The 368,970-nt window shown below is 43.5% G+C and carries 365 protein-coding genes, 1 pseudogene and 4 riboswitches (1 of these 370 only partly in view); of the genes and pseudogenes, 282 read left to right on the top strand and 84 right to left on the bottom strand.

All coding sequences use genetic code 11. From position 1 onward, the window contains the following. The first annotated feature begins 511 nt into the window (after window positions 1-511). The 24 genes from fur (at window position 512) to JSY36_RS03055 (ending at window position 21,594) form a co-directional block, all read left to right on the top strand. Window positions 512-970, top strand: coding sequence for a ferric iron uptake transcriptional regulator (fur, locus tag JSY36_RS03170; protein ID WP_205165169.1), 459 nt, complete (start codon window positions 512-514; stop codon window positions 968-970). 242 nt (window positions 971-1,212) lie between these two features. Beyond that, complete coding sequence (locus JSY36_RS03165) at window positions 1,213-1,443, top strand: YqzK family protein (protein WP_122896578.1); 231 nt, start codon at window positions 1,213-1,215, stop codon at window positions 1,441-1,443. Between the two features lie 22 nt (window positions 1,444-1,465). Then, window positions 1,466-2,356, top strand: coding sequence for a site-specific tyrosine recombinase XerD (gene xerD, locus JSY36_RS03160; RefSeq protein ID WP_205165168.1), 891 nt, complete (start codon window positions 1,466-1,468; stop codon window positions 2,354-2,356). A 139-nt stretch (window positions 2,357-2,495) separates the two neighbouring features. After that, on the top strand, window positions 2,496-3,680 hold the full coding sequence (gene deoB / locus JSY36_RS03155; protein WP_205165167.1) for a phosphopentomutase: 1,185 nt from the start codon (window positions 2,496-2,498) through the stop codon (window positions 3,678-3,680). Window positions 3,681-3,697: 17 nt separating this feature from the next. Continuing rightward, window positions 3,698-4,510, top strand: a complete 813-nt coding sequence (locus tag JSY36_RS03150) for a purine-nucleoside phosphorylase (protein WP_205165166.1) — start codon at window positions 3,698-3,700, stop codon at window positions 4,508-4,510. A gap of 32 nt (window positions 4,511-4,542) precedes the next feature. Beyond that, window positions 4,543-5,847: a pyrimidine-nucleoside phosphorylase gene (locus JSY36_RS03145; RefSeq protein ID WP_205165165.1), complete on the top strand. Its 1,305-nt coding sequence runs from the start codon at window positions 4,543-4,545 to the stop codon at window positions 5,845-5,847. A 528-nt stretch (window positions 5,848-6,375) separates the two neighbouring features. Then, window positions 6,376-7,554 carry a D-alanyl-D-alanine carboxypeptidase family protein gene (locus JSY36_RS03140; protein ID WP_205165212.1) on the top strand — a complete coding sequence of 393 codons (1,179 nt, stop codon included), beginning with the start codon at window positions 6,376-6,378 and terminating at the stop codon, window positions 7,552-7,554. 156 nt (window positions 7,555-7,710) lie between these two features. Then, window positions 7,711-8,064 carry an anti-sigma F factor antagonist gene (gene spoIIAA / locus JSY36_RS03135; RefSeq protein ID WP_122896583.1) on the top strand — a complete coding sequence of 118 codons (354 nt, stop codon included), beginning with the start codon at window positions 7,711-7,713 and terminating at the stop codon, window positions 8,062-8,064. Further along, window positions 8,061-8,501, top strand: coding sequence for an anti-sigma F factor (spoIIAB, locus tag JSY36_RS03130; protein ID WP_122896584.1), 441 nt, complete (start codon window positions 8,061-8,063; stop codon window positions 8,499-8,501). Before spoIIAA ends, spoIIAB begins: the two co-directional genes overlap by 4 nt. A 9-nt stretch (window positions 8,502-8,510) precedes the next feature. Next, entirely contained in the window at window positions 8,511-9,266 is a 756-nt protein-coding gene (gene sigF, locus JSY36_RS03125) for an RNA polymerase sporulation sigma factor SigF (RefSeq protein WP_122896585.1), read from the top strand. A 363-nt stretch (window positions 9,267-9,629) separates the two neighbouring features. Beyond that, window positions 9,630-10,256 (top strand): stage V sporulation protein AA, encoded by a 627-nt coding sequence (locus JSY36_RS03120; RefSeq protein WP_122896586.1) that lies wholly within the window; start codon window positions 9,630-9,632, stop codon window positions 10,254-10,256. Next, on the top strand, window positions 10,253-10,675 hold the full coding sequence (locus JSY36_RS03115; RefSeq protein ID WP_122896587.1) for a stage V sporulation protein AB: 423 nt from the start codon (window positions 10,253-10,255) through the stop codon (window positions 10,673-10,675). The genes JSY36_RS03120 and JSY36_RS03115 overlap by 4 nt, the downstream gene beginning before the upstream one ends. A 6-nt stretch (window positions 10,676-10,681) precedes the next feature. Then, window positions 10,682-11,146 carry a stage V sporulation protein AC gene (gene spoVAC / locus JSY36_RS03110; RefSeq protein WP_122896588.1) on the top strand — a complete coding sequence of 155 codons (465 nt, stop codon included), beginning with the start codon at window positions 10,682-10,684 and terminating at the stop codon, window positions 11,144-11,146. 13 nt (window positions 11,147-11,159) lie between these two features. Continuing rightward, window positions 11,160-12,176, top strand: coding sequence for a stage V sporulation protein AD (spoVAD, locus tag JSY36_RS03105; protein WP_122896589.1), 1,017 nt, complete (start codon window positions 11,160-11,162; stop codon window positions 12,174-12,176). A 5-nt stretch (window positions 12,177-12,181) separates the two neighbouring features. Further along, window positions 12,182-12,532: a stage V sporulation protein AE gene (gene spoVAE, locus JSY36_RS03100; RefSeq protein WP_122896590.1), complete on the top strand. Its 351-nt coding sequence runs from the start codon at window positions 12,182-12,184 to the stop codon at window positions 12,530-12,532. Between the two features lie 8 nt (window positions 12,533-12,540). Then, window positions 12,541-13,107 (top strand): stage V sporulation protein SpoVABEA, encoded by a 567-nt coding sequence (gene spoVAEA, locus JSY36_RS03095; RefSeq protein WP_122896591.1) that lies wholly within the window; start codon window positions 12,541-12,543, stop codon window positions 13,105-13,107. Further along, the gene (locus tag JSY36_RS03090; protein WP_122896592.1) at window positions 13,104-14,600 is read left to right on the top strand and encodes a spore germination protein; all 1,497 of its coding nucleotides are present in this window, start codon (window positions 13,104-13,106) and stop codon (window positions 14,598-14,600) included. Before spoVAEA ends, JSY36_RS03090 begins: the two co-directional genes overlap by 4 nt. 139 nt (window positions 14,601-14,739) lie before the next feature. Then, window positions 14,740-14,916: riboswitch (Lysine riboswitch) on the top strand. Window positions 14,917-15,181: 265 nt separating this feature from the next. Continuing rightward, window positions 15,182-16,513, top strand: a complete 1,332-nt coding sequence (lysA, locus tag JSY36_RS03085) for a diaminopimelate decarboxylase (protein ID WP_122896593.1) — start codon at window positions 15,182-15,184, stop codon at window positions 16,511-16,513. A gap of 164 nt (window positions 16,514-16,677) precedes the next feature. Then, window positions 16,678-17,115: a peptidylprolyl isomerase gene (locus JSY36_RS03080; protein WP_122896594.1), complete on the top strand. Its 438-nt coding sequence runs from the start codon at window positions 16,678-16,680 to the stop codon at window positions 17,113-17,115. Window positions 17,116-17,251: 136 nt separating this feature from the next. After that, window positions 17,252-17,406: riboswitch (FMN riboswitch) on the top strand. 178 nt (window positions 17,407-17,584) lie between these two features. Continuing rightward, a complete protein-coding gene (ribD, locus tag JSY36_RS03075; protein ID WP_205165164.1) occupies window positions 17,585-18,673 on the top strand; it encodes a bifunctional diaminohydroxyphosphoribosylaminopyrimidine deaminase/5-amino-6-(5-phosphoribosylamino)uracil reductase RibD in 1,089 nt (362 codons plus the stop codon). Beyond that, window positions 18,673-19,320 carry a riboflavin synthase gene (gene ribE, locus JSY36_RS03070; protein WP_122896596.1) on the top strand — a complete coding sequence of 216 codons (648 nt, stop codon included), beginning with the start codon at window positions 18,673-18,675 and terminating at the stop codon, window positions 19,318-19,320. Before ribD ends, ribE begins: the two co-directional genes overlap by 1 nt. Window positions 19,321-19,360: 40 nt before the next feature. Next, a complete protein-coding gene (locus JSY36_RS03065; protein WP_122896597.1) occupies window positions 19,361-20,560 on the top strand; it encodes a bifunctional 3,4-dihydroxy-2-butanone-4-phosphate synthase/GTP cyclohydrolase II in 1,200 nt (399 codons plus the stop codon). A gap of 198 nt (window positions 20,561-20,758) precedes the next feature. Further along, entirely contained in the window at window positions 20,759-21,229 is a 471-nt protein-coding gene (gene ribH / locus JSY36_RS03060; protein ID WP_122896598.1) for a 6,7-dimethyl-8-ribityllumazine synthase, read from the top strand. 14 nt (window positions 21,230-21,243) lie between these two features. Then, a complete protein-coding gene (locus JSY36_RS03055) occupies window positions 21,244-21,594 on the top strand; it encodes a GNAT family N-acetyltransferase (protein ID WP_205165163.1) in 351 nt (116 codons plus the stop codon). Window positions 21,595-21,832: 238 nt separating this feature from the next. On the opposite strand, the gene JSY36_RS03050 is transcribed toward JSY36_RS03055, so the two are convergent. Next, window positions 21,833-22,351 (bottom strand): DUF309 domain-containing protein, encoded by a 519-nt coding sequence (locus JSY36_RS03050; protein ID WP_122896600.1) that lies wholly within the window; start codon window positions 22,349-22,351, stop codon window positions 21,833-21,835. Between the two features lie 155 nt (window positions 22,352-22,506). Here JSY36_RS03050 and JSY36_RS03045 point away from each other — a divergent pair, with 155 nt between their 5' ends. The 3 genes from JSY36_RS03045 to JSY36_RS03035 are packed head-to-tail and all read left to right on the top strand — an operon-like array spanning window position 22,507 to window position 24,376. Further along, a complete protein-coding gene (locus tag JSY36_RS03045) occupies window positions 22,507-23,271 on the top strand; it encodes a segregation/condensation protein A (RefSeq protein ID WP_205165162.1) in 765 nt (254 codons plus the stop codon). Further along, the gene (scpB, locus tag JSY36_RS03040; RefSeq protein ID WP_122896602.1) at window positions 23,261-23,845 is read left to right on the top strand and encodes an SMC-Scp complex subunit ScpB; all 585 of its coding nucleotides are present in this window, start codon (window positions 23,261-23,263) and stop codon (window positions 23,843-23,845) included. The genes JSY36_RS03045 and scpB overlap by 11 nt, the downstream gene beginning before the upstream one ends. Before the next feature lie 60 nt (window positions 23,846-23,905). Then, window positions 23,906-24,376, top strand: coding sequence for a DUF3907 family protein (locus JSY36_RS03035; RefSeq protein ID WP_122896603.1), 471 nt, complete (start codon window positions 23,906-23,908; stop codon window positions 24,374-24,376). A 70-nt stretch (window positions 24,377-24,446) separates the two neighbouring features. Here the strand turns inward: JSY36_RS03035 and JSY36_RS03030 are convergent, their stop codons facing one another. Continuing rightward, on the bottom strand, window positions 24,447-25,157 hold the full coding sequence (locus JSY36_RS03030) for a DUF421 domain-containing protein (RefSeq protein ID WP_122898502.1): 711 nt from the start codon (window positions 25,155-25,157) through the stop codon (window positions 24,447-24,449). 241 nt (window positions 25,158-25,398) lie between these two features. Between JSY36_RS03030 and JSY36_RS03025 the strand changes: the two genes are divergently transcribed. The 6 genes from JSY36_RS03025 to JSY36_RS03000 are packed head-to-tail and all read left to right on the top strand — an operon-like array spanning window position 25,399 to window position 28,840. Further along, a complete protein-coding gene (locus JSY36_RS03025) occupies window positions 25,399-25,857 on the top strand; it encodes a YhcN/YlaJ family sporulation lipoprotein (protein WP_205165161.1) in 459 nt (152 codons plus the stop codon). Window positions 25,858-25,872: 15 nt separating this feature from the next. Next, window positions 25,873-26,352: a stage V sporulation protein AC gene (gene spoVAC, locus JSY36_RS03020; RefSeq protein WP_122896605.1), complete on the top strand. Its 480-nt coding sequence runs from the start codon at window positions 25,873-25,875 to the stop codon at window positions 26,350-26,352. Between the two features lie 3 nt (window positions 26,353-26,355). Further along, a complete protein-coding gene (gene spoVAD, locus JSY36_RS03015; RefSeq protein ID WP_205165160.1) occupies window positions 26,356-27,375 on the top strand; it encodes a stage V sporulation protein AD in 1,020 nt (339 codons plus the stop codon). Next, window positions 27,375-27,725 (top strand): stage V sporulation protein AE, encoded by a 351-nt coding sequence (gene spoVAE / locus JSY36_RS03010; RefSeq protein ID WP_122898504.1) that lies wholly within the window; start codon window positions 27,375-27,377, stop codon window positions 27,723-27,725. Before spoVAD (JSY36_RS03015) ends, spoVAE (JSY36_RS03010) begins: the two co-directional genes overlap by 1 nt. 32 nt (window positions 27,726-27,757) lie before the next feature. Continuing rightward, entirely contained in the window at window positions 27,758-27,964 is a 207-nt protein-coding gene (locus tag JSY36_RS03005) for a DUF1657 domain-containing protein (RefSeq protein WP_183163692.1), read from the top strand. A gap of 15 nt (window positions 27,965-27,979) precedes the next feature. Further along, complete coding sequence (locus JSY36_RS03000; RefSeq protein ID WP_205165159.1) at window positions 27,980-28,840, top strand: DUF421 domain-containing protein; 861 nt, start codon at window positions 27,980-27,982, stop codon at window positions 28,838-28,840. Between the two features lie 4 nt (window positions 28,841-28,844). Here the strand turns inward: JSY36_RS03000 and JSY36_RS02995 are convergent, their stop codons facing one another. Beyond that, window positions 28,845-29,564, bottom strand: a complete 720-nt coding sequence (locus JSY36_RS02995; protein ID WP_205165158.1) for a DUF421 domain-containing protein — start codon at window positions 29,562-29,564, stop codon at window positions 28,845-28,847. A gap of 128 nt (window positions 29,565-29,692) precedes the next feature. Here JSY36_RS02995 and JSY36_RS02990 point away from each other — a divergent pair, with 128 nt between their 5' ends. From JSY36_RS02990 to JSY36_RS02950, 9 genes are all read left to right on the top strand, one after another. Continuing rightward, complete coding sequence (locus JSY36_RS02990; protein WP_205165157.1) at window positions 29,693-30,841, top strand: D-alanyl-D-alanine carboxypeptidase family protein; 1,149 nt, start codon at window positions 29,693-29,695, stop codon at window positions 30,839-30,841. After that, the gene (locus tag JSY36_RS02985) at window positions 30,834-31,427 is read left to right on the top strand and encodes a nucleoside recognition domain-containing protein (RefSeq protein ID WP_205165156.1); all 594 of its coding nucleotides are present in this window, start codon (window positions 30,834-30,836) and stop codon (window positions 31,425-31,427) included. Before JSY36_RS02990 ends, JSY36_RS02985 begins: the two co-directional genes overlap by 8 nt. A 6-nt stretch (window positions 31,428-31,433) precedes the next feature. Further along, the gene (locus JSY36_RS02980) at window positions 31,434-31,964 is read left to right on the top strand and encodes a spore maturation protein (RefSeq protein WP_205165155.1); all 531 of its coding nucleotides are present in this window, start codon (window positions 31,434-31,436) and stop codon (window positions 31,962-31,964) included. Between the two features lie 660 nt (window positions 31,965-32,624). Next, complete coding sequence (locus tag JSY36_RS02975; protein ID WP_205165154.1) at window positions 32,625-33,344, top strand: pseudouridine synthase; 720 nt, start codon at window positions 32,625-32,627, stop codon at window positions 33,342-33,344. 98 nt (window positions 33,345-33,442) lie between these two features. After that, on the top strand, window positions 33,443-33,973 hold the full coding sequence (gene resA / locus JSY36_RS02970) for a thiol-disulfide oxidoreductase ResA (protein ID WP_122896615.1): 531 nt from the start codon (window positions 33,443-33,445) through the stop codon (window positions 33,971-33,973). Between the two features lie 9 nt (window positions 33,974-33,982). After that, window positions 33,983-35,653 carry a cytochrome c biogenesis protein ResB gene (resB, locus tag JSY36_RS02965; protein ID WP_205165153.1) on the top strand — a complete coding sequence of 557 codons (1,671 nt, stop codon included), beginning with the start codon at window positions 33,983-33,985 and terminating at the stop codon, window positions 35,651-35,653. After that, window positions 35,634-36,824, top strand: a complete 1,191-nt coding sequence (ccsA, locus tag JSY36_RS02960) for a cytochrome c biogenesis protein CcsA (protein WP_122896617.1) — start codon at window positions 35,634-35,636, stop codon at window positions 36,822-36,824. Before resB ends, ccsA begins: the two co-directional genes overlap by 20 nt. 365 nt (window positions 36,825-37,189) lie before the next feature. Continuing rightward, entirely contained in the window at window positions 37,190-37,903 is a 714-nt protein-coding gene (locus JSY36_RS02955) for a response regulator transcription factor (RefSeq protein WP_122896618.1), read from the top strand. Beyond that, entirely contained in the window at window positions 37,903-39,678 is a 1,776-nt protein-coding gene (locus tag JSY36_RS02950; RefSeq protein ID WP_205165152.1) for an ATP-binding protein, read from the top strand. Before JSY36_RS02955 ends, JSY36_RS02950 begins: the two co-directional genes overlap by 1 nt. A 379-nt stretch (window positions 39,679-40,057) precedes the next feature. Here JSY36_RS02950 and JSY36_RS02945 read toward each other — a convergent pair whose 3' ends face one another. Then, window positions 40,058-40,570, bottom strand: a complete 513-nt coding sequence (locus JSY36_RS02945; protein ID WP_205165151.1) for a MogA/MoaB family molybdenum cofactor biosynthesis protein — start codon at window positions 40,568-40,570, stop codon at window positions 40,058-40,060. Window positions 40,571-40,728: 158 nt separating this feature from the next. Then, a riboswitch (cobalamin riboswitch) is annotated at window positions 40,729-40,943 on the top strand. A gap of 158 nt (window positions 40,944-41,101) precedes the next feature. Here JSY36_RS02945 and JSY36_RS02940 point away from each other — a divergent pair. The 4 genes from JSY36_RS02940 to JSY36_RS02925 are packed head-to-tail and all read left to right on the top strand — an operon-like array spanning window position 41,102 to window position 44,948. Continuing rightward, entirely contained in the window at window positions 41,102-42,076 is a 975-nt protein-coding gene (locus JSY36_RS02940) for an ABC transporter substrate-binding protein (RefSeq protein WP_205165150.1), read from the top strand. Beyond that, complete coding sequence (locus JSY36_RS02935; protein ID WP_236784414.1) at window positions 42,045-43,106, top strand: FecCD family ABC transporter permease; 1,062 nt, start codon at window positions 42,045-42,047, stop codon at window positions 43,104-43,106. Before JSY36_RS02940 ends, JSY36_RS02935 begins: the two co-directional genes overlap by 32 nt. A 17-nt stretch (window positions 43,107-43,123) precedes the next feature. Then, window positions 43,124-44,416 (top strand): heme ABC transporter ATP-binding protein, encoded by a 1,293-nt coding sequence (locus tag JSY36_RS02930; protein WP_205165149.1) that lies wholly within the window; start codon window positions 43,124-43,126, stop codon window positions 44,414-44,416. Continuing rightward, window positions 44,391-44,948, top strand: coding sequence for a cob(I)yrinic acid a,c-diamide adenosyltransferase (locus JSY36_RS02925; protein WP_205165148.1), 558 nt, complete (start codon window positions 44,391-44,393; stop codon window positions 44,946-44,948). Before JSY36_RS02930 ends, JSY36_RS02925 begins: the two co-directional genes overlap by 26 nt. Window positions 44,949-45,125: 177 nt before the next feature. Here the strand turns inward: JSY36_RS02925 and JSY36_RS02920 are convergent, their stop codons facing one another. Continuing rightward, a complete protein-coding gene (locus JSY36_RS02920) occupies window positions 45,126-45,881 on the bottom strand; it encodes a SurA N-terminal domain-containing protein (RefSeq protein ID WP_205165147.1) in 756 nt (251 codons plus the stop codon). 158 nt (window positions 45,882-46,039) lie between these two features. Here JSY36_RS02920 and JSY36_RS02915 point away from each other — a divergent pair, with 158 nt between their 5' ends. Next, a complete protein-coding gene (locus tag JSY36_RS02915) occupies window positions 46,040-46,852 on the top strand; it encodes a histidinol-phosphatase (RefSeq protein WP_205165146.1) in 813 nt (270 codons plus the stop codon). A 100-nt stretch (window positions 46,853-46,952) separates the two neighbouring features. Here the strand turns inward: JSY36_RS02915 and serA are convergent, their stop codons facing one another. Next, window positions 46,953-48,554: a phosphoglycerate dehydrogenase gene (gene serA, locus JSY36_RS02910; RefSeq protein WP_236784410.1), complete on the bottom strand. Its 1,602-nt coding sequence runs from the start codon at window positions 48,552-48,554 to the stop codon at window positions 46,953-46,955. A gap of 850 nt (window positions 48,555-49,404) precedes the next feature. After that, window positions 49,405-49,653 (bottom strand): ferredoxin, encoded by a 249-nt coding sequence (locus JSY36_RS02905; protein WP_122896626.1) that lies wholly within the window; start codon window positions 49,651-49,653, stop codon window positions 49,405-49,407. Window positions 49,654-49,888: 235 nt separating this feature from the next. Here JSY36_RS02905 and JSY36_RS02900 point away from each other — a divergent pair, with 235 nt between their 5' ends. From JSY36_RS02900 to JSY36_RS02880, 5 genes are all read left to right on the top strand, one after another. After that, entirely contained in the window at window positions 49,889-50,953 is a 1,065-nt protein-coding gene (locus JSY36_RS02900) for a YpbB family protein (RefSeq protein WP_205165145.1), read from the top strand. Then, window positions 50,950-52,458: a RecQ family ATP-dependent DNA helicase gene (locus tag JSY36_RS02895; protein ID WP_205165144.1), complete on the top strand. Its 1,509-nt coding sequence runs from the start codon at window positions 50,950-50,952 to the stop codon at window positions 52,456-52,458. Before JSY36_RS02900 ends, JSY36_RS02895 begins: the two co-directional genes overlap by 4 nt. 15 nt (window positions 52,459-52,473) lie before the next feature. After that, the gene (locus tag JSY36_RS02890) at window positions 52,474-53,064 is read left to right on the top strand and encodes a CPBP family intramembrane glutamic endopeptidase (protein ID WP_236784408.1); all 591 of its coding nucleotides are present in this window, start codon (window positions 52,474-52,476) and stop codon (window positions 53,062-53,064) included. Between the two features lie 75 nt (window positions 53,065-53,139). Next, window positions 53,140-53,418: a hypothetical protein gene (locus JSY36_RS02885; RefSeq protein ID WP_205165143.1), complete on the top strand. Its 279-nt coding sequence runs from the start codon at window positions 53,140-53,142 to the stop codon at window positions 53,416-53,418. A 53-nt stretch (window positions 53,419-53,471) separates the two neighbouring features. Next, window positions 53,472-53,906: a DUF2663 family protein gene (locus JSY36_RS02880; RefSeq protein WP_205165142.1), complete on the top strand. Its 435-nt coding sequence runs from the start codon at window positions 53,472-53,474 to the stop codon at window positions 53,904-53,906. A gap of 66 nt (window positions 53,907-53,972) precedes the next feature. On the opposite strand, the gene JSY36_RS02875 is transcribed toward JSY36_RS02880, so the two are convergent. After that, window positions 53,973-54,212 carry a hypothetical protein gene (locus JSY36_RS02875; RefSeq protein ID WP_122896631.1) on the bottom strand — a complete coding sequence of 80 codons (240 nt, stop codon included), beginning with the start codon at window positions 54,210-54,212 and terminating at the stop codon, window positions 53,973-53,975. Window positions 54,213-54,403: 191 nt separating this feature from the next. On the opposite strand from JSY36_RS02875, the gene JSY36_RS20595 reads away from it, so the two are divergent. From JSY36_RS20595 to JSY36_RS02835, 9 genes are all read left to right on the top strand, one after another. After that, window positions 54,404-54,535: a hypothetical protein gene (locus tag JSY36_RS20595; protein ID WP_272873237.1), complete on the top strand. Its 132-nt coding sequence runs from the start codon at window positions 54,404-54,406 to the stop codon at window positions 54,533-54,535. 26 nt (window positions 54,536-54,561) lie between these two features. Next, entirely contained in the window at window positions 54,562-54,840 is a 279-nt protein-coding gene (locus JSY36_RS02870; protein WP_122896632.1) for a hypothetical protein, read from the top strand. Between the two features lie 145 nt (window positions 54,841-54,985). Next, the gene (locus JSY36_RS02865; protein WP_336511428.1) at window positions 54,986-56,674 is read left to right on the top strand and encodes a formate--tetrahydrofolate ligase; all 1,689 of its coding nucleotides are present in this window, start codon (window positions 54,986-54,988) and stop codon (window positions 56,672-56,674) included. A 611-nt stretch (window positions 56,675-57,285) separates the two neighbouring features. After that, window positions 57,286-57,654 (top strand): hypothetical protein, encoded by a 369-nt coding sequence (locus JSY36_RS02860; protein WP_205165141.1) that lies wholly within the window; start codon window positions 57,286-57,288, stop codon window positions 57,652-57,654. Further along, the gene (locus tag JSY36_RS02855; RefSeq protein WP_205165140.1) at window positions 57,651-58,406 is read left to right on the top strand and encodes a metallophosphoesterase; all 756 of its coding nucleotides are present in this window, start codon (window positions 57,651-57,653) and stop codon (window positions 58,404-58,406) included. The genes JSY36_RS02860 and JSY36_RS02855 overlap by 4 nt, the downstream gene beginning before the upstream one ends. A gap of 139 nt (window positions 58,407-58,545) precedes the next feature. Continuing rightward, complete coding sequence (locus JSY36_RS02850) at window positions 58,546-59,442, top strand: MerR family transcriptional regulator (protein ID WP_205165139.1); 897 nt, start codon at window positions 58,546-58,548, stop codon at window positions 59,440-59,442. Window positions 59,443-59,578: 136 nt separating this feature from the next. Beyond that, a complete protein-coding gene (locus tag JSY36_RS02845; RefSeq protein WP_205165138.1) occupies window positions 59,579-60,169 on the top strand; it encodes a genetic competence negative regulator in 591 nt (196 codons plus the stop codon). Between the two features lie 375 nt (window positions 60,170-60,544). Further along, window positions 60,545-61,837 (top strand): Glu/Leu/Phe/Val family dehydrogenase, encoded by a 1,293-nt coding sequence (locus JSY36_RS02840; protein WP_122896638.1) that lies wholly within the window; start codon window positions 60,545-60,547, stop codon window positions 61,835-61,837. 291 nt (window positions 61,838-62,128) lie between these two features. Beyond that, window positions 62,129-63,115, top strand: a complete 987-nt coding sequence (locus tag JSY36_RS02835) for a YpdA family putative bacillithiol disulfide reductase (RefSeq protein ID WP_122896639.1) — start codon at window positions 62,129-62,131, stop codon at window positions 63,113-63,115. 21 nt (window positions 63,116-63,136) lie between these two features. Here the strand turns inward: JSY36_RS02835 and JSY36_RS02830 are convergent, their stop codons facing one another. Further along, the gene (locus JSY36_RS02830) at window positions 63,137-64,105 is read right to left on the bottom strand and encodes an asparaginase (protein ID WP_205165137.1); all 969 of its coding nucleotides are present in this window, start codon (window positions 64,103-64,105) and stop codon (window positions 63,137-63,139) included. 177 nt (window positions 64,106-64,282) lie between these two features. Between JSY36_RS02830 and prsW the strand changes: the two genes are divergently transcribed. From prsW to fni, 9 genes are all read left to right on the top strand, one after another. Further along, on the top strand, window positions 64,283-64,954 hold the full coding sequence (prsW, locus tag JSY36_RS02825) for a glutamic-type intramembrane protease PrsW (protein ID WP_205165136.1): 672 nt from the start codon (window positions 64,283-64,285) through the stop codon (window positions 64,952-64,954). A 60-nt stretch (window positions 64,955-65,014) separates the two neighbouring features. Next, on the top strand, window positions 65,015-65,182 hold the full coding sequence (locus JSY36_RS02820; RefSeq protein WP_205165135.1) for a hypothetical protein: 168 nt from the start codon (window positions 65,015-65,017) through the stop codon (window positions 65,180-65,182). A 383-nt stretch (window positions 65,183-65,565) separates the two neighbouring features. After that, window positions 65,566-66,594 (top strand): spore cortex-lytic enzyme, encoded by a 1,029-nt coding sequence (gene sleB, locus JSY36_RS02815; protein WP_236784406.1) that lies wholly within the window; start codon window positions 65,566-65,568, stop codon window positions 66,592-66,594. Between the two features lie 18 nt (window positions 66,595-66,612). Further along, window positions 66,613-67,962: a germination protein YpeB gene (ypeB, locus tag JSY36_RS02810; RefSeq protein ID WP_205165134.1), complete on the top strand. Its 1,350-nt coding sequence runs from the start codon at window positions 66,613-66,615 to the stop codon at window positions 67,960-67,962. Window positions 67,963-68,189: 227 nt separating this feature from the next. Then, window positions 68,190-68,831, top strand: coding sequence for a flagellar brake protein (locus JSY36_RS02805; RefSeq protein ID WP_205165133.1), 642 nt, complete (start codon window positions 68,190-68,192; stop codon window positions 68,829-68,831). A 111-nt stretch (window positions 68,832-68,942) separates the two neighbouring features. Beyond that, entirely contained in the window at window positions 68,943-69,626 is a 684-nt protein-coding gene (gene cmk, locus JSY36_RS02800) for a (d)CMP kinase (protein ID WP_205165132.1), read from the top strand. Next, window positions 69,619-70,218, top strand: a complete 600-nt coding sequence (locus JSY36_RS02795; protein WP_249413993.1) for a lysophospholipid acyltransferase family protein — start codon at window positions 69,619-69,621, stop codon at window positions 70,216-70,218. The genes cmk and JSY36_RS02795 overlap by 8 nt, the downstream gene beginning before the upstream one ends. A gap of 79 nt (window positions 70,219-70,297) precedes the next feature. Beyond that, window positions 70,298-71,452, top strand: a complete 1,155-nt coding sequence (rpsA, locus tag JSY36_RS02790; protein ID WP_122896646.1) for a 30S ribosomal protein S1 — start codon at window positions 70,298-70,300, stop codon at window positions 71,450-71,452. A 23-nt stretch (window positions 71,453-71,475) separates the two neighbouring features. Further along, window positions 71,476-72,525 carry a type 2 isopentenyl-diphosphate Delta-isomerase gene (gene fni / locus JSY36_RS02785; RefSeq protein WP_205165131.1) on the top strand — a complete coding sequence of 350 codons (1,050 nt, stop codon included), beginning with the start codon at window positions 71,476-71,478 and terminating at the stop codon, window positions 72,523-72,525. Between the two features lie 255 nt (window positions 72,526-72,780). On the opposite strand, the gene JSY36_RS02780 is transcribed toward fni, so the two are convergent. Then, a complete protein-coding gene (locus JSY36_RS02780; protein ID WP_205165130.1) occupies window positions 72,781-72,918 on the bottom strand; it encodes a YpzI family protein in 138 nt (45 codons plus the stop codon). A gap of 80 nt (window positions 72,919-72,998) precedes the next feature. Here JSY36_RS02780 and JSY36_RS02775 point away from each other — a divergent pair, with 80 nt between their 5' ends. The 5 genes from JSY36_RS02775 (at window position 72,999) to JSY36_RS02755 (ending at window position 77,713) form a co-directional block, all read left to right on the top strand. After that, a complete protein-coding gene (locus tag JSY36_RS02775) occupies window positions 72,999-73,631 on the top strand; it encodes a YphA family membrane protein (RefSeq protein ID WP_205165129.1) in 633 nt (210 codons plus the stop codon). A gap of 349 nt (window positions 73,632-73,980) precedes the next feature. Then, window positions 73,981-75,297, top strand: a complete 1,317-nt coding sequence (gene der, locus JSY36_RS02770) for a ribosome biogenesis GTPase Der (RefSeq protein WP_122896650.1) — start codon at window positions 73,981-73,983, stop codon at window positions 75,295-75,297. A 210-nt stretch (window positions 75,298-75,507) separates the two neighbouring features. Continuing rightward, window positions 75,508-76,122, top strand: coding sequence for a glycerol-3-phosphate 1-O-acyltransferase PlsY (gene plsY, locus JSY36_RS02765; RefSeq protein WP_122896651.1), 615 nt, complete (start codon window positions 75,508-75,510; stop codon window positions 76,120-76,122). Between the two features lie 13 nt (window positions 76,123-76,135). Beyond that, window positions 76,136-77,185 carry an NAD(P)H-dependent glycerol-3-phosphate dehydrogenase gene (locus JSY36_RS02760; RefSeq protein WP_205165128.1) on the top strand — a complete coding sequence of 350 codons (1,050 nt, stop codon included), beginning with the start codon at window positions 76,136-76,138 and terminating at the stop codon, window positions 77,183-77,185. A gap of 258 nt (window positions 77,186-77,443) precedes the next feature. Further along, entirely contained in the window at window positions 77,444-77,713 is a 270-nt protein-coding gene (locus JSY36_RS02755; protein WP_236784404.1) for a stage VI sporulation protein F, read from the top strand. Between the two features lie 235 nt (window positions 77,714-77,948). On the opposite strand, the gene JSY36_RS02750 is transcribed toward JSY36_RS02755, so the two are convergent. Then, a complete protein-coding gene (locus tag JSY36_RS02750) occupies window positions 77,949-78,194 on the bottom strand; it encodes a hypothetical protein (RefSeq protein WP_205165126.1) in 246 nt (81 codons plus the stop codon). Window positions 78,195-78,302: 108 nt separating this feature from the next. Between JSY36_RS02750 and JSY36_RS02745 the strand changes: the two genes are divergently transcribed. From JSY36_RS02745 to JSY36_RS02575, 35 genes are all read left to right on the top strand, one after another. Continuing rightward, on the top strand, window positions 78,303-78,503 hold the full coding sequence (locus JSY36_RS02745) for a DUF2768 domain-containing protein (protein ID WP_122896655.1): 201 nt from the start codon (window positions 78,303-78,305) through the stop codon (window positions 78,501-78,503). Window positions 78,504-78,529: 26 nt separating this feature from the next. Further along, complete coding sequence (locus tag JSY36_RS02740; RefSeq protein ID WP_122896656.1) at window positions 78,530-79,264, top strand: hypothetical protein; 735 nt, start codon at window positions 78,530-78,532, stop codon at window positions 79,262-79,264. Between the two features lie 354 nt (window positions 79,265-79,618). Next, a complete protein-coding gene (gene spoIVA, locus JSY36_RS02735) occupies window positions 79,619-81,097 on the top strand; it encodes a stage IV sporulation protein A (RefSeq protein WP_122896657.1) in 1,479 nt (492 codons plus the stop codon). 448 nt (window positions 81,098-81,545) lie between these two features. Continuing rightward, complete coding sequence (locus tag JSY36_RS02730; protein ID WP_122896658.1) at window positions 81,546-81,818, top strand: HU family DNA-binding protein; 273 nt, start codon at window positions 81,546-81,548, stop codon at window positions 81,816-81,818. A 156-nt stretch (window positions 81,819-81,974) separates the two neighbouring features. Continuing rightward, window positions 81,975-82,541, top strand: a complete 567-nt coding sequence (gene folE / locus JSY36_RS02725; RefSeq protein WP_205165125.1) for a GTP cyclohydrolase I FolE — start codon at window positions 81,975-81,977, stop codon at window positions 82,539-82,541. Between the two features lie 133 nt (window positions 82,542-82,674). Continuing rightward, complete coding sequence (gene mtrB, locus JSY36_RS02720; RefSeq protein WP_122896660.1) at window positions 82,675-82,896, top strand: trp RNA-binding attenuation protein MtrB; 222 nt, start codon at window positions 82,675-82,677, stop codon at window positions 82,894-82,896. A gap of 131 nt (window positions 82,897-83,027) precedes the next feature. Then, a complete protein-coding gene (locus JSY36_RS02715; protein ID WP_205165124.1) occupies window positions 83,028-83,831 on the top strand; it encodes a heptaprenyl diphosphate synthase component 1 in 804 nt (267 codons plus the stop codon). 1 nt (window position 83,832) lies between these two features. Next, window positions 83,833-84,540 carry a demethylmenaquinone methyltransferase gene (locus JSY36_RS02710; RefSeq protein WP_205165123.1) on the top strand — a complete coding sequence of 236 codons (708 nt, stop codon included), beginning with the start codon at window positions 83,833-83,835 and terminating at the stop codon, window positions 84,538-84,540. A gap of 33 nt (window positions 84,541-84,573) precedes the next feature. Further along, window positions 84,574-85,434, top strand: coding sequence for a UbiA-like polyprenyltransferase (locus tag JSY36_RS02705; protein ID WP_122896663.1), 861 nt, complete (start codon window positions 84,574-84,576; stop codon window positions 85,432-85,434). A 2-nt stretch (window positions 85,435-85,436) separates the two neighbouring features. Then, complete coding sequence (locus tag JSY36_RS02700) at window positions 85,437-86,027, top strand: UbiX family flavin prenyltransferase (protein ID WP_122898514.1); 591 nt, start codon at window positions 85,437-85,439, stop codon at window positions 86,025-86,027. Between the two features lie 3 nt (window positions 86,028-86,030). After that, a complete protein-coding gene (locus JSY36_RS02695) occupies window positions 86,031-86,888 on the top strand; it encodes a menaquinone biosynthesis protein (protein WP_122896664.1) in 858 nt (285 codons plus the stop codon). A 14-nt stretch (window positions 86,889-86,902) separates the two neighbouring features. Then, on the top strand, window positions 86,903-87,874 hold the full coding sequence (gene hepT / locus JSY36_RS02690) for a heptaprenyl diphosphate synthase component II (RefSeq protein WP_122896665.1): 972 nt from the start codon (window positions 86,903-86,905) through the stop codon (window positions 87,872-87,874). 293 nt (window positions 87,875-88,167) lie between these two features. Next, window positions 88,168-88,611 carry a nucleoside-diphosphate kinase gene (gene ndk, locus JSY36_RS02685; protein WP_205165122.1) on the top strand — a complete coding sequence of 148 codons (444 nt, stop codon included), beginning with the start codon at window positions 88,168-88,170 and terminating at the stop codon, window positions 88,609-88,611. A 131-nt stretch (window positions 88,612-88,742) separates the two neighbouring features. Further along, a complete protein-coding gene (locus tag JSY36_RS02680; protein ID WP_205165121.1) occupies window positions 88,743-89,513 on the top strand; it encodes a CheR family methyltransferase in 771 nt (256 codons plus the stop codon). A gap of 205 nt (window positions 89,514-89,718) precedes the next feature. After that, entirely contained in the window at window positions 89,719-90,894 is a 1,176-nt protein-coding gene (gene aroC / locus JSY36_RS02675) for a chorismate synthase (RefSeq protein WP_205165120.1), read from the top strand. After that, on the top strand, window positions 90,895-91,965 hold the full coding sequence (gene aroB / locus JSY36_RS02670; RefSeq protein ID WP_205165119.1) for a 3-dehydroquinate synthase: 1,071 nt from the start codon (window positions 90,895-90,897) through the stop codon (window positions 91,963-91,965). Then, window positions 91,962-92,330: a chorismate mutase gene (aroH, locus tag JSY36_RS02665; protein ID WP_122896669.1), complete on the top strand. Its 369-nt coding sequence runs from the start codon at window positions 91,962-91,964 to the stop codon at window positions 92,328-92,330. The genes aroB and aroH overlap by 4 nt, the downstream gene beginning before the upstream one ends. 333 nt (window positions 92,331-92,663) lie before the next feature. Beyond that, window positions 92,664-94,160, top strand: coding sequence for an anthranilate synthase component I family protein (locus JSY36_RS02660; protein WP_205165118.1), 1,497 nt, complete (start codon window positions 92,664-92,666; stop codon window positions 94,158-94,160). After that, complete coding sequence (trpD, locus tag JSY36_RS02655; RefSeq protein WP_205165117.1) at window positions 94,157-95,176, top strand: anthranilate phosphoribosyltransferase; 1,020 nt, start codon at window positions 94,157-94,159, stop codon at window positions 95,174-95,176. The genes JSY36_RS02660 and trpD overlap by 4 nt, the downstream gene beginning before the upstream one ends. Beyond that, a complete protein-coding gene (gene trpC / locus JSY36_RS02650) occupies window positions 95,173-95,946 on the top strand; it encodes an indole-3-glycerol phosphate synthase TrpC (RefSeq protein WP_236784402.1) in 774 nt (257 codons plus the stop codon). Before trpD ends, trpC begins: the two co-directional genes overlap by 4 nt. After that, window positions 95,936-97,777: a tryptophan synthase subunit beta gene (gene trpB, locus JSY36_RS02645; RefSeq protein ID WP_336511427.1), complete on the top strand. Its 1,842-nt coding sequence runs from the start codon at window positions 95,936-95,938 to the stop codon at window positions 97,775-97,777. Before trpC ends, trpB begins: the two co-directional genes overlap by 11 nt. Beyond that, window positions 97,761-98,555, top strand: coding sequence for a tryptophan synthase subunit alpha (gene trpA, locus JSY36_RS02640; protein ID WP_205165115.1), 795 nt, complete (start codon window positions 97,761-97,763; stop codon window positions 98,553-98,555). The genes trpB and trpA overlap by 17 nt, the downstream gene beginning before the upstream one ends. Window positions 98,556-98,594: 39 nt before the next feature. Continuing rightward, entirely contained in the window at window positions 98,595-99,683 is a 1,089-nt protein-coding gene (gene hisC, locus JSY36_RS02635; RefSeq protein ID WP_205165114.1) for a histidinol-phosphate transaminase, read from the top strand. 19 nt (window positions 99,684-99,702) lie between these two features. Then, window positions 99,703-100,806: a prephenate dehydrogenase gene (locus JSY36_RS02630; protein ID WP_205165113.1), complete on the top strand. Its 1,104-nt coding sequence runs from the start codon at window positions 99,703-99,705 to the stop codon at window positions 100,804-100,806. A gap of 14 nt (window positions 100,807-100,820) precedes the next feature. Beyond that, complete coding sequence (gene aroA / locus JSY36_RS02625; RefSeq protein WP_205165112.1) at window positions 100,821-102,113, top strand: 3-phosphoshikimate 1-carboxyvinyltransferase; 1,293 nt, start codon at window positions 100,821-100,823, stop codon at window positions 102,111-102,113. Between the two features lie 448 nt (window positions 102,114-102,561). Further along, complete coding sequence (locus JSY36_RS02620) at window positions 102,562-103,836, top strand: tetratricopeptide repeat protein (protein WP_205165111.1); 1,275 nt, start codon at window positions 102,562-102,564, stop codon at window positions 103,834-103,836. Window positions 103,837-103,890: 54 nt separating this feature from the next. Beyond that, entirely contained in the window at window positions 103,891-104,940 is a 1,050-nt protein-coding gene (locus tag JSY36_RS02615; protein WP_205165110.1) for a hypothetical protein, read from the top strand. 250 nt (window positions 104,941-105,190) lie between these two features. Beyond that, a complete protein-coding gene (locus tag JSY36_RS02610) occupies window positions 105,191-105,742 on the top strand; it encodes a ReoY family proteolytic degradation factor (protein WP_122896678.1) in 552 nt (183 codons plus the stop codon). A 197-nt stretch (window positions 105,743-105,939) separates the two neighbouring features. Next, complete coding sequence (locus JSY36_RS02605; protein WP_205165109.1) at window positions 105,940-106,419, top strand: DUF2487 family protein; 480 nt, start codon at window positions 105,940-105,942, stop codon at window positions 106,417-106,419. Window positions 106,420-106,540: 121 nt separating this feature from the next. Then, window positions 106,541-107,038 (top strand): QcrA and Rieske domain-containing protein, encoded by a 498-nt coding sequence (locus JSY36_RS02600; RefSeq protein WP_122896680.1) that lies wholly within the window; start codon window positions 106,541-106,543, stop codon window positions 107,036-107,038. A gap of 19 nt (window positions 107,039-107,057) precedes the next feature. Next, window positions 107,058-107,729 carry a menaquinol-cytochrome c reductase cytochrome b subunit gene (gene qcrB, locus JSY36_RS02595; RefSeq protein WP_122896681.1) on the top strand — a complete coding sequence of 224 codons (672 nt, stop codon included), beginning with the start codon at window positions 107,058-107,060 and terminating at the stop codon, window positions 107,727-107,729. Between the two features lie 33 nt (window positions 107,730-107,762). Beyond that, window positions 107,763-108,539 (top strand): menaquinol-cytochrome c reductase cytochrome b/c subunit, encoded by a 777-nt coding sequence (locus JSY36_RS02590; protein ID WP_122896682.1) that lies wholly within the window; start codon window positions 107,763-107,765, stop codon window positions 108,537-108,539. A gap of 120 nt (window positions 108,540-108,659) precedes the next feature. Continuing rightward, complete coding sequence (gene lhaT, locus JSY36_RS02585; protein ID WP_205165108.1) at window positions 108,660-109,256, top strand: lipoprotein heptaprenylglyceryl N-acetyltransferase LhaT; 597 nt, start codon at window positions 108,660-108,662, stop codon at window positions 109,254-109,256. Window positions 109,257-109,312: 56 nt separating this feature from the next. After that, on the top strand, window positions 109,313-110,122 hold the full coding sequence (locus JSY36_RS02580) for a sporulation protein YpjB (RefSeq protein WP_205165107.1): 810 nt from the start codon (window positions 109,313-109,315) through the stop codon (window positions 110,120-110,122). A gap of 112 nt (window positions 110,123-110,234) precedes the next feature. Continuing rightward, entirely contained in the window at window positions 110,235-110,924 is a 690-nt protein-coding gene (locus tag JSY36_RS02575; RefSeq protein ID WP_419466022.1) for a zinc metallopeptidase, read from the top strand. Between the two features lie 57 nt (window positions 110,925-110,981). Here JSY36_RS02575 and JSY36_RS02570 read toward each other — a convergent pair whose 3' ends face one another. Further along, window positions 110,982-111,854 carry a YitT family protein gene (locus tag JSY36_RS02570; protein ID WP_205165106.1) on the bottom strand — a complete coding sequence of 291 codons (873 nt, stop codon included), beginning with the start codon at window positions 111,852-111,854 and terminating at the stop codon, window positions 110,982-110,984. Between the two features lie 612 nt (window positions 111,855-112,466). On the opposite strand from JSY36_RS02570, the gene JSY36_RS02565 reads away from it, so the two are divergent. From JSY36_RS02565 to JSY36_RS02500, 14 genes are all read left to right on the top strand, one after another. Continuing rightward, complete coding sequence (locus JSY36_RS02565) at window positions 112,467-112,817, top strand: nucleotide pyrophosphohydrolase (RefSeq protein ID WP_205165105.1); 351 nt, start codon at window positions 112,467-112,469, stop codon at window positions 112,815-112,817. Beyond that, window positions 112,814-113,611, top strand: coding sequence for a 4-hydroxy-tetrahydrodipicolinate reductase (gene dapB / locus JSY36_RS02560; RefSeq protein ID WP_205165204.1), 798 nt, complete (start codon window positions 112,814-112,816; stop codon window positions 113,609-113,611). Before JSY36_RS02565 ends, dapB begins: the two co-directional genes overlap by 4 nt. A gap of 17 nt (window positions 113,612-113,628) precedes the next feature. Further along, on the top strand, window positions 113,629-114,048 hold the full coding sequence (gene mgsA / locus JSY36_RS02555) for a methylglyoxal synthase (RefSeq protein ID WP_122896688.1): 420 nt from the start codon (window positions 113,629-113,631) through the stop codon (window positions 114,046-114,048). Beyond that, a complete protein-coding gene (gene bshB1 / locus JSY36_RS02550) occupies window positions 114,041-114,754 on the top strand; it encodes a bacillithiol biosynthesis deacetylase BshB1 (protein ID WP_205165104.1) in 714 nt (237 codons plus the stop codon). The genes mgsA and bshB1 overlap by 8 nt, the downstream gene beginning before the upstream one ends. After that, on the top strand, window positions 114,751-115,884 hold the full coding sequence (gene bshA / locus JSY36_RS02545) for an N-acetyl-alpha-D-glucosaminyl L-malate synthase BshA (protein ID WP_205165103.1): 1,134 nt from the start codon (window positions 114,751-114,753) through the stop codon (window positions 115,882-115,884). The genes bshB1 and bshA overlap by 4 nt, the downstream gene beginning before the upstream one ends. A gap of 4 nt (window positions 115,885-115,888) precedes the next feature. Then, window positions 115,889-117,025, top strand: coding sequence for a CCA tRNA nucleotidyltransferase (locus JSY36_RS02540; RefSeq protein ID WP_205165102.1), 1,137 nt, complete (start codon window positions 115,889-115,891; stop codon window positions 117,023-117,025). After that, on the top strand, window positions 117,022-117,981 hold the full coding sequence (locus JSY36_RS02535) for a biotin--[acetyl-CoA-carboxylase] ligase (RefSeq protein ID WP_205165101.1): 960 nt from the start codon (window positions 117,022-117,024) through the stop codon (window positions 117,979-117,981). Before JSY36_RS02540 ends, JSY36_RS02535 begins: the two co-directional genes overlap by 4 nt. A 486-nt stretch (window positions 117,982-118,467) precedes the next feature. Beyond that, window positions 118,468-119,313 (top strand): 3-methyl-2-oxobutanoate hydroxymethyltransferase, encoded by an 846-nt coding sequence (panB, locus tag JSY36_RS02530; protein WP_205165100.1) that lies wholly within the window; start codon window positions 118,468-118,470, stop codon window positions 119,311-119,313. Further along, window positions 119,310-120,185: a pantoate--beta-alanine ligase gene (gene panC, locus JSY36_RS02525; protein WP_205165099.1), complete on the top strand. Its 876-nt coding sequence runs from the start codon at window positions 119,310-119,312 to the stop codon at window positions 120,183-120,185. The genes panB and panC overlap by 4 nt, the downstream gene beginning before the upstream one ends. Then, on the top strand, window positions 120,182-120,565 hold the full coding sequence (gene panD / locus JSY36_RS02520; RefSeq protein ID WP_122896695.1) for an aspartate 1-decarboxylase: 384 nt from the start codon (window positions 120,182-120,184) through the stop codon (window positions 120,563-120,565). The genes panC and panD overlap by 4 nt, the downstream gene beginning before the upstream one ends. An 81-nt stretch (window positions 120,566-120,646) precedes the next feature. Continuing rightward, complete coding sequence (locus tag JSY36_RS02515) at window positions 120,647-121,696, top strand: tetratricopeptide repeat protein (protein WP_205165098.1); 1,050 nt, start codon at window positions 120,647-120,649, stop codon at window positions 121,694-121,696. 93 nt (window positions 121,697-121,789) lie between these two features. After that, window positions 121,790-124,597: an ATP-dependent DNA helicase DinG gene (gene dinG / locus JSY36_RS02510; RefSeq protein WP_205165097.1), complete on the top strand. Its 2,808-nt coding sequence runs from the start codon at window positions 121,790-121,792 to the stop codon at window positions 124,595-124,597. Between the two features lie 155 nt (window positions 124,598-124,752). Then, the gene (locus JSY36_RS02505) at window positions 124,753-125,655 is read left to right on the top strand and encodes a ComEC/Rec2 family competence protein (protein WP_205165096.1); all 903 of its coding nucleotides are present in this window, start codon (window positions 124,753-124,755) and stop codon (window positions 125,653-125,655) included. A gap of 14 nt (window positions 125,656-125,669) precedes the next feature. Next, a complete protein-coding gene (locus JSY36_RS02500) occupies window positions 125,670-126,968 on the top strand; it encodes an amidohydrolase (protein WP_336511426.1) in 1,299 nt (432 codons plus the stop codon). A gap of 70 nt (window positions 126,969-127,038) precedes the next feature. Here the strand turns inward: JSY36_RS02500 and JSY36_RS02495 are convergent, their stop codons facing one another. Beyond that, window positions 127,039-127,203 (bottom strand): hypothetical protein, encoded by a 165-nt coding sequence (locus JSY36_RS02495; protein ID WP_183163701.1) that lies wholly within the window; start codon window positions 127,201-127,203, stop codon window positions 127,039-127,041. A 146-nt stretch (window positions 127,204-127,349) separates the two neighbouring features. Here JSY36_RS02495 and JSY36_RS02490 point away from each other — a divergent pair, with 146 nt between their 5' ends. From JSY36_RS02490 to JSY36_RS02460, 7 genes are all read left to right on the top strand, one after another. Further along, window positions 127,350-127,523 carry a YpmA family protein gene (locus tag JSY36_RS02490; protein WP_122896699.1) on the top strand — a complete coding sequence of 58 codons (174 nt, stop codon included), beginning with the start codon at window positions 127,350-127,352 and terminating at the stop codon, window positions 127,521-127,523. Window positions 127,524-127,538: 15 nt separating this feature from the next. Continuing rightward, window positions 127,539-128,096, top strand: coding sequence for a cell wall elongation regulator TseB-like domain-containing protein (locus JSY36_RS02485; protein WP_205165095.1), 558 nt, complete (start codon window positions 127,539-127,541; stop codon window positions 128,094-128,096). Between the two features lie 36 nt (window positions 128,097-128,132). Further along, entirely contained in the window at window positions 128,133-129,311 is a 1,179-nt protein-coding gene (locus tag JSY36_RS02480) for a pyridoxal phosphate-dependent aminotransferase (protein ID WP_205165094.1), read from the top strand. Window positions 129,312-129,742: 431 nt separating this feature from the next. Beyond that, window positions 129,743-131,032, top strand: a complete 1,290-nt coding sequence (asnS, locus tag JSY36_RS02475) for an asparagine--tRNA ligase (RefSeq protein ID WP_122896703.1) — start codon at window positions 129,743-129,745, stop codon at window positions 131,030-131,032. Window positions 131,033-131,105: 73 nt separating this feature from the next. Then, a complete protein-coding gene (locus JSY36_RS02470) occupies window positions 131,106-131,819 on the top strand; it encodes a DnaD domain-containing protein (RefSeq protein WP_205165093.1) in 714 nt (237 codons plus the stop codon). Window positions 131,820-131,839: 20 nt separating this feature from the next. After that, window positions 131,840-132,490 (top strand): endonuclease III, encoded by a 651-nt coding sequence (gene nth, locus JSY36_RS02465; protein WP_122896704.1) that lies wholly within the window; start codon window positions 131,840-131,842, stop codon window positions 132,488-132,490. A 4-nt stretch (window positions 132,491-132,494) separates the two neighbouring features. Then, on the top strand, window positions 132,495-132,962 hold the full coding sequence (locus tag JSY36_RS02460; protein WP_205165092.1) for a YpoC family protein: 468 nt from the start codon (window positions 132,495-132,497) through the stop codon (window positions 132,960-132,962). Window positions 132,963-133,006: 44 nt separating this feature from the next. On the opposite strand, the gene JSY36_RS02455 is transcribed toward JSY36_RS02460, so the two are convergent. Then, on the bottom strand, window positions 133,007-135,754 hold the full coding sequence (locus JSY36_RS02455; RefSeq protein WP_205165091.1) for a transglycosylase domain-containing protein: 2,748 nt from the start codon (window positions 135,752-135,754) through the stop codon (window positions 133,007-133,009). Between the two features lie 14 nt (window positions 135,755-135,768). Further along, window positions 135,769-136,377, bottom strand: a complete 609-nt coding sequence (recU, locus tag JSY36_RS02450) for a Holliday junction resolvase RecU (RefSeq protein ID WP_122896707.1) — start codon at window positions 136,375-136,377, stop codon at window positions 135,769-135,771. Between the two features lie 130 nt (window positions 136,378-136,507). Between recU and JSY36_RS02445 the strand changes: the two genes are divergently transcribed. After that, on the top strand, window positions 136,508-137,494 hold the full coding sequence (locus JSY36_RS02445) for a DUF2515 family protein (RefSeq protein WP_122896708.1): 987 nt from the start codon (window positions 136,508-136,510) through the stop codon (window positions 137,492-137,494). Window positions 137,495-137,761: 267 nt separating this feature from the next. Here JSY36_RS02445 and JSY36_RS20590 read toward each other — a convergent pair whose 3' ends face one another. Then, a complete protein-coding gene (locus JSY36_RS20590; RefSeq protein ID WP_272873234.1) occupies window positions 137,762-137,890 on the bottom strand; it encodes a hypothetical protein in 129 nt (42 codons plus the stop codon). Between the two features lie 179 nt (window positions 137,891-138,069). On the opposite strand from JSY36_RS20590, the gene racA reads away from it, so the two are divergent. The 3 genes from racA to JSY36_RS02430 all read left to right on the top strand — a co-directional run bounded on the left by racA (window position 138,070) and on the right by JSY36_RS02430 (window position 139,973). Continuing rightward, window positions 138,070-138,615, top strand: coding sequence for a chromosome-anchoring protein RacA (gene racA / locus JSY36_RS02440; protein ID WP_122896709.1), 546 nt, complete (start codon window positions 138,070-138,072; stop codon window positions 138,613-138,615). A 50-nt stretch (window positions 138,616-138,665) separates the two neighbouring features. Further along, window positions 138,666-139,043 (top strand): YppE family protein, encoded by a 378-nt coding sequence (locus tag JSY36_RS02435; RefSeq protein WP_205165090.1) that lies wholly within the window; start codon window positions 138,666-138,668, stop codon window positions 139,041-139,043. 477 nt (window positions 139,044-139,520) lie between these two features. Next, complete coding sequence (locus JSY36_RS02430) at window positions 139,521-139,973, top strand: TcaA NTF2-like domain-containing protein (RefSeq protein ID WP_205165089.1); 453 nt, start codon at window positions 139,521-139,523, stop codon at window positions 139,971-139,973. 115 nt (window positions 139,974-140,088) lie between these two features. Here the strand turns inward: JSY36_RS02430 and JSY36_RS02425 are convergent, their stop codons facing one another. Further along, window positions 140,089-140,709, bottom strand: coding sequence for a trimeric intracellular cation channel family protein (locus JSY36_RS02425; protein WP_122896712.1), 621 nt, complete (start codon window positions 140,707-140,709; stop codon window positions 140,089-140,091). 135 nt (window positions 140,710-140,844) lie between these two features. Here JSY36_RS02425 and JSY36_RS02420 point away from each other — a divergent pair, with 135 nt between their 5' ends. Beyond that, window positions 140,845-141,105: a DUF2524 family protein gene (locus JSY36_RS02420; protein WP_183163702.1), complete on the top strand. Its 261-nt coding sequence runs from the start codon at window positions 140,845-140,847 to the stop codon at window positions 141,103-141,105. A 171-nt stretch (window positions 141,106-141,276) separates the two neighbouring features. Here the strand turns inward: JSY36_RS02420 and JSY36_RS02415 are convergent, their stop codons facing one another. Further along, a complete protein-coding gene (locus JSY36_RS02415; protein ID WP_035186236.1) occupies window positions 141,277-141,360 on the bottom strand; it encodes a YjcZ family sporulation protein in 84 nt (27 codons plus the stop codon). Between the two features lie 893 nt (window positions 141,361-142,253). Here JSY36_RS02415 and JSY36_RS02410 point away from each other — a divergent pair. After that, window positions 142,254-142,829 carry a cysteine hydrolase family protein gene (locus JSY36_RS02410; RefSeq protein ID WP_122896715.1) on the top strand — a complete coding sequence of 192 codons (576 nt, stop codon included), beginning with the start codon at window positions 142,254-142,256 and terminating at the stop codon, window positions 142,827-142,829. 262 nt (window positions 142,830-143,091) lie between these two features. Here the strand turns inward: JSY36_RS02410 and JSY36_RS02405 are convergent, their stop codons facing one another. Next, entirely contained in the window at window positions 143,092-144,276 is a 1,185-nt protein-coding gene (locus tag JSY36_RS02405; RefSeq protein ID WP_205165202.1) for a YeeE/YedE family protein, read from the bottom strand. A 335-nt stretch (window positions 144,277-144,611) separates the two neighbouring features. Between JSY36_RS02405 and JSY36_RS02400 the strand changes: the two genes are divergently transcribed. The 8 genes from JSY36_RS02400 to JSY36_RS02365 all read left to right on the top strand — a co-directional run bounded on the left by JSY36_RS02400 (window position 144,612) and on the right by JSY36_RS02365 (window position 149,895). Then, window positions 144,612-144,803 carry a hypothetical protein gene (locus tag JSY36_RS02400; RefSeq protein ID WP_205165088.1) on the top strand — a complete coding sequence of 64 codons (192 nt, stop codon included), beginning with the start codon at window positions 144,612-144,614 and terminating at the stop codon, window positions 144,801-144,803. Between the two features lie 93 nt (window positions 144,804-144,896). After that, window positions 144,897-145,517, top strand: a complete 621-nt coding sequence (locus JSY36_RS02395; RefSeq protein ID WP_205165087.1) for a cyclase family protein — start codon at window positions 144,897-144,899, stop codon at window positions 145,515-145,517. Between the two features lie 52 nt (window positions 145,518-145,569). Continuing rightward, a complete protein-coding gene (locus tag JSY36_RS02390; protein ID WP_236784399.1) occupies window positions 145,570-145,899 on the top strand; it encodes a thioredoxin family protein in 330 nt (109 codons plus the stop codon). Next, window positions 145,896-146,312 carry a TlpA disulfide reductase family protein gene (locus tag JSY36_RS02385; protein ID WP_205165086.1) on the top strand — a complete coding sequence of 139 codons (417 nt, stop codon included), beginning with the start codon at window positions 145,896-145,898 and terminating at the stop codon, window positions 146,310-146,312. Before JSY36_RS02390 ends, JSY36_RS02385 begins: the two co-directional genes overlap by 4 nt. Window positions 146,313-146,392: 80 nt before the next feature. Then, entirely contained in the window at window positions 146,393-147,520 is a 1,128-nt protein-coding gene (locus JSY36_RS02380; protein WP_205165085.1) for a conserved virulence factor C family protein, read from the top strand. A gap of 158 nt (window positions 147,521-147,678) precedes the next feature. After that, a complete protein-coding gene (locus JSY36_RS02375) occupies window positions 147,679-147,903 on the top strand; it encodes a hypothetical protein (RefSeq protein ID WP_122896721.1) in 225 nt (74 codons plus the stop codon). A gap of 5 nt (window positions 147,904-147,908) precedes the next feature. Further along, complete coding sequence (locus JSY36_RS02370) at window positions 147,909-148,406, top strand: PH domain-containing protein (RefSeq protein WP_205165084.1); 498 nt, start codon at window positions 147,909-147,911, stop codon at window positions 148,404-148,406. Continuing rightward, window positions 148,399-149,895: a PH domain-containing protein gene (locus tag JSY36_RS02365; RefSeq protein WP_205165083.1), complete on the top strand. Its 1,497-nt coding sequence runs from the start codon at window positions 148,399-148,401 to the stop codon at window positions 149,893-149,895. Before JSY36_RS02370 ends, JSY36_RS02365 begins: the two co-directional genes overlap by 8 nt. Window positions 149,896-150,362: 467 nt before the next feature. On the opposite strand, the gene JSY36_RS02360 is transcribed toward JSY36_RS02365, so the two are convergent. After that, entirely contained in the window at window positions 150,363-151,328 is a 966-nt protein-coding gene (locus JSY36_RS02360) for a DUF2777 family protein (protein WP_205165082.1), read from the bottom strand. Window positions 151,329-151,431: 103 nt separating this feature from the next. Next, entirely contained in the window at window positions 151,432-152,379 is a 948-nt protein-coding gene (locus JSY36_RS02355; protein WP_236784397.1) for an MBL fold metallo-hydrolase, read from the bottom strand. Window positions 152,380-152,645: 266 nt separating this feature from the next. On the opposite strand from JSY36_RS02355, the gene sigI reads away from it, so the two are divergent. Together sigI and JSY36_RS02345 are read left to right on the top strand one after the other, a co-directional pair. Beyond that, complete coding sequence (sigI, locus tag JSY36_RS02350; protein ID WP_205165199.1) at window positions 152,646-153,332, top strand: RNA polymerase sigma-I factor; 687 nt, start codon at window positions 152,646-152,648, stop codon at window positions 153,330-153,332. After that, complete coding sequence (locus JSY36_RS02345) at window positions 153,329-154,528, top strand: anti-sigma-I factor RsgI family protein (protein ID WP_205165081.1); 1,200 nt, start codon at window positions 153,329-153,331, stop codon at window positions 154,526-154,528. The genes sigI and JSY36_RS02345 overlap by 4 nt, the downstream gene beginning before the upstream one ends. An 84-nt stretch (window positions 154,529-154,612) precedes the next feature. On the opposite strand, the gene JSY36_RS02340 is transcribed toward JSY36_RS02345, so the two are convergent. Then, entirely contained in the window at window positions 154,613-155,521 is a 909-nt protein-coding gene (locus JSY36_RS02340) for a hypothetical protein (protein ID WP_205165080.1), read from the bottom strand. 39 nt (window positions 155,522-155,560) lie between these two features. Beyond that, a complete protein-coding gene (locus JSY36_RS02335; protein WP_122896727.1) occupies window positions 155,561-156,583 on the bottom strand; it encodes a toxic anion resistance protein in 1,023 nt (340 codons plus the stop codon). A 253-nt stretch (window positions 156,584-156,836) separates the two neighbouring features. On the opposite strand from JSY36_RS02335, the gene JSY36_RS02330 reads away from it, so the two are divergent. The 5 genes from JSY36_RS02330 (at window position 156,837) to tatC (ending at window position 160,518) form a co-directional block, all read left to right on the top strand. After that, window positions 156,837-158,183: a cytosine permease gene (locus JSY36_RS02330; protein WP_205165079.1), complete on the top strand. Its 1,347-nt coding sequence runs from the start codon at window positions 156,837-156,839 to the stop codon at window positions 158,181-158,183. Beyond that, the gene (locus JSY36_RS02325) at window positions 158,174-158,938 is read left to right on the top strand and encodes an NRDE family protein (RefSeq protein ID WP_205165078.1); all 765 of its coding nucleotides are present in this window, start codon (window positions 158,174-158,176) and stop codon (window positions 158,936-158,938) included. Before JSY36_RS02330 ends, JSY36_RS02325 begins: the two co-directional genes overlap by 10 nt. Window positions 158,939-159,022: 84 nt before the next feature. Then, complete coding sequence (locus JSY36_RS02320) at window positions 159,023-159,361, top strand: hypothetical protein (RefSeq protein ID WP_205165077.1); 339 nt, start codon at window positions 159,023-159,025, stop codon at window positions 159,359-159,361. A gap of 117 nt (window positions 159,362-159,478) precedes the next feature. Continuing rightward, complete coding sequence (locus tag JSY36_RS02315; protein WP_122896731.1) at window positions 159,479-159,688, top strand: twin-arginine translocase TatA/TatE family subunit; 210 nt, start codon at window positions 159,479-159,481, stop codon at window positions 159,686-159,688. Between the two features lie 101 nt (window positions 159,689-159,789). Then, a complete protein-coding gene (tatC, locus tag JSY36_RS02310) occupies window positions 159,790-160,518 on the top strand; it encodes a twin-arginine translocase subunit TatC (protein ID WP_122896732.1) in 729 nt (242 codons plus the stop codon). A 59-nt stretch (window positions 160,519-160,577) separates the two neighbouring features. Here the strand turns inward: tatC and JSY36_RS02305 are convergent, their stop codons facing one another. Next, complete coding sequence (locus tag JSY36_RS02305) at window positions 160,578-161,270, bottom strand: deoxynucleoside kinase (protein WP_122896733.1); 693 nt, start codon at window positions 161,268-161,270, stop codon at window positions 160,578-160,580. A 17-nt stretch (window positions 161,271-161,287) separates the two neighbouring features. Then, complete coding sequence (locus JSY36_RS02300; protein ID WP_122896734.1) at window positions 161,288-161,929, bottom strand: deoxynucleoside kinase; 642 nt, start codon at window positions 161,927-161,929, stop codon at window positions 161,288-161,290. Window positions 161,930-162,563: 634 nt separating this feature from the next. Here JSY36_RS02300 and yfcC point away from each other — a divergent pair. The 9 genes from yfcC (at window position 162,564) to JSY36_RS02255 (ending at window position 172,543) form a co-directional block, all read left to right on the top strand. Next, window positions 162,564-164,075 (top strand): putative basic amino acid antiporter YfcC, encoded by a 1,512-nt coding sequence (gene yfcC, locus JSY36_RS02295; RefSeq protein WP_205165076.1) that lies wholly within the window; start codon window positions 162,564-162,566, stop codon window positions 164,073-164,075. A 179-nt stretch (window positions 164,076-164,254) separates the two neighbouring features. After that, on the top strand, window positions 164,255-165,106 hold the full coding sequence (locus tag JSY36_RS02290; RefSeq protein ID WP_205165075.1) for a DegV family protein: 852 nt from the start codon (window positions 164,255-164,257) through the stop codon (window positions 165,104-165,106). Window positions 165,107-165,374: 268 nt separating this feature from the next. Further along, window positions 165,375-166,193 (top strand): patatin-like phospholipase family protein, encoded by an 819-nt coding sequence (locus JSY36_RS02285; protein ID WP_205165198.1) that lies wholly within the window; start codon window positions 165,375-165,377, stop codon window positions 166,191-166,193. Window positions 166,194-166,288: 95 nt separating this feature from the next. Next, a complete protein-coding gene (locus JSY36_RS02280) occupies window positions 166,289-166,669 on the top strand; it encodes a hypothetical protein (protein WP_122896737.1) in 381 nt (126 codons plus the stop codon). A gap of 113 nt (window positions 166,670-166,782) precedes the next feature. Then, a complete protein-coding gene (locus JSY36_RS02275) occupies window positions 166,783-167,970 on the top strand; it encodes an MFS transporter (protein ID WP_205165074.1) in 1,188 nt (395 codons plus the stop codon). Window positions 167,971-168,047: 77 nt separating this feature from the next. Continuing rightward, a complete protein-coding gene (locus JSY36_RS02270) occupies window positions 168,048-168,218 on the top strand; it encodes a hypothetical protein (protein WP_183163706.1) in 171 nt (56 codons plus the stop codon). A gap of 126 nt (window positions 168,219-168,344) precedes the next feature. Then, the gene (locus tag JSY36_RS02265) at window positions 168,345-169,514 is read left to right on the top strand and encodes an MBL fold metallo-hydrolase (RefSeq protein WP_205165073.1); all 1,170 of its coding nucleotides are present in this window, start codon (window positions 168,345-168,347) and stop codon (window positions 169,512-169,514) included. 16 nt (window positions 169,515-169,530) lie between these two features. After that, a complete protein-coding gene (locus JSY36_RS02260; RefSeq protein WP_419466021.1) occupies window positions 169,531-170,067 on the top strand; it encodes a DUF420 domain-containing protein in 537 nt (178 codons plus the stop codon). Between the two features lie 655 nt (window positions 170,068-170,722). After that, window positions 170,723-172,543, top strand: a complete 1,821-nt coding sequence (locus JSY36_RS02255) for a S8 family peptidase (protein ID WP_205165072.1) — start codon at window positions 170,723-170,725, stop codon at window positions 172,541-172,543. 62 nt (window positions 172,544-172,605) lie between these two features. On the opposite strand, the gene JSY36_RS02250 is transcribed toward JSY36_RS02255, so the two are convergent. Together JSY36_RS02250 and JSY36_RS20585 are read right to left on the bottom strand one after the other, a co-directional pair. Continuing rightward, window positions 172,606-172,761, bottom strand: a complete 156-nt coding sequence (locus tag JSY36_RS02250) for an aspartyl-phosphate phosphatase Spo0E family protein (protein ID WP_205165071.1) — start codon at window positions 172,759-172,761, stop codon at window positions 172,606-172,608. Between the two features lie 112 nt (window positions 172,762-172,873). Further along, entirely contained in the window at window positions 172,874-173,008 is a 135-nt protein-coding gene (locus tag JSY36_RS20585) for a hypothetical protein (protein WP_272873232.1), read from the bottom strand. A gap of 311 nt (window positions 173,009-173,319) precedes the next feature. Here JSY36_RS20585 and JSY36_RS02245 point away from each other — a divergent pair, with 311 nt between their 5' ends. Continuing rightward, window positions 173,320-175,629 carry a glycoside hydrolase family 65 protein gene (locus tag JSY36_RS02245; protein ID WP_205165070.1) on the top strand — a complete coding sequence of 770 codons (2,310 nt, stop codon included), beginning with the start codon at window positions 173,320-173,322 and terminating at the stop codon, window positions 175,627-175,629. 113 nt (window positions 175,630-175,742) lie between these two features. Here the strand turns inward: JSY36_RS02245 and yppF are convergent, their stop codons facing one another. Then, window positions 175,743-175,958, bottom strand: a complete 216-nt coding sequence (yppF, locus tag JSY36_RS02240) for a YppF family protein (protein WP_205165069.1) — start codon at window positions 175,956-175,958, stop codon at window positions 175,743-175,745. Window positions 175,959-176,076: 118 nt separating this feature from the next. Next, window positions 176,077-177,729, bottom strand: coding sequence for a PucR family transcriptional regulator (locus JSY36_RS02235; protein ID WP_205165068.1), 1,653 nt, complete (start codon window positions 177,727-177,729; stop codon window positions 176,077-176,079). A 188-nt stretch (window positions 177,730-177,917) separates the two neighbouring features. On the opposite strand from JSY36_RS02235, the gene JSY36_RS02230 reads away from it, so the two are divergent. The 7 genes from JSY36_RS02230 (at window position 177,918) to ablB (ending at window position 185,930) form a co-directional block, all read left to right on the top strand. Beyond that, window positions 177,918-179,279, top strand: a complete 1,362-nt coding sequence (locus JSY36_RS02230) for an aspartate aminotransferase family protein (protein ID WP_122896746.1) — start codon at window positions 177,918-177,920, stop codon at window positions 179,277-179,279. A 12-nt stretch (window positions 179,280-179,291) separates the two neighbouring features. Next, window positions 179,292-179,999 carry a CoA transferase subunit A gene (locus JSY36_RS02225; protein ID WP_205165067.1) on the top strand — a complete coding sequence of 236 codons (708 nt, stop codon included), beginning with the start codon at window positions 179,292-179,294 and terminating at the stop codon, window positions 179,997-179,999. Further along, window positions 179,978-180,655 (top strand): 3-oxoacid CoA-transferase subunit B, encoded by a 678-nt coding sequence (locus JSY36_RS02220; protein ID WP_205165066.1) that lies wholly within the window; start codon window positions 179,978-179,980, stop codon window positions 180,653-180,655. Before JSY36_RS02225 ends, JSY36_RS02220 begins: the two co-directional genes overlap by 22 nt. Beyond that, entirely contained in the window at window positions 180,645-181,946 is a 1,302-nt protein-coding gene (locus tag JSY36_RS02215; protein WP_205165065.1) for a peptidase, read from the top strand. The genes JSY36_RS02220 and JSY36_RS02215 overlap by 11 nt, the downstream gene beginning before the upstream one ends. Further along, on the top strand, window positions 181,924-183,276 hold the full coding sequence (gabT, locus tag JSY36_RS02210; RefSeq protein WP_205165064.1) for a 4-aminobutyrate--2-oxoglutarate transaminase: 1,353 nt from the start codon (window positions 181,924-181,926) through the stop codon (window positions 183,274-183,276). The genes JSY36_RS02215 and gabT overlap by 23 nt, the downstream gene beginning before the upstream one ends. Continuing rightward, window positions 183,277-184,701, top strand: a complete 1,425-nt coding sequence (locus JSY36_RS02205; RefSeq protein WP_205165063.1) for an aldehyde dehydrogenase family protein — start codon at window positions 183,277-183,279, stop codon at window positions 184,699-184,701. Window positions 184,702-185,135: 434 nt separating this feature from the next. Next, complete coding sequence (ablB, locus tag JSY36_RS02200; RefSeq protein ID WP_205165062.1) at window positions 185,136-185,930, top strand: putative beta-lysine N-acetyltransferase; 795 nt, start codon at window positions 185,136-185,138, stop codon at window positions 185,928-185,930. Window positions 185,931-186,369: 439 nt separating this feature from the next. On the opposite strand, the gene JSY36_RS02195 is transcribed toward ablB, so the two are convergent. The 3 genes from JSY36_RS02195 to JSY36_RS02185 all read right to left on the bottom strand — a co-directional run bounded on the left by JSY36_RS02195 (window position 186,370) and on the right by JSY36_RS02185 (window position 189,835). Continuing rightward, window positions 186,370-186,648 (bottom strand): YokU family protein, encoded by a 279-nt coding sequence (locus tag JSY36_RS02195; RefSeq protein ID WP_122896753.1) that lies wholly within the window; start codon window positions 186,646-186,648, stop codon window positions 186,370-186,372. 15 nt (window positions 186,649-186,663) lie between these two features. Continuing rightward, window positions 186,664-188,073, bottom strand: coding sequence for a lysine 2,3-aminomutase (kamA, locus tag JSY36_RS02190; RefSeq protein ID WP_205165061.1), 1,410 nt, complete (start codon window positions 188,071-188,073; stop codon window positions 186,664-186,666). Between the two features lie 373 nt (window positions 188,074-188,446). Beyond that, a complete protein-coding gene (locus tag JSY36_RS02185) occupies window positions 188,447-189,835 on the bottom strand; it encodes a sigma-54 interaction domain-containing protein (protein WP_205165060.1) in 1,389 nt (462 codons plus the stop codon). A 214-nt stretch (window positions 189,836-190,049) separates the two neighbouring features. Here JSY36_RS02185 and JSY36_RS02180 point away from each other — a divergent pair, with 214 nt between their 5' ends. Then, on the top strand, window positions 190,050-190,646 hold the full coding sequence (locus JSY36_RS02180; protein WP_122896756.1) for a cell wall hydrolase: 597 nt from the start codon (window positions 190,050-190,052) through the stop codon (window positions 190,644-190,646). Between the two features lie 46 nt (window positions 190,647-190,692). On the opposite strand, the gene acsA is transcribed toward JSY36_RS02180, so the two are convergent. After that, window positions 190,693-192,408, bottom strand: coding sequence for an acetate--CoA ligase (gene acsA, locus JSY36_RS02175; protein ID WP_419466019.1), 1,716 nt, complete (start codon window positions 192,406-192,408; stop codon window positions 190,693-190,695). 248 nt (window positions 192,409-192,656) lie between these two features. On the opposite strand from acsA, the gene JSY36_RS02170 reads away from it, so the two are divergent. From JSY36_RS02170 to JSY36_RS02160, 3 genes are all read left to right on the top strand, one after another. Further along, window positions 192,657-192,824 carry a hypothetical protein gene (locus tag JSY36_RS02170; RefSeq protein ID WP_183163709.1) on the top strand — a complete coding sequence of 56 codons (168 nt, stop codon included), beginning with the start codon at window positions 192,657-192,659 and terminating at the stop codon, window positions 192,822-192,824. Between the two features lie 58 nt (window positions 192,825-192,882). Beyond that, complete coding sequence (gene fumC, locus JSY36_RS02165; protein ID WP_205165059.1) at window positions 192,883-194,268, top strand: class II fumarate hydratase; 1,386 nt, start codon at window positions 192,883-192,885, stop codon at window positions 194,266-194,268. A gap of 242 nt (window positions 194,269-194,510) precedes the next feature. After that, a complete protein-coding gene (locus JSY36_RS02160; protein WP_205165058.1) occupies window positions 194,511-195,434 on the top strand; it encodes a dipeptidase in 924 nt (307 codons plus the stop codon). Window positions 195,435-195,499: 65 nt separating this feature from the next. On the opposite strand, the gene JSY36_RS20900 is transcribed toward JSY36_RS02160, so the two are convergent. Then, complete coding sequence (locus tag JSY36_RS20900) at window positions 195,500-195,919, bottom strand: DUF1722 domain-containing protein (RefSeq protein ID WP_419466023.1); 420 nt, start codon at window positions 195,917-195,919, stop codon at window positions 195,500-195,502. Between the two features lie 222 nt (window positions 195,920-196,141). On the opposite strand from JSY36_RS20900, the gene JSY36_RS02150 reads away from it, so the two are divergent. From JSY36_RS02150 to msrB, 3 genes are all read left to right on the top strand, one after another. Next, the gene (locus JSY36_RS02150) at window positions 196,142-197,110 is read left to right on the top strand and encodes a YbgA family protein (RefSeq protein WP_205165056.1); all 969 of its coding nucleotides are present in this window, start codon (window positions 196,142-196,144) and stop codon (window positions 197,108-197,110) included. Window positions 197,111-197,175: 65 nt separating this feature from the next. Further along, entirely contained in the window at window positions 197,176-197,697 is a 522-nt protein-coding gene (gene msrA, locus JSY36_RS02145) for a peptide-methionine (S)-S-oxide reductase MsrA (protein WP_205165055.1), read from the top strand. An 8-nt stretch (window positions 197,698-197,705) separates the two neighbouring features. After that, window positions 197,706-198,143, top strand: coding sequence for a peptide-methionine (R)-S-oxide reductase MsrB (gene msrB, locus JSY36_RS02140; protein ID WP_122896763.1), 438 nt, complete (start codon window positions 197,706-197,708; stop codon window positions 198,141-198,143). A 70-nt stretch (window positions 198,144-198,213) separates the two neighbouring features. On the opposite strand, the gene JSY36_RS02135 is transcribed toward msrB, so the two are convergent. Then, entirely contained in the window at window positions 198,214-199,887 is a 1,674-nt protein-coding gene (locus JSY36_RS02135) for an ABC-ATPase domain-containing protein (RefSeq protein WP_205165054.1), read from the bottom strand. 366 nt (window positions 199,888-200,253) lie between these two features. Between JSY36_RS02135 and JSY36_RS02130 the strand changes: the two genes are divergently transcribed. After that, on the top strand, window positions 200,254-200,934 hold the full coding sequence (locus JSY36_RS02130) for a DUF4397 domain-containing protein (protein ID WP_205165053.1): 681 nt from the start codon (window positions 200,254-200,256) through the stop codon (window positions 200,932-200,934). Window positions 200,935-201,162: 228 nt separating this feature from the next. Then, complete coding sequence (locus JSY36_RS02125; protein WP_205165052.1) at window positions 201,163-202,299, top strand: D-alanyl-D-alanine carboxypeptidase family protein; 1,137 nt, start codon at window positions 201,163-201,165, stop codon at window positions 202,297-202,299. 383 nt (window positions 202,300-202,682) lie between these two features. Here JSY36_RS02125 and JSY36_RS02120 read toward each other — a convergent pair whose 3' ends face one another. Next, window positions 202,683-202,910 carry a hypothetical protein gene (locus tag JSY36_RS02120; RefSeq protein WP_205165051.1) on the bottom strand — a complete coding sequence of 76 codons (228 nt, stop codon included), beginning with the start codon at window positions 202,908-202,910 and terminating at the stop codon, window positions 202,683-202,685. Window positions 202,911-203,438: 528 nt separating this feature from the next. Here JSY36_RS02120 and JSY36_RS02115 point away from each other — a divergent pair. The 5 genes from JSY36_RS02115 to JSY36_RS02095 all read left to right on the top strand — a co-directional run bounded on the left by JSY36_RS02115 (window position 203,439) and on the right by JSY36_RS02095 (window position 208,035). Then, entirely contained in the window at window positions 203,439-204,614 is a 1,176-nt protein-coding gene (locus JSY36_RS02115; RefSeq protein WP_236784394.1) for an alpha/beta hydrolase, read from the top strand. 26 nt (window positions 204,615-204,640) lie between these two features. Then, window positions 204,641-205,144, top strand: a complete 504-nt coding sequence (locus JSY36_RS02110) for a hypothetical protein (protein WP_205165050.1) — start codon at window positions 204,641-204,643, stop codon at window positions 205,142-205,144. 164 nt (window positions 205,145-205,308) lie between these two features. After that, window positions 205,309-206,466 carry an aminotransferase A gene (locus JSY36_RS02105; protein WP_205165049.1) on the top strand — a complete coding sequence of 386 codons (1,158 nt, stop codon included), beginning with the start codon at window positions 205,309-205,311 and terminating at the stop codon, window positions 206,464-206,466. 30 nt (window positions 206,467-206,496) lie between these two features. Continuing rightward, a complete protein-coding gene (locus tag JSY36_RS02100; RefSeq protein ID WP_205165048.1) occupies window positions 206,497-207,372 on the top strand; it encodes a gamma-glutamylcyclotransferase in 876 nt (291 codons plus the stop codon). Between the two features lie 3 nt (window positions 207,373-207,375). After that, window positions 207,376-208,035: an SOS response-associated peptidase gene (locus JSY36_RS02095; protein WP_205165047.1), complete on the top strand. Its 660-nt coding sequence runs from the start codon at window positions 207,376-207,378 to the stop codon at window positions 208,033-208,035. On the opposite strand, the gene ligD is transcribed toward JSY36_RS02095, so the two are convergent. Continuing rightward, entirely contained in the window at window positions 208,032-209,858 is a 1,827-nt protein-coding gene (gene ligD / locus JSY36_RS02090) for a DNA ligase D (protein WP_205165046.1), read from the bottom strand. The two genes, JSY36_RS02095 and ligD, sit on opposite strands and share 4 nt — an antisense overlap. 95 nt (window positions 209,859-209,953) lie before the next feature. On the opposite strand from ligD, the gene ku reads away from it, so the two are divergent. The 4 genes from ku to JSY36_RS02070 all read left to right on the top strand — a co-directional run bounded on the left by ku (window position 209,954) and on the right by JSY36_RS02070 (window position 216,505). Then, window positions 209,954-210,796 carry a non-homologous end joining protein Ku gene (gene ku, locus JSY36_RS02085; RefSeq protein WP_205165045.1) on the top strand — a complete coding sequence of 281 codons (843 nt, stop codon included), beginning with the start codon at window positions 209,954-209,956 and terminating at the stop codon, window positions 210,794-210,796. 344 nt (window positions 210,797-211,140) lie between these two features. Further along, entirely contained in the window at window positions 211,141-213,969 is a 2,829-nt protein-coding gene (locus JSY36_RS02080) for a 2-oxoglutarate dehydrogenase E1 component (protein ID WP_205165044.1), read from the top strand. Next, on the top strand, window positions 213,966-215,222 hold the full coding sequence (gene odhB, locus JSY36_RS02075; protein WP_205165043.1) for a 2-oxoglutarate dehydrogenase complex dihydrolipoyllysine-residue succinyltransferase: 1,257 nt from the start codon (window positions 213,966-213,968) through the stop codon (window positions 215,220-215,222). The genes JSY36_RS02080 and odhB overlap by 4 nt, the downstream gene beginning before the upstream one ends. A 599-nt stretch (window positions 215,223-215,821) precedes the next feature. Continuing rightward, window positions 215,822-216,505 (top strand): type 1 glutamine amidotransferase domain-containing protein, encoded by a 684-nt coding sequence (locus JSY36_RS02070; RefSeq protein ID WP_205165042.1) that lies wholly within the window; start codon window positions 215,822-215,824, stop codon window positions 216,503-216,505. 20 nt (window positions 216,506-216,525) lie between these two features. On the opposite strand, the gene JSY36_RS02065 is transcribed toward JSY36_RS02070, so the two are convergent. Next, a complete protein-coding gene (locus JSY36_RS02065; protein ID WP_236784392.1) occupies window positions 216,526-216,792 on the bottom strand; it encodes a DNA alkylation repair protein in 267 nt (88 codons plus the stop codon). Window positions 216,793-217,308: 516 nt separating this feature from the next. Here JSY36_RS02065 and JSY36_RS02060 point away from each other — a divergent pair. From JSY36_RS02060 to JSY36_RS02050, 3 genes are all read left to right on the top strand, one after another. Continuing rightward, window positions 217,309-217,830: a metal-dependent hydrolase gene (locus tag JSY36_RS02060; RefSeq protein ID WP_183163712.1), complete on the top strand. Its 522-nt coding sequence runs from the start codon at window positions 217,309-217,311 to the stop codon at window positions 217,828-217,830. 95 nt (window positions 217,831-217,925) lie between these two features. Further along, window positions 217,926-220,874, top strand: a complete 2,949-nt coding sequence (locus JSY36_RS02055) for a PD-(D/E)XK nuclease family protein (RefSeq protein ID WP_205165041.1) — start codon at window positions 217,926-217,928, stop codon at window positions 220,872-220,874. After that, window positions 220,867-224,037 carry a UvrD-helicase domain-containing protein gene (locus JSY36_RS02050; protein WP_205165040.1) on the top strand — a complete coding sequence of 1,057 codons (3,171 nt, stop codon included), beginning with the start codon at window positions 220,867-220,869 and terminating at the stop codon, window positions 224,035-224,037. The genes JSY36_RS02055 and JSY36_RS02050 overlap by 8 nt, the downstream gene beginning before the upstream one ends. 62 nt (window positions 224,038-224,099) lie before the next feature. Here the strand turns inward: JSY36_RS02050 and JSY36_RS02045 are convergent, their stop codons facing one another. Then, window positions 224,100-225,194, bottom strand: a complete 1,095-nt coding sequence (locus JSY36_RS02045) for an SDR family oxidoreductase (protein ID WP_205165039.1) — start codon at window positions 225,192-225,194, stop codon at window positions 224,100-224,102. A 234-nt stretch (window positions 225,195-225,428) separates the two neighbouring features. Here JSY36_RS02045 and JSY36_RS02040 point away from each other — a divergent pair, with 234 nt between their 5' ends. From JSY36_RS02040 to JSY36_RS02030, 4 genes are all read left to right on the top strand, one after another. Further along, window positions 225,429-226,712, top strand: a complete 1,284-nt coding sequence (locus tag JSY36_RS02040) for a helix-turn-helix transcriptional regulator (RefSeq protein ID WP_205165038.1) — start codon at window positions 225,429-225,431, stop codon at window positions 226,710-226,712. A 12-nt stretch (window positions 226,713-226,724) separates the two neighbouring features. Further along, entirely contained in the window at window positions 226,725-226,847 is a 123-nt protein-coding gene (locus tag JSY36_RS20580) for a hypothetical protein (protein ID WP_272873231.1), read from the top strand. Window positions 226,848-226,953: 106 nt separating this feature from the next. Then, entirely contained in the window at window positions 226,954-227,679 is a 726-nt protein-coding gene (locus JSY36_RS02035) for a ZIP family metal transporter (protein ID WP_205165037.1), read from the top strand. Between the two features lie 106 nt (window positions 227,680-227,785). After that, window positions 227,786-228,466 carry a TVP38/TMEM64 family protein gene (locus tag JSY36_RS02030; protein ID WP_183163713.1) on the top strand — a complete coding sequence of 227 codons (681 nt, stop codon included), beginning with the start codon at window positions 227,786-227,788 and terminating at the stop codon, window positions 228,464-228,466. 66 nt (window positions 228,467-228,532) lie between these two features. On the opposite strand, the gene JSY36_RS02025 is transcribed toward JSY36_RS02030, so the two are convergent. Next, entirely contained in the window at window positions 228,533-228,715 is a 183-nt protein-coding gene (locus JSY36_RS02025) for an H-type small acid-soluble spore protein (protein WP_205165036.1), read from the bottom strand. Window positions 228,716-228,839: 124 nt separating this feature from the next. On the opposite strand from JSY36_RS02025, the gene JSY36_RS02020 reads away from it, so the two are divergent. After that, window positions 228,840-230,174 (top strand): FAD-dependent oxidoreductase, encoded by a 1,335-nt coding sequence (locus JSY36_RS02020; protein WP_205165035.1) that lies wholly within the window; start codon window positions 228,840-228,842, stop codon window positions 230,172-230,174. Between the two features lie 92 nt (window positions 230,175-230,266). On the opposite strand, the gene JSY36_RS02015 is transcribed toward JSY36_RS02020, so the two are convergent. From JSY36_RS02015 to rarD, 4 genes are all read right to left on the bottom strand, one after another. Continuing rightward, window positions 230,267-231,526, bottom strand: a complete 1,260-nt coding sequence (locus JSY36_RS02015) for an MFS transporter (RefSeq protein ID WP_205165034.1) — start codon at window positions 231,524-231,526, stop codon at window positions 230,267-230,269. Then, a complete protein-coding gene (locus JSY36_RS02010) occupies window positions 231,519-232,100 on the bottom strand; it encodes a winged helix-turn-helix domain-containing protein (protein ID WP_205165033.1) in 582 nt (193 codons plus the stop codon). The genes JSY36_RS02015 and JSY36_RS02010 overlap by 8 nt, the downstream gene beginning before the upstream one ends. 181 nt (window positions 232,101-232,281) lie before the next feature. Next, a complete protein-coding gene (locus JSY36_RS02005) occupies window positions 232,282-232,602 on the bottom strand; it encodes a hypothetical protein (RefSeq protein WP_205165032.1) in 321 nt (106 codons plus the stop codon). 11 nt (window positions 232,603-232,613) lie between these two features. Beyond that, the gene (gene rarD, locus JSY36_RS02000) at window positions 232,614-233,546 is read right to left on the bottom strand and encodes an EamA family transporter RarD (RefSeq protein WP_336511424.1); all 933 of its coding nucleotides are present in this window, start codon (window positions 233,544-233,546) and stop codon (window positions 232,614-232,616) included. A gap of 193 nt (window positions 233,547-233,739) precedes the next feature. Here rarD and JSY36_RS01995 point away from each other — a divergent pair, with 193 nt between their 5' ends. Then, window positions 233,740-234,432, top strand: a complete 693-nt coding sequence (locus tag JSY36_RS01995; protein WP_122896788.1) for a SatD family protein — start codon at window positions 233,740-233,742, stop codon at window positions 234,430-234,432. 1 nt (window position 234,433) lies between these two features. Continuing rightward, window positions 234,434-235,309 (top strand): DUF3307 domain-containing protein, encoded by an 876-nt coding sequence (locus tag JSY36_RS01990; RefSeq protein WP_205165031.1) that lies wholly within the window; start codon window positions 234,434-234,436, stop codon window positions 235,307-235,309. Window positions 235,310-235,436: 127 nt separating this feature from the next. On the opposite strand, the gene JSY36_RS01985 is transcribed toward JSY36_RS01990, so the two are convergent. Both JSY36_RS01985 and JSY36_RS01980 read right to left on the bottom strand, forming a co-directional pair. Then, window positions 235,437-236,411, bottom strand: coding sequence for a phosphotransferase enzyme family protein (locus JSY36_RS01985; protein ID WP_205165030.1), 975 nt, complete (start codon window positions 236,409-236,411; stop codon window positions 235,437-235,439). A 146-nt stretch (window positions 236,412-236,557) separates the two neighbouring features. Then, a complete protein-coding gene (locus JSY36_RS01980; protein ID WP_205165029.1) occupies window positions 236,558-238,156 on the bottom strand; it encodes an ABC-F family ATP-binding cassette domain-containing protein in 1,599 nt (532 codons plus the stop codon). A gap of 229 nt (window positions 238,157-238,385) precedes the next feature. On the opposite strand from JSY36_RS01980, the gene coaA reads away from it, so the two are divergent. From coaA to JSY36_RS01965, 3 genes are all read left to right on the top strand, one after another. Further along, window positions 238,386-239,342: a type I pantothenate kinase gene (gene coaA / locus JSY36_RS01975; RefSeq protein WP_122896792.1), complete on the top strand. Its 957-nt coding sequence runs from the start codon at window positions 238,386-238,388 to the stop codon at window positions 239,340-239,342. A 177-nt stretch (window positions 239,343-239,519) separates the two neighbouring features. Further along, window positions 239,520-239,852: a winged helix-turn-helix transcriptional regulator gene (locus JSY36_RS01970; RefSeq protein ID WP_236784390.1), complete on the top strand. Its 333-nt coding sequence runs from the start codon at window positions 239,520-239,522 to the stop codon at window positions 239,850-239,852. A gap of 850 nt (window positions 239,853-240,702) precedes the next feature. Beyond that, a complete protein-coding gene (locus JSY36_RS01965; RefSeq protein WP_236784388.1) occupies window positions 240,703-241,827 on the top strand; it encodes a M20 family metallopeptidase in 1,125 nt (374 codons plus the stop codon). A 156-nt stretch (window positions 241,828-241,983) separates the two neighbouring features. Here JSY36_RS01965 and pepF read toward each other — a convergent pair whose 3' ends face one another. Further along, complete coding sequence (pepF, locus tag JSY36_RS01960; RefSeq protein ID WP_205165028.1) at window positions 241,984-243,798, bottom strand: oligoendopeptidase F; 1,815 nt, start codon at window positions 243,796-243,798, stop codon at window positions 241,984-241,986. Between the two features lie 176 nt (window positions 243,799-243,974). On the opposite strand from pepF, the gene ytvA reads away from it, so the two are divergent. The 8 genes from ytvA (at window position 243,975) to JSY36_RS01920 (ending at window position 251,803) form a co-directional block, all read left to right on the top strand. After that, a complete protein-coding gene (gene ytvA, locus JSY36_RS01955) occupies window positions 243,975-244,751 on the top strand; it encodes a YtvA family blue-light photoreceptor (RefSeq protein ID WP_236784380.1) in 777 nt (258 codons plus the stop codon). A 181-nt stretch (window positions 244,752-244,932) separates the two neighbouring features. Next, window positions 244,933-245,781 carry an ABC transporter ATP-binding protein gene (locus JSY36_RS01950; protein WP_122896796.1) on the top strand — a complete coding sequence of 283 codons (849 nt, stop codon included), beginning with the start codon at window positions 244,933-244,935 and terminating at the stop codon, window positions 245,779-245,781. Continuing rightward, the gene (locus JSY36_RS01945) at window positions 245,714-246,490 is read left to right on the top strand and encodes an ABC transporter permease (protein ID WP_122896797.1); all 777 of its coding nucleotides are present in this window, start codon (window positions 245,714-245,716) and stop codon (window positions 246,488-246,490) included. Before JSY36_RS01950 ends, JSY36_RS01945 begins: the two co-directional genes overlap by 68 nt. Before the next feature lie 18 nt (window positions 246,491-246,508). Then, entirely contained in the window at window positions 246,509-247,504 is a 996-nt protein-coding gene (locus JSY36_RS01940; RefSeq protein ID WP_205165026.1) for an aliphatic sulfonate ABC transporter substrate-binding protein, read from the top strand. A gap of 976 nt (window positions 247,505-248,480) precedes the next feature. Continuing rightward, window positions 248,481-249,023 (top strand): peptide-methionine (S)-S-oxide reductase MsrA, encoded by a 543-nt coding sequence (gene msrA, locus JSY36_RS01935; RefSeq protein ID WP_205165025.1) that lies wholly within the window; start codon window positions 248,481-248,483, stop codon window positions 249,021-249,023. 50 nt (window positions 249,024-249,073) lie between these two features. After that, window positions 249,074-249,496 (top strand): pyridoxamine 5'-phosphate oxidase family protein, encoded by a 423-nt coding sequence (locus JSY36_RS01930; protein WP_122896800.1) that lies wholly within the window; start codon window positions 249,074-249,076, stop codon window positions 249,494-249,496. Between the two features lie 208 nt (window positions 249,497-249,704). Further along, window positions 249,705-250,058 carry a DnaJ family domain-containing protein gene (locus tag JSY36_RS01925; RefSeq protein ID WP_205165024.1) on the top strand — a complete coding sequence of 118 codons (354 nt, stop codon included), beginning with the start codon at window positions 249,705-249,707 and terminating at the stop codon, window positions 250,056-250,058. Window positions 250,059-250,111: 53 nt separating this feature from the next. Continuing rightward, entirely contained in the window at window positions 250,112-251,803 is a 1,692-nt protein-coding gene (locus tag JSY36_RS01920; protein WP_205165023.1) for a M3 family oligoendopeptidase, read from the top strand. A gap of 126 nt (window positions 251,804-251,929) precedes the next feature. Here the strand turns inward: JSY36_RS01920 and JSY36_RS01915 are convergent, their stop codons facing one another. Beyond that, window positions 251,930-252,733 (bottom strand): LysM peptidoglycan-binding domain-containing protein, encoded by an 804-nt coding sequence (locus JSY36_RS01915; protein ID WP_205165022.1) that lies wholly within the window; start codon window positions 252,731-252,733, stop codon window positions 251,930-251,932. A 136-nt stretch (window positions 252,734-252,869) separates the two neighbouring features. Between JSY36_RS01915 and JSY36_RS01910 the strand changes: the two genes are divergently transcribed. From JSY36_RS01910 to cbpA, 4 genes are all read left to right on the top strand, one after another. Beyond that, window positions 252,870-253,292 carry an organic hydroperoxide resistance protein gene (locus JSY36_RS01910; RefSeq protein WP_205165021.1) on the top strand — a complete coding sequence of 141 codons (423 nt, stop codon included), beginning with the start codon at window positions 252,870-252,872 and terminating at the stop codon, window positions 253,290-253,292. A gap of 76 nt (window positions 253,293-253,368) precedes the next feature. Beyond that, the gene (locus JSY36_RS01905) at window positions 253,369-253,866 is read left to right on the top strand and encodes a L,D-transpeptidase family protein (RefSeq protein WP_205165020.1); all 498 of its coding nucleotides are present in this window, start codon (window positions 253,369-253,371) and stop codon (window positions 253,864-253,866) included. Window positions 253,867-253,949: 83 nt separating this feature from the next. Continuing rightward, entirely contained in the window at window positions 253,950-254,510 is a 561-nt protein-coding gene (locus JSY36_RS01900; protein ID WP_205165019.1) for a hypothetical protein, read from the top strand. A 211-nt stretch (window positions 254,511-254,721) separates the two neighbouring features. Continuing rightward, complete coding sequence (cbpA, locus tag JSY36_RS01895) at window positions 254,722-255,375, top strand: cyclic di-AMP binding protein CbpA (RefSeq protein ID WP_205165018.1); 654 nt, start codon at window positions 254,722-254,724, stop codon at window positions 255,373-255,375. Window positions 255,376-255,466: 91 nt separating this feature from the next. On the opposite strand, the gene JSY36_RS01890 is transcribed toward cbpA, so the two are convergent. The 3 genes from JSY36_RS01890 to JSY36_RS01880 form a co-directional block, all read right to left on the bottom strand. Next, window positions 255,467-256,609 carry a M20 family metallopeptidase gene (locus JSY36_RS01890; RefSeq protein ID WP_205165192.1) on the bottom strand — a complete coding sequence of 381 codons (1,143 nt, stop codon included), beginning with the start codon at window positions 256,607-256,609 and terminating at the stop codon, window positions 255,467-255,469. A 243-nt stretch (window positions 256,610-256,852) separates the two neighbouring features. Beyond that, entirely contained in the window at window positions 256,853-257,365 is a 513-nt protein-coding gene (locus JSY36_RS01885) for a hypothetical protein (RefSeq protein ID WP_205165017.1), read from the bottom strand. Between the two features lie 201 nt (window positions 257,366-257,566). After that, window positions 257,567-258,244 (bottom strand): superoxide dismutase family protein, encoded by a 678-nt coding sequence (locus tag JSY36_RS01880; RefSeq protein ID WP_205165016.1) that lies wholly within the window; start codon window positions 258,242-258,244, stop codon window positions 257,567-257,569. 175 nt (window positions 258,245-258,419) lie between these two features. Between JSY36_RS01880 and JSY36_RS01875 the strand changes: the two genes are divergently transcribed. The 9 genes from JSY36_RS01875 (at window position 258,420) to JSY36_RS01835 (ending at window position 265,556) form a co-directional block, all read left to right on the top strand. Continuing rightward, window positions 258,420-259,472: a C45 family autoproteolytic acyltransferase/hydrolase gene (locus tag JSY36_RS01875; RefSeq protein WP_205165015.1), complete on the top strand. Its 1,053-nt coding sequence runs from the start codon at window positions 258,420-258,422 to the stop codon at window positions 259,470-259,472. A gap of 37 nt (window positions 259,473-259,509) precedes the next feature. Further along, the gene (locus JSY36_RS01870; RefSeq protein ID WP_205165014.1) at window positions 259,510-260,412 is read left to right on the top strand and encodes a cation diffusion facilitator family transporter; all 903 of its coding nucleotides are present in this window, start codon (window positions 259,510-259,512) and stop codon (window positions 260,410-260,412) included. 179 nt (window positions 260,413-260,591) lie between these two features. After that, window positions 260,592-261,527, top strand: coding sequence for a serine hydrolase domain-containing protein (locus JSY36_RS01865; RefSeq protein WP_205165013.1), 936 nt, complete (start codon window positions 260,592-260,594; stop codon window positions 261,525-261,527). A gap of 14 nt (window positions 261,528-261,541) precedes the next feature. Beyond that, window positions 261,542-262,240 (top strand): TMEM164-related integral membrane acyltransferase, encoded by a 699-nt coding sequence (locus tag JSY36_RS01860; protein WP_205165012.1) that lies wholly within the window; start codon window positions 261,542-261,544, stop codon window positions 262,238-262,240. 14 nt (window positions 262,241-262,254) lie between these two features. After that, window positions 262,255-262,806, top strand: coding sequence for a GNAT family N-acetyltransferase (locus JSY36_RS01855; protein WP_205165011.1), 552 nt, complete (start codon window positions 262,255-262,257; stop codon window positions 262,804-262,806). Continuing rightward, window positions 262,803-263,348, top strand: a complete 546-nt coding sequence (locus JSY36_RS01850; protein ID WP_205165010.1) for a histidine phosphatase family protein — start codon at window positions 262,803-262,805, stop codon at window positions 263,346-263,348. The genes JSY36_RS01855 and JSY36_RS01850 overlap by 4 nt, the downstream gene beginning before the upstream one ends. Then, the gene (locus JSY36_RS01845; protein WP_205165009.1) at window positions 263,349-264,113 is read left to right on the top strand and encodes a class I SAM-dependent methyltransferase; all 765 of its coding nucleotides are present in this window, start codon (window positions 263,349-263,351) and stop codon (window positions 264,111-264,113) included. Window positions 264,114-264,174: 61 nt separating this feature from the next. Beyond that, on the top strand, window positions 264,175-265,059 hold the full coding sequence (locus tag JSY36_RS01840; protein WP_205165008.1) for a 5'-3' exonuclease: 885 nt from the start codon (window positions 264,175-264,177) through the stop codon (window positions 265,057-265,059). A gap of 17 nt (window positions 265,060-265,076) precedes the next feature. Beyond that, on the top strand, window positions 265,077-265,556 hold the full coding sequence (locus JSY36_RS01835; RefSeq protein WP_205165007.1) for a DinB family protein: 480 nt from the start codon (window positions 265,077-265,079) through the stop codon (window positions 265,554-265,556). 130 nt (window positions 265,557-265,686) lie between these two features. On the opposite strand, the gene JSY36_RS01830 is transcribed toward JSY36_RS01835, so the two are convergent. Continuing rightward, a complete protein-coding gene (locus JSY36_RS01830) occupies window positions 265,687-265,884 on the bottom strand; it encodes a DUF4017 family protein (protein ID WP_205165006.1) in 198 nt (65 codons plus the stop codon). A 181-nt stretch (window positions 265,885-266,065) separates the two neighbouring features. On the opposite strand from JSY36_RS01830, the gene JSY36_RS01825 reads away from it, so the two are divergent. The 10 genes from JSY36_RS01825 (at window position 266,066) to JSY36_RS01780 (ending at window position 275,391) form a co-directional block, all read left to right on the top strand. Then, complete coding sequence (locus JSY36_RS01825) at window positions 266,066-267,043, top strand: ring-cleaving dioxygenase (RefSeq protein WP_205165005.1); 978 nt, start codon at window positions 266,066-266,068, stop codon at window positions 267,041-267,043. A 232-nt stretch (window positions 267,044-267,275) separates the two neighbouring features. Continuing rightward, window positions 267,276-268,196, top strand: coding sequence for a heme-dependent oxidative N-demethylase family protein (locus JSY36_RS01820; RefSeq protein ID WP_236784378.1), 921 nt, complete (start codon window positions 267,276-267,278; stop codon window positions 268,194-268,196). After that, window positions 268,189-268,650 carry a dimethylamine monooxygenase subunit DmmA family protein gene (locus tag JSY36_RS01815; RefSeq protein WP_205165004.1) on the top strand — a complete coding sequence of 154 codons (462 nt, stop codon included), beginning with the start codon at window positions 268,189-268,191 and terminating at the stop codon, window positions 268,648-268,650. Before JSY36_RS01820 ends, JSY36_RS01815 begins: the two co-directional genes overlap by 8 nt. Continuing rightward, a complete protein-coding gene (locus JSY36_RS01810) occupies window positions 268,647-269,582 on the top strand; it encodes a PDR/VanB family oxidoreductase (RefSeq protein WP_205165003.1) in 936 nt (311 codons plus the stop codon). The genes JSY36_RS01815 and JSY36_RS01810 overlap by 4 nt, the downstream gene beginning before the upstream one ends. Before the next feature lie 65 nt (window positions 269,583-269,647). Beyond that, entirely contained in the window at window positions 269,648-270,193 is a 546-nt protein-coding gene (locus JSY36_RS01805) for a flavodoxin domain-containing protein (RefSeq protein WP_205165002.1), read from the top strand. 300 nt (window positions 270,194-270,493) lie between these two features. Next, on the top strand, window positions 270,494-271,453 hold the full coding sequence (locus JSY36_RS20780; RefSeq protein WP_205165001.1) for a DUF6612 family protein: 960 nt from the start codon (window positions 270,494-270,496) through the stop codon (window positions 271,451-271,453). 130 nt (window positions 271,454-271,583) lie between these two features. Next, window positions 271,584-272,219, top strand: coding sequence for a class D sortase (locus JSY36_RS01795; protein ID WP_336511423.1), 636 nt, complete (start codon window positions 271,584-271,586; stop codon window positions 272,217-272,219). A gap of 121 nt (window positions 272,220-272,340) precedes the next feature. Continuing rightward, window positions 272,341-273,438 carry a D-alanine--D-alanine ligase gene (ddlA, locus tag JSY36_RS01790; RefSeq protein WP_205165000.1) on the top strand — a complete coding sequence of 366 codons (1,098 nt, stop codon included), beginning with the start codon at window positions 272,341-272,343 and terminating at the stop codon, window positions 273,436-273,438. 361 nt (window positions 273,439-273,799) lie between these two features. Then, window positions 273,800-274,915, top strand: coding sequence for a S8 family peptidase (locus JSY36_RS01785; protein WP_205164999.1), 1,116 nt, complete (start codon window positions 273,800-273,802; stop codon window positions 274,913-274,915). Window positions 274,916-275,031: 116 nt separating this feature from the next. Further along, window positions 275,032-275,391: a DUF1499 domain-containing protein gene (locus JSY36_RS01780; protein WP_205164998.1), complete on the top strand. Its 360-nt coding sequence runs from the start codon at window positions 275,032-275,034 to the stop codon at window positions 275,389-275,391. A gap of 16 nt (window positions 275,392-275,407) precedes the next feature. Here JSY36_RS01780 and JSY36_RS01775 read toward each other — a convergent pair whose 3' ends face one another. After that, a complete protein-coding gene (locus JSY36_RS01775; RefSeq protein ID WP_122896830.1) occupies window positions 275,408-275,614 on the bottom strand; it encodes a hypothetical protein in 207 nt (68 codons plus the stop codon). Between the two features lie 58 nt (window positions 275,615-275,672). Further along, entirely contained in the window at window positions 275,673-276,257 is a 585-nt protein-coding gene (yfbR, locus tag JSY36_RS01770) for a 5'-deoxynucleotidase (protein WP_205164997.1), read from the bottom strand. A gap of 283 nt (window positions 276,258-276,540) precedes the next feature. On the opposite strand from yfbR, the gene murB reads away from it, so the two are divergent. From murB to JSY36_RS01745, 5 genes are all read left to right on the top strand, one after another. Continuing rightward, entirely contained in the window at window positions 276,541-277,461 is a 921-nt protein-coding gene (gene murB / locus JSY36_RS01765) for a UDP-N-acetylmuramate dehydrogenase (RefSeq protein ID WP_205164996.1), read from the top strand. Window positions 277,462-277,757: 296 nt separating this feature from the next. Then, window positions 277,758-278,570, top strand: coding sequence for a cobalamin-binding protein (locus JSY36_RS01760; protein WP_205164995.1), 813 nt, complete (start codon window positions 277,758-277,760; stop codon window positions 278,568-278,570). Between the two features lie 80 nt (window positions 278,571-278,650). Beyond that, window positions 278,651-279,961: a cobyrinic acid a,c-diamide synthase CobB gene (locus JSY36_RS01755; protein WP_205164994.1), complete on the top strand. Its 1,311-nt coding sequence runs from the start codon at window positions 278,651-278,653 to the stop codon at window positions 279,959-279,961. 543 nt (window positions 279,962-280,504) lie between these two features. Then, the gene (locus tag JSY36_RS01750) at window positions 280,505-280,702 is read left to right on the top strand and encodes a cold-shock protein (RefSeq protein ID WP_122896836.1); all 198 of its coding nucleotides are present in this window, start codon (window positions 280,505-280,507) and stop codon (window positions 280,700-280,702) included. A gap of 81 nt (window positions 280,703-280,783) precedes the next feature. Further along, window positions 280,784-281,101, top strand: coding sequence for a hypothetical protein (locus JSY36_RS01745; RefSeq protein WP_122896837.1), 318 nt, complete (start codon window positions 280,784-280,786; stop codon window positions 281,099-281,101). 36 nt (window positions 281,102-281,137) lie between these two features. On the opposite strand, the gene typA is transcribed toward JSY36_RS01745, so the two are convergent. After that, window positions 281,138-282,976, bottom strand: coding sequence for a translational GTPase TypA (gene typA, locus JSY36_RS01740; RefSeq protein WP_122896838.1), 1,839 nt, complete (start codon window positions 282,974-282,976; stop codon window positions 281,138-281,140). A 420-nt stretch (window positions 282,977-283,396) separates the two neighbouring features. Here typA and putP point away from each other — a divergent pair, with 420 nt between their 5' ends. Together putP and JSY36_RS01730 are read left to right on the top strand one after the other, a co-directional pair. Further along, window positions 283,397-284,881 (top strand): sodium/proline symporter PutP, encoded by a 1,485-nt coding sequence (gene putP, locus JSY36_RS01735; protein ID WP_122896839.1) that lies wholly within the window; start codon window positions 283,397-283,399, stop codon window positions 284,879-284,881. Window positions 284,882-285,112: 231 nt separating this feature from the next. Beyond that, window positions 285,113-286,207 (top strand): serine hydrolase domain-containing protein, encoded by a 1,095-nt coding sequence (locus JSY36_RS01730; RefSeq protein WP_336511422.1) that lies wholly within the window; start codon window positions 285,113-285,115, stop codon window positions 286,205-286,207. A 225-nt stretch (window positions 286,208-286,432) separates the two neighbouring features. Here the strand turns inward: JSY36_RS01730 and JSY36_RS01725 are convergent, their stop codons facing one another. Beyond that, window positions 286,433-287,551, bottom strand: a complete 1,119-nt coding sequence (locus tag JSY36_RS01725) for an acyltransferase family protein (RefSeq protein ID WP_205164993.1) — start codon at window positions 287,549-287,551, stop codon at window positions 286,433-286,435. 203 nt (window positions 287,552-287,754) lie between these two features. Here JSY36_RS01725 and JSY36_RS01720 point away from each other — a divergent pair, with 203 nt between their 5' ends. Both JSY36_RS01720 and JSY36_RS01715 read left to right on the top strand, forming a co-directional pair. Beyond that, window positions 287,755-289,062, top strand: a complete 1,308-nt coding sequence (locus JSY36_RS01720) for a Zn-dependent hydrolase (protein ID WP_205164992.1) — start codon at window positions 287,755-287,757, stop codon at window positions 289,060-289,062. Continuing rightward, window positions 289,062-289,973 (top strand): DMT family transporter, encoded by a 912-nt coding sequence (locus tag JSY36_RS01715; protein WP_205164991.1) that lies wholly within the window; start codon window positions 289,062-289,064, stop codon window positions 289,971-289,973. Before JSY36_RS01720 ends, JSY36_RS01715 begins: the two co-directional genes overlap by 1 nt. Window positions 289,974-290,279: 306 nt before the next feature. Here JSY36_RS01715 and JSY36_RS01710 read toward each other — a convergent pair whose 3' ends face one another. The 3 genes from JSY36_RS01710 to JSY36_RS01700 form a co-directional block, all read right to left on the bottom strand. Continuing rightward, complete coding sequence (locus JSY36_RS01710; RefSeq protein WP_205164990.1) at window positions 290,280-291,326, bottom strand: iron-containing alcohol dehydrogenase family protein; 1,047 nt, start codon at window positions 291,324-291,326, stop codon at window positions 290,280-290,282. 3 nt (window positions 291,327-291,329) lie between these two features. Then, the gene (locus JSY36_RS01705; RefSeq protein ID WP_205164989.1) at window positions 291,330-291,989 is read right to left on the bottom strand and encodes an MtnX-like HAD-IB family phosphatase; all 660 of its coding nucleotides are present in this window, start codon (window positions 291,987-291,989) and stop codon (window positions 291,330-291,332) included. A gap of 139 nt (window positions 291,990-292,128) precedes the next feature. Then, window positions 292,129-292,686, bottom strand: coding sequence for a GNAT family N-acetyltransferase (locus JSY36_RS01700; RefSeq protein WP_122896845.1), 558 nt, complete (start codon window positions 292,684-292,686; stop codon window positions 292,129-292,131). A 336-nt stretch (window positions 292,687-293,022) separates the two neighbouring features. On the opposite strand from JSY36_RS01700, the gene JSY36_RS01695 reads away from it, so the two are divergent. The 3 genes from JSY36_RS01695 to JSY36_RS01685 all read left to right on the top strand — a co-directional run bounded on the left by JSY36_RS01695 (window position 293,023) and on the right by JSY36_RS01685 (window position 297,892). Next, window positions 293,023-295,713, top strand: a complete 2,691-nt coding sequence (locus tag JSY36_RS01695) for a dynamin family protein (protein ID WP_205164988.1) — start codon at window positions 293,023-293,025, stop codon at window positions 295,711-295,713. Between the two features lie 74 nt (window positions 295,714-295,787). Then, window positions 295,788-296,615 (top strand): hypothetical protein, encoded by an 828-nt coding sequence (locus JSY36_RS01690; protein ID WP_205164987.1) that lies wholly within the window; start codon window positions 295,788-295,790, stop codon window positions 296,613-296,615. Window positions 296,616-296,713: 98 nt separating this feature from the next. Continuing rightward, entirely contained in the window at window positions 296,714-297,892 is a 1,179-nt protein-coding gene (locus JSY36_RS01685; RefSeq protein WP_205164986.1) for a DUF2515 family protein, read from the top strand. Here JSY36_RS01685 and JSY36_RS01680 read toward each other — a convergent pair. Beyond that, complete coding sequence (locus JSY36_RS01680) at window positions 297,889-298,737, bottom strand: dimethylarginine dimethylaminohydrolase family protein (RefSeq protein WP_205164985.1); 849 nt, start codon at window positions 298,735-298,737, stop codon at window positions 297,889-297,891. The genes JSY36_RS01685 and JSY36_RS01680 overlap by 4 nt on opposite strands. Before the next feature lie 134 nt (window positions 298,738-298,871). On the opposite strand from JSY36_RS01680, the gene JSY36_RS01675 reads away from it, so the two are divergent. Continuing rightward, window positions 298,872-299,735, top strand: a complete 864-nt coding sequence (locus JSY36_RS01675) for a CvfB family protein (RefSeq protein WP_205164984.1) — start codon at window positions 298,872-298,874, stop codon at window positions 299,733-299,735. Window positions 299,736-299,927: 192 nt separating this feature from the next. After that, window positions 299,928-300,614 carry a M50 family metallopeptidase gene (locus JSY36_RS01670; protein WP_205164983.1) on the top strand — a complete coding sequence of 229 codons (687 nt, stop codon included), beginning with the start codon at window positions 299,928-299,930 and terminating at the stop codon, window positions 300,612-300,614. A 602-nt stretch (window positions 300,615-301,216) separates the two neighbouring features. Here JSY36_RS01670 and JSY36_RS01665 read toward each other — a convergent pair. Beyond that, complete coding sequence (locus JSY36_RS01665) at window positions 301,217-301,828, bottom strand: YitT family protein (protein WP_336511421.1); 612 nt, start codon at window positions 301,826-301,828, stop codon at window positions 301,217-301,219. Window positions 301,829-302,383: 555 nt separating this feature from the next. Continuing rightward, window positions 302,384-303,466, bottom strand: a complete 1,083-nt coding sequence (locus JSY36_RS01660) for an AbrB family transcriptional regulator (protein WP_205164982.1) — start codon at window positions 303,464-303,466, stop codon at window positions 302,384-302,386. Between the two features lie 119 nt (window positions 303,467-303,585). Here JSY36_RS01660 and JSY36_RS01655 point away from each other — a divergent pair, with 119 nt between their 5' ends. Then, window positions 303,586-304,815 carry a M20/M25/M40 family metallo-hydrolase gene (locus tag JSY36_RS01655; RefSeq protein WP_205164981.1) on the top strand — a complete coding sequence of 410 codons (1,230 nt, stop codon included), beginning with the start codon at window positions 303,586-303,588 and terminating at the stop codon, window positions 304,813-304,815. 103 nt (window positions 304,816-304,918) lie between these two features. Continuing rightward, entirely contained in the window at window positions 304,919-306,676 is a 1,758-nt protein-coding gene (locus tag JSY36_RS01650) for a Rieske (2Fe-2S) protein (protein WP_205164980.1), read from the top strand. A gap of 90 nt (window positions 306,677-306,766) precedes the next feature. Here the strand turns inward: JSY36_RS01650 and JSY36_RS01645 are convergent, their stop codons facing one another. The 3 genes from JSY36_RS01645 to JSY36_RS01635 all read right to left on the bottom strand — a co-directional run bounded on the left by JSY36_RS01645 (window position 306,767) and on the right by JSY36_RS01635 (window position 309,573). Then, window positions 306,767-307,543 (bottom strand): 3-hydroxybutyrate dehydrogenase, encoded by a 777-nt coding sequence (locus JSY36_RS01645; RefSeq protein WP_122896855.1) that lies wholly within the window; start codon window positions 307,541-307,543, stop codon window positions 306,767-306,769. 178 nt (window positions 307,544-307,721) lie between these two features. Then, window positions 307,722-309,008: a GntP family permease gene (locus tag JSY36_RS01640; protein ID WP_122896856.1), complete on the bottom strand. Its 1,287-nt coding sequence runs from the start codon at window positions 309,006-309,008 to the stop codon at window positions 307,722-307,724. A 262-nt stretch (window positions 309,009-309,270) separates the two neighbouring features. Further along, window positions 309,271-309,573 (bottom strand): hypothetical protein, encoded by a 303-nt coding sequence (locus JSY36_RS01635; RefSeq protein ID WP_205164979.1) that lies wholly within the window; start codon window positions 309,571-309,573, stop codon window positions 309,271-309,273. A 106-nt stretch (window positions 309,574-309,679) separates the two neighbouring features. Here JSY36_RS01635 and JSY36_RS01630 point away from each other — a divergent pair, with 106 nt between their 5' ends. From JSY36_RS01630 to JSY36_RS01610, 5 genes are all read left to right on the top strand, one after another. Continuing rightward, the gene (locus JSY36_RS01630; RefSeq protein WP_122896858.1) at window positions 309,680-310,738 is read left to right on the top strand and encodes a DUF3900 domain-containing protein; all 1,059 of its coding nucleotides are present in this window, start codon (window positions 309,680-309,682) and stop codon (window positions 310,736-310,738) included. 357 nt (window positions 310,739-311,095) lie between these two features. Continuing rightward, entirely contained in the window at window positions 311,096-312,529 is a 1,434-nt protein-coding gene (locus JSY36_RS01625) for an LVIVD repeat-containing protein (protein ID WP_205164978.1), read from the top strand. A 261-nt stretch (window positions 312,530-312,790) separates the two neighbouring features. Further along, the gene (locus JSY36_RS20775) at window positions 312,791-313,678 is read left to right on the top strand and encodes a CAP domain-containing protein (RefSeq protein WP_336511420.1); all 888 of its coding nucleotides are present in this window, start codon (window positions 312,791-312,793) and stop codon (window positions 313,676-313,678) included. A gap of 213 nt (window positions 313,679-313,891) precedes the next feature. Then, the gene (locus tag JSY36_RS01615; RefSeq protein ID WP_236784375.1) at window positions 313,892-314,125 is read left to right on the top strand and encodes a DUF2187 domain-containing protein; all 234 of its coding nucleotides are present in this window, start codon (window positions 313,892-313,894) and stop codon (window positions 314,123-314,125) included. A gap of 199 nt (window positions 314,126-314,324) precedes the next feature. Then, window positions 314,325-314,480, top strand: a complete 156-nt coding sequence (locus JSY36_RS01610; RefSeq protein ID WP_183163720.1) for a hypothetical protein — start codon at window positions 314,325-314,327, stop codon at window positions 314,478-314,480. Window positions 314,481-314,586: 106 nt separating this feature from the next. Here the strand turns inward: JSY36_RS01610 and JSY36_RS01605 are convergent, their stop codons facing one another. Next, a complete protein-coding gene (locus JSY36_RS01605; RefSeq protein ID WP_205164977.1) occupies window positions 314,587-315,252 on the bottom strand; it encodes a DUF975 family protein in 666 nt (221 codons plus the stop codon). A 223-nt stretch (window positions 315,253-315,475) separates the two neighbouring features. On the opposite strand from JSY36_RS01605, the gene JSY36_RS01600 reads away from it, so the two are divergent. Next, window positions 315,476-317,887, top strand: coding sequence for a septation ring formation regulator EzrA (locus JSY36_RS01600; protein WP_205164976.1), 2,412 nt, complete (start codon window positions 315,476-315,478; stop codon window positions 317,885-317,887). A gap of 54 nt (window positions 317,888-317,941) precedes the next feature. Here the strand turns inward: JSY36_RS01600 and JSY36_RS01595 are convergent, their stop codons facing one another. Beyond that, window positions 317,942-318,616: a PspA/IM30 family protein gene (locus JSY36_RS01595; RefSeq protein ID WP_205164975.1), complete on the bottom strand. Its 675-nt coding sequence runs from the start codon at window positions 318,614-318,616 to the stop codon at window positions 317,942-317,944. Window positions 318,617-318,872: 256 nt separating this feature from the next. Between JSY36_RS01595 and JSY36_RS01590 the strand changes: the two genes are divergently transcribed. Continuing rightward, the gene (locus JSY36_RS01590; protein ID WP_205164974.1) at window positions 318,873-320,405 is read left to right on the top strand and encodes an esterase/lipase family protein; all 1,533 of its coding nucleotides are present in this window, start codon (window positions 318,873-318,875) and stop codon (window positions 320,403-320,405) included. A 28-nt stretch (window positions 320,406-320,433) separates the two neighbouring features. Here the strand turns inward: JSY36_RS01590 and JSY36_RS01585 are convergent, their stop codons facing one another. Continuing rightward, window positions 320,434-320,721 carry a hypothetical protein gene (locus JSY36_RS01585; protein ID WP_205164973.1) on the bottom strand — a complete coding sequence of 96 codons (288 nt, stop codon included), beginning with the start codon at window positions 320,719-320,721 and terminating at the stop codon, window positions 320,434-320,436. A 231-nt stretch (window positions 320,722-320,952) separates the two neighbouring features. On the opposite strand from JSY36_RS01585, the gene JSY36_RS01580 reads away from it, so the two are divergent. The 9 genes from JSY36_RS01580 to JSY36_RS01540 all read left to right on the top strand — a co-directional run bounded on the left by JSY36_RS01580 (window position 320,953) and on the right by JSY36_RS01540 (window position 330,777). Further along, complete coding sequence (locus tag JSY36_RS01580) at window positions 320,953-321,165, top strand: hypothetical protein (RefSeq protein WP_205164972.1); 213 nt, start codon at window positions 320,953-320,955, stop codon at window positions 321,163-321,165. Between the two features lie 129 nt (window positions 321,166-321,294). After that, on the top strand, window positions 321,295-322,284 hold the full coding sequence (locus JSY36_RS01575) for a hypothetical protein (RefSeq protein WP_205164971.1): 990 nt from the start codon (window positions 321,295-321,297) through the stop codon (window positions 322,282-322,284). A 180-nt stretch (window positions 322,285-322,464) separates the two neighbouring features. Then, the gene (locus JSY36_RS01570) at window positions 322,465-323,688 is read left to right on the top strand and encodes a two-component system sensor histidine kinase NtrB (protein WP_205164970.1); all 1,224 of its coding nucleotides are present in this window, start codon (window positions 322,465-322,467) and stop codon (window positions 323,686-323,688) included. 140 nt (window positions 323,689-323,828) lie between these two features. Next, window positions 323,829-324,653 (top strand): adenosylmethionine decarboxylase, encoded by an 825-nt coding sequence (speD, locus tag JSY36_RS01565; RefSeq protein WP_205164969.1) that lies wholly within the window; start codon window positions 323,829-323,831, stop codon window positions 324,651-324,653. A 605-nt stretch (window positions 324,654-325,258) separates the two neighbouring features. Beyond that, window positions 325,259-326,620 (top strand): sodium-dependent transporter, encoded by a 1,362-nt coding sequence (locus tag JSY36_RS01560; protein ID WP_122896867.1) that lies wholly within the window; start codon window positions 325,259-325,261, stop codon window positions 326,618-326,620. A gap of 212 nt (window positions 326,621-326,832) precedes the next feature. Further along, window positions 326,833-327,768: a TRM11 family SAM-dependent methyltransferase gene (locus JSY36_RS01555; protein WP_205164968.1), complete on the top strand. Its 936-nt coding sequence runs from the start codon at window positions 326,833-326,835 to the stop codon at window positions 327,766-327,768. Between the two features lie 70 nt (window positions 327,769-327,838). After that, entirely contained in the window at window positions 327,839-328,432 is a 594-nt protein-coding gene (locus tag JSY36_RS01550; protein WP_205164967.1) for a suppressor of fused domain protein, read from the top strand. A 73-nt stretch (window positions 328,433-328,505) separates the two neighbouring features. Continuing rightward, window positions 328,506-328,991 carry a metallophosphoesterase family protein gene (locus JSY36_RS01545; RefSeq protein WP_205164966.1) on the top strand — a complete coding sequence of 162 codons (486 nt, stop codon included), beginning with the start codon at window positions 328,506-328,508 and terminating at the stop codon, window positions 328,989-328,991. Window positions 328,992-329,826: 835 nt separating this feature from the next. Beyond that, window positions 329,827-330,777, top strand: a complete 951-nt coding sequence (locus JSY36_RS01540) for a ribose-phosphate diphosphokinase (protein WP_205164965.1) — start codon at window positions 329,827-329,829, stop codon at window positions 330,775-330,777. A gap of 302 nt (window positions 330,778-331,079) precedes the next feature. Here the strand turns inward: JSY36_RS01540 and JSY36_RS20335 are convergent, their stop codons facing one another. From JSY36_RS20335 to rnz, 4 genes and pseudogenes are all read right to left on the bottom strand, one after another. Beyond that, the gene (locus JSY36_RS20335; RefSeq protein WP_236784489.1) at window positions 331,080-331,301 is read right to left on the bottom strand and encodes a transposase; all 222 of its coding nucleotides are present in this window, start codon (window positions 331,299-331,301) and stop codon (window positions 331,080-331,082) included. Then, a pseudogene (locus JSY36_RS20330) lies at window positions 331,299-331,696 on the bottom strand (transposase); the annotation flags it as partial. The gene JSY36_RS20335 and the pseudogene JSY36_RS20330, both read right to left, overlap by 3 nt. Window positions 331,697-332,271: 575 nt before the next feature. Next, window positions 332,272-334,200: an ATP-dependent DNA helicase gene (locus JSY36_RS01530; RefSeq protein ID WP_205165185.1), complete on the bottom strand. Its 1,929-nt coding sequence runs from the start codon at window positions 334,198-334,200 to the stop codon at window positions 332,272-332,274. A gap of 75 nt (window positions 334,201-334,275) precedes the next feature. After that, window positions 334,276-335,187 (bottom strand): ribonuclease Z, encoded by a 912-nt coding sequence (rnz, locus tag JSY36_RS01525; protein ID WP_122896874.1) that lies wholly within the window; start codon window positions 335,185-335,187, stop codon window positions 334,276-334,278. A 150-nt stretch (window positions 335,188-335,337) separates the two neighbouring features. Here rnz and JSY36_RS20325 point away from each other — a divergent pair, with 150 nt between their 5' ends. Then, the gene (locus JSY36_RS20325) at window positions 335,338-336,162 is read left to right on the top strand and encodes a trypsin-like peptidase domain-containing protein (RefSeq protein ID WP_205164964.1); all 825 of its coding nucleotides are present in this window, start codon (window positions 335,338-335,340) and stop codon (window positions 336,160-336,162) included. 163 nt (window positions 336,163-336,325) lie between these two features. Here the strand turns inward: JSY36_RS20325 and JSY36_RS01515 are convergent, their stop codons facing one another. Beyond that, the gene (locus JSY36_RS01515) at window positions 336,326-337,186 is read right to left on the bottom strand and encodes a YihY/virulence factor BrkB family protein (protein ID WP_205164963.1); all 861 of its coding nucleotides are present in this window, start codon (window positions 337,184-337,186) and stop codon (window positions 336,326-336,328) included. A gap of 181 nt (window positions 337,187-337,367) precedes the next feature. On the opposite strand from JSY36_RS01515, the gene rlmN reads away from it, so the two are divergent. Beyond that, window positions 337,368-338,444 (top strand): dual-specificity RNA methyltransferase RlmN, encoded by a 1,077-nt coding sequence (gene rlmN / locus JSY36_RS01510; RefSeq protein ID WP_205164962.1) that lies wholly within the window; start codon window positions 337,368-337,370, stop codon window positions 338,442-338,444. Between the two features lie 54 nt (window positions 338,445-338,498). Here rlmN and JSY36_RS01505 read toward each other — a convergent pair whose 3' ends face one another. Further along, window positions 338,499-338,600 (bottom strand): YfhD family protein, encoded by a 102-nt coding sequence (locus JSY36_RS01505; RefSeq protein ID WP_122896878.1) that lies wholly within the window; start codon window positions 338,598-338,600, stop codon window positions 338,499-338,501. A gap of 14 nt (window positions 338,601-338,614) precedes the next feature. Further along, window positions 338,615-338,755: a DUF4023 family protein gene (locus tag JSY36_RS01500; protein ID WP_205164961.1), complete on the bottom strand. Its 141-nt coding sequence runs from the start codon at window positions 338,753-338,755 to the stop codon at window positions 338,615-338,617. Window positions 338,756-339,017: 262 nt separating this feature from the next. Between JSY36_RS01500 and JSY36_RS01495 the strand changes: the two genes are divergently transcribed. From JSY36_RS01495 to JSY36_RS01455, 9 genes are all read left to right on the top strand, one after another. Beyond that, complete coding sequence (locus JSY36_RS01495; RefSeq protein WP_122896880.1) at window positions 339,018-340,223, top strand: M24 family metallopeptidase; 1,206 nt, start codon at window positions 339,018-339,020, stop codon at window positions 340,221-340,223. A 30-nt stretch (window positions 340,224-340,253) separates the two neighbouring features. Next, on the top strand, window positions 340,254-341,444 hold the full coding sequence (locus tag JSY36_RS01490) for a cystathionine gamma-synthase family protein (protein WP_122896881.1): 1,191 nt from the start codon (window positions 340,254-340,256) through the stop codon (window positions 341,442-341,444). Between the two features lie 141 nt (window positions 341,445-341,585). After that, a complete protein-coding gene (gene trhO, locus JSY36_RS01485; protein ID WP_205164960.1) occupies window positions 341,586-342,548 on the top strand; it encodes an oxygen-dependent tRNA uridine(34) hydroxylase TrhO in 963 nt (320 codons plus the stop codon). Between the two features lie 489 nt (window positions 342,549-343,037). After that, window positions 343,038-344,315: a metallophosphoesterase family protein gene (locus tag JSY36_RS01480; protein ID WP_205164959.1), complete on the top strand. Its 1,278-nt coding sequence runs from the start codon at window positions 343,038-343,040 to the stop codon at window positions 344,313-344,315. Next, window positions 344,312-347,839 carry a YhaN family protein gene (locus tag JSY36_RS01475; protein ID WP_205164958.1) on the top strand — a complete coding sequence of 1,176 codons (3,528 nt, stop codon included), beginning with the start codon at window positions 344,312-344,314 and terminating at the stop codon, window positions 347,837-347,839. The genes JSY36_RS01480 and JSY36_RS01475 overlap by 4 nt, the downstream gene beginning before the upstream one ends. 370 nt (window positions 347,840-348,209) lie before the next feature. Beyond that, window positions 348,210-348,578: a DUF4269 domain-containing protein gene (locus JSY36_RS01470; RefSeq protein WP_205164957.1), complete on the top strand. Its 369-nt coding sequence runs from the start codon at window positions 348,210-348,212 to the stop codon at window positions 348,576-348,578. A 19-nt stretch (window positions 348,579-348,597) separates the two neighbouring features. Beyond that, on the top strand, window positions 348,598-349,611 hold the full coding sequence (locus JSY36_RS01465) for a quinone oxidoreductase family protein (RefSeq protein WP_205164956.1): 1,014 nt from the start codon (window positions 348,598-348,600) through the stop codon (window positions 349,609-349,611). A gap of 85 nt (window positions 349,612-349,696) precedes the next feature. After that, on the top strand, window positions 349,697-351,181 hold the full coding sequence (locus tag JSY36_RS01460; protein ID WP_205164955.1) for an amidase family protein: 1,485 nt from the start codon (window positions 349,697-349,699) through the stop codon (window positions 351,179-351,181). A gap of 195 nt (window positions 351,182-351,376) precedes the next feature. Continuing rightward, window positions 351,377-352,381 carry an LLM class flavin-dependent oxidoreductase gene (locus JSY36_RS01455; RefSeq protein WP_205164954.1) on the top strand — a complete coding sequence of 335 codons (1,005 nt, stop codon included), beginning with the start codon at window positions 351,377-351,379 and terminating at the stop codon, window positions 352,379-352,381. Window positions 352,382-352,438: 57 nt separating this feature from the next. On the opposite strand, the gene JSY36_RS01450 is transcribed toward JSY36_RS01455, so the two are convergent. From JSY36_RS01450 to JSY36_RS01440, 3 genes are read right to left on the bottom strand one after another with little or no spacing between them, the layout of a single operon-like run. After that, window positions 352,439-353,527 carry a Ger(x)C family spore germination protein gene (locus tag JSY36_RS01450; protein ID WP_205164953.1) on the bottom strand — a complete coding sequence of 363 codons (1,089 nt, stop codon included), beginning with the start codon at window positions 353,525-353,527 and terminating at the stop codon, window positions 352,439-352,441. Then, window positions 353,505-354,611, bottom strand: a complete 1,107-nt coding sequence (locus JSY36_RS01445) for a GerAB/ArcD/ProY family transporter (RefSeq protein WP_205164952.1) — start codon at window positions 354,609-354,611, stop codon at window positions 353,505-353,507. The genes JSY36_RS01450 and JSY36_RS01445 overlap by 23 nt, the downstream gene beginning before the upstream one ends. Window positions 354,612-354,635: 24 nt before the next feature. Next, window positions 354,636-356,120 (bottom strand): spore germination protein, encoded by a 1,485-nt coding sequence (locus JSY36_RS01440; protein ID WP_236784373.1) that lies wholly within the window; start codon window positions 356,118-356,120, stop codon window positions 354,636-354,638. Window positions 356,121-356,242: 122 nt separating this feature from the next. Between JSY36_RS01440 and JSY36_RS01435 the strand changes: the two genes are divergently transcribed. Both JSY36_RS01435 and JSY36_RS01430 read left to right on the top strand, forming a co-directional pair. After that, on the top strand, window positions 356,243-356,563 hold the full coding sequence (locus tag JSY36_RS01435; protein WP_336511419.1) for a hypothetical protein: 321 nt from the start codon (window positions 356,243-356,245) through the stop codon (window positions 356,561-356,563). Between the two features lie 281 nt (window positions 356,564-356,844). Next, the gene (locus tag JSY36_RS01430; RefSeq protein WP_205164950.1) at window positions 356,845-357,891 is read left to right on the top strand and encodes a peptidoglycan-binding protein; all 1,047 of its coding nucleotides are present in this window, start codon (window positions 356,845-356,847) and stop codon (window positions 357,889-357,891) included. 84 nt (window positions 357,892-357,975) lie between these two features. Here JSY36_RS01430 and JSY36_RS01425 read toward each other — a convergent pair whose 3' ends face one another. Both JSY36_RS01425 and kapB read right to left on the bottom strand, forming a co-directional pair. Next, a complete protein-coding gene (locus JSY36_RS01425; protein ID WP_236784371.1) occupies window positions 357,976-359,361 on the bottom strand; it encodes a hypothetical protein in 1,386 nt (461 codons plus the stop codon). Window positions 359,362-359,564: 203 nt separating this feature from the next. Further along, window positions 359,565-359,951, bottom strand: a complete 387-nt coding sequence (gene kapB, locus JSY36_RS01420) for a kinase-associated lipoprotein KapB (RefSeq protein WP_205164949.1) — start codon at window positions 359,949-359,951, stop codon at window positions 359,565-359,567. Window positions 359,952-360,089: 138 nt separating this feature from the next. Between kapB and JSY36_RS01415 the strand changes: the two genes are divergently transcribed. The 3 genes from JSY36_RS01415 to JSY36_RS01405 all read left to right on the top strand — a co-directional run bounded on the left by JSY36_RS01415 (window position 360,090) and on the right by JSY36_RS01405 (window position 363,216). Further along, entirely contained in the window at window positions 360,090-360,353 is a 264-nt protein-coding gene (locus JSY36_RS01415) for an HPr family phosphocarrier protein (RefSeq protein WP_205164948.1), read from the top strand. Between the two features lie 122 nt (window positions 360,354-360,475). Continuing rightward, window positions 360,476-361,864: a TldD/PmbA family protein gene (locus tag JSY36_RS01410; protein WP_205164947.1), complete on the top strand. Its 1,389-nt coding sequence runs from the start codon at window positions 360,476-360,478 to the stop codon at window positions 361,862-361,864. Continuing rightward, window positions 361,864-363,216 carry a TldD/PmbA family protein gene (locus tag JSY36_RS01405; RefSeq protein WP_205164946.1) on the top strand — a complete coding sequence of 451 codons (1,353 nt, stop codon included), beginning with the start codon at window positions 361,864-361,866 and terminating at the stop codon, window positions 363,214-363,216. The genes JSY36_RS01410 and JSY36_RS01405 overlap by 1 nt, the downstream gene beginning before the upstream one ends. 51 nt (window positions 363,217-363,267) lie before the next feature. On the opposite strand, the gene JSY36_RS01400 is transcribed toward JSY36_RS01405, so the two are convergent. From JSY36_RS01400 to JSY36_RS01385, 4 genes are all read right to left on the bottom strand, one after another. Further along, a complete protein-coding gene (locus JSY36_RS01400; protein WP_205164945.1) occupies window positions 363,268-363,522 on the bottom strand; it encodes a hypothetical protein in 255 nt (84 codons plus the stop codon). Between the two features lie 69 nt (window positions 363,523-363,591). Next, window positions 363,592-364,338 (bottom strand): protein-glutamine gamma-glutamyltransferase, encoded by a 747-nt coding sequence (locus tag JSY36_RS01395; protein ID WP_205164944.1) that lies wholly within the window; start codon window positions 364,336-364,338, stop codon window positions 363,592-363,594. Window positions 364,339-364,434: 96 nt separating this feature from the next. Next, a complete protein-coding gene (locus tag JSY36_RS01390; RefSeq protein ID WP_205164943.1) occupies window positions 364,435-365,313 on the bottom strand; it encodes a DMT family transporter in 879 nt (292 codons plus the stop codon). A gap of 62 nt (window positions 365,314-365,375) precedes the next feature. Then, window positions 365,376-366,176 carry an SDR family NAD(P)-dependent oxidoreductase gene (locus tag JSY36_RS01385; protein ID WP_205164942.1) on the bottom strand — a complete coding sequence of 267 codons (801 nt, stop codon included), beginning with the start codon at window positions 366,174-366,176 and terminating at the stop codon, window positions 365,376-365,378. Between the two features lie 150 nt (window positions 366,177-366,326). On the opposite strand from JSY36_RS01385, the gene JSY36_RS01380 reads away from it, so the two are divergent. From JSY36_RS01380 to JSY36_RS01370, 3 genes are all read left to right on the top strand, one after another. Continuing rightward, complete coding sequence (locus tag JSY36_RS01380) at window positions 366,327-367,052, top strand: HAD family hydrolase (RefSeq protein WP_205164941.1); 726 nt, start codon at window positions 366,327-366,329, stop codon at window positions 367,050-367,052. 16 nt (window positions 367,053-367,068) lie between these two features. Then, entirely contained in the window at window positions 367,069-367,710 is a 642-nt protein-coding gene (locus JSY36_RS01375; RefSeq protein WP_205164940.1) for a fumarylacetoacetate hydrolase family protein, read from the top strand. A gap of 93 nt (window positions 367,711-367,803) precedes the next feature. Further along, a riboswitch (SAM riboswitch) is annotated at window positions 367,804-367,906 on the top strand. A 92-nt stretch (window positions 367,907-367,998) separates the two neighbouring features. Next, window positions 367,999-368,970 carry the 5' portion of a methionine biosynthesis PLP-dependent protein gene (locus JSY36_RS01370; RefSeq protein WP_205164939.1) on the top strand. 147 nt of this gene lie beyond the right edge of the window, so the window shows 972 of its 1,119 coding nt (coding positions 1-972); the start codon lies at window positions 367,999-368,001; the stop codon falls past the right edge of the window.

The following is a 368,970-nucleotide window of genomic DNA, read 5'->3' as shown; positions in this document are numbered from 1 at the left end:
TTTGTAATTTCGATTATGATGCATCAAAAGGTCCTCCTCTTGGTGTATTGGGTTCGCAACCTGCATCATAACGGAGGACCTTTTTTTGTGCAAGAGGCCACTTCACCTACTAACAGGAATGCTCCTGCGGGAGCAACGAGCGTTTACATCACGAATAAGCTACGAGTTGCTTCGACGCAGAAAGCTGCGAAGCATAACTGACAGAGGAAGAAGCAGTGGTGCTTCCTCTGCCGGCGCCCCCGCGGAAAGCGAAGGGGATTCCGGCTGCATCCTGACTTCTTCTGCTTCAAATTCTTAAATCCCTTAACTTGACGGCTATGGGGGGAGATCCCGGAAGCGCAATGAGACAAATTAACTCATACTTACTAACAGAACAATATAAGTAAAAGGCGATAATTATTATTATTTAACAGTAACTCTAATTGTGAGTTTGTAACAATTCTTATTTGACACCTTTTTTTAGCCGGGAGTATAATAGAGTAGGAAACGGCAGATTAAAGGGGCGTTAAATATGGAGCAACGTATTGAACGAATAAAAAAACAACTGCACTCTCAAAGCTACAAGCTTACACCGCAGCGTGAAGCAACCGTAAGGGTTCTGCTTGAACATGAAGAGGATCACCTCAGTGCGGAGAATGTATATCTGCTTGTTAAAGAGAAGTCCCCTGAAATTGGTCTTGCTACGGTTTATCGAACCCTGGAATTACTGACTGAACTTAAAGTGGTGGACAAAATAAACTTTGGAGACGGAGTATCAAGATACGACCTTCGTAAAGAAGGGGCAACACATTTTCACCATCATCTCGTCTGTATTGACTGTGGGTCAGTGGATGAAATACAGGAAGACCTTCTGGGAGATGTGGAGAAAATAGTAGAACGCAGGTGGAACTTTGTGATCAAAGATCACCGGCTTACGTTTCACGGTATCTGCCACCGCTGTAACAGCAAAGAAAAACCCGAAAGTGAGTAAAAAAGCGTTAAAGCAACGAGCGTTGTGACTGCTTCTTCTGACAGGTTGTTACTGGAGCAGCTCAGACAGCCGTTGCTTTATTCTTTTTTACTGTTTCTCCTCTTAAATTGAATATACATAACAACATACCCAGTATAAAAAGTTCTCCTGCCGGCATATTCTTTTAACAGGCTCATTAACGAAGCCTGTTCTGTTGCAATTATTTGGAAACAGTTTAAGGGGAGAATGTGAGGTGTGTTGAAATGTCATTTATACGGTCACTGTGGGAAACGCTTTGTGTGTTTGTATTGTTTATGGGGTGCACGCTTATTTTTTACTATGGTATTATATGGGTGAGTGATGAGTACGAAAGGTACCATCGGTTTGATGAGCCAAAAGGAAGGGCAGTTAAAGTCATTGGTCAGGTTCAGGAAGATTCAATTTATAAAGAAGCACTGGACAGGCTGCGTATTTTTTATCTTCATGGAGAATAAATGAGAGGAGGCAGAGTGCAAAATGGAGCAGGCTTTGAAAGAATACCTCCACTACCTCGTAGTTGAAAAAGGGTTGTCGCAAAACACACTGGAGGCTTATAGAAGAGATATCTCCAACTACCTTCATTATCTAAAACATGTAGAACAGCTGGACAATGTTGAGAAGGTTCACCGGACAAATATTGTATCCTTTTTATTTCATTTGAAAGAAAAAGGCAAGGCTTCTACCACTGTTTCAAGGCAGCTGTCGTCGCTGAGGTCCTTTCACCAGTTTATGATAAGGGAAGGGCTTGCAACTCATGATCCCAGTACATTAATAGATATGCCAAAAGCAGAGAAGCGTCTTCCAAAAGTATTGAATATGGAAGAGGTAGAAGCGCTTCTTGAGGCACCGGACGGGTCATCACCCCTTGGCTTGCGAAATAAAGCTATGCTGGAAATGCTCTATGCCACGGGACTCCGGGTTACTGAACTCTGTTCAATGAATCTGAGCGATCTTCATTTACAAATGGGCTTTGTAAGGTGTATCGGTAAAGGAAATAAAGAAAGAATCATTCCTCTGGGCAGGACTGCCTCCGATGTACTTAAGGCATACTTACAATCCAGCAGGCCGGTACTTGTAAAAAAACAGCGTCATGATGTATTGTTTGTGAATCATCATGGGAGACAGATGTCCAGACAGGGGTTTTGGAAAGTGCTCAAGTCCCTCGCAGCAGAAGCAAAAATAGAAAAAGAGCTGACGCCTCACACACTTCGGCATTCCTTCGCTACCCATCTTCTTGAGAACGGTGCCGATCTTCGTGCTGTTCAGGAGATGCTGGGGCATGCGGATATATCTACGACACAGATCTATACACACGTAACGAAAACGAGATTAAAAGATGTTTATGCAGACTTCCATCCAAGAGCGTAAAAGAGAGGAGTTGGAAGATTTGCACAATTGTGAGGTCTGACTTCAGACATGGTGATTTGACAATTTGAAACAATACCTTTCCTGAAAAAGGGTATAATTAAAAGATGAAAAACGTGACTACATAAGGAGGATTTGCAGCATGAAAAGTAAGCGCTTTAAGAGGATTTTTGTAGTGGTAATGGATTCAGTAGGGATAGGAGAAGCCCCGGATGCCGCAAAGTTTAATGATACGGGAGCCAATACCCTCGGTCATATCGCTGAAAGAATGAACGGGTTAAATATGCCGAATATGGGAGCACTCGGCCTTTCAAATATTAGAGAAATACCAGGAATAGAAAAAGCGGATACGCCTTCTGCGTATTACGGTCTTATGGAAGAGGCATCAAACGGAAAAGATACTATGACCGGACATTGGGAGATAATGGGCCTTCGCATTGAACAACCATTCCGCACCTTTCCCGATGGTTTTCCAAAAGAATTAATAGATGAATTGGAAGCAAAAACAGGAAGGAAAATCGTAGGGAACAAACCAGCTTCCGGTACTGAGATTCTCGATGAATTAGGGGAGCGCCACATGAACACGGGGGATTTGATTGTTTATACCTCTGCCGATTCTGTCCTGCAAATTGCTGCCCATGAGGATATCGTTCCTTTAGAGGAGCTTTACCGCATCTGTAAGATTGCCCGTGAATTGACTCTCGATGAAAAATACATGGTAGGCCGTATCATTGCAAGACCTTTCCTTGGTAAAGCAGGGAACTGGGAACGTACTTCGAACCGTCATGATTATGCTTTAAAGCCATTCGGCAGAACGGTCATGAACGAACTGGAGGACGGCGGGTTTGACTCCATTGCAATTGGGAAAATTTCTGATATTTATGATGGAGAGGGAATTACAAAATCCCTGCGCACAACATCGAATATGGACGGTATGGACAAGCTTGTTCAAACAACAAAAATGGATTTCACAGGTATCAGCTTTTTAAATCTTGTTGACTTTGATGCAAAGTTCGGTCATAGAAGAGATCCGATCGGTTACGGCGAAGCTCTCGAAGAGTATGATCAAAGGCTTCCTGAACTTCTGCAGGAGCTTAAGGAAGAGGACCTGTTAATCATTACAGCTGACCATGGAAATGATCCGGTTCACCCGGGTACAGACCATACCAGAGAATATGTACCGCTTCTTTGCTATAACAAACGCTTCAGTAAAGGAGAGCGGATGGACGACAGAAAGACCTTTGCGGATGTAGGAGCTACCATTGCAGATAACTTCGGTGTGAAAATGCCTGAACATGGCAAAAGCTTTTTAAATGACTTGAAATAAGAGAGGACTGTATTTTTATGACTAATGCACTCATTGAAGCGAAACAATTTATTGAAGGTAAACTAACGAAAAAGCCACAAGTCGGCCTTATTTTAGGTTCGGGTCTTGGCGTTCTTGCAGATGAAATTCAAGAAGCTGTGAGTGTCCCCTACAGTGATATACCAGGGTTCCCGACCTCAACTGTTGCAGGACATAAAGGTCAGCTTGTCATCGGTACTCTGAATGGAAAAAGTGTTGTTGCCATGCAGGGCCGTTTTCATTTTTACGAAGGCTACGATATGAGCCTTGTTACTCTTCCGGTGAGAGTGATGAAAGCCATCGGTGTTACAGACCTGATTGTGACAAATGCAGCAGGGGGGGTAAATGAATCGTATGAGCCTGGTGATCTGATGCTCATCGAGGACCACATCAACAATTTCGGAACAAATCCATTAATTGGTCCGAATGATGAAGAAATGGGACCGAGATTTCCTGATATGAGTGAAGCTTATACGAAAGATCACTTATCTCTTGCCACAGAGACTGCAAAAGAACTTGGGATCAATGTGCAAAAGGGTGTGTATGTAGGGAATACCGGCCCTTGTTACGAAACTCCTGCTGAAGTCCGTATGCTCCGTGCAATTGGAGGCGACGCAGTAGGAATGAGTACAGTACCCGAAGTAATCGTTGCCCGCCACAGCGGACTTAAGGTTCTTGGGATTTCATGTATTTCCAATATGGCAGCAGGGATACTCGATCAGCCGTTGCATCACGATGAAGTGATTGAAACAACGGAAAAAGTAAAAGCAAACTTCCTGGCCTTAGTAAAAGAAATTGTCGGTAAAATGTAGAACTTCTAATGATATGAGGATGGTGGCTTACTATGAGAATGGTTGATTTAATAGAGAAAAAGCGTGATGGTCATGAACTGACACAAGAGGAAATCACCTTCATTATTGACGGTTATGTAAAAGATGACATTCCAGATTACCAAATGAGCGCCTTTTCCATGGCTGTGTTTTTCAGAGGTATGACTGATGAGGAGAGTGCCTTCCTCACAGACGCTATTGTTCATTCCGGTGAGACCATTGACCTCTCAGCTATTGATGGAATTAAAGTGGATAAACACAGCACCGGTGGTGTAGGGGATACGACTACACTTGTCCTGGCACCTCTTGTCGCCAGTGTTGGTGTACCGGTGGCGAAAATGAGTGGACGGGGTCTGGGTCATACCGGTGGAACCATTGATAAACTGGAAGCCATCCCAGGGTTCAGTGTTGAGATTACAAACGATACGTTTATTGACCTGGTAAACAGGAATAAAGTAGCCGTAATCGGACAGACAGCAGATTTAACGCCTGCTGACAAAAAACTTTATTCCCTGCGTGATGTAACAGCAACGGTAAATTCGATTCCTCTTATTGCAAGTTCTATTATGAGTAAAAAGCTTGCTTCAGGTGCGGATGCAATCGTGCTGGATGTTAAGACGGGTTCAGGTGCCTTTATGAAAAAGCTGGACGATGCAAAAGAGCTTGCGAGAACGATGGTGAAAATCGGAAACGACCTGGGGCGCAGCACGTCCGCTGTCATTTCTGATATGAGCCAGCCTCTTGGACAAGCAATCGGAAATGCACTTGAGGTTAAAGAAGCAATTCTGACACTGAAAGGCGAGGGTCCGAAAGACCTGACCGACCTTTGTCTAGCACTTGGAAGTCATATGGTTGTCCTGGCAGGGAAAGCAAAAGACGATGAGGAAGCAACGGAGATGCTTAAAGGTGCTATTAAAGACGGCTCTGCCCTGGAACACTTTAAGCTCTTTGCCAAGTCCCAGAATGGGGACCCTGAAGTGATTGCCGACCCGGATAAGCTTCCAAAAGCGAATTTCATTTTTGATGTAAAAGCAAAGGCAGACGGTATTGTTTCTGCCATTACCGCGGATAAAATCGGAACCGCTGCTATGATTCTCGGAGCGGGACGGGCAACGAAAACATCTGAGATTGACCTGGCTGTGGGTCTCGTTCTCAACAAAAAGATCGGAGACCATGTTACAAAAGGAGAGTCTCTTGTAACCATTCACAGCAATCAGGAAAATGTGGACGCTTGTATGAACCGGATTTATGAATCATATACCATTTCAACTGATGAAGTAAGTGCACCTCCACTTATTTATGACGTGATAAAAAATTAGGCTGCTCTGAAAAAGAATTCAAACTCAACTTCATTGAACGGAATACGCTCCCTTTCCGCTGGGGCGCCGGTGCAAAGAAAGCACCCCTGAAATCTGGATGCTTGCCGGCACCGCCACGGAAAGCAAAGGGAACGCAGGCTGCATCCGCACTTTTTGTACTCTAAAGGCAGTAAAAATAGCAACAATCTGCGCGAAAAAAAGCTAAAAAATAAGAACATCAAAGTCTGCCGGCGTTTATGGCAGACTTTTTCTTTTCTTTGGCTGGTGAAGGGCATTCTCAACCTTTTATCGATTATCTTAGCTTCGTTGAGAAATGAGAGGATAAAGATAACCTGGCAAAAAAAGACCACATGTTCTTTTAATACGCCATTACCTGCACCTTTTTAGAATCGTAAAGTACGAAGGCTTCTTCTGCGTTTAAAGTATAAAGCAGGGTAACTGGGGCAGAATGGTAAAGAAAATGTGGTGTCTCTCTTTTCTGTATGGGAGCGCCTTCATTCGTACAGAACACTTTGGAGGGATATCATGATGAAACAAAGTTTAAGGATTTTACTTGCATTAATTATTCTGATGGCATTAATGACAAGCATAATGACTCCTGCCTCTGCCCGTGAAGGTGGCGTAAAACTTGCTGATGATGCCAGCTCGGCAATCTTAATTGAGCGAGATACAGGAAAAATAATGTTTGAAAAAAACAGTAATGAAAAACTCCCCCCTGCTTCCATGACGAAGATTATGACGATGCTTCTTATTATGGAAGCAATCGATAATGGGAAGATAACGTTAGATGAAAAAGTCCGCACAAGTGAACGTGCTGCATCAATGGGCGGATCCCAGATTTTTCTGGAGCCGGGTGAAGAAATGACCGTTGATGAAATGCTGAAAGGCATTGCCATCGCTTCAGGGAATGATGCTTCTGTAGCCATGGCTGAACACCTTGCAGGTTCTGAGGACGAGTTTGTAAACATGATGAATGACAAAGCAAAAGAACTGGGATTAAAGGATACAAACTTTGTGAATTCAAACGGGTTACCGGTAGCAGACCACTACACTACGGCACATGACATGGCTATGATGTCCCGGGAACTTCTGAAATACGAATCAATTACCGATTATACAAGCCTTTATGAAGATTACCTCCGAGCAGACAGCGATAAAAAATTCTGGCTCGTAAATACAAATAAGCTTGTAAAATTTTATCCTGGTGTTGACGGCCTTAAAACAGGATTTACAAGAGAGGCAAAATACTGTCTTACCGCCACCGCGAATAAAAAGGATATGCGGGTAATTGCTGTTGTGATGGGGGCTTCGACACCTAAAGACAGGAACCGTCAGATTACAGAGATGCTTGATTATGCATACAGTCAGTACCAGGTGCATAAGCAGTATGACCGGGGAACGGTCATTGCCCAGGTAAAAGTATATAAAGGCGCAAAAAATAAAGTAGATGCTGTAACCGCTGAGAATGTATCCATGCTTACAAAAAAAGGAGAGTCCCTTGAAGGTGCAACTGAAGAGGTCGTCTGGAATGAAGATGTGAAAGCGCCATTAAAAGAAGGACAAACCGTAGGAACGCTGAAGGTAAAACTGGACGAAAAAGTACTTTCGGAAGTCTCTCTTGTACTTTCAGAAGATGTAGATGAAGCTTCTTTATGGCAGTTTATAAAACGGACAGCATCTATTATGGGTGGAAAAAGAGAGTCATGATTGGTCGTTAATTTAAATACTTTGACGAAGTTGCACTAGTTTTGTTTCTGTGAAGGATTACAGGAATATAAAATCGAAATTCCCTTTACGTGTATTCCGAGAGATGCAAGCCTTAATGCGGAATTCATAAACCTTAAGGCAAGGAGTGGAGGGGCAGTGAGCTTACTGATTGATTTAGAAAAAAAGGAAAATGTCCTTTGTGTAAGACTGGAAGGTGAGCTTGATCATCATACAGCAAAAAAGCTAAAGGAACGGGTTGACCAGGCTATGAAAGAACATCACCTGACACACATGCTGTTAAATTTAGAACAGTTAACTTTCATGGACAGTTCCGGGCTGGGCGTCATTCTGGGCAGGTATAAGTTCATTCAGACATTGGGAGGAGAAATGGTTGTATGTTCTATCTCTCCGCAGATTAAACGATTGTTTGACATGTCCGGACTGTTTAAAATCATACGGTTGGAAACTGACGAGGATCGTGCATTATCCATGCTGGGGGTGGCGTCATGAAAAACATCATGAAGTTGGCATTTAGTGCAATCAGTGAAAATGAATCCTTTGCGAGGGTGGCAGTCGGAGCCTTTATTGCGAAGCTCGATCCGACTATGGATGAGCTTACTGAAATTAAAACCGTCGTCAGTGAGGCGGTAACGAATGCGATTATTCACGGTTATCCCAATGAAGATAATGGAATGGTAAAAATTGAAGCAGAGCTCACTGATGACACTGTCCGCATTATGATTCAGGACGAAGGTGTGGGAATGAGTAATGTTGAGGAAGCAAGACAGCCTCTTTACACATCAAAGCCTGAACTTGAACGAAGCGGCATGGGCTTTACGATTATGGAGAATTTTATGGACGATGTAGAAATCCGTTCAGAGCCGATGGTCGGTACTACGGTACGTCTCACAAAGCGCCTTTCTAAACAAAAGGCCATGTGTAATTAGGGGTATGCTATGGAAGTAAATGTTAAACAAAAGAAAGAGGTGTATCTGAAGGACGAGGAGCTGAAGCGCCTTATCGCTGAAGCACAAGAGGGAAACCAACAATCAAGAGATCGCATCGTGAGTTCCAATACCCGCCTCGTCTGGTCGGTAGTGCAGCGGTTTTTAAACCGCGGATATGAACCGGATGACTTGTTTCAGATAGGCTGTATCGGTCTGATCAAATCCGTAGACAAATTTGATCTGAGTTACGATGTGAAGTTTTCGACTTATGCAGTACCAATGATTATTGGTGAAATTCAGCGTTTCCTAAGGGATGACGGAACTGTTAAAGTAAGTCGTTCAATTAAGGAAAGCGCTAATAAAATCCGGAAAATGAAAGAAGAGCTTACAAAAACACTAGGACGGGTTCCTACCGTCAACGAAATTGCAAAGAGTCTTGATATGTCTCCTGAGGATGTTGTGTTTGCACAGGAAGCAAGCAGGAATCTGACATCGATTCACGAGACTGTCTATGAAAATGACGGCGATCCTATTACGCTCCTTGATCAAATATCAGACCAGAACGAAGGAAAGTGGTTTGATAAAATTGCATTAAAGGACGTAATCGAAAAGCTGGAAGAACGGGAAAGGCTCATTGTTTATCTGAGATATTATAAGGACCAGACGCAGTCTGAAGTTGCTGAGCGCCTGGGTATCTCACAGGTTCAGGTATCAAGGCTTGAAAAGAAAATATTAAAGCAATTAAAAGACCAACTGGGTGATTAAACTCAGTTGGTTTTTTGTGGTGCGTTCTCGCATATCCTGGCTTTTTATTCTTGAAAAGGATGATGGATTATGGACGAGGCGTGTGGCGTAATCTAAACGTAGAATATTAGTGGTTAATTGTAGAAAAGGTCGCTGTAAGTGCAAAATTTAGTGAATTAATTGTAGAAGTGAATGGTGTAAATGTAAATATGCGGGGCAGCACCTGGGGAAAGTCATACAAGCGGGTTTTGGATCTCATCGTTTCCCACCCCCGGTTGAATCCCGCCTTTCTATAAAGTGTGAGACGTGTCAGGCATGAAATGCATGATCCGGATTCTTTTATCTCATACTAAGATAAACAAAGTGAAAGAGAGGGTGGGGTAAATGGACGAGAGAGTCTATATACGGTTAAAAGCACGTGTAAGAGCCCCAAAGCCCGAGACTCTTATGTTAAAAGATATAGCCCAGCTCATTGCAGATGAACAGATGCTCAGGAATCTTGAGATTATCCCTGTAAATAAGGCTGTGGAAAAAGATCAGGAGAGTCCTATCGTCATTGATTCCATGAAAATTGTAGAACTGATACTGAGTGCGTGCCCAAACGCTGATGTTCAAGTAGTGGGGCCAGTCCAGACCATCGTCTGGCATGATGTAAAAAAACAACCGATGAAGCCTCTTATGTTCAGTCTGGTCTGGTTTCTGCTGTTTGTAGGATCAGCACTGGCAATTATGAATTTTCATGAAGATGTAAGTATGTCAGGTGTTCATAAAAAACTTTACAGAGTGATTACAGGTACAGAAGTGGATCATCCATTGTGGCTTCAGATTCCGTATTCCTTTGGACTGGGGCTGGGAATGATCCTGTTTTTTAACCATTTGTTCCGTAAGCGCATCAACGATGAGCCAAGCCCGCTGGAGATGGAAATGTTTAATTATGAGGACAACATTGACCGCTATGTAGCTCTGAATCACCGCCGTGAAGACAAGAGGAAACAGGAGAATAAAAAGTGATTGACCCGATTGTTACAATTCTTGTCGGTCTTGCAGGGGGGATTGCTGTCGGGAGTGGTCTTGTGGCTTTCCTGACAGTTCTCGGTATCATTCCGCGACTTGCCCAGCTGACAAATACAAGCAGGCTTGTTACCAAGTACGAAAGTGCTGTCATCATAGGAGCGCTCAGCGGTGCATGGATGAGTCTCGGTGACCCCGGACTGAGTCTGCTTCCGGCTGTGGCATCTCCGGTAGGCCTCGCAGCGGGGATGTTTGTAGGACTTCTTGCAGCAGCGCTTACAGAGGTTCTGAATGTATTCCCGATTCTGGCAAAAAGAGTGGGGGTGGCAGAGAGGATATCATGGTTGCTTTTTGCTATTGTCCTTGGCAAAATAACGGGCTCTCTGTTTCACTGGTTATACTTTTATCCTATGAGGTGATGGTTCATGAAATCGGCTGAACAAATAAGAAAAGACCGTTTCGAAGAACGGAGAAAGAAGCTCATCTCAAAGACAACATGGATAAAAAACTGCCTGATTGCATTTGCTGTCGGAGGAATCCTTGCTGCTTTTGGTCAATGGCTGTTTAACCGGTATATCGTGTGGTTCGGTCTGACAGAAAGAGAAGCGGTTAACCCAGTCCTGGCTACATTTATTTTTCTTTCCTGTTTACTTACGGGGATTGGTATTTTTGACAAGCTGAGTGAAAAATGGGGAGCAGGCCTTATTGTTCCGGTAACAGGTTTTGCAAATTCAGTTACAAGCAGTGGAATGGAATCGAGAGCAGAAGGAATCGTATTCGGTGTTACAGGCAATATGTTCCGCATTGCAGGAGTCGTGCTTGTATTTGGTGTTGTTTCTGCGTATCTTGTTTCCTTCATAAGAGTTCTGATTGAAACGCTAATTCGTTAACGGGGGAATCAAAGTGAAAGACATTAAACAGACCTGGGTATTTGACAGCCCCGTATATATTGAATCCTGCGCAAGTGTATCGGGGCCTATGGAAAAATCAGGTCCTGTCGGCCGTTTTCTTGATAAGTCCTTTGAAGATTTGTACTGCGGCGAAAGTACCTGGGAAAAAGCTGAAAGAGCGTTGATGAAAGAAGCAGTATCACTCTGTCTGAGTAAAGAAAGTATACAGAAAGAAGAAGTGGGGCTGTTTATTGCCGGGGACCTGCTCAACCAAAACGTAACAAGCCATTACACAGCACGTGAATATCCGTGGCCGTATTTAGGCATGTTCAGTGCCTGTGCAACGTCAATGGAAGGGATCGCGATTGCATCTATGTGTGTACATTCTGGAATGGTCCAAAGAAGTCTTACTGCAGTTTCCAGCCATTATGGTGCAGTGGAGAGGCAGTTCAGACTGCCTTTGGAACATGTGAAGCAACGGCCGAAAACCGCTATGAGAACGGTGACCGGAGCAGGTGCTGCTGTTATATCGGGGAAGAAGAGTCCGATTGCTGTCCGTTCTGTAACCATTGGCAAAGTAGTGGACTGGGGATTGAGAGATCCTCTTGACATGGGTCAGGCAATGGCACCTGCTGCTTTCGACACATTAAAAAAACATTTAAACGATACAGGAAAGACTGAAGAAGACTACGATCTTATCATTACGGGAGATCTTAGTATGTTCGGCTCCCGGCAGTTCCTTGAGTTGTGCGAAGAGGATGGACTGTACATAACAGACCGGTATCTGGATGGCGGGAATACGGTATACGGGTATCATCCTGAAGGATATGCGGGAGGAAGCGGCGCCGGTTGCAGCGCTCTTGTTCTTTACGGATACGTGTTCAGGAGGATGCGTAAGGAACATTGGAAAAAAGTGCTCTGTATAGCAACAGGAGCGTTGTTTAACCCTTTAACGATAAGACAGAAAGAAACGATCCCCTGTATTGCTCATGCAGTGGAGTTTGAACTGACAGCCGGTTTGGAGGAATAATACTTATGGAGTACGTCTTCGCATTTTTAGTCGGAGGATTCTTTTGTCTTACTGGTCAGCTATTTATGGATATTGGCAAATGGTCCCCGGCTCACATTATGGGCGGATTCGTTGTGGGCGGGGCGCTAATGGACGGGTTTCATTTATATGATAAGCTGATTGACTTAGCTGGCATGGGTGCTATTCTCCCAATTTCAAGCTTTGGACATTTCCTTGTTCACGGGGCAATGACAGAAGCAGAAAGATACGGATTTTTAGGAATAGGGATGGGTATTTTTGAAGTAACGTCTGCAGGTGTATCTACAGCCATATTGTTTGGTTTTCTTGCGAGTATCATCTTCAAGCCGAAGGGGTGACTGTCAGGATGGAAAAGAAAAAGCGGGTTATATTAATCACTGACGGTGATACGTCAGCAAGGATGGCCGTTGAAGCGGCTTCAAGGAAATTAAATTGTTGCTGTATATCCAAATCCGGCGGAAACCCAAGTCCACTGAGCGGGGAGGAGCTGGTGGAACTCGTTATGGAATGCCCGGACGATCCTGTGGTGGTGTTATTTGATGATTGCGGCTATCCGGAAGAAGGTCCGGGTGAGAAGGCCATGATAACGATTTGCAACCATCCTGACATTACTATTCTTGGTGCCCTTGCAGTTGCCTCGCAATCCTATTCCCATGAGTGGGCAAAGGTGCATTTTTCACTTGACAGAAATGGAGATCTTACGGAATACGGTGTTGATAAAGACGGCATAATTGATACAGAAATAAGGCGTATACGGGGAGATACTGTTTATATATTGGACCAGATTGACATTCCTATTGTTATTGGTATTGGAGATCTTGGAAAAATGGGGGGCCGTGATTCTGCAGAAAAAGGGGCACCGATTACGACACAGGCTATACAAACCATCCTGGAAAGGAGCCAGAGCGAATGACAGATTCTCATCAAGATGAAACAAAACAAAATCATCCTTTGTCACGAAACATCCTGGATAATGAAAGAAGAATGAAAGAACGTGTCGGGATCGGTAAAAGCTTTGATGTAGGAGTACGTAAACTACATATTTTAGACAAAGAAGTCCAGTTTTATTTTGTCAACGGTCTCTGTGACACCCAATATATCATTGAACTCCTAAGAGAATTAATGTTTATTGATGTTGCCGACCGTAAAAAAAGAAACGTCCGGGATCAAATTGAAAATCATCTTGCCCATATGCAGGTTGAATATGCAGATACTCTTGATGATGCCATTCGCCAAATGCTATCGGGACTTATATCCATTTTTATTGATGGTGAAGCACAAGCTATTATTGTGGACGTTCGAAGTTATCCTGGCAGAGGGCCGGAAGAACCGGACCTTGAAAAAGTCGTAAGGGGAAGCCGTGACGGATACACAGAAAATATCATTCAAAACACCGCACTTACAAGAAGAAGAATCAGAGACGAACGCTTAAGAAACGAAATTCTTCAAGTGGGAAGACGTTCAAAGACCGACATCAGCCTCTGTTATCTGGAAGGGGTTGTTGATAAAGATCTGGTGGGTGTCGTAAAAAAAGAGCTTGAAGGAATCGATATTGATGGACTGACAATGTCAGATAAGCTCGTAGAGGAATTTATCGTCAAACAGGGCAATAACCCCTTTCCTCTCGTTCGTTACACCGAAAGACCTGACGTTGCAGCTACTCACATTCTGGAGGGACATCTTGTCATTATCGTAGATGCCTCTCCGAGTGCCATGATTCTTCCTACGACGTTTTTTCATCACGTCCAGCATGCAGAGGAATACCGGCAGGCAGCATTTGTCGGAACATTCTTGAGGTGGGTCCGGTTTGCTGGAATAGCGTTCTCGTTATTTATTCTGCCGTTATGGCTTCTGATGGTAGTAGAACCGAGTCTTCTGCCCCCGGGGTATGAGTACATCGGTCCCGATGAAACAACCAATGTTCCAATCTTCCTCCAAATCATCCTTGCAGAACTTGGGATAGAACTCCTCAGGATGGCGGCCATACATACGCCGTCCCCTCTGGCTACTGCTTTGGGGCTTGTGGCTGCTCTGCTCATCGGGGAAATTGCTATAGAAGTAGGGCTCTTTGTGCCTGAAGTTATCCTTTATGTTGCAGTCGGAGCCATCGGGATGTTTGCAACACCAAGCTATGAACTGAGTATTGCTCTTCGTATTATGAGGCTTGGTCTCCTTGTTGCTGTTGTACTGTTTAAAGTGCAGGGCTTTGTGATCGGGACGACGGCGTTGTTCCTTGCTCTTGCATCAATAAAGTCTTTGAATGTTCCATATATGTGGCCATTCCTTCCGTTTTACCCAAAAGCCCTTGCAGATGTCATGATGCGTCAGGCCGTACCGATGAAAATGAAACGTCCAAGTATTGTTCATCCGAAAGATCCGGTCAAACAGGCCAAAAGCAAGACATAGCAGAGAACTCCGGGGCGGATCCGCGCTCCGGAATTTTTTGTGGAAATAAGTTGCCGTACTGAGCAAAGTGTGTTAAAGTCTTGACTAATGAATGCCCAAATGGTATAAATGTTTCTATAATTTCATATTCTCATGTAAGTCATGAGGTAGAGGAGCAAAGCGAAAGAGTACACTGTCAGAGTGCTGGGGCACTAAGACGGCGGTGGAAAGGTCAATTTGCCGAAGAAGGATAATAACTCCAGTGTTTATCTTTCTGGGGTATTGCCGAACAGGCAATACACTGTCACTGCAACTGTAGTGGAGCACTATCCGGATGATAAGAGGGTTTATTTTAACCATCCCAAGGTAATTAGTGCAGCCATGCATTAATTGCCTTTTTTATTATTCAGGACAATTCTTTTGAAAACAGCCCCAAATGGAGTATGAAATCTTGCTTGAGGTCTTTTTCGACTGAATATCTCTACTGTGTTCACAACGAAGCTGAATTTCGATGGATGAAGGGTTATAACACCCTTCCTGGTTTTTTTTTAGTAATAGCTTTAATTTAAAAGTCCAGTACGGTTATTGAGGGGAGACTGAGGATGACTACAAGAAACCATGATGTAAACAGTAAAGGGAATCTGACAATCAATGGTGTTGACACCACATATCTGGCGGAAAAGTACGGTACGCCATTATATGTCTATGATGTGGAAGATATCTGCATCCGTGCAAATGCCTTTAAAGAGGCTTTTGAAAAGGAAGGGATTCAGTACCAGGTTGCTTATGCAAGTAAAGCATTCAGTTGTGTGGCTATTGTGCAGCTGATGGATGAGCTCGGGTTAAGTCTTGATGTTGTGTCCGGGGGGGAGCTTTACACTGCTCTGGAAGCTGGCTTTCCTCCTGAACGCATTCATTTTCATGGAAACAACAAATCACCAGATGAAATAGAAATGGCTGTCAAAGCGGGAATAGGCTGCTTTGTTGTCGATAACTTTCATGAACTGACGTGGCTTACGGGTATAACACAGACCCTTGAAACTTCCATGAAAGTACTGCTTCGTATAACGCCAGGAGTCGAAGCTCATACCCACGAGTATATCAGTACAGGTCAGGAAGATTCAAAATTCGGCTTTGATATTACAAGCGGGCAGGCAGAAAAAGCCATCGCCCAGGTCCTGGATGAGGACCGTCTTGAACTCCTTGGGGTTCACTGTCACATCGGGTCTCAGATCTTTGAGACTAGTGGCTTTGTTTCAGCAGTCGATGAAATATTCAACCACTTGCAGGAGTGGAGAGAAAATACAGGCTTTACACCTGAAGTTGTGAATTTAGGTGGAGGTTTTGGAATTCGTTATAACGAGGATGATACACCTCTGCCCCTCGGTCATTATGTTGAGGCTATGGTCAGGTCTGTAAAAGAGCATGCAGAAGCGAAAGATTTTCCTATACCTGAAATATGGATTGAACCTGGCCGTGCACTCGTAGGGGAGGCCGGCACAACCCTTTATACTGTTGGGTCCCGCAAATCAATTCCAGGTGTGAGAGATTACGTATCCGTGGACGGAGGGATGACCGACAACCTGCGCCCGGCTCTTTATCAGGCAAAGTACGACGCGATTGTAGCGAATAAGGCACAGAAGGAAAAGACGGAGACAGTTTCGATTGCCGGTAAGTGCTGCGAGTCCGGGGATATGCTTATCTGGGATGTAGACACACCTGTCCTTGAACAAGGAGATATTCTTGCTGTCCCATCTACAGGGGCGTATGGTTATTCCATGGCAAATAACTATAACCGTATTCAGAGGCCGGCTGTGGTATTTCTTAATAACAAAAGCGATCAGTGTGTGATCGAACGGGAAACCTATGCTAACATGACGCGTCTGGACAGACCGTGGAAAAAAACAGAAGCAAAAACAAAGGTGTACAGCTGATTAGGAGTCCTGGGCAGCATCGTGAAAGTGGAACCAAGAAACCAGGCTGGCTGTCCGTATGTGGAGATCCTCCCGTTACGGACAGCTTCTTTTCTTTTTACAGAGATTTATAGTAAAATGAAAATGATCGGTACATACATTACCTTCAGAGAGGACGTTTTATAATGAAAAAAGGAACGATCGTATTAGACAATGGAAACAAACTTGCTCTTGAATTTTATCCTGAGGCAGCGCCAGGCACAGTAGCTAACTTTGAAAAACTTGCAAATGAAGGGTTTTACGATGGCCTTACTTTTCACCGTGTAATCCCTGGATTTGTTGCTCAAGGCGGCTGTCCGATTGGAAACGGGACTGGCGGAAGTAAAGAGACAATTAAATGTGAAACCGAAGGAAATCCTCATAAACACGTACAGGGCACCCTTTCAATGGCTCATGCCGGGAAAGATACAGGGAGCAGCCAGTTCTTTATCGTTCACGAACCTCAGCCGCACCTTGATGGTGTGCACACTGTTTTTGGTCAGGTAACTGAAGGCATCGAGGCAGTTCTTGACATTAAAGCCGGCGATGTTATGCAGGAAGTCCGGGTTTTCGACGAAGAATAGAACACTGATAAAAAAAGCGGTCCTCAAGTTTGCAGGATCGCTTTTTTTGTCCGGTTTTGTAAACGCTTACGATCAACGAAGCAAAATTCGACCACGGAAGAAAGTTTTGTGATATACTATACAAAACTGAACAGCTTATTTCCTTCGGGGTCGGGTGAAAATCCCAACCGGCGGTGATGTGGCCATAGCAGCCCTAAGCCCGTGACCCGTTTCCACAGTGTAAACAGAGGAAACGGTGGATTCGGTGAGAAACCGAAGCCGACAGTATAGTCTGGATGGGAGAAGGAAACGATAGAAAAAACCGGTATAACTATCCCGGGCACCAGTGTGTCTTTTTGACACAGCTGCAGACTTTTCTGCAAAAATGCCTCCAGGAGTGGACACCTGGTTTATTTCCTATTGTTTACTTTTTACTGACACCTGAAGGAAGAACCTTCAGGTTTTTTTATATTTCCGGGAGTGAAGCACTATGCTCGATGAACGATTTATGAATCTTGCCCTTAATATGGCTCGTACCACAGAAGGACAAACTGCACCAAACCCCGTTGTCGGGGCAGTCCTTGTTAAAAATAATCAGGTAGTTGGAATGGGGGCTCATCTAAAAGCAGGTGAACCTCATGCTGAACGGCACGCTCTGGCCATGGCGGGCCGCAAAGCAGAAGGATCAACATGTTATGTCACACTTGAACCGTGCTCCCACTATGGCCGTACACCACCGTGTGCGGATGCTTTGATTGATGCTAAAGTGGAGCGGGTTGTAATAGCAACAAGAGACCCCAACCCAAAAGTTGCCGGCAGGGGGATTGAGAAGCTTAAGGAAGCGGGTATTTTAATTACTGAAGGCGTTATGGAAAAGGAAGCACAGGCTTTAAACCGGACTTTTTTTCATTTTATTAAACACCGGCGTCCTTTTGTAACGCTTAAATCAGCAACGAGCATTGACGGTAAGATTGCCACTTCCACGGGTGAGAGCAAATGGATTACAGGACCTGAAGCCAGGCTTAATGTCCATCAGCTCAGACATGAAAACGATGGAATCCTCGTTGGGGTGAAGACGGTTATTGCAGACGATCCCCTTCTGACAACAAGGCTTCCCGGCGGCGGGAAGCATCCTGTCAGGATTGTTCTCGATCACTCTCTTAACATTCCTGTTACTGCATCGTTGGTTACAGACAGGAGTTCACCAACATGGGTAGTGACAAGCGGAAACCATAACGCACAAAAAAAAGAGGAGCTTGAATCTGCCGGGGTTCGCGTATTACCCATTAATGCTGCTTCGATTGAGATTGAAGATGTCCTTAATCTTCTTGGGGAGCTTGGTATTATGTCTCTTCTCGTTGAAGGAGGAGGACATGTGAATGACAGTTTCCTGAGATCAGGTCTGTTTGACCAGGTTGTCGTTTATCTTGCTCCTTTGATAATCGGAGGCCAAAACGCACTTTCCTCTTTTTCAGGAACAGGAATTGAACGGCTCAGTGACGGGAGCCGTTTGAAGATTAAATCAGCTGAAATGGTCGGTAAAGACCTCAAAGTAACAGCAGTGAAGGAGGAGAGATAATGTTTACGGGTATTATTGAAGAAAAAGGAACAGTACAATCCATTCGCCAAGCCGGAGAAGCGATTGTAATGAGGATCAAAGCTCCTTATATTCTGACTGATGTAAAGCTTGGAGACAGTATCGCCGTTAACGGTGTGTGTCTGACCGTTACTTCATTCGATGAGAACTCATTTTCGGTTGATCTTATGCCGGAAACAGTGAGAGCAACGAGTTTAAGAATACTGAAAAATGGCTCCACTGTAAATCTGGAGCGTGCCATGGCTGCAAACGGCCGGTTCGGCGGTCATTTTGTAACCGGGCATGTGGACGGTACCGGTACCATTTGTTCGAAACGAAAAGAATCGAACGCCGTTTATTATGAAATAGAAGTAAGTGATGAGCTTTTAAAATATATGATGCATAAAGGCTCTGTGGCCGTAGATGGTACAAGTCTTACCATTTTCGGGGTAGCCGATTCCACTTTCCTGATCTCAATTATTCCTCATACAATTGAAGAAACCATAATCGGTTCAAAGGGGCCTGGGGACATTGTTAATATTGAAACGGATATGCTCGCAAAATATATGGAACAGCTCATTTCCAGACAAATGAAGAATGATAAGCCTGATAAGATGTCCGAATCCTTTTTGAAAGAACATGGATTCTAACTAACATTAAGGACCAATGATGAAAGAGAGGTCGTAAACCATGATCGAATTTGATCGGATTGAAGAAGCAATTTATGATTTAATGCAAGGTAAAATGGTGATTGTGTGTGACGATGAAGACCGTGAAAACGAAGGAGATTTCGTTGCCCTGGCTGATAAAACAACACCGGAAGTCATTAACTTTATGATCACCCACGGCCGCGGCCTTGTATGTACACCGATAACCCAAAAAAGAGCTGAAGAGCTTGAACTCGTGCCTATGGTTGACCACAATACGGATCCTCACGGAACAGCATTCACGGTAAGTATTGATCACCAGTCTACGACAACAGGAATCTCTGCACATGAGAGGGCTGCTACGGTTCAGGCGCTAATCAAGCCGGATACGAAGGGTACAGATTTTAAAAAGCCCGGACATATCTTCCCCCTTATCGCAAAAGACGGAGGCGTTTTAAGACGTGCAGGTCATACAGAAGCTGCTGTAGATTTGGCAAGACTGTGCGGCTCTGAACCTGCGGGGGTTATCTGTGAAATTATAAAAGAAGATGGAAGTATGGCAAGGGTCCCTGATCTTCGGAAAATTGCAGATGAACACGACCTGAAAATGATAACAATTAAAGACCTGATTCAGTATCGTAACCGGAAAGACAAACTTGTGAAAAAAGAAGTTGAAATCACCATGCCTACAGAATTCGGTGAATTTAAAGCTGTAGGTTATTCAAATGTTGTTGATGGAAAAGAACACATCGCTTTAATTAAAGGGGATATTAACCCGGAAATACCAACCCTTGTGAGGGTTCATTCAGAGTGCCTTACTGGAGATGTGTTTGCATCAGAGCGTTGTGATTGCGGTCCGCAGCTTCATGCAGCCCTTGAGCAGATTGAAAAAGCCGGGGAAGGTGTACTCCTTTATATGAGGCAGGAAGGCCGTGGAATCGGACTGTTGAATAAAATGAGAGCCTATAAGCTGCAGGAAGAAGGGTTTGATACTGTAGAAGCGAATGCCAAGCTGGGTTTTGCACCTGACCTGCGCGACTATGGAATCGGAGCTCAGATTCTGCGTGATCTCGGGGTAAGTAAGATGAAGCTTTTGACGAATAACCCAAGAAAAATTACCGGTCTGAAAGGATATGACCTGGAAGTGGTTGATCGTGTTGCCCTTCAGCTGCCGCATACGAAAGCGAATGAACGCTATTTGAAAGCAAAAAAAGATAAACTTGGACATATGCTTCATTTCTAAACGATCAACGCGCTGGAAATACGGCACTGTACTTAACAAAAGACTGAATTAAAGGTTTCGGCGGATGCGGTACACCCGGGGACAACGTGTTCCGGGAAGCTCCGCATCCGCTATAAGAAAAGAAATAAAAAACAGCATCTGACAGAAGTTAATGAATCTTTTTATTGTAGATCAGACAATTAATCAGGAGGCGTTAAAATGGGAAACGTATATGAAGGACAACTCACAGCAACAGGACTTAAAGTAGGGATTATAGTAGGGAGATTCAACGAATTTATTACCGGAAAGCTCCTAAGCGGAGCCGAGGACGCATTACGAAGACACGGAATTGACGAAGCTGATGTAGATATTGCATGGGTTCCCGGTGCTTTTGAAATTCCGCTTATTGCAAAAAAAATGGCAGACTCGAAAAAATATGATGCTGTTATTACGCTGGGAACGGTTATAAGAGGGTCAACCCCGCACTTTGATTATGTGTGCTCAGAAGCGGCCAAAGGGGTATCAAGTGCTGCAATGTCAAGCGGCATCCCTGTGATTTTTGGAGTACTTACGACAGAAACGATTGAACAGGCGATTGAAAGAGCAGGAACAAAAGCAGGTAATAAAGGTTGGGAAGTAGCAGTGGCAGCGATCGAGATGGCAAATCTCACAAAAACGATCGAGGGCTAGAAAGAAGGATAAGTATGATTATTCCTTATCATCGTGATTATGAAAAAATCGCTATGGGGTTATTGTCTTATACCCCGAATGAAAAAAAAGTCAAAAAACTTCAGCATACAATGAAACAGTACGAGACTGAACAGAATTGGCAGCTGTATTTTTGGAAGGAAGAAGAAGCCATCATAGGTGTTATCGGTATCGAAATCGAGGAAAACACAGCGTACCTTCATCATCTGTGCGTAAATCCGTCCTACCGGGAAGAAGGAATAGGGACAAAAATGGTTCGGGAGCTGGAAAAATATACGGGGCATAAGCTTTGTTCAACAAAATCAACCAGTTCCTTCCTGGAATCCTGCCAGAGCCAGAAAGAATAAACAACATACCCATAAAAGGAACCATACACCGGTAAGAGTGTGGTTCCTTTTCACTTTAGAGTATGGGGGAAATCAACACCTGACTTTTCTGAGTCTATTTAAAAAATTGTACTTTTTCAGTGGCCACGCGAAGCATGAGGAGGCTCACCAGCCTTCCTCCGAAAACGAAGTATTTTTCAGGAGCGATGTATTTGCACCGCATATTACTAATACCCTCTTGTCCCAGCCTCTATGTCGTTTAACCACGTTCTTTTTTCTTTTCCAGCAGGCTTGTTTTACGGGCTTTAATAACATCTGTTCTGTCTCTTCTTTTATGTCTGTAGATCAGGTTTTTGTCAGTCAAATCTTCCGTGCTTCCCCACTTAACACCGCGTGCTGCACACAGGCTGATACAGTCTTTCTCAAGTTTTTGATCATTTAGTGTAAGGTTAAAGGTTTCGTAGGGCTCTTTATTGTCGATCTTTACTTCTCTTCGTTTTAACTGACCAAGAAGGGAAGGAGTATCAATGCCAAGTTTGGTATAGCGGAAAGGATCTGTTTCGATCATAGCAATCACTTTCTTTAACAGCTTTTTAGCACCTGGGTAGTTCTCCTGACGGTGATGATACATGGCTACTGCAAGCTGTATAAGAGCGAGCCATTGAGGCTGCCGGTCCTTTTTCCAGTACTCCTCCATTACTTCATGACATTCAAATAAATCACGTTCGCCTTGAAAGTAGACGAGGTATTCAATGTAGGCTTCAGGATAATTTTTCATCAGGGGACCTCCAGTGTGGTAATTACTTATACTTTATCATAATCGATGGGCATTCTTCACAGTAAAAGAACGGCCTCAGCCCTGATTTTTCAGGGCGGAACAAAGCATGGTATGGTATAATGCTACAAGAATATAAATGAAATGGTGAATAAAAAATGCAATATAGTGTGAAGTTGAATACCTTTGAAGGACCGTTGGATCTGCTTCTTCATTTGATCCAGAAAAACGACCTTGACCTGTACGATATTCCTGTTGCGAAAATTACAGACCAGTATATGAACTTTATACATACAATGCAAGTTCTCCAACTTGATATTGCAAGTGAATATCTGGTAATGGCTTCTTCCCTTCTGGAAATGAAAAGTAAACTGCTTCTGCCTCCTAAAGAGGAAGACGAGATATATGAAGAGGAGTACTATATGGAAGGTGATGACGATCCCAGGGATGATTTAATGAAGAGGCTGATTGAATACAAGCGGTATAAGGAAGCCGCAGGGGAGCTTAAGGAAAAAGAGATTGAGCGGAGTCAGCTTTTTTCGAAGCCTGCTGCAGATTTGAGCCCGCTTCTTGAAGAAGAAGAAAAAGAACCGGCAAATGTAGATGTGTCACTGTATGATATGCTAAGTGCTTTCCAAAAACTTGTAAAAAGGAAGAAAGACTCAAAACCGGTCTACTCTAAAGTTCACCGTGATGAAATTCCAATTGAAAAGAGAATGACTGAAATCATTACCCGACTGGAATCAATGCGTGGAAAAACGAGCTTTTCATCTTTGTTCGATACTGATTCCCGCAGCCAGAAGGTTGTTACATTTCTTGCGGTTCTCGAACTGATGAAGTCAAAGATGATTGGCTGTACACAGGAAGGCAATTTTAATGACATTGTTGTATATCAACGAGAGGTGTTAACGATTGACGAATAGTGAAATTAAAGCAATTATTGAAGGTCTTTTGTTTGTTTCGGGGGAAGAGGGAATTGACCTTAAACAGCTCAATGAAGTTCTTCAGACAGACTCAGACGTTTTAAAAACATGTTTAGATGAAATGATAGAGGAGTTTCAGGCTAAGGAGCGGGGGATACAGGTTGTGGAACTTGGAGGAAGTTACCTCCTTACTACAAAAGCTGAACATGCATCATATTTTAAAAAACTGGTCCATTCACCAGCCACGGCTACCCTTTCCCAGGCTGCCCTTGAAACCCTTGCAATCATCGCATACAAACAACCGATATCACGTGTTGAAATTGAAGATATTAGAGGAGTGAAATCCGAACGTCCAATCCGTACCATTCAGGGCAAAGCGTTAATAAAAGAAGTGGGTAGGGCTGAAGGGACAGGCAGGGCTATTCTTTACGGCACAACAAAAGAGTTCCTTGATCAGTTTGGACTCCGCTCCCTCGATGAACTTCCACCAATGCCTACGGAAGTAGAAGAAGAGGATCCTGAGGGCGAGGCGGACCTTTTCTTTGAAAAATTTCAGGAGCAAATTGAACGGTAACTCTGGCATCATTTTGTACAGGCTACATAAGATGTAGTATTGAATGTCGAGGAGGAAGTTATGGCTGATAACCAGGTGAGAAACCAGCTATCGTTCACTGAAGAAAGACTGTCCTGGGCTTTGTTTGAAATCCGGCAGTTTCTAAACAGTGTGACACTTGAATCTCTGTGTTCAGACGGAGTGGAAAAAGCCTCTGTTGAACCACTGTTGGATGATATCAGACACCTTTTTGTATATTTTGATGAAGGATCGGATGCGAGCAGAACCATTCTTAAGTCCGGTATTTTCAGAGAAGCTGCTGCAAAAAAGACAATGTACTGGATTTTCCATAAATGTGTAGAAGCATTTTTTCAGCCCCGTCTTGACGGGTGGTACGAAGACAGCCGCGCTGCCTACAGCGGTAAAAGTTCGATCAGGTTCAGAAGTGTCCCCCCGGAGCAGGTGCGAATACTCCTGATCAAAATTGAAGGCCCGATTCAGGAAATAAGAGAAGAACTTGAATATTACGAATCAGGCTATTCAGCAAGGTAGTCCAATGGTTATAAAGAGAATGTTTCAGGAAGGTCAACCTTCTTGAGACATTCTCTTTTTTTATCTATTTCTACACGTCAATATTTTTAACAAAGGGATAGTGGGAAATCTGGACATACAAAGGTTCGCCTTCGCTAAACTCGGCGTACATAATATCCCCTAAATTAAGACCCTCCCTGGAGAAAATATCAGACAGTAAGTTTACATTCAGCCGGGTCTGATGAATATTTTTCTCTACCCATTCGCCGTCACTTATGATTGAAATCGGGAGTGAGACCTTTCCTTTGGTACCTGGGTTTAAATCTTTCATTAATACAGACTGAAAAGGTGTTTTCTTTAATACATTTACTGTTCCGTTCGGTTCTAAAATGGCGTATTCTACTTCTTTAAATGAAAATACATCTTTATCCCTGAGAAGGTGCTGCAGCTGATCGAGGTCAAGCTTGTTCTTTTTAAGCTGGTTTCTGTCTATGACTCCTTCACGTATAACAATCGAGGGCTTGCCTTCAAGTATGGAACGGGTCCCCTTCCATTTTTGAGTAATGTATTCAATGAAATAAATAAATGTTCCCCACAATCCGATGGCATATAGGACGTATTTCAGGCCGATTTCTTTATCGTAGATGGCGTTTCCTACAAGTTCACCAAGAACCAGAGCTGAAATGAAATCAAAGGGGGTAAGCTGGGTAATTTGCGTTTTCCCCAGTACTTTCGTCAATATAAGAAGGGCAAAAAAACCAATCAGCAGCTCAATGGTCAGTGAAGGAAAAGTGGTATTCAAGATCATCACCTGCCTCAAGGATTCTTATCATGATTACAATGTATATCCTTCTTATAGTAAGCAATTGATTGATTAAATACTCTAACCTTTTCCAATTATGATTTTCCCTTTGTTGAGAAAGCTATAGTTACCAGGGCAAAAATGATTAATCCTTTCAAAGTGATGTCGCTGCCCATTTTCCATATACATATTATCTCTTTGTTTCTTCATACTAAAAGTACGATGAAAGGGGTCGACGATCGTGAGTAAAAAGAAAGTTATTCTGCTGAGTCTGGTTCTTATCTTGCTGACATTCACCTCGGGCTGTGGGGGGCAGGATCAGTCAAAAGGACAGGAAAAAGAAGCTGAGGTTATGTACATTGAAGCTAAAAGTAAAGTGAATCAGGAAAAAGCGGATTCGGCTAAGCGGGAGCTTGTGAAAATGAAAGAAGTAAAGGAAGTACGTGGCGCAGCGGTAGACGATGACATTTATCTTGCCCTCACAGTTGAGGGATTCGACCGGTTGTTTTTAGACAGGATACGAAAGGATGCCCATCAAAAAATCAAAAACAAGTATCCGGATGACAACATCCATATAACCACAGACAGAAAACTTTCTTCAGATTTAGAGAAGCTTGAGAAAAAGCTATCCAAAGATGGAGTGAAAAAGGGTGATTTAAAACAAAACCTGAAAAAAATTGAGGACGACATGAAAGGATAGAAGGGAGGCATCCGTGTGGGTAAGAAAACAAAAATTCAAAAATTGACACCCGAGCAAAAAAAGTATCAGCAGACGGCACAGAAGCATGAAATAAAACGCCCGGTAATTAAAAACATTATTAAAGCTTTTTTTGTAGGGGGATTTATTTGCTGCATCGGGCAGGCGATTCAGCTTTTTTATATGTATCAATTCGATTTTAATGAGAAAACCGCAGGCAACCCCACAGTAGCTACACTCATATTTATAGCTGTCCTGTTAACCGGCTTTGGTGTTTATGACCGTTTTGCACAATTTTCAGGTGCCGGTACAGCTGTTCCTGTTACCGGCTTTGCCAACAGTATTGCCTCCGCTGCCATTGAGCATAAAACAGAAGGCTACGTTCTGGGTGTAGGCGGTAATATGTTTAAACTTGCAGGTTCGGTGATCGTTTTTGGAACCTTTGCTGCTTTTGTTATAGCTTTAATTCTTACTTTAACAGGAATAGAGGGAGGTTAAACTATGCTGGCGGGTCAACGAACATGGACGTTTGCAAATCGTCCGGTCATCGCATCAACAGGAGTCGTAGTAGGTCCATTTGAAGGAAACGGCAGGCTTTCTGATGACTATGATACCATTCATGAAGATCTATGGTGCGGTCAGGACTCCTATGAAAAAGCACAAAAGAAACTCTTTGAAGATGCTGCATTAAAAGCTCTGAGTAAAATTAATAAAAAGCCTGCTGATGTTCAGTTTATTTTTGCCGGAGATTTATCAAACCAGATCACGACAACTTCATTTGCATGCAGGACATTATGTATCCCATACATAGGCTTATTCGGAGCATGCTCTACTTCGATGGAAGGGCTGGCTCTGGCAGCCTTTGTAATGAATAATGAGGGGGCAGACCTGGTCGTTACAGGTTCATCGAGTCACAATGCAGTCGTTGAGAAGACGTTCCGCTACCCAACTGAGTACGGAGCGCAAAAACCGCCTACTTCACAATGGACAGTCACAGGAGCAGGTATGGCATGCCTGACGAAATCAGGTGATGGTCCTGTTGTTACTGCTGCAACAATCGGCAAAGTTATCGATATGGGTATGAGTGATCCTTATAATATGGGAGCGGCAATGGCACCAGCTGCAGTGGATACAATTAATGCACACCTCAGTGACCTTGGTATTACAGCAGACTATTATGATCTGATCGTAACTGGCGATCTCGGGAAAATCGGCCGTTCGATTGCTCTTGATTTATTCGAGCAGCAGGGCACACCTGTTTCTAATGAACTTTTTCAAGACTGCGGATTGCTTATTTATAAAGAGGATCAGCCTGTTTTCGCCGGTGCAAGCGGTGCGGGTTGTTCAGCAGCGGTAACTTACGGTCACCTCCTCAACCGGATGAAACGCGGAGAATTAAAGCGCATGCTCGTCGTAGCCACCGGGGCTTTGTTATCTCCACTAACGTTTCAGCAGCATGAATCCATTCCATGTGTCGCTCACGCCGTGGCTATTGAAGCAGGGGAGGTGAAAAGCCAGTGATGACATTTGTCTGGGCGTTTATTGTAGGCGGACTTATTTGCGTCATCGGCCAGATTCTGATGGATGTCGCCAAACTGACCCCGGCTCATACTATGAGTTCACTTGTAGTGGGAGGGGCAATCATGGACGGTCTTGGTTTGTATGAGCCTCTCATTGACTTTGCAGGTGCAGGAGCAACGGTACCGATTACAAGCTTTGGTAATGCTCTTGTGCACGGGGCGGTTGCAGAAGCGAATCAGCACGGCATTATCGGAATTGTGACTGGTATTTTCGAAGTTACGAGTGCGGGGATATCATCAGCAATAATATTCGGTTTTCTGGCTGCACTTATTTTTCGTCCGAAAGGTTAAACGAATGACTATAAAAACAGGGGGATATGTTAATGCCGCAAGTAAATCAGGTTAAAGCATGCCTGGCTTCATTAAAGTCGCTGGAGGCCGGGTTAAATGAATTGCAGATTCAAACCACAGATGAAGATGCTCACGATGTTTTCAGGGAAGGCGCTCTGAAGGTAAGAACGATTGCCAGAGAAGTGGAAGATCAAATACACGTACTTGAGTTAAATAAATCGAAAAACCTATCCAATTAAAAAGGGGGAATTTCTATGCCGGGATGGTTGGAAGTGACTGTAAGAACAATCAGTGCTTTAGTACTCATATTAGCTTCTGCGAAGTTGCTGGTCAGAAAAAACCTTGCCCACATGACTCAGATGGAGTTCATTATTATGGCTTTTTTCGGCGCCATGCTTGGTGTTGGAGCTGTAAATCTGTCCATTCCAATTGCCTTTCCTTTGCTTGGTTTCTTCATTGCAACATTATTCTTATTCAGTGTGCAGCTTTTAAAATTAAAAAGCAGAACGTTCAGGGTGTGGGTGCAGGCGCAGCCGGCACCGGTTATTAAGAACGGTAAAATTCTGGAAGAAGAAATGAAAAAGCAGCGGTTTACAAGTGATGACCTTGAAACCGAACTCAGAAGAAAAGGGATTTTTAATGTTCAGGATGTGGAATTCGCAATGCTCGAAGGATCAGGAGAAGTGGATGCCCTCCTTAAAAAGGACAGACAGCCTCTGACAGCTAAAGAAATGAACATTGCATTGGGGACGGTGAAAGAAGCAGAGACTGTAATCCGAGACGGTAAAATTCAGGATGAGGCGTTGAACCGTCTTGGTTTCAGCCGACGGTGGCTGGAAGAACGAATTTCAAAAAAAGGCTATTCAGTTGATAATATTTTTCTGGCACAGGCAGACAGGGACGGGGAAATTTACACTGATCTGTATGATGATCAGATCAAACAAAGACCGCAGACTGAAAAAGAAGCCTTGTTTATAACACTGAAAAAAGTGCAGGCGGAGTTGGAGACTTTTTCTCATGACACAAAAGATGTAACAGCAAAACAAATGTACACAAGGAATGCGATAGAACTGGCTGATTTGAAAAAGAAACTTGAAGTTTACCTTCTGATCTGAAACTCTAATGATAAAAGGCAGGTCCTTCACTTCTGTACTCATTTTCCGAGATGTGGAGTTCCAGGTTGTCGTTTATGCTTGCATAAAAAACCTGGGATGTATTTTGATACCCCCTTTCTACCAGCTGCTCATGAAGCCATGAGAGAGTAAGTCCGAGATCTTCAAGAACACTCACGTACACTTTTCCTTCCAAAATCACCGGATAAGCAATGCCCGGTGATTTTTTTGTGAGGTTTAAATCCTCAATCGTCACGTTTTCCTTCTGTCCTTCCAGTTGAACAGTGAGGGCTCCATTCCCTTCTACAATAGCCAGCTTGACACTGGAGATATCAAATACGTTTTTTTCCCGTAACATCTGAAGAATGTTGTCAACGGAATATCTGAGTTTTTCAAGGTTGCCGGGTAACAGCTTGCCGTTATGGATGACAATTGTTGGTTCAAAAGTCATCCACCTTCCCACTTTACGGTTTTTTATTATCATATGAGACGCAAAGCGCTGCAGAAGTGCAATACCGATAATGGCGACGACAGTGTGAATATGCTGGACATCCGGCTGGGCAATATCAGCCCCTGTAACTGATGCCAGTGTCATAATGACCAGGAAGTCGAACACTGGAAGAGCGCCAATCGAACGTTTACCCATAAAGAGAGTAATGGCAAGCAGCAGCGGCAGTATTGTCGCAATTCGAAAGACAACAATAAACAGTTCTTCGATTAACCCCATCAATGATCCCTCCCTGTAATAACCTCTATTTTCTTCCATTCTCAGCCATTTATACTCTCCGGTCTTTCTGCATAACCAACCCGCTCATGCATAGACTTGTACAAATGCTTTATAAGGGACGGTGTGTGATGAAAAAGCCAATAATACTTCTTATCCTTGTTATGATTATGGCATTAACGGCCATTTTGCCTGTCCGTGCAGGTGCCAATGTCTACCCGGGACAGACTTCGGCGCAGGGAGCGGTGCTGATGGAGCTTGAGAGTGGGCGGGTTTTATATGAAAAAGAAGCGCATACGCAAATGAGAATTGCGAGTATAACGAAAATCATGACTGCCCTCCTTGCCATTGAATCAGGGAAGATGGACGAGATGGTCACGATTTCTTCAAGAGCAGAGGGTACTGAAGGGTCATCTCTTTACTTATATGCAGGGGAGAAGCTGCCTTTAAAGGATCTGGTTTACGGCCTTATGCTCCGGTCTGGTAATGATGCAGCGGTGGCCATTGCTGAGCATGTCGGGGGGAGCCTCGAAGGGTTTGTGTATATGATGAATGAAAAAGCACGGGAAATCGGGATGACAAATACGGTTTTTAATAATCCCCACGGTCTTGATGACCATGAAGAGCACTATTCAACAGCATATGATATGGCTGTTCTTGCCCGTTATGCAATGGAAAATAACCAGTATCGGGAAGTGTCAGGCACTAAATCCTATAAAGCATCAGAGCGGGAAAACGGCTACAGAGTTTTTAATAATAAGAACCGTCTCCTTACCCAGTTGTATCCATACTCTACAGGAGGGAAAACAGGATATACGAAAAGAGCAAAGCGGACACTTGTTTCTACTGCAGAAAAAGATGGTGTTGAACTGGTTGCTGTGACATTGAATGCCGGCAGCGACTGGCACGATCATATGAATTTATTCAACTGGGCTTTTAGTGGATTCCAAATGATGGAAATTGTAAAAGAAGGACGTATTAATAGTATTAAAGATCCTTTTTATAAGAATAAACTTTACGCTGCTTATAATTTTGAATATCCTCTTACAGATGAGGAGGCAGATCTTGTGGAACAAAAAACAGTTCTCCTCTCTCCTGATGAGAGATGGGAGAAGACTGGTTATCCTGACCCGATAGGTTCCATCCAGATTTCACTGAATGGGGAGAGAATCGGGGTTGTACCTCTGTCTTTTGAAACTGAAGTGGAAAATAAGCCTTCATTCTTCAAAAGGATGTGGGATGCTTTGTTTATGATCAGTGGTGTGAAGGACAGTGGTTAATCTAATCTGGGTCATCCTTTTTGTTGCCGGTATTATATTCGCGGCAATTAACGGGACGATGGATCAGGTGAACAAAGCAGTTTTTGACGGTGCAAAAGAAGCGGTAGCGATCTGTATCGGATTAATGAGTGTCCTGGTTTTCTGGCTGGGGCTTATGAAGGTTGCGGAAGAAGGGGGCATTTTAAAAGGGCTCAGCGGCCTGATGGGCCCTCTTGTCAGACGGCTTTTCCCGGAAGTCCCGAAAGATCACCCGGCTATGGGCTATATTTTATCCAACATGAGTGCAAATTTGTTCGGCCTTGGAAATGCGGCAACACCAATGGGGATAAAAGCCATGGAAGAGCTGAAGAGACTGAATGGAGGGAAAGATGAAGCGACCCGGTCCATGATTACCCTCCTTGCAATCAATACGGCAAGTATTACCCTTATTCCGACTACTGTCATTTCCATAAGATTAAATTACGGTTCGGTGTCTCCGACAGAAATTGTCGGAACAACCATCCTGGCGACAGCCTGTTCCACTGCAGGCGCCTTATTAATTGACCGGTATTTTCATTACCGGAGAACGAGAAAAAAAGGGGTGTGACCATACATGGAGTGGATAACCTATCTGTCACTATGGATCATCCCCGGGTTGATTGCTTTCATTCTGGTTGTTGCAACGATAAGAAAGGTTCCTACCTACGAAATGTTTGTTGAAGGAGCCAAGGAAGGCGTATCAATGGCGTTCTCTGTCATACCATATCTCGTTGGAATGCTTGTTGCGATCAGTGTGTTCAGGGAGTCAGGGGCGATGGATTTTTTTATCAACCTTCTAAGGCCTGCCCTCCAGGCTGTAGGAGTCCCGGCTGACATCGTTCCTTTAGCCATGATAAGGCCTTTGTCCGGTACAGGAGCACTGGGAATGACATCAGATCTGATTGCCACCCACGGACCTGATTCCTTTATCGGGAGACTTGCCTCGACAATGCAGGGAAGTACAGATACGACGTTTTATGTGCTTACGGTCTACTTCGGTGCCGTAGGGATAAGGAAAATGGGGGATGCCCTAAAGGTAGGGCTCTTGGCCGATGTAATCGGTATCCTTGCAGCGATCATTGTTGTTACCCTGGTTTTTGGATAAGAAGAGGCGTCCCGCAGTCAGCCCAACGCGGAACGGCTCTTTTTTTTAGTGTTTCCCCTGAAAACACAAATAAAAGAAAGTAATAACGCTTCTTAATTAGCAAGATTTGTTGAACGGAATACGCCCCCTTTACCCGGACTCACACTGAACCTCATCATCTCTGTGCCTCTGCGGGGGCTTGCCTGTCTCGAACTTATGGCCGCTGAAAAATTCCATTTTCTCAGAGAAGTAAGGTGTTGATTTCCGCTAATTTCACTTAATGAATATACCCTTACGTCAGGTTCGTAAAGCTCCGCTGAAGGTCATCCGCTCACTTTCCTTGGCTGTGCCGGCACAGCCAAGGAAAGTGAAGGGCACGCAGGCTTCATCTTCTGTATTTTGAAGAGTTCGGGAAACAGCCGTATATTTTCCTTTGCTAAAGGGAAGTAAACAGTACTGTATTTAATGAAGGTTATGTTTGAGAAATGGGATGAGGCATGCAGGCAGTATCAAAACCCTGCTTCCTTTACTCCCATTCATTTAAAATGGTGTAAATAAGAAAAAAACGTTGAGACTCTCATGAAAAAAAGCTAAAATTAAGGTTTGAAACAGAAAGGGATACGCCGACAATGCTAATGAGAAACATGAACGGATTTGAAGGCTATAGAAGAGGTGGAAAAAATGGAGAGACTCCAAAAAGTAATTGCCCAGGCGGGTGTTACGTCAAGAAGAAAAGCAGAGACATTGATTGAAGAAGGAAGAGTAACAGTAAATGGTAAAACGGTAACGGAGCTGGGAACCAAAGTAGATCCCCATAATGATAAAGTGGAAGTGAACGGCGTACCGATCGACAAAGAAGAACCAGTCTATTATCTTCTGTATAAACCACAGGGAGTCTTATCGAGTGTAGAGGATCACCTTGACAGGAGAGTCGTAACAGACCTGATTGAATCAGAGAAAAGAATTTATCCGGTCGGACGGCTGGACTATGATACATCCGGTCTCATTTTACTTACGAATGACGGAGAATTTGCCAACGTACTTATGCATCCGAAATACAGAATTCAAAAGACGTATATCGCTAAAATCCGGGGCATCCCTTCAAGACAGAATCTGAAATTACTTGAACGGGGCATAAAGCTGGAAGACGGTAAAACAGCGCCGGCAAGAGTCAAACTGGTCAAAGCTAATAACCAAAAGGGAACGGCGATTGTGGAAATAACAATTCATGAAGGGAAAAACCGTCAGGTCCGCAGGATGATGGAGGCGATTGGCCACCCTGTTGAGAAGCTCAAGCGGGAGCAGTATGGTTTCTTAACATTAAGAGGACTGAATGCCGGGGAATTCCGGGAATTGAAGCCTCACGAAGTGAAAAAGTTAAGAGAACTTGCCGTCACATAATCGTCATTTTTTGATAGGTCTCTTCACTGTAAAGACTTGTGGAGTAGTGCTAATATGAAAATAGTACTCGAAATCTGTGTGAAAAATGAGGGATGAAGATGAAAAAGAGGAGACTGATCATACGTTCAGCCATCTTAGTTGTCCTCGCAACAGCCATTGGATACACCCTTTTCACCCATTTTTCTGAAGAGAGGGGACTCGTTGATGCAGGAGACACTGCACCGGACTTTGCCCTTGAAGATATGGATGGGAATCTTGTTCATTTGGACGAGCTGAAAGGAAAAGGCGTTTATCTTACATTCTGGGCAACATACTGCACATATTGCCGGGATAAAATGGAGTACCTGAAAGAATATCATGAAGAATACAAAGAAAAAGGTGTAGAAGTGGTTGCATTGAATGTTGATGAATCAACCGTTCAGGTGCAGCGCTTTCTGGACCGTCATAATGTTCCATATACCAACGTTATCGACCGGGGGATGAAAGTAAGCAACGCCTACGGTGTAAACAGTCTGCCGGCCGTTCTTTTAATTGATGAAAATGGATCTGTCATCGAACGCCAGGTTGGCGGTAAAACAGAACAGCAAGTACTCGAATCTTTGGATAAACTTGTACCTGGCAGCGAGTAGGGGGTCATCATGAATAAAGTCAAATGTGAATGCGGACATCTCAACCCTTTTGGCACATACTTGTGTGAGTCATGCGGAAAACCCCTGAAAGAGGATGGAAACCAGCTGGCTAACATGCGTTATGAAGGAGTAGCAAGACGTTCGCAGACTTACAGGAAATCGATAGTAGATAAAATCTGGAACTTTTTTTCCTCTGTTAAAGTGGGAGTATGGATCATTGTTCTGACTTTAATCGGATCCTCGATAGGAACGATATTCCCGCAGGAAATGTTTATTCCACCCGGGCGACCGGCTTCCGTTTATTACTACGAGGAATACGGTACACTGGGGCAGCTTTTCTATCAGCTTGGCTTTCATAATCTTTACAGTTCATGGTGGTATATGCTCCTTGTGGCAGCCCTCGGTGTTTCGCTGGTTATTGCGAGTATTGACAGGTTTGTACCGCTGTACAGAGCGTTGAAAACTCAGAGGGTAACAAGACACCCGGGCTTTATGAAGCGTCAGCGTCTGTTTAAAAACACTGATCAGGTTTCAGAACCTGGTGTAAAGATAAAAAAAGCCTCTGACATACTTAAGAAACGTAAATATAACGTTCGGGAAGAAAACGGAAATCTCCTTGCAGAGAAAGGCCGTTTCTCAAGGTGGGGTCCGTACGTAAACCATATCGGTCTTATCATCTTTTTAATTGGTGCTATGCTTCGCCTGTTTCCCCAAATGTACCTTGAAGATCACATCTGGGTAAGAGAAGGCCAGGAAGTTGAAGTCCGGGGAACAGGAGGAGAATATTCGGTCCGAAACGATAATTTTCTGATCGAGTTTTATGATCAGGAGGACGAGCGTTTCCGGGAAGGTCTTGAACGTTCAGGAAGTGACGTCGTCAAAACCTACCAGACGACAGCAACCCTTTTCAGACAATCGTCGGAAACAATCGGTGCAGGAGAAAAAGAAGAGGTCAAACAGCATCAGATCCGGGTAAACGATCCGATGACGTTTGAAGGATTCTCATTATACCAGGTTGATTATAAGCTTAACGAACTGGCGGAATTCACGTTTGCCCTTGAAGAAATCGATGGTGATTCAGAAGGGCTTGAAGATGTCACATTTGATGTGAACCTTTACGATCCGGAATCATCCTATGAGTTTGATAACGGATACCGTGTTGAAATTTATGATTACTTTCCTAATTTTACATTTAACGATGACGGTGAACCTTCCACTTTAAACCGTATACCGGACAACCCGAGGTTTATCTTTGAAGTATTTGAACCGGGTGAAGAAGAGGGAGAGCTCAGTTTTGTTGGGATACAATTAAACGAAGCACTTGACCCGGATAATGAATACCGTCTTCGAATGGTGGACTTCGATACGAACAATGTAAGTGCACTTGCAGTCAGACGGGATCGTACCCTTCCTATTTTAATCCTTGGTGGAGTTATCTTTATGATTGGACTCGTTCAAGGTTCCTACTGGCACCACCGGCGCATGTGGATCCAAGAGCGGGATGGAGAGCTTTGGATCGCAGGTCATGCAAATAAGAACTGGAATGCATTGAAAAAAGACTTTGAGTACCTGTCTGAAAACACAGGTATTCCGGTACCGGATGACCAGACCGATGAAAAGGAAGAGGAAGCAGGTACCGATGAAGGAGTGAGAGAAGACGATGGCCCAGCTAAGCAGTAATTTACTTTTAATTTCATTTTTCCTGTACTTTCTTGCGACTGTACTTTTTGCCGTATCTGTTACAGGACGCCGCTTTAAAGATAAAGCAGGGAACGAAAAAAACCGCCTCGGCACATATGGATACATTTCATCTGTATTAGCCTTTGCCCTTGCAATCGGCTACTTCATAACAAGGTGGATCGCCGGGGGACATGCTCCTGTAAGTAACATGTTTGAATACACGACATTTCTTGGAATCATGATGAGTCTCGGGTTTGTTATTATTTATCCAATGTACAAAAGCCGGGTTCTCGGATTGTTTACGATGCCAGTTGTAATGCTCATCATTGCCTATGCATCTGTTTTCCCGACTGAAATTCAGCCGCTCATTCCGGCTCTTCAGTCAAACTGGTTGAAAATCCATGTTATTACAACTGCTCTCGGACAGGGGATTCTCGCTGTTGGTTTTGCAGCTGGTCTTGTGTATCTTGTGAGAGTCACCGACTTTAAACAAAAGTCCAGGAAAGTAACGGCATTGGAACTTGTGTTTTTCGGACTTTTATGCTTTGCGGGCCATGTTCTTCTGAGTATGGGCTTTGGCGCTGCAAACTACGAAGCAGACTTTGTATATGTAAACGAGTTTGCCCAGGAAGACGAGATCACTTACCAGCTTCCGGCTCTTATTGGTCCTAATGAAGGAACACTGATGACAGAAAACCGGTTCAGTCCTCTCATTAATGCACCGGATTTTATCGTACCCGATGATTTGAATGCCGTTATCTGGGCATTTATCTCAGGTACTGTTCTGTATTGGCTCCTGCGCCTTGTTATGAGAAAGCCAATAGGCGGCGCTCTGCAGCCCCTCGTCAGAGGAGTTAATCCACAAAGTGCTGATGAGCTCAGTTACCGGGCGATTGCGATTGGTTTTCCGATCTTTACTCTCGGAGGACTCATTTTCGCTATGATCTGGGCACAAATCGCCTGGACCCGATTCTGGGGCTGGGATCCGAAAGAAGTATGGGCATTAATTACATTTTTGTTTTACGCCGCATACTTACACTTACGGCTTTCAAGAGGCTGGCACGGTGAAAAGAGTGCATGGCTCTGTGTTATCGGGTTTGCGATCATTATGTTTAACCTGATTTTCGTTAACTTGGTTATTGCAGGATTGCACTCATATGCAGGGTTATAGGAATTGTTAGCAGCGTGTCTTGATTGAATGGACCGGTACGATGCTTGTCACACGAAGCCATTAATACAGGCCTTTGACGGGGTCTTCAAATGGCGTTTTATAGTTCATAAGCAGACTGGCAATGGCTTCGCCCGCTACTCGCCCGACACGGGAACCCAACTCGTGCAGGGATTTCAAAAGAGGGTAGCGGCTCCGCTCATTGCTTCCAGAGGGCGATTCATAAGGTAGTGCTATACCTTATGAATCGCCCTCTTTTTTCACTAATTGGACACATATGTTTTTGAACGGAATGTGACGAGTTGGATTAAGAAATGATAAACTAAAGGTATTGTTAAGATTTTGGGTGCGCATAGGGGGTAACATAGATGAATGCTGAAGCGAAACTGTTAGTGGTAGACGATGAAGAACGGATCCGCAGGCTTTTAAAAATGTATCTTGAACGTGAGAACTACGAAGTAAGAGATGCTGAAAATGGTGAAAAAGCTTTAGATATGGCTCTGAAAGAAGATTTTGACCTTATTCTGCTGGATTTGATGATGCCCGGGATTGACGGGATTGAAGTTTGTGAAGAGTTGCGAAAGCATAAAGCGACTCCTGTTATCATGCTCACGGCTAAAGGAGAAGAAGCAAACCGTGTTCAAGGCTTTGAAGCAGGAACTGATGATTATATTGTTAAGCCGTTCAGTCCGAGGGAAGTCGTTCTCCGGGTAAAGGCATTGCTTAGAAGGGCCTCAACAACCAAGTTTCTTCATACGGAAACACAGGCAAAGGATATTCTTGTTTTTCCTCACCTGACTATTGATAATGATGCTCATAAAGTTCTTGCCGGCGGGGAAGAGATTAACCTTACCCCGAAAGAATATGAACTTCTTCATTACCTGGCACAGGCACCTGATAAAGTATTTGCACGGGAGGATTTACTGAAGGATGTCTGGAACTATGAATTTTTCGGAGACCTGCGAACTGTGGATACCCATATTAAAAGGCTCAGGGAAAAATTAAACAAGGTTTCACCTGAAGCAGCGCATATGATCGCGACTGTGTGGGGGATCGGTTATAAATTTGAGGCGGGCAAGTAATGATGTTATGGAGAAGTGTAGTAGGAAAGTTATGGGCGACGATCTTACTTCTTGTAAGCGTCGTCCTTTTAGTCCTTACCGTCCTTTTGCTTCAATACTTTGAACGGTTTCACTCTGAACAGGCAGAAGAGCAGTTATTAAACCATGCATCCCTTATTGCAAGTCTGTTAGAAGATGAGCATACAGATGAAGCCGCTATCGCCATGTCAAGAAAAATTGCAGAAACATACTCTACCCGTGCTGTTATTGTAATGGATGAAGAGGAGTACTGGTATTCTTCAGACAATACACGTGGTGAGCTTCCTGTTGATTTATTTTATGAAGACCCAAGGCTTTCACGGGTCATGGAAAATCAGGAAGTTGTTGTCCAGCGGGGGGATTACGAACTTAATCTCAGGAATGGTGATCATCAGGAACTTCTGATTGTCGGTCTCCCCGTTAATCATAGTGCACAGACTGGTGCTGTCTATATGTATATGCCGCTTGATATTGTGAATGAAGCTTCAGTACAGACGAAGCAGATTATTCTTCTCAGTGCAGCAGTTGCCATTATACTGACAACAGTTTTTGCATTTTTCCTTACGACAAGAATTACAGCTCCTCTAAGAAAAATGCGGAGGGCGTCTCTTGAAGTGGCGAAGGGAAATTTCAACACTAAAATTCCGATCCGTTCCAATGATGAGATCGGACTGTTAAGCATGGCATTTAACCGAATGGCCCGTGCCCTTAACACTAACCTGGATATGCTTAACCGGGAGAAAGAACAACTCTCAAGAATATTAAGCTCCATGGCAGATGGTGTGATTACCCTCGACAGACGGGGTGAAATGAGCATAATGAACCCACCGGCTGAAGCATTCGTAAAAGCATGGACATACGAGAATAATCACGAATCTGAAATCTTTGTCCTTCCCGAAGAAATTAAACATCTGTTTAAACAGGTAACGGAAAAAGGACAGGAACAGATGGTGGAAGTGGATGTTCAGGGAAGAAGCTGGGTGATTTTGATGACCCCTTTGTATGATCAGGAAAATATCCGCGGTGCCGTTGCCGTCCTCCGTGATATGACTGACGAAAGAACCCACGACAAGCTGAGAAAAGATTTTATCGCCAATGTCTCACATGAACTCAGAACTCCAATTTCCATGCTTCAAGGATACAGTGAAGCGATCATTGACGATGTTGCAGGTTCTGAAGAAGAGAAAAAGGAACTGGCGCAGATTATCTATGATGAATCATTACGTATGGGCAGACTGGTAAATGAGCTTCTTGATCTTGCGAGGATGGAAGCGGGACACATCAGCCTGAATCTTGAACGGGTGAATACAAGAGAATTTTCAGAGAGGGTTGTAAGGAAGTTCAGCGGAATTGCGAAAGAACATGATGTTCTTATAGTAGAAGACATCGAAGCAACAGTTAATTCACTCTTAATGGATCCAGACCGAATCGAGCAGGTTCTTACAAATCTTATCGATAATGCGATTCGCCATACCCCTGAAAACGGACAAGTCACGTTGTGCGTGACCAATGTGGAAGGCGGGGTCAAAATGGATGTGATTGATACCGGAAGCGGAATACCGGAAGAAGACCTTCCCTTTGTTTTTGAACGGTTTTACAAAGCAGACAAAGCGCGTACCCGCGGCCGGTCGGGGACAGGTCTGGGCCTTGCCATCGTAAAAAACATTGTCCATGCTCATAAAGGCCGTGTTTCTGTTCACAGTAAGTTGAACGAAGGAACAACATTTACGGTGTTTTTACCGGATGGAAAAGAATAAAAACAAGAGCGCAAGTGCCTTGATATCACGAGGGATAAAAGAAAACGCCAGTCTTAGCGAAAGCCTTAATTGCCCTTGTGCTTTAGTGGAAACATTTGAGGGAGCCCGTCAGGCCGCTATCCAGGCTTCAGCTTCGAGCTTAACCTCCCTGTTAAATGTCAAGTTGCTTCGACGCATATAACTTCGCGGCTATAGAAACGAGGAAGAAGCAGGGGATGAAATGACCTCGAGCTCGCAGGCGTTGGAGCTGGACGTGGAAAAGTTTCATCCTAAAGTTGGACGCATTTCAGGAGATTTATAAATTCCAGAACAATGGGAAAAGCCCAAAGGCAGGATTTAACCTTTGGGCTTTTGTGTTTTTATAAGAGAGGAAGATAATTCAAAGATCTTTACGGACTTCTCTTACAACATGGCCAATCTCGGGAATAATCAGGCTTTCCATTGCGAGCTTTACGGCACCTGAACTTCCGGGTGTTGAGAAGATAACTGTTTTCCCTCTCACTCCGGCAATCGCCCGGCTGAGCATGGCTGCTGAGCCGATATCTTTCTCATAGCTCAAATACCTGAACAGTTCACCAAATCCGGGGATCGTCTTGTCAAGCATTTTTTCAACTGCTTCATATGTAATATCTCTCAATGCCAGACCCGTACCGCCGTTAATGAGTAGCGCGTCAACACGTTCATCGAGCTGGGCTGCCAGTACACCTTTTTGAATAGCAGTAAAATCATCTTCTACAATTCTGTGATCAAGCACTGCGTGACCGTTTTCCTCAAGGTATGACTTCATAAGCCTGCCGCTTTTGTCTGTTTCCATTGTTCTCGTATCTGAAACAGTCAGAACAATACAGTTAATGTGACGAGGTGCCTGTTTCTTGTGTTCATGAACACTCATGAGTGTGAACCTCCTTCTATAACTATTCCAGTAAGGTGTATATAATATAGGTTTCTCCAAAGGACAGACAGTACCTCCTTATATCAAAAGATATCAGATTTTTAATGACGAAACGAAACGAACGTGTGTATAATAGAGGAGTAAATACATCAAAAACATACGTTCTGCTGCTTTAAGGTCGTGCCGCTTACGGCACGTTAAAAGGGAAGACCGGTGAAAATCCGGCACGGTCCCGCCACTGTAAGCACATTGATTGTTTTCATAGCTGTAAGGCTATTGGGAGACTAACTCCATTCCACTGCCATCCGGCGGGAAGGAAGAAAACAGCCATATATGTGCGAGTCAGGAGACCTGCCTTAAAGTTTACGTACCTTCGGGAAAAAGGTAAAGCGGTGATTACTTGTTCAACATTGTTGAATTTAGTTTTCATATGCAAAACAACTGCCTTTTGTTCACAGGCAGTTTTTTTATTTTCTCTAAAATCCCGGTGAGATTTGTTTACGTAAAATGTACATAAGGGAGAGTTTGAAAATGAACAAAAAGAAATGGTTAACGGTTGTAATGGGAACTGTGCTTGTTATTGGAGCATGTTCACCGGAAGAAGCCGATGAGGTTTCGGAGGGCGGAAGTTCTGAAGTGGAAAATGGGGAACAGGAACTCTCAGATGAAGAGGCGTTTCCAGTTACAGTTGAAGATGCAAGAGGACAAGAGATCACGATTGAAGAGCAGCCTGATAACGTCATTTCCCTGCTTCCCAGCAATACAGAACTGATCTACGGCCTTGATGCATGGGATCAGCTGCAGGCGGTTACTTCTAACGATGATTATCCGGAGAAGGCAAGTGAGCTTCCAAGTGTAGGAGATATGGTTATCGATGTTGAAGCGGTTATAGCCAATGAGCCGGATCTTGTTCTCGCCGGGGCAATAAATGATCCCGAAGCACTTAATCAGATAGAAAGTGCCGGTATCCAGGTAGTCGTTATCGAAGATACAAATACGTTTGAAGATTTTTACCGAGTTGTTTCTACAGTTGGGGAAGTCCTCGGTAAGAATGATGAAGCAGGTGATCTGATTGCCTCATTTGAAGAAGAAATTGAACGGATAGAAAAGATCTCTGCTGATATTCCGGAAGAAGATCGTGTAAGTGTATGGGTCGAGGTCGGGGCAGATCCTGATTTGTTTACAACAGGATCAGGAACTTTTGTAAATGAAATGCTCGATGTAATTGGTGCAGATAACGTTGCTGGTGACCAGGAGGGGTGGGTCCAGTTTACGGAAGAGGATGCGGTAACCCTTAATCCGGATGTGATCATCCTGACATACGGGGCCTACGTTGAAGATGCGCGGGGGGATGTTTTAAACCGTTCGGCATGGCAGAGTATCCCTGCTGTTGAACACGAGAGGGTTTATGAACTTGAAGATTCAAATATCGTTACGCGCCAGGGCCCTCGGTTGATTGAAGGAGTCGAAACCCTTGCAAAATTTATCTACCCAGATCATTACTAACCGGCGACAGGTACTCACATATGTCATTTTCTTTACGCTCCTCACAGCAGCACTGTTTACAGGTGTGGGAGCAGGGAGCGTTTTCATTCACCCTTTTGAGGTGGCAAAGATACTCGCTCAGCAGCTGCCTGGGGTACAGATCCTTGTTGAAGATAAGAGTCCCCTCACCCATATTATTATGGATATCCGTCTGCCAAGGGTGATGCTTGCTTTGTTTGTTGGAGCTTCACTTTCGGTTGCCGGGGCTGCTTTTCAAGGGCTTTTACGTAATCCCCTGGCCGATCCGTATACACTTGGAGCCTCGTCCGGTGCAGCAGTAGGGGCAGTCATGGTCTTTTATTTCGGCATTACAATTCCATTTCTCGGTTCATTTACCCTTCCGGTCACAGCGGTGGCTGGGGGATTTGTTTCCCTTTACCTTGTTCTTATCATGGCAAGGCTGGTAAGCAGAACAATGGCTGTTGAAACGATTATTCTTATAGGGATTATTTTCAGTTCGTTTTTAGGCTCCGTTATTTCATTAATGATTGCCCTTAGTACTGATGAATTAAGGCAGATCATTAACTGGCTTATGGGATCTGTAGGGATGAGGGGCTGGCCGTATGTTTATTTAATCATTCCTTTCTTTATTACCGGTACGATTCTGTTGCTCGTACACTGGCGCGAGCTGAATGCTTTTGGTTTTGGTGAACAGTCTGCCCATCATTTGGGGATTGATGTGAAACAAAAAAAAACGGTAATCCTTTTTGCTGCCGCTATACTTACAGGCGCTGCAGTTGCGGTATCAGGAACAATAGGGTTTGTCGGCCTTGTCATTCCTCATTTTGTACGTCTTTTGAGCGGGCCTGATCATAAGCACTTGCTGATTCTTTCAGCTGCAGGGGGCGGGGCATTTCTCATATTCGCTGATGTCATTGCAAGAACAATACTTGCTCCTCAGGAATTACCGATAGGTGTTATTACGGCACTTATCGGGGCACCGGTTTTTGGGTTAATTTTGATTTATAAGATCAGGAACAGAAACGTATAGATTCGAGGTGATAATAAGTGATAAAAGTTCAGTCTCTGGAAGCCGGTTATGGAAACAGGCGAATAGTGAACGACTTGTCATTCCTGGTGGAAAAAGGGGAAGTCTATGGGGTTCTCGGACCTAATGGAAGTGGTAAAACAACACTGTTAAAAACCCTTACCCAGGCTCTCCCGTTCACAAAAGGAAAAATAGCTGTAGCTGGAAAACCTATAGAGAACTATCAGGTAAAGGAACTGGCACGTGTTATGGCCCTTCTTTCCCAGCACCATGAACAATCCTTTGCGTATACGGTAAAAGAAGTTGTGGCTATGGGGAGATATCCTCATAAAAAAGGACTCTTTCATTTTTCTGACGAAAAAGATGAACAGCTCGTTGAGGAAATGATGGAGTTGATGGATGTTACGGACTTTAAGGAAAAACCATTGTCAATGCTCAGCGGCGGGGAACAGCAACGGGTTTTTCTGGCAAGATCTCTCGTTCAGGAGCCAGAGGTTCTTCTTCTCGATGAGCCCACAAACCATCTTGATATTTCTTATCAGATTGAATTAATGAGCCGAATCGTCCGGCTTGCCGGAGAGAAGCGTCTCACAGTGCTGGCAGTTCTCCATGATGTCAACTTGGCAAGCATGTTTTGTGACCGCCTGCTTTTACTGAATGATGGGAAGAAGGTTGCAGAGGGAACCCCAGGATATGTTTTAAAGGATGAAAATCTTTCACAGATGTATAATACGCGATTAATAGAAAGCACTCATCCGACTGTTCCTAAACCGTTAATCACTTATGAACCTGATCATTATAGATCGGCTAATGGCACATTTATCAGATTTAAAGAGACAGCTGCAAAGCTGATCATTGAAAGCGGTGCTCCTTGGAGGGTCATTACAACCCGGAAAAACGGGCCGGCTATTCGGTGGATAAAACGTTTTACGTTTCTAAAAGAAGGGATACCAGGACAAAAGGAAAATCAGGAGCTCATATTTGACATCAGGAAAGGTCGTTGTACGATTGTAAAAGAAAAGCACAGCGGGGGTTTTTCGCTGATTCTTGTTTTAAATGAAGGCGAGGTTACTGTCTCAGCGTTCCTGAACGGCCGTTTAAGTGACAGCGGTATGTTTCACCTGGCAACACTCATCGCTGGCGCAGTCAAAGCCGCTGCGCCTGGCTACAGCCTTTGTGAAATGTGTATAGCTGTAACCGGGATGGGCGGGAGCTGGGGAGGGGAAAATGCGATAATGGAAAGTGCACGTGATCTTGTTAATGAAATTAAAAAAGGAGAGGTCAAACGTGAAGATTTATACGAAAAAAGGTGACAAAGGGAGTACCCACCTTATCGGCAGGCGGGTAGAGAAAAACCATCTAAGGGTGGAAGCCTACGGTACTGTAGATGAATTAAACAGCTTTATTGGAAGAGCGATCGCAAACCTCAGTCAAAAGACCTGTTCAGACGTAATTAAAGAGCTTACTGAAATTCAGCATCAACTGTTCGATTTAGGCGCAGATCTAGCCAATGTGATGGAATCTCCGTCCTATAAAACCAAGGAAATCTACATCGACACGATGGAAAAAGCCATCGATACCTATTGGGCGGAAGCACCTGAAATTAAGACCTTTGTCCTGCCGGGTGGCAGCGTGGGGGCTTCAGATCTCCATATCTGCCGTACAGTCGCAAGAAGAGCAGAGAGACGGGTCTTTGCATGTGCAAAAGAAGAATCGATTCCTGATGAAATAATAAAATATATTAACCGGTTGTCAGATTACCTGTTTGCTGCTGCGAGAGTTGTTAATTTCCGTGACGGGAATACAGATATTTTCTACAGAAGCAATCATGATGTATTTAAGTAAATGGTTGTGTTAAAGAGCATTGTTGATTTAATAAAAATGTGATTGCAGCGAATGCGTGACACTCCTGTGGAAGCAATGAGCGTAAATCAACACTATTTTAAGAGAGTCAAGTAAATAAATGCAAAAGAAAACCCCACGCTTTTAAAGCGTGGGGTTTCTGTATCCTGAGAAATTGGATTATACGTTGATTTCAATATCAGCATCTTCACGAAGCTGATCAATATATTTCTCCAGCTTAAGATTTTGTCTTAAGTCATCTTCCATTTCATCGAAATCTGCTTCAGGGTTTTGCTGGGCAATCTCTTCATATGCCTGCTCTACCTCTTCATCATTAACTTCAATAGCATCTTCTTCAAGGTGATCCAGCGTAATTAATTCTTCAACAGCAAGCTGCTGACGAATGTCTTCTTTTAATTCATCTTCGGTAAGACCGCTTTGTTCAAGGGCTTCTTCATACTGATCACGGTCTTCAAACTGAGCTTCAATAAGTTCGTCCAGTGTTTCTTCTACCTGCTCGTCAGATACGTCAATGTTCTGGTTTTGAGCTTCCTGCACTAAAAGCTCCTGATCTACCAGTTGTTCAACGATGTTTTGCTGCATCATTTGAACTTCTTCGGCAACCTCTTCATCGTCAAGTTCTACGCCTTGCTGTGCATACATTTGTTCAACCTGCATCATCTGCATATCATACTGGTCACGGGGAACTTCCTCGCCGTTCACAGTTGCAATTGGTTCACCGTCTTCTTCAGGAGCAGCCTCTCCGGCTTCACCTTCTTCACCTTCTTCACCGTCTTCATCAGTTTCTACTTCTTCAGTCTCTGGAGCATCTTCACCATCATTTACTTCAGGAGTTTCATCGTCCCCACAAGCAGCTAAAACTGAAATCGTAGTCACAGCGACTCCGATTGCAAGTGTCTTTTTAAAGCGTTTCATTTGGCATCACCTTTCTGAGCTGAAAATTTAATCCTTAGCATTAGTTCTCACTGTACCATATTGAGGAATGGGGTTTCAAATATTCAAATCTCTAAAAGTATGGACACGACGGGTTCTATGCTAGAATAGAAACCATCTTAATGGGGAGGGGATCATTGTTGCGTACTGATTTTCATAATCATCTGGAAAAAGGAACACTGACACTGGATTATCTGAAAAAGTTTACAGAAGAAGCTGAAAGAAAAGGTATTGATCATTTTGGTATTTCAGAACACGCCTATCATTTTGAAGAGACAAAAGAAATCCTCAGTAACACCTGGGTAAACGAACGTCGGTGGTACACGATGGAAGAATACGTGAATCTGTTCGACCAGGCGAAAGAAGAGGGAATCAATGTACTCATGTCCATCGAAATGGATTACACCCCGGGAAAGCATAAAGAGATGGCAGCTTTCATTCAAAAATATCCTTTCGACTACGTGATCGGCAGTGTCCACTGGGTAGGAGACTTTGGTATTGATCTTGCTGAATACAGAAAAGAGTGGGACAAGCGGGATGTCAAAGACGTGTATAAGAAATATTTTGACCAGATCGTTACACTTGCTGAGTCCAACTTGTTTGATATTGTCGGACACATTGACCTTGTGAAAATCTTTGGCCATGTGCCGGATGACCGGGAATTTATAATCGGTGAATATGAACGGATAACGAATGCGATTAAAGAGTCAAAAACGTGCGTTGAAGTAAGTACGGCCGGACTCAGAAAGCATGTAGGAAGAATTTATCCGGAACCCGACCTTCTGAAAATGTGTTTTGAGAAAGATATTCCGATCGTTTTGTGCTCGGATGCTCACGAACCTGAACATGTTGGATATGAATATGATCAGGCAGTAAGGCTGGTAAAAGAAGTGGGCTATACGAAAGTGATGACGTTTAAGAATGGCAGAAGAGAAGAAGTGGAACTTACATAAAAGAAGCCCCGGAGGGTTAAACTTCCGGGGCTCCTTTTATTTATTCAGAGATGGTTTCGGCTGAGTGGTTGCTGTTTACCAGTGCTGTTATTTTTATTATTTATAGTTCCAGAACAGTCACGTGTCGGATGTCATCTACATTTTCAAGAGCTTCAACCGTTACAGCGTCCATTTCTTTATCAACAGACAGGATCATCATGGCGTCTCCGCCCTCGGATTTACGTCCGACCTGCATGGTGGCAATATTTACATCATGATTTCCTAAAAGCTGGCCAACCCGGCCGATCACACCCGGTCTGTCATTATGCTTAATAAAGAGCTGGTGTTCTGAAGGCTGGAAGTCGACCGTAAAGTCGTCCACCTTGACGAAGCGCAGGCCGAAGTCCTGATTGGACGTTCCGAGGAGAGTAAACGTCTTCTGCTCTCCTGTAATAACCGCCTTGATCAGACTTTGGTAGCCGGTTTCCTCCTGGTTTCTTTTCTCGCTTAAGGATACGCCCCGCTCTCTGGCTATAAACGATACGTTTACATCATTAACATAGGAATCCACACGGCTTTTGAAGAAACCATTCAGAAAGCTTCTCGTAAGTATCGCAGTATCATTTTCTGCTAATTTACCGGAATAGACGAGCTCGATCTCTTTTACGGGGATACGCATACTCGTTGAAGACATTTTGCCCATTTTATATGCAAGTTCATAGAAAGGATGAATTTTTTCAAATGCATCCGATGAAATATGCGGGAAGTTCAGCCCGTGAATGATCGGTTTTCCTTCAGAATAGGCAAGAATTTCAGAAGAGACCTGCTCTGCCACACTGCGTTGGGCTTCCTTAGTGGAAGCAGCAATATGCGGTGTGAGAATGACCTGGTCAAAACTTTTAAGAGGGTGGTTCTGAAGAGGCTCATCTTCAAAAACGTCCAAAGCAGCCCCGCGGACCTGCCCGGTTTCAAGTGCTTCCACAAGTGCTTGCTCATCGATAATCCCGCCACGTGCACAATTAAGAATAAATACGCCTCGCTTTGCCTGCTCAAACTCCTTTTGACCAATCAAGCCTTTTGTATTTTTAGTAAGTGGTGTATGCACGGTAATGACATCACTCTCCCTGAGGATATCATCAAGTGAGCCTGAAGTGACGCCGAACTTTTCAGCCCGGTCTGCAGTTAAAAACGGATCGAAGACGATAACATTCATTTGAAACGCTTTTGCCCGGGAAGCAAGTTCAGTTCCAATTCGTCCGAACCCGACAATTCCCAGTGTCTTCCCGTAAAGCTCAAACCCTTCAAACTTCTTACGGTTCCATTCGCCTCTTTTTACACTTTCGTTTGCCTGAGGAATGTTTCTGAGCAATGTGATCATCATGGCAAAAGTATGCTCACACGTTGAAATCGTATTCCCATCCGGTGCGTTAATGACTATGACACCGTGTTTTGTAGCAGCTTCCAGGTCAATATTGTCTACGCCGACACCTGCCCGGCCGATAATCTTCAGATTGGGGAGGGTCTTAAAAGTGTCTTCAGTAACTTGTGTGGCACTCCTGACAATAAGGGCCTCTATTGTAGGATCAGGTTGAGTAAATTCGGTGATCGGCTGTTCTATGAGCCGAATTTGTGGATTAGTGAGCAAAGGTGTGAGCCCTTCATTGCTCAAACGGTCCGATACGAGAACCGTGAATGTCTTCGCAGCTGTTTTTGTGTCAGTCAAAGATAAGTCCCTCCTTGGTCTTGGTATGCTACACAATATATCAGAAAACCGAACATGAAGAAAGAAAATTCGTACTATTAATTTTAATTTTTTAATGTAGTGCAGAATCAACGGGAGAAAGTGGTGTGTTTGGAAATTGAGTGGGGGGAAGTCTGGAATTCTTAACATAAAGCCGTCAATTATTAACATTGGAGCGTGAATCCCTAATCTTGTGACAGGAGTTACACAAGTCAGATGAAAATCTGTTCATAGGTAAAGCAAGCAGTCTTGTTTAAATATAGATTCCCTGCTTAAACTTCACTCGAGCCTGATGGGAACATGAGAAAACCTTAAATGACTTAGGCAGTTTCACATAGTAAAATGGGTTAAACTTATGTGAGAGGTGACGTAATCATGATTTTGAAAACACGCCAGCTTCCGGTTTGGATGCTTAAGCTGGCTGCTTTAAAAAGAAGGATGCCGGAGCTCACCCCAGGTACGAGGATATTATCATCGAACTATCATTAAACACGCTATCGTGGGGGGAAGAGCATTTGATTATCAACTGGTTACCTATTGGATGAGATGAATTGTTACGTTTTACAGGACATAAGAATGACCGGTCACCTGGGATGACACTTCCAAATGGATACGCTTTTTATCACTGAAAAATATCTTACAATCATTGAAGCTGAAAATTACCGGGGTACTATCACATTTGAACCGGAACTTAACCAGGTTAGGCAAATTGCGGGAGTACTTCTTAATATAAAAGGCAAAAAACAAAACCACGTATACGATAATTATATTATGTAAACAAAAAACCTCAATTAACAAAAAAACCCGCCATTTAGGCGGGCCCTGCTAAGTACTATTCAAATTTCAACGCGTCACCATCAAAGGACTCGTCTGCAATTTTAATGGAATCGGTCGGGCAGCCATCAAATGCATCTTCCATATCTTCGTGAAGTTCTTCAGGTACAGCAGCCGTACCTTCATTGTCATCCAGGATAACAAATGCGATCCCATCGTCATCGTAATCATAAATATCAGGTGCAGCTGCACCGCAAGCTCCGCAGGCAATGCAAGTATCTTTGTCAACAATCGTGAATTTTGCCATTATTAATTACCTCCCAATATGATGTAAGTATGATCCCTTTAATTCTCTATTATGTAGAAAGGGGATTTTTAGAACCATTACTGTTATGTCTTCACCTAATGTTATTGTAATGGTTCTACCTCTTTCTTTCAATAGAAAATATAAGGGGTAATTCCGGACAGGCAATGTTTTACCTGGTCTGATTTACTCGGATCTTTTATAATGTTAAAAAGGTGTTCGGAAAGGGTGAAGCACAATGGATGCACAGAAATGGTTAATGCTGACCGTCATCAGACAATTTTGCGGACAACGGAGCATGAACGGCGTGATTTATCTCCTTCATGGAAGGCGGTCCTCACAGGTCATCCAAGATGCTTCATTGTTTTATGTTTTACCGTTAACCGCCTGTTTAAAACATCGTTATAAAGAAGAGCTGTACAGTGTAAAAAATGAGCTGAAAAAAGAAGAGGCATACATAGAAGATGAAAAAGGAAGGGTGTCCTTGACAGATTATGGTTCTGACTTACTGGAAAAGGCCAATTCACAATTCGTCCTTCCGGTACATTTCAACGGGGGAAAGTATGAACTGAATGGGGAAGCGGACTGGTTCTGGAAGCGGCTCTCTCTTTTTATCCAGTCCTTGTCGGTCCGCCTGAAAAGTTCGACACCTTTTATTCCTGTTCAATATGACAGCAAAGTCCAGCATTGGGTGAAAGGCTGCTTTCCGGAAAAAGATCAGAGAAAAAACGTTGCAGACGGACTATATAAAGAACTGTATACACTCCTTGAGAACATGGAGGACGAAGTGGCTCTGTTATTTGTAAGACGGCTGACTTCGTGGAAACGAACCGGCGAGACGATCAGTCAGCTTACTGCTGAGAACAAAGACCCCGTCATGACTTATTTGTCCTTCAGGTCGGTAATTCATTATTTGATGGATCAAGTCACACAAAAGAAAGAGGCATATCCGCATCTTTCCTTGTTTTTAAAAGAGACCCGGAAAACTTCACTGGTAACAAATACCGCTGAAGAGACTTACAGACTGCTTAAGCAAGGGTATTCGATGGGCCGGATTGCATCAAAGAGGAATCTTAAAAAGAGTACAATTGAAGATCATATTATTGAAATTATCCTTTTTACACCAGGTGTTCATGCGGGGCAGTTCGTGGACCCGGCAATTGTAGAGCACGTCCTGAATGTAGCAGAGGAATTGAATACACAACGGTTGAAAAAGATAAAAGATGCTCTTGGAGAAGGCTATGATTACTTTACAATACGGGCATCTCTTGCAAGCCGCCATGAAAGGATGAGCCAAAGATGAATATAGAAACGGCTTTGCGGCAATCTTTCGGCTACGCCGGTTTCAGGTCAGGACAGAAGGAGATTATTAAAGACGTACTAAAGGGAACCGACGTTCTTGCAGTGCTCCCTACAGGAACAGGAAAAACCCTGTGCTACCAATTTCCTTCAAGATATCTAAAAGGGATGACCATTGTTGTGTCTCCTTTGCTGTCCCTGATGGAGGATCAGGTTCACCAGCTCAAAGCCCGCGGGGAGAAAGGAGCTGTAGCCTTAAACAGTCACGTCAATAAGGATGAAAGAGAGCGGATTGTAAAAACCTTTAATGACCGGACACTTTTGTATGTATCACCGGAAATGCTCCAGAGTAACTGGCTCATGTATCATTTGAAAAAGCACAGGGTCGGTCTTTTTGTAGTTGATGAAGCCCATTGTATATCCCAGTGGGGACATGAATTCAGAACGGATTACCTGAAGCTGGCTGCAATCCGCGAATCACTGGGTCAGCCCGGATGCCTTGCTCTCACAGCGACAGCAACCCCTGCTGTGCAAAAAGACATTGTCAGCCACTTGAATATGACGGGAACGAGGGAGCATATCTACTCAGTGGACAGGCCCAATATATCCCTCCATGTTAAAAAAGCAGCCGGTTATGAAGAAAAAATCACACTTATTAAAGATGCAGTTCTTGATTTTAAAAAGCCGGGTATTGTTTATACGGCAACCAGAGCAGAGGCGGAAATGCTCTCTCAGATAATAAAAAATCAGACATCAATCAGGACAGCATCCTATCATGGAGGAATGGAAGGAGAGGATAGGATTCTCGTCCAACAGCAGTTCATTCGTGATGAGCTTGATGTTGTTTTTTGCACGAATGCCTTTGGAATGGGGATTAATAAATCCAATATTCAATTCGTCCTTCATGCACACATCCCTCAGTCTGTAGAGCACTACGTACAGGAAACAGGCCGGGCAGGAAGGGGAGGGGGACAGAGTGCGGCTCTCCTTATTTATACTGAAGAAGACCGGTATCTTCCATTGTCTTTTATAGATTATGAAGTACCATCTAAAGAGGAAGTAAAACACTTTTTTGCAGGTATTAAAAGTAGAAGGAAAAACGGGGACACCTCAATCTTGTTATCAGAGTTCATGGGCCCTTTAGGTTTTGATGAAACAAAAGAACGCCTATTTCAATACCATCTAGAGTACTTTGGGGCGGTGCGTGATCATCATCTCATGATTGAAAATTGCAGGGATGATTGGGAAGAGCGGCTGATCCGTTTTTTTGATGAGCGAAAAGTAAAAAAACGAAAGCAGCTCACGGCAATGGAAAAGATCATTGAAACAGAGGATAATTGTTTGAGGGAACAGGTCCTTGGCTACTTTGGAGAGGCGAAAAAAGAGAAGATCACTCCCTGCTGTTCTGGATGTAATGATAAGCCGGTATTTGCAACAGGGGCAGAAAGGGAAGAAGACCATTCAAATGACACAGGGACTTGGAAGGCGCTTCTTAGTGAAGTTTTTTGATAAGGAGGACACAGATTGAAATCCCACAAAGAGATTATTAACACCTTGTCCGATAGAGATTTACTTCTCAATTTATATTTATCTCAGGCTGTGATGCTCTTTCTTGCACTGGTTTTTTCGAGATTTCTTCTCGGGAGCTGGCTGGCCCCCTTTGAAATGATTACATTTTCCGCAGATGCAGTGCTCCTGGGGTTTGCCATAGCCGCTGTAGTCGTAGCAGTAGAGCTTGTTTTTGTAAGGTATCTTCCAGGCTCTTTTTTTGATGACGGAGGCATTAATGAACGGGTTTTTAAAGACCGTCCGTTTTTTCATATTCTGATCATTTCCCTGACGGTTGCTGTATGTGAGGAAATATTGTTCAGAGGGGTTATTCAGACCTCTTTTGGAATTATTATTGCATCAGTTATTTTCGCGCTTATTCATTTCAGGTATCTCCATCAGCCTTTTTTGTTCGGGTTTACAGTTATATTAAGCTTTCTACTTGGATTTGTTTACTTATGGACCGGCAACCTGCTCACTGTAATCAGTGCGCATTTCTTTATTGACGCCATTCTTGGTCTGCTGATTCGTTATAATGTATTGAATAGGATAGGAAAAAATCCTTAGTTCTTACTATTTACATAAGTGGACAATTAAGGGAAGATAGTGTAAGACATATGTTAAAGTCCGAGGTGAAAAGAGATGCGCGCACAAAGCCGGCAGGATCTGCATAATAACGGGCAGGAACAGACTGGTTCCATTGATTTTTCAGAAATGGATGCCATGGATCTTCCCCCCAGAAGTGTCGTGAGAAAGCAGCGGGAAGCAGAAAAAAAACAAAAGAAAATAGAAGCAGAAGAAGAGGAACCGAAACAGGAAACCGTCCAGTTTCCTCTTGTAAGATTATTTTTACTGCTGTTTTTTATGCTTGTGATTACAGTCATAACCTACCCCATGTGGAGTGAGTTTTTTGCAGGGTAAAGCATGAAAACAACTTGTCCTCATATACATGATAAAAACGATGGAGGTTTATCATGGACAGTGAGAGAAGAATGCAAAAAAATGAGAACCACATAGTCGTTAAAGCGCTGGTTAAAGCAAAAAGAAAAGAAGAGAAAGCGGAAAAAACAGTTATAAGAGCAGGTATCCTCTGTCTTTGTGTGCTGGCTCTGGCTGTATTTTATATGATTACGGCTGTTTTTCTTTCCCATCACTCTTCCCAGTACTGGACGGTCATGATTCATGATCCGGTCATGATTATCCTGATTGCCGTACTGGTATATACATTCGCCAATCTGAAAAACAAGAAAAAATCCCAGGATAAAGCTGAAAGGGATTTTGACAGGCTGAGAGAAGATGTTATTGACCGTTCATCAGACATATGGCAGCTGCAGCATTCAACAGCCGACCGGGAGACATATTATCAGCACCTGATGAAGGAACATAATATTAATCTGTACCATAAATAGAAAATGAAACTTAGTTGCGGTTATCAATAAAGGCTGCCTCGGAATGTATTCCGGGACAGCCTTTTATTATGAACTTTTTGCCTCTACATTGGGGGAAGATATAAGACCGAAAAATGCGCATCCGTTTCGCCGGAACCGCTGCCCGTGGATGATAACGCTTTCATTATCAATGTGTTCAATTTTTCCGTATGCTACAGTCTTGCAGGTAGTAATACAAAAGGCTTCAACAGGGTAGCCAAGCTTCATGTTACGGGCGAACTCCGCGTCAGTAACTAACGAGCGGTTTTTCCATTTATGCAGGTTCATCGGAATCCTCCTTACAGAATATTGAAATGTCAGAAAATTAAGAATCTTTATGTTTATTATACTGACTCCGGATCAGATGTGCAAGAGTCTGGAGAAAAAATAGGCGTTATCATCAAGAGGGGCAGAGACGTTACAACAAATACCTGCGGTGTACATATAATGAGATGAGTGAACAAAAGAGGTGAAGTACATTGAGTGATAAAAACAATCTGGGGAATGCTATTCTTCTTGTTGTCACCATATTTGTTTTTTTGAGTTTTACATTCGGATTTGGAGCCAGTTCCAATGGAGATGATGATGACTTCATTGTCATTCAGTCATAAACAGCAGGTAAGGCAGGTGTAGGAATTTGAGTAACAAGGGGAAAAACCCGAAGCAAAACGGTAAAAAGTCGTATACAGAAGACCTGGGCCCCTTAAGTCCTCAGCAGCTTGCTGTTATACTCGCTATGCTTACGAATGTTTTACGTGTAAAAGCGGTGTTGATAACTGTGGATCAGACTGTGGAAGTTGTTCTTCAAGGCAATCTGAAGCAGCAGAAAAAAGAAATCCAGAATATGCTTAACGAGTTGAGTGAAGATAAGGTCGATGAATGGATGAGGATGCTCCAGAAGTTCAACAGTGATTAAAGAAAGAGAGACCTGTATAAAAGGTTCTCTCTTTTTGGTTGTTTACAGGAGAATTTGTATTAAAATAAATGGGTGTGATGTATTTTAAGGTGATTTCCGATACAATGTAAGGGGTTACATAATGAGTTCAAAAGACGAATGAGGAGTGGATCAAGTGAATGAAATAAAATCAGATATTCAGATTGCTCAGGAAAGTAAAATGACGCCAATCAGAGACATTGTTGAAAATCTCGGAATAAGTGAAACTGAGTGGGAGCCTTACGGCCATTATAAAGCGAAGCTGTCACTCTCTCTTATGGACAGATTGGAAAAAAATAAAGACGGGAAAGTCATTCTTGTTACAGCAATCAACCCGACTCCTGCAGGAGAAGGGAAATCGACTTGTACTGTCGGTCTCGGCCAAGCATTAAATAAAATCGGCAGGCGTGCCATGATTGCTTTAAGGGAACCGTCACTCGGTCCTACTATGGGCATTAAAGGCGGAGCAGCGGGAGGGGGCTATTCACAGGTTGTTCCAATGGAAGACATTAACCTGCATTTTACAGGAGACATTCATGCAATTACGACTGCACATAATGCGCTGGCAGCCATGATGGATAATCATATTCACAGAGGAAATGAACTCGGAATTGACGTGCGTAAAGTAGTCTGGAAGAGAGTCATGGATATGAACGACCGCTCACTCAGGGAGGTTGTTGTGGGACTTGGAGGGCCATTGAAAGGGGTGCCGAGAGAATCAGGGTTTGACATAACAGTAGCATCTGAAATTATGGCTATCCTGTGTCTCGCAGCTGATTTAAAAGACCTGAAACACCGCCTTTCAAAAATGGTCGTTGCCTACACATCAGACGATAAGCCGATTACTGCGAGTGATCTTGGGGCGGAAGGGGCACTGACGCTGTTATTAAAAGATGCGATAAAACCGAACCTTGTACAGACCCTTGAGAACACGCCTGCACTGATCCACGGTGGTCCATTTGCTAATATCGCTCATGGCTGTAACAGCGTAATGGCTACGAAGATGGCCGCAAAGCTGTCTGACTATGTTGTTACCGAGGCAGGTTTTGGGGCAGACCTGGGGGCAGAGAAGTTCCTTGATATTAAAACACGGGCAGGCGATATTGACCCTGACCTGGTAGTTATTGTAGCTACAATCAGAGCCTTGAAAATGCACGGCGGGGTGTCTAAAGACAACTTGAAAGAAGAAAACGTAGAAGCTTTGAAAAATGGACTGGCAAACCTCGAGAAGCATGTTGAAACCATTCGTCAGTTCGGGCTTCCCCATATCGTAGCCATAAACCGTTTCCTTCATGATACCGATGCTGAAATTGAAGCACTTACATCGTGGTGCAATGAACAGGGCATTAATGTTGTTCTGGCTGATGTCTGGGCTAAAGGTGGAGAAGGTGGCCGTGAGCTTGCCGAAAAAGCTGTAGCATTAATCGAAGAAAATGATAAAAACTTTACTCATATGTATGATGTGAACGAGTCAATCGAAGAGAAAATCAAGGCAATTGCAACGAAGGTATACGGTGCAAAAACCGTCGAGTTCAGCAGCTATGTTAAAAAGCAGATGGCTGATTATGCCCGTTACGGTTGGGGTAATCTTCCTGTCTGCATGGCAAAAACCCAGTATTCCCTGAGTGACGATCCGTCTAAACTTGGCCGGCCGGAAGGTTTTACGATTACAGTCAGAGAACTGAAACCTTCTATAGGTGCAGGGTTTATTGTAGCCTTAACAGGGGATGTCATGACGATGCCGGGTCTTCCAAAAGAGCCTGCTGCACTTAAAATGGATGTGGATGAAGAGGGCAGAGCCGTAGGTTTGTTTTAAATTAAATAAGACAGGATCGGTGAAGCTGCTTTAGGTTATCGGCTTCACCTGCTCTGGGCCCGGCACAGGGAAATATTATGTGCCGGGTTTTTACGTTTTAGGCTATTTTGAATGCAGAATTAGGGGATGGTGCATTAACCCCTCATTGAAGATCAACTTCCCATGATGTGCTGAAAAAATCAGAGAAACAGGATAATTCAGCCGAAAAAAGACCGCATGCCTATTATCATGCGCCATGGTGCGATTAATTAGCGTGGGTGTCTGTGTTAGAGCTCATTGTTTTAAAATGTTGATTGGAGCGAATGCACAGCACTCCTGCGATAAAGCGAGTTCCGGGGGTCCCGGTCAAGCACGAGCCCTGCTTCATGAATAAGCATTTATTTAATTTGTCACATAAGGTTCACAGCCTTGCCGAGGAAGAAGCAGCATGATGAGGAGGCTCCCGCTGCTGAAAGGGGGTGAAAGGAGCGGAGATAGGTTAGCAGAACTAACTCACTATTTAAATGGCATACCTGTTAATGATGAAAAAAGAAGCTTTTCAATTGGACAAATGGACGTCCCTCTTCAGGAGAATTGAATAACATAAAGAAGTACAGAAGAGGAGGTCAGGTGTGGGCAGAAAACAGCTTTTTCTTTATCTTGCAGGGTTTTTATCAGGCCATTATGCTATTTTATTTTTTAAAAACCAGCCTTTTTACTCCATAGAGCTTTTGACAGCTTCACTGGTTTTTTCTCCCTTTTCGTGGTTTTTTGGAGCTTTTTCATTTGTCTTAGGTTTTCTTTGTTTTTCATCCTTAATTAAAGCAGAACATCAGGGGCTGTTTAATTTGATTGGCAAAAGACATGCTGTATTATTCCTGACAGCTTTGTACTTTATCCTTATGTTTAAATGGCCCGGTGTTGTGTTTGCTGGATTTGCATTGCTTTATGGTATAATGGATGCGCTCGATTTAAGGAGGAAGGAGAGGGATCAATCATGATTTTCGCTGTTGCTGCAGGCGCTGTGCTGGTTTTGGTGCTGTGCTTCTTTCTTCTTACATACATGCGTTCTCTTGCATTTTCACACCATATTACGAATGAAACGATTACGCTTCCGGTTCAAATGGAAGACAATCATATTCTTTTTATCTCGGATATTCACCGGCGTAAGCTGAAGCCGGGATTTTTTCGGACGTTTTCAAAAACCCCGGATATGGTTTGGATCGGGGGAGACCTTGCAGAGCGTGGAGTAAATGAAAAGACGCTCAAACATAATCTGAAGGTTTTATCCTCAATTGCACCGGTTTATTTTGTCTTTGGAAATAACGATTACGAATGGCCTGAAGCTTCTTTTACACGTATTCTTCATCAATTTAATGTAACGATACTTAAGAATAGCGCTGTTACCTTTAAAGACACATGGACACTGAGTGGAATTGATGACATGAACAGAGGGATACCTGAATTTGAAACGGCATTAAAAGGCTCAAGGGGCCCGGTTATTTTGCTCAGCCATAACCCGGAGGCTGCATGGGCGGTTTCGGGGTTCGATAAGGTAGTGTGTGTGGTAAGCGGTCATACTCACGGCGGGCAGATCAGGCTCGGTCCTTTTGGAATTGCAGAAAAGGCAGGCTGGACTCTGAAGGGGGGCAAACCCGTATTTATCAGCTCCGGGTACGGTACGACCCAGCTTCCTTTACGCCTCGGGACAAAGGCTGAATGTCATGTTCTCCGGATAAAAGGCTGTAGTTAAACGAAAGATGAAAAAAAGTTAAACAAATTTTACACAAGTAAAAGAAGTAAGGTATACTGAATCAAATGAAGGACGTAGATTACAGGCTTTCAGAGGTTGATATACATGTCCGGATAAATTTGTATTAGGTGGGATGAAAATGGGTCGTATTGAAGGCAAGTATAATATAAAAGCCGTCTCCAATATGCTGGGTATTCAGGCAGGGACTCTCCGGGCATGGGAAAGACGTTACGACATTATTGAGCCTGTCAGAAATCAGGCCGGCCACCGCTTGTATACAGACGAACACGTAGCTGTCCTGAGGTGGCTCATAAATAAAGTAAACAAAGGTTTTACGATCGGACAGGCGGTGGGCCTGCTGGAAGATCATGACCTGCATGACATGCCGGTGGATACCACAAATGAAAATGACAGGGCTTCGTCAATTAAAGAAGAGCTTTTTCATGCCCTTCTCCGCTTTCAGGAACATAAAAGCAATCAGATTCTTGATCAGGCTTTTGGTATGTTTTCCATTGAAAAGGTCATGACAGACATCCTCGGGAAAATTCTTGTTGAAATCGGGGACAAATGGGAAGAGGGAGAGATTTCATCTGCCCATGAACATTACATTACTGCTTTTTTGCGTACAAAAATAGGGAGCGTATTTCACAACCTTCCTGTTGATGGTCTGCTTCCCAAAGTGGTCTGTGTCTGTGGTCCCGATGAAACACATGAAATCGGGCTGCTTATTTTCACTTTATATTTACGGCGCAGAGGATATGAAGTGATCTATTTAGGCAGCGGAGTTCCAAAAGAAGATTTGAATATCGTAGTAGATGAAGTAAAGCCGAAGATGGTGTTTATTTCCTGTACCATGACAAGGCATCTGAAAGGGACGTTTGAAGCTGCTGAAAACCTTAAAGAAAAGTTTGAAGGAGTACGTGTGGGTGTCGGCGGAAATGCTCTTATGAACTTAAGTGCGAAGGATGAAGAGAAATACGAAGATATGCTCCTCGGTTTTTCACCATCTGAATGGGAACAATGGATAAGAGTCTGACATATTGGGCGTTGTGTCGAACCAAATATTCCTCCTTTACATACTGTAGTAGTAAACACAGTCACCGTCGAAGTGAATTCCGGAAGTACAACGTCCGATCCCTTCTTCAAGTGACAGCCTTCAAGGAGGGTCGTCAATGCGCCTCGAACGTTTGACATACGACAAAATTAAGATATTTCTTACATTCGATGATCTGAAGGACCGCGGTATTACTAAAGAAGAACTATGGATGGATGTACCAAAAGTACATGACCTTTTCAGAGAAATGATTGTGGAAGCGAGTAATGAGCTAGGCTTTGATCCTGATGGACCTGTTGTCGTTGAAGTGTTTTCCCTGCCAGCTCAGGGAATGGTCATCATTGTCTCAAAATCCAATGAAGAAATAGACAGTGATGACGAAACGTTCGACGACTCATATATAGAACTGCAAATTACACTGGGAGAAACCGAAGACATTGTTTATCAATGTCTCGATTTTGAAGATGTAATCCAGCTTTCCCACAGGCTGTATCAGCTTGGCATTATGAATGGGACACTTTATTCCTATTCAGGCCATTACTACCTTCACTTTACTGATTATGATCTTCTTGGTGATCCTGACTCCTTTATTGCTGTACTCGCTGAGTATGGCCAGAGTTCCCATGTAACCATTTACAGACTGCAGGAATATGGTAAGCTTCTGATGAAAGATGATGCTGTGAAAAGAATTAAAGAGTGTTTTAAATAAGACACATGACTCCGGTACCGGAGTTTTTCTTTTTTACCAGGCTGTGTAAAAGGATAGAACTGGTGGAGTATGTTTTGGTACCGGCAGGCAAAACTGAAATGTATCCAGTGAAAGCCCTGGAGGATCTAGGAGCCGGGTTCATACTCCGTCCGGGAGCGAAGGACTTTATTTCGGAAGGTAAAAGAGAAAGAGCATTTGAGGCAGGCTGTTCCTTAGCCGTTTTTTTGTATGAGAGACCATTGGATAAAAAAATGTTTGTTAAAAAGGAAACAGTAGTGGAAAAATCACTTTAGGTTCTTTATAGTAGTAAATGTAAGACAGGATATTTATTATTTTATTTTACTATTTTACATATAACACGTTGAGGTGAAATCAATGGAAGGAAACGAAAAGCTCGATAAGGAGACAACCGGAAAGAAAGTGAAATCGGGAAAGCAGGATGTACTCCTCTCTACAAGGACTGTGGTTAAAACTGCACTTGATAAGCTTGGTTATCCACAGGAAGTATACGAGTTGATGAAAGAACCCCTGAGGATGATGACCGTACGTATTCCTGTTCGTATGGATGATGGATCCATAAAGGTGTTTACTGGTTACAGGGCTCAGCATAACGATGCTGTCGGTCCGACAAAAGGCGGTGTTCGTTTCCACCCGGATGTTTCAGAGACGGAAGTGAAAGCGTTATCAATATGGATGAGCCTGAAAGCGGGTATTGTTGATCTGCCCTATGGCGGAGGTAAAGGAGGGATTGTCTGCGATCCCCGTGAAATGTCCTTTCCTGAACTCGAACGCCTGAGCAGGGGATATGTACGGGCAATCAGTCAGATTGTCGGTCCTACAAAGGATATACCTGCCCCGGATGTCTTTACAAACTCCCAGATAATGGCATGGATGATGGATGAGTACAGCCGTATGAAGGAATTTGATTCACCAGGCTTTATTACAGGCAAACCGATTGTTCTAGGAGGATCTCACGGCAGAGAGTCTGCAACGGCAAAAGGTGTTACGATCTGCATAAATGAAGCGGCCAAGAAAAAAGGAATTAACATTGAAGGAGCCAGGGTAGTTATTCAGGGCTTCGGTAATGCCGGAAGCTTCCTTGCGAAGTTTATGCACGATGCGGGAGCGAAAGTGGTAGGTATTTCTGACGTTTATGGCGCCCTTCACGATCCGGACGGGCTTGATATAGATTACCTCCTTGACCGCCGTGACAGTTTCGGAACAGTTTCCAAGCTGTTCAAAGAGACGTTAACAAATGAAGAGCTTCTTGAACTTGACTGTGATATTCTCGTTCCGGCAGCCATTGAAAATCAGATTACAGAGATGAATGCCGACAAGGTCAAGGCGCAAATTGTAGTGGAAGCTGCAAACGGACCCACTACGATTGAGGCAACGAAAATCCTCAGCGACCGCGGGGTTCTTTTAGTACCTGATGTTCTGGCAAGTGCAGGTGGAGTAACTGTATCCTACTTTGAATGGGTACAGAATAACCAAGGCTATTATTGGAGCGAGCAGGAAGTTGAAGAACGACTGGAAAAAGTCATGGTCAATTCATTTGAGAATGTATACCGGCTGTCAACTTCAAGAAATGTGGATATGCGGCTAGCAGCATATATGGTTGGAGTTAGAAAAATGGCAGAGGCAAGCCGTTTCAGAGGATGGATTTAAGCATCGAATTTTTTTAATTGCACGGGCAGCATACTCTTTAGTAAAAGATGATCCAGGGACCAGGTGTGGTCCCGGATCATCTTTTTAGTCTGTTCTCGGAATACGATTTTTCGGAAGTCTCAGCCACTTCATCTCTTTCTTTACTCTAAAGGAAGTACGAATAGCAACAATGTATACAAAAACAGCCGCTTTTTTATTACCCCCTGTATCCTTGCTTCCCAAATACTTGCACGAGGGCTCAAAAATATGTTTAAGTAATAACAGCACAAGTGAAAAAGGGTGATATACCAAGTGAACAGAGAAGATGTGATCATAATCGGAGCTGGGCCTTGCGGGCTCTCAGCTGCAATAGCACTGAAGAAAAAAGGATTTAATCCTCTCATTATTGAACGGGGAAACGTAGTAAATGCAATTTACCGTTATCCTACTCATCAGCAGTTTTTCAGCACCAGTGAAAAGCTTGCCATTGGCGGGATTCCCTTTTATTCAACTGAAAGAAAGCCCAAGAGAAATGAAGCGCTTGTTTATTATCGTGAGGTTGTTAAAGAGAAGGATCTCAGAATTAATGCTTTTGAGGAAGTTACATCTGTTTCTAAAGACCCAAACGGACAATTTCTCCTTACATCATCAAAATATGGTGAATCAAAAACCTATAGTGCCAAATATGTCATTGTAGCTACAGGATATTACGATTCGCCGAATTATATGGAGGTGCAAGGTGAAAACCTGCCTCATGTACGCCATTATTTTAAAGAAGCACATCCTTATTTTGATCAGGACGTCTGTGTGATCGGAGGTAAAAATTCCGCAGTAGATGCTGCACTGGAACTGGATAAAGCAGGTGCCAGGGTTACCGTTTTATACCGGGGTGAAGAGTACTCTAAAAGTGTAAAGCCGTGGATACTGCCTGAGTTTGACGGTCTCGTCCGAAATGGAGCGATTAACATGGTGTTTAACGCATGTATCGATGAGATTACAGAAGAGTATGTGAGCTATTCCGTCGGTAAAGAACAACATCAGGTGAAAGCAGACTTTGTTTTTGCTATGACCGGTTACCACCCGGATCATTCGTTTATTAAAAAGATGGGCGTTACAATAGATGATGACACAGGGCGTCCTGAATTTAATGCCGAGACAATGGAAACAAACTGTGAAGGGATATATATCGCCGGTGTAATTGCAGCCGGAAACAATGCAAATGAGATTTTTATTGAAAACGGACGTCATCACGGAGGCGCTATAGCCGCATCAATCATACTAAAAGAAGCAGGCCTTTAGGGCACTGCTTCTTTTTAATATTCAGCGTTGGAAAATCTCCTGAAGTCTTTCCTTATCAGATGTTTTTTCCAGTGCCACCATCAGTTTAAGTCGGGCTTTTTGTCCGTTTAGGCCGTTTGTGAAAATCATGCCCATTTCCTTCAGCTCTTTTCCGCCGCCTTCATAACCGTAAGTGTCCTGAACTACCCCGTTAAAGCACCTTGAAACTAGCACGATAGGGATTCCTTTATCAATAAGTGTCTGAAACGAAGGAATTGTTCCGGGGGGCAGATTCCCCTGGCCGAAAGCTTCGATCACAAGACCGTCGATGGGCATGTCACTCATTGAATTAAGAAGTTCTGCTTCCATACCTGCTACTGCTTTAAGGAGGAGAACCTTTTTGCGGACACTCGGAATGACAAAGCGCTGTCCAGAAACAGGGTGGTGGTGAAAATGAACGCCACGTTTGGAGACGATTCCGATGGGTCCGTACTGAGGACTCTGGAAAGTAGCTATATTGCTCGTATGTGTCTTTGTTACATTTTTTGCTGTATGAATCTCATCATTTAATACGACTAGCACACCTTTATCCCTTGCTTCCGAACTGGAGGCTGTTTTAATCGAACTGAGAAGGTTGTACGGGCCGTCAGAGCCAAGCTCGTTGCTGGAACGCATGGCACCTGTAATAACAACAGGTATGTCTGTCTCCAAAATCAAGTCAAGCATATAGGCTGTTTCTTCAAGTGTGTCCGTTCCGTGTGTGATTACAACCCCGTCAATACGCTCATCCATAACGCGTTTGTCAATTCTTTTTGCCAGATGAACCATATGTGCAGGTGTCATATGCGGGGAAGGTACGTTCAGGAAATCTTCAACCACAAGTTCCGTATCTTCTACAGCATGAACCGTGTCATGAAGCGGGTTAAGGGGGTTTGGTTTCACTGCTCCCGTTTCTGCATCTTCACTCATGGCAATCGTTCCGCCGGTATGAATAATTAATATTTTTTTCATTTTCATTCAGCTCCTGTTAAAAAGCCCGTCTGGATTAATCATATCCATTGGCATTCTGTGAGTTTTCAGCTATTATTTCTACTATAGGATTGTAAAGTTACTGGTAATCATAATCGATGTAACCGACTCTATTAAGGTATCATGTTTGGATAGGAAAAAACAGAGAGGGAATCGTGCATGTTAATCATCATAACAGCTGCACTGGCACCGTCCATTGCACTACTTTGCTTTTTTTACCTGAAAGATGAATTCGAAAATGAACCTCTCACCACTGTTGCCCGCTGTTTTATTTTTGGGTGTCTGCTTGTGTTCCCGGTCATGTTCATTCAATTTGCTTTTGATGAAGAAGGCCTTTTTCATTCTGCAGCAGCTACGGCCTTCATACAAATCGCTGTCATTGAGGAATTCTTTAAGTGGTTCGTTGTTTTTTTCACCGTTTATCATCATGTCCACTTTAACGAACGTTACGATGGAATTGTTTATGCTTCTGCGGTGGCTCTTGGGTTTGCTACAGTAGAAAATATCTTTTATCTGATCTCAAGTGGTGTTGAATATGCTTTTTTAAGAGCGCTGCTTCCCGTTTCCAGTCATGCGTTATTTGGTGTAGTAATGGGGTATTATTTAGGAAAAGCTAAATTTAATAAAAAAAGGAAAAAGAGGTTTATTTTCTTCTCCTTTCTTTTTCCGGCCTCGTTTCACGGGATTTACAATTATATCCTGCTCACACAGAATTACTGGACATACAGTGTTATACCCTTTATGATCTTCCTTTGGGTATATGCATTAAGAAAAGTAAAACATGCCAACCGGATGCAGGCGAAAGATTACACACACAACAAGGCAGGTTAAACAAGGGGGATCCCTTACTGCAGGGGATACTTGAAACAGTACATTAAAGGAGTGGTAAGAATGCCGGAAACAAAACCAAGATATAAAGTTGTTATTCGATGTGAACAATGTGGTGAAAAGTATATTCTGAGAGGCAGACCTAATAATGAAGGTGGCTATGATACAGGGTTTAAACGTTGCGTATGCGGAAACGAAACGAACCTGGTTATAGATGTAACACCTGAATAATCTTTGGTTACTGCTGTCTTACCTGAGGTTCTGCTTTTTTGAATGCTGAGTTACTGAATAAGTACAAAAGAGAAAATGAAAATTTCATGAGGAACAGCGTTAGAAAGTGACCCCTAAGGTGAACAGCCTGAGGGGTCACTTTTTTTGTGTTCAACAGTAAGCTTCCGCGCTTTGCCGGCACAGAAAGAAGCAAGGGAAGAACCTGATATGCTTAACGTCTTCAACCCTTCGAAACCGTGAGTTTCATCAGGGGAAAGCAGTTATGAAACGACCACTTTATTCCTTACACAGGTTCTGAATAAAAAAAGGGCAATAGATAAAACTATCGGTACGAAAGGAAAGATTCGTCTTTGATTTCTTTGCTGAGAAAAGGAGGATACAACATGAAGAGTCATGAAATCAGGCGTATGAAGCGTTTGTTAATTGCCGCCATTGTTTGTCTGCAATTTGTCGTTTTACTGCCTTCCATGGAAGCTCACGCATTTACAGATCAGGTGATCCAAAAAGGGGCGACAGGGGACGATGTAGTAGAGTTGCAGTCGAGACTTCAGTACATCGGTTTTTATCACGACACTATTGATGGTGTCTATGGGTGGGGTACATACTGGTCTGTTAAAAAGTATCAGGATGAATTCGGTTTGGAAGCAGACGGACTGGTAGGCCCGAAAATGAAGCAGATGTTAGAGAAGTCTACAGAGTTTGATAAGGCCTTTGTCCACAGAATGCTTAACGAAGGCCGTCAGTTCACCCATTATGGAGGTATGCCTTTAGAGGACCAGAAAGGACCAAAGCCCGGAACCGGTCAGGGTCCGGCCCCTGGGAAACCGGCATCACCTGGCAAACAGCAGCCTGGTGATGAGGGCAGACAGCAACAGGGAGCTCCTGAACAGGAAACACCTGAAGCAGCGCCTGCACCTAGAGATCAGCCGGGTGCTCCTGCGGAAGAAACACCTGCAGAGCCGGCACCGGGAGATGCGGATATACCGGCTGAGGAAGAAGTACCTGAACAGGATAACGAAGCAGACATTCAAAAAGCCATTAATACGCCTGAAGGTTTCACAGATAATGACATTCAGATTATGGCACAGGCAGTCTACGGGGAAGCCCGCGGAGAGCCATATACAGGGCAGGTAGCGGTAGCAGCGGTTATTTTGAACCGTATTGAAAGTCCGACGTTTCCTAATAACCCCTCCGGTGTTATTTTTGAACCGAGAGCTTTCACAGCTGTAGCTGACGGTCAGATTAATCTTGAACCGGACGAAACCGCAAGAAGAGCTGTTCTGGATGCAATTAACGGACAGGATCCTTCCGGTAATGCTATGTATTACTTTAACCCGGATACAGCAACGTCAGGATGGATCTGGTCACGACCTCAGATTAAACGAATTGGTAAACATATATTCTGTGATTAGTGAATGGAGGTGTAAGTAATGATTCGTTCAATTATTATTGGAGTACTGGCAGTCGGAGTAATCGGAACCGGCTATTGGGGATACCTTGAACATCAGGAAAAAAATGCGATTTTAATTCAGTCTGAAAATAATTACCAAAGGGCTTTTCACGAGCTCACATACAACCTTGACCACCTGCACGATGAACTGGGGTCTACTCTGGCAATGAATTCAAAAGAAAGACTTTCTCCTTCCCTGACGGATGTCTGGAGAATCACATCAGAGGCGCAAAATGACCTTGGTCAGCTTCCGCTGGCATTAATGCCATTTAGTAAAACGGAAGAGTTCCTGTATAAAATCGGTGATTTCTCCTACAGGAATGCAGTAAGAGATCTTGAACAGGATCCACTATCAGAAGATGAGTATAAGTCTTTAAAGAAACTGTATCACCAGTCCGGCGAAATACAAAACGAAATGAGAAAAGTCCAGAGCATGGTTCTTGATGACCACCTTAAATGGATGGATGTAGAGATGGCCCTGGCATCACAGGATGAGCCTGGAGACAATGCGATTATAGACGGCTTCCAGGTCATCGACGAAAAAGCAGGTCAGTTTTCAGAAGCCAGTACGGGTGATGAAGGCAACCGCAGTCAACAGGACGAAGAGATTGCAAAAGCGGTTGAAGACTTGGATGAAATAGACAAGCAAGAGGCAGTCAATATTGCAGGGGAGTTTCTCGAGCGGGAAGGAAAGCTGGAAGCTGATGTTGAGGAAACGGGTGATGGCCTTGCATACAAAGCATACAGCCTGACCATCGAGGACCCGGAAGATGGACACTACATTTACATGGATATTACAAAAAAAGGCGGGAAGCCCGTTTACCTTCTGGAAGACAGGCAAGTTGAATCATCTGGAGTAAGTTTGTATGATGCTTCCGAGAAAGCTGAAAAATTCCTGGACAAGAACGGATTTGAAAACATGCAGCTCGTAGACAGTAAACAGTACGATAACGTTGGTGTATTTAAATTCGCTTATCTGGTTGATGACATCCGGGTGTATACAGATGCAGCTGTAGTGGAAGTAGCCCTGGATAACAAAGACGTCATCGGATATGAAGGTTTCTCCTACATTGCCAATCACCATGACCGCAAGCCGATGGAAGCAGGACTGAGTGAAGAAGAGGCAAGAGAAAGTCTTAACCCTGCACTTGAAGTGATGGAATATCACAAAGCCATCATCGAAAATGAACTTGAAGAAGAAGTCCTTTGCTATGAATTTTTCGGTGTCATTGATGATGATACCTACCGTATTTTCATTAATGCAGACAATGGACGTGAAGAGAAGGTAGAGAAAATGGACCGGGCGGAACCCGTTTATAACTTCAACTAAACACGGTTCTGCTGTAAGGTCGAATTTACAGGATTTAAATTAGCTGTCAGATCCTGTTCCAGCTTATGGGCTGACTCCGGAGGTGTATACGCCTTTCTGCCGGAGCCAGCCCTTTTTATTGCCGGATGTATAATGAAATTTGTTAAAAAAGAAGGAAAAAAGTCACCGGCCTCGAACGTGTAACAAGAGATCAGTAAAAGAAATACATGTTGAGGAAGTGGGCAGGCTTGATTTCAGTTGGTGATACTATTTATCTTGAAATAAATAATGGAGCGGACAGAAAGAGAAGGTACCGCAGTAAAGTAACCGATTTTAACGATACAACAATCTATATTCAGGATATTCCTGAAGGATCTGTCCTCCTGGATGGAATCCTGATGAAAGCGTGGTTCCTTGGAAAGGATGAAGCGATTTACCTGTTTGAAACAGCAGTGACCGGTAAAATGAAAAGCAATGCGCCAGTAATTGCGCTTAGTAAACCTGATTCAAAAAAAATGATCAGAGTACAACGGAGGCAGTATGTCAGGGTGGAAGCTTTCCTTGATGTTGCTGTCTACCCGTATAAGACTGACTTTACACCGTTTACCACGATCTCTTCGGATATCAGTGGAGGGGGGCTGAAGATCGAGCTTGCTGAAGACCATGAACTGGTATCTGGAAATGAAGTACTTCTATATCTGCCTCTTTGTTTTCAGCAGGGTGAAACTGAATACTGTGAAGTTACTGCTGAAGTGCTCAGAATCAGCAGAGGAGCTGTAATCAAAGCGTCTCTTTCATTTAAAAAAATAAAGGAAAAAGACCGTCAGAAGCTGATTCGGTTCTGCTATGAAAAGCAAGTGGCAATGAGGCATAAAGAGAAGTCTTTTTAAAGTAAAAGGTCTTAAAAAATAGACCTTCTGTAATAAAATATGATAATATAGATGAAAGAATTAGAATTCAATGAACGAACCAATCGTTTTGAAAGAGGTAGGAATATCAACATGAAACAACCGATTAATATTGCAATTGACGGACCAGCTGGTGCAGGTAAAAGTACTGTGGCCAGACAAGTGGCAGATGCGTTATCTTTTACCTATATAGATACCGGTGCTATGTACCGGGCCCTGACATATGAAGCGCTGAAGCATCACGTTGATGTACATAATGAAGCCCGTGTCATGTCCCTCCTCAAAGATATGGAGATTACCCTGGAAAATGAGGGTATGACAAGCCGTGTATATGTTAACGAAGAAGATGTTACTGACGCTGTCCGGTTAAATGAAGTAACGAGTAACGTATCATTTATCGCCAAACACGAAAAAATCCGTATTGAGATGGTGAAAAAACAACAGGAAATGGCAGAATCCAAACGTACTGTCATGGATGGCCGTGATATTGGAACTGCTGTACTCCCTGATGCTGAAGTAAAGGTATTTCTCACAGCATCAGTTGAAGAAAGAGCAAGACGCAGGCATCAGGAGCATCTGGATAAAGGTATTCCATCTGATCTTTCTGTACTAATTGAAGAGATTGCAAGAAGGGATAAAATTGACTCTGAACGGGAGTTTGCCCCTTTGAAGAAAGCACATGACGCTGTAGAAGTTGATTCCACCTCCATGAGTATCGAAGAAGTGATACAGACGATTTTGCAGCTTGTCAGGGAAAGGACGAATGGCAGTGAATAAGTCAGTATACCGCCTGGGCAAGTTTATATGCAGAACGTTTTTCAGACTTTTCTTCAGGGTCAGAGTAGTAGGGCGGGAAAACCTCCCTTCAAATGGCGGAATCCTGTTGTGCAGCAATCATATTCATTATCTTGATCCTCCTTTTTTAGGCGCTTTTCTGAAACGGGACACCCGGTATATGGCTAAATCAGAATTATTTTCCAAACCCATTCTGAAAGGTCTGCTGCCGAAGCTCGGGGCTTTTCCTATCCGCAGGGGGATGAGTGACAGGCAGGCTCTGCGAAAAGGGCTTTCACTCCTTAAAGAAGGAGAAATGATCGGTGTTTTCCCCGAAGGAACCAGAAGTAAGACGGGGAAATTAGGAAAAGGACTTGCGGGAGTCGGTTTTTTTGCTCTCAGATCAGATGCCTATGTCGTTCCAAGTGCCATTACCGGATCGTACAAACCTTTTTCCAGGCTGACAATCATATATGGTGAACCTGTGGATATGCAGACACTGAGAGAAAACAAAGCTTCAGCGGAAGAAGCTACAGAAGCTATTATGAAATCCATCGGAGATCTGCTGATAAAACACGAATCAAAAAAAGGTTAGAACTTCCGCCCAACGCGGAAGATTAAGATAAAACAGTTTCAACGTTCCCGTTTTTCGGGGGATTAGGGAGGTAGTGTCAATGTCAGAAGAAATGAACAATGAAATGGCGGAAGTGAAGTCATTTTCCGTCGGGGAAATCGTTACCGGAACGGTAACCAAAGTTGAAGAAAAACAAGCGTATGTTAACGTCGGATATAAAACGGACGGCGTGGTACCTATCAGTGAACTTTCGAGCCTGCATGTTGAAAAAGTAAGCGACGTGCTGTCAGAGGGAGACGAAATCCAGCTTAAGGTAACAAAAGCTTCAGACGATGAGCTCGTTTTATCAAAGCGTGCTGTAGCTGCTGAAAAAGCATGGGAAGACATGGAAGAGAAACTTCAGAACGGTGATACGTTCAATGCTGAAGTGGCAGATGTTGTTAAAGGAGGCCTCGTTGTTGACGTCGGTGTCCGCGGATTTATTCCGGCATCCCTCGTAGAGCGTCATTACGTTGAGGACTTCTCGGATTATAAGGGCAAATCTCTTCGCCTGAAGGTCGTTGAGATGGACCGTGAAAAGAATAAACTTATTTTGTCTCAAAGAGCTGTTCTAGACGCAGAAGCGCAAAATCGTAAGCGTTCCACACTGGAAAATATTCATGAAGGAGACGTCATTGAAGGAACTGTCCAGCGATTAACTGACTTCGGTGCTTTCGTGGATATCGGCGGCGTTGACGGCCTTGTTCATATTTCCCAGATGGCTCACCATCACGTGGACACACCTTCTGAAGTTGTCAGTGAAGGGGACCAGATTAAAGTTAAAGTTCTTGGAGTGGATCCGGATAACGAGCGTATTTCCTTATCCATTAAAGAAACGCTTCCGGGGCCATGGGAACAGATTGAAGGTAAAGTAAAGTCAGGGGACGTAGTAACCGGGACTGTTAAACGACTGGTTTCCTTTGGTGCATTTATTGAAATAGCACCGGGGGTTGAAGGCCTTGTTCACATTTCCCAGATTGCGAACCGTCACATAGGGACTCCTGGTGAAGTACTTGAAGAAGGACAGGAAGTCCAGGCGAAAGTACTTGACGTAAACATTAACGATAAGCGCATTTCACTCAGCATCCGCTCACTGGAAGAGGAAGCTGAAGTTAAGCAGAACAAAAAGGTGGAAAAGGAATATCAGAAAGAAGATGATTCCTCAGGCTTTTCTCTTGGTGATATGATTGGAGACCAATTAAAGAAATACAAATAATGACTGATTGAAGGTGACGTTGGATGAGCAGAGCGAAAAGAAAAGCAGATCATCTCAGAGGTGCACTGCAATCCGGACAGGCGGGAGAATCAGGCTTTGACGATATAACTTTTGTACACCAAAGCCTCCCGGATGTAAACACGTCCTCCATCCAACTTGAAACAGAAATCGGCGAACTGACTATCAGTTCGCCGATTTTTATCAATGCGATGACTGGTGGAGGCGGAAAAGCCACAGAAGTAATTAATGCTTCCCTTGCTGAAGCAGCAAGGGAACTTAACATTCCAATTGCGGTCGGCTCTCAAATGTCTGCTTTAAAAGACCCGGAGGAGCGCCGTACATATGAAACAGTCAGAAAAAACAATCCGGACGGTATTGTTATTGGAAATGTCGGCAGTGAAGCTTCAGTGGATCAAGCTCAGTCCTGTGTGGATATGCTTGAGGCAGATGCATTACAAATTCACCTGAATGTCATTCAGGAACTGGTCATGCCGGAGGGGGACAGAAATTTTGAAGGCGCACTCTCCCGTATAGAAACAATCTGTAAAGAAGTATCCGTTCCCGTTATTGTAAAAGAAGTGGGTTTTGGTACAAGCATGGAATCAGCAAGAAAGTTATCCGACGCAGGGGTATCGGTCATTGACGCAGGTGGTTTTGGCGGTACGAACTTTTCAATGATTGAGAACCAGCGAAGGAAAAAGGATATGTCATTTTTCAATGAGTGGGGTATTAAAACAGCAGCCTCTATAGCTGAAGTAAAATATGCATGCCCTGAAATCCCGGTGCTTTCATCAGGAGGCATTCGGACAGCTATGGATATAGCAAAATCCCTTGCCCTTGGAGCGAGTGCATGTGGAATGGCCGGGCGCATCCTTAAGTGGGTAAAAGACGGAGGGACGCAGGAGGTGTTAGATCAGGTAATCCATCTCCAGGAAGAACTAAGATGGATTATGACTGCTCTTGGAATCAATAACGTACATTCGTTTCAAAAAGTACCTTTTGTCATTTCGGGAGAGACCCACCACTGGCTTAAAGAACGGGGGATTGACACGAAACATTTCAGCATCCGTTGAAACACATTTTTAAAGAGGCCGGGACATAAAGAAAGTGTTTAGCTGATAATCCGAACAATGCACGAACGTAGCGGATGAAATATACGCAGACTCCTGCGGGATATAAAGCAAAGGTGAGACCCCGCAGTGCGTAGTACGCGGAGGCTCACCAGCTTCCCGCGGAAAGCGAAGTATATTTCAGGAGCGATTTATTTGCACCGCATATTATATGTTCGCGTTCTCGTTGACTAAAACACTTATGTCCCAGCCTCTTTCTTATCGTTCTCTCTGTCTTTTATTTGCGCTCTGAGCATTTTCAAGCTCTGCTGCTCCATCATAGTGAAGAGACTGATCACGGTCAGACTCTGTTCTTTTCGACTGTTTAAGTTTCTTCTCCTGTCTGTCTTTACCCAAGGAAAACACCTCCTTTTTTCATCCAGCGTATATTTTCCCCCTTTATCTGACGATTATGTAAATAAAGGAGGTGTGTTTTTGTGGATGGTTTTTGGTTTTTATGGTCTGCCTGGCTTACGGTACTGTATATTTCTTTTTTTTCGGACTCAAAACGTTCTTCTTTCCTATATGTATCCCTGGCATTATCAGTGATTATTTGTTCCGGGATAGTTGTGCCTGCACCCGGCGCAGCTGTCGGATGTTCAGCTGTTATATTACTGTTTACCGGGTACCTGCTTTTAACGCATCAGGCGAAAACGGATGTTTTCAGAACATTGGCTCTCAGCCTTTGTGCAGCACTTTTATACGGGTGGCTCGAGTTTGTTTATTTTTATGAACCTGTATGGATGCTTTTTTCCCACAAAACAACCTCTGTTGTCCTTATGTCCACTTTGCTTATTTTGACGGGAAGATCTTTACGTCTGCGTACTTCCGCATTATTTACCGGCTTCTTCCAGGGTCAGGTAGGATTTTGGTTTTATACGATTCTCACTGTAAGGCCCGGGGGAGGAATATATACAGTCGGGGGGATGGACCGCCTTGATATCCTGGGTCTTTGTTTTCTTTCTGCAGCTGGATTCTCTGCGTTTGAATGGGCAGCAGCACGCATAAGGGAGAAGGTGCTGCGCCAGGCAGGTGTCCCTTCTGTTGCAGGGAAAAAAGTCAACGCATAACCCCCGGGAAATCGTTAAGCAAGGTTTGTTAAGGCAGGATTCTTTTGATATAATGAGTTAGTTCATTCCAGCTGGCCCTTTCCAACGACAAGGAAGGGTTTTCTTTATGACATTTCAAACTATAACAACGACATTTTTTAAGAAAACACGTTTTAAAGGCTGTTTTCGCAAAGATTGCTGTCAGTCTTCACTCAGAAAGCCGAAGTGACCGGGGTATGGGCCGGGCAGGCTGGCCGTCACCTCTCCACAGGTGAAAGTGATTAAGCAGCAATAATACGAAAACAGCGTAATTAAATGATTACTTTTACCTGATACTTAAAGAATGAAGTAGAGAAAGCGAGGGGCTTTTATGCCTAAACCGGTAGTTGCTATTGTAGGACGTCCCAATGTAGGGAAATCCACAATTTTTAACCGAATAGTAGGAGAACGTATTGCGATTGTAGAAGATAAACCAGGAGTTACCCGTGACCGGATATATGGGAACGGAGAATGGCTGAACCATGAATTTCACCTGATCGACACAGGCGGGATCGAAATGACTGACGAACCGCTTCTTACCCAGATGCGTTATCAGGCGGAACTGGCAATAGAAGAGGCCGATGTTATTATCTTTGTTGTAAACGGACGTGATGGGATTACAGGAGCTGACGAAGAAGTATCCCAGCTTCTGTTCCGCTCGAAAAAGCCGATAGTCCTTGGTGTTAACAAAATGGACGATCCGACACTCCATGAAAAGATGTACGAATTTTACAGCCTGGGAATAGGTGATCCTGTTGCTATATCCGGATCTCACGGTCTTGGACTTGGAGATCTGCTTGATGAAGTAACCGGCAGGTTTGGGAATATTGCAGAAGATGATTATGATGATGATACGGTCAGAATCAGCTTAATCGGACGTCCGAACGTCGGGAAGAGTTCTCTTGTTAATGCTATGCTTGGTGAAGAGCGGGTTATTGTAAGTGACATTCCAGGAACTACGAGAGATGCGATCGATACTCCCTTTGAAAGAGACGGCAAAGATTATGTAATTATTGATACTGCTGGAATGCGTAAAAAGGGAAAAGTGTATGAGACCACTGAAAAATACAGTGTAATCAGGGCGATGAGAGCGATAGAGAGATCTGACGTTGTTTTGATGGTTATAAATGCGGAAGAAGGCCTTATTGAACAGGACAAGCGTATCGCAGGCTATGCTCATGAAGAGGGGCGTGCTGTTATCATCGTCGTCAACAAATGGGATGTACTTGAAAAAGACGATAAGACTATGAGGGACTTTGAACAAAAGATCAGAGATGAGTTTTTGTTTATGGACTATGCTCCTATTTTGTTTGTATCTGCAAAAACAAAACAAAGACTTCATAAGGTGCTTCCCCTTGTTGAAGAAGTGAGCGAGTCTCACAATCAGCGCGTTCCTACCAATGTATTGAATGACCTGATTGTCGATGCAGTTACAATGAACCCGACTCCGACGGATCACGGTGGAAGAAGACTTAGAATCAATTATGCCACCCAGGTAGCTGTTGCACCTCCGACATTTGTTCTGTTTGTCAATGACCCTGAGCTTCTCCACTTCTCCTACCGGCGCTATCTGGAGAATAAAATCCGGGACACATTTGATTTCATGGGCACCCCTATCCGAATTTATGCAAGAAAGAAAAATGATTAACATCAGCCTGATTTAATGCTGACCTTCATCTGCTCTTAATGTGAACTGAATTATACTGGGCTGTGTATAGACAGGCCTCCGGAATGCTTCCCAGGGAACAGATAATAACATAAGCGTAATTCCTGAACCGGAACAGGCGGTAAATCCTCCGCCTGTTGCATTTTGGGTAACTCATCAATACATAAATATAAATTGAAGTGGGGGGTTGGGATGTATTTTATCATTTCTGTCATTGTGGCTTACTTGCTTGGTTCGATTAGTTTCAGTGTAATTATTGCAAGAAAAATCATGCAGGTGGACATCCGCCAGCACGGGAGCGGCAATGCAGGTGCCACAAATACTCTTCGGGTACTTGGGGTGGGGCCTGCCATCGTTGTGCTTTTACTTGACTGTCTTAAAGGAATAATCGCCGTTTTGGGAGCACTTTATTTTACCGGCGGGGATGCATTTATTGCCAGTGCAGCCGGTCTTGCTGCTATTGCCGGTCACAACTGGCCTGTTTATTACGGGTTTCGAGGAGGCAAAGGTGTTGCCACAACAATCGGCGTTTTAGCCAGCCTTGTTTTTCTGCCTGCATTACTGGCAGGTGCAATTGCTATTTTAAGTATTATCTTTACCCGTTTTGTTTCTCTTGGCTCTTTACTTTTTATTTCGGGTACGACCATTATCGTGTTTATTTTCAGTCTTACCGGCTCTTATTCAAGTGATTATTTATATTTTTTGATTGTCATTACTGTTTTATCATTCTGGAGGCACCGCACTAATATTGAAAGACTGATAAAGGGGACGGAAAGTAAAATCGGACAAAAAGCAACCGCGAATTGAAAGGGGTAATCCAATGCCATCAATTACAGTCCTTGGAGCAGGAAGCTGGGGAACTGCTCTCTCCGTTGTATTAGCAGACAATAATCACCAGGTAACATTGTGGGGGCGTTCAGCCGATTCAGCACGTGAAATAAATGAAAATCACACTAATGTAAAATACTTACCGGGTGTTTTGCTCCCTGAAACCATCCGGGCGACGAATGATCTTCAAGAAGCCTTAAAAGGCAGTGACACCATTCTGCTGGTCGTTCCAACTAAAGCCATGAGGGATATTCTTAAGGATATCAAATCAAACCTTGAGCGCCCTGTAACCTTTGTGCATGCCAGCAAAGGGATTGAGCCAGAAACATATCTTAGGGTTTCTGAAATAATAGAAGAGGAAATACCCGAAAACCTCAGGAAGGCAGTTGTAGTCCTTTCAGGGCCATCACATGCGGAAGAAGTAAGTACAAGACAGCCGACAACAGTTACGAGCTCATCCGTGAATATGAAGGCTGCTGAATTTGTTCAGGATTTGTTTATGAATACAAACTTCAGAGTTTATACGAATCCCGACCTCATTGGGGTTGAAATCGGAGGTTCTCTGAAAAACATCATTGCCCTTGGCGCCGGAATGACCAGTGGACTTGGTTACGGAGATAATGCAAAGGCAGCTCTTATGACCAGAGGACTGGCTGAAATTGCACGCCTTGGAATGAAACTCGGTGCCAACCCGATGACTTTTGCGGGTCTTTCAGGTCTTGGAGACCTTATCGTAACCTGTACAAGCGTCCACAGCAGAAACTGGCGTGCCGGGAATATGATCGGAAAAGGCAGGACTGTTCCCGAAGTCCTTGAGGAGATGGGAATGGTTGTAGAAGGCATCCGCACCACAAAAGCAGCCTACCAGCTCGCTTCACTTGAAAAAGTGGACATGCCGATTACAAGCGGGCTATACGATGTATTGTTCAATGGTAAAGAGCCAGAGGCTGCAGTTGAGGAACTGATGGGCCGGGTTAAAAAGCATGAAGTAGAAGATTTGAAATTAGGGGAAACAGACCCACTGAATGATATGGAACCATAAGTTACACGAGGCCACTGAAAAAGTACAGACCAACTTTTCCAGTGGCTTTTATTTATGTGGCAATGGCTCCACCGGTTGCTCGCCTGTTAAGAGAAACCCACTCATAACAGGCTTTTAAGACCTGCAACCGTTCCGCTCATTGCTTAGAAGGCACTTGAAAAAGTTAAAGACCAAACTTTTACAGTGCCTTCTTACACTCACAGGAAGCCCTCCGGTGCATATGATATGTTGATATCAATCACGGGGAGGGTTTTTACATTGGACGAAAAGAAAAATATCTTTGGTGAGATTGAGAAAAAGACAAATGTGAACCAGCAGGATTTGTTAAAACTTGCCCAGTCTGCAAGTAAAACAGATTTGAAAAGTGAACAGAACGTCCGACAGCTGATTCAGCAGGTTGCCCTTGTAGCAGGGGTTTCTGTTAATAAAAAGAAAGAAGACGAGTTGGTTAAAGCAATTGTAGCCAATAACGTGCCAATGGACTTTGGGACACTTTCAAAAATGTTTCAGAAAAACAACGGTAAATAGGCAATCGCGCGCGCGAACCTTTTTCTTCGGCATATACTGAAACCGAGGTAGCGTCAAAATCGGGCTGTTAGATTTGGCGGTGTTTAGTCATAAAAGTTGAAGGAAGGAGCCCCCTTTTCTTCAACTTTTTTTGTTGTTTAGGAATTTCTACTTCTCTATATGTGGATAACTTCAGAGGAAACTACTCCACGTCCAGCTCCAGCACCCGAGCTTGAGGTCATTTCATTCCATCTGCTTAAGCCTGCATAGCGGCATCAATCTGAAAGCCTCCCTGAAATGCTTGCACTAAAATATAAGGGCAACTAAGACTTTCGCCAAGACTGGCGATAAGCCAGTTTTCTTTATCCTTCGTGATCAAGGCGATTGCGCTTTTGTTCTTGCCGGTTTGCAGACAAAAGAAAAGATGACAGAAAGACAGTGCAGGTAAAACAGCGTTCCCTTGAAAAAGGACAAGCTGTAAAAGACCACGCTTTATGAACAAAAAGTGAATTCTTTCCTTTTAATTGCCCGTAAGTACAGCTTTTGCAGCTTCTGTGCTATAATGATCGGGGAAAATAACAGGATTATGTTCGATTTTGGAGGAATTTTTATGGATGATGGTTTAACGAAAATGTGGGTAAGCTTTTTTGCTATGGGACTGATGTTCGTCTCGGTTATTATGACGATTGTATCCCGGGAAAAGCTTAAAGGCTGGGTCCAGAGAGTGTTTTTGACAATCAGCTTTATTTGTATGATAGTAGCGGGCTTTATTATTTTTGTTGTTGTATTTACAGGCCCTGTACCTGAATAACGACACTACCAAGAGGGGTTATTTTAATGAAGAAAATGACAGCAGTTATGGCCCTCCTGTTATCGGCATTCATTCTGTCCGGGTGCTTGTTTCCGGACGACCAGCGTGCAGAAAACCAGGTGCCGTATGATGACCAGATTCAAAGCGTTCAAACAGCTGTTAATCAATACAGGGAAGACACGCAGGTGCTTCCGATTCAAACGAGAGACAATGAAGTTTCGGTATTTATGAGATACCCGGTGAATTTCAGATCACTGGTTCCCTCCTACTTGCAAAACGCCCCGGGTAACTCTTTTGAAAACGGCGGAACGTTTCAATATGTACTGACGAATGTGGAAGAACAGGCGGAAGTTAAGCTGGTAGATTTAAGGAGCTCCCGCAAACTGCAGGAGATTAACCGCCGGATTGATTCCTACCGTTCTCAAAACCGCTATGCTCCTGTTGAAGGCCAGGCGGGGCCCGGTGTACTGGAGCTTGATTATGAGGCACTGCGGTACAATGAGCCCGCAACAGTGAGAAGTCCGTTTCACCCGGATCATCTTCTTCCAGTTCATATGGCAACGAACGGTGAACTTGTTATTGATTACAGCATTGATATTTTATATTACATTGAAGAATATGGTATGGGAGACTTCTCTGAAGGAGATGATCTCAGGTGGCTTCTTGTGGAGCATGCACCTTTTGTACCGGCCCATTCCAAACCAATGACCATCGAAGACGGAGAGGTTGTATTTAAATCCTCATCCGGCGAAACAGAGTAACAGGCCAAACTGAATAAATGTTCTATAATGCTTCCCTTTCCAATATAGTAACTAAAAGAAAGGGAAGCTTTTTTATGCTTAAAGCAAGGCAATATGCCTGTAAAGAGTATGGATTACTTCTGCTTGCTTCAGGCTGGAACTTCTATATGGTGAGAATAATCCTGCAATGTGCGCCTCCCTTCTAAATCGGTTTTTCATTCGTATAAGTGGGTGATGCTATTTGAATGATCAGTAATGAAAAGGGCTTTGTAAACTGCTTGTCATATTTAACAGGCAAGAACATAAGTATATAGTGTCATCACCTTGAATCGTATGCAGAAGCTGTCAACATAAAATCGATCGGGAGGGGATCGTGTGGAGAAATTCGATATTTTCAGAGATATCGCTGAACGGACTGGTGGCGATATTTATCTCGGCGTCGTAGGATCTGTACGAACAGGGAAATCGACGTTTATTAAAAAGTTTATGGAGCTTGCTGTCATTCCGAATATCGGGACAGAAGCAGACCGCGCCAGGGCACAGGATGAGCTGCCTCAAAGTGCTGCCGGAAAGCAGATTATGACTACTGAACCGAAATTTGTACCGAATCAGGCAGTGTCTATTCATGTTGATGAAGGCCTCGATGTAAACGTGCGCGTTGTAGACTGCGTAGGGTATGCCGTACCTGGAGCAAAAGGGTATGAGGATGAGAACGGACCGAGGATGATTCATACACCTTGGTATGAAGATCCAATCCCATTTCATGAAGCTGCTGAAATCGGCACAAGAAAAGTTATTCAGGAACATTCAACACTTGGAGTTGTCGTAACAACTGACGGATCTATCGGAGAGATCCCGCGCCACGATTATGTAGAGTCCGAGCAGCGTGTTATAGAAGAGTTAAAGGAAGTCGGTAAGCCGTTTATTGTGATCGTAAACAGCGTTCATCCTCACCATCCAGTAACAGAAGACCTCAGGCAGTCGATTGAAAACGAGCACGATGTGCCTGTTCTTTCGATGAGTATTGAGAGTATGACAGAACAGGATATCAATGCCGTCATGAGGGAAGTACTGTTTGAGTTTCCTGTTCATGAAGTTAATGTGAACCTGCCGAGCTGGGTGATGGTGCTGAAAGAAGAACACTGGCTTCGGGAAAATTACGAATCAGCCGTAAGAGAAACGGTTAAAGACATTAAGAGACTCCGCGATGTGGACCGGGTAGTCGGAAACTTTGTTGATTATGAGTTTGTGGACCGGGCACAACTGGCGGGAATCGAGATGGGGCAGGGCGTTGCAGAAATTGATCTCCATGCACCGGATGACCTTTATGATCAGATTCTTAAAGAAGTGGTAGGTGTGGAGATCCGCGGGAAAGACCACCTTCTCGAGTTAATGCAGGATTTTGCTTTTGCGAAAGCGGAGTATGATCAGGTGTCCGATGCCCTTAGAATGGTTAAACAGACAGGGTACGGCATTGCAGCTCCTTCACTAAGTGATATGAGTCTGGATGAGCCTGAAATTATCAGACAGGGCTCCCGGTTTGGTGTGAGGCTTAAAGCAGTAGCACCGTCGATTCATATGATCAAAGTTGATGTTGAATCAGAGTTTGCACCGATTATCGGAACGGAAAAACAAAGTGAAGAACTCGTCCGGTACCTGATGCAGGACTTTGAAGAAAATCCTTTATCAATCTGGAATTCAGATATCTTCGGTAGATCTCTTAATTCCATCGTGAGGGAAGGTATTTCTGCAAAACTCTCCCTCATGCCAGAAAATGCAAGGTATAAACTGAAAGAAACCCTTGAGCGCATCATTAACGAAGGGTCAGGCGGCCTTATTGCCATCATCTTATAACTCTCCCTGGCGGAGGGTTATTTTTTTGTCTGGCTGTTTTCAGGGGCTTTCTTGAACTAGTGAAGGGTCCACCGCTTTCCCAGGGGGTCACTTCAGACTCTGACTGCCTGCATACAGGGGCGAATATTAATATCAAATTATAAAAGAGAGAATTGATTTTAATAAAAAATTGACTAAGTGACGGATTTATGATAAAAATTCTATAAGAACGTTGATATATCAACGCTTACCGGTGATGCCGCCAATTCAGCCATTATTTTTGATTTTTTTTACATATCAGACAGAAAAGTCTTAAAAATGCAGGTGAATCCGCAAAATATGTTGAATTCTTCCGCGCTTTCGTTTAACATTAGCCTTGTTATCCACTAAAAAGTCGGTTAACGAGTATAAAACTCTTATTTTTGTGCAAGAAAAGAAATAACAAGTCTATTGGGAGGAGGTGAATGGTATGAACAAGACGGAACTAATCAATGCGGTATCTGAGAAAACTGAGCTTTCTAAAAAAGATGCAACAAACGCAGTAGATGCGGTTTTTGATGTAATCACTGGTTCTCTTCAAAATGCTGAGAAAGTACAATTGATCGGCTTTGGTAACTTTGAAGTACGTGAGCGCGCTGCCCGTAAAGGACGCAACCCGCAAACAGGTGAAGAAATCGAAATTCCTGCAAGCAACGTACCAGCCTTTAAGCCTGGTAAAGCCCTTAAAGACGCAGTTAAATAATACATAAGGGGCTTGCATAGAGAAGAATCGCACTTTTTGCGGTTCTTCTTTTTTCTTACTGCAGGATTGCGGAACGCTTACATTTCTTGTGTATTCAATCAGGCTGTGCTAGAATTTTAACGACTTCTAGAATTGAGTGTTGAGGGGGCAGCAGCATTGAACGAAATCAATCATGAAAAAATTAAACAGGCAGTAACGATGATCCTGGAAGCTATCGGTGAGGATCCTTCCAGAGAAGGTCTGCAGGATACACCGAAGCGAGTGGCGAAAATGTATGCAGAAGTATTTGAAGGACTCAACCAGGACCCAAAAGAACACTTCGCAACCGTATTCGGGGAAGATCATGAGGAACTTGTCCTCGTTAAAGATATCCCATTCTATTCTATGTGTGAGCATCACCTCGTTCCTTTCTTTGGTACAGCCCATATTGGATACATTCCGAGCGGGGGAAAAGTCACAGGTTTGAGTAAACTTGCAAGAGCAGTAGAAGCTGTATGCAGAAGACCTCAGCTTCAGGAAAGAATTACATCCACGGTTGCTGACAGTATTGTAGAAACGCTGGAGCCGCTTGGTGTAATGGTTGTTGTTGAAGCAGAGCATATGTGTATGACTATGCGAGGAGTGAAAAAACCAGGTTCCAAAACCATTACCTCGGCTGTTAGAGGTATCCTTGCAGAAGACCCTGCATCCCGCTCTGAAGTTCTCTCATTAATTAAAAACTAGTATAGTTTTTAAGCGGCCGTTCAGCCCGCCTGAAATGGCGGGGGGGTGCCGGTGGGTATTTATCCCGGCGTATCCCGAGGGTACTGATATACATAATTTCTGTTTTGTAAGGACTAGGAAGGAGGAGGTAGCCATGCCTGAACCTACTGAGTATATTGTTATAAAAGCCCGCGAAAACGGAGTTAATGTTATCGGTTTAACGCGGGGCTCGGACACCAGGTTTCATCATTCTGAGAAGCTGGATAAAAATGAAGTGATGATTGCCCAATTCACCGAGCATACGTCTGCCATCAAGGTAAGAGGAAAAGCGACAATTCAGACCGGACACGGTGAAATGAATACTGACGATGAATAAAAGCGGGCCAGCCACCTGCTTTTCTTTTGTTTACAAACCAATTGAGGTACCAATCGCTTATCTGAATATCGTAATTGTGGTATACTAAGTAGTAGCGTTTATGTACTGATCTTAATGCTGGGGGACTTTGAATGACAACGTCTATGGATCATATCAATGAAGACATAAAAAACATAAAGGCGGATTTCTATGAAGTCATTCATCATCCATACTTCCGCCGTTACTTATCAGATCCGGTCATTGACCACGATCAGGTAGTCCTTTTATATTACCTGCTTCAAAAGAATGGTCATAAGTACAGATACATAAAAAACTGTGTTCTTTCCTCTGTACTGGTGCAGACGGCTCTGGCTGTCCACGATACGGTTGAAAACAACCAGTGGGACTCCGAACTTGAAAAGAAAAGCAGGCAGCTCACTGTCCTTTCAGGAGATTATTTCAGCAGTCTTTACTATTATTTTCTGGCAAAAATTTCTGACAAAGGACTTATCCGTGTTTTCAGCAGATCGATACAGGAAATCAATGAAATTAAAATGTCCGTTTATTGTAATGGGGCAGAGAGTGCTCACAGCAAACGGGCTTTCGTTGATTACCGCCTTATCGACTCCCTTCTGATCCGCAATATTGCCCGCTTTACCGGGCAGGAGAACTGGATTAAGCCTCTCGATGAGTTTTTCTATCTGAAGAGACTTGTAAGAGAGCACCGGTGTATTCTGGAAGGCAGGCAGGAAAGGGGTACAAAAGGAATGCTTCTTACAGATGTCGCTGTGATGGAGCCTGATTATCTCTACCAAAAAGAAATCGAAGGAACACGTTTGAAGTTAGCTTCCTTTTCCTATGAATGGCCTCCCTTCAAGCATTATATCCACGACAGAATGAAACAGCTTCTCAATGAACACCCAGTCTATCAGGAATATGTAGCAGAGGAAGGATAGTATGAGTCAATCAAAGGAAGAAAAAGTCCACGAGGTTTTCGAATCTATTTCAGGAAGATACGATCGCATGAATGCGATCATAAGCTTTCAGATGCACCTGGCCTGGAGAAAAGACACGATGAAAAGAATGGCTGTAAAGCCCGGATCCAGTGCCCTGGATGTCTGCTGCGGAACAGCTGACTGGACACTCACAATGGGGGAAGCTGTTGGAGAAAAAGGGCATGTTCACGGTCTTGATTTCAGTCACAACATGCTTTCTGTAGGCAGGGAAAAAGTAGAAAAAAGAGGAATTGAAAATATTACTCTTTTACAGGGAAATGCGATGGAACTCCCGTTTGAAGACGCATCATTTGATTATGTAACCATTGGCTTTGGACTGCGCAACGTGCCTGACTATGATCAGGTTATCAGGGAAATGTACCGGGTAACCAGGCCCGGGGGACTGGTCACTTGTCTTGAAACCTCGCAACCTACTTTCCCTGTTTTTAAACAGCTTTACTGGCTGTATTTCAGGCATGTGATGCCTGTGTTTGGAAAGGTATTTGCAAAAAGCTATGACGAATACGCCTGGCTTCAGGAATCAACACAAACCTTTCCTGATAAAGAATCGTTAAGCAAAATGTTTACTTCCGCAGGTTTTGATAAAGTTTCCTACAAGTCCTACGCTGGCGGAGCAGCTGCCAGTCATTTTGCAGGAAAAAGCTTTTAAAAATGCGCGGCGGTTGTTGAAAGGGTTCAATATATGAAAAAGATAAAAATCATCTTAGAAATGATCAAGTTTGAACATACGGTATTTGCGCTGCCTTTTGCATTTTTAGGTGCCGTGCTGTCCAGCCTTTTAATTAATGGTCACTGGCCCACACTGGAACAGTGGATCTGGATTACACTGGCCATGGTCGGTGCCAGAAGTGCGGCAATGAGTCTTAACAGGCTCATTGATGCAAAAATTGATGCGGCCAACCCGAGAACAAAAGACAGAGCAATCCCTGCAGGACTCCTGTCCAGGATGGAAACAGGGTTATTCATTGCGATATCATTCCTCGTACTCATTTTTTCAGCCTTCCAGCTCAATATGCTGGCTGTTTATTTGCTGCCGCTAGCAGTATTTTTTCTTGTTATCTATTCTTATACAAAACGTTTTACTTATCTTTGTCATGTGATTTTAGGGATTACGATTGGTATTGCCCCTCTGGGAGGCTGGGTTGGCGCAACAGGAACACTCACTTGGGAAGCGATTCTGTTATTTCTGGCAGTAGCCTTATGGACAGCCGGATTTGACGTAATTTACGCTACACAGGACGCTGATTATGACAGAGAAGTGGGCCTGCACTCCATACCAAGCCGCTTCGGGATAAAAAAAGCGTTAATTATTGCAAAGGGATTCCACGTATTCAGCTTCATTGCCATGGCTGCACTCTTTTTTGCCACACCGCTCGGCTGGTTTTATCTGCTGGGGGTTATTGCAGCAGGCGGAATTATGGTTTATGAACACTCTATTGTCAGTGCCGATGATTTGTCCAGAGTAGGCGTAGCCTTTTTTACAATGAATGGAGTCATCAGCATCATACTCCTTTTCTTTACGATTGGAGACCTGCTTATATGAAAATGACCAAACGGATTTTTACAGTTGGAATTACAGGAGCAAGCGGAGCCGTTTACGGTGTCCGGTTTGTCAATACACTTTTAAGGGCCGGTCACCGGGTACACTTGATTGTCAGCCAGGCAGGCTGGCAGGTGTTTTATCATGAACTCAATGAGGACACCTCAGACCGGAATGCCTGTCTTGAACGTTTGTTTGAAACCGATAGAGATCTGCACATCCATTCACTGCAGGATTTTTCTGCACCGATTGCAAGCGGTTCCTATCAAAATGATGGAATGATTATCATTCCCTGCTCAATGGGAACTCTCGCTAAAATTGCCCAGGGTATCTCAAGCAATCTCCTGGAACGAACAGCAGATGTGATGCTAAAAGAGCGGCGTCCTCTTGTGATTGTGCCGAGAGAAACACCGCTTCATTCTATTCATCTCGGTAATATGAAGACCATTGGGGATATGGGAGGAACAATCGTTCCTGCAATGCCGGGTTTTTATCATCAGCCGAAGACGATGGATGATTTGATTAATTTTGTAGTAGGGAAGGTCCTGGATCAGCTTCAGGTAGAGCATGATTTATTCACACGCTGGGGGGATTAACAGATGGGGTTGGTAGTAGGGGAAATTTCGTATACGAATATACAGCCGATTTTTTATTATATTAACCGTCAGGAACTTTTAAAACGAGGATGTTCATTCGTACCCCAGGTACCTTCTGAGCTGAACCGGGCTATGAAGGAAGGCTCGATTGATATCGGAGGGATTTCCTCTTTTGCTTACGCTGAGAATAAAGAACAGTATCAGCTTCTTCCTGACCTGTCTGTTTCCTCTCCTAAAAGCGTTGGATCCATCTTCCTGTTTTCAAAGGTACCTCTACTTGAACTTGACGGTAAAGTGGTGGCGCTTACTTCAAGCTCTGCTACATCAGTTAACCTTCTTAAGATCATTCTGGGCAGGTTTTACGAACTGGAAGTTGAATATGTAACCATGAAACCGGGGTTTGAAGAAATGATGGCAAGTCATGATGCCTGCCTTCTCATCGGGGACGATGCCATTCAGACTTACTGGTCGCAGACAGATGATATTTACCGGTATGATCTCGGTCAGTTATGGTATGAGCAGACCGGGTACCCGATGACATATGCGGTTGTTGCAGTACGAAAAGATGCGGTTTTAAACCAGGAAATTCTTGTCCGTGATTTGTATGAACAAATGGTTAAGAGTAAGTTACACTCCAAGGAAAACGAATATGATGAAATGATCCGATCCATCCAGTACGAAATGGGCGGTAAAAAGGAATTCTGGCAGCGTTACTTTGCGGGACTGAACCATGATCTGACGAAGAGGCATATTGAAGGATTACTTCAATATTACAAGTATGCGCATGAGATGGGATTGCTCAAAAGACCTGTCAGAAATTTAGCATTGTGGCAGGGTGCAAAGCACCGGCAATCCGTTTAAGGCAGGTGAAAGAGATGAAACTGACTGAAATTTACTGGCATTTACGAAGTGATATATCCATGATTGAAAAAGAGCTGGAGCAAAATATCGGCGCAAAGCATCCTGTATTAAAAAAGGCTTCCACACACCTTTTAAAAGCAGGCGGGAAAAGGATCCGTCCTGTTTTTGTGCTTTTGGCAGGGCAATTCGGGAACTACAGTGTAAAAGAAATCAAAAATGTGGCAGTTCCCCTTGAACTCATTCATATGGCATCACTTGTTCATGATGATGTAATTGATAATGCTGAACTCCGAAGGGGAGAAAAAACAATTAAATCAAAATGGGACAACCGTGTAGCGATGTATACCGGGGATTTTATGTTTGCCCGGGCTGTTGAACTGGCTGCCGAGAGTAAACAGCCTGAAGTTCATGATATTATCTCTGATGCCATGGTGGAAATGTGTATCGGTGAAGTGGAGCAGATTCAGGACCAGTATAACTGGGACCAGAATTTAAGAACGTACTTAAGGCGGATTAAACGGAAAACCGCCCTCCTGATTGCCGTAAGCTGTGAGCTCGGAGCAGTGGCAGGAGATACGGATTCTGAAACAAGAAGAAAGCTTTCCTTGTTCGGACATTATGTGGGAATGGCGTTTCAGATCACAGATGACATCCTCGACTTTGTAGGAACTGAAAAAGAACTCGGCAAGCCTGCGGGCAGCGACCTTAAGCAGGGAAATGTTACTCTTCCCGCACTCTGTGCCATGAATAAAGATCCTGAACTGAAAGTGAAAATCTCTTCAACGATAAAGGAAAATGACTTAGGCGGTACGGAGATTAAATCAATTATCGAAGCCATTAAAGATACAGGTGCCATTACCTGTGCAAAACAGTTCTCCGACCGTTATTTGCAAAAAGCAAGAGAGACCCTTCAGGATCTGCCTGATATTCATGCAAAAACAGCGCTTTTACAGATTGCAGACTACATAGGAAAACGGAAGTTTTAAATAAGGATGACTCAGAAGATCCCCTTCTTTTGAGGCATCCTTTTTACTTATTCTTAATAGCGGGCACCACTGCGGAAAGCGGAGGGCATTCCTGCTTCAGCTGAATAAAAACTACAATAATCTATGGAAAGAAGGTAATTCAGGAGTGCGGAGTGAGGCAATTTTTTACCTTCAGCATCGACTAAAACGCTGTTTTGAAAACGATTACAAAAAACAGTTGTGAAACGTGTGAAAATTTGCTATACTCAAACAGGTTTGAGATTTCTACATACATAAACGTTGGAGGTATGAACATGGAGCGCACTTTTTTGATGGTAAAACCAGACGGAGTACAACGTAATCTGACAGGGGAAATTGTTTCGCGTTTTGAAAAGAAAGGCTTTACTTTGGCAGGAGCAAAAGTGTTAGCGATTTCAAAAGACCTCGCTGAAACTCATTACGGTGAGCATAAAGAACGCCCATTCTTTGGGGATCTTGTTGATTTTATTACATCAGGCCCTGTCTTCGCAATGGTTTGGGAAGGGGAAAACGTTATTGATGAAGCCCGGAAGATGATGGGAAAAACAAATCCTTCTGAGGCAGCGCCTGGAACAATCCGTGGTGACTTTGGTGTTCAGGTATCAATGAACGTTATTCACGGCTCTGACTCAGAAGAAAGCGCTAAAAGAGAAATCGAGCTTTTCTTCCAGAAAGATGAACTTGTAACATACGAAAAAACAATTAATAAATGGGTTTAACTAAATTCATAAGGCAGACCGGCTTTTCAAAAGCCGGTCTGCTTTTTTTTGTAATAATCGCTGAGAACGGACCGGGAGAACGTTATAATATAAAATAGAAAGAATTCTTTGCATTAGGAGAAATGTTGACGATGTTAAAAGATGACTACCAGATGTTCACAGTAATGATCAAAGATAAAACCGGCATTGACCTGAATCAGTACAAAGAAGCCCAGATGAAAAGAAGACTACTCTCGTTAAGAGAAAAAAGGGGCTTTGCTACTTTCTCGGATTACGGCAAAGAAATGGGGCTTCAAAACGACCTGTTTGAAGAATTCCTGGACAGAATGACGATTAATGTATCAGAGTTTTACCGTAATCCTGAGAGATGGGATGTATTAAAAAATAAAATACTCCCTGTTATCAAGGAAAAGAAAAACGTGTTAAAGATTTGGAGTGCAGCCTGTTCCACAGGAGAAGAGCCATACACCCTTTCCATGATGATGAAAGAAACACGCACGAAAGCCCGGATTACAGCAACCGACATTGATGACACAATATTAAAAAGAGCAAAAAGAGGTGCCTACCCTGAAAGGTCACTTAAGGAGCTTCCTCTTGAGTGGAAAGACAGGTATTTTCAAAAAGACGGGCCGGGATATGAAATCGACCAAAAAGTAAAAACTGCCGTTTCATTTAATAAACATAACCTGTTAAAAGATGCCTATCCTAAAGAAATGGATCTTATCGTCTGCAGAAATGTCCTCATTTATTTCACAGAAGAGGCCAAGCAGTCCATATATCAAAGACTGGCTGATTCATTGGTATCCGGCGGGATATTGTTTGTGGGCAGTACGGAACAGATCTTTAACCCTTCAGAATACGGTTTTGAAGCAGAAGATACATTTTTCTATCGAAAACAATGAGTTCTTAATACGTTGACTGATTTTATTCTGGATTACCGGCGTCACCGCTGAAATGAGCGGAAATTAACACTCATTTTTATCAGAACTTATCGGAAAGTTTGAGAAATCTGAATCTGCATGTTGAAATTTTTGTGCGTTTGATCCACAATGGAAAATAAGATTTAAAATAGTTTAGTACATAAAAGCATTAAAGGAGTGTCGCCTGATGAGATTTTTAACAGCCGGGGAATCCCATGGTCCCCAACTAACGGCAATTATTGAAGGTGTCCCAAGTCATCTTCCCCTTACTGCAGAAGATATTAACCGTCATCTTCAGAGAAGACAGAAAGGTCACGGAAGAGGGCGGCGAATGCAAATTGAGAAAGATCAGGTACAAATCAAAAGCGGTGTAAGGCACGGTAAAACAACCGGTGCTCCGATTACCCTCGTTGTAGAAAATAACGATTGGAAGCATTGGACGAAAATTATGGGTGCCGAACCGATTACAGAAGATGAAGAAAAAGAAATGAAGCGGATCATTACACGCCCCCGCCCGGGACATGCAGATTTAAACGGAGCGATTAAATATGAACATCGGGACATGAGAAATGTACTCGAGCGCTCTTCCGCCCGGGAGACAACGATTCGTGTGGCAGTAGGAGCCGTAGCCCAAAAGCTGTTAAGTGAGTTCGGTGTCAACATTGCCGGACACGTCCGTGAAATCGGGGGAATTGTAAGTGAACAGTCTTCTGACGGACTAACTGTTGAAGATATCCTTCAGCGCACGGAAGAATCCCCTGTACGCTGCCTTGACAAAAATGCTGAGAAGAAAATGATGGATGCGATTGGTGAAGCAAAGAAGAACGGCGACTCTATAGGCGGTGTCGTGGAAGTTGTAGCTGAAGGCCTTCCATCGGGTCTTGGTTCACACGTACATTACGACAATAAACTCGATGCAAAAATTGCACAGGGTGTTATGAGCATCAATGCTTTTAAAGGTGTGGAAATCGGACTTGGGTTTGAAGCAGCAAGAAAGCCCGGAAGTGAAGTTCATGATGAAATCGCCTATGACGAAGCGAAGGGGTACTACCGTCTGTCAAACCGCCTTGGAGGATTTGAAGGTGGCATGACAACAGGCATGCCTGTCGTTGTAAAAGGGGTAATGAAGCCCATCCCGACTCTCTATAAACCACTTAAAAGTGTGGACATTGATACGAAAGAACCTTTTGAAGCAAGCATTGAACGGTCTGACAGCTGTGCTGTGCCGGCTGCTGCGGTTGTCTGTGAGCATGCGGTGAGCTTTGAATTGGCAAGAGCTTTCCTTGATAAGTTCGGTTCAGATACGATGAATGACATTAAAGGAGCATTGGAAGCGTACCAGAAAAAAGCGAGGGAATTTTAGATGAGTCCCGAATTCACAGTACGTGCTTCGTCCCATACTTACCCGGTTATCATCGAACCCGGCTGCCGGCATAAACTGTATGAAAAAATCAATCACAGTTACTCACAGTATTTCATTATTACAGATACGAATGTGAGTCCACTGTACCTCGAAGAAGTTAAACGATCGTTTAAAAAAACGGCTGTAGTATATACAATCCCAGCCGGTGAAGGATCAAAAAGCCTTGAGCAATTTGAGAAAATCTGTTCTTTCGCCCTGGATCACGGAATTGACAGAAATTCCGTGATTATTGCATTAGGCGGCGGTGTCGTAGGTGATATTGCAGGTTTTTCAGCTGCTTCGTATATGAGAGGGATAGATTTTATCCAGGTCCCGACGACACTTCTTGCCCATGACAGCAGTGTAGGCGGCAAGACGGGTATAAATCTTCCGGGTGGGAAAAACATGATCGGAGCATTTCATGCACCAAAGGCGGTCATGTTTGATCCGGAAGTGTTTCATACTCTCCCTGAAAGGGAGTGGCGTTCAGGTCTTGCAGAAGTCATTAAGCACGGACTGATTTATGATTATTCCCTTTATTCATGGGTTTGTGAAAATGTAAGTGCCAGACAAGTACCGGACACTTCAAAACTTGTTTATCTTCTTGAACGTTCTGTAAAAGTAAAAAGAGCAATTGTAGAAAGTGATGAAAAAGAAAAAGGCATTCGTGCATTTTTAAACTTTGGACACACCCTCGGTCATGCGATTGAAGCCGAAGCCGGCTACGGATCATGGACTCACGGGGAAGCTGTTGCGATGGGGATGGCCTTTGCCCTCAAGGTAAGCGAAGAAGTCTTTCAAACATCACTTGATTCAGGAAAAATAATCAATCAGCTTGAACAGCTTGGCTATCATACATCACTGCCGGAAAACATGAATACGGACCGGTTGATTGACAGAATGAAAAGAGATAAAAAAGGGATTAACGGCCAGATCCGGTTCGTATTACTTGAAGCACCAGAGAGACCGAAACTTGTGTCTGTAGAAGAAGGGATGCTTCGAAATTTAATTCAAATTGGAGGGGTAAAATGATACGTGGGATCAGAGGAGCTGCGACAGTGGAAGATAATGCAGCAGAAGAAATTCTTTCAGCTACAAAGTCGCTCATATCTGAAATAATCGAAAAAAATAAGGTACATCCAGAAGAGATCAGTCATATATGGATAACTGTAAGTCCTGATTTAAACGCAACTTTTCCGGCAAGAGCTTTGAGAGACCTTGAAGGCTTTGACCGTGTTCCGGTAATGTGTGCCCAGGAGATCCCCGTAGACGGTGCCCTCGAGCGTTGCATCCGGATGATGGTCACAGCTGAAACGAGTCTGTCCCAGGCGGCGGTTCAGCACGTATATTCAGGAGAAGCCGTCCGTCTGAGGCCTGATCTTGTTCAGAAATCCTGAACGTTGACAAACAGGCGGAACCGCGCTAACATATCACATAAGTTAGTTTTAGATGAGATGAGAGAGTAAGCAGCTTTACAAGAGAGCTTTTGCCAAAAATGAAACAACGTTACAAAGAAGAGACGAGAAGAGAAACAGCAGAGAAGAGATGAGTTGGAGCAGAGGAGAGCAGAGGGTAACGTACTGTCATAAGGACAGGTTTATTTGCGTACGTTAAACACTCACCACCTGCTGGGATTCCGGCAGGTGTTTTTAAAATACAAATCAGAACATACGTTCTTGAACTCCCCCTTTGCTTCAATCATTCTGCTTACCAGACCAGAGGTGAGAAAAATGATTGAAACAAGTAATCCATCCTTTCGTTCACAAGCAGACGAGTATAAAACAGTTCCTGTTACTGCCCGTTTTGTGTGTGACACAATAACCCCAATACAATTGTTTGAAACGTTTAATGAAGATGCAGCTTATCTTCTTGAAAGCCGCGATCCATTATCATTATGGAGTGAATACTCCTTTATCGGTCTCGATCCGTTTTTATATCTGGAAGAAAAGGAAAATACGTTTCTTCTCAGGGACAAAAAAGGACAGGTCGAATCCCGTTACAAAGACTTTATCAGTGCCTGGGACGATGCCCTGGTGAAACTCCATGTTTCCCCCCGTCTTCCTGATCTCCCGTTTCCAGGAGGCGCAGTAGGCTCGTTTTCTTTTGAAGCCATGAGTATGAATGAAACAAAAATTAAAAGAGGAGAGGAACCGGTAGCTTCCTTTGTTTTTTGCAGAACGATACTCGCCTTTCACCATCAGAAAGAAGAAATAAGCGTAATTCACTTTCAGGAGGCAGGTGCAGATAAAGATGAGAGCTACGATGAAGCTGTGAAAAAAATCAAAGCTGTTACTGAGAAAATCTCCCTATCGTCAAATAGTGAAAAGCGACTGTTTGATCATACTCAAGGGGATACAGAGTCCCTTTTTGAAGGGGTAAAATCCAATATTTCAAAACAGGATTTTTTGAAAAATGTGGATCGGGTTAAAGCTTACATTGAAAGCGGCGATGCGTTTCAGGTCGTCCTTTCACAACGGTTTGAAGTGGATACAGAACTTGAAGGGATTGAGCTGTACCGTGTTTTAAGAAAACTCAACCCTTCGCCTTATATGTTTTACATCCGTACATTCAATGAAGAATTAATCGGGAGCTCACCAGAGAGGCTTGTAAAAATTGAACGTGATAAAACCATCGATATTCATCCGATAGCCGGCACGAGAAAACGAGGAACAACGAAAAAAGAAGATGATCAGCTGGCAGCGGAACTTCTGGCTGACGAAAAAGAAAGAGCGGAACATTTCATGCTCGTCGATCTTGCAAGGAACGATCTCGGAAGAGTCTGTAAGTACGGATCGATAGTGACAAAAGAGCTTATGACCGTTACCCGTTTTACAAAAGTGATGCACCTGATTTCAAAAGTGGAAGGAACGCTCCGTGAAGATGTCCACCCGGTAGAAGCGGTCTTAAGGGCACATCCGGCGGGTACAGTCAGCGGTGCTCCAAAAATCAGGGCAACTGAAATTATTCAGGAGCTGGAAACAAGCCTCAGAGGGAATTACGCCGGAACTGTTGCCTACCTGAGCTTTAACGGAACCATTGATTCGTGTATAGCGATCAGAACCATACGCTTAAAAGAGCAAAAAGCATATGTTCAGGCGGGTGCAGGCGTTGTTTATGACTCCGTACCGGAGCTTGAATGGGAAGAAACCCGCAATAAGGCAAGTGCACTGATTTCAGCGATCAAACAAGCGAAGGAAAGCTTTCAAAGGGAGGAGACGAAGAGATGAGACAGTACATCGAACGCATTTTTGAGCATAGAACGTTGAGCGAGGAAGAGGCGTATGACGTAATGACGATGATGATGACAGGTGAGATGAGTGATGAACAGGTAAGTGCTGTCTTATCCATTCTCAGGTACAGAGGAGAAACGGTAGAAGAAATGACCGGTTTCGCAAGAGCGATGCGGGATAAAAGCATTAAAATTGAACACAGTAAACACCCTCTCATTGATACATGCGGTACCGGGGGAGACGGAACGAATACATTCAATATTTCAACAGCAGTGGCTATTTTACTTTCAGGAGCAGGGGTTCCCGTGGCCAAACACGGAAACCGCAGTGTTTCATCGAAAACCGGAAGTGCTGATGTATTAGAAGCACTTGGTGTTCCCGTGCAATCGACAAAAGAGGAAGCAGAAGGAATGCTTGATGCTCTGGATTTATGCTTTATGTTTGCCCCCGTGTATCATTCGTCGATGAAACATGTTGCTAAAGCAAGGAAATCTCTCGGAGTAAAAACGATCTTTAACCTCCTTGGCCCCCTTACAAATCCTGCAGGTACGAAGCAACAGCTGATCGGAGTGTATGATCAGAGAGTCGCCCGTCAAATGGCTTTAACGGCAAAAAATCTCGGAGTTGAAAAAGCCTTGTTTGTAACCGGGTCTGACGGTCTGGACGAATTGACAATTACGGGTGAGAGTATGATTACTGAATTAAATGAAGGTAAGATCACGACGTACACGATCACACCGGAAGACGCAGGAGTCCGGTCAGGCTGTCTCTCTGATATTCAGGTATCCACGAAAGAAGACAGCGCAAAAATCATTTACGATGTTTTAAGAGGCCTTGGAAATGAAAGTGCCAGAAACATCGTTTTACTCAATGCAGGTGCCGCTCTTTATACAGCAGGCATCGCTGAAACGATCCGTGAAGGGACTGACCAGGCGAGAACGTATCTGAACAGAGGAAATGGCTTTACCCAGCTCACCCGCCTGAATGAACCGAAAAGGAGTGCGATGGCATGATACTGGACAGAATTGTTGAAAGAAAAAAACAGGAAGTGGAAGCGTTGAGTCACATTACTGTTCAAAGAAGGCCTGACCGCTCCTTTCTTGAAGCTCTAAAAAAACCGAAAAGAAAAGGTGCAGTCATTGCCGAGGTGAAAAAGGCAAGTCCATCAAAAGGTGTATTTACCGAACAGTTTGATCCCGTTGACATTGCCAGGTCCTATGAGGAAGCCGGAGCGGATGCTCTTTCTGTTCTTACAGACCGTGACTTTTTCCAGGGGGATCCGGCTTACATCAGAAAAATAAAAGAAGCCGTCAGTCTTCCTGTACTGCGAAAAGATTTTTTGATCGATAAAAAACAGATTGACGAATCAGTGGAGCTTGGAGCTGACGCTGTATTATTGATTGCAGCGATTCTGACGCCGGAAACACTCGGACACTTTTTCCGGTATGCGAAATCTCTTGGTCTGGATGTTCTGGTTGAGGTGCACAGTAAAGAAGAACTCGAAGCTGTAATCAATGAATGTGAACCCGACCTTCTTGGCATAAACAACCGAAATTTAAAGACGTTTGAAACGAGCCTGATTAAGACGAAAGAGGTTGCTGCATCCGTCCCGGATGGTTCTCTGTTGATCAGTGAAAGCGGCATTCATACGAGTGAAGATGCAGCACAGGTACTGTCATACGGCGCCAGGGGAATGCTCATCGGAGAATCATTAATGCTGGCCATTGATAAAAGAGAAAAACTGAATGATTTGTTTAAAGGAGCTGCAAAAGGTGAAGCTTAAATTCTGCGGCATATCAAACAAAGAAGATTTCCGCCTTGCTGCGAAGTCAAAAGCCGATTATATAGGCGTGATCTTCGCAAAAAGCAAGCGCCGGGTTTCAGCTGAAGATGTGGCATCCTGGATAGGCAGTACCAAGTTAAAGAAGGGACAAAAAGTATCAGGCGTCTTTGTAAATGCCTCTGCTGAGGAAATAATCAAAACTGTTCATGAGTCAGGTATTGATGTTGTCCAGTGTCACGGAACAGAAACGCCGGAACTGCTGAAAGAAGTCAAATTCAAAACCGGTGTACACGTGTTTAAAACGATTCATCACAGCGAAGGATCAGAAAAACTGATAAGCAGGTACGCACAAGCTGCAGATGGGTTCGTTATTGATACAAAGGTTTCCGGAGCCTGGGGCGGCACAGGAACATCCTTTGACTGGAAGGCAGTTCCCGTATATATGAAAGAAGCAATGAAGTACCATAAAGAATGTCTTATTGCAGGCGGAGTGGTACCGGAGAACGTTTGCGAACTTATGAAGCGTGAACCAGGGGGCGTTGATGTCAGCTCCGGAATCGAGACAAACGGAAGAAAGGATGAGCGTAAAATGGCACAGATGGAAGCTCAAGTCAAAGGCACATATACATTTCCGGATGAATTCGGCCGCTTCGGGGACTTTGGCGGAAAGTATGTACCTGAAACGTTAATGAATGCTCTTGAAGAATTAGAAGAGGCATATAGTGAAATCAAAAATGATGATGAGTTTTTTGAGGCGCTTCATCAAGAATGGAAAACGTTCAGCGGAAGACCGACAGCTCTGACCTATGCCGAGAATCTGACCAAAAAGCTGGGAGGGGCGAAGATTTATTTAAAACGGGAGGATCTAAACCATACAGGAGCACACAAAATTAACAACGCCATTGCCCAGGCACTTCTTGCCAAACGTATGGGGAAAACAAAGATCATCGCCGAAACAGGGGCCGGCCAGCACGGAGTGGCCACTGCTACTGCCGCTGCCCGGTTTGGCCTTACCTGTAAAGTATTTATGGGAAAAGAAGACATGAGGCGTCAGGAACTGAATGTGTTCAGAATGGAACTTCTCGGAGCTGAAGTTATTGAAGTGACAAGCGGAAGCCAGACGTTAAAAGATGCAACGAATGAAGCGATCCGCCACTGGGTTACCCATGTTGAAGACACTTATTACCTGATCGGTTCAGCTGTAGGTCCTCACCCGTATCCTATGATGGTCAGAGACTTTCAAAGCGTGATTGGACGTGAAAGCAAACAGCAGATGAATGAGCTTACAGGCAGGCTTCCAGATGAAATTGTCGCCTGTGTCGGCGGGGGGAGCAACGCCATCGGTATGTTTCACCCTTTTATTAACGATTATGTATCTCTCACCGGGGTTGAAGCGGCAGGGAAAGGAACGGAAACAAATGCCCATGCTGCTACCCTTACCAAAGGAACACGGGGCGTTCTCCATGGTTCTCTTTCCTACCTCCTGCAGGATGAGGGCGGGAACATTACCGAGCCCTATTCCATTTCAGCAGGTCTTGACTATCCGGGAATCGGACCGGAGCATGCGCATCATAAAGATACGGGCCGGGTCAGCTATGTTGCTGTCACCGATAAAGAAGCAATGGGTGCACTTAAGCTGCTGAGCGAGACGGAAGGGATCCTTCCTGCCATAGAGTCGGCTCATGCATTAGCCTCTGTTGTGAAGCAGGCACCTGTCCTGGGGCCTGATAAAACGATACTTGTTTGCCTGTCAGGGCGGGGAGACAAAGATGTTCACACGATTAAATCCTATGCAGAAGGGGGCACGGGTTCACATGACACAGCTGACTGACCTGAAATTCAAAGAGAAAAAGAACTTGTTTATTCCTTATATTATGTCTGGAGATCCTTCTCCGGAAGCAACTGTTGATGTGGCACTTACCCTTCAGGAAGCAGGAGCAGATGTGATTGAGTGGGGCGTTCCCTACAGTGACCCTCTGGCAGACGGACCGGTTATCGAACAAGCTGCCAATCGTGCGCTGGAAAAAGGGATGAATATCATCAGGGCGATTGAATTGGTAAAAGAGGCAAGGAATCGGGGACTCACGGTCCCGGTCGTATTATTCACTTACGTTAATCCCGTCCTGCGGGTGGGGGAAAAGGATCTTGTGAACAAATTAGGAGAAGCTGGAATTGACGGGTTGCTCATTCCTGATCTTCCTATGGAAGAGAGCGGCTCTTTACGGTCTTTGACTAAAGAGAAAGGCATTGCCCTTATCTCACTTATTGCCCCAACGTCGAAAAAAAGAGTAGTAGCTATAGCCAGACAAAGCGAAGGCTTTTTGTATCTCGTATCTTCATTGGGAGTTACAGGAACGAGAGACTCCTTCGAATCTGACCTGACCGGACTGGTTGAAAACGTCAAAAAGGTTACAGATACTCCTGTGGCTGTAGGATTTGGCATCTCAAAAAGAGAGCACGTAAAGAAGTTTCATACTATTGCCGATGGCGCTGTGGTGGGCAGTGCTATCGTAAGGTTCCTCAATGAAAGAAAGGACCAGTTAACAGGGCCTGAAAAAGAAAAAGCACTCCGTGAGTTAAAAGGATTTGTAGAAGAGCTCATTTCGTAATAACATAGAAAGATAGAATAATGGGATGGAGTGATAAGAGTGGAAGTAAAAGAGACGTTAAAAGGGTTAACCCCTTACCAGCCGGGAAAACCCGTAGACGAAGTTAAACGTGAGCTTGGTCTTGAAAAAGTGGTTAAGCTGGCATCAAATGAAAACCCATATGGGTGCTCACCTCTTGCCAAGAAGGCAATTGAGGACGTGCTCGGTGACGTGGCTGTGTATCCAGACGGCTATGCCCAGAAGCTGAGAACGAAAGTGGCCGGACGTTTAGGTGTTGGAGAAAAGCAGCTTTTGTTTGGTAACGGCTCTGATGAAGTTATTCTTATCCTTTGCCGGGCTCTTCTGTCAAAAGGAGATAATATTGTGACAGCAACCCCTACTTTTCCTCAATACCGGCACAATGCCGTTATTGAAGGTGCAGAAGTAAAAGAAGTTCCCCTAGTTAATGGCGAGCATGATCTGAATGCAATGGAAAAAGCGATCGATGAAAATACAAAGATCGTATTTGTCTGTAACCCGAATAATCCGACCGGAAACTCGATCGGGGAACAATCTTTTCTAAGCTTTTTAAAGAGTGTCCCAAAAGACGTTGTAGTCGTCAGTGATGAAGCCTACAAAGAGTATGTCACAGCGGATGACTTCCCTGAGACTGTTCCGTTACTGAAAGAGTACCCGAATCTGATTATCCTCCGCACATTTTCAAAAGCATACGGACTTGCTTCACTCAGAATTGGATACGGGGTCGGGGAAGAAGGGTTCATGCAATCTCTCGATCCTGCAAGAGAGCCGTTTAACACATCCGCCATTGCTCAGTCAGCAGCCTTTTATGCCCTCGATGATGAGGAGTTCCTGGAGAACTGTAAACAAAAGAACCGGCAAGGAATCCGGATGTTTGAGGAGTTCTGTGAAGAATACGGACTGCACTGTTATCCGAGTCAGGGTAACTTCATCCTTCTTGATTTAAAAGTTCCCGGTTCTGTTACATTCGATCGCTTATTAAAAGCAGGCTACATCGTTCGTAACGGTGAAGCTTTAGGCTTCCCGACCTCTGTGAGAATCACCGTCGGTTCCAAAGAACAAAACGAGGAAATCATTGAACAGCTTAGAACGCTTGTTTCAAACAACTAGACTAAAGGAGAAGTGAGCCTTGGGTAAACAGCTATTTGTGATTGGTTTGGGCCTTATCGGAGGCTCTCTCGCTCTCGCTGTAAAAAAAGATCATCCGGATACCCATGTTACCGGATATGATTTAAACGAAAATGTGATGAAAGCCGCGATATCCTTAGGCGTTATAAATGAAAGCGCCCCTTCGATTGAGGAGGGAGCCCGGCATGCTGACCTTATCATTGTAGCTGCACCGGTAAAGGAAACGATTGAGATTCTTCGCAAGCTTTCCTCCCTTCCTTTGAAAGAAGGAGCAATCATTACCGATGTAGGAAGCACAAAAAAAGCGATTTGCGAGGCTTCCCACGTCTTTGATCACGTTTCTGCCCACTTTATCGGCGGACATCCAATGGCAGGGTCCCATAAGTCGGGGGTTGAAGCGGCAAAGAGTCATCTGTTTGAAAATGCGTATTATATTATTACTCCTGTTAAAGAAACTGACGCCAGAGCTGTTATCCAGCTGCAAAACTGGTTGAAAGGAACGAAAGCCAGGTTTATCCAGCTCACACCCGGCAATCATGACTTCTTCGCGGGAATGGTGAGTCACTTTCCCCACATTGTTGCCTCGGGGCTTGTGCATCAGTTGAAGGAAGAAGGGGAAAAAGAGCCTGTTCTCAACAACCTTGCAGCAGGAGGCTTCAGGGACATTACCCGCATCGCTTCCTCATCTCCTGTTATGTGGCGCGATATTCTCCTTTCCAACCGGGATGTCCTTCTTGGTTTGATTGATAAATGGCAGGAAGAAATGAACAAAGTAAAAGGCTACATAGAAAAAGAGGATGCAGAGAGACTCTTTGAGTTTTTTGATGTGGCAAAACAATCGCGCGATGCCCTGCCGGTGAGAAAAAAAGGTGCAATTCCTTCTTTTTACGATTTATATGTTGACGTTCCGGATCACCCTGGTGTCATTTCAGACGTCACAGCCATATTGGCAAAAAAACAAATCAGTATAACAAATATCCGGATACTTGAAACAAGAGAAGACATTATGGGTGTTTTAAGACTCAGCTTCAGGTCGGAAAACGATCAGCTCCTTGCGAAAGAGCAGCTCACGAAGCATATGTACGAGGCCTATGAATCACCTTAGAAAGGAGCCGTCTTATGGTTAAAGAAAAAGTAAGCAGCGCATTGAAGGGCATAAACGGAACGGTAATCATCCCAGGTGATAAGTCTGTATCCCACCGTTCCGTCCTGTTTGCGTCCATTGCAGAGGGAACATCCGTCATTCGCGGCTTTTTAAAGGGGCAGGACTGCCTGAGTACGATTTCATGCATGAAGCAGATGGGTGTTGAAATTGAGGAAACTAACGACACCATCACTGTTCACGGGAAAGGATTTGCCGGGTTAAAAGAGCCTGAACGCGTACTTGATGTAGGGAACTCCGGTACTACAATCCGGCTTTTGTCCGGATTATTGTCAGGAACCGCGTTTTACAGCGTGCTTGAGGGTGATGATTCGATTGCTAAACGTCCCATGTCCAGAGTGACAGTTCCTTTAAGGCAAATGGGTGCGAAAATCGAAGGAAGGGAGAACGGTAACCTTACGCCACTCTCCATTCGAGGCAGCAAGCTTACGGGTATCGAGTATGATTCCCCCGTTGCCAGTGCGCAGGTGAAGTCAGCAGTTCTTCTGGCAGGTCTTAATGCAAAAGGTACGACCCGGGTGAAAGAACCAAGCGTGTCAAGAGACCATACAGAACGGATGCTCAGCGCTTTTGGTGTAGACGTTTATCAGGACCAGGTAAATGGTATTGCCGAAGTCACCGGCGGTTCAGTACTTAAAGCTCGTAATGTGCAGATCCCTGGAGATATCAGCTCTGCTGCTTTCTTTTTAGCCGCAGCTGCTATGACACCACACAGCGCACTCGAGCTTAAAAATGTAGGTGTTAACCCTACCCGCACGGGAATTCTTGATGTCCTGGAGCAGATGGGTGCTGATATTACCGTTTTTAACGAGCGGACAGAAACAGGCGAACCGGTTGCGGACATCAGGGTATGCTGCAGCGAATTGAAAGGCACTGAAGTGGGAGGGGCTTTAATTCCGAGGCTCATTGATGAAATTCCTGCTATTGCCGTTCTTGCGACTCAGGCAGAGGGAACAACGGTTATTAAAGACGCAGCAGAATTAAAAGTTAAAGAAACGAATCGAATCGATACGATGGTCAATCAGCTGAAAAAGCTCGGTGCAGACATCGAGGCTACAGATGATGGCATGGTCATCCATGGGAAAACGCCGTTAATTGGCGGGGAAGTATCCAGCTATCACGATCACCGTGTTGGTATGAGTCTTGCTCTCTGCGGACTCATCGCAAAAGAAGAAGTAGTTGTTCACGACGCCCAGGCCGTGGATGTATCCTACCCTGGATTCTTCGAGGAACTGAACCGTTTGAAATAAAAATGTAAAAGAAGTCCGGCATGCAGACCCTGCCGGCTTTCTTTTTATGCAGCTATGTTAGGTTCCAAGTGAAGACTTCCGCTTCATGCCCTTCCTTACCGAGGGAGGATTGAGCTATCATAGCCGGGGTGCCGACACTTTTTATAAATATGAATGAACCCAGGTTGACCTGGGGTTGCTGCGTCAGCCGGGACCAGGCATCGCAGAGCTTTAGCGTGAGAAGTTGCTTTGACGCATATGCTTCAGAGACTGGCTGACAGAGGAACAGGCAGGCTTAATACTCCAGGTTTGCCGGCACCGCCACGGAAAGCAAAGGGCACGTAGGTACTTTGGAATTTGTTATCACTAAAGTGGTCTCTCCGGAGGAATTTAATTTTATATGTTTGACACCTCACTCTCATCGGATAAAATGGTAGAAGACCTTTGGTATGAGAGCGGGAGTGATAGTATGAATGAAACACTTGAACAAGCAATACAGCTGATTGAAAACGGCCAGCATGAAGAAGGCCTGATAAAAGTTCAGAAGGCATATGAAACAGCCGATGATGAAACGAAACGAACAATAGGGGAATTGTATTTTGAACTCGGCCTGGTGGACAGAGCCATAAATGTAGTCGAGGAACTGATGTTCAGATATCCGGATCACGGGGAACTGTTCGCTTTTGCAGCAGAATGTTATATCGATTCGGGAAAAGAAGATGAAGCAATGGAAATGCTTCTTGAAGTCCATGAAGATGATCCGGTATTTGCACAGTCCCAGCTCCTTCTGGCAGATCTTTATGAAAACCAGGGCCTTGATGAGGTCGCAGAGCAGAAGCTCCTTCAGGCTGTAAAAAAAGCAGCTGATGAACCCATTCTCCATTACGGGTTGGGAGAGTTTTATCTTAACCGGGGAGACTATAACAAAAGTATCCCGTATTATAAAAAGGCCATTCATGACAATGACCTGCCGGATGATGATCAGATAAATCCTTCTCTGAGGCTGGCTGAAGCATACAGTGCTACCGGGCAGTTCGAAGAGGCACTGTCAAGCTATAAAAAAGGACTTGAGAAAAAGATAGATCCGGACGGATTGTTCGGCTATGGTTATACAGCCCTTCAGACAGAAGATTATGAGCTGTCTGCAGAGCAGTTCGAACGTTTAAAAGTGCTCGATCCTTCCTATACAACGTTATATCCTTTCTTATCCAAGGCATACAGGCACCTGTCCCGGTCCGATAAAGCCCTTGATGTGATTAACGAAGGCCTGTCAAGAGATGAATTTAACGAAACCCTCTACCTTGAAGCAGCCCGGATTCAGTTCTCAAAAGGACTAGGTGAAGAAGGACGGAGTTTTTTACAGAAGGTTATTGCAATTAACCCTTCCAATATTGAGGCCGTTAAAGAGCTCATTTTATATTATGATGAAACCGACAGTTATGAAGAACTGGCAGAGCTTATTTCTTTTCTTGAAGATTATCAGGAAACAGACCCGCTTTTTGACCGGTACAAAGGAAAAGCCCTGTATGAAACCGACCGTGTAAATGAGGCGGCAGAGGCATATGAAAAGGCGCTCGTTTCCTATCAAAATGACCCTGAGGTTATAGAAGAAGCGGCATTTGCCATGCTTGAAGCCGGGAAACGGTCAAAAGGGATTGAGCTTTTGAAAAAAATCGTGGAATATGAACCTGAACGTGAGGATATACAAGAAAGAATTGAACAGTTAACAGAAGAGCGCTTATAGTCGTTTCCCCTTTTTCACATACTGAGAAGTAGAGTGAGAAAGGGGTTTTTTAAAATGAACGTGATGGAACTATTGCTCCAACTGCCTCAGCAGTCGTTAGCCCGGATTCTTCACCACCTTGATAATGGAGAAACAGAGCGGTCGAAACAGCGGTGCATCGAAAAGGTAATTCGCAGGCTCACAGATATTAATGACCGGACTGCGTCCATTAAGAACCTGCAACGGTGTGAAAGACAACTCGTTATTTTTGTAAGTATGAGTGCCACTGCAGAGTGGGCTTTACATGAATTGGCAGGGCTCGTAACAAAGAGTGAACGTGAACATGTTCATCATGCACTGGCTGTACTGGAAAAAGAGGGGTGGCTGTTCCCCCTCCCAATGGAAAGGTGGATTATGCCGGACGAATTAAAAAAGATCGCAGGAAATTTCCTCAAACAAAGTGTAAGCATGGAGGCTGTGACAGTACCCGCTCAAAAACCTGACAGACACACACTCCTCACAGATCTGTACACATTCATAGATGAAGTAAAGGTAAAAGCCTATCCTCTGACACAACAGAAAACGATAGGAAAATCACAGCTTGGAAGTCTTTTGAAAAAGCTGGAATACCAAGAAGACATACCAAATGAAAAATGGCGTTTTGGATATGGCCGTCATTTTAATTATTACCCGGACCGTTTTTCTCTTATCTATGATCTCGCCCATAATGAAGGCTGGATTCAGGAAGAAGTGAGGCTCGTTGTAACAACGAAATGGGAAGAAGCTGAGGAGATGAGTGTATCCCGGTTGATGCAGCGGTTTATGCTTACTTATGTAAAAGAGTACCGCAGGGCGCTCCCGCAGCTTCCTGTCCTGATTAAAATACTTGCCACCGTTCTCGGGAAAGACAACCTGGCACTGGAGAAAGAAACGGTTGTTTCCCTGCTGTACCCATTTACAGATGACTATTATTATGACGACAGATCAGCAGTGATAAAAAAACGAATCCTGCCCATGCTCGTGCACCTTGGTTACTTGTGCGAAAAAACATTCGGCAGTGAAACCTACTATTCCCTTTCTTCTTCAGATCTGCACGGGAATCGGTTTTTTTCAAGTCTTCTTTAACCGAAACTGAAGGTGAAATCTATTTTGATATAACATATTGGCGACGGCTAGGTCCCCCGTCCAACGTGAATCGCATTGAACAACAGATTTTTGGTCCTTTGACTGGTTCCCGCAAAAAAACTTTTATTAAAATATCATTTTAAAAAGGATTTTTGATGTTTTTAAAGAATATAAACATATATAAAGAAGCGGTTACATTTTAAGGAGCTCCGGATTTTCAAATGCAATTCATGATTGAGGAGGGGTGAAGATGAACAATACTGTTCCGGTCATGGAGAAACGCGATTTTTTAAAGTGGTTTCTCGATCAATACCAGTTGAAACGCCGTGAATGTGCCTGGTTGCTTAACTTCCTGATGAGTGATGACATATTAATGGAGCGTGTCCATTTTGTCGAGCAAGCTGATTACTGTCCGAAAGCACTCATGATTTCTACAAATGATGTGGATTGTGTGCCGTTTGCTTTTCACAAGAACCAGCATGTGACGATGGACGCAGAAAAGTCCTTTCATGACATCAGGCTAAACAGAAACGAAGATATCTTTATTCAGCTGAATTTTAAAGACAAGCAGATGACACCGCAGTATGTAGCGGTCCTTGAGGAAAACCCGTACCTGCCTGTAAATGAAGAAGAAACGAATATTCACCAGCTCATGGCGGAAATGGTTTTGGAGAAGTCGATTAGAAATGAGCGGATTAAATCCATTCAAAAAGAAATTGACCAAGCTCTCTGTAAAGGGGACAAAAAACGGTTCAATGATCTTGCAGAAGAATATAAGCAATTAAAAGCCCTTAACGTTTAAGGGTTTTTTTTTGGCTCCGGCACTACTGAATGTCTATTCTCTGCATGTCTCTTCCTGGCATAATTAAGAAAGCTGTTTGATTAAGAGGACGTTACCCTTTCATACAATCTTTATGTTAAAATCAAGTGAGCCGGCAGGTTTCAAAGAATAAGAATGCCGATAAAAACAAAAGCTGAATGTGTAAGGAGTGCTTAATTGTGAAATGGGTAACTAATGACCTGGACATGTATATGAATGCCAAGGAATATGTGGATACAGCGATTATTCCTCTTGTACCTTTAAACTGGGAAAAGGACATCAAGGGAACTGTCTCAAAAGGGGAGTTTTCTTCCATCCTGATTGATGAAATAGAAAAGCAGTTTAAGGGAAGACTTTTTCAACTGCCTCCTTTTACATATCTGACAGAAGAATCCGATGAGAGCCGCACATCCCGGTTACAGGACTGGGATCGTCACTTTTTCGACAATGGTTTTAAACATATTGTTTATATAACTTCAGACGGAGACTGGAAGCGGGTAGAAGGAAATCTGCCGGATCAATTGATATGGATCCCGGCACTTCCCTTGGAAAACGTGGACCCGGCATATGCCAGAGAAATGATCTCACAGCAGATGAAACAGATTTTACCCCTTATTACAGATAAGTGGCAGTCCGGACCGAAAGAAAGAAATTCCTGAACACATTGTCTGATTCTGTTGACTTTTAATGAATTTTTACGCTATCATAATAATGTCTTAGTATGATATTTGTGTGTTTAAATGGCAGCTTTAGAGATCATAGGAGCGAGGAGGGAAAGTCGTGAGTGAAAAAGAACACAAAGTGTCGAGGCGTCAATTTTTGACGTATACACTGACAGGTGTAGGCGGTTTCATGGCAGCAGGTATGCTTATGCCAATGGCTCGCTTTGCTTTGGACCCTGCATTACAGGCAGGCGGAGATACTGACTTTGTACGGGTAGCGTCAGTTGATGAACTGACTGACGAACCAACACGTTTTAACTTTACAATTGAGCAGGAAGATGCCTGGTATACGTCTGATGTTGACCGAGTGGCCTGGGTCTACAGAGAAGGCGATGAAATTATAGCTCTTTCACCTGTTTGCACTCACTTAGGCTGTACAGTGAACTGGGAAGGTAATGAAGATTATCCTGAGCAATTCTATTGCCCATGTCACTTCGGCCGATTTGAAAAAGACGGAACGAACGTTCCTAACACGCCACCAACACGTCCGTTGGATGTGTATGAAATGGAAGTCCGGGATGGCGATCTTTATTTAGGAAGAACAGTGCAACGTTAGGAAGAAGGGGGCGTAGTAAATGTTACAAAAAATCTATGATTGGGTAGATGAACGGCTGGATATCACCCCCATGTGGCGTGACATAGCCGATCACGAGGTGCCTGAGCACGTTAACCCTGCCCATCATTTCTCAGCATTTGTTTACTGTTTCGGGGGACTCACGTTCTTTGTTACCGTAATTCAAATTCTATCCGGTATGTTTTTGACAATGTACTATGTGCCGGACATTATTCATGCTTATGAATCGGTCTACTACTTACAAAATGAAGTCACTTTCGGTGTTATTGTCCGCGGTATGCACCACTGGGGAGCCAGTCTTGTTATCGTAATGATGTTCCTACATACGTTGCGTGTATTCTTTACAGGTTCCTATAAGAAACCGCGGGAATTAAACTGGGTTGTCGGAGTTCTCATTTTCTTCGTCATGCTTGGTCTAGGGTTTACCGGTTATCTATTGCCTTGGGATATGAAAGCTTACTTTGCGACAGTTGTAGGACTTGAGATTGCCGAAGCCGTTCCGGTTGTCGGTACGTTCGCTAAAACACTGCTTGCAGGTGGCGAGATTATCGGAGCACAGACGCTTACACGATTCTTTGCGATCCACGTGTTCTTCTTGCCGGGTGCGCTTCTTGGACTTCTTGGAGCCCACTTCTTTATGATCCGTAAACAAGGAATTTCCGGTCCATTGTAGGATCCGGTTTGACGCAGAAAAGGAGGGAAATCTATGCATCGCGGGAAAGGTATGAAGTTTGTCGGCGACTCTCGTGTCCCGGCTACAAGGATGCCGAATATTCCAAAAGACTATTCAGAGTATCCGCATAAAACGGAAGCATTCTGGCCTAACTTCCTTCTACGTGAGTGGATGGTCGGGGCAGTCTTCCTGATTGGTTATCTATGTTTGACAATTGCACATCCATCACCGTTGGAGCGTGTGGCAGATCCTAACGATTCAGGCTACATACCACTGCCTGACTGGTACTTCCTGTTTTTGTATCAGTTACTGAAGTATGAGTTTGCTGCCGGTGCCTATACGGTAATCGGAGCCGTTGTAATGCCTGGTATTGCTTTTGGAGCGCTTCTTCTTGCCCCATGGCTTGATAATGGAGTGGAACGCCGTCCGATCCGCCGTCCAATTGCAAGCGGACTGATGATGCTTGGTATCATCTCAATTATCTTCCTTACGTGGGAATCTGTTGACCAGCACGACTGGGAAGCGGCAGCGCGTCAGGGTGCGATTGTTGAAGATGTTGAGATTGATGAAAGTTCGGAAGGGTATGAAATTTACATGAGCCAGCAGGCCTGTATCGGCTGCCACGGTGATCAGGGTGAAGGTGGAGCGGCTGGTCCGAACATCTTCGAGAATGATTACGAGGCAGAAGATTATGCAGAGATTATTCGAAACGGTCAGGGTGAAATGCCTGGAGACCAGTTCGAAGGTTCTGATGAAGAGCTTGAAATCCTGGCTGAATGGATTGCCAACGACGGACAGGATCCGGAATAAATATTACGAAGCTGACTGAGGTAATTCAGTCAGCTTTTCTTATATTGTCAGTAATTACTTATCTGTATTACTCTTTACAGGTATACTGGTAAAGAGATCCGAAAGACAGGAGGGAAGAGGATGATTGATAAAGGGTATAACCTTCTTGGACAAAAGTGGGCAATTATTCTGTTACTTGTCATAAATATACCGGGAACGATCTATGGATACATATGGTACGAGTCGCAGCTGGCAGCTACACCGGCGGTTTTTCTTATCTTTGTGCCGGACAGCCCGACAGCAAGTCTTTTCTTTGTCATTGTTCTGACCGCTTTTTTATTCAGAAAGAATATCCCTCTTGTAGAAGCTCTTGCGGCTGTAACGTTGTTTAAATATGGCATATGGGCTGTAGTCATGATTGTATGGGCAGCGGTGGAAGGATCTCCGCTCCGGTGGGATCATTACATGCTGATCGGTTCTCATTTAGGAATGGCGGTTCAGGGTCTTTTATATGCTCCGTACTACAGAATAAAAGGCTGGCATCTCGCTTTGGTTGCTGTATGGACGCTTCACAATGATGTTATTGATTACATATACGGCATGCATCCGTATGTCTCCAGACTGATTCTTCCATATTACCAGGAGATTGCATATTTTACGTTCTGGCTCAGCATCAGCTCTCTTTTGGTCGTCTATATGCTGAATAAGATTCAGCAGAAGAGAACTCTTGGATTTTAGGTCTACCAGGCTGTCCCTCCTCATAGGATGAATTAGGTAAAAGAGGAGGGACAGGCATGAATGTAAGAAAAATCATCATTTTGTTGTCAGTAATATTATTATGTCTACTTCCGTATGCTGTGCATGCAGACTCCGGTATAGATCAGGAAGACAGAGAACTGTGGCGTGAATTAAATAAAACGAGTGATACAATCCTTCAATACGTTAAGGAACAGCGGTATGAAGAAGCGAAGCAGCTTTTAAATCACTTTTCAAAGCAGTTCCTGACTGTACGTTCTTCCGATTTTAACCTTTCTATGAATGACCTGAGGGTAATTGTCTCAACATATGAAAGTGCAGAGCAGGCATCAACCAGTATGAGTATGAGTCATGAGGACAGAGTAAGGGCGGTTTCTTCTTTCCGGCTTCTCGTTGATGTGTATGACTCGAGTGAGCATCATCTATGGAAAAATACAAAGGAATCCCTCGAATCTCCCCTTACAGGAATGGCAGAAGCGTTTGAAAACGAAGACTGGACGACTTATCAAAAGCAGCTCAACAGATTTTTAAAAGGATATGAAGTGGTGAGGCCTGCGTGGCAGGCAGCACTTGAGCCTCATGTGTATCAGCGTTTTGATTCACAGGTCGTTTATGCAGAACGACACCGTCATGAACCATTGGCAGCTTCAAACCTTCTCAGCACACTGTCTGTCATGTTAAGTGATCTGGATATGATTTATGGCGATGTGGATGAAAGTACATCGGACCCTTCTTTAATCTGGGTGATACTCACGATCGGCGGGGCTATTGTTTTTGCTCTCACCTATGCCGGGTGGAAGAAGTATGAAGGCCAGAGGGAAGAAAGAAAGGTAAAAAGAAGGGAATAACGCCCTTCTTTTTACGCACGGGGAACTATAATGCATGTTCATTGACAGTAAAAACAAGTTTGACTAAAATTGATAATAAGTAAAGAGTGATGAAAAACGGAGGGAATCGACTATGTTTGGAAGTATGGGAGCATTTCTTATTTACTTCGCCATCCTGCTTCTCGTCCCCTTATGGGCGCAGATGCGGGTCAAGAGTGCATTTAAAAAATACTCTCAGGTGCCTGCCTCTTCAGGTATGAGCGGCGCTGAGGTTGCAAAAAAGATTTTAAATGATAACGGCATTTATGATGTAACAGTGGAGCCTGTAAAAGGAAAGCTGACCGACCACTACGATCCGCGGTCAAAGACGGTCCGTCTGTCTGAAAGTAATTATTACGGAAACTCTGTAGCGGGTGCCGCAGTCGCTGCCCACGAGGTGGGACATGCTATCCAGGATGCAGAAGATTATGCATTCCTCCGCTTCCGTCATGCGCTCGTGCCGGTAGCCAATCTTGGCCAGAACTTTTCATTCTTCCTCATTTTGGCCGGTATGCTGCTAACTCAGGCAAACCTTCTTCTTGCAGGTATTGTTCTTATGAGTTTTGCAGTATTGTTCCAGCTCGTTACACTGCCTGTGGAATTTAACGCTTCCAGCCGGGCAATGGACCAGGTGATTTCTGTAGGTGTTATTCGCAATGATGAAGAGAAACAGACAAAAAAGGTTTTAAATGCGGCGGCACTTACGTATGTAGCAGGTGCTGTTGTAGCTGTGCTGGAACTTGTGCGTTTTATTTTAATGTATTTCGTTATGAGAGACGAATAAGGCAAAGAAAACCTCCCACCCAATACCGGGTGGGAGGTTTTCTGCGTGCGGGAGATCTTAAATCCCCAAAGGGCGCTTGTTTTCATCAAGTGTAAACCCTTCTCCCATTACATCCTGCACATCTGTAAGCGTAACGAAAGCATGGGGATCGACTTTATCAATGAGTGTTTTCAGTCTTACCATTTCGTTTCGGCCTACAACACAGTAGAGAACTTCCTTGTCTGTGCCAGTAAAGCTCCCTTTTCCTTTAAGAAGGGTAGCCCCCCGGTCCATTTCCAACATGATCTGGGCTGAAATTTCCGGTGCTTTTTCCGAAATAATCATAGCTGCTTTACCTGAATAGGCCCCCTGCTGCATAAAGTCAATCACCTTGGCTGCCACAAAGACGGCCAAAAGGGTGTACATTGCTTCACGGTAGTTTAAGTAAATAAGTGAGCCAGTAATAACAACAGCGTCAAAAATAAACATCGTTTTACCCATGCTCCAGCCTAAATATTTAAAGCCAAGCCTTGCAATAATATCGACGCCGCCGGTTGTTCCGCCATATCTGAACACAATTCCGAGCCCCACTCCGATAAAGACCCCGGCAAACAGAGCCGCAAGCGTCATATCATCATCCAGAGGAAAGTAAAAGTGTGTATAGCGCTGAAAGACGTACAAGAAAACAGAAACCCCGACAGTCCCGATAAGGGTATAGATAAAGGCATTCCGGCCGAGTATCTTCCATCCGATAATAAACAGGGGAATGTTTAATGCAAGGTTGGAGAGTGCAGGGTCAATTGAGAACATGAAAAACAAAATCAGTGTAATTCCTGTAAAACCCCCATCAGCAAGGTTGTTCTGCATGTTAAAATAAACGAGTCCGAAGCTCATAATTGCTGTACCAAAAAGGATCGCTAGGATATTTTTAGCTTTTATTGCTTGAATCATATGGCTGTTCCTCCAAATCGTTCAGATTGCTTAGTTAAAGATCATTGTTGAATTATACAGCTTAACATACTCCTTTTTCTGCTATCTGGAAAATGCAAATTATGAGACTCTCTAATTACCTCAACTTCGTTGAACTCCGCACAATTCGCTGATTAGTCAGAAGGTAAGAATAACCTGGCGGAAAAAACACCGCATGCTTTTCATGAGCCATGGTGTGCATAAATTAGAATGGGTCTCAGTTAAACTTGATTGTTGATTTCTGCTCATTTCGTTACCTTTTTGGAGGAGCTTCTCCAATAAACTTTAAATCAACATTTAGGTATAATAACACTTACCTTTTCCATAAATCAGTTTAAAGGCGGTGACTCCCGCGGAAAGCGTCCGCCTGTAGCGGGAATTCCATTGTAAGAGCACAAATCTTACTAAAAAGCGGGAGATACTGCAGGGCGGGGACATCAATATCTGTGTTTACCAGAACCAATTATATAGAAAGATAACAGGGCCGGCAATCCAACTTTCAGATTGTCTGAGACAAGTCTGCAATTTATTTGTAAAAACGCTCAGGTTTCGCTACGATAAACAGGTAGGAAAGAGATAAGAGGTGTACATTTAATGGAAGAGAATAAAAAAACAATTACACGGATGCAGACGGAAGTCGACCAATACATTTCACAGTTTAAAGAAGGGTACTTTTCCCCACTGGCCATGATGGCCCGTCTTACAGAGGAGATGGGTGAACTTGCCAGGGAAATCAACCATTACTACGGAGAAAAACCAAAGAAAAGTTCGGAAGAAGAAAAGACCGTTGAGCAGGAAATCGGTGATATACTGTTTGTTCTGACATGCCTTGCCAACTCTCTTAATGTGGATCTAGAAGAAGCCCACGATCTTGTAATGGAGAAATTCAATACGCGGGACAAAGACCGCTGGACAAAAAAAGAAGACAGTAAGGAGAATGAATAATGACACGAATCGTAATTGCAGGACCAAGAGGAAACATGGGAAAAGAAGCCGTGACGATGGTTACTGAAACTGAAGAGTTTGAACTTGCAGCCGTAATTGACCGGAAATATGACGGGATGTCCATGAGGGATGTTGATGATCTTCCAAACTTGGACGTACCTGTTTTTACAGATGCCGGGGAATGTTTTGAAAAAATCAAACCGGATGTTCTAATCGACCTTACAAATCCTCAGACAGGTAAAGTACATATGAAAGAGGCACTTTTAAATGGTGTAAGACCTGTAATCGGAACGACTGGATTTACAGAAGAGGATGTGGCCGAACTGAGCAGCCTTGCTGAAGAAAAAGAGCTTGGGGCTATTATCGCTCCTAACTTTGCGATCGGAGCTATTCTTATGATGAAATTCTCCCAGATGGCAGCGAGATACATGCCGGATGTTGAGATCATTGAGCAGCATCATGACCGCAAACTTGATGCTCCGTCCGGTACAGCCGTAAAAACAGCTCAGCTTATCAGTGAAGTTAGACAGGAGAAACAACAGGGACACCCAAAAGAGGAGGAGACGCTGCCCGGTGCAAGAGGAGCGGAATTTGACGGAATGCGAATCCACAGTGTGCGTCTTCCCGGACTGGTAGCTCATCAGGAAGTACTGTTTGGTGGTGAAGGACAGACGCTGAAGATCAGACATGATTCCATGAACCGCCGTTCATTTATGCCCGGAGTGAAGCTCGCATGTGAAGCAGCCATGAAACTGAATGTACTCGTGTATGGTCTGGAACACATTATTGAATAAGAGAGGACGACGCCCTGATGAACATTGCACTCATTGCACACGATAATAAAAAGCAGGAAATGGTTCAATTTACTGTTGCCTTTGAACCTGTTTTGAAAAAACATGATCTTTACTCTACAGGTACAACAGGTAAACGGATCATGGAGGAAACATCTCTTTCTATTCACCGGTTTCAGAGCGGTCCTTTAGGCGGTGATCAGCAGATCGGGGCTATGATCGCAAAAAACGAAATGGATCTTATCCTCTTTTTTAAAGATCCGCTGACAGCCCAGCCTCATGAACCTGATGTAACAGCTTTGATCAGATTGTGTGATGTTTATAAAATTCCCCTTGCAACCAATATGGCAACAGGAGAAGTTCTTATTAAAGGTCTTGAACGGGGGGATTTTAAGTGGCGTTCGATTGTCCACGGGAAGGAGGGAAAGGCTGGTGAATAACAAACTGGACATTCTTGCCATCGGGGCCCACCCCGACGACGTGGAAATTGGAATGGGGGGAACCCTTGCTCTTCATGCAGCGAAAGGATATAAAACCGGAATCGTGAATCTGACGAAAGCAGACCTTTCTTCAAACGGCACGGTAGAAAAAAGGCAGGAAGAATCAGATGAAGCAGCCAGACGACTGTCTGTTACAAAAGTTGTTCAGCTCGATTTTCCTGACAGAGGCCTGATGAACTGCCGCAGGGAAGTAATTGAAAAACTGTCAGAGGTAATAAGAGAATACCGGCCGAAGCTTGTCTTTGCCCCGAACATTACAGACAGACATCCCGATCATACCCACACCGGTGAACTTGTAAAGGAAGCCGTGTTTAACGCCGGCATATACAAATACAACCAGCACCTTGGAGAAGCTCATAAAGCAGAATCTCTTTATTTTTACCAGATAAACGGCTTTATGGAACCGGATGTTGTAGTCGATGTCTCCGATTACATAGAAGATAAAATACAGGCGCTTAAAGCCTTTGGAAGCCAGTTTAATACCACAGATAAAACAGTGGCAACCCCCCTGACAGATCATTACCTGGAGAGAGTAAGGGCGAGAGAACAGGTAATGGGTCAGCTGACCGGCGTAAGGTACGGTGAAGGCTTTAAAACGAGCGGTCCTTTGGGGATGACAGATTTAGTGAAAGAGGAACAATCATGACGAAACGAAAAATAGGAATCACCTGCTACCCGACAGTAGGCGGTTCGGGAGTGGTGGCTACGGAACTTGGTAAAAGTCTCGCCGAACGAGGGCATGAGGTTCATTTCATCACATCAAGTCTCCCTTTCCGGCTTGAGAATGTTAATGCTAATATCTATTTTCATGAAGTTGAAGTGAACCAGTATTCTGTTTTCAGGTATCCCCCCTATGATCTGGCCCTGGCAAGTAAAATGGCAGAGGTGGCGAAACGTGAAAAACTTGATATTCTTCATGTTCACTATGCCGTCCCCCATGCCATCAGCGCCCATCTGGCAAAAGAAATGACAGGCAATCACTTAAAAGTTGTGACTACCCTTCACGGAACAGATATCACTGTACTCGGCTACGACCCGTCCCTTACAGATATGATCCGGTTTGGAATTGAACGGTCGGACACGGTAACAGCTGTTTCGAATGATCTTGCACGGCAGACACATGAACTGCTGGGAACCAAAAAACAAATCGAAACGGTTTATAACTTTATCGATCAGAGAGTCTATTATCCGAAAGACAGCAGGGCTCTCAGGGAGGAGTACGGTATCTCTCCTGAAGAAAAAATCCTGGTGCATGTTTCAAACTTCAGAAAAGTCAAGCGTGTACCTGATGTAGTGAAAAGTTTCAGGCTTATCAGAGATAAGCTGAAGGCCAAGCTTATTTTAATCGGTGACGGCCCTGAACACCGAGTGGTGAACGAACTGGTCCGGGAACTGGGGCTTGAGAAAGAAGTCTTGTTTCTCGGTAATCAAAAGCGGATCGCGGACCTTCTTTCCATGAGCGACCTTAAATTACTTCTGAGTGAAAAGGAAAGCTTCGGACTTGTTCTTTTGGAGGCAATGGCCTGCGGGCTGCCTGTGATCGGAACAAACATCGGCGGCATCCCTGAAGTTATTAACGACAAGGAGTCGGGATTTATCTGTGATCTGGGGGATATTGAGCAGATTGCCCGTAAAGCGGTAGAAATTCTTTCAGATGACAATCTTCACGCATCAATGAGTAAAGAAGCGAAACGGCGTGCAGAAGAGATATTTCACCAGGACCTGATCGTTGCCCAATATGAAGAAATCTACGAACGAACCATTAAAGGGGAGTAGGGCTGTGAAAGTAATATCACCATGGGAAGCTGCAAACCACGTAATGGATAAACTGCGCGCCAGCGGCTTCCAGGCTTATGCCTGCGGGGGAGCGGTTAGAGATAAAATAATGAACCTTGATATCAGGGATGTTGATGTGGCAACGAATGCTCTTCCTGAAGAGGTTTTAAGACTGTTTCCCGCAAGCATCGATGTAGGAGTGGAGCACGGAACGGTGGTTGTTCCGGTAAAAGGTGATGCCGTCGAGGTGACAGCGTTCCGGGGAAAGACGATAGAAGAAGACCTCAGTATGAGGGACTTCACGATCAATGCCATGGCCATGACTCGGGAAGGTGAAATTATCGATCCATTTAATGGCCGCGATGATATTGAAAATGGTATCATCCGCGGAGTCCGGGATCCGGAAGCACGTTTTAAGGAAGATCCCCTGAGAATGGTGAGGGGGTATCGATTTGCTTTTGCATACAGCTTTACTATTGAGTCAAATACCGCTCATGCCATAGGTTTACATGCATCTCTTGTAAAAAAATCAGCCGTCGAACGCATCGGCCAAGAGCTTGAGAAAATGCTTCCGTTGTCAAAGGAAAGTCTGATCGCACTTATGGAGTCTCCTATTGCAGGCGGGCTTGCTCCGTTACTGTACTCACGGCAAAAGTGGTTACGCCTTCTATCCTGCTACAACCATCCTTTTACTGTTGATGAGGTGCCGCTTTGCTGGTACATCCTCTCTGACGATAATCTTACAGAAACCCTTAACCGTTACAGGCGGAGCAACCTGTTAAAAAAACAGGCAGGTATCATTGAGCGTGTTACTTCGGAAATCGTAACGGCCGGCTGGTCCAACCAGACGCTCTACCAGGCGGGGGAAGAATGGATATATTCCTGCGAAAAAATCAGGGCTCTTTTTTTGAATAAAGAACCTGAGTTTTCAACTGTCAAAAAGAAATTTGAACAGCTTCCGATTAAAAAGAAATCCGATATGGCTGTCAACGGGAAAATGCTGATGGAAGAATTCCAGGTCAGTGAAGGAAAATGGATTGGAAATACGTTAAAAAAAGTGGAATATGCGATTGTGACGAAAAAAACAGAGAATACGAAAACTGCGGTTTTTGAGTATATACGAAAGGAACTAACCGGATGAAGTCAAGCCTTCTGCAAATGCTAAGAACGAAAGAAAATGAATTTATTTCAGGTGAAAAACTGAGTGAAAAGCTTGGCTGCTCAAGAACGGCTGTCTGGAAACATATCGATGCCCTAAGAAAAGAGGGCTACAATGTTGAGGCGGCACCGAAGAAAGGGTACCGTCTTTCTGATGAGCCGGATACCTTATCAAAACATCAGCTTGAATCAAGACTGAAAGATGAGACATTTATTACAGCCGTCCATCACTATCCATCGATCCATTCCACCCAGGAAACGGCCCACCAGCTGGCCAGTGAAAATGCACCGGAAGGAACCCTTATTCTTGCAGATGAACAGACGAAAGGAAAAGGGAGACTCGGAAGACAGTGGCATTCACCGCCGGAAACAGGAGTATGGATGAGCCTGATTTTAAGACCGGATATCGAAGTGAAACGTGCTCCCCAGCTTACTCTCCTGACTGCGGTAGCAGTTGTCCGGGGCATCAAAAATGCTGTCGGCCTTGACCCTGAAATCAAATGGCCGAATGATGTACTCTTTGAAGGGAAAAAAGTAGCGGGAATTCTCACAGAGATGCAGGCAGAGCCTGATAAGGTTCATGCCATCATTGTCGGACTCGGTCTGAACGTCAATCAGTCCCAATTCCCTGCTCCTCTGGACACGATTGCAACTTCCCTGAGAATTGAGAGTGGAAAATCTGTAAACAGAACCGATGTTCTTTCATCCATCCTTATTGAATGGGACTGGCTTTACCGCACCTTTTTAAAAGAGGGATTTGCAGCTGTTAAGCCCTTATGGGAAGCTCATGCTCTCACGATGGGAAAAAGAATTACAGCAAGAACACCAAAAGAAACGCTCACGGGTATTGCAACAGGAATTGACGACTCGGGAGTCCTTCTTCTTCGCCAGGACGACGGGACCCTCAGACATATCTATTCTGCAGATATTGAATGTTAAAAAGATTCACATCTTCATGCTGATTTTTGCTATACTCAAAGTGGACAGTATCCGGATGGAACTGTACCTGTGTAAATGAGTTTTAAAAATGTTTTCGGAAGTATTGTTTTCTTTAAAGAAGAACGATGAAGCCGAAGTGCCCGAGACTCCTGTGGCATTGAGGGCAAGGCAAGAACCCGCAGGGCATAGCCCGAGGAGGCTTGGCAGCCCCGCCACGGAAAGAGAAAGACGCGCAGGCTTCAACCACATTCTCAGTAATGAAGAGAATAATCTCCACCATTCTATCCGAAAACATCTAAAAAAAGAATCTGCCACGATCCATTACGGACGGGGACAGAAGGAACGTTCATAACATCCGGACACCGATGTGCCCGGTTTATTAAAGCTGACCTTCTGCCTTTTTGGAGAAGGTCATTTTATGTTTATGAGCACGTCCTTCTTAATGAGCTTTGCTGCTGCAAAGCCCGGATTAAAAGGAGGAGAACCATGAAAAATTCAGCCTTGTTTAAGCAGATGAAACAAGAGGGAGAAAAAATATCCATGATCACTGCCTATGACGCCCCGGGAGGGCGGCACGCACAGGACGCGGGTATGGACGTTATTTTAGTCGGTGACAGTGCCGGGATGGTCGTACACGGTTACAACTCTACGATACCGGTCACGGTCGATGATATTGTTCTTCATACAAAAGCAGTAAAACGGGGGGCACCGGACACTTTTACAGTAGCGGATATGCCTTTTCTAAGCTATCACGGATCAATAGACAAGACTGTTCAAAATGCAGGAAGACTCATGCAGGAAGCCGGTGCAGAAGCTGTTAAGGTTGAAGGAAGAGGCACTGTTCTTGATGTGACTAAAACCCTTACCGAGGCAGGTGTCCCTGTAGTTGCCCACCTTGGTCTTACTCCCCAGACAGTGGGAGTGCTCGGGGGGTATAAAGTGCAGGGGAAAGATGCTGAATCAGCCGCGGAGCTTATTGATGATGCCAAAAAAGCACAGGAAGCGGGGGCTATAATGCTCGTCCTTGAATGTGTTCCTCATCAGGTAGCACAAATGGTCACAAAAAGCCTGACCATTCCTGTAATCGGCATTGGAGCAGGACGGCATACAGACGGACAGGTCCTCGTATGGCACGATCTGCTCGGGTTTACCGAGTCCCGTGTCCCTAAGTTTGTAAAACAATATGTGAAGTTGTCCGGCCCGATCCAAAAAGCACTGAAGGAGTATAACCGGGATGTAAAAACCGGCCGCTTTCCTGAAGAGGAGCATACGTTCTCAATGGATGAAACGGAAATAAAGGAGCTTTATGGAAACGGCGGTCTTAAAATATGATCGTCGTAAGAACGGTAAACGAACTCAGGGAACATCATCAGAAAGCCAGGGGGATGGCAACGGGTTTTGTACCGACGATGGGATACTTACACAAAGGTCATCAGGCCTTGATAAAACAAGCATCCACAGAGTGTGACTTCGTTGTATCGAGTATTTTTGTCAATCCGCTCCAATTTGGTGAAGGGGAAGACTACAGCACCTACCCCCGGAACGAACAACGTGACATTGAGCTGGCAAATGAAGCGGGCGCGGACCTTTTGTTTATCCCGAATGTAAATGAAATGTATAAAGAACCGATGTCTTCTTTAATAACTGTAAAAAAGGGAGCTGATTCCCTTTGCGGAAAGAGCCGTCCGGGCCATTTCGACGGCGTGCTCACCGTGGTTATGAAATTATTCTGGATGGTTATGCCAAACAAAGCCTATTTCGGGATAAAGGATGCCCAGCAGGTGGCCCTTCTTGAAACAATGGTAAAAGATTATCACATCCCGGTAGACATTATCAGAGTACCGACGGTCCGGGAAGAAGACGGCCTTGCCAAAAGTTCCAGAAACGTTAACCTGACACAAGAAGAACGACTCAAAGCATCTCATATACACGGTGCTTTGAATAAAGCAGTGAAACATGCCCGTTCTTTTACCAATGCTCCGGCAGAGGTTGTATCAGAATGTGTCCGTGAGATAAATGAATTGACTTCCGGTGAGGTGGACTATGTAGAACTGAGGTCATTTCCGTCACTGGAGAAAATTCAGTCACTGGACGATATGAAAAACACCCGAGAAGTGATTATTGCCTGTGCAGTCAGGTTTTCAAAAGCAAGACTGATTGATAACCTTATCTTTACTACGAATGATCTGGAGGAAAAGAAATGAGACAGCTGATGAGTGCAAAATTACACCGGGCCAGAGTTACTGAAGCCAACCTGAATTATGTGGGGAGTATTACAATTGATGAAGCATTGATGGAAGCCGTCGACATCCTGCCTAATGAACGGGTTCAGGTAGTCAATAATAATAACGGTGCCCGCCTTGAAACGTATGTGATCCCCGGTAAAAGAGGAAGTAAAACCATCTGTTTAAACGGCGCTGCAGCACGTCTGGTCCAGCCGGATGATAAAGTGATTATTATCGCCTATCAGTGGATGAACGAAGAAAAAGCACAAAACCATGTACCGAAAGTTGCCGTGTTAAACGATGATAATGACATTGTAGATATGATGCAGACAGAACCAGCTTCTACCTGTCTTCCATAAGTATAAGCCCCCCTTTATTATAGGAACACTTACGTTAAGGAGACCGATTGGTCAGGTTCTATAACAAAGGGGGTTTTTTTAATGAATACAGGATGGGAAGAAAAGTGTCTCTGGCTGGCAGAACATTTTCACCAGCTTTCAAAAGAGCAGCAGCACACGATCATTTATGACCTGGAACAGGATCATGCCGAGCTTTTGAATTTATGGACGGTTCAGGATGAATTGTTATCATCTTTAAAGGATGTCCTCAAATGTGACCATCCCCTTTCTTTTACAAATGCAACCGAACCTTCTGAAGGGATCGGATATTACCAGCTTGAGATGTACAATAAAGCCACTGAAAAGCTTGCAGAAGAAGTGGCAGCAGGGTGTCAGAAAACCCGTCTACTTTTATATCTTGGATTTGCATCCATTTATGAAGATAAGGATCAGCAGGCGAAAGACGCCTTTCTCACCGTGTTCCAGCAGACCAATGACCTCGTAGAGAAGCATTTTTCCCTTTGCGGCCTTGGGCTTTTGGAGGGGAGAAAGGAAAATATTGAAGAAGCTATTCCCTATTTTGAAAAAGCTCTTACAGTTACGAATAACGATGATGTAGTATATAATCTAGGTACCTGTTATTACTGGCTTGGGAAATTTGATGTAGCAGCCCAGCTTTTTAGAACGCTGGCAGAAACGACAACTGACCCAGAAGCATACTACTGGCTCGGGAAATCCTGCCTTGAACAAAACGATATCCACTCGGCTTATGAAGCGTGGTACAGAGCGCTGGAAGAAAGAATCGACTTTGATGTAGTCATGTCTGTTGCCTGTGAATTTGAAGAGCGGGGTGAATTTGTCTGTGCCCTGCACTGTTATCAGCGCCTGATTGAATCTGGCTGCAACAATGAAGCAGTTCTTCACGGTACAGCATGGAATTTGGGTCTTTTGGACAGAAGAGACGAATCCCGGCATTTGTTTAAAGAACTTACTGCCAAAAATCCTGATAATGTTAATGTATGGATATCCTACTTATGGCTTCTTACGAAATGGGGCTTCATAGAAGAACAGGAAAGTGTGGCAGCCTTTTTGGAAAGAAAAAATGTTACGCACCCCCTTCTGGAGAAAATTGTATACTCGAAAAATAAATGATTATCTTACGAGGCTGATAAGCGTGTCAGGGTAAAACCTGTCCGGTCAGCCTTTTACAGGTTTAATGGAAACGGGAGTCTGGAGGAAGCAGGAATGGAACGCTTTGTTGTATTGGATGTAGAAACCACAGGTGTATCATATAAAAGGGGGGACCGGATTATACAGCTTGCCTTTGTTGTTATGGAAGGGGCGGCAGTAATTGAGAGGTATATGAGCTATGTGAACCCGGGAAAACCGATCCCTTCATTTATCCAGTCACTTACAAATATAGATGATGAGATGGTAAGGGAGGCACCGGATTTCAGTGAAATTGCACCGGATCTTCTCAAAAATCTGGACGGAGCATTTTTTGTCGCCCATAACGTTAATTTTGACTTAACATTCGTTAATGATGAACTTGAAGCATGCGGCTATGAGCCTTTTAGGGGACCGGTTCTCGATACAGTTGAACTTTCAAGGCTTTTGTACCCTACAGCAGACGGCTTTAAGCTTACTCAGCTGAGTGAAGAATTTGATTTAGCCCATACCACCCCTCACAGAGCTGACAGCGATGCAGAAGCAACGGCGATGCTCCTTACTGAACTTTTGAATAAATTTGAAAGCCTTCCTCTGATCACACTTCAGCAGATTAAAAAGATATCTCTGTCTTTCAGAAGTGATGTAAAACCGTTGTTAAATCATTGGATCAGTAATAAAGAGCGGACAATTAATCATAGTGAACCGGACATTGATGTATACAGAGGCATCGCTCTTTCCAATAGAAGGTTTCAGGAGGATGCAGTCACCCGGGAGAAGAGAGAAGCTTCTTTTGATCAAGTCCGCAAGGTTATGATGAACGAAGAAAAAATGTCCGGAACAATGGAAGACTATGAAGACCGTCCCGGACAGGTAAAAATGATGAATGCCATCTATGAAGCGTTTACCACGAGGCAGCATGGTCTGATCGAAGCAGGAACAGGTACAGGAAAGAGCCTTGCATATTTGCTGCCGGCTGCCTGCTATGCGATTGAGTCCGGTAAACCTGTGGTTGTGGCCACTTATACCGTTCAGCTTCAGGAGCAGCTGCTGAAGAAAGATGTGCCGGTCCTGAATAATATTATGCCCTGTCCCGTGAGTGCTGCCCTAATCAAAGGAAGAGACCACTACATAAGCTTGCAGAAGTTTGAAGCAATACTTGCAGAAGACCCTTATGAAAACCCTGACCGTAACCTCACAAAAGGACAGATACTTGTCTGGCTTACAGAAACCATTACCGGTGATGTGGAGGAGCTCAACCTCAGTTCTTCAGGGAAGCGGTTTTGGAATGAAATAAGTGCAGGAAGGGAAGATGAAGGTTCACATGCCTGGTATCCTTATTGCTTTTATCATCACGCAAGAAACAAAGCGAGGAAAGCGGACCTGATTATTACCAATCATGCTCTGATCCTTTCAGATCTTCAGGAAGACAGGGGTATCCTTCCTTCATACAGGCAGCTCATTATTGATGAAGGCCATCACTTTGAGCAGGCCGCTTCAAATCAGCTCGGAAGCCGTCTCGACTATGTTTCGTTTTCACAGCTTTTTAACGAAGCCGGCTCTGTGGACGGTGGAGGGATTTTGTCTAATATTTCACGTACCTTATTTGATGAAAAAGTATCCGAAGTATTAAAAGAAACGGAGCTTACAGTAAAGGAAGCAAAAGCAGAAATCAGTGAACTTTTTCTTTTTCTTCACGGCTGGGCGTTTAAACAGAAAAAAAAGCAAAACGAAAGAGGCAGAATAACCGTAACATTCGATTCTGAATCTGATTCATTTTCCGGGATCAAGGAGGCAGCAGCACGGTCTGTTTATATATGTGAAAACACGTTGAAAGTGCTCATGAAACTTGCAGGAATGCTGGAGAGCAAAAAAGAAAATGAAGAGCTGTCCGAGAAGAAGAACCGGTCATTTAAAGTGACCTTTCAATCACTCGGTACAATTATTGACCGTCTCTATGAAGCAAAAGATACGTTATCCGAACTCCTCCTTGAATGCGAGGAAAATACAGTTTACTGGATGGAAGCCGAAACGAGAGGGCCGAGGCAGACAGTTATCCTTGAGGCACGGCCGGTTGATGTAAGTGCGCTGCTGGCAGATGATCTCTTCACCAGAAAAGACAGTGTCGTTCTCACATCTGCAACGCTTACCGTTAACAATAAGTTTGATTATGTTATGAAAAATCTCGGTCTGGATGATTTTCCGGTTATAAGCATGGTTATCGAATCTCCTTTCATTTGGAAAGACCAGGCCAGACTTATGATTCCAAACGATGTCCCTTTATTAAATAAGGTTGATGAAAGAACGTATATTGAAACGATTGTCCTTCATCTCTACAGACTTTCCCAGGTCACTCAGGGGAAAATGCTCGTCCTGTTTACTTCCTACGATATGCTGAAGAAAAGTCACGAACTGTTAAAAGATATTCTGGACGATGATTTCATGCTCGTTTCCCAGGGGATTAATGGAGGAAGCCGGACAAAGCTTACAAAGAGTTTTCAGCAGTTTGATAAAGCAATTATGCTTGGAACAAGCAGCTTCTGGGAAGGTGTCGACATCCCGGGAGAAGACCTGACTTTACTGGTCATGGCACGGCTCCCATTTACTTCACCGGACGAGCCGATTTATAAAGCAAAGGCAGAAAAACTCGACGAAAGGGGAAAGTCCTCCTTTATGTCACTTGCCATACCTCAGGCTGTTATCAGGTTTAAGCAGGGGTTTGGAAGGTTAATCCGAAAGAAATCGGACAGAGGTGCAGTCATTGTCCTTGACAGACGCTTGAACACAACCAGGTACGGCAAACTCTTCGTGAAGTCCCTTCCTGATGTTGAAATAGTAGAGGGTTCAATCGACGAGTTGGAAGAAGATCTGAAAAAATGGTTATAATGAAGCAGAGTGCTTAATTTTACAGGTTATTGCACAGGATGCGCGGAATTCCCAGGGATAAAATAGTGTTTGAGTTACACCGGGGACCGTCCCGGAATATTCGAGAACAAAAGCATTCATCTTCCCCAAGTTCACACAGAAGGGCCGGACTCTTTATGAAACAAGTGTTTACTCTTATTTTTTTTACATGGTTAGTCTTTTTTGCCCCGTTTATGGTTTCTGCCGAAGAAGAAATAGACGTAGAGCTGAACCTTCGCTCCGGAGAGTCAGCCTATACTTTTTTTGATCTTACGCATGGGGAAGCCACGTTAATAGAAAATGCAAAAGGTGAAAAAACATTGATCGACACCGGGCACAGGCTCAGTCAGGATGAACTTTTTGAAAGACTGGGGATGTATCATGTATCCGATATTGACCGGATTATCATTACAAATAAACAGGCTGAATATACAGGGAACCTCCAGGAAGTAATTGATCGTTATGATGTTAAAGAAGTGAGTATTCCAAAAGCCATGTCTGAAGATCTTGCACCCATTCTGTTCGCTTCTGACATTACTGTAGATCCCTTTGAGACAAAAGACGATCTTTATGTAATGGAAGGTGTAATGGCCCATGTGCTGTTTGTGGAAACACGTCCGGGGATTCATGAAGGAGCTTCAGTTTTGTTATTTGACAATACAGATAAGAAACTGTTGTTTATGAGCGTGGCCGATTATCAGGTGGAAACGTTCATTACTGAAAATTACAATATTAAATCCACGGTTTTAAAAGTTGCGGAATTTGCAAGTGAAAGAGGAACGAGCCAAAAGCTGCTGGATGAAGCAGATCCTCAGGTGGCTGTTATTTTTCAAAATGATGACGAATTACCAAGCCCGGTTGTATTGGAAAGGCTGCAGGGAACATGGATTGAAATTTTTCAAACGTCCCGTACGGGAACCGTGTCCATCAAATGGAATGACGAGGATTATGAGATTTTTACAATCAGACCGGCTGAGAAAGAGCAGCTCGAACAAATGGCTGACCGCCTGAAAGGTTTTTTTGGATTCAAAGCACAATAAAGGAGCGGATAGCCGTGGGGAAAAAGATTATAAAAGACGGCTGGTTCTTAACAATGGATGAGGGTCAGCCCGTTAAATATGGTTACATGGTAATTAACGAAGGTAAAATTGAAGGTATTTATGAAGAGGAAGTAAAGGAAGAAGCCGGTGAGGTTATTGATGCAAAGGGGAAGTTGATCATTCCGGGATTTGTAAATACTCATGGTCATACCGGCAGTACCCTCCTCAGAGGTGCAGGTGACGACCTTCCTCTGAACACCTGGCTGAAAGAGGTTATGTGGCCGATGGAGCAGCGTTTTACAAAGGAAACGACAAAGGCTGCAACATCATTGGCAATAGGTGAAATGCTGAAAAGCGGTACAACAACCTTTCTCGATATGTACCACCTTCATATGGATCAGACAGCAGAATTGATCCTTGAAAGCGGGATGAACGGGGTATTATGCAGAGGAATGATCGGACTTTGTTCAAAAGAGGAACAGGCAGAAAAGCTGAAAGAATCAGTGGAGCTTTATAAGACCTGGCATAACAGCGGTGACGGAAAGATTAAAGTCATGCTTGCGCCCCACGCTCCCTATACGTGCCCTCCGGATTTTATGGAGATGATCATTGAAAAGGCACATGAGCATGGGATTGCTCTACATACTCATTTGTCTGAAACAAGAAAAGAGGTAGAGGAACATATCGGGACTTACGGTAAACATCCGGCAGAGCATTTGAGTGAGCTTGGTTTCTTTGAAGGTCATGCTCTGATCGCTCACGGTGTACATTTATCAGATGCTGAACTTTCCCTGCTCGCCCGCAAAGGAACATATATTTCCCATAACCCTAAAAGTAACTTAAAGCTTGGCTCCGGTGTGGCAGACCTGAAAAAAATGAAGGAGAAAAACATACGGGTTTGTCTGGGGACGGATTCCTCAGCAAGCAACAATACTCTGGATATGTTTGAAGAGATGCGGTTTGCAAGTCTTATACATAAGGGTGTAAATGAAGACCCTACCGCTGTAAGCGCCCGTGATATCCTTTTTATGGCTGCACAAAACGGCGGAAAAGCCCTTCAGTATGAAAAGAAGGGCCGGTTAAAAAAAGGGTATGATGCGGACTTCAGTATTGTGGAACCGGGAGGAATGCACACCCTGCCCGACCCAGAAGAACGGATTGTATCTCATCTTGTCTATGCTCATAAGGGAAGTGATGTAACAGACGTATTCGCTAACGGGAAACAGCTCGTAAAAAATAAAGAACTTCTTACAATGGATGAAGAAAAAATCAGGTTTAATGCCCGGGAAGCACTTGCGAAATTAAGAAGGTGATATGTAAAAGCAAGACAAATTACCTGCTTGGTGGGATGCAGGCAATTTTCCTTGGTACAGGTCAGGGTCATTATTGGTTTTCACACTCTTCAGGGAACTTTGTCTGTCTGAAACTGATACTTAATGTGTTAAAATGGTGAGGGCGGGCATGGGACCGAAGGGAGATGTTTTCTTTTTCATTTTCATACCATTCGGCAGTTGTCAGAAGCCTTCCCTCCTCATGACTTCCATTCACGCTCATTCCCCCTTTTGTTGAGCGGTAGTTATATTATCACCTTCAAAGGGATCGATATGAGAGTTAATATTTCTTTAGGCAGGGAATACAACACCATGAAAACCAATTGAATTTACGAATGAATTGTACATAAAGGAGGAGAACAATTGGAAAAGAGTCAAATTGACAAACTCGCTACGGTGAAGGTTTCTAAAAGCGATGATTTATATAAGGTTGTCGATTCATTAAACAGGACGTTAAAAGAGCGTGACCTTATGTTCGGCCTTGCTTTGGATGAAGAAGACCGTGAAAAAATGGTATTTACAATTTATGAGACATAAAGCAGGTGTTAACAATTGAAACGGTGGATAATAGGGACCGCTATTTTTCTTTTATCAACAGCCGCTGTGACCATGATCTGGCTGTATAATAATATTCAGTCAGCCCAGCATGAGCGGTTTGGTGACTCCATAGCCTATGCCATGGACGAAGGACTTATTTCAGACTATGGTAACGTCCATTATTATAATGGCAGAACGGCTTACCATGTTATTGAAGGGACCAGCCCGGATGGCGACGCTGTTTATGTATGGGTCGAAACCATTCCTGAAAGCACTGAAAATTACAGCAGTGTTTTTGATGAAGAGGATTCAGAATCCGAAGAAAACCCGGCGTCTGAGCCGAGGACCTTCAGCCGAAAACAGGATGAAGGGATTTCCGCAGGAAAAGCCAGACAGATTGCAGAAGCAAACCTGGAAATGGAAAAGTTTAAACAGGTTCGTCTCGGGATGATCGGCCAGACCCCGGTATATGAGATCGTGTATGTTGATACAGATGACCGTTATTCTTTTTACTATATCAGCTTTGAAGACGGCGACTATATCCGGCACTATCAGTTAAGGAGATCAGCATAAAAGCAGCTTTTTTATAAACAGAGAGGAGCAATAATCATGGAATTATCACCACGTGTAGCATCCATCACACCTTCAAGCACTCTTGCCATCACGGCAAAAGCGAAGGCGTTAAAAGCAGAAGGTCACGATGTTATCGGACTGGGAGCAGGAGAACCGGATTTTAATACGCCAGGTTACATTATTGAAGCCGCAAGCAGATCCATGGAGGAAGGCCATACGAAATATACACCGGCCGGGGGGATGGACGCGTTAAAAAAAGCCATTTCAGCTAAATTCCTAAAAGACCAGAAGCTGACTTACGATACAAGTGAAATCATTGTTACCAGCGGCGCAAAGCATGCCCTTGCCCTTTTGTTCCAGACGATTCTTCAAGAAGGTGAGGAAGTTATTATCCCGGCTCCCTACTGGGTGAGCTATCCTGAGCAGGTAAAAATCGCAGGCGGCAAACCGGTTATTGCAGAGGCAGAAGAAAGTAATGACTTTAAACTCACTCCCGATCGGCTGAAAGCATTGATTACAGATAAAACAAAAGCGTTCGTACTGAATTCACCAAGCAACCCTACCGGCGTGATGTACTCTGAAGATGAGTTAAAAGCGCTCGGTGAAATCTGCGTGGAAAAAGATGTGCTGATCGTAAGTGATGAGATTTATGAGAAGCTTATTTACGGGAATGCTTCTCATACTTCCATTGCCCAGGTATCCGGGGATCTTAAAGGTCAGACGGTAATCATTAACGGAGTTAGTAAATCACATTCCATGACAGGCTGGCGCATCGGCTATGCGGCAGGTAACAAAAACATTATTAAAGCCATGAGCAACCTGGCAAGCCATACAACCTCCAATCCAGCTGTAATGGCCCAGTACGGTGCAGTCGCAGCGTACGAAAAAGACGACGGCTCCGTTGAGCAGATGAGGCAGGCATTTGAAGAAAGACTTGATAAGGTTTATGAAAAATTAACAAGCATCAAAGGCTTTACATGTGTCAAACCACAAGGTGCGTTTTATTTGTTTCCAAACGTAAAACAGGCTGTTGAACAATCGGGGTATAAAACAACCGACGAGTGGGTTAAAGGACTTCTCGAGAAGGAAAAAGTCGCTGTAGTCCCGGGCTCAGGCTTTGGAGCTCCGGATAACATCCGGCTTTCCTATGCGACAAGTCTGGACCAGTTTGAAGAAGCACTTGACCGCATCAGAAGCTTCGTGGAAAAAGGCTGATACCGACAGTCTAAACAGGGCCAGTGATCATAGCCGTCAAGTTAAGTTTCCTTGACGGCTTTTTTTGGTTTCCTTCATTTTTTCTATTTATCCATTTTCCAAAGTACCCTTATTTTCCAGCAGCTTATTTTGAAAAGCGATACAGCCGGAATGTTAGCAGACTCCTGGGGGAGGTGGGCTGGGAGAGACCCGAACAGGAGGCTTACGAACCGCCCGCGGAAAGTGCAATGAGCGCAAATCAACAGCGTTTAACAGCCTGAAAAATATAAATATATGAGGCCGTTCCTAGAGAAGGCCAGGGATGGAGACCGTTCCCTTTATTTCGGGCTTTGTTCCTTTATATTAGGTTGCGTATCAAGCAATAACAGAGGTATAATGATACACGTAATGAAATCGATTATTAAGAGTTTTTACATAGTTGGAGGTAACAAATGAAAACGACCATTTCACAAATTGGAAAACATGTAGGCGAAACGGTAACGATCGGTTCCTGGCTTGCCAATAAACGATCAAGCGGAAAGATTGCTTTTTTACAGCTGCGCGACGGAACGGGCTTTATCCAGGGTGTAGTTGTAAAAGCTGAAGTAGGGGAAGAGGTTTTTGCCAAAGCCAAAGAAATGACCCAGGAAAGCTCCCTTTTCGTCACAGGGGTGGTAAGAGAAGATGACCGTGCTCCTTCAGGATTTGAGTTAACCGTTACGGGACTTGAGCTGATCAGTGACTCAAAAGAGTATCCGATCACACCTAAAGAACACGGTACCGAGTTTTTGATGGATCACAGACACTTGTGGCTCCGTTCAAAGCGCCAGCATGCCATTATGCGCGTAAGAAATGAAATTATCAGGGCGACATACGAATTTTTTCATAAAGAAGGTTTCGTAAAAGTTGATCCGCCGATCTTAACTGGAAGCTCTGCTGAAGGAACAACAAACCTGTTCCATACGAAATACTTTGATGAAGATGCATACCTTTCCCAAAGCGGTCAGCTTTACATGGAAGCCGCAGCCATGGCGCTCGGAAAAGTGTTTTCATTCGGTCCGACATTCCGTGCTGAAAAGTCAAAAACAAGACGTCATCTTATTGAATTCTGGATGATCGAGCCTGAAATGGCGTTTATGGATCACGAGGAAAGCCTGGAAGTTCAGGAGAATTACGTTTCCTATGTGGTGCAGTCCGTACTTGAAAACTGCAAGCTTGAACTTAAAGCCCTTGATCGGGATGTAAGCAAGCTTGAAAATGTAAAGGCACCATTCCCGAGGATATCGTACGATGATGCCATTGCCTTCCTTAAAGAAGAGGGTCATGAAATTGAATGGGGAGAAGACTTCGGTGCTCCCCATGAAACAGCCATTGCAGAAAAGTACGATAAACCTGTGTTTATTACCAATTATCCTGCATCCATTAAAGCGTTCTATATGAAACCGGATCCGGAACGTGAAGAGGTTGTCCTTTGTGCCGATTTAATTGCGCCGGAAGGGTACGGTGAAATTATCGGGGGAAGCCAGCGTATTGACGACGAGGCTCTACTTCAGGAGCGTTACAAAGAGCATAACCTTAGTGATGATGCCTATAAGTGGTATATGGACTTAAGAACCTACGGATCTGTACCTCATTCAGGATTCGGCCTTGGTCTCGAGCGGACTGTCGGCTGGATTTGCGGTACTGAGCACGTAAGAGAGACGATTCCATTCCCAAGATTGTTAAACAGACTTTATCCGTAAGCCACAAAAAAAGCCCTGTACATTCGGGGCTTTTTTATTTCGAGAGGAAATACTAAAAAGGGAGGTGGACACCTTGACTACGGAATTATATCTTAAGCTTTTAAAAGCAGAGCCGGTTCAGTTTCCAGCTATGCTTCTTGAATATTATGCAAAGCTCTCCATTACGGAACAGGAAGTGATGCTTATAATTCACGTGAAGAAATTTGCCCAGGAAGGGGATACGTTTCCGACTCCCACGGCACTCAGTGAACGAATGACGCTGGACGCTTCAGAAACGGCCCATATTCTCCGTGAACTGATAAGAAAAGGAAACATCGAGATTCATGAAACCCGTGATCAGAACGGAAGGCTTATGGAATACTACTCCCTTGATCCACTGTACGAAAAAATCTGTAAAAAGATCGAGGAAGAACAATTTTTCAAAAAGGAAGAACCGGGCGAGGATGAGGGAAGGATTTTCAGGAGGTTTGAAGAAGAGTTTTCCCGCCCCCTTTCCCCTATGGAACTTGAAATGATATCCATGTGGCTTGATGAGGACCGCCATCAGCCTGTGTTAATAGAAGCGGCACTCAGGGAATCCGTTGTGTCCGGCAAGCTGAACTTCCGATACATTGATAGGATCTTGTTTGAGTGGAAGAAAAACGGTGTCAGGACAGTGAAGGAAGCCAGGGAATACGGTGAAAAGGTCAGAGGCAAGCGTACACAGAAAACCACTGTTTCGGATCATTCTTCCCGTGATAAAGAGAAAAGGACATACCCTTCTTTTAACTGGCTTGACAGTGACTGAGCAAAGGGGGAAATGAATCGATGCTGACAAAAAGGCAAATTGAACATGTACAAAAAACAATAGGCAAAATGTTTCCGGATGCAGAATGTGAACTCACTCACTCCAACCCTTTTGAACTGACGATTGCCGTTTTACTATCTGCACAGGCAACTGATGCCCTCGTAAACAAAGTTACGCCCGGTCTGTTTGAAAAGTATAAGGAGCCGGAAGACTTTATCCAAGTCCCTCTCGAAGAACTTGAAAATGATATCCGGAGGATCGGACTGTTCCGAAGTAAGGCGAAGAACATTAAAAAGCTTTGCCAGTCCCTCCTTGAAAATTATAACGGAGAAATCCCCCGGGAGAGAGATGAACTGGTCAAGCTTGCAGGGGTAGGGAGAAAGACGGCAAATGTCGTGGCCTCAGTCGCCTTCGGTGAGCCGGCGATAGCCGTTGACACCCATGTTGAAAGAGTAAGTAAGCGTCTTGGTATATGCAGATGGAAAGACAGTGTACTGGAAGTAGAAAAAACACTGATGAGAAAAATCCCCATTGATGAGTGGTCCGTTTCCCATCACCGCTTTATTTTCTTCGGACGGTATCATTGTAAAGCCCAGTCCCCAAACTGCCCGGAATGTCCCCTTTTGGAACTGTGCCGGGAAGGGAAAAAAAGAATGAAAAAAAGGGGATAGAAGAGTGACGGCAGAAAATACTCCGCCAAAAATGAAAAGGACTCCCTTTTACGAGGGCAGCAGTTCCAAAGAAGCTGCCTTGTTCCATGAAGATATTACCCGAGACCTGCAGCCGTGGACTGCTCCGAAAGATTCAGTCACAAAGATACTGAAGGAGTGGAAAGAAACTGGGGAGCCTCTTATAAGAGAAGCGTTTAAAAAGCGGGATAAAGAAAAAGCCAGACCGCTAATGGTTAATTATACAGCCCGTTATATACAGGCAATGATCTGGGCAAAAGGGGAACCGGTGACTGAACTTATTCATATTGAAAGAGACATAGGTAACCTTCAGTATGCCCCGGTAAACATAGAAGAGAGACTTTCCTTTGTTATCAATACTCCTGCTCATCACCATGCTTTTATAACTCTCTCTCAGTTGTTTGATGAATCAAAAAAGAAATGGGCTGTCTACTTTTTGAAAAGTGGCAAATAAACATAAAAAAAGGTGCCTCCGTATGGGGCACCTTTTTTAATACTTTACTGATCTGGATCCTGCTCAGTGTCATCAGTATCATCGTTATCATCAGGAGGGCTTTCTTCTTCCTCACTCTCATCATTTTCTTCTTCGCTGTCATCCTCATCCTCATCCTCATCATCAGGAGGACCGTTCCCCTGACCGGGTCCGTTCCCTTGTCCCGGACCGTTCCCCTGACCAGGACCGTCTCCGTCTTCGGAACCGTTGTCCTCATCAGAACCGTCATCATCAGGAGGACCATTACCTTCGCCGGGACCTTCTTCATCTTCATCTTCATTTCCTTCTTCGATTTCATCTTCGTCTTCAAAGATTTCATCTGGAATGTCTTCTTCAATTTCCTCTTCTTCCTCAGGTATGGTTACTTCTACTGTACCCGGTTCACTGCGGAGGTCTTCATCCTCATCAGAAATGGCAGTTACCCGGATGGAATAGGTTTCACCGTATTGAGGGTTGTTGAGAATATATTGTGTGTCATCTGTAATCGCCATTGTCTCGTAATCGCCATCAGGACCACGGACTTCCAGTTCGAAGCTGAAGTCACCAGGAACATCGGTGTCAAAGCTCCAACTTGTATAAATCGCATGTTCCTCTTCATTATATTCAGCACTTACACTTGGAACCGGCAGGTCATCAGCGTCTACTTCATACTCTTCAGAGACGCTGGATGGTTCAGTTCCTTTTACGAAGTACTCATTGATAATTTGGTCTTCCGGAGTAAAGTCACTCGGAAGAAGTCCGGTATCACGTTCGATTGCGACTCTTACAACTGAATCAGGCTGATTAAAGTCCGGGGTTTCTTCACCCTCATGAACGTGCTGCATCACTTCACGGAAGAGCTGGCGTGCAATGAGGTTGGACCCGTTATCCTGTCTGATCACGCCCTCAGAAGGGGAGTTGTAGCCCGTCCAGACAGAAGCTGTATATCTCGTAGTGTATCCTGCAAACCAGGAATCCCTTACTGCTCCTACATTTTCAGGAATAGAGTGTGTCTGTCTGTCTTCCTCAGTAAAGTTGGTTGATCCGGTTTTTCCGGCAACAGGAAGTCCGGAAATGGCCGCCTGCTGCCCTGTACCGTTCTGAACAACTGATTTAAGCATGTCTGAGATCATAAACGCCGTGTAGTCTTCCATTGCCTTTTCAGGTTCAGGTGCAAGATTGATGGTACGGCCGTTGGCAAATTCCACACGCTGAACGGTATGAGGACGGTTGTATTCTCCTTCATTTCCGAAAGCAGCATACGCACCTGCAAGCTGGAGAGAGGAGATTCCCTCACTGAACCCTCCAAGGGCATAAGTTTCACCCATCGTGTCCAGTGGAATACCGAGTGATTCACCAAACGCCTTTGCTTTTGAATCGCCCACTTCGTGGAATGCTTTCAACGCCGGTACGTTTAATGACTGCGCTAAAGCATACCGCATGGATACATCGCCTGAGTACCCGCGTCCTGCGTTCCGGATGGTCTGGTCAATAGTTTTGTATTTATATTCCTCATCACGGATCTGGTGGTACGTAGACCATTTCAGGTGCTCGATGGCCGGTCCGTAATCAAGAATAGGTTTAATTGTTGATCCGGGCTGTCTTTTTGGCTGTGTTGCCCAGTTAAATGTCCGCATTTCCTGCGTCTGCTGTCTGATACCGCCAAGAGCGGTAATCTGTCCGGTCTGAGTGTCCATCAGTGTCAGTCCGGCTTTCATTTCTTCATCAGGCCAGTTGATGTAGTCGTTTGACTGCATAACCGTTTCAACATGTTCCTGTGCGCCTGTATCAAGGTTCGTGTAAATCTTCATTCCCGAAGAGTAAATATCATTCATCTCAATACCGTCTATGTTTTCCACTTCAGAAAGGACACGGTCAAGGTATGCCTGATACGGATATGGATCGCGCTCGCTCTGCTGGAGCTGGTCTTCAACCGGAGTGTTCCTGGCTTCTTCTGCTTCTTCGGCAGTAATTTTACCGTAACGCTCCATCTGGTTAATGACGACGTTACGACGCTGTTCAGCAAGCTCCGGGTTATTAAACGGGTTGTATGCATTAGGACGCTGTGGAATACCAGCAAGAAGAGCGGCGTCTGCAACTGAAAGATCGTCTAATTCTTTGCTGAAGTAGTAATCCGCAGCTTCCACGATACCGTACCGGCCTCCGGACAGGTAAATAACATTAAGGTACATTTCAAGAATCTGATCTTTTGTATATTTTTGTTCCATGCGGACAGCCAGATACTGTTCCTGAACTTTTCGTGTCAGGCGTTTGTCAAAATCAAGATACAGGTTTTTTACGACCTGCTGTGTAATGGTACTTGCCCCTTCAGCCCCGAAGCCGCTTCTTACATTGGCTACGACAGCTCCTCCGAGACGGCGCATATCAATACCAAAGTGATCGTAGAAACGAACGTCTTCAATGGAGATAATGGCATCTTTCATTCTATCGGGTACATCATCGATGTCTGCCATCCGTCTGTTCTCGGAACCGGAAAGGGTGGTTACCAGTTCGCCGTCTATATCGTAAATTTCAGGGTTGTTACTCATCATAAGTCTTTCTTCATCAAGTGGAGGGGCGCCGGCAATCATCGCTACTGCTGTGATGGCACCTGCTGTTACCATAATGATAAAAATGATCATTAATGCGGTGAGGATTTTCTTGAAGCGTGATTTCCCTCCGCCTCCGGATCCGCCTTTTTTTGTTTTATTTGGCTTTGATGTTTGCTGCATCGCTTTTTTACGTTCCTGTCTGGAGCGATATTCTTCTGACATCTTTCATCTTCCTTTCATGAACCTGTGATCAGCTTATCCACAATTTTTAAGTAATCAATTCTCGGATGAAACCCAAGAGGGATAAGGTAACCGAAATGTTCTATGTCTTTCTTTTTCATGGATTTGCGGGTATGGTCCCGTTCCTCATAAAACCTGATAAGGTGAGTTGCCTCCAGTAAAAAAACTTCATCAGTATAAGAAAATCGTAAAATTGCAAAGGCGATTCCACCTTGATCGAGAACCCGTTTCATGTGCTCAACCTGGTGGTCGTGAAAGTTTTTAAACGGAAATGACAATTTGTTTTTTGTTTCTTTTGCTTCAAAATCGATGTGCCTTCCTTTATAAACCCCATTGTAATCTGTGGTTGAAGGTTTCTGGAAGTATGCCTCTGTCACTACGGCTGCACTGCGTGACGGGTAATGCACGTTTACAATCTGAAGCGGAGTCGGTTTTTTATGAATGACTGCAACCTGGTGGGCAAGATAATATTCGTTTGTTTCGTTAATATCCTCCTCAAGGGTCATTCCACGGTTACTGAAGCGGGCATCTTTATTGACGCTCTTCTTCGTCATTTCGTTTCGTTTCGGCTCAAATTTTCTGCCGTCAGGGTAGCGGAATGCCACGGTAATCCCCCTCCATTCAACACTTAAGTTCTCCAGCCATCACTATATATTACCATAGTTAAAACGGGAAACCATAGTCTTTGTGACTATTTTTGCGGCCATTAAACCATATTAAGAAGGGTGATGGCACATGCTTGAACAATCTGATCAAAAGATAATCAGAATGATTGAAAAGGAAACAGAAAAAGGGAATCTGGATAATATTTCACGTACCGAATTTTATCAAAAATATTATATTAGAAACCCGGAAATAAAATGGGCATACCTTGCAAGCTTCGTTTCAAGAAATGCAGGGTGGGCGATGACTGATCTTAAGAGCAGACCGTTCGCCGTTCTTCTTGACGAAAAATTAAGGAACGACCTGTTTATGACTTATGAGAGAGCCAATTGGCTGATCTTCAGCGATGCCTTTCCGCAACTTCTCATTTATCAATGGTCAAAGCGACAGGGAAAGCCTTATTTTCATTTATTGCCAAAATTCGGTGTAAGCAACTGGATTTCAGAAAAATGGCTGGAATTTTGGCAAAAAAAAGATGAAGAGAGGCTGATGATTGCTTTAATCGTTAACGAACAGCATTTGATTCAAAGGCCTGTCCTGGATCAGACCTTTTACAAAAAACAGGTGTTTAACTCAGCAGCATTCAAATGGCAGGACCGGCTTCACTTTAGTACCGTGTTGTTCCCTGATAAGAAAGGAAGACTGACCGGTTCGTCCGTTTCTGATTTTACAAAAACGGACAAACGCATTGAACTGGGGAAAAAACTGGCGTGGATTTTGTTTCATTCAGACCAAAAAGAAGAGATGGCCGATTTTCATCAATCAATTCCTCACACTGGTTCCAGGAAGGATTACCAGCGTTTTCTGAAAAGACGTTATCCTAAAACACCGATGGTAAGGTCCAGCTATCCGGTCATAACCCACCACAGGGATTTTAAGTTCGACTGGTCAATACACTTATTGAAAAATCCTGACCGTTACCTTAAACAGCTTAAACCTGTGAAGCGTTTCAACCTTACGGAATGGTACGAAGAGAAACTTCATCAAATGGAGGTCGCTGTCAGGATTGAGGAATTTTATAAATCCACAATGAAGCAAAAAGGAGACTCTTACCGGTAATCTGCCGGGAGTCTCCTTTTTCATGGTTTAGGCTCATAAACTTTTAGTTATGTGCATTACTTTTTCGTAAATCTTTTCACGTCCAGCTTCAGCGCCTGCGAGCTTGAGGTCATTTTATTCCATTTAATTAAGCCAAAAAGCGGCTTAAATTTGATGGCCTCCTTCAAATGCTTGTACTAAAGCATAAGGGCAACTAAAGCTTTCGCCGTCATGGCGAAAACCAAGTTTTCTTTATCGCTCGTGACCAAGGCGCTTGCGCATTTGTTCTTAAGTACTTGGCTGGTCGGGGCCTTCTGTTTTCTTATCACCAAAGCCTGTTTTAGACTGCTGGGCCTGGCGGTTTTTTGCCTGCTGTTTTTCCTGTGCAGGGTTTTGGGACTGTTTTTTCTGTGGCATCTCTTTCACTCCCTTCAAATAATTTCACAGTTAGTTTTGCATTCCTGAGTCGAAATCATGTGCCTCTTACACAAACATACACTTTCTTTGGCGAAAGCAAACTAGTTTTGTCAGGCATGAAGGAAGTCAAAAGGTGAAGGGAGAAAGGTATGAGCAAATGAAAGCGAGGGGGAGAAAAAATGGTTACAGCTTTCAAAACTAAAACAGTGGCGGATGAGCTTGGTGTTAACCCGACAACGGTGCAGCGGTGGATAAAGTTCTTTAAACTTGATTGTGAAGTCAATGATCTCGGGCACTATGTTCTTACAGAGGATACAGTAAAAACGCTCAAGTCTATTCACCATCAGTTAAGTGAAGGAAAAAGATTAAAAGATGTGACGGTTGAAGGCATCAGCCATAAGAAAGAAGAAACAGATTCATCTGGGATCGTCTCAAGCCAGATCTTTAATGATCGTTTCGGTCAGATTCTTGTTCATGTGGATCAGCTTGAGAAAAAGCTTTCGGAAAAGGCAGACGAGGTCGTTGAATATCAGATGCTTCAGCACAGACAGGAGATCGATGACCTTTCGGAAATGTTAAGGACAGTTGATCGGAGACTGAAGTCCTTGGAGGACAACCTTTCTGAGAAAGAGAAACAGGTCGTATATATGAATAAAGGGAAAAAGAATAATAAACCACCTAGAAAGAGAATGCTGGCAAACATTTTCTCTTTTATGGTTAAATAGCGATTTGCCTTTTCCCCCTCTTTTGTTACGATAGTGTAGGAGGTGGAAAGATGGGTTCACAACACGATAGACTTCATACCCTTACAAATCAGGTACTTGAATTAAATGCTGAAGCATTTCAGTCATTTGAACAATATGCCAAACAAAAAGAAAATGCATCCTTTAATGATTACGTTAAACCATTTGCGGATCGTGTAAGGGAAGTGAGTGACGAGTGGCTGCCACTGGCATCACAGTACGTTACAGAAAATAAACCAAAATATATTCATTTGAAACAGATTGAAGCAGCTCACGAGAACATCAATATTACTGCAGTAACGTGTTTTCAGGCTGATACGAAAAAGAAGCGGTTTATCGAGACGAATAAATCAATTCGTTATACGGCAGAAGCGTTAAAAACGGATATTGAAAAAAGAGGCGATTCATAAGGCCGCACTATTCCTTATGAGTCGCCTTTTTACGCATTGTGCAAGCTGATATTTTCTTATCAAAAACGTAACGGGTGATTTTCCCGTATATGCACGTATAGAGCCAAGCCATTGCCGGTATGCTTTGGCACCTTTAAAACACCCTCATTTTTATTTCATAGGGCGGGTTAAAGGTCATTGTTGACCTTAAACAATGTTGATTGCAGCGAATCCTCGACACTTCTGCGGGAGCTATGAACGTTTACTTACGAATCAGCTTCGGGTTGCTTCGACACAGAAAGCTGCGTATAACTGGCAGAGTAAGAAACAGGGGTTCTGTTTGTGCAACGAAACGCCTCTACGGAAGGGAGTACGATGAGCGTAAATTAACACCTGAGTTTAACAGAGCTATTTCAAAAACTGCAACGTAGCACTGGGCTGTTTTTTTCGCTATACTTGACACTGGAACTGAAAGAAAAGAGAAAGAGGGACGTTATTTTGCAAAAAAGGTTTATTACACTGACTCTCACATTAATCTTAATTGGTTTGATTGCAGCCTGTGACGACCCGGAGTGGTCTGAATCAAATGAGGAAACAGCTCTTAAGGTAGAGGAATTTATGGGATCTTTTAAAGACGCCTGGTATGAAAGCCTGACCAGTCAGTCCTTTCGTCCAATTGAAGAATACCTTTATCCAAATTCACAGTTTTTCCATATGAAAAGAAGAATACATCAGCAGTATTCTACACAGAGGGTCATCGAGGAGACGGTACGTTTGGATATTTCAGAGGTTGAAGAGACTGAAGATGGAGAGATACGCGTTACTGTTGAGGAAGAAATTGAGCAATCTGGCGCGCAGACGGGAGTGGAAGAGAGAATCCGCACCTATTACCTTCATCCATACCAGGACACGTACCGCGTTACATCGATGGAACGGCATAGTGAAGAATAAGAAAGAGGTTGACCCAAAAGGTAAAAACCACCTTTTGAGTCAACCTCGAAGCCATTGTAATTTATTTTATTCTTTTGAAACGGCCTCTGAAGCACGGAAAGAACGATTCCCACGGCTACTTTTGGATTGCAGAGTTGCCCTCTTTAACATGTCTGTGAGGAAGCTGCCATCTATACTGAACGCTAAGCATTCGGAGAGTAACAATTGCAAAAGCCAGCAAAAGCAGCTGCCAAGTGGTGGCTGCAATTCCAAGACCAATAACAAGCCCCCCGAGAATTGCCCATAAAACATAGATGTCACTTCTGAATACGAGTGGTTTTCTCCCGGCAAGTATATCCCGGATAATACCACCTCCGGTTCCTGTCAGAACAGCTGCAACGATGATTGCACTTAACGGAAGCTCCATCCCTTTTGCGAACAGAGCCCCTTGAATGGCGAATGCTGCCAATCCGATTGCATCAAAAAACATTCCCCATTTCAGCCATTTATTTATCCAGATAGGTGTTATAAAGGCGAAGGTCATAACAATAAGGGCTATCGTAAACAGGGTTCCCTGTTCCCACAGAGCAGTAACAGGCAGCCCGATAAGCAGGTTGCGGACCGCGCCGCCCCCAAATGCAGTAACAAGCCCCAATATATAAATCCCCATAATGTCATAATCTTCTTCCATTGCTACGATTACGCCACTCAGAGCAAAAGCAATTGTACCGATTACGTTAAATAAATCCCATGTCAAATCGTTTCATCCTTTCTGTCCTAAAATAAAGTATCACGTTTATCAACATGTGCCAAGCAATTTTTATTCTGTCGGATAAAACGAATGGGAAGGAAAAATAATAGGTACAAGACAGAAGGCAGAGGAGCAGAAAAAATGACGAATTATAATCAGATGGACCAATTCATTACAGAAATAAGAACAGTGATGGAAGAAGCGGAAACCCAGCTTGATAACTCCAGAAGAGTAAATCCCGGTGATCCGGCAGATTTTGCAGATGCCCAGAGGCACCTTCAGGAAGTTCACCTTGAACTCGAGAAGATGATCAGAAGTGCAAACCCTGAGCAGCGTGATCAGCTGATAAGGGTAGAACAGCAGATCCATCAATTACAAAACAGGATGATACTGGGAATGTAGGGAATAAGATTGTTTTCGCAAAAAGGAAGTAACAGCATAAGTAACGGGACTTCATCAAAACTGCGAGAGCAAAGGGTACATTAAAGTTTCAGTAAATACGAAAAACAAAGAGGCGACTGATAAGGTATAAATTGCCACCTTATGAGTCGCCTCTTTTTCATTGATGTAACCTTAGCAGATGTAGGCTGAACCCACGATTACAAGGAGAATGAAAAGCACAACAATCAGTGCAAACCCATTGTAGTATCCAGACATGAAACAACCCCTCCTTTGTTTCATTAGTTAGGTGTTCATTTACAACATATGTATAAGAGACAAAAGTGTATAGGCTGGTTACCTCCATTGTGTAAAGAGGAAGTTCCATAGCCATCAAGTTAAGGTGTGGCTCTATTTTCAAAAGCTGAAGGTTTCAGATGTTGCCGGAATGTCCTTCGCTTTCCGTGGTGGTCCGGTGAGCCTCCTCACTTCGTTGCGGGGTCTCACCTTGGCCCCGACTACCACAGGAGTCTCGGCCATTCCGGCTGCATCCTCTTTCATGTTCAACCTAAAAAGCGTATATCATGAGGTGGCTTAATGTTTTTCACATGCGGGTATTCTCCGTTTACAAAAATTGTTTCTACACCTGATCTTTATTCTATTTATTCATTCGTTGGCAGATTGAATTGATGTTTAAAACATGTAAATCAGATTATGAAATTCATAAGGTGAAAAACAACAAAAAAGGAGCGCTTTGAATGTCACCTGTATGGCCAACTCATCGCTCTTTTAATCTCCAGTATGATTACATTTGAGGGGCGTAGTGCGTTGTTTGAGAGGGAAGAGATTGAAATCAGTCAGATGAAATGCATGAAAGAGTTTCGTGAAAGTGCAGAAGAGTTCTTTCGACCATGTACATCACCAAATGATGCGATTCACAGTCGATGTAGAAAGTGTAAAAAGAAGATAAGAGAAACACCAATTCCTTGTTCAAAAAATCTTCCGAAAGGAAGCTTCCATGTGTGAATGTAGGAGGGTTCCTAAGGATTCCGTAAAGAAAAAGAGAAGAAGCCGCCAAGTTTTGCTTAACTTGACGGCTATGGAGGAAGTTCTTTTATCTGCACTGTATCTAAAGGTACTGTTATAATAAAAGAAAACAGAGGAGGAGTTTTATGCGCGCACTGATTGTCATTGATTATACTTATGATTTCGTGGCAGACGAGGGCCGCCTGACGTGCGGCAGGCCCGGACAGTCCATAGAAAACAGAATCACATCGTTAACCGAACAATACCTCACAAACGGGGATCTCGTTGTCATGGCAGTTGATGTACATGATGAAAATGATACTTTACATCCTGAAAATAAACTTTTCCCGCCTCATAACATTAGAGGGACAAAAGGGAGAAAATTATACGGACAACTGGGTGAAATGTATGACAGGCTTATTAAAAACGAGAACCATAATCTTATGTGGATGGATAAAACGAGGTACAGTGCTTTTACCGGAACCGATCTTGATTTAAAGCTGGGCGAAAGAGCCATAAAAGAAGTACATCTCGCCGGTGTATGTACCGATATTTGTGTTCTCCATACTGCGGTGGACGCTTATAACAAAGGTTTTCGCATTGTCATCCATCAGGATGCTGTACAAAGCTTTAATCAGGCGGGGCACGAATGGGCTCTCGGTCATTTTAAAAATGTACTCGGTGCAGAGGTACTTGAAAATTCACAACCGGTAAACGAATAAGGAGGAGGCTGGGACAGAAGTGTTTTAATCAACGAGAATCCGAACAAATAACATGCGGTGCAAATAAATCGCTCCTGAAATATACTCCGCTTTCCGCGGAAAGCGGGTGAGCCTCCTCGTGCTGCGCACTGCGGGGTCTCACCTTTGCTTTTCATTCCGCAGGAGTCTACGTATATTTCATCCGCTATGTTCGCGTATTGTTCGGATTCTCAGCTAAACACTTTCTTTATGTCCCAGCCTCCTTCTTTAAATGATTTGGTGTTTAACAAAATTTGTCGTCACTTTTCGGGTTTTTGAGTCCAAACAAAGGACGGATAAACAATGCAACGTAGGTACCCAGCATAGCAAAGATCATCCATACCCAGCCGTGAACGCTGAATGAAGCAATACCCCCGAAGTAAGCACCGATGTTACAGCCGAATGCCAGTCTTGCACCATATCCCATTAAAAGTCCGCCTGTAATGGAGGCCATAGCAAGCTTAAATGGAATTTTCTTTGCAAAGCTGAACATCCCTCCCGCGGCAGCAGCCATAAAGGCACCGGCCATTACCCCAAAGTTCATCACGCTGGTGGAATCATGGAAGACCGACTGCTCAAGCTGTTGTGCGTTTTCACCTGACCAGTAACCCCACTGTGTCACATCAATACCGATAAGCTGAGCTGCTTTTGATCCCCAAAGAGCAAAGGCACCTGTAATACCCCAAGGCTGGCCTCGTACCATAAGTGTAAGGGCATTGAAAAGTGCAAGAACAATAGCTGCAACCCAGATCGGCCATGCGCCGCGGATGATACGTTTCCAGCCGCTGGTGGTTGGAAGGACCGCCATTGAAGGGGGACGGCGTTTTTTCCTGACAACATAAGTGAGGAAAATAATACCTCCAAATATAATCATCTGCAGAATCCATGCACCAAGATAGCCGAGTCCTGTATCTTCGGCAAGGCTGATGGGAGCAAGAGTTGGCATATCTTCCGTCCAGAATGCAAAATGCCATGCACCGATAACAGAGCCGACAATAAAACTAATGAGTACGAGAATCATGGAAGATCGTCCGCCGCCGATCGAGTAAAGTGTACCGGAAGCACATCCGTTTCCAAGTTGCATCCCGATTCCAAATAGAAACGATCCCACAATTACACTTGTACCAACAGGGGACACGAACCCTTGAGGATCCGCCCCGAAAAATCCGATACCAAAATGAAGAATTGGAGCAAACAGTGTTATAGCTACAGCGAGCATAAGCATATGAGCACGAAGAGCCTGACCGTTACCGACAGCCATAAACCGCCTGAATGCTGAAGTGAATCCGAAACGTGCGTGAAATAATGTGTAGCCGAATATCAGGCCAAAGGTTAACAAGATTACCATATCAACCCCTGAGACCATATAACTCACGAGAGCGAGTAGTACAAACGCTCCGGCGCCAAGAACAAAATTTCCTTTTTGCATAGGGGGCAAAGGGGTTGTTAACGGTGTTTCTGTTGAAGATTTATAATTTACATTACTCACTTAATCACCTCGTTATTAATCCCTATAAGTACTATCGGGATTGTAGTCTTTTTGTATAATAACGTATGATGAACGCTTTGTAAAACCTTATGCGTTAAATGGAAAATGTATCATACTTGTTGTTTTTCTTTTAAGGCGGATCGTTCCGGAGCTGGCAATGACCAGTCTTGATCCTCTCCTAATAAATATTAACTGTGATAAAGAAAAAAGATTTCTATAAAGTAATGGTTAAATCATGGTCAAAACGGGAAAACAAATCAAAGGAGGCGTTACATATGGAAGATTTGAGAATGATAAAAAGAAAACTAAAAGACTTTACCCACCAGGGCTCGGAAGTGAAAAATGAATTCAGAAGACTGGATGATGAAAGTAAGCGTGAATTCCTGAGAGGGTATGAAAATGAACAGGATTTTGAGTCACTGATCAATTCTCTCATGAACTGGATGGATGAGCAGGCGAAAAGATAGATTGGAGAAGGGTGTAGGAACTGTGTTCCTGGAAAGACACCCTTCTTTTCTTTTGTTAAAATGGTGAAAAGAAGACAGAGGAGTGGTGATTAAATGAAGTTTATTGATATTACACAGACACTTAGAGAAAATATGAACGTCTGGCCTGGAGACACTGCGTTCAGCTACGAACCAATGCTGGAAACGAAAAAAGGTGACAGTGTAAACGTAGGCAGAATCACCATGAGTTCACATACAGGAACCCACATTGATGCTCCTTTTCACGTGAATGGAGAGGAAAAAACCATGGATGAACTTTCATTGGATCTGTTTACCGGAGAGGCCATGGTCATTGAACTTGACAATATAAAGACAATCGATTCGTCGTACATAGAGTCCATCCCTTTAAATGGGGTAAAAAAAGTTCTCTTCAAAACAACTTCACGTCCGGGCGGTCATTCTTACGAGGACTACCCTGAAGTAGCTCCGGCGTTGGCTGACTTTCTGAAACAAGCAGGAGTTCACATGATCGGGGTAGACTTTCCTTCAGTTGACCCCCTTACGTCAAAAGAATTGAAGGCTCATCATGCCTTGAACAAGGCAGGTATTATCATTTTAGAGGGTCTTGATCTGAGTCAGGCTGATCAGGGGAGATATGAATTATTTTGCTTCCCTCTGAAACTTAAGCATGGGGACGGGAGTCCGGTTAGAGCTGTACTAAAGCAGCTTCGTTAAAGGTTGGTGTTAATACTGGACCGGTCAATAAAGAAAGGCAGGAGAATTAAGGTTGATTGAATGCAGTAATGAAGAGGATTTAATCAAAGGGATTGAACAAAATAAAGCTATCGTTTACTTTTATACACCTATGTGCGGCACGTGTGCTCTTGCAAACCGGTTTCTTGAAATGACAGAGCCCCTTGTAGAGGAAAACATTACGATTTACAAAAGCAACATTGCCTTCTTTCCAACCATTTCAAGAGCATTTAAAGTGGAGAGCGTTCCATGTGCTGTTTTTATAGAAGATGGAAAACCAGTAGAAAAAATGTATGCATTTCAATCGGTTACAAATGTGTATGAGCAGATCCGGTTGTTCTCAAATAGGAGGGATACATCATGAAAGCACCTGAACTAAATGTATATAACCCCGAGACAAACGACGCAATTACATTAAAGGATTATGAGGGAAAAGCTTTACTCCTGACATTCTGGGTGTCCTGGTGTCCAGACTCAAAGCGGGACTTCCCAAACAAAGAGCAGTTATACAAAGCCATGGAAACCAAAGAGCTTGATCTGCTCATGGTGAATGTAAAAGGGAGGGAAGGTGAACCTGATGCAGGTATGCGTTATTATGAAGAGAACGGCTTTACGGTTCCTATGGGGGTTGATAATGGAACGAAAACCTATGATTCATACAGGTGTATGAGTGTTCCAACGACCTTTCTATTGAATAAAAATCATGAGATTGCAGCCAGCTTTAATGACAAAGCAACGTTTCAGGATATATTAACGAGTCTCAGCAGAGTACTTTAATAACGAAGGCTCATAGCTTGGGCCTTTACATGCTCTGTGATAGGATTTAAAGAGGATGAATTTGAGAGGAGTGGACACATATGAGAATTAAGGATATTGAACCTACACCCAGCCCGAATACAATGAAACTGACTCTTACAGAATCATTGCCACAGGGGAAGAGTAACAATTATACACCTAAGAATATCGAAGGCGCCCCTCAGTTTGTTAAGGAACTTTTTGAAATTGAAGGCGTAAAGGGGGTTTATCATGTTGCCGACTTTATCGCGGTTGAACGAAACGGGAAAGTAGACTGGCAGCTGATTCTTCCAAAAGTGAGGGAAGTTTTCGGGGAAGAGGGGCAGGTTACCGGCGGACAGGAAATGCAGCTCGATGAACATTTCGGGGAAGTCAGCGTTGCAGTACAGATGTTTAAAGGCATTCCAATGCAGGTGAAAGCAACGGCCGGGGATGAAGAAGTACGGGAAGGTTTGCCGGAAGCATTTCAAACAGCGGTTGCTGATGCTCAGCTGCCGGATGACAACGTTGTGTTTCAGCGTAAGTGGGCTGAGCAAAAACCCCGCTATGGTGATGTAAAAGAAGTGGCGAAGGAAGTTGTGGAGGAACTCGAAGCGGCTTACACGGATGCCAGGCTCGAGAAGCTTGTAAAGGCTGCTAAAAATCCAACTCCGGCAGGCACGGTGAAAAAGAAAGAGTGGATTACGGTTACTCCTGAGATGATGGACGAGCCTGACTGGAGAAAACGGTTTGAATACTTTGAGCAGATGAATCCAACGATTGACGATCTTCCGGTAATTGAGAAAGCGTTGGACGATGAAAAAGCATCCATAAGAAGACTGGCAGCGGTGTATCTTGGAATGATTGAAGATGAGAAGGTACTTCCACTGCTGGAAAAAGCGCTTCAGGATAAGTCTGTAACAGTTAGACGAACTGCAGGGGACTGCATGTCGGATATTGGCAGTGCAAAAGCCATTCCGGCAATGATCGAATCTCTTAAAGATAAGAATAAGCTCGTTCGCTGGCGTGCTGCCATGTTTCTATATGAAGTAGGAGACGAGCGTGCTATCGAAGTATTAAAAGACGCACAGGAAGACCCGGAATTTGAAGTAAGCATGCAGGTGAAACTTGCACTTGCCCGTATAGAAGGCGGGGAGGAAGCAAAAGGATCTGTCTGGAAACAGATGACAGACACGATTCAAAAAGGTTAATTTTTTCTGTTGCAATGAGCACACCTCTGCCGGCTCTGTTAAGCCTCGCCGGCAGCGGGCTGTGGCATTGCTTTTTTGATGCATATTCACTTGAACGTGCAAAAAAGCTTATGATAGGATAGAATTGGTAAATCATCCGTATGTAAAGGAGCATGACAATGACAAGACAGGAACTGATTACAGAACTGGAAGAAAAAAAATACACAGAAATTCTGGAACTAATTGAAGATGCGGAAAAGGGCCGCATTGATGAACTGGAACTTGCCGAATCACTCGGTCTTTTGTACGACACAAGGCTGAATGATGCAGTCATTGCTTATCTTAAAGAGCAAGGCGTAGAGATCATCTACGTAAATGAAGATACGCCGTTGGAAGAGGAGTAGGGCCATTGAACGAATACGAACCAAGGACTGTTCCGGATCAGAAGATTGCACCAGGTGCTCTTACGGTATGGCGTATTGCCTCGCTGATTGAGCTATTATTGTTTGCCCTTGTTCCATTCGCTTACTGGTGGCTGTCTGCTACATTTGCCTTTTTACCGTTTTGGATTATCTTTCTCATTATAGGAGCATGGGTATTGTACGGTGTGTTCAATGTTATTCTGCTGCCCAAATGGCAGTGGAAACGCTGGCGGTACAAGATATATGAAAATGAAATTGAATTGTTGTATGGTGTACTCGTTATCAGAAGAGTTATCATTCCGATGATCCGGGTGCAGCACGTGGATACTGAGCAAGGGCCGCTCCTTAGAAAGTATGGACTTTCTTCGGTTAAAATTTCGACAGCAGCAACTGTTCATGAGATCCCGGCTCTTGAGGAATCAAAAGCTGACGATGTACGGGACCACATTGCCCGCCTTGCAAGGGAAGCGGATCCAGATGAGTGATTTTAAAAGACAGCACCCCATTTCAATTTTTGTTTCCTTTTTCGGTAATCTTAAGCAGATGATCATTACGTTGATTGTCTTGTTTTTTTTCGGTTCATCCCAGACCCGTGGACCATGGTTTTATTTCCTCGTGCTGGGGGCTTTGCTCGTCTTTTCGTTTTTATCGGGATTTTTGCACTGGCTTACATTCCGTTACCGCCTCGATGAACAGGAATTGCATATCCGCCAAGGCCTCATATTTCGTAAAAAACGCTATATCCATCAGGACAGAGTACAAAGCATTGATTTAAATGCCAAGCTGATTCAGCGGATGTTTAACCTCGTGGAAGTCAGGATTGAAACGGCAGGCGGGGGAGATGAACCGGAATTTCGGATTATTGCTTTAAATAAAGAAGAAGCGAATGATATCCGAAATGAATTGTTGTACGGAAAGAAAAAACGTGAAACCGAAGCCCCTGATTCAGATGGAAATTCGATTCTGTCTGAAGAGGAGATTGACCAGGAAACCGTCAGCAAAGAACCTGACTATACGTGGAAATTATCCACAAAGCGTTTGATTACTGCTGCTTTGACCTCCAGCGGAATAGGAGTAGCCGCAACTTTTGTAGCGGCGTTGTTTTCACAGGTTCAGCAGTTTATACCGGAAACCTGGTATGAAACAGCCATTGGGTTTGTCGTTGAATCATCTGTCTTGTTTATTCTGTCATTTTTGATTCTTGTTCTGGTTATTGCATGGCTGATAAGAATTGTGAGTACGGTATTAAAATACGGAAACTTCAGTATTGAAAAGACAGGAAATGACATTGTGATTGCAAGAGGACTTCTGGAGAGAAGGCAGTTAACACTGAACAGACGAAGAATTACAGCTGTCAGGCTCGTTCAGAATGTCCTGAGACAACCGTTTGGGTATACCTCTGTATACGTTGAGAGTGCAGGGGGAGGAACGAAGGATGAAGATCTTTCAACCATTTTAATTCCATTGTGTAAAGAAACAGAGGTCAAAGCGCACCTGGAAAAAATTGTGCCCGATTTTGCTTTTGAAAGACCACTGACGGGCCTTCCTAAAAAAAGCATGAAAAGGTACATGGTCCGCCTCACAGTTCCGGCAGTGATTGCGGCTTCAGCCATTACGTACTTTTTTGATTATGGTGCCTACAGTTTTGCTGCTATTATTGTGGCCCTTTTAATGGGATACTGGCAGTATAAAGACGCGGGCATTGGTGTAAACGAACGCTTTCTGTGGATGCGGATGAGAAAGTTTGCAAGAACTACCGTAATCGTACCTAAAAAACGAATTCAGACCGTAGAAGTAACAAGCAATCCACTTCAGCGCCTCAATCAGCTGACTACACTTGAAGTATCTATTCTTACGAGTATTATGGGAAAGACATTCTCCTTAAGACATCTTTCTGAACAGCAGTCCATGAATTACTATATGTGGTATTCGTATGAACACTCAACCAAATATAATGAAGAAACAAAAAGTTAAATAGGAGCGTTAATATTATAAGGGTTCAGCCCCTTCGCTTTTCGCGGAGGTGCCGGCGAGCCTCCAACAACCGCCATGAGTCCTCCGAACATTCCGGCTGCATCTCTTCTCATTTACAAAATAAGCAGGTTAAAAACAGGAAGTGAGAAGCGCATCCTTAAGTATGTGTAAGTGGCTCTTAGCCATTCCTTTCCTAAAGATTGGGAGACGACACCAGCAGAACATCCTGCTGGTTGCTTCTACGCATACGCTTCGAAGGTTATGCCAGTAGAGGAATAAGCAGGAATAACCCGTGGTAAGTCTGCCTGGAGCGTTCTGGTAAAATGCAAAACGTTGCTAATGCATTCTAACTGATAGGAACGAAAAATTATGGGGATATACCGCAGGCATGAGTCAAAAACAGCGCAAAAAAAGAGATGACGATACAGGGCCGGTTGAGCCTTTCGTCATCTTTTTTTGATGTTAAATCAGTCCTTGGAAAGCTGTGTAGCATAGGTTGTGATTAACCGTTCACCAGTATCTGATGTAAATTCAAACCGGTCGTAAGCGATGTCCGGTTCTTCCTCAAGAATGTCACGTTCATAATGGTGCTGGACCATATACTGGTGTTTTTCTGTTGAGTAGGAGATAAAATTAACACCTTTAAATGACGCCTCTTCGACAGTGCTCAATAGCTGAATAAGAAGGGAGTTATGGCAGTAAACACTGTTTTCATGGAAAATACCGAGCTTTCTAAGCCCACGCTCCAATGCGTGGAGAGCCGGTTTATCAAGCTCATTAATAAGAATCCGGTAAGGATCAAATTGGGATTTATTCAGTCTCAGGCGATCGCCGTGTGACAGATCCACCTGTTTTCCGTTTTCCAGTTCAAAGGTTGGACCTGAAATGTTATGTGCCCGTTTCCACTTATCTTTAACCTTGATCTCAAATTCAAAAGGACAGCCGTCGAGAGAAAGAGCTTCTTGTTTCTCTTCGTCGTATACATAATAGTGGCGTGCTTTTTTCACAAGACTGTAGTATACGAAAACGTCTCTGTAAAGGAGATGATCGGCTTTTCTGCGCTTTAATTCCTGGTGAATCATGGCAAGGACAGATTCGTTGTTTTCTTTTTGATCATCTACTTCGTTCCACATACCTGCCAGCGCGTAATTTACAGACTCCTTGTAAGAGTGTGGAAAGTCCTGTTTTAAAGGCGATATTTTGTTTCCGGTACAAAAAACTTTCTCTCCTTCAGAATACAAAGGGGAAGGGAGTTGATCCGACTCGATGTTAATCTCGGGATAGAGCAAAATACCGGATATTTTTACAATGCCACTCCATATTTTCTTAGGTTTGGTTTCAATTTGTTCCAAAAGACCTACATATCGTCCATTTTTACCTTCGTTAATAATCACATGCTTTCCAGCATAAGATCTGGCTGTTTGTCGATCCATGTTCATCCCCACTTTAAAGAGTATATTTCCATTATTTTGGATGGACCTTATTCACTCCATTATAATATACTTTTGTCGTAAAAAAAAACAACCTGAGTATGGATTACTGTCTGCTTTTCCGCTTGTAATAGTCGAGAATACCCATAGAACCAATGAGTAAATCAAGTTCTATAGATTTATATGCCTCATCCGGTATATCATCAGTGAAATTCTGTAAATACTCTTTAACCTTACTGAATAGAGCGTCTTTCAGCTGTTCATGAGTACCGTCCTGAAGGAAGTGCTCATGCCCTGTTTCCATAAATAAAGGCAGCCAGTATGTGATCTGACTGTACACTGCACCGGGGTCTTCTCCGAGTCCGAAGTGACCAAAAGCAATCCGCCGTGGTCCCACCTTTTGAACAAGCTCCATGGATGCAAGCATACAGTCGGGGTCGAACTGATTGGGGGATGTTGAGGGAAGAACAAGTTCAATTCCGGTTCTTTTTAAGGAAGGGTAAATGACGCCAAGTGTGTCCCCGGAAAAAAATATTCCACTCTTTTCATCAAATATACCAATATGATGGTTTGCGTGACCTGGGGTTTCAAAAAATGTAAGGGCTGCATCTCTCCCGATTGAAAGTGTTGAATTGTGCCGTGCAACCTTAATCACATCCGGGTCCACTGGAAGTACAGGATCAAATAAACGGTCAAATTCATCTTTATAAACCATCTTGGCACCCTGGATAAGCCGTCGTGGTTCACAGAGGTGACGCGCCCCCTTTTTGTGAACGTAAACAGTAGCATATGGACATTCCTGAAGTAAAAGACCTAATCCGCCGGAGTGATCCAGGTGAATATGAGTAACAATAATATTTTTTATGTCTTTTGACTCAAACCCGAGGTGAGAAAGTCCTTCTTTAATAAACGGGACAGACAGCGACGGTCCTGTTTCTATCAGTGTCAGATCCCTCTCGGCTAGTACATAAGAACCGGTCCTTTCTGCCATACCTAAATCGAAGCCGTCAATAAGATATCGATCTTTGTCGAGTGTTAGAATGTGTTGTAACAAGGATTTACCTCCTTTCCTTTAATTGGGTGTAGCTATATTTTAATTCTTCGTAATATAACTGTAAACCGCGTATTACTGAAATGTAATTGATAGTTAGGTCGAAGGTCCACTGAATTTGTAAAAAAAACTCGTTAAGATATGAAAATGACCCCTAAAAATAATCTGGAATGGTCGAATACATATGAATACGCACAAGCGAGGTGCTAGTGGTGCTTAAGCGCTTAACGATTGATACAAATAAACCTTTCGATATAAACGAGACAGTAATGGAAATTCAGCGCGGTAACGTCAGACTGGAAAATGATTTGATTGAACAGTATATTCCCTTTATAAGAAAAACAACCGCCAAAGTCTGTAAGAGGTATATTAATACATCTGAAGATGATGAGTATTCGATTGCCCTCATTGCTTTTAACGAAGCCATACATCAATATTCCCCTGATAAAGGAAGTTCCTTTCTTTCGTTTGCAAGTCTTGTAATCAGAAGAAGGGTGATTGATTTTATCAGGCAGGAACAGCGGCGAAAAATACCCCTGTCTATTGATTACCACGATGATGATAATGAAAACATGGAGAATGTTGCTGAAATTCATGCGTCATTCCACGAATATCATGAAAAACAGGAGAGAGAGTACCGAAGAGAGGAAATCCTCCACCTTAATGAGCAGTTAAAAGCTTTTAAGATTTCCCTGTCCGATGTAGCGAAGCAATGCCCGAAGCATCAGGATGCACGTGAGAACATGGTCAAGATTGCGAAAACCGTAGTTGAAATGGAAGGATTACGATCAACTTTGATGACGAAAAAGCGTCTGCCCATCAAAGAACTCACTAAACATATTACAATGAGCCGGAAAACAATAGAGAGAAACCGGAAATATATTATAGCGGTATCCCTTGTTTTAATGGAGGATTATCGTTATTTAAAGGATTATCTTAAGGAGTGGTTAGGGTGAAAAAAGGGGTCGTCATGGAGAAGCATAAACGATTCATGATCGTTTTAACGAAAGAAGGAGAGTTCGTTAAAGCTAAACGGTCAGCTGGTGCCAGAATAGGTGAAGAAGTGCCCTATAAACCGGCGAATACGTTTCTTGTTTCGATGCTTTATGAACATAAATCCATGACACTGCCTGTGGCGGCTGTTTTGTGCTTTATCGTCTTTTTTGCACTGCCTTTCCCGGATGATGAAAGAGCATATGGTGTCGTTGCTTTTGATATTAATCCCAGTATCGGAATCACCCTTGACCGGAAATACGAAGTTGTTGATTTGATTTATTATAATGAAGACGGGAAAAAAATACTGGGCGAACTGCACCCCGGGGATTATATAGGGGAATCCTTTGACATAGCAGCGTATCTAATTTTAAAAGAGAGCAAAGCTCATGGATACCTGGAGGAAGAAAATAGTATATACATATCCACCTCTACTGTGTTTTACGAAGACCAGAAGTGGCTTGCCAGATACGAAGGCTGGACCACATCCATAAAAGAAGAATACTCCATAAATATTATCTCTTTACTGATTGATCAGTCTACCTTGGAAGAAGCGAAAGCGAGAGCTGTTTCACCAGGGAAGATTGCCTTGTCCCATACATACGATTTTGAGCTGGCCGAGGTCGAGGAGCTGAGAAGTTTTTCAATGAGTCAGCTCGTATCCGAAGCAGGCCCGGAAATGTCAGATATACTTCACAGCGGTTCCGGTGAACAGGACATGGATGAAGTCACCCTCTCTTCAAAACAGGAACAGGAAGAAGAAAGTCCTTCATCTGTAACGGAGAACGCTGAAGAGAACAAAGAAGCAGGATCTGGATCATCTCAGGTCTCTAACACTGAAAGCGATATTGATGAGGAAGCACCGGTAGATAATATAACCGACGAAGACTCTGAGCCGGAAGAAAAACCTGCTGATTATAAAGACGAAAAAAAACAGACTAAGAAGAGTAACGAAAAGAAAGATAAAGATAAAGAAGAGAAAAAAGAAAAAAATGAGAAAAAAGGTCATTCTGAAAAAAATGACACTCCCGGTAAGGGGAAGAAACAAGAAGGTAACGCACAACGGGGAAAAGGGTGCTCTCCTCCTGGTTTAGCAGACAAAGAGGAGGGACACCCCTCCGGTAATGGCAGGAAGAACTGTGATTCCCCGGATAAATAACGTATATTAAAACACATAAAGATAATCAAACGGTACGATAATTAAATAAAGCTGCTCAAAGGTTGATACTTTGAGCAGCTTTTTTCATTTATTTTCATCATAACGCATTTTATTGACTCTGAGCAGATGATTCAGTCTTTCCATCCGGTTGTGGTCAAGTGAGGACGCAATTTTGCCTACGAACCGGTTCATTTTTTCAAGTGCGCGAATGACATCCTCTTCCATTTCCTTCTTCTGGGAGGGGGTCAAGCTTTGGTAAGTGTCAAGGAGGTCGGGGATTTCTTTTATGAGCATCCGCTTGAGCTGGTGGCGCTCTTCTACATCAAGAAGGTTAAACTCTTCAAGACACCGTTTCAAACTGGCGCTGACATTTGAAAAAACAGATGTAATTGAATTGTTCAGGTTTGCGTAACGCCTTTCAAGCTGCTTTAATTCCGCATTCAGCGTACTTTTCTCATCCGGTTCGTTATGATGAGCTCTTTGAAGCTCGACGGTTTCCTCACTCTCGCTTTGAGGAAGGAGGTTCTGGCCGGACAAGGAGCTGTCAAGCATATGAAGGTGAGTAAATACAGGTCTGAACAATGGGTGATGCTTTACATTTCGTACGATGTTACGACCGTCTGTATGAAAGTAGATGGTAGCATCTATGCATTTGCCGAGCCCTTTTTCTGCTTTGACTGATTTTCTGTAAATTGTAATATAAATGCGTTTTTTTATTAAAGCCTGGGAACGCTTGGTATCGTGCATTTCAAGGTGAAGCTTCTTCGGTTTGATTTTCACTTTCAGCAGGAACCCTTTGATTTTACGTTTAAATGTTTTATTGAGCCTCGGAAGTTCCGACAGGGAAGCCAGATCGGAAAGGAACTCCTCAGTTTCGTGAACCATGAGGCTGGTAGCATCTTCCTCAATCCTGGGCTCGTGCAACGGTTTCATATAGTTTGGCAGAAAGGGCTGTATCCATTCCTGATGGAGAAGCTTTTCTTTGAAGGTCATTAGTTTCACCTGCCTGTATCCCCAACTGAAATCGGGGCGTTAATTTAAGAGCTTCTTTTCCATTTTTGTATTCAGTTCATCCATCTCTGTGATGAACTGTTTACTCGATTCGATAATCCGTTCGTTTGACTGCTCGGTCATTTCAATCGCTGCATATACATCCTCGTAAGCCTTTTTGAATGTTTCAATTGCAACAGACGGTTTTTCGAGGGTTTTAAGGGTTTCTTCTGTATTGGATTTCAAGAGCGATGCGTTCGATAGAAGCATTGCTTCCGTTGATTCATTTACATTTTGAACCGCATCAATGACCTTTTTCTGATTCCCGAGTGCAAGCTGAATGGAAGCTGTAACGGTGACGATGTTTTTCGTCATGGTAATAGCGTTAAATATAGCTTCTTCGAGTTTTTCGTTATTCTCGGCAATAATATCAACAGAAGCAAGAGACTGCTGAAGAACAAGTACAGCCTGCTGCATGTTTTTAACGCGGGAGAGGACTTTCTGCTGTCCTTTTTGTATCGGGACCGGATCGTTTTGCCATTCTTCTTTTTTCATCTCTTCTTCAAGCATTATGTTAAGCTCTTTCCCCATGACGATCTGTTCTTCAAGAGAAGCCATCCGCTCTTTCGCTACAACCTTAAGTTGCTGAAGCATTACAGTATCTTCCTGAAGCTTATCTTTACCGTGGAGAAGTGCTTCAATGATCGTTTCTACCTCTGATTCAATTGTTTGGTACTTTTTCGCGTACTTATCTAGAGGGCTTTTACGGACGATTTTATTTACGAGTTTTTCCCATTTTCCTTGTTTTAAGTAATTTGGTTCCAGGTCCGCAACTACTTCTTTCAGCTTGGTCAGCTGTTCCGGCAGCTCATGATTCGGGTCGTTCATCATGTCGCTTACCGGTCTTTTCAGTGCTTCGAGAGATTCACCGGCCTTTTCCTGCTCTTCTGTTCCAATTCTGCCGATCGTTTCAAGAATTTTTTCAAGATTGCCTTCTGACCGGATCTGTTCTATAACTGTTTTGGCGTTTTCATCTTTTTTGAGTTCGTTTTTCTTTTCTGACATATAATGACCTCCTGAGTCGTGCTCGTATACAAACTTCTTGATTTATTTACGGTTTTACATGGTATAAGGTTCCGATTCTTTTGGATTGATTATATAACGGCAAATTCAATGTGGGCAACATATTCGTTTCTATTTTTCTCATACCCTGATCCCTTTATGGTTATGTACTATATTGCCCCTTACTTTACCAAGAGCCGGTTTAAAGCTAAGATGATAATTAAGTATACATCATAGAAAAAGAGGGTGCACCTATGTGAGAACGGCTGCTTCAGCAAAAAAGATAACAGTGGAAACCATCGGGCTTGACGCAGTTCCGAAGCATTTAAGGACCACCGGGGCATTAGATTACGTAAGAATAAAGACTGCTGTGGCTGTAAACGCAGGAAATTTCCTTGTGCCTGCTATGGCGGTACTTGAAGGTGGACTGAACTTTTATGCTGCTGTTCTGTCTACTGTTCTTGGGGCTTGCCTGGCATTTTTATTTGTATCACTTCTGGCTCTTCCCGGCGCTCGTTATGGTCTTCCAGCACAGTTTGTCATCCGGTCCATGATCGGAACGAAAGGTTCAATGTACATAGCCTCGCCCATTCGTACACTCACCTCATTATACTGGTTCGGCGTACAGACTATCGGTGGTACCTATATATTAAAGGAGATGCTGTCCAGAAGTTTCGGTCTGGAAGTACCTTTCCTGTGGCTTTCCATTCCTTTGGCTCTAATAATGGCTTATCTCGCCTTGGTAGGTTTTGAAGCGTTGAAAAATCTTTCGAAATTTGTCCTGCCTCTTCTGTTTCTCTCGGCGATTGTCATGGCCTGTTTGTACCTGACAGGAGACTACGGAGGGAGGTCAGCAAAGGATATCGTAAACGGCAGCGGCAACTGGTCTGCCTCTGTGATGATATTATTCGGAAGTCTCGCTTTCGTGCAGTATGTATCGGGAGCAGGTACTTCTTCAGACGTATCCCGCTATGGAAGAACACCGAAACACGCCTTTTACGGAATCTTCTTTGGAAATAGTCTGGGCTTTTTACTCACAGCCCTTCTGGGAGCATTTACTGCCACAGTGGCAGGTGACTGGAATCCGTTTGTTGTTTCAACCCGGATGACCGATTCCTTTTTTCTCATTGCCTTGATTTTTACAGCAGCTTTCATGTCGATGATTACGATAAACCTGAATAATGCCTATACCGGTGGCTACAGCCTGTTAAACAGTTTTCCTAAGCTTGGAAGGATGAAAAGTGCGGTCATATTCGGCGCACTCGGGGTTATCGTAAGTGGTTTTCCGATTATTGCAGACCGGGCTGAACAGTTCATTTCTCTCCTGGGTACCGTTATCATTCCTTTAACTGCAGTATTTATCGCAGATTACTTGGTTGTAAAAAAGGGAAGGTTATCCAAAGAGGCAATCAACAATCTTGCGGCTGGAGTGTATTCTCTGAATGTGCCCGCTGCGTGGGCTGTGGGGGCAGGGGTGATCATTTATCTTTTGGTGCCCGGCGGGCTTTCCCCAAGCTTTATTACGTTTTTTGTCACACCACTCATTTATCTGGCCATCCTTCAGCGTAAAGGATGGAACAAGAAGGTGAAAAAATGTGCCTGATTGGAATCTCCATGAAAAAGAATACTAAATTTCCTTTCATTCTTGCTGCCAACAGGGATGAATTTTATGCCAGGCCCACAGAGTCCCTTCATCGCTGGGAGGGATACCCTGTTGTTTATGCTGGAAAAGACCTTAAAAAAGGCGGTACTTGGCTGGGTGTCTCTGAAACCGGCTGTCTGGGTGCTCTTACCAATGTCCGTGAACGGCAGGAAAGGGAGGCGCGGCATTCAAGAGGCGAGCTGATTGTCAATTTTTTAAGGAGAAAAGACACCGATGCATGCACCTTCGTAAAGCAGGTGAGTAAAGACGGGGGGCTGTACGATGGCTTCAATCTTCTGGTTGGCACACCTGACACACTTTGCTATGGGTCTAACAGGGTAAACGGCATAAAGGTACTTGAAAGTGGTATCTATGGGTTGAGTAATGCCGCATTGGATACGAGCTGGCCTAAAGTAGAAGCGGTAAAGGATGCCATGGACCGTGTGAGCGCCTGCGAAGATCAGGAAGAATTGCTTAATATGCTGTTTTCAGAGTTGGCTGCAGCTGAGCCTTTCCCTTCTGAGCTGCTTCCCGATACGGGATTTGGGGAGAAATTAGAACGGATGCTGTCTCCCGTTTTCATTTCTTCAGAAGACTATGGAACCCGCTGCTCTACCATTATTATCATGAACAGGAACAGAGAACTTACAATCGTTGAACGGCGCTATCATAATAAAAAGACCAGCGACACAAAATTTGCACTGGCTGTCCCGTAAAAAGCATGCCTATTGGCTATCGTAACGCAAGTATGGTATACAGTAAGATATAGACCATGACGTATATGACAGGAGTTAACGGATATGACAAAAAAGCAGGTAATGTTAATTTCGGGATTAGGGATCTTCTGTATGGGAATCTGGGGTCTTTTGATCGTTTCTGTCGTGCCGCAATCTGATCATCTTGTTATGAATGAGCAGCCTGTAAAAGTGGAAGGGCAAAAACGGGCTTCCCTTACATACATATCAGAAAGCCGGGGAGCAGAGGATATTTACATCGGAACAACCCCCGGAGCAGACCCGGTCGAGCGTATTGCAATGGAACCGGTAACCTGGGATAAAGAAGCGATTAATCTCGGTGCCGGGATTTCAATAGAAGTGGTTCTTGATTCCTTGTTTGCCAGCCGGAGTTTTGACGATTAGGTGAAGATGAAACAGTTTTACTCTACCTATAGTAAAATAACAAAAAACACTTTATAATAGAGTAGAAAATACACCGAGAATAAACATAATAAGCTTTCTTAAAGGAGGGTTACTTTCATGGGTTTTCAAAATATCGGTATCCCCGGTTTGATTTTAATATTGGTTATTGCCCTTGTTATCTTCGGTCCCAAGAAGCTTCCTGAAATCGGAAGAGCAATGGGGCAGACATTAAAGGAATTTAAAGCTTCTGCAAAAGATCTTACGAATGATGACGATGATCGTTCGTCTAAAAAGCAAAACACAAACGATACAAACCAGGGTCGTTAAAGCACTGAATAACGGATAGTCATAAAAAGGTGTGAGGCAGGAAGATTCCTTGCACCTTTTGTATGTTTACCGGGCGCAGTTTGATTGAAGGAGCGTAAGTCATGGCCGAACAAAATATGGAGATGCTCGATCATTTAAGTGAATTGAGAAAACGCATTATTATTGTTCTCGGTTCTTTTATATTATTTTTTATTGTCAGCTTTATTTTTGTAAGAGATATCTATGAATGGCTGATTAAAGACCTGGATATGCAGCTTACAATTCTGGGGCCGATGGATATTATCTGGATATTCTTCAGTATTGCGGGATTAATTGCCTTTGCAGCGACGATTCCTATTCTCTTGTTTCAGATATGGCTTTTTGTAAAGCCGGCTCTGACAGTCAAGGAAACGAGGGTTACGCTGATGTATATACCGGCTTCCGTGATATTGTTCCTCGCCGGGCTGAGTTTTGGTTACTTTGTGGTTCTTCCTCTTGTGCTGAACTTTCTACTGACACTTGGAGACGGAATGTTTCAGACGATGTTTACCCCGGACAGGTATTTTCAGTTTGTCCTGAGGATGACGGTTCCTTTCAGTATCCTGTTTGAGCTTCCACTTGTCGTTATGTTCCTGACAAGCCTGGGGCTGATCACGCCTTACGGGCTGAGAAAAAACCGCAAGTACGCATTTTTTGCCATCGTTGTCATATCGGTATTAATTTCCCCGCCGGATTTTATCTCTGATATTCTGGTCATTATCCCTCTGGTGATTTTGTATGAAGTAAGCATTACACTATCCTCAATTATTTACAAAAGGAAGATCGCAGGCCAGAATAGTGAACAACTGTAAAAACATAAACAACCCCTTTGCATCGTGTAATGCAAAGGGGTTTGCTTTATTTCCATACATTATTTATCTGCCGTTTCCATTGGTTCCAGCTTTAAATACTTCTTTTCCGGGTTTTCAATCAATGTACGTATACCATCCACAACCCGTTGAATAGATTCGGGATCTTTGCAGTCGTAAGCTTCGATATCCAGGTGGAGTACCGGGCATACATCAAAATCACGAATCCACTCCTGGTAACGGGTGTAGAGGTCTTCCCAAAAAGAACGAGGGGTCTTTGTTTCCATCTCACGGCCCCGTCTTCCTACACGCTCGAGAATCTTATCAAGGGTTCCATCTATGTAAATTAACACGTCTGGTTTCGGAAAGTAGGGTGACATAACCATCGCTTCAAACAGAGATTGGTACGTTTCGTAGTCACGTTTGGTCATGTTATTGTTGTCGTACTGCATCTTTGCAAAAATGCCTACATCCTCATAGATACTTCGGTCCTGAACGTATCCGGTTCCGGTTTCATGCATTTGCTTTTGCTGTTTAAAACGCTCCGCTAAAAAGTATATCTGAAGGTGAAAGGACCATGTTTTAAAGTCGGCGTAATAATCTTCGAGATACGGGTTTCCGTCCACTTTTTCAAAGGATGATTTAAAGTTAAGTGCATGGGCAAGTGTATTTGTTAGGGTAGACTTCCCGACACCGACCGTTCCTGCCAGTGTTATGAGAGCATTTTCGGGTATTCCTGCGCGGTCAATATTCATAAATTCACTCCGTTCTTTTACTTCAGGGTGGCAGCCGTTTTCATAGCATCATCCACCTTTTGGACAATCGCTCTGTAGTCCTCGGGCCGATGAACGAAGTCCATCTCATCTCCCAAAATGGTGATAACCGGGATGTCCGGGTGTGTTTCTTTAAATGTTTGTATAAACATTTCGTAATCCCTGGACAACTGTTCAAGATACGAAGGGTCTATCTGTTTTTCAATCGAACGGCCGCGGCGGGCGATTCGCTTTAACAAGGTATCCAGACTTGCTTTCAGGTATATGATTACGTTTGGTTTAGGCAGATCAGCTGCGAGAAGGTGATAGATCTGATCGTATTTTCTGAAATGGTCATCTTTTAGTGTTTGTTTTGCGAAAATCCGGTTTTTAAAGATATGATAATCACTAACGACCGGCTGATTCTGATTTAACTGAATCTGCTGGATATCTTCAAGCTGCTTAAACCGGTTGCAGAGAAAAAACATCTCCGTCTGAAAACTCCACTCATTAATGTCTTCATAAAACTTGCCTAAAAACGGGTTTTCCTCGACAATTTCTTTCAGAAGAAAGTAACGGTAATCTTCAGATAGTTTTTCTGCAAGTGATGTCTTGCCTACACCAATCGGTCCTTCAACAGCTATAAATGGTACATGGTTCATTTTAGTCTTTGTCCTCCTTTCTTTTATTCTTTTCTCAGAGGCTCTGTTAAATGACAGTGCGCATCTATCAATGATAATAAAACCACGTTTATTCTAACACATTTCAGCAAAGTTCTTTACAGTTTCGACATATTTTTGTGTGGTTTGCTGTGAGTCTCTATACAGCAATAATTGGTTAATTAATGGTTTAATAGGTTGTGTGTATTATGTCCATTTGAATTGTCAGAATGAAGTGCATCAAGAGGACTTTCAGCAAACAGGGAACGGTTTTTCATATGTCCGGAGCAGGACTGGATTCCTGCCGGACGGGAAGTTGGAAATAAAAAAGACAGATACACAATGATTAGTGTAAAGAAGATTATCCGCTGTGACCTATAGTTGGCATCTGTTTTGCATTAATATCTTAGTTACAAGAAACCTTGTTTATGTAAACACTTTGCTTTTGTCATTATCGCAGCCTGGTTTCATGAGGATTGTTACCGGGTGAGACATGTTACCCCTGAAGCGGCTCCCGGACCGCTGCGGGAGAGTGCAGTGAGTATAAAATAACACTCCATTTCTATCAGAGTTTATAGAGTATGCTCCCAACAGCAACGGTTGTTTACAAAGCATATATAAAAAGAGGAGAGATACCATGGAAAATAAAAATAAGCGGAAATTTCAAATGCCGGATACGTTCGTCATAATATTCTTTGTTGTTCTCGCTGCTGCCCTGCTTACATATGTACTTCCTCAGGGACAGTTTGATACAGAAGAGGTAACGTTCACAACCGGTGATGGGGGAGAAGATACCCGGACTGTACTGGTCCCGGGGAGTTTTGAAACTGTCACTGATGAAGAAGGGGAGTCTGTACGTGATGGTGTAAACCTCTTCGAAGATGGCGGCGGGGCCGGGTTTTTAAACTACGTATTCGAAGGTCTCGTGTCTGGTGATAAATGGGGTTCTGCAGTCGGCGTAGTGGCTTTTATCATTATTATCGGCGGTGCTTTTGGAATCATTATGAAGACCCGTGCAATTGAAGAAGGGATCTTTTCTTTAATTAAACACACAAAAGGCCGTGAAAGCCTGATTATTCCAGTTATGTTTGTCATGTTCTCTCTCGGTGGGGCGGTATTTGGCATGGGTGAAGAAGCTATTGCTTTTGCCATGATCTTAATTCCTCTTGTTATCGCACTTGGGTATGATGCCATTACCGGCATTATGATTACATATGTAGCAACCCAGATCGGGTTCGCAACAAGCTGGATGAATCCATTTGGCGTAGCCATTGCACAGGGGGTAGCTGATGTTCCTGTATTGTCAGGTGCGCCGTTCCGAATAGCCATGTGGGCATTTTTTACGTTAGTGGGTGTGGCATATACATGGTATTACGCCGCGCGTATCAAAAAAGACCCGACCCGTTCTGTTTCCTACGAATCGGATGAGTATTTCCGTAAGGATGTTAAACAGGAAGACATTAAAAGCAGGTTCGGACTTGGACACAGTCTCGTTGTAGCCTCGATTGTAATTGGTATTGTATGGATTGTATGGGGAGTGGTTCAGCACGCATACTACATTCCGGAAATTGCGACGCAATTTTTCACAATAGGCCTGGTTGCCGGTATTATCGGTGTAATCTTTAAATTAAACAACATGACCATAAATGATATTGCCCAAGGATTCACACAGGGAGCCCGTGATCTGCTGCCTGCTGCACTTATTGTAGGTATGGCGAAGGGAATTGTCATTATTCTTGGGGGCGATGATCCAGGTGAACCATCGGTATTAAATACAATAATGAACGCTGCGGGAAGCTCGATTGAAGGTCTGCCTGTTGCTTTGTCTGCATGGTTTATGTTTTTGTTTCAATCCGTCTTTAATTTCTTTGTGGTGTCAGGTTCAGGACAGGCTGCTCTTACAATGCCTCTTCTTGCCCCTCTTTCCGATATAGCAGGAGTATCAAGACAGGTAGCGGTTCTTGCATACCAGCTTGGTGATGGATTTACAAACATGATTGTTCCGACCTCCGCTGCTCTTATGGGTGTACTTGGGGCAGCCAGACTTGACTGGGGGAAATGGTTTTTGTTCATCATAAAATTTCAGGTTTTAATCTTTATTCTTGGATCAGCTTTTGTTATTACTGCTACATTAATTGGCTTCAGCTAGTTGAAGTTACTACATTGACGAGAAAAGAGGTACATGTACATGGCGGTGTGGGAGGTATTGGGGAGTCAGGCTCACATGCAGAACAACGCCCAATGCCCCTTAACTCGTGTCTTAACAAGGAACGGGGCTTGTAGTATGATAGAAAGAGCATTTTAGTGAGAGGAAAAAGGGGTGCTCAAATGAGTAAAAAAGTTAAAATCGTTACTGATTCCACAAGTGACCTTCCAAAAGAAATGATGGACGAACTGGCAGTTACAGTTGTTCCGTTGTCTGTTACGGTCGATGGTGAGTCCTATATTGACGGTGTGGACATCACGCCGGATGAATTTTTGAATAAACTTGTTGCAAGTGAAAATATCCCGCAAAGCTCACAACCTTCCGCAGGTTCATTTGCTGAAGTCTATGACAGGCTCGGTGAAGATGGAAGTGATATTCTATCTATACATATGACATCAGGTATGAGCGGAACCTACAATTCCGCGCGGACGGCTTCAACGATGACTGACAGTGAGGTAACAGTTGTTGATTCGGGTTTTATTTCTCTTGCATTGTCATTTCAGGTAAGAGAAGCTGCGAAGATGGCTATGGAAGGAGCTTCCCTTGAACAAATAAAAGATAGAATCGAAAAGATAAAAAAAACGTCATCCTTATATATCATGGTAGATACTCTTGAATATCTATCGAAGGGTGGAAGGATCGGCAGAGGGAAGGCCCTTATGGGTTCACTCCTTAAAATTAAGCCTGTTGCCTCTCTTGCAGACGGTGTATATACTCCAGTTACAAAAGTGCGGACTCATGTGCAGATGATGAACTTTTTCAAAAAACAGTTTAAGGAAGAAACTGCGGGAAAAACAGTGAGAGGAATCGGGATTGCTCATGCTGATGCCCTTGAGCTGGCTGAAAAGGTTAAAAATAATATCATGGAGCTTACGGATTTTGAAGATTTCCAAATCCGTCCGACGACACCGATTATCAGTACCCACACAGGACCCGGTGCCATTGCCCTGATGTATTATACAGAACCTGAATAACTGTTAGGAATAATGTAAGGCTGGCTTATGAGGTCCTTTCCTCGTAAGACAGCCTTTTTTCCTGAACTGAGAACCCCGTAATAAACAACAGACTATTTTCAGTGGTGTTCAGTCGGGGCAGTTCTGCTGTTTAAGTATGAAAATATTTGTAGTAATCTGAGGAATTCGTTAAAATAGAATCAGTATAATTGTTGAACACCTTAGTATTAAGGAGGAAGGGACGTTGCATCAGGCAGATAATGTCGGTTTAGTTTTGGAAGGCGGCGGTATGCGCGGTATGTATACAGCTGGAATATTAGAATATTTCTTGAAAAAGGATTGGCATTTTCCTTATGTTATAGGTGTATCAGCAGGGGCATGCAATGCAGCATCCTATATCTCCAAACAATTAGGGCGGAATGAGAAAGTTACGATTGGCTACTGCACGCATCCTGACTACATCTCCTACAAAAGGTGGTTCTCCAAAGGGGAGCTTTTTAATATGGATCTGATCTTTGATCAAATACCCAACCAGGAAGTATTTTTTGATTTTGATGCATTTTTCGGTTCGGATCAAAAGTTTCTCGTTGGAACAACCGACTGTGCGACCGGTGAAACCATTTATTATGAAAAAAACGAAGTCGGGGATTCATTTCTTAACATATTAAGAGCATCAAGTTCACTCCCTTTTGTGGCCCCGGTTACCAGATATAAGGAACGTGTCCTTATGGATGGGGGGATCAGTGATCCCATTCCATTAAAGAGATCCATGAAAGACGGGAACGAAAAACACATTGTCGTTCTTACCCAGCGCGATGGTTATTTTAAAAAACCTCTTACGAGAGGGAAATGGGTATTCAAGAGGAAGTATAAAGGTCATCCCGGACTCATAAAAGCAGTAGAAGGCCGGTCGGTTGTATACAATGAAGCGATCGAGGAGGTCAGAAAGGCTGAGAAAGACGGGAGAGCGTTTGTATTCAGACCGGATGAGTTAATGGGTGTATCAAGGGTGGAAAAACGTGAAGAGCGCCTGCGGAGTCTCTATGAGCATGGCTACGAGCATGCAAAGAAAAGAGCAGATGAGCTCGAAGCTTTTCTTTCTTCTTAGACATTTTGGAGTAAAGAACCTGGTGGAAACCGGGTTCTTTCTACTTTTTAGCTTCAATTGCTATAAGAAATCAACTTATGAAAAAGAGGTACTTTATGATCAGATTCAGGGTCGTTTTTTTAAGCTTCCTTTTGTTTATTTTTTTAATTCTGAGTATCGTTTCGCGTTCAATAGTATACATTCTTTTTACTTCTCTATTGATTCTTTCGTTATTTATTGCTGCTGGTTTTCTGAAAAAAGGCACAGGAGCTAAAGAGAAGCGCTTTTCCCGGCAGGGGGTTCTGTATTATCTGTTCATAGCAGGTGGAATCCTGCTGTTTTCCTACGGATTTGCAGGAGCATTTTCAACGCAGTCCATGTTTCACTATCTTGGTACAGCACCTTCAGACGAAGTCGTAATCGCGGGATGTATGATTACGGGTTCATGCCTTTTTACGGCTGGGGTTACAGGGAAAATGGTGGACTTTTTACGATGAAAGAAGGGGTTCTCTTTGTAAAAGAATTTCGCTATACTTGTATTTAGTAAGTCGAAATAAATGATCAGAAGAAGGTGTTTACCATCCGTAGAGAAACAAGGAACTTAGTGATCATGTGGATTGCTAACTTCAGTGTAGCGGCAAGTGCCACGATGGTGTTACCGTTTCTCTCTCTTTATATAGAAACGTTTGGAAACTACTCCCCGGCTTATGTACAGCGGTGGTCGGGGTTCGTGTTTGGTATTACTTTTCTCATTGCCTTTCTCGTATCACCCTTGTGGGGCAGATTTGGCGACCGGTTCGGCAGGAAGAAGATTCTTCTAGTTACCGGTTATGGGATTGCGATTTCGATTTTCTTAATGGGATATGTTGATTCGGTTTTGGAATTATTTTTCTTGAGAATGCTTATGGGGATAGTGACTGGCTTCATTCCCACGTCGCTTGCTCTTATATCTTCACAGACAGATAAAAAAAATGCAGGAAAAGTTCTTGGGACCCTTCAGACAGGCACTGTAGGAGGCGGGCTGATCGGTCCTCTGATTGGCGGGGCACTGGCGGATGGGTTTGGTTTCACATATACCTTTATTATAACGGCAGTTGTCATTTCCACAGCTACAACATTTGTTGCTTTTTCCATTCAGGAAGTACGCAGTCCCGGGCCAAAAAACAAAATGAAGCACCAGAGCATGGGAGAGGTGTTCCGGTACATTTTCGGCAACCGGATGCTTTTTATGATTATGGTTGTTTCACTGATTGTTCAGACTGCCAACTTCAGTATCCAACCTCAGCTTGCCCTTTATGTAAGTTCACTCGTGACCGTGGAGAACATCGCTTTTCTGGCTGGTTTTGCCTTTTCAGTTACCGGCCTTGGAAACCTTGTTGCAACAAGGTCCTGGGGAAAGCTTGGAGATGAAATCGGTCATGAGAAAGTTCTGCTAATATGTATTGGCTTAGGAGCCTTGTTCTTTATTCCACAGGCATTTGTGACAAACATCTGGCAGCTGATTGTTCTCCGGTTTTTATTTGGAATCCAGATCGGCGGTATTATTCCGTGTGTTACAGCTTATATAAGAAGAGTAGTGCCACTTGAAGTTCAGGGGGAAGTGCTCGGATATAATCAGAGCTTTCGTTTTCTCGGTAATGTTACCGGGCCTGTTCTTGGAGGAATTATTGCAGGGTATTATACAATCTCATCTATTTTTTATTTTTCAACCACGCTATTTGTTCTGGCAGCAGCCGGTATATGGTGGGCTATGAGAAAGAACGTGCGGACAAAAGAAGCCGCCGCCACTCACAGATGATGTGAATCGCAGGACAAATGCCACCAGGGGTGCTAAAATAATCCTGTGTGTTATTTCAGGAAATAGGAGTGAGGATTTTGCTACTGACAAAAAAAGAGAAGCAACTTCTCATCCGCGTCTTAAAAAAAGAAAGAAACCGGGTTTTTGGGATGAAAGAAAACAAAAATGAAGTCCGGGATCTTCTTGAAAAACTTGAACAGAATACAAGAAATGAGAAAGTAAATAAAGTGAAACCGTCGAAACTGTGACGAATGTATGAAAATCAGGTGACAAAAAGGAGAGAACAGTCCTTTTTGTCACCTTTGTCTTTTTAAGCAGCTTTTTTCATTGTATACTACAATAGTTAACGAAGTATGGTTTGGTGGGGGAATAAAGTGAATAATAAAATCAGCCTGACATTGTTGACAGTACTATTACTGTTCCTTGCCGGTGCATGCGGTGTGGATGAATTCACAGAGGGCGAACAGTCTTCTCATAATGAAGAAGCAGTCGAAGAAAAAAACAAAGAAGAGGAAACCAATGGTCCATTATCGGAAATGCCGAAGGGCTCTCTTGAAGTATCCTTTCTGGATGTAGGACAGGGGGATGCCACTCTTTTTCAAACAGAAGAGGCAGTGATTCTTGTGGATGCCGGCCGTCATGACCAGGATGAAGTAGTGCACTATTTAAATGAAAGAGGCGTCACTCACATCGATTTGCTTGTGGGGACACATCCTCACGCAGATCATATCGGACAAATGCCGCAGGTGCTGGATGCTTTTGAAGTAAAAGAAGTCTGGATGTCCGGCTCGGAAGCGGGTTCTCAGACTTTTGAGCATACACTCGAAGCGATTCTTGCTTCCGAAGCAGATTATTACGAACCGAGGGCAGGAGAGTCTTTTACCGTCGGTGATTTATCTGTGGAAGTCATCCATCCTGAAGAATTAACAAACAATTTGAATGATGATTCGGTAAGTATGAACATTTCATTTGGAGAGGTTCGTTTTATACTTACAGGAGATGCAGAAAACCGGGCAGAACATGAAATGCTCAGACGCAATAACCATCTCAATGCAACCATTTTAAAAGCAGGCCATCATGGGTCTTCCACTTCAAATACTGCCCCTTTTATCGAAGCTGTTAATCCCGATGCCGCGATATATTCTGCAGGTGAGAATAATCAATATGGTCACCCTCACTCTGAAGTTATTGAATTGTTCCATCAAATGAACATTCCATTATTCGGAACTGCGGAGCACGGGACAGTTACAGTTAAAACGGATGGTGAAAGCTTCGAACTCCTTACGGAAAAATCAACGGATAACATAACTGAAAACCAACAGGAACGAGATGAGAGCGAAAATCATGAAGAGTGCATTGATATCAATGAAGCAGATCTTGAGGCGCTCATGACTATTATCCATATTGGAGAAGAACGGGGCAAAAGCCTGAAAGAGCTTCGTCCGTTCGAATCAGTAAAAGACTTGACCCGTATCAACGGAATTTCAGAAGGCAGGCTTAGTGAAATCAAAAGCCAGGGACTTGCCTGTGTGTCATCATATTGAATTGGAGAGATGAATTGTGTCAGTTTGGAATAAGATTAATGCCCATTATGTAAAGACCGTCATTATCGTAACGATCATTGTAAATGCTCTCGTAGTTGCCCTTTCTTTTCTCCCGGGTTATGACGGAGAACTTCCTTATGTTATCAGGCAGCTTCCTCTTTTAAATGCAACACTTAACAGCTTTACATTTATGTTTTTAATCGGTGCCCTGATTGCGATAAAAAAAGGGAATATTACAGTGCACAGAAGGTTTATTTACAGTGCTTTCACCACGACGTTCGTCTTCCTTCTGTCTTATGTGACATATCACTTTATGGCTCCTTCTACACCGTTTGGAGGAGAAGGTGCCATTGCAGCCTTTTATTACTTTATTTTAATTACCCACATCATTCTTGCAGCGGCCATTGTTCCTCTTGCACTGATGAGCTTCTTCAGTGGTTATAACGATCACAGGGACCGTCATCGCAAATGGGTTCGTTTCTCAATGCCGATGTGGCTTTATGTTAGCTTTACAGGTGTTTTGGTATATATATTAATATCTCCATACTATTGAGTCAGGGTTTTATAAAGTGCCTGTCGGATTTCTATATCCGGCGGGTTCTTTTTTAAAATCTGATAAACTTTGTGGTGATTCGGTTCATCACAGCAGTCACTGAAAAAGTCCATCTTCATAAAATAGCTCGTTTAAAGGAGATGGAGATTTTCGCTATCGGTTTCTCCCCGAAACTCGCTTTTCCCGAAGGAGTGCCGTACATTCGCTCCAATCAACTATTTCTTATGAGCTGCTTTCGTTAAGATTGTTATATTTTCTGGAAAAGGTAATGAAGCCTGAGACTCCTGTGGCCGCGGGAGCCAGGCAAGACCTCTCAGAGCTTTAGTTTGAGGAGGCTTGACGGCACCGTTAAGGAAAGCGAAGGTACGACGTAGGCTTCGTCTTTATTTTCTGTACTTTAAAAGAGAGAGGTGGCGAAACACGCACTCTGGTTCATAAATAAGCATCGAGATTCTCCGGCTCAATTGTTAAGCTTCAAAACGATGTTTCCCTGACTCGAATGGTATGGCACCTACCCAGAACTCGCTTTTCATGCAGGAGTGCGGCAGAGTGTTTATTAACAACCGCCTTTTTGTACTGAAAACTGTCTGGAATTGAATGAACTGCCGCGATGGGCGCATGCTAAGAAAGTGAAAAATTAACTGGAGGAACGAACATGAGACGAATCATAGGACTATCTGCTTTCTTTTCCATTGCCCTGCTGACTGTTCTTGGGGTTTGGTTTTTTTCTGACCATCAGCAAAAAGACCTTGCACAGGATAAGCAGGACGGACTGCAGGCACATATGGATCAAGTATTTGCTGATGATGTATCTTACACTGTAAGAATGTTTATGGACAAAATGGAAGACCAGCTTATCAGGTGGGCTGAAAGTGCAACTCAGGAAGATAATTTATCAAACCTTCAGGAAGAAATTCATGATCACCCTCACTTCCACGGTTTCGCAGTTGTTCATGATAACGGTGAAACAACCAAGGTCGGGAAGGTAACTGAGAATCCTGTGGAAAGGCTGACCAAGGAGAAAAAAGAAGGGGTATATATTTCCGAACCCTATGTTGAGAATGGAACACAGAAGCTTTTGATGGGTACGAAAGATGATCAAGCCTGGTGTATTGGAGAAATGGATTTATCCTTTGTAAGTTCATTTGTAAAAGACCTGGCTGTAATTACAGGGGAAAATGGCCAGTTTTTCCTCGGTGCAAGCAATATGGCTGTCGATTTTGATGCTCAGGAAGCAGAAGCTCCTTATGTAAAAACATCCATACCTGATCTGGACTGGGACGTGTTTGTTCACAGTGAGCCTACTAAAGAGCTGGATACGCCATTTAAACAAGGTGAAGTTGTTGTAAGGATCAAGGATGGAGCCGATGCAAAGGCGTTGGCTGAAGCTCACCAGGCTGCGCTTCTTCATAAAGAAGGCAACGACTGCTTATTCCGGGACAGCAGCCGTTCAACAGATCAGCTCGTTTCGGAATTTGCCGCAGACCCGGGTGTTATTTTTGCAGAACCGAACTATTCTGTTGAAAAGCAGACCTCATTCCATAAAAAGCGGTCTCATCCGGCTCTTGAAAACAAACCAAGTTTGTTCGAGCCGCAGCAGCAGGAGGGGAAAGCCCCGAATGACGAGCTTTATGATCCTTACCAATGGAACCTCGAGCAGATTACAATTGAGGAAGGATGGCAGATCACTTCAGGAAACGCAGAAATTCCTATTGCGATTATTGACAGTGGTGTAGATCCTGAACATGTTGACTTAGAGGATAAAATAACCGGTGGTTATAATGCTTTTGAAGATAATGGGAATTATTACGATGAACATGGTCACGGAACACACGTTGCAGGTGTAGCAGCTGCAATAACAAATAACGTGGAAGGAATTGCAGGAGTATCCTGGGAGAATCCGATCCTGGCTGTCAAGGCTCTCGATGCAAATGCGGAAGGGAATTCTTTTTCCATTGCAGAGGCAATCCGGTGGTCAGTTGATAACGGAGCGAGGGTCATTAATATGAGCCTGGGGGACAGTCATGACTCCGAGGTTATGAGAGACGCGGTCCGCTATGCTTATGAACAGGATGTTGTTCTAATAGCGGCTTCGGGTAATGAAGCAGTTGAGACACCGATGTATCCCGCTGCCTATCCTGAAGTTTTCACTGTAGCTGCTCTGGATCCTGAAGGACAGCGGGCTGCATTCTCAAACTTTGGAACCCATGTGGATGTATCAGCTCCAGGTGAACATATTCCAAGCACGTACATCGGTAACGAATATGTAGCGATGAGCGGAACCTCCATGGCGTCTCCCCACGTTGCAGGTCTTGCCGGCTTGATTTTAAGTATAAATCCTGGTTTGTCCAATGAGGAAGTGTATGATATTATGCGTAACTCTTGTGATGATATCGGGAACAGTGGTTTTGATGCCTATACCGGACACGGTGTCATTAATGTAACCCGTGCAATTAATATGGCAGGCGGAGAATAACAAGCAAGGGGCTGTTTCAAAAGACCGGTTGGTCTGAAACAGCCCCTTGCTTTAGTGATTATCTAATGTCTTAAACCGGGCAAACGGTTTTCCTGATAGGCGATTATGAGCTCGTCTAATTCAATCGAACAGGTCAGTGTTTCTTTAGCTCCGAAGCCATAGTGTTTCGCTTTTAACATAAGTTCAGCTCTCTTTTTCTCTATGCTTTGTTGTAACATCGCTAATCACTCTCCAAAAAGTAACATTAATATTTTTTCATTATCTACGATCTTTGTGTATATGAATAGTCTTTCGGCCAAAAAAGTCAAAACTTCCAAGAAATCGACACCATTAATAATTCATATCTTCTTCTTCTTTTGGATGTGGTGATCTTTTGTCCTGGATATACACCTGATAATGTAATTTTCTGTCATCCGCCCGGCCCTTTTCCGTCTTCTTTTGTTTCTTTTTATTTTTATCTTCCATAGCAGGCACCTCCGATGATGTTAGTTTGACCATCAGCTTCGATGTCATTCAAATACTATGTTGAAAATAACCGTGGGAAACTTTAGTAAAACGCTTTCTTTTTTGGGGGAAGTGTACTAGAATAAGGATGGATAATATATGCACAGACAAGGGAGAATCGGGTTGGCAGGTGAGTTGAGGCCAGGTCCGGATCCGGTCCATCAGAGTTGGACATTAACAAACTGACAGAAATACCGTTAAAACAATTGAACCTGTTTTAATTTTTTTATTTAAAATAGTGCAAACGGTTGCATCGAAAGGGGAATTATAAGATGAAACAGTATTTGAAACTGGACGATTGGTCCGTTATTGAAGAAGACTTTAACCCTGAACATCATGAAATTTCAGAAAGTGTGTTCAGTATCGGGAACGGACATATGGGGCAGCGGGCAAACTTTGAGGAGACCTATTCCGGTTCTTCGCTTCAGGGAAGCTATATGGCAGGTGTCTACTACCCGGATAAGACCCGGGTAGGCTGGTGGAAAAACGGTTACCCGGAATACTTCGCAAAAGTGCTTAACTCAACCAACTGGATCGGCCTGAAGGTTGTAATTGATAATGAGGAACTTGATTTGAATATTGCCAAGGTTTCTAACTTTGTTAGAGAGCTGAATATGAAGGAGGGGTACCTAAAACGATCCTTTACAGCGGAACTTTCAGGCGGGAAGAAAATTAAAGTGGCCACTTGCCGTTTTGTAAGTATGAAGGTTCGCGAAGCAGGGGCTCTTCGATATGCCATTACACCTCTTAACTTTGACGGAGAACTTACGCTTACGTCCTATCTTGACGGTGATGTGAAAAATACGGATGCGAACTATGACGAAAAGTTCTGGGATCCTGTTGACGAGACAGTCTCAAATGAGAGTGCGACGGTAATTATAAAAACAAAGAAGCTGAATTTCCATATGGCTTCCACGATGATCAATGAGTACTTTCAGAATGGACAGAAGGTAACACCCGAGGTAAAGGTCGCGAAAAGAGAAAAATACACTTCTCAGGAAGTTGTACTACCGTTAAAACAGAACGAAGAAACTTCGGTTGTAAAAGTTGCAGCCAATGTCACAAATCGTGACCATGATACCTCCTCCCTGGGAGAAGTCGCACAAAGAGTCTGCCGGTCAGCAATGGAAAAAGGGTTTGATCGTCTGTTAAGTGAGCAGAAAGAGGCATGGGCGAAAAAATGGGAAACGAGTGACATCGTCATTGAAGGAGACGTCAGTGCACAGCAGGGCATCCGGTTTAATATCTTTCAGTTGAATCAGACATACACCGGGGAGGATGACAGATTAAATATCGGTCCTAAAGGCTTTACCGGTGAAAAATACGGCGGAAGCACCTACTGGGATACAGAAGCGTATTGTCTTCCGTTCTACCTCAGTACATCTGATCAGAACATTGCACGTAACCTTCTTGTTTACCGTTATAAGCATCTGGAAAAGGCAAGAGAGAACGCCAGAAAGCTCGGTTTTACAAAAGGGGCTCTTTATCCGATGGTGACAATGAATGGGGAAGAGTGTCATAACGAATGGGAAATTACATTTGAGGAAATTCACCGTAACGGTGCAATTGCCTACGCAATCTATAACTATGTAAACTATACAGCAGACCGCGACTATCTGGGCGAATACGGAGTAGAAGTACTTGCTGAAATATCAAGATTCTGGGAAGAACGTGTTCATTTTGTGAATCACAAGGCCGTTTACATGATGCATGGTGTAACCGGACCTAACGAATATGAAAATAACGTGAATAATAACTGGTACACAAACAGAATTGCAGCCTGGACCATCGAGTACACGCTGGAGGCACTGGCCCACGTTAATGAAACAGACCCGAAGAGATACGAAGCTTTAATTAACAAGCTTGACCTGACGGAAGAAGAAACATCGAAGTGGTCTGATATTATTGATAAAATGTATTATCCTGTGGACGAAGAATCAGGGATTTTCCTTCAGCAGGACGGATACATGGACAAAGAACAAATACATGTCAGTGAACTTGATGAAAAGCATCTTCCACTGAATCAGAACTGGTCATGGGATAGAATTCTAAGATCCTGTTTTATTAAACAGGCAGATGTTTTACAGGGGCTTTATTTCCTGAATAGTGAGTTTGATATTGAAACGAAAAAACGCAACTTTGATTTTTATGAGCCTCGTACGGTTCACGAATCCTCATTGTCACCATGTGTGCACAGCATATTGGCATGCGAACTTGGATATAGGGAAAAAGCGTATGAAATGTACCTGAGAACAGCACGTCTTGATCTGGATAACTACAACAACGACACAGAAGACGGCTGTCATACAACGAGCATGGCGGGAACATGGATGAGTGTTGTTCACGGGTTTGGAGGTCTTAAAGTTCAATCAGACCGACTGGTGTTAAACCCGTTTATTCCGGGACAGTGGAACGCATTCTCGTTTAAAGTTCTTTATAGAAAAGCGAGACTGAATGTCCAGGTAACGAAAGAGCAGGTAGTTGTGAGAAACGAAACAGACGAGAAAGTTGATCTGACAATCGGGGAGGAACAATTTACTCTGGAGGGAAAAGAAGAGATTAGGACAGCAATGAAAAAATAAAAAAGAAGCTGTTCAGAGAGATATCCACCTCTTTGAACAGCTTTTTTAGGATTTGTTAAACCCAGCTGAATGAGCGAACCCCAATTATCACAGGAAGAAACATAATCTATGTTTCAGGATATACGGCTCATGTTCTTTGCGTTGTCAGAAAGGAACTGCGGCTTTTCAGCTCCCCGTTCTTCAAGTTCCCTAAGTAATAATCTGTAGGTATCAGGTGTAATGAACTCGCTGAGATAGCACCAGGTTAACAGGTCCATCAGGTCATCTGCCTGAACGGGAACCTCGTTGAAACGGACACGGTAAAAATCAATCAGCACTTGTAAAGTCATACAATCCCCTCCTCAATGTTTGCGCTTGTAGTTTACCATGAAAAGTGAAGAGAGGAATAAAATTGAAATTTTCAATCTTCAGACAAAAATCGCGAGAAACTGTAGTGTTTTGACGAAATTAGGCAGATGAGTCCGCCTGGGAAAATTTATAAGCCATTACAGCAAGGTGCAGGTTCAGACGGTCGCCTGCTGAATCAATATTCAGTCCGGTTTTTTTCTCGATCTGTGTCAGTCTGTACTTTAATGTATGGCGGTGGATGTAGAGCTTCGCAGCAGTCTGCTGAATATGACAGTTGTGCCCAAGATACGTTTCCAGTGTAAGGATCAGATCCGTCCGATGCCTGTCACCTTTGACAAGATCACCGAGATAATCACTGTAGAACTGCTCAAGTGGTACCCCGGATTCCTGCATCTGAATGAGGAGGTGGTAAAAGCCCAGGTCATCATAGTGAATAATATCCGTTTTGCTAAGAAGGAGGGAAGAGTAGGAAACGGCATATTCTGCTTCCCGGCCGCTGGTGGAAAGGTCCCCTATGCTCTGGTACGGCCTTCCGATGCCAATTGTTAACGGCTCACTGTAATGAAAACGCCAGTGTTTTAATATCCCCTCTGCGTATGTTCTAAGCTGCTGTTTATCTTCTGTTTTGGACGGTCCGTTTGTTTCAATCAAGGCAACGAGGGCATCTGTTTTCGGAAGCAGGATGCTCTGGCTCGTGCTTTTTGATAATTGCTGGGATGCGATATAGTGAAGTTGCTTACCAAAGTCCTGGTGCTTTTTGGTGAAGAGGCTCTGCATTTTGACTTTTGCATAGAGAACAGCCTGTTTTTTTGAAAGATCAAAACCGAGCTTGAATCCTCTGCGGAGAGCGGTGTTTTCATCAATGTCCTTTTTTTGCAGTACTTCTTCTACAAGCTCTCCCTGAAGCCGGACCTCTGTCTCCTCAATTGCATATTCCTTTACGAATTCAATACCAATCAAAGTAGCTACATGCTCAAGAATAACCTCGTCCATTTCTGAGGAATACGTTTTTTCGTTAATCATCAAAAGATACCCGTAAATAAACTCGCCTGTTTTAACAGGTGTTAAAAAGCATGGAAAACTGTGCCAGACATAGTGGTGAAACCTTTTTTCCTCTCTGCTCAGGACATCTACATAGTCTTTTAATGAAAAAGAATCGTTGTTCATGTAGATTCCGTTTTTCTCCACCTGCATTTGACCGTGTCTTTTTACATAAGCGTGGAGCTGGAACATATCATCAAATACAAACATACTCGAATGGGTAAGTTCACTGAGCTTTTTTAATATCTGATCAAGCCCGTCGTTACTAAGGGCGAGTTTTGTCATTTCTTTATGGATGGATAGGGAATCCTCCAGTATCCTGATCTGACGGTTCGCCATCTGTTCCAGAATCGCTTTTGTAACAGTTGAAAAGTTGATCGAAGGTGGTATTTCGATCAGTGGCAGGCCGGCATCATCTGCAGCATCAATCAGTTCATCCGGAATATGGGGAATGTAAAACCCTGTATAAAGAGCCATCCCGGCGAGCTTCTTTTCCTTTATCAAAGAAATGAGTCTCTCTTTATAAGGTGTATCCTCATTCAAACCAAACCCCGTAGTAACAAGAAATTCCCCCTCCTGAAAACGAGAGATATCTTCAATAATTTCAACAGTTGTGACCCACTTGATTGTGTGATCAGTACCTGATTCTCCGGCTCTGATAATCGTTTCATGCAGTGCCGGAAGTTTTAATGCTTCTTTTATTGTAAGCATGGTCACACCCCCTGAATATCATTTATACACCATGTATAAAAAGGAGCAGAAAAGATCCTCTGTAAAAGCGAATAGTCATATAAAGCCTTTTTGAATAAGATGAAATAAAGAAGCGCTTACTCTAAGTGTAGGTGTAATTATCTGATTTTTCAATCTTTAAAAAGCTGCATGCAAAGGAGGGAGTAATAGTGAAGGAAAGTTACTTAATCAAACCCTTATTAGACGAAAATTACCCTGTTGCGGCTTATGGTAAAGGTATTTATTTATATGATTCGGAAGGAAAGGAATACATTGATGGCTCATCCGGTGCTGTAACAGCAGGAATCGGTCACGGTGTTCTTGAAATCGCGGCTGTCATGAAAGAGCAGGCGGAAAAAGTCTCGTTTGTATACCGGTCGCAGTTTTCAAACGAGCCGGCAGAGAAGCTGGCAGTAAAATTGAAATCGTGGGCACCGGGAGACGTAAATTGGACTTTTTTTGTTAACAGCGGCTCTGAAGCAACGGAAACAGCTCTTAAAGTGGCCCTTCAGTACTGGCAGGAGAAGGGTAAGCCCACAAAGACTAAAGTTCTCTCACGCTGGATGAGTTATCACGGAATTACGCTTGGTGCATTATCCATGTCAGGCCACGTTGGCAGACGAGAGAGGTTCACGCCTCTGTTGGAAGACTTTCCTACGTTAAACCCACCTTATTGTTACAGATGTCCTTTTAACAGGACCTATCCGGAATGTGCCCTTCACTGTGCTAAGGAACTTGAAACCGCGATCAGAAGAATTGGTGCAGATCACATTGCTGCTTTTATCGCTGAGCCGATTATCGGCGCATCAGGGGCTGCAGTTGTCCCTCCTGATGGATATTATGAAACCATATCCGAGATATGTAAAAGAAACGATATTTTATTTATTGCAGATGAAGTGATGACCGGTATTGGGAGATGCGGAACCCGGTTTGCGATTGACCACTGGAATGTAACACCGGATATCATGGCTCTCGGTAAAGGCCTTGGAGCCGGATATGCACCTATTGCTGCTACAATGATCAGCGACCGTGTAATGGAGCCGATCTTTAAGGGGTCAAAGTTAATCATGAGCGGGCATACGTACAGTGCCAATCCTCAAAGTGCCGCTGTTGCCTTAACTGTACTCAACTATATCGAACGCCATAATCTTATTGAACAATCAAGAAATGTCGGAGCATACTTGAAAGATCAGCTAAAGGTCCTTCAGCAGAAATATCCAATGATCGGGGATGTAAGAGGAAGAGGGATGCTTACGGGCGTGGAATTTGTATCCAACATTTTTAACAAGCTTCCTTTTGCCTCGGAAATTCACGTCTCACGGACGATTATCGAGCGTGCGATGAAAAAGGGACTCATCGTCTATCCCGCTTCAGCTGGTGTGGACGGACTCGGAGGAGATGCTGTCATCATTGCTCCGCCGCTTGTAACGAAAAAAGAAGAAGCAGACAAAATTGTCCGCCTGTTCGATCAGACAGTAAAGGAAGTACAGGATGAACTGCAGGTTGGCGGTTTTTTCAGCTCAGTAGGGTAAGGAGGAACTTCGATGGATAAAGTCATGAAATCGATTAATAAAACGATGACAGTTGAAAAAGCCTTATCGTTCATGGAAGACGGGATGACGATTATGTTCGGAGGGTTCGGCGGTGTAGGAAATCCTCCTTCCCTTATCGACGGCATGCTGAAAAAAGGGTTAAAGAACCTTACACTGATCGGAAATGATGCCGGTTTTCCTGATATCGGAGTGGGGAGGCTTGTGAGCCAAGGGAGAGTAAAGAAGCTCATCGCCTCCCACATAGGCTCAAACCCGGTAGCAGGAAAGCTCATGACAGAAGGAGCCCTGGAAGTGGAATTCTCTCCCCAGGGTACTCTTGCAGAACGGATAAGAGCGGGGGGAGTAGGGCTCGGAGGAATATTGACCGATACAGGCGCAGGCAATCCGATTGTCGGAAAAGGTAAACAATCAGTAATAATACAAGGAAAATCGTACTTTGTTGAAACGGCACTCACTTCGGATATTTCCATCGTGAATGCAAAGAGCGCAGATAAGTATGGAAATCTTATTTATGATACGAGCGCCAGAAATACAAATCCTCTTGTAGCAATGGCAGGAAAAATGACATTTGCAGAAGCGGACAGCATTGTGGAAACAGGTGAGCTCGATCCTGAAGCAATTGTAACCCCTGGCGTCTTTATTGATGGAATTGTCCAATCAGAAGGAGTGAACTGGAAATGGGCCTGGGAAGAGAAGTAAGAGAAAAGATTGCAAGACGCGCAGCTCAGGAAATTATGCCGGGAATGGTCGTTAATCTCGGTATTGGGATACCTACTCTCGTAGCAGACTTTGTTCCGACGGAAGTGCCGGTTATGTTTCACGCAGAAAACGGGGTGCTCGGGACTGGTCCAAGCCCCGAAAAGGGAAATGAAAATGCTCTTTTGTGCAATGCAGGTGGATTTCCAATTACGGCAAGTAAAGGAGCTTCCTATTTCGACAGTGCCACAGCGTTTGCCATTATCAGGCGGGGAAAACTGGATATGACCATTATGGGTGCTTTGCAGGTAAGTGAACAGGGAGATCTGGCAAACTGGATCGTGCCGGGAAAACGGGTTCCCGGTATGGGAGGAGCAATCGAACTGGCTGAAAAAGCAAAACGAGTACTTATTCTCATGAACCATACAGACAAATACGGACAGCCTAAAATTCTCAGGGAATGCAGTCTTCCGTTAACTGCTTCGCTGTGTGTAAATCTGATCATTACCGAAATGGCGGTAATCGAAGTAACAAAAGAAGGACTCTTATTAAAAGAAGTATTCAGCCCGTATACAGTAGAAGAGGTCATAGCGTGCACCGAACCACAGTTGATCATAGATTTAGCCAGCTTGGATAAGGAGGAGCGTTATGGATCGTAAACAAGAAGAGGTCATTTCATGGATAAAAAAATCGGAAACAAAAGCGGTTGAGCTTTTGCAGCGCTTTATCCGTGAACCATCCACCCAGATGAATGAAGCAGGTATACAGAACCTGGTAGCAAGTAAACTTGATTCCATCGGATGTACTGTGGACATGTGGGAACCGGGCGGTGAAGAACTTACCAACCATAAAGCGTTCATATCCCCCCGGGGTAACTTTACAGGAAGCCCAAACGTTGTCGGCGTGAAGAAAGGAAAAGGAAAGGGAAAGTCTCTCGTGTTAAACGGACATGTCGACGTAGTCCCTGAAGGTGACCTGAAAGACTGGCATACCGATCCCTACAGTGGAGAATTTAGAGATGGGCGCATTTACGGCCGCGGTGCCACAGATATGAAAGGCGGAAATGTGGCTATGCTGCTTGCCATGGAAGGACTCCACGAATGCGGTGTTCAGCTGAAGGGTGATCTTATTTTTCAAAGTGTCATAGAAGAAGAGAGTGGAGGGGCCGGAACCCTTGCCGCTATTTTGAGAGGGTATACAGCTGATGCTGCAATCATTCCCGAGCCTACAAATATGAAGATATTTCCCAAACAGCAGGGCTCTATGTGGTTCAGGCTGTTCGTAAAAGGGAAGGCCGCACACGGAGGTACGAGGTACGAAGGTGTAAGTGCCATCGAGAAGGCCCAGTGCGTTCTCAATGAATTAAGAGAGCTTGAAGCCATCCGTAACAAAAGGATAAAGGATCCTCTTTATTCGCAAATTCCAATTCCAATACCGATAAATGTAGGTGTTATTGAAGGTGGTGACTGGCCCTCCTCGGTATCTGACTTAGTTAAAATTGAAGGCAGGTGTGGTATTTCGCCTGATGAAACAGTAGAGGAAGTACAGGAAGAATTCTGTAATCATTTAAATAGACTTGCAGAAAAGGATCCGTGGTTTATGGATTATCCCGTGGATATTGAATGGTTTGGTGCACGCTGGCTTCCGGGGGCAATACCTCAAGATCATCCACTCCTGTCCATTCTGACAAAGCAATATGAGCATATATGCCAACAGCCTCCCAAAGTTGAAGCTTCACCATGGGGAACAGATGGGGGGCTTCTTACAAATATCGGAAACACGCCATCGATTGTTTTCGGACCTGGAGTGACGCAGATGGCTCATTTTTCAAATGAATATATTGAGTTAAGCAGTGTGCTCGACTGTGCAGCGATTATTGCCCTAACCATCATGGATTGGTGCGACCAAGCAAAGGAGGATCAGAGTGATGAAAAAACAAGTGCAGGTTAAGTCGAATATTCCCGGCCCAAAAGGGGCTTCTCTTCTGCAAAGACGTGATCTTCATATACCGAAGGGACCGTTTAACACTGCTCCTACATTTGCAAAAAAAGGTGACGGAGCGATTCTTACTGATGTAGATGGAAACAGGTTTATAGATTTTGCCGGAGCAATAGGATCATTAAATGCAGGGCATTGCCCGAAGGAAGTTGTAGAGGCTGTTAAAGCCCAGCTTGATGCCTACATTCACCCGTGTTTCCACGTCATGATGTATGAACCATACGTTGAGCTTGCGGAAAAATTAAATGAAATAACCCCGGGGGATCATTATAAAAAGACGTTCTTTTTGAACAGCGGAGCGGAGGCTGTGGAAAACGCAGTCAAACTTGCCAGAAAATATACTGGTAGAAAAGCGGTCATTTCTTTTGAGAGGGGGTTTCACGGAAGAACGTATATGGCAATGAGCCTGACGAGTAAAGTGAAGCCGTATAAGTATGAATTCGGTCCTTTTGTAGGCGAAACATATAAGCTTCCTTACCCTTATTATTACAGAAAGCCGGAAGGAATGACTGACGAAGACGTTGACAGAGAGTGCTTAAGACGGATCGAAACGTTCTTTTTATCAGATGTGTCCCACGAAGAGACGGCCGCTGTTATTCTTGAACCCATTCAGGGTGAAGGCGGGTTTGTGGCCCCGAGCCGAAAATTTGTCAAAGGTGTGAAGGAGATCTGTGAAAAATATGGAATAGTGTTTATAGCGGATGAAGTTCAAACGGGATTTGGCAGAACCGGGGAACTGTTTGCATGTGATCATTATGATATCGTTCCGGATCTCATGACGATGTCTAAATCAATTGCAGCGGGCTTTCCAATCAGTGCTGTAACCGGCAGGGCGGAAATCATGGATTCTGCAGGGATCGGTGAAATTGGCGGGACTTACGGCGGGAGTCCTCTCGGTTGTGTAGCCGCACTTGAAGTCATCCGGTTAATGGAAAGAGACCAGCTTCCAAATCGCGCAAAAGAGATTGGTAAAACGGTAATGGGGTACTTTCAAAAATGGCATGAAAAGTATGAAGAGATTGGTGATGTGAGAGGCGTAGGTGCGATGAATGCCTTTGAAATTGTCACCGACAGAGAAACGAAGGAAGCGAACAAAGAGCTCACACAAAAAATGATTCAGTCCTGCATTCAAAAAGGACTGTTGATTATGGGGTCCGGTCTTTACGGTAATGTTATTCGGACTCTCTCGCCCCTTGTCATTTCCGAAGAAGAACTCCATGAAGGACTACTTATCCTAGAGGGCGTTTTAGAGGATATGTGTACGTATCGTCAGAAGGAGTGAATGGATATGAAGAAAAAGTTATTTATTGGTGGTGAATGGGTGGAGGGATCCTCTTATAAGGATCTTTTATCCCCTTATGACAGAGAAGTCGTGGCTCAGATTCCATCAGCTACAGAAGAGGAAACGGAACAGGCTGTAGTTTCAGCTTTTAAAGCCAGGAAGGAACTTGGTAAACTCCCGGCTCATCAAAGAGCTGAAATTTTAGACAATGTAAGCAGGTTATTAGAGGAGAGGCGTGAAGAAGCAGCCCGCCTTATCTCACAGGAAGCTGCTAAACCGATCCAGACAGCCAGAACGGAAGTGGCAAGAAGTATAATGACCTATAAGTTTGCAAGTGAAGAAGCGAGAAGAATAAAGAATGAAATGATTAATATGGATGCTGCCCCCGGCGGGGAAGGACGAATCGCCTATGCTGTCCGTGAACCTGCTGGCGTAGTGGCAGCCATAACGCCTTTTAATTTTCCGATGAACCTTGTAGCACATAAGCTTGGACCTGCAATTGCTGCAGGTAACCCGGTTATATTAAAACCTGCCTCACAGACACCGCTCAGTGCATATTTTATAGCTGAGATCTTCGAAAAAGCGGGACTTCCAAAAGGAGCGTTAAATGTTATTACCGGGAAGGGAAGCGTGGTCGGGGAAAAGCTCGTCACTGATGACCGGATAAGTGTAATCACATTTACAGGAAGTCCGGAAGTGGGTATTGCTCTGCGGAACAAAGCGGGTTTAAAGAAGATGACATTGGAGCTTGGTTCCAACAGTGCCGTTATTATTGATGAGGGCGTAAATGTAGAAAAGATTGCCGACCGGCTCGTGTTAGGTTCTTTTGCTTATCAGGGGCAGGTGTGTATCAGCCTTCAACGTATATTTGTTCACGAATCACTGAAGCAGGAAGTAATTGATGCCATGAAAAAACGCACCGACCGTCTTATCTTCGGGCATCCTCTTGATGAAGCCACCGATATCAGTGCACTTATATCAGAGGATGACTGCAGCCGCGTTTTAAGCTGGATTGATGAGGCAAAGGACCGTGGGGCAGAAGTGGTCTGCGGCGGGACACGTGAAGGCAATGGAGTACTGCCTACCATCCTGGCAGATGTTCCAACCGACAGTTCTGTTTCCTGTGAGGAAGTATTTGGTCCGGTTGTTCACATTAATTCCTTCTCAGACTGGGATCAGGCTATAATTGAAGTGAACAGCTCTGATTACGGACTGCAGGCTGGTGTATTTACGAATGATATGAAAAAAGCGTTCCAGGCAGCGGAGGACCTTGAGGTGGGAGGCGTTCTTATCAATGATATCCCTACATTTCGAGTTGACCATATGCCCTACGGCGGTGTGAAGAAGAGCGGCTTCGGACGTGAAGGAATTAAGTATGCCATTGAAGAAATGACGGAACTGAAGCTCGTATCGTTTAAAAAATAAGCTGTTTTCGGAAACATTGTTGTTTTGTCAATATTAATTATGGAGTGAAAGGCGGCGACTCCGGCGGGGCATCGGCTACGAGCATTACAGAATTAGCTGCGAGTTGCTTCGACGAATGTACATCGAAGACTAAGCTAGTAGAGGAAGAAGCAGAAGGCAACTTTCCCGAGGAGGCTGAAGCGATGCCCGCGGAAAGCGCCCGCCTGTAGGGGGATTTACTCGGCTCTCACAAGGATGATTCCCATAGAGTATTGCTTTTGATGAAAAAGATGATCAAGCCGGAGGGGCCGAGACTCCTGCAACAGCTTGGGCCGGGCAGGATCATGGAAAAGCGATAAATAATAATGAGGGTGTCGCATCAGGTCATTATAACCTTGAGGCACCCTCTTAAGCAGTTCAGGACATAACAGAAGAAAAGCAGGAAGGAGTTTTATATGATGAATAATAAATGGGATTTCGACGATGAGAATGACAGGCTTGTTGCTTATCTGCCCTCTTTTACATATAACGATTCGGTCAAGCTTAAAGAAGACATCAATAATGCTGTACGGGGAAAACGGATTGTTTATACGCTTTCCGAACATACCGGTGCCCTGAAAGACTTGGGCTTTTCCGTTGAAGCGGAGACGAGCGGATTCTTTGAAGGGGAAAAAGCGATTATTCTGACTAAGTACGATAAAGAGGAGCGGAAAAATTCAAAAACAAAAACAGAAAATGAAGAAGTCCTGAATAGGGTAAGAGAAGATTCAAAGCAAATCTCACAGCCTTGTCTGTATCCGGTCGGACTTGTTCAGGACAGAGACCTTAAATCTCTTGCTGCTCTTTACAAAAAGGTTTTTCCTAAATATCCAACTAATATTTTTGATCCTGAAGCGCTGAAAAAAGCAGCCGAATCCGATTATCTATTTGCAGCTGTAAAAAATGGAGGCGAAGTCATTGCTGCTGCATCGGCAATGAAAACCGGATACAGAAGTGCAGAGATTACAGACTGTGCTGTTAATCCGGATTACAGGGGTAATCAGCTTCTTCATTATTTGGTGCTTGATTTAGAAGAGGAGTGCAGGAAAGAGGGGATTAACCATATTTTCTCTATAACCCGGGCCCGTTCTACTGGAATGAACATGACGGTCAAACGCCTTGGTTATCAATATGAAGGGACACTTATTAATAATTGCATAATTACAAGCGGGTTTGAGGATATGAACGTATGGAGTAAAGCCTTAAAGTAAATAAAAAAACCAAAGTAAAAGCGGCCGGATAATGGCAATCGTTGCGTGCCATAGGGGAGAGAGCGTCCAACCTGCTATAAAAGAATGCTGTTTAATATAAGTTGTTGCCTTTGCTGAAAAAGTAATTATGTTTAAGTCGAGGAAGCTTGCCGTCACAGCCTCGGAAGAGCCCAAACGGCATGATCGACGTTTCAGAGTGGCAATGGCTTCGCGCGGTGCGCGCCTGACAGGAAGAACCCCATCAGAGGGACAGCGCCGGCTTCGCTCATTGCATTTAGCAAAAAGCCCAAACGGCAGGACCGGCCGTTTTAATAGCTGGCAATGGCTACGCGGGGTGCGCGCCTGACGGGAAGAACGCCCATCAGAATGACAGCACCGGCTCCGCTCATTGCATTTAGCAAAAAGCCCAAACGGCAGGACCGGCCGTTTGGGCTTTTTGCTATCTGTCAAAGTTAAAGTAGTTTTTCTTCAGGAATTTTGGCTGGTTCATGAGTGTTTTGTAGGAGAAGGTCATATCGAGCTTTTTTGTATCGATCAGCATGAACTGATCTTCAATGTCCGCGATTTGTTCTTCTTCAATATATATCATTTCACAGTCTGAACATTTGATAGAGGGAACCTGCGTAATTTCAACGGCCCGGCTTCCATCCGGAAGCTCCCAGTAGGCTGACTCCAGACTGTGAATGGCTTTATCCGATTCGCACCATTTACATTTCATAAGAGCACCCCCTGCTTAAGCTTCTTCACTTTTATCAGTCTTTTCTTCATACATCTTTTGTTCTTTTAAATATTTGCGTTCTTTCATTTGATCCCGTTTATCCCTCTGGTCTTTGAGTGTCCGGTGGTTTTCATCCTGCTGGTAGGTTTTACGGCGTTCAATCCGCTGAAGTCCCTCCGGCATAATTGAACTTTTTTCGTCGTTCATTAAAGCAGAAATTCCGATGCGCTTTTCGTCTTTCTTCTCATAGTAATTAAAGAAATAGGCATCTGCTGTACCTGGTGTATACTCTTTTGGTTCAGGATACGTGGTAATAACGCCTTCAAAGTTTCTTAACACGACTTTATCGTGACTTTGGGAGATCATGTAGTTTGGCTGAAGGGTGATTTTTCCTCCGCCGCCTGGTGCATCGACAACAAAAGCGGGTACAGCATATCCCGATGTATGCCCGCGAAGTCCTTCTATAATCTCCAGCCCTTTCGAAACCGGTGCTCTGAAGTGACCGATTCCTTCACTCAGGTCACATTGATAGATATAGTAAGGGCGGACACGGATTTTTACAAGATCGTGCATAAGCTTTTTCATAATCTCGACACTGTCATTAATGCCTTTGAGGATTACCGCCTGGTTGCCGACGGGCACCCCGGCATTAGCTAGCATTTCACAAGCCTTTTTCGATTCTTCCGTAATTTCCAGGCTTGTATTGAAATGTGTATTCAGCCAGATAGGGTGATACTTTTTAAGGATATTACAGAGGTTCTCCGTGATTCGCTGTGGAAAAACTACAGGAGCCCGGGTGCCGATTCGGATAATTTCAACGTGATCAATTTCACGAAGGTTTTTTAGCACATACTCTAGAATCTGATCATTTATAAGAAGGCCGTCTCCGCCGGAAATTAAGACGTCCCGCACTTCAGGGTTCGAGGCAATATATTGAATGGCTCCGTCAAGCTGCTTCTTAGGGACTCCCATTCCGATCTGGCCTGAGAACCGGCGTCGCGTACAATAGCGGCAGTACATCGAGCACTGGTTGGTTACCAAAAACAATACACGGTCAGGGTATCGGTGTGTTAGGCCCGGGACGGGAGAGTCTTCATCTTCGGAGAGAGGATCTTCCATGTCATATTTGGATTTTTCGATTTCTTTGGATACCGGTACACTCTGCATACGGATCGGACAGCGCGGGTCATCCGGATTCATTAAGGAAGCGTAATATGGTGTAATGTTTAATGGAATGGTTTTTGTTGATATTTTCACTCCGGCTTCTTCATCGGGTGTAAGGTTAATAACCTTTTTTAAATCATCAAGGGTTCTGATGGTATTAGTGAGCTGCCAGATCCAGTCATTCCATTTTTCTTCGGGCACACCTTTCCACAATTCAATGTCTTTCCAGTGGCGTGCTGGCTTGTAAAGGTCCATTTTCATTTGTATTTCCTCCCGCAAAATATTCTCATGTAATAGTTAATGCAAAAACCGTGCCAAGTGTATCTTGTATTTAAATAAGTCCATAAACCTTTATCTGTAAGCATTGGAGAGTATGAAGGGGAAAGGATAAAAAAAAGAGTGCCGGTTTTTTGGCACTCTTTACTGTTGTTCTGGAATCTATAGATTCTTATTTATTTGTATAACTTTTTCTTGAACCTTTTCCGCGTCCAGCTGCACGCCTCCGAGCTCCAGGTCATTTGATGAATTAAAATCCTTGTACGAGATCATAAGAGCAAATAAGGGTTTGAGCTATTGGAGGGGCAAAGCCAAGTTTTCTTTATCGCTCGTGACCAAGGCGCTTGCGCGTTTGTTCTTAAAGGTTGTATTTTGTTATCTTGTACTGCAATGTTTGTCTTGGCATCTGAAGCATTTTAGCAGTCTGTTTTACGTTCCTGCCTGATTCGTTCAGTACTTTTGCAATCATTTCTGCTTCGTAATTTTCTACCTTTGTTTTAAGCGCACCTGAAAAAAAACCGTCGTTTTCAGACCGATCAGGTTTAATGTGCAGAGGAAGGTGATCGGGTGAAATGATTTCATCGGTCATATTCATTGCTGCTTCAACAGCATGCCTGAGTTCCCGGATGTTGCCGGGCCAGTTATAATGCTTAAGGATTTCAGATGCCTGTTTGTCTGTACCGGAGACGAGTTTATTAAATCTGAAATTATACATAGACACAAAGTGATCCACCAATAATGGAATATCCGTACGCCGGCTCCTTAGGGGAGGAAGATGAAATGAAACCACGTTGAGGCGGTAGTAAAGATCCGGACGTAAAAGGTTTTTACTTAAAAGGGACGAGGGGTTTTCGTTTGTTGCAGCAATAATCCTTACGTCAGTAGAGAAGCTTTTATTGGAACCTACCCGTCGTATAATACCGTCTTCCAAAACGCGCAGTAATTTAGCCTGAAGATCCATGGGCAGAGTCTGGATTTCATCCAGAAACAGTGTTCCTCCGTGGGCAAGTTCGAAAAATCCTTCCCGTTCTTCTGCCCCTGTAAAGCTCCCTTTCACTGTACCAAAAAGAATACTCTCAAGAAGCGATGCGGGGATAGCCGCACAGTTCTGGGAGATAAAGGGGCGGTTTCGTCTTGGTGAATGGTTATGAATCGCCTGAACAAGAAGCTCCTTACCAGTGCCGGTTTCACCGTAGACAAAGACTGGCGAGGTCGTTTTAGAGACTTTCTTACCCTGTTTAATAATCGATTCCACCTCTGGAGAACAGGTGAGGATATGATCAAATTCATAAGAAACGTGATTGTCCTTTACTTCCAGTGCTTTATTTGACCGGTCATCCATTTTTGCCTGAAGATCCATAAGTTTCAGGGAGAGATCCCGCACGCGGCTCATATCCTTGGCTATTTCAACCGACCCGATTAAGCTGCCGGACACTATGATTGGAATGGTTGTATTTACTGTATCGATAAGCTTTCCTTTTAAATTACGGTACGTTTGGTGCTGATTAAAAATGGGGTTGCCTGTTTTCATGACTTTTATAAGCGTGCTGGTTTCTGCAGAGAGGGAGGGGAAGACGTTCAGAAGTGGTTTTCCGATTACATCTGAAACATCCAGCCCATCATGGTCTGCGGCGATTTTATTATAATAGATCGTGATTCCATCCTGATCGATTACATGAATACCTTCATCAATACTGTTTAATATGGCTTTTAACATCTCATTTGTATCGGTGTTTGTAACAAACATAGGACAGAACCTCCCCTGTGCCGGAATATTGGTTAATGTGCTGAATATTCAGCACATTTTTATCGTACTAAGAATCTCTGCTGATTGCAAGATGATTTCCAGAAAATTGTTTTGTTACTATGAATCTACTAATGAAATAAAGCTAAAGTCCGCGTTACGATTATAAATGTCAGTGATGACAGCACTATTGTAATTTCAAGGAGGTTATTCCAATATGAAAAAATGGTTTATGGCTGGCGCAGTAGCCCTGGCAGCACTGGTACTTCCGGATCAGGCTGATGCGTCTTCAGAACAATATACAGTTAAAAGTGGCGATACACTTTGGAATATCAGTCAGCAGTATGGAACGACAGTTGATCAATTAAAAGCAAACAACGGCCTTACGGATGATCTTATTTACCCAGGTCAGACATTGACAGTAGGAGAGGCGGTTATTAATGAAGGGGAGCTTGACCTTCTTTCCCGTCTGGTACACGCTGAAGCAGAGGGAGAATCTTATGAAGGTAAAGCAGCAGTAGCAGCAGTTGTGCTGAACCGTGTGGAAAGTTCTGAGTTCCCTGACACGGTTGAAGGCGTCATTTATGAAACCCACGGAAGCGGTGGAATTTTTGCGTTTGAACCGGTTCAGAATGGCCAGATTAATAAGCTTGCCGATCAGGAATCCATTAATGCAGCAAGAGATGCAATGAATGGTTATGATCCTTCAAACGGAGCATTGTTCTTCTTTAACCCCGAAACCTCCACGTCAGAGTGGGTAAACCGACTCACAATTGACTCTCAGATTGGAAACCACGTATTTGCTTCCAATTAATATAAAAAAGCAGCCGTTTCCGGCTGCTTTTTTCTTTCCTTTTGAATTAATCATCCATCGTGGAAAGGTCCCCGACTGGTTCTCCAAGCTCCCAGGCTTTTAGCACACGGCGCATGATTTTACCGCTCCGTGTTTTAGGAAGCTTTTCCTTAAACTCAATTTCTCTTGGCATGGCGTGAGCAGAGAGCTCTTTTTTAATAAACTGCTTGATTTCATCGATAAGTTCATCGTCCTGCGTATAGCCGTCCCGTAAAGAGATGAATGCCTTAATAATATGTCCCCGGACAGGATCAGGCTTTCCGATTACACCAGCTTCAGCTACAGCACGATGTTCAACGAGCTTACTCTCGATTTCGAAAGGACCTACACGTTCACCGGCAGTATTAATAACATCATCGTTTCGTCCCTGGAACCAGAAGTATCCTTCTTCATCCCGGTAGGCGGTATCTCCGGAAACATACCAGCCATCGATAGCGAAATATTCATTAAATTTCTCTTCATTTTTCCAAACTTTACGCATCATGGACGGCCAGCCCGCTTTTACAGCGAGGTTACCCATTTCATTCGGAGGAAGCTCTTCGCCGTGGTCATTAATAATAGCGGCTTCCACTCCCGGGAACGGCTTACCCATTGAGCCTGGCTTAATCGGTTCACCTGGGTAGTTACAAATTAACATCGCGCCGGTTTCTGTCATCCACCACGTGTCGTGTATACGACGGTCAAATGCTTCAACCCCCCAGCGGACAACTTCCGGGTTTAACGGTTCTCCCACACTGAGGATATGTCTGACCGAGCTTAAATCGTACATTTCCTTAATATTCGGATCAGCTGCCATGAGCATCCTGAATGCTGTTGGCGCACTGTACCATACTGTGACCTTGTACTTTTCAAGAGTTTCATACCAGTCCTGCGGGGAGAAGCGTCCGCCGCGGACAACATTGGTGACACCATTCAGCCACGGACCGAAAATGCCGTAAGATGTACCTGTAACCCAGCCAGGGTCAGCTGTACACCAGTAAGTATCATCTTCTTTCAGGTCAAGAACCCATTTTGCAGTCTGATAATGCTGCAGCATAGAATTATGCACATGGTATACCCCTTTAGGTTTACCGGTAGAACCAGAAGTATAGTGAAGGATCAGGCCGTCTTCGAGGTCAACCCACTCAACAGCAGATTCCTTTGAAGCCGCTTTCATTTTGTCGAAATAAGAAACAAACTTTTCGCCATCAGGAAGTTCATTGCCGACGACAACTACTTTTTCAAGATGAGGAAGTTCATCAAGGGGAACTCGTGGAAGGAGGTCCGGTGTTGTGACCAGCACTTTTGATTCGCTGTCTTCCAGCCGTGCCTTTACGGCATCCTTCATAAATGCTTCAAATAACGGACCAACTACGGCACCGATTTTAATTGTTCCGAGCAAAGAAACATAAAGTTCCGGGGAACGCGGCATGAAGATAAATACGCGGTCACCTTTTTCAACTCCAAGGTCCTTAAGCATATTTCCTGCCTGATTTGACAGATCTTTCAGCTGGCGGAATGTGTATGTTTCATCACGCTCGGCGTCTGAGTAGAGTAAAGCCGGCTTGTTGCCAAGTCCTTCATTCACATGACGGTCTATGGCTTCATAGGCAAGGTTTACCTGTCCCGTTTTGTGCCATGAAAATGCTTCTTTCACTTGATTCCAGTCAAAATTTTCTTTCGTTGCTTCGTAGTTTTCAAGCTGATGTGATGTCGTTTTTGGCTGTAATACTTTCAAAATCAAGCACCTCCGCGAGTAATGTAAAATTGCAACACTCTAAAATTTCAGAATTTTAAGCTTACGTAAACGTTACATAAAAACCCAGTGTATTGTCAACAGTCAACAGAAAGATACAGGAAATTTATTATATTTGAAAGATTGTGACGGAGGAGAAACTGCAAAAGAATATGTGTTGTGATGTGATCTTCGCCTGCGTATGTACCTTCATGCTAAAATACAGAAGAACGATTGAATAAAGGAGCGATTAAACGATGGATTGGTTAGGAATATTAATTTTAATTGTTGCAGGTATTATTGTGCTCAGGGTTGTGGGGACGCTCTTTAAATTTATAATCAGCGCCGGCCTCATCCTGCTGTTTATATATATTATTATCAGACTCATCGATACTGCCTTGGTCATAAATCCGTTATGGTTTTAGCCGGGAATGGTTAAGGGTAGATTAACAAGAGACATATCAATTAAAGGAGGACTTTGTAATGGACTACCGGATCGAAAGAGATACCCTGGGTGAAATGAAAGTCCCGGAGGATAAATGGTGGGGTGCACAGACGCAAAGAAGCCTGGAAAACTTTAAGATAGGCACCGAAAAGATGCCTGAAGAAATTGTCTCCGCCTTTACCGTGCTGAAACAGGCATGTGCAAAGGCGAATCTGCGCCTTGATAATATCGAAGAAGATAAAGCAGAAGCAATATCAGCAGTGTGCGAAACAATCAGAAAAGAGAAATATACTGAACATTTTCCTCTCGTTGTCTGGCAGACGGGGAGCGGAACCCAGTCTAATATGAACATGAACGAAGTGATTGCCTACAAGGCAAATGAACAGTTAAAAAGCCGGAAGGAAACCGTGGTTCATCCCAATGACGATGTAAACCGTTCCCAAAGCTCCAATGATACTTTTCCTACTGCCATGCATATTGCGGCAGTAATTGACGTCCATGAGCGTCTGTTGCCAGCAGTCAGACATATGCGGGATGTGCTTGAAGAAAAAGTCATTACATTCCAGGATGTTGTCAAAATCGGCCGTACCCACCTTCAGGATGCCACGCCCCTTACCCTCGGACAGGAAATCAGCGGATGGGTCCATATGCTCAAAAAAAGTGAGCAGATGATTAAAGAGAGTACCGAACACCTTCGTGCACTGGCTATTGGAGGAACGGCTGTAGGAACAGGGATCAATGCCCATTCAAAGTTCGGAGAAACGGTAGCTGAAGAAATAAGCACTATAACCGGGCATGAGTTTTATTCATCCGAAAACAAATTTCATGCACTCACAAGTCACGACGAACTTACGTATGCACATGGAGCAATTAAAGCCCTTGCTGCAGATTTGATGAAGATTGCCAATGATGTGAGGTGGCTCTCCAGCGGACCGAGGTCGGGTATCGGTGAAATAACGATTCCTGCAAACGAACCAGGGAGCTCAATTATGCCGGGAAAAGTAAATCCTACACAAAGTGAAGCCTTAACGATGGTGGTCTCACAGGTATTTGGTAATGATGCAGCAATAGGTTTTGCATCAAGCCAGGGGAATTTCGAGCTTAATGTATTTAAGCCGGTGATCATCTATAACTTTCTCCAGTCAGTAAGACTTTTATCGGATGCCATGACATCCTTTACAGACAAATGCCTGGCTGGAATTGAAGCGAATGAAGATGTCATTAACAACCATGTGAAAAACTCGCTGATGCTTGTTACAGCTTTAAACCCTCATATCGGCTACGAGAATGCAGCGAAAATTGCTAAAAAGGCATTTGATGATGATACTACATTAAAAGAGGCAGCAATCAGCCTCGGCCTTTTAACGGATGAAGAGTTTGAAGATATGGTTAACCCGGAAAAAATGATCGGTCCCAACAAATAACAACACAAAAGTACTTTCGCAAAGGCTGTTTCTTTAAATCCGGTATTGTAGCCGGAATGCTTGAGAATTCTAAGGTCCCGGGGGCCGTTCAGTTCCCGGAGAGCGACTGAAGGCCACTAAAAATTCAAAAACAGCGAAATACAAAGACGCTCCGATACCTGATTCGGGGCGTCTGTTTTATGGGGAAATTGATATACTGTATATATAATTAATTAAATAATATAACGTTAGGAGATTTTGTTATGCATGTTTTTGACCTTCATTGTGATGCGCTTCTTAAACTTTGGGAGGACCGCTCAAAATCATATCTGAATGATGCCAACATCCACACCAGCTTTGAAAGGCTTCAAAAAGGAAATGTAAAGCTCCAGCTTTTTGCTGTCTTTGTGGAGCCTGAGATTCCTTCAGATATGAAGTTTCAGGTTGCGCTGGAGCAAATTGATTTGTTTTATTATAAGGTTCTGGCACAAAAAGGAATCCGGCATATCAGAAACTGGTCTGACTTAAGACAATTAAAGCCTGATGAAACAGGAGCGATGCTTACGCTGGAGGGTGCTGATGCTTTTGGAAATGATCTGATGAAACTGCGTACGCTGTACAATCTGGGAGTCAAATCTCTAGGCCTTACGTGGAACAATGCAAACTTATGCGCCGATGGAGTGGGAGAACCCCGAAATGGAGGGCTTACAGAGCTTGGCTTTGAAGTAGTCAGACTTAACAACCAATTCCGTATCTGGACAGATGTTTCCCACCTTACCGAACCTGGTTTCTGGGATGTTATGAAAACAGCTGATTATCCTGTTGCCACACATTCTAACGCCAAGACCCTGTGCTCACATAGAAGAAACCTTACAGACGAGCAGGCGCAGGCACTTTTTAAGAAAAAAGGACTGTTGGGAGTGGTCTTTCACCCTCCATTTCTTGTGGATGATGCAGAAACAGCAGAGATTAGTGACCTTTTAAGGCATATTGAACACTTCTGTGAACTGGGTGGGAAAAACCATTTGTCATTTGGCTCGGACTTTGACGGTATTCAGTTTTTTGTATCAGATCTTGATCACTCAGGGCTTTATCAGAACCTGATCAATGAACTTCTCAAGTATTACAGTGAACAGGATGTACGAGGCTTTGCATATCAAAACGTTCTGGACCATCTGCCGGAATAGTGAAAAGAGGGCATTTCATAAGGCATATTATAATGCCGCCTTATGAGACGCCCTCTTTCTGGTGATCAGCAGGAAAAATGTCTTCTGGTGACTGTTATATACTCGTTATTTATCTTTATGACATTCCACTTGTTTTCAGGAAGAAATACAGATGATTCTTTCAAGTAGGAAACCGGATATAATTCCAGCAGATACGCTAAATAAGCAGCGCATTTTCTGCACTCCGGCGGAAAGTATGTGTATGAGGCTGCGGTCAGTGACCGCGCATGGTTAAATAGTGTAAAAAATTGCTCTTTTTCAGATTCTGTAGTCTTGTGTTTAAAGTAACCCCAGATATGTTCACATGTATTCAAAAAATCTCCGTGAGAAAAAGGAAGTTCCTTCTGCTTTTTGATTTCCAAGTATACGTCCAGATATTCCCGGCAGTTTTCTGCCTCCCTGAGAGAGATTTGGATGTCTTTATAGAAACGGTACCCTTTAGCCATAATTTCATATTTATTACGGGCCCAGAGTTTCTCGGTTAGTTTTTTAAAAGGTACCGTCATGTCTTTCACCTCGGTCATTTGGATACTATAAGTGTAGCACCTGTCACGGCTCTAAAGTAAGGATGCCATGATTAATCTAACCAGACTTTTGTGACTCATTATTAAAGGGAAACAGATACAGGAAATCGTATCTCTATTAAAAGTAAGTAAGGGGCTGGGGCCATGCGAATGTTTAAGAAACCTAGAATTGTCGTCAGTAAATGTCTTGAATTTGAACCATGCAGGTACGACGGGGCAAAAATCAAAAGTGATGCAGTGAGTAAATTAATGGATAGTGCAGAACTGATTCCTGTGTGTCCGGAAGTGGAAATCGGGCTCTCAACACCAAGAGAGTCGATCCGGATTATTGAATCTGGAGATGAGGAGCGGCTGGTACTGCCGTCCGGGAAAGAAGACCTTACAGATCAAATGAAAAGCTTCTCAGACTCTTTCCTGACAAATTTACGTGACGTAGACGGGTTTATTTTGAAAGGGAGGTCCCCGAGCTGCGGAATCTTTGATACAAAAGTATACGCAGGATACGAAAAGTCCCCTGTAATTAAAAAGAGTGCCGGGATCTTTGCGAAAAAGGTTATAGATCATTTTCCTGATGCGGTCATTGAGGATGACGGGAGGCTCAGAAACTTCTCGATCAGGGAGCATTTTCTGACTCGTATATATACACTCAGTGAATTCAGAGATACAAAAAGTCGGGGCGATCTTGAATCACTGAACCGTTTTCATGCCAGAAACAAATTTCTGTTTTTATCATATCATCCAAAACTTTTAAAAGATGCAGGACGTATAATAGCAAATTATGAAAAGCGGAGCAAGGAAGAGATCTATTCTTCCTATGAAGCAGTTCTTGGAACGATGATGAAGAAAAAACCGAAGTTTACAAGCAATATCAATGTCTGCCAGCATATTCTGAGCTTTTTTAAAGGTGAACTGAGTGTCCGTGAAAAAGAACATTTCCTGTACCTTCTTCAGCAATACAGTGAAAGGCGGATCCCGCTCAGTAATTTGACGAGTATCCTGAAATCCTGGGTTTACAGGTTTGAAAGGGAGTATCTGTTCAATCAATCGTACTTTAAACCCTACCCGGAAAGCTTAATTGAAATAACAGACTCCGGGAAAGGCCGCAATTACTGACCATAAGTTTGGACGTTCGGAGAAAGTGTTGTTATACTACTAAAAAAAGTGGTGGTGAGAAATGAATGGTTTTGAAGAAAGCAACATTTGCAGGTGGTTGTTTCTGGTGCATGGTATCTCCTTTCGATGAGCAGCCTGGTATCCATAAGGTTGTGTCGGGATATACCGGCGGGCACACTGATAACCCTACCTACGAAGAGGTATGCACGAATACAACAGGACATCTCGAAGCTGTTCAGATAACATATGATCCGGATGTATTTCTATACGAAAAACTGCTGGATCTATACTGGTCTCAGATTGACCCAACCGACCCCGGCGGTCAGTTTCATGACCGTGGAGAGTCTTATCAGACAGCCATTTTTTATCATGACGATGAGCAAAAGAAACTGGCGGAGGATTCAAAGGTGAAGCTTGATAAAAGCGGCAAATTCAACAAGCCGGTTTGTACTGATATTCGTCCTGCATCTGTGTTTTTTGAAGCAGAAGCCTACCATCAGGACTATTACCGGAAGAACCCTCTTCATTATAAAATGTACCGTAAAGGAAGCGGTAGAGAAGACTTCCTAAACTCACACAGGAGGTAGTTGGTCTGATGAAAACAAACAGAAAAGTTCAGGATAAAAAAGCGTTAAACGAAATGCAGTATAAAGTAACTCAGGAAAACGGAACCGAACCTCCGTTTAAAAATGAGTTCTGGGACCATTTTGAAGATGGAATCTACGTGGATATCGTGTCAGGAGAGCCTTTGTTCAATTCAAGAGACAAGTATGATGCAGGGTGCGGATGGCCAAGCTTCACAAAGCCGATTGATAAGTCCCAGGTAACTGAGCATTCGGACTTTTCACATGGAATGCGCCGTACGGAAGTAAGGAGTGAAGAGGGGGATTCCCACCTCGGCCATGTGTTTACGGACGGGCCGAAACCCGGCGGACTCCGCTATTGTATCAATTCTGCAGCTCTTCGTTTTATTCCATACAGCGAGCTTGAAAAAGAAGGCTACGGGGAATACAAAACATTATTCGACAAATAGACTTTGATGTCTTATGAAACGAAAAAGTTGACGCCAATCATTTTTATGGCGTCAACTTTTTTTGTTTCCTTTAATCCCGGCGGAAGCGATTGAGAGTCTGTATAACTTCTTCTTTTCTTGGAAGGGCAAGATCTCCCGGGTGCTGCCCTTTGAAGGGCGAAAGGAATTCAAGTCCCGAATGGTTAATTTCAGTATAGATCTCGTCAATGGCTTCCATAATTGTGCTGTCTTTACTGCTTCCTTTTGTTAAATGTTTCATTATCAGGGCAATGGTCCTTGTCTGGCTGGTATCCGCCAGCTGTTCGATAGCAGATAAATCAATCATATGACGGGAGAACAGGATCGTATTCTTTCCTTTTGCGTCTACTTTCTCTTTTCGATCCAGTTTCTTTTTGAAGTTGTCTCTGTCCAGTATTCTCATTTTGGGAACAGACAGGGTTCCGGCTGTTTTCTTTCGGTGATTTTTTATTTCAGAAGCAATTTGCTTTGCTTCTGCTCTTTTATCGTAAGGTCGGTATTCATTCATTACTATGACGTGGTCAGAAGCTTCGAAATAGTCCCCTGAACCCCCTATAGCCATGACCGTTGAAACATCCTGGTCCTTAAAGAGACTTTCTACATAATCAACAAAAGGGGTAATCGGTTCCTCAGAAACCAGCTTTTGCATTCTCGCATCACGAATCATAAAATTTGTAGCACTAGTATCTTCGTCCATTAAAATAAGCTTGGATCTCATTTCCAGTGCTTCCATTATGGAAGCTGCCTGGGAGGTGCTTCCGCTTGCATCCAATGTTGAAAAAGAGCGCGTATCTTTTTCAAAAGGGAGATTGGAAATAAACGGGGAAATATCTACTCCATGAATGGACCTGCCGTCTTCAGCTTTAATTTTCACTGCACTCTGATCAGTAATGACATACTCCCGGCCGTCTCCCGGAGCATGATTATACACACCGCGTTCAATGGCATGAAGGAGGGTACTCTTTCCGTGATAACCTCCCCCGGCTATGAGGGTAAGACCTTTTGGCAGGGCAAAACCGGTAACTGTCTTTTCTTTAGAAAGCTGAATGGTTTTTTCATAAGCGGCCGGGGACTGAAAGGGTACGGCCTTACTTAAAGGCTTATTACTCACACCGCTTTCTCTTGGGAGAACAGACCCGTTGGCTATAAAGCAGATGAACTCATTTTCCTTAATATAATTTCGGATTAATTGCTGATCGTCAGATAATTCAATGTGTGATTTTAATGCTTCTTTTGAAAAATGGGTAAGAGCTTTTTTTGTTATGTCAGGTACAATCTCACCCAGCAGCTTACCGGTATCATGTCCTCTGATACGCCTTCCGTTTGCAGGGAGGCCGATACTGAGACGAATTTCGATATGTTCTTCAGTGACTTTTACAGCTGTTCGCTTCAGGACTTCCTGACCCGGGGCATCGATGGTAATCATCCCGCCTTTACCGGTTCCCATTCGTGAAACTGCACGTTTCTTAATCTGAAGATTAACCTCCCTGGCAAAAAAATCTTCGAAAGCTGATTTACGGGAGGCGGAATCTATAAGCTCTTCTGGAAGGCTTGTGTATGTGAATGGGAAAGCCACTCTGATTTTTGACGGAGCAGCAAAGGGGTCTCCCTGAATATAGTCCATATATAGTGAAAAGACGTCTCCGTCATATTTTCCCTGAATGGTTTTGAGTAATTTATAGCTTTTTCCATCCAGTTCTTTCACCTTCTGTAAGAGTCGTTTCATATCAATTTCCCCCAATACGGTGATTTCGTGCGTAATGATAGCTGTACTGTTATTAAAACATACGACAGGATCTGAAACAAAAAGGGGAGAAGGAAGAATAATTATCCAGTACCAGGGGGACATTAGGGTTGAAAAAAAGGCTGTTTTCGTAAAAATTGCTTCTCTTACTGAAAAAGGTAATGAAGTCGAAGTCCATGAGACGCCTTGGTATTAGGGTGCCAGGCAAGACCTTGCTGCGCATAGCTCAAGGATTGCCGTAACCATCACGGAAAGCGGAGGGTCGCAGGCTGTATCTTCATTATCTGTGAAGTGAAAATTGCAACAATCAATCTGAAAACAGCGAAAAAACTTTAAGGAGAATGAAAAATGAGAAAATGGATTATGTTATGTCTGACATTCGTGTTTGCGTTGTCAGCTATGGGAGCAAATGTTTCTTTTGCAGATACAGGTGAAGGTTTTGTTAGAGCTGTTCATGCATCCCCGGATGCACCTGCAGTGGATATCTATGTGAATAAGGATAAAGTACTTGAAGGTGTTTCATTTAAAGGTGTGAGCGAATACATGCCATTACAGGAAGGCTCTTACACCATCCGTATTTTTGCCCAGGGAGCAAACCCTAAAAAGGATACCCCGGTTATTGAGAAAAATGTAGATGTAAAAGGGGGACAAGCATACACCTTGGCAGCAGTAGGTCCTCTAAACCAAATTGATCTTGTAGCTGTCAGTGATGCCCTCCAGCCTGCAGAAGGTAAAGCAAAAGTAAGAGCAGCCCACTTTTCTCCTGATGCCCCGGCTGTAGACATTGCAGCAGGACCGGAAACGATTTTATTCGAAAATGTGAGCTTTCCTCAGGTAGCTGAATACCTGGAAGTAGATGCAGGAACTGTGAACCTGCAAGTACGGCCAACGGGGTCACAGGATGTGGTGTTTGAAGTTCCTAATTTAGGACTCGAGGCAGGCGCTGTTTATTCTGCATTTGCAGTAGGCCAGCTTGAAGGAGAACCGGGCTTTGATATTATTATTGTAAAGGATGAACTGAAAGAATAAGGGCGCTATCCCAAAGTTACATGTTCTGAAAGACTGCAGATAAAAACCACAGAGGTGAGCAAAGGACCGGAGGGTCTTTTGTTCACTTTTTTGTATGCCGCCACTCCTTGTGTGAAAAGATAAAAGAATATTAATGGTTTTGTAATGAAATTGTAATGTTTCATTCATCGCATAACAGTGTTAATACGTTTACTATAAAAGTATTAACGAACACATAAAGGTGATGGCATGAGAAAGACAAATTATCCAATAATATTCTCACTACTATTCATTATTACATTGACATCATTCCCGTCATTACCAGAAGCTGGGAAACCCTCCGATCTATACAGTGAGGCAGCAGTTGTTATTGATGCCCGCACCGGGGAAGTCCTTTACGAAAAAAACGCATACAGGACAATGTATCCGGCAAGCATAACGAAAATCATTACAACTATTGTGGCTCTGGAAGAAGCAGGTCTTTCTGATGACGTACAAGTGAGTTTTGATGCGGTAAATGTAATAGGCTCCAGAGTCTATTTACTGGAAGAGGAGATTCTTCCACTCGAACAGCTTCTCCTTGGCATCATGATCAGTTCGGGTAACGATGCATCAATAGCAGTAGCCGAACATATAGATGGTTCAGTTGAGGCCTTTGCAGACCGGATGAATGCGTTTGTGAGAGAGAAGGTGGGGGTTGAAAACTCCAACTTTACGAATCCCCACGGCCTTTTTGAAGAAGAACATGTAACCACGGCCTACGATATGGCCAGAATAAGTGCTTATGCAATGGGAAACGAACAGTTCAGGGAGATTGTCGGAACGAAAAGCCTGGACTGGAAAGGGGAAGGGTGGGAAACAACCCTTTATAATCACCACGATTTAATGAGACAGAATGACCATATTACAGGAGTGAAAAACGGTTATGTCAGAAGATCGGGCTATACTCTGGTTACCTCAGCATTTGATGGGGACACTGAAGTGATTGTTGTAACCCTGAACACTCCATCGCGGCTGTTTGCATATAACGATACGAACAAGCTTATTGACTACAGCCTGGCTGAATATGAAACACAGGTGTTAAGCCTTTCCGGTGAAGACCTTTTGACCAACCACATCATACCTGAAGAACTGGCAGTGACAACCCGCAGGGGAGAAGATGTTAAATATGAGGTGCGCGAAGAAGGGGAAATTATTGTAACAGGGAAAGGGAACCGGAAGATCGCTCATATTGACCTTGAAAAAAGATACCTGACAGATCTCCCGTCGTATATTATCCCTTCAGATAAAGAAACAACAGTCGTTAAGAAGCAGGAAGAGCCGATTAAGAAAAGTATCGCACTGTGGTTTATTTTAAGCGGATTCAATAAGGTTTTTAACAGATAGAAGCTTTCCATCTGTTCAATGAATAGCGGAAGAACTTATCAGAGGTTGACTGTACCCTTCAGTCAGCCTCTTTTTTAATGGCTGTTTTCGGATAAATTGTTGCTTTTAGTGAATGCGATAATCAAGCTGCAGTGCCCGAAACTCCTGCGATAGTTACGTGCGTTTACATCACGAATGAGCTTCGAGTTGCTTCGACGCAGAAAGCTGAAAAGAGTTGTGGCAGAGGAAGAAGCAGGATTATTTCTTCTGGCTTGCCGGCGCCACCGCGGAAAGGGAAGGGCATGCAGACTTTTATGTGTTAAGATTTGACTTATAGTAAAGAGTAGCAAACTATAGGAAAGCAGCTTTTTATTTGACTTTTCATCCCATACATCGTTCACTCATCACTCAGATACAGAGCTGCTTAATGATGCAAGCATTCTTGTGTATTCATACCGGTTGTTAAACATGGCTTCATTCCAGTTTTGTTCGATCCATTCTTTAAGTTCTTGAGATGAGTTAAATACTTCTCCCGATGTATCTGCTTTTCTTATCATGTATCTTCCATTGTCTTCATCACAAGTGACTTCACATGGAAAAGCACCATCGTGGCTCTGTAATTGAAAGTCCATTCTTCTGTCTCCCTTCATGTTTACCATGAAAATACAATTTGGGGCATTCTCAACCTTGTTTGGATGTTCTAAGTTTCTTTGAACCGGAATACCATTCCTTTCCGCTGACTCGCACCGATCCTCCTCAGGGCTTTGTCCTTACGGGTCTCGCCAGTCTCGCTTATTCCGTTCAACTTCGCATGCTAACCCGTAATATCAGAAAAGCGGGTTAACCAGCACAGGTGAGATCCCCTGAGTTGCCTGGGAGACTCATCGCCCCCCGCTCAGTGAGTGAAAATCAACACCTGAATTACCAGAGATCAATCAAAAAATCCTGACGGATCTGATATAGCATATTTTTATTGTGATATTCATTCATCCAAAGAATTCAACCATGATTTAGAAGGACTTCCAATGGATGGGTGAAATGTGATAACTTTTATACATTTTTACATAATTTTTTAGAAATGACGTAGCGGTCAGAAGAAGTTCTTATTATAATATAGACAGAAGTCGAATTCTTTCGATAATTACCGGAGGGGACTGTTTATGATGAGATGGGCTAAGCGGATTCTACAAAACCTTGTACTTCTAAGCTCACTGACAATTGCTGTAGTTTTGATCTCTGTGGCATTCGCAGTGTATCTCTGGCAGTCTACGGATGCAGGGCGGCTCCCGGCAAAGACCGCTGTTGTGCTTCATGCTATTAATAATAATCTGGTTACATTGGATATTGATGTCAGGCCTCCAAGAATTGTGAGCGGAGGAGGCGGAGGAAGCCCGTTGTTAAGAGAGGACCTCTATGTACCGGTAGTCGGCGATGTTCAAGTGCCTGTAAGAATATACAGGCCTCAGGGTGAAGGGCCGTATCCGATTATCATGTATTATCACGGTGGTGCGTTCATGGAGGGGTACGGGAGTATTGAAACCCATGACAATATTGTCCGGTCCCTAGCGTCCCGTACAGAGAGTGTCGTGATTTCGGTCGGATACAGGGTGGCGCCGGAACATATTTTCCCTGCTGCTGTAGAAGACAGCTATGCTGCGTTGCAGTGGGCAGAGAGAAATGCGGGAAGTTTTAATGGTGACCCTGATACAATCAGTGTTGCAGGTGACAGTGCAGGAGGGAATATTGCTACAGTGATGACACTTATGGCAAGGGACCGGGAAGGCCCGGAAATAACGTCCCAAGTTCTGTTTTATCCCCTGACAACGTTTCAGGATGTAGACCTAAGGTCGAGAGAAATTTATGATAGTGGTTATTATTTATTATCCAGACAGGTGATGTACCGGGCGAGGGATCTGTATACCCCTGAAGAAATGATGTGGTCAAATCCTTATACATCGCCTCTGCAGGCTGACAATCTTTCTGATCTGCCCCCTGCCTTGATCATTACTGCGGAATTTGACCCGTTAAGGGACGAAGGTGAGGCATACGCAAAACGCCTTTTTGAATCCGGCGTTCATGTAAGAGCTACAAGGTATCGTGGGGTTATGCACGGTTTTGTCTCTTTTTATGAAGTTATGCAAAGCGGGAGATACGGATTGCAGGAAGCGTCCAGCTTTCTGAGGCAGGCTCATGGAGGCGTTCTTCAGGAAAGCCCCTACCAGCTGCAGGTCCGTCAGTCTCCCCAGGGAATTGACAGGGTAAGGGAACAGGCAGAAGCGTTCGCAATCGCTGCATATCTGCTTGGCAGAACCGGAGCTGATCTCCTCATCCCTTAGCCCTCAATAAAGATAGGAGAGATACCATGAGATCAGTTCTCCCAGTCAGGCTGCTCGCAATAGGACAAGTTTTGTTTACTATCGCTTACTTCAGCTATATGCTGTATATTTCATTCTCGTGGGGCTTTACTCCGAGAATGGTTCAGATACTCGTTACAGACAGTATCTATTTACTTCTAATCATCAGCGCAGCGGGCCTTTTCTTTTTGAAAACCTGGGGCTGGTGGGTAACTGTTATTCTCTACGGCAAACTGCTTATGAGTAAGCTTATAGGGACAGGAACAGAGTGGTTTTTACTGCTTTCGGGAACAATTGCAGAAAAATGGCGGTGGGATATCTTTTTTGCAGATCTGTTTATTATCCTTTTATACACCGTAATCCTTGCCTGTTTCTTTTTAGGAAGAATCAGAAGACTTTTCAACGTACACGAAGCAGGGAAAAAGATGGCCTTCCTCGTCACGATAGGAATCATCCTCCTTTACTCAATTTATTTCGTAACGGCTTTCTGGCTTATTGTTCAGCTGGGATAATACAGGAAATGTGTATAAAGGGCGGTTCATAAGGTATTATTCTCCCTTATGAGCCGCCCGCTTTCTTTTATTCCAAGCTTGTATGTGCATGCGGATACTGTTAGACTTTTTCAATAAAGAAGCCGAAAATGACGATTTTTATGAAACAGGAAAGGATTACCACTATGGAACATAAATTAAATTCCCGTGTAAAGAACATCCAAATATCCGGCATACGCCAGTTTTTCAACAAGGTTGCAAAATACCCCGATGCGGTCCAGCTTACTCTGGGCCAGCCGGATTTTGAAACTCCGAATCATATAAAGGAAGCAGCAAAGAAAGCAATCGACCTTAACTATACCCGTTATACAAAAAATCCCGGGGACGATGAACTTGTAGAAGCAGCGTCCCGGTTTGTAAAAAACAAGTATAATCTCACCTACAACCCACAATCAGAAGTAATTACGACTGTGGGAGCATCACAGGCAATCGACATTACGATGAGGACAATTCTTCAGGAGGGAGATGAAGTTATTCTTCCGGGTCCTGTATACCCGGCATACGAACCCATTATCCGGTTATGCGGAGCAATACCAGTATATATAGACACAACCGATACCGGTTTTAAACTGGCACCGGATAAACTGAAACAAGTGCTGACAGAAAAAACAAAAGCGGTCATGCTTCCCTATCCTTCAAACCCAACGGGGGTTGTTCTGACGAAAGAAGAACTGAAAGACCTTGCAGCTGTTTTAAGAGAAAAAGACGTTTTTGTTGTCTCTGATGAGATTTATTCCGAGCTCAACTTTGAAATGCCGCACCATTCGATTGCAAGTCTTACGGGCATGCGAGAGAAGACAATTGTCATTAATGGTGTTTCCAAGTCCCATTCAATGACAGGATGGCGTATTGGTTTTGTGTTTGCACCCGAAGAGATTACGAGACATATTCTGAAAGTTCATCAATACAATGTAAGCTGTGCTTCCTCCATTTCGCAAAAAGCAGCAGCAGAAGCACTTACTGCAGGTGAAGATGACGCTGAACCTATGAAGAAAGAGTACAAAAAGAGACGTGATTATATGTATAAGAGGCTTATAGAAATAGGGATGGAAGTGGAATATCCGCAAGGTGCCTTTTACATTTTCCCTTCGGTTTCAAAGACAGGCCTGTCATCATTTGATTTTGCAACGAAACTGCTTGAGGAAAATAAACTGGCTGTTGTACCCGGGAACGCATTTTCAGAGTACGGTGAAGGGTACGTCCGTCTTTCTTATGCATATTCCATGAAAAACCTTAAAGAAGCACTCGACAGACTTGAAGTATTCTGGAAAAAGCTTATGTAGAAATTGGCTTACAACTGGGGGTAAGAGAAGATGAATGAGAGATTATTATTCGTATATGGAACGCTTCGTAAAGGGGCATTAAATGCTCATTACCTTGATAATGTGAATTGTGTTCATGAGCAGAGCTGGATCGAGGGCACTCTCTTTGACACCGGATCAGGCTATCCCGCATTCGTACAGAGGGGGAATGGAAGGGTATATGGAGAACTGTATGAGATCCCCGACCGCCTTTGGGCAGACATCCACTACCTGGAGGGATACGACGGATCTGAGGGAAGTCTCTTCAAGCCTGTAACGGTATCGGTCACTACGGACACTGTCCAAAAAGAAGCTGTTGTCTATGTTTCAGGGCGTGAGTCTCTTTTGAAAACTGAGATTCCTGAAGGGGATTGGATGCGTCTGTTATTTGAACGTGGTCTCGGTGATTCCTTTTTGTATTTTGCATTCGGTTCATGTATGGACAAAGAGAGAATGGAGCTGGCCGGTGCGGACCAGTACTTTCATGAAATTACCGGTGCCAGTCTTCCTGGCTACGAGCTGAGGTTTACGATTGCCTCCAGGGTTGACGGGAAAGGAAGAGCAGACATTGTTGAAGAAGGGGGTCTCTCTGAAGGCCTCTTATACCGAACAGATAAAGAAGGACTCGATTACCTGTATAAACGGGAGGGTGTATTTACAGGGATGTACCGCCCTGCCATCATTTCAGTACAGGGACTTGACGGGAATAACTATACCGATGTTCTGACGTTTCTTGTGATCGATAAACAAAGTGAGACAGCACCGCCGGATCATTACGCAAATGAAATTTTGCGGGGAGCCGCCGGCTGGCTGACAGAAGGATATATTGACAAATTGAAGAACAGAATTCACCAGCTTCAGGTTTCAGAAAAAAACCAGGAGGTGTAAAACATGTGCGGAAGATACACTCTTTACTCAGACCCTGATTTTTTAAATAACCATTTTGATCTTGAAAACCCGGAAGAAGCCATTACTTATAAACCGCGTTATAACATCGCTCCAAGCCAGGATATCCTCGCCGTAGTTCAGGGTAAAAAAGGGCAGAGGGCAGGTTTTATGAAATGGGGGCTCGTCCCGTCCTGGGCGGATGAGCCCTCCATCGGGTATAAAATGATTAACGCAAGATCTGAGACTATTCATGAAAAGCCGAGCTTTAAACATCTGATTAACAGGCGTCGCTGTATCGTCTGCGCAAGCGGCTTTTATGAATGGAAGAAAGAGGGCGGCAGAAAACAGCCTTATTATATCCAGCTGCCCTCTGAACAGCCAATGATGTTTGCCGGTCTGTGGGACCGCTGGGAAAAAGAGGGGCAGACGCTGATCACAACCACGATACTTACAACAGAAGCCAACAGTACGATGAAAGAGCTTCATCACCGGATGCCTGTTATCCTTAATGATGGCCGGCAAAAGCATTGGCTTGATGTGAATTCAAAAGATACGCTTCATAAGATATATAAAGAACGACCTTCGTCCCTGCATATCCATCCTGTCTCCATGTTTGTAAACTCCCCTCAAAACGAAGGGCCGGAATGTATTGAAAGGATTTAGGTCTTTTGTTTGGCCAGTTCATGAATAAGAATACGAAGGTGGGAGCTGTTAGTGTTTCTGTCCTCCCCCCTGATACGTAACGGTTTTACCCTGGACTCTGACAGTGCATAATCAAGGGTGAACATAGCCGGGTCTAGAGTGTTGTCTACATCGCTCCATTGGACCGGATAGGCAGCAAGTCCCTGCGGCACTGCCCGAAGAGAGTAGGGGGCAATAATGGTCTTCCCTTTGCCATGCTGAAGAAAATCAATGTACAAGCGGTCATTCCGCTTTTTTTTCAAGCGTTCAACTGTCCGCTCGGCCGGATTCAATTCTACAAGTGCTGAAGCGAGAAAAGACAAAATGACGTTGCCTTCCTCATACGTGATGCTTCCTTTGCTGACTGGGATGTAAATTTGAAGCCCCTTTCTGCCGGATGTTTTTACGAAGGAGTAAAGCTGCCATTTGTTGAGAATTTCTTTAACATCCAAAGCTGCTCTTACGGCATAGGGGAAGAGCTTCCGGTCGGGAGGGTCCAGGTCCAAAAACAGTTCCTCTATATCACCATCAGCTTTTTCCGGCGGGATATGAAATTCAATGGCTCCCTGATTTCCGAGCCACAATAACGTCTCAATGTTGTTCACTAAAATGGTGTGATGCCCTTCCCACATACGTGTCTCTACGAAAGATGGCAGTGACGGAGGGGCGTTTTTCTGGTAAAAAGACTCTTCTTCTATCCCATCAGGGAAACGGATAACCGTTAAAGGCCTGTTATATAACCAGGAAAGAATAAAAGGGGCCATTTTCTGCAGGTAATAAATATAATCGCGCTTGGTGATACCGGCTTTTGGAAAGAGAAGTTTTTCGGGCTTCGTTATGTTCACATGAGGAGGCAGAGGCTCCAGTTCATAGTTGAGCCGCTTTACTGTGTAGTCTGATGGATCCTCATGAGGCAGGAATTTTGAAAAACGGGGTTCTCTCAGTTCTTTCCCTGTTGTTCCGAGGCATTTCACTTCACAGCAGAGAGGTGCTGCCAAATCATATTCACCATTTCGGTGTTTTGAATTTTTCCTTATGACTTTTTTTAATATATCCCGTTCTTCACTTGAAAGACCGTGACTGAAGGAGCCATAAGGCTTCAACATGTCATTCGATTCCACACCGATTTTAAAATAACCGTTCTTCTTCTCACCTGTAATAAGAACATGAACGGATTTGTAATTCTTTATTTTCTGCCATTCCATCGTTCTGCCGGGCATCCATTTGCTGTATTCTTTCTTTGCCACTATACCTTCCCCGTTATACGACTGTACCTGGTTCCACAGTTTGTCAGGTGACTTCCATACGGGTATCATTTGCAGGGGGGATGTTTCACTTCTTTCCTTTTCAGGTTCCAATGGACATCCGAGTCCGGACAAAAAGGTCTGGAGAGATGCCTTTCGTTTGATAAAAGGTAACCCAGTCATATCTCTCCCTTTTAGGATAAGGAGATCAAATGCGAGGAAAACAGCGGGAAACAAAGCCGCATGTTCAGTTACAGATGTTTTGCTTCTCATTCTCCCTCGCTTTTGGCACTGGGAGAAATCACTTGTGTAGTTACTTAATAAGATTGAGAGTTCCCCATCAAGAACGACCGGGATGGGTGGCTTTCTGCAGTTTTTACAATACGCTGTGATTTCAGGAAAGCGGTCGTTTAATAACAGTCCGTTCCGGCTTATTAACCGGACTTCATCCTCATTCCACTCCAGGCGGCACCGAAACCCATCATACTTTGTTTCATACAACCAGCCATTCTTACGGTCCGGCCAATTTTCAACTCTTGTGGGCAGCATGACATTCAACATCTACACTTCCTTAATCCAGTATTATCTACTTATAACCTTCGCTTTTAAGGACCAAATTAACAGTACAATCTATGGTAAATAAGGGAGAGTCGAAGATGCATACAATATGGAAAGGAACGGTCAGTTTCGGACTTGTAAATATTCCTGTAAAGCTTCATGCAGCCACTGAAAACAAAGATGTTTCCTTAAGACAGCTCCATAAAGAGTGTCATACACCGATCCGCTACGACAAAGTATGTCCTCATTGTGAAAAAGAAGTTGAGAAAGAGGATATTGTAAGAGGGTTTGAATATTCCAAGGAGCAGTATGTCATTATTGAGGAAAACGAGTTAAAGGAGATTCAGAAAGCCCAGTCCGAACGGTCAGTTGAAATTCTTGATTTTGTTGACTTAAATGAAATTGATCCGATTTATTTCGATAAGAGCTACTTTCTGTCCCCGAACGAGGGAGGGACGAAAGCCTATGTTCTTTTAAGGCAGGCACTGGAGGAATCCGGTAAAATCGGGGTAGCTAAAATCATGATACGGGCAAAAGAACATCTGGCAGTTTTAAGGGTTTATAAGAATACGTTGTTAATGGAAACCATTCACTTCCCTGATGAAGTAAGGGCAGCCGACCAGGTCCCGGGGATACCGGAAGAGAATGATCTCTCAAAAAAGGAAGTCACCACAGCAAAAATGCTTATTGACCAGCTGACCACAACGTTTGAACCGGAAAAATACACAGATGAGTACCGTCAGGAGTTTATGAAGCTGATTGAAACAAAGAGGAACGGAAAAGACGTGGTGACTGCCCGGAAGCCTAAACTGGACACATCAAATGTAACCAATCTTATGGATGCTTTACAGGAATCGATTGAAAATACAAAAAAAACGAAGAAAAAAAGTGCCGCCTCAAAAAAACGGACAACAACAGGAAGAAAAAAGAAAAATGCATAACTGCCTCCAGCGGGTGGTTTTCTTTTTTGTCACAGGGGAATTATATTCAAGGAAAAAGGACACCTGTATACAAATGGAAAACTCATTATTTCACAAATGGCAACAGGTGGTTTACTTTATTTTACAAAAAACGACTGTATTTTCGGAATTTAGGTCGAATTTCCATAAAATTAATGAGAAAAATTCTAAAAAATCTACAATTTCTTTTGAGGAATATTTCCTATAGTGATAAAATAACGATGTAAGCGTTTCACACGCTTTAAAGCACTACTACTTTTTATCCTTCTTAAACTTTACATATTACATGTACACAAACCGGGTGTACAAATGGAGGTACTGGATTCATGAGCTCAAAACACGTTCAAATGGATGAAGGCTGGTCCCAGTTTCACGGACCCAACTTCGGCTATTTACTGGAAGTGTATGAACTGTACAAAGAAGATGCAGCTTCAGTAGATGAAGAGTTAAAGCAGTTTTTTGACAAATGGGGAGGCCCGCCCGAATCAGAAGGAACTCCGGCTGCACAAAGCAGCGGCGGAGACATTACCGCAGCAATAAAGGCTGCAAAGCTGGCGGATCATATCAGAAGAAACGGACATTTAATGGCTGATATCTCTCCTGTTGAAAAACGTGAGTCACAAAACCTGTTCGACCTGAAAAGTTATCAGCTTACAGAAGAAGCGTTAAGAGCAATACCGGCTCACCTTCTCACACCACATGCTCCAAAATCAGTGGAGAACGGGCTTGATGCCGTTAATCATCTGAAAAAGGTCTACAGTTCGGCACTCGCTTTTGAGTTTAATCAGGTTCATGACCTGGAAGAGCGGGAGTGGCTTTATAAGATGGTGGAGTCGGAAGAATACCGCCCGACTTTTTCAGATGAGATGAGAAAAGATCTGTTGAACCGTCTGAATCATGTGGAAGGGTTTGAACACTTCCTCCACAAAACATTTGTAGGACAGAAGCGTTTTTCAATCGAAGGTCTGGATTCAATGGTGCCGATGCTTGATGATGCGGTCAAGGAATCCGTAACAGATGGCGCTAAAAATGTCATGATCGGTATGGCGCACCGGGGCAGACTGAATGTTCTTGCCCACGTTCTCGGGAAACCGTATGAGATCATTTTCTCCGAGTTCGTTGACGCTCCAAACAAAGAGCTCGTGCCTTCCGAAGGTTCTGTAGGAATTAACTACGGTTGGACAGGTGACGTAAAGTATCACCTCGGAGCTGACCGGGAAGTTGAAGAAAAAGAAGAAAAAGCAACCGTCTCCCTTGCCAACAACCCGAGTCACCTGGAGTTTGTCGATCCGGTTGTTGAAGGCTTTACCCGTGCCGCACAGGACAATCGCAGTGAGCCGGGGTATCCGAAACAGGACAAGTCAAAAGCAATGGCGATTCTCGTCCACGGTGACGCTGCATTCCCGGGTCAGGGTATAGTTGCTGAAACGTTAAACCTGTCCCAGCTTACGGGCTATGCTACGGGTGGTACGATTCATGTTATCGCCAACAATAAAATCGGATTCACGACATCCAGCAGTGACTCGCGATCAACAAACTACGCAAGCGATCTGGCTAAAGGATTTGAAGTGCCGGTCATTCACGTGAATGCTGATCATCCGGAAGCGTGTGTTGCAGCGATGCATCTCGCCTACGAGTATCGTAAGCGTTTTGAAAAAGACGTTCTGATTGATCTTATCGGTTACCGCAGATACGGTCACAACGAAATGGACGAGCCTGCAGCAACACAGCCGCAGATGTACAAGGAAATCAGAAAACATAAAACGGTATATGAACTTTATGCTGACAGACTGCATGAAAAAGGAATTATCGGAAGTGACGATGGAAAGAAGCTGCGTCAGAAGCTTCTTAGTGACCTGCAGTCCCAGTATGAAACAATTAAAGCAAACAAACGTGACCGGGCAGGGGAGATGAATCCTCCTGACAAGGTTGTCCAGTCTCTCGATAACATTGATACGTCAGTTGAATTGGACACCCTCAAGCAAATAAACGAAGAGCTGTTAAAGTTCCCTGAAGACTTTAAAGTATTTCCCAAACTTAAAAAGATCCTGCAACGTCGTGAAACGGCCTTTGACAATGAAGGAGCCATTGACTGGGCATTAGCTGAGACACTTGCCTTTGCTACGATTCTCCATGACGGAAATCCAATCCGTCTTACAGGTCAGGACTCGGAACGGGGGACATTCTCCCAGCGTCACATTGTACTGACTGACAGTGAAACCAATGAAAAATACTCTCCTCTCCATAAAATGCACCATGCGAATGCTTCTTTTGCTGTTCATAACAGCCCGTTATCGGAAGCTGCTGTAGTTGGATTTGATTACGGGTATTCTGTTCAGGCTCCGGAAACATTAACAATCTGGGAAGCCCAGTACGGAGACTTCTCCAATGGAGCACAGGTTATTTTCGATCAGTTCGTATCTGCAGGACGTGCAAAGTGGGGGCAAAAATCAGGACTCGTTCTGCTTTTGCCGCACGGTTATGAAGGACAAGGTCCCGAGCACTCGAGCGGAAGGGTTGAAAGGTTCCTTCAGCTTGCTGCCGAAAATAACTGGCACGTAACAAATGTCACAAGTGCAGCACAGTATTTCCATCTTCTCCGACGTCAGGCAAGCATTCTTGGCAAGGATGAAGTGCGTCCGCTCGTTGTGATGACACCGAAGAGCCTGCTGAGACACAATAAAGTGATTTCCACGAGTGAAGAAGTGGCAGCAGGTATGTTTAAGCCGATTCTTGAACAGCCCGGGCTTGCAGAAAATCCCGAAAACGTAAAGCGGATTGTTTTTGCCACAGGTAAGCTCACGATCGACCTGGCTGAAGCAGCTGAGGAACTTGAAGATAAAGACACGGTTCACGTTGTACGTGTTGAAGAGATCTATCCGTTCCCAAGGGAAGCTGTTGCAGAGCTCAAAGAAAAATATCCGAACGCAAAAGAATGGGTCTGGGCACAGGAAGAGCCGAGCAACATGGGAGCCTGGCACTATGTTCTTCCACACCTCAGACACCTGGCCGAAGATCATGCAGAAGTCAAGTATATCGGACGCCGCCGTCGTTCAGCTCCAGCTGAAGGGGATCCGAAAGCGCACAAACAAGACCAGAAAAAAATCATAGAAGATGCGTTGTCGTTAAACAGCGAAGGGAGAGAAGAAGAATGATCGAAATCAAAGTTCCTGAACTAGCAGAATCCGTAACAGAAGGTACAGTCGCTCAGTGGCTGAAGCAGCCAGGTGACCAAATTAATAAAGGTGACGATATCGTAGAGCTTGAAACGGATAAGGTAAATGTGGAAATCTCCGCTGATGAGTCCGGTACACTCAAAGAAGCTCTATTTGAGGAAGGGGATACAGTTAAAGTCGGAGATGTTATCGCCATGATTGAAGAAGCTGGGGGAAGTTCTTCGGAGAAGAAAGAAGAGCCGAAAGCAGAGAAAAAAGAAGAATCACAGAGCAAAAGCGAGCCGGAAGCTTCTTCACAGGAAACATCCCAGTCAGAGAGTTCAGACTCCCCTGACCGTCCGATTGCAACACCGTCTGCCCGTAAATATGCACGTGAAAAAGGAATCAACCTGAGCGAAATTTCTGCGCGTGACCCATTAGGGCGTATTCGTAAAGAGGATATTGAAGAACATGAGTCCAAGCAGAAAAAGTCTGAGTCAAAACCTTCACAGCAGCCTGCAAAACAGGAAAAACCAAAAGATGACCCTGCCAAGCCGGTTGAGCGTGTAAAAATGTCAAGACGCCGCCAGACCATTGCCAAGCGTCTTGTAGAAGCACAGCAGACAGCTGCAATGCTTACAACGTTTAACGAAATTGATATGACAAATATCATGGAGCTTCGTAAACGCCGTAAAGATCAGTTCCTTGATAACAACGGAGTAAAACTTGGCTTTATGTCATTCTTTACAAAAGCTGTTATCGGTGCTTTGAAGAAGTACCCGCTGTTAAATGCTGAAATTCAAGATGACGAAATTGTCATGAAGAAGTTTTATGATATCGGAATGGCAGTTTCCACCGATGACGGACTTGTCGTGCCGGTCGTTCGTGATGCGGACCGCCTTGACTTTGCCGGTATCGAAAAAGAAATCGGAAATCTTGCCGGAAAAGCAAAAGAGAAAAAGCTTACCCTTGGCGACCTTCAAGGAGGAAGCTTTACGATCACAAACGGTGGTATTTTCGGATCTCTGTGGTCTACCCCAATCCTTAACACTCCGCAGGTAGGTATTCTCGGAATGCACAAGATTCAGATGCGTCCGGTTGCCATTGATGATGATACGTTTGAAAACCGCCCGATGATGTATGTGGCTCTTTCCTACGATCACCGTATTGTTGATGGAAAAGAAGCTGTAGGATTCCTTGTGAAAGTAAAAGAATTGATCGAAGACCCTGAATCCCTTCTTTTGGAAGGATAATTGTAACTGCCCTAAGTCTGTCCCCAGTGGTGAAATACACCTCTGTGGACAGACTTTTTTTGTTTTAGGCGCATGGCCGTGCCAAACCAGTTACAAAAGGTCATCGTTTGTTTAATACCATATCCAAAAAAGGGGACCTGTAAAGGGCAGAACCAGGAAGCATAAGACCAGTTGAAAGGACGGATGATAAAATTTATTCTGTTTCATCTGAATAAATAATGCAGCGTACTCAAGAGGGCATTGTCGAATTTTGCCCCAGGACTCCAATTGAGTGGTGGCGGTTTACGAGCAGGTCTATGGGTGGAGCAGGAGGGTTCGGTTCCTCTGACTATGAATTCAAGTTTGTTTTACGACAGGTCTCACTGGAATATAAGGGTTGTGGTTATGTGGAGACACTATTTTTCCGGGAAGAAGGAAAAATCACCGTTCAGCCCGGATAGGTTGTGACTTCATCCGTGGAAGTCTCGACAGACAGAAACAATAACAGAAAATTGCGAAATTAAACAAACGTTTAACTTCAAGGCTGGATGTTTGAAAGGGAATGAATCGTGGAACAAGGAGATAGAATATAATCGTTGGAAACCAAAAGGAGTGTTACGATGGCAAAGAAAATGCTTATGGTAGTGACAAGCGCAGACAAAATTAATTCCGATAATAAAACAGGCATCTGGGTATCCGAGTTCGTCGAGCCTTATCTTACCTTTATTGAAGCAGGGTATGATGTCACGGTTGCGAGTCCGGGAGGCGGGAAGGCTCCTTTGGATCCTGTCAGTATTGAAAACGATCAGCCCGAGGCGTGGAACGAGCCTCTCAAGCGTTTGGAAGAGACGGCCCCATTACAGCAGGTCTCAAAAGAATCGTACGATGGTATCTTTTTACCGGGTGGTCACGGAACCATGTTTGACTTTCCGGATGACCCTTCACTCCAGACGATATTAACCCACTTTGCAGATCATAACCTGCCCATTGGTGCCGTATGTCACGGTCCTGCCGGATTTGTGAAAGTAAAAAAATCTGATGGCACATCCCTTGTTGATGGAAGAAGGATGACTGCTTTTACAAATGAAGAAGAAGAATCCACAGAGCTGGACAAGCATATGCCTTTCCTTCTTGAAACATCACTCAGAGAAAACGGTGCATTGTTTGAAATGGGTCCGATGTGGTCTGACTATGTGGTTACAGATGGCAACCTGGTGACCGGTCAGAACCCGCAATCAAGCCTGGCAGTAGCAAAAGCGTTTGTGGATGTTGTTGAGACGATGCGGAAAACAACTTACGAATAAATAAAACAACAACCAGGCTGTTACGCCTGGTTGTTTGCATTCTCAGCCATTTTAATGAACCTTAATTCATCCTCCACGAGCCCGCAGCTTCCGCATTGGACGCGCTTGTCAGGGCCCTGGTAGGTCAAGTGGAAAGGTTCCTGTCTTTCTACTTCCTCGTAAGCTCCATCATCATTATTCCACATTACTGAAGTTACCACCTGGTCAATTACGTTGAATCGTGTCTTTGCTCTGCATGATGGACACATATACGTATGATGCATAATCACATCTCCTTCTTTCAGCATTTTCTTCTCTTACCGGTGCAATCTTATATGAAAACAACTTTTCTTTTTTATAGTATAACCATTGATACAGAATTTAATAGAACACTCTCTTACTTCCTGCAAAGGAGTGTGATACATTAAGAGTTCTTATAAAATCTATGTCAGGTTGAATTCTGTTTTACTTCAATCAACCTTCTTTAATTATCGCTGTTTTCCCATAAATTATTGCTATTATCAGTTCCTTTAGAGGACAGATAATGAAGCTGCAGCCTGCGTGCTCTTCGCTTTTCGTGTGGCAGTGTCTGCAATCGGTGAGAAAGAACCCTGCTTCTTCCTCTTCCAGTAACGCTTCGCAGTTATCTGCGTCGAAGCAGCTCGCAGCCTGCTCAAAGTGTATGAGTTCGTCACTGCCACAGGAGTCTGAGTCATTTCAGCTTTATAACCTCTTTCAGTAAAAGCTACAATCTTTGCGAAAACAGTCTTTATTATTCATTCAATAACTATAAAACAGCAGTGGAATTTGAAAGGAATATGCAGATGAGATACGACACACACCTTGCAACAACGATCGCAGCCGGAAGCGGCATTTGTTTTTTTCAGCAGGACACTTCTTTTACTACTGTTTATATAACGGGGCTGATTGCCGGGAGTCTGCTTCCGGATATTGATGAACCAAGTTCTTTTCTAGGGAGAAGGCTTACATTTATATCAAGGCCGGTTAAGCGTATCTTCGGACACAGGGGCATCACTCATTCTGTTTTAACGTGGATGATCCTAGCTTATCTGTTGTCTCCGTTTGAGCATCCATTTCTAACGGGTCTATTAATTGGCTACGCTGTACATCTGGCAGGAGATCTGTTTTCAAGCAGGAGCATCCCGCTGTTTGCTCCATTCAGTTCGTTTCGGTTAAAAATGCCTGTTACATACAAAACCTCCGGACTTGCTGAAAACATCATTTTGTTTATAAGCGTTGTCATCTCCATTGTATTTATCCAGCAAGGAGAGTTGATTGTAGATATTTTACAAGGTCCGGGTATTCAAACTCTTATTTTTCCGTGATATGATAAAAGGAACGTATGATCGTATAAAAGCAACCTTATTATAGAGACCATTCTTGGAGAAAAAAGTCTCGATATTAAAAAGGAGGGGAGATCATGTCACCAGATTTTTTAAACAGTCTCACTGAAATTGTCAAAAAGCATCCACTGGAGGAAAAAATATTTATTGTCCCTTCAAAACGTGATGGCCGCCTGGCAGTGGAAGCACTGGCAAAAGAAAACACACCTGTTGTTAACGTACATAGTAAAACTATTGAAGACCTGGTGAAAGAAACGGTGTACTGGAAACTGCTTCGTGATGGGAAAAAAGAACTTCCCCAGGAAGCAGGGAGGCAGCTAGTCTATAAAATTATGAAGGAGCTGCAAGCTGCCAATGAGTTTGAATACTTTTCATCGATCAAACTCACACCTTCATTAAGTGAATCGGTCTACCGTGCCATACTCGATATTAAACGGAGTTTGGAGGATGTTACTTCCCTAAATACATCCTCATTTCAAAAGGTGGAAAAAGGAGAGGACATTCTAAAGATTATTGAAAGGTACGAACAGTCCCGGATAAAAGAAGGGTATGTGGATCGTGCGGATCTCATCAAGGAAGCGTTATCTGATTCAAAGACAGCATTGGAAAAGCAGGTGTTTGTCTTTTTCCCCCACGATGCCTACCATCCGGCAGCGGCATCATTTATCAACCGGTATACAGACAAAGCCTCTGTATATGCACCCGGCTATTCAAACCTTAAAAATACCGAACAGAACCGTCAGATGATCAGCAGGGATTCCGTTCCTGCAGAAGTAACCGTTGAAGAGAAGATGGTCCAGCATAAAGGTGACTATTCATTAAAGGTTGCCTTCAGTGCGGAAGACGAAGTTAACCAGATCCTTTCCCATCTGAAAAACGAGAATATCCCTTTCGATCAGGCTGTGATTTATTATCCGAATGCCAACACCTACCACAGCCTTCTTTATCATCTGAAAGAAAAGAATGGTCTTCAAGTGACCTTTTCTGAAGGGGTGCCTGTTTCTTATTATCCATCAGGAAAAATGCTGTTTGCATTTCTGGACTGGATGAAATCAGACTTCACCTTTAAAAATCTGGAACGTATGCTGCAGGAACGCAGTTTGTTTGAGCCTGAAGGTGTTTCAGTTAAAAAAATGCTCCGTATCCTTAAAAACCACGGAGTTAAAAAAGGGAGTTCTTCATACAGAAGGGTTATTGAGCGTCTTGAAGAAACAGGGGAGTATCCTGAATTAAAGTCCTGGCTCGCTTCACTGTTTAAACTGGTCCCGGTTAACAGCAGGTATGACACTGTAACGTCTGCTCAGTTTCTCGAGAGTATGATTACCTATCTCAAAAATTGGGTTCGCCCGTCGGGACAAGACGATGCTTCATGCAGATCCCATATCATTCTTATGATTGAACAAGTCATCCCTCACCTTACATATAAGGGAAAAGCCGGTGAGGTGATTGCCCAGTCTGAATTTTGGTTTTCTCAAATGAGTGCAACTGCATCGATGCCAAAGCCGGGTCATTTGCATGTAACTCCGGTCAGGACGAGCCTTTATTATCATTTTAAACACGTGTTTATTCCCGGTATGACAAATAAAAACATCCCTGGAAGTCAAAAAGAAGATCCTATCCTTCTCGATCAGGAACGTACAGCCATTCATCCCTTTATGATGACATCGGCTGAGCATATAAAACGTGAAGCCTGGAAGACAGCAAGCATTGTGACATGTCTTAAGGGGAAGACGCATTTTTCTTATCCTCTTATGGACCTTGCAAACAATAAAAAGGCAACTCCCGCCTACGCTTTTATACAGCTGTACCGTGTGCAGTCAGGCAACTATGAAGCGACAGGGGAAGACGTGGAAAAAGCATTAACAAATGCCTCTTCCTTTGTTAATGAAGAGACTTCAAAAGTAAGTGAGTCTTCCTGGTGGACGAATGTGCTGTTTAAGAACGGACGTCTTGAAAAAACATTTTATAATAATGAACTTTTTGCCCATCTTCTTCAAGGGAATCGAGCGGAATCATTGAGGCAAAAAGGAGAACTGACCCCATATGACGGACACCTGAATAAACAGACCGCACTCCTTAACCCTCTGGTAAATGACCAGGTGGTGATGAGCGCAAGCAAACTGGAAAACCTTGCTGTCTGCCCCTACCGGTACTTTCTGAAGGATATTCTCGGGATTGAAGCTGAAGAGGATGAAGAAGAAGACCGCTATGCCTGGCTGGATCCGGCAGCGAAGGGGACGCTTTTGCACGCCATTTTTGAACGGTTTTACCAGTACCTTTATGACGAAGGAAAAACCTTTCAGGCTGATGGAACAATGGAATGGATCGAACCGATCGCAAAAACGGCAATAGAAGAAACAAGAACGATTTTACCGCCGCCCAATGAGGTGATTTATGAGCTTGAAAGTCAGGAAATCCTGGATGCGTGCTACATTTTCCTTAAACTTGAAGAAACCTTTTCTGCTAACCGTAAACCTGTTCACTTTGAATATGACTTTGGTTTTAAGGAAAGAGACAGTGTTTCTATTCCTGTAGGAGAAAAAGGAACATTGAAGTTAAGAGGAAAGATCGACCGTGTGGACAAGCTGCCTGATGGTTCTTTCGGTACGGTGGACTATAAAACCGGCGGAACATTTGGCTTTGATGAGGAAGGTTTCTTTAATGGCGGAAGAAAACTTCAGCACAGTCTGTATGCCTTGGCCTTTGAACTGTTGAATGAAGCAGACAGACCTGTGGTTTCGGCAGCTCACTACCTGTTTCCGACCAGAAAAGGAAAGGGAGAGCAGGTTCTGAGAAAGTTCGATGACCAAAAGAAAGCGGAACTTCTTCAAATCGTTGACCACCTCACCGCATTTATTCAGGAAGGACAGTTTCCCTTTACAGAGGACCCGAATGATTGCAAGTTCTGTGACTATAAGCCTGTCTGTATGCGACACCGTTATGACGAAGATCTGGTTCAGGAGAAACTGGCACACCCTGATACAGAAGGAGCGAAGCGATTAAGGGAGGTGCGGAAATATGACTGATCTTATTGACCATCACCAGCGGGAGTTAATTAACAATGATTTGGACAGGAACTTTTTAGTAGAGGCCGGAGCAGGGTCCGGTAAAACAAGAAGTCTTGTAACGAGAATGACAAACCTGATTCTATCCGGAAAGTACAGTATCCACGAAATTGTCGCTATTACATTTACCAGAAAAGCAGCCGATGAGCTCAAAGAACGGTTTCAGGCTTCACTGGAAAAAACGGCAAAAATGACTCTCCAAAGCGGGGAGAAAGAACGTGTTATCAGAGCACTTGAGAGCTTTGATCAATGTTTTTTAGGTACGGTTCACTCTTTTTGTTCAAAACTATTGCGGGAGCGGCCGGTGGAAGCGGGCCTCGATTTTGATTTTAAAGAGCTTGACGATCAGGAAGATGAGCTGTTACTGGAACAGTCATGGGAACGCCATTTGATTTCAACGAGGCTCTATAATCCTGAAAAACTTTCACAATTCCACGATGCTGGAATGAACGTGGCAGAGCTCAGACTGGCGTTAAAGACGGTAAAAGAATATGAGGATGTGTCCTGGTATACAAAACCTAAGGAAAAACCCGAACTGGACGTTGTGTACCGTGAACTTCTCGGACTTGTTGAGTATGCAAAACGCTCCTTACCTGATGAAAAACCGGTAAAAGGGTATGACAATTTACAAAAAAAAATGAAGGATGCAATCAACCAGCTTTCCTACTTTAACCTTAATGAAGACCGTAACAAAATTGCTCTTATTAAACTTTTTAACAGTAAACCATCCGTTACACAAAACCGCTGGCCGTCCAAAGACGAGGCAAAGGATATTGAGGAGAAGGCAAAGGCATTTCATGAAGTGGTTGTTCGGTTTCTTGAAGAATGGGCGGAGTACTGCCACCAGCTTATTATTCCGTTTATCAGACCGGCCCTTACTGCCTACAAAGAGCTGAAAGGGGAGCTCTCCCAGCTGAATTTTCAGGATATGCTTCTCCTTACAGCAAAGCTCCTGAGAGAGCAGCCGGAGGTCCGGCAGTACTTTAAAGATAAGTACCGCTGCCTTCTGGTTGATGAATTTCAGGATACGGACCCCGTACAGGCTGAAATGATGCTTCTTCTCACAGGTGAACAAAATGAAGAACGGGACTGGACAAAGCAGACTCCACAGCCCGGCTCACTGTTTGTCGTAGGAGACCCAAAGCAGTCCATTTACCGTTTCAGACGTGCAGATATAGATATTTACCAGAAAGTAAAGCAGATGATTGCAAAAACCGGAGGGGAGACCCTTGACCTTGTAATGAATTTCAGAACAACAAGCAGGATTACGAGCCGGATCAACCCTGTGTTTGAAGCTGCACTGCCTGAATATGAGGATTCTTACCAGGCAGCCTACAGACCGTTGATTTCTTTTAAGCAGGATGAAAGTGATGAAGAGATGAAAGGTGTCTATTCACTAACGGTTCCGGATGGGAAAAAAGACGAAGTAATGGAGGCGGAAGCCCGCCGCATTGCCGCGTACATCGTCGAGAAAGTAAAAACCGGGAAGGCAAAACCGAGTGACTTTATGATTTTAACAAGGTACAACGAAGGCGTTTCGGAATATACAAAAGTGCTTCAGGAGTTTAATCTTCCGGTTATGACTTCAGGTGAATACGGTTTATGTGGTGATCACCTTCTCACGAGCTTTGCACACCTGCTTTTATATCTTGCCAAGCCGTCAAGTTCCTTTTATTTTACAGCAGTCTTGAGGGGGCCGTTCTTTGGAATAAGTGATGAGCTCCTGTTTAAGTTTAAGGAAGCAGGCGGTGAGCTTCATGCATTCTCCGGAATCCCGGAAAGCCTCGCAGGAAGTGAACAGCGGACGCTTGTTTACGCTTTTGAAAAATTACGGACCTATTTGAAATGGTCCAAAGATAAACTTCCGTCAGCTACGATAGGAATGGTAGCGGATGACCTGCTGCTCCTGTCTAAATACGTCATGAAAAACAGATCAAAACGTGATGTGGTTCATTTTTTCCAGATGATCAATCAGGTACGGGAAAAGGAAAGCCAGGGGAATGCGTTATTTGGAGACTTAGCAGCGTATTTCTACGAACTTGTCAGTGAGGCGGCTCACGAAGAGATCCTTCTGCCCGAAGATCATCAGGCAGTCAGAGTGATGAACGTTCATAAATCCAAAGGTCTGGAAGCTCCTTATGTATTTCTTGCCCACCCTAAAAAATGGACAGATGTGGGGAAGTTTATTGATAAGCACATCCACCGCTCAGAGACAGGTTCCACAGGTTATTTCACATTCAGCAGATCAGTGGGTGCCTTTAACCATAAGGAATTGATTGCCCAGCCTGCAGGGTGGGCCGAAAAAAAAGAAGAAGAGATGAAATACCTGAAAGCAGAGGAAGACCGTCTTCTTTATGTCGCTGCAACGAGAGCAGAAGAAATGCTCATCGTCAGCCGGACAGATAAAGATAAAAATAAAGCTAATCCATGGCAGACCCTCCATATAGGTATTACCGGCCTTGAAGAGATTGAACTTCCAGCATCGTTTGAACCGCCGGAATCTGAATCGAAGCAGGAGCAGGTAGTTTCCTTTCGAGAGTATCAGTCCCTGAGGCGTGAAAGAGAAGACTGGATTACTAACGCAGGCAGAAGTTCCTATACTTACGTGACCCCTTCTGAAAAGGACAGTGACACTGTCTTTTTAGAACGGGAAACAGGCGGAGGTAAAGAGTGGGGAAGCTTTGTCCATGCCCTATTTGAACAGCAGATTAAAGATGGAAATGAAGCAAGAAGCAAAATCCCCTACCTTCTTGGTATATTTGAACTCGATATGAGCCGTGAAGAAGAAGCGGAAACTCTTTTAAATGACTTTCAGTCGTCTTCTGTTTATAAGAGAATTCAAGAGGCAAGTGAAGTGTACACTGAGGTTCCTTTCACCTATCAGGAGCACGGGGAAGCTGGTCTGGTGATTCATAACGGTATTATTGACCTGATTTTTAAGGAAGATAACGAATGGGTGATTGTGGATTATAAAACGGATCACCTGAAAAACCCCGGTGAACTGCCGGCTTTGAGATCTGTTTATCAAAAGCAGCTGGATGCCTATATTAACTCCTGGACAAAGGTCACAAATGAACCGGTAAAAGAGGCGATGCTTCACTTTGTCCGCTATCCTGATCAGTAGAAGTGAAAAAGGAAAGTGGGGACTTATAAGGCTTGGGTACGACCTTTTAAGTCCCCTTTTTTTTAATGTATTAAGACACGCTTATTTTTATCTTCTTTGTGGTCTCTGTAATAAGATACCATCGAACGAAGTGTATCTGTAAAACTGGGAATGACAATGTCTGAATCTTTCAGGTCAGCCTGAACTTGGGCAGTGTCATAGGTTGCACGGCACGTAAGGTAAGCGAGGGCTTGTTTTTCCACTCCGACCCATTGCCTCAATTTCCGGAAGTTAAGGAGGTAGGTGGCTGACTGGAGGGGAATCATCCCAACAGGCTGTTTTCCAAGGTACTCAAGCATAAGCAGACGGTAGACTTCCCTCATAGGAAGAGGAGCTGGATCAGTAAGGTGATAGGTTTTTCCTGCTCCACAGTCAGCATGGCTTAAATAGGCTGTTGCTTGAATCACATAGTCTACCGGAACAAAGTTTCCGTCTGCCTTCCCTGCACCGAGATAGGGAATGACAGGCAGAAAAGAGAGGCGGTCAAACATATTTAAAATGAAATACGGACCGTCAAATTTTATCGTAGCTCCGGAATTGGAATGGCCCCTGACAATCCCAGGGCGGATAATCGTAACAGGAATATGATCTTTCATATCTTCGACGAGGATTTCTGCTTCAAACTTTGTTTTTTCGTAATCGTTTTTAAACTTCTGTCCCTCGTCCAGTTCAGTTTCATAAATAATCCCTTCCCGCTTTCCTGATACATAAGCCGTGCTGAAATAGACATAGCGTTTCAGGTTCGGAAGTGTAAGGAGCCAATCGTTAATATGCTTTGTTCCTTTTACATTTACTTCATATGCTTTCCTGTAAGGAACGGCCAGATCATAAATCGCAGCGAGGTGAAAAACATAATCGACTTCCCGGATTCTTGAAATGGCTGCCGGATCAGTAAATAAGGAAGGACTTGTGATATCTCCTTTAACAATATGGAAGGCAATTTCATTTCCACATTCCATTTCCTTTATCCTGGCTACTTCCTCTTCTGCTGCATTCGCCTGCGAATCCATGACAAGAAGGTAAATCGAATTAATTTCCTTTCCTTTCTGCCTGATCATTTCTCTTACAAGCTCCCTTGCAATGAAGCCGGGAAACCCGGTAAAAAAGTACGTATTCATCGAAATGAACCTCCTTTATAGTCTGAGTGGATCCATATACTTCTATATAATGTATTTGTTAAACACTCACCTAGTAAAATAGTAATGAAAATGAACATGCAACTAAGTCTATATTCAAGAAATGTTAAAAAAATCTAGGTAATTTTTATCTAATTGGATGGAGTGAGCTAGTATCAATAGTATTATGGTGTATAATGTTGTTAACTATCTAAACATTCAGATTCAGGTGGTAAAATGATTGGAGACAGAATTAAATTACTCAGAAATGAAAGTGGCTTGACCGTCGAGGAACTGGCCGACGGAATATTATCTCCAAAATACATACAGGACATTGAAAACAATGTTCGTCACGTTCCTGACGATATCCTGCCTGAATTAGCAGCAAGGCTGGGTACATCTGTAGATTCTCTGCTCGGAATTGAAAAGGAAACAAATATTCGCAAGGCGAATGAACTGCTTGATTCTGCACTAAGGTATGCCTATCGTGAGCTGCTTGAGCTGGCTAAAGAAAACATAGTTAGAGCGAAAGAGTTAGAAGAGCATTTTTCTACTGAACTCAAAACGAAACTAATAATTGTAGAATGTCAGGTGTTAATTAAAGAGCGAAAAGTTAAAGAAGCTTATGAATTAATAGAAAGTATGGACGAAGAGACAGTTAAAACATTTAACGATTTATACTTTATTTACTTAAGGGTTTACGGTGCTTTGTATTTTTTCAAAGAAGAATACTGGAAAGCTATTATGAGTTTACACAGTGCCATCAATGTAAAAGTAAACTTCGAAAAATATCCCTTTGAAGTTGGGATCTGTTATTTTAACCTTGGTATCACTTATGCTTTTATCGGGAACCTCAGTTGGGGTGAACAACACCTGAAAAAAGCAGAAAGTATCTTTCAGGATATTGGTGAGATTAAACAACTAACCGATACTTATATTAACTTAGGCAACATCTATTTTAGAAGAGATGATTACGAGGATGCCCTTGATACTTATAAAAAGGCCCAAAATCTCCTGATTTATAACAGTGATTTAAAAACGTCATCCTATATTTTTCATAATATTGGACTGGTATATTTAAAGTTGAATAATAACAATAAAGCTATTGAATTTGGGAATCGTGCTCTTGCCCTAAAAAGAAAAGTAGGATCTTTCCCTAATGATTTAGTGAATAGTATTGAAATGCTTGCACGATGTCACCTTGCTTGTAAGGATTATGAATTAGCTGAGTTGCATATTAAAGAGATCCTTACCTATATACCTAAGCATGACAGTGAATTAGGTTCATTGTACAAAGCGAACTGTTACGGTACTGTTGGTTTATACCATAAGGCAATAGGGGATATGGAAAAATATATAGATTATACTAAACTTTCACAAGAGATCTATAAAAATGCAGAATTATATTTTAATGCTGCAAAATCAGCTTATGAATTAGGCCAGGAATTAAACGATCAAGAATTATTAGTCGAGTCTGCCAGGTTGTTCTATCAATACCATATAAAATTAAAAGAAAAATAGGGAGGATTAACAATGAAAAAGATTATCGCTTTTGCATTGCTAACGAGTGTTTTATTTGTGGGAACTGGAGATGTAAGCTTTGCTTCAGATCCTGATTGGGTAATGCCTTTTTCAGTAACTGAATCAGCAATGTAAGTATTTTAAGGTGAGCATTCCGCTCACCTTTTTTTATTTTGTAATTCTTTTTCTTTTAATCAAATATACTGTTATATCTTGAATAAGGACAAGCGGGTGGTTGAAGGTGAATGAATTTTTAATCGGCAGTGCTGTTGCAGCGGGGGCAACAGGTATCGGCGCGATTCCTGCCCTTATTTTCAGAAAGGGAACACACCGGTTTCGCGATGTGCTTCTAGCCTTATGTGCAGGTGTGATGATGGCAGCTGCCGTCTTCGAACTTATTCCACAGGCTCTGGCATTATCCGATTTTATAATGGTCAGTCTTGGTCTCACCGCCGGGGTTCTTGCATTAACTATACTTGAAACGACGGTTCCCCATCATCATTTGGAGCATGGGTACGGTGTTAAAATTGATAAAAAAGCCATGCTTATTATTACAGCAGTAGCTCTGCATAATATGCCTGAGGGCTTGTCGGTAGGGGTCAGCTACGGGAGCGGAGTAGAGGGGCTTGGTCCTTTAATTGCACTGGCAATCGGTCTTCAGAATATGCCTGAAGGTTTTTTAATTGCCCTATTCCTTATACAGCAGAAAGTTCGTATGATAACAGCCTTTCTCATCGCACTTCTTACGGGAGTTCTTGAATATATCTCAGCACTGGCAGGGTATTTTTTAACCAGTTTTGCAGATGGTGTTGTTCCGTTTGGTCTTGCATTTGCTGCAGGATCCATGCTGTATATTATTTACAAAGAATTAATTCCCGAAAGTCACGGAGATGGGAATGCTCTTTTTGCGACCTATTCATTTATTCTCGGACTTCTGGCAATGCTTTTACTGACTACAGTGTTCTGAGTTTGAAAACATACTGCGTTCGTGGTATGTTTTTTTGTATTGAAGAGTGATGCAGGTATAAAACCGGGTATAGAAAAGCAGGACACTTATGATGAAGGGGTTTAATATGTGGAAAAAAATCGCTGTAAGAATGATTGTAATTCTCGCTGCAGTATATCTTGTGTATTTTTTAAATCAGTCATTTTTTCGTATTGATCCGGACTCCATCAGAAGCTGGATTCTCTCATTCGGAATTCTGGCCCCGCTTCTTTACATTTTTATTTTCGCGATACGGCCATTAACCCTTTTTCCGGCTTCAGTACTGGCAGTCGCGGGGGGACTTTCTTTCGGGCCTTTTTTCGCCCCGTTATTTACGTATGTGGGATCTTTATTAGGTGCAACTTTATCATTCTGGCTGGCAAGAAAGCTCGGGAAAAAAGTAGCGAAGCGTGAGTGGAAAGGGAAAGCAGAAGTTCTTCAGGACCGGGTAGAGAAACACGGGTTCTTTTATGTTCTTGTTTTACGGATCCTCCCGGTCGTAAACTTTGATCTTGTGAGTTATCTATCGGGCATATCGAGAATTAAATTTAAAACTTATATAGGGGCAACAATGTGCGGGATTATCCCCGGCACATTTGCTTTTACGTTTCTCGGTGCAAGTTTTGTCGACGGGGACTGGCGGATGATTCTTGTAACAATCTTTACTTTCCTTGTGGCTTTTTTAATTCCTGTATATGTCCGGAGTAAATTAGGTAAGCGTAATATTAACCTTGATCCGGACCTGGAGCCTGTTGATGAAACAAAATAGTAAAAGATACAACGGAGGAAGACTCATAAGGTATATTCTCACCTTTTGAGTCTCCTCCTTTTTTAGTCAGTGCTGCTCCTGCAGCTGGTCAAGAGGAACGGTCATCTCGTCTTCCGGATCCTTCGCTGGAAAGACTCTCGCTGTATCCATTTCTGAATCCACGTGCTGAATCCACACCCGGGTGCCGTTAAAGAATACGTTGTGTTCTTTTGCAGAATCCACAATTTCCTGTGCGCGCATAGCGTCCATATCATTCACCTCCATTATTTTCTGTTCTTTTCCATTATCTGAATCCGGGTACTGAATTATGCACCGGGTGTTTACCTGTCCGGCCTAAGGGGAAATATTTTAAAAGTTAAAGGTGGTGGATGCTTTGGATTATGATGTGGTTATTATTGGTGGAGGTGTCGGAGGACTCACTCTTGCAGTTAAGCTTGCCCGGTGCGGTGTCAACCTTCTTGTAATTGAAAAAGATGTTAAGGGAGGACTTGTTTATAAAGGGGAGCTCCTTCAGCCTAAAAGTCTTCAGATTCTTGATGAAGTGGATTTGCTTGATAAGCTACTGCCCCATTCCTATGAGCTTGATAAAATTCATACGTACGAGGTTGAACTGAAAAGTGGGGAAGCACCTGAAACTCTTTATCACAGCCGGCTGAATTATGACTGGCTGCCTACCAAATATAATCATGCCCGAATGGCCCCTCATGAAAAGATAAGAAATCTGCTTCTTGAAAAAGCGAACGATTATCCTTCTTTTGATTACTGGACCCCTGCCAAGCTTGTACGGATAAAGGAAGGGAGGGACCATTCAGAACAAATAGCTGTTATTAATCAGGATGGGGAGGAAAGGGAAGTAAAAACCCGATTTATTGTCGGTGCAGAAGGAAGAATATCCCCGGTCAGAAAAGCAATGGATTCAACCCTGCATTCCATGCAGTATAATCATCATTTTCTCACTGTTACCTTTCCGAGGCCCCCGTCTCTTACAGAGGCGACCATATTGGCAACAAGAAACCATTTTGTAGGCTTATTTCCGCTGCCCGATGATCAAGTGAGGTCAGTCTATATGATTGAGCCGGGACGTTACAAGGAAATGAGAAAAGAAGGCCTTGAACCTGTTTTTCAGGCTTATTATGATTTTATGCCGGAAATGAGAGGGTACGTGGACCAGATAAAAAAGTGGAAAGAGATTCAGCTGATGATCCCAATCCGTCATAATACTTCTCATTATGTTGAGAAAGGAATGGCTATTCTGGGAGATGCTGCCCACAGCGTGCATCCAATGGCTGGGGAGGGGATGAATATGGCCATTCAGGATGCCGATGTTCTGGGCGAACTCCTTTGCTGGATGTTTACAAATAACCGCACCGATCCCCAGATGCTCGGGTGGTATGAACGGGTCCGTAAACCGAGGTCGGAATTTGTTTCCGGGCTCAGTCATCAGAGTGCTCTTGTTTATTCGTTTAGAAGCAGGGCGTGGCAGAAATTAAGAATGAAGGCATTAAAACACCTTGAGAATCATCCGAGGCTTCACTTTAAACATCTCCTTAATATATCAGGAATGGGAATGTGGCCCATGAATCTTCTGGACTGGCCGAGACATATAGGGTTTCCTCCCGGGGAAAGCTCACGGTATACATTATCCGATGAGACAAAAATTAGGCACTTTTTTACAAGAGAAGATGATTACCCGTGGGAGAAACGTTGATTTCTTGTCTGAACAGGTGAGCGGTAAAAAAAAGAGAGGTTAATCCAAAAAGGTAAAAAACATCTTTTGGGTCAACCTCTTAATCCCTTGTTTTAATGAATAGTTTTAACTGCCGGAAGCTTAACAAAAACGAACAGAACAAGGATCATAACAAGAAATGCACCTGTCACCATGATGTAGTGAATACTTACACCAATCGAGAGTAACAAAGAGGTAATGGCGAAAGAAACAGGAGTCAGACCCATGGATGACATCGTTAATAAACTCATAACTCTTCCAATCATGTTTTTATCACACATGTCCTGAATAGCGGAGATTAACGGAATATTACAAAATGAAAATGTAATCCCAAGTATGAAGATCGCAAGCATGCTTTGCCATAATAGAAGGGTCTGGCTTAATACAAGAAGGGCCACAGACATTCCAAGAACACTTAACATAGCGATGAAACCGCGTTTTTTGTTTACATTTAACACGGCAATGGTAATGGAGCCTGCAACCATCCCGGCAGCAAAGGCACCTTCAAGAAAGCTGAAGTCCAGTGTCGTACCCTGAAGAACGTTTGAAACAAACAACGGCAGACCCATCATGAGGGGACCGACAATAAATAAATTCAGAAAAGCAGTCGTGATCAGAAGCGCTGAGAGTTGATCGGATGTTTTTACATAAACAATTCCCTGTTTTAGTTCCTGGAGTAAAGAAGGAGCGGATTCTTCTGCATGATTTGAAGACGTTTTCCCTGCTAATTTTATGAAGGCAACAAACACGCTGGCTAATAAAAGCAATACACTGGTAAGAGTAAAGGACCCGGTAAAACCGATAAGAACAATAACAAAACCTGCAATCATCGGTCCGAAGATCATGGCCATCTGATTGGTCATCTGAATAATGGAGTTTGCTCTTGTCAGATGCTTGCTTTTCACGAGTGTAGGCAGGATTGAACCGGATGCAGGCCAGAAAAAAGCATCCAGAACACCGAACAAAAGGGCAAAAAACACGAGTGTCCAAAGGTTTATCAGATCAGTGATGAGAAAGAGGACCAGCCCTCCTACGAGAAGTGCACGGGTAATGTCAGAGATAAACATGATTTTGGTTCTGCTGATGCGGTCCGCAATGACACCGCCTATGGCCATGAATAAGAGGCGGGGGATTGTTGAAGCAATAAAAATCAGTCCGAGTGAGGCTTCAAGCCCGAGACTCTGTACGACAAACCATGACTGACTGAAAAGGAAAACCGACATGCTCATGCTTGAAAACAAACCTGCCAGCCACAAAAACACAAAATTCTTTTCCTTAAAAAGGGGCCGCTCCGTTTCGCTGCCGGTTTGTACTTTTACTGCCATTTCACTCATGTTCTTCTTCCCCTTCATTTTTATTTCCTGCAGGAAGACCTATAAAATTAAAATGATACTCATTTCCTTTTTTTCCGGAAGTGTCTGCATCTTTTTGATCCATAAGAAACTTAGCAATTTCTCGAAATTTATTTCTTACCTCGTCATACTTCTCCTGGGTCAGTTTGAGCGTTGTAAAATAGTTAAACGTCTCTGCGGACAGTTCTTCTTCTCCGCGCTTCACAATTGATTTTGTTTTATCAAGGGAAGTTACGATATTTTCCTTTAACGAATCACTCAATACAACACCTTCCTGCTGGGGAAGGACATCTCCGAGTTGGAAACCTGGAGCAATTGTTTTATAAAACTTCTGAACAATGCCGTTTTTCTCTTCGGTCGATTCTACATAAATAAGACCTACCCGCTCCAGTTCTTTCAGATGATAATGGATTTTGGACGGGGGGGTATCAAGGAGGTCTCCAATCATCTTACCAGTACGCGGTGTTTCGAAAATCTCCCACAATATTTTGATTCGAATCGGAACGCTAATCACTTTCAGCTGTTCAATATCATTAATAATGTACGGCTTAGCCATATGGATTTAAACTCCTTTAACGTTCAATTTTATTTTAATGTATTATATTACTGAAACGTTTAAAGTGTCAATAGTTATTTTGGATTATTGAGAAAATTCTTCCCTATGTTAAAATAAGAACATACGTTCCCTTTTGAGCGGAAGGAAAAAGCTCTGACCGGAGCGGGGGTCAGAGCCAGCATTATTTTTTTAACTTGAGCAAGTACCAGGCGCCGTATGTAGCCAGAAGGAGGGAAGCATAAAGAAGGGAAACAAAGATCCACCTTAATCCTGACTCCAAAACCGGCATAAGGATAATGACAATCCCATTTACCACTATGAGTCTTACGTACCATTGGTTTGTTAAAACTGGCATGAAGATAAAGAACAAGGCTAATGATACAGCCACTACGATTGAAGAAGTCAGAAAGTATGGATAGTTGTGGAGATCGACTGCAGAATAAACAAGAATGATAAGTGCCGCCAGAAATAATAGAATAAAAACGATACGATCCAGGTTCATAAGCAACCTCCTCACTGGGACAGGCTCTTGCTGACAGGGTTAAACCGGTTGAGCCATTTTGTGTTCGAGAAAGAATAAAGAATTAAAGCAAACCAAATGACACTGAACGAAAAAAGATGAACGAACTGGAACGTTTCGCTGTATGAGAAAACACCTAAAAAAAGCATAATGGTCGGAGCAATGTACTGGAGAATCCCAATCATGGAGAGAGGGATCTTCTTAGCTCCGATACCAAACAGGAGAAGAGGTACAGCAGTCACGGCGCCTGCTCCGATAAGGAGGGGCAGGGTTACGTCCCCGCCGTAAAAAGCTGAGCCGGCATCCTCGTTAATGTAAAAAAGGTAGCCAATGGATACTGGGGCCAGCACAAGGGTTTCCAAGGTCAGCCCTGTGAAAGCACCGATCTTTGTAAGTTTTTTAACCAGTCCGTAAAAGGCAAAACTTAAAGCAAGAAGGATGGCTGCTGCAGGCACACCTTCAAAGGACAGAGTAAGGATAAGCACTCCTGCAGCAGCAAGAACAAATGATGTTTTCTGCCAGAAGTTTACCTTCTCTTTTAGAAAAACAACGCCCAAAAAGACACTTACGAGAGGGTTAATATAATACCCGAGGCTCGCTTCAATAATTCTGTCATTAGCCACCGCCCATATGTAGGTAAGCCAGTTTGCAGAAATAAATAAGCTGGCCAGAATCAGACCGGCTGTGATTTTTGGATGAGTCTTCAAATAGGCCAGGTCTTCAAGTAATTCTTTACCTTTATTCAAGATGACAATAACGATACACATAAAAAGCAGGGACCAGATGATTCTGTGAGCGAGAATCTCCGCCGGCGGCACATGCCCAAGGTACTTCCAATAGATTGGGAGAAATCCCCATATCATATAAGCACCTGTTCCTGCCGTTATTCCCATGATTGTCTGGCTGCGCTGTTCCTGCTTATTCACCTGTCATTCCCCGATTCACACGTTTTTATCTAGTGTATATCGGAAAAAGTAAGTTGTAAATGTTTTGCCTTCCGAAAGGATTGTTGAATAATGCTAGTTTTCAGGTTATAGTTGACGTAAATGCGACAACTATTAATTTGTTGATGTTTTTTTATCAACTTTAAGCCGGTTGATATCATTGGAGGTGATTAAAATGAAACCTGCAGTATGTTTTGCGATTGACATAAAGAAATCTTCAATCGTAAATAAACAGCAGCTGATGAAAACTTTAAAGCTGTGTAAAGAAAAATTGAACCGTCAGTTTAAAAAAAATATCATCGTACCATTCGATATCCGGGGCGGGGATGAGATGATTGGGGCATTGACTGCTTTTTCACAGGTCAGACCGGTTATCGAGCAAATGACAGAAACGCTGGAAAGCGGAGGACTTTCATTTTATTTAGGAGTAGGAATCGGATATGTGGAAAATAATGAAACGTCGATTCATACCGTTAACGGAAGTGCAGTCCTTCAAGCCTTGTCAGCAAGGGATGATGAATTGAAGCAAAAAGGTGAGGAAGGGAAGGTATGGCAGCAGGGGGCTCGGAGCGCAGTCTTTTTCTCTTCTGAAGAAGCTCCTGCTTCTTCATTGAACAGCCTGTATTTAACGATTCTCGAAAAGAAACATGCGTGGACGAAAAAACAACGGGAAGCAATTTCATTTTTAGAAACAAATCCGGATTATACATTCGAAAAAGCAGGAAAAGAACTTGGTTACAAATCACCGAAATCCACCGTTAGTTACTTGCTGGCACGCTCTCAATATCTTAGAGTAAAGGCGATGGAAAAAAGCTTCGATGATCTGCTGATTTATATTGGCGAAAAGCTGGAAGACAGGAGGGGATAGGGTGTGGCTATGGATTTTGTTCGGTCATCTGCTCTGTGATTTTTTGTTCCAGAGTGACAGACTGATCGATCTAAAGAGAAAAAATATCATAAAAGGGCTCCTTGCCCACAGTTTCATTCACGTTAATGTTTATGTTGTGCTCCTTATGGTCTACTGGTTTATTTATGGGGGCAGTATTTCCCTTATCCTTTTGGCAGCAGCGCTCATTGCAATTATTCACTTTTTCATAGATTACCTGAAAATCAGACTCGTTTCTCTAAATCAGGCAACGCCATATCAGGCAGGGTTATTTGTACTGGACCAGGTTTTTCACGTGATATCCATTTTACTTGTTTTGACCCTCCTTGGTTTAGGTTCGTTTTCCTTCAGTGGTATTTATGACGGTATTGTTTTGTTTTCTGCTGGTGCTTATCCGTGGGAAACAATGGAGAGAGTGGTTGCCCTGGGCTGTATCATTGTCATTGGAACATACGGAGCGGGATACTTTCTGGGGATTCTCTTGAAAGACTTCACACCAAAAGATGATATTCAGAAAAATCATTACACGATTGCAAATGAAAAGACAGAAGTCAGAACAAGATTTCTGCCTAACGGGGAAAAAGAGTCTGAAATGGTTTCTGTGAAAACAGAGCAGTTGTTTAAAGATTCTCCCCAGAAAATAGGAAGGTATATCGGGATGCTTGAAAGGCTGCTTATTATTTTTCTCCTTCTTGTTCAGCTTCCTCATGGACTGGCCTTTCTGGCAGCTTTGAAGTCCCTCACCAGATTCAAGCAGTTTGATAACAAACAGTTCGCAGAGTATTATTTAATCGGAACTTTTTCAAGCTCGTTAATCGGTATTGTCCTTGGGGTACTGGCCCTTGGGGTTTTACAATAGAAGTTCATTGGTTGAGAATGAGACTCAAAAGGTAGAAAAGCGACCTTCTGAGTCTCCTTTCTTTTTAGAAGGTTAACAGAAACCAAAACCGATCATAAAAGGTGGATGTTATGCAGTAATTCAGAATTTACAGGGATACAAGAGGGGTTGCTTCCAGTATCCGTACTTTTATTCCATTAAGGAAACCCGCTTGTTTTTCATTTAACTGAGTTGTATCCCATTTTTTGTTCAACACTCCGTAGAGCTCGCAATCCCTGAACATCATCAGGACCTCAAGGTCGTTCAGGCAGCCGGGGGGAAGAGTGCTTAACTGCTCATAACCCTTGAGAAAGTAAAATAAAAACCTTCCCGCCTCTTCGTCACGAGTCTTTTTATCAGAAATATGAAGAAGTGAATAGTAAAGTGGAATGGCCAGATCACTTGCGAGATAATGATAGCCCGCATCATCGAAGTCGAAAATGAACACTTCACGTCCGTCGAAAAAGAAATTGCCTGAATGAATATCAGAATGAATCAGTCCGTACGTCTCGGGTGTTTGAGGAATACTCCTCGTCTTTTGTACCACATGGTTCACTCGCTTCTTAATCAAACCATCGTCCGGAAGATAGGGGTCAAACTGACTGGAAAAGGAAGATATAAGATCAGAACGCTTTGGAATTTCCGGTGGCTTTGAATATCTTTTTGTAATGTGGTGAAGCTTGCCGGTGGCTTTACCCCAGGCAGTCAGGAGGGAAGGGTTATGAAGCTCTTTTTTTATGTCTACCGAGTTTCCTTTTGCTTTTTCAAACATACATACAAAGAATGTGTTACGGTCATCTGCTATGATTTTTTCAATCATGTTGTTATGTAACGAAGGAAGGGGACCGCACACATCAGCGCTGTTGCTCTTTAAATACATCAGCCAGTGGAGTTCACTTTCAATTTCCACGGCTGTACGGTGACTGCTGTGTGTAAACCGGACGATAACCGGCTGATCTCCAAGTGAGCCTTCAAACACATAATTCTCAAAATCCCCGAGTTTCTTTTTACTGATAACACCAAATTGCGCAAGACCTTCGGACAGTATGCTTTCTGTAAAGAGCTCGTCAATGTATTTTTCCAATTGATTTCCTCCTTGTTCCTGTTTGCTGTATTATAACTGAGACTGGAAAAACTTCAAAGGTATTTTTAATTTACATAATAAAATTATGGTAACTAATAATTAAAAACCGGCACCCTCTGAGAGAGGAGTGCCGGTTATTTACAAGCTTATTTTTTTGCTGCCTGAAGTTCCACGTATTCATCGTAAGTGATTTCTTTATCAAATACGCCTTCTTCTTTGATTTCAATAACGCGGTTGGCAATAGACTGGTTAAACTGGTGGTCATGGGATGTGAAGATCATGGCACCTTTGAAATTAATCAGCCCGTTATTGAGTGCTGTAATGGACTCAAGGTCAAGGTGGTTCGTAGGATCGTCAAGTAGAAGAACGTTGGATCCTGAAAGCATCATCTTTGATAGCATACAACGTACTTTTTCTCCTCCGGATAATACACTTGCTTTTTTCTTTGCTTCCTCACCGGAGAAGAGCATACGGCCCAGGAAGCCTCGAATAAACGTTTCGGTCTGATCTTCCGGGGAATACTGGCGCAGCCAGTCAACCAGGTTCATTTCGTTTCCTTCAAAGTACTTGGAGTTATCCCGAGGGAAGTAAGCCTGGCTTGTTGTAATGCCCCATTTATATTCACCGCTGTCAGGCTCTATTTCACCCATGAGAATTTTCATCAGGGTTGTATTGGCAATTTCATTATCACCTACAAGAGCAATTTTATCTTCACGGTTCATAATGAAGCTTACATTGTTGAGTACTTTAACTCCGTCAATGGTTTTTGTAAGTCCTTTTACCTGGAGGACGTCGTTACCGATTTCGCGCTCAGGCTTAAACGCCACATAAGGATACTTACGTGAAGAAGGTTTAATGTCATCAAGTTCGATTTTATCAAGGAGCTTCTTACGGGAAGTTGCCTGCTTCGATTTCGAAGCATTGGCACTGAAGCGTGCGATAAAGTTCTGAAGTTCTTTGACTTTTTCTTCTTTCTTTTTGTTCTGATCCTGCTGCATTTTAAGGGCAAGCTGACTGGATTCGTACCAGAAATCATAGTTACCTACATAAATCTGGAGCTTTCCAAAGTCAAGGTCAGCGATGTGCGTACAGACCTTATTAAGGAAGTGACGGTCGTGGGACACAACGATGACGGTGTTATCAAAGTTAATCAGGAATTCCTCAAGCCACTTAATGGCTTTAATGTCCAGGTGGTTTGTAGGCTCATCCAAAAGAAGGACATCAGGGTTGCCGAAAAGAGCCTGTGCAAGAAGGACTTTTACTTTTTCTCCACCAGTAAGGTCAGCCATTTGCTTTTGATGCAATTCTTCACCGATTCCAAGACCGCTCAATAATACTGCAGCGTCAGACTCGGCTTCCCAACCGTTAAGTTCTGCAAATTCTCCTTCGAGTTCGGCTGCTTTCATGCCGTCTTCATCAGAGAAGTCTTCTTTCATATAGATAGCGTCTTTTTCTTTCATAACTTCATGAAGTCTCGCGTGGCCCATAATAACCACGTCAAGCACGGTGAACTCTTCATATTCAAAGTGATTCTGCTTCAGTACCGCCATCCGGTGATTCGGCGGCAGGCTTACGTCACCTGTCTGTGCTTCAAGCTCTCCGGAAAGTATTTTAAGAAATGTCGATTTACCGGCACCGTTGGCACCAATTAGGCCGTAGCAGTTCCCGGGTGTGAATTTAATATTTACATCTTCAAAAAGCTTGCGATCACCAAATCGCAAACTAACGTTTGATACATTAATCATTTTTCCTCATCCTTTTACAATACAAAGTCTAGAAAAGTATAACATTTTCACTGGCGAAAAGCGATTAAGGTATAAAAAAACATTCATTCTTATTTTCAATGCACGCAATTTGAAGTAAGATGGATGACAAAGAAACAGCAATAATGCAAAGAATGTGTTAAAATTGACAAAGTACAGCAAGGTTAAGCGTTTTCATTCTACATAAACATACGACAAGGGGTCATTCAGCATGATTTCAAATCATCCTATACATAAGCAGTACTCTCCTTATATAACATTGCAGAAGGAAGAATGGGCATCTTTGAGTCCAGGCTCTGTACAGCCTCTTTCTGCAAAAGAAATAGAAGCGCTTCAGGGAATAAATGAAAACATCTCACTCGATGAAGTATCGAGTGTCTATCTTCCTCTGTCGAGGTTAATCAACCTTTATACAACGGCTTCGCAGGATCTGCATTCCGTTACCAATCTGTTTCTCCATAAAAAGACAAATAAAGTCCCGTACGTCATAGGTATGGCGGGCAGTGTGGCTGTTGGAAAAAGCACAACGGCAAGACTCATACAGGCCCTTTTGTCCCGGTGGCCAAACCACCCGAAAGTGGAACTGATTACAACTGATGGTTTTCTTCACCCAAACCGTGTCCTGGAAGAACGGGGAATAATGAACCGAAAAGGGTTCCCTGAAAGTTACGACACCGCAAAACTGATAAACTTCCTTGCAGATTTAAAATCTGGGAAAGAAGAAGTGAGTGCACCTGTTTATTCCCATCTTGTCTACGATATCGTAGAAGGTGAGAAACAGACTGTCACCCAGCCGGATATCGTCATTGTGGAAGGGATTAATGTGTTACAGGTAGCCAATGACGGAAGGGAAATCCCTGAAGTATTCGTATCGGATTTCTTCGATTTCTCCATTTATGTTGATGCTCTTGAAGAAGATATTTTTAACTGGTATATCGAACGGTTTAAAACCCTTAGAAACACCGCTTTTCAGAACCCTCAATCCTATTTCAAAAGATACGCCGGTCTTAGTGATGAGGAAGCCACCGCAATCGCGACGAAAATCTGGAAAGATATTAACGAGGTCAATTTATACAACAACATTCTCCCTACGAAACACAGAGCCGATCTTATTTTAAGAAAAGGCAAACATCATTCTGTGGAACACATTCATTTAAGAAAGATTTAAGTGTGATTATTTACCATTTTCATATGTGAGGCTGATTCCGGTGACTAAATGCACTGTGGATCAGCCTCTTTGGGTTTAATTGTGAAAAACAGGGTATTTATTAACTAATCAAACAGTCATACTTCATTACCTTCATTATCAATGATTAGCGCTTAATAGATTATAGGAGGGATTGGCTTGGATAAAGAAAAAGTGGAAAACCTTAAAACGACACTGGAAGTGGTGTGCGGGAAATGGAAAGGAATCATTCTGCTTGAACTTGTCGGCCGCACACTCAGGTTCAATGAGCTGAAAACAGAACTTCACGAAGCATCTCATCAAACACTTATTAAACAGCTAAAAGAACTCGAAGCAGATGGTCTCATTGAGCGCAAAGCCTATCCGGTCGTACCGCCTAAGGTGGAATATTCCCTTACTCCATACGGAAGAGAGCTGGAATCGATGCTTGAAGATATGGTGGAATGGGGAATGCGGCACCGTTCCGGGGAAAAACAAAAAGAATATTCGTAAAAAAGAGGTGTGATTCAACTGTTGAATCACACCTCTTTTTTAATTTGAAGGCCACTTTGAAATAGAATTGAATTCAACTGCGATGAGCTGTGCTGTAAAATTCCCAGGAACAGTATAACCAATCAAAAAAAAGACCAGATGTGCCCTATGGTGCAAATTTAATTATCATGGTGTTTTTTCGTAAAAATTGCTGCTTTAACTTAATAAAGATAATGGAGTCTGAGTGCCTGAGATTCCTGTGGCGGTGAGGGCCAGGAAAGACCCCACAGGACGCAGTCTGAGAAGGCATGCCGGCCCGCCACAAAAAGCAAAGGGCACGCACGCTGTGTCTTTATTTTCTGAAAAAGTAATATACATTCTGTATATGATCGTAATTAATGTAAAATGTGTTGATTTGCAGCACTCCTCCGGGAGTGCTGCACGTTTACATGACGGATGAGTTTCGAGTCGCTTTGACGAAGAAAACTGCGAAGCATTAAAGGCAGCGAAAACCTGGTTCCCTATACAAGTTACCGCGCAGGAGGTCTGAGCCTAAAGTCTGACACAAAAGAAAAACAAATAAAACGGGGTTGAATTTAGCACAAATTAAATACAAATTTAAACTTTGATGAATTAAGACAATTACAATACAAATAATAAAACCCGCATGAATGGATGGTCCACTCAATGACTCAGAGTCCATTCCGGACTGAAATTATATCAGAAAAACATGTTTTATTCTTTATAAAGAACGAAATTATTCCGGTAAACCAATTCCAGGGTCTTTGCATAACTAAATTGATAGAGACAACTGGCCGTGTTCCTGAATAAGATGTAGGTAAAGAGTGCAGGCGGCTGGAGGGATGTACATTTGAGCAGGTATCTTGACTATATGAATAGGAATGCTCAGCAGCAGGAAGGGGAAGTTATACAACTCATTAAGGCGGAATCTCCTACCTATAAAAAAAATCTTGTAGACAAATGTGGAAGTTTATTAATGAAGCTCTTCGAGAATCATTTTATGACAAAGGGCAGATTGTACCCGCAAAAACATCGCGGAGATCACTTCCGTGTAAATATCGGAACAGGCTGGAAACGCATTTTGATCCTTGTGCATTTTGATACAGTTTGGGATGAAGGGCGTCTTACTACGTACAAGAAAGATGGCAGACTTTACGGACCTGGAGCAATTGATATGAAAGGTGGTATTATCCAGGCAATGTGGGCTGTAAAAGCTCTTTTTGAACTCGGTGGTATGGATGATAAGGAAATCGTATTTTTGTGTACGTCTGACGAAGAAGTTGGAAGTCAGACTTCAAGAAATATTATTGAACGAGAAGCCAGACTGAGTGATGCTGTTCTTGTAATGGAACCTCCGGTATCTGGGTCGGGTGCTATTAAAACGTCCCGGAGTGGAGTGGGGTTTTACGAATACAGTATTCTCGGAAAGAGTTCCCATGCGGGCAGTAATCATCATGAGGGCAGAAGTGCAATAAAAGAGCTGGCACACCAGGTTCTCTATCTGGAGTCTCTAACGGACTATATGAAAGGAACTACAGTGAATGTCGGGGTTGTTAATGGCGGCACCAGGTTAAATGTTGTGCCTGAATTTTCCAGGGCGCATATTGATTTCAGGGTGAAAACCAGTGAAGAGGCAGGCAGGATTATGTCAATTGCAGGGTTCCCGACTCCGGTATTGGACGGGACATCGATTTTTGTTACCGGAGGCTTAAACCGGCCGCCTATGGAACGTAATGAAAAAGGGGTATTATTATTTGAAAAAGTGAAAGCTGCAGGAAAGAAAGTCGGTCTGGAAATAGAGGAGGCACATGCAGGTGGAGGCAGTGATGGAAATTTCACGGCTGCTCTCGGGATTCCGACCGTTGACGGGCTGGGGAGTGTGGGGGATGGTGCCCATGCTGAACACGAACATCTTCTATTAAAGGAGCTTCCTGTAAGAACTGCAATGCTCGCTCATTTTATAGAAGACTTATAAAGGCTGTTTCAAAAGGCATATTATCCCTCTGAAACAGCCTTTTATTTACTGTTTTATGAAAACGTTAAGAATGTTTTTATAGAAAGTGTTGATGGGAGCGCATTAGGCGGAATTCAACACCTGTGTTTAAAGGAGGCTTTGAAAAGCAGCCTTTAATCACGTGTAACTTTTTTCTACTTCATCCACGAGGCTTCCTACATAAGATACAGCTTCACGGATCGCGGCCGGGTTTGACAGGTCTGCTCCGGCGTGGGAAAGAAGTTCGAGAGGTTTCATCGTACCTCCTGACTTTAACACGTGAAGCCACCTGTCAACTGCCGGCTGTCCCTCATCTTTAATCATTTTTGCGACAAGGGTGGAAGCGGTAAGACCGGCTGAATACGTGTAAGGGTACAAGCCCATATAGTAGTGCGGCTGCCTCATCCAAGTAAGTGCGTCCCTATCATCAAAACTCACTGTATCACCCCAGAACCCTTTTAATACGTCCAGTTTAACTGCTGATAGTGAATCTGCAGTCAGTGCCTCGTTGTTTTCGGCCATCGTATAAACCCGTCTCTGAAATTCACCTTCCAGAAGGTGGGTGACAAAATTGTGGTAATACGTACCGAGAAGCTGGAGGATAACCCAGCGCTTCATTTGAGCCTCAGAAGACTTTTTAATCAGGTGATCGGCTAGAAGGAGTTCATTAAGGGTGGATGGAGCTTCAACGAAATATGTCGAAGGCCGCACATTTGAGATTTGCTGATATTTGTTGGCCAGGTAGAAGTGGCCTGCATGACCGAGCTCGTGTGTCAGGATAAACGTTCCCCTCATCATGTCAGTCCAAGTCAGAAGGATGTAGGGATGGGAGGCATAAGGACTGGAGCAGAATGCTCCTGTCATTTTGCCGTCATTTTCAGCTTTGTCCACCCACCGGTCATTCAGCCCTTGTTTCATAATGTCCATATACTCCGGACCCATAACTTCCAATGATTCCAGGATCATTTTACAGGCTTCATCATACGTCACCTCCGGGTTGAAGGAGGGCTCGAGAGGCGCTTTTAAATCACAGAACCTGATTTCGTCAAGACCTGACTGCTGCTTTTTCAATTTCATTAGCCGCTGCATGTGCGGGGCAAGTTCTTTATAAATGATGTTCAGCTGATTTTCGTACATCTCAACAGAAACATCCTGGGGATGCAAAAGCATCTCAGTGACGGAATTGTAACCGCGGATCTTTGAAAGCGTGACCTGCTTGGTCACTTCTTTTGCGTAACCTGCGGCGTATGTATTTTTGTATTTTTGCAACCCATTTGTAAAAGATTCGTAAGCGTTTCTGCGGGTTACAGGATCAGCACTCAGCTCAAACCGGTCTTCGTATGATGCGAAAGTCAAGGATTGTTCCTCGTTGTTTCCATCCAGGAATGTGTCAAATGACATATCGCTCGACTTGCTCTGAGAATAGATGGCATATGGAGCTGCATGCAGGGCAGACAAAGATGCTAATACTTTTTCTGTTTCAGGTGAGAGGGTGTGCTCTTTGCGGTCTTCAAGATCCATGAGGTTCTTTTTGTAAACAAGGAGATCCGGTTCTTCATTAAGGTATTCTCCGATTTTTCCGTCGGGAAATTGAAGGACCTCTGAATCGATAAAGCTGAGAGAGGCGTCAAATCCAGCTAATATATCATACACTTTTGCGTAATTTCCCTGATTAACCGGGTCTGACCCGTCTTCTGCCAGCTTCAGGCTTGCGTATGTTGCTGCTTTGTACGCTCTCTCGATAAACGCATCTCTCGCTTGAAGACACATTAAAAGTGTTTTTGCGCTGTGGTTCAGGCGTCCTGAAAATCGGGTGACTTCGGAAATGTCACTATTCAATCTGTTCAGTTCTTCTTTCCACGTTTTTTCACTGGAAAAAAGGTCTGATAAGTCCCATGTCTGGCTTTCCGGAACACTCTTTCTGGTCCTTTTTTGTCCTTTTACTGCTTCCATTTTTTGTTCCTCCTGTCGATTGCGGTGATTGATTTAATTATACACAAGTCACCGGGGGTTTGTGCGATTATTCAGAATAATGATTCTATTATAATGGAAAAGTTGAAATACAGCCGGATTCATTTTATGATAGAAAAAGTTATCATATGAAAAGATGGATATTGGAGGATAAGTACTTGGGACATAAACTCAGAGAATGTTTGTCGCTCGATGTTATTATTCAGGCGATGGATTACACCAGAGCAGGTGTTATTATTACAGACCCGGATTTGGATGATAATCCGATTGTATATGCGAACAAATCTTTCGGCGCCATTACAGGATATGATCCGGAAGAATATCTCGGTAAAAACTGCAGATTTTTGCAGGGGGGAGGGACCTCATCAGAAGCCATAAAGGATATAAAGAAGGGGCTTATGAATAAAAGACCGGTTTCCGTAACACTTAAGAACTACCGTAAAAGCGGGGAAGCCTTCTGGAATGAACTCCACATTGATCCGGTCTATGTAAAAGAAGAAGAGAAGTATTATTTTATAGGTGTTCAAAAAGATATTTCCGAGTTAAAAGATTCGCAGGCTAAAATAAAAGGGTATCTTGAAGAGGTGTCGAGGCTCTCCACACCTATCGTTCCAATTGAGGACGGGGTCTCGGTACTGCCGTTAATCGGAAATGTAGATGAAGAAAGACTCGAAATTATCCTTCAAAATATTACTGCGGCTGTGTCGGCAACGAAAGACCATACGCTTATCCTGGACCTGTCGGGACTGAGCGATATTAACGAGCATGTGATCAGAGGCATATTCAACTTGAACGAGCTTCTGAGACTTTTAGGTACCCGTTTAATTATTACCGGTATTTCAACCAGACTTGCTATTAAAGCAACACACCTACAGATAGATTTATCTGAGATCTCAACCTTTTCCACCGTAAAAGAAGCCATTACGTCAAAATGAAAATTCTAACTCAAAAGGGACATCTGCCTTGTTTTGCGGCAAATGTCCCTTTTTTATTTGATTTCCAACGGTACGGAAAGGAGAAATTGTATTGACACCCATTTGTGAACTGTCATATACTAATGAAAGTAATCCCGAGTAAGATGATAAGGATTAATTGTTTTGTCCAGGAGGTTTAGTAATGGAGCGAGTAATGATTAAGAATGTAGAGAAAACATTCGTCTCTGATGATAAGGAAAAAAAGTCATTTACCGTTTTCGATGATATATCGCTTGATGTGAGTCCGGGTGAGTTTGTATCTCTTCTCGGCCCGTCGGGATGCGGTAAGTCCACGCTGTTAAATATTGTTGCCGGGCTGGACCGGGCGACAAACGGCGAAGTGAAAGTGGGTGACACGAATGTCACAGGGCCTGGATCGGACAGAGGGGTTGTGTTTCAGGAAGCAGCGTTAATGCCCTGGCTGAATGTTATTGACAACGTAAAGTTTGCACTTAGGAAAAAAATGAATAAAGAAGATGCTCATAAAGAAGCGGAGAAATATTTAAAACTTGTTCACCTGAGTAAATTCATGGACGCTTTTCCCCATGAATTATCAGGCGGAATGAAACAACGTGTTGCAATAGCCAGAGCTTTGGCAATGAATCCGAAAATTCTGCTGATGGATGAACCATTCGGAGCTCTTGATGAACAGACACGATCCATGCTTCATAAAGAAGTCCAGTTCATCTGGGAAGAAACGAAAAAAACGATTCTTTTTGTCACTCATAATATCAGAGAAGCGATCCTCTTATCAGATCGTATTGTCTTAATGGGTACACGTCCGGGGGGGATCAGGAAAGTTTATCCTGTGGATCTGCCCAGACCAAGGACACCTGCTTCAGAAGAATTTATTAAGCTTGAACAAGATATCATGTCCATTTTGGGCGGTGAAATAGAGAAAGTGATGAGGGAGGAAATGGGAGATGACTTCAACAGCCAGAAGGCTTCTCTTCTTTACGGCACTAATCGTAATATGGGAGATCATATTTAGAGTTAATTTACAGACGAATTTTTGGGCCACAACATTATTTCCGTCTCCTATTGGAGCTGTCGAGCAATTATACCGTGGTTTTTTTGAAACAGGAATTTTACGTGTAGCCCTTCTTGAGAGTATGCAGCGAATTTCATTAGGGTTTGTTTTGGCCGTTATTATCGGCGGAGTTCTCGGTGTCCTTCTTGCTACATCTAAACTGGCAGACGAAACACTGGGTTCCCTTGTTATTGCACTACAGCCAGTTCCAAGTATTGTATGGCTTCCGATTGCCCTTATGATGTTCCAGGGTGGCGGAGGAGCGATTCTGTTCGTTGTCGTTCTTGGTGGTACTTGGGCGATGACTCTCAATATGAGAATGGGTATTAAAAATGTCCAGCCCATATTGATAAGAGCAGCCAGAACAATGGGGTACAAAAAGACAGAACTCGTCTGGAAAGTCATGTTGCCTGCATCCATTCCATCAGCATTGACCGGTGCACGTCTCGCCTGGGCATTCGGATGGCGGGCATTGATGGCGGCAGAACTGATTGGTCGGGGAGGTCTCGGCAGAACACTGATGGATGCCCGTGATTTTTACAATATGGATTTGGTGGTAGCCATTATGTTTATTATTTCTGCGATCGGCTTGACGGTAGAGTACTTTATCTTTAGTAAGGTAGAAAAACGAGTATTATCACGCTGGGGTCTGAATACAAGTAATTCGTAAAAAAGAAGGGGGATTCAAATGAATAAAATTCTGGGTTTGGCAAGTGTGGGAGCATTGATGCTCCTTGCAGCGTGTGGCACAGGCGGAAGTTCATCTTCAGATGAGGTCAATATCGGGTATTTCCCGAACCTCGATCATGCTGCGGCAATTGTGGGTATGGAAAAAGGGTATTTTGAAGAAGAAATGACAGAAAGTGACGTAGATTTTGTGAATTTTCCAAACGGAAATGACTTTATCGATGCTTTGAGTACAGGAAACATTGATATGGGGTATGTCGGTCCGGGGCCGGCTATTAACTATTTCCTTCAAGGTGGAGACGTTGTGGTTATTGGAGCTGCAGCGAACGGAGCTACACTGATTGTGTCAAGGGAAGACTCCGGTATTCACACTCTGGAAGACCTTGATGGTCATTCCTTTTGCACACCGGGGAACGGATGTACACATAATGTCCAGCTCGAAATTATGCTTGAAGGCATCGGACTGAAATCAAATCGGCTGGGCGGAACCGTTGAACATCAGTCACGGGTGGCACCTGCCAATATGGTTGCCATGTTTGAGCAAGGTGACATTGATGCAGCAGCAGCTCCCGAACCTTGGGGTACGCTTCTCGTTGAAGAACACAACGCGAATGTTGTTGTAGAGTGGGATGAAGTATTCTTAGGTCAGGAACTGGCGAGTGTAGTCATTGTAACCACGAATGACTTTCTGGAAAATAATCCTGAAGCAGTAGAGCAGGCATTGCGCGCACATAAACGCGCTGTGGACTATACTGAGGAAAATACTGAAGATACGTTGAAAACAATCAACGATTCTCTATATAACCTTACTCAGACAAGACTTCCTGAAACAGTACTTGAAAATGCATGGGAGCGTATGGTGGTAACAACAGAAACCCATGCGGATGCACTCCAGTACTGGGCTACAGCTTCCTATGAACTCAATTTCATTGAGGATGAGCCTGATCTTGACGGGTTTGTCGACACATCCATTCTTGACCGTATTACAGAAGAATAGAAACAAAAGCCGTCCAAAAGGGCGGCTTTTGTTGAATGGGCTGCCCTGAAAATACAATTTGGGGGCTTTCATTCTCAGCATCTTACCGATGTTCTCAGCTTCGTTAAACGGAATACGCTACCTTTCCGCGACTTGCGCCGAGCCTCCTCATTGAGAGGGAAGCTACTCAAACACTTTAGGGCTCTGATTGCAACTTGAAGTGGGTTTTGATTTTTTCATGTGCTAAAGGTCATTGTGGTTATAAAAGAATGTTGATTGGAGCGAATTCCGTGGAGACCCGGTCAAGCACAAGACTTGCTTCATGAATAAGCCTCGAGTTGCTTCGACGCATATTTCTTCAGAGCCTGGCTGGCAGAGAGGAAGGAGCAGCATGCTGAAGATCGAGCCGCCCGCGGAAAGTGCAATGAGCGTAGATCAACACCTAACTTTTTCGAGCCTATTTAAAAGAAGATGGGGAGGCATTATTATCGGACTTTGACTTTTTCAGTGCCCTCAAGATGTAAGATCTCGCCTGTCTCGCACTTCGGCGGGAGTCTAGCTTGTTCCATTCAACTCCAAAGCGTTGCGAACCGGAGGATATAAAATACCATGCCGAAAACAGAGCGCATGTCTATTTTTATGTTCCGTGGCAGGAATAAGCTAGCATGGGTGACTGTGTCAAAGATCGAGGTTAAGTGATAAAATTTGTGAAGTGTCGCGATTTCTCGGCACTGCTTCGGGAGAATTGCAGGCCAGGGAGACCGGACTTGTGCCGGGGTGGCTCCCGAACCGCGCGAGGAAATAAAGCAGAAGTCAATACCGGAAATTTAAAAGCGTTCAATAAAATATTAAAAAATAACCAAAGAAACCCCTATAAAAATTGACAGTTTATTCTGACATTAAACGACTGTTTAAATAGTGTTGCGTGGGCGACTCTTTATCTTTCCTATGTTAAACTGATACAGTGATAATTAAATGAAGATATCAGGTGATGTTTATGACTAGACGAGTTGAAGTGGCAACCTTTGCCGGAGGCTGTTTCTGGTGCATGGTGAAACCATTTGATGAGCTGCCGGGAATTATTGAGGTTCAATCAGGATATACCGGAGGACACGTTAAAAACCCTTCATACAAAGAAGTAAAACAAGGGGATACAGGTCATTTCGAAGCTGTAAAAATAACGTATGATCCATCTCTGTTTTCCTATGAGAGCCTTCTGGAATTATACTGGCCTCAAATAGATCCCACTGATGCAGAAGGGCAGTTTATTGACCGGGGACCTCAGTATAGAACGGCTATTTTTTATCATTCCTATGAACAAAAAACAGCTGCAGAAAAATCAAAGCAGCGAGTCGAAGAAAACGGACCGTTTAATAAACCTGTTGTAACAGAGATATTACCGGCCGAGGTTTTTTATCCTGCAGAAGAAATGCATCAGAAGTTTTATAAAAAAAACCCTGATAGATATAAACAGGAACGTGTTAATTCAGGCAGGGATGCTTTTATTAATAAGCATTGGAAGTCACCCGGTTTTATTTAACACCAATTGAGGAATAGTAAGGATATCTTTCTCAAGGAGTGGTGACAGTTATGAATGAACATGCGCTTAAGGACAGAATTATTTCTCTGCTTGACTCCCATAAAGTAGGCACACTGGCTACAGTGAGAAATAACCGGCCGAATTCCAGGTATATGACCTTTTTTAATGACGGTTTAATGCTTTATACACCAACGAATAAAGAAACACACAAGGCAGAGGATATCCGGGAAAACCCTTACGTTCATATTCTCTTAGGCTATGAAGGAGAAGGTTATGAAGACCCTTATCTTGAAATCGAGGGAAAAGTGGAAATTAAAGATGATAATGAGATGAAAGAAAAAGTCTGGAGTGACCGTATGTCAAAATGGTTTGACGGCCCCCGTGATCCGGAATTTGTATTGTTGCAGGTTACGCCTTCCGCAATCCGTCTGATGAATGACGGAGAAGAAACACCAGATACACTTGAACTATAATTTAATTTGGAAGCCGCCCGTAAGGTAAACCCCTTTCGGGCGGCTTTTCTAGTGTGACTGGGACGCCGGCACAGATTTGTTATGGAAATCAGCATCTAATCTAATCAGTTAAAAATATTTAAAAATTGTGAACATATTGTTTTTACACAGGAAGAAGCCTCCCTGTTATGGAAGATGGAATCATCTGAAGTGAGCAGGAGGAATGAAGATGAAAGACTGGTTTGGTGACATTTGTAAGAAACATGAAAAAGCCGGCGACTTCGACCATCTCGAAGGTAAAGGAAAACCGCTGAAACGGGAGCTGCTTGAGGGGGATGTGCTTGACCGCACGATTAAGGCAGCAAACTTTGTGCCTGAATGGGTGCAGAAAAGAAAAGAAGTGGTCACTGAGATGGAAAAGGTGATTCGCCTGAAAGAACATATGGATGAAGAAGTATTCGAGGAGAGGGTTGAGACCATTAATGGTCTTATTAGAAAATACAACCGGAAATGCCCGCCTGTTATGCAAAGAGGTCTTGTCAGTACCGGCAATCTGGAAGAGCGGTACGAAAGCTGGCTTTAATTTCAGAATTGGCAGACATTCTGGTATAATCAGGAAGGTGGGAGGAAGATAATATGATGAAATATTACGTTGAAAAGTATGATTTTAAGCAGGCAGATAAGGTTGAAGAAGAGCTCAGGAAGCTTCTTGAACGTCCTGTAACGTCAGTTGAGGACCTTGAGAAATGGCTGGTGGATCAAACTGAAGTTTATGACGCTATTGAAGAAGCCCTGTCCGGTCATTACATTGATTTTCAGTGTTACAGTCATTCTGAAAAGGCCAAAGAGGCATTTGAATATGATCAGAAATACATAGAACCAATGGTCAAGAGATATGAAGCTCTTCTTGATAATAAATTCCTTAAAAATGAGTACAAGTCATTGCTGGACACTGATATATACGGGGAATTTATTAAAAGTAAAGAAAATGCAAAAGCCATCTTCCGGGATGAAAACGTAGATCTGGAAATTGAGGAAGACCGTCTTGCGACACGTTATTTTGAAATTACCGGCAGTCTGACCGTTGACTGGGATGGGGATGAACTGACACTGAGCGAGGCAAAGGTTCATCTGAAAAGTTCTGACCGCGAGACACGTAAAAAAGCAGCGACGTTGATCATGGAAGCTGTTTTATCAGAAGAGGCCGAGCTTCAATTGATCATGGATGACCTGATCAAACTGCGTCAGAAAAAAGCTGAAAATGCTGGCCTTTCAAATTATCGTGACTACATGTTCAAAAAATATGAAAGATTCGATTACACGCCAAAAGATTGTAAAACATTAATGGAGAGTGTCAGGAAGCACGCACGTCCTATTCAGGATTACCTGTTAAATGAGAAAAAAAGTGAGCTGGGTGTAGATTCTCTGCGTTTCTGGGATCTTCAAGGAGTTCCGAATGGGCAGACACCACTCAAACCTTATGAAACAAGAAATGAGCTTGTAGAGGGGACAAAGGAAATGCTCAATACGCTGAACCCGCGGTTTGGGGAGCTCCTGAGCAGGATGGATGAGCGGGGAATGCTTGATTTGTCTGCTAGAAAAGGGAAGGCACCGGGTGGCTTCTGCACTACACTTCCTGTTTCTGATCTGTCGTTTATTTTTATGAACGAAGCCAGACAACAGGACGACCTGGTAACACTTATTCACGAGATGGGACACTGTATTCATAATGATTATAAAAAAGATCTCCCTGTCGGGTTGTACCGCGATACACCGAGTGAGTCCGCTGAACTTGCGAGTATGACCATGGAGCTGTTCACGATGGATCAGTGGGATCGTTTTTATAAAAACGAAGAGGATCTCAAGCGGGCCAAAAAAGAGCAGTTCAGCAACATCATTGATCTGTTGACACAGGGAATGGTTGTAGATCAGTTCCAGCACTGGCTTTATGAAAACCCTGAGCACACGAAAGATGAGCGGAACAGTTATTTTGAGAACCTTTCAAACGAACTGTCCCTTGGAGCAGTTGACTGGACAGGGGTGAGAGACTGGCACCGGAACAAATGGCTGTTTGTCCTTCATATTTTTGAGGTTCCGTTTTATTACATCGAATACGTAATAGCCCAACTGGGTGCTGTTCAAATGTATATGCAGTACAAAGAAGATCCGGAAACGGCACTTGCCAATTACGAACGGGCTCTTAAACTGGGCAGATCAAAGCCTCTGCCTGAGGTATATAAAGCCGCAGGTATTTCATTTGAGTTTTCCGATAATACAGTGAGAAATGCGGTTTCATTTATAAAAAAAGAGCTGGAGGAACTTAAGTAAGAAGGAGTTTCCCCTATCTTGAGAGACAGAATAAAGCAGAATTAAAACGAGGGCGGCTCTTAAGGCGGGATTATACACCTTAGGGGCCGTCCTCTCTGTTGAGATTACATTGTTAAAAAGATTTGACTAAAATGAGACTTTTAATTTGACCAGGTCCTGAACAGAACCGTCTTCGGCACTTCTTGTGTATACCCAGAGAGTTCCGGTATCTGAAGTAGGCAGGTTGTCAAAAGGAACACTCGCTACGAAAGAACCATATGCGGGCCCTGCGAGTGCAGCCGTTGTAAAACGCTCGCCGGAAACCGTTTTGTCATTCTGGTCTACAAGCCGATAAAGGACATTGGCTTCAAATGCCCTGGCGAGACCGCTGATAATACCGCCGTCATTAAACGGGGCCCCGGGTCTTGGTTCGAAAACGACAATATTTCCGGATGTAGGTAACGGGATGATCAGGAAGGTTCCTTCATAGATCAGATCAGGTGAGATCCCGGTGCGAAACTGATTGGCAGTCAGAACTTTTTGCAGAGAAACACCAAGGGAGTGAGAAATTGTAAATAGGGAGTCGCCCTCCTCAATTACATAGATAACTGCGGGAATGGATACTTGCTGATAAGGATAAATGAAATCCGGGTTTTGAATGGTATCATTCATACCGGCAATAAGATCAGGAGTTGTTCCAAATCTTTTGCTGATGGCCCCAAGAGTCTCTCCCTCTGAAACGGTATAAAGGGTCACGCTCCGGTCGGGATAGCGTTTTGGAATTATGAGTTTTTCACCCGGGAAGATTGTGTATTGTTCTGTGAATGGAGGGTATAGAGCGTTGGCTTTAATGATATCCTCCACATCACTTTCGTACCGTAATGCCAGGGAGTAAAGGGTATCACCAGCCTGTACTGTATGAATACTGTGCGTTCCATCAAGAATAGCCATAAAAAACACCTCCTGCTCTGATAATGATATGCTTTTGAGTTTGTAAAAAGACACTTCTTTAAGAAAAGTGGTTTAAAATCCTATGAAAAAGTAAAGATATACTCTGTGGACAATTATTAGAAGGAGTGGATTCCAGATGGCAGATGTTATGTTTACTTCTAAAGCAACAGCAGAAGGCGGCCGTGAAGGTCACGTTAAATCAGTGAGTGGTGTTGTGGACCATAATCTTGTTATGCCTAAAGGAGATAATGCAACAACAGAAGGCACTAATCCGGAAGAGTTGTTTGCTGCAGGTTACGCAGCCTGCTTTGACGGGGCCCTTAACTTAATCGCGTCAAAAGCAGAAAAAGAGATTGATTCAAAAATAACAGCGGAAGTGTCACTCTTAAAGGACCCTTCGGACGACGGGTTCAAGCTTGGTGTGAATCTGGAAGTTTCGATTCAAGGTGTTTCCCAGGAGGAAGCTGAAGATCTCGCTCATAAAGCCCACGATTTTTGTCCATATTCCAAAGCCACGAGGAACAACATTGATGTATCGTTAAATGTTACTGCAGGCTGATCCTGATTTAAACAAGAATTAAACAGAACCTCCTGCACATACGTTAGTAATAAAACGTATGTGCAGGAGGTTCTTTATGTATCAGCACATTGTCAGGCCGGGAGAAACCCTCTTTTCTATTTCTGAAGATTACCGTATACCCTACCAGGTTATCCTTCAGGCAAACGCGCTGCCTGATCCTAATCTCATTTATATCGGTCAGGCTGTAATCATACCGGGGGTTCCTGACCCGGATCTGATTCCTTATTCTATAATCGTTTCTATATCTCAACGGACACTTACATTATTGGAAAATGGCGTGCAGGTAAGTGTGTATCCGATTGCAGTAGGACGGATGCTGTTTGATACACCGACAGGAGAGTTTATCATCGTAAACAGGGAGCCAAACCCAGGGGGGCCTTTCGGGGCTTTGTGGCTTTCCTTATCAAAGAAAGGTTACGGTATCCACGGTACAAATAACCCGGCCTCGATTGGCCAGGCTGTCTCACGCGGGTGTGTAAGAATGTTTAATGAAGATGTACTGGAGCTTGGTTCGGTTGTACCGAATGGAACAAGGGTAAGCATTAGGCCGTAACCCGGTATGAATACAGATTTAAATGAGTATGAACACTCGTGTAAGGGTATATACCTGTAACACATTTTATAGGAGTGTTTAGGATGACGGATTATGTAGAAGTAGAGCCAATGCTCAAACAGATAAAAACGACAAAGGAACTCAATGACATGGGCTTTCACTGCCTGAGTCATTTATATGACCACGAGGATGAGCAAGAAGAAAACAAGCTGGACCGAAGCGGCCAGTTTTCCCATTGCTGGATATGGAGTAATGGTTTTTTGAGAATCATCGTTAAAGACAGGGAAGATCAACACTGTGAAATCGTAGGTGAGTTCACAGAAGAAACCATTCAGGATATTATCAGGAAGCAGTGGCGTAAAGCAGATGAAAAACGCCTCGTAGATAAAAGGGATTTTTCCGAACTTAATGAAGGGGAATTTATGAACGTTGATGTGCAGTTTAAACTGGGGGTCAACTATTCTGTGAAAGTCAGGGTGGAGGTTTCCCATTACGATGATACAACAACAGCAATCGATCTGGCTAAAGTAATGCTGTCGTCCGACCTGGGGCTGAATATCGATTTCATTTTTGAGTCCCTTAATATAAACTCTTATGATGAGAGGTATGTGAGGGTAGAAAAGGAGAAAGAATCTGCTGTTTAATTAAGTCTGTTTCAGCATAGCTTACTGCTTTCTCAGGTGAAAGCAATATCCACAACACTTCATCTTCATTTATAACGCCAGATAAAAGAAGCAGCAATACAGGAGCATCAATAAAAATCATAATAGCTGTACCAGCAAGGTTGTATGCAGGAAATACTGTCTCTTTTGTTGAATATAACAGAAGATGCTACAAATGAAGGAGACGATGAAGATGCAGATTAAATCCCATTACCTACACAAAAGAGATGTAAAAGCACTCGATGAAACAATGAATATTAAAGAGGCGCTTGATTTCATCCAGCAGACTGGTTTCAGGTGTGTGCCGGTTTTATCATCAGAAGAGGAATTCCTCGGTAACATTTATAAAACCCACCTCTATGAATACCTTTACAGAGACAATCTCGATCCGGCAGCGCCTATCACTACCCTTTTATCCGACAAAGATAAAGCAGTTGACGAGAAAGCGTCATTTTTCAGTGTATTTTTTACAATCCGTCAGGTTCCCTATCTTGCTGTTATTGATGAAGACAAGAAGTTTAAAGGAATCCTGACACACGGCAAAATTCTTGATATTCTGGAGAACGCATGGGCTGTAGGGCACAGCAGTTACGCTCTTACCCTTTCAATGGAAGAGTATAAAGGTTCTTTACAGGATATCGCTGCAACTCTTTCAAAGGTAACAGATATCAGAAGCTTCATTACTCTGGATAGTGACCGCACATTTATGCGTCGCTGTGTGGTAACCCTGCCAAACGAAACGACAGAGGATGAATTGGAGAAAATAGTACGCCATCTCGAGAATAATCACTTCCGAATCATTCATATTGAAAACGAAAAATCCTTGGCTGGTGAAGGAAAGCAGTAGTAGAAATAGAAGTAGGACTAATTCGACGCGGTCCTGACTGAGGGCAAAAAAAAGATCAGCAAGGCAAAAATGCCTTGCTGATCTTTTTTGGTTATTTCTTCGTATTTTCGAATTCATTTTTAATCGAGTCAAGAAGGCTTCTGTCGGTTAATACCTTCAGTCCTGTAAGTGCCATAGCTTTAGCTCCGATAAACATGCCTTCAAATCCCTCTTTGCTGAGTGCGGCATCTCTGAACTCCCGCGTATGACCAATAATATGTGTGTCACTGAATTTAACATAAGGATGTATAGATGGAACCATGTGACTTACATTACCCATGTCAAGAGATCCGCCACCTTTTTTCTCTTTTATTTCATCCCTGTCTACACCGAGGGAGACAAGACTCTCAGTAAAGGTTGTGGAAAGAGACTCGTTAGTAATCATGTTGTCATAGGAGAACTCGTAATTGGATATGGAAAGATCTGCTCCGGTCGCGAGTGCTGCGCCTTTTGCGCAGTTATTCACTTTTTCAACCACTTTGTTAACAGCAGAGCGGGTAGATGCCCTTACATAAAAATGTGCTGTTGCATAATCGGGAACCACATTTGCCGCTTTTCCGCCTTCAGGAATAACACCGTGAATCCGTACATCAGAAGTTACGTGTTGCCGCAGGGCATTAATACTGTTAAAGGTTTGGATAACAGCATCAAGAGCGTTAATGCCTTCTTCAGGTGCAGCTGCTGCGTGAGCGGTTTTGCCTGTGAAAGCATACTCAATGGCATCCATGGCAAGAGAACTTCCGCTTTCCCGGTAGCTGCTGCTCGGATGAGACATAATGGCAGCGTCCAGGTGGTCAAAAACACCTTCTTCAGCCATCGTTACCTTTGCACCCCGTGTTTCCTCCGCAGGTGTACCGTAGACAAACACTTTTCCGCCTGTCTCATGTATAAATTTGCTTAATGCAATTCCGGCAGCGGCTCCCATTGTGCCGATGAGGTTGTGCCCGCAGGCATGTCCAATCTCCGGCAAAGCATCATATTCGCTCATAAATGCCACATTTGGTCCGGGACGGCCGCTTTCATATACAGCTTCAAAGGCTGTAGGCTGACCGACAATATTAGTGTTAACTATAAAATTGTGTTCCCGCAATGTTTCAGAAAGTATCTCACAGGCTTTGAATTCCTCATTCCCAAGTTCCGGGTTATTTCCGATAAACTGGCTGATTTCAAACATTCTATTCTTTAATTTGTCCATTGTTTCAAACAGTTTCTCTATGTACAATTTTATTTCTCCTCTCGTTTTCTACCTGAAGCAGTCTGCTGCTATTTTATAATGATCCAGGATAAATGAAAAGGCGGAAGAAAAGAGAGGGAGTTTTTTTTCAGGGATAAGAAGATGCAGAAGCCCCCCTTTTTAAGAACATAAGCAAAATCCGTTCCAAAAAGGGGGGCTGTCCCCGCACAATTTTGTGTGAAATTGTGGCATGGCGGGACTCTATTAAATGGCGGGCTGCCAGATGATTGTACCTTGTTTTTCTTTTTTTGATACATTCACGTGAAAATAGTGCTTCTTGTAGAAATGCACGAGGCGGTCGATATGATCCCAGTCCCGTTTTACAAGATTTCCTTTAATATACTGCACGTTGTTTTTTTGTGCATATTCTTTCAGGTGGTTCATGCAGACGGTTCCGTAGCCGCGATTTTCTTCTCCTCTTATATCATCAATTTGAATGGTATTGTCGTCGGTGTATTGAGCGTGAATTGAGAAGTCCCATTTACCGCGAAAAGGAGCAGAGCAGTCGTTCAGCATTATTTTGCACGTATTTTTGTCATCACTTGAGTAAATGATGACCCAGTTATCTTCTTTTGTCTGGTCAATACCTAAAATATCCCATTTTTTTGCGATTTCTTTTATGTTTTCCTGCATTCTGAACATTTGAAATTCCAGATCGGATTTTTCCTGAATAAGTTCATCTTTTGATTTTGTTTTATCATCCTGAAGAAGCAGCATAAGATCCTCCCCGTCAGTAAGTATTGATAATCTATCTTCAAAAATTAGCCGTCATGTAAAAAGTCCTACAGTTTTCGTATTTTACTAGATTGAGCGGGAGATTTCAAACGTTAGAAAATGCTGAAAATAATCATCTGATTACATGCTGGAAAAGCTGTCAACCTCAAACAGAAAATTGTGCGGGGACAGACCCCGCACAATTTATGGTTTTGTGACTACGCCGCACGCGGCGCGGTCTCCTGCGTCTCCGGTTTTAAGTGTCTGCACATCCGGTCCCGGTTCATTTTGTTCTGAAGACTGGTAGCGGTCCGGTATGTTTGCAAAATTATCTGCATCTTCGTGAACAATTACTGCAACATCATCTTCAATGAGCTGCGCGGGAGTAAAGCGGTCAAGTTTGGCCACGAGGTAACCTGTTTTGTTTTCAGTAACATATATCGGCGGCATATCCCCGGCGTGATGATCATGAGGTTTTACAGCTGGATTGTAATGACCACCAGCACTCCTGAATGGCCCTTCTTCTGCATCAGCTTCACAAACCCCGTTTTCATGAATATGAAACCCGTGAAATCCCGGCTCGAGATTTTTCACTTCGGCCTTGACAATCACCTGCTCGTCTAAAGCAAAGAAGGAAACAGATCCAACTGGTTCATCTGCTGTATTTTTTAATTCTGCTTTCGCCTGGAGTTCACCGATATCGTGGGCCCCGCCTGCAAATGTCTCCACTGCCGGACTGTGATCAGAATGAATTCCATGATCCATCACTGACTGATTGTTAACGTATCCGCCTTCTTCGTTTGTTTGGGATGACTGGTTTTCCCCTGCACATCCCGATGCAGCAATTGAAGTCAGCAAAACTGCAAAAAGAAATTTTTTCATCGCTGTCACTTCCTTTTTAAATTGAATCCACTACGTTAGCAGGGTAGTCAATCAGTGCAGAATATAAACCTGGTCTCTTCCGGACAACCAGACAGTTTTTTAAAGAGGCGTTTTTGCTTTCGGTACAAAAGGATAAAATGTACTATTAGAAGTGGAAAAAGAACAGGGGGCTGACATGAAAATACAGGTTGATGTAATCCAGGGACGAGGCTCACCTTACGAATTTGGATACAAGCAAGGACAAAAACTAAAAGAGATGCCATTATATGCTGCTCATGTAAAACGGCGGAGCAAGTCGATAAGATCCTACAATACGGTTCTGCATGAGGCTAAAAGATGGTTTATGGAGCTGGCCCCTGAACTTTGGGAAGAAATGGAGGGACTTTCCGAAGGTCTCGGATGGTCCCTTGAAGATACTCTTCACGAATACGGAGGATACCAGCAGGACTGGAAAAAATCCGGCTGCTCCACGTTCATGGTCGATGGGATATATGGAAGAAATTACGATTATCACCCAAAAACCTACGATGGAAGATTTGTTTTCTGGCAGCCGGAGCAAACAAAAGGCTACAGTTCCATCGGCTTTGCCCAAAGGATGATCGGGCGGATGGATGGTATGAACGAAAAGGGACTGGCTGTAGGCTACCACTTTGTGAACCGGATCAGGCCGGGAGAAGGGTTTATCTGCACAACGATAGCACGCTTTCTATTAAATCAGTGTGCCACGGTTGAAGAAGCAAAGGATATGATTAAGGAAATTCCACACCGTCATGCCTTTAACTATTCACTGGCAGATGCTGATAAAAACACCGCAGTCGTAGAGGCCTCTTCTAAAGGAGTAGCGTTCCAGCCGGAAGGAAGAGTGGGATGCACGAATCATTTTTCTATTAAACGTGAGGAGAACCGGCACCGTACCGAAGAGTCAGAATCAAGGCTCAGGTCTCTTAACACCCTGGCACAAGGGAAACCGGCAGCTAAGCAGCTCTTTTATTATCTGAATCACGAAAAATACAACATAGCAAAAAGAGAATACGCCAACTGGTCGGGAACGATTCATACAGCGGTGTACGATACTGTAAATCAAGCTGTTCATATCGGAGTCGGGGTGAACGGAGAACCTGTGACCGTTTCATTTTCCGGCTGGTTAAAAGGAAGAGACAGTATGCTGAAAAAAATGAATGGTACACTCCCTGGTGCCCCACCTGTGTTTCATCTGGAGAGAAAGTAGAAAAAACAAATAAGTACTCAATTACTGAGGTGAAAACATGCAAAACGAAAAGCAGGTTCTAAAAGTCTCTGTTTACGGAGCACTGATCTTTGCAATCGTGGCCATCGTCTGGGGGGTAGCCGGGAACTCTCAAATGATATTATTTGACGGCCTGTATTCATTAATCAGTGTTGCACTATCGTTTTTTTCCTTATTATCGGCAGCGTATATTCAAAAGAATGATTTTAAGCGGTTTCCTTTTGGAAAAGAGATGCTGGAGCCGATCGTTATTTTGTCTAAATATACAGTCATTCTTCTGCTGTGTATGTATGCTTTCTCTTCTGCAGCAGCGGATCTGTTATCAGGAGGACGCATGGTCGAGCCAGGGATGGCGGTTTTATATGCACTTTTGGCTACGATAGGATGCTATGTGGTATTTTTGTATCTCAATAAGCAGAAGAAATCGCTGAATTCCGGTTTTGTTGCAGCAGAAGCAAATCAATGGATGATGGATATTTATTTAAGCTTTGCTGTCATGATTGGTTTTTTGGCAGCCTGGTTCATGACGATGACGCCATTTGCCCACGTCACACCTTATATAGATCCGTTAATGGTTATGCTCGTTTCAGGATACTTTGTGAAAGTCCCGTTGCTGTCGATTAAGGAACAGGTAAAAGAAGTGCTTGAAATGGCTCCGGAAAAAGGGATTCAGACTGAAATTGAGAAAACGAGCAGTCACATTAAGGAAAAGTACGGATTTGATGAAAGTATTTTACGAGTATCAAAAGTGGGGAGTAAGCTCTTTATTGAAGTGGATTTCATTGTGGATACAGACAAATGGGAACCGTCAATTAACGACCAGGATCGTATACGCGAAGAGTTTTATGAATGTTTAATTGACATTCCCTATACGAAGTGGCTTACAATCTCGTTTACAAGTGACCGTAAATGGGCTTTATAACACGTCCTCTTTTCCTTACGACTTACGGGGTAATGCCGGCAAGCTTTATGGTGTTCCCTCATTGGTGTGTAAAGCAGTAAAAACAACAGGCCATAATGAAAAATGATGAGTCCTGCTGCCGGTATCCCTTAAAAACATTTTTGTTTCTGGTGTATAATGGTAATAGAGGAGATGAGAGAATGAAACGATTTTCAGCAGCCTCAGTTTCTTTAGACGGGAAAAAAGAGGAGGCACTTCATAAAGAACTACGTCATGACCCCGTCCACACATGTTCGGTTTTAATAGAAGATCAGCTCGTCTTTACATATGAGCGGGAGCAAGGAGATATGGAAACGGCGCGGAAAGTCAATTCCATCACAAAAAGTATCCTTTCAGCTGCAGTAGGGCTGGCTCTTGATCACGGCTTTTTCAAAAGCGTCAATGAACCTCTTTCCAGGATTTTTGAAACCGGTGATCTGCCGGAAAGATACAAAGAGCTGACGATCGAAGACTTACTTACAATGAGATCGGGAATTGACTGGGCCGGTAATAAGCCTATGATCGAATCGGGGGACTGGACAGACTATATCTTCGACCAGCCTCTCAAAGACAAACCGGGTACGAAGTTTAATTATGTATGCGCCAACTCCCACCTGTTAAGTGCAGCTGTTCAGAAACGAACGTCCATGTCAGCAGAGGAATTTGGCGCAAAATATCTTTTCACAAAGCTGAACATTAAAGACGCAGTCTGGGACAAGGATCCCAAAGGCGTTTCCACCGGCGGGTTCGGATTGGAAATGAAGCCGTCGGACTTACTTGCATTCGGTTCTCTTTATTTATACAACGGCCGTTTCGGGGGCAAAGCTGTACTAAACGAAGAGTGGGTCCGTACTTCAACAGAAGGAAAGACCAGAACGAATATGGGAAATCAGCGTTACGGATACCACTGGTGGGTGAACCCGGAAACGAAAAGACTTCCTTATTTTTATTATGCCGCCGGAAGCGGCGGGAAGTATATCTTTGTTGTTCCCGACAGGAAGATGGTCTGTGTGTTTACCAGTGACTATTCACGTAAAGAAGGTGTGAAGCCCTTTACCCTGTTTACCCGCCACCTGCTGAATGGCTTTAAAAAGTAAGGGGGGAGAAGCAAGTGAACTGGTTTACAGGAAATAACTCACAAACTCCGTTCTCTATGTTTTCTGCCGAACATCTGCTAATGATTGTTATTCTTTTCCTGGGAATTGCCGTTATTTACGTGCTGAAGGGTAAAATAAAGAACCGGCGTTTAAGAAAATATGAGATTGTTGCTGCGGTTTCCTTGCTGCTGTTTGAAACTGCCTACTATGGGTGGCTGATTACAACAGGGCAGTGGGGGCAGAGTCACGCTCTGCCTCTTGAGCTCTGTAATATCAGCCTCGTATTCGTGATTGTCCTGATGCTCACACGGCACAGGGCCATTCACTCTCTTGTTTTGTTTATAGGAATAGCAGGTGCTCTTCAGGCGATTGTGACTCCTGTCCTTTCCTATGGGTTTCCTCATTTCCGTTTCGTCCATTTCTTTTATACCCACATTCTGATCATCTGGGTATCCGTATACTTTGTGGTTATTCACAACTACAGGCCGCGGTTTTTAAGCGTCCTTAAAGCTCTTCTGTTTCTGAATATTCTGCTTCCTGTAATCATCTGGATTAACCACAGTGTAAACGGAAATTACTGGTTCCTGTCTGAAAAACCCGCTGGAGGAAGCCTCCTTGATTATCTGGGACCGCACCCGTGGTACATCCTCAGCCTGCAGGCTGTTGCCTTCGTTCTTTTTTCACTTATCTGGTTTATTTTTAAAAAACGATAAAATGAGGTGTCTGCTTGAATATACCTGACCTTAAAACTGCCGATTTTTTACTTACAAAAGTAAAACCCGAAGATTCCGTTGATCTATTTCCTATATTCAAAGACAAAGAAACAATGAAGTATATTACGCCCCACCCGGTAACGTCCCTGGAACAGATGGATCAAAAACTGGATACGATGATCAGTCTGATGAAGAAGGGTAAGGAGGCGTCCTGGATAATCAGGCCGACGAATCATAATGAAGCAGCCGGTTTGTTTCGCTTTCACAAAATTCATAAGTGGCATCAGAAGGCAGAGATGAATGCCGTACTTTCCCCGGTTTATCAAAACAGTGGAGTAATGACACAAATCCTGCCCTGTGTCCTTTCTTTTGGGTTAAAAGAAATGAAATTAAACAGAATTGCAGGAGATATATTTATAGAAAATCAGGGTTCCAGACGGCTTCTTGAGAAAAACGGATTCCATTGTGACGGTATTCTCAGGCAGACTGACTTTGATGGAGAGCGCTTTTATGATACGGCTGTCTACTCCATCCTCCGGGACGAGTATCTCGGGAGTGAAATATGACAAAAACCATCTATCTCATCCGTCATTGTGAAGCAGAAGGACAATGGCCTGACGCAGAGTTAACCAAAAAAGGAACAGAGCAGGCAGAGCAGCTAAAGAAATATTTCACATACCGTAATATAGACAAAATAATAACAAGCACATGGAAAAGGGCAGTCAATACAGCTAAACCTCTTTCTTTACTAAAAAACAAGCCCATACATACTGATAAGAGATTACAAGAAAGGAAGCTGTCTTCTAAGGATATGCCCGACTGGTTTGAAAAGCTGAAAAACACATTTATTGATCACGACTTAACATTTGATGGAGGAGAATCGAGCCGGACAGCTCAACAAAGAGGGCTGGAAGCAATCGAATCCATTGTAAATGGGAAGGGGGACAGCTTTGCGGTTGTCACTCACGGAAACCTGCTTTCCCTAATCCTTCACTATTACGACAGGAAAATTGGGTTTGAAGATTGGAAAGCTCTAAGAAATCCTGACTTGTTTGTACTTACCTTTGATCAAGAAAGAATAACGATAAAGCATGAAGGAGATCTATAAATGAGAAACAACGTCTATAAAGACAACCTGCAGCCATACGAAAACCCTGAAGGGTATGACGAAAAAAATGATAAATATGTTGAGGATATTCATTTTTTTAAAAAATGGGCTGCCGGAAAAGAAGGGCCTGTCATTGACCTGGCCTGCGGAACAGGAAGGGTCACCCTTCCTCTGGCTGAGAACGGAATTTCGCTGATGGGAGTAGATATCCACCCGGGAATGCTGAGCCGGGCAAAAGAGAAAGCGGAGGCTGAAAACCTCACAGTCCATTTTTTTGAACAGGACTGTTGCAGTCTGTCTTTACCTGTGCAGACAGATTTTATCTATATGACCGGAAACTCTTTTCAACACTTTCTTACAAACGATACTCAGGACCGTCTTCTTCAAAGCGTTAAAGCACACCTTGTAAAAGGTGGGATGTTTGTATTCGGCACACGCTTTCCACAGGCAGGCGAACTTATATCTGCGGAATCAACGGAAACGATACATAAAAGAGAAGGAGATTCTCAGATCACTTATACTTCAACTGAGAGTTATGATCCTGTTGAGCAGATCCTTTACTGTGAATCAAAAACATTCATAGATGAACGTCTGGTGGATACCGATAGAATTAAACTACGTTATGTGTATCCGCAGGAAATGAAACGTGTCCTTGAAACAAACGGATTTTCTTTAACTGCGGTCTACGGAGACTGGGATGAATCGCCTCTTACAAAGCATTCTACCAATATGATTGTGGTGTGTGAAAAAGCAGAGAATGCGTAAGATTTGTTCCATGTTACAATAAAAACATATGAAATAAGGAATGAATTAAAGGAGTAATACGATGCCACAGAAAACGCTATTATTAATTGATGGATTTAATCTTCTCAGCAGGGGATATTTTGCAACAAGTTACGGCCGGTCAGAAGAACAGTTGAAAAACAGCCAGGGTGTTTATACAAATGCTCTTCGCGTATTTTTTCAAAAGCTGTTTAATCTCATTGAGGAGCACGGGATTACCCATACAGCTGTGGCCTGGGATGTTAAAAGAGATGAAACAACAAGGAGCCAGGCTCACGAATTCTATAAATCTCAAAGGACAGACTTACCGGAACCTCTGATAGAACAGTATGAAACACTGACTCACATGCTTGAAGGAATGGGAATTGCCCAGCTTACTGTTCCTGCTTATGAAGCAGATGATGTCATTGGTACTCTCGCTGTTAAATGGGCAGAGGAGGAGGAAGGTCACTGCTTTATCTACAGTAATGACCGTGACCTTTTTCAGCTGCTGGGTCCAACCGTCTCACAGATTATTAACCGGAAAAAAGAAGAAATTGTCTATACCCACGCACTTTTTGAAGAAGAGTTTGGTATTCAATCGAGCCAGTGGGTTGATGTGAAGGCACTTCTGGGTGATCGCAGTGACAACATTCCAGGGTGTCCGGGAATCGGAGAGAAATCCGCCCTTCCCCTCATTCAGGAATACGGTTCCATTGACGCCGTATATGAAAAGATTGAAGAACTGGATAAAAAATATAACCGTTACAAGAAAAAGCTCGCTGCTGGAAAAGAGACAACGTATGTGAGTAAGGAGCTTTCCCAGATCATTTGCGAAATTGAAGCTCTTGAAGACTTCTTATTTGATGAATTGGAATTATCTCTTTCAAAAGAGACGATCTTATCTGAACTGAATGATAAAGAAGTAAGGATTCGTTTATCCATATAAAAGAGGAGAAGATAAAGATGAGCGGAGCGGTAAAGTCATTCGATATGTGGAGAACACGTATTACGATGAGTCTGAAAGCAACTCCTGATCGTATTATTGATCACATTCCTTCCGGTTATCCGAACAACATCCGTTGGAATGCAGGACATATACTCGCAAACTTTTATGAAAAAATGGAACCGCTTAGTAAAGAAAATCAACGGCTTGATCCTTTATATAATGACCTTTTTCTGAACGGAACCAGTCCCCATGACTGGGATTTTGATCAGGTACCTTCTCTGGACATCTTAATTGAAGAACTTGAGAAACAAAATGACTGGGTGCAAAGAAATGCCGGCACATTAGTAACAGCGAGGCTTGAAACACCATTTCGCAGCATGGAAACAGGGGAAGAGCTCCTTCAGCTGTTAACCGGACATGATTGCATTCATTTAGGTATTATTAATGGAATAAAATATGCTTCCGGAATCAGTAATGTGTGGAAGCCGGAGCATTAAAAAAGTGTAAAAGCTTTGTGGCAGGGGATGAAGACCCTTACCGCAAAGCTTTTTAATTTGAATAGAATAAATGTTGTTGCAGGTTATTGAGATTTCGCTGCGGGCCCGGCCCACAACCTGTATAATCCTGTCAGGAACCTGTAGATTGCGGTTGCTTTCTTCTGAAATAATGAAGAAAGATAAAAACCAAAATAAATGCAGGGATGGCATAAACCTGTCCGACAAACAGTTTCCACCCTAATGTATTATAGCCTTCAGAAGCCGGTAAAATCAGTGCAATAAGGCATGCTGTTACATATGTGGCAAGAGAAATGGATAAATTCTTCATCGTTACAACCTCCGTTTACATATATTGTATTTTTATATTTTACCACATTAATCCAGAAGAACATCCACCTTTAGACCTTAATGTCATATCGTAAGGATTGACATTTGTAAAATTAAAGAATATAATTAACTTACAAAAAGTAAGTAATTGATTAATTTATAGATAACGGGAGGTTACCCACATGAATTTAAAAGGCATTCACCATGTTTCTGCTTTAACAGCCAATGCACAGGAAAACTATCGCTTCTATACCGAAGTTATCGGAATGAGGCTTGTGAAGAAAACAGTCAATCAGGATGACACATCAGTCTACCACCTTTTTTACGGAGATGAGAAGGGCAATCCAGGAACAGAGCTCACTTTCTTTGAAATTCCGATGGCTGCGAAAAATCACCCTGGAGTGAGCAGCATTTCCACTATCGGGTTACGCGTGGAGAATGATGCAGCTCTGGAGTACTGGAAGAAAAGACTTGATGATCACGGTGTAAAGCGCAGTGAAATCGTCGAGCGTGCAGGAAAGAAGTATCTTGATTTTGAAGACACAGAAGGACAGCGCCTCACTTTTGTTTCCGATGAAACGAACCATGGGGTTTCTTCAGGAACTCGATGGGTGCACTCCCCCGTTCCAAAAGAACAGGGTGCAACCGGACTTGGACCGGTGAAGCTGACAGTGAGAAAGCCTGAATCAACCGTGAAAGTCCTGACCGACATCCTTGGGTTTGTGAAAACGGACCGTTCATACCCATCTCCAGCGGACAATCAGCCTGATATCCTTGTCTTTGAAACAGGAGAAGGCGGAAACGGAGGAGAAGTCCACCTTGAGGAACGATCTGATCTTCCACCAGAAAGAATGGGCCGGGGCGGTGTTCACCATGTAGCCTTCCGGGTGGACAACAAAGAAGAGCTCTATAAGTGGGTTGAAAAGCTTAACTCATTGCAAATTCCAAACTCAGGTTTTGTTGACCGTTTCTATTTCAGGTCTCTTTACTTCAGGGAGCCCAACGGTATTCTATTTGAACTTGCGACAGACGGACCTGGATTCGATACTGACGAAGACCTTGACAGTCTAGGGGAAAGCCTTGCACTTCCGCCATTTTTCGAATCCAAGCGTGAGCAGATTGAAGCAAAGTTAAAGCCTCTAAATACGAAGCGTTCATAAAAACAATGACTGTCACCATCTTTTCGAAGCTTCTCAAAAGGTTATACTCGACCTTTTGAGAGCTTCTTTTTTTTATTCTTTCTATTCCTTTTGCAGGGTGACTCTTCTCAAAATACTTTCTGTACTCTAAAGGAAGTGAAATAAAACTACTCCCTTAAAATGACAGAAAAAGGATTTCGCACAAATTTGTCGAAGGGGTTAAATAATACGATTACCTGAGGGTGTGATAGAGATGAATTCCTTTCCTTACCCTTTTAAAGAAGGGCAGACGGACTATGGATACGCTAACAATGCTGTTCCAATGGTAAACAAAAGTGCTGTGGAGATCACTTCCAACTATCAGGAAGAAATAACCCTTAAGCGGAGACTGCTTGACAGACACCGGGATCGTTGTTTCTCGGCTTTTCCTTATACATACGAAGCACAATGGGAAGCAGCTCTTTACCTGACTGAACAGTTATCAGCTTTTTATCCTCAGCATTTTTCCATAATGGAAAAAGGGAAAAAACGGACGTTGATTAACAAGATGTCCGGAGAAGAAGTCCATTTACTTTATAAAGAAACAGATGAGCCACTTAATACAATTGGCAAGCACGTTCAGGAAGACCTTATTCTCATGTTCCAGCGGGAAGGACAGTTGTTTCTTGACGCAGGCCAGCTTTGCTTTCCTTCAAACTGGTCACTTGTTTTCAATAAAGGAATGGCTTTTAAAGATATCCACAGGCCTGTCCCGGGTTTCAGGGAAAACAGTCTGGACGCACGGATTGAGCGGTTTTTACTTCATCTGCTGCCTGACCAGCCGTTCGAGAGAGTCAATTGGTCTTTTATGGCAGGAAACAGACTTGATACGTCTTTGGAAGCCTTTCCTGATTGGGGGAAAGAACGGTACGAAGTGACAGAAGAGAATGCAGGTGAAAAAGTCCATCTGCGTGTGGAAACCCAAAAGCTTATCCGGCTGCCGGAGACCTATGTGATCCTTTTTACCATTCATACCCATTTGCTTTCATTGGCTGACCTTTGTAAAAGCAAAAACAAAGGGAGGCAGGTCCTGAGCATTCTCGAGTCCCTCCCTGACCGGGTTGCTGATTACAAAGGGATAACGCCATATAAACTTCCTGTACTTGCTTACATTAAAGGTGAGTTACATGAGTAAGAACTGGGTCTGGGTACCGGGGAGGCAAAAGTACCTCATTCTTTATCATCACTCTCAGGATCACCAGGTGCTGTTAACGAAACTTAGAAGAGTAAAGGCAGATGTGGAAGAAGTGGAAGTAAAGGATCGGGATCACCAGGCAGCGCTCCTTTCTTATTTATCAATACAAAAAATGGGAACTTACCTTTATGGATTTTTACCCGAAACGATGATCCACTCCATTGCGTACGTAGTCAAAGAGGCCGGTTTTACAGACGATGACATGCAGATGTGCGCGCCAGGCGACAAACACAGGCCCGTTTTTTGCGCCCACTGCCATGCTGTCTTTTTTGTTGAACCGAGAGATGAAATAACTTGCCCGGAATGCAGGTGTTTTCTTGAGGTATCAGATCATTGGTCGGTATTTCATCAGGCTTATCTTGGATCTTATTCTTTTAAGGAGGGGGAAACATGAGGATACCTGTAGTTGTCAGTAAAATCATTCAGGAGACACCTCATGTGAAACGCTTTACTTTAAAACCTCAGTTAGATCAGTCCCTTCCTCGTTTCCATCCGGGAGCCCATATTCTGACTTATTTACACAGTGGTTCAGAATGTTTTGTCAGGCCTTATTCTCTGACAAATTGTCCATCCCATGAATGTTTTGAAATTGCCATCTTAAAAAAAGTAAGAGGCAGTGGGGGATCTTCCTGCTGGCATGAACACGTGAAGCGAGGACAAACTCTCACTATCAGTTATCCGAGAAATTTTCTGCATCCGGATTTATCTGCTAAGCATCATGTTTTTTATGCAGGTGGAATTGGGATTACTCCTTTCTTATCCATGATGAGATGGTGCAGGAAGAGAGGGGCTTCGTTTGAGCTTCATTATTCTGCAAAAACGAAACATGACTGTGCCTTTTACGAATACATAAACCGGGAGCACCCCGATCAAACGACCTTTTATTTTACACGGGAGGGGGCGAGAATCGACCCGGGTCTTGTGAAGCAGCACCGGGTAGGCACACACCTTTACATATGCGGACCGGAAAGCTTCCAAAATGAGATAAAGACCGCGGCTTTACACACCGGTTATCCGAAAGGTTCGGTGCACCTGGAATCGTTTGTTCAGCTGCACTCAGACGGCTTCAATAATCCTTTTACGGCCAGGCTGGAAGAGAAAATTATTAATGTAAAGCAGGAAGACACCTTACTTGATGCTTTAAATAAGGAGGGGGCAGGTATACCTTTTTCATGCAGAATGGGGCAGTGCGGAACGTGTGAAGTAGCTGTAAAGCAAGGGGATATTGTTCACCGGGATTTATTTTTAACAGAAGAAGAGCGCTGTTCGCGTATGCTGCCATGTGTATCGAGAGGAGAGGGTGTTATCGAAATTTCAATGAAATAAATTCAGCTGTACATGAAATGTAGAATTTACCCCAAACTAATGTAGAAAAAGAAGGGGGTAAAAATATGCAGACGTTTGTCCTTTATGCAAGCATGAACGGGCACACAGAAGTTCTGGCATCAGCTGTTGCCGATGGAGCAAAAAAAGTGGAAGGAATGGACGTTGTCCTGAGCTCTGTAGAAGATATTAACCCGGATTCACTCAAAGAAGCTGCGGCGATTATCTGGGGTTCATCAGGGTACTTTGGTGAACCGAATCCAAAGATGGCTGATTTCTTCTCAAAGCTTGGGGGACTGTGGTTTTCAGGTGCGCTTCAAGGAAAAGTAGGAGGCGTTTTTGCTACAACGTCTACTCAGCATGGTGGTGTGGAAAATATTTGCCGCGCGCTGCAGACACCGATGCAGCATCACGGTATGATCTTCGTATCAAATACAGGTCCTCTTGATGAAGATCGTGTTAAATTTGGAAATCCATACGGAGCAACAGCTGTGATTCCTGTTGAAGCATCTCCGGACTCACCTATGAATAAGCCGGTAGAGGGAGAAATGAAACTGGCAGAAGAGTATGGTATGCGAGTGGCTGAAACAGCTGCAAAACTACTTCAGCAATAAGATTGAGTAAACCTGCTGATCAGGGGAAACCCCACCTGATCAGCAGGTTTTTAATTAGGTTTTTAGTACCAGGACTTTTGGTTACATCTCTATAAAATGTTAAAATTACTCATTTATTTACAAAAATATGTTTATTTTACCTGTCATAGAGGAAAAGTCTAGTAGATTAAGAAATGATGAAGGGAGAGAAGTGAAGTACTAAATGAAGTCAGGACATGCTTGAATCTGTAATCATGTGTGTTAAAGAAACAACAACACTGCGTTTTAGGAGTCAAATAAAAGAGATGGGGAGAGATAAGAGTGTTAAACAAACAGAAGCTTACTGTTTTTTCAGCATTAACGATGTCGGGATTGCTTGTAGGTCTGGGGATTAACCATACTGCCTTTGCAAACAGTGATATGAGTGCCCAGGACGTTTTGAATCACTCGAACGAAGCAATGGCGGATTTATCCAGCTTTTCGAGTTCAATGAGCATTCATCAGACAATTTCAGATGAAATGTCCGGGGAAATGGACCTTCATTCTATTGTAGAACAGGATGTTATCCTGGACCCGTTTAAACTCAAACAGACGATGACGACGAGCTTGGATGGCGCAGAAGACATGACGCTAACCTCCTACTGGACAGAGGAAGGTTTTTTTCAGGAAGATCCTGAAGGTGGCTGGATGAAGATTGCTGAAGGAACAGGAGAGATGGAAGGGTTGACCTACCACCCAGGCGATCAGGTAAATGAAATGGAAATGATGGGTGATGATGTTTCATTATCCGAGGAAGGCAGCTACTATGTGATTACATACGTGGGAGACGGGGAAGAACTGACTGACTTTATGAACGAAACAATGAATGGCAGTATGGAAGATGAAGAGACTGTCATGATGGAAGAAATGATGGGGGACATTGAGATCAATGATTTCTCATATGAACTGTATATCGATATGGAAACACATTATCTTAGTGAGATGTCCCTTGAAATGGACATGGATATTCATATGGAAGGTGAAACAGCAAATATCTATCAGATGATTGATATGTCATTCCACAATTATAACAGTGTTGAAGACTTTGACCTGCCAAGTGAAGTAAAAGAAGAAGCAGAAGATCTCGATGATATCATTGAAGAAGGACTCGAAGAAGCAGAAGAAGGTGGAGAACTTCCTGCAACTGCGACGAATACGCCGATGATGACACTCGGGGGTCTTGTTCTTGCACTGACTGCAGGGGCTCTCCTCATTGTGCGGCGGCGTTTTCAAAACGTTTAAGGTGTCTCAATACTGAACGGCTACAACAGCAGCTGAGTTGCTGCCTGAGAAGGTATCCCAAAAAGTAATTATTACTTTTGGGATACCTTCTTCAAAATTTACTGCTAATAATACTGAGGGAGGGGCTGCTGTGGAGCGGGTTTTATACATCGTTTTTTTCAGTGGATTAATTGCGTTCGCTTTTTTTGGTTTTGAATGGTTTCAGAGTAAGCAGGAGGTAGTCACATTATCTGCTGACCAGATCAGTAACGCAGAAGAAAATGTGAAACGGTCCGGTCAAAGCCAGGATGAGGACGTTTCTTTGCGGCGCTTTTTGTCTGAAGACCGTGTAATGTCAGATGAAAGAAATGAATACAAGCCTGGAGCAGAGGTAGCTTCCCTTCTCATCCCTGCTGTTGAAGAAGGTTATCCTGTCTATTGGGGGGCAGATGATGTTACACTTAAGCAGGGTGTGGGGATGTATGTAAGTGAATGGACTACTACCCCTGACGTGGGGGGCCACACTGTTGTCAGCGGTCATCGTGACTCTGTGTTTACAAAGCTTGGGGAAGTAACCGAAGGCGATGATGTTTTATTGGAGTTTGAAGGGGAAACATATGTATACAGTATTAAAAACATCTGGATTACAGATGCTGAGGACCGCACAGTTATTGTCGACAAAGAGTCACCTACACTTACGATAACAACATGTTACCCTCTTGATTATTTAGGGAGTGCACCGGATCGCTACATCATTCAGGCTGAGTTAACCGGCGTCCACAAATAAATGTGGAACGTCTTTATTTATTTATGATATATAATAAGTGTAGGGAAAAATGCAAAGCCTGCAAAACGAAACAAATAAGCAATAGAGATTACATAATTGTCAGTTAGAGGAGAGAAAGCAGATGACTAAACGCACATTAGGTATAATCTTCGGAGGTAAGTCTTCTGAGCATGAGGTTTCCCTTCAATCGGCAAAGAATGTTTATGACGCCGTTGATAAAGAAAAGTATGATGTTGTTTTAATTGGAATCGATAAAGAAGGTAAGTGGCATTTAAACGATACCGGGAATTATCTTATGAACGGAGATGACCCGAAACGAATTGCCCTGAACAAATCAAACAAGGGGATTGCAGTTGTACCGGGTGAATCGGAAGATCAGTTTATCGAAAAATCTTCTGCCTCTGCACTCGAACAGCTGGACGTTGTCTTCCCGATACTGCACGGCCCACTGGGTGAAGACGGTACGATGCAGGGGATGCTTAAACTTGCAGGTCTGCCGTTTGTTGGTCCTGACGTACTCGGTTCTGCCGTAAGTATGGATAAAGATGTTGCCAAACGTCTGTTAAAAGATGCGGGCCTTACTGTTGCAGATTCCATTACTCTGAAAAAACATAAAAAAGATACGGTTTCTTTCGAAGAAGTTGAAGGAAAACTCGGCCTTCCTGTATTTATTAAACCTGCCAACCAGGGATCTTCCGTAGGTGTGAGCAGAGCAGGAACGAAAGAAGAGTATACAAAGGGAATTGAAACAGCTTTCCGTTTCGATAATAAGCTGATTATCGAGTCTGCTGTTAAAGGCCGTGAAATTGAGTGCGCAATCCTTGGTAATGAGGAACCGCTTGCCTCAGGTGTAGGGGAAATTCTTCCGCAGGGAGATTTTTACTCATATGAAGCTAAATACATTGATGAGAAAGGTGCCCTTCTGCAGATCCCGGCGTCTTTATCAGAGGAAATGATTAAGAAGGTTCAAGAAGAAGCGGTGAAGGCTTTTGAAGCCCTTGAGTGTGAAGGGATGGCCCGTGTTGATTTCTTCCTGAAAGAAAATGATGAACTTGTAATTAACGAAATTAATACGATACCAGGATTCACTAAAATCAGTATGTATCCAAAGCTTTGGGATTTAGAAGGAATCAGTTACCCGAAGCTTATAGATAAACTTATTGAACTTGCCATTGAACGCCATGTTCGGAATACCAGACTTGAAAGTAAATACTTCTGATAACCTGATACGACTCTTTAAACCGTTGAGAATATATTCTCAACGGTTTTTTTATAGATCCAAGGGCGGAGGTCTGACCATTAAAAGCAGGATAAATCCTCATTCATGTACCTTTATGCACAGGTCATTTATTGATTTGCCCATGGAAAAAAGTGTTATCATTCTTTTTAACCGGGAGAATCAGTGTGCTTATCGTATTTCTCTTTATTTTCCATAGAAAAAATAGGAATATTATATTGAAATCAAAACTTTTATTCACCCAGTAGCAGGTAAATAGATTCAAAATTCAGAAAACTTATTGTGCTAATTTCCTTTTCTTGCTAAAGTACATATTGTACTTAAAATTGAGAGGAGAAGGAAAATGAAATTAAAACATTTGCTTTTTGCTGCTTTAAGTTTGTCCCTGGTTATTCTGTTTCTGCCTGGTATGATTGGACATGCTGACAGTGACTCAAAACACAAGGAATATCTTGTCGGGTTTGAGCGTGGTCCAAACGCATCTGCTGTTCAAAATGCCGGCGGGGAAGTGCTTCATGAGTTTGAATACATGAATGTTCTTCACGTTAAGCTGCCTGAACAAGCTGTAAAAGCATTGGAGAACAACCCGAACATTGCCTATATTGAGGAAAATAAAGAGGCAAAAACACTTCAGACAACGCCTTGGGGAATCCCTTTCATCTATGCAGATCAGGTACATAATCGCGGTACCTACGGGCAGGGTGTGCGTGTAGCTGTCCTGGATACGGGAATCGCCACTCATGCGGATCTTAATATTCGCGGTGGCGCAAGCTTTATTCCAAACGAACCTACTTATCAGGATTTTAATGGACACGGTACCCACGTTGCCGGAACGGTAGCTGCACTCAACAACAGTTATGGTGTTATCGGAGTGGCTCCGAGTGCCGAACTTTACGCAGTAAAAGTTCTGGATGCAAATGGAGGAGGTTCTCATGCCTCTATTGCTCAAGGAATAGAGTGGGCTGTTTCCAACAACATGGATATCGTGAACATGAGTCTTGGCAGCCCGCAAGGTTCAACAACACTTCAACAGGCTGTAAACAATGCCCATAACAGCGGCGTACTCCTTATAGCTGCTGCAGGTAACTCCGGAACAAACGGTTCTCAAAATACGATGGGCTATCCTGCAAGGTACAGTAATGTTATGGCTGTAGGTGCGGTTGACTCCAACTACAACCGAGCATCATTTTCAAGTGTTGGAAATGAACTTGAAATCATGGCTCCGGGAGTAAGTATTCAAAGCACATACTTAAGTAACTCATACCGGGCTTTAAATGGGACATCAATGGCAGCGCCTCACGTAGCAGGAACAGCTGCACTTGTGAAACAGCGTTATCCTCACCTTACGAACTCACAGATTCGTAACCGCCTGAATCAGACCGCCATTCCGTTAGGCAACAGTTTTTATTTTGGGAACGGTCTCGTAGATGCTGAAAATGCAGCAGGTTACCTGAACTAAACGAAACGAAGTCTGTCTTAACCGGTGAAAAAACACCTTTTAAGACAGACTTTTTTATTGTTATGGGATGTTTGCAAGAGGGTCGAAGAGGGAAAAACATGTCAGAGGTGAAGCGAATGAAAAAGATGGATTTATGCCCCAAAAACAGGCGAAACTGTGTTTCTTCCTTAGATGGAGAAGCAAAGAAACATGCTACAGATCCTCTTCCCTATACAGGTTCGGGGGAAAAAGCCCTGCAGAAATTACACGACCTGTTAAGGGAAACGAATGATTGTGAAGTTGTCCGCAGTGAAAGTTATTATCTTCATTGTGTATTCAAAACAATAATATTACGGTTTAAAGATGATGTGGAATTTATTATCAATGAGACTAACGAGGTTATCGATGTACGTTCGGCTTCAAGGATCGGGCATTATGATTTTGAAACAAACCGGAAACGAATAGAGGAAATCAGACAACAATTTAGCGAGGCGTAAAAAACGTGCCGACATATCAGCTGCCGGCACGTTTTTCATCTGTATTTGGTTTTGTTTCTCCCATTTCATAAATCTTATATTGCTCTTCGTTTCTTTCATTGGCTTTTTTTGTTGAACGTTTTAACAGGAAAACGGTCAGCCAGGTTACGAAGAACAAAGCAATCATGGCGAAGTAGGCATATGTGAAATCCTGAGTACCATCAGGAAACGTAAAAATGTCCATACAGTCTCACAACCTTTCAGTCAGGCTCCTATTAGTATAACAGAGAGGAAACTTTCTTTCACTCCTCAGAAATTTCATCCAGTGTTTTATCAAAACTCGGGGCAAAATGTGTGAGGAAATAATGTACTTCTTCCATTTCCAGAGATTGAAGGGTATCTTCAATCTGACTTTTGGCCACAGCAAATTCCCGGTTTCCTGCCTGCAGTTCACTCATGCATTTTAAGTAGGCGTCCAGCAGGTCTGCCGCTTTTATATAGCGGCTCAGCTCTGAGCCATCTTTGTCTGCAATCAATTTCTGATACACATGTTTTAAATCAGACGGTGCTTTATTAACAAGTTTTTTGGCAGCAAGGTCTTCAATGTCCCTGAAATTCTTAAGCATATCACTGTTGTGATGTTTCACGGGGGTGGGGATATCTCCGGTAATAACCTCGGTCACGTCATGAAATAACGAACGTGTGACGGCTTTTTCCGTATCAACGGACTTATGAAAAACTTCATTTGCAATTGTACATAAGGAATGTGTAATAATGGAGACATGAAAGGAATGTTCAGCCACGTTCTCTTTCATCACATTACGCATCAGGCTCCAGCGTTCGATATAGCGTAAACGGTAAAAATAGGCCAGTAAATGACTTTCCAACAGGTTCACTTCCTTTATTTAAACTTCCAACGATTATCGTACACCAGTTCGCAACCTGAAGCAATTGAAACAGGCAGTAAGAAAATGGCTGTTACAAAGATCATTATTGAATAAACAGCCATGTGGAGGAAGCCCCTGGACCGTCTGCGTAAAGGAAAATCTAACTTAGCAGAGCTAAGAAAATAAAGAGAAATGTCGAAAAGTGGACTTAATGGTTGCCAATTCAGGAAAAATGCATAATACTAAAATAGTAAAATTAATTGATGTTTTGAGGGATTGTACAATGACAAAAAACGAAATTTATGAAGAACTGCTATCTATTTGTGAAAAAGAGAATGTATTAAGAGATGAACCGATGAAGAATCATACATTAACAAAATTAGGCGGCAAAGCTGATTTTTTTGTCACTCCTGTTTCGTATGATCAGATGAGTGAGATTGTTGCCTTTACTTATAAAAATGACGTGCCGTTTATGCTTCTTGGCAACGGATCGAACATGGTAGTAAGAGACGGTGGTATCCGTGGTATTGTTGTACAGTTCAGCAAATTGAATGACTTGTACAGTACAGGGACGCAGGTTGTCGCGCAAGGAGGGGCCAATATTATCGATGCTTCGAGACTTGCGTTAAAGGAATCTCTGACAGGGCTTGAGTTCGCATGCGGCATCCCGGGCTCCATTGGAGGGGCAATGGCCATGAACGCAGGGGCATATGGCGGAGAAGTAAAAGATGTGATTGACCATGTGACTGTGGTTACAAAAGAGGGGAAGCAGCTGAAGCTTACGAAAGAGGAACTGGAGCTTGGCTATCGTACAAGTATTATCGGAAAAAAAGGACACATGGTTGTTGAGGCTGTATTTAACCTTGAAAAAGGGGACCCGTATAAGATTAAAGAAAAGATGGATGATCTTACTTATCAGAGAGAATCGAAACAGCCTCTTGAGTATCCATCTGCCGGAAGTGTATTTAAAAGGCCGCCCGGATATTTTGCAGGAAAGCTGATTCAGGACAGTGGATTACAGGGAAAAGGTGTGGGTGGTGCTGAAGTATCCACAAAACACGCCGGTTTTATTATCAACAAATCAAATGCAACAGCTACAGACTATATTTCAACGATTCAAATGGTAAAAGAGAAAGTAAAGGAGACATTTGGTGTTGAATTGGAGCTGGAAGTAAAGATTGTCGGAGAGGATCCGGCGGAATAACAGCAACAGGAGAACGCTAACCTTGATTGTCAGGCGTTCTCCTGTTCTTTTTTCATCAGGCTTTTAACATGTGCTTTTGGCTCCCAGCAGTTAAACTTATAATCAGGACGGGTTTCAAAGCCCAGACGCCTGCATTTGTAGTAAACCCTCCCGGGGATTTTGATTACCTGGAAGTGACTGCAGGTCGCGCAGCAGTGATAATCTTTCATAATGGATCATACTCCCCTTTGGTGTAGTCTGACTTTATTGTATATTCTGAATCTGTGCGAATCAATAATTTGAGGATGTGAATCTGATTGAAATACATTTCACTATGCCCTAGTAACACAGAGCTTCTCCATTACCTTGATCTTATCCCAAACGTTGCAGGTATTGATGACTTTTCCGACTGGCCGGATACAATTAAGGAGCTTCCAAGACTCGGACCTGACCTTAATATTAACATGGATAAACTCGAATCTCTCAAACCGGATCTTGTTTTTGCTTCGTTATCTGTTCCGGGTATGGAAAAAAACATTGAAGAACTGAACATGCGCAATATCCCTTATGTGATCGTTCCCAATCCCCGCACTCTGAAGGAGGTTGCTGATGCAATCAGGTTTGTCGGACGAGAATCAGGGCGGACAGAAAAAGCAGAAGAGCTGGCTGAGAAGTTTAATGAGATCCTTCACCAATACGAGTCAATCAGCAGAGAAATCAATTATACATACTCAATCTACTGGGAATGGTGGCCAAAGCCCGTATTTACACCAGGTCATCATAACTGGCTGACTGAAATAAGCAGACTTGCAGGTGGGGAAAACGTTTTTTCAGACAAAGAAACAGAGAGTGTTCAAACGGAATGGACAGACGTTTTAAAACGGGACCCGGATGTCGTTGCTGTAGTATGGGTCGGGGTACAGCAAAGTAAAGTGAACAAAAACGTTATTCTGAAACGCCCGGGTTGGAATGACATGAATGCAATCAAGTATAAACGTCTGTTCGTCCTTGATGAACCTTTGTTCTGCCGTCCGTCTCCCAGACTCCTCCTTGGCCTGAGTAAGCTTGCGAGTATCCTTCATCCTGAGAAGTATCCTCTGTATACAGGGGAAGATCTGCTTTTAAAGTAAGACTGTAACAGGGGTCTTTTTTGATTTACCAAGAGTGGTGAATGAATCGACAATCAAAAAAAGAGAGCAGGAGGGATTGGATGTCTTTAAAAAGACTGGTTATTGCAGGGACGGAAAGCGGGGTTGGAAAAACGACAGTAACAATTGGCTTAATGGCGGCTTTTATTAAAAGGGGATATAAAGTACAGGGCTTTAAATGCGGTCCTGACTTCATTGATCCTTCCTTTCATACCGCTGTTACCGGACGTGCCTCCCGAAATCTGGACAGCTGGATGCTTACAGATGAGACCATTAAAGAGACACTCAGCCGGGAAAGCCGGAGTTCAGATATCTCCATCATTGAAGGCGTAATGGGGATGTTTGATGGGGTAATGCCGGACTCTGACAAAGGGAGTTCCGCTCACATTGCTTCTATTACAAACTCACCGGTTTTACTCGTCGTTGACTGTGCTGCTCAGGCGAGAAGTGCTGCAGCAGTCGTAAGGGGATTTCAAGTCTTTTCTTCAGACACTGAAATTGTCGGCGTCGTCGCCAACCGTGTAGGGAGTGAAGGCCATTTCAGGCTGATTCAGTCAGCTGTCGAAAAAGAATGCGGCATTCCTGTAGTGGGCTACCTCACAGAAAGTATGAATGTTAACCTTCCTGAAAGACATCTCGGGCTTATTCCCGCAAGTGAGCATCATGAGATGGAGGTGTATAGTCATACACTCGGTGAGTCTATTAATCAAACCTTCGATCTGGATTTGATTTACCGGCTGGCTGAAGCCTCGTCACTTGAAGTTGAGAGAGAATGTTATCAACCGGAAAAAAGGATAAAAAAGGCCACAATTGCGGTTGCAAAAGATGAGGCTTTCCACTTTTATTACGAAGAAAACATCGAACTGCTACAACAATCCGGTGCGGAGTGCATATATTTTTCTCCTCTTCATGACAAAGAGATCCCATCCTGTGATGGGATCTATATTGGCGGCGGTTTTCCTGAAGAGTTTGCCAAACAATTATCAGAGAATAAGTCGATGAGGGTATCAATTGCTGAGGCTGTAAAAAATGGAATACCTGCAGTCGCAGAGTGTGGAGGTTTTATGTATTTTTGTGAGGAGCTGATTAATATCAGAAATGAAAGATATCCGATGACCGGAATACTTAAAGGGAGCACACGTGTTCATAAAATGCTGCAAGCGATCCGTTATGTTGAACTGGAAGGGGAGGAAATCCGTTTTTTACCGGAGGGAAGTAAGGTGCGGGGTCACGAGTTCAGATATTCGTCGTATGAGGGTGATAAATTGCCTGAAACGCCAAAACATGTTCTGGCATCATACAGTCACCTCCATTTTGGTTCCTGTCCTGAACTTGCAGAAAACTTTGTGGTGCAGTGCAGTAAATATTCATGATGAAATTAGAAGAGGGAGCCCGGATATCGGACTCCCTCAATGTTTATTTAAGTTATTAGAAAAACCCTCGACTTTAAGCCGCGGTATCTTTTCTGTGTTGCCTACTGTATTCTTAGATAATGAAAACCCTGCCTCTTTTTCATCCTTGCGACTCCTGGGTCGCGCCAGTGTAAAAAAGAAATACTGTTTTCACAGATGCCAGTGTTGAATTGCTATATGGTTCCGTTCATGTAACATCCAAAGTAGTATTGCGAAGATTTATTCATAACTTATGCTTCTAATATGAGAAGCAATACAAGTAATCATACATCATATTATAAAATAATGCAAATTCCCTGAGGAATTTAGAAAAGAAATGCTAAATTACACATTACCCCTTTGCTTTCTTTGGGAGATCGTGCTACAATAAGATTAATTATTGATGTTCGGATATTATTCATTGAAAAGAACTTTCAGCAAGTGATTTCATCTTGAATCAATATTAAGAGCAAAAATAGTAATACAATTGTGGGTACAAACAAACCCACGCAGGAGGCACATACCATGGTTGAAGGTACAGTAAAATGGTTTAACGCAGAAAAAGGTTTTGGATTTATCGAAGTAGAAGGACAAGACGATGTATTCGTACACTTCTCTGCAATCCAAGGCGATGGTTTCAAAACACTTGACGAAGGTCAAACTGTAACATTTGAAATCGAGCAAGGTCAACGCGGACCTCAAGCTGCTAACGTTCAAAAGTAAGCAGCATTAAAAAATCCCCCTCATTTACTTGAGGGGGATTTTATTTTGTCTGTATAATAAAGGAGCAAGGGGGGAGAAAAAATGCAAAAAGAAGATCACCGCTTTTATGCAAAATGGATTGGGGTCAGACAGAGAGGAAAGAAGAGGTACATCCTTAATCAGGCGCTTATAAATGGTACCGTTGCTTTCGTGGGACTGATCTTACTGGCTGGTTTTTTACAGGACGGTCTTACAGTTGAATACTTTACAAGTGAAACATTTATGAGTAATGTATTATTTTTTGGTGTTCTTTCCCCTATATATGGATGGACAGCAGCTCGTTCCAGGTGGAACAGAAATGAAGACAGGTTCGATGATTTAGAGCGGTTGAATGCCGCTGTAAATAAAGATCACCACTAAAAAAAGCAAGCCCCGAGGTTTTGGGGCCTGCTTTTTTTATGCTTTTGCTGCTAACTTCTTCTTCTTTTCTTCACGCTCACGCATGCTCTTGTTAAGGATCTTCTTACGAAGACGAATGGACTGAGGTGTTACTTCACAGTACTCATCTTCATTCAGGTATTCAAGAGCTTCCTCAAGAGTAAGAATCTTAGGACGCTTCATTGTTACTGTGCTTTCTTTTGTAGCAGAACGGATGTTTGTCTGCTGCTTAAGCTTTGTAATATTAACCGTTAAGTCGTTATCACGGTTGTGCTCACCAACAATCATACCTTCGTAAATTTCTGTACCTGGTTCGAGGAAGAGGATACCGCGCTCTTCAACACCAAGCATACCGTATGGCGTTGATTTACCTGTTTCCATGGAAACAAGAACACCCTGCCGGCGGCCGCCGACCTGGCCTTCTGCAACTGGGCGGTAGCCATCAAATGTGTGGTTGAGGATACCGTAACCTTTTGTCTGAGCCATAAATTCAGTTGTGTAACCAATCAAACCGCGTGATGGAACGATGAAGTCCATGCGAACCTGGCCGTCACCTTTGTTGACCATGTCCATCATTTCACCTTTACGCTCACCTAAAGACTCCATAATTGCTCCTGTGTACTCTTCAGGGACATCAACCTGAGCACGCTCTACTGGTTCACACATAACACCGTCAACTTCCTTAATAATAACTTCAGGTTTAGAAACTTGAAGCTCATAACCTTCACGACGCATGTTCTCAATCAGGATGGACAGGTGAAGTTCTCCGCGTCCGGATACTTTCCATACATCAGGCGAGTTTGTGTTTTCAACCCGGAGACTTACGTCTGTTTCAAGCTGGGTTTTAAGGCGCTCTTCAAGCTTGCGGCTTGTAACATAGTCACCTTCGCGACCGGCGAACGGGCTGTTGTTTACAAGGAAAGTCATTTGCAGAGTAGGTTCATCAATACGGACAGGTTCAAGAGGTTCCTGGGCATCAACCGGACAGATCGTATCACCGACCATGATGTCTTCGATACCAGCGATCGCAATAAGGTCACCGGCTTTTGCTTCTTCAATTTCCAGACGTTTTAAGCCCAGGAATCCGAACAGCTTGGTAACGCGGAATTTTTTTACGGAGCCGTCAGCTTTAATGAGGGCTGCCTGATCGCCGGTACGAATCGTCCCGCGGAATACGCGTCCAACCCCAATACGGCCAAGGTAGTCATTATAGTCAAGCATCGTCACCTGGAACTGGAATGGTTCTTCACTATTGTCCTGTGGAGCAGGGACAGCATTTACAATTGTTTCAAAAAGACATGTCATATCATCGTCTTGTTTGGCAGGGTCTTCACTTGCGGTTCCCATGATGGCAGAAGCATACACTACCGGGAATTCGAGCTGGCTTTCATCAGCTCCGAGTTCAATGAAGAGATCGAGAACTTCGTCTACGACTTCTTCAGGACGAGCTGCGTCACGGTCAATTTTGTTAAGGACAACAACAGGCGTGAGTTTTTGCTCCAGAGCCTTCTTTAATACGAAGCGAGTCTGCGGCATACAACCTTCATATGCATCAACCACAAGTAATACACCGTCAACCATTTTGAGAATACGTTCTACTTCGCCACCGAAGTCGGCGTGTCCGGGAGTATCCATAATGTTGATTCGCGTATCTTTGTAATTAACGGCTGTGTTTTTCGCAAGAATCGTAATTCCGCGCTCTCTTTCAAGGTCATTATTATCCATAGCACGCTCATCGACAATCTCATTATCTCTGAACGTACCTGATTGTTTTAGTAATTGGTCAACCAGTGTTGTTTTTCCGTGGTCAACGTGGGCAATGATGGCAATGTTTCTTAAGTCGTTACGTAACTTCATTTTTTCAAATCACTCGCTCTCTACGATTTCACTAACTGTCCAATTATATCACAATAACAGGATTACTCCTACAATTGTTTAGTATCGGCCACTATGATTGATTTTAAGCCATTGAAAAGGAAAACAAAAGAGGTGTAGAGAGAGACAGGTAAAGAGTTTGTAAATCATTTGACGTGAAAGGTGAGTATGTTATGGTAATAATTAACTCAAAATATGTCAGATAAATTTAAATATTTAAAAAATGTGTTTGTTGTTGTTTCAGAAAGGGTAAAAACTGATAGCTTGATTAATTAAAGGAGGTGTTTAAGTGGAGGAATACGGGTTGACTGGAGCTACGGCATTCTGGCTCTTTGTACCGATGGCGGTATTAATTGCATTGTCTGTTATTACATTCTTTACTGAGAGGAGAGAATAGCTGGTTTGAATATTGCAACTTTAATTACGTTTATTGTTTATTTGGCAGCCCTTCTTATTATTGGTCTGATCGCATACCGGATGACGAATAACCTGTCCGATTATGTGCTGGGAGGAAGGCGTTTGGGCGGCGGGGTTGCAGCCCTCAGTGCCGGTGCTTCCGACTTGAGCGGGTGGCTTCTGCTCGGCCTGCCGGGAGCTTTATATGCTTTTGGAATGAGTGAAATGTGGATCGGAGTCGGACTTGCCATCGGGGCGTACATAAACTGGCAGTTTGTAGCGAAAAGGCTCCGGATCTACACAGAAGTCGCAGGTGATTCCATTACTTTACCGGATTATTTTGAAAACAGGTTTCATGACCGTTCAAAAGTACTTAGAATTTTATCAGCAGTCTTTATTTTGCTTTTCTTTGCGTTTTACACGTCAGCAGGACTTGTAGGGGGAGCGATTCTTTTTGAAAACTCCTTTGGTCTTGAGTACACTGCAGCGCTTTGGATCGGGGCAGTTGTTATTATTTCCTATACGTTTCTGGGAGGCTTTCTGGCAGTCAGTTGGACGGACTTTTTTCAGGGAATACTCATGTTTCTTGCGATTATTATTGTACCGATTGTTGCTGTCAGTCACATGGGTGGCTGGTCAGAAACAATGGGCCATATCGGGAACGTAGATCCAACTCATCTGGATGCTTTCTCAGGTATGACTCTGGTAGGTATCATCTCTTTACTTGCATGGGGCCTTGGCTATTTTGGACAGCCTCATATCATTACACGGTTTATGGCAGTTAAGTCATCAAGGGAGATACCAAAAGCGCGGTTAGTCGGTATGACGTGGCTTGTCATTTCGCTTGTTGGAGCCATGTTTGTCGGACTGGTAGGGATTGCTTACTTTGAGAGCTTTACTTCACAGCCGTTAAATGACCCTGAAACGGTGTTTATTGCCTTTACCCAGGTACTGTTTCATCCGATTGTAGCCGGGTTCCTGCTCGCGGCAATTTTATCTGCCATTATGAGTACGATTGATTCCCAGCTGCTGGTGTCTTCGAGTGCCCTTACAGAAGATTTTTACAAGTCATTTTTACGAAAATCCGCATCTCAAAAAGAGCTTGTTTTAGTAGGGCGGCTCGGGGTGGTATTGATTGCTCTTATCGCCATTGCCCTTGCCTACAATCCGGACAGTACAGTTCTTGATCTCGTGGCTTATGCATGGGGCGGTTTTGGAGCTGCATTCGGTCCTGTTATTATCCTGTCCCTTTTCTGGAAGAGAATGACGAGGAATGGAGCGGCTGCAGGTATTGTCGTGGGAGGTCTGACTGTTATTTTATGGGCTAATCTCGATGCTGTCGGTCTTACCGGAGGCATATGGGATTTATACGAAATTGTTCCAGGCTTTGTGTTAGGATGGGCGGCCATAATGGCTGTCAGTTTAATCGGAGAGCCCCCATCCCGGGAGATTCAGGAAGAATTCGACTCTGTCAAAACATCTAATATTTAATGATAAGAATATGTTGGTCTGAAAACTGCAATTACAAGCCCGGCACGAAGGTATAATTCGTGCCAGGCTTTTTTGTGCAAATTAATATAGGAAAGCTTTTCTGGAGAATAACAGACATGAAAACCGGGTATATAAACGTAGGCACAGGAAAGAACCTTATTTGTGTAGTATACTCAGACTGAGTAAAATGAGGTTACCAGACAAGACGAGCAGACAAAAGGTGGACTTTTTGTGTTAAGAAGGGTAATGAAGCTGACATTTTTACTTTCCATACTATTCTTTGTACCGTTGGTGATATGGATGAATGTGACAGGGACCAATATTTTTCAGCCTGCTACGACCTGGGAAGAGTACGAATCCCCGGAAGAGGCCGGCTGGGATGAAGACAAGCTTAATGAAGCGAGAGCTTATTTTAACTCACTGAACTCAACTGCAGGGATAGCCATATACAAAGGTAAAGTATTGTTCAGCTGGGGTGATGTGGCCTCAAATACCAATGCCCACAGTGTACGTAAAAGTATTCTGAGCGGCATGTACGGCCCCTTTGTAGAAGATGGAACAATTGATTTGAGCAGCACGATGGGGGAACTGGGAATTGTAGACTTTCCTCCTTTGACAACCCTGGAAAATCAGGCAAAAATTAAGCACCTTATGACGTCCAGCTCAGGAGTTTATCTTCGGGCCGGGGAAGAATCCTTTGCCATGAGGAGAAAGCGTCCGGACAGGGGTTCTCACGCTCCAGGCTCTCATTTTTATTATAATAACTGGGACTTTAATGTATTGGGAACGATCTTTAACAACAAAGCAGAGGTAGATTTGTTCGAGCATTTTGAAGACACAATTGCTGATCCTCTTGGTATGGAAGATTTTTCGTTGAATCATACAGGGTACAGAGAGGAAACGGGCAGATCCATCCACCCTTCATACCTTTTTAAGATGAGTGCCCGGGACATGGCAAGGTTTGGACAGCTTTATCTGCAGGAGGGCGAGTGGGAAGGAGAACAGATCATTCCCCGTGAATGGATTGAGACGAGCACTTCCGTTCAGGCTCCGGTCCCCGGTAACAGCATTTTTGATTATGGTTTTATGTGGTGGGTAGCCACAGAAGAACCTTATAAAAGCCTTGGAATGTATTCTGCTGTTGGGCGCTACGGACAATCTATTGATGTTATTCCTGAAAAAGATCTCGTATTCGTCCACCGTGTGGATTCTGACCGCCTGGCATTCCGCTTTTTAAGAAGAGGTGTTACCCAGTCACAGAGACTCTATCTATTAAGGATGATCCTGGATGCTAAAATAGGGGAGGAAGTCCCGGACATCCACTAAACTCGGCTTTTTAAGGAAACAAGTATTACAGTGTCAGGCTGTTCTTAAAACAAGTTAAAGTGCCGGAGACTCCTTCTGACAGATGAGTTTCGCCGGCAGCGGTAATGGGAATTCAAGAATACGAAGAAGGGCTTGTTCTCTATTTTTGCAGGAATAAATAATTCGAAAAAACATGGAGTTAACATGAAAACGGTGCATTTCAAAAATTGAAATGCACCCTCTTTTTTATATTCTCGGTTTTAATTGTTCTTCGGGTTCCCTCTCAGGTGTTTTTGGCGGTTTACCGTCTTTACCGACACCGATTTTTCCTACAAAGTACTTACCGTGTTTCCAGCGGGAAGCAATCATCATGGTGCCCATGGAACAGAAAAGACTGAGGAAGAAGAGGATAAAGATATAAGTAGCTCCAAAACTCAGTCCTGACTGCCTGACGAAAAGGTCAATGGTGTGAATAAAAAACATATGAAGCAGGTAAATACCAAACGAATACTGGCTGATCTGGATGAGAAATGGTGGTATCGTCTTTATCTTTTGTCCAATGTACATGATAAAGAACATGATGGCCACAGTATGCAGCAGAATATCCACCCGTTTTGAACTGTGTACGAGAAGGATATTATTGTGATAAAAAATAAGCAGTAACGTTGTAGAGACTATAGGTGCGGCTATAATAATTTTCCGGTATTTAAAAACCCAATCTCTAAAGGTTTCATAATAATGTCCGCAATAGTAACCTACGGCAAAATAAAAGATCCACCCGAAAAAAGGTACCCAGTAAAAACGATCCCAAATATAGTGGACAACCGGATGGGAAATCGGTGCAGCTGTCATATTAAACAACGCCAGATAAGCAATATTTATACTCAACGCCAGTGGAATGACAACTTTTGGGTCTGCTTTTCGTAAATACTGATGGAAAAGTAAATGAAGAATATAAAACTGAAAAATAATGAGTACAAAGTATCCATGAAAATCTCCGATCACTACATTCATCAGAAACTTTTCTCCCCAGGCACCAAAGGTTGTTGCATAAGGAAGAGAGTAGAAGAAAGCCATAAACAGAAACGGAACAAAAATGTACATGAAACGCTTTTTCATAAACCCGTCAGGAATAGGACGATTGCGGTAGGAGTAGGCAATAATCAATTCTGACATAAAGATAAAAACCGGTGTTCCAAAGTACAAAAATACCTGAATGGAATCAAAAATCGTAACCATCAAAGGACCGATACCCTGCAGATAAGACGAGCGCAGGGCAATATCAATTGAATGAAGGAAAACGATACACATACAGGCTATACTGCGGAGTACAAAGATCTCATCAATCATCCTTCTTGTTTTCATAGTATTCCACCTCTTAAAAGGTTTGACGCACGCACTGCAAGTTACCCGTCATTATCATATGTTTTCCCGTTATCGTCAATGATTGTCACTTTTTTTTGATAAAATTACAAAATCCATTTTTGAGGAGGTTAAAAGCTGGTTGTCAGTACGATTTATTGGGTGTAGAATTATTTAGAAACACGAAGTGAAGAGGGGACAGGCCAATGAATTCATTTTCCGAAACATTTATAGATACACTGCTTAAAAAGTATGACCACACTCTGACTAAACAAGGCGTAAACGGTGAGCGAATAGCAAAGCGACTTGGTGCACTCTCGGAAATTGGGCTTACACCGGATTCTGGGTCAGGCCGTATGGGCTTTTCCAATGAAGAGAGAGCTGCAAAAAACCTTCTTATCCGCTGGATGAAAGCGGCGGATCTCGAAGTCAGGGAAGATGGGGCTGGAAATGTAATCGGAAAGCTTGAAGGTTCTGATATGAAGGACCGCGTTGTAATGGCTGGGTCCCACCTGGACAGTGTGCCGAACGGGGGACACTTTGATGGGCCTCTGGGTGTTCTGGCAGCACTTGAAGTGGTGGAAGCCTGGACGGAAAGCGGGTACAAGCCACCTAAGACATATGAACTTGTCATTTTTTCTGACGAAGAAGGTTCCAGGTTCAAGTCAGGATTAACGGGCAGTACAGCTATGACAGGACATACCAATCAAGAGAAGATGAGGGCAGTTAATGATGTGTTCAGCACCCCTTTTAAAGAGGTTCTTGAGCAGGTTGGCTTGAAAGAGGAAGGTTTCTTTCATTCGTCACGGGACTTTTCTGATGTAGAAGCGTTTTTTGAAGTTCACATTGAGCAAGGCAAAAGGCTGGAGAAGGAAGGACTCCCAGTAGGGATAGTTTCAGGCATCGCCGGACCTTGCTGGCTCCAGGTTAGCTTTAAAGGGAAAGCCGGTCATGCAGGGAATACACCTATGGACGACAGACAGGATGCTTTAGCAGCTGCCGGGGATTTTGTGAGGCAGGTTTACTCTGCACCTGCTGAGGTCAGCACTTCTGCAGTGGCAACGGTCGGCCAGCTGCAGGTCTATCCTAATGGAATCAATGTTATTCCTGGGGAAGTGGTCATGACTGTTGATATCCGTGACATTCATAAAAAAACGAGAGACGAACTGGCAAATCGGATAAAAGAACTAGCTCGACAGACTGGGGAAAAATACAATACGGAAGTTTCTTTTGATGAAAAGGTGCGCATTCCTCCGGTGCCTGTTCAGGAGTCGGTTCTTAGTATAGTAGAAGAAGCTGTTGCATCACTTGACATCAGGCCTGTGCTTCTCCCGAGCGGTGCAGGACATGATGCCATGATGATTGGAAGGTGCGTACCTGTAGGTATGATCTTCGTTCGAAGCCTTGACGGTGTGAGCCATCATCCTGCAGAATGGTCTTCATTAAACGATTGTGTTCTTTCCATTCACGCTTTAAAAAGAACTATAGAATTAACGATGGAAAGAGGGATCTAATGTCACGGGGGTTTACGTATGCTCTGCTGTTTTTCGTGATGATTATCTGGGGTATGAATGTAGTAGCGGTGAAATTCCTTGTCGAACATATCTCCCCTGTGGCAATGCAGGGTGGAAGAATCTTTGTGGCGGGAATCGCTGCCATTACCGTGTTGTATTTCCGGAAAGAATTACGAAAACTCACTTCAAAAGAGTACCTGCTTATTATGATCATTGCTGTTTTCGGACAGTTAAGTCACCACGCCCTTCTTGCTGTCGGGCTTGTTAATACAACGGCTTCAAATGCGTCATTGATCCTCGGACTTATTCCCATAACAACAGCAGTACTGGCAGTTATCTTCTTAAAAGACCGCCTTACTTTTCTGCGGCTTCTCGGTATCGTTACAGGTTTTATCGGGGTTGCCCTTGTCGTGCTTCAAAACGGAGACAGTGTCATCATATCCCGTGGAGACCTACTCGTATTTGTTTCTATGGTTTCACAGGCAATCAGCTTTATCTTTATTAAAAAGTTAACAGCAACAGTCTCTTCCAAACAGCTCACGGCAGTCATGCTTCTGATTGGTTCCTTATTACTAATTGGGATGAGTATGGTATTTGAGCCACAAGGGCTGAGTACGTATACCAATCAGACAGCCATCGTATGGGGAGTCTTTTTCTCATCAGCGATCCTTGCTACTGGACTTGGACATATTCTCTACAATGCCGCTATCCAAAACATTGGTGCAGGTCAGACAGCGATTTTTAACAATCTCGTTCCTTTTTTTGCTCTGATCGGATCATTCTTTCTTCTTGGTGAAACCATTCATGGATACCAGATTTTCGGGTTCCTCTTAATTGTTGCAGGTGTCTTCCTTGGCACCGGATATGTTGATACGAAGATCAGAAACCGCCATAGGAAAAAAGCAGCCTGAACAAAAAGACAGTGGGGTAACCTTCACTTAACAACGCTCTGTTAAACTCATGTGTTGATATCCGCTAAACACCTAACAAAACAGTCTTTAAAATAGACGACTCCATCAGGGATTATGGAGTCGTCTTTTCGTGATTTAATTAGACAGCTTTCCGATAAATTACGCTTGCCGGCCCCACCGCGGAAAGAGAAGGGACACGGGCTTCAACTGTATTTACCGTATTTATGAGAAAGATTAATGGCACCAATTTTTATCTGAAAGGTGCTTGATCGATGAGCTAACCTGTTGAGGTTGAGGAACAAACTATTACACCAGAATCTCATTCAGGACTTTGTCTTCATTAACAAAGGCCAGTGCTTTTTGATGGTAAGTCCTGTCATGAAGATAAGTATACCGCTCAGGTTTAATATCCGGTGACAGCCGTACGGCTTCCTCAACAGTACTTTTTGGAATGGCGAGGGTTTTTACATAATCAAAGAATCCCGTTCGGGAGAATACTTTTCTCATCCTTTCTCCTCGGTGATCCTGAACATGGGCCATAATATAAGCACCTAATCCAGTCTGCAGCCCATGCATCGCAGGCTTTTTGAACAGACGGTCCATAGCATGGGAAATCAAGTGTTCAGATCCGCTGATGGGGGCAGTATTGCCGCTGATCACAGTAGAGATTCCTCCCATTGTAAGAGAGCTGATGAGTTCTTTTAGGAAAACCGGATGATATAAATCATTCATAGGTGTTCTTACAAAGCTGTTTACTGCTTTTTTACTGATCATGGCAGCAAAGGGATTGATTTGATTCTTCTTATGGGAAGATTCAAACTCCCAGTCATATAGTGCTGTAATGTTAGACATGAGATCCCCGGTTCCTGCAAGAATAAAAGGAACCGGGGCTGTTTTTATAATATTCAAATCAGCAATGATCCCAAATGGGACGTGGGCAGGAATGGTTGTTTTCTGTCCTTTAACCACAAGAGAGCAAGTACTGCTGGAAAAGCCATCATTGGAAGGGGAGGTCGGCATGCTGATAAACGGGATTTTTCTGAGGGAGGCGATGAACTTCCCATAGTCAATAATCGTACCTCCGCCCATTGCGATAATCACATCAGGGGCGCTGAACTGAAACGCTTCTTCCGTAAGCTCAAGCATGGACTTCGGTCCCTTGATGATTTTCGGATGGATTTCGATTTCTTTTACTGAATCAACAATTCTGTTCTCGTAGGCTGAGAAGGCAAAATCATCGAAGAACATGACTGCTTTGGTAAAAGCAAACGGCTTTAACAGCCGGTCCAGGTCAAACGCGAGCTCATATCCGATTTCAAGTAGGGAAGGGATGGCAATGTTTGTTGGCTGCATGTCTTATCCTTCCCCGGTCACGACCTTGCTGTCGATGAGGTGTGCTTCCACTTCTTTAAAGGAAGAAACGGGAATAAAAGGTACATTTCTCTCTTTCAGAATTTCCTGAAGGACACCGATGGCATAGGTTGTATCCGCATAAACTGCAGGGTGGGAATCAGGCTCACTATCCCCGATAAAATCAACGGTTTCGTATTCTTCTTTTAACTTCTTAATGACTTTTGATTTATCAATTCCGTAACGTTCATGATAATGCCAGTTTGATTCTTGCACGTTCATATGTACGTTTTGTTCTTTATAAAAACCTTCGTTGGAGAATACAGGTACATTTGTAATTCCGTATTTTTCGAGAGTATGTTTAATGTAATAGTCTGTCCCGGCACTCAGGATGAAAAAGTCACCGCCGTTCTCCTGGACCTTGCGGATAAAATCAGGTACGTGGGGGTCGATTGCCATATCATAAATATCCTGAATGATTTGCTCTTCCTCCTGGTTAATGGATTTAAATACCCGGCTTAAAAAATCAATATCTTTTACTTTCTCTGATTTCCATTCATCATACAGCGTTCTACCCTCAGGAAAATACTTTTCAATTACCATCCAGTAAAAGTCCTGTTTCGAGATTGTTCCGTCAAAATCTGATACAAATGCCCATTTTTTCATCGTGAGGCCCCTCCAATCTTTGTTGTGATTATTTTAACACACGTTTTTAGGAAACCTGGTTTTCAGCATCCAAAAATAAAAAAACAATGGTTGAGCCCTTTGTGGGGGCACCATTGCTTTTTATAAACTTCAGATTACCTCAGGCTTCATTAGCCAGCACGAGAGGCTCTTCTGCTGCAGTACGCATCATATGAAGACTGTACATGTCTTTAGAAATTTCAAAGAGGTCGTACTGGTGGGCACCTTTATTAATCTGACTGACCAAAATAGGGTGAGTGGCTGAAACCTCCTGAACATAAGGGAGCTTTAAGACCGCCTTTCTTGATCGCTCATTCGTATTCCGCACCTTCATATAAATACGTTCGATGTTTCCTGAAAAGAAAAGCTCATCGAAAAATACCGACTTCGCCTTTTCATTGTAGCCCATCCCATGGTAGGGCTTTCCGATCCATGTACCAAGGAATCCTGCATTGTTCTGAATGTCAAACAAAGTAATGGTTCCAATCGGGGTGCCCCATTCATCAATAATCGTTCTCGAGATAAGCTCTCCCTGTTCTTCAGCTTCGATAAGCTGCTTTGTTACGAATAAATACTCTTCAACACTTGATGCCCGATGACGCACAAAAGGGAAGACATCTGGATGCACCAACAAGTTGAACAATGCTTCGCAATCGCTGAGATCACGTTTCATAAGCATGTTTACCCCTCCTGTGAGGGCAGTTCAACAAAAGCCGACCACCCTCGAAATTTTTAATGAAAAAAATTCCGGGGTGGGAATCGAACCCACTAGAACCAGCTTGCTGGTGGCGCACCATTTGCCTTCCCTAAATAATCCGTTGATTATTTAAGTGATATTCAATTTGATTTCTCACTTACCATTTGTATCATACTAAAATATATATGAAAAAGATACTGGTTTTTGTTTAGGTTTTTTATATTTTTTTTTGGTGCTTTTCCGTTTCTTTAAGGGTGAAAGCCTTCTCAATCGTTGGAAAATTCGTTATAGTGGTATGTGAAAGAAAGGGGCAGTCCCATGACCTTAATTGTGAAGGATCAAACAAAAAACCAAAGCGATCTCCCATATACAATTGAAGAGCAGTTCCGCCTGCAAAAGCTGACTCGCAAATTTTCATCTCCGTCGTTCGAGGTAGCCTTTTGCGGACATTTCTCAGCTGGTAAATCAACATTGCTTAATCGTCTTGTTGGTGCGGAAATTCTCCCTACCAGTCCGATACCGACGAGTGCAAATGTCATTGCGATTGAAAACGGGGAACTCGGCTTATCTGTTCAATCAAGAGGTAATGACGAAAATCAGGTGTTTAAAGGAGAAATCCCATGGCCTAAGGTAAGAGAATGGGGAATGAACGGCCATGATATTTCCGGTCTTACTATTACAGGACCATTTCCGTTCCTTGGAAAGCACAGCAGGATCCTTGATACTCCCGGAGTGGATTCCACAGACGCTGCTCACGAGGCTGTGACTCTAGAGCAGCTTTACACAACGGATGCCATCGTTTACGTAATGGATTATAATCATGTTCAGTCAGAAACGAATCTTTACTTTCTGAAGCAGTGTTCCATTGAGAAAAAACCTGTTTTCCTTGTGATTAATCAGATTGATAAGCATAACGAAGAAGAGGTATCAATCGAAGAGTTTAAACGTTCTCTTAACACTGTTCTTGATAAATGGGGTATTCAGACTGAGGATGTCTTCTTTACAACAATGAAAGAACCATCACATCCCCTTAATGAATTTACCCGTCTGGAAAGTATGCTTAAAGCCATTTTGTTTCATGGAGAAGAACTCTTTGAACAATCGGGAATCCGCCTTCAGCAAGGCTTCCTTAATGCGGTCCAATTAAGGCTTGAGGAAGAGAAACAGGAGAAAATAGAAGAAGTTAAAGAAGAAATGGAAGAGAAGGGGTTTGATGAAAGCCAGCTTTCTGAGAAAAGCATCCTGCAAACCCGGATCGATCAGCTCTGTAACTATGAAGAATGGCTGAAGCAGTCATTTCAGGATCACTTTAAACGGACGTTCTCAAACGTAACTCTGTTCCCTTATACGACAACCGAACTTGCTGAAAACTGGATTGAGTCCTTGAAGCCGGGGTTTAAGGTAGGTGTCCTTTTTACTAAGAAAAAAACAGAGGAAGAAAGAGAGAACCGTTTTAATGATCTTGTAACTGAACTTGAAGATAAGGTGAAAACATTATTATTTTACAAGGTGAAAACCTATTTACAGGAGCTTGACCGAACAAAACTCACCAATAAAGATGCATTTGAAACGGCACTTTCAAAATTTCAGGTACCGGACTTAAGCATCATACTTCAGCAAAGTGTTAAAACGGACCATACGGACCGACAGTATGTGCGCACGTTTACCTCTCAGGTGACGGGTACAGTCGTACGTGATATTCAGGATCAGGCAAATTCGTTATTAGCTTTATATGCTGCGGGGATGGAAAAACAAAATCAATCTGAGCTTAAAGCTTTGAAGGAAAAACAAACGAACCTTGAAGAGGTTGAGGTATTTGAAGAAAAGATGGATTCTTTGAGTACCGAGTATGACCGGATAATCCTTCTGGTAGACAAGAAACGCTCAGAATTGAAAGAAGACAGCCATTTCAGGAAAGCACTTAAGGAGACCATGAAAAAAAGCTATCCGGACAACGGGGATACTTTGGCTCTCACTGAAATTGAGCTTCCGGAAGAAAGTGTGATCGCAACGGATCAGCAAGACCAAAAAATCAAGCGCGAAAAGACATTTAATGAAAAAAGTACGGCGCAGTGGCTGGAAAAAGTAAACTCGGTAATGTGTGAGTACCAAGACGTTGCATTACTGTCCAACGAACGAAAGCAGCTTATGGAGAGGGTGGAACGATTTAACAATCAGACGTTTATTGTTTCGTTGTTCGGGGCTTTCAGCGCTGGAAAATCAAGCTTTGCGAATGCGCTTCTTGGAGCAGATGTTTTACCCGTTTCCCCAAATCCGACGACAGCCACGGTTAACACTGTTCAGAAAAGTACCGATGAGCACGCTCACGGGACAGCTGAGGTCATCGTTAAATCTGAGGATACCATTGAAAAAGAAATTAAAGCTGTATCCAAGGAGATTGGTGCTGATCTCACCCTGGACACGATTAAAAGCTGGAAGGCGAGTAAGAAAGGCTACGTAACGAGCACGCAAAAAACGTACGCAGAATACCTGGAAACATTACGTGACAGTCTGCTGGCGACCAAGTGGGAGCTTGGATCCACGTTCACCCTTACTCACGGCGAACTGAAACCAGTCGTAGCAGACGAAGCGTATGCCTGTCTTGTTGAGCAGGTTAACCTTTTTTATGACTGCAAGGTAACAAAAAGCGGTGTTGTTCTTGTTGATACTCCTGGGGTCAATTCGATCCACGGCCGACATACAAATGTAGCCTTTAAGCAAATGCGCCAGTCTGACGCAATCTTTTACCTTACGTATTACAACCATGCATTTTCAAAAGCAGACGAGTACTTCCTGCAGCAGATGGGCAAGGTGAATGAGAGTTTTACCGATGACAAATTGTATTTTGTGATCAATGCTTCTGATCTTGCCTCCAGTGAAGGAGAGCTCAATGGCGTTCGTAAACATGTCAAAGACCAGCTTGTGCGCAATGGGATAGAATCCCCACGTCTGTTTCATTTATCAAGTAAGGAAGGACTCAGGCTGAAAAAAATCAGCACCAGGATGTAAGAGACCCTTTCAGCGAATTTGAGCATACCTTTTATACTGAAACGATTGATGAGCTGAAGAGGCTGAGTGCAGAAATGATAAAAAGCCAGCTCTCAACGTTTGTGAATAAGGCAGATGAAAGCCTGGCCTTTATGAACAGTAAGAAAGAGGATCAAAAGCAGGAGCACGAGAGGATAAAAGGAATTGTAAAAGCAGAGAAATCAAGAGTGTCTGAAGCGAACTTCGATTTTGTAAAGCAAGATGCAGGAGAAGAGTTCGAGCAGCTTATGATCTATCTGCGGGAACGGATGCGCTATGTTCTTTCCGATTATTTCTCAACATCCTTTAACGTGACTGTACTAACCGGAAACACAAAAGGTGTATTGCATGAACAGTTTAAAGCAGCTGTAAAGGAATGGATTGGCTTTGGTGAACAGTTTTTGTCACAGGAGCTTGAAGCAACATTCATCAGAATGGAACAAAGAATCGCCCGGCGTGTGGACAATTGGATTAAGGAGGAAGCAGGTGTAATCCAGACAAAGCTCCCTTATCTCTATATTGATCACCAGGTCAAACCTGCTCCTGTAAGTCCCGAGCGGCACACACTTGACCTTTCCATCGATGCAGATTTCTATACATCTATGCTGAAAACAAAGAAGGATATTTTCGAAAATGGACGGCTGAAGGAAGTAAGAGAGCAGTTGATCAGCGAAGGTCATAAAAAAGCGTCATCCCTCTTGCAAGCTTCCATGTCCGAGTTTAAAGCGGCAATTGAAGCATCCGTGTCTGAGCTCGAGGATTCGGTCAAAGAAAAGGTGATTGAAGCAATTGACCTCGAACTCACACGATTTGAAGCCTTGTTCGATTCAAGCGAACAGCACAGGCTGCTCAAAGAAAAAGACGAGTTGTCAAACCTTTTGTAAAGTCGATTGGAGCGGAAATGAACGTTCTTGTTTAAAGACTCGGCAGGAATGCAAAGAACCCCTTTCTCATAAGTGTTAAGAGAGAAAGGGGTTTTGTCGTGTACAGGCTGAAATCATTTCTTGAATGGATGTTCAAAGATCCTTCACAGGACGAACATAACCAGCTTCTGAAAAAAAAGAAGGTAAAGACCGGCGTAAAAATGGAATCTCTTCACCGCTTAAAGGAAGAGCTTACAAAAGAAATATACCAACCTGCTGTGACGTTTCAGGAAGACAGGGAGAGAATCCGTGCCATTCGTGAAACGACAAGGGGGCTTAATCGAAATAATGTAATCAGAACCGAAGCCTATTTATCTTTTTACAACAAGCATCCTGAAGTTCACTGGGCTTTCCTCGCCCATATGGTTTCCAGAAATGGCGGTTGGAACATGACAGACCTGAAAGGAAGCTTACTTCAGGCTTTTATACCTAAAAAGGACCAAATTCACTATTTTCAATTTCTTGAAAAGGCAAATCAGCTCATTTTTGACGATGCATATTTCCAGCTGCTCGTGTATGAACAAGTAAAGCAAATGGGTGATGACCGGCCGTTATCATATTTACCATTGTTAAATGTATCCCGGTTCATGTGTGCCGTGTGGCGGACGTTTCTGGCAACAGGGGACAGTGCCTTTCTCACCATAGGTCTGATTATTAACGAACAGCACCTTATTGAAAAACCGGTCATCCAGCATCCTGTGTTTCACGAAACTGTTTTTAAATCCTGGCAATTTCAGTTACAGGATCTATTATCGCTTACCCGGGTGATATTTCCTTATGAACTGAAAGGGAGGATCCGTCTAAGCGGACTGACTGTCAGCAGCTTTGATGAAGTATCTGAGCGGATTACGATCGGGAAGAAACTGTATTCTCTTCTTTTTGACACGCCTTTGTTAACTGTGGGGGCATTGTCTTTTGCCAACAAAGTGCCCCATACGGCTTCACGTTCAGATTACTGGCCTCACATGTTTTCAAAAAACAGGGAGAGTGTAACAGGAAAGGAATGGCACAGCTGTTTTGAGAATGCCGATCCTTTCCTTTACAGCCCGGTATTAACTGATGCCTGGTCTGATAAGAAGCCAGTGGCTTCGTATAAAAAAGACTGGTTTCATAACACAAAGGTACCAGACTATTTCAGTTCTGCATCAGTACCCGGGAATATTGATGTTACGAGCGATTATTGCGAAGCTCTCAGGCAGATGGTGCTGCTTAAAGAAGCAAAGTCTGCAGTCTTTTAGGCTTTTGATCGAAGAACTGGCATTGTACAGCAGCGGAAAGATCCACCTGATTTTATGATTTCTGAGATATCCACTTCAATAACATGATACCCCCGTGAGCGTAATTCTTCATTTACCTTCTTGTTTACCGGCAGACTGAATACTTTACGATCACCAATGGAGAGGACATTTGTACCGAGTGTAAACTGCTCTTTTTCACATACCCGTATACAATCATAGCGGGACGTCAGCATTTCCTCATCGAACTCACTCATAACCCCTGGAAAAATAATTGCCTCAGAAGGGCTTAATACATTAAAGATACAGTCAAGGTGCAAATATTTGTGGGGGAAGGGGATTGATGTGACAGCGTACTGGGGAAGAAGACTCTGCAGATGTTCAATGGAACCTTCATCTGTACGCTCACTCACACCTATGTATATGTTGTGTCCGTCGATCACCACATCGCCACCTTCAATTTTATCACCGAGAAGATTATAATAGCTTATTTTGGACTGTTTTAGCCAGTCTTTCAAATGTTCTTCCTCACCGTGCCGCACCTTTTGAGCCATTTCTGATACAAAGATGGTCTGGCCAAGTGTGAAACCGATATCCCTTGTAAAGACTTGTTCGGGAAAGTGTTCCTTAGGTTCGAGATGGATGACGTCCACACCGTGCTTTTCCAGTTCGGAAGTGAAATCACGGTGCTGTTTGAGGGCGAGCTCAACATTCAGCCCTTCTTTTTCATATTTTTTTTGTGTTTCATTTATCACATCACGTATTGCAATATGATGCGGTTCGCAGACAGCTACTTTTTTCAATGCTCCATACTCTGTATCACAAAAAGATTGTTTTTGTTGTTTCAAGATAACTCCTCCTCGCTATTACTACTTTCTAGCTTTTCCTTGAAATCTAAACAATACACACATCATGAGAATTAGAGTGGAAGGCTGTGCTATAATACAAGAAGTTAAAATCAATTGCTGAAAGAAGGATTACCATGACATTTGAAACAGGAATGATCTACAAACTAACGGCGACACAGGAAGTAGGGGGAGACTTTGTTCTGTCTGATGGAGAAGAGATTGTTGTTCTTCCAAAAGAAGAAGTAAAAGGGCACCTTGCTCCCGGGGATGAATTATCCGTGTTTATATATCAGAATAAAAAAGGTGAGATAGTCGCTACAATGGACCTTCCTCATATCACTGCAGAAAACTATGACTGGGCCCAGGTTGTTGACAAGGTAAAAGGGCTTGGGGTCTTTGTAGAAATCGGACTTAAGCAGGATGTGTTAGTTTCAAGCGATTACCTTCCACTGATTGAGAAGGTGTGGCCTGAAAATGGCGATGAACTTTTTGTCACACTGGAAACGGATAAAAAAGGCCGGTTGCTTGCAAGGCCGGCTACTGAAACAGTGGTGGAAGATTCGTTTAAGAAAGCACCTGCTGAATTAAAGGGCTCTGTAATTGACGGGCGGGTGTACCGCTCGACTAAGGTTGGCTCTTTTATCATCACAGAATCCGGCTACCGCGGCTTTATTCATTACATGGAGAGAAAAGTGGAACCCCGCCTCGGCGAATGGGTTGAAGGCAGGATTATTGATGTTAAAGAAGACGGATCATTAAACGTGACGTTACGTCCGGTAAAAGAAACGGTACTTGACGATGACGCAGACGATATCTTCAATTACCTCATTCGTACCGGAGGCGAAATGCCCTTTACAGATAAAAGTGATCCTGATGCAATACGGGAAGAATTTAAAATCAGTAAAGCTGCATTTAAACGCGCACTCGGAAGGCTGATGAAAGAAGGGAAAGTGGTCCAAAAAGAGGGAAGGACGCTTGTATCAAAGGACGAAAACTAAGATAAGGAGCATAGCTCAGGCTGTGCTCTTTTTTGAACGCTGTTTTCGGTAAGGGGCGCAGGTGGCTTACCAGAACCGCCATGAAAAGCGAACGGCGCGTTGGCTTCAACAATACTTTCAGAAAACAAGATAGCAACAATCTATATGAAAACAGCTTTTCCGAATGACCTCTTTTTAAGGTGGTGATTACCCGTGAATGATGATCTGTACTTTTACATACTCCTGTTTATATTCGTTTTAACAGTAACCTACCTGCCCGTGATCGGGTCCTATTTCCGGCTGTTTAATACGCTGATACATGAGAGTCTCGGACATGCCCTCATAGCCCGCCTGACAGGAGGCAGAGTCGTCTCCATTTCTTTATTTCAAAATACCGGTGGGCTCGCGGTTTTTCAGCACCACTGGTTTGGAAGAGTGATTACTGTTTTTTGCGGTTATCCTGTTTCTTCTCTCATGAGTGTCGTAGTTATGTATCTTATTACACAGGGGTACTTTGAGGGGGTTGCTCTGGCTCTGTTCCTGCTGCTTGTTTATGTACTTATCTTCTGGGTAAGAAATCTGGTGGGATGGTTCTGGGTCTTTTCTGTAATAGGCGGTATGGCTGCTTTATACATTTATGCAGAACAGCGTTATTTTGAACTTTTGATTACAGTAATTGGGGTAACGATACTCATACAGGCGTTCGCAAGTTCATGGGGGATCTTCATGTTAAGCGTGTTTAGGAATAGACAGGCAGGAGATGCAATGTTGCTGGCAGAAGCAACAAAAGTTCCCGCTGTCATCTGGGGGACTGTTTTTATGCTTCAGGGAACGTTCTTTTTTATCATCGGTACGATGATTTTCTTTGGTTATGATGTTATAAATCTTATTAGAGAATAATTTAGTGAATGGGATTGCGGATTTTTAAGAATTGGTGGTTAAAAATCATTGTTGTTTTTTATAAGGCTGTTTTCGTAAAGAGTGTTGCTATTGCTGAAAAAGATAATGAAGCTGAAGGGCCTGAGACTCCTGTGGCAGTGGGGACCAGGCAAGACCCCGCAGAGCTTTAAGAAGGCACTGAAAAAGTTTGATCTTTAACTTTTGTAAGTGCCTGCAATGAGCGGAACGGTTGCATGTTTTAAAAAGCCTGTTATGAGTGGGTTTCTCGTAACAGGCGAGCAACCGAATGGAGCCATTGCCACTTAAATAAAAGGCAGTGAAAAAGTTGTTTTTTACTTTTTTAGTGCCTCCTTTTAGCTTGAGGAGGCTTGCCGGCACCGCCACGGAAAGCGAAGGGCACGCAGGCTTCATCCTCATTTTCTGTAAGATGAAGTAAGTCTGATTAGCAACAATTTATCCGAAAACAGCGTTTTATAAAAAAGTTGATTGCAGTGAATGCGCGACACTGCTTGGGGAGCAATGAGCATTTATATTGTATAGAAATCCAAAAGAGGGAGGCTCGTGTGAGGGATTACACCTCATGAGCCTCCCTCTGGAGTTTTTTAGGACGCCTGACCCGTGGGCTCTTGAGGAGCAACTGGAACCGCAGGCTGATTGACTGTAATTTTCCCTTTAATCATGCTCACGATAAAGGAGATCATTAAAACAGAAAGGATGGAATAAAATCCTCTGATCAGTCCTACCGATACAAGACCTGTGAGGATGACCAACGAGTCAAACACAAACAAGCTTTTACCGGGATCAAATCCGAACCTCTTTTGCAAAAAGAGACAGAGAATATTTGCGCCTCCAAGTGAGGACCCGTTTAGAAACAGTACAGCCAGTCCCAAACCGACAATCAGACCGCCCAGAACGGAGCCGGCAAGAGGACTAATCTGAAAGGACGGAAATAGCTGCAGGGCTTCCGTCATCACTGAGAGAGTTGTAACTGAAAAAATAGTAGAAATCGTAAACTTCTTTCCCATTTTCATAAACGACAGAATATAAAAAGGGATATTGATTAATAGAAAAACCAGTCCGAAGGAAGAACTGATTAAGTATGATAAGCTCAGGGCAAGGCCCGCTGTTCCCCCTGTTATAACCTGCGAGTTCTGCAGGATAAGAACACCGAAACTGACAACAGCACAACCGAGGATCATATATAGAATTCTCACTTTTCTCCACTTCCTTCAAGTTTCACATAGATGCTTTGCTCAATTAGACACAAAGTTGATTATAACCTCATTGTGAAAATCGCACAAATACTTACATAACCGCGTTTTAGCTTTACACCAGTAAAGTGAATAAGGGGACAAAGAAAGAGGTCGACTCATAAGGCGGCATACCTTATGAATCGACCTCTGAAGCAAGTAAACTGCTGCCCTCTATAATAAAGGCCCAACAATAGTGGAATTTCTCATGTTGAGCGGGTAGCGGGCGGAGCCATTGCTTTGAGACAGCCCTTTTAAAAAGAGGCTGTGATAAAGATCATGGTTGATTTATTTAAAAAAATAAATACAACGAATGCGCGACACTCCTGTGGGAGCAATGAGGGCTTACATCACGAATGAGCTTCGAATTGCTTTGATGCAGAAATCTGCGAAGCACATAACTGGCAGATGAAGAAGCTGGGGCTTCAAATGCAAGGAAGCGCCCCGCATGGAATGAGGGTAAATCAACACTTGAGTTTAACAGAGCCTAAAAATAAGAATTTTGCTTTACCTTACTTATTACACTGAAGTCGTTGATGACTGACTATTCCCTGCTTTTTTGTTAAAGTACCATTTTAATAAAGGCGGTACAAAGATGATGATTACCAGAAGTCTGGTGAGCTGAAGTGCACTCACGACAGCGGGATCGCCACCTACAATGGAAGCAGTCAGTACCATCTCAATAAGTCCGCCTGGGGCGACACTTAATAATGCAGTTGGCAGATTGAGCGTTGTAAAGAATGAGAGTAACCCCCCCAGTCCAAATGAAACAATAATGAGAAGAACGGCTATTCCGCCGTAAACAAAGCAGTATTTGCCTCCTGCTTTTAAATCCTCAAACGAGATTCGTTTTCCTAATCCTATTCCTACGGCAACCTGGGCAGAGATGAGTAATAGTGGTGGAAGTACAGGTAAGGATACGATAAAAATATTAATCACAGCGGTGAAGAAAAGAGGAATAATCACAATCCCGGCAGGAATAAGGTTCCGCTTCCATATTCCAAAGGCAGCAGGAATGATAAACCACAACGCTGACAACCCCCAGGATTGTACCGGAGCATTGGTTGCACTGACGGGTATCCCTGTACCTGTCTGACCTTGTGAAAAAGCGAAAATAATTACAACAGGAACGATGAACAGCACCGTTAAAAGACGAACGGTCTGAAAGATTATTACAAGGGAAGAGTTTGCTTTTAAGGCTTCACTTGCAATAGCCATCTCTGTTAATCCACCGGGAATAGACCCGAACACACTTGTGATTTCATCAACTTTAATACGTTTTGAAACAAAGATCGCTGCTGCAATGCTGACCATAATAAGTATGACCGTTGCTGCAACATAAGGGAGTATGTAGGGACCAACAGTAATAAAAGTAGCTGCGGTAAAATAAAGACCAAAATAAATGCCGAGGGTTAGAAAACCGGTATTTTTTAAAGGGTCAGGAAAGAGCGCCTTTCGTTTGGTGAAACCCTGCCAAACAAGAACAAAGGTAAGTGCTCCGAGTACCCAGGGAAGGGGGAGGGCGAGAATGGCAAACACAAATCCCCCGGTCACACCGATCATCACTGTTTCCAGAAATCTGAATAAATGAACCGAATTCATTGTATGACTCCAATCTATTTAGAGTTGCGAATTAATAGTATTGTACCATACTCTTTTAGAAGGACTCTTACTATTTTAAAGCGAAGTAGTCAGTGCAGAAAAAAATGGAGGGTTAACGAATGAGTAGTCAGTCTATTCGCACAATGATAAAAGAGATTGCAGAAAATGAAAAAGTCAGGTCGGCATTTGAAGAAATAAAGAAAGAAGCATCCCGTACTCTGGAGGATCAAATTGAAATCACTGAAATTGAAGCACCTACTTTTGAGGAAGAAACACGGGGGAAGGTCTATGCTTTGAGGCTGGAAGAAGCAGGTATCGAGAATATTTCGACCGACAAGCACGGGAATGTTTTCGGAGTAAGAAAAGGGACAGGAAAGGGGCCGAAGATTGTTGTTTGTGCCCACCTCGATACGGTTTTCCCCTCAGGAACTCCTGTAAAAGCAACGTGGAAAGAAGGAAAAATCTACGCTCCGGGTATTGCAGATGATGGCCGGGGACTTGCTGTTGTACTGACTCTGGCGAGAGTAATGAAAAAATATGATCTCAGGACGGTGGGTGATCTTATTATCGGAGCTACCGTAGGTGAAGAAGGTCTGGGTGATTTATATGGTGTGAAAGGTCTTTTTGAGACACGGAATGACATTGATGGCTTCATTTCAATTGAACCGGGATCCCCATCAAGAATTATTTTTTCCGGCACAGGAAGCCGTCGTCATAAAGTAACTTTTACAGGTAAGGGCGGACATAGTTTCGGTGACTTCGGTACACCAAGCGCCATCCACGCTCTTGGAAGGGCAGTCGGAGAAATCGCTGAAATAGCTGTTCCTGAAGAGCCTAAAACGACCTTTAACGTAGGTGCAATTCAGGGAGGGACTACGGTCAATACGATCGCTGAAAAAGCATCAATGGTGATTGACCTCAGATCAACAGATCCGAAAGCCCTGAAATTACTCGAGGACAAGGTGTTGACAATTATAAAAAAAGCTGCTCTGAAAGAAAGACACGAGAGGTCTGGAGGCCCCATGGATGTAGATATTGAGCTTGTGGGCGACAGGCCCGCCGGAACACAGTCTTCAAAAGATCCTATTGTTCAGACTGCTGCTGAAGCAGTCAGGCAGATTGAACTTGATCCATTATTCAGCGGACCCATCAGCACAGACTCGAATGTTCCCATCAGCCTTGGAGTTCCATCTCTTACACTAGGAGGCGGAGGGGCGTTCGGCGGTGCCCATACCCTAAACGAATACTTCGACCCGACTGATGCTTATTTTGGCCCTTGGCAGATTCTTCTGACGGTTCTTGCCCTGGCTGGAATGGAAGATGTGAGTGAGCCGGTGCTGAAGAAATGAAATCTAAGACTGAGGTCTTAAAAATAATGCGGTCTGACTCCCATGTTCTTTTTCCCGGTTCTTTGTAAACTGACCTTAATGATGTGAAGGAGTGATTGCAGAGATGAATGAAGAACGGATTTATGCGGGAACAGTAGATGAAATGAAAGAGGGATCACCAAAAGTGATCAAGGGAGGGAACCATGGAATCGCAGTTATCGCAGACAATGATGCATTTTATGCTGTGGATAACCGCTGTCCCCATTTAGGCTTTCCCCTGCACCTCGGGAGCGTCTGTGACGGACTTTTAACCTGCCACTGGCATCATGCACGCTTTGACATTAAAACGGGCGGCACACTCGATCCGTGGGCTGATGATGTTCCGGCCTATCCAGTTGAAGTAATAGGTAATGAGGTCTGGGTGGTTACTGTTCCGAAAAACAAGCAGACGGTCACATCTCTTAGAAATCGTTTAAGAGAAGGTCTGGAGCAGAATCTGAGCCTCGTTATCGCAAAGGCAGTTGTTGGACTTGTTGAGGCGCGGGAACCGCTGGCTGATATTGCTAAGGTCGGTGTGGAGTTTGGGACCAGGCATCGTTTTAAAGGATGGAGATCCGGCCTCACCATTCTCACAGCGATGACAAATATGCTTCCCTATCTCGATAAAAACGGACAGATACTCGCTTTGTATCAGGGGCTTGCCCATGTAGCAAGGGAGAGTGCCGGTATGGGTACCCGTTTTTTAACAGGACCACTGCCGGTGGGAGGGGACGAAGATATCCCTTCATTACAAACGCTTTCCAATTGGTACCGCCACAGTATCGAAGTCAGGGATGTGCAGGGGGCGGAGCGTGTACTCCTTACTGCGATTGAGTCAGGTGCTTCGAATGAAGAGCTGTCTGACATGATGCTTCGTTCCGTAACCGATCATTATTACATGAATACCGGGCACACACTTGATTTTCACAACAAGGCGTTTGAAATACTGGGCAGAATTGGAAGCAATAACCGGGATTTCGTACTCACATCCCTTTTGCCCGAGCTTTCTGATGCCTCAAGAAGTGAAGAGCAAAACAGCTGGCAGACGCCGGTACAGCTCGTTACCCCTCTTGAAGCGGTTTTTGAGGAAGTGATGAATACGGCCTTCGGTGAGGATGAAATAAAAACTGACAGAATGCAGCTCGTTGAGTTAATACTGGATGATCAGCCACTGGAGACGATCCGCGCCCTTTTTGACGAACTGAAAAGTGGAACCTCTCCTGTAAAGCTGGGCCAGCTGGTTTCTGCAGCGGCCGCTGAACGGTTGGCCCGTTTTCACGTGCAAAATGAATTCAGGGACTGGATCACCGTTCTCCATACATTCACTCATGCCCATGCAGTCCATGAGAGCCTGAAGCGCTCAGTGACGCCGGAACTTACAAGAGCAATCTTTCACACAGCCATGAGTATTTACTTAGACCGGTTTCTTAACACACCGTCTGCGAGACGGCCGGAGCGGACCCGGGGCGACAACAACACCCCTCCTGAGACTGATGAGTTTTTGACACTCTTGGATAAACAGCAGCAAACAGACCAGGCAGCGAAATGGGCTGCTGATTACTTAAACAGGGGTGGAAAGAAAAAAGCTCTTTTTAACGCACTGGGGCATGGGGTTTTAAGAGAAGACGCCGAGTTTCATACATTTCAGGTATTTGAAGCAGCTATCACTGAACATGAGAGTTGGGAGAATGATGAAAGTGACTTTGCAGAATGGGCAAAAGACACAATGGTCTTTGCTGCAGTCAGATATATTGCAGCTCATGCACCGACAAGCAGGGAAATCTCCCATACTGCAAAAATAGCTGTACGCCTTTCTAGGGGCGAAAAATTGTTTGAGGAATAACCGACCTAAACCTGTAAGAAATAATAAGCCCTCCCGCCCGGAACGCTTTCGAACCGGACGGGAGGGCTTTCATATTTATTTAACGTTTCCTTATTGGGCTGTATAGCCGCCATCCATGATGACCGGCTGTCCTGTAATTCCTTTTGCACTGTCGCTTGCAAGGAAGATGGCAAGGTCAGCAATTTCCTCTACCTGGAGTAACCGGTTCTGTGGTACAAGAGGGTAAATAACCTCTTCGAGTACTTTTTCGAGATCAATGCCCCGGCTTTTTGCCAGGTCTTCAAGCTGGTTGCGGACAAGGGGGGTATCAACGTAGCCCGGGCAAATAGCATTAACTGTAATTCCATGTTCAGCCCCTTCAAGGGCAGCGACTTTCGTCAGGCCGATAACACCATGCTTTGCACTGTTGTAACCGGCTTTACCAGCAAATCCGATGACGCCGTTAATGGAGGCCATATTTAAAATTCGTCCGAAATTCTGTTTTTTCATATACGGGAAAGCGATTTTTGTAGCAATAAACGGACCGACGAGCATGATCTTTAAAAGGAGTTCGTATTTTTCTGTAGGAAAGTCTTCAAGGTTCGCTACATGCTGTATACCGGCATTGTTAATCAATACATCTACCCGCCCGTATTTATCAATAAGCTCATCCATTGCACGCTGAATGTCTTCCTCATCAGTTACATCACACTTAATCCCGTCTACACTGTACCCTTTTTCTTTAAGGTTATTGACAGCTTCCTGTAACGGTTCTTCCTTAATATCTGAAAGTATGACTTTTGCCTTCTGCTCTGCAAATCGGATACCAATTTCCAGACCTATTCCACCTGCAGAACCTGTAATAAAAACGACCTTATCTTCAACCATGTTAAAAGCCTCCCTTTGTTTTTTACTTCACTGTATTGTTGCTATTCTCACTTCCGTCAGTGCACAAAAACAGCAGATGAAGCCAGGGTGTTCTTCACTTTCAGTGGCGGTGCCGGCTACTACATTACTTTTTACAGGAATCTTGAAAAACAGTCTTTACCTTTTTTGCAGATTTCAATTACACAATTCCTAATGTAGCCATAACGATAATAACAGCTACTGCAATGGTCGGGATAATTAACCCGACTGCTGCAATGTCCCCGTAGGAGTCTTTATGTCCGAGCCCTGTTACAGCATAAAGGGTAAGTAAAGCCCCGTTGTGAGGAAGAATACTTGCTCCAGAAGCAACCGAAGCTACCCTGTGGAATGCTTCAGGGCTGATTCCCTGCTGTTGGGCGATCTGGTTGTATTGTTCCCCGAGAGCTTCAAGACCAATCCCCATACCACCACTTGCAGATCCGGTAATAGCAGCAAGAATCTGGATCGCTACGCCCTGGGAGATAAGAGGATGGCCTGGAATATTAAGAAGCATCGCACTCAAATCTTCAAATCCCGGTGATGCCGTAACAACCGAACCAAATCCGACTGCCGCGCTTGTATTGATCACAGCCATTACTGACCCTGCAGCCCCGTCATTAATAGAAGAGCTGAATTCTTTATAACGTTTAATGTTAAACGCCATAAGAAGCAGGCTTCCGGCAATTAAAGCAGGAATAATAGGCCAGTCAAAAACATTCAAAGTTACAACCACCAATCCCAATGGCAGAATTGACAGCCATACGTTCGGCAGTTCATCCTCGTCCACACCTTCCACAGCGTGTTCTTCATCGGGTTCTGTAAACCTTTCATCTTTCTTTGTTAATCTGTTTTCACGCCACTTCAAATAAAAATAGCCTCCTACAGCCATGATTAAAGCTGCAGCAATACCCATAAAAGGGGCAGCCATTGGTGTTGTGCCGTAATACACCATAGGGATCAGGTTCTGGATCTGCGGTGTTCCTGGAATGGCAGTCATTGTAAAAGTGAAAGCTCCAAGGGCGAAGGTGCCGGGCAGAAGTTTTCTGGAGATGTCCGCTTCTTTGAACAAGGCGACTGCAAGAGGGTAAATGGCAAAAACGACGACGAACAGGCTGACACCTCCGTATGTGAGGACGGCTGCTGCAATTAAAACGCCGAGAATGGCTCTCGTTTTTCCAATAACACGGGTGATGGAAAAAGCAACAGACTGAGCCGCTCCGGTGTCTTCCATCAATTTACCGAAAATGGCACCGAGGAGAAAGACTGGAAACCACTCCTGGGCAAAGTCGACAAACCCGGTCATATAGGTGTCTCGATATGTAGGTAATACTTCCATTCCACTTAAGAGAGCGACTAAACCACTTATTAACGGAGCAATCCAGATAATGGACCAGCCCAGATAAGCGAGAGTAATCAGAAGCAGTAATCCGATAATAATACTCGTCATAAGCCATCACCTTTTACACTGTTTGCAGATAGTGTGGGCAGAGACGAGGAGGATATACGAAATTGTTAAAGTACGGTTAAATTAATCAAATAAAGTTGACCGAAAAGGCCTAATTATCCTTTTGGATCAGCCCAGAGCACTGAGTGGAGCCGTTGCACTTCTTCAAAGAGCCTGGCAGGAGTGGTTTTTTTCCTGCCGGGCGGGGAGCATGCGGAGCCATTGCGATTTTGCTTTATTTTTTTGAGACACCTTTAAACTTCCATTACTTTTTCCGCATTTTCTCCATCTCTTCACTTACAACAAAAGCCAGGTCGTCATTTCCAAACAGGGAAAGTACACCTAACAGGGTCTGGTCAGCTATTTCTTCAGACTCTTCCTTTGGCACCGTAAGCTCGGTACCTTGCATCAGGGCCGTGTTTTTACTCTGTTTTGGATAGGCTTTTTTATACAATTCTACAGGATCCAAATCATTGTTTACACACCATTGGGCAAACACTAAAATCATCATATTCTCATCTTTTTGATAGTTTTGGATGATTTGTTCTTCTACTTCTTTTTTATTCATTTCCAAGCTCCTTTTTAATGAGGCTGTTTCATATTATACCGGACAAGATGACGCTCTTCCATGATATAATATACCGGTGGAAAAAGGATGACGGGGGATTAAAGATATGGATTTTACGATTGATTTTGCCTCATTTTATGTAGTCCAGGTCAGTGGATCTGGAGAGCAGGCGGAAAAAACATACAAGCACTTTCAAACGTTAAACAGCGAACAGTATTTTACCAGTCCGCTGAAAGAGTTTCTTGATGGGGAACTGATGAAGATTGCGAAACGCAAAGTGGAAAGAAACCCTAAGAATGATCAGGTTCCGACGAAGATCGGCCAGTTCGTTACTGAGCCGGGTCATGAGCTGGACTCCAACCCCAACTACAACTTATTTAACCGGATAAGAACGGCTGGTTCTTCAGAAGAGTTTAAAACGAACAGTGAGCAACTGGTCAGGGCTTACACAAACACAAGTGCTGTCAGGGGCGGGGCACTGCTTGTAATCCGGGCGAAACTGACCAAATATATGGATGACAAATTTGTGTTTGTTCTCAAGTGTGACTTTGAACCGAAAGTGGCCACAATTACAGATGAACAAACGCTGATCCGACATGTGGAAATGGCGATAACGACAAAAAACATGAAATCCATTCAGTATCCGTATATGCCCGAAGAGGGAATGACAGAAGAGTGGGAGTTAAAGATTCATCAGTCCTCCCACGCCAGATATTTCGAAGACTTCCTTAAATACGTAGAATACAGCCAGTCTATGCCTGAGATTGTAAAAGGGCAGATGATTGAAACTGCACACCAGCACCTGGCAGAAACGTATGAACCTGAGAGCGAGGAATGGCTGGAAGAAGAACAAAACCTCGAAGCCTGGGCAAATACAGAAAACCGTCAGCTCCAGGAAAAGTGGACAGAAGATCAGGTTATTGAAGCTTCTGCCCCGATTATTGACCGGCAGCCTGAAATCGAAATGAAGCTCAAGCTCGACCACATCGATGTGAAAGGACTGCTTTCTGATTTCGGTGACTCTATTCACATTGCTAAGGTCAATGGAAAATATGTCATATTAATTGAAGGGGAATCCTTTTCATTTGAAAAAGGCGCATCCCCGGTAGAGTTTCTGCAGCCGGACACACTGGATAACGTTTTAAAGCGGGTTGGAAGAGGATAGTGTTTTTGAGCGTCAAAGCCTCTAAAATAGCGCTTTTGACGCTCTTCCTTTTTTAAAAAACAGGGAAATAAACCTATAAATAAAAGGGAAAGGAATCATTTTTAGATGATGTAAGGAGTGTGACACCGCGGAAATTTCATTTAGTGAATCGAAATATTTATTTTTGACTATTAAATATCGGTTTAATGGTCGGATCGTTATCTGTTCGACAGTATTTTGAAGTATAAATGGTTAATGAGACTCAGGGGATATCGAATGTCGTCGAATTCTGCGGATTTTCCGTCCTGTACTACCCTTGTCATGTAGTTATACTTGAAATTGTAAAAACTTTCAGAATTTATGCAGGGGGAATGCAGAATGAATAAGAAGAATCAGGTTATAGTAAAATCTATTGTCGCTGGAGCCTTGGTATTTACCATTTTAACTCCGACTGGATTTGCACACGATGCATTTGAAGGGGGACAAAAAGGAGAAGGAATTGTATTTGACCATGACGCTATTGAGCAATTGGCTTCCCCGGTTGAGGAAGGCGGAAAGAACGTTAAGCATCTTCACGAGGCAGCTGCCGTACAGCTGGCTGAAAAAGACGGGGTTCAAAACAATACAGCAGATGTTTATGCTCATAAAGGGTTTGCTTACGTCGGTACCCACACAGCCAACGGAGCCAATGGGGGAGTCAGGGTATTTGATCTGAAAGACCCGTCCAACCCTGAAGAAGTTGCCGTCTTTGCAGATGAAATTCCATATACATGGCAGGAAAAAGTCATCGTTAAAACAGTAAATACGAAAGAATTTAAGGGAGACTTAGCAATCGTGAGCTTACAGCAAACCTCACGTAATAATGCAAACCGCCCGGACAGCAGAGGGGGCATGCTGCTTTATGACGTAAGTGATCCATACAATCCGGAACAGCTCGGTTTTTATGAACTGGACCGTACAATTACAGGAACCCATGAACTTTATTTAACCACACAGGGAAACCGTGCTATTGCCTTATTGTCTAACCCGTATGCCGATTATTACACTGGCGGCGAAGAGAGAGATTTCCAGATTATTGATGTAAGTGATCCGGCTAACCCTGAAAAGATCTGGGAATTTGACCCGAGAGAATTGGAAGAAGTCGCTGAAGATTTTAATGGTTATCATTGGGATGCTGATGATGGTCACACCCGTCCGGTATTTAACCACAGTGTGATTACAGATAACAACGGCCATTACGCTTACGTTTCCATGTGGGATCTTGGTACTGTAATTTTTGATATCCGAGATCCTGAAAATGCACAGTATCTCGGACGTACAGAGTACCGTGATGACCAGAAAGGTGCTGCCCACTCCGCTGCCCTTGCCCGTGGAGGCACTATTCTTATTGAAACAAGGGAAGTTGCCAATCCTCATGGCGAAGGCTACGAAAGTGCTTACGGTTACACAAGGATCTTTGATATTAAAGATAAATCGAACCCGGTACTTCTAAGCGAATTTACAACCGAGCTTACGTTTGATTTCTCAGCTCCGGTCAACACTTTTGCCAAAACCGTTCACGATCCGAAAGTCCATGGAAACACCCTTTACCTTTCTTATTATTCCGGAGGGGTGTTGGCAGTAGATATTACAGATCCAAGCAATCCGGAAGAAATTGGACGCTACACACCGGACCAGGGAAATGTATGGGGAGTCTTCGTTGACAGAAATTATGTCCTTGCGTCTGATATGGGACAAGGTCTGAAAGTCCTTCAGCGAAATAACGGAAACAACAATAACAACAATAATGGAAGCCGTCCTTTAAATCATTAAGAATCGAACAAATTCTCATCACTTTAAAGCAGTCCCAAAAGATTAAAACCTTTTGGGACTGCTTTATTATTTGCTGAAACACGCTGATGGTTCAATATTGTCATAAGTCAAACGCCCTTACGGCCCGGGCTGCGTACCCGCAGAAAGAATTTGTATGACATCCATTCACCTCCTTTCCGTCAAGAATTTACCACCTATTTTTTTCACAGTGAAAATAAAGAATAAGTGTGTTGATTGATGAAACGAAGGAGGAAATATAAAGTGAATAAAAAACTGATTTTAACACTTATTGCCGGTTTGCTTATGATGGTCTTTACTGCCTGTGGGGGCGGCGGGGACATGGGAGAGGATACGGAGGAAGGTGCACGTGGCTACGAGGATGGAAGGATTACCGGTTACTACAATGACCTTTACCAGCCAAATCCTGACCAGACGTTTGAAATATCCAGTGACAAGACAAATGTGGACAGTCAGAATTTTCCCCACACAAAAGCGATTCAGATCCAGGATGCAAAATTTTTAACAGACGTTGACCCGGATCAGCTCCATCCTGACGATCTTTATAACATCGTAAGAGATGAACTGAATATTCAGCTTCCTGAAGCAGGAACACCACCTGTACAGCAGCCTGAAACAGACGGACCTCAAGAACCTGCTAACCCACCTGTTTCTGACCCTCAGGAAGAACAGGCACAGCAGCCTGGCCCAGGCCAGGAACAGCCTCAGGAAGAAGCAGGGCAGGAGGAGCCACAGCCCGATACAGGTGGTGAGCTTAAAGAATTTGAAAGACAAGTGATTGAACTGACAAATGCCGAACGACGTAACAATGGCCTTTCTGAATTGGATACGAATATTGATTTATGTATGGTCGCACGTGAAAAGTCCCGTGACATGCAGCAGAATAATTACTTTTCCCATACAAGCCCGACATATGGATCACCTTTTGACATGATGCGTGACTTCGGTATTCAGTATAATGCAGCCGGTGAAAACATTGCACAAGGTCAGCCGACTCCTGAGCAGGTCGTTCAGCAGTGGATGGCTAGTGCCGGTCACCGTGAAAACATTCTAAGCAACAGCTACAATCAGATTGGTGTTGGGTATGAGTCTCAGGGGAACCACTGGACCCAGATGTTTATCAATAATTAAGTCGCTTCTTAAAGCCCGTTATTTTATAGCTGGTATTCAATGGAGATGAAATCAACATCAATATTTTACAGCCCCAATTAAATAAAAATTCCAACAAAAGCATGTGCACTTACAAGCGCACATGTTTTTGTTATAGTAATGAAGGTAGCTTTATTAAAAATTCGGGTAATGTATTTATACTGAACTGATTTTAGTTAAGGAGGTCGCTTATTTATGGCAGATCAGGGAGCAAACAAAGAAAGCAGTGAAAACAAAGGCAACAAGGAAAAAGAAAGTCTGATTAAGGTTGAAGCTGGAGAAAATGTAGAGGTTATTAAAGGCGAATTTAAAGGCAGCAAAGCAGAAGTTATCGCTGTTTACACAAACTCCATCGCTGTTGAACTGGACAAAAAACTTTCAGACGGCAGCAAAGCCAGAACAGTTCTGCACCATACAGAATTTAAGTAATCTAAATGAAGCAGCACGCTTATTAATGAAGACAAAATGATAAAAACCGGAACGGCCTTGTACAGGCTGTTCCGGTTTTTTTGATTTTCGGTAACATACGACAGGAATAACGTACATAAATTGGTAGTGGTAAAGCCATTATCCTTCTATTATCAGCGATAAGTTGTTTTCACAGCCTAAGAAAAAGGAGGGGAGACTGGTGATACCATCCATTATTATTACAATTGCGTGGGTAGTTGTTGGGTTCTGGAGTTTATTAAAGCTTGTTAACTTATTCAACGGCGGCACAAAAAACTGGCTTGATATCCTGTTACACCTGGCGGTTATCTTAATTGCTCTTTCGTTTATCCTGTAGCTCTCCGGATCAGATTTTTATTTTGGATTAATCTTGTCTCATATGAATTAGAGAAGCCGCTTCCACATATGGAAACGGCTTTTTCTAATTGAGACCATAATCACATTTATACGGCTTCACTTTCTGGGACATTCTGGTTCCGCAACTCGTCATAAAATGCTGCAATTGTTGCATAAATGTAGGGGATTAGCCAGATAAAGCCGATTCCAAGTGTGAATACTGCCACAAAAAACCATCCGATAAAGCTGAGAAGTGTCACGAAATACTTCCACTTGTATCCCTTCATGAGCCGGCGGCTTTCTGTAATGGCCTGATTCGGGCTTAAATCCGGACGGTCTTTTAGGATGTAGTAGGTCTGAGAATAGGAGAAGGCTTTGATAATTCCCGGAATGATGAGTAGTAAAGCCCAAAGAAAAACGTAAATACTCATTAAAACTCCAGTCAGAAGTGTTTTAAGATAATATTGCTTGGTAAGACCCTTAAATGCCAGATCAAATGTTGCGTCATTCTGTCTGACGAGAGTCAAGAAAAAGACGTAGGCTCCGAAGTAAAGAGGAATCAGTGCAACTTGCACTGCAAGAACAACAGCATCCACCCATAATGGTGTGGTCCCCTGTTCCAGCCATTGGGTAACATCACCTGTTAATGCAATCTCAACAAAAGTCGGAACAAATGCGCTGATCAGAAAAAGAACAATAATAACGCCAATTGATTTTCCCCAGTTTCCTGATAAAGAGGATAAAGCTGTTTTTTTCAATGCTTTGATTCTCAACGTATACAACATCCTTTCAATAGTAACTGTCTATTATGTCCTCATGTTACAATATAATTATAAATTTGGAAATATTTTTTATTTAAAAGCATTGTCACTTCTACTCATTTCAAGTAGGAAGACTTTCCTTTCCACATGTTGCATTGATGATTAATGTTGTTGAAACTTACCGTACTTTTATCCGTAAATGAAGGAAGAAATGTATTTCACTGGAGGAATGTGTATGAAACGATTGCGAAACTGGATTTGCACTATTTTGCTCGGATCCGCTTTATTTGCCGTCCCTTCTAATACTTTTGCTGATGTGACAATTGAAGATACCGGTCAGTTTTTCACAGATTCAGAGACAACGAGTCTGGAGGAGGAGCACAGTGATGCTGCTTTTAATTATTACATATATACAGTTCCTTCTTTGGAGGGAGAATCCATCGAAGACTTGAGCTATGAAGTTGAAAATCAGGCTTCACCGGGATATGATGCCATCCTTGTACTCGCAATGGATGAAAGTGAAGTTTATATTAATCCTGTATCTGCAGGTTTTGAAGAAGCGGTTTTGTCATTATTCAGCAGCTATGAGGGGCTGCTTGATGAAACGTTTATGCCTTCAGCTGTTGACGGCGATGTAGCAGGAGGAATAGATGAGCTTATCCGGTATACAGAAGCGAGCCGGAGTGAGCCGGCTGAAGCCGAAAGCAGTGGAGCTGCAACGTTTTTCTTTATCGTCCTGACCGGTGCTGCTGGGGCAGGAGGATTCTTCTTGTTATTCAGGCATCGGAAAGCAAAACGGCGAAAGTCAGAGGTACTCAAGAAGCAAAAGCAGGTCATCAGTGGGGCCTATCCCGTTTTAAACAAAGCGGATGACAAGAGAGAATTGACACGGGGAAAAACAAAAGAGGTATTTGATCATCTGTTCGTTCAGGTTCAGACTTTTATCTCGGAGAATGAAAAAAGGGAAAAGGAAATAGTAAAAATTAAACCTCCTTTCTTCAACCAGTTGTCTTTTCACAGTAATATGACAGCGTTAGATAGGGATGCAGCCGGGGAAGATGAAAGGTTAGCCAAACTGAAGGAGGAAATCGAGAGGCTCATTGAGAAGGAACTCCGCGTAGGGACGGAATTTAACGAGCTTTATGGACGTTTCGAGGCATCTGAAAAAAGACTTGGTGAACTGAAAGAACAAAGTGAATTCCCAATGGCCAGCCTGGACGCAGATAAGTACCAGGTGAAAGAATTACTCATTGAATTAAAAGCTTCTGATTACAGCTTTGATTATTTGAATACCAAAGATGCCCTATCTTCTATTAAGCCTGAGGTTGAAAGCTTCACGGATAAAGTTATCGTTCAGGAAAAACTACTCAACGAGATTTCTCATCTTGAGGAAGCTATTAATGCAGCAAAAGCAGATGTGAAAATGGTCATTGATCGAGAAAGGCTAAAAATTGTTGAATTTAACCCACTTGGACTTCTTCAAGAAGCTGAGAAAACGAATAGCGAGCTCAGAGAGCACATTGCGGATGGGGGCGTAGCTGCAGCTGTAAGAGCGAATGACCGAATAAAACTGCTGATAAAAGAAGCTAAGGAAGGAATACAAAACAGAATAAGGATCAGAGAAAGAATTGTTAAACAGCTGCCGGTTTTTGAAAATACAATGCAATCCTACCGTGCTCAGGAGTCAAATTTTTCCGCAGAAATAGAGAAGCTCCGTTCATCTTTTGCTGAACAGCACTGGATAGAATTGCACAGTACATTTACCGACCTTTCAGCCCGGGCAGGACAGGGGCTTCAAACTGTTGAAAAGATTAATAAATTGATGGCCAATGATGTGCAGCGGTACAAAGAAGCGGATGTAATGACAGAGAGTCTGAAAAAAGAAATGGACTTTATGGAGAAACTTTATAACGAATGTTTCTTCACCTTTGACAGGCTTATGGAAGAAAAGGGGGAAGCAGAGCAGACAATCGAAGACATGAAATCCCAGGTTGACAGCCTCTTTTCCATTATCGAAGATGAAAGGCTGCCAGATGACACGTCAGAGCTTTCGGTTATTAAAGACCATTTAGAGACTTTGTCAAAAGAAATCAATACGCTGCCTCTTGATCTTACTGCGATGCAGGAGGAGATTCGCAGTCAGCGTAAAGGGTTACGGAAGGTCTCGGGGGCAGTGGATAAACGTGTAGAAGAAAAGCGAAGAGCTGAACGTGAGTGGCGGGAAGTAGAAGGGTCATTTATCACAGCTGATAAGAGGTACGGCTTCTCCATGTTTTCAAATCCCTACAGAAAACGATTTAAAGCATGCGAGGATAACGTCAATGAAGCCATGGGAAAAGGGAGATATGAAGACGTTGTTGCTGAGGCGAGAGTTGTTCGTCAAATCGTGAGAGAGCTGACGAGCGAACTTAACCGAAGAGACAGAGAACGAAATGCAAGACGGAGAGCAACGACTGTGAGAAGAACAGGTGGATTTCCTACAGGCGGAGGCAGGAGTGGAAACTCTCCCTTTGGAGGATCCGGTCCCTTTGGCGGTGGAGGTTCTAATCGTGGCGGAGGCGGTTCTTTCGGAGGCGGCAGCCGTCGCGGTGGAGGGGGCTCCTTTGGAGGAGGAGGATCCCGCCGCGGTGGTGGAAGGAAATTTTAAAACTGAAAAAAGGCTGTCAGCCAGGGAATACCCTGACCGAACAGCCTTTTTTACTTACGCATTTTTCTTTTGCATCTTTTCTTTCAGAGCTGCTAATTCACGATCAACAGAGCTTGACGTTTCAAGGCCTGCCAGTTCATCGTCGAGAGACTTATTTAAGCTTCTCAGTTCCTCTGAAGATTCTGCTTCTGCTTCATTCTGAAGAACTTTTTCTTCCATCCGCTCAAATCCGCTCTTTGCACTGTCTCCTATGCCGGACATAGCACGGTTTACTTTAGCACGGGCTTTTGCACTTTCCGACCGGGCTTTGAGTGAATCTTTTTTCATCTTCATCTCATCATGCTCAGCTTTCATTTCTCTCATTTTATCTTTTAGTTCAGCTGAGAGCTTTTGCGCTTCTTCATAGGACTGCTTCAGTGCGTCTGCGTTAGCCTGCTGCTTATTTTTATCTTCAAGTACACGGCGTGCAAGGGCTTCATCACCAGATTCCAGTGCAGCAAGAGCCTGTTCCTCCCGCTTGGCTGTGTAAGAGACGGCTTCTTCAAATTTCCTATGAAGCAATTTTTCATTTGCGATTTGTTTAGCAACAGCACTTTCTACATCAGCAATATCCTTTTCCATATCAACGATGAACTGGTCGAGCATCTTCGATGGATCTTCTGCTTTGTTTAAAAGGGCATTTAATTCAGATGAAACAATCGTACGAACCCGGTTAAAAAAACGAAACATTGTCATCCCTCCGTATTAACGTTTTCTAAAATGATCATAGCATAATTTTGCCAGTAATAATGAATTTACGTTTCATTTTATCAAAAGGTTTCATCTACAAAACGCCCAGGAAGATATGACTACAGACACCCAGGTTTTAAACTCTCCAAAAGGAACATGTACCTGTTTATGGAAAATAAAGAGGATACGCGTTCTCCCGGCAAAAAGTATATACATAGCAGAGTTCACTCTGTGATACTAAGGGGGAGGAAATGGAATGAAAAAGAAAATACTTTTGATATTGGTGGTGACGCTTCTTATGTCCACTCACGTTGCAGGGGCATCAGGTTTTCATGAAACCATCGGGACACCGGGGGAGCCCGGAACGGTTATGATTGGGGAAATGCCGGATAACCCGGATCCTGATAAGCCCGTCTTGTTATTCGTTCAGGGGCTGACAAATAATTCAGGGGCATGGTATGAGGGAAATGCCATGTACAGTACAGCAAGGGATGCGGGATATGAAACAGCCTTTGTGGAGCTTTATGACTCTGGAGGTGAGCCGAGAAGTTACTGGAATAACGGAGCCATGCTTGCCAATCAGATCGAACAGATTTCTCATTATTTTAATGGAAAAGATATTGTTGTCTTGGGATACAGTAAAGGTGGAGTGGATGCCCAGGCTGCTTTGATTCATTACGGAAAACATCACCTTGTCCGTGATGTCATCACGATTGGTTCTCCCCATTACGGCAGTGAACTCGCAGACCTTGCCCATAGTACATGGGCAGGCTGGCTGGCAGCTCTAATCGGTGCAAGAAGTGAAGGGACGGAAAGCTTACAGACAGGAAATATGAGTTATTTCAGATCCATCACAGATAACAGGTGGGAGGCACTTGAAAATACGTACTTTACGATTGCCGGGGACAGAGCAGGACCGTTATTCAGTTCATACTTTACAGGGGGATTGTTTATCCCCGGTCCAAGTGACGGTGTTGTATCTGTCGAAAGTGCCCACCTGCCATATGGCAACATGCTGGCTATCGGTAACTGGAATCACGGTGAGGTCCACCTGGGGCAATATGCGTTTCCCGTTTTCAGTCCGGTCCTGACTGCTCCGCAACCTGTTCAGCAAAACGGATATGAAGAAAAAACAGTAGAAAGTGACTTTGATATCCTTGTACGGGGTGGTGAAAAGCATGGTGAAATGGAGGAAACGTTCCCGGTTGAAGAAGGGGTAAATAAAATTACTGCAGATTGGATAAGTTCTGAAGAATTAACGGAAATTGAAGTGACAGACCCAGACGGAAACACTGATAAAATTCAAGTTACAGCGAAAGAAGGAGAAGTGTATTTTGATGGTGCCTGGCACCATACTTTGGAGATCAATAAGCCTGAGCCTGGAGAGTGGACCGTCAAGACAGCAGGCGGAAACAGTGCTTATCTGCTTGTGGCAGCATTTGATTCCCCTCTAAACAGTAAGGTAGAGGTCACTATGCCTGCTGGAAAAAAGGGATGGAAAGTAGCACCTGCTTCTACTGGTATTTCGCCACAAGCAGGACAGGCAGTGTCAGTTCACGCCTCTACAGAATTTATGCCCGGGCTGCGGGGACAGTCCCCTCAATCGGTTCCTCGCTCTAAAACGATAAAGCAGCGGGGGCAAAAGGGAGTAATAAACCTGCCTTTCAAGGGCGAAGGCTCCTATAATACTACCTTGGATATTAAAGGTACGACTCCGTCAGGTCACTCTTTTGAAAGGACAGTTATACGCTCCGTGTTTGTAGATGACCTGGGAATTGTCCATGATTAAAGCAGATGCCGGCTCATAAGGTACAACCTTAGGAGCCGGTTTCTTTTCGTTTGCATGTCCTGTTAAAAATAAAGGCTGTAACAAGCCCTGTAAGCCCGCTGTATAATAGGATTAAAGCAAACACAGAATAGCCGATACTCTCCATTCCCCCAGTGGATGGGGGAATGGAGAGAGTGGTAAAAACAGCAAAAAAGATAAAGCAGATTGTACATGGGGAGTAAATTACCATTTTCCGGTTACTCCATTTAGATAAAAAATAAGTAAGTGTAATGATCAGGATGGTTATCAGTACGAAAATGCCAACAGCTGCTTCCATTGTTCACATTCAACACCTTAAAGAGAGATCGTTTCTCCATAATCCATAGCTATAAAACTGTTATCTTTTTTTCAGCTTCTGCCATTATTTTATCACAAATCACCTGCTGGTCCGGTAATAACTCTTTTTAATTCCTGCCTGTAAAGAAACAGGTAATTCGACTGGTTTATCCTCCTATCCTCTAGTAAACTGTTTGGTGGGTCACATATATTAAGAGGAAGAGGGATGAAGATGGGCAGTTATTTACCAATTATCTTATTCGCAGCGCTTATTTGTGTCGTTGCCTTGATCAGCACGATTATTATCGGCATTAATCCTGCGGACAGGAACTATACAAACAAAAAATCTATGAAAAAACGTCTTGTATTATTATCAGTGCTGTATATCATTGCTTTTGTTCCGGCACTCATATGGACAGTCGTTTACTATTATTTTCTCCGGTAAAGAAGGACAGACGGACTAATTGGCCAAATTTACCTTGGAAACAGGATTTCAGGCTTGCTTTATAGAATGCAGATAAAAGACAGCATCGTCCATTTACCCGCTTTAATACATTGAAAGAGGGGATCAGCAATGCCGCATTTATCCAAACAGGAAGTTGACAGAGTCCGGAAAGTTAAAAGTAAACAAAATGAAGATACGATTCTCCGTAAGGAAAATGTTGTAGGGCTTGGTATCGGAATAAAAATGAAAAATGGAAAGCCAACTGATATACCGGCACTTATCACCTATGTAACAAAAAAGGAACCACTGAAAAACCTTAAGGACGAAGATGTGGTCCCGGAGGTTATTGAAGGTGTAGATACTGACGTGATCGAAATCGGCATACCGACCATCGAGAATGGCGGTAAGGCAGATACAATGAGAACACTGCCTTCAAATGAGCTTTCATCCAGAGTCCGCCCTGTTAAAGGCGGATGGAGTGTCGGTCACCCTGATATTACAGCAGGCACTGCAGGCGCTATTGTTTTTAACAGGGACGAGTCTTCACAGGTGAAGTATTATATTTTATCAAATAATCATGTGCTGGCTAACAGCAATAGAGCTAGTATTGGTGATCCGATTATTCAACCAGGGTCGGTAGATGGAGGGAAAGGACCTGAAGACCAGGTTGCCACTCTGAGCCGCTTCATTCCCATAGACCTTACTCCGGATGTCCGTCTTGAGGATCATGACAACGTAGTTGACGCCGCCATTGCTGAAGGATCGATTCAAGAGCTTGACCGGGAAGTCTACTGGAGTGGATATGTGAAAGGGTGGATCCCTAAAGAGAGCGTTGAAGTTGGAACAAGAATTAAGAAAACAGGCCGGACAACGGGTTATACAACAGGTGAAATTCTTGCAGTAGATGCGACACTCGACATCAACTTTGGAAACAACCAGGTCGCACGTTTCCACGATCAGATCCTCACTTCAAATATATCCGAAGGGGGAGACAGTGGTTCCCTCGTTACAGACAGTGAAAACAGGGCAGTTGGATTATTATTTGCTGGAAGCCCGCAAGTGACCATTTTAAACCATATTGAAAATGTTAAAAACCTCCTTAATATCGATTTTATGTAAAAACAGGGCACTCAAAAGTTTATACACTTTGAGTGCCCTGTTTTGATGTATAAAATATATCCATTTACAGCATTAATGCACGAAAGCAAAAAAGTATTCGTTTTTATAAAAAAATTTAGTATTATATAAGTAGATGTTGATACAGGTAGAAAAACAGCGGTTTCCAGGAGGGAAGCAGTCATGGTTAATAAACAGACAGGAGCAGAAGTTATTCATCAGCATCTTGATATCGGGACACTGCTTAATGCTCTTCCTATTGGTGTGCTTGTGGTGGATCCGGAAGGTGAATTTGTATATATAAACGACCTGGTTTATAAAGCGTGGGGCGCAAACCCTGTTGAACAAAAAAAACACTCTGTGCATCAAGAGTACATCGGATGGTGGAGAGAGACGGGAGAAAGAGTCGGCAGTGAAGACTGGGCAGTTGTACGAGCTCTGCAAAAGGGAGAGTCGTCTTACGGGGAAGTCATTGACATTCAGCGCTTCGATGGTACAAAAGGGGCAATTTTAAACTCCGCAGTTCCCATTTACAACGGCCATCATGATATTATTGGCGCTGTCGTTACGATCTCTGATATTACTAAAATGCGAAACCTGGAAATTGAACTGAACCTTCATAAGGATTACCTGGCCCAGCTTGTGGAAGAGAAAACTACAGAGCTTATTCATAAAAACGAACAGTTACAGGTAGAAATGGCAGAAAAGGAACAAATGCAAAAGCAACTGCGTCAGCTTGACCAGCTTCACCTGGTTGGAGAAATGGCAAGCGGATTTGCCCATGAAATCCGCAATCCACTGACTACCGTTAAAGGGTTTATCCAATTGCTGGGGAAGAAGGAAACGTTGGCCCAATACGATGAGATGTTTTCTCTCATGCTTGAGGAAATTAACCGGGCAGACTCCATTATTACAACCTTCCTGGACTTGGCAAAAGATAAAAAAGTGGATCTTCAGCCTGTTAACTTGAATGAGATTATTGAAGAGCTGCTTCCTTCTTTGCGCATGACAGCGCAGGAAAAACACCATCAGGTTGTTTTAAAACTTAAAAGCGGTCTGCCGGATATCTGTGCAGATGAGAAAGAAATCAAACAATTGATCAAACACATTTTCAGTAATGGTATTGAAGCCATGGATACTGACCAAACCATTCTTATAGAAACGGATGCAGATTCAGAACGTGTTATGGTTAAGATTGAGGATGAAGGAAAGGGTATTAGTGACGATATTAAAGAAAAGATCGGTACACCTTTCTTCACAACAAAAGATGACAATACGGGTCTTGGAATGTCTATCTGTTACAGTATTGCGGAACGGAACAGCGGTCAGATTGAACTCGAATCAAAATCGCCAGGAACATGCTGTAAAATTTCATTTGAAGCAATCGCAAAACCTCCATCATGCTGATGGAGGTTTTTCCATATTAATGCCTGTGTTGAAGGACTGGTTTTGTTTTATCAGGATTCCTGATATTATAGGAAACGAATGGTTTTTTTCATGTATCTTTACACAGAACACAAATTAGTGAAGTAAAGGGGAAAAGTATTTTGAAACTTACACCTGAACAACGTATTCAGCTGCATGACTTTAATAATCTCACAAAGTCCATGAGCTTTAATATGTATGATATCTGTTACACAAAAACAAAAGAAGAGCGACAGGCTTATATAAAATATATCGATGAGCAGTACAATGCTGACCGGCTGACTAAAATCCTTACCGATGTTTCTGACATTATTGGCGCACACGTTCTGAATATCGCAAAACAGGACTACGAACCACAGGGCGCCAGTGTGACTATTCTTGTGGCAGAAGGTCCGGTTGAACAAGCCCCTAAAGTAGCATTCCAGGAGTCACCGGGTCCATTGCCGGAATCTGCGGTTTTCCATCTGGATAAAAGCCACATAACGGTCCATACCTATCCGGAATATCATCCTGACGAAGGAATCAGTACGTTCCGTGCGGATATTGACGTATCTACCTGTGGTGAGATTTCACCTTTAAAAGCTTTGAACTATATGATTCACTCCTTTGACACTGATATTATGACCATGGATTACCGGGTTCGTGGTTTCACCAGGGATATTACCGGACACAAGCTTTTTATTGATCACGATATCAGCTCTATTCAAAATTACATCCCTGATGAAGTGAAAAAGTCCTATGATATGATAGATGTGAATATCTATCAGGAAAATATCTTCCACACGAAATGTAAGTTAAAGAAATTTGACTTGAACAATTACCTTTTTGGATACAGAAAAGATAAACTTACGGATGACGAGCAAAAGGAAATGACCGAAAAGCTGCAGCACGAAATGGATGAAATTTATTACGGCCGTAACATCAAACGTGGAACGATTGACGGATAGTTTTGCCACCAGCCCATATTATGATTGCCAAAGAAGATGCTCTAATGGTGAAACCACCATTTAGGCATCTTCTTTTTTTATCAGCTGTGTTAAAGATCATTGTGAATTTATTAAAAACATTGATTGCTGTGAATGCGCGGCACTCCTAGTCGAGAAATGAGCGTTTACATCACAACTCAGCTGAAAAGTTGCGAAGCATAACTGGCAGAGGAAGAAGCAGAGGTACTTCATAGCAAGGAGACTAAAACCCGTTGCCCCCGTGGAAGGGGAGTACACTGAGAGTAAATCAACACCTGAATTTTAACAGAGCCTTTTGGTTCGATGAGAAGCAGTGGGAAAAAGGTGTTCCAGAGCTTTAAAAAGGTGGGGAGAAGGCGCGCTCATCCCCCCCCGAAATGGCGAGTGATGAATGAATATCAAAACTCCTTCATTTAAAATGGTTTATTTACAATTCTAATATATGGGTAATAGTACCCAGGACCTTTGTGTATTAAGTATTCGAAAAGTTGATAATTTTCAAAATAAAAGATGAATTTAATAGCATAGTGTCGTATATTATTAGAGTACAGACTTATATTACTTTTTTTAGGGGGAGGAAGAATCACATGAGTCAAAGAGATTTGGGGCAAAACGGTCGTGAGCAATGGGCTACAAAAATAGGGTTCATGCTTGCGGCAATGGGATCGGCAGTAGGTCTGGGGAACATCTGGCGTTTCTCCTATGTTGCAGGAGAAAATGGAGGTGCTGCGTTTCTCTTAATCTATGTAGCCATGATCCTTTTAATCGGGATTCCAATCATGCTCGCCGAGTTCTCGATCGGCCGGCGTGCACAGAGTGATGCTGTAGGGTCTTTTGAAACACTGGCACCAAAAAAACCATGGGTGGTTGCAGGTTTTCTCGGGGTAGCATCCGCTTTTATTATCCTGTCTTTCTATGGTGTAATTGCAGGTTGGACAATGAAGTACTTTACAGGATATCTCACAGGCGGGTTATGGTCTGAACCTGGGGAAGGGTATGTTGACTACTTCGTTAACTTTATTACCAGCCCGCTTCAGCCGTTAATCTGGCAATTTATCTTTATGGCACTTACAGTAGGAATCGTGTTTGTGGGAGTTAAGAAAGGGATCGAAAAAGCGAATGTCATTCTAATGCCGACACTTGCGATCTTACTGATTATCCTTGCAGGGTACAGTTTGACACTTGGGGGAGCAAGCGAAGGTCTTGCATTCCTCTTCTCTCCTGATTGGAGTGTACTCTCTGAACCTGGTATTTACCTTGCAGCTCTTGGTCAGGCGTTTTTCTCCCTTAGCTTGGGGATGGGTGCTTTAATTACGTACGGAAGTTATCTTTCGAAAAAAGAACAGCTTCCGGGTGCGACTGCCGGAATTGCAACAATGGATACGCTATTTGCCGTAATTGCAGGTATTATGATCTTCCCGGCTGTGTTTGCCTTTGGGGGAGAGCCCAGCGACGGCGTCGGTCTTGTATTCTTTACACTTCCAAACATTTTTGAAAGTATGCCTGGTGGTGTAATTGTTGGTTTAGCCTTCTTCTTCCTGTTAGCGGCGGCAGCATTATCATCCGCGATCTCGCTGTTGGAAGTAGCAGTTGCCTATTTTATCCGTAAATTTGGATGGACACGTAAAAAGACAGCTCTGATCATCGGGGGGTTAATCTTCCTGTTGGGAGTTCCTTCTTCATTAGGGCAGGGGCTTTTGTCAGACGTTTCGGTTATCGGAGGACGCGATATTCTTGACAGCCTGGACTTCCTGGCATCTAACATCTTCCTTCCACTGGGCGGTCTTATCATTGCCCTTTTTGCAGGATGGGGATGGAAGAAAGCAGAATCTCTCGAAGCTTCCGATTTTGGTACCTCAACATTAGGAGCTGCCTGGCTGTTCCTTCTGCGATATGTGGCACCAGTCGCGATTCTACTCGTATTCCTTGCATCAATTGGTATTCTGTAAATTGCACTTCAATTGCACTTCAAAAGCTTGCCGGGACAATATTGTCCCGGCAAGCTTTATTTATTGTTAAGCTGTACTAAGTGTTATTGTTGAAGAAGTCTTGGCTGGAACTCAATGATCGGCAAGGAACATCCAAGTTTAACAAAACCAATTGCTTATATGGTTTATTCCATGTAAAGTTAACAGGAATAGTTTGAAAAGGATGACCAGACATGAGCCAGCCGGAATATATTTATACATTTAGCTTTACAGCAGAAGAACATCCATTATGCCAGCTTGAAATGCGGGCGTTTTTTGGTTGCGATACTTCTTTACATAGTTTAAAAAGTAACAAAGAGGTCGACCCCAGCCGAAGCCCGTTTATGAATGAACGGATTGAGGTAATGTTTCAGGAAGGGACTGTAGACGATATGATTAACAGTGTCACTTCAATCCCACGCAGTGATGAAACATTTAAACTTACCTTTGTTCAAAACTCAGATGAAAAAAAAGTGCCATTTAAACAAGCAAAAAACATTGAGCGTATTGTTGGCATGGAGATTGGTGACAATGCCGATCTCGTTAATCCGGATCGTAACTATGGGATTATCTTTTCAGACGGGGAGTGGTGTTTCGGACCTATGGTAAAAGGTGAATCAGTCTGGACCCGTCACCAGGACAAGCCCCACCAATATTCTACAGCTTTGAGTACAAGGATAGCCAGAAGTATCGTAAATATCGCGGTGCCTCAAATTGAAAACGTCACTGTTATCGATCCATGTTGTGGAATTGGAACCGTTTTACTTGAAGCGAAATCGATGGGCATCACGATCGGTGGAAGTGATATTAACCCGAAAGTGATGTACGGATCTCGAAAAAACCTCGCCCATTTCGGGTATGAGAGTAATGTTGAGTTAAAAGATATCAGAGAAATAAGTAAACATTATGATGTAGCGATTATTGATATGCCTTATAACCTTTGTTCCGTTCTTGAACCTGAGGATCAATTTGAAATGCTTGTAAGTGCCCGTAATTTTGCATCAAAAGTCGTTGTAGTGACAATCGAGCCCATTGATGAGGCGGTCATTCAAGCAGGATTTGAGATTGCTGACCGGTGTGTGTTCAAAAAGAATGGCAGATTTAAACGAGAAGTACTCGTATGTAAGTAAGGGGAGTCACAAAGCGAATGGGATAAAGCGAATATATAGTTATCAAAGATTTGAAAGGGGGGAGAGTGTAATGAGTAAATTCATTGACTTCCTGGAGGAACAGATCGGTGAAATTGAACGTGGCTGGATAAAAGATCCTTCCGGTAAACAGCTTCCTTTTCAGATAGTCAAGTTCAGCGAAGGACCGTTGGAAGAAACCAACGCCTATTGTTCACTTGGCCTGAGCAACGAGCTCCTTGGAGAGGCCTTGGAAGGCGAGCACGTTCGTCAGGAGCTCGTTTTTGCATCGTATAATCAGTTTGAAGAAGAAGCAATTCCTTTTATCCTTCAAAATGTCGTGCAGATGGCGATCAGAAGTAATACCCCTTTTAGAAGAGGGGACGTTATCGGACCATATGGGCCGATGTTTGGAGACTCACTCATGGAGGCTTTCTACGTTACCACTCCTGTCTATTTTCCTTCTCAGTTTCGAGCCTATGAGATCAATGAAGAAGTGATTATCGAGTTAAAATGGCTTATTCCAATTACAGCGAAGGAAGCGGATTTCATTCAACAATCCGGGTGGGGAAAGTTTGAAGATCTTTTGGAAGAACATGAGCCTGATTTGATCGATGCAGGCAGGCCTTGTCTGATTGAACTATACTTTGAATCTGAGCATTCGTAATACCGGCATTTGAAGTTCATTTATCTTAGGCATCTTAAATGTATTTCCTTAAAAAGTAAAAGGGGTCAGCCAAATGAGAATCGTTATTTTGGGAGATACTCATATACCAAAAAGGGGGAAAGAGCTCCCGGAGAGACTGATCAAAGAATTGTCAGGTGCTGATCACATTATTCACACCGGCGATTGGATTACAATGGAGGTTTACGATAAATTAAAATGTTTTGCTCCTGTTGACGGGGTTTACGGAAATGCAGATGACGAATCCGTTCGAGAGCGTTTTCGAGACAAGGAAATCCTTATCTTTAATAACTTGAAAATCGGTCTGGTTCATGGTCATGGAGAAAAGAAAACAACGGAGAGAAGAGCCATGGAAGCCTTTGATGAAAACCTTGACTGTGTCCTTTTCGACCACTCGCATATTCCTTATCTGAGATATCATAATAAAACGCTTCTTTTTAACCCGGGTTCTGTGACAGACAAGCGAAAGCTTCCATTCTATTCATTTGGAATTATGACAATCGATAAGGATATCTCTGTTTCACATGTGTTTTTTACCTAGTTCATCTTCACCGGCCATTTTTCAGGTGTTAAGGAAGAGTGTAAGGAGTTCCGGGTATTTTTCAATAAACAACTGATCGTACCCTGAAGAGATATACTGTTGTGAAAATTTTTTGATGTCAATAGCGGTTGGCTTACTTGCTATAGGGGGACTATGAAGGAAGTCGGTAGTTGTGGTATATACACCATCACCAAACGGGAGAATCATCCCTGTCAGGATCGCGTTCTTTTCAGGTGGTGTAAATGCATCATGATAGACTAAAACTGGTTATGTATCCATTTCAAAAATATCATCAACATCATAAATATGTTTTGTCTTGGAGTGTTGCTCTCCGGATGAAAAAAACCGGGGAAGGTATACTGCCATTCATTTAGGATGAAAAGGGTATTAGGAGTGGGATGATGTTGCAGCCGGGGTATGCTCTGATCGAGGAAGGTTTGGTAGATCGTTTTTCTTTTTCTTGCAGCAGATACACAGAAAATCATCCATTTAGCCAATTGTGGAAAGTTTTCATCCTGCATCTCAGAAAAGATTGGAATCTTACCTTTTAACCGATCCCAATATCTCAGGATAAATGGCTCGTAATTAGTCAGAGCGTATTCATGAAACAAATTCATTACATAAAACAATTCTTCCTGTTCGTCTTGATCGAGTAATTTACTTCCGTTCCAGGGGGCATTTGTATGAACATGGTCATTCCTCACTTTCGGGGTTTAGGATAAAGGGGAGAAGAGTGACAAGAGGGGAACCTACGTTCTTGAATTTACATGAAAATGGTTCTGTTTTCCACTAGGTATACCGCAAATATCCAGAAAAAATATGAAGAGGTGCTGAAATGCCAATTTATCAAAATGAAGCAAACATGCGTGTATTCAGTTTAAATTCGAATTCGTCAATTGTTAATGAGATTGTTAAGGAATTGGGAATTGAAAAAGGACGGAGTACAATTACCCGATTTAGTGATGGGGAAATTCAGGTCAATATTGAAGAAAGCATCAGAGGTTGTGACGTTTACCTTGTTCAATCAACAGCACAACCGGGCAATGAGTATCTGATGGAACTACTTATCATGATCGATGCCATGAAACGTGCTTCGGCACAAACAATTAATTGTGTTATTCCTTACTTTGGATATTCCAGGCAGGATCGTAAAGCGAGATCGAGGGAACCAATTACGGCAAAATTAATTGCAAACCTTCTTGAAAAAGCAGGTGCAGACCGTGTTATCACAGTAGATTTACATGCACCGCAAGTACAGGGGTTCTTTAACATTCCTGTGGATCAGCTTCTTGCTTTTCCTATTCTCTCTAAATATTTTTTGGAAAAGAACCTTACAAACACTGTTGTTGTCGCACCTGAGAACGGAGGCGTTATACGGGCCCGTCAGCTTGGTGATGCACTTGATTCTCCTATTGCCTTAATTGACCGGAACCGAAGCCTGTCAGGAGGCGGAAAAATGGATATTATGGGGGAGGTTGCAGGAAAAACAGCAATCATTATCGATGACATGATTGATACCGCCAGAACGGTGACCGCAGCTTCAAGGGAGTTGCTGGATCGCGGTGCCAAAGAAGTTTATGCCTGCTGTACGCACCCTGTTTTATCTGAACCGGCAGTAGACAGAATTCTGGAGTCAGACATTGTTGAAGTGGTGACAACCGACTCTATTTATCTGCCTGAAGAGAGAAGGTCTTACCGGATTAAGGTTCTCTCTCTTGCACCGATGCTGGCAGAGGCGATACTTAAAGTACAGAACAATGAATCGGTAAGTACGCTCTTTGAATAAAGTTGTTTTCGGATTGAATTTTTTTAAAAATGGCACTGTTAGACTAATGTGTTGATTTCCGCTCATTGCACTTTCCGCGGGCGGCTCGATCCTCAGCGCTTTGCGCTTCCGGGGGCTCCCCGGAACTCGCTTTTCCCGCAGGAGTGTCGCGTATTCGCTCCAATCAACACTTTTACTAAGTTAAAAATGACCTTTAATCAAGCTGTCGAGAAACCCACGTTTTTTTGAAGCGTGGGTTTCTTTATGTGGAGAAAAGGAAATTAAGTGATACAAATATCTTTAAAATTAGGGCAAACCACCTCTCAGCTGGCTGTGAGGTGGTTTGCTATATTCTTTATGTTCTGTGATGTGGCCGTCATTATCGCTTGTTCCGATGCGCCTTTCAAGCTGCGCAACCGGCAATAGCGAAGCCCGTGGAGCTGTTTTGCCTCCGCCAAGCTTCGCTCAATGGTTTCTTTTCTTTTTTTGTAGATCAGCTTTCCTTCTTTTGGAAAGCCTGTTTTCTCTGACTTTTTCCTTGCCATGGCCAAAAAAACAATTTCATCGAAGATATCTTGAAAGATATTAGTATCCCTAAATCGTTTATGGCGATTAAAGCTAATGGTAGAGTGATGAGGGACGGCATCAGTTAAGCCCAACCCTAAGAACCAACGATAGCAATGTTTGTTTGTATCTCTTTTACGAGCTGTCTTTCAGAACGAATACCGAAAAGGTATCCAACAAACATCATCTTAAAAAGCATGATGGGATCAATGGGAGGACGACCGTTATCTTCGCTATAATAGGGCTTCACTCTGTCATAAATAAAGGAAAAGACTATCGTGGCATCAATTTTACGGAGTAAGTGATCATCAGGGACTAGCTGATCAATGGAAACCATCTCTAATTCAACTTGTTTTTCTCGAATAGGACGTAACATGTTATTCTCCTAATGTAGAATTTCAACTTAATTTATAAAAATAAGCAGAAGCGTAAGACGGCGACTCCAGCGGGAAAAGCAACAGCTGAAGACCCCGCAACGGAGTGAGGAGGCTGAAGCGTTGCCCGCGGAAAGCGTCCGTCCGGAGCGAATGCAAGATCTCTGCTTTTATGTGGACTTTCACCGTATAATCGTTAGTTCTAGTTTAATATAAATATCTGAATAGTTGGTTTATTTAACACAAAAAGAACAGGCAGTTGAGAAAAGACTTTCTCAACAGCCTGTTTAATAAGACTTTATCAAAAATGGAGTGGTGAATCTCTGCTGGAAGTGCATCAGCTGTGAACATTGACTTCATGAATAAGCAGCATGTTACTTCGACGCACAAGGATTCAGAAGATCACTCGCAGAGAAAGAAGCAGAAGTGTTTTTTTCGAGGAGGCTGATGTTGTGCCCGTGATAAGCACTTTACTGTAGCGGAACTTATTATTGTATGAGCAAAAATCTTTGCGTAAAGAACGTTGAAAAGGCGACTCAAAAGGTATATAAATACCTTTTTTGAGCCGCCTTTCTTGTTAATAGTTTATTTTCACTGGTAATGCGGATGAAATGTTTTCACAGTAAGCTTCATTTTCTTTTGATGAAACAATCAGATGAATAACACCCTCATCGGTGGCCGTCCGTATTAACCTTCCGACTCCCTGACGAAGCCTTAGAAGCATGTAAGGGATATCCACTTCCTCAAGCGGATGATTACTTTCCTGCCTCTTAGCTTTAAATACAGGGTCCACGGGCGGGAATGGAAGAGAAGCGATGATTACCTGATTAAGAGCCGGTCCTGGGATGTCAAGCCCCTCCCAAAGATGATAGGCGCAGAGCAATTGGTTTTCGTTGTTTTGAAACTTTTTCACCAGTTCACTGATCTCCTGATCTCCTTCAAAAAGGCAGGAAACTTCTGGTTTTTTCACAAAAAGCCAGTCACGAAACCGGTTCATTTCATCGGGAGAGGAAAATAAAACAAGGGATCCACCTTCGTTTTTAAACGATTTATCTGCAATATGCTGCCACTTTTGTTCTTCTTCATCTGTGACAAAAGCATAAGCCGCCATTTTCTCGTTGTAATCAAAAGGAGAGTCTACTGTAAAGCCAATGCTCTTATCAATTCCCAGGCTTTGTGAAAAGAATGTGAAGTCGCCTTCTCTGGAAAGCGTAGCGGAAGAAAATACATAAGGGATTTTTTGAGAGAATACTTCTTTTTTCAAAACCTCTTCCACTAGTCTAGGCATGATAACAAGGGAGAACGTGTCTTTTGATTCTTCAACCCAGTAGATTCCTTCATTATCTTTTAGGAGAATATCGAGGCCGTAGGCATAAAACTCCAGGTACTCTTCAATCATCTTAAGGTGATATTCTTCGAGAACATACAACTCTGAATCAAAGACAAGCTGGTCCAGGAGACTGGCTGCATTTTTCTTCAGCTTTTCAGCAACCGCAAGCATTTCAGGTGTCCGGGGAACTTCTTTTCGATTGGATTCTTCCTGCATTTTTGCTGATTCTTTCAGGATGTCGAACCATTCATCGTGTCCGGCTAATATATCTTCAATCAGGACCAGGGATTCTTCTCTTACATCCTGATTCAAATAACCGGTAAGCACTGTGGTCAGTGTTTCAGCGTTAAAGCGGTAGGTGAGCCCTTTTTGCGCTGCAAACTCCAGTAAATGTCCTTCATCAAATACAACACAGCTTGCTTCCGGGAGTAGAGGAAGCTGTCCTTCCCGGGTTCTCGATTCTTTCGTCCAGACGTGTTCCATATAAAAATCGTGGGAGCAGATAACCAGGTCACCTGCACTACGGTAGTGATTACGGTTAAGTGTCTGACCACAGCGGTGAAAATACTCACATGTAGAACACTGCTGGAGGGGGTCCCATGCTATTTTTTTCCACTCACGATCAGAAATCCACGGGTACTCTTTCCTGTCCCCATAGGGCTTAAAGGAAGTCATAGAAGCACCTTGCTGATTTACAAAAGAAGGGATGTCATCATAAACCTTCTCAATTTCTTCACTGTCCGTCTGGTCTATGATATTGTTCAGTTTTTTCACACATACATACTGTTCCCGGGCTTTTGCGAGTCGCACGTCAATTTCCATGTTGAGAGCGTTTGATAGTTTTTCAATATCCCCGCCCGGTTTCACCAGCTGTTCGATTAATGTCTCATCTGCACAGGAAATGATGGCGGGTTTTCTCATGTATCTTGCATAGCAGATGGCGTAAACAAGGTACACGAGGGTTTTGCCTGTGCCGACTCCCGCTTCAGCGAAAATCACACTTTTATTTTTAAATGCCTGTTCCAGCTGAAAGGCCATAAAGATTTGTTCATCACGAAGTTCAAACCCAAGGTCGGGCAGGATTTCGTAGAACACATCACCGATAAAGTCACCGAGTTCATCGAAAAAGTGACCGTTTTTTGATTGGGGAAACGGAAGTGCTGCTGTTTTTTTCATCATTTATTTTCAGTCCTTATATACAAAGTTATGCCAACTTTAAATGATAGCAGAAAGAAGGACTTTTGGATATTGTTATATCAAGAAAGTGGAGAAGTCACTTGCTACATAGGTGTTAGGAAATAAAGCACGGGCTTCCTCAGCCAGGATATGAGAGTCCTGATAACGCGGGCTGATATGGGTGAGAATCAATTGTCTCACACCAGCTTCTTTTGCTAAGGCTGCTGCCTGAGAAGCTGTACTGTGGAAGTAGGCTTGGGCCAAGGCTTCCTCACTTTTTGCAAAAGTTGATTCATGAACGAGTGTATCCACGTCGCTTGCAAGAGGAAATAGATTTTTTGTATGCCGGGTGTCTCCTAAAATCGTAACAGATTTCCCTTTTTGGGGAGGACCGATAAACTCCTTGCCATTTACCGTACGTCCATCAGGCAGTGTAACTTCCCGGGCGCTCTTCAGTTCTTTTAAATGGGGGCCGGAAGGTATTCCAGCTTTTGTTACTTTATCCATCAATAAAGAACCGGGCGTGTCCCGTTGTTCCACACGAAAGCCTAAAGACAAAACACCATGGTCGAGGGTACCGACTGTTACCTTTGCATCTTCCCCATTAAACAGGACTCCTGTTTCATTAACCTCTAGAACTTCCAAAGAGTAGGTAAGAAAAGTTTGGCTGACTGATAAAGCAGATTCGATAAAAGCACTCACCCCTTTTGGGGCATATATGGTTAAAGGTGTCGTTGCACCCTGGAATGACCTGCTTGATAAAAGACCAGGCAGGCCGTATAGATGATCCCCATGGGTATGAGTAATGAAGATTTTATTTATCTTCGTAATTTTAACTGACGAGTGAAGGATCTGATGCTGGGTTGCTTCCCCGCAGTCAAAAAGCCACATGTTGTTTTCTTTATTCATTAGATGCAGAACAATTGAAGTCACATTTCGTTCTTTTGACGGGACGCCCGCCCCTGTACCTAAAAATGTCAGTTTCACGTCAGGTACCTCTCTTTCAACGTACTTTTCATATAAAAGGGTGATATTCCTGTGATGATTATGGCCGAAAATGCCTGCTCATTCAACTTTGTATGGAAGGACCAGCAAGCTTTTAACTCCTCAATTTGAATGCTATGATAAAAAAACAGAGTGGGAGGGGGATTTCCTATTACATATCGTGAAGACAAAGATACTAATCATCATGAAGAAGAAGAGCGACCGTTTTTTGATGGCGAACGGTACTATACCAAAGAGGAATTTTTTAACCCTGAAGACGAGGATGAGGAGCCGGAAGATAGGAGGGGGAGGGGAAAAGGATTCAGGACTTTAATCGCAGTCCTCCTTGTCATGGTGCTCATAGGCAATGTTTTTGCATTCCTTCCAAGATTAATTAATATTCCGGCAATGGAATTTTTACAGACTTCAAGGGAATTGTCTCAAAACGATCAGGTTCAGCTTTACAAAGAATCTGTTGTCGTTGTGAGAGGGGGAGACAGTAAAGGCACTGGCTTTTTATTCTCTGAAGATGGTTATATCATGACCAATGACCATGTGGTGGCCAATCAACGTGTGGTGTCTGTCTCTTTTGAAGATGGCAGCAGGTATCAGGCGGAAGTTATCCACCGCAACGAAGAGCTGGATATAGCCGTACTGAATATTGACCTTGAAGTGTCTGACCGTTCTTATTTTACGTTTTCAGACAGCTGGGTAGAAGGGGAAGACGTATACGTGATTGGAAACCCGTTGTTCTTTAACTTTATAGCCAACGAAGGACAGCTGATTGGTGCGAGAAGTGACGGTATCCTCATGCTCGATGCGCCGGTTTACCGTGGTAACAGCGGCAGTCCGGTCATTAATCAAGATGGGGATGTCACCGGGGTTGTTTATGCCACCACCAGGACTGAACATGATGGAGAAACCAGGAGAGTTGGGTTAATCGTACCTTCAGAACTTTTTCTTGATGAAATTGATTAAAAGAATGAAGAGGCTCTTAAATGTCCAAAAGTAGATTGGCAATGGCACGGCACCGCTGCTCGTCCAACACGAGAAGGGCTTTCAAAAGAGGGCAGCGGTTCCGCTCATTGCTTCGAGGTTGACCCAAAAGGTAAAAAACGACCTTTTGGGTCAACCTCTTCGTTTATCTGAATAGGTTCATTTTCTTTTCTTCCTGCAGAGAATGACCTGCCGCTTTTCTTCTGTGAAGGATGGCGTTAATTTCTCCGCCAACTACAAGGATAATACCGGTAATGAAAAACCAGAGCATCAGGATGACTACACCGCCAAGACTTCCGTAGGTGGCAGTATAGTTGCCAAAATTACTTACATAAAAAGAAAATCCAAAAGAAACAAGCTGCCAGCTGATTGTGGCAAATACAGCCCCCGGTATTGCGTGCCTGAAGGGCTTATATTTGTTTGGAGCGTAGTGATATAGTGCTGTGAGAATCACCGCTATCACGATAATACTCACTACCCACCTTAGTATTCGGATTAATTGTTCCGTTTCAGGGGGAAGGGTAATGTAGGAGCTCACAAATGTGATAATGACGTCCCCGAATATGGGAAGAGCCAGAGCAAGAACGAGTGCGAAAACAATACAGATTGTAAGAACAATTGAAAGGAAACGCGCCTTTAAGAATGATCTTGTTTCTTTAACATTATAGGCGTTGTTCTGGGCTTGGATAAACGCATTGACAGCCAGAGATGCCGTCCAAATAGTTCCGATAATTCCGATAGTCAGTAAGCCGCCCCTTTCCGTTGAGACCACGTCTATGACCGTCTCCTCAAAAACCGTTGCTGTTTCGTCCGGCATTACACTCTGTAAAACACTGATTGCTGTTTCCGGCTGGATATTTAAATAGGGAATGATCGATAATAGTAACACCATCAGGGGAACAGCAGATAATAGGTAATAATAGGCTTGTGCTGCAGCGAGCAGAGGGACATCGTCTTTTTGAAATTCGTTAATAAGTTCTTTAAAAAAGGAAATTGTCTGTTTCATAGGGGCCTCCACTCAGAAATTTGTATGTTCCCTGATTATATCCCCTTTGCCGGAAGACGTTAATCATCGAGCCTGCTGATATTGACAACTCGGACTCTGATACTTATAATTGAATATTTGTAGGCGTATGTAGTGATAATGGATAAATATAGATATATTTTGTTTGAAATGAGGGTTTCCTATGACAAAACCATCCATTTATGGATTAACATTTGAGCAGCTGACAGACTGGCTTGTAGATAAGGGGCACAAAAAGTTTCGTGCACAGCAGGTTTGGGACTGGCTTTATAAAAAACGCGTGAAAGATTTTTCTGAAATGAAAAATGTAAATAAAGAGTGCCGTGCTCTTTTAGAGGAACACTTTGCGATTCAGACACTCGAGGTTCATTCAAAGCAGGAATCCCGTGACGGAACAATGAAGTTTCTGTTTAAGCTTCAGGATGGGAACCTGATTGAAACGGTTCTTATGAAGTTCAGTTATGGACTGTCTGTATGTGTAACCACTCAGGTTGGCTGTAACATCGGGTGCAGTTTCTGTGCCAGCGGCCTGCTTTCAAAAAGCAGAGACCTCACGAGTGGGGAAATCGTTGAACAGATCATGAATGTTCAGCACGCACTGGATGCTCGTGAAAATGAAGAGCGGGTAAGTCATATCGTTGTAATGGGAATCGGAGAGCCATTTGATAACTTTGATAACCTAATGGACTTCCTTCACGTTGTTAACGATGATAAAGGACTTGCAATTGGTGCCCGTCATATCACTGTTTCTACGAGCGGAATTATTCAAAAGATTTATGAATTTGCCGATCAGAAGCTCCAGGTCAATCTTGCCCTTTCTCTTCATGCACCAAATGATGAGCTTAGAACAAGGATTATGAAAATCAATAAAGGACAGCCGATCAAGCCGTTAATGGAAGCTGTTGATTATTACCTTGAGACAACCAACCGGCGGATTACGTTCGAGTATATTCTTTTAAAAGGGGTAAATGATACTCCAGAGGTTGCCCAGCAGCTTGCAGATCTTATAAAGGATAAGAAGAGGCTGTCGTATGTAAACCTGATTCCATACAATCCGGTTGATGAGCATATTCAATATGAACAAAGTGAAAAAGAAGCTATACTGCGTTTTTATGACACGCTGAAAAAGAACGGTATTCAGTGCGGTATCCGTCATGAACAAGGATCCGATATCGATGCTGCCTGCGGTCAGCTGAGAAGTAAGCAGATTAAAAAGGATAAAGAGAAATCAAAAGCATAATTCGATATTGATAGAGGTTGACCCAAAAGGTATTCGGGGTCAACCTCTTACTGTTTACTGCTGATCGCTCTCGGGCTGTTTAATGTCTTTTTTAGGTGTCTGTGGAAGTGTCTGTTTGTTTTTGTCCCTTGCTTTTTGTTTTCTGGCTCTTCCCATGTACATTACCTCCGTTAATCTGTGTTTTTAATTGTTGTATTTTTTTTGCTTGGCAGGCTGTGACTGTGATCCCTTTTTCCCTGCCGTTTATTATTTCGCTCCGTTTTTTCCTTGCGCTGGTTGAATTCCTCTACAAATTCGTGCGTGTCAGTCATCGTTACTCCTCCTCCAATGTGATACAGTCTTAAGATTCCACCCTCTCAATGTGTAATACAGGTAGTTAGTGCCAGATCGTTATTATTCGGCAAAACTAGTCATTGATGCGCGCTTGTCCACGTGAGAAAATCACTGTAAATCATTTCATTTTTCAATAGTCTCAAATCGGAGTGTTTTGTTTTCAATATTCGACGTTCTCGGGATATGACCAGCCAAATATAATTAGAAAACGAATTTTTGCAGGTGGGAAGGGGGAGGTTTATGCTTCCTTTTGATGTAAGCGAGTACCAGGGCCGGATTAAACAGACGAGAACTTTAATGGAAAAAGAGGGAATTGATTTACTGCTCATTACGGATCCGGCCAACATGAACTATCTTAGCGGATATGATGCGTGGTCATTCTATGTTCATCAGATGCTCATTATCGATATCCATGATTCTCAGCCTGTATGGGTAGGACGGTTTATGGATGCACCTGCTGCCAAAGTAACCACGTGGATGCATGAAGCGAATATAATCGGTTACCCCGATATTTATGTCCACTCAGATTTACTGCACCCAATGGCATTTATAGCAGAAGTCCTTCGGAAAAGAGGAAATCAGGCAAGCCGGATCGGCGTTGAAATGGATCATTATTATTTTTCGGCCAAAGCATTCGAAGAACTGAAAAAAGCACTTCCGGATGCCCGCTTTCAAAGTGCCGATCTCTTAGTAAACCGTGTGCGGATGGTAAAGTCAGATCAGGAACTTGAATACATGAAAAAGGCGGGGAAACTCGCTGAACTTGCGATGTTTAACGGTGTTCAGACCATACGTACAGGAAACCGCGAATGTGATGCGGCTGCGATGATTTATTATCATATGATCGCAGGAACGAAAGAATGGGGCGGTGACTACCCTGCCATCGTCCCACTTCTTCCTACAGGAGAAAACACATCCATTCCCCACCTTACCTGGACAGACCGGAAGTTTCAGGAAGGAGAAGCTGTTATTGTGGAACTCGCAGGCTGCTGCAAGCGGTATCACGTACCATTGGCAAGAACCATTGCCATCGGACCTCCTTCTCAGGATCTCCTGAGGATTTCATCCATTGCGACAGAAGGGATTAACCGTGTACTTGATGAAATCAAACCAGGAATGACATGCGGTGATGTCGAGGCTGTATGGCGGATGAGCCTTCAGAAACATGGCATTGCAAAAGAATCCAGGCTCGGTTATTCCGTAGGCTTAAATTACCCTCCCGACTGGGGAGAGCATACAGCAAGTATCAGAAAAGGGGATCAGACGGTACTTCAGCCGAACATGACTTTTCATATTATCCCGGGATTATGGTTTGAGCGGTCCGGTGTTGAAATCAGTGAAACAATCCGTGTAACGGAAACAGGGTGTGAAACGCTTGCAAACTACTCAAGGGAATTGATCATTAATTCTCCGTATGTGATAGAAGAGCATGGAGAAATCAGTTAAAGATAATTCTTTCACCAGGGGGCGTTGAGTATGAAGGATACTGGAATGAGCACACGGGCACTTTGGGCAGGGGAGCGTGAATATCTGGCATTTGGTGCAACCCAGGTGCCGGTCGTCCACAGTGTTTCTTTTGGATATGATGATATGGATGACTGGTATCAGGTGGCTGTCGGAAAAAAAGAGGGTCATATTTACGGAAGAAACACAAATCCTACTGTCCGCGCCTTTGAGGAGAAGATCAGGATTCTTGAAAATGCAGAAGCTTCCACGAGCTTTTCAACAGGCATGGCTGCCATCAGCAACACTCTCGGAACCCTTTTGCAGCCAGGAGAGCGTGTCGTTTCCATTAAGGACACGTACGGGGGGACAAATAAAATATTCACGGAATTTTTACCGAAACAGCATATTGATGTCACATTGTGTGACACAGGCAACCATGAAGAAATGGAGAAAGAAATTGAAAAAGGGTGCAGTGTCGTTTATCTTGAAACACCAACAAATCCTACTGTCAAAATTACAGATATAAAAAGAATGGCAAGAGCCGCCAAACGGGCTGGAGCTGTAACTGTTGTAGACAATACGTTTGCAACCCCGGTAAATCAACAGCCTTTAAGCCTGGGGGCTGACCTCGTCATCCACAGCGCTACGAAATTTCTCGGGGGACACGCAGATGCGCTGGGAGGTGCTGTCTGCGGTGTGAAACATTTGGTGGATGACATCTATCACTACCGTGAAATAAATGGTGCAACACTCGATCCGATGGCAGCCTACCTGCTTTTAAGGGGAATGAAAACGTTAAAGCTCAGAATCGACAGACAGAACGAAAATGCCATGGCTGTTGCAAAATATTTAATAACAGAGGATATGGTTGAAGATGTATTCTATCCGGGACTCTCTTCCCAGAAAGGGCATGAAATCGCCAGGAACCAGATGAGCGGCTTTGGAGGTATGCTGAGTTTTTCTGTAAAAGGCGGGATAGACACTGTCCGGCACCTTCTGCCTAAGCTGGCTTATGCAAACCGGGCAGCGAATCTGGGCTCTGTTGAAACGGTTGTTGGTCCGACACGTACAACAAGTCATGTGGAATGCACGCCTGAAGAACGGGCAGCAATGGGTATACCTGAAGGGCTTGTAAGGTATTCAGCCGGTATAGAAGATATTGACGACCTGATCGATGATCTGAAATGTGCGTTTCAGTCACTCCCGAAATATATAAGGTAGATGAAGAAGCTGCTCCACACTGCAAACTTAGTGGAGCAGCTTCTTTTTGCTTCATGGAGCCTTTTTTGGTATAATGTTCAAGGTTAAAAACAAATCAATCATTTAAATAGCTGAGTTTTACAGAAAAAGGCGGGATTGAACATGAACAACTACAGAGTATTACTTTATTATAAATATGTTGATATTAATAATGCTGAAGAGTTTGCTCAGGAACATCTGGCATTTTGTAAGGGTCTGGGACTTAAAGGGCGCATCCTTATTGCTGCTGAAGGAATTAACGGAACGTGTTCCGGCACTGTTGAGCAAACGGATAAGTATATGGAAATGATGAAGGCGGATCCTCGTTTTTCAGATATGGTGTATAAAATAGATGAGGCTGACGGACATGCATTTAAGAAAATGCACGTGCGCTACAGACCGGAGCTTGTAACTCTCAGACTGGAAGACGACATTGATCCCCGTGAGCAGACCGGTAATTACCTCAGCCCGGAAGAGTTCTACGAGAAGATGCAGTCAGAGGATACACTCATTATCGATGCCAGAAATGATTATGAATATGACTTGGGACATTTCGAAGGAGCCATCAAGCCTGATATACGCTCCTTCAAGGAACTTCCCGACTGGATTAAACAGAACCGTGAGATCATGGAAGATAAAAAAATTCTCACCTATTGTACAGGTGGAGTACGTTGTGAGAAATTCTCCGGCTGGCTGAAAGAAGAAGGATTTGAGGATGTATCCCAGCTCCACGGAGGAATCATCACTTACGGAAAAGACCCTAAGGTTAAAGGACAGAAATGGAACGGTCAGTGTTATGTATTTGACGAAAGAATCAGTGTTCCGATCAACCAGGTTGAACACGTGGTAGTGGGTCGCGACCATTTTGACGGTGAACCTTGTGAGCGTTATGTTAATTGTGCAAACCCGGAATGTAACAAACAAATTCTCTGCTCCGAAGAAAATGAGCACTTTTACATGCGCGGCTGCTGTGATGAGTGCCGTACACACCCGCGTAATCGTTATATTAAAGAGCACGGCCTGAGTGAAGAAGAAGTAGCACGCCGTGAGGAACGCATTGAAGCTTCCCGTGCCGCCAAAGCATAAGAACAGATTTCTTATAAAAGAACAAAAGCCACGATCCATAGCCGGATTGTGGCTTTTCATTTCTCTTCCGTAAATCACGTATTCTTTGGAGCGAATGCGCGACACTCCTGCGGGTAAAGCGAATTCTGGGGAGACCCGCAGGCACGAGCTCTGCTTCATGAATAAACTGCGAGTTGCACGCAGACCACTTCAGAGCATAGCTGGCAGAGGAAGAAGCAGTATACCGAGGAGTCCGAACCGCCCGTGGAAAGTGCAATGAGCACAAATCAACACCTGGTTTTTCTGAGTCTATTTAATCTAAGTAGCTAGGCGCGAGGCCTTGGAAAGGGAGCGTATTCCGTTCAACGAAGCTTAGAACATCGAAAATTTTAATGCAACTTCCTATAAAGTGCAGTTAGTTGTCTGTAATCATGTCTTTGTTTTTGTTGAACAATCTGGTAATTAAAAGGATAATAGAATTTAAGAAAACTTTTAAAAGGAGGGATAGTCATGGATTACAGCTTTATCCATGCTGCTGATATTCATTTGGACAGTCCGCTGAGGGGATTGGAAAAGTACGATGGTGCCCCTGTTGATCGAATCCGGAACGCAACAAGGGAAGCTTTAAAGAACCTTGTTGATCTTTCAATAAAAGAAAAGGTGTCTTTTATTGTGATTTCGGGTGATCTGTACGACGGAGACTGGAAGGATTATAACACCGGATTGTTTTTTGCAAGCCAAATGAGCCGTCTTCAAAAAGAAAACATTCCAGTGTATGTGATAAGGGGAAACCACGATGCCCAGAGCCTCATTACCAAAGAGCTTGCCCTGCCTGAAAATGTAGTAGAATTTCCAGTAGATAAACCCTCCACAGTAACCATCGAGCACTTAAACACAGCCATTCACGGCCGAGGATTTTCAACAAGAGCCGTCACTGACAATCTGGCTGCTTCTTACCCTGAAAGTAAAGACGGTTATTTTAATATCGGCTTGTTACATACAAGTGCAACGGGGCGGGAAGGACATGAAAATTATGCGCCGTGCCAGCTGGATGATCTTTTGAAAAAACAATATGATTACTGGGCCCTCGGGCATATTCATCAAAGGGAGCTTTTGCATGCACAGGAACCTGTGGTGCTTTTTCCCGGAAACATTCAGGGGCGTCACATAAGAGAAACCGGTGATAAAGGCTGTACCCTGGTGCATGTTAAAAATAATCAGGTACAGGAAATGGAGCACCGCTCGCTCGATGTAGTAAGGTGGTGCCTGTGCTCTGCGGATGTGAGCGGAACGGAATCGTTTGATGATGTTATTGAAATTGTACGTACCAATCTTCAGGAAATCCAGGACGAGCATAATGGAAGATTCCTCGCAGTCAGGGTGGTTCTCACAGGGACAACCAATGTTCATCAGGAAATGATTGTAAATAGAGAGCACGTTATGAACAATATACGTTCAGTTGCACTTGATACAGGTTTTGGTGACGTATGGGTTGAAAAGGTGAAAATTGATACAAAAAGAATTGTTGATATAGAAGAATTAAAACAACAGCATTCACCAATCAGCAGTATCCTCGGCTATCTTGATCATATCGCCGAAGATCAAGAAGCGTTGAAGGAACTGCTGAATGAATTAAACGATATTCAAAAAGTACTCCCGCAGGAACTGAAAACAGGAAAAGACGGACTGGATTTTGCCACTACTGAACTGATAACTGACAGGCTTGATGATATTGAAGATCTGATTCTTCACCACCTGACTAAAAGAGCGGAGGTGCAGTCCTCATGAGGTTTGATTATCTCACATTAAAAGCGTTCGGACACTTTACTGACTTTGACCTTCCATTCGAAAAGGATAAAAACTTTCATTTTATTTATGGACCTAATGAAGCGGGGAAAAGTACCATTCTCCGGTCTGTTGCCAATTTCCTTTACGGCTTTCCGCAACAGACGGCAGATTCGTTTTTACATGATAATAAAAAGCTTCTCATTGAAGGGCAGCTTTCCAGAAAAGACGGTGAAACGCTGAGGTTTATGCGTCGGAAAGGACGTAAGAACACGGTTCTGGATCTGAATCAGAATCCTATTGATGAAAAATTTGTGAGCCGATTTTATGATGGGTTAACCCAGGATCATTTCCTTAATATCTTTGCTTTGGATCACGTACGTCTCCGGGAAGGCGGAGAGAGTCTGCTTCAAAGTGATGGAAACGCGGGAGAAAGTATCTTTTCAGCAGCTTCAGGTATCAGTATGCTTCGGGATGTTCTTAAAGATATTGAAGACCATGCGGGGAAATTGTATGTGAAGGGCGGATCCACGAGAGAAATTAACCAGAGTCTCCGAAAAGAAAAGGAAATCTCAAAGGAAATCGCAGAAAACCAGCTTAAACTGCAGGACTGGAAAGACCTTGAGCGCAAGTATGAAGACGGGAAAAGAGAAATCGACCGTCTTACTGAAGAAATAAACATCCTCGGCCGTGAGTTGCAAAAGATTGAGAGAATCGAAAAAACCTTACCTAAAATTGCACTTAGAAATGAACTTGAAAAAAAGAGAGAGCGACTGGGAAAACTGCCTAATCTGCCGGAAGAAGGCCGTGAACTGCGCAAGGAAAACGAGAAACTAGCAGAGTCTTCTTCTGAAAGATTAAAAGTAACCGATCAATTGTTAAAAAGGTACAAAGACCGGCTCGACAGCCTCCATATACCGGAACATATTCTCGAACAGGAAGCTGAAATTACGTCCCTTTACAGGGGCGTCAATGGTTATATTCAGGATGTAAACGAGCTTCCCCGCCTTGAAGGCGAAATGGAAAGCCTTCAAAACTCCGTATATGCAGCCCTTAAAACTATTGACCGCAACTACACTTCTTTAACTGATGCAGAGTCCCTGAGGCTGAGTGCGGAGAAGAGGAAGAGGCTGTTATCACTGGCAGACGAAAAACCGTTGCTTGACCAGAACCTAAGAAGCACGTCCTCTGATGCTGAATCGCTGGACAGAGAAGTTAATGAACTTAAGTCTGAACTTAGAGCGTTCGATGACATTCCGGAGAGTGAAGAACTGGAATATGTTCTCGAATCTGTCCAGAAGCACGGAGATGTTGATGAACGATTGAAACAGAAAAAACTCGAAATTGAAAGCTTGAAAATCAAATGTGCCCACACTTTCCGCTCTCTTTCGTTCTGGGAAGGTTCATATGAAGACCTTATTGGGCAGCCAATTCCAGCAATGAGAGAAACGATTAAGCAGTTCGAGAAAGTAAGAAGAGACCTTAAATCAATACAGGAAAAAACTTTTGAAAAACAGGAAGAGGAAAAAGCAGCCATAGCGGACCTTGAAGCGAGTCTGAGGTCACTTGATGCCTTGGCGGATGTTCCTACAGAATCGGAGCTTCAAAAGGAAAGGATGTTTCGTAATACCGGATGGATGCTGATCCGCAACCAGCTCAATGAGCGCCGGAATGAAATAAATGAGATCGAAGCGTTTTCAAAGGGACTCCCTCTCGAACTTGCCTTTGAGAACAGTATGAAAAAAGCCGATGAACTTACAGATGTGATGAGGCGGGAAGCTGAAAAAGTAGGAGAGAAAAACAAACTGCTTGCAGATAAGCAGTCCAGCATTGAGAAACTGGAGTCACTGACATCAGAATTGGAAAATCTGAATACGGATTTAACAACCTGGAAGGAAGACTGGAATGATTACTGGCTGACTACCTCTGTCAACCCGGGTACACCGGAAGAAATGCTCGAGTGGCTTAACCGTTATGAACAGGTCATGGCTCATCATGAACAGCTTGAAACAGCGAATGCTCATTACACTGATTTGGAACACACCTATCAAACGCTGAAGGAGTCGCTTATTAAAACACTTTCTGAGTTGGAGAACACAGATACACAACGTTCCCTCGGCGAATTGGTCAACCAGGCACTGAGAGTAAAAAAATGTTTCTCAGAGCAGCGTACAAGAAAAGATGTACTAAGAGATAAATATAAACAGAAACAGGAGCAGTATGAGGCTGTCCTTAAGAAAAAAAGAAGAACAGAGGATGATGTTAAGGAGTGGGGAGAAGAATGGCAGAGCGCGATAGAAGGTCTCCCTGTAACTTCAGCAACTCCAGCTTCTGTTGTGAAAGATTTACTGGAAAATTATGATAGCTGTGTCACAAGCTATGACGAGTACTTAAAGATAAAGCGCAGCAAAGACGCAATGGAAACGAGAGTCAGCGGTTTTGAAGAAGATGTCAGACGCATTGATCAGGAAGTGGTTTCAACTCTTAAACCCCGTGCTATGGACACGGCTGTAACTTCTTTGTATGAACTGCTCCAAAAAACGAAAGAAGACCGCAGAACGGTTTTGGAACTTAAAAAGAAGATCCAGGAGGCCGGTACAGAGAAAGAGGCTGCCGTTCGTGCAGAAAAAGAGGCAGAACACGTGTTAAACGAGCTGATGATTAAAGCCGGCTGTGAAACGTTAAGTGAACTGGTGGAAGCTGAATCGAAGTTTAAGGAGGCGCAGGAATTGTTTCAGAAAATCACCTCTGCCGAAGAGCAGCTCCTTGCCATCGGTGCAGGCCAGACTCTTGAAGAATTACTGGCTGAAGCGGCGGAGACGGATGCTGATTCCCTTGCACTCGAAAAGAGTAACCTTGAAAAACAGGTAAAAGAACTTGAAGATCAAAAATCAGAAGTCCTCCAGATACATGGAGTTAATAAGAAGGAGTACCAGGAAAAAATTCAAGGCACCAATGACCGATCTGTTAAAGCAGAAAGTGAGAAACAGAGTATTCTCTCAAAAATTGCGAGAGATACCGACGATTATATTAACCAAAAGCTTGCTTCTGTTCTTCTCAGAAAAGGAATTGACTATTACAGAGAACAAAACCAAAGCCCGATCGTAAAAAGAGCAAGCGAAATCTTTAAAAGGCTCACTCTTGATCATTTCGACGGTATAGTCGTAGAATTTGATGAAAAAGATCAGCCTGTTCTTATGGGACTTCGCCAGACTGATACTGTTCCTGTTTCAGGAATGAGTGACGGTACCACGGATCAGCTTTATCTGGCTTTGCGTATTGCAAGTATTGAGAGATTCGCAGCTGAAAATGAACCGGTTCCTTTTGTATTGGATGATATTCTGGTCCATTTTGATGATGACCGGGCGAGAGAAACCCTTCGTATCTTACTGGAATTATCCCGTTTGACGCAGGTTATCTTTTTTACGCACCACTCACGGCTTGAATCCCTGATGAAAGAAGCAGACTCTGATCAGCAGTATCAGATGACAAGACTGGAAACGACGGTCTCGGCCGGTTTATTTTAAGGACGATTTAATGGTCCGATAAAGGTATTCTATAAAAAAGGAGGCGGGGATCCACCGGATTCTCGCCTCCTTTTCCATAACGGTACACTGTCCAGGCTTCTGTGTACCTGCTTCACTTAAGCCTAAGGCAAAGCAACACGAACAGTTTTGTTTACAGCTCTTTACGGTCTTCTTGCAAAAAAGTTGAAGAGGGGGATCATACAATGTTAAGGACGCTCGATCACCTTAAAACAGGCACTCCATTGCAGGAGAAGGCCTGTGAAGCGATCATGCAGCTTAAGATTATGGAGGATTTCAGTTCTTTTAATCCACTTTTCTGCAGTACCATTCCAATTGAATTCAGATTGAAAACTCGGACCTTGATATTATTATGGAAGTTTCAGATTTTGCTCAATGGGAAAATCAGGTGAAAGACACCTTTGGTCATTTGGCAGGTTTCCGAATTAAACATTCATCGAACCGAGATACTCCCTTTAGTAAAGCTAATTTTTTTTATTCAGGATTTGAATTTGAACTTTTTGGTCAGGATGTTCCTGTAACCAGGCAAAACGCATATCTTCACATGCTGGTCGAACAGGCACTATTAAATGAAAATCCGGATATGAAAAACGAAATCAGAAAGCTTAAAGCCAACGGTCTGAGGACAGAGGCTGCCTTCTGCAAGGTGTTGGGATTAAGTAAAAAAGACCCTTATACCGAGCTTTTAAACTACGGTAAAAGCCGGGGGTTAATCAGGTAAAACGGTGAGGAGGCTAACGATGAAAGCAATTGTATTAAATGAAACGGGAGATCCGAATCAGCTTGCGTATCAGGAAGTTGAAAAGCCAAAGCCCGCAGAGGGTGAAGTGCTGATCCGGCTTAAGCATGCGTCACTGAACCGAAGAGATGTTTTTATCACTCACGGTCTGTATCCCGGTATAAAACTTCCATCTGTACTTGGAGCAGACGGTTCCGGGGTTGTAGCAGAAACAGGGGATCGTGCAGGTGGAGTGAAGAAAGGTGACGAGGTTCTCATTAACCCGGGACTCAACTGGGGAGATAACCCTCACGTAAACAGTCCGCAATTCAACATTTTAGGGATGCCTTCTAATGGTACCTATGCAGAATTCGTTAAAGTTCCCGTTGAAAACATATACAAAAAACCGGAATATCTTACGTTTCAGGAGGCAGCTGCATTGCCTCTTGCCGCAGTTACGGCCTATCGTGCTGTTGTGACAAGAGGAAACGTGCAAGAGGGGGAAACAGTGCTAATTCCAGGTATCGGCAGCGGCGTTGCCTTGTTTGCCCTGCAGATTGCTAAAGCGAAAGGAGCGAGAGTGTTTATCACCTCCGGCAGCGATGAAAAAATTGAAAAAGCAAAAGACCTTGGAGCTGAAGATGGTGTCAATTACAAAAAAGATGGCTATGTAAAATCGCTGAGAGAAATGATGGGCTCGGCGGATTTATCCATTGACGGCGTAGGGGGAGAATCATTCATGGATTTAATTTCCCTTGCCAGGCCCGGAGGAAGAATTGTAAATTTTGGAGCGACTACAGGACCTGTTCCAAGTTTTCTTCTTCCTAAATTGTTCTTTAAGCACCTCGATTTGAAGGGAACAACAATGGGAAGCCCTCAGGATTTTGAAGAGATGCTGGCATTCTTTTCAAATCACAAAATCCGTCCGGTTCTTGACCGGTCATTTCCTCTGGAAGCGGCCGCAGAAGCACAATTGTACATGGAATCAGGTAAGCACTACGGAAAAATCACATTGGAAATAGACTCAACAATATAACACTAATGGTTTTAAAAGGAGTGTCTATACGAAATCAGCTTTATAAGACGTACCGGTAAGCCGATACCAATACGGGGTGAATGTGTTGAATAGTAAAATCTACAGAAAGCTCGATGCTACTGATCTTGCAGAACTTGTACAAAAAAAAGAAGTGAGTGCTGTTGAGCTGGTCAAAGCTTCTTATGACCGCCTTCTTGAAGTTAATAATATCTTGAATGCTGTTGTGCACACAAGATACGAAAAAGCGTTGGAAGATGCCAAAAAAGTAAACCCGGATCAGGGACCATTTTCAGGCGTTCCTTTATTGGTGAAAAATCTCTCGCAAGCCATAAAAGGTGAACCTCTCACCGGGAGTTCCCGTCTCCTCCAGTCAACAATTGCGAAGTCGGATTCAAACCTCGTAGCAAAACTCAGAAATGGAGGATCTGTCTTTTTAGGATCAACAAATACTCCGGAATTCGGATTGAAAAATATCAGTGAACCGGTCATGTATGGCCCTACGAGAAATCCTGCTGATCACCGTTACTCTGCAGGCGGCTCAAGTGGCGGATCTGCGGCAGCTGTGGCCGGTGGTATCGTTCCCGTAGCCGGTGCAAGTGACGGGGGAGGCTCCATCCGCATTCCTGCTTCTTTTACCGGCCTGGTGGGATTGAAACCTACAAGAGGAAGAACGCCTGTAGGACCTGGCGCAGGAAGGCAGTGGCAGGGGGCGGCCATTGATTTTGTGCTCAGCCGTTCAGTAAGGGACAGTGCAGGGATGCTCGATCTTCTCCAGGTTGTTCAGCCTGAAGCAGCTTTTCAGACACCTTTGTTTCAAGGCAGTTATATTACAGAGTTGAATAAGGGGATCGACAAGAATTGGAGAGTCGGGTTTTCCTTATGTTCACCAGTAGGTACGCCAGTTTCAGAAGATGCGAAGGAAGCGGTGTTAAAAACAATCAGATGGCTTGAAGAGCAGGGTGTTGCTGTTGAAGAACATGCCCCGGATATCGACGGAACTGCCCTGATGGAGCAGTATTATATAATGAATGCAGGTGAAATGGCCGGACTGATTCAAACCTTTGAACAATCTCTCAACCGGAAACTGGCTGCAGAAGATATGGAAATAGAGTCATGGATTTTAGGAGAAGCAGGGAAAAAAGTTTCCGCTGCAGACTTTACAAAAAGTCTGGCCGCGTGGGATACGGCAGCCCTGAAAACGGTAGAATATCACAATAAATTTGATTATTACATCACACCTGCTACCGCTTTTTCAGCACCGGAGATAGGAGAGCTGACACATTCTGCAGAAAGCTGTGGAAGCCTCATTGAAAACGTTCAATCACTGGATTATAAAGGACAGCAGGAACTGATTTATGAGATGTTCCTTCCCAGTTTAACGTACACTCCTTTTACTCAGCTGGCTAACCTCACAGGACAGCCGGCAATCAGCATTCCTGTTCATAAAACCATCCTGGGCATGCCTGTTGGCGTACAAGCAATGGCTATGAAAGGGCGGGAGGATAAATTACTCAGACTTGCGGGAGCATTGGAACAGTCCCCGTTATGGGCTCAGGAACTGAATAAGTAAACTGAACTGCAGAATATTAACCATCAGGAATGAGCGGGGCAGCCCCTGTTAATTCTTGATTGTTTTCACATTTCCCAGACAGATGGCCAGGGTACTTTGTAATGCATATCATTGGATTTGAGCATTCGTTTTGACTAAGGTGATACAGGAGCATATAATCTGATGTACATTCAATCAACTGAGGAGGGTCAGGGGATGGAAAGGAAACAGCTTAAAGATATCCGTTTTTCAGTACTTGATTTAGCACCGATACTTGAAAATGGTACTGTCAGTAACACATTTGAAAATACTATTGACCTTGCCCGGCACTCCGAGGCTCTCGGTTATCACAGATACTGGCTTGCAGAACATCACAATATGCCGGGAATTGCCAGCTCCGCAACATCGGTTCTTATTGGGCATGTAGCAGAAAAAACAACCTCAATCAGAGTCGGCTCAGGAGGAATCATGCTTCCAAACCATGCCCCACTTGTCATTGCAGAGCAGTTTGGAACGCTTGAGCACCTTTATCCGGGACGGATTGATCTTGGACTGGGGCGCGCACCGGGTACTGACTTTCAGACAAGCCGAGCTCTTCAAAGGGATCAAAAAGGGGGAATGGAATTTCCTCAAATGCTGGAGGAGCTGATGTATTACCTGAAGCCGGGGCAAAGGGAAGGTGTACGTGCTATTCCGGGTGAAGGAACAAACATTCCGGTGTGGCTTCTGGGATCAAGTGGTTTCAGTGCCCGCCTGGCAGGTGAGCTTGGACTCCCCTTTGCCTTTGCAAGTCATTTCGCCCCGGACAATACGCTGCCGGCACTTGAATTATACCGAGATACATTTCAGCCTTCTGACGTTCTTGAAAAGCCATATGCGATGGTAGGTGTCAATGTGATTGCATCGGATAACGATGAAAAGGCGATGTTCCTTGCAACTTCCCAGCAACAGCAGTTTCTTGAGCTTATAAGAGGAAAACCAGGTCCATTAAAGCCCCCGGTAGATGATATTAATGCATTCTGCCTTCCTCACGAGAGAGAAGCGATTGAAAGACAACTCGGATCCTCAATTACAGGCAGCCCTGACACTGTCCAGGAAAAGCTGCAGGTGTTTCTTAACGAGACTCAGGCAGACGAGATGATGATACACTCACAAATTTATGATCACAAAGAACGGTTACGTTCATTTGAAATTGTAAAAAACATACACGATTCAGGATGAAAAAAATGAAAAAAGGCACATCATGGGGCTTAATTGAGACCTCATCATGTGCCTGGGTTATTCACTGATACCACCGTGTGTGATGGTTGTATTCACTTCTACATTCACTTTAAGGTCGGGATACGTTTTTGACCATTCCTCAGCGTCCCAGCCTCTTGTTCTCGTCTTTACTTGAAAACCCAGCCCCAGGGGATCCACATCTAAATCCTGAAACTTTTTAATTAAGGCTTCAATCTCCGCTTTTAGCTGCTTTGTTAATTCACCTTCAAATTCATTAATCTTTCTTTCATCCAATCTTTCACCGGAATACTCATTTAAAGCCCCATTAGCTGTTACCTTTGCAGTCAGAACCGGCTTTCCTGACTCATAGTCGAGCTTATACCTCGTTTTGGCATTCAGATTCATAAGCGTGGCGTATTCTTCTTCTTTTAATTTTATCTCAAATGTTCCCATGTTGAATGATTCGATCAATACCTTAAATAAAAAAGATTCTCTCATTGATATTGTCGTTACCATTTTGTCATCTTTAAATATAGCAAGACCTTTCACCTGGAGCTTATCCTCACTCATTCCGAGGTAGGGAAGAAAGGCATCCATCCCGTCCTGGTGATACCGGTAAAGAAAGACATGAATGTTGGTTTTCGGTAAATCTGTATGGTGCGTATTCTGCTCGATTAGTTCTGAAATATAGCGTGAAATTTCAGGCTCAATCGAGAGATGGGACTCAAGTAACGCTTTTGTACTTCCTTCATAAACCATCAGGAGCATTCTCTGACCGACAGAGGGGTCTCTTGAGTAAGTATCAATTAATTCATAGATTCCTTTTTCTGCAAGTTCCTTATTGTAAACGACTGAAGATAATTTACTATTTTCAAGTGTTTTAGGCGATTTGCTATCCATTTTGGCCCGTACATCCTTGGCGGTGGTGCCGGTGGCGGTGATGGTTTCACCTTGAATGTTTGTTGATGTATCCTGATCTGTGCCGATATATTTTGGTATACTCACTGTCACCTGGGTTACATCTTCATCAATATAATCAAACCCCGAGGTATGAATCAGCTGCAGTTCATCAATGACTTCTGTCGGGACACAGCCCGAAAGTAACAATGCATAAATAATGAAACTACCCACTTTTTGAAACGTCATGTTGAGCCCCTTTCAACCGGATTTTCTGTGCAACCCACAAAAAAGGAATGTAAACATAGGTGAAGTAAAAGCCGATTTCCGAAACGACCGTATTCAACTGGTCGATTCCCTGTCGCGTCTCGAATACAATACTGGCACAGAAAAGGATCATGAGAAGTAAAATGAGTGTCTGATGCTGATTAATTGAAAACAACAGCTTATACCCGCGGCTTGTAGCCCACAGTCCGAGACATATATTCGGCAGAACCACAAGACCCCATATAGGTATAGCGAGGTATTCAAAGCGCTCAAGAAAGGGAAGCTCGATAATCTGCCACATTGTCAGAAGAGGCCAGATTGTCAGACTCAGCTGTTTAGGGCTGAAATAGATAAAAGCTGCAAAAGAGACAAGAAGGTACATGAAAATAGTCAAAAAATTACCGGCGAGAGCCCATTTAAGGCTTGTTTCCGGCTTCTTTATAAATGGATAATAAATAAAAAGCATTTTAATTCCCAGATAACTCAGGACCATGGTCTTGATTCCCGGCAGGTAATCTTTTAATGACGCATCAAACAGAGGGAGAAGATTACGTATTTCCATAAATTCTAGGGGACCGATCAGACTGAAATAAGTAATGAGTGACAGGATGACCCCGAAAAAACAAACCCCTGTTACCACTCTGAACCCTTTTGCAATGCAGTAGTAGGCAAGGATGCAGTAAACTGCTGTAATAGACCAAGTACTGAGATTTGGAAAAATCCACACCTGTATCACTTCTGTAAACGTCCGCAGTACGACGAGAGTAACACTGAGCAAATAAGTAAGAAGCAAAAAAGTGAACAGGCCACCGATCCATTTTCCGAAGACCTGTTTATTAATAGACACAACATCCCCGTTCCCACGCTTTAGAATGTCATAAATAACCCAGATCATCGCAGAGGTAATCAGTCCTGAGATTATGACAGCAATCCACCCATCGTATTCCATGTCTTTTGCTATATACCGGGGAAAGCCAAGCACACCAACACCTACCTGCATGGCATTGATCAGGAACATAACTAAAAAAGGAGAGATGAGGTTCCGTTCGGGAATCTTTGTTTGCATGTGAACTGATCTCTCCTTTCCTGTTTATTCATCGATGTCGTGTTTTCTTTTCGCATTTTTTTCATTAAACCGCTTCGTTTTTCCCGGTCTCATCTGCGTAGGACGTTCAGATTGTAAACTGAAAGGGAGCCTGATTACCGAGTCTTTAAAATCTGCAAGCCGCGGCGGAAAAATCGGTTCCAAGTAAGGTCTGCCAAGGGATGTAAGGCCAAGAAGGTGAACGATTAAAAAACCGATGCCGATAAAAACCCCGATCAGGCCCCACAGCTGGGCCAGGAAAAGAAAAGGGAAGCGAAGAAGACGGATGGTATTACCAATCCTGTAAATGGGCGTTGTAAAGGAGGCGAGAGCAGCCAGTGCGACGATGATCAACAGAATATTACTCGTAAGCCCTGCTTCAACTGCCGCGGTACCAATGACAATTCCTCCAACGATACCAATGGTTTGTCCGACTTTTGTAGGGAGCCTTGCACCGGCCTCGCGTAAAAGCTCAATCGTCAACTCCAGAAAAACAGCTTCTATAATAGGGGGAAAAGGAATCGCTTCTCTTGATTGAATTAACGTCGCCAGCAGATCTCTGGGTATTAACTGTGAGTGATAGGTAAGAACAGCAACATATATGGCTGTGGCAAAGATAGAAAACGCCACAGCAAAAAGTCTGATTATCCGGATGATGGATGACACGTGCCACCTTGAAAAATAGTCATCAAACGCTGAGAAAAACTCAATAAAGGTTGTCGGCCCTGTGATAGCAGTAGGTGATCCATGAACGAGTACAGCCACTTTCCCTTCTGACAATACAGCAGCCACCCGGTCGGGCCGTTCTGTATCGATGAGCTGGGGAAAGGGAGAAAGGGTGCTGTCTTCAATCATCTGGTTTAAGTAGGAGCTGTCATCGATATGATCAAAATCAACATCCTCAATCCGCTGCCTCATCGTGTTCACATTTTCTTCGTCTGCAATGCCATCAAGATACAGAAGAGCAACTTTAGTTTTAGTAAGGGTTCCGACTTCCAGTTCAATCATGCGGAACTGTCTGATCGGCAGACGGTTTCGAATAAGCTGAATGTTCGTTTTTAAATCTTCAATGAATGCCTGCTTAGGGCCGATTACACTGAATTCCACTTCGGGAACAGTAATGTCTCTTAAATTTCCATTTTCAAGGGGAACAAGTAAACACTCCTGTAAAGAAGATGGAGTAAGAATAAGAACAAACCCTGTGAGCAGCTTCGTCTCAATTATTTCAAGATCAGAAGTGGCCTGGATCTGATCAAATGGAAGTGACAGATTGATATCATACAGGGATGGAGATTCAGCTTTTTTTAAATTCGGCAGAAAGTCTTTTTTCATAAGAGACAGGTCTACCAGGGTTTTGAAATAGTACAAGTGTACTTTCGAATTATTAATCTGAATGACTTCACTGGTAAAGTCAGCCGACTCCCCAAGCTCGGATAATAAGGAAGGGAGATCGGTGACTTTATTATTCTGATCCTCCGGTTTCTGTACCATAGATCCACCCCTCCAAAAATTCATCACACACTACGGGTATTATGACTGAAATAAGCAGAGAATATTCTTAGAAACCCAATGTTCAGGGCATGATAACGACAACAAGAAAGGATGGATAACAGGTGAAAAAAACGTATTACATTAACTTAAATCCTGCGAGCATGGACTTTATCAGTGAAATAAAAGTACCCGAATCGGGGTATCAGTATGAAATAGAGGCTTCAGAGGAGGAAATAGAGGAACTTCAGGACCTCCTTACGGTTACACAGGCACATGATTCCGATGAAAGAAATCTGCTCACTTTTCGCCACTTTGATGATGATTTTGCTGACCATGACAGAAGAGAATATCAGGAAGGACTTTCCGAGGTGTTTCAAGCTATTTATGACCTGGGAACACCGGAAACGAAGCAGGCCATTGAGGAAATTCACTTAAATGAATAACCGTGTCGAAAGAAGAAGGAAAAGAGGAGGCTGTGTTCTAAAGTGAACAAGCCTCCTCTTGTTTCATCATAAAAGTATATTTAAAAAGTAAAAAACCTGAATTAAAAGGAGGATACTGGAGTATCCCGGCGTTTCCCGTCGAGTGGTGTAGAAGCTTACAACCCTTGTCACATAAGGGTTACAGGAGTATTTCAGTTTCATTAAACTCGTTCTAATATGATTCTATTCGTCCAACTTTTGTTATATTGTGGTCTTATACTTACGAAGGAGGGCGAACAGTAATGGAATTTACCTTATTAACGGGGAAAAGGGTTGCAATGATGGTTTTGGCATTTGCATCATTTTTCTTAATCAGTATCGGTGAAACTCAAGCAGAATCGCTTTTAGGAGATAAGCTTCTGCACGAAGGTAAAAGTCATGAACAGGTCAGTATGCTTCAGGAGTTGTTGAGTGAAAGAGGATACATAGAGAGTGAGGTACAGGAAGGTACGTATGATCAGGCTACACGTAACGCTGTTATGTCTTTTCAAAAAGAGCACAGCCTCTTAACCGATGGTGTGGCAGGCCCTCAGACTTTAGGCGCACTTCAGGTCCTGAGACAAGGTGATGAGGGACAGGTTGTACTCGCACTTCAGGAAGACCTTGCTGCACTTGGAATTTATACAGGAAAATTGGACGGGGAATTTGGTCCCGTTACACACCGCTCCGTTAAAACTCTTCAACAGGAAAACGGAATTCTTGTTGATGGTCTCGCTGGTCCTCAGACTTACGGAAAACTCCACAAGGCGTTAAACAATCCGGGTACGGTTGTTTCACCTTCATCATCCTCATCTTCAAATGAGGCCTCTTCATCATTAAATTCGTCAGACTCTGGCACATCCTCTTCTGCCAATAGCGGCTCAGCTTCAAATTCAGAAGGCTCCACATCTTCTTCATCAGAGAGCAGCAGCTCAGAATCATCAGGGCAGGCGAACGCTGAAACAAGTGATGCATCTTCTTCCGGTACAGACCGATCAGGCAATACATCTGCCAGCCAGGGACAAACTATGACGGTAGAAGCGACTGCGTACACCGCTTACTGTAATGGATGCTCAGGTATTACGGCAACAGGACTTGACCTTCGTTCGAAACCGGATAAAAAGGTAATTGCTGTTGATCCATCCGTCATTCCCCTTGGCAGCACTGTCCATGTTGAAGGATATGGAACGTTTATTGCAGGAGATACAGGCGGTGCCATCCGCGGGAACAAAATTGATATCTTTATGCCAAGCAGGGAAGATGCCATTCAATTTGGACGCAGAACAGTAACAATCACGGTTCAGAATTAATCGTTTGATTTGATTAAACAACTGGTAAGGGCGGAAAAAAGTATAATACCTTCTAATCCGCCCTCATTTTACTGTAAATGGTTATCAGATAATCCCTGCCTTAAGGGCAAGATACAAAATGGTTGTCAGGAAAAAGGCCAGTACTAGAGCAAACACCGCATTCTGCCTCACGACGGTTATCGGACGCTGATCCATTAACCTGGAAGCCATCAGGACCTGCCCGGAAAAGGGTGACATTTGGGTTGAGGTCGTCCATGCAATCAGTAAAAGCATCGCCATAAATTCCGGGGAAACACCAAATCCGGAAGGTGTGAGAGAACTTCCTATACCTATAATAATAATGACCGGATGAATGCCAATCTGGGCAAGCAGAATGGTAAGCCCCACAATAAACAGGCTTAGCAGGTAAACAGAACCCATAGAAGCATCAAAAAGTATTTCAGAAACGTAGCCTCCGAAACTGGTCTGAGAGAGAGCCATACCGAAAAAACCGGCGCTGATAAAAACAGCAAGTTCATTTTTCAGCCTCAAAAATGTATGCTGCACCTGCTCGGATACGTCCTGCATGTAGGATTTCACCAGATTGTTGATCACAGCCCATAAAAATGGAAGCAAGAGAGCCACAAGGGATACAACAGTGAGCATGTTTACATGAAGAAGGTAGTCAAGCAAAAAAGACAGCGTGATTAATACAGCACAAAATATATAAAAAGGGGTTAACGAGCGGTTTTGTGACGTTACAGGGTTGCGGTCATTCTGTTGAACCAATGTTTCGTCCTTAAATGAAATGAACCTGAAAAAAATCCAGGAGACGATCAGGTACACAACAGCAAGAACGACAGCATATCCTCCGATATCAAACCAGGAAAGCTGGAATAATACGAGAACCAGTCCTACGTTAACAAAGTATGGGGACCACATCATACAAAAACCGAAAGCCCGCATAACATTCAGGGTCAGTTTCTTATCCTTGTATGCAGAAAAACTCTCTTCTGCAATCCGTTTTACGATGGCCATAGACCCGTAGTTTAATAATATACCAATGGAAGCGGTCAGAAAATAACTAAGCCGATAAGGGTGCTGAGATCCTTTATGTTCCCGTTCCTGTACTTTTTCCTTTAGGGCACTCAGGTAACCCGCAGTACTCATAAACGTTCCGATGAGTGGGATAAGTAAAAAAAGACTGAGCAGGTTCAGATTTTCCCCAAAGCCCAGAACAGCAGTCTGAACAGATAACTGTTCTGCATAAACGCAGTAACTCCCTACAGAAATAAGACTAAGTACAACGATACGACTGATCGTGGAAATGTAGAAAAAAGCACAGATAAGGAGAAAGGCTCCGATTAAACTAAATGTGATTGAAATCCAAAAGCTTGGAATAAAATGTTCAATTAAGTATAAGATCGCGGCAAGGTAGGCAAGTACACCCAGCCACCCCATTAGAGATTTTGAGGAGAACGTTGGTTTCATCTCCTTTACTATGATTTAAAGTAACTTAAAGCAACCCGCTCGTGCTTAAATGTCCGGACCTCACTGGTAACATACACCGGCAGCATATGCTCAAGTACAAGCAAGATGAAATTCATGAAGCCATAGGGTTAAAAGCAGTCCGGCCGGGTAACAGAAAAAGGATGCATCAAGGCAGACAGGCCCTTGCACACATCCTTTACACGTTATGAACCAAAGTAGTCTTTTTCAAGCCGCTTCAGGTTTTCAAGAGCTTTCTGACTCCATTCCGTCGACTCATCCTCCAGGTGGCTCATTTCTTCGTGTAATGCTTTTTTTAATGAATCTCTGTAGGGGGGAACCTCTCCTTCATACGGTTTTACATAGGCTTTAGGAACGTTGGTTTTTTCCCTTTCCCCCAGTGCACGGCGCTCATGAAACAAGGGCACGTTGACCTGGTTCGGGTTATGAAGGTCACCTTGTTTAGGGTGCTTTAATACTGCTTTAATTTTCAATACATAACGGTCCTGTTTAATTTCCGTAATTTCACCAATATACTTACCGGTTTTATATAAGCCTGTAACGGTTTCTCCTACCTGGTAGGTTTCATTCATCTTAATCCCTCCCGTTCCCTGATAATAACACAAGTTTGAAAAAAGAAGGCAAATAATCTGACAGCTTCATAGCGCCACAGTTGAAATTCCTGCTATACTCCTACGAAAGAAATCCTAAAATATGGAGGGAAATGAACTGTGGAACAGGTAACTTATGATTTTAGCATGGGGAGTGGACTTTCTGTTCAGAAGATCCTTAACCTTATCCAGGTAACCAGCTTGTTTGACAGTGATGTGTATATAATAAAAAATGAAAAAGCGTACAATCTCAAAAGTGTCCTCGGTGTTATGAACCTGTTTTTCACAACAAACCGAAATCAGACTTTTACAGTGAGCATTAAAGGTGAAGATGCAGAATATGCATTAAAAGAAATTACAAGGTTTATTCACTATCATCAATAACATTGTCCTATCCTCATGCATTTTGGCATGGGGATTTATTTTTGTTATCGAAATATCCTCAATTTTCCTATACAATTAGGAGAAGACTTATTATTTGTACAATTTCACAATGGAGGGATCGAATGCTTGCTCAATCAGTCATAGAAAACATAATCGACGCTGCACTAAGTACAGGTGGTGATTTTGCAGAAGTCTTTGCAGAAGACAAGGTGAACTCGAGTATAGTTCTGATAGGAGGAAAGGTAGAGAGAAGTATTTCAGGTAAGGATTTCGGCATTGGAGTACGTATTTTTAAAGGAACGAACAGTGTGTACGCCTACACAAATGACCATACAGAAGACCGCCTGATTGCAATGGCAAAAAAGGCCGGTCAGGCTTTATCCGGGGAAGGCAGAACCGAAGCTGTAAAGCTGCAAACTGAAAAAGTGAATACGATTCATCCGGTCACATTCGCCCCCTTGGACGTTGCCAAATCAAAAAAAGTGGCAGTAATGAGAGATATTTACCAGGTGGCTAAAAACTACGACCAGCTGATATCACAAGTAACGATCGGTTATAACGATGTTGACCAGAACGTACTTATTGCCAACTCTGAAGGGCGGTTAGTAGAGGACCGCCGCATCCGCACACGGCTGTCAGCCCAGACCGTAGCCTCAAACGGGGAGGAAATGCAGACAGGTTCCTATTCTCCCGGAGCCCATAAAGGGTTCGAGCTGATGGAGGATCTTGATCTGTCCTACTACGGATCAGAAGCTGCACGAATTGCCGTTACGATGCTGAAAGCAGACGAATGCCCGAGCGGCCAGTTCCCAGTTATTATTGACAATGACTTCGGAGGGGTTATTTTTCATGAAGCATGCGGGCACGGACTCGAGGCCACCTCGGTAGCTAAGGGCAATTCCGTTTTTGCAGGACGTCTCGGAGAAAGAGTTGCACCTGACATCGTCACGTATATCGATGACGGGACTCTGCCAAATGAGTGGGGTTCACAGAACATTGACGATGAAGGAGAAAAAACCCGCAAAAACGTATTGATTGAAAACGGGATTTTAAAAGGATACTTGATTGATAAACTCGGCGGCAGGAGAATGGGAATGCCCTCAACAGGCTCCAGCAGGAGGGAATCGTATAAATTTGCCCCTACGTCGCGAATGACAAACACGTTTATTGCACCTGGAAAATCCACACCGGAGGAAATCATCGCGAACACAGAATTCGGTATTTACGCAAAATACATGGGAGGCGGTTCAGTCAATCCGGCTACTGCAGACTACAACTTTGCAGTGAACGAAGGATATATCGTCAGAAACGGAAAGATTGCCGAACCTGTCCGGGGTGCGACACTCATCGGTAATGGAGCTAAAACGCTTCAAAAGGTGGATATGGTCGGGAACAATCTTGGTCACGGTCAGGGGATGTGCGGGTCTGTGAGCGGTTCAATTCCCGCTAATGTCGGCCAGCCGATGATTCGTGTAAGTGAAATTACTGTTGGCGGAAGGAGGCAGGCATAATGGAAATGACTGCATTTAAGGAGAGACTGTTTAAGGCAGGCTCAAAAGCAGGCTTTGAAGAAATGGAGCTTTACTACGTAAATGGAGAAAAGTTCAGTACGAAAGTTTACGAGAATGAAGTGGACAGCTACACAGTTGCGAATGACGGTGGTTTATCCTTCCGGGGGCTTATAGACGGGCAGATGGGTTATGCCTATACAGAAAAAATTGATGAGACATCTATAGATCTACTTGTACAGGAAGCAAAAGAAAACCTTGGCATTCTTGATACGGAGGACAGAGAAGACCTCTTTGAAGGATCTTCTTCCTATCCGCAACTTGACTTGTACGCAGAAAAACTTGAACAGATTACACCACAGGAGAAGATTGCTTTTTTAAAAGAGCTTGAGAAGGCTTGTAAGGATCAAAGTGAAAAAGTATCAAGTGTCAATTACTGTATGCTTCAATCCTTTGCTTCAGAAAAAAGAATCGCAAACTCAAAAGGGCTTGACGTACAAAATAAAGGAAACGCCGTATATGTGTTTGTTTCGGTTGTAGTAAAAGAAAAAGAGGATATTAAAAGTGCCCAGACTCTGAAGGTGTCCCGTGATTTTTCGAAGTTTGATGCCGGGAAAATTGCAGAGGAAGTGGTTGCCGAGGCACTGAGCTATCTGGGGGCTGAACCGGTTAAGAGCGGACAGTACCCGGTAATCTTTAAAAACAAAGCAGCAGCCTCTCTCTTTCAGACATTCGTTGGTTCCTTTTCAGCTGAAAATGTTCAAAAAGGGAAGTCACGTCTCGCCGGGAAGCTCGGAGAAAAAGTAGCGGGGGAAAACATCACGGTCATCGACAATCCCCATGATGAGAAGCGGTTCTCAAGCCGCTCTTTCGACAGTGAAGGGGTTCCCACGAAGCCATTGAATGTGATTGAAAACGGCGTACTGCAAACATTTCTTCATAACAGGAAAACAGCAAAGAAAGACGGAGTGTCACCGACGGGGCATGCTTCCAAAGCTTCGTATAAAGGAACAATCGGGATTTCTCCTTCGAACATGACCATTAAGGCCGGTAAGAAGAGCTACGATGATTTGATATCAGAAAGTCAGGAAGCGGTGGTCATTACGGATCTTCAGGGGCTGCACTCAGGAGCAAATCCGATTTCAGGGGATTTCTCCCTTGCTGCTCACGGATACCTTGTAAAAGCCGGGAAGATTGTACGGCCGGTAAATCAGATTACTGTAGCAGGAAACTTTTTTACCCTTCTGCAGCAGATGGAGGAGGTAGGAAGCGACCTGGAAATCGAACTGCCCAGCGGTGGATCGATCGGATCCCCAAGCTTAAAAGTGGCAAACCTGAGCATCGGAGGAAAATAAAAAAACAGTCGCAAGAGGGATTTCCCCCTTTTTGCGACTGTTTTTTCGAAATTAAACTTCAATAAGTTCATGAGAAAGTTCCTGTTCGAGGAAACCGGCAGTACCTATGTTACTCTCTAGATCCACGATATAAATGGTTTTCCCTTTTTGAATCCAGGAAGTATAGGTGTCAAAAAACGGGTGTGTTTCAGTAAAATAGCGCTGAAGCTCCTCCGGTGTTTTGCAGGCTTCTTTTACAGTCCCCTTACCCACATACTCACTTCTGCCATGCTTATTTACATAAACGGTATCTCCTGATTTAAACATGTTATCACCCCAGGTTGTAATCGCTGTCTTTACTATAGCATAGGATTGTTTCCTTCTACAAAGCAGGATTTATCTTACATAAAAACGGCTAAGATAACGAAAGTCCGGTCTTACAATAAAGTTATTCAAAAACGCAGAACGCCTGGCAAAGGGCATTCGCTTTGAGTTTAAAAAGTCCAGAATTTCGCGGGCGGGTACGATCCCGATCCCGTGACCAAAGTACAGATCTCCATTCATTAGAATAGCATTTTCACCCCGCCATTCAGGGGTGGCTCTGTTGTAGTCAGGGCTGTCAAAATAGACACAGTCCCCGGGAATGTAGTCCGTACTTACATGACCTGCAAGGCCTAGGTCCCGGTCAGCTTCCCATGAAAAGAGATAGATGTGAGGGAACAGTCGGTTAAACATTGCCGGTCCCAGGGCATCAAGGACTGCCTTATAGTAAACGATGATGATTGCGACAGCACATTCGAAGGCGTATAAAGGGCCATTTGTAAAGATATCGTTGATGGCTGCATGAGGTGGAATTCCCGGCCGAAGGTAAAATCCTCCCCTGCGGGTCCGGTACCATACATATTCGTTACAGTAAGAAGTTGTAAAAGTAGCAAAGGATGCACCACTGTAGTTTAAGCCTTCAGAAGCCCGCAAAATGTGCACCCTTAAGTAAAGCTCAAAATAGAGCTCGTGTAGGGAATTGTAGTCATAAATATCACGATAACCAGCCATCAGCCTTAAAATCCGCTGCTGTTCTGGAATTAATTCAGCCATATTCACTGTAGAAAGATCCAGTTCGCGTGAGTTTATCCTGATCATCATATCCGCTCCTTTGATGTATTGACTCTACGAAGCGAGCAAAGGACATTTGAGTTCTTTAAAGGATATGATTGGAACGAAGATAGTGACCAATTTCTTTTAACCGAGAAGAGAAATCAGTCCCGCACCGATAAAAACGAGAATGCCCACAATGAGGAGCACCGGAGGAATGGTCTCTTCTTTTTTAAGAAAAAAATAAGCCAGGATGACGGTTATGACAGGGTCGACAGCAAGAATTGCCACGGAATAGCTTACATAAATGAGGGAGGCGGACAGGTAAAAGAACAGGAGGGCAAATCCTGTCAGTATTCCTGCCCAAATATAGTGGGGGTAACGAAAGGAAGCTTTCATGAAAACAAAGAAAGAATTATCTGTCCTGAATGTTTCATAGACAGTCAGAACAAATAAAGCGATTACGGTACCGATGAACGCTCCAAGGACAGGTTCGTATAATACATTCATTGCTTCTTTTGTGAGTCCCTGTCCAAAGCCGTAACCAACTGCTGCAAGAAGGGCATACAAGTATCCTGACCGCTGGACTTTGGTCCGGTCTTCTTTAAACGTGAAGACGGCTAGCACAAATAAGCCTGTCAGGATACAGATGATACCGATCATGGGACCGGGAGCAATACGTTCATGGAGAAAGAACAATGCGAAGATCAGTGTAAATACCGGTGCGGAATTTTTTATGGCAACGGCTTTAGAAGAACCGTTTATCCGAATGCTTTTGTATAATAGTGGTCTGCCTATAACATTTATTAAAAAACCTGCAGTGGCAAAAAGGAGTATTCCATTTACAGTCAGTTGAGGTGGTTCTTTTATAAACGAAGCCGCCAGAAGTGCTGCCCCTAAAACAAGGACGTTCATCAGGGTAATGACCCATAGCCCGTTTGTTGTGGAATGGGTCATTCCTTTTTTCAACACAATGTTTGTGATGGAAAAGCAGAGTGCTGATAAGAAAGCGAGTAAAAACCCCATAACCGTCACCCTCACAGATTCGTTATCTGTTAGGTTATGTTAAAACCGGGCAGAAGTGACCATTACCTCATGACGCTCCCTCCGGATATTTTCACAGATTCACCAATGATATTGGAGGCTGCATCAGTGAGGAGGAACAATATGGTGTTGGCTACTTCTTCAGGTTCTGTCAGCCGGCCTGAAGGAAGACCCTCCTCAACGATTTTCAGCTGTTCTTCAAACGAGCGGTTCTGCCGCTTTCCTTTTCGCGAAATGGCATCACGAGCCATTTGTGTATTTACAAATCCGGGACATACTGCATTCACACGGATATTGTTTTCGATTGCTTCTACTGCCAGTGCCTGGGTGAAACCGGTAAGAGCGAATTTGGATGCACTGTAGGCGCTGTTGCCATAGGTGCCTCTTAAACCGGAAAGGGAAGAGACATTCACAATGGTCCCATGCTGTTTCTCGATCATTTGATTGTATACCGCCTGTGTAAATAACACCGTAGACGTAAAGTTAAGCTCCAGAATGTTTCTGAGATCGTCCTCTGAGAGACGCTCAACTGTATCCCCGCCTCCGATCCCCGCAGCATTAACGAGACCGGTTACTGGACCCAGGTTGCCGGCTGCCTGCTTTAGGAGTGACTCCCGGTCATGTTTCTTTGTCAGATCACCTATGTGTGCATATATACTGGCATCCTGATTGCTGTTTTCAATTTCTTCTTTTATTTTATAAAGCTTTTTTTCATTTCTTCCGGTAATCGTAATCGATGCTCCAAGCTCTGCTGCAATTTTTGCAGTTTCATACCCGATCCCGCCTGTAGCTCCGGTAATCAGGAGATGCTTATCATTGAATGATTCCTTGTTAAAAACCGTCATAAGTAATGCCTCCTTCAACGTTTATGTGTCCATGTTACCCATTTCCGTTTCTCCTGAAACAGGGCGGAGGAAGTCATATCCTGAGAGAAATATTAATGATCATGGTATAATTTGGTCGCATGACACTTTTATAAAAGCGAGGCGTTCATCATGGTAAAGGTCATCTTATTTGATTTGGATGGGACACTGCTTCCCATGGACACGGAAGCTTTTGTAGAAAATTACATAAAAGAACTTGCACCAAGAGTCGCTCACATTATGGACCCGAAACAATTTGTACAGGCCCTATGGGCGGGAACGGAAGCCATGATCAAAAACAAGGACCATCAAAAAACGAATGAAGCGGTATTTGAAGAAACCTTTCTCTCGTTAATCCCGGTAACTAAAGAAGAGATATGGCCAACACTTGACGCTTTTTATGAAAAGGTCTTTCCCGGGTTTTCTCATATGAGCGAGCCGACTCCGCTTGCAAAGGAGGTTGTGGAAGAGGCTGTTGAAAAGGGATATCGCGTTGCTATTGCAACAAATCCGGTTTTTCCAAGAGCAGCCATCAACCACAGAGTAAACTGGGCTGGAATATCACATATTCCCTTTGAACTGGTAACCGTCTATGAGGAAAGTGTCTACACGAAGCCACATACAGAATATTACAAACACATTTGTGACCAGCTGGAGGTAAATCCGGATGACTGCTTGATGGTAGGTAATGACAAGCAGGAAGATATGTCCGCCAGTGCCATCGGGATGAGAACGTATCTTGTTGAAGGTCACGTGATCGACAGGGGTGCTCCTCAATTCACAATTGATGACCACGGAACTTTGGAAGACTTTTATAAAGACCTGAAGAATGGCAGCGGTGTGTTCCAGTACAGCTGAAGATGGAGGGATTACAGTGGAGAATATTAAGAACATTTTTTGTATCGGACGTAATTATGCTAAGCACGCAGAGGAACTTGGAAACCAGATACCAAAGTCACCTCTTATTTTCTCTAAACCAACAGGTTCCCTTGTAAAAGCAGAGAATCAGGATATTTTGTTTCCTTCTGACCGGGGACCGGTCCATTACGAAGCGGAGATTGTTCTTTTTATTGGAAAAGAGGTCGGATCTACGTTCGAAGTTGAAGATGTTGTCGATAAAATGGCGTTAGGGATCGACTTTACTCTAAGGGACGAACAAACGAGGCTTAAAGAAAAAGGCCATCCATGGTTAAAGGCAAAAGGGTTTAAAAATGCTGCGCTGGTAACGGAATTCTGGCCTTTCCCAGGCCTTAATACTTGTCAGGAAACGGATTTTACCCTTGTTCAAAACGGAAATGAAGTCCAAAGAGGAAACATTCAAAACATGATGTTTGATTTTCACAGAATTATAAAGGATTGTCATGATTTATTCGGCCTTGCACCGGGAGATATCATTTATACCGGAACACCTGAAGGCGTCGGCCAGATTACTGCCGGTGATGAGTATGTCCTCAAGTGGGGAGAAAAAGAGAAAGGACGGTTTACGGTCAATAAGTACGAGCGTACAGGCAGATAATGGAATCTTCCGGTGTATAAAACAGCTGTTGCGTTTTTTACCGTACTCATATACAATAGGGTTCAATATTTAAATTAAGTGAATATTTACACAATCTTATCACGAGAGACGGAGGGAAAGGCCCGATGAAGTCTCAGCAACCAACCAATAAGGTCAGGTGCTAATTCCTGCGCATTTGTTCGCGCAAAGATAAGAAGAGGCTGATGTTTTTTTACATACTGACCTTCTTCTTATTTTTATAAGAAGAAGGTTTTTTATTATTTATTACTCTCTAGGAGGCTGTCACACGTGTACCGAAAAGAACTGGAAACGACCTTTGTACAAATTGGAAACCGTAAAGATGAAACGACAGGCGCCGTCAATGCCCCGATTTACTGTTCGACAGCCTACAGGCACGAAGGAATAGGGCAGTCCACAGGCTATGATTATTCCAGGACAGGAAACCCGACACGGATTATTTTAGAAGATGCCATTGCTGAGCTGGAGGGAGGAGACCGGGGATTTGCCTGTTCATCCGGAATGGCGGCGATCCAGGTTGTATTATCCCTGTTTGAGAGCGGTGATGAGATTATTGCATCCAGCGACCTGTACGGAGGAACCTACCGCCTTTTTGAAGAGGGATGGAAACGTTGGGGGCTGTCCTTTTCCTATGCAGACGGCCGGGACCCTGAGACGTTCCGGTCGCTTATTACAGAAAAAACGAAAGCACTCTTTATCGAAACACCGACAAACCCACTGATGCATGAAGCAGACCTTGGCGCCATCAGTAAACTGGCGGAAGAAAACAACCTGCTTTTGATCGTAGATAATACGTTTTATACACCTTTGCTGCAACGGCCAATAAAGGAAGGTGCACATATTGTCATTCACAGTGCTTCTAAATATCTTGCGGGGCATAACGATGTGATTGCCGGTTTAATTGTGACTAAAGGAGAGGATCTCTCAGAGAGACTGTTTTACTTTTTTAACAGTATGGGTCCCGTTCTTTCCCCCCTTGATTCGTGGCTTGTGATGAGAGGAATGAAGACACTGCCTCTCAGAATGGAAAAACATCAGGAGAATGCCAGGGCTGTTGCAGATTACCTGCGTGGTCATAATGACGTTTCCGATGTAATCTACCCGGGCCATGGGGGAATGCTTTCATTTCGCGTAACCGATGAACACAAGGTGGATAATTTACTGCAAAACCTTAGTCTGATTACATTCGCCGAAAGTCTTGGTGGTGTTGAAAGCCTTATGACGTATCCGGCTACACAAACT

The sequence above is a fragment of the Alteribacter salitolerans genome (assembly GCF_016901055.1).
GTDB classification, from domain to species: domain Bacteria; phylum Bacillota; class Bacilli; order Bacillales; family Salisediminibacteriaceae; genus Alteribacter; species Alteribacter keqinensis.
Note: the sequence above shows the minus strand (reverse complement) of the source record. Positions and strands in the feature narration are given on the sequence as shown.

What these genes read in the sequence shown, in the direction of transcription:
- fur (WP_205165169.1), top strand. Translation starts at nt 512, where the DNA reads ATGGAGCAACGTATTGAACGAATAAAAAAACAACTGCACTCTCAAAGC.
- JSY36_RS03165 (WP_122896578.1), top strand. Translation starts at nt 1,213, where the DNA reads ATGTCATTTATACGGTCACTGTGGGAAACGCTTTGTGTGTTTGTATTG.
- xerD (WP_205165168.1), top strand. Translation starts at nt 1,466, where the DNA reads ATGGAGCAGGCTTTGAAAGAATACCTCCACTACCTCGTAGTTGAAAAA.
- deoB (WP_205165167.1), top strand. Translation starts at nt 2,496, where the DNA reads ATGAAAAGTAAGCGCTTTAAGAGGATTTTTGTAGTGGTAATGGATTCA.
- JSY36_RS03150 (WP_205165166.1), top strand. Translation starts at nt 3,698, where the DNA reads ATGACTAATGCACTCATTGAAGCGAAACAATTTATTGAAGGTAAACTA.
- JSY36_RS03145 (WP_205165165.1), top strand. Translation starts at nt 4,543, where the DNA reads ATGAGAATGGTTGATTTAATAGAGAAAAAGCGTGATGGTCATGAACTG.
- JSY36_RS03140 (WP_205165212.1), top strand. Translation starts at nt 6,376, where the DNA reads ATGAAACAAAGTTTAAGGATTTTACTTGCATTAATTATTCTGATGGCA.
- spoIIAB (WP_122896584.1), top strand. Translation starts at nt 8,061, where the DNA reads ATGAAAAACATCATGAAGTTGGCATTTAGTGCAATCAGTGAAAATGAA.
- sigF (WP_122896585.1), top strand. Translation starts at nt 8,511, where the DNA reads ATGGAAGTAAATGTTAAACAAAAGAAAGAGGTGTATCTGAAGGACGAG.
- JSY36_RS03120 (WP_122896586.1), top strand. Translation starts at nt 9,630, where the DNA reads ATGGACGAGAGAGTCTATATACGGTTAAAAGCACGTGTAAGAGCCCCA.
- spoVAC (WP_122896588.1), top strand. Translation starts at nt 10,682, where the DNA reads ATGAAATCGGCTGAACAAATAAGAAAAGACCGTTTCGAAGAACGGAGA.
- spoVAE (WP_122896590.1), top strand. Translation starts at nt 12,182, where the DNA reads ATGGAGTACGTCTTCGCATTTTTAGTCGGAGGATTCTTTTGTCTTACT.
- spoVAEA (WP_122896591.1), top strand. Translation starts at nt 12,541, where the DNA reads ATGGAAAAGAAAAAGCGGGTTATATTAATCACTGACGGTGATACGTCA.
- JSY36_RS03090 (WP_122896592.1), top strand. Translation starts at nt 13,104, where the DNA reads ATGACAGATTCTCATCAAGATGAAACAAAACAAAATCATCCTTTGTCA.
- lysA (WP_122896593.1), top strand. Translation starts at nt 15,182, where the DNA reads ATGACTACAAGAAACCATGATGTAAACAGTAAAGGGAATCTGACAATC.
- JSY36_RS03080 (WP_122896594.1), top strand. Translation starts at nt 16,678, where the DNA reads ATGAAAAAAGGAACGATCGTATTAGACAATGGAAACAAACTTGCTCTT.
- ribD (WP_205165164.1), top strand. Translation starts at nt 17,585, where the DNA reads ATGCTCGATGAACGATTTATGAATCTTGCCCTTAATATGGCTCGTACC.
- ribE (WP_122896596.1), top strand. Translation starts at nt 18,673, where the DNA reads ATGTTTACGGGTATTATTGAAGAAAAAGGAACAGTACAATCCATTCGC.
- JSY36_RS03065 (WP_122896597.1), top strand. Translation starts at nt 19,361, where the DNA reads ATGATCGAATTTGATCGGATTGAAGAAGCAATTTATGATTTAATGCAA.
- ribH (WP_122896598.1), top strand. Translation starts at nt 20,759, where the DNA reads ATGGGAAACGTATATGAAGGACAACTCACAGCAACAGGACTTAAAGTA.
- JSY36_RS03055 (WP_205165163.1), top strand. Translation starts at nt 21,244, where the DNA reads ATGATTATTCCTTATCATCGTGATTATGAAAAAATCGCTATGGGGTTA.
- JSY36_RS03050 (WP_122896600.1), bottom strand. Translation starts at nt 22,351, where the DNA reads ATGAAAAATTATCCTGAAGCCTACATTGAATACCTCGTCTACTTTCAA.
- JSY36_RS03045 (WP_205165162.1), top strand. Translation starts at nt 22,507, where the DNA reads ATGCAATATAGTGTGAAGTTGAATACCTTTGAAGGACCGTTGGATCTG.
- JSY36_RS03035 (WP_122896603.1), top strand. Translation starts at nt 23,906, where the DNA reads ATGGCTGATAACCAGGTGAGAAACCAGCTATCGTTCACTGAAGAAAGA.
- spoVAD (WP_205165160.1), top strand. Translation starts at nt 26,356, where the DNA reads ATGCTGGCGGGTCAACGAACATGGACGTTTGCAAATCGTCCGGTCATC.
- spoVAE (WP_122898504.1), top strand. Translation starts at nt 27,375, where the DNA reads ATGACATTTGTCTGGGCGTTTATTGTAGGCGGACTTATTTGCGTCATC.
- JSY36_RS03005 (WP_183163692.1), top strand. Translation starts at nt 27,758, where the DNA reads ATGCCGCAAGTAAATCAGGTTAAAGCATGCCTGGCTTCATTAAAGTCG.
- JSY36_RS03000 (WP_205165159.1), top strand. Translation starts at nt 27,980, where the DNA reads ATGCCGGGATGGTTGGAAGTGACTGTAAGAACAATCAGTGCTTTAGTA.
- JSY36_RS02995 (WP_205165158.1), bottom strand. Translation starts at nt 29,564, where the DNA reads ATGGGGTTAATCGAAGAACTGTTTATTGTTGTCTTTCGAATTGCGACA.
- JSY36_RS02990 (WP_205165157.1), top strand. Translation starts at nt 29,693, where the DNA reads ATGAAAAAGCCAATAATACTTCTTATCCTTGTTATGATTATGGCATTA.
- JSY36_RS02980 (WP_205165155.1), top strand. Translation starts at nt 31,434, where the DNA reads ATGGAGTGGATAACCTATCTGTCACTATGGATCATCCCCGGGTTGATT.
- JSY36_RS02975 (WP_205165154.1), top strand. Translation starts at nt 32,625, where the DNA reads ATGGAGAGACTCCAAAAAGTAATTGCCCAGGCGGGTGTTACGTCAAGA.
- resA (WP_122896615.1), top strand. Translation starts at nt 33,443, where the DNA reads ATGAAAAAGAGGAGACTGATCATACGTTCAGCCATCTTAGTTGTCCTC.
- resB (WP_205165153.1), top strand. Translation starts at nt 33,983, where the DNA reads ATGAATAAAGTCAAATGTGAATGCGGACATCTCAACCCTTTTGGCACA.
- ccsA (WP_122896617.1), top strand. Translation starts at nt 35,634, where the DNA reads ATGGCCCAGCTAAGCAGTAATTTACTTTTAATTTCATTTTTCCTGTAC.
- JSY36_RS02955 (WP_122896618.1), top strand. Translation starts at nt 37,190, where the DNA reads ATGAATGCTGAAGCGAAACTGTTAGTGGTAGACGATGAAGAACGGATC.
- JSY36_RS02950 (WP_205165152.1), top strand. Translation starts at nt 37,903, where the DNA reads ATGATGTTATGGAGAAGTGTAGTAGGAAAGTTATGGGCGACGATCTTA.
- JSY36_RS02945 (WP_205165151.1), bottom strand. Translation starts at nt 40,570, where the DNA reads ATGAGTGTTCATGAACACAAGAAACAGGCACCTCGTCACATTAACTGT.
- JSY36_RS02940 (WP_205165150.1), top strand. Translation starts at nt 41,102, where the DNA reads ATGAACAAAAAGAAATGGTTAACGGTTGTAATGGGAACTGTGCTTGTT.
- JSY36_RS02920 (WP_205165147.1), bottom strand. Translation starts at nt 45,881, where the DNA reads ATGAAACGCTTTAAAAAGACACTTGCAATCGGAGTCGCTGTGACTACG.
- JSY36_RS02905 (WP_122896626.1), bottom strand. Translation starts at nt 49,653, where the DNA reads ATGGCAAAATTCACGATTGTTGACAAAGATACTTGCATTGCCTGCGGA.
- JSY36_RS02900 (WP_205165145.1), top strand. Translation starts at nt 49,889, where the DNA reads ATGGATGCACAGAAATGGTTAATGCTGACCGTCATCAGACAATTTTGC.
- JSY36_RS02895 (WP_205165144.1), top strand. Translation starts at nt 50,950, where the DNA reads ATGAATATAGAAACGGCTTTGCGGCAATCTTTCGGCTACGCCGGTTTC.
- JSY36_RS02885 (WP_205165143.1), top strand. Translation starts at nt 53,140, where the DNA reads ATGCGCGCACAAAGCCGGCAGGATCTGCATAATAACGGGCAGGAACAG.
- JSY36_RS02880 (WP_205165142.1), top strand. Translation starts at nt 53,472, where the DNA reads ATGGACAGTGAGAGAAGAATGCAAAAAAATGAGAACCACATAGTCGTT.
- JSY36_RS02875 (WP_122896631.1), bottom strand. Translation starts at nt 54,212, where the DNA reads ATGAACCTGCATAAATGGAAAAACCGCTCGTTAGTTACTGACGCGGAG.
- JSY36_RS02855 (WP_205165140.1), top strand. Translation starts at nt 57,651, where the DNA reads ATGATTTTCGCTGTTGCTGCAGGCGCTGTGCTGGTTTTGGTGCTGTGC.
- JSY36_RS02850 (WP_205165139.1), top strand. Translation starts at nt 58,546, where the DNA reads ATGGGTCGTATTGAAGGCAAGTATAATATAAAAGCCGTCTCCAATATG.
- JSY36_RS02845 (WP_205165138.1), top strand. Translation starts at nt 59,579, where the DNA reads ATGCGCCTCGAACGTTTGACATACGACAAAATTAAGATATTTCTTACA.
- JSY36_RS02840 (WP_122896638.1), top strand. Translation starts at nt 60,545, where the DNA reads ATGGAAGGAAACGAAAAGCTCGATAAGGAGACAACCGGAAAGAAAGTG.
- JSY36_RS02830 (WP_205165137.1), bottom strand. Translation starts at nt 64,105, where the DNA reads ATGAAAAAAATATTAATTATTCATACCGGCGGAACGATTGCCATGAGT.
- prsW (WP_205165136.1), top strand. Translation starts at nt 64,283, where the DNA reads ATGTTAATCATCATAACAGCTGCACTGGCACCGTCCATTGCACTACTT.
- JSY36_RS02820 (WP_205165135.1), top strand. Translation starts at nt 65,015, where the DNA reads ATGCCGGAAACAAAACCAAGATATAAAGTTGTTATTCGATGTGAACAA.
- sleB (WP_236784406.1), top strand. Translation starts at nt 65,566, where the DNA reads ATGAAGAGTCATGAAATCAGGCGTATGAAGCGTTTGTTAATTGCCGCC.
- ypeB (WP_205165134.1), top strand. Translation starts at nt 66,613, where the DNA reads ATGATTCGTTCAATTATTATTGGAGTACTGGCAGTCGGAGTAATCGGA.
- cmk (WP_205165132.1), top strand. Translation starts at nt 68,943, where the DNA reads ATGAAACAACCGATTAATATTGCAATTGACGGACCAGCTGGTGCAGGT.
- rpsA (WP_122896646.1), top strand. Translation starts at nt 70,298, where the DNA reads ATGTCAGAAGAAATGAACAATGAAATGGCGGAAGTGAAGTCATTTTCC.
- fni (WP_205165131.1), top strand. Translation starts at nt 71,476, where the DNA reads ATGAGCAGAGCGAAAAGAAAAGCAGATCATCTCAGAGGTGCACTGCAA.
- der (WP_122896650.1), top strand. Translation starts at nt 73,981, where the DNA reads ATGCCTAAACCGGTAGTTGCTATTGTAGGACGTCCCAATGTAGGGAAA.
- plsY (WP_122896651.1), top strand. Translation starts at nt 75,508, where the DNA reads ATGTATTTTATCATTTCTGTCATTGTGGCTTACTTGCTTGGTTCGATT.
- JSY36_RS02760 (WP_205165128.1), top strand. Translation starts at nt 76,136, where the DNA reads ATGCCATCAATTACAGTCCTTGGAGCAGGAAGCTGGGGAACTGCTCTC.
- JSY36_RS02745 (WP_122896655.1), top strand. Translation starts at nt 78,303, where the DNA reads ATGGATGATGGTTTAACGAAAATGTGGGTAAGCTTTTTTGCTATGGGA.
- JSY36_RS02740 (WP_122896656.1), top strand. Translation starts at nt 78,530, where the DNA reads ATGAAGAAAATGACAGCAGTTATGGCCCTCCTGTTATCGGCATTCATT.
- JSY36_RS02730 (WP_122896658.1), top strand. Translation starts at nt 81,546, where the DNA reads ATGAACAAGACGGAACTAATCAATGCGGTATCTGAGAAAACTGAGCTT.
- mtrB (WP_122896660.1), top strand. Translation starts at nt 82,675, where the DNA reads ATGCCTGAACCTACTGAGTATATTGTTATAAAAGCCCGCGAAAACGGA.
- JSY36_RS02715 (WP_205165124.1), top strand. Translation starts at nt 83,028, where the DNA reads ATGACAACGTCTATGGATCATATCAATGAAGACATAAAAAACATAAAG.
- JSY36_RS02710 (WP_205165123.1), top strand. Translation starts at nt 83,833, where the DNA reads ATGAGTCAATCAAAGGAAGAAAAAGTCCACGAGGTTTTCGAATCTATT.
- JSY36_RS02705 (WP_122896663.1), top strand. Translation starts at nt 84,574, where the DNA reads ATGAAAAAGATAAAAATCATCTTAGAAATGATCAAGTTTGAACATACG.
- JSY36_RS02700 (WP_122898514.1), top strand. Translation starts at nt 85,437, where the DNA reads ATGACCAAACGGATTTTTACAGTTGGAATTACAGGAGCAAGCGGAGCC.
- JSY36_RS02695 (WP_122896664.1), top strand. Translation starts at nt 86,031, where the DNA reads ATGGGGTTGGTAGTAGGGGAAATTTCGTATACGAATATACAGCCGATT.
- hepT (WP_122896665.1), top strand. Translation starts at nt 86,903, where the DNA reads ATGAAACTGACTGAAATTTACTGGCATTTACGAAGTGATATATCCATG.
- ndk (WP_205165122.1), top strand. Translation starts at nt 88,168, where the DNA reads ATGGAGCGCACTTTTTTGATGGTAAAACCAGACGGAGTACAACGTAAT.
- JSY36_RS02680 (WP_205165121.1), top strand. Translation starts at nt 88,743, where the DNA reads ATGTTAAAAGATGACTACCAGATGTTCACAGTAATGATCAAAGATAAA.
- aroC (WP_205165120.1), top strand. Translation starts at nt 89,719, where the DNA reads ATGAGATTTTTAACAGCCGGGGAATCCCATGGTCCCCAACTAACGGCA.
- aroB (WP_205165119.1), top strand. Translation starts at nt 90,895, where the DNA reads ATGAGTCCCGAATTCACAGTACGTGCTTCGTCCCATACTTACCCGGTT.
- aroH (WP_122896669.1), top strand. Translation starts at nt 91,962, where the DNA reads ATGATACGTGGGATCAGAGGAGCTGCGACAGTGGAAGATAATGCAGCA.
- JSY36_RS02660 (WP_205165118.1), top strand. Translation starts at nt 92,664, where the DNA reads ATGATTGAAACAAGTAATCCATCCTTTCGTTCACAAGCAGACGAGTAT.
- trpD (WP_205165117.1), top strand. Translation starts at nt 94,157, where the DNA reads ATGAGACAGTACATCGAACGCATTTTTGAGCATAGAACGTTGAGCGAG.
- trpC (WP_236784402.1), top strand. Translation starts at nt 95,173, where the DNA reads ATGATACTGGACAGAATTGTTGAAAGAAAAAAACAGGAAGTGGAAGCG.
- trpA (WP_205165115.1), top strand. Translation starts at nt 97,761, where the DNA reads ATGACACAGCTGACTGACCTGAAATTCAAAGAGAAAAAGAACTTGTTT.
- aroA (WP_205165112.1), top strand. Translation starts at nt 100,821, where the DNA reads ATGGTTAAAGAAAAAGTAAGCAGCGCATTGAAGGGCATAAACGGAACG.
- JSY36_RS02620 (WP_205165111.1), top strand. Translation starts at nt 102,562, where the DNA reads ATGAATGAAACACTTGAACAAGCAATACAGCTGATTGAAAACGGCCAG.
- JSY36_RS02615 (WP_205165110.1), top strand. Translation starts at nt 103,891, where the DNA reads ATGAACGTGATGGAACTATTGCTCCAACTGCCTCAGCAGTCGTTAGCC.
- JSY36_RS02610 (WP_122896678.1), top strand. Translation starts at nt 105,191, where the DNA reads ATGAACAATACTGTTCCGGTCATGGAGAAACGCGATTTTTTAAAGTGG.
- qcrB (WP_122896681.1), top strand. Translation starts at nt 107,058, where the DNA reads ATGTTACAAAAAATCTATGATTGGGTAGATGAACGGCTGGATATCACC.
- JSY36_RS02590 (WP_122896682.1), top strand. Translation starts at nt 107,763, where the DNA reads ATGCATCGCGGGAAAGGTATGAAGTTTGTCGGCGACTCTCGTGTCCCG.
- lhaT (WP_205165108.1), top strand. Translation starts at nt 108,660, where the DNA reads ATGATTGATAAAGGGTATAACCTTCTTGGACAAAAGTGGGCAATTATT.
- JSY36_RS02580 (WP_205165107.1), top strand. Translation starts at nt 109,313, where the DNA reads ATGAATGTAAGAAAAATCATCATTTTGTTGTCAGTAATATTATTATGT.
- JSY36_RS02575 (WP_419466022.1), top strand. Translation starts at nt 110,235, where the DNA reads ATGTTTGGAAGTATGGGAGCATTTCTTATTTACTTCGCCATCCTGCTT.
- JSY36_RS02570 (WP_205165106.1), bottom strand. Translation starts at nt 111,854, where the DNA reads ATGATTCAAGCAATAAAAGCTAAAAATATCCTAGCGATCCTTTTTGGT.
- JSY36_RS02565 (WP_205165105.1), top strand. Translation starts at nt 112,467, where the DNA reads ATGGAAGAGAATAAAAAAACAATTACACGGATGCAGACGGAAGTCGAC.
- mgsA (WP_122896688.1), top strand. Translation starts at nt 113,629, where the DNA reads ATGAACATTGCACTCATTGCACACGATAATAAAAAGCAGGAAATGGTT.
- bshA (WP_205165103.1), top strand. Translation starts at nt 114,751, where the DNA reads ATGACGAAACGAAAAATAGGAATCACCTGCTACCCGACAGTAGGCGGT.
- JSY36_RS02535 (WP_205165101.1), top strand. Translation starts at nt 117,022, where the DNA reads ATGAAGTCAAGCCTTCTGCAAATGCTAAGAACGAAAGAAAATGAATTT.
- panB (WP_205165100.1), top strand. Translation starts at nt 118,468, where the DNA reads ATGAAAAATTCAGCCTTGTTTAAGCAGATGAAACAAGAGGGAGAAAAA.
- panC (WP_205165099.1), top strand. Translation starts at nt 119,310, where the DNA reads ATGATCGTCGTAAGAACGGTAAACGAACTCAGGGAACATCATCAGAAA.
- panD (WP_122896695.1), top strand. Translation starts at nt 120,182, where the DNA reads ATGAGACAGCTGATGAGTGCAAAATTACACCGGGCCAGAGTTACTGAA.
- JSY36_RS02515 (WP_205165098.1), top strand. Translation starts at nt 120,647, where the DNA reads ATGAATACAGGATGGGAAGAAAAGTGTCTCTGGCTGGCAGAACATTTT.
- dinG (WP_205165097.1), top strand. Translation starts at nt 121,790, where the DNA reads ATGGAACGCTTTGTTGTATTGGATGTAGAAACCACAGGTGTATCATAT.
- JSY36_RS02505 (WP_205165096.1), top strand. Translation starts at nt 124,753, where the DNA reads ATGAAACAAGTGTTTACTCTTATTTTTTTTACATGGTTAGTCTTTTTT.
- JSY36_RS02480 (WP_205165094.1), top strand. Translation starts at nt 128,133, where the DNA reads ATGGAATTATCACCACGTGTAGCATCCATCACACCTTCAAGCACTCTT.
- asnS (WP_122896703.1), top strand. Translation starts at nt 129,743, where the DNA reads ATGAAAACGACCATTTCACAAATTGGAAAACATGTAGGCGAAACGGTA.
- nth (WP_122896704.1), top strand. Translation starts at nt 131,840, where the DNA reads ATGCTGACAAAAAGGCAAATTGAACATGTACAAAAAACAATAGGCAAA.
- JSY36_RS02455 (WP_205165091.1), bottom strand. Translation starts at nt 135,754, where the DNA reads ATGTCAGAAGAATATCGCTCCAGACAGGAACGTAAAAAAGCGATGCAG.
- JSY36_RS02445 (WP_122896708.1), top strand. Translation starts at nt 136,508, where the DNA reads ATGCTTGAACAATCTGATCAAAAGATAATCAGAATGATTGAAAAGGAA.
- JSY36_RS20590 (WP_272873234.1), bottom strand. Translation starts at nt 137,890, where the DNA reads ATGCCACAGAAAAAACAGTCCCAAAACCCTGCACAGGAAAAACAGCAG.
- racA (WP_122896709.1), top strand. Translation starts at nt 138,070, where the DNA reads ATGGTTACAGCTTTCAAAACTAAAACAGTGGCGGATGAGCTTGGTGTT.
- JSY36_RS02435 (WP_205165090.1), top strand. Translation starts at nt 138,666, where the DNA reads ATGGGTTCACAACACGATAGACTTCATACCCTTACAAATCAGGTACTT.
- JSY36_RS02420 (WP_183163702.1), top strand. Translation starts at nt 140,845, where the DNA reads ATGACGAATTATAATCAGATGGACCAATTCATTACAGAAATAAGAACA.
- JSY36_RS02415 (WP_035186236.1), bottom strand. Translation starts at nt 141,360, where the DNA reads ATGTCTGGATACTACAATGGGTTTGCACTGATTGTTGTGCTTTTCATT.
- JSY36_RS02410 (WP_122896715.1), top strand. Translation starts at nt 142,254, where the DNA reads ATGCGCGCACTGATTGTCATTGATTATACTTATGATTTCGTGGCAGAC.
- JSY36_RS02405 (WP_205165202.1), bottom strand. Translation starts at nt 144,276, where the DNA reads ATGCAAAAAGGAAATTTTGTTCTTGGCGCCGGAGCGTTTGTACTACTC.
- JSY36_RS02400 (WP_205165088.1), top strand. Translation starts at nt 144,612, where the DNA reads ATGGAAGATTTGAGAATGATAAAAAGAAAACTAAAAGACTTTACCCAC.
- JSY36_RS02395 (WP_205165087.1), top strand. Translation starts at nt 144,897, where the DNA reads ATGAAGTTTATTGATATTACACAGACACTTAGAGAAAATATGAACGTC.
- JSY36_RS02385 (WP_205165086.1), top strand. Translation starts at nt 145,896, where the DNA reads ATGAAAGCACCTGAACTAAATGTATATAACCCCGAGACAAACGACGCA.
- JSY36_RS02380 (WP_205165085.1), top strand. Translation starts at nt 146,393, where the DNA reads ATGAGAATTAAGGATATTGAACCTACACCCAGCCCGAATACAATGAAA.
- JSY36_RS02375 (WP_122896721.1), top strand. Translation starts at nt 147,679, where the DNA reads ATGACAAGACAGGAACTGATTACAGAACTGGAAGAAAAAAAATACACA.
- JSY36_RS02365 (WP_205165083.1), top strand. Translation starts at nt 148,399, where the DNA reads ATGAGTGATTTTAAAAGACAGCACCCCATTTCAATTTTTGTTTCCTTT.
- JSY36_RS02360 (WP_205165082.1), bottom strand. Translation starts at nt 151,328, where the DNA reads ATGGATCGACAAACAGCCAGATCTTATGCTGGAAAGCATGTGATTATT.
- sigI (WP_205165199.1), top strand. Translation starts at nt 152,646, where the DNA reads ATGGAAATTCAGCGCGGTAACGTCAGACTGGAAAATGATTTGATTGAA.
- JSY36_RS02340 (WP_205165080.1), bottom strand. Translation starts at nt 155,521, where the DNA reads ATGACCTTCAAAGAAAAGCTTCTCCATCAGGAATGGATACAGCCCTTT.
- JSY36_RS02335 (WP_122896727.1), bottom strand. Translation starts at nt 156,583, where the DNA reads ATGTCAGAAAAGAAAAACGAACTCAAAAAAGATGAAAACGCCAAAACA.
- JSY36_RS02325 (WP_205165078.1), top strand. Translation starts at nt 158,174, where the DNA reads ATGTGCCTGATTGGAATCTCCATGAAAAAGAATACTAAATTTCCTTTC.
- JSY36_RS02320 (WP_205165077.1), top strand. Translation starts at nt 159,023, where the DNA reads ATGACAAAAAAGCAGGTAATGTTAATTTCGGGATTAGGGATCTTCTGT.
- JSY36_RS02315 (WP_122896731.1), top strand. Translation starts at nt 159,479, where the DNA reads ATGGGTTTTCAAAATATCGGTATCCCCGGTTTGATTTTAATATTGGTT.
- tatC (WP_122896732.1), top strand. Translation starts at nt 159,790, where the DNA reads ATGGCCGAACAAAATATGGAGATGCTCGATCATTTAAGTGAATTGAGA.
- JSY36_RS02305 (WP_122896733.1), bottom strand. Translation starts at nt 161,270, where the DNA reads ATGAATATTGACCGCGCAGGAATACCCGAAAATGCTCTCATAACACTG.
- JSY36_RS02300 (WP_122896734.1), bottom strand. Translation starts at nt 161,929, where the DNA reads ATGAACCATGTACCATTTATAGCTGTTGAAGGACCGATTGGTGTAGGC.
- yfcC (WP_205165076.1), top strand. Translation starts at nt 162,564, where the DNA reads ATGGAAAATAAAAATAAGCGGAAATTTCAAATGCCGGATACGTTCGTC.
- JSY36_RS02290 (WP_205165075.1), top strand. Translation starts at nt 164,255, where the DNA reads ATGAGTAAAAAAGTTAAAATCGTTACTGATTCCACAAGTGACCTTCCA.
- JSY36_RS02285 (WP_205165198.1), top strand. Translation starts at nt 165,375, where the DNA reads ATGCGCGGTATGTATACAGCTGGAATATTAGAATATTTCTTGAAAAAG.
- JSY36_RS02280 (WP_122896737.1), top strand. Translation starts at nt 166,289, where the DNA reads ATGATCAGATTCAGGGTCGTTTTTTTAAGCTTCCTTTTGTTTATTTTT.
- JSY36_RS02275 (WP_205165074.1), top strand. Translation starts at nt 166,783, where the DNA reads ATGTGGATTGCTAACTTCAGTGTAGCGGCAAGTGCCACGATGGTGTTA.
- JSY36_RS02255 (WP_205165072.1), top strand. Translation starts at nt 170,723, where the DNA reads ATGAGACGAATCATAGGACTATCTGCTTTCTTTTCCATTGCCCTGCTG.
- JSY36_RS02250 (WP_205165071.1), bottom strand. Translation starts at nt 172,761, where the DNA reads ATGTTACAACAAAGCATAGAGAAAAAGAGAGCTGAACTTATGTTAAAA.
- JSY36_RS20585 (WP_272873232.1), bottom strand. Translation starts at nt 173,008, where the DNA reads ATGGAAGATAAAAATAAAAAGAAACAAAAGAAGACGGAAAAGGGCCGG.
- JSY36_RS02245 (WP_205165070.1), top strand. Translation starts at nt 173,320, where the DNA reads ATGAAACAGTATTTGAAACTGGACGATTGGTCCGTTATTGAAGAAGAC.
- yppF (WP_205165069.1), bottom strand. Translation starts at nt 175,958, where the DNA reads ATGACTTTACAAGTGCTGATTGATTTTTACCGTGTCCGTTTCAACGAG.
- JSY36_RS02235 (WP_205165068.1), bottom strand. Translation starts at nt 177,729, where the DNA reads ATGCTTACAATAAAAGAAGCATTAAAACTTCCGGCACTGCATGAAACG.
- JSY36_RS02225 (WP_205165067.1), top strand. Translation starts at nt 179,292, where the DNA reads ATGGATAAAGTCATGAAATCGATTAATAAAACGATGACAGTTGAAAAA.
- JSY36_RS02220 (WP_205165066.1), top strand. Translation starts at nt 179,978, where the DNA reads ATGGGCCTGGGAAGAGAAGTAAGAGAAAAGATTGCAAGACGCGCAGCT.
- JSY36_RS02215 (WP_205165065.1), top strand. Translation starts at nt 180,645, where the DNA reads ATGGATCGTAAACAAGAAGAGGTCATTTCATGGATAAAAAAATCGGAA.
- gabT (WP_205165064.1), top strand. Translation starts at nt 181,924, where the DNA reads ATGAAAAAACAAGTGCAGGTTAAGTCGAATATTCCCGGCCCAAAAGGG.
- JSY36_RS02205 (WP_205165063.1), top strand. Translation starts at nt 183,277, where the DNA reads ATGGATATGAAGAAAAAGTTATTTATTGGTGGTGAATGGGTGGAGGGA.
- ablB (WP_205165062.1), top strand. Translation starts at nt 185,136, where the DNA reads ATGATGAATAATAAATGGGATTTCGACGATGAGAATGACAGGCTTGTT.
- JSY36_RS02195 (WP_122896753.1), bottom strand. Translation starts at nt 186,648, where the DNA reads ATGAAATGTAAATGGTGCGAATCGGATAAAGCCATTCACAGTCTGGAG.
- kamA (WP_205165061.1), bottom strand. Translation starts at nt 188,073, where the DNA reads ATGAAAATGGACCTTTACAAGCCAGCACGCCACTGGAAAGACATTGAA.
- JSY36_RS02185 (WP_205165060.1), bottom strand. Translation starts at nt 189,835, where the DNA reads ATGTTTGTTACAAACACCGATACAAATGAGATGTTAAAAGCCATATTA.
- JSY36_RS02180 (WP_122896756.1), top strand. Translation starts at nt 190,050, where the DNA reads ATGAAAAAATGGTTTATGGCTGGCGCAGTAGCCCTGGCAGCACTGGTA.
- JSY36_RS02170 (WP_183163709.1), top strand. Translation starts at nt 192,657, where the DNA reads ATGGATTGGTTAGGAATATTAATTTTAATTGTTGCAGGTATTATTGTG.
- fumC (WP_205165059.1), top strand. Translation starts at nt 192,883, where the DNA reads ATGGACTACCGGATCGAAAGAGATACCCTGGGTGAAATGAAAGTCCCG.
- JSY36_RS02160 (WP_205165058.1), top strand. Translation starts at nt 194,511, where the DNA reads ATGCATGTTTTTGACCTTCATTGTGATGCGCTTCTTAAACTTTGGGAG.
- JSY36_RS20900 (WP_419466023.1), bottom strand. Translation starts at nt 195,919, where the DNA reads ATGGCTAAAGGGTACCGTTTCTATAAAGACATCCAAATCTCTCTCAGG.
- JSY36_RS02150 (WP_205165056.1), top strand. Translation starts at nt 196,142, where the DNA reads ATGCGAATGTTTAAGAAACCTAGAATTGTCGTCAGTAAATGTCTTGAA.
- msrA (WP_205165055.1), top strand. Translation starts at nt 197,176, where the DNA reads ATGGTTTTGAAGAAAGCAACATTTGCAGGTGGTTGTTTCTGGTGCATG.
- msrB (WP_122896763.1), top strand. Translation starts at nt 197,706, where the DNA reads ATGAAAACAAACAGAAAAGTTCAGGATAAAAAAGCGTTAAACGAAATG.
- JSY36_RS02135 (WP_205165054.1), bottom strand. Translation starts at nt 199,887, where the DNA reads ATGAAACGACTCTTACAGAAGGTGAAAGAACTGGATGGAAAAAGCTAT.
- JSY36_RS02130 (WP_205165053.1), top strand. Translation starts at nt 200,254, where the DNA reads ATGAGAAAATGGATTATGTTATGTCTGACATTCGTGTTTGCGTTGTCA.
- JSY36_RS02125 (WP_205165052.1), top strand. Translation starts at nt 201,163, where the DNA reads ATGAGAAAGACAAATTATCCAATAATATTCTCACTACTATTCATTATT.
- JSY36_RS02120 (WP_205165051.1), bottom strand. Translation starts at nt 202,910, where the DNA reads ATGGACTTTCAATTACAGAGCCACGATGGTGCTTTTCCATGTGAAGTC.
- JSY36_RS02115 (WP_236784394.1), top strand. Translation starts at nt 203,439, where the DNA reads ATGATGAGATGGGCTAAGCGGATTCTACAAAACCTTGTACTTCTAAGC.
- JSY36_RS02110 (WP_205165050.1), top strand. Translation starts at nt 204,641, where the DNA reads ATGAGATCAGTTCTCCCAGTCAGGCTGCTCGCAATAGGACAAGTTTTG.
- JSY36_RS02105 (WP_205165049.1), top strand. Translation starts at nt 205,309, where the DNA reads ATGGAACATAAATTAAATTCCCGTGTAAAGAACATCCAAATATCCGGC.
- JSY36_RS02100 (WP_205165048.1), top strand. Translation starts at nt 206,497, where the DNA reads ATGAATGAGAGATTATTATTCGTATATGGAACGCTTCGTAAAGGGGCA.
- JSY36_RS02095 (WP_205165047.1), top strand. Translation starts at nt 207,376, where the DNA reads ATGTGCGGAAGATACACTCTTTACTCAGACCCTGATTTTTTAAATAAC.
- ligD (WP_205165046.1), bottom strand. Translation starts at nt 209,858, where the DNA reads ATGTTGAATGTCATGCTGCCCACAAGAGTTGAAAATTGGCCGGACCGT.
- ku (WP_205165045.1), top strand. Translation starts at nt 209,954, where the DNA reads ATGCATACAATATGGAAAGGAACGGTCAGTTTCGGACTTGTAAATATT.
- JSY36_RS02080 (WP_205165044.1), top strand. Translation starts at nt 211,141, where the DNA reads ATGAGCTCAAAACACGTTCAAATGGATGAAGGCTGGTCCCAGTTTCAC.
- odhB (WP_205165043.1), top strand. Translation starts at nt 213,966, where the DNA reads ATGATCGAAATCAAAGTTCCTGAACTAGCAGAATCCGTAACAGAAGGT.
- JSY36_RS02070 (WP_205165042.1), top strand. Translation starts at nt 215,822, where the DNA reads ATGGCAAAGAAAATGCTTATGGTAGTGACAAGCGCAGACAAAATTAAT.
- JSY36_RS02065 (WP_236784392.1), bottom strand. Translation starts at nt 216,792, where the DNA reads ATGCTGAAAGAAGGAGATGTGATTATGCATCATACGTATATGTGTCCA.
- JSY36_RS02060 (WP_183163712.1), top strand. Translation starts at nt 217,309, where the DNA reads ATGAGATACGACACACACCTTGCAACAACGATCGCAGCCGGAAGCGGC.
- JSY36_RS02055 (WP_205165041.1), top strand. Translation starts at nt 217,926, where the DNA reads ATGTCACCAGATTTTTTAAACAGTCTCACTGAAATTGTCAAAAAGCAT.
- JSY36_RS02050 (WP_205165040.1), top strand. Translation starts at nt 220,867, where the DNA reads ATGACTGATCTTATTGACCATCACCAGCGGGAGTTAATTAACAATGAT.
- JSY36_RS02045 (WP_205165039.1), bottom strand. Translation starts at nt 225,194, where the DNA reads ATGAATACGTACTTTTTTACCGGGTTTCCCGGCTTCATTGCAAGGGAG.
- JSY36_RS02040 (WP_205165038.1), top strand. Translation starts at nt 225,429, where the DNA reads ATGATTGGAGACAGAATTAAATTACTCAGAAATGAAAGTGGCTTGACC.
- JSY36_RS20580 (WP_272873231.1), top strand. Translation starts at nt 226,725, where the DNA reads ATGAAAAAGATTATCGCTTTTGCATTGCTAACGAGTGTTTTATTTGTG.
- JSY36_RS02030 (WP_183163713.1), top strand. Translation starts at nt 227,786, where the DNA reads ATGTGGAAAAAAATCGCTGTAAGAATGATTGTAATTCTCGCTGCAGTA.
- JSY36_RS02025 (WP_205165036.1), bottom strand. Translation starts at nt 228,715, where the DNA reads ATGGACGCTATGCGCGCACAGGAAATTGTGGATTCTGCAAAAGAACAC.
- JSY36_RS02015 (WP_205165034.1), bottom strand. Translation starts at nt 231,526, where the DNA reads ATGAGTGAAATGGCAGTAAAAGTACAAACCGGCAGCGAAACGGAGCGG.
- JSY36_RS02010 (WP_205165033.1), bottom strand. Translation starts at nt 232,100, where the DNA reads ATGGCTAAGCCGTACATTATTAATGATATTGAACAGCTGAAAGTGATT.
- JSY36_RS02005 (WP_205165032.1), bottom strand. Translation starts at nt 232,602, where the DNA reads ATGAACCTGGATCGTATCGTTTTTATTCTATTATTTCTGGCGGCACTT.
- JSY36_RS01995 (WP_122896788.1), top strand. Translation starts at nt 233,740, where the DNA reads ATGAAACCTGCAGTATGTTTTGCGATTGACATAAAGAAATCTTCAATC.
- JSY36_RS01980 (WP_205165029.1), bottom strand. Translation starts at nt 238,156, where the DNA reads ATGATTAATGTATCAAACGTTAGTTTGCGATTTGGTGATCGCAAGCTT.
- coaA (WP_122896792.1), top strand. Translation starts at nt 238,386, where the DNA reads ATGATTTCAAATCATCCTATACATAAGCAGTACTCTCCTTATATAACA.
- pepF (WP_205165028.1), bottom strand. Translation starts at nt 243,798, where the DNA reads ATGGAAGCAGTAAAAGGACAAAAAAGGACCAGAAAGAGTGTTCCGGAA.
- JSY36_RS01950 (WP_122896796.1), top strand. Translation starts at nt 244,933, where the DNA reads ATGGAGCGAGTAATGATTAAGAATGTAGAGAAAACATTCGTCTCTGAT.
- JSY36_RS01945 (WP_122896797.1), top strand. Translation starts at nt 245,714, where the DNA reads ATGACTTCAACAGCCAGAAGGCTTCTCTTCTTTACGGCACTAATCGTA.
- JSY36_RS01940 (WP_205165026.1), top strand. Translation starts at nt 246,509, where the DNA reads ATGAATAAAATTCTGGGTTTGGCAAGTGTGGGAGCATTGATGCTCCTT.
- msrA (WP_205165025.1), top strand. Translation starts at nt 248,481, where the DNA reads ATGACTAGACGAGTTGAAGTGGCAACCTTTGCCGGAGGCTGTTTCTGG.
- JSY36_RS01930 (WP_122896800.1), top strand. Translation starts at nt 249,074, where the DNA reads ATGAATGAACATGCGCTTAAGGACAGAATTATTTCTCTGCTTGACTCC.
- JSY36_RS01925 (WP_205165024.1), top strand. Translation starts at nt 249,705, where the DNA reads ATGAAAGACTGGTTTGGTGACATTTGTAAGAAACATGAAAAAGCCGGC.
- JSY36_RS01920 (WP_205165023.1), top strand. Translation starts at nt 250,112, where the DNA reads ATGATGAAATATTACGTTGAAAAGTATGATTTTAAGCAGGCAGATAAG.
- JSY36_RS01915 (WP_205165022.1), bottom strand. Translation starts at nt 252,733, where the DNA reads ATGGCTATTCTTGATGGAACGCACAGTATTCATACAGTACAGGCTGGT.
- JSY36_RS01910 (WP_205165021.1), top strand. Translation starts at nt 252,870, where the DNA reads ATGGCAGATGTTATGTTTACTTCTAAAGCAACAGCAGAAGGCGGCCGT.
- JSY36_RS01905 (WP_205165020.1), top strand. Translation starts at nt 253,369, where the DNA reads ATGTATCAGCACATTGTCAGGCCGGGAGAAACCCTCTTTTCTATTTCT.
- JSY36_RS01900 (WP_205165019.1), top strand. Translation starts at nt 253,950, where the DNA reads ATGACGGATTATGTAGAAGTAGAGCCAATGCTCAAACAGATAAAAACG.
- cbpA (WP_205165018.1), top strand. Translation starts at nt 254,722, where the DNA reads ATGCAGATTAAATCCCATTACCTACACAAAAGAGATGTAAAAGCACTC.
- JSY36_RS01890 (WP_205165192.1), bottom strand. Translation starts at nt 256,609, where the DNA reads ATGGACAAATTAAAGAATAGAATGTTTGAAATCAGCCAGTTTATCGGA.
- JSY36_RS01885 (WP_205165017.1), bottom strand. Translation starts at nt 257,365, where the DNA reads ATGCTGCTTCTTCAGGATGATAAAACAAAATCAAAAGATGAACTTATT.
- JSY36_RS01880 (WP_205165016.1), bottom strand. Translation starts at nt 258,244, where the DNA reads ATGAAAAAATTTCTTTTTGCAGTTTTGCTGACTTCAATTGCTGCATCG.
- JSY36_RS01875 (WP_205165015.1), top strand. Translation starts at nt 258,420, where the DNA reads ATGAAAATACAGGTTGATGTAATCCAGGGACGAGGCTCACCTTACGAA.
- JSY36_RS01870 (WP_205165014.1), top strand. Translation starts at nt 259,510, where the DNA reads ATGCAAAACGAAAAGCAGGTTCTAAAAGTCTCTGTTTACGGAGCACTG.
- JSY36_RS01865 (WP_205165013.1), top strand. Translation starts at nt 260,592, where the DNA reads ATGAAACGATTTTCAGCAGCCTCAGTTTCTTTAGACGGGAAAAAAGAG.
- JSY36_RS01850 (WP_205165010.1), top strand. Translation starts at nt 262,803, where the DNA reads ATGACAAAAACCATCTATCTCATCCGTCATTGTGAAGCAGAAGGACAA.
- JSY36_RS01845 (WP_205165009.1), top strand. Translation starts at nt 263,349, where the DNA reads ATGAGAAACAACGTCTATAAAGACAACCTGCAGCCATACGAAAACCCT.
- JSY36_RS01840 (WP_205165008.1), top strand. Translation starts at nt 264,175, where the DNA reads ATGCCACAGAAAACGCTATTATTAATTGATGGATTTAATCTTCTCAGC.
- JSY36_RS01835 (WP_205165007.1), top strand. Translation starts at nt 265,077, where the DNA reads ATGAGCGGAGCGGTAAAGTCATTCGATATGTGGAGAACACGTATTACG.
- JSY36_RS01830 (WP_205165006.1), bottom strand. Translation starts at nt 265,884, where the DNA reads ATGAAGAATTTATCCATTTCTCTTGCCACATATGTAACAGCATGCCTT.
- JSY36_RS01825 (WP_205165005.1), top strand. Translation starts at nt 266,066, where the DNA reads ATGAATTTAAAAGGCATTCACCATGTTTCTGCTTTAACAGCCAATGCA.
- JSY36_RS01820 (WP_236784378.1), top strand. Translation starts at nt 267,276, where the DNA reads ATGAATTCCTTTCCTTACCCTTTTAAAGAAGGGCAGACGGACTATGGA.
- JSY36_RS01815 (WP_205165004.1), top strand. Translation starts at nt 268,189, where the DNA reads ATGAGTAAGAACTGGGTCTGGGTACCGGGGAGGCAAAAGTACCTCATT.
- JSY36_RS01810 (WP_205165003.1), top strand. Translation starts at nt 268,647, where the DNA reads ATGAGGATACCTGTAGTTGTCAGTAAAATCATTCAGGAGACACCTCAT.
- JSY36_RS01805 (WP_205165002.1), top strand. Translation starts at nt 269,648, where the DNA reads ATGCAGACGTTTGTCCTTTATGCAAGCATGAACGGGCACACAGAAGTT.
- ddlA (WP_205165000.1), top strand. Translation starts at nt 272,341, where the DNA reads ATGACTAAACGCACATTAGGTATAATCTTCGGAGGTAAGTCTTCTGAG.
- JSY36_RS01785 (WP_205164999.1), top strand. Translation starts at nt 273,800, where the DNA reads ATGAAATTAAAACATTTGCTTTTTGCTGCTTTAAGTTTGTCCCTGGTT.
- JSY36_RS01780 (WP_205164998.1), top strand. Translation starts at nt 275,032, where the DNA reads ATGAAAAAGATGGATTTATGCCCCAAAAACAGGCGAAACTGTGTTTCT.
- JSY36_RS01775 (WP_122896830.1), bottom strand. Translation starts at nt 275,614, where the DNA reads ATGGACATTTTTACGTTTCCTGATGGTACTCAGGATTTCACATATGCC.
- murB (WP_205164996.1), top strand. Translation starts at nt 276,541, where the DNA reads ATGACAAAAAACGAAATTTATGAAGAACTGCTATCTATTTGTGAAAAA.
- JSY36_RS01755 (WP_205164994.1), top strand. Translation starts at nt 278,651, where the DNA reads ATGTCTTTAAAAAGACTGGTTATTGCAGGGACGGAAAGCGGGGTTGGA.
- JSY36_RS01750 (WP_122896836.1), top strand. Translation starts at nt 280,505, where the DNA reads ATGGTTGAAGGTACAGTAAAATGGTTTAACGCAGAAAAAGGTTTTGGA.
- JSY36_RS01745 (WP_122896837.1), top strand. Translation starts at nt 280,784, where the DNA reads ATGCAAAAAGAAGATCACCGCTTTTATGCAAAATGGATTGGGGTCAGA.
- typA (WP_122896838.1), bottom strand. Translation starts at nt 282,976, where the DNA reads ATGAAGTTACGTAACGACTTAAGAAACATTGCCATCATTGCCCACGTT.
- JSY36_RS01725 (WP_205164993.1), bottom strand. Translation starts at nt 287,551, where the DNA reads ATGAAAACAAGAAGGATGATTGATGAGATCTTTGTACTCCGCAGTATA.
- JSY36_RS01720 (WP_205164992.1), top strand. Translation starts at nt 287,755, where the DNA reads ATGAATTCATTTTCCGAAACATTTATAGATACACTGCTTAAAAAGTAT.
- JSY36_RS01715 (WP_205164991.1), top strand. Translation starts at nt 289,062, where the DNA reads ATGTCACGGGGGTTTACGTATGCTCTGCTGTTTTTCGTGATGATTATC.
- JSY36_RS01710 (WP_205164990.1), bottom strand. Translation starts at nt 291,326, where the DNA reads ATGCAGCCAACAAACATTGCCATCCCTTCCCTACTTGAAATCGGATAT.
- JSY36_RS01705 (WP_205164989.1), bottom strand. Translation starts at nt 291,989, where the DNA reads ATGAAAAAATGGGCATTTGTATCAGATTTTGACGGAACAATCTCGAAA.
- JSY36_RS01700 (WP_122896845.1), bottom strand. Translation starts at nt 292,686, where the DNA reads ATGCTTATGAAACGTGATCTCAGCGATTGCGAAGCATTGTTCAACTTG.
- JSY36_RS01695 (WP_205164988.1), top strand. Translation starts at nt 293,023, where the DNA reads ATGACCTTAATTGTGAAGGATCAAACAAAAAACCAAAGCGATCTCCCA.
- JSY36_RS01690 (WP_205164987.1), top strand. Translation starts at nt 295,788, where the DNA reads ATGATAAAAAGCCAGCTCTCAACGTTTGTGAATAAGGCAGATGAAAGC.
- JSY36_RS01675 (WP_205164984.1), top strand. Translation starts at nt 298,872, where the DNA reads ATGACATTTGAAACAGGAATGATCTACAAACTAACGGCGACACAGGAA.
- JSY36_RS01660 (WP_205164982.1), bottom strand. Translation starts at nt 303,466, where the DNA reads ATGAATTCGGTTCATTTATTCAGATTTCTGGAAACAGTGATGATCGGT.
- JSY36_RS01655 (WP_205164981.1), top strand. Translation starts at nt 303,586, where the DNA reads ATGAGTAGTCAGTCTATTCGCACAATGATAAAAGAGATTGCAGAAAAT.
- JSY36_RS01650 (WP_205164980.1), top strand. Translation starts at nt 304,919, where the DNA reads ATGAATGAAGAACGGATTTATGCGGGAACAGTAGATGAAATGAAAGAG.
- JSY36_RS01645 (WP_122896855.1), bottom strand. Translation starts at nt 307,543, where the DNA reads ATGGTTGAAGATAAGGTCGTTTTTATTACAGGTTCTGCAGGTGGAATA.
- JSY36_RS01640 (WP_122896856.1), bottom strand. Translation starts at nt 309,008, where the DNA reads ATGACGAGTATTATTATCGGATTACTGCTTCTGATTACTCTCGCTTAT.
- JSY36_RS01635 (WP_205164979.1), bottom strand. Translation starts at nt 309,573, where the DNA reads ATGAATAAAAAAGAAGTAGAAGAACAAATCATCCAAAACTATCAAAAA.
- JSY36_RS01630 (WP_122896858.1), top strand. Translation starts at nt 309,680, where the DNA reads ATGGATTTTACGATTGATTTTGCCTCATTTTATGTAGTCCAGGTCAGT.
- JSY36_RS01625 (WP_205164978.1), top strand. Translation starts at nt 311,096, where the DNA reads ATGAATAAGAAGAATCAGGTTATAGTAAAATCTATTGTCGCTGGAGCC.
- JSY36_RS01615 (WP_236784375.1), top strand. Translation starts at nt 313,892, where the DNA reads ATGGCAGATCAGGGAGCAAACAAAGAAAGCAGTGAAAACAAAGGCAAC.
- JSY36_RS01600 (WP_205164976.1), top strand. Translation starts at nt 315,476, where the DNA reads ATGAAACGATTGCGAAACTGGATTTGCACTATTTTGCTCGGATCCGCT.
- JSY36_RS01595 (WP_205164975.1), bottom strand. Translation starts at nt 318,616, where the DNA reads ATGTTTCGTTTTTTTAACCGGGTTCGTACGATTGTTTCATCTGAATTA.
- JSY36_RS01590 (WP_205164974.1), top strand. Translation starts at nt 318,873, where the DNA reads ATGAAAAAGAAAATACTTTTGATATTGGTGGTGACGCTTCTTATGTCC.
- JSY36_RS01585 (WP_205164973.1), bottom strand. Translation starts at nt 320,721, where the DNA reads ATGGAAGCAGCTGTTGGCATTTTCGTACTGATAACCATCCTGATCATT.
- JSY36_RS01580 (WP_205164972.1), top strand. Translation starts at nt 320,953, where the DNA reads ATGGGCAGTTATTTACCAATTATCTTATTCGCAGCGCTTATTTGTGTC.
- JSY36_RS01575 (WP_205164971.1), top strand. Translation starts at nt 321,295, where the DNA reads ATGCCGCATTTATCCAAACAGGAAGTTGACAGAGTCCGGAAAGTTAAA.
- JSY36_RS01570 (WP_205164970.1), top strand. Translation starts at nt 322,465, where the DNA reads ATGGTTAATAAACAGACAGGAGCAGAAGTTATTCATCAGCATCTTGAT.
- JSY36_RS01560 (WP_122896867.1), top strand. Translation starts at nt 325,259, where the DNA reads ATGAGTCAAAGAGATTTGGGGCAAAACGGTCGTGAGCAATGGGCTACA.
- JSY36_RS01555 (WP_205164968.1), top strand. Translation starts at nt 326,833, where the DNA reads ATGAGCCAGCCGGAATATATTTATACATTTAGCTTTACAGCAGAAGAA.
- JSY36_RS01550 (WP_205164967.1), top strand. Translation starts at nt 327,839, where the DNA reads ATGAGTAAATTCATTGACTTCCTGGAGGAACAGATCGGTGAAATTGAA.
- JSY36_RS01545 (WP_205164966.1), top strand. Translation starts at nt 328,506, where the DNA reads ATGAGAATCGTTATTTTGGGAGATACTCATATACCAAAAAGGGGGAAA.
- JSY36_RS01540 (WP_205164965.1), top strand. Translation starts at nt 329,827, where the DNA reads ATGCCAATTTATCAAAATGAAGCAAACATGCGTGTATTCAGTTTAAAT.
- JSY36_RS20335 (WP_236784489.1), bottom strand. Translation starts at nt 331,301, where the DNA reads ATGGCAAGGAAAAAGTCAGAGAAAACAGGCTTTCCAAAAGAAGGAAAG.
- JSY36_RS01530 (WP_205165185.1), bottom strand. Translation starts at nt 334,200, where the DNA reads ATGAAAAAAACAGCAGCACTTCCGTTTCCCCAATCAAAAAACGGTCAC.
- JSY36_RS01515 (WP_205164963.1), bottom strand. Translation starts at nt 337,186, where the DNA reads ATGAAACAGACAATTTCCTTTTTTAAAGAACTTATTAACGAATTTCAA.
- rlmN (WP_205164962.1), top strand. Translation starts at nt 337,368, where the DNA reads ATGACAAAACCATCCATTTATGGATTAACATTTGAGCAGCTGACAGAC.
- JSY36_RS01505 (WP_122896878.1), bottom strand. Translation starts at nt 338,600, where the DNA reads ATGGGAAGAGCCAGAAAACAAAAAGCAAGGGACAAAAACAAACAGACA.
- JSY36_RS01500 (WP_205164961.1), bottom strand. Translation starts at nt 338,755, where the DNA reads ATGACTGACACGCACGAATTTGTAGAGGAATTCAACCAGCGCAAGGAA.
- JSY36_RS01495 (WP_122896880.1), top strand. Translation starts at nt 339,018, where the DNA reads ATGCTTCCTTTTGATGTAAGCGAGTACCAGGGCCGGATTAAACAGACG.
- JSY36_RS01490 (WP_122896881.1), top strand. Translation starts at nt 340,254, where the DNA reads ATGAAGGATACTGGAATGAGCACACGGGCACTTTGGGCAGGGGAGCGT.
- trhO (WP_205164960.1), top strand. Translation starts at nt 341,586, where the DNA reads ATGAACAACTACAGAGTATTACTTTATTATAAATATGTTGATATTAAT.
- JSY36_RS01480 (WP_205164959.1), top strand. Translation starts at nt 343,038, where the DNA reads ATGGATTACAGCTTTATCCATGCTGCTGATATTCATTTGGACAGTCCG.
- JSY36_RS01475 (WP_205164958.1), top strand. Translation starts at nt 344,312, where the DNA reads ATGAGGTTTGATTATCTCACATTAAAAGCGTTCGGACACTTTACTGAC.
- JSY36_RS01470 (WP_205164957.1), top strand. Translation starts at nt 348,210, where the DNA reads ATGGAAGTTTCAGATTTTGCTCAATGGGAAAATCAGGTGAAAGACACC.
- JSY36_RS01465 (WP_205164956.1), top strand. Translation starts at nt 348,598, where the DNA reads ATGAAAGCAATTGTATTAAATGAAACGGGAGATCCGAATCAGCTTGCG.
- JSY36_RS01455 (WP_205164954.1), top strand. Translation starts at nt 351,377, where the DNA reads ATGGAAAGGAAACAGCTTAAAGATATCCGTTTTTCAGTACTTGATTTA.
- JSY36_RS01450 (WP_205164953.1), bottom strand. Translation starts at nt 353,527, where the DNA reads ATGACGTTTCAAAAAGTGGGTAGTTTCATTATTTATGCATTGTTACTT.
- JSY36_RS01445 (WP_205164952.1), bottom strand. Translation starts at nt 354,611, where the DNA reads ATGCAAACAAAGATTCCCGAACGGAACCTCATCTCTCCTTTTTTAGTT.
- JSY36_RS01440 (WP_236784373.1), bottom strand. Translation starts at nt 356,120, where the DNA reads ATGGTACAGAAACCGGAGGATCAGAATAATAAAGTCACCGATCTCCCT.
- JSY36_RS01430 (WP_205164950.1), top strand. Translation starts at nt 356,845, where the DNA reads ATGGAATTTACCTTATTAACGGGGAAAAGGGTTGCAATGATGGTTTTG.
- JSY36_RS01425 (WP_236784371.1), bottom strand. Translation starts at nt 359,361, where the DNA reads ATGAAACCAACGTTCTCCTCAAAATCTCTAATGGGGTGGCTGGGTGTA.
- kapB (WP_205164949.1), bottom strand. Translation starts at nt 359,951, where the DNA reads ATGAATGAAACCTACCAGGTAGGAGAAACCGTTACAGGCTTATATAAA.
- JSY36_RS01410 (WP_205164947.1), top strand. Translation starts at nt 360,476, where the DNA reads ATGCTTGCTCAATCAGTCATAGAAAACATAATCGACGCTGCACTAAGT.
- JSY36_RS01405 (WP_205164946.1), top strand. Translation starts at nt 361,864, where the DNA reads ATGGAAATGACTGCATTTAAGGAGAGACTGTTTAAGGCAGGCTCAAAA.
- JSY36_RS01400 (WP_205164945.1), bottom strand. Translation starts at nt 363,522, where the DNA reads ATGTTTAAATCAGGAGATACCGTTTATGTAAATAAGCATGGCAGAAGT.
- JSY36_RS01395 (WP_205164944.1), bottom strand. Translation starts at nt 364,338, where the DNA reads ATGATGATCAGGATAAACTCACGCGAACTGGATCTTTCTACAGTGAAT.
- JSY36_RS01390 (WP_205164943.1), bottom strand. Translation starts at nt 365,313, where the DNA reads ATGGGGTTTTTACTCGCTTTCTTATCAGCACTCTGCTTTTCCATCACA.
- JSY36_RS01385 (WP_205164942.1), bottom strand. Translation starts at nt 366,176, where the DNA reads ATGACGGTTTTTAACAAGGAATCATTCAATGATAAGCATCTCCTGATT.
- JSY36_RS01380 (WP_205164941.1), top strand. Translation starts at nt 366,327, where the DNA reads ATGGTAAAGGTCATCTTATTTGATTTGGATGGGACACTGCTTCCCATG.